466 protein-coding genes, 1 tRNA gene and 4 pseudogenes (2 of these 471 running past the window's edge) are annotated in these 452,772 nt (G+C 58.5%); 386 read left to right on the top strand and 85 right to left on the bottom strand.

Annotated elements, in window-relative coordinates; genetic code table 11:
• The 13 genes from CIC07_RS19140 to serC form a co-directional block, all read left to right on the top strand.
• Positions 1-718, top strand: partial view of a sensor histidine kinase gene (locus CIC07_RS19140; RefSeq protein WP_076353837.1) — the 3' portion only. It extends 320 nt beyond the left edge of the window; only the last 718 of its 1,038 coding nucleotides appear in the window; its start codon lies off the left edge, out of view; the stop codon is at positions 716-718.
• Positions 715-1,371 (top strand): response regulator, encoded by a 657-nt coding sequence (locus CIC07_RS19135; protein ID WP_076353839.1) that lies wholly within the window; start codon positions 715-717, stop codon positions 1,369-1,371. The genes CIC07_RS19140 and CIC07_RS19135 overlap by 4 nt, the downstream gene beginning before the upstream one ends.
• A 144-nt stretch (positions 1,372-1,515) precedes the next feature.
• Complete coding sequence (locus CIC07_RS19130; protein WP_076353841.1) at positions 1,516-1,935, top strand: YugN family protein; 420 nt, start codon at positions 1,516-1,518, stop codon at positions 1,933-1,935.
• A gap of 234 nt (positions 1,936-2,169) precedes the next feature.
• Positions 2,170-3,765 (top strand): S1C family serine protease, encoded by a 1,596-nt coding sequence (locus CIC07_RS19125; protein WP_076353843.1) that lies wholly within the window; start codon positions 2,170-2,172, stop codon positions 3,763-3,765.
• A 162-nt stretch (positions 3,766-3,927) separates the two neighbouring features.
• Positions 3,928-4,623, top strand: coding sequence for a response regulator transcription factor (locus CIC07_RS19120; RefSeq protein ID WP_048748714.1), 696 nt, complete (start codon positions 3,928-3,930; stop codon positions 4,621-4,623).
• Between the two features lie 2 nt (positions 4,624-4,625).
• Positions 4,626-6,101 (top strand): sensor histidine kinase, encoded by a 1,476-nt coding sequence (locus CIC07_RS19115; RefSeq protein WP_076353845.1) that lies wholly within the window; start codon positions 4,626-4,628, stop codon positions 6,099-6,101.
• A gap of 64 nt (positions 6,102-6,165) precedes the next feature.
• Positions 6,166-7,116 (top strand): 4-hydroxy-3-methylbut-2-enyl diphosphate reductase, encoded by a 951-nt coding sequence (locus tag CIC07_RS19110; protein WP_076353847.1) that lies wholly within the window; start codon positions 6,166-6,168, stop codon positions 7,114-7,116.
• Between the two features lie 13 nt (positions 7,117-7,129).
• A complete protein-coding gene (locus tag CIC07_RS19105; protein WP_076353849.1) occupies positions 7,130-7,660 on the top strand; it encodes a DUF2062 domain-containing protein in 531 nt (176 codons plus the stop codon).
• A 160-nt stretch (positions 7,661-7,820) separates the two neighbouring features.
• Entirely contained in the window at positions 7,821-10,238 is a 2,418-nt protein-coding gene (locus tag CIC07_RS19100; protein ID WP_076353851.1) for an ArnT family glycosyltransferase, read from the top strand.
• Between the two features lie 13 nt (positions 10,239-10,251).
• Positions 10,252-11,295, top strand: a complete 1,044-nt coding sequence (locus CIC07_RS19095; protein ID WP_083687866.1) for a glycosyltransferase family 2 protein — start codon at positions 10,252-10,254, stop codon at positions 11,293-11,295.
• A 277-nt stretch (positions 11,296-11,572) separates the two neighbouring features.
• On the top strand, positions 11,573-12,634 hold the full coding sequence (gene aroF / locus CIC07_RS19090; RefSeq protein WP_076353853.1) for a 3-deoxy-7-phosphoheptulonate synthase: 1,062 nt from the start codon (positions 11,573-11,575) through the stop codon (positions 12,632-12,634).
• 333 nt (positions 12,635-12,967) lie between these two features.
• Positions 12,968-14,392, top strand: coding sequence for a type I glutamate--ammonia ligase (glnA, locus tag CIC07_RS19085; protein ID WP_048748719.1), 1,425 nt, complete (start codon positions 12,968-12,970; stop codon positions 14,390-14,392).
• 197 nt (positions 14,393-14,589) lie between these two features.
• Positions 14,590-15,678 carry a 3-phosphoserine/phosphohydroxythreonine transaminase gene (serC, locus tag CIC07_RS19080; RefSeq protein ID WP_076353855.1) on the top strand — a complete coding sequence of 363 codons (1,089 nt, stop codon included), beginning with the start codon at positions 14,590-14,592 and terminating at the stop codon, positions 15,676-15,678.
• Positions 15,679-15,772: 94 nt separating this feature from the next.
• Here the strand turns inward: serC and CIC07_RS19075 are convergent, their stop codons facing one another.
• Positions 15,773-16,498 carry a response regulator transcription factor gene (locus tag CIC07_RS19075; RefSeq protein ID WP_021879075.1) on the bottom strand — a complete coding sequence of 242 codons (726 nt, stop codon included), beginning with the start codon at positions 16,496-16,498 and terminating at the stop codon, positions 15,773-15,775.
• Positions 16,499-16,623: 125 nt separating this feature from the next.
• Between CIC07_RS19075 and trmL the strand changes: the two genes are divergently transcribed.
• The 3 genes from trmL to CIC07_RS19060 all read left to right on the top strand — a co-directional run bounded on the left by trmL (position 16,624) and on the right by CIC07_RS19060 (position 18,712).
• Positions 16,624-17,088: a tRNA (uridine(34)/cytosine(34)/5-carboxymethylaminomethyluridine(34)-2'-O)-methyltransferase TrmL gene (trmL, locus tag CIC07_RS19070; RefSeq protein ID WP_076353857.1), complete on the top strand. Its 465-nt coding sequence runs from the start codon at positions 16,624-16,626 to the stop codon at positions 17,086-17,088.
• A gap of 180 nt (positions 17,089-17,268) precedes the next feature.
• Positions 17,269-17,517: an AbrB/MazE/SpoVT family DNA-binding domain-containing protein gene (locus tag CIC07_RS19065; protein WP_076353859.1), complete on the top strand. Its 249-nt coding sequence runs from the start codon at positions 17,269-17,271 to the stop codon at positions 17,515-17,517.
• Positions 17,518-17,734: 217 nt separating this feature from the next.
• On the top strand, positions 17,735-18,712 hold the full coding sequence (locus CIC07_RS19060; RefSeq protein WP_076353861.1) for an aldo/keto reductase: 978 nt from the start codon (positions 17,735-17,737) through the stop codon (positions 18,710-18,712).
• A gap of 254 nt (positions 18,713-18,966) precedes the next feature.
• Here the strand turns inward: CIC07_RS19060 and CIC07_RS19055 are convergent, their stop codons facing one another.
• Both CIC07_RS19055 and CIC07_RS19050 read right to left on the bottom strand, forming a co-directional pair.
• Entirely contained in the window at positions 18,967-20,574 is a 1,608-nt protein-coding gene (locus CIC07_RS19055; protein WP_076353863.1) for a helix-turn-helix domain-containing protein, read from the bottom strand.
• 53 nt (positions 20,575-20,627) lie between these two features.
• Positions 20,628-22,430: a cache domain-containing sensor histidine kinase gene (locus CIC07_RS19050; protein ID WP_094248193.1), complete on the bottom strand. Its 1,803-nt coding sequence runs from the start codon at positions 22,428-22,430 to the stop codon at positions 20,628-20,630.
• A 222-nt stretch (positions 22,431-22,652) separates the two neighbouring features.
• Between CIC07_RS19050 and CIC07_RS19045 the strand changes: the two genes are divergently transcribed.
• The 5 genes from CIC07_RS19045 to CIC07_RS19025 all read left to right on the top strand — a co-directional run bounded on the left by CIC07_RS19045 (position 22,653) and on the right by CIC07_RS19025 (position 29,056).
• Positions 22,653-23,531: a carbohydrate ABC transporter permease gene (locus tag CIC07_RS19045; RefSeq protein WP_076353867.1), complete on the top strand. Its 879-nt coding sequence runs from the start codon at positions 22,653-22,655 to the stop codon at positions 23,529-23,531.
• Complete coding sequence (locus CIC07_RS19040; RefSeq protein WP_076353869.1) at positions 23,531-24,361, top strand: carbohydrate ABC transporter permease; 831 nt, start codon at positions 23,531-23,533, stop codon at positions 24,359-24,361. Before CIC07_RS19045 ends, CIC07_RS19040 begins: the two co-directional genes overlap by 1 nt.
• Positions 24,362-24,690: 329 nt before the next feature.
• Complete coding sequence (locus tag CIC07_RS19035) at positions 24,691-25,995, top strand: ABC transporter substrate-binding protein (RefSeq protein ID WP_076353871.1); 1,305 nt, start codon at positions 24,691-24,693, stop codon at positions 25,993-25,995.
• A gap of 379 nt (positions 25,996-26,374) precedes the next feature.
• Positions 26,375-27,712 (top strand): ABC transporter substrate-binding protein, encoded by a 1,338-nt coding sequence (locus CIC07_RS19030; protein WP_076353873.1) that lies wholly within the window; start codon positions 26,375-26,377, stop codon positions 27,710-27,712.
• Positions 27,713-27,940: 228 nt separating this feature from the next.
• The gene (locus CIC07_RS19025; RefSeq protein WP_139334398.1) at positions 27,941-29,056 is read left to right on the top strand and encodes an aminotransferase-like domain-containing protein; all 1,116 of its coding nucleotides are present in this window, start codon (positions 27,941-27,943) and stop codon (positions 29,054-29,056) included.
• A 1,137-nt stretch (positions 29,057-30,193) separates the two neighbouring features.
• Here CIC07_RS19025 and CIC07_RS19020 read toward each other — a convergent pair.
• Positions 30,194-30,988, bottom strand: a complete 795-nt coding sequence (locus tag CIC07_RS19020; RefSeq protein WP_076353876.1) for a DUF2161 family putative PD-(D/E)XK-type phosphodiesterase — start codon at positions 30,986-30,988, stop codon at positions 30,194-30,196.
• A 281-nt stretch (positions 30,989-31,269) separates the two neighbouring features.
• Here CIC07_RS19020 and CIC07_RS19015 point away from each other — a divergent pair, with 281 nt between their 5' ends.
• The 4 genes from CIC07_RS19015 (at position 31,270) to CIC07_RS19000 (ending at position 36,919) form a co-directional block, all read left to right on the top strand.
• Positions 31,270-33,165 (top strand): PrkA family serine protein kinase, encoded by a 1,896-nt coding sequence (locus tag CIC07_RS19015; RefSeq protein WP_076353877.1) that lies wholly within the window; start codon positions 31,270-31,272, stop codon positions 33,163-33,165.
• 396 nt (positions 33,166-33,561) lie between these two features.
• Complete coding sequence (locus CIC07_RS19010) at positions 33,562-35,025, top strand: circularly permuted type 2 ATP-grasp protein (RefSeq protein ID WP_076353878.1); 1,464 nt, start codon at positions 33,562-33,564, stop codon at positions 35,023-35,025.
• A gap of 41 nt (positions 35,026-35,066) precedes the next feature.
• Positions 35,067-36,056: an alpha-E domain-containing protein gene (locus CIC07_RS19005; protein WP_076353880.1), complete on the top strand. Its 990-nt coding sequence runs from the start codon at positions 35,067-35,069 to the stop codon at positions 36,054-36,056.
• Entirely contained in the window at positions 36,053-36,919 is an 867-nt protein-coding gene (locus CIC07_RS19000) for a transglutaminase family protein (RefSeq protein ID WP_076353882.1), read from the top strand. The genes CIC07_RS19005 and CIC07_RS19000 overlap by 4 nt, the downstream gene beginning before the upstream one ends.
• Positions 36,920-37,006: 87 nt before the next feature.
• On the opposite strand, the gene CIC07_RS18995 is transcribed toward CIC07_RS19000, so the two are convergent.
• The 6 genes from CIC07_RS18995 to CIC07_RS18970 form a co-directional block, all read right to left on the bottom strand.
• Complete coding sequence (locus tag CIC07_RS18995) at positions 37,007-38,107, bottom strand: GerAB/ArcD/ProY family transporter (protein ID WP_076353884.1); 1,101 nt, start codon at positions 38,105-38,107, stop codon at positions 37,007-37,009.
• A 13-nt stretch (positions 38,108-38,120) separates the two neighbouring features.
• A complete protein-coding gene (locus CIC07_RS18990) occupies positions 38,121-38,354 on the bottom strand; it encodes a hypothetical protein (protein WP_076353886.1) in 234 nt (77 codons plus the stop codon).
• A 15-nt stretch (positions 38,355-38,369) separates the two neighbouring features.
• On the bottom strand, positions 38,370-39,578 hold the full coding sequence (locus CIC07_RS18985) for a Ger(x)C family spore germination protein (RefSeq protein ID WP_083687867.1): 1,209 nt from the start codon (positions 39,576-39,578) through the stop codon (positions 38,370-38,372).
• Complete coding sequence (locus CIC07_RS18980) at positions 39,575-41,071, bottom strand: spore germination protein (RefSeq protein WP_076353888.1); 1,497 nt, start codon at positions 41,069-41,071, stop codon at positions 39,575-39,577. The genes CIC07_RS18985 and CIC07_RS18980 overlap by 4 nt, the downstream gene beginning before the upstream one ends.
• 323 nt (positions 41,072-41,394) lie before the next feature.
• Complete coding sequence (locus CIC07_RS18975; RefSeq protein WP_076353892.1) at positions 41,395-42,360, bottom strand: LacI family DNA-binding transcriptional regulator; 966 nt, start codon at positions 42,358-42,360, stop codon at positions 41,395-41,397.
• Between the two features lie 79 nt (positions 42,361-42,439).
• The gene (locus tag CIC07_RS18970; RefSeq protein WP_076353894.1) at positions 42,440-45,850 is read right to left on the bottom strand and encodes a GH36-type glycosyl hydrolase domain-containing protein; all 3,411 of its coding nucleotides are present in this window, start codon (positions 45,848-45,850) and stop codon (positions 42,440-42,442) included.
• Positions 45,851-46,142: 292 nt separating this feature from the next.
• Between CIC07_RS18970 and CIC07_RS18965 the strand changes: the two genes are divergently transcribed.
• From CIC07_RS18965 to CIC07_RS18955, 3 genes are all read left to right on the top strand, one after another.
• On the top strand, positions 46,143-47,387 hold the full coding sequence (locus tag CIC07_RS18965) for a sugar ABC transporter substrate-binding protein (protein ID WP_076353896.1): 1,245 nt from the start codon (positions 46,143-46,145) through the stop codon (positions 47,385-47,387).
• Between the two features lie 94 nt (positions 47,388-47,481).
• Complete coding sequence (locus CIC07_RS18960; protein WP_076353898.1) at positions 47,482-48,366, top strand: carbohydrate ABC transporter permease; 885 nt, start codon at positions 47,482-47,484, stop codon at positions 48,364-48,366.
• Positions 48,367-48,379: 13 nt separating this feature from the next.
• Entirely contained in the window at positions 48,380-49,243 is an 864-nt protein-coding gene (locus CIC07_RS18955; RefSeq protein WP_083687868.1) for a carbohydrate ABC transporter permease, read from the top strand.
• Between the two features lie 120 nt (positions 49,244-49,363).
• Here the strand turns inward: CIC07_RS18955 and CIC07_RS18950 are convergent, their stop codons facing one another.
• Complete coding sequence (locus CIC07_RS18950; protein WP_076353900.1) at positions 49,364-50,887, bottom strand: sensor histidine kinase; 1,524 nt, start codon at positions 50,885-50,887, stop codon at positions 49,364-49,366.
• Positions 50,865-51,590 carry a response regulator transcription factor gene (locus CIC07_RS18945; RefSeq protein ID WP_076353902.1) on the bottom strand — a complete coding sequence of 242 codons (726 nt, stop codon included), beginning with the start codon at positions 51,588-51,590 and terminating at the stop codon, positions 50,865-50,867. The genes CIC07_RS18950 and CIC07_RS18945 overlap by 23 nt, the downstream gene beginning before the upstream one ends.
• A gap of 164 nt (positions 51,591-51,754) precedes the next feature.
• Between CIC07_RS18945 and CIC07_RS18940 the strand changes: the two genes are divergently transcribed.
• Positions 51,755-52,615: a hypothetical protein gene (locus CIC07_RS18940; protein WP_076353904.1), complete on the top strand. Its 861-nt coding sequence runs from the start codon at positions 51,755-51,757 to the stop codon at positions 52,613-52,615.
• Between the two features lie 216 nt (positions 52,616-52,831).
• On the opposite strand, the gene CIC07_RS18935 is transcribed toward CIC07_RS18940, so the two are convergent.
• Positions 52,832-54,577, bottom strand: a complete 1,746-nt coding sequence (locus tag CIC07_RS18935) for an EAL domain-containing protein (RefSeq protein ID WP_076353906.1) — start codon at positions 54,575-54,577, stop codon at positions 52,832-52,834.
• Positions 54,578-54,772 carry an aspartyl-phosphate phosphatase Spo0E family protein gene (locus CIC07_RS18930; protein ID WP_076353908.1) on the bottom strand — a complete coding sequence of 65 codons (195 nt, stop codon included), beginning with the start codon at positions 54,770-54,772 and terminating at the stop codon, positions 54,578-54,580. It lies immediately after the preceding gene.
• 125 nt (positions 54,773-54,897) lie between these two features.
• Between CIC07_RS18930 and CIC07_RS18925 the strand changes: the two genes are divergently transcribed.
• Positions 54,898-55,860, top strand: coding sequence for a tyrosine-type recombinase/integrase (locus tag CIC07_RS18925; RefSeq protein WP_076353910.1), 963 nt, complete (start codon positions 54,898-54,900; stop codon positions 55,858-55,860).
• 627 nt (positions 55,861-56,487) lie between these two features.
• On the opposite strand, the gene CIC07_RS18920 is transcribed toward CIC07_RS18925, so the two are convergent.
• Positions 56,488-56,772, bottom strand: coding sequence for a hypothetical protein (locus CIC07_RS18920; protein ID WP_157741948.1), 285 nt, complete (start codon positions 56,770-56,772; stop codon positions 56,488-56,490).
• A gap of 260 nt (positions 56,773-57,032) precedes the next feature.
• Here CIC07_RS18920 and CIC07_RS18915 point away from each other — a divergent pair, with 260 nt between their 5' ends.
• Together CIC07_RS18915 and CIC07_RS18910 are read left to right on the top strand one after the other, a co-directional pair.
• Positions 57,033-57,566: a mycothiol transferase gene (locus tag CIC07_RS18915; protein ID WP_234992861.1), complete on the top strand. Its 534-nt coding sequence runs from the start codon at positions 57,033-57,035 to the stop codon at positions 57,564-57,566.
• A gap of 36 nt (positions 57,567-57,602) precedes the next feature.
• Positions 57,603-57,908, top strand: a complete 306-nt coding sequence (locus tag CIC07_RS18910; protein WP_094248191.1) for a hypothetical protein — start codon at positions 57,603-57,605, stop codon at positions 57,906-57,908.
• Between the two features lie 199 nt (positions 57,909-58,107).
• On the opposite strand, the gene CIC07_RS18905 is transcribed toward CIC07_RS18910, so the two are convergent.
• Together CIC07_RS18905 and CIC07_RS18900 are read right to left on the bottom strand one after the other, a co-directional pair.
• Positions 58,108-58,995 carry an RCC1 domain-containing protein gene (locus CIC07_RS18905; protein ID WP_076353914.1) on the bottom strand — a complete coding sequence of 296 codons (888 nt, stop codon included), beginning with the start codon at positions 58,993-58,995 and terminating at the stop codon, positions 58,108-58,110.
• Between the two features lie 236 nt (positions 58,996-59,231).
• Positions 59,232-60,050: a helix-turn-helix domain-containing protein gene (locus tag CIC07_RS18900; protein ID WP_076353916.1), complete on the bottom strand. Its 819-nt coding sequence runs from the start codon at positions 60,048-60,050 to the stop codon at positions 59,232-59,234.
• A 131-nt stretch (positions 60,051-60,181) separates the two neighbouring features.
• Here CIC07_RS18900 and CIC07_RS18895 point away from each other — a divergent pair, with 131 nt between their 5' ends.
• Both CIC07_RS18895 and CIC07_RS18890 read left to right on the top strand, forming a co-directional pair.
• Positions 60,182-60,955, top strand: coding sequence for a sugar phosphate isomerase/epimerase family protein (locus CIC07_RS18895; RefSeq protein WP_076353918.1), 774 nt, complete (start codon positions 60,182-60,184; stop codon positions 60,953-60,955).
• A gap of 19 nt (positions 60,956-60,974) precedes the next feature.
• Positions 60,975-61,994: a Gfo/Idh/MocA family protein gene (locus tag CIC07_RS18890; protein ID WP_076353920.1), complete on the top strand. Its 1,020-nt coding sequence runs from the start codon at positions 60,975-60,977 to the stop codon at positions 61,992-61,994.
• A 69-nt stretch (positions 61,995-62,063) separates the two neighbouring features.
• Here CIC07_RS18890 and CIC07_RS18885 read toward each other — a convergent pair whose 3' ends face one another.
• Complete coding sequence (locus CIC07_RS18885) at positions 62,064-64,175, bottom strand: alpha-amylase family glycosyl hydrolase (RefSeq protein WP_076356766.1); 2,112 nt, start codon at positions 64,173-64,175, stop codon at positions 62,064-62,066.
• A 969-nt stretch (positions 64,176-65,144) separates the two neighbouring features.
• Between CIC07_RS18885 and CIC07_RS18880 the strand changes: the two genes are divergently transcribed.
• Entirely contained in the window at positions 65,145-65,945 is an 801-nt protein-coding gene (locus CIC07_RS18880; RefSeq protein WP_076353922.1) for a phosphotransferase family protein, read from the top strand.
• Between the two features lie 87 nt (positions 65,946-66,032).
• Positions 66,033-66,518 (top strand): hypothetical protein, encoded by a 486-nt coding sequence (locus CIC07_RS18875; RefSeq protein ID WP_157741947.1) that lies wholly within the window; start codon positions 66,033-66,035, stop codon positions 66,516-66,518.
• 217 nt (positions 66,519-66,735) lie between these two features.
• Here CIC07_RS18875 and CIC07_RS18870 read toward each other — a convergent pair whose 3' ends face one another.
• The 3 genes and pseudogenes from CIC07_RS18870 to CIC07_RS18860 all read right to left on the bottom strand — a co-directional run bounded on the left by CIC07_RS18870 (position 66,736) and on the right by CIC07_RS18860 (position 70,581).
• Positions 66,736-67,359 (bottom strand): FMN-dependent NADH-azoreductase, encoded by a 624-nt coding sequence (locus tag CIC07_RS18870; protein ID WP_076353924.1) that lies wholly within the window; start codon positions 67,357-67,359, stop codon positions 66,736-66,738.
• 471 nt (positions 67,360-67,830) lie between these two features.
• Positions 67,831-69,096: pseudogene (locus CIC07_RS18865) on the bottom strand (SpoVR family protein); the annotation flags it as partial.
• A 21-nt stretch (positions 69,097-69,117) separates the two neighbouring features.
• Positions 69,118-70,581 carry a recombinase family protein gene (locus CIC07_RS18860; RefSeq protein WP_094248189.1) on the bottom strand — a complete coding sequence of 488 codons (1,464 nt, stop codon included), beginning with the start codon at positions 70,579-70,581 and terminating at the stop codon, positions 69,118-69,120.
• A 961-nt stretch (positions 70,582-71,542) separates the two neighbouring features.
• Here CIC07_RS18860 and CIC07_RS18855 point away from each other — a divergent pair.
• From CIC07_RS18855 to CIC07_RS18700, 32 genes are all read left to right on the top strand, one after another.
• Positions 71,543-71,854: a UBA domain-containing protein gene (locus CIC07_RS18855; RefSeq protein ID WP_157741946.1), complete on the top strand. Its 312-nt coding sequence runs from the start codon at positions 71,543-71,545 to the stop codon at positions 71,852-71,854.
• 627 nt (positions 71,855-72,481) lie between these two features.
• Positions 72,482-72,757, top strand: a complete 276-nt coding sequence (locus CIC07_RS18850) for a hypothetical protein (protein ID WP_094248186.1) — start codon at positions 72,482-72,484, stop codon at positions 72,755-72,757.
• 1 nt (position 72,758) lies between these two features.
• Complete coding sequence (locus CIC07_RS18845; protein WP_094248185.1) at positions 72,759-73,118, top strand: HNH endonuclease; 360 nt, start codon at positions 72,759-72,761, stop codon at positions 73,116-73,118.
• A complete protein-coding gene (locus CIC07_RS18840) occupies positions 73,111-73,440 on the top strand; it encodes a hypothetical protein (protein ID WP_094248184.1) in 330 nt (109 codons plus the stop codon). Before CIC07_RS18845 ends, CIC07_RS18840 begins: the two co-directional genes overlap by 8 nt.
• Positions 73,441-73,476: 36 nt before the next feature.
• Positions 73,477-73,689, top strand: coding sequence for a hypothetical protein (locus tag CIC07_RS18835; RefSeq protein ID WP_094248183.1), 213 nt, complete (start codon positions 73,477-73,479; stop codon positions 73,687-73,689).
• A 2-nt stretch (positions 73,690-73,691) separates the two neighbouring features.
• Positions 73,692-74,066 carry a hypothetical protein gene (locus CIC07_RS18830; protein WP_094248182.1) on the top strand — a complete coding sequence of 125 codons (375 nt, stop codon included), beginning with the start codon at positions 73,692-73,694 and terminating at the stop codon, positions 74,064-74,066.
• Positions 74,067-74,191: 125 nt separating this feature from the next.
• Entirely contained in the window at positions 74,192-74,728 is a 537-nt protein-coding gene (locus CIC07_RS18825; protein WP_094248181.1) for a phage terminase small subunit P27 family, read from the top strand.
• Complete coding sequence (locus tag CIC07_RS18820) at positions 74,725-76,467, top strand: terminase large subunit (RefSeq protein ID WP_240923488.1); 1,743 nt, start codon at positions 74,725-74,727, stop codon at positions 76,465-76,467. Before CIC07_RS18825 ends, CIC07_RS18820 begins: the two co-directional genes overlap by 4 nt.
• 13 nt (positions 76,468-76,480) lie before the next feature.
• Positions 76,481-77,857, top strand: a complete 1,377-nt coding sequence (locus CIC07_RS18815) for a phage portal protein (RefSeq protein WP_094248180.1) — start codon at positions 76,481-76,483, stop codon at positions 77,855-77,857.
• Entirely contained in the window at positions 77,775-78,389 is a 615-nt protein-coding gene (locus CIC07_RS18810; protein WP_094248179.1) for an HK97 family phage prohead protease, read from the top strand. Before CIC07_RS18815 ends, CIC07_RS18810 begins: the two co-directional genes overlap by 83 nt.
• Positions 78,390-78,425: 36 nt before the next feature.
• Positions 78,426-79,634: a phage major capsid protein gene (locus tag CIC07_RS18805; RefSeq protein WP_346775644.1), complete on the top strand. Its 1,209-nt coding sequence runs from the start codon at positions 78,426-78,428 to the stop codon at positions 79,632-79,634.
• Positions 79,635-79,650: 16 nt separating this feature from the next.
• Positions 79,651-80,202: a hypothetical protein gene (locus CIC07_RS18800; protein ID WP_094248177.1), complete on the top strand. Its 552-nt coding sequence runs from the start codon at positions 79,651-79,653 to the stop codon at positions 80,200-80,202.
• Between the two features lie 11 nt (positions 80,203-80,213).
• Positions 80,214-80,549, top strand: coding sequence for a DUF3599 family protein (locus CIC07_RS18795; RefSeq protein WP_094248176.1), 336 nt, complete (start codon positions 80,214-80,216; stop codon positions 80,547-80,549).
• On the top strand, positions 80,546-81,010 hold the full coding sequence (locus CIC07_RS18790) for an HK97 gp10 family phage protein (protein ID WP_094248175.1): 465 nt from the start codon (positions 80,546-80,548) through the stop codon (positions 81,008-81,010). Before CIC07_RS18795 ends, CIC07_RS18790 begins: the two co-directional genes overlap by 4 nt.
• A complete protein-coding gene (locus CIC07_RS18785; protein WP_094248174.1) occupies positions 81,000-81,446 on the top strand; it encodes a phage tail terminator family protein in 447 nt (148 codons plus the stop codon). The genes CIC07_RS18790 and CIC07_RS18785 overlap by 11 nt, the downstream gene beginning before the upstream one ends.
• A gap of 3 nt (positions 81,447-81,449) precedes the next feature.
• Positions 81,450-82,526 carry a phage tail sheath subtilisin-like domain-containing protein gene (locus CIC07_RS18780; RefSeq protein ID WP_094248173.1) on the top strand — a complete coding sequence of 359 codons (1,077 nt, stop codon included), beginning with the start codon at positions 81,450-81,452 and terminating at the stop codon, positions 82,524-82,526.
• 13 nt (positions 82,527-82,539) lie between these two features.
• Positions 82,540-82,986 carry a phage tail tube protein gene (locus CIC07_RS18775; protein WP_048744846.1) on the top strand — a complete coding sequence of 149 codons (447 nt, stop codon included), beginning with the start codon at positions 82,540-82,542 and terminating at the stop codon, positions 82,984-82,986.
• Complete coding sequence (locus CIC07_RS18770; RefSeq protein ID WP_094248172.1) at positions 82,987-83,385, top strand: phage tail assembly chaperone; 399 nt, start codon at positions 82,987-82,989, stop codon at positions 83,383-83,385.
• Between the two features lie 195 nt (positions 83,386-83,580).
• Positions 83,581-85,389, top strand: a complete 1,809-nt coding sequence (locus CIC07_RS18765; RefSeq protein WP_094248171.1) for a hypothetical protein — start codon at positions 83,581-83,583, stop codon at positions 85,387-85,389.
• Entirely contained in the window at positions 85,364-86,023 is a 660-nt protein-coding gene (locus CIC07_RS18760; protein ID WP_094248170.1) for a LysM peptidoglycan-binding domain-containing protein, read from the top strand. Before CIC07_RS18765 ends, CIC07_RS18760 begins: the two co-directional genes overlap by 26 nt.
• Positions 86,020-87,078, top strand: a complete 1,059-nt coding sequence (locus tag CIC07_RS18755) for an XkdQ/YqbQ family protein (protein WP_094248169.1) — start codon at positions 86,020-86,022, stop codon at positions 87,076-87,078. The genes CIC07_RS18760 and CIC07_RS18755 overlap by 4 nt, the downstream gene beginning before the upstream one ends.
• Before the next feature lie 209 nt (positions 87,079-87,287).
• Entirely contained in the window at positions 87,288-87,737 is a 450-nt protein-coding gene (locus CIC07_RS18750; RefSeq protein WP_165895352.1) for a DUF2634 domain-containing protein, read from the top strand.
• Positions 87,721-88,773 carry a baseplate J/gp47 family protein gene (locus CIC07_RS18745; RefSeq protein ID WP_094248167.1) on the top strand — a complete coding sequence of 351 codons (1,053 nt, stop codon included), beginning with the start codon at positions 87,721-87,723 and terminating at the stop codon, positions 88,771-88,773. Before CIC07_RS18750 ends, CIC07_RS18745 begins: the two co-directional genes overlap by 17 nt.
• Before the next feature lie 11 nt (positions 88,774-88,784).
• Positions 88,785-89,171: a phage tail fiber protein gene (locus CIC07_RS18740; protein ID WP_094247962.1), complete on the top strand. Its 387-nt coding sequence runs from the start codon at positions 88,785-88,787 to the stop codon at positions 89,169-89,171.
• Positions 89,172-89,182: 11 nt separating this feature from the next.
• Positions 89,183-89,986, top strand: coding sequence for a hypothetical protein (locus tag CIC07_RS18735; RefSeq protein ID WP_157741945.1), 804 nt, complete (start codon positions 89,183-89,185; stop codon positions 89,984-89,986).
• Positions 89,973-91,379 carry a right-handed parallel beta-helix repeat-containing protein gene (locus CIC07_RS18730; protein ID WP_094248165.1) on the top strand — a complete coding sequence of 469 codons (1,407 nt, stop codon included), beginning with the start codon at positions 89,973-89,975 and terminating at the stop codon, positions 91,377-91,379. The genes CIC07_RS18735 and CIC07_RS18730 overlap by 14 nt, the downstream gene beginning before the upstream one ends.
• 13 nt (positions 91,380-91,392) lie before the next feature.
• Positions 91,393-91,716 (top strand): hypothetical protein, encoded by a 324-nt coding sequence (locus CIC07_RS18725; protein ID WP_094248164.1) that lies wholly within the window; start codon positions 91,393-91,395, stop codon positions 91,714-91,716.
• Between the two features lie 19 nt (positions 91,717-91,735).
• Entirely contained in the window at positions 91,736-92,011 is a 276-nt protein-coding gene (locus tag CIC07_RS18720) for a hypothetical protein (RefSeq protein ID WP_094247966.1), read from the top strand.
• Positions 92,012-92,016: 5 nt separating this feature from the next.
• On the top strand, positions 92,017-92,196 hold the full coding sequence (locus CIC07_RS18715) for a hypothetical protein (protein ID WP_021877617.1): 180 nt from the start codon (positions 92,017-92,019) through the stop codon (positions 92,194-92,196).
• A gap of 3 nt (positions 92,197-92,199) precedes the next feature.
• Positions 92,200-92,577: a hypothetical protein gene (locus tag CIC07_RS18710; RefSeq protein WP_094247967.1), complete on the top strand. Its 378-nt coding sequence runs from the start codon at positions 92,200-92,202 to the stop codon at positions 92,575-92,577.
• Complete coding sequence (locus tag CIC07_RS18705) at positions 92,574-92,945, top strand: phage holin (RefSeq protein WP_094248163.1); 372 nt, start codon at positions 92,574-92,576, stop codon at positions 92,943-92,945. Before CIC07_RS18710 ends, CIC07_RS18705 begins: the two co-directional genes overlap by 4 nt.
• On the top strand, positions 92,935-93,810 hold the full coding sequence (locus CIC07_RS18700) for a peptidoglycan recognition protein family protein (protein ID WP_094248162.1): 876 nt from the start codon (positions 92,935-92,937) through the stop codon (positions 93,808-93,810). Before CIC07_RS18705 ends, CIC07_RS18700 begins: the two co-directional genes overlap by 11 nt.
• A gap of 42 nt (positions 93,811-93,852) precedes the next feature.
• Here CIC07_RS18700 and CIC07_RS18695 read toward each other — a convergent pair whose 3' ends face one another.
• Complete coding sequence (locus CIC07_RS18695; protein WP_094248161.1) at positions 93,853-94,200, bottom strand: hypothetical protein; 348 nt, start codon at positions 94,198-94,200, stop codon at positions 93,853-93,855.
• Between the two features lie 500 nt (positions 94,201-94,700).
• Here CIC07_RS18695 and CIC07_RS18690 point away from each other — a divergent pair, with 500 nt between their 5' ends.
• The 10 genes from CIC07_RS18690 to CIC07_RS18650 all read left to right on the top strand — a co-directional run bounded on the left by CIC07_RS18690 (position 94,701) and on the right by CIC07_RS18650 (position 101,894).
• A complete protein-coding gene (locus CIC07_RS18690) occupies positions 94,701-95,516 on the top strand; it encodes a ParM/StbA family protein (protein WP_094248160.1) in 816 nt (271 codons plus the stop codon).
• A 311-nt stretch (positions 95,517-95,827) separates the two neighbouring features.
• Positions 95,828-95,971: a hypothetical protein gene (locus CIC07_RS18685; protein WP_157741944.1), complete on the top strand. Its 144-nt coding sequence runs from the start codon at positions 95,828-95,830 to the stop codon at positions 95,969-95,971.
• Positions 95,972-96,083: 112 nt separating this feature from the next.
• Positions 96,084-96,545 carry a hypothetical protein gene (locus tag CIC07_RS18680; protein ID WP_094248158.1) on the top strand — a complete coding sequence of 154 codons (462 nt, stop codon included), beginning with the start codon at positions 96,084-96,086 and terminating at the stop codon, positions 96,543-96,545.
• 5 nt (positions 96,546-96,550) lie between these two features.
• On the top strand, positions 96,551-97,237 hold the full coding sequence (locus CIC07_RS18675; RefSeq protein ID WP_094248157.1) for a M23 family metallopeptidase: 687 nt from the start codon (positions 96,551-96,553) through the stop codon (positions 97,235-97,237).
• A complete protein-coding gene (locus CIC07_RS18670; RefSeq protein WP_094248156.1) occupies positions 97,234-99,591 on the top strand; it encodes a type IV secretory system conjugative DNA transfer family protein in 2,358 nt (785 codons plus the stop codon). The genes CIC07_RS18675 and CIC07_RS18670 overlap by 4 nt, the downstream gene beginning before the upstream one ends.
• Before the next feature lie 106 nt (positions 99,592-99,697).
• Positions 99,698-99,925 carry a hypothetical protein gene (locus CIC07_RS18665; RefSeq protein WP_094248155.1) on the top strand — a complete coding sequence of 76 codons (228 nt, stop codon included), beginning with the start codon at positions 99,698-99,700 and terminating at the stop codon, positions 99,923-99,925.
• Positions 99,926-100,155: 230 nt separating this feature from the next.
• On the top strand, positions 100,156-100,842 hold the full coding sequence (locus CIC07_RS18660; RefSeq protein WP_094248154.1) for a hypothetical protein: 687 nt from the start codon (positions 100,156-100,158) through the stop codon (positions 100,840-100,842).
• Positions 100,835-101,353, top strand: coding sequence for an accessory gene regulator B family protein (locus tag CIC07_RS18655; RefSeq protein ID WP_094248153.1), 519 nt, complete (start codon positions 100,835-100,837; stop codon positions 101,351-101,353). Before CIC07_RS18660 ends, CIC07_RS18655 begins: the two co-directional genes overlap by 8 nt.
• 7 nt (positions 101,354-101,360) lie before the next feature.
• On the top strand, positions 101,361-101,480 hold the full coding sequence (locus tag CIC07_RS25500) for a BREX-1 system adenine-specific DNA-methyltransferase PglX (RefSeq protein ID WP_240923487.1): 120 nt from the start codon (positions 101,361-101,363) through the stop codon (positions 101,478-101,480).
• A gap of 9 nt (positions 101,481-101,489) precedes the next feature.
• Positions 101,490-101,894, top strand: coding sequence for a hypothetical protein (locus CIC07_RS18650; RefSeq protein ID WP_094248152.1), 405 nt, complete (start codon positions 101,490-101,492; stop codon positions 101,892-101,894).
• A 571-nt stretch (positions 101,895-102,465) separates the two neighbouring features.
• Here CIC07_RS18650 and CIC07_RS18645 read toward each other — a convergent pair.
• Positions 102,466-102,846: a helix-turn-helix domain-containing protein gene (locus tag CIC07_RS18645; RefSeq protein ID WP_157741943.1), complete on the bottom strand. Its 381-nt coding sequence runs from the start codon at positions 102,844-102,846 to the stop codon at positions 102,466-102,468.
• Between the two features lie 438 nt (positions 102,847-103,284).
• Here CIC07_RS18645 and CIC07_RS18640 point away from each other — a divergent pair, with 438 nt between their 5' ends.
• The 15 genes from CIC07_RS18640 (at position 103,285) to CIC07_RS18575 (ending at position 109,850) form a co-directional block, all read left to right on the top strand.
• Entirely contained in the window at positions 103,285-103,530 is a 246-nt protein-coding gene (locus CIC07_RS18640) for an AbrB/MazE/SpoVT family DNA-binding domain-containing protein (RefSeq protein WP_094248149.1), read from the top strand.
• 5 nt (positions 103,531-103,535) lie between these two features.
• The gene (locus CIC07_RS18635) at positions 103,536-103,691 is read left to right on the top strand and encodes a hypothetical protein (protein ID WP_157741942.1); all 156 of its coding nucleotides are present in this window, start codon (positions 103,536-103,538) and stop codon (positions 103,689-103,691) included.
• Positions 103,688-103,933 (top strand): helix-turn-helix domain-containing protein, encoded by a 246-nt coding sequence (locus CIC07_RS18630; RefSeq protein ID WP_094248148.1) that lies wholly within the window; start codon positions 103,688-103,690, stop codon positions 103,931-103,933. Before CIC07_RS18635 ends, CIC07_RS18630 begins: the two co-directional genes overlap by 4 nt.
• Complete coding sequence (locus tag CIC07_RS18625; protein WP_094248147.1) at positions 103,926-104,561, top strand: hypothetical protein; 636 nt, start codon at positions 103,926-103,928, stop codon at positions 104,559-104,561. The genes CIC07_RS18630 and CIC07_RS18625 overlap by 8 nt, the downstream gene beginning before the upstream one ends.
• Before the next feature lie 106 nt (positions 104,562-104,667).
• A complete protein-coding gene (locus tag CIC07_RS25715) occupies positions 104,668-104,796 on the top strand; it encodes a hypothetical protein (RefSeq protein WP_277345183.1) in 129 nt (42 codons plus the stop codon).
• Positions 104,797-104,951: 155 nt separating this feature from the next.
• Entirely contained in the window at positions 104,952-105,344 is a 393-nt protein-coding gene (locus CIC07_RS18620; RefSeq protein ID WP_094248146.1) for a hypothetical protein, read from the top strand.
• 12 nt (positions 105,345-105,356) lie between these two features.
• Positions 105,357-106,328, top strand: a complete 972-nt coding sequence (locus CIC07_RS18615; RefSeq protein WP_094248145.1) for a phage replication protein O — start codon at positions 105,357-105,359, stop codon at positions 106,326-106,328.
• Positions 106,312-106,644, top strand: coding sequence for a replicative helicase loader/inhibitor (locus CIC07_RS18610; protein WP_094248144.1), 333 nt, complete (start codon positions 106,312-106,314; stop codon positions 106,642-106,644). The genes CIC07_RS18615 and CIC07_RS18610 overlap by 17 nt, the downstream gene beginning before the upstream one ends.
• Positions 106,607-107,965 carry a replicative DNA helicase gene (gene dnaB, locus CIC07_RS18605; RefSeq protein WP_481855872.1) on the top strand — a complete coding sequence of 453 codons (1,359 nt, stop codon included), beginning with the start codon at positions 106,607-106,609 and terminating at the stop codon, positions 107,963-107,965. Before CIC07_RS18610 ends, dnaB (CIC07_RS18605) begins: the two co-directional genes overlap by 38 nt.
• Positions 107,962-108,429 (top strand): hypothetical protein, encoded by a 468-nt coding sequence (locus CIC07_RS18600; RefSeq protein ID WP_094248142.1) that lies wholly within the window; start codon positions 107,962-107,964, stop codon positions 108,427-108,429. Before dnaB (CIC07_RS18605) ends, CIC07_RS18600 begins: the two co-directional genes overlap by 4 nt.
• The gene (locus CIC07_RS18595) at positions 108,407-108,655 is read left to right on the top strand and encodes a hypothetical protein (protein WP_094248141.1); all 249 of its coding nucleotides are present in this window, start codon (positions 108,407-108,409) and stop codon (positions 108,653-108,655) included. Before CIC07_RS18600 ends, CIC07_RS18595 begins: the two co-directional genes overlap by 23 nt.
• 18 nt (positions 108,656-108,673) lie before the next feature.
• Positions 108,674-108,913 (top strand): hypothetical protein, encoded by a 240-nt coding sequence (locus tag CIC07_RS18590; RefSeq protein WP_094248140.1) that lies wholly within the window; start codon positions 108,674-108,676, stop codon positions 108,911-108,913.
• 49 nt (positions 108,914-108,962) lie between these two features.
• Complete coding sequence (locus tag CIC07_RS18585; RefSeq protein WP_240923486.1) at positions 108,963-109,154, top strand: zinc-finger domain-containing protein; 192 nt, start codon at positions 108,963-108,965, stop codon at positions 109,152-109,154.
• Between the two features lie 44 nt (positions 109,155-109,198).
• On the top strand, positions 109,199-109,642 hold the full coding sequence (locus tag CIC07_RS18580) for an ArpU family phage packaging/lysis transcriptional regulator (protein WP_094248138.1): 444 nt from the start codon (positions 109,199-109,201) through the stop codon (positions 109,640-109,642).
• A gap of 55 nt (positions 109,643-109,697) precedes the next feature.
• Positions 109,698-109,850 (top strand): hypothetical protein, encoded by a 153-nt coding sequence (locus tag CIC07_RS18575; protein WP_165895350.1) that lies wholly within the window; start codon positions 109,698-109,700, stop codon positions 109,848-109,850.
• 61 nt (positions 109,851-109,911) lie between these two features.
• Here the strand turns inward: CIC07_RS18575 and CIC07_RS18570 are convergent.
• Positions 109,912-110,088, bottom strand: a pseudogene (locus CIC07_RS18570) (SpoVR family protein); the annotation flags it as partial.
• Positions 110,089-110,784: 696 nt separating this feature from the next.
• Between CIC07_RS18570 and helD the strand changes: the two are divergent.
• The 14 genes from helD to CIC07_RS18500 all read left to right on the top strand — a co-directional run bounded on the left by helD (position 110,785) and on the right by CIC07_RS18500 (position 130,975).
• Positions 110,785-113,202, top strand: a complete 2,418-nt coding sequence (gene helD, locus CIC07_RS18565; protein WP_076353930.1) for an RNA polymerase recycling motor HelD — start codon at positions 110,785-110,787, stop codon at positions 113,200-113,202.
• A gap of 390 nt (positions 113,203-113,592) precedes the next feature.
• Positions 113,593-115,410, top strand: coding sequence for an APC family permease (locus CIC07_RS18560; RefSeq protein WP_076353932.1), 1,818 nt, complete (start codon positions 113,593-113,595; stop codon positions 115,408-115,410).
• Between the two features lie 120 nt (positions 115,411-115,530).
• The gene (locus CIC07_RS18555; RefSeq protein ID WP_083687871.1) at positions 115,531-116,412 is read left to right on the top strand and encodes a VOC family protein; all 882 of its coding nucleotides are present in this window, start codon (positions 115,531-115,533) and stop codon (positions 116,410-116,412) included.
• A 260-nt stretch (positions 116,413-116,672) separates the two neighbouring features.
• Positions 116,673-116,939: a DUF3886 domain-containing protein gene (locus CIC07_RS18550; RefSeq protein ID WP_076353934.1), complete on the top strand. Its 267-nt coding sequence runs from the start codon at positions 116,673-116,675 to the stop codon at positions 116,937-116,939.
• A 124-nt stretch (positions 116,940-117,063) separates the two neighbouring features.
• Entirely contained in the window at positions 117,064-117,333 is a 270-nt protein-coding gene (locus CIC07_RS18545; protein ID WP_076353936.1) for a hypothetical protein, read from the top strand.
• A gap of 267 nt (positions 117,334-117,600) precedes the next feature.
• Entirely contained in the window at positions 117,601-119,019 is a 1,419-nt protein-coding gene (locus CIC07_RS18540; RefSeq protein ID WP_076353938.1) for a family 43 glycosylhydrolase, read from the top strand.
• 121 nt (positions 119,020-119,140) lie between these two features.
• The gene (locus tag CIC07_RS18535; protein ID WP_076353940.1) at positions 119,141-120,424 is read left to right on the top strand and encodes an ABC transporter substrate-binding protein; all 1,284 of its coding nucleotides are present in this window, start codon (positions 119,141-119,143) and stop codon (positions 120,422-120,424) included.
• 106 nt (positions 120,425-120,530) lie between these two features.
• Positions 120,531-121,424 (top strand): carbohydrate ABC transporter permease, encoded by an 894-nt coding sequence (locus CIC07_RS18530; RefSeq protein ID WP_076353942.1) that lies wholly within the window; start codon positions 120,531-120,533, stop codon positions 121,422-121,424.
• The gene (locus tag CIC07_RS18525; protein ID WP_076353944.1) at positions 121,425-122,264 is read left to right on the top strand and encodes a carbohydrate ABC transporter permease; all 840 of its coding nucleotides are present in this window, start codon (positions 121,425-121,427) and stop codon (positions 122,262-122,264) included. It begins immediately after the preceding gene.
• Between the two features lie 51 nt (positions 122,265-122,315).
• On the top strand, positions 122,316-124,058 hold the full coding sequence (locus CIC07_RS18520; RefSeq protein WP_076353946.1) for a family 43 glycosylhydrolase: 1,743 nt from the start codon (positions 122,316-122,318) through the stop codon (positions 124,056-124,058).
• A 183-nt stretch (positions 124,059-124,241) separates the two neighbouring features.
• The gene (locus CIC07_RS18515) at positions 124,242-125,528 is read left to right on the top strand and encodes an ABC transporter substrate-binding protein (protein ID WP_076356770.1); all 1,287 of its coding nucleotides are present in this window, start codon (positions 124,242-124,244) and stop codon (positions 125,526-125,528) included.
• A 28-nt stretch (positions 125,529-125,556) separates the two neighbouring features.
• On the top strand, positions 125,557-127,362 hold the full coding sequence (locus CIC07_RS18510; protein ID WP_076353948.1) for a cache domain-containing sensor histidine kinase: 1,806 nt from the start codon (positions 125,557-125,559) through the stop codon (positions 127,360-127,362).
• Positions 127,363-128,991 (top strand): response regulator, encoded by a 1,629-nt coding sequence (locus CIC07_RS18505; RefSeq protein ID WP_076353950.1) that lies wholly within the window; start codon positions 127,363-127,365, stop codon positions 128,989-128,991.
• Between the two features lie 217 nt (positions 128,992-129,208).
• A complete protein-coding gene (locus CIC07_RS18500) occupies positions 129,209-130,975 on the top strand; it encodes a glycoside hydrolase family 2 protein (RefSeq protein ID WP_076353952.1) in 1,767 nt (588 codons plus the stop codon).
• A 353-nt stretch (positions 130,976-131,328) separates the two neighbouring features.
• Here the strand turns inward: CIC07_RS18500 and CIC07_RS18495 are convergent, their stop codons facing one another.
• Positions 131,329-133,275, bottom strand: a complete 1,947-nt coding sequence (locus CIC07_RS18495; protein ID WP_076353954.1) for a prenyltransferase/squalene oxidase repeat-containing protein — start codon at positions 133,273-133,275, stop codon at positions 131,329-131,331.
• Between the two features lie 115 nt (positions 133,276-133,390).
• Here CIC07_RS18495 and CIC07_RS25220 point away from each other — a divergent pair, with 115 nt between their 5' ends.
• Positions 133,391-133,486: a dihydroorotate dehydrogenase gene (locus CIC07_RS25220; RefSeq protein WP_200801143.1), complete on the top strand. Its 96-nt coding sequence runs from the start codon at positions 133,391-133,393 to the stop codon at positions 133,484-133,486.
• Between the two features lie 312 nt (positions 133,487-133,798).
• Here CIC07_RS25220 and yhbH read toward each other — a convergent pair whose 3' ends face one another.
• The gene (yhbH, locus tag CIC07_RS18490; protein ID WP_021879980.1) at positions 133,799-134,944 is read right to left on the bottom strand and encodes a sporulation protein YhbH; all 1,146 of its coding nucleotides are present in this window, start codon (positions 134,942-134,944) and stop codon (positions 133,799-133,801) included.
• Between the two features lie 200 nt (positions 134,945-135,144).
• Between yhbH and CIC07_RS18485 the strand changes: the two genes are divergently transcribed.
• Positions 135,145-135,528: a DUF423 domain-containing protein gene (locus tag CIC07_RS18485; protein ID WP_076353956.1), complete on the top strand. Its 384-nt coding sequence runs from the start codon at positions 135,145-135,147 to the stop codon at positions 135,526-135,528.
• Positions 135,529-135,660: 132 nt separating this feature from the next.
• On the opposite strand, the gene CIC07_RS18480 is transcribed toward CIC07_RS18485, so the two are convergent.
• Entirely contained in the window at positions 135,661-136,101 is a 441-nt protein-coding gene (locus tag CIC07_RS18480) for a hypothetical protein (RefSeq protein WP_076353958.1), read from the bottom strand.
• A 223-nt stretch (positions 136,102-136,324) separates the two neighbouring features.
• On the opposite strand from CIC07_RS18480, the gene CIC07_RS18475 reads away from it, so the two are divergent.
• The 3 genes from CIC07_RS18475 to CIC07_RS18465 all read left to right on the top strand — a co-directional run bounded on the left by CIC07_RS18475 (position 136,325) and on the right by CIC07_RS18465 (position 139,511).
• Positions 136,325-136,954: a biliverdin-producing heme oxygenase gene (locus CIC07_RS18475; RefSeq protein WP_076353960.1), complete on the top strand. Its 630-nt coding sequence runs from the start codon at positions 136,325-136,327 to the stop codon at positions 136,952-136,954.
• Between the two features lie 301 nt (positions 136,955-137,255).
• The gene (locus CIC07_RS18470) at positions 137,256-137,567 is read left to right on the top strand and encodes a YunC family protein (RefSeq protein ID WP_076353962.1); all 312 of its coding nucleotides are present in this window, start codon (positions 137,256-137,258) and stop codon (positions 137,565-137,567) included.
• 168 nt (positions 137,568-137,735) lie between these two features.
• On the top strand, positions 137,736-139,511 hold the full coding sequence (locus tag CIC07_RS18465; RefSeq protein ID WP_076353964.1) for an ATP-binding protein: 1,776 nt from the start codon (positions 137,736-137,738) through the stop codon (positions 139,509-139,511).
• Positions 139,512-139,697: 186 nt separating this feature from the next.
• On the opposite strand, the gene mtnA is transcribed toward CIC07_RS18465, so the two are convergent.
• Both mtnA and mtnK read right to left on the bottom strand, forming a co-directional pair.
• Positions 139,698-140,795, bottom strand: coding sequence for an S-methyl-5-thioribose-1-phosphate isomerase (gene mtnA, locus CIC07_RS18460; protein ID WP_240923485.1), 1,098 nt, complete (start codon positions 140,793-140,795; stop codon positions 139,698-139,700).
• A gap of 87 nt (positions 140,796-140,882) precedes the next feature.
• A complete protein-coding gene (gene mtnK, locus CIC07_RS18455) occupies positions 140,883-142,094 on the bottom strand; it encodes an S-methyl-5-thioribose kinase (RefSeq protein ID WP_076353968.1) in 1,212 nt (403 codons plus the stop codon).
• Between the two features lie 195 nt (positions 142,095-142,289).
• Here mtnK and CIC07_RS18450 point away from each other — a divergent pair, with 195 nt between their 5' ends.
• The 6 genes from CIC07_RS18450 to sufB all read left to right on the top strand — a co-directional run bounded on the left by CIC07_RS18450 (position 142,290) and on the right by sufB (position 148,332).
• On the top strand, positions 142,290-142,895 hold the full coding sequence (locus CIC07_RS18450) for a DUF1802 family protein (RefSeq protein WP_083687872.1): 606 nt from the start codon (positions 142,290-142,292) through the stop codon (positions 142,893-142,895).
• Positions 142,896-143,059: 164 nt separating this feature from the next.
• Positions 143,060-143,839, top strand: a complete 780-nt coding sequence (gene sufC, locus CIC07_RS18445) for a Fe-S cluster assembly ATPase SufC (RefSeq protein WP_076353970.1) — start codon at positions 143,060-143,062, stop codon at positions 143,837-143,839.
• A 16-nt stretch (positions 143,840-143,855) separates the two neighbouring features.
• A complete protein-coding gene (gene sufD, locus CIC07_RS18440) occupies positions 143,856-145,154 on the top strand; it encodes a Fe-S cluster assembly protein SufD (protein WP_076353972.1) in 1,299 nt (432 codons plus the stop codon).
• Positions 145,154-146,380: a cysteine desulfurase gene (locus tag CIC07_RS18435; RefSeq protein ID WP_076353974.1), complete on the top strand. Its 1,227-nt coding sequence runs from the start codon at positions 145,154-145,156 to the stop codon at positions 146,378-146,380. The genes sufD and CIC07_RS18435 overlap by 1 nt, the downstream gene beginning before the upstream one ends.
• Entirely contained in the window at positions 146,367-146,792 is a 426-nt protein-coding gene (gene sufU, locus CIC07_RS18430) for a Fe-S cluster assembly sulfur transfer protein SufU (protein ID WP_021882199.1), read from the top strand. The genes CIC07_RS18435 and sufU overlap by 14 nt, the downstream gene beginning before the upstream one ends.
• A 142-nt stretch (positions 146,793-146,934) precedes the next feature.
• Entirely contained in the window at positions 146,935-148,332 is a 1,398-nt protein-coding gene (sufB, locus tag CIC07_RS18425) for a Fe-S cluster assembly protein SufB (protein ID WP_076353976.1), read from the top strand.
• Positions 148,333-148,403: 71 nt separating this feature from the next.
• Here the strand turns inward: sufB and CIC07_RS18420 are convergent, their stop codons facing one another.
• From CIC07_RS18420 to CIC07_RS18410, 3 genes are all read right to left on the bottom strand, one after another.
• The gene (locus CIC07_RS18420) at positions 148,404-149,258 is read right to left on the bottom strand and encodes a manganese catalase family protein (RefSeq protein WP_076353978.1); all 855 of its coding nucleotides are present in this window, start codon (positions 149,256-149,258) and stop codon (positions 148,404-148,406) included.
• A 235-nt stretch (positions 149,259-149,493) separates the two neighbouring features.
• Entirely contained in the window at positions 149,494-149,967 is a 474-nt protein-coding gene (locus CIC07_RS18415) for an ImmA/IrrE family metallo-endopeptidase (RefSeq protein WP_076353980.1), read from the bottom strand.
• Positions 149,968-149,991: 24 nt separating this feature from the next.
• Positions 149,992-150,390, bottom strand: a complete 399-nt coding sequence (locus CIC07_RS18410; protein ID WP_157741939.1) for a helix-turn-helix domain-containing protein — start codon at positions 150,388-150,390, stop codon at positions 149,992-149,994.
• A 302-nt stretch (positions 150,391-150,692) separates the two neighbouring features.
• On the opposite strand from CIC07_RS18410, the gene CIC07_RS18405 reads away from it, so the two are divergent.
• The 21 genes from CIC07_RS18405 to CIC07_RS18305 all read left to right on the top strand — a co-directional run bounded on the left by CIC07_RS18405 (position 150,693) and on the right by CIC07_RS18305 (position 166,016).
• The gene (locus CIC07_RS18405; RefSeq protein WP_083687873.1) at positions 150,693-151,397 is read left to right on the top strand and encodes a hypothetical protein; all 705 of its coding nucleotides are present in this window, start codon (positions 150,693-150,695) and stop codon (positions 151,395-151,397) included.
• Between the two features lie 381 nt (positions 151,398-151,778).
• A complete protein-coding gene (locus CIC07_RS18400) occupies positions 151,779-152,186 on the top strand; it encodes an HK97 gp10 family phage protein (RefSeq protein ID WP_076353984.1) in 408 nt (135 codons plus the stop codon).
• Positions 152,183-152,629: a phage tail terminator family protein gene (locus CIC07_RS18395; protein ID WP_076353986.1), complete on the top strand. Its 447-nt coding sequence runs from the start codon at positions 152,183-152,185 to the stop codon at positions 152,627-152,629. Before CIC07_RS18400 ends, CIC07_RS18395 begins: the two co-directional genes overlap by 4 nt.
• Entirely contained in the window at positions 152,607-152,801 is a 195-nt protein-coding gene (locus CIC07_RS18390; RefSeq protein WP_076353988.1) for a hypothetical protein, read from the top strand. The genes CIC07_RS18395 and CIC07_RS18390 overlap by 23 nt, the downstream gene beginning before the upstream one ends.
• A gap of 25 nt (positions 152,802-152,826) precedes the next feature.
• Complete coding sequence (locus tag CIC07_RS18385) at positions 152,827-154,116, top strand: phage tail sheath family protein (RefSeq protein ID WP_327205361.1); 1,290 nt, start codon at positions 152,827-152,829, stop codon at positions 154,114-154,116.
• Between the two features lies 1 nt (position 154,117).
• Positions 154,118-154,588: a phage tail tube protein gene (locus tag CIC07_RS18380; protein ID WP_076353992.1), complete on the top strand. Its 471-nt coding sequence runs from the start codon at positions 154,118-154,120 to the stop codon at positions 154,586-154,588.
• Positions 154,589-154,607: 19 nt separating this feature from the next.
• Complete coding sequence (locus CIC07_RS18375) at positions 154,608-155,027, top strand: phage tail assembly chaperone (RefSeq protein WP_076353994.1); 420 nt, start codon at positions 154,608-154,610, stop codon at positions 155,025-155,027.
• 207 nt (positions 155,028-155,234) lie between these two features.
• On the top strand, positions 155,235-157,481 hold the full coding sequence (locus CIC07_RS18370; protein WP_076353996.1) for a phage tail tape measure protein: 2,247 nt from the start codon (positions 155,235-155,237) through the stop codon (positions 157,479-157,481).
• 57 nt (positions 157,482-157,538) lie between these two features.
• The gene (locus tag CIC07_RS18365) at positions 157,539-158,348 is read left to right on the top strand and encodes a LysM peptidoglycan-binding domain-containing protein (protein WP_234992863.1); all 810 of its coding nucleotides are present in this window, start codon (positions 157,539-157,541) and stop codon (positions 158,346-158,348) included.
• A gap of 14 nt (positions 158,349-158,362) precedes the next feature.
• Positions 158,363-159,334 (top strand): XkdQ/YqbQ family protein, encoded by a 972-nt coding sequence (locus CIC07_RS18360; protein ID WP_234992864.1) that lies wholly within the window; start codon positions 158,363-158,365, stop codon positions 159,332-159,334.
• Positions 159,321-159,617 carry a DUF2577 domain-containing protein gene (locus CIC07_RS18355; protein WP_076356777.1) on the top strand — a complete coding sequence of 99 codons (297 nt, stop codon included), beginning with the start codon at positions 159,321-159,323 and terminating at the stop codon, positions 159,615-159,617. Before CIC07_RS18360 ends, CIC07_RS18355 begins: the two co-directional genes overlap by 14 nt.
• Complete coding sequence (locus CIC07_RS18350) at positions 159,614-160,003, top strand: DUF2634 domain-containing protein (RefSeq protein ID WP_076353998.1); 390 nt, start codon at positions 159,614-159,616, stop codon at positions 160,001-160,003. The genes CIC07_RS18355 and CIC07_RS18350 overlap by 4 nt, the downstream gene beginning before the upstream one ends.
• Positions 160,000-161,079 (top strand): baseplate J/gp47 family protein, encoded by a 1,080-nt coding sequence (locus CIC07_RS18345; protein WP_083687875.1) that lies wholly within the window; start codon positions 160,000-160,002, stop codon positions 161,077-161,079. The genes CIC07_RS18350 and CIC07_RS18345 overlap by 4 nt, the downstream gene beginning before the upstream one ends.
• Complete coding sequence (locus CIC07_RS18340) at positions 161,072-161,671, top strand: putative phage tail protein (protein ID WP_234992865.1); 600 nt, start codon at positions 161,072-161,074, stop codon at positions 161,669-161,671. The genes CIC07_RS18345 and CIC07_RS18340 overlap by 8 nt, the downstream gene beginning before the upstream one ends.
• A gap of 161 nt (positions 161,672-161,832) precedes the next feature.
• Positions 161,833-163,299, top strand: coding sequence for a hypothetical protein (locus CIC07_RS18335; RefSeq protein ID WP_076354000.1), 1,467 nt, complete (start codon positions 161,833-161,835; stop codon positions 163,297-163,299).
• 22 nt (positions 163,300-163,321) lie between these two features.
• On the top strand, positions 163,322-163,708 hold the full coding sequence (locus CIC07_RS18330; RefSeq protein ID WP_076354002.1) for a hypothetical protein: 387 nt from the start codon (positions 163,322-163,324) through the stop codon (positions 163,706-163,708).
• Positions 163,709-163,728: 20 nt separating this feature from the next.
• Positions 163,729-163,983, top strand: coding sequence for a hypothetical protein (locus tag CIC07_RS18325; RefSeq protein WP_139334400.1), 255 nt, complete (start codon positions 163,729-163,731; stop codon positions 163,981-163,983).
• A 211-nt stretch (positions 163,984-164,194) separates the two neighbouring features.
• Positions 164,195-164,398 carry a hypothetical protein gene (locus CIC07_RS18320; protein ID WP_139334401.1) on the top strand — a complete coding sequence of 68 codons (204 nt, stop codon included), beginning with the start codon at positions 164,195-164,197 and terminating at the stop codon, positions 164,396-164,398.
• A gap of 4 nt (positions 164,399-164,402) precedes the next feature.
• Complete coding sequence (locus CIC07_RS18315; protein ID WP_076354004.1) at positions 164,403-164,693, top strand: phage holin family protein; 291 nt, start codon at positions 164,403-164,405, stop codon at positions 164,691-164,693.
• The gene (locus tag CIC07_RS18310) at positions 164,680-165,609 is read left to right on the top strand and encodes a peptidoglycan recognition protein family protein (RefSeq protein ID WP_076354006.1); all 930 of its coding nucleotides are present in this window, start codon (positions 164,680-164,682) and stop codon (positions 165,607-165,609) included. The genes CIC07_RS18315 and CIC07_RS18310 overlap by 14 nt, the downstream gene beginning before the upstream one ends.
• Positions 165,610-165,779: 170 nt before the next feature.
• Complete coding sequence (locus tag CIC07_RS18305; protein ID WP_076354008.1) at positions 165,780-166,016, top strand: DUF3977 family protein; 237 nt, start codon at positions 165,780-165,782, stop codon at positions 166,014-166,016.
• Positions 166,017-166,095: 79 nt separating this feature from the next.
• On the opposite strand, the gene CIC07_RS18300 is transcribed toward CIC07_RS18305, so the two are convergent.
• From CIC07_RS18300 to CIC07_RS18290, 3 genes are all read right to left on the bottom strand, one after another.
• A complete protein-coding gene (locus CIC07_RS18300) occupies positions 166,096-167,160 on the bottom strand; it encodes an HD-GYP domain-containing protein (RefSeq protein WP_076354010.1) in 1,065 nt (354 codons plus the stop codon).
• A gap of 85 nt (positions 167,161-167,245) precedes the next feature.
• Complete coding sequence (locus CIC07_RS18295; protein WP_076354012.1) at positions 167,246-168,322, bottom strand: ThiF family adenylyltransferase; 1,077 nt, start codon at positions 168,320-168,322, stop codon at positions 167,246-167,248.
• A gap of 2 nt (positions 168,323-168,324) precedes the next feature.
• The gene (locus CIC07_RS18290) at positions 168,325-169,077 is read right to left on the bottom strand and encodes a molybdenum cofactor biosynthesis protein MoaE (protein WP_076354014.1); all 753 of its coding nucleotides are present in this window, start codon (positions 169,075-169,077) and stop codon (positions 168,325-168,327) included.
• A 102-nt stretch (positions 169,078-169,179) separates the two neighbouring features.
• Here CIC07_RS18290 and moaA point away from each other — a divergent pair, with 102 nt between their 5' ends.
• The 6 genes from moaA to ytvI all read left to right on the top strand — a co-directional run bounded on the left by moaA (position 169,180) and on the right by ytvI (position 176,827).
• A complete protein-coding gene (moaA, locus tag CIC07_RS18285; RefSeq protein ID WP_076354016.1) occupies positions 169,180-170,175 on the top strand; it encodes a GTP 3',8-cyclase MoaA in 996 nt (331 codons plus the stop codon).
• Between the two features lie 80 nt (positions 170,176-170,255).
• The gene (locus CIC07_RS18280) at positions 170,256-171,704 is read left to right on the top strand and encodes a bifunctional metallophosphatase/5'-nucleotidase (protein WP_076354018.1); all 1,449 of its coding nucleotides are present in this window, start codon (positions 170,256-170,258) and stop codon (positions 171,702-171,704) included.
• 112 nt (positions 171,705-171,816) lie between these two features.
• A complete protein-coding gene (locus CIC07_RS18275) occupies positions 171,817-172,935 on the top strand; it encodes an HD-GYP domain-containing protein (RefSeq protein WP_094248135.1) in 1,119 nt (372 codons plus the stop codon).
• Between the two features lie 199 nt (positions 172,936-173,134).
• Positions 173,135-174,259, top strand: a complete 1,125-nt coding sequence (gene yfkAB, locus CIC07_RS18270) for a radical SAM/CxCxxxxC motif protein YfkAB (RefSeq protein ID WP_076354022.1) — start codon at positions 173,135-173,137, stop codon at positions 174,257-174,259.
• Positions 174,260-174,359: 100 nt separating this feature from the next.
• Positions 174,360-175,712, top strand: coding sequence for a hemolysin family protein (locus tag CIC07_RS18265; RefSeq protein WP_076354024.1), 1,353 nt, complete (start codon positions 174,360-174,362; stop codon positions 175,710-175,712).
• An 83-nt stretch (positions 175,713-175,795) separates the two neighbouring features.
• Positions 175,796-176,827: a sporulation integral membrane protein YtvI gene (gene ytvI, locus CIC07_RS18260; protein ID WP_076354026.1), complete on the top strand. Its 1,032-nt coding sequence runs from the start codon at positions 175,796-175,798 to the stop codon at positions 176,825-176,827.
• Positions 176,828-176,954: 127 nt separating this feature from the next.
• Here the strand turns inward: ytvI and CIC07_RS18255 are convergent, their stop codons facing one another.
• The gene (locus CIC07_RS18255; RefSeq protein WP_076354028.1) at positions 176,955-177,677 is read right to left on the bottom strand and encodes a YwaF family protein; all 723 of its coding nucleotides are present in this window, start codon (positions 177,675-177,677) and stop codon (positions 176,955-176,957) included.
• Positions 177,678-177,956: 279 nt separating this feature from the next.
• Here CIC07_RS18255 and CIC07_RS18250 point away from each other — a divergent pair, with 279 nt between their 5' ends.
• From CIC07_RS18250 to CIC07_RS18230, 5 genes are all read left to right on the top strand, one after another.
• Positions 177,957-178,388 (top strand): hypothetical protein, encoded by a 432-nt coding sequence (locus tag CIC07_RS18250; protein WP_076354030.1) that lies wholly within the window; start codon positions 177,957-177,959, stop codon positions 178,386-178,388.
• Positions 178,363-180,237 (top strand): transglycosylase domain-containing protein, encoded by a 1,875-nt coding sequence (locus CIC07_RS18245; protein ID WP_159442424.1) that lies wholly within the window; start codon positions 178,363-178,365, stop codon positions 180,235-180,237. Before CIC07_RS18250 ends, CIC07_RS18245 begins: the two co-directional genes overlap by 26 nt.
• Positions 180,238-180,814: 577 nt before the next feature.
• Complete coding sequence (locus CIC07_RS25490) at positions 180,815-181,030, top strand: spore coat associated protein CotJA (protein ID WP_076356782.1); 216 nt, start codon at positions 180,815-180,817, stop codon at positions 181,028-181,030.
• A 9-nt stretch (positions 181,031-181,039) separates the two neighbouring features.
• Positions 181,040-181,315, top strand: a complete 276-nt coding sequence (locus tag CIC07_RS18235; RefSeq protein WP_076354034.1) for a spore coat protein CotJB — start codon at positions 181,040-181,042, stop codon at positions 181,313-181,315.
• Between the two features lie 213 nt (positions 181,316-181,528).
• On the top strand, positions 181,529-182,098 hold the full coding sequence (locus CIC07_RS18230; RefSeq protein WP_076354036.1) for a manganese catalase family protein: 570 nt from the start codon (positions 181,529-181,531) through the stop codon (positions 182,096-182,098).
• Between the two features lie 94 nt (positions 182,099-182,192).
• Here the strand turns inward: CIC07_RS18230 and CIC07_RS25215 are convergent, their stop codons facing one another.
• Positions 182,193-182,486, bottom strand: coding sequence for a hypothetical protein (locus CIC07_RS25215; protein ID WP_076354038.1), 294 nt, complete (start codon positions 182,484-182,486; stop codon positions 182,193-182,195).
• 134 nt (positions 182,487-182,620) lie between these two features.
• Between CIC07_RS25215 and CIC07_RS18220 the strand changes: the two genes are divergently transcribed.
• From CIC07_RS18220 to CIC07_RS18210, 3 genes are all read left to right on the top strand, one after another.
• Positions 182,621-183,601, top strand: coding sequence for a DMT family transporter (locus CIC07_RS18220; RefSeq protein WP_076354040.1), 981 nt, complete (start codon positions 182,621-182,623; stop codon positions 183,599-183,601).
• 102 nt (positions 183,602-183,703) lie between these two features.
• Positions 183,704-184,828 (top strand): phosphodiester glycosidase family protein, encoded by a 1,125-nt coding sequence (locus CIC07_RS18215; protein ID WP_076354042.1) that lies wholly within the window; start codon positions 183,704-183,706, stop codon positions 184,826-184,828.
• 61 nt (positions 184,829-184,889) lie between these two features.
• Complete coding sequence (locus CIC07_RS18210; RefSeq protein ID WP_076354044.1) at positions 184,890-185,582, top strand: HAD family hydrolase; 693 nt, start codon at positions 184,890-184,892, stop codon at positions 185,580-185,582.
• Between the two features lie 135 nt (positions 185,583-185,717).
• Here the strand turns inward: CIC07_RS18210 and CIC07_RS18205 are convergent, their stop codons facing one another.
• From CIC07_RS18205 to CIC07_RS18180, 6 genes are read right to left on the bottom strand one after another with little or no spacing between them, the layout of a single operon-like run.
• Positions 185,718-187,265 carry a YheC/YheD family endospore coat-associated protein gene (locus CIC07_RS18205; RefSeq protein WP_083687877.1) on the bottom strand — a complete coding sequence of 516 codons (1,548 nt, stop codon included), beginning with the start codon at positions 187,263-187,265 and terminating at the stop codon, positions 185,718-185,720.
• A complete protein-coding gene (locus CIC07_RS18200; RefSeq protein WP_076354048.1) occupies positions 187,222-187,914 on the bottom strand; it encodes a GNAT family N-acetyltransferase in 693 nt (230 codons plus the stop codon). Before CIC07_RS18200 ends, CIC07_RS18205 begins: the two co-directional genes overlap by 44 nt.
• 4 nt (positions 187,915-187,918) lie before the next feature.
• On the bottom strand, positions 187,919-189,079 hold the full coding sequence (locus CIC07_RS18195; RefSeq protein WP_076354050.1) for a YheC/YheD family endospore coat-associated protein: 1,161 nt from the start codon (positions 189,077-189,079) through the stop codon (positions 187,919-187,921).
• Entirely contained in the window at positions 189,079-190,449 is a 1,371-nt protein-coding gene (locus CIC07_RS18190; RefSeq protein ID WP_076354052.1) for a YheC/YheD family endospore coat-associated protein, read from the bottom strand. Before CIC07_RS18190 ends, CIC07_RS18195 begins: the two co-directional genes overlap by 1 nt.
• 59 nt (positions 190,450-190,508) lie before the next feature.
• Complete coding sequence (locus CIC07_RS18185; RefSeq protein ID WP_076354054.1) at positions 190,509-191,663, bottom strand: YheC/YheD family endospore coat-associated protein; 1,155 nt, start codon at positions 191,661-191,663, stop codon at positions 190,509-190,511.
• A gap of 22 nt (positions 191,664-191,685) precedes the next feature.
• Entirely contained in the window at positions 191,686-193,050 is a 1,365-nt protein-coding gene (locus CIC07_RS18180) for a YheC/YheD family endospore coat-associated protein (RefSeq protein ID WP_076354056.1), read from the bottom strand.
• Between the two features lie 337 nt (positions 193,051-193,387).
• Here CIC07_RS18180 and CIC07_RS18175 point away from each other — a divergent pair, with 337 nt between their 5' ends.
• The gene (locus tag CIC07_RS18175) at positions 193,388-193,726 is read left to right on the top strand and encodes a YlbF family regulator (RefSeq protein WP_076354058.1); all 339 of its coding nucleotides are present in this window, start codon (positions 193,388-193,390) and stop codon (positions 193,724-193,726) included.
• Positions 193,727-193,824: 98 nt separating this feature from the next.
• Positions 193,825-194,106, top strand: coding sequence for a hypothetical protein (locus CIC07_RS18170; RefSeq protein ID WP_076354060.1), 282 nt, complete (start codon positions 193,825-193,827; stop codon positions 194,104-194,106).
• A gap of 111 nt (positions 194,107-194,217) precedes the next feature.
• Here the strand turns inward: CIC07_RS18170 and CIC07_RS18165 are convergent, their stop codons facing one another.
• Complete coding sequence (locus CIC07_RS18165) at positions 194,218-195,657, bottom strand: sensor histidine kinase (protein ID WP_076354062.1); 1,440 nt, start codon at positions 195,655-195,657, stop codon at positions 194,218-194,220.
• Positions 195,658-195,801: 144 nt separating this feature from the next.
• On the opposite strand from CIC07_RS18165, the gene CIC07_RS18160 reads away from it, so the two are divergent.
• From CIC07_RS18160 to CIC07_RS18150, 3 genes are all read left to right on the top strand, one after another.
• Complete coding sequence (locus CIC07_RS18160) at positions 195,802-197,121, top strand: DRTGG domain-containing protein (RefSeq protein ID WP_076356784.1); 1,320 nt, start codon at positions 195,802-195,804, stop codon at positions 197,119-197,121.
• Positions 197,122-197,475: 354 nt separating this feature from the next.
• A complete protein-coding gene (locus CIC07_RS25210) occupies positions 197,476-197,838 on the top strand; it encodes a ribbon-helix-helix domain-containing protein (RefSeq protein ID WP_076354064.1) in 363 nt (120 codons plus the stop codon).
• A gap of 49 nt (positions 197,839-197,887) precedes the next feature.
• Positions 197,888-198,997: a DNA polymerase III subunit beta gene (locus CIC07_RS18150; RefSeq protein ID WP_157741937.1), complete on the top strand. Its 1,110-nt coding sequence runs from the start codon at positions 197,888-197,890 to the stop codon at positions 198,995-198,997.
• 188 nt (positions 198,998-199,185) lie between these two features.
• Here CIC07_RS18150 and CIC07_RS18145 read toward each other — a convergent pair whose 3' ends face one another.
• The 3 genes from CIC07_RS18145 to CIC07_RS18135 all read right to left on the bottom strand — a co-directional run bounded on the left by CIC07_RS18145 (position 199,186) and on the right by CIC07_RS18135 (position 200,703).
• Positions 199,186-199,503, bottom strand: coding sequence for a YtpI family protein (locus CIC07_RS18145; protein WP_049867855.1), 318 nt, complete (start codon positions 199,501-199,503; stop codon positions 199,186-199,188).
• Positions 199,504-199,839: 336 nt separating this feature from the next.
• Positions 199,840-200,361: a sporulation membrane protein YtrI gene (locus CIC07_RS18140; RefSeq protein WP_083687878.1), complete on the bottom strand. Its 522-nt coding sequence runs from the start codon at positions 200,359-200,361 to the stop codon at positions 199,840-199,842.
• A gap of 15 nt (positions 200,362-200,376) precedes the next feature.
• Positions 200,377-200,703 (bottom strand): YtrH family sporulation protein, encoded by a 327-nt coding sequence (locus tag CIC07_RS18135; RefSeq protein WP_076354070.1) that lies wholly within the window; start codon positions 200,701-200,703, stop codon positions 200,377-200,379.
• A 147-nt stretch (positions 200,704-200,850) separates the two neighbouring features.
• Between CIC07_RS18135 and CIC07_RS18130 the strand changes: the two genes are divergently transcribed.
• Positions 200,851-204,813, top strand: coding sequence for a DNA polymerase III subunit alpha (locus CIC07_RS18130; RefSeq protein WP_165895348.1), 3,963 nt, complete (start codon positions 200,851-200,853; stop codon positions 204,811-204,813).
• A 95-nt stretch (positions 204,814-204,908) separates the two neighbouring features.
• Here the strand turns inward: CIC07_RS18130 and CIC07_RS18125 are convergent, their stop codons facing one another.
• Together CIC07_RS18125 and CIC07_RS18120 are read right to left on the bottom strand one after the other, a co-directional pair.
• Entirely contained in the window at positions 204,909-206,087 is a 1,179-nt protein-coding gene (locus tag CIC07_RS18125) for a glycosyltransferase (RefSeq protein ID WP_076354074.1), read from the bottom strand.
• 55 nt (positions 206,088-206,142) lie between these two features.
• A complete protein-coding gene (locus CIC07_RS18120; RefSeq protein WP_076354077.1) occupies positions 206,143-206,871 on the bottom strand; it encodes a glycosyltransferase in 729 nt (242 codons plus the stop codon).
• A gap of 406 nt (positions 206,872-207,277) precedes the next feature.
• Between CIC07_RS18120 and CIC07_RS18115 the strand changes: the two genes are divergently transcribed.
• The 8 genes from CIC07_RS18115 (at position 207,278) to ppk1 (ending at position 215,679) form a co-directional block, all read left to right on the top strand.
• The gene (locus tag CIC07_RS18115; protein ID WP_076354079.1) at positions 207,278-207,787 is read left to right on the top strand and encodes a phosphatidylglycerophosphatase A family protein; all 510 of its coding nucleotides are present in this window, start codon (positions 207,278-207,280) and stop codon (positions 207,785-207,787) included.
• A gap of 362 nt (positions 207,788-208,149) precedes the next feature.
• Positions 208,150-208,338: a glutamate decarboxylase gene (locus CIC07_RS18110; protein WP_048749077.1), complete on the top strand. Its 189-nt coding sequence runs from the start codon at positions 208,150-208,152 to the stop codon at positions 208,336-208,338.
• A gap of 43 nt (positions 208,339-208,381) precedes the next feature.
• The gene (accD, locus tag CIC07_RS18105) at positions 208,382-209,275 is read left to right on the top strand and encodes an acetyl-CoA carboxylase, carboxyltransferase subunit beta (protein WP_076354081.1); all 894 of its coding nucleotides are present in this window, start codon (positions 208,382-208,384) and stop codon (positions 209,273-209,275) included.
• On the top strand, positions 209,265-210,398 hold the full coding sequence (locus CIC07_RS18100; RefSeq protein WP_076354083.1) for an acetyl-CoA carboxylase carboxyltransferase subunit alpha: 1,134 nt from the start codon (positions 209,265-209,267) through the stop codon (positions 210,396-210,398). The genes accD and CIC07_RS18100 overlap by 11 nt, the downstream gene beginning before the upstream one ends.
• A 201-nt stretch (positions 210,399-210,599) precedes the next feature.
• Positions 210,600-212,354 carry a pyruvate kinase gene (gene pyk, locus CIC07_RS18095; RefSeq protein WP_076354085.1) on the top strand — a complete coding sequence of 585 codons (1,755 nt, stop codon included), beginning with the start codon at positions 210,600-210,602 and terminating at the stop codon, positions 212,352-212,354.
• A 173-nt stretch (positions 212,355-212,527) separates the two neighbouring features.
• Positions 212,528-213,049 carry an acyl-CoA thioesterase gene (locus tag CIC07_RS18090; RefSeq protein WP_076354087.1) on the top strand — a complete coding sequence of 174 codons (522 nt, stop codon included), beginning with the start codon at positions 212,528-212,530 and terminating at the stop codon, positions 213,047-213,049.
• Positions 213,046-213,471 (top strand): FxsA family protein, encoded by a 426-nt coding sequence (locus CIC07_RS18085; protein ID WP_234992866.1) that lies wholly within the window; start codon positions 213,046-213,048, stop codon positions 213,469-213,471. Before CIC07_RS18090 ends, CIC07_RS18085 begins: the two co-directional genes overlap by 4 nt.
• Before the next feature lie 114 nt (positions 213,472-213,585).
• Positions 213,586-215,679, top strand: coding sequence for a polyphosphate kinase 1 (gene ppk1 / locus CIC07_RS18080; RefSeq protein WP_076354089.1), 2,094 nt, complete (start codon positions 213,586-213,588; stop codon positions 215,677-215,679).
• Between the two features lie 132 nt (positions 215,680-215,811).
• On the opposite strand, the gene CIC07_RS18075 is transcribed toward ppk1, so the two are convergent.
• Complete coding sequence (locus tag CIC07_RS18075; protein ID WP_076356787.1) at positions 215,812-217,350, bottom strand: Ppx/GppA phosphatase family protein; 1,539 nt, start codon at positions 217,348-217,350, stop codon at positions 215,812-215,814.
• A 379-nt stretch (positions 217,351-217,729) separates the two neighbouring features.
• Here CIC07_RS18075 and citZ point away from each other — a divergent pair, with 379 nt between their 5' ends.
• The 9 genes from citZ (at position 217,730) to CIC07_RS18030 (ending at position 228,820) form a co-directional block, all read left to right on the top strand.
• Positions 217,730-218,842, top strand: a complete 1,113-nt coding sequence (citZ, locus tag CIC07_RS18070) for a citrate synthase (RefSeq protein WP_076354091.1) — start codon at positions 217,730-217,732, stop codon at positions 218,840-218,842.
• Positions 218,843-218,970: 128 nt separating this feature from the next.
• A complete protein-coding gene (icd, locus tag CIC07_RS18065) occupies positions 218,971-220,266 on the top strand; it encodes an NADP-dependent isocitrate dehydrogenase (RefSeq protein WP_076354093.1) in 1,296 nt (431 codons plus the stop codon).
• Positions 220,267-220,425: 159 nt separating this feature from the next.
• Complete coding sequence (mdh, locus tag CIC07_RS18060) at positions 220,426-221,376, top strand: malate dehydrogenase (protein WP_076354095.1); 951 nt, start codon at positions 220,426-220,428, stop codon at positions 221,374-221,376.
• A gap of 322 nt (positions 221,377-221,698) precedes the next feature.
• The gene (locus CIC07_RS18055; RefSeq protein ID WP_076354097.1) at positions 221,699-222,169 is read left to right on the top strand and encodes a hypothetical protein; all 471 of its coding nucleotides are present in this window, start codon (positions 221,699-221,701) and stop codon (positions 222,167-222,169) included.
• A gap of 252 nt (positions 222,170-222,421) precedes the next feature.
• On the top strand, positions 222,422-223,882 hold the full coding sequence (locus CIC07_RS18050; RefSeq protein WP_076354099.1) for a sedoheptulokinase: 1,461 nt from the start codon (positions 222,422-222,424) through the stop codon (positions 223,880-223,882).
• A gap of 52 nt (positions 223,883-223,934) precedes the next feature.
• Positions 223,935-226,109 carry a DNA helicase RecQ gene (recQ, locus tag CIC07_RS18045; RefSeq protein WP_083688045.1) on the top strand — a complete coding sequence of 725 codons (2,175 nt, stop codon included), beginning with the start codon at positions 223,935-223,937 and terminating at the stop codon, positions 226,107-226,109.
• 446 nt (positions 226,110-226,555) lie between these two features.
• The gene (locus CIC07_RS18040) at positions 226,556-226,981 is read left to right on the top strand and encodes a hypothetical protein (protein ID WP_076354105.1); all 426 of its coding nucleotides are present in this window, start codon (positions 226,556-226,558) and stop codon (positions 226,979-226,981) included.
• A 62-nt stretch (positions 226,982-227,043) separates the two neighbouring features.
• Positions 227,044-228,000 (top strand): sugar kinase, encoded by a 957-nt coding sequence (locus CIC07_RS18035; protein WP_076354107.1) that lies wholly within the window; start codon positions 227,044-227,046, stop codon positions 227,998-228,000.
• A 4-nt stretch (positions 228,001-228,004) separates the two neighbouring features.
• The gene (locus tag CIC07_RS18030; protein WP_076354109.1) at positions 228,005-228,820 is read left to right on the top strand and encodes a DeoR/GlpR family DNA-binding transcription regulator; all 816 of its coding nucleotides are present in this window, start codon (positions 228,005-228,007) and stop codon (positions 228,818-228,820) included.
• 179 nt (positions 228,821-228,999) lie between these two features.
• On the opposite strand, the gene nagA is transcribed toward CIC07_RS18030, so the two are convergent.
• Together nagA and nagB are read right to left on the bottom strand one after the other, a co-directional pair.
• Complete coding sequence (gene nagA / locus CIC07_RS18025) at positions 229,000-230,160, bottom strand: N-acetylglucosamine-6-phosphate deacetylase (protein WP_076354111.1); 1,161 nt, start codon at positions 230,158-230,160, stop codon at positions 229,000-229,002.
• The gene (gene nagB, locus CIC07_RS18020) at positions 230,133-230,900 is read right to left on the bottom strand and encodes a glucosamine-6-phosphate deaminase (protein WP_076354113.1); all 768 of its coding nucleotides are present in this window, start codon (positions 230,898-230,900) and stop codon (positions 230,133-230,135) included. The genes nagA and nagB overlap by 28 nt, the downstream gene beginning before the upstream one ends.
• A 238-nt stretch (positions 230,901-231,138) precedes the next feature.
• Here nagB and fni point away from each other — a divergent pair, with 238 nt between their 5' ends.
• Positions 231,139-232,209, top strand: coding sequence for a type 2 isopentenyl-diphosphate Delta-isomerase (gene fni / locus CIC07_RS18015; protein ID WP_076354115.1), 1,071 nt, complete (start codon positions 231,139-231,141; stop codon positions 232,207-232,209).
• A 39-nt stretch (positions 232,210-232,248) separates the two neighbouring features.
• Here fni and CIC07_RS18010 read toward each other — a convergent pair whose 3' ends face one another.
• From CIC07_RS18010 to CIC07_RS18000, 3 genes are read right to left on the bottom strand one after another with little or no spacing between them, the layout of a single operon-like run.
• The gene (locus tag CIC07_RS18010; protein ID WP_165895346.1) at positions 232,249-233,361 is read right to left on the bottom strand and encodes a Ger(x)C family spore germination protein; all 1,113 of its coding nucleotides are present in this window, start codon (positions 233,359-233,361) and stop codon (positions 232,249-232,251) included.
• On the bottom strand, positions 233,358-234,458 hold the full coding sequence (locus tag CIC07_RS18005) for a hypothetical protein (RefSeq protein ID WP_076354117.1): 1,101 nt from the start codon (positions 234,456-234,458) through the stop codon (positions 233,358-233,360). Before CIC07_RS18005 ends, CIC07_RS18010 begins: the two co-directional genes overlap by 4 nt.
• On the bottom strand, positions 234,455-235,786 hold the full coding sequence (locus CIC07_RS18000) for a spore germination protein (protein ID WP_083687881.1): 1,332 nt from the start codon (positions 235,784-235,786) through the stop codon (positions 234,455-234,457). The genes CIC07_RS18005 and CIC07_RS18000 overlap by 4 nt, the downstream gene beginning before the upstream one ends.
• A gap of 94 nt (positions 235,787-235,880) precedes the next feature.
• Here CIC07_RS18000 and CIC07_RS17995 point away from each other — a divergent pair, with 94 nt between their 5' ends.
• Both CIC07_RS17995 and CIC07_RS17990 read left to right on the top strand, forming a co-directional pair.
• Positions 235,881-237,110 carry an MBL fold metallo-hydrolase gene (locus CIC07_RS17995; protein ID WP_234992867.1) on the top strand — a complete coding sequence of 410 codons (1,230 nt, stop codon included), beginning with the start codon at positions 235,881-235,883 and terminating at the stop codon, positions 237,108-237,110.
• A gap of 159 nt (positions 237,111-237,269) precedes the next feature.
• A complete protein-coding gene (locus CIC07_RS17990; RefSeq protein ID WP_076354121.1) occupies positions 237,270-237,626 on the top strand; it encodes a cupin domain-containing protein in 357 nt (118 codons plus the stop codon).
• A 104-nt stretch (positions 237,627-237,730) separates the two neighbouring features.
• On the opposite strand, the gene CIC07_RS17985 is transcribed toward CIC07_RS17990, so the two are convergent.
• Positions 237,731-238,285 carry a phosphatidylglycerophosphatase A family protein gene (locus tag CIC07_RS17985; RefSeq protein WP_083687882.1) on the bottom strand — a complete coding sequence of 185 codons (555 nt, stop codon included), beginning with the start codon at positions 238,283-238,285 and terminating at the stop codon, positions 237,731-237,733.
• 137 nt (positions 238,286-238,422) lie between these two features.
• Here CIC07_RS17985 and CIC07_RS17980 point away from each other — a divergent pair, with 137 nt between their 5' ends.
• The 3 genes from CIC07_RS17980 to rdgB all read left to right on the top strand — a co-directional run bounded on the left by CIC07_RS17980 (position 238,423) and on the right by rdgB (position 241,086).
• A complete protein-coding gene (locus CIC07_RS17980; RefSeq protein WP_076354123.1) occupies positions 238,423-239,508 on the top strand; it encodes a GerMN domain-containing protein in 1,086 nt (361 codons plus the stop codon).
• Between the two features lie 181 nt (positions 239,509-239,689).
• The gene (gene rph / locus CIC07_RS17975) at positions 239,690-240,436 is read left to right on the top strand and encodes a ribonuclease PH (protein WP_076354125.1); all 747 of its coding nucleotides are present in this window, start codon (positions 239,690-239,692) and stop codon (positions 240,434-240,436) included.
• Positions 240,433-241,086: an RdgB/HAM1 family non-canonical purine NTP pyrophosphatase gene (gene rdgB / locus CIC07_RS17970; protein WP_076354127.1), complete on the top strand. Its 654-nt coding sequence runs from the start codon at positions 240,433-240,435 to the stop codon at positions 241,084-241,086. The genes rph and rdgB overlap by 4 nt, the downstream gene beginning before the upstream one ends.
• A gap of 882 nt (positions 241,087-241,968) precedes the next feature.
• On the opposite strand, the gene asnB is transcribed toward rdgB, so the two are convergent.
• On the bottom strand, positions 241,969-243,813 hold the full coding sequence (gene asnB / locus CIC07_RS17965; protein ID WP_094248133.1) for an asparagine synthase (glutamine-hydrolyzing): 1,845 nt from the start codon (positions 243,811-243,813) through the stop codon (positions 241,969-241,971).
• A 238-nt stretch (positions 243,814-244,051) separates the two neighbouring features.
• Here asnB and CIC07_RS17960 point away from each other — a divergent pair, with 238 nt between their 5' ends.
• From CIC07_RS17960 to CIC07_RS17950, 3 genes are all read left to right on the top strand, one after another.
• Positions 244,052-244,399 (top strand): hypothetical protein, encoded by a 348-nt coding sequence (locus CIC07_RS17960; protein WP_076354131.1) that lies wholly within the window; start codon positions 244,052-244,054, stop codon positions 244,397-244,399.
• Entirely contained in the window at positions 244,396-244,740 is a 345-nt protein-coding gene (locus CIC07_RS17955) for a hypothetical protein (protein WP_076354133.1), read from the top strand. Before CIC07_RS17960 ends, CIC07_RS17955 begins: the two co-directional genes overlap by 4 nt.
• A 173-nt stretch (positions 244,741-244,913) precedes the next feature.
• On the top strand, positions 244,914-245,096 hold the full coding sequence (locus CIC07_RS17950) for a GyrI-like domain-containing protein (RefSeq protein WP_083687883.1): 183 nt from the start codon (positions 244,914-244,916) through the stop codon (positions 245,094-245,096).
• Between the two features lie 107 nt (positions 245,097-245,203).
• On the opposite strand, the gene CIC07_RS17945 is transcribed toward CIC07_RS17950, so the two are convergent.
• The gene (locus tag CIC07_RS17945) at positions 245,204-246,118 is read right to left on the bottom strand and encodes a YihY/virulence factor BrkB family protein (protein WP_234992868.1); all 915 of its coding nucleotides are present in this window, start codon (positions 246,116-246,118) and stop codon (positions 245,204-245,206) included.
• 269 nt (positions 246,119-246,387) lie between these two features.
• On the opposite strand from CIC07_RS17945, the gene CIC07_RS17940 reads away from it, so the two are divergent.
• Positions 246,388-247,329: a DNA-binding transcriptional repressor DeoR gene (locus CIC07_RS17940; RefSeq protein WP_076354135.1), complete on the top strand. Its 942-nt coding sequence runs from the start codon at positions 246,388-246,390 to the stop codon at positions 247,327-247,329.
• Between the two features lie 99 nt (positions 247,330-247,428).
• Here the strand turns inward: CIC07_RS17940 and CIC07_RS17935 are convergent, their stop codons facing one another.
• The 4 genes from CIC07_RS17935 to CIC07_RS17920 form a co-directional block, all read right to left on the bottom strand.
• Positions 247,429-247,854, bottom strand: a complete 426-nt coding sequence (locus tag CIC07_RS17935) for an EamA family transporter (protein ID WP_076354140.1) — start codon at positions 247,852-247,854, stop codon at positions 247,429-247,431.
• A 236-nt stretch (positions 247,855-248,090) separates the two neighbouring features.
• Entirely contained in the window at positions 248,091-249,194 is a 1,104-nt protein-coding gene (locus CIC07_RS17930) for a site-specific integrase (protein WP_076354142.1), read from the bottom strand.
• A 4-nt stretch (positions 249,195-249,198) separates the two neighbouring features.
• Positions 249,199-249,681: an ImmA/IrrE family metallo-endopeptidase gene (locus CIC07_RS17925; protein WP_076354144.1), complete on the bottom strand. Its 483-nt coding sequence runs from the start codon at positions 249,679-249,681 to the stop codon at positions 249,199-249,201.
• A gap of 3 nt (positions 249,682-249,684) precedes the next feature.
• The gene (locus tag CIC07_RS17920) at positions 249,685-250,008 is read right to left on the bottom strand and encodes a helix-turn-helix transcriptional regulator (protein WP_076354146.1); all 324 of its coding nucleotides are present in this window, start codon (positions 250,006-250,008) and stop codon (positions 249,685-249,687) included.
• 158 nt (positions 250,009-250,166) lie between these two features.
• On the opposite strand from CIC07_RS17920, the gene CIC07_RS17915 reads away from it, so the two are divergent.
• From CIC07_RS17915 to CIC07_RS17715, 41 genes are all read left to right on the top strand, one after another.
• Complete coding sequence (locus tag CIC07_RS17915) at positions 250,167-250,382, top strand: helix-turn-helix transcriptional regulator (RefSeq protein WP_234992869.1); 216 nt, start codon at positions 250,167-250,169, stop codon at positions 250,380-250,382.
• 34 nt (positions 250,383-250,416) lie between these two features.
• Positions 250,417-250,740 (top strand): DUF771 domain-containing protein, encoded by a 324-nt coding sequence (locus CIC07_RS17910; protein ID WP_076354148.1) that lies wholly within the window; start codon positions 250,417-250,419, stop codon positions 250,738-250,740.
• 35 nt (positions 250,741-250,775) lie between these two features.
• Positions 250,776-250,913, top strand: a complete 138-nt coding sequence (locus CIC07_RS17905) for a hypothetical protein (protein ID WP_157741935.1) — start codon at positions 250,776-250,778, stop codon at positions 250,911-250,913.
• A gap of 98 nt (positions 250,914-251,011) precedes the next feature.
• Positions 251,012-251,164, top strand: a complete 153-nt coding sequence (locus CIC07_RS25880) for a DUF6906 family protein (protein WP_442953332.1) — start codon at positions 251,012-251,014, stop codon at positions 251,162-251,164.
• Between the two features lie 258 nt (positions 251,165-251,422).
• Positions 251,423-251,761 (top strand): hypothetical protein, encoded by a 339-nt coding sequence (locus tag CIC07_RS17900; RefSeq protein WP_076354152.1) that lies wholly within the window; start codon positions 251,423-251,425, stop codon positions 251,759-251,761.
• A 12-nt stretch (positions 251,762-251,773) separates the two neighbouring features.
• Positions 251,774-253,327 carry a PcfJ domain-containing protein gene (locus CIC07_RS17895; RefSeq protein ID WP_076354154.1) on the top strand — a complete coding sequence of 518 codons (1,554 nt, stop codon included), beginning with the start codon at positions 251,774-251,776 and terminating at the stop codon, positions 253,325-253,327.
• Positions 253,324-254,352 carry a DUF3102 domain-containing protein gene (locus CIC07_RS17890; protein ID WP_076354156.1) on the top strand — a complete coding sequence of 343 codons (1,029 nt, stop codon included), beginning with the start codon at positions 253,324-253,326 and terminating at the stop codon, positions 254,350-254,352. Before CIC07_RS17895 ends, CIC07_RS17890 begins: the two co-directional genes overlap by 4 nt.
• A 9-nt stretch (positions 254,353-254,361) precedes the next feature.
• Entirely contained in the window at positions 254,362-254,664 is a 303-nt protein-coding gene (locus CIC07_RS17885; RefSeq protein ID WP_083687884.1) for a hypothetical protein, read from the top strand.
• Positions 254,665-254,681: 17 nt separating this feature from the next.
• The gene (locus CIC07_RS17880) at positions 254,682-255,344 is read left to right on the top strand and encodes a hypothetical protein (RefSeq protein ID WP_076354159.1); all 663 of its coding nucleotides are present in this window, start codon (positions 254,682-254,684) and stop codon (positions 255,342-255,344) included.
• Positions 255,337-255,699 (top strand): replicative helicase loader/inhibitor, encoded by a 363-nt coding sequence (locus CIC07_RS17875; protein ID WP_076354162.1) that lies wholly within the window; start codon positions 255,337-255,339, stop codon positions 255,697-255,699. The genes CIC07_RS17880 and CIC07_RS17875 overlap by 8 nt, the downstream gene beginning before the upstream one ends.
• Entirely contained in the window at positions 255,677-257,041 is a 1,365-nt protein-coding gene (gene dnaB, locus CIC07_RS17870; RefSeq protein WP_175619163.1) for a replicative DNA helicase, read from the top strand. Before CIC07_RS17875 ends, dnaB (CIC07_RS17870) begins: the two co-directional genes overlap by 23 nt.
• A 13-nt stretch (positions 257,042-257,054) precedes the next feature.
• On the top strand, positions 257,055-257,288 hold the full coding sequence (locus CIC07_RS17865; RefSeq protein ID WP_139334403.1) for a hypothetical protein: 234 nt from the start codon (positions 257,055-257,057) through the stop codon (positions 257,286-257,288).
• A gap of 12 nt (positions 257,289-257,300) precedes the next feature.
• Entirely contained in the window at positions 257,301-257,669 is a 369-nt protein-coding gene (locus CIC07_RS17860) for a hypothetical protein (protein WP_076354164.1), read from the top strand.
• Between the two features lie 474 nt (positions 257,670-258,143).
• Positions 258,144-258,686, top strand: a complete 543-nt coding sequence (locus tag CIC07_RS17855) for a site-specific integrase (protein WP_076354166.1) — start codon at positions 258,144-258,146, stop codon at positions 258,684-258,686.
• Between the two features lie 760 nt (positions 258,687-259,446).
• Positions 259,447-259,860 (top strand): hypothetical protein, encoded by a 414-nt coding sequence (locus tag CIC07_RS17845; RefSeq protein WP_076354172.1) that lies wholly within the window; start codon positions 259,447-259,449, stop codon positions 259,858-259,860.
• 105 nt (positions 259,861-259,965) lie between these two features.
• Positions 259,966-260,448, top strand: coding sequence for a phage terminase small subunit P27 family (locus tag CIC07_RS17840; protein ID WP_076354174.1), 483 nt, complete (start codon positions 259,966-259,968; stop codon positions 260,446-260,448).
• Complete coding sequence (locus CIC07_RS17835) at positions 260,429-262,225, top strand: terminase large subunit (protein ID WP_076354176.1); 1,797 nt, start codon at positions 260,429-260,431, stop codon at positions 262,223-262,225. The genes CIC07_RS17840 and CIC07_RS17835 overlap by 20 nt, the downstream gene beginning before the upstream one ends.
• Positions 262,226-262,375: 150 nt before the next feature.
• Positions 262,376-263,533, top strand: coding sequence for a phage portal protein (locus CIC07_RS17830; RefSeq protein WP_076354178.1), 1,158 nt, complete (start codon positions 262,376-262,378; stop codon positions 263,531-263,533).
• Complete coding sequence (locus CIC07_RS17825; RefSeq protein ID WP_076354180.1) at positions 263,463-264,065, top strand: HK97 family phage prohead protease; 603 nt, start codon at positions 263,463-263,465, stop codon at positions 264,063-264,065. The genes CIC07_RS17830 and CIC07_RS17825 overlap by 71 nt, the downstream gene beginning before the upstream one ends.
• 4 nt (positions 264,066-264,069) lie before the next feature.
• On the top strand, positions 264,070-265,266 hold the full coding sequence (locus tag CIC07_RS17820; protein WP_083687886.1) for a phage major capsid protein: 1,197 nt from the start codon (positions 264,070-264,072) through the stop codon (positions 265,264-265,266).
• A gap of 39 nt (positions 265,267-265,305) precedes the next feature.
• Positions 265,306-265,833, top strand: a complete 528-nt coding sequence (locus CIC07_RS17815) for a head-tail connector protein (RefSeq protein ID WP_076354182.1) — start codon at positions 265,306-265,308, stop codon at positions 265,831-265,833.
• 10 nt (positions 265,834-265,843) lie between these two features.
• A complete protein-coding gene (locus CIC07_RS17810; protein WP_076354184.1) occupies positions 265,844-266,305 on the top strand; it encodes a hypothetical protein in 462 nt (153 codons plus the stop codon).
• A gap of 6 nt (positions 266,306-266,311) precedes the next feature.
• Positions 266,312-266,662: a hypothetical protein gene (locus tag CIC07_RS17805; RefSeq protein WP_076354186.1), complete on the top strand. Its 351-nt coding sequence runs from the start codon at positions 266,312-266,314 to the stop codon at positions 266,660-266,662.
• Positions 266,646-267,125 carry a phage neck terminator protein gene (locus CIC07_RS17800; protein WP_076354188.1) on the top strand — a complete coding sequence of 160 codons (480 nt, stop codon included), beginning with the start codon at positions 266,646-266,648 and terminating at the stop codon, positions 267,123-267,125. The genes CIC07_RS17805 and CIC07_RS17800 overlap by 17 nt, the downstream gene beginning before the upstream one ends.
• 5 nt (positions 267,126-267,130) lie before the next feature.
• Positions 267,131-268,156, top strand: a complete 1,026-nt coding sequence (locus CIC07_RS17795; RefSeq protein ID WP_076354190.1) for a DUF3383 family protein — start codon at positions 267,131-267,133, stop codon at positions 268,154-268,156.
• 18 nt (positions 268,157-268,174) lie between these two features.
• Positions 268,175-268,573 (top strand): phage structural protein, encoded by a 399-nt coding sequence (locus CIC07_RS17790; protein ID WP_076354192.1) that lies wholly within the window; start codon positions 268,175-268,177, stop codon positions 268,571-268,573.
• 14 nt (positions 268,574-268,587) lie between these two features.
• Positions 268,588-268,866: a hypothetical protein gene (locus tag CIC07_RS17785; RefSeq protein WP_076354194.1), complete on the top strand. Its 279-nt coding sequence runs from the start codon at positions 268,588-268,590 to the stop codon at positions 268,864-268,866.
• A gap of 225 nt (positions 268,867-269,091) precedes the next feature.
• Positions 269,092-271,299 carry a phage tail tape measure protein gene (locus CIC07_RS17780; RefSeq protein ID WP_076354196.1) on the top strand — a complete coding sequence of 736 codons (2,208 nt, stop codon included), beginning with the start codon at positions 269,092-269,094 and terminating at the stop codon, positions 271,297-271,299.
• Positions 271,292-271,828, top strand: coding sequence for a phage baseplate protein (locus tag CIC07_RS17775; protein ID WP_076354198.1), 537 nt, complete (start codon positions 271,292-271,294; stop codon positions 271,826-271,828). Before CIC07_RS17780 ends, CIC07_RS17775 begins: the two co-directional genes overlap by 8 nt.
• Positions 271,829-271,837: 9 nt before the next feature.
• The gene (locus CIC07_RS17770; protein ID WP_076354200.1) at positions 271,838-272,164 is read left to right on the top strand and encodes a phage baseplate plug family protein; all 327 of its coding nucleotides are present in this window, start codon (positions 271,838-271,840) and stop codon (positions 272,162-272,164) included.
• Positions 272,157-272,945: a phage protein gene (locus CIC07_RS17765; RefSeq protein WP_076354202.1), complete on the top strand. Its 789-nt coding sequence runs from the start codon at positions 272,157-272,159 to the stop codon at positions 272,943-272,945. The genes CIC07_RS17770 and CIC07_RS17765 overlap by 8 nt, the downstream gene beginning before the upstream one ends.
• The gene (locus tag CIC07_RS17760; protein ID WP_076354204.1) at positions 272,942-273,319 is read left to right on the top strand and encodes a Gp138 family membrane-puncturing spike protein; all 378 of its coding nucleotides are present in this window, start codon (positions 272,942-272,944) and stop codon (positions 273,317-273,319) included. Before CIC07_RS17765 ends, CIC07_RS17760 begins: the two co-directional genes overlap by 4 nt.
• Positions 273,316-273,666, top strand: coding sequence for a contractile injection system sheath initiator (locus tag CIC07_RS17755; RefSeq protein ID WP_076354206.1), 351 nt, complete (start codon positions 273,316-273,318; stop codon positions 273,664-273,666). Before CIC07_RS17760 ends, CIC07_RS17755 begins: the two co-directional genes overlap by 4 nt.
• A gap of 124 nt (positions 273,667-273,790) precedes the next feature.
• Complete coding sequence (locus tag CIC07_RS17750) at positions 273,791-274,831, top strand: baseplate J/gp47 family protein (RefSeq protein ID WP_240923484.1); 1,041 nt, start codon at positions 273,791-273,793, stop codon at positions 274,829-274,831.
• Positions 274,828-275,460 (top strand): hypothetical protein, encoded by a 633-nt coding sequence (locus CIC07_RS17745; RefSeq protein ID WP_076354210.1) that lies wholly within the window; start codon positions 274,828-274,830, stop codon positions 275,458-275,460. The genes CIC07_RS17750 and CIC07_RS17745 overlap by 4 nt, the downstream gene beginning before the upstream one ends.
• 11 nt (positions 275,461-275,471) lie before the next feature.
• Positions 275,472-278,411, top strand: a complete 2,940-nt coding sequence (locus CIC07_RS17740) for a hypothetical protein (protein WP_094248130.1) — start codon at positions 275,472-275,474, stop codon at positions 278,409-278,411.
• 10 nt (positions 278,412-278,421) lie between these two features.
• Positions 278,422-278,982: a hypothetical protein gene (locus tag CIC07_RS17735; protein ID WP_076354214.1), complete on the top strand. Its 561-nt coding sequence runs from the start codon at positions 278,422-278,424 to the stop codon at positions 278,980-278,982.
• A 2-nt stretch (positions 278,983-278,984) separates the two neighbouring features.
• Complete coding sequence (locus CIC07_RS17730) at positions 278,985-279,122, top strand: XkdX family protein (RefSeq protein WP_083687887.1); 138 nt, start codon at positions 278,985-278,987, stop codon at positions 279,120-279,122.
• Between the two features lie 31 nt (positions 279,123-279,153).
• Positions 279,154-279,468 (top strand): hypothetical protein, encoded by a 315-nt coding sequence (locus CIC07_RS17725; protein ID WP_076354216.1) that lies wholly within the window; start codon positions 279,154-279,156, stop codon positions 279,466-279,468.
• A 12-nt stretch (positions 279,469-279,480) separates the two neighbouring features.
• Positions 279,481-279,771, top strand: a complete 291-nt coding sequence (locus tag CIC07_RS17720) for a phage holin family protein (RefSeq protein ID WP_094248129.1) — start codon at positions 279,481-279,483, stop codon at positions 279,769-279,771.
• On the top strand, positions 279,755-280,591 hold the full coding sequence (locus CIC07_RS17715; RefSeq protein WP_076354220.1) for a GH25 family lysozyme: 837 nt from the start codon (positions 279,755-279,757) through the stop codon (positions 280,589-280,591). Before CIC07_RS17720 ends, CIC07_RS17715 begins: the two co-directional genes overlap by 17 nt.
• Before the next feature lie 40 nt (positions 280,592-280,631).
• On the opposite strand, the gene CIC07_RS17710 is transcribed toward CIC07_RS17715, so the two are convergent.
• From CIC07_RS17710 to CIC07_RS17700, 3 genes are all read right to left on the bottom strand, one after another.
• Complete coding sequence (locus CIC07_RS17710) at positions 280,632-280,982, bottom strand: type II toxin-antitoxin system HicB family antitoxin (protein ID WP_076354222.1); 351 nt, start codon at positions 280,980-280,982, stop codon at positions 280,632-280,634.
• 53 nt (positions 280,983-281,035) lie between these two features.
• Positions 281,036-281,260, bottom strand: coding sequence for a type II toxin-antitoxin system HicA family toxin (locus CIC07_RS17705; RefSeq protein WP_076354224.1), 225 nt, complete (start codon positions 281,258-281,260; stop codon positions 281,036-281,038).
• 303 nt (positions 281,261-281,563) lie between these two features.
• The gene (locus CIC07_RS17700) at positions 281,564-281,794 is read right to left on the bottom strand and encodes a helix-turn-helix domain-containing protein (RefSeq protein WP_076354226.1); all 231 of its coding nucleotides are present in this window, start codon (positions 281,792-281,794) and stop codon (positions 281,564-281,566) included.
• A 60-nt stretch (positions 281,795-281,854) separates the two neighbouring features.
• Between CIC07_RS17700 and CIC07_RS25875 the strand changes: the two genes are divergently transcribed.
• A complete protein-coding gene (locus CIC07_RS25875; protein ID WP_083687888.1) occupies positions 281,855-282,082 on the top strand; it encodes a helix-turn-helix domain-containing protein in 228 nt (75 codons plus the stop codon).
• 134 nt (positions 282,083-282,216) lie between these two features.
• Here the strand turns inward: CIC07_RS25875 and CIC07_RS17690 are convergent.
• Positions 282,217-282,293 (bottom strand) — tRNA-Arg (locus CIC07_RS17690).
• A 202-nt stretch (positions 282,294-282,495) separates the two neighbouring features.
• On the opposite strand from CIC07_RS17690, the gene CIC07_RS17685 reads away from it, so the two are divergent.
• The 56 genes and pseudogenes from CIC07_RS17685 (at position 282,496) to yajC (ending at position 344,706) form a co-directional block, all read left to right on the top strand.
• Positions 282,496-283,449 (top strand): hypothetical protein, encoded by a 954-nt coding sequence (locus CIC07_RS17685; protein WP_234992870.1) that lies wholly within the window; start codon positions 282,496-282,498, stop codon positions 283,447-283,449.
• 99 nt (positions 283,450-283,548) lie between these two features.
• The gene (tig, locus tag CIC07_RS17680; RefSeq protein WP_076354230.1) at positions 283,549-284,850 is read left to right on the top strand and encodes a trigger factor; all 1,302 of its coding nucleotides are present in this window, start codon (positions 283,549-283,551) and stop codon (positions 284,848-284,850) included.
• A 255-nt stretch (positions 284,851-285,105) separates the two neighbouring features.
• Positions 285,106-285,702, top strand: a complete 597-nt coding sequence (gene clpP, locus CIC07_RS17675; RefSeq protein WP_076354232.1) for an ATP-dependent Clp endopeptidase proteolytic subunit ClpP — start codon at positions 285,106-285,108, stop codon at positions 285,700-285,702.
• 24 nt (positions 285,703-285,726) lie between these two features.
• Complete coding sequence (clpX, locus tag CIC07_RS17670; RefSeq protein ID WP_076354234.1) at positions 285,727-286,983, top strand: ATP-dependent protease ATP-binding subunit ClpX; 1,257 nt, start codon at positions 285,727-285,729, stop codon at positions 286,981-286,983.
• 130 nt (positions 286,984-287,113) lie between these two features.
• On the top strand, positions 287,114-288,223 hold the full coding sequence (ispG, locus tag CIC07_RS17665) for a flavodoxin-dependent (E)-4-hydroxy-3-methylbut-2-enyl-diphosphate synthase (protein ID WP_076354261.1): 1,110 nt from the start codon (positions 287,114-287,116) through the stop codon (positions 288,221-288,223).
• A gap of 84 nt (positions 288,224-288,307) precedes the next feature.
• A pseudogene (locus tag CIC07_RS17660) lies at positions 288,308-289,223 on the top strand (DMT family transporter).
• Positions 289,224-289,572: 349 nt separating this feature from the next.
• Entirely contained in the window at positions 289,573-291,288 is a 1,716-nt protein-coding gene (gene lonB / locus CIC07_RS17655) for an ATP-dependent protease LonB (protein ID WP_076354263.1), read from the top strand.
• Positions 291,289-291,324: 36 nt separating this feature from the next.
• Positions 291,325-293,712, top strand: coding sequence for an endopeptidase La (lon, locus tag CIC07_RS17650; RefSeq protein WP_094248128.1), 2,388 nt, complete (start codon positions 291,325-291,327; stop codon positions 293,710-293,712).
• Complete coding sequence (gene yihA, locus CIC07_RS17645) at positions 293,709-294,329, top strand: ribosome biogenesis GTP-binding protein YihA/YsxC (protein ID WP_076354267.1); 621 nt, start codon at positions 293,709-293,711, stop codon at positions 294,327-294,329. The genes lon and yihA overlap by 4 nt, the downstream gene beginning before the upstream one ends.
• A 329-nt stretch (positions 294,330-294,658) precedes the next feature.
• A complete protein-coding gene (locus tag CIC07_RS17640) occupies positions 294,659-295,249 on the top strand; it encodes a non-ribosomal peptide synthetase module (protein ID WP_076354269.1) in 591 nt (196 codons plus the stop codon).
• A gap of 319 nt (positions 295,250-295,568) precedes the next feature.
• Positions 295,569-295,967 (top strand): adenosylmethionine decarboxylase, encoded by a 399-nt coding sequence (gene speD / locus CIC07_RS17635; RefSeq protein ID WP_048749595.1) that lies wholly within the window; start codon positions 295,569-295,571, stop codon positions 295,965-295,967.
• A gap of 338 nt (positions 295,968-296,305) precedes the next feature.
• A complete protein-coding gene (gene hemA / locus CIC07_RS17630) occupies positions 296,306-297,682 on the top strand; it encodes a glutamyl-tRNA reductase (protein ID WP_076354271.1) in 1,377 nt (458 codons plus the stop codon).
• A 44-nt stretch (positions 297,683-297,726) separates the two neighbouring features.
• The gene (ccsA, locus tag CIC07_RS17625; protein WP_076354273.1) at positions 297,727-298,533 is read left to right on the top strand and encodes a cytochrome c biogenesis protein CcsA; all 807 of its coding nucleotides are present in this window, start codon (positions 297,727-297,729) and stop codon (positions 298,531-298,533) included.
• Between the two features lie 30 nt (positions 298,534-298,563).
• Entirely contained in the window at positions 298,564-299,211 is a 648-nt protein-coding gene (locus tag CIC07_RS17620; protein WP_076354275.1) for a precorrin-2 dehydrogenase/sirohydrochlorin ferrochelatase family protein, read from the top strand.
• Positions 299,165-300,160 carry a hydroxymethylbilane synthase gene (gene hemC, locus CIC07_RS17615; protein ID WP_076354277.1) on the top strand — a complete coding sequence of 332 codons (996 nt, stop codon included), beginning with the start codon at positions 299,165-299,167 and terminating at the stop codon, positions 300,158-300,160. Before CIC07_RS17620 ends, hemC begins: the two co-directional genes overlap by 47 nt.
• A gap of 1 nt (position 300,161) precedes the next feature.
• The gene (gene cobA / locus CIC07_RS17610; RefSeq protein WP_076354279.1) at positions 300,162-301,721 is read left to right on the top strand and encodes a uroporphyrinogen-III C-methyltransferase; all 1,560 of its coding nucleotides are present in this window, start codon (positions 300,162-300,164) and stop codon (positions 301,719-301,721) included.
• 244 nt (positions 301,722-301,965) lie between these two features.
• A complete protein-coding gene (hemB, locus tag CIC07_RS17605; protein WP_076354281.1) occupies positions 301,966-302,967 on the top strand; it encodes a porphobilinogen synthase in 1,002 nt (333 codons plus the stop codon).
• Entirely contained in the window at positions 302,967-304,271 is a 1,305-nt protein-coding gene (hemL, locus tag CIC07_RS17600; RefSeq protein WP_076354283.1) for a glutamate-1-semialdehyde 2,1-aminomutase, read from the top strand. The genes hemB and hemL overlap by 1 nt, the downstream gene beginning before the upstream one ends.
• Positions 304,272-304,285: 14 nt before the next feature.
• Positions 304,286-305,314, top strand: coding sequence for an RluA family pseudouridine synthase (locus CIC07_RS17595; RefSeq protein ID WP_234992872.1), 1,029 nt, complete (start codon positions 304,286-304,288; stop codon positions 305,312-305,314).
• Positions 305,315-305,845: 531 nt separating this feature from the next.
• On the top strand, positions 305,846-307,288 hold the full coding sequence (locus CIC07_RS17590) for a LysM peptidoglycan-binding domain-containing protein (RefSeq protein ID WP_076354287.1): 1,443 nt from the start codon (positions 305,846-305,848) through the stop codon (positions 307,286-307,288).
• Positions 307,289-307,917: 629 nt separating this feature from the next.
• Positions 307,918-310,584, top strand: a complete 2,667-nt coding sequence (locus CIC07_RS17585) for a valine--tRNA ligase (protein WP_076354291.1) — start codon at positions 307,918-307,920, stop codon at positions 310,582-310,584.
• A gap of 96 nt (positions 310,585-310,680) precedes the next feature.
• Positions 310,681-312,060 carry a bifunctional folylpolyglutamate synthase/dihydrofolate synthase gene (locus CIC07_RS17580; RefSeq protein WP_076354293.1) on the top strand — a complete coding sequence of 460 codons (1,380 nt, stop codon included), beginning with the start codon at positions 310,681-310,683 and terminating at the stop codon, positions 312,058-312,060.
• A gap of 5 nt (positions 312,061-312,065) precedes the next feature.
• Entirely contained in the window at positions 312,066-313,466 is a 1,401-nt protein-coding gene (murC, locus tag CIC07_RS17575; RefSeq protein WP_076354295.1) for a UDP-N-acetylmuramate--L-alanine ligase, read from the top strand.
• 252 nt (positions 313,467-313,718) lie between these two features.
• A complete protein-coding gene (locus tag CIC07_RS17570; RefSeq protein WP_076354297.1) occupies positions 313,719-315,536 on the top strand; it encodes a hypothetical protein in 1,818 nt (605 codons plus the stop codon).
• Between the two features lie 88 nt (positions 315,537-315,624).
• The gene (locus CIC07_RS17565) at positions 315,625-315,867 is read left to right on the top strand and encodes a DUF4321 domain-containing protein (protein ID WP_076354299.1); all 243 of its coding nucleotides are present in this window, start codon (positions 315,625-315,627) and stop codon (positions 315,865-315,867) included.
• Positions 315,868-315,909: 42 nt separating this feature from the next.
• Positions 315,910-316,539, top strand: a complete 630-nt coding sequence (locus CIC07_RS17560; RefSeq protein WP_076354301.1) for a Maf family protein — start codon at positions 315,910-315,912, stop codon at positions 316,537-316,539.
• A 60-nt stretch (positions 316,540-316,599) separates the two neighbouring features.
• Complete coding sequence (gene radC / locus CIC07_RS17555; RefSeq protein ID WP_076354302.1) at positions 316,600-317,295, top strand: RadC family protein; 696 nt, start codon at positions 316,600-316,602, stop codon at positions 317,293-317,295.
• 42 nt (positions 317,296-317,337) lie between these two features.
• A complete protein-coding gene (locus CIC07_RS17550) occupies positions 317,338-318,363 on the top strand; it encodes a rod shape-determining protein (RefSeq protein WP_048744776.1) in 1,026 nt (341 codons plus the stop codon).
• A gap of 81 nt (positions 318,364-318,444) precedes the next feature.
• Complete coding sequence (gene mreC, locus CIC07_RS17545) at positions 318,445-319,263, top strand: rod shape-determining protein MreC (RefSeq protein ID WP_076356808.1); 819 nt, start codon at positions 318,445-318,447, stop codon at positions 319,261-319,263.
• Positions 319,260-319,787 (top strand): rod shape-determining protein MreD, encoded by a 528-nt coding sequence (mreD, locus tag CIC07_RS17540; RefSeq protein ID WP_076354304.1) that lies wholly within the window; start codon positions 319,260-319,262, stop codon positions 319,785-319,787. The genes mreC and mreD overlap by 4 nt, the downstream gene beginning before the upstream one ends.
• A 69-nt stretch (positions 319,788-319,856) precedes the next feature.
• The gene (locus CIC07_RS17535; protein ID WP_076354305.1) at positions 319,857-320,522 is read left to right on the top strand and encodes a septum site-determining protein MinC; all 666 of its coding nucleotides are present in this window, start codon (positions 319,857-319,859) and stop codon (positions 320,520-320,522) included.
• 4 nt (positions 320,523-320,526) lie between these two features.
• Positions 320,527-321,318 (top strand): septum site-determining protein MinD, encoded by a 792-nt coding sequence (gene minD / locus CIC07_RS17530; RefSeq protein ID WP_076354307.1) that lies wholly within the window; start codon positions 320,527-320,529, stop codon positions 321,316-321,318.
• Between the two features lie 6 nt (positions 321,319-321,324).
• Positions 321,325-322,470 (top strand): FtsW/RodA/SpoVE family cell cycle protein, encoded by a 1,146-nt coding sequence (locus CIC07_RS17525; RefSeq protein ID WP_076354308.1) that lies wholly within the window; start codon positions 321,325-321,327, stop codon positions 322,468-322,470.
• Between the two features lie 237 nt (positions 322,471-322,707).
• Positions 322,708-323,883, top strand: coding sequence for a M23 family metallopeptidase (locus CIC07_RS17520; protein WP_076354310.1), 1,176 nt, complete (start codon positions 322,708-322,710; stop codon positions 323,881-323,883).
• Positions 323,876-324,748, top strand: coding sequence for a M50 family metallopeptidase (locus CIC07_RS17515; protein ID WP_076354312.1), 873 nt, complete (start codon positions 323,876-323,878; stop codon positions 324,746-324,748). The genes CIC07_RS17520 and CIC07_RS17515 overlap by 8 nt, the downstream gene beginning before the upstream one ends.
• A 61-nt stretch (positions 324,749-324,809) precedes the next feature.
• Positions 324,810-326,090 (top strand): Rne/Rng family ribonuclease, encoded by a 1,281-nt coding sequence (locus CIC07_RS17510; protein WP_076354313.1) that lies wholly within the window; start codon positions 324,810-324,812, stop codon positions 326,088-326,090.
• A gap of 159 nt (positions 326,091-326,249) precedes the next feature.
• On the top strand, positions 326,250-326,561 hold the full coding sequence (gene rplU, locus CIC07_RS17505) for a 50S ribosomal protein L21 (RefSeq protein WP_021881561.1): 312 nt from the start codon (positions 326,250-326,252) through the stop codon (positions 326,559-326,561).
• Between the two features lie 12 nt (positions 326,562-326,573).
• On the top strand, positions 326,574-326,909 hold the full coding sequence (locus CIC07_RS17500; protein WP_076354314.1) for a ribosomal-processing cysteine protease Prp: 336 nt from the start codon (positions 326,574-326,576) through the stop codon (positions 326,907-326,909).
• 20 nt (positions 326,910-326,929) lie between these two features.
• A complete protein-coding gene (gene rpmA / locus CIC07_RS17495) occupies positions 326,930-327,241 on the top strand; it encodes a 50S ribosomal protein L27 (RefSeq protein WP_048744637.1) in 312 nt (103 codons plus the stop codon).
• 121 nt (positions 327,242-327,362) lie between these two features.
• Positions 327,363-328,097, top strand: coding sequence for a Spo0B domain-containing protein (locus CIC07_RS17490; protein ID WP_094248126.1), 735 nt, complete (start codon positions 327,363-327,365; stop codon positions 328,095-328,097).
• Between the two features lie 13 nt (positions 328,098-328,110).
• Complete coding sequence (obgE, locus tag CIC07_RS17485) at positions 328,111-329,436, top strand: GTPase ObgE (protein ID WP_076354316.1); 1,326 nt, start codon at positions 328,111-328,113, stop codon at positions 329,434-329,436.
• Positions 329,437-329,585: 149 nt separating this feature from the next.
• Entirely contained in the window at positions 329,586-330,260 is a 675-nt protein-coding gene (locus CIC07_RS17480) for a class I SAM-dependent methyltransferase (protein ID WP_076354317.1), read from the top strand.
• A gap of 229 nt (positions 330,261-330,489) precedes the next feature.
• On the top strand, positions 330,490-330,930 hold the full coding sequence (locus tag CIC07_RS17475) for an ACT domain-containing protein (RefSeq protein WP_076354318.1): 441 nt from the start codon (positions 330,490-330,492) through the stop codon (positions 330,928-330,930).
• Between the two features lie 77 nt (positions 330,931-331,007).
• Positions 331,008-332,294: a homoserine dehydrogenase gene (locus CIC07_RS17470; protein WP_076356810.1), complete on the top strand. Its 1,287-nt coding sequence runs from the start codon at positions 331,008-331,010 to the stop codon at positions 332,292-332,294.
• Positions 332,294-333,265, top strand: a complete 972-nt coding sequence (gene thrB, locus CIC07_RS17465) for a homoserine kinase (RefSeq protein ID WP_076354319.1) — start codon at positions 332,294-332,296, stop codon at positions 333,263-333,265. Before CIC07_RS17470 ends, thrB begins: the two co-directional genes overlap by 1 nt.
• Complete coding sequence (gene pheA, locus CIC07_RS17460; protein ID WP_076354320.1) at positions 333,262-334,128, top strand: prephenate dehydratase; 867 nt, start codon at positions 333,262-333,264, stop codon at positions 334,126-334,128. Before thrB ends, pheA begins: the two co-directional genes overlap by 4 nt.
• 300 nt (positions 334,129-334,428) lie before the next feature.
• On the top strand, positions 334,429-336,279 hold the full coding sequence (locus tag CIC07_RS25710; RefSeq protein ID WP_076354321.1) for a LysM peptidoglycan-binding domain-containing protein: 1,851 nt from the start codon (positions 334,429-334,431) through the stop codon (positions 336,277-336,279).
• A 128-nt stretch (positions 336,280-336,407) separates the two neighbouring features.
• Positions 336,408-337,049, top strand: a complete 642-nt coding sequence (locus CIC07_RS17450; protein WP_076354322.1) for a BofC C-terminal domain-containing protein — start codon at positions 336,408-336,410, stop codon at positions 337,047-337,049.
• A 235-nt stretch (positions 337,050-337,284) separates the two neighbouring features.
• Positions 337,285-337,788, top strand: a complete 504-nt coding sequence (gene ruvC / locus CIC07_RS17445; RefSeq protein ID WP_076354323.1) for a crossover junction endodeoxyribonuclease RuvC — start codon at positions 337,285-337,287, stop codon at positions 337,786-337,788.
• The gene (gene ruvA, locus CIC07_RS17440; RefSeq protein WP_076354325.1) at positions 337,785-338,408 is read left to right on the top strand and encodes a Holliday junction branch migration protein RuvA; all 624 of its coding nucleotides are present in this window, start codon (positions 337,785-337,787) and stop codon (positions 338,406-338,408) included. The genes ruvC and ruvA overlap by 4 nt, the downstream gene beginning before the upstream one ends.
• Before the next feature lie 18 nt (positions 338,409-338,426).
• Positions 338,427-339,428 (top strand): Holliday junction branch migration DNA helicase RuvB, encoded by a 1,002-nt coding sequence (ruvB, locus tag CIC07_RS17435; RefSeq protein ID WP_076354327.1) that lies wholly within the window; start codon positions 338,427-338,429, stop codon positions 339,426-339,428.
• Positions 339,429-339,473: 45 nt separating this feature from the next.
• The gene (locus tag CIC07_RS17430; RefSeq protein ID WP_076354328.1) at positions 339,474-339,926 is read left to right on the top strand and encodes a thiol-disulfide oxidoreductase DCC family protein; all 453 of its coding nucleotides are present in this window, start codon (positions 339,474-339,476) and stop codon (positions 339,924-339,926) included.
• Between the two features lie 71 nt (positions 339,927-339,997).
• Positions 339,998-342,103, top strand: coding sequence for a SpoIID/LytB domain-containing protein (locus CIC07_RS17425; protein ID WP_076354330.1), 2,106 nt, complete (start codon positions 339,998-340,000; stop codon positions 342,101-342,103).
• Between the two features lie 4 nt (positions 342,104-342,107).
• Positions 342,108-343,151 (top strand): tRNA preQ1(34) S-adenosylmethionine ribosyltransferase-isomerase QueA, encoded by a 1,044-nt coding sequence (gene queA / locus CIC07_RS17420; RefSeq protein WP_076354332.1) that lies wholly within the window; start codon positions 342,108-342,110, stop codon positions 343,149-343,151.
• Between the two features lie 17 nt (positions 343,152-343,168).
• On the top strand, positions 343,169-344,302 hold the full coding sequence (tgt, locus tag CIC07_RS17415; protein ID WP_021879620.1) for a tRNA guanosine(34) transglycosylase Tgt: 1,134 nt from the start codon (positions 343,169-343,171) through the stop codon (positions 344,300-344,302).
• Between the two features lie 38 nt (positions 344,303-344,340).
• On the top strand, positions 344,341-344,706 hold the full coding sequence (gene yajC, locus CIC07_RS17410) for a preprotein translocase subunit YajC (RefSeq protein WP_076354334.1): 366 nt from the start codon (positions 344,341-344,343) through the stop codon (positions 344,704-344,706).
• Positions 344,707-344,754: 48 nt separating this feature from the next.
• Here the strand turns inward: yajC and CIC07_RS17405 are convergent, their stop codons facing one another.
• Positions 344,755-345,759, bottom strand: a complete 1,005-nt coding sequence (locus CIC07_RS17405) for a helix-turn-helix transcriptional regulator (RefSeq protein ID WP_076354336.1) — start codon at positions 345,757-345,759, stop codon at positions 344,755-344,757.
• A 122-nt stretch (positions 345,760-345,881) separates the two neighbouring features.
• Between CIC07_RS17405 and CIC07_RS17400 the strand changes: the two genes are divergently transcribed.
• Positions 345,882-346,763, top strand: a complete 882-nt coding sequence (locus tag CIC07_RS17400) for an SDR family oxidoreductase (protein ID WP_076354338.1) — start codon at positions 345,882-345,884, stop codon at positions 346,761-346,763.
• A 70-nt stretch (positions 346,764-346,833) separates the two neighbouring features.
• Here CIC07_RS17400 and CIC07_RS17395 read toward each other — a convergent pair whose 3' ends face one another.
• Positions 346,834-347,661: a phosphatase PAP2 family protein gene (locus tag CIC07_RS17395; protein ID WP_234992873.1), complete on the bottom strand. Its 828-nt coding sequence runs from the start codon at positions 347,659-347,661 to the stop codon at positions 346,834-346,836.
• 114 nt (positions 347,662-347,775) lie between these two features.
• On the bottom strand, positions 347,776-348,165 hold the full coding sequence (locus CIC07_RS17390; protein ID WP_076354342.1) for a TIGR04086 family membrane protein: 390 nt from the start codon (positions 348,163-348,165) through the stop codon (positions 347,776-347,778).
• A gap of 207 nt (positions 348,166-348,372) precedes the next feature.
• On the opposite strand from CIC07_RS17390, the gene CIC07_RS17385 reads away from it, so the two are divergent.
• Positions 348,373-349,305 (top strand): DUF421 domain-containing protein, encoded by a 933-nt coding sequence (locus CIC07_RS17385; RefSeq protein ID WP_076354344.1) that lies wholly within the window; start codon positions 348,373-348,375, stop codon positions 349,303-349,305.
• A 54-nt stretch (positions 349,306-349,359) separates the two neighbouring features.
• Here the strand turns inward: CIC07_RS17385 and spoVB are convergent, their stop codons facing one another.
• Positions 349,360-350,961 (bottom strand): stage V sporulation protein B, encoded by a 1,602-nt coding sequence (spoVB, locus tag CIC07_RS17380; RefSeq protein WP_076354346.1) that lies wholly within the window; start codon positions 350,959-350,961, stop codon positions 349,360-349,362.
• Between the two features lie 211 nt (positions 350,962-351,172).
• Here spoVB and CIC07_RS17375 point away from each other — a divergent pair, with 211 nt between their 5' ends.
• The 16 genes from CIC07_RS17375 (at position 351,173) to CIC07_RS17300 (ending at position 371,877) form a co-directional block, all read left to right on the top strand.
• Positions 351,173-351,406: a post-transcriptional regulator gene (locus CIC07_RS17375; RefSeq protein ID WP_076354348.1), complete on the top strand. Its 234-nt coding sequence runs from the start codon at positions 351,173-351,175 to the stop codon at positions 351,404-351,406.
• 89 nt (positions 351,407-351,495) lie between these two features.
• Positions 351,496-352,770, top strand: a complete 1,275-nt coding sequence (secD, locus tag CIC07_RS17370) for a protein translocase subunit SecD (RefSeq protein ID WP_076354350.1) — start codon at positions 351,496-351,498, stop codon at positions 352,768-352,770.
• Positions 352,760-353,680, top strand: a complete 921-nt coding sequence (secF, locus tag CIC07_RS17365; protein ID WP_076354352.1) for a protein translocase subunit SecF — start codon at positions 352,760-352,762, stop codon at positions 353,678-353,680. Before secD ends, secF begins: the two co-directional genes overlap by 11 nt.
• A gap of 15 nt (positions 353,681-353,695) precedes the next feature.
• Entirely contained in the window at positions 353,696-354,601 is a 906-nt protein-coding gene (locus CIC07_RS17360) for a cation diffusion facilitator family transporter (protein ID WP_076354354.1), read from the top strand.
• A gap of 193 nt (positions 354,602-354,794) precedes the next feature.
• Positions 354,795-357,215 carry a single-stranded-DNA-specific exonuclease RecJ gene (recJ, locus tag CIC07_RS17355; RefSeq protein WP_076354356.1) on the top strand — a complete coding sequence of 807 codons (2,421 nt, stop codon included), beginning with the start codon at positions 354,795-354,797 and terminating at the stop codon, positions 357,213-357,215.
• A 23-nt stretch (positions 357,216-357,238) separates the two neighbouring features.
• The gene (locus CIC07_RS17350; protein ID WP_076354358.1) at positions 357,239-357,751 is read left to right on the top strand and encodes an adenine phosphoribosyltransferase; all 513 of its coding nucleotides are present in this window, start codon (positions 357,239-357,241) and stop codon (positions 357,749-357,751) included.
• Positions 357,752-358,034: 283 nt separating this feature from the next.
• Positions 358,035-360,215, top strand: a complete 2,181-nt coding sequence (locus tag CIC07_RS17345) for a RelA/SpoT family protein (RefSeq protein WP_076354360.1) — start codon at positions 358,035-358,037, stop codon at positions 360,213-360,215.
• A 21-nt stretch (positions 360,216-360,236) separates the two neighbouring features.
• The gene (gene dtd, locus CIC07_RS17340) at positions 360,237-360,680 is read left to right on the top strand and encodes a D-aminoacyl-tRNA deacylase (protein ID WP_076354362.1); all 444 of its coding nucleotides are present in this window, start codon (positions 360,237-360,239) and stop codon (positions 360,678-360,680) included.
• Between the two features lie 105 nt (positions 360,681-360,785).
• Positions 360,786-360,956 carry a hypothetical protein gene (locus CIC07_RS17335; RefSeq protein WP_157741934.1) on the top strand — a complete coding sequence of 57 codons (171 nt, stop codon included), beginning with the start codon at positions 360,786-360,788 and terminating at the stop codon, positions 360,954-360,956.
• A gap of 571 nt (positions 360,957-361,527) precedes the next feature.
• Entirely contained in the window at positions 361,528-362,775 is a 1,248-nt protein-coding gene (hisS, locus tag CIC07_RS17330) for a histidine--tRNA ligase (RefSeq protein WP_076354364.1), read from the top strand.
• A gap of 144 nt (positions 362,776-362,919) precedes the next feature.
• Positions 362,920-364,740 (top strand): aspartate--tRNA ligase, encoded by a 1,821-nt coding sequence (gene aspS / locus CIC07_RS17325; RefSeq protein WP_076354366.1) that lies wholly within the window; start codon positions 362,920-362,922, stop codon positions 364,738-364,740.
• A gap of 106 nt (positions 364,741-364,846) precedes the next feature.
• Entirely contained in the window at positions 364,847-365,602 is a 756-nt protein-coding gene (locus tag CIC07_RS17320; protein ID WP_076354368.1) for a tRNA threonylcarbamoyladenosine dehydratase, read from the top strand.
• Between the two features lie 196 nt (positions 365,603-365,798).
• Positions 365,799-366,842, top strand: a complete 1,044-nt coding sequence (gene add / locus CIC07_RS17315) for an adenosine deaminase (RefSeq protein WP_076354370.1) — start codon at positions 365,799-365,801, stop codon at positions 366,840-366,842.
• A 381-nt stretch (positions 366,843-367,223) separates the two neighbouring features.
• Entirely contained in the window at positions 367,224-368,531 is a 1,308-nt protein-coding gene (locus tag CIC07_RS17310) for a replication-associated recombination protein A (protein ID WP_076354372.1), read from the top strand.
• A 303-nt stretch (positions 368,532-368,834) separates the two neighbouring features.
• Positions 368,835-370,190 carry an Nramp family divalent metal transporter gene (locus tag CIC07_RS17305; protein WP_076354374.1) on the top strand — a complete coding sequence of 452 codons (1,356 nt, stop codon included), beginning with the start codon at positions 368,835-368,837 and terminating at the stop codon, positions 370,188-370,190.
• 298 nt (positions 370,191-370,488) lie between these two features.
• Positions 370,489-371,877, top strand: a complete 1,389-nt coding sequence (locus CIC07_RS17300) for a hemolysin family protein (protein WP_076354376.1) — start codon at positions 370,489-370,491, stop codon at positions 371,875-371,877.
• A gap of 78 nt (positions 371,878-371,955) precedes the next feature.
• Here the strand turns inward: CIC07_RS17300 and mnmA are convergent, their stop codons facing one another.
• Complete coding sequence (mnmA, locus tag CIC07_RS17295; protein ID WP_076354378.1) at positions 371,956-373,092, bottom strand: tRNA 2-thiouridine(34) synthase MnmA; 1,137 nt, start codon at positions 373,090-373,092, stop codon at positions 371,956-371,958.
• A gap of 392 nt (positions 373,093-373,484) precedes the next feature.
• Between mnmA and cymR the strand changes: the two genes are divergently transcribed.
• From cymR to CIC07_RS17215, 16 genes are all read left to right on the top strand, one after another.
• Positions 373,485-373,904 carry a cysteine metabolism transcriptional regulator CymR gene (gene cymR / locus CIC07_RS17290; RefSeq protein WP_076354380.1) on the top strand — a complete coding sequence of 140 codons (420 nt, stop codon included), beginning with the start codon at positions 373,485-373,487 and terminating at the stop codon, positions 373,902-373,904.
• 15 nt (positions 373,905-373,919) lie between these two features.
• Positions 373,920-375,071 (top strand): cysteine desulfurase family protein, encoded by a 1,152-nt coding sequence (locus tag CIC07_RS17285; protein ID WP_076354382.1) that lies wholly within the window; start codon positions 373,920-373,922, stop codon positions 375,069-375,071.
• A gap of 14 nt (positions 375,072-375,085) precedes the next feature.
• Entirely contained in the window at positions 375,086-375,643 is a 558-nt protein-coding gene (locus CIC07_RS17280; protein ID WP_234992874.1) for a PRC-barrel domain-containing protein, read from the top strand.
• Positions 375,644-375,662: 19 nt separating this feature from the next.
• Entirely contained in the window at positions 375,663-375,863 is a 201-nt protein-coding gene (locus CIC07_RS17275; RefSeq protein ID WP_076356814.1) for a YrzR-like zinc ribbon domain, read from the top strand.
• Between the two features lie 321 nt (positions 375,864-376,184).
• Positions 376,185-377,255: an AI-2E family transporter gene (locus CIC07_RS17270; protein ID WP_076354384.1), complete on the top strand. Its 1,071-nt coding sequence runs from the start codon at positions 376,185-376,187 to the stop codon at positions 377,253-377,255.
• A gap of 421 nt (positions 377,256-377,676) precedes the next feature.
• Positions 377,677-380,313 carry an alanine--tRNA ligase gene (gene alaS / locus CIC07_RS17265; protein ID WP_076354386.1) on the top strand — a complete coding sequence of 879 codons (2,637 nt, stop codon included), beginning with the start codon at positions 377,677-377,679 and terminating at the stop codon, positions 380,311-380,313.
• 141 nt (positions 380,314-380,454) lie between these two features.
• Entirely contained in the window at positions 380,455-380,715 is a 261-nt protein-coding gene (locus CIC07_RS17260; RefSeq protein WP_048745194.1) for an IreB family regulatory phosphoprotein, read from the top strand.
• Positions 380,716-380,753: 38 nt separating this feature from the next.
• Positions 380,754-381,167 (top strand): Holliday junction resolvase RuvX, encoded by a 414-nt coding sequence (gene ruvX / locus CIC07_RS17255; RefSeq protein WP_021878637.1) that lies wholly within the window; start codon positions 380,754-380,756, stop codon positions 381,165-381,167.
• Between the two features lie 8 nt (positions 381,168-381,175).
• A complete protein-coding gene (locus CIC07_RS17250) occupies positions 381,176-381,484 on the top strand; it encodes a DUF1292 domain-containing protein (protein WP_076354388.1) in 309 nt (102 codons plus the stop codon).
• Complete coding sequence (locus tag CIC07_RS17245) at positions 381,484-381,792, top strand: DUF1292 domain-containing protein (protein ID WP_076354390.1); 309 nt, start codon at positions 381,484-381,486, stop codon at positions 381,790-381,792. Before CIC07_RS17250 ends, CIC07_RS17245 begins: the two co-directional genes overlap by 1 nt.
• Before the next feature lie 105 nt (positions 381,793-381,897).
• A complete protein-coding gene (mltG, locus tag CIC07_RS17240; RefSeq protein WP_442953333.1) occupies positions 381,898-382,995 on the top strand; it encodes an endolytic transglycosylase MltG in 1,098 nt (365 codons plus the stop codon).
• A 23-nt stretch (positions 382,996-383,018) separates the two neighbouring features.
• Positions 383,019-383,957 carry a peptidase U32 family protein gene (locus CIC07_RS17235; protein WP_076354391.1) on the top strand — a complete coding sequence of 313 codons (939 nt, stop codon included), beginning with the start codon at positions 383,019-383,021 and terminating at the stop codon, positions 383,955-383,957.
• Between the two features lie 34 nt (positions 383,958-383,991).
• Complete coding sequence (locus CIC07_RS17230; protein ID WP_076356818.1) at positions 383,992-385,239, top strand: peptidase U32 family protein; 1,248 nt, start codon at positions 383,992-383,994, stop codon at positions 385,237-385,239.
• A gap of 701 nt (positions 385,240-385,940) precedes the next feature.
• On the top strand, positions 385,941-388,097 hold the full coding sequence (locus CIC07_RS17225; RefSeq protein WP_076354393.1) for a methyl-accepting chemotaxis protein: 2,157 nt from the start codon (positions 385,941-385,943) through the stop codon (positions 388,095-388,097).
• 168 nt (positions 388,098-388,265) lie between these two features.
• Positions 388,266-390,314, top strand: a complete 2,049-nt coding sequence (locus tag CIC07_RS17220; protein ID WP_234992875.1) for a methyl-accepting chemotaxis protein — start codon at positions 388,266-388,268, stop codon at positions 390,312-390,314.
• A 315-nt stretch (positions 390,315-390,629) separates the two neighbouring features.
• On the top strand, positions 390,630-392,465 hold the full coding sequence (locus CIC07_RS17215) for a peptidoglycan D,D-transpeptidase FtsI family protein (protein ID WP_076354397.1): 1,836 nt from the start codon (positions 390,630-390,632) through the stop codon (positions 392,463-392,465).
• 142 nt (positions 392,466-392,607) lie between these two features.
• On the opposite strand, the gene CIC07_RS17210 is transcribed toward CIC07_RS17215, so the two are convergent.
• On the bottom strand, positions 392,608-393,732 hold the full coding sequence (locus CIC07_RS17210) for an AI-2E family transporter (protein WP_076354399.1): 1,125 nt from the start codon (positions 393,730-393,732) through the stop codon (positions 392,608-392,610).
• A 189-nt stretch (positions 393,733-393,921) separates the two neighbouring features.
• On the opposite strand from CIC07_RS17210, the gene CIC07_RS17205 reads away from it, so the two are divergent.
• The 3 genes from CIC07_RS17205 (at position 393,922) to CIC07_RS17195 (ending at position 397,036) form a co-directional block, all read left to right on the top strand.
• A complete protein-coding gene (locus CIC07_RS17205; protein WP_076354401.1) occupies positions 393,922-395,361 on the top strand; it encodes a polysaccharide deacetylase family protein in 1,440 nt (479 codons plus the stop codon).
• Between the two features lie 137 nt (positions 395,362-395,498).
• Positions 395,499-396,077, top strand: a complete 579-nt coding sequence (locus CIC07_RS17200) for an RNA polymerase sigma factor (protein ID WP_076354403.1) — start codon at positions 395,499-395,501, stop codon at positions 396,075-396,077.
• Complete coding sequence (locus CIC07_RS17195) at positions 396,074-397,036, top strand: anti-sigma factor domain-containing protein (protein ID WP_076354405.1); 963 nt, start codon at positions 396,074-396,076, stop codon at positions 397,034-397,036. Before CIC07_RS17200 ends, CIC07_RS17195 begins: the two co-directional genes overlap by 4 nt.
• A 75-nt stretch (positions 397,037-397,111) precedes the next feature.
• Here the strand turns inward: CIC07_RS17195 and ilvD are convergent, their stop codons facing one another.
• Positions 397,112-398,797, bottom strand: coding sequence for a dihydroxy-acid dehydratase (gene ilvD, locus CIC07_RS17190; RefSeq protein WP_234992876.1), 1,686 nt, complete (start codon positions 398,795-398,797; stop codon positions 397,112-397,114).
• A gap of 200 nt (positions 398,798-398,997) precedes the next feature.
• On the opposite strand from ilvD, the gene CIC07_RS17185 reads away from it, so the two are divergent.
• The 11 genes from CIC07_RS17185 to nfsA all read left to right on the top strand — a co-directional run bounded on the left by CIC07_RS17185 (position 398,998) and on the right by nfsA (position 408,395).
• A complete protein-coding gene (locus CIC07_RS17185; RefSeq protein ID WP_076354407.1) occupies positions 398,998-399,504 on the top strand; it encodes a copper amine oxidase N-terminal domain-containing protein in 507 nt (168 codons plus the stop codon).
• Positions 399,505-399,687: 183 nt separating this feature from the next.
• A complete protein-coding gene (locus CIC07_RS17180) occupies positions 399,688-400,398 on the top strand; it encodes a response regulator transcription factor (RefSeq protein WP_048749621.1) in 711 nt (236 codons plus the stop codon).
• Complete coding sequence (locus CIC07_RS17175) at positions 400,388-401,533, top strand: sensor histidine kinase (protein ID WP_234992877.1); 1,146 nt, start codon at positions 400,388-400,390, stop codon at positions 401,531-401,533. Before CIC07_RS17180 ends, CIC07_RS17175 begins: the two co-directional genes overlap by 11 nt.
• 414 nt (positions 401,534-401,947) lie before the next feature.
• Positions 401,948-402,253 (top strand): urease subunit gamma, encoded by a 306-nt coding sequence (locus CIC07_RS17170; protein ID WP_076354409.1) that lies wholly within the window; start codon positions 401,948-401,950, stop codon positions 402,251-402,253.
• Positions 402,254-402,334: 81 nt separating this feature from the next.
• Positions 402,335-402,703, top strand: coding sequence for an urease subunit beta (locus tag CIC07_RS17165; protein ID WP_076356824.1), 369 nt, complete (start codon positions 402,335-402,337; stop codon positions 402,701-402,703).
• The gene (ureC, locus tag CIC07_RS17160) at positions 402,700-404,415 is read left to right on the top strand and encodes an urease subunit alpha (protein ID WP_076354411.1); all 1,716 of its coding nucleotides are present in this window, start codon (positions 402,700-402,702) and stop codon (positions 404,413-404,415) included. The genes CIC07_RS17165 and ureC overlap by 4 nt, the downstream gene beginning before the upstream one ends.
• A 53-nt stretch (positions 404,416-404,468) precedes the next feature.
• Complete coding sequence (locus CIC07_RS17155; protein WP_327205362.1) at positions 404,469-405,137, top strand: urease accessory protein UreF; 669 nt, start codon at positions 404,469-404,471, stop codon at positions 405,135-405,137.
• Between the two features lie 155 nt (positions 405,138-405,292).
• Positions 405,293-406,048 (top strand): urease accessory protein UreG, encoded by a 756-nt coding sequence (gene ureG, locus CIC07_RS17150; RefSeq protein ID WP_076354415.1) that lies wholly within the window; start codon positions 405,293-405,295, stop codon positions 406,046-406,048.
• Positions 406,045-406,914, top strand: coding sequence for an urease accessory protein UreD (locus tag CIC07_RS17145; RefSeq protein ID WP_076354417.1), 870 nt, complete (start codon positions 406,045-406,047; stop codon positions 406,912-406,914). The genes ureG and CIC07_RS17145 overlap by 4 nt, the downstream gene beginning before the upstream one ends.
• 183 nt (positions 406,915-407,097) lie before the next feature.
• Entirely contained in the window at positions 407,098-407,541 is a 444-nt protein-coding gene (locus CIC07_RS17140; protein ID WP_094248123.1) for a MarR family winged helix-turn-helix transcriptional regulator, read from the top strand.
• Between the two features lie 104 nt (positions 407,542-407,645).
• Positions 407,646-408,395, top strand: a complete 750-nt coding sequence (gene nfsA, locus CIC07_RS17135; protein WP_076354419.1) for an oxygen-insensitive NADPH nitroreductase — start codon at positions 407,646-407,648, stop codon at positions 408,393-408,395.
• Positions 408,396-408,475: 80 nt separating this feature from the next.
• Here the strand turns inward: nfsA and CIC07_RS17130 are convergent, their stop codons facing one another.
• Positions 408,476-408,916, bottom strand: coding sequence for a hypothetical protein (locus CIC07_RS17130; protein WP_076354421.1), 441 nt, complete (start codon positions 408,914-408,916; stop codon positions 408,476-408,478).
• A gap of 265 nt (positions 408,917-409,181) precedes the next feature.
• Between CIC07_RS17130 and CIC07_RS17125 the strand changes: the two genes are divergently transcribed.
• Together CIC07_RS17125 and CIC07_RS17120 are read left to right on the top strand one after the other, a co-directional pair.
• Complete coding sequence (locus tag CIC07_RS17125) at positions 409,182-410,138, top strand: 3'-5' exoribonuclease YhaM family protein (RefSeq protein WP_076354423.1); 957 nt, start codon at positions 409,182-409,184, stop codon at positions 410,136-410,138.
• A gap of 89 nt (positions 410,139-410,227) precedes the next feature.
• Positions 410,228-410,959 (top strand): NAD-dependent protein deacylase, encoded by a 732-nt coding sequence (locus CIC07_RS17120; RefSeq protein ID WP_076354425.1) that lies wholly within the window; start codon positions 410,228-410,230, stop codon positions 410,957-410,959.
• 96 nt (positions 410,960-411,055) lie between these two features.
• Here the strand turns inward: CIC07_RS17120 and CIC07_RS17115 are convergent, their stop codons facing one another.
• Both CIC07_RS17115 and CIC07_RS17110 read right to left on the bottom strand, forming a co-directional pair.
• Positions 411,056-411,301, bottom strand: coding sequence for a hypothetical protein (locus CIC07_RS17115; protein WP_076354427.1), 246 nt, complete (start codon positions 411,299-411,301; stop codon positions 411,056-411,058).
• Between the two features lie 13 nt (positions 411,302-411,314).
• Complete coding sequence (locus CIC07_RS17110; protein WP_076354429.1) at positions 411,315-411,629, bottom strand: hypothetical protein; 315 nt, start codon at positions 411,627-411,629, stop codon at positions 411,315-411,317.
• 309 nt (positions 411,630-411,938) lie between these two features.
• Here CIC07_RS17110 and CIC07_RS17105 point away from each other — a divergent pair.
• A pseudogene (locus CIC07_RS17105) lies at positions 411,939-412,373 on the top strand (sigma-70 family RNA polymerase sigma factor); the annotation flags it as partial.
• Positions 412,374-412,387: 14 nt separating this feature from the next.
• Here the strand turns inward: CIC07_RS17105 and CIC07_RS17100 are convergent.
• Positions 412,388-413,941, bottom strand: a complete 1,554-nt coding sequence (locus CIC07_RS17100) for a recombinase family protein (protein ID WP_094248122.1) — start codon at positions 413,939-413,941, stop codon at positions 412,388-412,390.
• Positions 413,942-414,096: 155 nt separating this feature from the next.
• On the opposite strand from CIC07_RS17100, the gene CIC07_RS17095 reads away from it, so the two are divergent.
• The 4 genes from CIC07_RS17095 to CIC07_RS17085 are packed head-to-tail and all read left to right on the top strand — an operon-like array spanning position 414,097 to position 415,768.
• Entirely contained in the window at positions 414,097-414,750 is a 654-nt protein-coding gene (locus CIC07_RS17095; protein WP_094248121.1) for a hypothetical protein, read from the top strand.
• A gap of 1 nt (position 414,751) precedes the next feature.
• Entirely contained in the window at positions 414,752-415,279 is a 528-nt protein-coding gene (locus CIC07_RS17090; protein ID WP_094248120.1) for an accessory gene regulator B family protein, read from the top strand.
• Positions 415,272-415,394, top strand: a complete 123-nt coding sequence (locus CIC07_RS25705) for a hypothetical protein (RefSeq protein ID WP_277345180.1) — start codon at positions 415,272-415,274, stop codon at positions 415,392-415,394. Before CIC07_RS17090 ends, CIC07_RS25705 begins: the two co-directional genes overlap by 8 nt.
• A 14-nt stretch (positions 415,395-415,408) precedes the next feature.
• Positions 415,409-415,768, top strand: a complete 360-nt coding sequence (locus CIC07_RS17085; protein WP_094248119.1) for a hypothetical protein — start codon at positions 415,409-415,411, stop codon at positions 415,766-415,768.
• A gap of 243 nt (positions 415,769-416,011) precedes the next feature.
• Here CIC07_RS17085 and CIC07_RS17080 read toward each other — a convergent pair whose 3' ends face one another.
• Positions 416,012-416,230: a helix-turn-helix transcriptional regulator gene (locus CIC07_RS17080; protein WP_094248118.1), complete on the bottom strand. Its 219-nt coding sequence runs from the start codon at positions 416,228-416,230 to the stop codon at positions 416,012-416,014.
• Between the two features lie 164 nt (positions 416,231-416,394).
• Entirely contained in the window at positions 416,395-416,754 is a 360-nt protein-coding gene (locus CIC07_RS17075; RefSeq protein ID WP_094248117.1) for a helix-turn-helix domain-containing protein, read from the bottom strand.
• 182 nt (positions 416,755-416,936) lie between these two features.
• On the opposite strand from CIC07_RS17075, the gene CIC07_RS17070 reads away from it, so the two are divergent.
• The 24 genes from CIC07_RS17070 to CIC07_RS16965 all read left to right on the top strand — a co-directional run bounded on the left by CIC07_RS17070 (position 416,937) and on the right by CIC07_RS16965 (position 427,235).
• Positions 416,937-417,140, top strand: coding sequence for a helix-turn-helix transcriptional regulator (locus tag CIC07_RS17070; protein WP_094248116.1), 204 nt, complete (start codon positions 416,937-416,939; stop codon positions 417,138-417,140).
• Between the two features lie 70 nt (positions 417,141-417,210).
• Positions 417,211-417,870: a Rha family transcriptional regulator gene (locus tag CIC07_RS17065; protein ID WP_094248115.1), complete on the top strand. Its 660-nt coding sequence runs from the start codon at positions 417,211-417,213 to the stop codon at positions 417,868-417,870.
• A 69-nt stretch (positions 417,871-417,939) separates the two neighbouring features.
• Positions 417,940-418,107, top strand: coding sequence for a cell division protein FtsZ (locus CIC07_RS17060; protein WP_157741933.1), 168 nt, complete (start codon positions 417,940-417,942; stop codon positions 418,105-418,107).
• A 39-nt stretch (positions 418,108-418,146) separates the two neighbouring features.
• A complete protein-coding gene (locus CIC07_RS17055) occupies positions 418,147-418,425 on the top strand; it encodes a hypothetical protein (protein WP_157741932.1) in 279 nt (92 codons plus the stop codon).
• Between the two features lie 126 nt (positions 418,426-418,551).
• Positions 418,552-418,851: a hypothetical protein gene (locus CIC07_RS17050; protein WP_094248112.1), complete on the top strand. Its 300-nt coding sequence runs from the start codon at positions 418,552-418,554 to the stop codon at positions 418,849-418,851.
• Positions 418,848-419,135 (top strand): hypothetical protein, encoded by a 288-nt coding sequence (locus CIC07_RS17045; RefSeq protein WP_094248111.1) that lies wholly within the window; start codon positions 418,848-418,850, stop codon positions 419,133-419,135. The genes CIC07_RS17050 and CIC07_RS17045 overlap by 4 nt, the downstream gene beginning before the upstream one ends.
• Before the next feature lie 184 nt (positions 419,136-419,319).
• Positions 419,320-419,451, top strand: coding sequence for a hypothetical protein (locus CIC07_RS25700; RefSeq protein ID WP_277345179.1), 132 nt, complete (start codon positions 419,320-419,322; stop codon positions 419,449-419,451).
• Positions 419,420-419,593: a hypothetical protein gene (locus CIC07_RS17040; RefSeq protein ID WP_165895342.1), complete on the top strand. Its 174-nt coding sequence runs from the start codon at positions 419,420-419,422 to the stop codon at positions 419,591-419,593. Before CIC07_RS25700 ends, CIC07_RS17040 begins: the two co-directional genes overlap by 32 nt.
• Before the next feature lie 2 nt (positions 419,594-419,595).
• Complete coding sequence (locus CIC07_RS17035) at positions 419,596-419,805, top strand: hypothetical protein (RefSeq protein ID WP_094248110.1); 210 nt, start codon at positions 419,596-419,598, stop codon at positions 419,803-419,805.
• Between the two features lie 3 nt (positions 419,806-419,808).
• On the top strand, positions 419,809-420,507 hold the full coding sequence (locus CIC07_RS17030; protein ID WP_094248109.1) for an ERF family protein: 699 nt from the start codon (positions 419,809-419,811) through the stop codon (positions 420,505-420,507).
• A gap of 299 nt (positions 420,508-420,806) precedes the next feature.
• Complete coding sequence (locus CIC07_RS17025) at positions 420,807-421,055, top strand: ASCH/PUA domain-containing protein (protein ID WP_094248108.1); 249 nt, start codon at positions 420,807-420,809, stop codon at positions 421,053-421,055.
• Positions 421,056-421,097: 42 nt separating this feature from the next.
• A complete protein-coding gene (locus tag CIC07_RS17020) occupies positions 421,098-421,262 on the top strand; it encodes a hypothetical protein (protein WP_157741931.1) in 165 nt (54 codons plus the stop codon).
• A 30-nt stretch (positions 421,263-421,292) separates the two neighbouring features.
• Positions 421,293-421,628, top strand: a complete 336-nt coding sequence (locus CIC07_RS17015; protein ID WP_240923483.1) for a hypothetical protein — start codon at positions 421,293-421,295, stop codon at positions 421,626-421,628.
• A 34-nt stretch (positions 421,629-421,662) separates the two neighbouring features.
• On the top strand, positions 421,663-422,460 hold the full coding sequence (locus CIC07_RS17010; protein WP_094248107.1) for a DNA adenine methylase: 798 nt from the start codon (positions 421,663-421,665) through the stop codon (positions 422,458-422,460).
• Between the two features lie 42 nt (positions 422,461-422,502).
• Entirely contained in the window at positions 422,503-422,751 is a 249-nt protein-coding gene (locus CIC07_RS17005) for a hypothetical protein (protein WP_094248106.1), read from the top strand.
• The gene (locus CIC07_RS17000) at positions 422,744-423,190 is read left to right on the top strand and encodes a hypothetical protein (protein ID WP_094248105.1); all 447 of its coding nucleotides are present in this window, start codon (positions 422,744-422,746) and stop codon (positions 423,188-423,190) included. The genes CIC07_RS17005 and CIC07_RS17000 overlap by 8 nt, the downstream gene beginning before the upstream one ends.
• Positions 423,183-423,608: a YopX family protein gene (locus CIC07_RS16995; protein ID WP_094248104.1), complete on the top strand. Its 426-nt coding sequence runs from the start codon at positions 423,183-423,185 to the stop codon at positions 423,606-423,608. The genes CIC07_RS17000 and CIC07_RS16995 overlap by 8 nt, the downstream gene beginning before the upstream one ends.
• Positions 423,598-423,978, top strand: coding sequence for a hypothetical protein (locus tag CIC07_RS16990; protein WP_094248103.1), 381 nt, complete (start codon positions 423,598-423,600; stop codon positions 423,976-423,978). Before CIC07_RS16995 ends, CIC07_RS16990 begins: the two co-directional genes overlap by 11 nt.
• Positions 423,979-424,349: 371 nt before the next feature.
• Positions 424,350-425,198, top strand: a complete 849-nt coding sequence (locus tag CIC07_RS25475) for a hypothetical protein (protein WP_240923482.1) — start codon at positions 424,350-424,352, stop codon at positions 425,196-425,198.
• On the top strand, positions 425,086-425,910 hold the full coding sequence (locus tag CIC07_RS16985) for a DnaA ATPase domain-containing protein (protein ID WP_157741929.1): 825 nt from the start codon (positions 425,086-425,088) through the stop codon (positions 425,908-425,910). Before CIC07_RS25475 ends, CIC07_RS16985 begins: the two co-directional genes overlap by 113 nt.
• A 103-nt stretch (positions 425,911-426,013) precedes the next feature.
• Positions 426,014-426,208, top strand: a complete 195-nt coding sequence (locus tag CIC07_RS16980; RefSeq protein WP_094248099.1) for a hypothetical protein — start codon at positions 426,014-426,016, stop codon at positions 426,206-426,208.
• Positions 426,195-426,539: a hypothetical protein gene (locus CIC07_RS16975; RefSeq protein WP_094248098.1), complete on the top strand. Its 345-nt coding sequence runs from the start codon at positions 426,195-426,197 to the stop codon at positions 426,537-426,539. The genes CIC07_RS16980 and CIC07_RS16975 overlap by 14 nt, the downstream gene beginning before the upstream one ends.
• Positions 426,533-426,712 carry a hypothetical protein gene (locus CIC07_RS16970; protein ID WP_094248097.1) on the top strand — a complete coding sequence of 60 codons (180 nt, stop codon included), beginning with the start codon at positions 426,533-426,535 and terminating at the stop codon, positions 426,710-426,712. Before CIC07_RS16975 ends, CIC07_RS16970 begins: the two co-directional genes overlap by 7 nt.
• 163 nt (positions 426,713-426,875) lie before the next feature.
• Positions 426,876-427,235, top strand: coding sequence for a DUF1064 domain-containing protein (locus CIC07_RS16965; protein WP_094248095.1), 360 nt, complete (start codon positions 426,876-426,878; stop codon positions 427,233-427,235).
• Between the two features lie 326 nt (positions 427,236-427,561).
• On the opposite strand, the gene CIC07_RS16960 is transcribed toward CIC07_RS16965, so the two are convergent.
• Complete coding sequence (locus CIC07_RS16960) at positions 427,562-427,948, bottom strand: hypothetical protein (protein ID WP_094248094.1); 387 nt, start codon at positions 427,946-427,948, stop codon at positions 427,562-427,564.
• A gap of 255 nt (positions 427,949-428,203) precedes the next feature.
• Between CIC07_RS16960 and CIC07_RS16955 the strand changes: the two genes are divergently transcribed.
• From CIC07_RS16955 to CIC07_RS16900, 12 genes are all read left to right on the top strand, one after another.
• Positions 428,204-429,253, top strand: coding sequence for a hypothetical protein (locus CIC07_RS16955; RefSeq protein ID WP_094248093.1), 1,050 nt, complete (start codon positions 428,204-428,206; stop codon positions 429,251-429,253).
• A 145-nt stretch (positions 429,254-429,398) separates the two neighbouring features.
• A complete protein-coding gene (locus tag CIC07_RS16950; protein ID WP_094248092.1) occupies positions 429,399-429,824 on the top strand; it encodes a hypothetical protein in 426 nt (141 codons plus the stop codon).
• A 542-nt stretch (positions 429,825-430,366) separates the two neighbouring features.
• Entirely contained in the window at positions 430,367-430,807 is a 441-nt protein-coding gene (locus tag CIC07_RS16945) for a hypothetical protein (RefSeq protein WP_094248090.1), read from the top strand.
• Positions 430,776-432,116 carry a PBSX family phage terminase large subunit gene (locus CIC07_RS16940; RefSeq protein ID WP_094248089.1) on the top strand — a complete coding sequence of 447 codons (1,341 nt, stop codon included), beginning with the start codon at positions 430,776-430,778 and terminating at the stop codon, positions 432,114-432,116. Before CIC07_RS16945 ends, CIC07_RS16940 begins: the two co-directional genes overlap by 32 nt.
• Positions 432,110-432,289 carry a hypothetical protein gene (locus CIC07_RS16935; protein WP_094248088.1) on the top strand — a complete coding sequence of 60 codons (180 nt, stop codon included), beginning with the start codon at positions 432,110-432,112 and terminating at the stop codon, positions 432,287-432,289. The genes CIC07_RS16940 and CIC07_RS16935 overlap by 7 nt, the downstream gene beginning before the upstream one ends.
• Before the next feature lie 85 nt (positions 432,290-432,374).
• Entirely contained in the window at positions 432,375-434,105 is a 1,731-nt protein-coding gene (locus tag CIC07_RS16930; RefSeq protein WP_157741928.1) for a hypothetical protein, read from the top strand.
• Entirely contained in the window at positions 434,102-434,503 is a 402-nt protein-coding gene (locus CIC07_RS16925; RefSeq protein ID WP_094248086.1) for a hypothetical protein, read from the top strand. Before CIC07_RS16930 ends, CIC07_RS16925 begins: the two co-directional genes overlap by 4 nt.
• Before the next feature lie 66 nt (positions 434,504-434,569).
• Complete coding sequence (locus CIC07_RS16920) at positions 434,570-435,337, top strand: hypothetical protein (RefSeq protein ID WP_094248085.1); 768 nt, start codon at positions 434,570-434,572, stop codon at positions 435,335-435,337.
• Positions 435,338-435,356: 19 nt separating this feature from the next.
• Positions 435,357-436,322 carry a N4-gp56 family major capsid protein gene (locus CIC07_RS16915; RefSeq protein WP_094248084.1) on the top strand — a complete coding sequence of 322 codons (966 nt, stop codon included), beginning with the start codon at positions 435,357-435,359 and terminating at the stop codon, positions 436,320-436,322.
• Between the two features lie 46 nt (positions 436,323-436,368).
• Complete coding sequence (locus CIC07_RS16910; RefSeq protein ID WP_094248083.1) at positions 436,369-436,692, top strand: hypothetical protein; 324 nt, start codon at positions 436,369-436,371, stop codon at positions 436,690-436,692.
• Positions 436,693-436,735: 43 nt separating this feature from the next.
• On the top strand, positions 436,736-437,308 hold the full coding sequence (locus CIC07_RS16905; protein WP_094248082.1) for a phage adaptor protein: 573 nt from the start codon (positions 436,736-436,738) through the stop codon (positions 437,306-437,308).
• Positions 437,308-438,942 (top strand): glycosyl hydrolase family 28-related protein, encoded by a 1,635-nt coding sequence (locus tag CIC07_RS16900; protein WP_094248081.1) that lies wholly within the window; start codon positions 437,308-437,310, stop codon positions 438,940-438,942. The genes CIC07_RS16905 and CIC07_RS16900 overlap by 1 nt, the downstream gene beginning before the upstream one ends.
• Positions 438,943-438,970: 28 nt before the next feature.
• Here the strand turns inward: CIC07_RS16900 and CIC07_RS16895 are convergent, their stop codons facing one another.
• Genes CIC07_RS16895 through CIC07_RS16885 form a run of 3 tightly spaced genes read right to left on the bottom strand, consistent with a single transcriptional unit; the run spans position 438,971 to position 440,627 of the window.
• The gene (locus tag CIC07_RS16895) at positions 438,971-439,276 is read right to left on the bottom strand and encodes a hypothetical protein (RefSeq protein WP_094248080.1); all 306 of its coding nucleotides are present in this window, start codon (positions 439,274-439,276) and stop codon (positions 438,971-438,973) included.
• On the bottom strand, positions 439,273-440,472 hold the full coding sequence (locus CIC07_RS16890; RefSeq protein WP_094248079.1) for an O-antigen ligase family protein: 1,200 nt from the start codon (positions 440,470-440,472) through the stop codon (positions 439,273-439,275). Before CIC07_RS16890 ends, CIC07_RS16895 begins: the two co-directional genes overlap by 4 nt.
• Positions 440,469-440,627, bottom strand: a complete 159-nt coding sequence (locus tag CIC07_RS16885; protein ID WP_157741927.1) for a hypothetical protein — start codon at positions 440,625-440,627, stop codon at positions 440,469-440,471. The genes CIC07_RS16890 and CIC07_RS16885 overlap by 4 nt, the downstream gene beginning before the upstream one ends.
• A 71-nt stretch (positions 440,628-440,698) precedes the next feature.
• Between CIC07_RS16885 and CIC07_RS16880 the strand changes: the two genes are divergently transcribed.
• The 10 genes from CIC07_RS16880 (at position 440,699) to CIC07_RS16835 (ending at position 450,828) form a co-directional block, all read left to right on the top strand.
• Positions 440,699-442,114, top strand: coding sequence for a hypothetical protein (locus tag CIC07_RS16880; RefSeq protein WP_157741926.1), 1,416 nt, complete (start codon positions 440,699-440,701; stop codon positions 442,112-442,114).
• A 9-nt stretch (positions 442,115-442,123) separates the two neighbouring features.
• Positions 442,124-442,891 carry a hypothetical protein gene (locus CIC07_RS16875; RefSeq protein ID WP_094248077.1) on the top strand — a complete coding sequence of 256 codons (768 nt, stop codon included), beginning with the start codon at positions 442,124-442,126 and terminating at the stop codon, positions 442,889-442,891.
• Positions 442,892-442,905: 14 nt separating this feature from the next.
• Positions 442,906-443,499, top strand: coding sequence for a hypothetical protein (locus tag CIC07_RS16870; RefSeq protein WP_094248076.1), 594 nt, complete (start codon positions 442,906-442,908; stop codon positions 443,497-443,499).
• A 46-nt stretch (positions 443,500-443,545) separates the two neighbouring features.
• Positions 443,546-443,734 (top strand): hypothetical protein, encoded by a 189-nt coding sequence (locus CIC07_RS16865; protein ID WP_094248075.1) that lies wholly within the window; start codon positions 443,546-443,548, stop codon positions 443,732-443,734.
• Between the two features lie 3 nt (positions 443,735-443,737).
• Positions 443,738-445,063 (top strand): hypothetical protein, encoded by a 1,326-nt coding sequence (locus CIC07_RS16860; RefSeq protein ID WP_157741925.1) that lies wholly within the window; start codon positions 443,738-443,740, stop codon positions 445,061-445,063.
• Complete coding sequence (locus CIC07_RS16855; protein ID WP_094248073.1) at positions 445,060-445,467, top strand: lytic transglycosylase domain-containing protein; 408 nt, start codon at positions 445,060-445,062, stop codon at positions 445,465-445,467. Before CIC07_RS16860 ends, CIC07_RS16855 begins: the two co-directional genes overlap by 4 nt.
• A gap of 76 nt (positions 445,468-445,543) precedes the next feature.
• The gene (locus CIC07_RS16850; protein WP_094248072.1) at positions 445,544-449,089 is read left to right on the top strand and encodes an LPD38 domain-containing protein; all 3,546 of its coding nucleotides are present in this window, start codon (positions 445,544-445,546) and stop codon (positions 449,087-449,089) included.
• 292 nt (positions 449,090-449,381) lie between these two features.
• Positions 449,382-449,612 carry a hypothetical protein gene (locus CIC07_RS16845; RefSeq protein WP_094248070.1) on the top strand — a complete coding sequence of 77 codons (231 nt, stop codon included), beginning with the start codon at positions 449,382-449,384 and terminating at the stop codon, positions 449,610-449,612.
• A complete protein-coding gene (locus CIC07_RS16840) occupies positions 449,609-450,013 on the top strand; it encodes a hypothetical protein (protein WP_094248069.1) in 405 nt (134 codons plus the stop codon). Before CIC07_RS16845 ends, CIC07_RS16840 begins: the two co-directional genes overlap by 4 nt.
• The gene (locus tag CIC07_RS16835; protein WP_094248068.1) at positions 450,010-450,828 is read left to right on the top strand and encodes an N-acetylmuramoyl-L-alanine amidase; all 819 of its coding nucleotides are present in this window, start codon (positions 450,010-450,012) and stop codon (positions 450,826-450,828) included. Before CIC07_RS16840 ends, CIC07_RS16835 begins: the two co-directional genes overlap by 4 nt.
• A gap of 372 nt (positions 450,829-451,200) precedes the next feature.
• Here the strand turns inward: CIC07_RS16835 and CIC07_RS16830 are convergent, their stop codons facing one another.
• Complete coding sequence (locus CIC07_RS16830; RefSeq protein ID WP_094248066.1) at positions 451,201-451,602, bottom strand: YhjD family protein; 402 nt, start codon at positions 451,600-451,602, stop codon at positions 451,201-451,203.
• A 71-nt stretch (positions 451,603-451,673) separates the two neighbouring features.
• Positions 451,674-451,832 (bottom strand): helix-turn-helix transcriptional regulator, encoded by a 159-nt coding sequence (locus CIC07_RS16825; protein ID WP_240923516.1) that lies wholly within the window; start codon positions 451,830-451,832, stop codon positions 451,674-451,676.
• Between the two features lie 190 nt (positions 451,833-452,022).
• Between CIC07_RS16825 and CIC07_RS16820 the strand changes: the two genes are divergently transcribed.
• Positions 452,023-452,772, top strand: partial view of an FtsK/SpoIIIE domain-containing protein gene (locus tag CIC07_RS16820; RefSeq protein ID WP_094248064.1) — the 5' portion only. Its footprint extends 348 nt past the window's final position; 750 of the gene's 1,098 nt are visible here — the first part of the coding sequence; it begins with the start codon at positions 452,023-452,025; its stop codon lies off the right edge, out of view.

Raw genomic sequence — 452,772 nt, 5'->3', positions numbered from 1 at the left:
GATGGCCGAAACGCTGGAGAGGAAGCTCCAGGTCATGCAGCGGCAGAACGAGATCCGCGTGCTGCAGCAGGCGGCATCCAATGAGGAAGCCGTACTGGAGGAGCGCAAGCGGCTGGCCCGGGACCTGCATGATACCGTCAGCCAGCAGCTGTTCGCCATTCATATGTCGGCCTCTTCCCTGCCCAAGCTGCTCGAGATCAGTCCCGAGCGGGCCGGCGACGTCATGAAACAGCTCATCACGATGTCCTCTCATGCTCAGAAGCAGATGAGAGGTTTTATCGCGCAGCTGCGGCCGCTGGAGCTGGAGGGCCGCTCGCTCGAGGATGCTCTGGCGCGCTGGTTCCCGGATTACTGCAGGCAGAACGGCCTGCAGGGCTTCCTTGACTGGAGGGTCGAGGAAGAGGTTTCCGAGGCCAAGGAGCATCAGCTCTTCCTGATCGTGCAGGAAGCGATGGCCAACGTCGTGAAGCATGCGGGGGCCGGCAGCGTCACGCTCTCGTTGTCGGATACGCCGAGCAGCCTGACCTTGGTGCTGCAGGACGACGGCCAGGGCTTCCGGGCGGATCAGGTCCGTCCGGGCTCCTACGGCCTCTCGACGATGCAGGAGCGGGCGATGCAGCTGGGCGGAGATGCGGCCATCATCAGCAAGCCGGGAGGAGGCACGCGGATCCGCGTGTCCCTGCCGAAATACGGAACAGAGGAGCGAGGAGAACAATGACGGGAACCGAATGCTGCCGGATCATGATCGTGGACGACCATGACATGGTCCGTACCGGACTGAGGACTTATTTGATGCTGGAGCCCAAATTCGAGGTGGTCTCGGAAGCGGGCAGCGGCGAGGAAGCGCTGCGCCTGCTTGACGGCATGGAGGAGCTTCCCCATCTCGTCCTGATGGACCTGATGATGCCGGGCATAGACGGCGTAGAGGCGACGCGCCGCATCACGGAGAATTTTCCGTCCGTAAAAGTCGTGCTCCTGACCAGCTTCCTGGAGGATGAGAAGGTCGTCGCGGCCGTCGAGGCCGGAGCAGTCAGCTACGTGCTCAAGACGGTCAGCTCCGAGGAGCTGATCTACGCGCTCAGCGGCGCGCTGCGGGGCATGCCCGTCATGACGGCGGATGTCTCGCAGGCGCTCACCCGCGGGCTTCGCCAGCGCTCCGCGCAGATCGTCGACGAGGGCTTGACGGAGCGGGAGAAGGAAGTGCTGCTTCTGGTCGCGGAAGGCCAGGCCAACAAGGAAATCGCCGAAGAGCTTCATATCAGCATCAAAACGGTTAAGACACATGTAAGCAACCTGCTGATGAAATGCGAGGTCGATGACCGGACGCAGCTGGCGGTCTATGCGCATCGCAAAGGATGGGTCAAATCCTGATCGGCCGGCGGCCGGATTCGAACGGAAGCCTGGCATGCGGAAGGGTTGGGGACGAAGACATGGCCGTCCGTCAGCTCTCCGGCACATAACGCCCGATCCGGCAGGGAATGCTGACCATATCGAAGCTGACAAGGAGAGATATCCATGATTGAGATTGCATCCCCATTGGAATCGACCGAGCATGACTTCGTACAGATCAAGCGCGTGCTGGATAAGCAGGGCTTCGTGCTGGGAGGCAACTGGGATTACGGCAACGGGTCCTTCGACTTGAATCTGGACGAAAAGAACAAGGTATGGCTGCGCTTGCCGTTCGACGTGCTGCGCGGCAACGTGGACGACCAGACGGAGGACAACGACGCCTCCATCAAGCTGACGACTCCGTACGTGCTTCGCCATCTGTACCGGGAAGGCAACGATCCGGAAGCGAAGATGCGCACGGTAGGCGCGCTGTTCGACCAGTTCCAGGCGCCCGTCGACCCCGATGCCGACGTCGCTCCGGAATGGGTGGAGAAAGCCAAGCAGGTGCTTGACGACGCCGAGGCGCAGCTCAACGTTCCCCGCTGAATCTATCTTTTGGGCAAGGCCTTTGACCCGTCCAGGCGGAATCAAAGGTTTTTTATTTTGTCTTATGCCCTTTTTCAGTTTCTTTTAAGGTAGATTGTGCAAGATAGACACATAACCATTCCACGCTGGTTCCACGGACGGCAAGGCCGCGGGCAAGCCATTCCGCAGGCAGTCCGGCGCCTCCCGCGGGGAGGATGAGGGAGCTCATTTCATAGAATCGAGGAGGAATTTTCGATGGAAGACAATCGCAATGGCAACGGCCGCTTCGACGGATTCTGGGACGAAGAGAGCAAGAAGAACGAGGAACGCGCCAAACAGGATTCGCCGGACAGCTCCGGCGGCGAGCGCCAGGAAGGCTCCTCTTATTACTATTCCTACGGCCCCTTCCGCCAAGGACAGCCCGATCGGCAGGAGCCGCGCCGGGAAGGGCAGCCTTCCGGAAGCTACGGCGCTTCCGAGGAGCGCCCGCAGGAGGGCCAATCGCGCGAGGTCGTCGTGACGCCTCCACGCCAGCTCCGTCCGTTCGTGCCGGCTTCGAATGCAGGCAAGGGCGAGTGGCAGACCGGCGGCGGAAGCGGCGGCAAGCGGCGCGGAGGAGGCTTCCGCACCGCGGCCGTATCCTTCCTCGCGGGCGTGATCGCGGTCGGCGGCCTGATGTGGGCGTCGGATGAGAACGATTGGTTCACGAAGGGACAGGCGCTGAGCTCTTCCGGCGTCGTATCGGGCCAGGGCGACAACACCGCGACCGCCAGCAAGGTTTCTACGGCGGCCGACACGACCCGTCCGATGAACATCTCGCAGATATCGGAGAAGGCTTCGCCTGCGGTCGTGCTGATCACGACCTACAGCAGCGCCAGCAGCTCTTATGGCGGCGGCCTCGACAGCGATCCGTTCTTCCGCCAGTTCTTCGGCGACCAGTTCGGAGGCGGCGGCAGCAGCCGCGGCCAGCAGGGCGGCGAGCTGCAGGAAACGGGGCTCGGCTCCGGATTCTTCTTTGAGAAAGACGGCTATATCCTGACGAACCAGCACGTCATCGACGGCGCGCAGCAGATCAAGGTGAAGGTTCAGGGCACGACCAAGGAGCTGGAAGCGAAGCTGCTCGGAGCGCGCAAGGATCTCGACCTCGCCGTGCTCAAGGTAGAGCCGCAGGACGGCAAGGACTTCCCGACGCTGCCGCTCGGCGACTCCGAAGCCAGCAGCATCGGCGACTGGCTCGTCGCCATCGGCAACCCGAACGGCTTCGACCATTCCGTAACGGTCGGCGTGCTGAGCGCCCGCGAGCGTACGATCCAGGTCGCTTCGGAATCCGGCGGCACCGCACGCAACTACCAGCATCTGCTGCAGACGGACGCCTCCATCAACCCCGGCAACTCCGGCGGTCCGCTGATCAATATGAACGGCGAAGTCATCGGCATCAATACCGCCATCAGCGCGGACTCGCAGGGCATCGGCTTCGCGATTCCGACGAGCACGATCAAGGAAGTCGTGGATCAGCTGAAGGCCGGCCAAAGCTCGGCTCCAAGTCCGTTCATCGGCGCGACGCTGGCTGACATCACGGACCAGATGAAGCAGGAGCTCGGCCTCAGCAGCACGGAAGGCTCCATCGTCCGGGAAACGACGTTCAATGCTCCGGCCTACAAGGCGGGCCTGCAGCAATATGACGTCATCACCGGCATGGACGGAACGAAATACAAAACGAAGGAAGACCTGATCGCGGTCATCCAGAAGAAAAAAGTCGGCGACAAGGTGACGATGAACGTCATCCGCAACGGCAAGACGATGGACATCACGATCGAAATCGGGGACAAGAGCAAGTACAACGTCGAATGACCGTACGACGAATGTCCGGTTGTTCCGGAGCGCAGGCGTAGTTACGCCTGCGCTCCTCTTGTGTCCGCCCCGCCGGGGAAGCGGGACGGACCGGCTGCGGTTTTCAATTCGCCGCCGGCTGAGGTAGGATAGAATCAACGAGCAAGCGAGGGGAGCTGGGCCATGAGACCGCATATCGTGGTGGTAGACGATGATGAGAAGATTACATCCATGCTGCGCCGCAGCCTGGCGTTCGAGGGATACGAGGTCACGACGGCCGGCAACGGGCTGGAAGGACTCAAGGCTCTGCTCGGAGCCGATCCGCAGCTGCTGATCCTGGACGTCATGATGCCGCAGGTGGACGGCTGGGAAGTATGCAGGCGCGTCAGGGAAGGCGGCAGCGCCGTGCCGATCCTGATGCTGACCGCCAAGGACGATATCCATGACCGCGTGAAGGGGCTCGATCTCGGCGCGGACGATTATCTGGTGAAGCCGTTCGCGCTCGAGGAGCTGCTGGCGCGGGTGCGCGCGCTGCTGCGCCGCAAGCCGGACAAGCTGGAGGAGCCGGGCAACCGGCTGTCCTTCGAGAATCTCATTCTCGACCTGGATTCCCGCGAGGCGATGCGCGGCGGACGCCGCATCGAGCTGACCGCCAAGGAATTCGACCTGCTCCATCTGTTCATGCAGAATCCGAAGCGCGTCCTTACCCGAGACTCCATCATGGACAAGATCTGGGGCTACGATTACAGCGGGGAGTCGAACGTGCTTGAAGTCTATATCGCCATGCTGCGGCAGAAAACCGAGGATGCCGGTACGGACAGCCGCCTGATCCAGACGGTCCGTGGCACCGGTTACGTCCTCCGCGGAGGAGTGAGCTAGAAGTGTCCATCCGATTCAAGCTTACGCTTACCTACAGCGCGATTCTTGCCGTCATCCTCATCGTCATGGGGGGGACGGTTTATGCTTTTCAGAGCTATAAGGCCTATTCCGATGTGAAGAACAAGCTGGAAGCCCAAGGGAAGGATTTGAGCAACCAGATTCAGCAATACAGCATTTTGGATCCTGGGCAGTTGCGGGTGAAGCCCTCCTCTCTGCAGCAGGAAAAATCCTATATCCAGATTGTTGATTACCGTGCTGGAACCTATAGGCTTTCGGCGGAAATGGAACAGTACAATCTTCTTTTTCCCTTCGAGAAGGATGCTGCGCTTGTTGCCGAAAAGGCCCGGTTCGCCAAAACCAATGTCAATGGCTATCCCTTTTACGTCTACCAGTGGCCGATTGTGGACATGAGCTCCAAGGTCGTGGGACTGCTGCAAGTGGGGTATCTTATTAATGTCCAGGATAATTCGCTGCAGCAGCTCCGCACGATTCTCGTCTTCACCTCGCTGATCGGCCTCGTCGTCGCTTTCACCGTCGGGATGCTGATGGCCCGCCAGTCGCTGCGCCCGATCGAGATCGTCATTCAGGCCGCGGAGCAGATCGAGAAGGGCTCCGACCTCAGCATGCGCATCGCCTGGTCGGGTCCGAACGACGAGCTGGGCAAGCTCACCGATACGCTCAACGGGATGTTAGGGCGCATGGAGCTGGCCTACAACGAGCTGGACGAAGCTTACGACGCGCAGCGCCGATTCGTCTCCGACGCCTCGCATGAGCTGCGTACGCCGCTGACGACGATCCGCGGCAATATCGATCTGCTCGAGAAGATCTGGAAGCCGGCTCTCGAGGACGGCACGAACCGAATCCCCGAGGTTTCCGAGCATGAAGCGATGCGTCAGGAAATGTCCCGCGAGGCGATGAGGGATATCGGGGACGAGGCGCGGCGGATGAGCCGGCTCGTCAACGATCTGCTCGCCCTGGCGCGGGCCGACGCGGGCTTCGTCATGGAGAAGAAGCCGGTGGAGCTGACTGCGGTCGTCGAGGATGTCGTGCGGCGCGCTTCCATGCTGCCGCGCACGGCAAGCTGGAAGCCAGGGGATCTTTCTTCCTTGGAGGGAGTCGGCGTCCTCGGCAATGCCGATTATTTGCGCCAGCTGCTCTTCATCTTCATCGAGAACGCGTTCAAGTACACGCCGGAGGGCAGCGTCATGCTGCGTGCCGTCGTCAGCGGCGCCCAGGCAGGCATCATTATCCAGGATACCGGCCTGGGCATGGAGCCCGAGCAGGTTCCCCATATCTTCGAGCGGTTCTACCGTGCGGACGAATCGCGCGGAATCACGAGCGGCACCGGGCTCGGACTGTCCATCGCGAAGTGGATCATCGACGAGCATGAAGGCTCCGTCGAGGTGCGGACGATTCCGGGAGCGGGAACGACGTTTACGGTTTGGCTGCCCATCGCCTTTTCTGTGCATGTCGAATAGAGTATAATGAATACAGTGCGGCCGTACCGGATAGTTCAAGCCGGCCGGGAAAGCAGGTATTTCGATGGAAGTGGTCAAGATTTCGCCGCGCGGCTATTGCTACGGCGTCGTGGATGCCATGGTGCTGGCTCTTCAGACGGCTCGCAACCTGGATCTGCCGCGTCCCATATACATTCTGGGCATGATTGTGCACAACGGCCATGTGACGGAGGCATTCAAGGAAGAAGGCATCATTACGCTCGACGGAGAGAACCGCTTGGAGATTCTCGAGCAGGTGGAGAAGGGGACGGTCATCTTCACCGCGCACGGAGTGTCGCCGGAGGTGCGGCGCCGCGCCAAGGAGAAGGGGCTGACGGTCGTCGATGCGACCTGCCCGGACGTGACGAAGACGCATGATCTCATCTCCGAGAAGACCGCGGAGGGCTACCATATCATCTATATCGGCAAAAAAGGCCATCCGGAGCCGGAAGGCGCGGTCGGAGTCGCTCCCGACCTCGTGCATCTCATCGAGAGAGAAGCGGACATCGAGGTGCTGGATGTGCCCGGAGACCGGATTCTCATCACGAATCAGACGACGATGTCCCAGTGGGATATCCGCCATCTGATCGCGAAGCTGCTGCAGAAGTACCCCGCGGCTGAGATTCACAACGAGATTTGCCTGGCTACGCAGGTTCGCCAGGAGGCGGTCGCCGATCAGGCCGGTCAGGCCGAGCTGACGATCGTCGTCGGGGATCCGCGGAGCAACAACTCCAACCGTCTTGCCCAGGTATCGGAGGAGATATCCGGGGTGCCGGCTTATCGGATCGCCGACTTGTCGGAGCTCAAGCTGGAATGGCTGCAAGGCAAGCAGCGCGTATCGGTGACATCCGGCGCCTCCACGCCGACGCCGCTTACGCGCGAGGTCGTCGATTTTCTGGAACGTTACGACGAGAAGGATGCTTCCACCTGGGAATTGAAGCGTACGGTCGACATGAAGAAGCTGCTTCCCAAGATCAAGACCAAGTCGGGCGCATAAAGAGGGTAGGAAGATGGCTGGCAATATAGCAAAATCCAGACCGAGGCCGATGTCTGCCCGGATCGGACGCTGGATCCGGTACAAATTCATACAGCTGCTGAGAGCTCCTGGCGGTCCGTCCTTCGTGGCGATGGGCTTCTCGATCGGATTGTTCTGTGAAATGTTCACGCTGCCTACGTACGGGCTGGCATTTTTCCTGATCTTCCCTCTGATCTATATGCTGCGAGGCAGCCTCGCAGGGGCTCTGATCGGCTTCGTCATCGGGAAGGTCATCTATCTGCCGTTCGCTTATCTTCACAACAAGGTCGGCGGATGGGTGCTCCCTACCCATCTCGTGTTCGACATTCCGTTTGTCGGGGCGGAGGTCAACCGGTTCCTGCTTCTCAACTTCAAGCTGATTGTCGGCGGCGTCATCGACGGCATATGGCTGGGCGCTCTGCTGTTCTTCCCCGTCCGTGCCCTGCTGCGGTATTATGCCGCGCGGCGCAAGGAGAAGCGCAAGCAGCGCCGGGTGCTCCCGCCGACCCGTACGGTATCGGAATGATTCATTACCCCGTACGGTCGTTCCTAAGCGTTTCTTCTATTAATAGAAGAAGCGCTTTTTTCTATCCGTTCTATTTCTGCGATTGGGAAGGTCGTTCATTTAAGGTTCATTTTGGCCGCTTACAATGAGCCCATGACCCGATAGAGGAGTGGAGATAGAGATGGAGATCAGGGAGAGGGCAAGATCCGGCAGGCGGCTGGATCTGGTGCTGGCCGCCGCCATGCTGGCGTCCGCTTTTTTGAACCTGTACGGAATAGGGAAGGAAACCTACGCCAATACGTATTACACGACTGCGGTAGGCAGCATGCTGCAGAGCTGGCATAATTTCTTCTACGGCTCGCTGGACTCCGCCGGCTCGGTGACGGTGGACAAACCCCCGCTTGCCTTCTGGATCCAGACGGCGTTCGCCTACGTATTCGGCTTGCATGGCTGGAGCGTCATCCTGCCGCAAGCGCTGGCTGGAATCGGCTCGGTGCTGCTCATCTACCTGCTCGTGAAGCCTGCCTTCGGGCTCGCGGCCGCGCGCATCGCAGCTTTCGGGATGGCGCTGGCTCCGGTCGGAGTCGCGGTGGCGAGAACGAACAATATCGACGCGATGCTCGTCTTCACGCTCTTGCTCGCGGCGTGGTTTCTGCTGCGAGGCGTACGAGGGCAGCGGACGGGCAGCCTGCTGGCATCCTTCGCCCTGATCGGAGCGGCATTCAACATGAAGATGCTCCAGGCGTATATGGTCCTTCCGGCCTTTTATCTGCTCTATCTGCTGGCGGTACGCTTCCCTTGGAAAAAGAAGCTGGCTGTGCTGGCCGGAGCAACGGTCCTCATGCTGGCCGTATCCGTATCCTGGGCGGCAATCGTAGACTCCGTTCCGGCCGACAAGCGGCCCTATATCGGCAGCAGCACGGGAAATTCGGTGCTGCAGCTCGCTTTCGGCTACAACGGCGTTTCCCGGCTGACGGGAGACCGCAGCCCCGGTGCCCAAGGCGGCGCCGGCGGCTTCCCCGGAACGATGGCTCCGGGCGGCGTCTTGCCTGAAGGCGGCCAAGGCCAGGGCGGAATGCAGCCGGGAAATGAAGGCGGCGCGGGGCAGGACGGACAAGCGCAAAACGGAACCGGCGGCACGGGACAGGACGGCCAGCCTCAAAACAGCCGCAACAGCGCGGGCGCGGACGGCCAAAGCCAGTGGAACGGCTCCGACCGAGCCGGCCGCTTCGAGCGGGCGGGAGGAGCGGCCGGCGTTCCCGGAGGCTTCGGAGGCAATGGAGGCGGAGCCGGCGGCATGTTCGGCACCGGGGAGAAGGGGCCGCTCCGCTTGTTCCAGCAGGCTCTCTCCGGCCAAGCGAGCTGGCTGCTGCCTTTTGCCCTGATCGCGGCAGTCGCACTGCTCTCCACATGGAGACGGAAATCCATGACGGACAAGCATAAGGAAACGCTGTTCTGGCTGGCCTGGCTTATTCCCGTCGGCGGATTTTTCAGCATCGCCGGCTTTTTCCACCAATATTACCTCATCATGCTCGCTCCTCCGGCAGCGGCCTTGTTCGGGGCAGGCTGGAGCGAGATGTGGGCGAAATACCGCCAAGGAAGAGGCTGGCAGGCCTATCTGCTGCCGGCTGCCGTCGCGGCGACCTCGATGTTCCAATGGTACATCCTGCGTCCTTACGAGAGCACGATCGGCGTAGGCTGGTCGCTCGCGGTCGCGGGGCTTGGACTGCTCGCCGCGCTCATCCTCGCCGTCCTGAATTCGCGCGACAACAGCGCTGCGGTCCGGTGGACCGCCGTCGCGGCTGCCGCGGTGCTGCTGATCGGCCCCGCCTACTGGTCGGCGACTCCGATCGTGTACGGCCAGAACTCGATGATCCCCGCAGCCGGTCCCGACGGCCAGAACAGCATGGGAGGCGCAAGGGGCGGCTTTGCCGCCTCCGGCTCCAGGAACGGCGGGCAATGGGAAGCGATGAACGGAGGACAGGGCGGATGGCCGAATGCATCGGAACAGGGCGGATGGCCGAATTCCTCCGGGCAGCCGGGAATGCAAGGAGGCCTGCAAGGCCAGCCCGGTTCGGCGGGAGGCGGCGGAAGCGAGGGCTTCTCCGGGACCCAAGAGGCCGGGGGAGGATTCCCGGGCCAAGCCGGGGGCTTCCCGGGCGTGCCGGGAGGAGCCGGAGGCAGGGAAGGAAGCGAGAGCTTGAACGAAGGGCTGCTCGCCTATTTGAAGCAAAACCAAACGACCGACTATTTGCTCGCCGTGTCCGATTACGGGACAGCCGCTCCTTATATCGTGGAGGCCAAGCAGAAGGTCGTCATCCTGCACGGCTTCCAGAGCTCGGATCCGGTCTATGACTCTGCCAAGCTGGAGCAGCTGGTGAAGTCGGGCAAGGTGAAATATTTCCTCGTCGGAGGATCGGGCGGAGCAGGCGGCCGCGATGGCGGCAGCGACCTCAACGCCTGGATCGAAGAGCATGGCAAAGCCATAGACGCGAGCGAGTACGGCGGTTCCCAGGCGGCGAGCCCGGAGAGCGCTGAATCCGGCAGCGCCCTGCTCGGACGCAGCGGCGCCGTTCTATACGAAGTAACTCTGGATTAGGGAGGCATGGAGCATGAGCCAGGTTCAAGTATCGGTGGTCATCCCCGTGTACAACGAAGAAGAGGTGCTGCCGGAAACGTATCTTCGTCTGAAAGGCGTGATGGAGGGCATCGGCTGCCGCTACGAGCTGATCTTCGTCAACGACGGCAGCCGCGATCTTTCCGGGGCGATGCTCGAGGATTGGTCCCGCAAGGATCCTACGGTGCGGCTGCTTGAGTTCTCGCGCAACTTCGGCCATCAGATCGCGATCACGGCCGGCATGGACCATGCCGGCGGGGATGCCGTCGTCATCATCGATGCCGATCTGCAGGATCCTCCCGAGCTGATCGTCCCGATGCTGGAGAAGTGGCGGGAGGGCTACGACGTCGTGTATGCCAAGCGCGTCAGCAGAAGCGGAGAGACCGCGTTCAAGAAATGGTCCGCCAGTCTGTTCTACCGCGTTCTGCGGGCATCGACGGATATATCCATTCCGGTCGACACTGGAGATTTCCGCCTGATGGACCGCCAGGTGCTGGAGCAGATGAAGCGGCTGCACGAGAGCAGCCGCTTCGTCCGCGGGCTTGTCAGCTGGGTCGGCTTCCGCCAGACTGCGCTGGAGTACGAGCGCGACGAGAGATTTGCCGGAGAGACGAAATACCCGCTGAAGCGGATGGTGAAGCTGTGCCTGGACGGGATTACTTCCTTCTCGACCAAGCCGCTCAAGGTTGCGGGTTACGCGGGAGCGCTGCTGTCGGCGACGGGATTCGTCTATCTGGTCGTCGTCCTGTGCCAGGCCTTGTTCACCTCCGGCACGATGAAGGGATGGGCGTCGATGATGGCGGTCATGCTCCTGTTCAACGGCTTCGTGCTCGCCATGCTTGGCGTTCTCGGCGAATATGTGGGGCGGATCTATGAGGAGGCCAAAGGACGGCCGCTCTATATCCTGCGCGAAGCGAGAGCTCGTCCGGCGTCCGGCGAAGGCGGCGGCGGAGCATCCGGACCGAGAAGGCCCGAACCCTTCTCCTATCCCGGCGCGCCGGCTGTCGGAATGAGCCGGAGAAGCTCCACGGGCCGCTGACGGCTGCTCCCGGAGCAGAGGTCCGCTTTGTATCGGCGTGGCCGAAGCTGCAACAACCAGCACCATGTCTTGAATTCGATTCCTCGGCATGAATAGCGGAACAGGCTGGCCGGACCCTTCCGGCCGGCCTTTTTGGCATCCATGCGTCTCGGGGAGCATATCTTGTGGAAACAGATCTTGACGCAAGCGGAGCAACCTTGTATAGTTACTTTATCAAATAAAAGCATAAAAGCTTAAAAGCGAACAAGCGCGAAAGCGGAACGGAGCGTGTTTAGAAATGATCGTCATTACCCAATCATCCATTAGCGAAGAGCGCATACAGGAAATCGTAGCCCACATCGAGCGTGCGGGCGTGCAGGCGCATGTCTCCCGCGGCACCGACCGGACCGTCATCGGCATCATCGGCAAGGCGGAGCCGGCCCTGGCGGAGCATCTGCGCCAGATGAAGGGCGTCGAGAATGTCATCAAGATCTCCAAGTCCTACAAGCTGGCGAGCCGCGACTTCCACCCCGACGATACGATCATCGAGATCAAGGGAGTCAGGATCGGCGGCAGCAATCTTGTCATCATGGGCGGTCCATGCGCCGTGGAGACTCCGGAGCAGATCGACGAGATCGCCCGCCTCGTCAAGGCAGCCGGCGGCCAGGTGCTGCGCGGCGGCGCCTTCAAGCCGCGCACGGGTCCGTACAGCTTCCAGGGCGTCGGCGTGGAAGGGCTCGAGATGATGGCGGAAGCGGGACGGCGCCACGGCTTGCTCACGATAACGGAAGTGATGACTCCCGAATACGTCGATATCTGCGCGGAGCATGCCGATATTCTGCAAGTGGGCACCCGCAACATGCAGAACTTCGATCTCTTGCGCAAGCTCGGCACGATCCAGACGCCGGTCCTGCTCAAGCGCGGATTCAGCTCCACATATGATGAATTCCTCAATGCGGCGGAATACATCCTGGCGGGCGGCAATCCCAATGTGATGCTTTGCGAGCGGGGAATCCGCACCTTCGAGACATACACCCGCAATACGCTCGATCTGGCGGCGATACCGGTGCTGCAGGGGCTCAGCCATCTGCCGGTCATCTCGGACCCGAGCCACGGAACGGGACGCCGCGAGCTGGTGGAGCCGATGGCCAAAGCTTCCGTGGCTGCAGGCGCCAACGGGCTCATCATTGAAATGCATACGGATCCCGACAACTCCATGACCGGAGACGGCGTCCAGTCGCTGTTCCCCGATCAGTTCGCCCGCCTGCTCAAGGATCTGGAGAAGCTCGCGCCGATCGTCGGCAAGAAGTTTGACACGAGCAAGGCGGAAGCGGATCAATTCGCAGTCTGGCAGAAGTAGAATCGGCTTCCTGCAGGAGAGATAAAGAAAGCGCTTCCGCATAAATATGCAAAGCGCTGAATTTCGACAGTTGCCGCCAATATCGATATTGTTCGTAATACATCCGTAAACCCTTTTACGTCAAGGGATTACGGATGTTTGCGTTGAGAGCGTCCGCAGAATGTGAATATTGTATAAATGTTGTGAGTATTGCTTACACTTGTTCCAAAAATACCTGACATACCTATTGACGCTTTAAAGCAACGGTTTTATAATTACTTCAAGGTTTAGAGCCAAAGTTGAACAATCTCGGTCTTAACTAATGCTAACGTTCGGAAATGGAGGAAATTTTACATGTCAGTTCAAAGCGTATTGGACAAAATCAAAGAAAATAACATCCAGTTTGTCGATTTCCGGTTCGTGGATCTTTCCGGCCGTGCTCACCACATCACTCTTCCTGCGACGGAAGTTGACGGTGACACGTTCGTGAACGGCGTCGCATTTGACGGTTCCTCGATCCCTGGCTTCCGCGGCATCGAAGAATCTGACATGGTCATGATGCCGGATACCGGTTCGGTGTTCCTGGATCCATTCACGGATCACCCGACTTTGAACGTTATGTGCAATATCTTCACACCGGATGGCGAACGCTACGACCGCGACCCGCGGAGCATCGCCCAGAAGGCAGAGGAATTCCTCCAATCCTCCGGCGTAGGCACGACAGCATTTTTTGCCCCTGAGTCCGAGTTCTTCGTCTTTGACGACGTGCGTTACGAAAGCTCGATGAACTCTTCCTCCTACTTCGTCGATTCCGAAGAAGCGGCCTGGAACACGAACCGCAAGGAAGAGGGCGGCAACCTGGCGTTCAAAGTAGGCGTCAAAGGCGGCTACGTGCCGGTTGCCCCAGTCGATTCCCAGCAAGACCTTCGCAGCGAGATGGTCCGCCTGATGCAGGAAGCGGGACTCCGCGTCGAGCGCCATCACCATGAGGTGGCTACGGCCGGCCAAGCGGAGATCAACTTCCGCTTCGATACGCTGACCAAGACGGCCGACAATCTCCTGCTCTACAAATACATCGTGCACAACACGGCCCGCCAGTACGGCAAAGTGGCTACGTTCATGCCGAAACCTCTCTTCGGAGACAACGGCAGCGGCATGCACGTCCACCAATCGATCTTCAACGGCGATTCGCCGCTGTTCTACGAAAAAGGCGGCTACGGCAACCTGAGCGAAATGGCGCTTCATTACATCGGCGGCATTCTGCATCACGCTCCGGCGCTGATCGCGCTGACCAACCCGAGCACGAACTCCTTCAAACGCCTTGTTCCAGGCTACGAAGCACCGGTCAACCTCGTGTTCTCCAAGGGCAACCGTTCCGCTGCCGTTCGTATTCCGGTCGCAGCTGTTACGCCTAAGGGCTGCCGTATCGAGTTCCGTACGCCGGACTCCACGGCGAACCCGTACCTTAGCTTCGCGGCGATGCTGCTTGCAGGGCTGGACGGCGTGAAGCGCAAAATCGATCCGACCGCGCTCGGATTCGGTCCTTACGACAAGAACATCTACGAGCTGTCCGACGAAGACAAAAAAGAAATCCGCAGCGTCCCAGGATCCCTGGAAGAAGCTCTGGATGCGCTGGAAGCCGATTCCGGGTTCCTTACCGAAAACGGCGTCTTCAGCCAGGACTTCATCGACAACTATGTCGCCTTCAAGCGTCAGGAAGCAAAAGCCGTCGCTATCCGCGTCCATCCGCATGAGTACGGCCTCTATTTCGACTGCTAATCCGGACTTATCCCATTCAAGATCAGAAGCTCCCTTATCGGGAGCTTCTTTTTTTGCTCAAAGACGAATGATAATTGATTTTTCCTCATGCAGCGTTCGTGAAATTATCACTTGAACGAGAGAGGTAATCTTGTTAAGATAGCCATAACTTTATTGGAGTGTATCTTTCCAGCGACAGAGACAGGGGTGCAAGGAACATGACGAAGAGGGCTTACAATTTCAACGCAGGACCTGCGGCATTGCCGCTTGAAGTGCTTCAGCAGGCGCAGGAGGAATTTGTCGATTACAAGGGTGCCGGCATGTCCTTGATGGAAATGTCGCATCGAAGCAAGCTGTTCGAGGGCGTCAACGACGAGGCGGAGCAGCTGCTGAGGGAGCTTCTCCAAATTCCGGATTCCTACAGCGTCATGCTGCTGCAAGGCGGCGCAAGCACGCAATTCGCGATGGTGCCGCTCAACTTCCTTCATCAGGGATTGATCGGAGCGTACGTGAACAGCGGCAGCTGGGCCAAAAAAGCGATCAAGGAAGCGAAGCTGATCGGCGAGACAGCGATCGCCGCCACCTCGGAGGGCTCCAAGTTCACCCGCATGCCGAGTCTCGAAGAGATCGTGCTGCCTGACAACGCAGCTTATCTGCATCTGACTTCCAATGAGACGATCGAGGGGACCCAGCTCCCGTTGTTCCCGGATACGGGAGAGGTTCCGCTTATCGCCGACATGTCCAGCGACATCATGTCGAGGCCGCTCGACATGAGCCGGTTCGGCATGATCTATGCCGGCGCCCAGAAAAATCTGGGGCCATCCGGCGCGACGATCGTCATCGCTCGCAACGATCTGATCGCCAGCAGTCCTGCGGGACTTCCGACGATGTTCCGTTACGACACGCATGCGAAGTCCAAATCCCTCTACAACACGCCGCCTTCCTTTGCGGTCTACATGATCGGGCTTGTGCTCAAATGGCTCAAGGGCAAGGGCGGCCTGGCCGCCGTCGAGCAGACGAACAGGGACAAGGCGGCTCTCATCTACGACGCCATCGACGGGAGCGGCGGCTTCTACAGCGGGGTGGCCGACACCGGCAGCCGCTCGCTGATGAACATCACGTTCCGCCTGCAGTCCGATGAGCTGGACAAGGAATTCGTCCGCCAATCGGAGGCGGAAGGATTTGTCGGGCTGAAGGGCCACAGAGATGTCGGCGGCCTGCGCGCTTCCGCTTACAACGCGGTTCCGCTCGCAAGCTGCAAGGCGCTTGCCGACTTCATGACGGAGTTCCAGAGGAAGAACGGCTGAGCAAGCGGAACATAGGAAGAGCCCTTGCCTCTTGAGGCAAGGGCTCTTGCGTTAACGGCAGGCGGTGAAGGAAACGGATGCATGAAGGGAGGATTCAGGCCATTGCCGCTGTCTGGTCCTTGGGGGATGGGCCTGTAAGCTTGTATCCAACATTGCGGACCGTCATAATATACTCGGGAGACCGGGCGCTCTGTTCGATCTTGTCCCGGAGATGGCTGATATGGACGTCGACGATCCGAGTATCGCCGAGGAAGTGGTAATCCCATACGCCCTGCAGGAGCTGCTGCCGGCTCAGCACCTTGCCGCGATGGCGGCAGAGGAAGACGAGAAGCTCGAATTCCTTGGGCGTTAGCTCGACCTGCTCCCCGTTCAGATGGACCTCGCGCTTGGCCAGATCGACCTGCAGCGGTCCGACTTCATAGCTGACTTCGGCATGGATGCCGGGATAACCTTGCATTCTCCTGAATATCGCGCCGATCCGGGAGACGAGCTCCTGGGGGCTGAACGGTTTGGTCATATAATCGTCCGCGCCATTGTCCAGTCCCGCGATGCGGTCGGACACATCCTGCATGGCGGTGAGCATGACGATCGGAACGGCGTTGCCGCGCCGGCGCAATTCCCGGCATACCTCGATGCCGTCCATCTTGGGAAGCATCAGGTCGAGCACGATGAGGTCCGGGCGGAAAGGCTTGAGCATGTCGAATACAGCCATTCCGTCGTGGACGGACCGCACTTCATAACCTGCAAGGTTGAGATTGAATTCTAGCAGCATCGAGATGGATGGTTCATCGTCAACGACCAGCACTTTTTTCTTCGTCACCTTGTTCGGCTCCTTTTACCAGATCTTGACCCCAGTATACAGCCCGAGCTTCAGATAGGAATTAAGGCTGCGTAAAAGGAATGTAAAGTCCACCCAGAAGTTTGACCGAAAGGAAGTCGCAAACCATGTCTTATCATATCGTTCTGGTGGAGCCGGAGATCCCGGCCAACACCGGCAATATCGCCAGAACCTGCGCGGCCACCGGAGCGCATCTGCATCTTGTCCGCCCGCTCGGCTTCAATACCGACGACCGGACGCTCAAGAGAGCCGGCCTGGACTATTGGCATGCCGTCCAGGTCCATTATTACGATTCCTTTCAGGAAGTGAAGGATGCTTTTCCGGAAGGCAGGTTTTTCTACGCCAGCACCAAGGCATCCAAACGCTACGACCAGATGGATTATCGGGACGGAGACCTGTTCGTATTTGGAAAGGAAACCAAAGGGCTGCCTCCCGAGCTTGTCGCGGCCAATCCGGATACGGCGATCCGCATGCCGATGACAGGCAGCGTCCGTTCGCTCAATCTGTCCAATTCGGCGGCGATCGTCCTGTTCGAGGCGCTCAGGCAATCGGACTTTCCCGGCTTGGCTTGAATATTTGGCGTTCTGTCCAAAAGTTGGAGAATATTAAGCAACTATGAACAGAGGAAGGATTTGCTTCCTCCCATGGAGAATGGTAGGAGAAAAGGACATCCATACGCCCTGTTGCATGATTTGCAAGCCGAAGGGTTGGTTGTGACTAGATAATTCAGACATAAGGAGCGGATACAACCGATGAAACCGGCTGGAGTCGTACGAAAGGTCGACCAATTGGGCCGCATAGTGCTGCCCAAATCCCTGCGCAAGCGTTACCAGATGAACGAAGGGGATCCTGTGGAAATCCTCGTTCAAGGAGATCACATCATTTTGGAGCGATATCGTCCGCGCTGCGTCTTCTGCGGATCGATGGAGCAAGTGGCTGATTTCAAGGAACGTTATTTGTGCTCGGAATGCATGGGCCAGATGCAGCATCTGCGCCGCTGATCGTGGAATGATGGCAGGGAAGCCCGATATGCGGGCCGATCTGTGCAGGCAGCTTCGGAAGCAAGGCCGTGAGGCCGGGCTCCGGGGCTGTTTTTTTGTTCCGGTTCAGCCGTCCATCACGTCCGGGAGGAAATGGTTGAAATTTCCTGAATATTCAGTATGATAGGGACATTCCGACAGCCTGCTGACAGGCCGGAGCGACAGGAGGAAGGTCCATATGGAATATACGAGGCTGGGCAAGACCGGACTGGAGGTATCCCGGTTATGTCTGGGATGCATGAGTTACGGAATTCCGGATAGAGGCTCCCACCCATGGACGCTGGACGAGCAGGCGAGCCGGCCGTTCATCCGCAGAGCGCTTGAGCTTGGCATCAATTTCTTCGATACCGCCAACAGCTATTCCGACGGCACGAGCGAGGAGATCGTAGGCAGGGCGCTCAAGGATCTTGCGCGCCGCGACGATGTCGTGATCGCGACCAAAGTGTATTTCCCCACGCGCCCCGGTCCGAATGGCGGCGGCTTGTCCCGCAAGGCGATCATGGCGGAAATCGACAACAGCCTGCGAAGGCTTGGCACCGACTATGTCGACCTGTACCAGATTCACCGCTGGGATCCGGGAACTCCGATCGAAGAAACGATGGAAGCTCTCCATGATGTCGTAAAAGCCGGGAAGGCGCGGTACATCGGCGCTTCATCCATGTATGCCTGGCAGTTCCTGCAAGCCCAGCATGCGGCGGAGCGGGGAGGCTGGACGAAGTTCGTGAGCATGCAGAACCACCTGAATCTGCTCTACCGGGAAGAAGAGCGGGAGATGCTGCCTCTATGCGAGGAGCTTGGCGTCGGCGTCATCCCCTGGAGCCCGCTCGCCCGGGGACGCCTCGCCCGCGACTGGGACCAGAGCAGCGGCCGCTTCGAGAGCGATCTGCTCATTCCGCGGCTGTACGCCTACTCGGAAAATTCGGACCGGGTCATCGTCGAGAGGGTCGGGCAGGTCGCGGCGTCGCGCGGCGTGCCGCGGGCGCAGGCTGCGCTAGCGTGGGTGCTCGGCAAATCCGCCGTGACGGCGCCGATCGTCGGAGCGACCAAGCCTCGGCATCTCGAGGACGCCGTCGCGGCTCTGTCGCTTGAGCTGACTCCGGAGGAGACGGCGCTGCTCGAGGAGCCGTATATTCCCCATCCCGTACTCGGCCACTGAACGGGAACGACGAATAAGCCCCGGCATGATAACATGCCGGGGCTTGTCTGACGATCAGCGTCATCGGATGGGATTATAGTCCCTTGGTCTTGTCGTCGTTGTAGGCCGCCGTGAACATGGCCGTCAGGAACAGCAGGGACACGACAAGAACCACGATGAATGGAACGGACATATGTAGCACCTCCGAACGAATTGATTTCATTATACCCAACCTGCTGGAAAAAGAAAACGGTTCTATTTGTGAACAACCTGTGTCAATCCTCTTTGCGGTATTGACCTGGAGAGCATCCCGAATGCTTCTTGAATACCTTGCTGAAATATTTCTCGTCCGAGTATCCGACCTGGCTCGAGATCTCCGCGATCTTGAGGGAGGATCCCAGCAGCAGCCGGCCGGCCTTGTCCATCCGCAGCTTCTCCACGTAATCGCTTAGCGTCTGTCCCGTTTCCTGACGGAAGCGCCGGCTCACATGCTCGCGGCTGAGAAAGAAGCGGGAAGCCAGCGTCTGCAAGGATAAGTCTTCCTCCAAATGGCCGTCGATATACGAGATCATCTCGGCGATGATGCTGCGGTCCTGCCGGACTCTCTTGAGCAGGCTTTCCATCCAGTCCAGCAGCAGCAGCCGGAACTCCTTCTCGGTCTCGTCGAGCAGCAGCCGTCCGTCTTCGGCGAACCGGACCGGCAGGGGCGCTGTCCGGGACTTGGCCTGCTCGTCTTCGGCATCCTCCGGCAGGAATTCCTTAAGCAGGCGGGTAGTCATCATTTCGCTCTGCCGTTCCCAGAGGGCGAGATCGCCAGGCGTGACGATGCCGGAGCGGCGGACTTTGCCGAACCATTCCGTCAGAGCGGCGGTCGCTTCCGCAGGATTGCGGATTTGCAGTGCGAGGCGGAGCGGCTCCTCCAGATCGGTCAAATGCGGCGCGGCCGAAGGCTGCACGGTTCCCGCATGCGCGATCCTCACCCCCGCGGCGAGGAGATTGCGGCGCTGAAGCGTCTGCCTCGCGGATTGGACGGACAGTCCGGTCTGCTCGGCCTCGGGCACGAGCCTGCCGATGCCGGCATACAGATCGGCCCTAAGCGTCATTCGCACGGCTTCGAGAAGCCTGGCCGTCCTATCCGCGATGAAATCATGTCCTTCCCAGAACAGGGCGATCACTTCATCGGCATCATTGGGGGACCGGAAAGCATATCCGCACTGCCATTCGCTGCGCATCAGATCGTTGAATACGTTGATGATGGCGAACTCGAGCAGCTCCTTGTCGCCGCGGAACCGCTTGAGCAGCTTCTCCTGAACCGGAAACAGGCTGAAGACGGCAGTCTGGAAAGCCCCTTGCCGGGGAAAGCCCTGAAATTCGGAGCGGAGCTGCGCGGCAGCCGGCTCGGACTCGTTCGATACCGATGCCAGCTTGCCGAACAAGTGGCTCCAGTAGACGGGCTTGTATTGGTTCATGGCGATTCCGCTCTCGACTTGGCGCTGCCGTTCCTTCGTTTCCTGGCACCAGGATCCGATCGCGCGCTTGGAGGCTTCCATCAGCTGATCCGGATCGATCGGCTTGAGGATATAGTCGATGCCGCCGTACTTCATCGTCTTGCGCACATAATCGAAGTCGTTGTAGCCGCTGATGGCGATGATCTTCGTCTGGGGATAATGGTCGCTCAGCCACTCCATGAAGCGCAGCCCGTTCGTGATGGGCATATGCACGTCCGTCAAGACGAGCGCGGGCAGATGCTCGGCGACGAGCAGCTTGGCCGCTTCGCCGTTGTCGGCTTCAAGAATGAGGTCGACGCCAAGCTCCTTCCATTCCACAAGCAGCTTGACGGCTTCCCGGGCATGGGTTTCGTCGTCGACGATCAATATATTCATGATGATTTTTCTCTCCTGTCTCTATATAAAGGGGCATCACGGAGGCCCGCCGGTCAATCTCCGGCAGGAATGACCAGCGTGACCATCAGCCCGCCAAGCGGTGCGGCTCCGGATTCAAGCTCCATGCGGGCGTTCTCGCCGCAGTGCAGCCTCAGCCTCGCTGCGACGTTGGCCAGTCCGATATGGCTGCCCGACTCGTCTCCGATCTCTCCGTCCCGGCTGATCCGCTGCCTGACGGAGGCCAGCTTGCCTCCATTCATCCCGGGACCGTTGTCCGCGATTTCGATTGTGATCCGGTTGTCCTCCAGCCGGGTGCGGATCGAGACATGGACCATGCCTCCAGCGGGATCAAAAGCATGCTTGAAAATATTCTCCACCACCGGCTGGATAATCATCCGCGGCACGGAAGCCCGCTGCGCGTCGGGATCGCCGGATATCTCATAGGTCAGCTTGTCGCCGAACCGATGGCGCTGCAGCTCCAGGTAAGACCGGGTATGATCGATTTCCTGGGAAATAGAGACAAACTCCTCGGCCGTATTCATGGAGTAGCGCATCATTTTGCCGAGCTGCATGATCAGCTTGTACAGATCCGGGACTCCCCGCTGCAGAGCCGTCGTGCCGATCGATTGCAGGGCATTGTAGAGGAAATGCGGATGGACCTGGGCTTGCAGCGCCTTGAGCTGATTCGTCTTGTTCGCCAGCTCGAGCCGATATTCGCGAAGGACCAGATTGTTGATCGTCTCCATCATCATCCGGAAGCGCCGCGCCAGCTGTCCGATCTCATCGGACTGGCGCAGATGGATATCCGTCTCGAGACGGCCGGACTGGATCTGGTTGACGTAGCCCGTAAGCTGCTTGATCGGCCTGGTGATCCAGAAGGATACGAACAGGGCGGTCAGCGTCACGAGAAGCAGGGAACCGAGCAGCACCCATGTATTGGCCTGCGTGATCTGACGGGTCGCTCCATGCAGGACGGAGGGAGGGATGCGCTTGACGAGCACCCAATTGTGATCGCCGGCTTCCAGCGATTCATAGATGAACACGCTTTTGGAATGGGAGTCCTTCAGCTCCACGTTGCCGCTCTCCCCGGCGGAGGCAAGCTTCAGGATCGGATCGGCCCAAGGCTCCTTGAGCTTCAGGCCCTTGCCGTACTGTCCGGGTCCGTAGACGATGGTTCCGTCATGCGCGAGCAGGAACACCTCCTCGCCGCCGCCGGCGCTGTACAGCTGGGCGCAGATGGAATCGATGACCTCGGTCGTAATGTCCAGCGCAAGCGTGCCCATCTGCTTGCTGCTCGGAATTTGATAGACCGGCCGGATCAAGGTGATGACGGGCCGGGACAGGATCAGCGGCGTGGAGTTGATGCCATAGTTGCTGCTCATATGAAGAGGCTTGATCGTATAAGTGATGTCGTCCTCCAGCGTCGTTCCGGGGGCAGCCACGATTTGGTCTATCCGCTTGTACTGTCCGCGGGAGAAGAGGTATCCGCGCTCCGCCCTGCCCGAATGGAGGTAGACCTGATAGATTTCCTTGACCGACGAGGACATGATCTGGAGGCTGACGAAAATCTGGTTGTCGACGAGATAGTCGCTTCGTCCTGTTTCAAGCGTCCTGTACAGGGTAGTGTCCGAATAAGGAGCGAGAGACGTTTGGAAAAAAGACTGAAAATAGTTGGCCAGGTTGGTCTTGCCCTGGTAAAGGAGGCTCGAGTTCTGCCGAACCGTGTCGTTGGCGACGAAATCCGCTGTCCGTGTATTGGTGATGATGAGCGATGCCAGCATCGGAACCGCGATCGCCAGCAGCAGGAAGACGGCCAGCTTGGTTCGGATGCTTCGCTTGATCCAGTAGAATTTCAAGCTCCGATGCTCCTTTATGGGCCTATTTAACTACGCCCTTATCGTATTATAGCGGTCCCGATTGGCGGCATCAATATTTTCCCCCTATTGAGTCATCATCCTCAGTGGGAGCCGGGAAAGCGAAAGCGTATACTTGATGAAAATCAACAAGCTGTCCGGATAATGGCGCTTGGCAATGGAAAGACTTACTACGATTCCTTCTAGAGAAAGGGGAGAAACGGGATGAAAAGCAAAGGATGGTCGAGCCAGTGGCTCCAGCAGATCGTATTCACGGGCCCTGCGACACTTGCGTTCGCGATAATCGTCGCACTTCCCTTCTTCATGGGCATGTTTTACTCCATTACGGACTGGAATGGGGTTGGAGGGTATAATTTTGTCGGATTCGACAACTTCTCCCGGCTGTTCCATGACCAGACATTCATCAACTCCTTCAAGTTCACCGTGAAATTCACGATCGCAGCCGTCATCCTGTCGAACCTTGTAGGCTTCCTCTTGGCGCTGCTGCTGACGCAGCCGGTCAAATCCCGCAACGTGCTGCGGACGATCTTCTTCATGCCGAACGTCATCGGCGGCCTGCTGCTCGGCTTCATCTGGCAGTTCATCTTCGTCAAAGGCTTTACGGCCGTAGGCGACAAAACGGGCTGGGCGTTCTTCAACCTGCCTTGGCTCGGCGACGAGCCGACCGCATTCTGGGGCATCGTCATCGTGACGATCTGGAGCACGGCGGGTTACCTGATGGTCATCTACATCTCCGCCCTCATCAACGTTCCCCGCGATTTGATCGAGGCGGCTTCCATCGACGGAGCGACTGCCTGGCAGCGCCTGCGCCATATCACGGTGCCGCTGATCATGCCTGCCGTCACGATCGCGCTGTTCCTCGCGCTGTCGTGGTCGTTCAAGTCCTTCGACATCATCCTGTCCCTGACCAAGGGCGGACCGTACAACTCGACGCAATCCGTCGCGCTCAACATCTACAACGAGGCGTTCCAGAACAACAACTTCGGTTACGGCACGGCGAAGGCGCTCGTATTCTTCATCGTCGTCGCGCTGCTGACCTCGCTCCAGGTGTACCTGACTAAACGCCGGGAGGTGCAGGCTTAATGGAAACGTCCCGATACCGCATCAGCACATTCGTGCTGGAAATCATCGCGCTGCTGGTCGCGCTCGTCTTCCTGGTGCCGTTCTACTTCCTGGTCAGCAACTCGCTGAAGAAGTACGGGGATATCCTGCTCGACTCCGCATCCTTGCCGAGTCCCGCGACGTTCGACAACTTCACGAGGGCATGGGATATCATGAAGTTCCCGGCTTCGTTCGCGAACTCGCTCGTCATTACGCTGGCGAGCATCATCGGGCTTACGGTCATCTGCTCGATGGCCGCATACCGGATGGTTCGCCGTCCGACCAGGTACAACAACCTGCTGTTCATGCTTTTCGTCGCAGCGATGGTCATTCCGTTCCAATCGATCATGATTCCGCTCGTCAAGACCGCGAGCTGGTTCCATCTGACGAAGAGCCTTCCGGGCCTGTGGGTCTGTTATATGGGCTTCGGTTCGTCGCTCACGATCTTCCTCTATCACGGCTTCGTGAAGTCGATTCCGCAGGAGATCGAGGAATCCGCGACCGTGGACGGCTGCTCGCCTTACGGCGTCTTCTGGAGAATCGTGTTCCCGCTCCTCAAGCCGATGACGGCCACGATCATCATCCTGAACAGCCTCTGGATCTGGAACGACTTCCTGCTGCCGAACCTGATTCTCGGCGAAGGCCAGCGGACGATTCCTCTGTCCACGTACAGCTTCTTCGGCCAATACACGAAGCAGTGGGATCTGGCTCTTGCCGGTCTCGTCATGGGCATCCTGCCGATCCTGATCTTCTTCCTGACGCTTCAGCGTCATATCATTTCCGGCATTACGGCCGGTTCGGTAAAAGGCTGATCCTGCCGGCTCGGTAAAGCTCAGCTCAGTCTTTCCGCCTTGAGGGTCGCAAGAGATGCCCTTGAGTCCGCAACAGGCAAACCTTGCTCATTCGAATTCATGCCGACGATTCCCGATGGGGTCGTCGGCATGGTGCTTTTCCCGGCCCTTTCCGATGAAAATATTGATTTCCTGATGGGGCATCAATATATTCCCCCTATATTCGCAATATGTTCTGTGGGAACGTTTGCGCAGATTGGTCTATACTTAAAAAGCTCCGAACATAAGCGTTAAATGCAACCAGTTGGACATACTATCGTGGAGCACGATTTCAAGGGGGTAAAAAAGCAATGTTGAAAAAAGGATTGCTCACGGCCGTTTCGGCGGGCCTGGCTATTTCGATGCTGGCAGGCTGCAGCACGACGAACAACGGCGGCAACGCGGAAGGAAACGCCAACACCGGCTCCGGCGCAAGCGGAGAGCAGGTAACGCTGAATATTTTCCAATTCAAGGTCGAAATCGCCGATGCGATGAACCGCCTGAAAGCCGATTACGAAAAAGAGCATCCGAACGTCAAGCTCAATCTCGAGACGATGGGCGGCGGAGCCGACTACGGCGCGGGGCTGAAAGCGAAATTCGCTTCCGGCCAAGAGCCCGACATCTTCAATAACGGAGGCAACTCCGACCTGAACACCTGGGTCGACAAGCTGGAGGATCTTTCGGATCAGCCTTGGCAGAGCGACGTCGTCGAGACGGCGAAGGAAGCCATTACCCGCGACGGCAAAAACTACGGCCTCCCGATGGGCATCGAGGGCTACGGCTTCATCTACAATAAGGATCTGTTCGCCAAAGCCGGCATCACGGAGCCTCCGGCTACGATGACGCAGCTCAAGGCCGCGGTAGAGAAGCTCAAAACGGCCGGCATCACGCCGTTCTCGAACGGCTACCAGGAGTGGTGGGTGCTCGGCAACCATACGTTCAACGTAGGCCTGGCCGATCAGGAAGATCCAGCCGCCTTCATGAAAACGATGAACGAAGGCAAGGGCGGGCTTGAAGGCAACAAGGTGTTCCAGAACTGGTTCAACCTGTTCGACCTGACGATCCAGAACAGCAACAAAAACCCGCTGACGACGGACTACAACACGCAAGTGACGCTGTTCGCCAGCGGCAAGGCGGCGATGATGCAGCAAGGCAACTGGACTCAGGTGCAAATCGACGGCATCACGCCGAACATGAACGTCGGCCTGCTGCCGATGCCGATCGACGACAGCGAGAAGAGCGGCAACATCCTCGTCGGCGTTCCGAACTACTGGGTCGTGAACAAGAACTCCAAGAACAAGGAAGCCGCCAAGGAATTCCTGAACTGGCTCGCTACCTCCGAGACCGGCAAGAAATACACGGTCAACGAGTTCAAGTTCATCCCGGCTCTGAAGAGCGTGGAAGTGACGGATGAATCGATCCTCGGACCGATCGCGACGGATATCATGAAATACAGCAAGGAAGGCAAGACGAGCGGCTGGTACTTCAACCAGATGCCGGAAGGCGTGCCTCAGGAGGTCGGCGCGGAAATGCAGGCCTACGTGGCAGGCAAGTCCGACAAGGCGCAGCTGCTGAAAAATATCCAGAAGAAATGGAACGACATGATCAAGAAGTAAGCAGCTTGATCCAGCAGCATGAATCTCCCCGGCAGCCACTGGCTGCCGGGGTTTTTGTATGGCTTGGCAGCGGCGGGCGGAGACGGGCTGACGCTTCATGCGCAAACGTGTGCGTCCCGTGGATTCGGGACGGTGGCGGGAGACGGCCGTTTCTTTCAACCGACAAAAGAAAACGATATCCCATTCCGCTTATTTCGACAGCCGATTTCGACAAAAGGTGTAGAATATTGACGCAGGCATTGGATGTCAATATTCTACACCTTTTTGTTCAACATTCTCTGTGGTAGCGCTTGCACACCTGAGGGTATACTTCATTTGTAAGCACAAGCAAACACTTCAATTGACAAAAGAGGGTCAACATACCAAGGAGGAATTTCCTATGAAAAAGGGATTGCTTACCGTCATGTCCGCAGGTCTCGCGCTCAGCGTGATGGCCGGCTGCAGCACATCCGGCGGTAACAGCGGCGGCTCCGCAGACCAGAACACGAGCCCTGCGACGAATGCGGCTTCCAATACGGGTACAAGCGGCGGCGACAGCGGCAAAAAAGTCACGCTGAACATTTTCCAGTTCAAGGTCGAAATCGCCGACGCGATGAACCGGCTCAAAGCCGATTACGAGAAAGAGCATCCCAACGTCACGCTCAATGTCGAGACAATGGGCGGGGGCGCAGACTACAGCGCGGGCCTGAAGGCGAAGTTCGCTGCCGGCCAGGAGCCCGACATCTTCAACAACGGAGGCAACTCGGAGCTGACCACCTGGATCGACAAGCTGGAGGATCTGTCCGACCAGCCTTGGGCGGGCGACATCATCGATTCGGCCAAAGGTCAGATTTCGCGTGACGGCAAGCTGTACGGGATGCCGGTCGGTGTAGAGGGCTACGGCTTCATCTACAACAAGGATCTGTTCGCGAAAGCCGGCATCACGACGCCTCCAAAAACGCTTACCGAGCTTGAAGAAGCGTGCAAAAAGCTGGAAGCGGCAGGCATCACGCCGTTCTCCGACGGCTACCAGGAATGGTGGGTGCTGGGCAACCATTTGTTCAACGTAGGCTTGGCCAACCAGGATGACCCTACGGCATTCGTCAACAGCGTAAACGAAGGCAAGGGCGGACTCGTCGGCAACCCTGTGTACCAGAACTGGTTCAAGCTGTTCGACCTGACGCTGAAGTACAGCAACAAAAACCCGCTGACGACGGACTACAACACGCAAGTAACGCTGTTCGCAAGCGGCAAGACGGCCATGATGCAGCAAGGCAACTGGACACAGGTGCAAATCGACGGCATTACGCCGGACATGAACATCGGCCTGCTGCCGATGCCGATCGACGACAGCGAGAAGAGCGGCAACATCTTCGTCGGCGTGCCGAACAACTGGGCCATCAACAAGAACTCCAAAAACAAAGACGCGGCCAAAGAGTTCCTGACCTGGCTGGCGACGTCCGAGACGGGCAAGAAATATATCGTGAACGAATTCAAATTCATTCCGGCCTTGAAATCCATCGAAGTCACCGACAGCAAAGTGCTCGGCGCCATCGCCAACGACATCGTCGCCTACAACAAGGAAGGCAAGTCCTCCGGCTGGTTCTTCAGCCAGATGCCGGAAGGCCTTCCGCAGGAAGTCGGTTCGGAAATGCAGGCTTATGTCGCCAAGAAAGTCGACCAAAACCAGCTTATGCAAAACATCCAAGACAAGTGGAACAGCATGAGCAAGAAGTAAGATCGTTCTAAACAGCGCCTCTGGAGCATATATGCTTCAGGGGCGCTTTTTGTGTTTGAAGCGGAAGCGGACGATGGACGGACTGTCGGAGCCGCCAGCGGATCGGGACGGCGAAAGCTCGAATAGGACCAAGAGGCGCAGGACGCATGGATGATCTTGCTCGGCGTTTAAGCGAATTTAGTTTCATATAGAGGCCGGCATCTCTGCCGTCCGCCAGGAGGGATGGCCATGACTAGACAGGAAACCATGCTGAATTTGAGTGAACCAGGCGCCCAGCGGTTTCGTTTGTTCGGCAGGGAGGAGATCGAGGCTGCCATGAATAGGGCGCTGGAGCATCAGCGCGGCAACGAGCGGCTGCCGGAGGCGCTGCGGAGGCTGGCCGGCAAGTCGATCCCGGATGCATGGGAGTGCCTTGCTGTGCCGACGCCGCTTGCGGCGCTGGATCTGCTGCTCAGAGACAAGCATTGGACGGGCGATGCGGCGGGAGCGCTGCCTGGCGAGCCGAAGGCGCTGGAGCTGATGCGGCTGCATGGTCTGGATGCGGAGAGCTTCGGCGATGTCGGAAGGCTGGGGGACAGCAGTGCCGTACGGATGGAAGCGGCGCGGATGCTTTATTTGGAGCAAGCCGGGTGGGAGAGTGCCGGAGGAGCTGAGGCCCGGGAGGCGGGGGCTATGGAGCCCTTGGCCGTGCCGAGCGGCTGCCGGCTCGCAGTCGTTCGGCTTCCCGACTGCCGCTGGGGGGCGCAGGGGCGGGCTTGGACGGATGGCGAGGATGGTTGGCGGCTGCTCGGAGCCGGCGGTCCGAAGCTGGCGTTCGGGACCGGACCGGATCGGACCGAGGTCGCCGCGATCGGCTCGCTCAGTACCGGAATGCCGGGTGTGGAGACGGCGTGGATCGCAGCCGAGCCGCAGATGATCCGCCGTCTGGCGGGATTGCAGCGGGCTTCGGGAACGGCCGGCTTGTTGGGCGGACGAATTATGGAGGAGCTGCTTGAAATCGGCTCGCTGTCCGAGCGGATCAAGGAGGCTGCTGCCGGCTGGGATGCGGCGCTGCAGCATCTGGAGGCGGCGCTCCGTACGACGATGGCTCCGTCGGTCGGCTGGCGAAGGGCTGCTCGAGCCGGCGAGCTGTCGCTGCTGCTGCCGGAAGGGCTCGGCCTTGCGGCGCTGGCGAAAGCGGCCCGCCTGAAGGGAATCAGCTTTTCCGGCGGCAGCATTCAGGGCCGCGGACGGCCGCGCGCCGTCGTAACGATCAGCTGCGAAGCAGGATCGGGCGAAGCCCGGCTGGAGCATGGAGTCCGGCTGCTCGGCGAGACGATCGGCGAGTTCCAGGCCCGGTCGTAATTTTTTGGCGCCATGGCTGGCCGGGCTTCAACGGGCGCATCCGTGAGCGGATGCCGCGGATAGTGGTGGTGGCGTCTCGCGCTGGGGATGCATGGATTGGTACCGGTGCAGGGAATTGTGCGGATAGATGGCGTCGTGTGCGGTGCGAGGGAAGATGCGGATAGGTAGCGGTACAACGCGGCGCAGGGAAGTGTACGGACGGTTGGCGGTACGTCTCGTTGCGAGGATGTGTGGATAGGTATCAATGCAGGGAAGCGTGCGGATAGATGGCGTCGTGTGCGGTGCGAGGGAAGATGCGGATAGGTAGCGGTACAACGCGGCGCAGGGAAGTGTACGGACGGTTGGCGGTACGTCTCGTTGCGAGGATGTGTGGCTAGGTATCAATGCAGAGAAGCGTGCGGATAGATGTTGTCGTGTGCGGTGCAAGGGAAGATGCGGAGTGAAGTGGTTCGGATAGTTGGCATTACGGCCAAGCGCGATAATGACTTTTGCATCTCGCCTACCTGTCTCCCCATCCCATATAGGAGTGTTGGTGAACGGTGAACAGCTGTCGAGAGGAGTTGCCCCGGCAATCTTCATGTTATACGAGCAGCTATCGGACATAGGATCCGTTATTTGGAACACTATGCCTTCATTTGAGGATTGTCGGACATAGGATCCGTTATTCGTGTCGACTCTATCATAAAATCGATAAAAAATTGGAAATAGCGGAACGTATGTCCGATAGAACAGAAATCGCGTGTTTTTTGGGGAAATAGCGGAACGTATGTCCGATAGAAGGCGATATGCCGGAACATCGAGCCGAAAATTATAGGCCATCTCCCGAGGTCCAGAGCGCCAGCAGCGAGGCCAACATCTATTGAGGTCCAGAGCGCCAGCAGCGAGGCCAACATCTCTTGAGGTCCAGAGCGCCAGCAGCGAGGCCAACATCTCTTGAGGTCCAGAGCGCCAGCAGCGAGGCCAACGTCCGTCGATGCCCGAACGGGACCCGGGCGCTCAGAACGCCGGCCAATGGACCGGTGTCCTGGCCTGGGGCGGACGCTCAGGACGCCGGCCAGTGGACCGGCGTCCTGGCCTGGGGCGGGGGCCATGAACTCCATCCGCCGGACACCAACCGAAAAAACACGGGCTCTACGCCTAGGGCCGTGTTTTTTTGCGTTTGGTTGTCTCCGCCGGGCGCCGAGCTTCCGGCTCGGGCTGGACCAAGGCCGCCGCCTGCTCCCGCCAGGCGGCGATGACAACGGCATGCTGCTCCAGCGCGGCTTCGCCTGCCGGCAGCAGCCGGTAGACGCCGCGCTCGATCTTGGCGAACCAGCCGTAGTAGTTGCTGCGCAGCAGCTCGCCGGCGCGGGCGACGCCGGTCAGGTCTCGCAGCCGGGCCGGGGACAGCGGGCCGCCGGCCTTGAGGCCCCAGGCCAGGCGCAGCGCCTTCTCCCGGTAGGCGGTCATCATGATGCGCCCGGAAGCGCGCCCGCTGCCGCCGACGTTGTAGTCGCCGCTGCGCTCCCGGAATTCCTGCAGCAGCCGCTTCTCGCGCGACGGCCTGCGTCCGCGCATGGGCGCGTCGCCGAGCTCGCAGAGCATTTCCAGCACCGGCGCCTTCGTCTTGTAGAAGGTGACGGTGAGCAGCCCCATGCCGAGCATGCGGCACAGCTCGGCCAGCTCTCCGAAGCGCTGGTTCACCGCGCCGCGCTTCGAGCGGTTGCGCTCGACCGCGAGCACGACGCCGTCGGCGATCCGCATCCGCTGCAGTCCCTGCAGCAGCAGCGCCAGCGTGAACGTCTTCTTGAGCTCCACGATCAGCGTCTCGCCGCCGTCCGGGCGGATCGCGACGAGGTCGCAGTGAAGCACCTCGCCTTTGACCTCGTAGCCGAGTTTTTCATAATAAGCCTTGACGGGGCCGTAGAGCTCCGCCTCTTCCCTTACCGCCATCGCACAAGCCTCCTTTCCGAGCCGCCTCGGAACAAGGGCGCCTCCCGCTGCCGTGCGGGGCATCCGGCGCACGCCTGTTCCCATCGTCCGTTCATTATAGGAGATGCGCGCAGCAATGGCAATTCCTTTAAAGCGGCGAAATTTCCGGTCAAGTTATGAGGGGGGTCCGCATAGGCTTAAATACTTCGAATAGCTGCTATTCGGAAGCGGAAGCAGAGAGAAGCCTGGGCGAAGAGGGATGCAAGGGAAGGTTCAGCGGAAGCGATGGGAGGAGGCGCAGCATGGATATTTTCAAACGGATTGCGGAGTACAAGTCGGAGGGCGACCGCCTGGCCTGGTCAGGCACATTCAAAGAGTACATCGACCTGCTCAGGAGCGATCCGTCACCGGCGATGACGGCGCATTCGCGGGTGTATGAGATGATCAAGTCGCATGGCATCGAGGAGAAAAACGGCCAGAAAACCTATAAGTTCTTCCAGCAGGAAATCTTCGGACTGGACCGCGCCGTTGAAAAGCTGATGGAGGAATATTTCCACTCCGCCGCGAGAAGGCTCGACGTGCGCAAGCGGATCCTGCTGCTGATGGGGCCGGTCAGCGGCGGCAAGTCGACCATCGTCACGATGCTGAAAAAAGGGCTGGAGAAGTTTTCCCGCACCGGGCAGGGAGCCGTATACGCGATCAAGGGCTGCCCGATGCACGAGGATCCGCTGCATCTCATCCCCCACGAGCTGCGTCCCGAGCTCGAGAAGGAGCTCGGCGTCCGGATCGAAGGCAATCTGTGCCCGTCCTGCCAGCTCCGGCTGAAGACGGAGTTCGAGGACGACATCGAAAACGTGCTCGTCGAGAGGGTGTTCCTGTCCGAGGACAACCGGGTCGGCATCGGCACGTTCAGCCCTTCGGATCCCAAATCGCAGGATATCGCGGATCTGACCGGCAGCATCGACTTTTCCACGATCACCGAGTACGGCTCGGAATCGGATCCGCGGGCTTACCGCTTCGACGGCGAGCTGAACAAGGCGAACCGCGGCCTGATGGAGTTCCAGGAAATGCTCAAATGCGATGAAAAGTTCCTCTGGAACCTGCTGTCGCTGACGCAGGAGGGCCAGTTCAAGGCAGGCAGGTTCGCCTTGATCAGCGCGGATGAATTGATCGTCGCCCATACGAACGAATCCGAGTACAAGGCGTTCATTTCCAACAAAAAAAACGAGGCGCTGCAGTCGCGCATGATCGTCATGCCGATTCCGTACAACCTCAAGGTGTCGGATGAGGAGAAGATCTACGCCAAGCTGATCGCCCAGAGCGATCTGCGCCATGTCCATATCGCCCCTCATGCGCTCCGTACAGCGGCCATCTTCTCCATCCTGACCCGGCTCAAGGAATCCAAGAAGCAGGGCATGGATCTCGTGAAGAAAATGCGGATGTACGACGGGGAGGAGGTCGAAGGGTACAAGGACGCCGATCTCAAGGAAATGCAGAATGAATTTCTGGAGGAGGGCATGTCGGGCATCGATCCCCGCTATGTCATCAACCGCATCTCCAGCGCCCTCATCAAGGGCGAAATGGACCATATCAACGCGCTCGACGTGCTGCGGGCGCTCAAGGACGGGCTCGACCAGCATCCTTCCATCACCAAGGATGAGCGCGAGCGTTACTTAAACTTCATCTCCGTGGCGCGCAAGGAATACGACGGCCTCGCCAAGAACGAGGTGCAGAAGGCATTCGTCTATTCCTTCGAGGAGTCGGCCCGCACGCTGTTTGAAAATTATCTCGACAACATCGAGGCCTACTGCAACTGGTCCAAAATCAAGGATCCCCTCACGGGAGAGGCGATGGACCCCGACGAGCGGCTGATGCGCTCCATCGAGGAGCAGATCGGCGTATCCGAAAATGCGAAGAAGGCGTTCCGCGAAGAAATCCTGATCCGCATCTCCTCCTATTCCCGCAAGGCGCGCAAATTCGACTATACGAGCCACGAACGGCTGCGCGAGGCGGTGGAGAAAAAGCTGTTCGCCGATCTCAAGGATATCGTGAAGATCACGACGTCCACGAAGACGCCGGATGAGAACCAGCTCAAGCGGATGAACGAGGTGACCAAGCGCCTCGTCGACGAGCATGGCTACACGCCGGCGAGCGCCAACGAGCTGCTGCGTTATGTGGGCAGCCTGCTCAACCGCTGAAGCCGTCCTGCGGGCTTACAAGCGATGCAAGCAAGAGCCGTTTCCAGGTCCAGTGGACCCGGAGGCGGCTTTTTTCGCGCGGAGGCGGCTTCCATTGCGAGAGCAGGACCGTTTCCGGCGACGGTCTTTGCCCTTATGATGTCACTGGACTGAAGGAGCTTCCGGCAGTCGCGGCGAGCCCCTCTGCCCGGCTCATTGGTCTTGAAGACGGTCTTCCCGCATAAACTTCCATGATTCGAGCGCAAACGCCCTTGGTTCATATATGTCAGTTATATTGACATACATTGGGAGGATCTTGTATGATCGGGGTAAAAAACTCCAGCTCCATCTTCATTCGACCGTTACGGCCGGCATCCCGTCCCCGCTGAAGCCCGTACCGGAGGGAGGTCTACGCCCATGTCCAAGGCAGAGCCGCATCGCGCGGCCGCTTACGAATCCCGTTCTTTCTATGATGAAATGTATGATGAGCGGGGCGTTGTCCGGCCCCACTACGAGCAGGTGCACCGCCATTTCTCCGCCATGAAGCAGCCGGAGCAGGAGCGCCGACGCCAAGCGCTCGGGGACCGGATGCTCCACGAAGGCATCACGTTCACCCTCTATTCGCCGGGAGCTCCCGATCCGCAGGAACGCACGATTCCGTTCGACTGCATCCCGCGCATCATTCCGCCGGACGAATGGCATCATCTGGAGCTGGGACTGCAGCAGCGGGTCAAGGCTCTCAATCTGTTCCTCCAGGATATCTACCATGGCCAGCGCATCATCCGGGACGGACTCATTCCGAGGCGCATGATCGTCGGAAACCGCTACTTCCGTCCCGAGATGGCCGGCCTGCATGTTCCCGGCGGCGTCTACGTGACCGCCTCGGGCATCGACCTCATCCGCGACGAGCATGGTTATTACGTGCTGGAGGACAATCTGCGCAGTCCTTCCGGATTTTCCTATATGTTCAAGGGCAGGACGCTGATGAACGAGCTGTTCCACGAGCTGTACCTGTCCAGCTCCGCGGCCGACACCGACCGCAGCCTCAATATGTTCCTGCGCGGCCTGAGATCGCTGGCGCCTTCGGGGCGCAAGGATCCGCTCATCGTCCTCCTCACCCCGGGCTCCTACAATTCCGCCTATTACGAGCATACCTTCCTCGCCCAGCAGCTCGGGATCCATCTCGTGGAAGGGCGCGACCTCGTGTGCAAGGACCAGAAAATCTATCTCAGGGACCTGAGGGGCCTCCGCCAGGTGGATGTCATCTACCGGCGCATCGACGATGAGTTCCTTGATCCGCTCGCCTTTCAGCCGGATTCCATGCTGGGAGTGCCTGGACTGATGAACGCCTATCGGGCCGGCAATGTCGCCATCGCCAACGCTCCGGGAACAGGCGTGGCCGACGACAAGGCCGTGTACGCCTATGTTCCGGAGATGATCCGCTATTATATGGGGCAAGAGCCGATTCTGGACAATGTGCCGACCTATATCCTTTCGCGAAAGGAAGAGAGGGACTACGCGCTGGAGCATCTGGAGGAGCTGGTCGTGAAGGAGACCTCGCTCTCCGGCGGCTACGGGATGCTGATCGGGCCGCAGGCTTCCCCGGCTGAGCTGGATGCGTTCCGGGAGTCCATCCGCCGCCATCCGGAGCGGTACATCGCCCAGCGAACGATGAAGCTGTCGACCGCCCCCGTCATGGGCACGCAGGGGATGGCGCCACGCCACATCGACCTGCGGGGCTTCGTCCTCAGCGGCGGCTCGGGAGAGATCCATGTCGTGCCCGGAGGCTTGACCCGGGTGGCGCTGCAGGAAGGCTCGCTCGTCGTCAACTCCTCCCAAGGCGGGGGGGTCAAGGATACCTGGGTGCTCCGGCAGCCATGAGCGGAGCCCGGAAACAATAGAGTCGGAAAGGATGATGCGGCATGCTGAACCGCAATGCGGAGGCGCTGTTCTGGATCGGGCGTTATATGGAGCGCACGGAAAATCACGCTCGGCTCGTCGATGTCCTGTACCATCTCCAGGGCACCCCGGAGAACAAGGGCGGGGATGAGCTGAGGGCGGAGGTCGAATCGGCGGGCAAATGGGCGCTTGTCGTCAGCTCCATCGGCAGCCGGGAAGCTTATGAGGAGCGGTATACCGCTTACCGGGAAGAAAACGTGCTCCAATACGTCACGATGGACCGGGACAACTCCAATTCCATCCTGAGCTGCGTCAGCAGCGCCAGGGCCAACCTGCGGACGCTGCGGGAGAAGATGCCGGGCGAGCTGTGGGACACCGTCAACGGCATGTACTTATGGCTGCGGGAGCGGCAGGAGGCGGGCTGGAGGGAGGAGGCGCCGCATCTTTTTTTCCGCCGGATGAAGGATTGGGCGAGCCTGTTCCAGGGGTACAGCCACTCCGTCATGCCGCGCGAGAATGAATGGCGCTTCATGGAATGCGGCCGCCATCTGGAGCGGATGGAAAATACGCTGCGCATCCTGCAGGCGGTGCGCGGCTGGGTGCCGGGAGGGGGCTGGAACGGCCCGGAAGCCTATCCGTACCTGCAGGCGGTGCTGCGGTCCATCAGCGGCTACGACGCCTTCCGCCGCTATCACGCGGACGGGTTCGGCGTAGAGAGCATCGTGGAGTTCGTCATGCTCAACCCGGCTTTTCCACGCTCGGTCCATTACGCCCTGCATAAGATGGATGAGCATCTGTGCAGCCTGGAGCTCCAGGACAAGCAGCTTCGTATTTTGCATGGGCGGATCGCGCGCAGCTCAGGCCGGGCGAAGGCGGATCTGGCCTGCCTGGAGCGGGAGGATCTGCTGCTCGACGGCGAAGGGCGGATTCCGGCCCATCTGCTCGAGCAGTGCAGGCAGCTGGGCTCCGCCATGGAGTCGGCGTTTTTTCGGATCGGGGAGGCCAGCGCGTGAAGCTCCATATTTCCCACATCACCCGCTACCGCTATGCCGATCCGGTTACGGACAGTGTCAATGAAATCAGGCTTACGCCGGCTACCGACGAGCGCCAGTCCTGCCATCAGCACAGCATTTCGGTCGAGCCCAACGCCCCGATGTTCGCCTATGAGGACTATTTCGGCAACAAAGCCCATGCCTTCACCGTCAATGAGCCCCATACGATGCTGACGGTGAGGACGGCCACGGTCGTGACGACGAAGGAGCCGCCTGCGGCTGCAGCGGCGGCCGCCATGCCGCCGGAGAAGGAATGGGCATGGCTGGGAGGAGACGAAGCGCTCGACCGGTTCGCGGAGTATCTGCTGCCTACGGGATACACCGAGCTGTCCCCGGCCATCTCGGCCTTCACCGAGGCGCGCGGTCGGCAGGATGCCGGAGTGCTGGGCTGGCTGGAGAGGTTGTCCGCCGACATCCAGGCGGAATTCATCTATGATCCCGAAGCGACCAACGTTTATACGAAGGCTGCCGACCTGCTGGAATTCCGGCGCGGCGTCTGCCAGGATTTCGCCCATCTGATGCTGGCCTGCTGCAGGCTCAAAGGCATACCGGCCCGTTATGTGAGCGGCTATCATTTCGTCGGGGATCTCAGGGGCGGCAATGCCGACTTCGAGCAGGCTTCGCATGCATGGGTCGAAGCTTATATCCCGTCGGCGGGATGGCGCGGCTTCGACCCGACCAACGCCTCTCCGATCGGGGAGCGTTACGTCAAGCTGGGACATGGCCTCGATTACCGGGACATCGTTCCCTTCAAGGGCGTATATATCGGCAGCGGCGCCCAGGAGCTGGACGTGCATGTCGATGTCAGCCGGCTGGAGGACTGAAGCCGCATGGACAAGTATTGCCTCGCCGAAACGGGAGCGGCAGCCACAGCGGGATCGCATTGCGAGGGCGGCCGGGAGCCTTTTCGTTCAGCCGCTCCCCGCAGCTTCGGCTTTGGAGCGGGCCCACAGGATGCCGTAGAGCAGCAGAGGCAGATAAATCAGGAAGATCGAGGCGAAGGGGCTCCAGTTTTTGGCGAGGAAATCCTGGATGAACACGGTGTTGGGATAGGACATCTGGGCGAGCACGACCAGTCCCAGCCCGAGCGGGATGACGAAGGATGCCTGCTGCTTGATGCCGAATGCCTGGGCGAAGCCCATGACGGCCGCATCGAACGTCAGGACGATCTTGATCAGAATGGACAAAACCCAGATCAGGATCATGATCGCCTCGATCCGCTCCAGGAAATGGCCGATGCTGATGTTCTTGGCCAAGGTGTAGGCGGGAAAGAGCTGGTTGGACGTCACCGCATAACCGAGCACGCCGATGCTGCTGACAGTCGTAAGGACCAGGACGGCGCCTCCTACGAGAGTGCCGCCCAGGTACGCCCTTGTCCTGCTGCCCGATTTCCGGATGTAGGGGTAGAGCATCGTCAGCACGACCATCTCCTGCAGTCCATACAAGGAAACTCCGCCTTTGATGGAGGGCATGAGTCCGTATTCCAGGACAGGCTCGAAATTATGGAAATCCATTTTCGGGATCGTGGAAATAAACAGCAGGGCGAACAAGAGCATCAGCCACGGGAAAAATATTTCGGCCGCGCGGGAATAGGCGCTTTTTCCGAGGCGGACGGCGTACACGACGATGCCGACGAACAGCAGCTGCAAGATCTCGATCGGCGTTTCCGGCAAGTTCTGCGTCGTCATGAAGTATCCCAGGTCCCCCACCATGAGGGAGGCTAGCAGGTAGAAGAAAGCCGCGAACGCCAAGCCGAGCAGCGCGCCCGCCCATTTGCCGAGCGCGCTCCGGCACATCTGGACCAGCGACTCGCCCTTGCGCAGCCTCCCCAGCCCCGCATAGAGCGCGACCGTCGACAGATTGATGCCGACGCCGATCATGGATGCCAGCCAGGCGTCCTGCTTCGCGTCCAGCGCGAGGCCGGCGGGAGCGATCAGAATGGAAGTTCCGATCATGAAGAAGACGGTCAGGATGGTGAACGCGCGTACGGATATCGTTTCATCTTGCGGCATCGTCTCATTCCTCTCAGGTGAACAGGGCGTAAAAGGCTTTGGAATAACCGGAGATGACCGCTGCGATTCCGATCAGCGGATTGGGCGGGACGGGCATGAGGATGCATGCCAGGCCTCCGGCCGTAGCCGCGGCCAATACGGCCGCGACTCCGGCGGCTTCCTTCTTCCTGCCCTTTTTCCACAGGGCGGGAAGATCCAGCAGTCCCGTCAGCGCCCACGCTCCTGCAATTCCGGTCCACAGCCACATTTCTCCAACCTCCTATCATCTCTGGACCTCGTCTTGCATGGACTTGATCGTCGTGCCGATCCGGCGGATCGTGCTGACGGACTTCACTTTCACTCTCGCCGTCTCGAACTCCCGATCCCAGTCCTTGATTTTGCGCCATTCCCTCGGATTTTGCCGGTGGAGAGCGTCTCCGAAGCCGAACACGTCGACCTTCAGCTGCTTCTGCAGCTTGTGGATCGTTTTGTTCATCATGGCCTCGAGCTTCTCGTCGGCTGCCTTGGTCAGAGCGGACAAGGTGGACGGATCGGTTATGTCCAGCCGGCAGCCGATATCCGCGATGTCCTGCTGCGTATGCAGCACGACCTCGAATTCGTCCGGGGCAAGGGAGCGGATCTTCGCATGGGAGCGCAGCACCTGATAGGAGACGAGTCCCTTGCTGCTGGGGCACGGGGCCGTCAGCGTGGTCATGTACGTGGAATTCTGGATGAAGTTGAGCACGCGAGCATCGTTCTCGTCCATCCATCCCGCCATCCGATCGTATTTGAAGGCGGCCATGCCGTCATATTTCAGCACGACAGCCGGATTTATTTCCTGTGCGCTCGATATTTTGTCTCCGGCCAGAGGCTTGCCGACGAGCTCGATCGTCGTCAGGGCCGGACCTTTGCCTTCCTTGGACAAATCCTGGATCAGCCGGTCCAGCGTGACCTTGCCCGTAGCCGACCAGGTGTTGTCCGACGTTTCCAGCTTCGTGAACAAGCTGTTCGATGGAATCGGATCGATCGGGCTGTACATGTCCAGAATTTCCGATGCCGAAGCGTTTTTGGCCACGATGAGAAAAAAGTCGGTCCGCAGCTCCCGGTTGCGGGAGATGAAGTCGAGCGGCTTGCTGATGCCGCCGCGCGCGACCTCCTCTCCGAGGATGAGAATGCGCAGATGGGAAAGGTACAGCTCTCTCGCCGCCTTGACCGTCATCCGGGCAAGGGCGTCCGGGATGGTGAGCCCGCTGGCCTGATAGGTGACGACGGGGCTGAAGCTTCCGCCGCCGTTTTTTTTCTGGGTCACCTGTCCCGGGTTCACGATCTGGGCCGATACCTGGTAGCGGCCGTTCTTCTTGTCGATGCCCATGCCGACGACGATGCTGATATCGTTGAGCTCGTGGCGGCTCCAGCAGCCGGCTAGAGGCAGGAGCAGCAGCAGGCAGAGCAAGGCAGGCGCGAGCCTGGTGATGCGCGGCTTCCGGATCATTTCTGCCTCCTCAGCTTTTGCGGGTGGAGGCTGCGGGGCCTGTTCTTCATCCGTGGAATCGCAATCCGGAACAGCGTGTCCTTTTGATCGCCCATGATGAAAGGAGCCATCGGCGACATGTAGGGCACTCCGAAGGAGCGGAGGCTGCACAGATGCAGCACGATGGCGATGATGCCGAGGAAGACGCCATACAGTCCGAACGATGCTGCCAGCAGCATCAGTCCGAAGCGGATGATGCGGGCGGCGATGCCCATGTTGAAGGCGGGCAGGACGAAGTTGGCGATCGCGGTGATCGACACGACGATGACCATCGCCGCGCTGACAAGTCCGGCATCGACGGCGGCCTGGCCGACGACGAGCGTGCCGACGATGGAGATCGACTGGCCGATCGTCTTGGGCATGCGCACGCTCGCTTCCCGCAGAATCTCGAAGGTCACTTCCATGATGAGCGCTTCGATGAACGCCGGGAAGGGCACCCCTTCCCTTTGGCTGGCCAGGTTGTACAGCAGCGTTGTCGGCAGCATTTCCTGGTGGAACGTCGAGATTGCGATGTAGAACGACGGAGTCAGCGTCGCCAGGAAAAAAGCCGCGAACCGGAGCAGGCGGATGAGCGTGCTGAAATCCGCCCGCTGATAGTAATCCTCGCTGGACTGGAAAAACTGGGTGAAGAGAGCCGGGACGAGCAGCACGAAGGGGGTGCCGTCCACCATGATCGCGACCCGGCCTTCCAGCAGCGCGGCGGCGACCACATCGGGCCTCTCCGTATTGAAGATGGTCGGGAAAGGACTGAAGGTCTTGTCCTGGATGTATTCCTCGATGTAGTTGCTTTCCAGAACGCCGTCGATGTCGATCTGGGCAAGCCTTTCCCTGACCTGGTCCAGAACGGCGGGAGCGACAAGGTCCTTCACGTAAGCGACAGCCACCGCCGTTTTGGTCACGGTGCCGAGCGTCGTCGACTCGAACCACAAGGTCGGATTCGCGATTTTCCGCCGCAGCATCGCCGTATTCCAGCCGAGCACCTCCGTGAAGCCCTCGCGCGGGCCGCGTACGACGGACTGCACGTTGGGCTCCTCGACCGAGCGGGCCTTCACTTCCTTCGTCGCAACCGACAGGGCGGAGGGGGAGCCCTCCAGCATGAGGATGCTGTGGCCGTCCAGGAGCTTGTCGTACAGCTCGTCGAACGTATGGAGCATCTTGACGGAGCCTTCCGTGATGACCCGGGTTTTGCAATAAAGGATCCATTCCTCCACGGTCGCGCATTCGGAATGGCTGCCGCCGCGCGAGAACAGCGATTGCATCATGAAGGTGGAATTGGACATGCCCTCGATGTACCAGACGGCGCCTTCAACGGAAGTGCCGTCGCTGAGGCTGGCCTGGAAGTCCCGATGGATCAGGTCGGGGCTGCTGCCGAAGGCGGCGTGGATGATCCCGGCGTTGATGTTCAGGGCGGGGCTGAGCGCACCGGAGGTCCCTGCAGGCGTCTGATTCGTCATCCCGTCACCTGATTTCCTATATGGATTGGTACAGCTAGGATGAGCAATATTTCGGTTCCGTATCCTTAAATTAACAGTTGGCTGTGAAAAAAGGCAGCATCCCTTCGGCCGGAGCCGAACGGGATGCTGCCTTTTGCTGCTTGGTTCCTGAACGGAGCCGAACGGGATGCTGCCTTTTGCTGCTTGGTTCGGAACGGAGCCGGATGTGCTTGCCGCCCGTAAGCGCGGAACGGAAAGCGGCGACTCTATCGATGCGAAACAGAAGGGCGGCCTGCGCACCGCGACCCGTCATGCCGCCCGAAGGGCGGTGCCGGTCAGTCGGCCTAACGTCGCCGCACGGAATCCGCCTCGATCAGAGAGACGTAGATCCGCTCATGCTCGACTTCTTCGCCGCCTATGATCCGGAGCAGCTGCTCCGACGCCATCGCTCCCCACCGGTACTTGGAGTAATCGATGGTGGCGAGGCGAGGCTCGAGATACTGGGTCAGGTCGATGTTGTCGAAGCCGACGAGCGAGAGCTCCTCGCCGATCCGGACGCCTTGGCTGGCGGCGTAGTTGTACAGGCCGATGGCCATTTCGTCGTTGAGGCAGAACACGCCCGCCGGGCCCTCGTTCCGCTCCAGAATGACGCGTCCGGCTTCCTCGCCGGAGCCTTTGTTGAAGTCGCCTTCGATAATGACGGCTTCCAGCTCCGGATGGCGGTCGAGCGTCTGCCGGACGGCGATCATCCTCTGGCGCGAGTCGAAGGTGTCGGCCGGCCCCGACACGACGTACAGCTTGCGGTGCCCCGTGCCGATGAGATAGTCCATGGCGAGGTTCGCGCCGGCCTTGTTGTCGAGCAGCACCTGATTCACGGCGGGATGGTTGAGCTCCCGGTCGAGCACGACCAGCTTGTGACCGCGGTCGGCATAGTCGAGCAGCTCCTCGTCCGAGAAGGTGGAGTCGAGAATGATGGCTCCGTCGATCATCCGCTCCGGCAGCAGGCGATGCGACTGCATGCCGCTGCAGACGATCAGGTCATAGCCCTTGCGGTTGAGCACTTCCTTCATTCCCTGCAGCAGATCGCCGTAGAAGGCGCCCGTGAAGTCGGTCAGGAACGCCCCGATGATCCGGGATTCCTGCTTCTTGAGCTGGCGGGCCGCCGCATTGGGAATATAGTTCAGCTCCTTGGCGATGGCCAGAATCTTGGCGCTGGTTTCGGATGTGACCTTCGGACTGCCGTTCAGCGCATAAGAGACCGTCGATATCGACACTCCGGCCTGCTTGGCGATATCCTTGATGCTGACCACCGAGATTCCTCCTGGAGAAGGTTTTTTTTTCAACTATACCACAACTTTCCTATTCGTAAGCGTTATCTGTCGGCACGCCTCAGGCTTCAATGACAATCTCGTTCACGGCCTCGGCGTCGGACAGCCACAGCGGCTCCAGCCCCGCCAGCGGCAGCTCCGCCCCGGTGCTGCGGTAGGATCCGGCCAGACGGCCGAATGAAGCTTCCTTGCCGTTGACGGCGATGCGCCGGATTTCTCCGCCGCTGCCGGAGAGGGAGTAGAGAATCCGCACGGAGCGGCCTGCGGCCGCGAAGCGGAAGCTCATGCCGTCCAGCTCGGCTGGGAGGACGGGATCCAGCTGCAGGACATCCGCCGCCACGCGGATGCCGAGCACATTCGAGATGAGCTGGTTCATATAGATTCCCGGGCCGCTGGAGTAGATGCGCCAGCCGCCCTTGACGGCGGCGGTTCCCCGCCGCAGCTCCTCGAAGCGTGCGGTGGCCTCGTACCGGGTCGCGAAGCGTCCGTCCGAGCTGCTGAAGTAGGCGTTGCTCTGCCGAATCTCCGCGTTCGGAACCGCATCGGCGATTCCGATCGGGTTGATGACCTGCAGCGCCTGCCAGGCTTCGTCAGGCTTGCCCAGCTTGGCCATCGCCTCGATGAAGCGGATATGGGCGTGGACATACTGCAGGCCGATCTCGCGGCCGAAGTTGGCCGCCTGCTCCGCGCGCTTGAAGAGGGTGCTGACTCCGCCCTCATAGGCGGCGGGCCGGCTCATCAGGCGCACGCCGTCGGGGAAGCTCAGCTCGCGCTTGATCAGCGCGTAATGCGCTTCGGCCTGCTCCGGAGTGATGAGCCCGGCAATCATGCTGCGAGTCATCGGCAGCAGGCGGTACCGGATGCCGGTGCGCTCATCTGACGGATGCAGCCATTTGTCGGGATGCCGGGCGTCCTCCATGTAGAGGAATCCGGGGATGACCTCGTCCGGATTCATGTACCGGTGGAAGTCCTCGCGGATGCCCTCCGCCAGCTTCAGCAGTCCCGCCCCGAAGGCGGCATGCTGCGAGGAGCGTGGTCCGCCGTCAGCCGCGGCCAGCAAGCCGCCGAGCTGCCGGACGGCCTGATAGGTCAGCGCGACGGTCCAGCTACTGACCATATAGGCGCGCAGCTCGGCGCTAGCCGGCTGCAGCGTATCGTCCCAGTCGCCGTCTCCGTAGGAGGAGAGGGACGTGCCGTGCAGGAAGCGGGAGCGGATGTAGTCCATCTGCTTGAGGACGTGGTCGTACAGGGAATGCTTTTGCCGCGTAGGCTCGAAGCTGTCCTCTCCGGTATAGGGAAGCTCGGTGTCCAAAATAGAGAGGTCGCCGGTCGCGGCGATATAGTCGCCGAGCAGCTTCAGCGGCCAGACGATGATGTCGCCGTGGCTCTCCTCCTGCTGGACGCGGTAATAGCGGTCGAACATGAACCACTGCGGCCAGCCTCCGCTTGCCTCGTACTGGTGGGCGTAGACGGTTCGGATAATGTCCTTCACGGCCTCGTAATGCTGCACGGCGAGGAAGTATTCCGCCGGCCCCTGGCAGACGTCCCTCGTTCCCCAGGCGGCGCCGCCGTATTGCTCCAGCCCGTGCGGAACGGCGAAATGAACCCGCATGTTGTGCGTGTACCACCAGGCGAGCATGTCGAGGCGCCGTACGGAGGCGATGTCCTGCGGATGCTCCAGCCGGAAGTGGTTCATGAGCTCTGCCATGCCGCCGCGGTAGCGGTTTTTTTCGCTTTCAAAGACCAATGGCTCGGCAGGGTCCGGCTCGGAGCCTCTCCAGCCGTCCAGCCGGCCTCCGATGCGGAGGCTCCAGGCTGCCGACGGTGCCGTCTCCAGCACGAGCAGAGGGGCGGCGCTCGGAGCAAGGCCGGGCATGAGCCTCCGCTCATCCTTGAGGGCCGTTTCGGTGCCCTGTGCGCTGATGCGGTAGGAGAGCGCCGGGTAAGCTTCCCGGATCGGCGATCCCTCGGAGGCGGAGACGATGAGGCTGCCGTCCTGCTGCCGGAGCTCGTATGGAATCTCGTAGTCGCGGTCGTTCATCGTGATCTGCGCCGTAACCAGATAACGGCGGGACAGCCGGCTGGCGGATCTGATCTCCAGCACGGCATCCGGCGCGGAAGAGCTTGCGAAGCTCGTGATTTCCAGCGTGTCGTCATCGAGGACATAGAGCCAGCGGGCATAGTTGAAGCCGATCTCGAACAGGCTAGGCATGGCGAGCAGGCGGTAGTGTCCGTCGACCTCGGCGTACAGGCGCAAGCCGGAAGCATGAGCGGCGTTAAGAGCGCTGCGCACATGGCCGATCAGCTTGTTGAAGGAAGTGTTCCCGACGACCAGCTGGGAGTGGAACACTCCGTACATGTAAGCGGTCGAGGTGAGCATCTCGGCTGCTGCCCGGTCCGGAGCTCCGCTCATCAGGATATGGCCATGCGGCCGCTCCATGGAGAGCTCCTTGGCCTTCAGCACGACATGCTCGTAATCCGGGGTAAAAAAGGACAGCAGCTCGCCGCCGGAATATTCTTCCTCCAGCCGGACCGGGTAGAGCTGCGCCAGCTCGGCTGGAGAAAGCGGCCGGGAGAGCAGCGGATCGCCGAGATCGGCGGAGCGGAGCGGAACCGGCACGGCTGGGCCTTCTGCTGCGGGGAGACGGCTGGCTTCCCGCCAAGCTTCCTCCAACTGATCGGAATAGGCCGCTTCCGTGACGGCTTCCGGATGATGCTCCCGGAACATCCCGTAGAAGACGGCCTCGGCGCCATTCGCCGGATCAAGCGTTTTCGACTGCAGAGCGGTATAGGCGAATTCGTATTGGTAGACCTCGGAGGGAAGCCGATCCAGGCTCAGCGCCTCGGGCCGGTGGCTGTCCTTGAAGGAGAGGCCGAAAAATTGGAAGCCGTCGGTCGAGTACGATTCGGCTCCCGTGAGGCAGCCCTGCTGCATATAAGGGAACGATCCGCCTTGCGGCTGGTTCTGGCGCGAGCAGACCCTCCAGCCGTAACGCTCGTCGCGGTAGGCCGAATGGTCGATGTACTGCGAGCAGTAGGCTTCGTTGCTGCGGACTGCAGCCGGGGCGCCGAGGCCGATATCCTGGCCGTAAATGATATCGGTCTGCAGGGAAACGCCGGCGGAGTCGAGCTTGATCTCCCAGAACCAGCTGCCGCTGGAGGACATCAGGAAGGAGACCTCGTACCCGACTTCTTCCGCGTTGCCGCTCCAGGTGATGCGCTGCCCTTGGCGGCTGACGGCGCTTCGCGAGGAGACGCCCAGCAGAGGATGGACGGAGAAGCCGTCCGGACGGCGGATCCGCAGGTACAGATTGTTGAGCGATCCGTCCAGCGGACTGGACAAGAGCTGATTGAGCATCATTCCGCCGCCGAGCGCCTCGTACAGGTCGCCGGAAGCATGGAAGGCGAAGGATAAAGACCCGGATTCCAGTCTCCACAAGGCTGGCTGGACATTTGTTTGCGGGGTAGGCATAGGGTGTTTCCTCCTTTCGATAGACAAGAAACGCCTGCTTATCTGGAAAAAAGATAATAAAAACGTTTCGACAACACGTAATCCGAGTATAAACAAAGGTGGGAAATGAAGTCAAACCTTAGTTGAAAATCAATGTAAGCGAATTCTTTAGGGAAGGGGGGCCTATTCGGCTATATATGAAGGGGAATATCTTCATCAAAAAAGCCTTGAATGCGATTTCAAGTTGATCTATAATTCAATTCGAAACGTTTCAATTGAGCAAAGGGCAACTTAACCAGGGGAGGAAATACAAATGAAAACGAAAACTGCAAGCGCCGCCATCGCGGCCGTCATGCTCGCAGGAACCGCTTTGGCGGGATGCTCTTCGGGCGGCAGCGACTCCGCTGACGGAGGCAAGGTCACTCTCTCCGTCTGGGCGATGGGAGACAGCAGCAAGCCGATGGAGCAGATGGCAGCCGCCTTCACCAAAGAAAATCCGAACGTCACGGTCAAGGTTCAGGCGATCCCTTGGGGCAGCGCCCATGACAAGCTGCTGACGGCGGTCGCTTCCAAGAAAGGTCCCGACGTGCTGCAGATGGGCACAACCTGGATGCCGGAGTTCGCTGCGGCTGGAGCTCTCGCCGATCTGACGGCCGACCTCGGCAGCTACCCCGAGCTTGCAGCGGACAATTTCTTCAAGGGCACCGTCACCTCCACCCAGTTCGACGGCAAAACCGTCGGCGTGCCCTGGCTGGCTGAAACGAGAATCCTGTTCTACCGCACCGATGTGCTGAAGTCCGTCGGCTACGACCACGCTCCGAAAACCTGGGATGAGCTGCTTGACGCCTCCAAGAAGCTGACCGAGCGGGGCAAGGACAAATACGGCATCGGGTTCGACCCGAAGGAGCCGACGCTCAGCTTCATGTTCGCCCGCCAGAACGGCGCCAAGCTGATCGAGGGCAACAAAGCGCAATTCGACCAGCCGCAATACCGCGACACGGTCGCTTACCTGGACAGCTTCTTCAAGAACGGATACGCTCCGATCGATCTCGGCCTCGATACGTCCCAGACGTTCGGCGGCGACGGCATGGTGCCGATGTTCATCAGCGGGCCTTGGATGATCAAGACGATCAAGGACCAGATTCCGGACATCGACGGCAAATGGGCGACGGCCGTTCTTCCCGCCAAGGAGAACAACATGAGCTCGCTCGGCGGCTCCAACCTGACCGTGTTCAACTTCACCGACCACAAGGCGGAAGCGATGAAGTTCGTCTCCTTCCTGAGCAAGCCGGAAAACCAGCTGGAATGGATGAAGCAGACCGGCGAGCTGCCGGCCAACATGAAGGCATGGGAAGATCCGCAGCTGAGCGGGGATGCCAACATGAGCGTCGTCGGCGAGCAGCTGAAAAACGCCGAGCCGATGCCGCTGGTCAAAGCCTGGGACAACATCTCCCAAAACTTCGTGAAAACCTTCGAGCAGATCTACCGCGCGAACGGAAATATCGATGCCCAGCTCAAAGACTTCAACGCGCAATCCCAGCAGCTGCTGGACAAATAAATCGCTGACGGCCAGGGGCCGGCTGCCGGAATCTCCGGCAGCCGGCTGATCTGCACTCCGCCTTCCGTCAGGACCCGTAAAGGAAGTGAAATGGATGAAAGGACCTTCAAGGGCTGCGCCGTACGTCTTCATCGGACCGACCCTCATCCTGCTAGCCGTGTTCTCCCTGCTGCCCATTCTCGTCGCGGTCTACATCAGCTTGACCGACATGGACCTGGCGGGGCTGGCCAACTACTCCAGCATCAAGTTCGTCGGCCTGCAGAATTATGCCGATGTGCTGGGCGATCCCGTCTTCCTGCTGGCGCTGCGCAACACGCTGTTCTACGTCGTCATCGGGGTGCCGCTCGTCATCGCCTGCTCGCTCGGAGCCGCCCTGCTGATCAACTTCGGACGCTCGCGCGCGTTCAAGGTATTCAGGGTCGTCTATTACCTGCCGTCCGTGACGAACGTCGTGGCCGTGGCCGTCGTCTGGAGCTATCTGTACAATCCGGGCATCGGCCTCTTCAATTACGTCCTGACGTCGCTCGGCTTCGGCAAGGTGGCCTGGCTGACCGACCCGACGATCGCCAAGCTGTCGCTCATCCTGCTGGCGCTGTGGCGCAGCATCGGCCTCAACATGATCATCTTCATCGCGGCGCTGCAGGGCATCGACCGCTCGTACTACGAGGCGGCGCAGCTGGACGGCGCCAGCAACTGGCAGCAGCTGACCCGGATTACGATTCCGATGATGCGCTTCGCCATCTTCTTCGTCAGCGTGACGACGATGATCGGCTGGCTGCAGTTCTTCGAAGAGCCTTTCGTCATGACCCAGGGCGGGCCGCTCAACGGCACCGTATCCGCGTCTCTGTTCATTTACCAGAACGGCTTCCAGTTCAGCAACTTCGGCTATGCCGCCGCCGGATCGTTCGTGCTCTTCTTCATCATCATCGCCGTCACCCTGCTCCAGCTGAGACTCCAGCGGAAGCAAGCCGAGGAATAGGAGGCTTACCGTCATGTCCTTGACACCTAAACAAGCGCAATCGGCAGCCCCGACCGGCCGCTCGCGGGATAAGCTGCAGCAGTGGGCCGCCGGCATCGTGCTGACCGTATTCGGCGTCGCGATGATTTTGCCGTTCATCTGGATGCTGCTCTCCTCGTTCAAGACGGAAGGGGAGATCAAGCGCATTCCGCCGACTCTGTGGCCGGAAGCCTTCACGTTCGACAACTTCGGCAAGCTGTTCACCGAGATGGACTTCGGCACCTACCTGACCAACACGCTGCTCATCACGCTGTTCTCCTTCGTCGGGCTGCTGCTGAACGCGATGGCCGGCTTCGGCTTCGCCAAGTACAGCTTCAAGGGACGCGAGAAAATGTTCCTGCTCGTGCTCGCCACGATGATGATACCGGGCCAGGTGACGATGATTCCGGTCTACCTGATCCTGAACAGCGTGAGCCTCACCAACACGATGCTCGGCATCGTGCTGCCGGGCTTCACGAGCGCCTTCGGCATCTTCCTGTTCCGGCAGTTCATGTCGACGCTGCCCGATGAGATCATGGAGGCGACACGCCTCGACGGGGCGAGCGAATTCCGGCTGTTCGCCCAGATCGTCCTGCCGATGTCCAAGCCGATTCTGGCCGTGCAGGCGATCCTCACGTTCATCGGGGGCTGGAACAGCTTCCTGTGGCCGCTCATCATCGCCAACGACGAGAAGCTGTACACCCTCTCGGTCGGCCTGTCGCTGCTGAAGGGCCAGCACGGAACCAACTTCGCGCTGCAGATGGCGGGAGCGGCATTCATGGTCGTTCCGATCATGATCATCTTCGTCTTCTTCCAGAAGCATATCATCGAGAATTACAATATTTCGGGCATGAAATAAAGTCCGGAAGCATAAAAGCCTCGCGGTCTTAAGCCTATGGACTAAAGCCGCATGGACCAAGGCTGTGTGGATAAGCAAGAGCCTCTTTCCCGGGCGGAAGGAGGCTCTTTTTTGGCATGGCTAGCCGGAAGGAGGGAAGCCCATGGAGATGACGGCTCCGCCGCTTGCCTGGTTCCCGGCCCGGATGAATCCGCCGGAGCGTTCCACAATGGCGCGGGAGATGGCGAGGCCGAGGCCGGTGTCGCCGTCCTTGCCTTTGACGAAGCGGTGGAACAGCTGGGGAAGCAGCGATTCGGGAAAGCCGGAGCCGTCGTCCGCGACCGTGAGCTGGATGCCCTTGGAGTCGGACTCGATCCGGATCGTAATGATGCTTCGGGCATGCCGGGCCGCATTGGCGACGATGTTGAGCAGCGCCTGCAGCAGCTTGTCCTTGTCCGCCTCGACCGTCAGCGCTTCGGCCGCATCCGGCCCGGCTTCCACGACAAGCTTGAGCCCTTTCTTCATCAGCATCGGGTTCATCCGCTCGCGCGCCTCGTCGACCAGCTCCCGCAGCGGCACCGGAGCGGAGCGGAATATATCCTCCTCGCTGTCGAGCTTGGCGAGCAGCGTCATCTCGGAGACGAGCTTCTTGAGCCGTCCGCTCTCGCTGAGAATGATGTCGAGGCCGCGCCGGGAGCCCTCGCCTTCGAATACGCCGTCGCGGATGCCCTCGGCATAACCGGCGATCGACATGAGCGGAGTCTTGAGCTCATGGGACGCGTTCTGGAAAAACTGCTTCTGCACGCGGTTGTAGCGGTCCAGTTCCCCGGCTAGCTCATGGACGGTGCGGGCGACGGAGCCGATCTCGCCGCCGGCTCGGATCAGCCGGACTTCGGCGAACTGGCGCTGCTTGACCTTCTTAAGCTCCTCCCGCAGCTCCATGAGAGGACGGATGAGCTTCTTCGTAATGAACAGGCTGAGCAGCAGGACGAGGACGCCTCCGCCTGCCAGCACAAAGAGCAGGCGTCCGAACAGCGCTTTCTCCAGCGCCTTCACCTTGCTCATCGGCGCGAGCAGGGTGAGCGTGCCCTGCGGAACCTCATTGACCTGGACCATGTAGCGGCTGTCCGCGCCTGTCCACAGCTCCTTCAGCGTCATGGTCGCTTGCATGGCCTGCGCAGATTGCGAGGAAAGACGGACTCCCTGCAGCTCGGCCGGCACGAACGAGGCGGCCATGCCGGAGGGGAGGGCGACGCTGTCGGTCACGATTTTGCCGCTTGGATCGGTCACGATCGCCTGCACGTCGGCCGCAGTCAGAACCGTTGACCGAGGCTGCGGCCTGTAGGTCTTCGCGCCCGTCTCGCTGCTTCCGGAATTGTCCCTGGCCGTGGCGATCAGCGGGCTCTTCCCGATGCTCCCGATCGACAAATCGGGCTTCATCGTATCCGTCGGACGGACCGCGGCCATCCCGGTGCTGCTGAAGGAAGCCTGTGCCTGCGTGACCTCCAGGGAAGAGGCGATGCTCGCTCCCATCGTCCGCAGCTCCTGTTTCTGCGAGCCGATGAAATGGTCGAGCAGAACGAAATGGATCAGGAGCGCGGCCGTCCCGAGCACGACGATCAGCACCGCTCCGAAGGCGAGGTTAATTTGATGGAGCAGCTTCATGGCGGGCTCCCCCTTCCTCGGCGCGCAGCCGGTAGCCGTGTCCCCAGACCGCCTCGACGGGCAGCCCGGCGATCTTTTTGCGGAGTCTCTTGAGCAGATGGTCGACCGCCCGGTCGCTGCCGAAATAATCGTCGCCCCATACTTGCACGAGCAGCTCTTCTCTCGTGTAGGCGCGGTTCGGGCGCTCGGCGAACAGCTGGAGCAGCGCATATTCCTTGGAGGTGAGGTCGACCTCCTCGCGATGCCAGAATACCCTTCTTTCCTCGGGCAAAAGAAGCAGCGGCCCCGCATCGATGCGGACGGCGGATGCCGGCGCTTCCTCCATGCCTTGCAGCCGGCGGAGCCGCTGCAGCTGGCGCTTGACGCGGGCGACGAGCTCGCGCGGGCTGAACGGCTTGACGAGATAATCGTCGCTGCCGAGCTCGAGTCCGAGAATTTTGTCGACCTCGTTGTCCTTGGCGGAGATCATGATGATCGGCACCTCCGCCGTGTCGCGGATGCGGCGGCACAGCTCGTAGCCATCCATGCCGGGCAGCATGAGATCGAGCACCCACATATGAGGGGGATCGCCTTCAAGCAGCTCCAAGGCGGCCTCGCCCGAGCCGAGCCCGATCGTACGGTAATTTTCCTTGCGCAGATAAGCTTCGACTAATTCGCGTATATGGGGATCGTCATCCACGACGGCAATCGTATATTCCTGCACGGTAACCCTCCTGAACGGGTGGAATTCTGTCCCTATTATAGCAACCCGTTCGGATGGATGGTCCCGTGCCATCGTTTTTCCACAAATTCACCAATCGGCTGCCACACCCTCGGCGTAAAGTGGGAACGGTACCAGCCATCCCATATCCCAAGGAGTGTTCAACCATGAAACGAAACCAAATCGCCAGCCGTGTCGCCCTGTCAGCCGTCCTGCTCGCCGCCGTGGCAAGCCCGGTTGCGGCCAATGCCGCGATCAGCCCGACGCTGACCAAGCAGTATGCCGCTTCCCTGGAAAAGGCTGGAGCTGGCAGCAAGCCCGCAACGGCCGGCAAGGCAGCCGTCCTGTCGGCAGAGGCAGTCACCGCAGCATCCACGTCGGATAAAGCTGTCGCGACGATGAAGGCGATCAAGCTCGCCGATCCGCTGGAGCTTGCCCGCCAGTATGCCCCGGAAACGGCGGACGCCTGGAAGGAGACGCTGGACAAGTACGACTCCGCCATGAAAAAGCTGGCCAAGAGCGGAGCCTCAGCCGTTCAGGCCGATACCGTGACGCTGAAGTCCGGCGAGGCAGCTGCCCTCGTCCCGGCAGGCGGCGGAGAATTCCAGTCGACGAAGGACGGCGTTTCCTTCACGATCCGGACCCAGCCGGCGGTCATATCGCCATCCGGCACGGCGGCCTTCAAGCTTGAAGGCCCGGAATCCGGCCAGACGAGCTTTGCCATCCGGGGGCTGGAGGACTCCGAGCCAAGCGGCAAGGAGGGCAAAAGCGCCGTAATCGCCGTGCCGGCCCTTCAAGCCGAAAAAGTTATCGCCGATTCGGCGGGAGAGGCCTCCCCGGTACAAGTTCCGTGGAGCAGCGTCACTTCATCGTCTTCGGCCGAATCCGGGTTCTTCAATGCCCGGATCGAATTGGACAAGGCCGCCGAATCCAAGGATGCAGCAGCGATCAAGGAAGCGCTTGCCAAGCTGCTCCCGCTCTATGAGAAGCAGATCGAGAAGCTGGAAAGCCTGAGCGCGCAAAAGTAAGGGATCGAACCAATAAAAAGAGACGCAGGAGTATGAAAGGGAACGAGAGGCTGAGGGTCGCAAGGAGAATCGGAGAGCGGCCAGACCGGATTCCGCAAGGATGGACATGTCACATGTCCGTCCTTGCGGTTTTTTTGGCTTGTACAGCCTGCATTTGTCTCGGTCAGCGAGGAGGGGGTTTCCGTGCAGAGTTGTGGGGAACCGAGCTTCTCCCCCCTAGCAAGTGACTTCATTTCTATGTAGAACCGGCGTCGATGCCTCGAGCTTGCCGGCAGAATGTTCATGTCCAGTCCTTTCATGTCCTTCCCTTATTGACGGCTGTTCGAGCATTCCGTGAAAATAATGCGCCAGCTGCTCTGCGTTCATCGGTCGTCCGATCAAGTATCCTTGGACAAAATCGCATGCGTGAAGCTTGCAGAATTGAAGCTGCTCCTGCGTTTCGACTCCCTCGGCCACTACGCTCAGATTCAAGCGATGCAGGAGACCGATCAGGGATTCGAACAATACGGCGTCATTGGCCGAATCGTTCAAGGCCTGCACGAACTCCTTGTCCAGCTTGATCCTATCGAGGGGATAACGGATCAAATAATTCAAGGACGAGTACCCGCTGCCGAAGTCGTCCATCGCGAGCCGGATGCCGATGTCCTTCAGCTCCAGGAGCTTCTGGATGCAGGTCTCGCTGTGGATCATGGCGATCCTCTCGGTAATCTCGAGCTCCAACGATTGCGGGGACAGGGTAGTAAGGCGCAGCGCGTTGCTGACGGCCGAAGCGAACAGAGGCTCCTTCAGCTGGACCGGGGAAATATTGACGGCCATCCGCAAATCATGAAAGCCCGCTCTCTGCCAGAATCTGCCCATGCGGCATGCTTCGAGGAGCACCCATTCGCCGATCGGCACGATGAGATCGGTACGCTCGAGAATGGGGATGAAGGTATCGGGAGGTATGCTTCCGTATTCCGGATGGTCCCAGCGCAGCAGCGCTTCCAGGCCGATTATTTTTCCTGAGGCTACCTCGGCTTGCGGCTGATAGACAAGCTGGAAGTCCCGCCTGCTCCAGGATGCGCGCAGCTCCTGCTCCATCCGCATGTCGCTGAGCAGCTCAAGCTTGTTTTCCTTGATATACGTCCGGACCCGGTTTTTGCCTTCGCGCTTGGCTTGGTACATCGCGATATCCGAGTGCTGGAAAATCTCGGTGACGGACTGGCAGTCAGCAGGGTAATTGGAAATCCCCGCGCTGAAGGTCGGATTCAGCGAGTGCAGGTAAGTGTAGCCCGACAATGTTGAGATCAGGTTTCGAGCCCATTCCTCCGCTTGTTTTTTTTCGCAATCGAGGAGGACGACGATGAATTCGTCTCCGCCAAGTCTGGCGCACAGCTGCGAGTTTTCCGGAAGCTCCTCTCGCAGTCTCAAGGCGATTTCTTTGAGGCATTCATCGCCAACATCGTGGCCGAAGGTATCGTTGATATAGTTGAAATCATCGACATCGATGAAGATGCAGGATATCGTCGGCGGATGGGCGCGGCCCGCATCGACGAGACGCACAAGCTCCAACTGGATGGCGGTACGGTTGTAAAGGTTGGTCAAAGGATCGCGGAAATCCATCTGCTCCAGTCTTTTGCGCTTTTTATGCAGGCGATGGGCAAGGGCGCTGATCGCGACCGCAAAAGCCAGCAGGACAATCATGGCTTCAAAGATCCGAATCAGCTGGGAGGCACGGAGATCTCCGTCCGTGAAATCATTCCAAGTAATCAGCACTTCGCAGAGGAGGCCGATGAAGGTGAACGATATCCCGCCCTTATAACCGAATTCATAGGAAAAGACAAAGATCGGAATCAAGAAAATCAGCCAGACCATCTGGGAGCCGGGCGCAGGAATCAGCCATTCTCCCAGAGAAATTACGGCAAGGCATAGAAATAGGCTCCCCCACAGGTAAGAATGAAAAGGGCGATGAACAAACGGCATTTACGTACCTCCTCTGGGTGTATGGCTCGGCGCAGTCTGGGTTTTGTGCATATACAGATCCAGCAGCCTGTCCAATTCCGTGCTGTATTGAATGACTAGCGGATGCAGAAAAGTAGGGTGGATCTGATAGACCTCCAGCAGACGATCCCTTGTCGATTCAATCAATTCAATCAAAGCTTCTTCATCTAAATCCATGCAACGCCACCTGCCTTAAAAAGACGGAATAATGAGTCTGTCTAAAATGCCGAGCGACGAGTTATGATAAGTTCGTACAATGCATGTTGTGCGAAGCGAAAATGGAAGTTGGTGGAAACCCGAGCATGATTACGATTCCGGGCCAAGATCCGCATTTATCTCTGTTGACGAAGAAAAAAAACGCCGAAGAGCTCACCGATGAGCAACTGATCGCCATATTTTTAGAAACTTGCAGCAGCTCGCGTTTTACTCATAGAAACTATAAAAAAGCGATTGAGATGTTCAGAGCCTATACTTCGTACGCTCCGCTTCGCGACGTGACCTGGAGAGAAATCGAAGCCTTCAAGCTGCGGCTAATGAAGGAAATCAATGCGGAAACAGGCAGGCCCTATGAACCGGCTACGGTCGCAGGCATCCTGTCCGCGCTGCGTTCTTTGTTCCGATGGTGCTGCCACCCCCAGATCGGAATGATGAAAGACAACCCTACGGCGAACACCAAAAATCCAAAGGTTCAAATAACAAGCGCCCAGCATTATTTGACTAAACGAGAGCTCTCCATCCTGTTTCGGCAGCTGAAAAAGCAAGGGATTCGGAACTATGCGCTGGGATTATCGCTTGCCATGCTTGGTCTGAGGGTATCCGAGCTGGTCGCCATGAGGTGGGAGGATTTCCATACGGATCCGCTGGAATCGTCCGTCTGGCTGACCGTCAAAAAGGGGAAAGGGGACAAGATTCGCGAGATCAAAGTCCCCGGTGTGTTATGGGATGTATTAGGCCAATACAGGTCTTTTTACCCGAAGGACGTCATGGAGGAAGGGCATCGAGTGTTTCCGATATCGGCCAGATGGGTGGAGAAGATCATCGGAAACGCCCGCGACGCCAGCGGGCTGACCAAGAAAGTGACGCCTCACTGGTTAAGGCATACGAATGCAACGCTGGCTCTATTGAGCGGGGCGAGCTTGCAGCAAGTGCAGGAGATGCTGGGGCATTCCCATATGAATACGACGCAACGATATCTGCACACGGTGAACCAGCTCAAAAAGACCGCATCGGATTACGTGGGCGAACATTTGAAAGACATCCTATAGGTATTTCTTCCTAATCAGCATGTTCACCCTCACTAGAATATGTTAAAATGGCAATATCTTCTTATGTAAAATGATGTCATAAGTTGTCGAAAAGACGCACAACATGCATTGTACGAATAGTATACCTGAAATCATTTTTGATTGGACTGTAAGCGGATTCCAAGTGCCTGTCCTGGAACCGAACGAGCTGTCGAATTGCCCTCAAATCAAAAGACTTTTAACCCCCTGGATGCAAAAAATCCTCTCTAGTCAGGCCGGTTCCTTGCACAATGTTTCAACGGTAAAAGTCATAGATGGCGGAAGCGGAATGATTGGATTTACCCGGCGGCGCATGCCTGGCTCTTTGCGCGTATTCATTTTATTCCTCTTCCAAGGACCCTCTTTTCAGCTTTTGGAAAAAAAGATATCTGGGAGAAAAAGCAATAGAAGCATCAATGAGCGGCGGCATGCTGGATATGAGATGGTTGCGAAGAGCACGGGGAGAGATAGCTGAATTTAAATAACTCGTATAAGCCGCAGCGCCGACTCACGCAGATAGTGAGGCCGGACCTGCGGCTTATTCGGTGCCGGTTCCTTGACTCATGCCGTCATTTTTTTTCGGAGATTCCATCCATTCGGAAAACGACTCTACACAGAGCCGGAAACAATTCTTCCTTTAAATATCGTGGCCATACATGCCGATCTTCTTGCAATGGCTTCAGCGGAACAGGAGGCTTGCAGCAAGACCATATGCTCCGACATCGGGCTGCTGATGGATATGGTTTCCTCCGGCTCCTGCTCTTCCATTGTTCCGGAAACGCTGCTGAATCGGCATCGTGGCAGCGCCATCCACGCACACAAAATCTCACCTGCAGCTGGAATGTCTTCTCCGCTAGGAATCATATGGCTGAAAAACCATCGTTTGTCCAACACGGCCCCAAAACTTCCTGGAGCTGTTCAAAAAAGAAGGCGGGCATGCGGAGCCTCTTCCGGGCTTGGAGTTTTAACGCTCCGTACTGATTTTGAAGCTCCTGCACGGAGACCGCAGAGTGGTTTCCAAATAGTCCTCCTAGCAGAGCCATAGAAAATCCTCCCTTTAGTTGTGGAATGATGCCGTTTTGAGAGGCATAAGGCTGAATATTCTCTATAGATAAAGTAATCACTTCCTAATATTGTATAATGGCTAAGGGGAGGTGAACATCTTGGACGCTTATCTAATTTCGGAAGTGGAAGGCTATTCGCCTCAAATCGGCAGACTCATTTCCATGATGAACTACGCTCGATGCACGACGCATGATAGCGTCAAGGATCTATCCATCCGTCAATTGGATCATCTAGACGATGATGACAGCAATTCCATCGGGGCGTTATTGTTTCATATCGCCTCCATGGAGTTTTTTTACCGGACATGGACCTTTGAGGAAAGGAATCTCAATCTGGAAGAGAAGCAATTCTGGGATCCGGGATTAAAGCTCGGTGAGCTGGGCAGAGAGCAGGTTAAAGGAAAGGACCTAGCCTATTATTTAGATTTGCTGAAAGAAGAACGGTCCAAAACCTTGGATTGTTTTCGAACGAGAGAGGATAGCTGGTTGGATATCGAAAAGCCATTGAATCATAAGCCGTCGAACCATTACTTTCACTGGTTTCATGTTTTTGAAGATGAGCTCAATCATAGGGGACAAATCCGATTGTTGAGAAAGAAACAGAGACGTGCCGGAATAGGATAAAGAAGGGATAGTCTATTCGGAAAGGTTGTGGATGGGGTGAAAAGGATTCTTGCAGGCGGATTTATTCTGTTCAGCGGAGTGCTGCTTTATTTAGGGGTGCATCTTGCGGCGGCCATGCATCTTCCCCACACTACGGCATGGTCGACACCTCCGGGGAAATATGGAACAGCGTTGCGAGAAACAGGAGGTTATGCGGCCAACCTTGTCTCCATCCTGTTTATGATTGGGGGCAGCCTTATTTTGTTGATCGAGCTTTATTTCCCGCATGCACTGGCAAGATATAAAAAAGCGCTCGCGGAGAGAGCGATGGAATATGAAAAGGAACACAATCTAAGGGAATAGAGCCGGCTTGAGAACAAGAAGGAAATCACGTCGAGACGATAGTCGCAGCTTGAAGCTGGCCCGGACAGGGAGGTTTATAGTTGCAGCCCTTATTTGTACGGATACTTGGGGAAGCGTTGATCTTCCTCATTCTTTATGGCTAGGTTAAATCTCAATGCTGATTGCCAGCCAAAAATATAACCGCCCTGTTAAGGGCGGTTTATTGTTGGATGCTGCTCCATCCGCTTACATCACATTGTCCATAATCATTATCACCCACAGCCACCACCGTACCGTCCGATTTAAGTCCGAGAGTATGGGCACACCCCGCCGCAACAGCCTTAATGTCGTGCCAACCACTTACATCGCATTGGTCATGCTTATTCAAACCCACAGCCACCACCGTACCGTCAGATTTAAGACCCACGGTATGATAACTACCTGCCGAAACTGCTACAATATTGCGCCAGTCGCCTACATTGCATTGGTCATGCTTATTCCAACCGACAGCCGAAACCGCGCCATCCAATTTAAGCCCAACAGTATGAAGATACCCCGCCGAGAGAGCCACCATGTTGCGCCAGCCGATTACATTGCACTGGCGATACTTATTATTACCCACAGCCGTTACCGTTCCGTCTAATTTTAGACCGACTGAATGCCAGTCACCCGCCGTAACCGCTACAATATCATGCCATCCGCTTACATCGCATTCACCTTCATTATTTCGACCTACAGCCACCACCGTGCCATCCGATTTAACTCCAATGGTACGGCACCAGCCTGCCGAAACTGCTGCAATATCGCGCCAGTCGTTGACATCGCATTGTCCATGTCTGTTCCATCCCACAGCTGTCACCGTACCGTCAGATTTAAGGCCGATTGTATGAGCATTACCGGTGTTCGTTGCCATATGAACATTGCCAGCAACAACCGCGACGATATGGCACCAATCGCTTACACTACATTGACCGTATTTATTATCACCCACAGCCACTACCATTCCGTCAGTTTTAAGACCAACGGTATGACGACGACCCGCCGCTATGGTATCGTTAGGCAATCTTTTCGTCTCAAACACCGCTTCCTTCCGTGAATTGTAGTCCATATTTCACCTCCACAAATTAAAAATTCCTGGCCGTTCCTCCGTTTAGCTTGTTAGCAGTGTTCAAATATCATCAGTCAAGATAAACATAGCCTTCTTAAAAAAGTAAGAAACCGTACCGAGCGAATCCGGCTGAGGCTGCCGGGGAAAGCTCGGCAGCCTTCTTTATCTTCAATTCATTCTTTGCATCTGTACGATGAATTTTTAGATCAACGGTTGTAAATTGGACCCTCAAAACTCTAATTCCGTTCGGGCTCCAATCCGGCCAGCGACTGCCGGGAGCGATAAAGGTAGGGCGAGATGCCGAAGCGGGCGCGAAACACCCGGTGAAAATAAGAGTAGCTGGCGAAGCCGCAAGCCTCGGCGATCTGCTCCAGTTTAAGCTCGCTGTACTTGATCTGCTCCACGGCGGCATTGAGGCGGATTTCGATCGCATACTGGATCATGGTCTTGCCATAATGCTCCTTGAACAGCCGCACGGCCCGCGACAAGCTGAGGCCTCCGTAAGCGGCTGCTTCCTCCAGCTTGAAGGTGGCCATGGCATGCTCTTCGATGAATCTCTTGATTTTCAGTGTCGCCATGCCCTTGCGGTCCGTCTGGACATTCTCGGCGATGGCACGGTCGATAGACAGGCAGAGGCTGCGCAGAAGAACGTCCCTGAGCTCGTCGTTTCCTTCCATTGAGCCTCGGCGCTTCTCCAGCATAAGGCTGCGCCACAACCCGATCAGATTGTCGTCGGAGCCGACCCGGCTGACCGTCGGGCGGACCTTGCGATCCCACCACTGATCTATCCAGGAGCCTTGGCAAAACAGGTAATAATCTGCGCTAGACAAGCGCCCCTTTCTTGAAGGCTCCTCCACGACGAGATGGTAATCGTCGCCTGGCCGGAGCAGCAGCAGATCGCCTCCGTTCAGGATATGCTCCTGGCCGCCAGAGAAAACCCGGCTGGCGCCTTCCGTCTGAAGGCGGAACAGGTAATGCTGCAGCCCGCTCTTCAAGTCCTGAGTAAAGGGTTTATAGTGATTGGAATAGTCGCAGATGAGCAAAGATGTGTCCAAAAAGAAACCCTCCCCTTGGAATTCCGAGCAAATCGTTCATGTTCTAACGAAATTGTATATGTTCATTTTAGGCTCTAATCCCCTAGAATGAAACCAGAGGATAAAACATGTCTGCAGAGGAGCTTGCCATTATGGGAAAACTTAACATCGGACTTCAATTGTTCACGCTGCGGGATGAAACCGCCAGAGATTTCGAGGGTACGCTTCGCAAAGTCGCGGAGCTTGGCTACAAAGGCGTCGAGTTCGCCGGTTATGGCGATCTGAGCGCCGATAAAATGAAAGCGCTGCTCGACGAGCTGGGCCTGCAGGGCTTCAGCAGCCACGTATCCCTGCAAGCTCTGCGCGAGGATCTGCAAAAAGAAATCGACTATCTGAAGGCGATCGGCGCCAAATACATGATCTGCCCTTATCTGATGCCGGAGGACCGTCCCCAAACCGGCGAGGAATGGAGCCGGCTGTTCGCCGAGCTGCAGGGATTCGGCATTGAAGCCGGCAAGCAGGGTTTGATCTTCGGCTACCACAATCATGATTTCGAATTCCATGGCCAAGTCGGCGACGACAACGCTTTCGACGCCATGTTCAAGGAGACGGCACCTGAAGCGGTTCAGGTCGAGATGGACGTATGCTGGGTTCAATTCGCAGGCCGGAATCCGGTCGAGTACATCGGCAGCTATGCCGGCCGCCTGCCGCTGCTGCATTTGAAGGATTTCAGCACGGATGAGCAGGGACAGATGAAAACGCTGGAGCTGGGACAAGGCACCGTCGATCTGCCTGCCGTCATCGGGGCTGCGGCCGATGCGGGCGTGCAGTGGCTGATCGTGGAGCAGGATGTCTGCCAGAATCCTCCGCTGGAAAGCATCTCGAACAGCTACGAGTGGCTGAAAAGCAACTACTTGAACGTCTAATTAAGGAGGAAGAGAAGCTATGAGCAAAATCAAAATCGCTGTCATCGGCTGCGGCGCCATCGCCCAGCGCAGACATATTCCGGAGTATGCCGATAACGGGAATGTAGAGCTGGTCGCATTCGCCGATCCTATTCTGGAGAGGGCCGAGAGCATGGTCGAGACTTATGGCGGCCAAGCCTTTGCTTCCTTCGAGGAGCTGCTCGCCAAGGCGGACGTGGACGCGGTGAGCGTATGCACGCCCAACCATCTCCATGCCTCCATGGCGATTGCGGCCGCCAACGCAGGCAAGCATGTCCTGGTCGAGAAGCCGATGGCTACGACTCAGGAGGAAGGGGAGCGGATGATCGAGGCCGCCCGGAGCAACGGCGTATTCCTGATGGTCGGGCATAACCAGCGCCTGATGCCTCCGCATGTGAAAGCCAAGGAAATTCTGGATTCCGGAGAGCTCGGCAAGGTGCTCACCTTCCGCACCTCCTTCGGCCATCCCGGGCCGGAGGCTTGGAGCGTGGACGGCGCGGAGAGCTGGTTCTTCCGCAAGGACGAAGCCATCATGGGCGCCATGGGCGATCTCGGCGTGCATAAATCCGATTTCATCCGGTATTTGCTGAACGACGAGGTGGCGGAAGTCGCCGGCTTCATCGGCACCTTGGACAAGGAAGGCACGGATGTCGATGACAACGCCGCCTGCCTTCTGCGCATGAAGGGCGGAGCGATCGGAACGCTGGTCGCAAGCTGGACGCAGTACAAAGGCGGAGACAACAGCACGGTGCTGTGGTGCGAGCGCGGCGTCATGAAGATCGGCACGGTGGACGGCGACGAGGTCATCGTCGAGCCTGTCGACGGCTTGGTGGAAACCTACAAGGTCGGCGCCATGGCGACGAACGAGAAGCAAGTGCCGAGCGGAGTCATCGATGCATTCGTGGATTCCATCGTGACGAACACGCCTCCGGCAATTTCGGGGGAAGAGGGCTTGAAGTCGCTGCAGGTCATTCTGGCAGCCTTTGAATCCCAGAGAACCGGACAGTTCGTCAAGCTCTAGAATAAAACGAAAGACCCGAAGTACGGACCCAGGGGAGCCGGCCTTCGGGTTTTTTCGTCTGCCGAAAAGCTACTGCCAGTTCACAACAACCGTCGCCGTTCCGGTAGCGGGAGTCGTGAAGGTATGATTGGAGCCGCCTTCCCAAGTGACCGCCGTTCCGTTCTTCTTCAAGAACTTGAACTGGAGAGCGGTGCCTGCCGGCACGCTGACATCATAATACCAAGTCGGGTAAGCGTACAGGATCTTGTTGAAGATCGGCCCGATGGCGGCGGCTGGAGCCCAGTTGCCGAGCTCGGATACGCTGCCGGAGAGGTATACGTTCTCTCCCAGCGCCGTCGTGGCGTTCTGCACCACGAAGCGGACCGAGACCTGATTGCCGGTCAGGATGTTGAAGCCGTTGTACACATTGCTGTCGACCGCTCCGGAGGTGCGGATCTTGATTCCGTAGCTGCCTGCGGCGACGGAAGGAACGGCGACCTTGATCTGGGTATCTTCCCAGGAGACGATGCCGGTTCCCGTTACGGCCGTGCTGCCGAAGTATACGGTGCCCTTGGAGGAGCCGAAGCCGCGGCCGTCGATCGTGACGGTATTGCCGGGCTTGCCCATGACCGGGCCGGCATGGCCGACGACCGGAGCAGTCGCCGCCGCCGTATATTGCCATACGGCCGTACCGCCCGCAGCCAGGGTGAATGTGCCGACAGCTCCGCTGGATACCGCCGTAACGCTGTTGCCTCCGAGCAGTCCGCCGAGAACGTCATTGTAGGTTCCCGCCGGAAGCGAGGTGGCCAAGCCGCTGATGGATGCCGCCGTGGACAGGTTGCGGTTGACGGCTACGACCGCGACATTGTTGCCGAATTTGCGCTCATAGATGTAGACGTCGTTGTTGATCCAACGCTGCTGGGTCGTGCCGTAGGCGATAGCCGGATTGGATTTGCGCAGAGGTCCCAGCAGTCCGCTGACCTTGTATGCGGTCGTCGTCGTGGAGAACGACGGCATCATGGCGCGGTTGTCGGGATCCGTTCCGCCCGTCATATATTGCTCGGTGCCGTAGTAGATCGCCGGTACGCCGCGCGAGGTCAGCGTGAACGCCAGCGCCTGCTCGAGACGGCGGTTGCTCAAGGAACCGGTTTTGAAACGTTCCATGTCATGGTTGTCGATGAATGTGACCTGATCGGATACCTGCGCGTAGTCGGAGCCGGTCGCCGCGACCATGGCGTCCAGGCCGTACATCGTGTCCGTGCCGTCGCGGAAGACGCTGCGGACTTCCTGGTTGAAGCGGAAGTCGAGCAGGCTCATTCCGGATTCGTTGGCGAACTTGGTGTTGTCCGCCTCTGCGGCGGCCGATCCCATGAACCATTCCCCGAAGACGAAGACCGGCTTGTACCCATAGATGGAGGCGAGCCAGTTTTTCTGCCAGCCCATGGACATATGCTTGGCCGCGTCGACGCGGATGCCGTCAATGCCGAGATCGAGCCATACCTTGATCGCATCCTTGAAGTAGGTGTCGATCGTGCTGTTGTTCTGCTCGAGATCCGCCAGATCATACAGATTTTTGTAGATGCCGTTCTCAAGCGTGGAGAAGTCAGAGCCGCCGTTATGGTGGAAGAAGCCGTTCGTATCGTTGGTATATCCGCCGAGCAGCGCGCCGTTGTTGTAGAGCTTGCCGTTCTCCGCGAAGGAGGTATCCGTCTCCATGGCCGGCGACGTGTGGTTCGGCGCGAAGTCGATGATGACTTTGATGCCTTTCGCATGAGCGGCGTTGATCAGGTTCTGGAAGTCCGTGAAGCTGCCGAAGGCAGGGTTCGTCTTCTTGAAGTCGCGGGCCCAGTAGCCGTGGTAGGCGGTATTGGTCACCCCGGAGTAGTTGATGACGGAGTAGATGTTCTCCACAGGCTGGGAAATCCAGAGCGCCGTCACGCCCATTCCGGTAAAGTAATTGTCGTTGATCTTGTTGACGATGCCTTGCCAGTCGCCGCCGCAATAGACACGCTTGTTGGCGCAACCGGAGCTGAAGGCCGCTCCCGTCGGATTGTTGGCGGCATTGCCGTCGGAGAACCTGTCCGTGAAGAGCTGGTAGATGACGTCCGTGCTGTAATTCTGCTTGTTCCCGACCGCCGTGTCCGGCGCGGCGGAAGCGATGCCCATCGGTGCTGCAGGAGTCAGCTGTGCTCCCGCAAGCATTGTGGCGATGGCCGCTCCCGCAAGGATTCGTTTCACCATTACGTTCATCAATAAAACCGCCTTTCTAGTGATTAATATGAAGCGCTTACATATGCTGTCAAGGCCTTGACGATTCCGGAAAGGCAGCCTCCTCTCTGCACAAATAAACCCCGGTTCTCTCCGATGGCGGAGTAACCGGGGTTGTCTTAAACCATCTGGTTTAAAAAGCATAGCCCTCAAATTAAGGTTGGCCCAGTCATCATAAGAAATCTTTGGCATCGCTGTCAATAGGAAAATCGTTCGGCCAGAGGGGCGCTCGAAAAGGGTATTTGGAAGTACGCAGCAAGTCCCGGAATGCACCGTGTATGAACGGGAAAAGGCTGTATGTAAAGAAAAAACGAATAAAACCTTATTTAGTCATTATCGTTATTTTTAGGTAATGGTATAGTTGGTATGGAAACGAAGAGACGTTATTTGGTATGGGAGCAAGAGATGTGATTGGGAAGGAAAGTGAAAAGCTTGGATAGGAAATCACAGTTGAATCTTTCCCATTGGCCTTCCGATCAGGAAGTCAAACTTCAACAAAGAGAAACCAACAAGCGGGCTGTGAGGATCAGTTTCATTAGTTCCGCCGTCCTATTCGGCATTGCCGTTTACTGGCTCTGCCATCTGGGAGGAAGTCTCTTATCCGGCATATGCGGAAATGAAATTCTCCATAGATCGTTCCAGCCGAATGGCAGCTTGGAGCTGGTCGTATTCCGACGGGATTGCGGAGCGACAACGGGTTACAGCTATCATCTGTCCATCCTTAAGCGCGGCTCAGAATCAGATCTTTCGGGGAATGTGCTTGTTTCAACGAAAGCATTCCAGGCGGAATGGAGCGGTTCTCATTCCATTGCCGTAATCGGTGATGCGAACGATGCTTCGAAAAGAATAGATCGATATAGAGGCATCCGAATCGAATATCGTTCTTGAAGAAAGGAAAAGGATATGAAAAAAATTGGAGAACTGCTTGGAAAAGGAAACACAGCCGACGTTTATCGTTGGGGGCGCACGGAAGTCGTCAAAATCCTTCATCAACGCGAGCATTCCGGGCATGAGGCTGAAAAAGAAGCGCGGAATGCGGAAGCCGTTCAAGCCTTAGGTCTTAAAACGCCGGCTTTCGGTGGATTAGTGGAAATTGAAGGCAAGACCTGTCTGATTTATGAACGGATAGACGGTCCTACGATGCTGAACCGGATTGAGATGACGGACTCAAGCGTTATCCGCTATGCCAGGCTGATGGCGCAGCTTCAGTTTGAAATTCACCAAGCCGAGGTTCCGTTTGACCCCAATCTTAAAAGGGAGCTCTCTCATCAAATTCAAACGGCTCCGCTTCTGAACGAAGCCGAAAAGCAAGCCGTGCTCTCGAGGGTGAAAAACCTGCCGGAAGGCAACAAGTTATGCCATTACGATTTTCATCCAGGCAATATTATTCTATCTGCCAATGGGCCGGTTATTATCGATTGGATAAATGCATTGGTGGGGAATGAAGAGGCGGATATCGCCAGAACCTCTATGATGCTGCTCTCTCATGCCGTACCGCCAGATGCTCCCGGTTGGCTGCTGGGAGTGCTGCGGAAGCTGTTTCATGATGAGTATATGAAAGAATACTTGCTTCTGTCCGGCATGGGAAGGAAGGCTGTCGAAGAGTGGATGGCTCCTGCACTGGCGGCTCGGATCGGCGAAGTCGGGAGCATGGAGCGGAACGAGATTGTTCATTGTTTAAGAGAGATTTTAAAAGAATACTAAAACGTAGCTGAAGGGGAGAAGGGGAGAAACGGCGTCTGAGGAGAAAGGACAGGAGGTGTCCGACAAGCGGCCAAGCCGCTACCGGACATGAGAATTCATATCTACAATCCGTATTTTTACAACTCCTTCTTGCAATCGGAGACATTTAACAAACATGCCCGATCGGATAAGGGCAAGCCGGTAGAAAATGAGGGCGAACAGATCTGTCCGAATTTCCTGCTGACGCAGCTTTTAAGTACAGCATGGGATTTGCTGGAAAGCTATGATACGATCCGATACCGCTATGCTTCCTTGTGCGCGTTGCCAGCAACGTCAACGCGAATAAGCCGTATTCAACCGGAGTGGCTTGCTCCGCTGTCCTCGGCTGTTAATCTATGCCATCAAATACTGCTCAGACATTCAGCTTCCTCGACGGAAGCTTTTTCCTACATTCATAAAATCAGAAGTTTTATTCAAGGCACGACACAGCAGCTTCGGCAAGCTGCTGCCCGGTCGGATGCAGAATACGCGGACGGCAGAGGGAACGATACGATGAACAACTCGCGTACAAAACCTTCTCTTTTTTATAAGTAGGGGAAGCTGTCCGAACAACGCATCCATGCGGGACGGCCCGATGAAGACCGATGAAAAAGGCAAGGAGACAACCTGGCATGGATAGGAATGACCGAGCAAGCGAACGGGTATCCTTGTGTACCTGTGGAATAGAAATACATGATTCAATCGATAGGATTGGAAATGCATGAAGCCCCTTACCGGATATCCGGTAAGGGGCTTCAGCGTCGAAGAGCTCTTAGAAAGCGGCTGCTTCAGCTTTGACTTTGTCCAGACCTTCGCGCACGATGTCGGCAGCGCGGTCGCGGAATTGGTTGTGGCCTTCAATGACGATCTCCTGGGCTTGTACGCCGAACAGGCCGAATGCGCCTTTGAGAGGACGGATGGCGGATTCGAAGTCAGCCATGGGAGCCGAGGAGTACACGCCGCCGCGAGCGGTCAGCAGAGCGACTTTCTTGCCGCCTGCCAGGCCGACAGGACCTTCGGCCGTGTAGCGGAAAGTTTTGCCTGCTTGCGCTAGGTAAGCCATATAGTTGATCAGCGGAGCCGGAGCGGCATAGTTCCAGAGCGGAACGGTGATGACGACTTTGTCGACTTCGAGGAATTGGTTGACATATTTTGTGACAAGCTCGACTGCCGCTTGCTCTTCAGGAGTCGTGTCCATGCCTTGTCCAGCCTTGAACATGCCGGTCATGGCCGTATTGCCGTAGAAAGGAAGCACTTCCTCATACAGATCGAGCTCGATTACCGTATCGTTCGGGTGAGCCGCTTTATAGGATTCGAGGAACGTATTGTACATTTGGACGCTGATGGCTTGATCAGCCGGGCGGTCGTTTGCTTTGACGAAAAGAATGGATGCCATGATGGAAGTGTCTCTCCTTATGTCTTTAAATTGTGTTTGCAATAGTGACAGTATACATCGATAACGAAAATAATGCAACTAAACAAAGTGAAGTGAATTCCTGCCTTTTTAGGTTTCCTTATCCGCTGCGGACGCATGCGAAGGCTTTTCTGGAAACCTTGCTCCTCTGCTGAAATAGGGCAGATCCATTCGAACGCAAAGGAGATTCAGCATGGCATCTAAAGCGCTTGAAGTTCTCATCGCGTTCATTTTGGGCTTCTTCACGGGCATCTTGCTCAGCGGAAACGCATCCATATTCAGGAAAGCGGAAGCCATATCCTGCTGGGCTGCCTCTTTTGGCTGCTCGCGTTCACGTACATGAAGCGGCGCCCTTGACGGACGATGCCATCCCAAGCTGCATGCATCGATGCCGCATGAACAGCCGGCCCTTCAGGAGCCGGCTGTTTTCCGTTGTTTCGATATCGAGTTCCTTCAAATGAACTTTCGGCTCGTCTTTTTCCCGTCGCAGCTGAAGACGATTTTCTTGTCTTCGACGACGGTCTCCAGATGCACGGACTTGCCCCAGAGAGCGACGACATGAGGGAGCGTGCGCTCGACATACTTGAGATCCAGCTCGACGGCTTCGTAATGGTGGATCAGGTAGAGCTCGCCGACACGGTTGAAATCGCCGTTGTGAACCTCGATGACGGGGAAGCCGCCGTTGACGCGGGAGTAGACGAGCTGCTCGCGGATATTCTTCCATGCCTTGTCGGTGATCTTCCATTCGGGGCCTTTCTTCTCGAAAATGTACAGGTCGAGATCGTCGACCAGCTGCTTGGTCAGATAATTGCGGAGGAAGGAGGTGTCGGAGTCCAGCTCCCGGACCTCGAAGATCTTCTCCCGACCCCTTCCCGGCTCGTAGCCGAAGCGGCGCTGGTCTTCCTCCGTCGGCTTCTCCCAGCGCTTCTCGATATCCTCGAAAATTTTCAGCCCCAGGTAATAAGGATTCAGGCTGCCGCGGCCGGGCACGACGACGGAAGCGTTCAGCTTGGCGAACTCGATCGTCTCCTCGCTGTCCAAATCCATCTCCCGGATGATCCGCTGATGCCAGTAGGATGCCCAGCCTTCGTTCATGATCTTGGTTTCCATCTGCGGCCAGAAATACAGCATCTCCTCGCGCAGCATGCTCATGATGTCCCGCTGCCAGTCGGCGAGGTGAGCCGAATGCTCCTCGATAAACCAGACGAGGTCCTTCTCGGGACGAAGGGGGAACTTCGGCGGCTCCGGCGGTCCTGCCTCTTCCTCCGACATGACATTTTCCAGCCCCCATAGGTCGTCGTACTCTCCCGCTGGGCGCTCCTCCGCGTTCTCGGCTTCCCGGCGCAGGTATTCGTCGCGCTTCGACTTGTCGAGCTGGCGGGGCTTGACGAGCGTTGGATCGATATGCTCCTGGATCGCGAGCACCGAGTCGATGAAGCGCTCGACAGTTTCCGTCCCATAGAGCATCTCATACTGGCTGACGCGCTCGGCCGTCGCGGACATGCTCTCGACCATGTCGCGGTTCGTGCCGGAGAAGCGGGCATTGTTCTTGAAGAAGTCGCAATGGGCCAGCACATGGGCGACGATGAGCTTGTTTTGGATGAGCGAGTTTCCGTCGAGCAGGAAGGCATAGCAAGGGTTCGAGTTGATGACGAGCTCGTAGATCTTGCTGAGCCCGAGGTCGTACTGCAGCTTCATTTTGTTGAACGTCTTGCCAAAACACAGATAAAATGAAGAAAACTATTTCGCGAGGTTGAGCACTATTTCGGGCGAGGAATCTGAATGGAGGACGACCCGCGTTACGACTTTCCGGATTAACTGCTTCTGTTCTTCTTCCGTAAGGAAGTCCCACATCTTGTGGAGATCCTGAAGCATCTTGCGAGCAGCCGCCGTGTTCTTTATCTCCGGTGCATCGTCAAGATCATCAAGCTGCAACTGGACCGACTCGCGTTCCTCCTCCAGCCGGGTAATTCTATTTCCCAACGCCGACGCTTTAACGGCCCCGCTTTGAATGGCGTCATACAGATTTTCAATTCCCGTCTCAATCGTCTCCAAACGGTGCTGCAGGGCGTTGCGTGTATCGGTGGAATCCTGGGTGTTGGTTTGCTGTTCAAGTATAGCATCTAGCCGCTTGGGATCCAGAAGCGACAAGTTCCGGATGTCCTCTATGACGAAGGCCTCGACCTTGGCACGATTGTGGTACTTGTTCTTGCAACTCGCCGCTCTATCCTTGGTTCGTATATGCTGCTTCTGGCAGGCATACAACTCGTAAAGATAATCCTTGCCGTTCCGCTTCGTACGACGCTTCACATGGACCACCGGACCGCCGCATATTCCGCATTGCAAGAGTCCTGTCAGCAAGTATTCTCCCACTGGAGTCGCCCCTTCTTTCCGTCTTACGTTTTCGGCCTGAACCATGTTCCAGGTGTCCTCGTCTATTATGGCGTCATGGTTTCCTTCGACGATCAGGCCGGCGTTCAGCAGTTTGCCCGCATAGAGAGGGCGGACAAGGATATCGCGGATATCTGTATGAGTCATCTTGCGAGCTGTCGTTCTGGACTGCGCCCACTCCGCAATAGCTAACCTCGATTGTCCCTGGAGGAACCGCTTGTATATTTCCCGGATTATGGCTGCTTCATCCGGCTTGATTTCAAGCTCCTTTGCTTCCTTGTTCCAATGGTAGCCGAAGGGGATGCGGCCACCGTGCCACATGCCTTGATTTACTCGCTCGCGCCGGCCCGATGTCGTCCGTTCAATAATCATGTCGCGTTCCAACTGCCCAAAGACGGCCAGGATCCCAAGCATGGCTTTCCCGAGCGGCGTCGATGTGTCGAACGGTTCGGTGGCTGACTTGAAGGCAACGCCATTCTTTTCAAACACGTCCTCCAATAGTTCAAGCACGTCTTTCTGCTTCCGACCGAGACGGTCCAGTTTATATACTACGACTGTATGAATCTTTCCTGCCTCAACATGGCGGATGAGACGCTTTAATGCTGGCCTGTTCGTGTTGGTCCCTGTGTAGCCATCGTCCATATATAGTTCAACATCATCCCAGCCTTGGGACTTTGCGAAGGCCGTCAGGCGCTCGCGTTGAACGTCAAGGCCGAAGCCGCTGACAGCCTGCTCTTCCGATGACACTCGGATATAGAGCGCGACCTTCTGGCGAACCGGCGCTTCAATCCCCTTGGAAGCTCGAACGACCATGCATGTACACTCCCTTAATTTAGTGTATAAATACAGTATCAACCATTGTCTGTCCATATAATACACCATGTATGCTTTGATGCGAAAGACAAATTGAAAAACTATTTAATTTTTCCTCCGAAAAGTTTTCAAAGACCCTTAAACCGTTTGGTTCCGTCCGTGGTAAATTGGTATTGTGAGATATCGAGAGAGACACCAACGGAGCGTGAACGCTCTAACCCGACAGCCGGCCCAATGTGGTCGGCTTTTTACATTCCGGTGCAAAGCTCCTCTCGTGATCGCTGCTTCAACGCCGATGTAGGTCTAGCATCAGGCGCAATGCTTTCTCAGGCGCTCAGAATGGCCCCAAATTCGCGTTCCAGCCCGTTCTCCCTCTCCTTGGAAGGGGTCAAACTAAGAGCGCCTGTTTGGAGCCATTCTCGGGCGTCTGCTTTTTATCGGTGACAAGCGCCGCGCTCCCGCCGAACATGTGCCGGATGTAATAGGCCGGACCTATAGCGATTCGCCGGTGCATCACATATACAGCAAGCTGCTCCGGGCAGCCTCTGCTTGTCTGCTCCAGCGTTGACGGTCGAGTTTCACTCGGTTCAGCTGGAGCGGACTTTTCATGCGGGTACTGGCCCTTCCTGGTTCGATTCCGGGAACCCGCTCTCTCCGTTCCCCCGGAGCATCAATCACGCCGGCCTGCGGAGTCCTTGGGAAGTCTCAACTGACATTCCCATCGGCTCAACCTTTCCTCCTTTCACCTGTGATCCCAACAGGACAAGGTTCGGCTCGGGAGCGCCTGTGACGAGCGCAAGTAATCGTCACCCTTTAATCGATGCTGTTGATCGACCCAACCGGGAGGGTGTTGCGCCAAAGAGGGAGCCTGATAAGCTGCCTTAGCTGAGCGCCGATCGGCATCATCGATTAAAGGGAATTAGTGGGTATGCGTCGAAAGTACGAGGCGGGAGGCGAGGAAATGACTGTTGAAAAACGAAGGCTTTACAATACTGGGTATACAGGACCAGAGAAAGCCGTTAATTTCATGGAAGATGAAGATGGGAATTTTCAAGTCGTTTATATCAAGGACGTCCACTACATTGAAGAAGAGAACCCTGAGGAGCCTGAACTGCTGAAGTTTGTTCTCCAAGATGGCCGACAGTTCTTTACCTTGAGAAGTGAAAAGGCTGTCCAGCAAGCGAATGAATACATACAAAAGATCAAAGATGACCCTGAGGCTCAAGACCTTTTTATTTTCGGCCAAAGAATTCCAGAAGAAGAGCGCGAATAAAACACGGCAAGCCCCACATCGGGGCTTTTTTTTATGCCTAAATGGGGAGGTGAATAGATGAAGAGGTTCATTCGTTGGTTTTTGCGGCAGGCCGCTCCGCAGCCGAGAAATCGACAGGAACGACGGCAAGGCCGAATTTCACAATAGGAAGGTTGATGCAATATGGCAAATGGGTATTCGCCTCGTGGAGGCGATTTATATCGGACGAATGGAACGATTGCCAACGAAGGGGACGGAATCAACCCTGACGGTAGCAGAAACGTTCGGTTCGTGGGGATGACGAAAGAACTACCCGACCTTGTGACGATTTCCTTAGCAGCAGGAGCTGCGTACACGGAGCCGACTTGGAATGACACGGATGGACATAGGTCGGTTTTCGTCACGACGGCCGAGACTTCGGGAGTTACGACATCTTGGTATGTCGAACATCAGTTTTCGGATGCGAACACCGGCAACAAGTTCCACACCGTCGGGATGGCTACGCTCACAAATGCAGCGAGCGCTGGCGGATCGATCGAAGCGAGGATGCGTTATTACCGGAATTACGTGAAGAACAACGACACCGTTGCTAGAACATTTGTACTGAAACGCAGAGCATTCATGTAAAGGAAAAGGGAGGAATATAAAATGGCGGCATCAGCAACGGAATGGGTAAACGAAAAACTCGGCTCCAAGATCGTTGACGGTCAAATCATATTGGGGGATTTGGGAGCATCGGTCGATATCGAGACATTCGTCACTTTCTTCGGCGCCTCGATCGAGGACGACAAGAAAAAGGACAAGTACCTCGCTCTCCTGGGACCGCAAACGTTCCAATGGAACGGCGAATCCGTGACACGTACGGGAGAAGAGCTGGGTTACAAGTCATACTTCGACGCCTGGCATGCGGAAGGTCTGATCTGATATGCCGGAGCGGCCGCTGAAGCCATGTGGGCATACCGGCTGCAGGCAACTGTCCAGGGAACGATTCTGCACCGACCATACAAAGGACCGCCATCGGTACGACCGGGAGCGGGGATCGGCCAGCAAGCGCGGATACGATGCCCGATGGCGGGCGGCACGGGCCGACTACCTGAAGCGGCATCCCATGTGCCTCTATTGCTATCAGCGAGGCATCGTCACGGCGGCTACCGTTGTCGACCATATTATCCCGCACAAGGGAGACAAGGCGCTGTTCTGGGACACAAGGAACTGGCAGCCGCTGTGTAAGTCGTGTCATGATTCGAAGACTGTACGAGAGGATGGAGGGTTCGGTAATGGCTAAAACATTTCGCCTCAACGAATGGGGCATTCGCAGCGTCCGCTATGTCGGGGAAGGAACGGCACTCATTGAACTGCATATTCCTGGTATCAACCAGCAGGACAAGGTAATCGTTCGACGCGGAATCAGGGACGCCCTATTGGGCAGGACACTAGAGGAAAAGCTCCGCGCAGAGCTTCAAAAGCAAGAGGAACGATGCAAGCGGGAGAACGAGAAGACGGAACGCATGGAAGCCATGGTGCAGCGGGTTGCTGGAAACCGGTATATCGCGCCTTACCATATACTTCCTCCTCCCATCGGAGGAAGTGGAGTTAGGAAGCCCTGATTTATTCACAATATTATCCACAAAGGAGTGGTTTGGATGGATGAAGTTAACGGGGTTGGGAAAGTGAAAGTGAATGTTCGGCTGGCTGAATGGTTTCAACCTTTTGTAGAAGCGCAGAGCAACATTACTCGTGCAGCCGTTGCCAGCGGCGCCCATCCGGATTTAATGAATCAAGCTATGACAGGAATGTTGGAGAAGCTAATCATGGAAGCTGTCAGGGTTGAAGTAGCACCCATTGAGGGGGAATAAGGATGGAGACTTTTAGCAGGGAGTTCAGGGATAAGGCGCAGATGTTGAATGCTTGCCAGGCGCTTGAGACGCTGGGCAAGCGCTACTACGTGCGCCATGACATGACTCAACGGCTCTCAGGTGGATGGCATTCGAGGTTTTCGGCGAGCAAGTGGACGGTCATCGAAGTTGCTGCAGTTGACGGCCCTATCACTGACGAGGAAGGATTCGACGGCCTGCAAGCAGTGATTAGCGTTCAAGGGATGGAAATATACGTCGAGATGGCAGACACAATGATAATGGCTTACGAACATCTCAACGAAGGACCAATGAAAGAAAGGGTACTTCAACGGCTGGTGTCCTTTGGTCTGATTGTCGATGAACAGGAGCAGTTATGAGCAAGTCGACTACAGACCCCCGGGGGCACCCCAAAAACATTTCAGGTAGGACCCTATAGACCGCCGGTCAGCTTTCCTTGAAAAAAGTTCCCCACGAAAAATTCCCATGATAGGAGGTCCTGAAAATGGCAGGTCAGAGGCAACCGGTCAAACTACTCCTCGTCAAAGGCAAAAAGCACCTGACGAAACAGGAAATTGAAGAACGCGAGAAGCAAGAGATTAAGGCGCCCGCCGACAAAGTCCGGGCGCCTTCTTATTTGTCCAAGGAACACAAGCGGGAATTCAACAAAATCGCTGCTGAGCTCCAGAAAATCGGCATCATTTCCAATTTGGACGTGGATGCGCTGGCCCGGTACATTGTTGCTCGTGCTCTCTACCTGAAGGTGACGGATCAGCTGCTCAACCGGGAACCGGTGCGGCAATACGAAGTCAAAGATTCGGACGACATCGACGGGGAACAGATCCCTAACACGACCTTGATTGAGGTGGCGAGCGCTGTATTTGCGGACCTACTCCTCAATCAGGACAAGTTATTCAAGCAATGCCGGCAAGCTGCTGCGGATCTTGGTCTCACCATTGCCTCCCGTTGTCGTTTGGTGGTCCCGAAGGCGCCGGAGAAAGGGCAGCCATCTTCCTTCGAATCGAGGTTTGGCGACGTATGACGCTTGGATTGAAGCATTGGATGATCCATTACTGCCATGATGTCCTGAAGGGCGACGTTCCGGCCTGCGTCAAGCACAAACAGGCATGCGAGCGGTTCTTGCGTGACATTGACCGGTCCGGAACGTCCGCCTTCCCCTATGTGTTCGACGAGGACAAGGCGATGCGGTTCTTTGAGTGGATGAGCCTGTTCCGGCACACCAAAGGCGTCCTCAAGGACCAGCGCATAGAACCGCATGACATTCAGGTGTTTGTTTTCGGCAATATCTACGGATGGATCGACCCGGAAACTGGCTATCGGCGGTTCCGAAAGGCCTATTGGCAGGTCGGCCGGAAGAATGCCAAGTCGCAATCCCTTGGCTGCGTCGCCACCTACGAGGCGATGGCCTTCGGCGAGGGCATGTCTGAGGTGTACATCGGGGCAACGAAGACCGAGCAGGCCAAGATCGTGTACCGCGAATCCAAGGCAATGCTCGCCAACTGCCCGGAGCTGGCCGGCAAATGGAAGGAAGCATACGGCCGCATCACCCATTTAAAGACGGAGTCGGTCATCCGTCCACTTTCCAAAGATGACGGGAAAACCGGAGACGGATTGAATCCTCAAGCGGCCATCATAGACGAGTACCATGCCCATGAGACCACGGAGATTTACGACGTCCTTGACTCCGGCATGGTGGCGCGGCCGCAGCCGTTGCTGATGACGATCACGACAGCCGGCGACATCAACGGCCCATGCTACCGCGTCGAGTATGATTACGTTTCCCGGCTTCTGGACCCGGACGATCCAGCGGAGAACGAACAGTATTACGCTATGGTGAATGAGCTGGACAAGGACGAAGAAGGAAATCTGATTGACGACATCCGCGATGAATCCGCCTGGATCAAGGCGAACCCGATCGCAGCGTCTTATCCGGCAGGCATCAACAATATCCGCGCCAGGCTGCAGGAGGCGCTTGAGAAGCCGGAAGCGATGGACGACTTCCTCACGAAGAACATGAACGTTTGGATGGCCACCGGCGAAAAGAAGTTCGTTCGCCCGGACCGCTGGAAGGCATGCACGGCCAGCGATGAGCGCCCGTTCCCATCGCTCGAAGGGATGACTGGATTCCTCGGAGTCGATTTGTCCTCTAAGATTGACCTTACGAGCGTCGGTTTCGTCTTCCCGCTGGAAAATGGTTGGTATGCCGTCAAAGGCCACTCGTTCATGCCGGAAAACGCCCTCTCTCAGAAGGAGAAGACGGACAAGGTTCCCTATAGTCGCTGGGTCAGGGACGGTTGGATAACGACGACGCCGGGCTCTGTCGTAGACTATCGGTTCATTAAGGCTTACGTCCTTGATCAGATCGATAAGCAAGGGTGGAAGATCACGGAGAACTGCTTCGACCCTTACAACGCCACTCAGTTCGCTCAGGACATGGAGTCTGAGGGCTTTGTGCCGGTTGAGATCCGGCAGGGCATCAAGACGCTTGGAGAACCGACAAAGGGATTCCGGGACGCGGTGCTTGAAGGTCGGATCATTCACGATGGAAATCCTGTTATCGCATGGGCTCTCGGCAATGCTATCTCAAAAGCAGACGCCAACCTCAACATCATGCTAGACAAAGCCAAGTCCAGGCAACGGATCGACCCGATTGCTTGCATCATCAACGCCTTTGTCCGAGCCATGTTCAACGAAGAGAATACAGAGGACGTGTCCGAGTTCAGCGAAGAGGAATTCCTCAAGAAATTATGGCGGAGATGAAGGGGGTGAACATGTGAAATTATGGCCACCAGGGCTACGGAGGCGGGAGAAGCGTTCCGAGGAAATAGGGCTGCAGGATCGCAGGCTGCTCGAATACCTCGGATTAGACGTCAAACCGGGTGAAATCAACGTGAAGGGCTGGAACGCCCTGAAGGTGGATACGGTGTTCGCGTGCGTCAAAATCCTATCCGATTCGCTTTCCAAGCTGCCCTTGAAAGTCTACCGCGAGGATGAACAGGGAATCGGCAAGGCTGCCAAGCATAGCCTTGCGCGAATCCTGAAGCTGCGTCCTAACCCTTTCATGTCGGCTTCTGACTTCTGGAAGACCATGGAGGCGCATCGCGCTTTCGGAAATGCCTACGCCAACATTGAATTCGATCGCAAATCCGGAGCGGTCGTTGCGCTTTGGCCCATTGATTCGCAGCGGGTGAAGGTTTGGGTTGATGACGCCGGTCTGATCACAAACAATTTGGGCACGGTCCTCAGCCAGCGCACGCGCATGTGGTATGAAGTCGATCTCGGCGGCGGCCAAAAACGGAAGGTGATGCCGGATGAAATGCTCCACTTCAAGGGGTCGATTACCCTAGATGGGCTTGTTGGCGTCCGGACAATGGATTATCTCCGGTGTTCCGTGGAGAACGCGGGATCGGCTGGGAAATTTCTCAACAATTTTTACAAAGAGGGGCTCCAAACCAAGGGGCTGATCCAGTATACCGGCACGCTGGATGAACCAGCCAAGAAAGTGTTTCGAGAGCAGTTCGAAAGCATGTCCTCCGGGCTGGACAACAGCCATCGGATTTCGCTTCTGCCAATAGGCTATCAGTTTACTCCAATAGCTTTGGACATGACCGACGCACAGTTCCTGCAGAACACGGAGATGACGTTCCGGCAGATCGCCAACGCCTTCGGGGTCAAGATGCATCAGCTGAACGACCTCTCCAAGGCCACGTTCAGCAACGTCGAGCAACAGCAGATGGCCTTCTACACGGATACGCAGCAGCCGATACTCACGACATACGAGCAGGAGCTCACGTACAAGCTGTTCATGGATCGGGAGCTTGATGCAGGATACTATTCCAAGTTCAATATCGACGCCATCGTCCGGGCTGACATCAAAACTAGATATGAAGCCTACCGAACCGGTATCCAGGCTGGTTTTCTTATGCCTAACGAAGCTCGAGCCAAGGAGGAAATGGGGCCGGCAGCTGGAGGCGATCGTTTGTATGCGAATGGCAACGTCATCCCGCTTGAAATGGCCGGCGAGCAATATGTGAAGGGAGGTGAACAAGCTGAGCCAAGTGGAAACGATGACGAAGACCAAGGAGAAGAGAACCCTGCCGATCCGGATGGAGATCAGGGAGACGGAAGCGACGGAGACGGAGTCGAGTAAACGGACCATCACAGGGGCCATCAAGTACGATACTGACAGCGAAGAAATGCGCGATTACTATGGCGACTCCTTCGTTGAGCAGATCGCGGCAGGCGCCTTCGACGAGAGCCTTGCTGCTCGCGGAGTCGTCGGTCTGTGGTCGCACGACACATCTCAGGTGCTCGGGAACACCAGGAGCGGCACGCTGCGCGTTACCAGCGACAAGACAGAGCTCCGTTTCGAGCTGGACTTGCCCAACACAACGCATGGGAATGACGCTTTCGAGACAATAAGACGTGGCGATGTGGACGGCGTTTCCTTCGGGATGCTGGTCACCAAGGAAAAGTGGGCCTCGGAGTCTCGGGAGGGCGGCGGGAAGCTCTACAAGCGGACCATCCTGAACGCCGAGCTCTACGAAATCTCTCCCGTTGCCTTCCCAGCCTACCCGGCCAATGAAGTTTCCGCCCGGTCCCTGGGTGATTTCAAAGCTGAGGAACGGCGAGCTGCTGACGAATATCGCAAAAAGCTGCTGCTGATGGAACTGGATCTCTGATCTGGTTCTTTTTTTGTGCCCAAATAAACCTATGAGGTGATTGAATTGACGAGAGAACTGCGCGAACTGCTGGCCCAACTGAACCAAGCAAAAACGGAAGTGCGCTCCATGATCGGCCAGAACAAGGTCGATGAGGCTGATAAACGGATGGAAGAAGTCCGCAGCTTGCAGAAGAAAGTCGACCTGCTGACGCAACTGGACACGGAGGACCGCGAAAACCTCGGCGTCGGTGGTTCTGGAGCGGAAATTGGCGGCCAAAAAGGGCTGGAAAGCCGCGAAGATGCGGAGCTGGAGACCGAGTATCGGGGAATCTTCCTGCGCGGCGTGCGCCGGCAGCACATAACGGCTGATATGCAGAGCGTCATTTCCGAGTACCAGCGTCGGACGGTTCTGAATGAAGGACAAACGAACCCGGCTATTCCGGATGGAGACCTGTCCATTCTGGTGCCGAAAGACGTCCAAACGATGATTCACAAGGTCTCTCGGAGCCTAGATGACCTTTCCGAATTCGTAACGGTTGAGCCTGTCACGGCGCTTTCCGGATCCCGGGTCCTCGAAAACTACGGAACGATGACGCCTTTCGCGGTCATGGATGAATACGCTCCAGTTCCTGAAATCGGCGGACCTACGTTCACGCCGGTCAACTACAAGCTGAAGGATCGCGGCGGATTCCTGCCAATCACCAACAATTTGCTCCAAGATACAGACCAAAACCTGCTGGCATACATCACAAACTGGATCGGCCGCAAAGCCGTCGTAACGCGGAATACGCTGATTACGAACCTGCTCACTACCTGGACAAAGCAGGCGATGTCGGGTCTGGATCCGATCAAGAAGGTCTTGAACGTTGGGCTCGACCCGGCAATCAGTGCTAACGCCGTCATCTTGACGAACCAGGACGGCTATGACTGGTTGGATACGCAAAAGGATTCGACCGGCAGGTACCTTCTCACCGATGACATCACGCAGCCAGGCCGAAAACTGTTCCGCGGACGTCAGGTCATCGTTGTTGCAAACCGATACCTTCCGAGCGAAGGCACGACGACGATCAAAGCTCCTATGTTCATCGGCGATCTGAAGCAAGCGATCGTACTCTTCAGCCGCATGTTCTATGAACTGGACACTACCAAAGAGGGCGGAGACGCCTGGAGACGTCGCACGACGGAACTCCGCGCTGTCATTCGTGACGACATTCAGAAGTGGGATGCAGAGTCCGTCGTCTTCGCTCAAGTCACGCTGTCCTAATGGAGGCTGACGCGGCATGCTGACCACGCTGAGCAAAGCAAAGACGATGATGGGGCTTGATCCCGAGGACGATTCCCAGGACATCGAGCTGCTGGAGCTGATCGCGGTCGCCTCGACGATGATTGAGGAGGCTTGCAGGCGTCAATTCAAGCTCCAGACCCATAGCAGCAGGATCACGGGACTGCCGGGGAAGTATATCCGGCTCCCGAACTACCCAATTCAGTCCATATCCAGCATATCCGGCGCTGGCGCAACGCTCTCGGGCGTCGAAATACTGGATTTCGGCATCCTCTTCCGGGAATGCGGCTGGCCCTGTGGCGACCGTGCTATCAGCGTCACATACTCCGCGGGGTATGTTCTGCCGGACGAGGCGACTGAGCAAAGCCCCCGCACGCTGCCGGAGACACTGGAATTCGCTTGCATCATGCTGATGAAGCACCTTCAGAGGGAGCCGGGCGTCCAAACTGAGCGACTTGGAGACGCCTCCGTGACTTATGCGGCTGGGGAATCCGACATGCCAGGCGCTGTGAAGGCCTTGATCGGTCCTCACATCCGTCCAGATATGTGAGGGGGCAGTTTATGAGCCGACGACTGATGTCGCAGCGCTGCACCGTTTGGCGCTCGCTACCGCAAAAGGACGAGTACAATACGCCCCTTAACGGGGCTGACGATTATCAGCAGGTTAACCTTCACCCATACCCATGCCGACTGTCTCGTAAAAGCATCGAGGCGAATCGCGGAGAACCGGATACGGAAATCGTGGAAATCTACATGCTCTATATGCCCGCGGCAGCCGACGTGCAAGCAGGGGACCTGCTGAAGGTCAACGGGGCCGGCGAGTACCGGGCGGGCGAACCGTATCGGCCCAATAATCACCATACGGAGGTTCAGGTGGAGCGGGAGGGTTCGGCATGAGTTTCAAGATCGAAGGTCTCGACCACCTTTCCAAGGCGCTGGGGCATGCGGCTCGAGACAAAAATCGTTACAACGAGCTTCGCTACGATGTCGGGAAGCAGCACCTAAAGAATTGTGCTGCCGAGGTGCCGGTCAGCTCCGGGCGTCTCCGGGCTTCTTTCAATCGTGAGGCCTATAAGGGACAGAAGGAATGGATCCTGTTTGTGGATCCTAGCGAGACGATCGAAGTCGGCACCAAAGTCTGGTACGCTCGCATGGTTGAAGATGGCCACAAGCTGGTAAAAGTGACACGCAAGAAGATGAAGAACGGCCGGATTCGGAGAACCAAGAAGAATCTCGGCTTTGTCCCCGGTACTCATTTCTTCAAGCGGGCGTTGGAGAAGACGAACCGAGACATTCCTGAAATGGTCGACGACTTCATCCAGGAGATCGGGAAGGAGGCGGGCTTCGATGTTTCGTAGCAGCCTGGACGCCATAAGGCGCCTCCTGAAGGACACGATTCCCGAGGTCACGACCACATACGTCAACACGGTTCCGGACGGCTTTAAACAGCCGTCTTTTTTCGTGCAATTGGCGACCCATTCGGGCGAGTTTTTGAACCTAAATTACCGACAGCAGCGGATGACCTGGCAGATCGTCTACTTCCCCAAACTCGCCCGCGGGCAAGAACCGGACGCATTCGATCAAATCGACGTTTCGGACCGCCTTATGACGGCATTGCAGGAATCACCTGCATTGAAAGCCCCTGACGGTGCTTTCTACACGATCGCAAGCATCGACGGCGGGCCGAGGGACGATGAAGTCTATATCACCGTTGTCCTGGAGGGTCAGACCAACCGGCAGCTGCCGGAATACGACACCATGCAAGAGGTCCACTTGGACCAAGAAGGAGGATGACCAATGGCACTCGGTTTGCCTAATGTAAATATCGTGTTCAAATCCATTGCCACCGCAGCGATTCAGCAGGGCGGCGCGGGCGTGTTGGCGATTGTACTCAAGGACACGTCCGTCTCGACAGGCCTCGTTGAGTACAAGCTGCGCCCAGGCGATGAAATCCCGGCCGGACTGACGGTGGTCAACAAAAACCATATCGCTCTGGCAATGATAGGCACGCCTGCAATGGTGAAGGTCGTCGTAATACCATCGACCGCGTCGGACTATTCCGCTGCGTACAACTACCTGGAAACCATTCCATGGAATGTCGGGACTGTCCCCGGAATCGCCGCCGGAGATGTGTCCTCAGCGGCTACATGGGCCAAGGGCATGTATGACGCCAAGGATCGGAAGATCATGTTCGTATTGCCGAACCACGCCGGTGACCACCCGGCTATCGTGAATTTTGCTACCGACAACATCTATGTTGGTGCCACGAGCTACACAACGACCAATTTTCTGGCCCGGATTGCCGGACTGCTCGCCGGCCTATCGCTCACCGTGGCCCCAACCTATCAGGTGCTGCCAGATGTGACGGATGTGCCGAAGCTTACGAAAACCGAGGCCAACACAGCCATTGCCGCCGGCAAGCTGGTCCTGATCAATGACGGTGAAAAGGTCAAGATTGCTCGAGGGGTGACGTCCCTTACGACGCTGGCCGATCCGTTTGGTGCCGAATGGCAAAAAATCAAACTGGTCCGGGTGTTCAACAAAATCTATACGGACATCAAGCAGACGATCGAGGACAACTATATCGGCAAGGTCTCCAACTCGTACACCAATAAGCTCCTGCTGCTAAATGCGGTGAATGCTTACTACGAGGAAATGGAGTTGCAAGGTATTCTGGATCCGGGGCTCAGCCGGGCAGACATCAATATAGCTGCTCAACGGGCATACCTCAAGACGATCCTCGGTGCCGATGCAGTTGCTGCCATGAATGATCAGCAAGTCAAAGAAGCCAATACCAGGGACAAAGTATTTCTCGGCGGCCCGCTGCGGGCACTCGACGCCATTGAGGACTTCGATATGCAAATTTACCTCTAGGAGGGAATGAACCATGCCAGCAGGCTTTAATGGCGAAAGGATTATCAGCGGTACGGGTGGTGAGCTCTGGATCGATGGCGACTATGTCGCTGAGGTCAAAGCATTCCAAGCCAAGCTTGAGTTCAACAAAGAGGATGTGCAGTTGGCGGGGAATATGGGCGTCGATTCGAAATTCATGGGCTATAAAGGAAATGGCAGTGTCAGGCTGCACAAGGTTAACTCGCGGATGATTAAGAAGTACAGTGCCGCCATCCAAAAAGGCATTCTGCCTAGAGCGACCATCCTGAGCTCGTTGAATGATCCAGCAGCATTCGGGGCCGAAAGGGTTACTGTCTCGGATGCCAGTTTCAACGACCTCACCTTGGCCGACTGGGAAGCCGGCGTTAAAGGTGAGACGGAAGCGCCATTCACATTCACAAAATGGGAAACCAATGATCTTATTACGGGCGGAGGAATTTAAATGTCTACACTCGATTTGCTGCTGAAAATTGACCGAACCAAAGTGGTCAGGCCAACAAAGAAGGTCGAACTTCCGCGGCTCTCTGCACTCGCCGGCGAGGCTGTGATTTTCACGCTGCAGGCGCTCACCTATGAAGAACAGGAGGAAATTTCTGAAATCTCCGCCAGTGACGGCGAAATTGACCAAGGTGCTATCCGTGCGCATACAGTCATTAAGGGACTGCTTGATCCTTCGCTGAAGTCTAGTGAGCTCTTGAAGCATCAGGGAGTAGCGACACCGAAAGAGTTGCTGCTTCAGACAAACTTCCTCCTTCCAGGCGAACTTTTTCAGCTTTACTCGGAAATCTCTGATCTTTCTGGGTTTGGCGAAGATGCGGTGACTGAAGTAAAAAACGGATAGAGTCGGATGGGCACACCGGGATGCTGTATTATTACTGGTCCCGGCGTGGCATTCGACCGAGCGAAATATATAACATGCCGCCCGGGGAACAGTTGCTCATCCGGGCTTTTTACGAGTATGAGAGGGAAGAGCGGGAACGACTTGAAAAAGGTGCCGCCTGGCCGGTGTACCCAGTAATGTGAGGTGAGAGTAGAGGTGGCGCGACTTACATCGGTTATCAGCCTGCGGGACAATTACTCCGCTGTCATGCAGCGGGTCAAGAAAAATACCGATTCGTTTAACCGATCCGTTCAGACGGTAAAGAAGCAGCTGGATGCCGAAGCCAAAAAACAACGGCAGATTAGGATTAATAATTCACCAGCCATGAAGGCAATCAAGGCGGTGGAACAGCGGACCAAGGCTATCCGTAACGCTGCGGTAGTGGTGACGGCTCATGCACAGCGCTTCAGTGCCCAGATCAAGCCGGCGGTCAACACTCTCAAGTGGATGACTAAAGCGCCTTTCAAGGTTTCAGTTAGAGCCGTGGATATGGCTTCAACAGGGCTCCGCGGATTGACGAGCATCGTAGGGATGCTCAGCAAGCCGTTACTGATCGGGGGAGGAATCGTTGCTGCGGGCGGAATCGCGTTAATCAAAAAGAGCCTCGAAGGCGCCTCTATGCTGGAGCGGCAGATGATTTCTATGACGCACTTCCTTGGCGTCAATAACCCCAAGCAGGGGAAATCATGGGCCGGCGAGGAAGCGCAACGATTCATCGCTGATCTCCGGAAAAATGCGGACATCACCCCGTTCGATACGGACGAGGTCATTTCCACCGGCACAAGGGCCCTCGGTATAGCTGGGGGCAAAACCAAGCCAGCTATGAGCCTTCTGAGGCTTGCTGAGGATATGACGGCTCTTACCCCTGGCAAGACTCTTAGCGACTCTATCGAAGCCCTTGCTGACCTAGCGACGGGCGAGACGGAGCGGATGAAGGAGTTTGGATTTAAAATCAGCCAAGCGCAAATTAAGGCTTCTGGCGGCGATTGGTCCAAGCTCAAAAATGGATCGGGAATCGGACTGACGCAGATGTTCCGCGGCGGCGCCGATAAACTCGGGCAATCTGCCTATGGCCTATGGTCGACGGTTACAGGCACAATGAGCTCCGGCGTAACCAATATGGGCACACGAACACTCGAATACCTGAAGCCAGAACTCAAGCGTTGGGCCGATTATCTGAGTGGTGGCGGCGCCACAAAAATGTTCGATGCCGGCAGCAAGATGATGGCTTCGTTGGCTCGTGCAGTTGTGGAAAAAGGCAAATCGGCTTGGGCCTATGTGCAAAAGACGTTTATTGACAATCCGGAATTTCAGAACATGTCCTTCGAGGGGAAAGTGAAGTTTGGTTTCGCGCAGCTCAGGACTCAGTTCGAAGGATGGTATGAGAAGGAGGGCAAGGCGGAGCTGACCAAAGTAGCGACGCGCATCGGCGATGTAATCGGTGAGGGACTTAAGAACAGCAAGCCGATTGTTGACGCTGCCGTCGTTATGGGAACGAATATCGGTAAAGGAATCATGGACGGACTTGTAAAAGCGATTTGGGACAACATCGGACTGGTCGGCAATGTAGGCGGGGCGGTTGCGGCAAGGTTTTCGGGACCTATTGGGCTTGGAATATCCACTATAACTACAGGAATTCAAGGATGGAAAGATATGTTCTCCTCCTGGAAGGATTCTTTGACGAACGGGGCTGCTGGATGGTTTGGATTCAGGCCAACGGCCAACGCCTGGGGGAAAGCTCGAGTTCCATACGACAACTATCCGACCTTGCTGCACCAAGGAGAGCAAGTCCTTACAGCCCAGGAAGCGAACCAGCGGAGGAGCGGCGGAGGCGGTCAATCCATCACCGTCAACATCCATAACCCAGTGGTAAGAGACGAATCCGACTTCCAGCGACTTGCCCAAATGCTTAGACAAGCCATTGAGCAGGTCAGTTTGAATGGAGGAGCAGTTCATGCCGATTGATGTAGTTTTGTCTTATAACAACGGCACGGAGACACTACGGCTACCGGTGCCGCCAACGTCATATGACCTGCAAACCGGAATGGCTCATAGCACAGTAAACGTCCACAACCTTGGTGAGGTATTGGTAATGGGCAAGCGGAAGCTAAATAGCATCACACTAGAAAGCTATTTCCCCATTCAAGACGATGGCTTGTGCGTTTATAAGGACTTCCCGCCGCCGGTCACTTTCGTCAACACCCTCAACCGTTGGAAGGAGAGCGGCAAGCCTCTGCGCCTGCTCATCACGGCGAGGGGGCTCAGCCTCAATCAAGTAATGGCAATTGAGGAATTCGCCTACGGTCATCGTCCGGGACCGCTGGACGTCTATTTTACATTGACGTTACGAGAATACCGCTTTGTCACTGCCCAGCAGGCCGCGTCAGCCCCAGCGATAACTGCCTCGGCGAATAGCGCCAGTGCGGCACGCACATCGACCAAAACACCGCCGAAGACATACACCGTCAAAAAAGGCGATACCGGATTTTTGATTGCCAAGAGGGTCTACGGCGACGGCAGCCGTTGGCCGGAAATCAAAAAGAAGAACGGGATTACAGATGACCGTAAGTTACAGATCGGGCAGGTGTTGAAAATATGATCTCCCTTAAGCACGTTTCCAGAGCCGGGGTGAAGACGGACCTTTCCGGTCTCTTCCTCCGGCTCTCCTGGTCCGGAGACAAGTCAACGGCTGCCCGATCGGTGACTTTCTCTGTCTTGTTTGCACCGAATGACAAAAACATTCCGAAGGTGCCTATGGAGCTCGGGGAGATGATCTTCGTCTACGATGACGATGGCAAGGAGATTTTCCGAGGGTACCTCTTCAAGATGTCGAAGTCGCTCTCAGGCAGCAGCATCGAGTACACAGCCTATGACGGGCTTAGGTATCTGACGCAGTCCAAGGTCAACCGAATATTCAAAGCGGCGACGGCGGCTTCGGTGGCACGAACAGTCTGCGCTGAAATCGGCGTGCCAGTCGGATACCTGGAGGATGCCGGAGGGAACCAGCGCTTCGCGGCCCTCAACAGGAGTGCATATGAGGCCATCATGATCGGCTACACCGGTGCTTCTAAGACGACAGGGCATAAATACATCCCCCGCATGTCAGCAGGCCGGCTAAGCGTCATCCGCAAGGGCGCCAGGACAGCGGCAGTTATGCTGACGGCTGATACCAATCTCACGGAGGCTTCGTACACCGAGAGCATTGAGGACGCTGTGACGGCTGTCAAAATCGTTGACAAGAACGACAACTATGTTGGCGAGGTCACGGCAGCGGATAATTTGAAGCGATACGGCCGGCTCCAAGAGATTTATCAACAAGAAGAAAAAAAGGACCCCTACGCTCCTGCTCGTGCCATGCTGAAAGGGGCGGAAAGGACGGCGAACGTTACTGTTTTTGGCAATGGGCAGGTCGATCTCATTACAGGCAATGCCGTCAGAATTCAGGACCAACTCACCGGCTTGGTGGGTCTTTTTTACGTAGACAGCGACGAGCATGTCTGGGAAAACGGCATGCAGACGATCACGCTCACGGTCAATTTTCAAAATCTCATGGATGAGCAGGAAGGGGGAGAGGTAGACAGTGGATCCAGCAAAGCGAGCAGTAGCGGCGCCGGGAGTACGGGATATAGCCTGGATAACTTCGTATATCCGTGAGGTCGCAAAGCAGGAAGCGGAGCGGACCGGTGCGTCTCTCGGGATCGTGACCAGCGCATGGCCGTCCCCGATCACCGTACTTTCCTCCGATCTCACACTGGAGGCTGATGACCTCTATATCCCGCCAAACTGGACGCATCAGAACGGCGAGCAAGTCGTGCTTCAGCCGGTCGGAGGGCGTTGGGCAGTGACGAGGGTGGTGCCTGCAGATGGCTGATAGCCCGTTCCCTTTTATCGATGGCATTTCGGAGGAAGCAACCGGAACGGCCATCGACCAGACGGCTCAAGCAGATTTGCCGATCTGGCGGGAATATGCCTGGGACTTTTCGACGAATGATTTTGTTCTTGTCGACGGAAACCCTGTCCGACTGGAAGGGCTGCCGGCGCTTGAAATCTGGATGTACAAAACCATGCGGACCGAACGTTTCCGCTATCTTGCCTACAGCTGGGAGTATGGGCACGAGCTCGATAGCCTTCTCGGTCAGCGCAGCGCGCCGGATAAGTCCGAAGCGGAGAGGTTCGTCCGGGAAGCCTTGAGCAGCCCTTACGTTTTGGCGTTCTCTGACTTTGAAATCGAACAGTCGGATGACGTTCTTAACCTAAGCTTTACTGCAGAAACGGTCTATGGGGAGGTGAGGATAGATGGCTATAGATTATGAGACGCTCTTAGCCCGCATGCTTGGCAATACGACGAGCGGCGTAGCAAAAGGTGAGGGAACATTCACCTATGACGCCCTCGCGCCGGTAGCTCTCGAAGTGGCCCAGGCCTACGAGGAGATTGAACGGATCAAACGAGTCAGGGCAGGTAGTGTAGAGGACGCATCAGAAGAGGAAGTCGACATGATCGCAGCTGAGCAGGGCGTAACCAGGAAGCCATCGGTCAAATCTGAAGGTAATGTCCGGATCAATGGCCCCTCTGGTACTGCGGTCACAGCTGGCGCCACCGTTTCCACCCAAAGCGGCACGGTCTTTGACATTCAAGGGACGGGAGCCACGATTCCTATTTCCGGAGTCTTGTCTCTTAACGTCATAGCTCGAATCGCTGGGACATCCGGCAACGTGCCGGCCGGATCAATTACGCAATGCTCTATCCCAGGGGTCACAGTGACCAATCTCGAAGAAACTCGTGGTGGCGCAGATGTGGAGAGCAAAGAAGCGCTGCTGGCCAGAGCGATCGAAAAGCGTGACCAGCCGGCTGTCAGCGGCAATCCCGCTCAATACAAGCAGCTTGCCAAGACCGTTCCGGGAATTGCCGATGCCAGGGTATTTCGCGCTTGGGCTGGAGGGGGGACGGTAAAGGTCGTTCTGATCTCGGCAGAAAAGCGGACACCAGGCGCATCTGCAGTTGCTGCAGCGGATGCCCTCATTCAGTCGATGGCAACGGTGAACGCGGTCGTCACGGTAGTCGGGGTATCCGAAGTGCTAATCGATGTGTCTGCCAAGCTGATTCTTGCGAATGGCGGAACGTTGGCCGAGGCGATTCCTCAAGTAAAAGACGCCACCGCCTCTTACCTCAAGGACTTGGCTTATGATGAAACGGTTGTCCGGATGAATCGGATCGGAGAAGCGATTCTATCGGCTGATAGCGTCTCTGACTATGAATACGGCACATTGATGATTAACGGAACGACAGGAAACCTTCAGCTGCAGCAAGACCAAGTGCCTGTAATGGGTGCCATTAATCTAACTATATGAGGTGATCAAGCATGGCAGGGAAAACAGATTGGCTTGAAAATCAACTGTTGAATCACGTATTACGCGGTACCGTATACACGCCGCCATCCGCCCTGTACATCGGTCTGTTTACGAGCGATCCGACCGATGCAGCCACTGGAACCGAGGTTTCTGGGGGATCTTACGCCCGCCAGGCGGTTACATTCACTTCAGCTACAACCGGGTCTGTCAGCAACTTTGCAGACGTCCTATTCCCGGTAGCGACGGCTGCGTGGGGCACGATAACTCATTTCGGTATTTTTGACGCTGCGACCGCCGGCAAACTGCTGTATTACGGGACAGTCACGCCTACACAGTCCATCAGCACTTCCAACCAACTGAAACTCAGCGCTGGGACCATCATCGTTACAGAGGATTGAGGTGCTGATCAATGGCCGTCTATGAAGTCAGCGGCAGCATTTCATGCGCATCGAGTGCAAGTGCTGCAACGGTTCTAATTGTTACTGTCTCTGGTACTTCCTTAGGGTCAGGATCCTTGAATGACGTTTCTCCAGTAGTGATTATGATCTCGGCAGCTTCTTCTGATGGTTCAGCTTCGGCAACAGCAGATATCTTGAATATCTTGACGTTTACCGGTGAGTCGAGAGGGAGCGCAGCCGTCTCTTCTCCAACCACTTCCCGTTACATCATCATGTCGGGAAAGTCGGCGGGAAGTGCCGAAGTTGAAACGTTCGTATCTGATCGAGATGTTTCAGAAGCCATTAGGGGTTATGTTCCGGATTTCTTGCGAGGTTCGAGCCTTTTTTCTAAGGCTCAGGTGATTCAGTCGGTGGAGATGATCCGGCTGCTGGCCAAGATTGAGCAATTGCGAAGGGACATGTTTGCCGGTCAAGGGCAGACCCCTGAACCGATCACTTCGGATGTATTCAAGACTGTGGTCAATCGGTTTCACGGCAGCCTGGTGACACAATCTCCGGCAGATTACAAAGTCACCACCACTATTTTGAGCGTTCGTGGGGTACCGGAAGACATTGTCGAGATGGATGAAGTCGTGGGCAGCACGTTGCCCGCTCACCTTGACTATGAAATCATTCCAACATTCCTTCCTTGGGACGAAATCGAAGAAGTTTCTCTTACGTGGAATCAGGTTGAGCAAATCCCTTCATGGGATCAACTTGAGACCACGTTTTTAATTCCAGTCGAGGAGGTGCTTAGAAGAAATGGCATCACTTAAAACGCCACGGATGGGGATGGACGACTGGATTGGGACCGATAGTCCGAAACGGGCGGAGATTAGCGGCAACTTCAACAAAGTGGATACAGAATTTGCGGATCGCGAGATGAATATCAAGTGGTTCAAGACTTACGCGGGCGTCGATTACACCAAGGCCATCAACGATGCCATCACTTTTCTGTATGACAATTACGGAGGCGGCGCCGTCTTCATTCCTCCAGATGTTCAGTTCCAGGCCACCCAGGTAAGGCTGAAGACAAAAATCACATTGCGCGGCGTGGGGAAGCGAAGTCGAATTATCCAGGCGCCGAACAGCAATGTGGATTTTATTGTCTTCGATAACACATCGGTAGAGCACACAACGCTTCGAGACTTGTTCATTCACGGCAACAAGGACAACCAAAATGGCGCAGGCGGGAACGCTATCTTTTACGACAACACGGACGGGAAATTCTCGTTTTATGACACCCTTCACACCATCGAGAACGTCATCATCTACATCCCCAAGAAGTCAGGTATTGCAACGACGGCAAACGTTCGCGAGCTCAATGCGAAACGGGTATTTGTCACTGGTGCCGATATGTATGGATTCGATCTTGCGGGAACGGATTCTATCTACGAGGGATGTACGACCGGAGCGGCAGGTATGTCGGGGTTCCGAATTGCGAGCCCGAATTCTCGATTCTCGGCCTGCAAGGCGTACGGTTCTGGCCGGCTGGCGTTGGCGGGGAATACCTACGGATTCATGATCAGACAGCCGCGCATCTCGTTAACGGCCTGCGAAGCCCAGGACAACGCCGGGCACGGTTTCTTGATTCTTGGAACCAAAGAGGTGACACTTTCCGGATGCATCGCAGATTCAAACGGACGTAACGGCGGCGGGAATGGCGTCAGACTGGACAGCAGCTCTAACTGTAACATTGACGTAACCACAATGAACCGCGAGACAGGAGTTTCCCCGCAGCGATACGGCGTTGAATTCGCCGGGACGTCCGGGAACAACACAGTTAAGCTGATTTCCAGCAACAATGCAAACGGCCATATTGTCGAAAGTAGTACGTCAAATGGGAATTCTATCACTGTTAACGGTCAGAGCGGTGTGCAGACCATCGACTACTCATCCATTGTCACTCCAGACCCATACAACGGCGGGACGATCACGATCAGCCTGACCAATAACCTGACGATGGTTGAACCGATCCGCGCACACAAAGGAATGAAGATGAAGTTCATCTTGAAGCAGGACAGCGTCGGGGGGCGGAACGTATACTTCCAATCCTTCTACAAACGGAACTGGACTCCTGACACAGGACCGAACAAAATCAACACCATCGAATTCCAGTTCGACGGCACGTACTGGGTTCAAAGCGGCGTCACGATCGGATTGACATAAGGAGGGGACAAGCATGAGCAGGCCATCACTGAAGGTCTACAACAAGCAAACGGTAACGCACATTCCGACAAGGGTGCATCACGAGACATTCACGATCATCTATGAAAACAAGGATACTCAAACGGTCGACGTCACGGTTGGATTTTTCGATGAAAACGAGGTCAATGTTGGCGGCAAAAGGTATGTCATCACGGGAAATTATTACGCCCTCCTGATGGCGGCTAATCCTCCATATTCGCCGAATAAGCAGAAGAATGAATACCGCGAAGCAGACCTGTTCTACATTATTGATCTCATGGATTCGGAAGAGGAACAAGGGCAAATTATCCCTCAATAGAGAGAGAAGGTGAGCCGGGGTGGATGAAACCCAACTGGATGCCACAGAGAGGATTGCGCAGATGGCTGAGAAATATGGCCTCTCGTTGATTCTCATGCTTATTTTGCTAGGGGTTGTCCTTGCCTTCTTGTGGATGTTGACAAGCGGCCGCCTGGTTCCGCGCTCTTTGCTCGATAAAGCAGAGGAGGACCGGGACCGTCTGCAGGATATTTTGGACAACGAACGTGCCGGCATGATGGGCCCTCTCCTTGATGTGGTTAAATCATATAAAAAGGACGAGGGCAAAGGAGGATAACCGACATGCTCAAAAAGCTGCTGGAGCTCCTCCCCACATTCCGGGCAATGTCGAGCAATCTCGATGAAGCGTCTGAAAGAGTCAGCCTAAGTATTAAAAGTTACCGGAATGCTTCGAGGGAGCTGCAAGAAGAAATCGCGAAGAATGGATTTGCACGATATCTTATTCACGACAAGGGAGAGTGAGCCATGCTCCTCCATATCATTGATGTGGCTTTGTTGATCGTTTACACGGTCATAATCACCATGGCAACCTACATCATCGCCGCACATCGAAAATATTTCCATGAGCGGTTCCGCACAGGCGTGGTCAGCGCATTTATGCTGGCGATGCTCTTTTTTTTGGCCGCCTATGACATTAAGATGCTCGTCGCCATCTGGATCCGCGCCAGCCAAGTCTTCGGCTTTCGCACGCCAGGCGTTGAGCTGGCGCAACTGCTCTGCTGGCTGATTGCTACATCCGGCACGGCTGTCGGCTTGCTGCTGCTCGCCTATCAGACCAAGACCAAGAAATATGACCTGTACCTGTTCCTTCGGAGGATGGGGAGAAAGGATGATTCGAAATGAGTATTCAACCCGCAATCGATGCAGTCGTCCAGTCCATTATCGGCCTTCTGGCCGCCGCTGTGGTCGCATGGGTAGCAATGACGCGTAAGCGCGTGGAGGCGTGGCTGGATGCCCGCACGACCGAGCAGCAGCGTGCTGTGCTGCACAAAATGGCCGCCGAGGCCGTTGCTTATGTCGAGGCAACGGCTGACAGCCCTGGAGCACGAAACAAGTTCCTGGAGGCGCGACAGTACCTACAGGATAACCTGCCGGCTCCAATCGTCGATGCGCTCAAGGACAAGGAGATTCAGGCGGCGATCGAAAAGGCATTGTACGAGCTCAAAGCGGGCATCGTCACCCCGCAGGTTGGGGTGCAACATGGACAGTAATAAATATCAGATCGAGCGGCGTTACATCAATAAGCGCCCCAACGTCAGGCCAGGCATCCGGCTAGTCACCGGAAGCCCGGCCTTTTTAGTTGCCCACGATACCGGGAACCCCGGAGCTTCCGCCGAAAACCATTTTTCCTATTTCAATACGCAGACGGACCGATCGGCGTCGGCACAGGTCTTCATCGACGACAAACGCATCCTTGAAATCCTCCCCGCCGGCACCGGTCCGGATCCGGCGGAGCAGGCTTTTCACGTCATCCGCAATGTAACCACGGACAACGAGCTGTTTGGCTACGATGCTAACCATGCCGCCCTGGGGATTGAACTATGCTACGGCGGTACGATTAATTTCGCCGCTGCCTACGCTCGCCTTGTCTGGTATTTCGCGATGTGCTGTACTAAATGGAATAAGACGCCATCGACTCACATCGTCAGCCATAAGCAGCTGGACCCGGCCCGCAAGTCGGACATCGACCAGGCACTTGCGACTGGCGGCAAGACACTCGGCGACCTGATCCGAGACGTGACGACCGAGATGACGATACAGGTCCGGCCGGTGCCGGCGGCGGCCAAACTACCGGCAGACGTCTGCGACCACGTCATCATCTCCTATATCCAGCCAGCGCGGCACGCGGCGCTGCAGCAGGGGCTGAGCGAGGAGGCTGGACACTTCGAGCGTCTGGCGGCCAACGTTCGCGCCGCGGCGGCCGGATCCGGACTGCCTAAGAGCAATGCGCAGGAAATCATCTACAACTGGCTCTCCCCTGCATGGCACAAGGCCAAGGCTGGCGGACGAGACCCCGGTCGGTACAATCAAATGGCAAATGCCCTTAGGACGTGCGCCGGAATCCCCCTTGAATAAAAGCAAACCCCCCACTGGCCTTCGCGGCTGGTGGGGGATTTTTTACATTTCCGATGTTACAGAATCCTTTTTAAGAACACCCATGAATCCGGATACAATTAACAAAATTGCGGGGATGAAGTAAAACATGCTGATCCCAATTACTCCGACTACCGCAGCTACGAAATGAAAAATCCCAGCGGTTCGAGGTCTTCGTTTTGAAATGACAGCCCCAAAGATGGCGAGCACACTAACCAAGCAAGCAACAATGCTTCCCGTTACCACGACTGAACTACTAGCGGAACCGGCATCGCTTCCTAGTCCCATTGAAACCCCGATCATTGCAATCATAAGAGCAAATGCACTGAAGACGGCTCCTATAATTCCGCCGATCAATCCTACCACGTACATTCGTATCCTCTCCTCATCATGGTGTTTAATTCTAGAATATACGAAATGTATCTATCTATGATACAGAATTTTCACATCCAGAAATCTTTGGGCTGCGCGCTCTTTCCCGTAAGCCGGCGAGCTGCTTCAACCAGGATCTTTTGCACACTTCTTGTCGGCTTATATCCTTCCTCGCTGCATGCCCGCGACACCGTTCCAGGGTTCAACCCTGTTTCTTCGCGGATTCTCTCCTGTTTGACTCCGTGTTTATCCAAGAAAGCTCCATAATCAGTCCGCCTTTTCCCTATTCCGGTCATGTTATTCAGGCCTTTCCATCTATTTCGTATTCCCAATATGGCCGAGTCTACAAAATTTTATACCTGTCCCTATTTGGAAAACAGTAAATATGCCCGAGCCATCCCCATAGGCTAGTGACATATCAAGTAGCGCTACTAGTGACCCTACAAACTCGGTTTCAAAACCGACTAGGGCCACCAGTAGCGCCAGAAGGGGATGACAGCATGAGTATCATTGGCATCGACGCCGGCGGCAGCGCGGTTAAGCTGTACGACGGTCGGCAGTTCAAACAGTTCCCCTCCCCCATCGGTTATGACTGGCGGGAACGAAATCTTCAGCAAACCCACGGTGAGCATGACTTCGAATGGGAGTACGGCGGGCAGCGCGGTTTTGCTGGGACTCTGGCGATGTTCGAGAGCGAGCTGGCGGAGAGCACCAAGGGCGACACGAAGGCCCATCCGGACGCACGGCTGCGCGTCTTGATCGCACTCCACCAATATGCACTTGGCGCGGAGCATCAGATCGTCGTTGGGCAGCCGATTCGAACGCACACGCCGGAGCAGAAGCTTCAGATCAAGGAGATGCTGCAGGGCCGGCACGAGATCACCATCAACGGGGAGCGGCGCGTCATTGTCATCCGCCGATGCGAAGTGGCGGCCGAAGGAGTAGCAGCAGGCCTCCTTGTTCCAAGCCTCGGCATCGTGCGGGTGATTGACGTCGGGAGCGGCACAGTCAACCTCGGCACGCTGCAGGATAGGCGCTTCGTCGATCGAGCGAGCGATACGCTGGTGAACGGCATGGAGACGTTGCGAAATCCGGATCCAGCAGCTTTTGCACGAGCAATCATTGCACATGCAATCCGCTTGAAGTGGAAAAGCGCAGACGTCTGCGTATTATGCGGCGGTGGAGCTGAAGCGTTGCTACCCGACATCAGGATGCATTTCACGTCCGCACAGCTGCTCAAGCCCGGCATGAGCCTCTATGCGAACGTCGAGGCGTTCCACCTGATCGCAAAGGGGTTGTATGGAGATGGGAGATAAGCGAATCGAGAAAATACCTGTCTACTTTAGCCAGGACGATCCTGACCAGGTCGCTCTTTTCAAATGGGTGCAGACGAAGAAAAATCGATCAGGGTATCTCAAGCGGCTGATTCAGCGGGATATGGATGCTTCATCCCCACAAGTGGGGACGTCCCCACTCTTAGTTTCAACGACGTCGTTGAATTCTCCGACGTCGGCGAGTTTGAGCTTTGATGCTGCAGGGTTTGTCTGAATCCTACCGTCGCTCTGCAAGGTATTCCCATCATGGTAAGACCTTTCCCAGCTTGTTGGGAAAACGAGGAGGATTAAATATGAAGACGATCATCAACGGCAAGGACCCGGCGGAACTGGCGGCTGAAGAGCGGCGCCGAAGTGAGGTCATCGAGGACTTTTGGGCGATCATTATCAGCCCGGGGCGGGCGGTCGTGTGGCTGCTGCGGAGCGTCCGGAAATAGAAAAACCGCCTGGGCAGAGTCCGGCTAGGGCGCTGCGGGCGGTTTACCCTCAGCATATGCGGCAGGATCAGAAAAGATGCCAGTACATCACGATTTGCGAGGAGGATATTTTATGGCGACTTTAACCATGCGGCCGACCGGCTACCGGATCGACCTGCGCCCGGCTGCTGCGGTTTCTCTGCCGGAGCCGACAAGGCGCATGCTTATGGAGCGGCTGCAGGCTGGCGTAACGATCGTTGTCGAGCACGTCGAGCGTCACAAGCTGATCTACCGGGTCGGCGCTATTACCATCATGGTGCTTCTCGGCGCCGGCGGATTGGATCAAGTCTTCGCGGCCAGTGACGCCTCCGGGATCGGTCTGGATGTTGGCGCTCAAAAGCTCTATCACAAACTCATCAGTATTGGAAAGTGGGTCATCATCATTAAAGGAGCCTTCGACACGATCCAGGCGACAGTTCAAGGCGATTTTGTTCAGGCTCGCAAATCCGGACTCGCTTATCTCATGGTCTACGCCATTCTGCTCGGGCTACCGTGGGCATTCGGGCAAGTCGAGCAGCTTTTCGAAGGGATGTGATACGCATGCCTCATATGAAATTTCGCGTCAGTTCGGAATACGGCGTTCTCGAGGAGATCCGCGGCGGCCGGGAGCATCATGGTGTCGATCTTGCGATGCCGCAGGGGACGGAGTTGCACAGCATCACGTCCGGTACGGTGGAGCGGATCGTCGATCATGGAGCCGACAATATCGGCCGCGGCGTCATTGTCCGGACAGATACAGGCGAGCTGCACGTATACGGCCACATGGACAGCGTCGCGGTGCATGCCGGCGAGCGGGTATTCCCCGGCGAGCTCCTTGGCATGAGCGGCAATACGGGGCACAGCAGCGGTCCGCATCTCCACTTTGGGTTGATTAAAGACGGCGGCTTTGCTGATCCGACTGGCCTGATCCCGGACCTGCAGCGTTACAGCGGTGAGATCGCCGGACCCTCGATCCTCGGCATTAAGGGGCCGGCGGGCTGGATGGCCGACAAGGTCGTGGATCATGCGGCGGAGCATGTTGCGCACGGCGCTCGGGACCATATCCTCCATTGGCTTGCTGAGGCTGGCGGGGTACTTGTGGATCTCAGCTACGGCATCGGCCTGATCGGCTGCAGCGTGCTCATCATCCTTGGAGCGCTCGGCATGCGAGATGGCTACCGCTGGTCGGGGCTGGTCTTCGGGGCTTACTCTCTTATCCGACTACTCGGAGGAGGGTTGAGTCGATGAAAGGCATTCCATTTACACAGCTGTTGCAGGTAGTCCGGCCGGAGTACGCCTTTCTGCGCATCAAGCCCAACAACGCCGTACGCAACCAAGGTACGCACAGGATCGCCCGCGCCATCGCCGCGCTTTACAAGGGCGCTCTGGCCAACATCAAAGCAGAGGAGCAGCGCGTCATCAAGGCGCTCGGTCGGGAGTTCGTCGTCGGCACCCGGTACAGCTGGACGCTGCCGGCCAAGGTCTCCTATTACATCTACATGGAGCAGCGAAAGGTGGAGTTCTTCTTCATCGTGCCTCGGACTCACCTCTCCTATCTGCGCGAGAAGATGTCGGACGTGTGGGGGCAGGTGACGATCGAGGAGGTACCGGAGCTTCCGGTGTTCGGTGCGGATGCGACACGCTACGAACTCGTCTACGAGAAGGAGGATGCCCTGAGCCTTGCTGTCGACCGAAGGAGCAATGACTTGCTGAACAGCAACCTCAACGCCGTGGAACTTCTGGAGGAAGGCGACCGGCTCGGGGTTTTCTATAATTTCCTGCCCGGCAGCCAAATCAGCTGGCGGCACCTTTACCGCGCCACGATCGACAAGGTCAACCGCCGGATGCCGGTCGAGCGAAACAAGATGGGCACGGCTTATGCGTTCAAATACCTCTTGGCTGCCGGCAATGTCATCTTCAAGGAGATCGGCGAGGCGCTCGGCAGCGGTCGCAAGACGTTCGGAGCGTCCGGGGGCGGCGACTATATGGACGCCCTGCTCGATCGGCTCAACGGGGCGCGCCGGGTCAGCGAGAGTACGGCCAAAAAGGCCACGGCAACCGTCCTCGACACACAGATTGTGGTCATGGCCGAAAGCACGGACGGCATGCGGCAGCGCAACGCGGCTCGGAGCCTGGCGCAGTCCTTTGACACAGTGAGTGAGGATAATCGGCTGACGACTCGGCCATTTCGCCGAGTCCTCGATATGACGGCCAGGGACATCCGCGCCGGGCGTAACAAGATCGGAGACGAGGAGGCGCAGTCCTTTATCGCTCTGGCCGGCCGCGACGTGCTGGAGCGGTACAATTTTATAGAGAGAGTCGAAACGCAGGAGACGGAGGTTCCGGACGATCTCAAACAAGGCGTTATGTGCATCGGCACCAATACCTACAGAGGTCACGAGCAGCAAGCCTTCCTGTCGACAGATCGGGAGTATCAAAACCTTACCACGGTGCTGATCGGGCCGACGCGGGCCGGCAAGTCGACGCTGATCGGCAACCTGAGCCGAGACGCCATCGCGGCCGGGGAGTGCGTCATCATCTTCGATTTCGTGGGCCAGTGCGAGCTGTCGAGGGAGGTTGCCGCAGCGATCCCGCCTGACAAGACGCTCGTCATCGACTGCGCCGACCCGCGCCGGCTGCAGGGCATCGGCTACAATGAGGTGGGCAAAAGCGCGGACCCGTTCGAGGCTTACGACGGCGCCAAGAAGCAGACGACGCAGCTGCTGACGCTGGTCAACTCCATCAACGCCGAGGAAACCAAACTGTCGGCCAAGATGCAGCGATATCTGGTCAGCGCGGCCCTGGTCGCCTTTATCAGCGGCGGCAGCGTCCGGGACGTATTTGACTGCCTGCAGGATCACGAGACGCGGGAGCGCCTTATCAAGGCTGTGCCAGCTGCCCAGCGTGACAACCTCCGCAAATACATCCGATCGCTCGGCGAGTTGGACGACCGCGACAAGGGCGGCGCCGTCGTCGGCACCAAGGAGACATATGTCGTCGGCATCATCGACAGGCTCAACCAGCTCGAGCAAAACGCCTACATGGAACGGATGCTCGATAAGGGCACCGCCGGCAATGTCGACCTGGTCGCGGAGATGCAGCGGAACCAGTTGATCTGCATCCGCATGCCGTCCGACATGTTCGGCACGGACTCGGAGCGGGACGTCTACACGACCTATTGGAGCACCAAGATATGGCTTGCGCTGCAGATGCGGAGTAAGCGACTCGGGGGTGACCGGTCCAAGATGGTCAAGGTCAACCTAATCGTCGACGAGCTCTATCAGGTCCTGCACACCGAGCAGTTCATGCGGTCGAAGCTATCGCAGTACGCCAAGTTCGGGCTCAAGCCGATCATCTCGGCGCACTACCTCAACCAGATCAAGCACATCCGAGAGGAGCTACGATCCGCCAACGCGAGCTATATGCTGATAAGCGGCTGCGACAAGCAAAACCATGCGGAGCTACGAAGCGAGCTTCTTCCGTACCAGGAAGAGGACCTTCTCAAGCTGCCGAGGTTCCACAGCCTGAACCTGATCAAAAACCAAGACGGGTATGCTAGATTCATAACGCGACTTCCAAGACCCGTCAGCCCTAGTCGTTAATGGGGATTTCTTTTAAATTAGAACAAATATTCGCTTGCAATGTGAAAGCTATTGGATATAATTAGAAATGTAAAGCGGCGGACTTGAAACCGGGAGGGAATTGCAAATGCGAATGTACCTCGAAGAACTGAATCTTGATGAAGTCGTCATAATCAAAATGGCTTTAGATTCAGAGATTAAGCAGTTCAAGAAAATCATCAGTGAGATTCAAGACTCGCAGGCAATGAACCTTACCCCAGAAGAAAAGACGCGGCTCATTACTTCCTATGAAAACAGAATTAAGGAGCATACCGATCTCAGAGATAGGATTGGAAGGAATTTCGCTGAAGCATGAAAGGAGATTGAGCTTATCAAGGAATATGTAACAGCATCATGGATCGCCAAAGCCCTCAACACGACCAGTCAGAACATTTCTCTAGCCGGCCGCCGCGCCTTGAATCCAAACTATCGAGGGGACTTCATCAAACCAGATGCAACCCTCGATGAAGGTACGCCGATCTGGCTAAAAAAGAAAGCTGAAGACTACATCCGGAAAAAAAAGTCGGAAAGTGATGGTGTTGAGGGTTGAAGCTGGGGGATCTCGTGTTCATTGTGTTGAGTATATTCGATGCTCTGTCTGTATTAGCAATATCGTTTAAGCTTTTCCGCATGCCCTTTCTGGAATATAAAAAGCAAATCATCATAACTTCAATTGTCATAGCAATAATATCATTTTTAAACCGCGTAATTTTCGATATTCCCCAATTTGATCTAGCTATCCAATTAATCATATATATTGTGGCATTAAGAATATTGATAAAAATTCGGACTTTTGAATCGACTTTGATAATTGTTACTGGCTTACTTGTATATTTATCTATCCAGTATTTTATTTATTTCATTCTTATGGTTACCGGGCTGTTGGATTACGCAGCTGCTGCCTCTGGAATCGAAGGCTTTGAAACATACGTACTCTGGATCGGCACCATCCTCGCAGTTTATTTTACCGCCTGGCTGTTCTTCTACATGAATCTCGGATTTGCATTTATCGTCAGGCCGCCTCATTACTTTGCCGTCAAGAGCCCTATATTTTCCGGGAAGAACCGCGTTTTAGCGCTGGGACTTGTGGGCGGGATCGTATTTATATGTATTAACGCCATACTGCTCTTCCACATGACGTATCTTTGGATTTATCCACTCGCCCTTGTTTTTTCACTTGTCTCGACAGGCGGAGTCTATTACCTCTCGCATAGGAGGAATTTGAATGATTGATACTTGGTCAAGAAACATATCGCTGCGGATAAAGGCAGCTGATCCAGAAAATACGAGTAGCGTTGAAGTCATGGAGTTTGCCATTGGCGGGTATTTAAACTTCGCCATAACGGCCGTTTTGACCGCGTCCATTGGCGCAATAACCGGGATGGTATGGGAATCATTAATATGCCTCGCGTTGTTTAATGTCGTGCGTATTTTCAGCGGCGGATTTCATTTGCCCCACACCGCGTGCGTTATTCTTTCTACAGCTATTTTCAGTGTCCTGCCATTTGTTGATGCAAGTCGAACGTACGTGCTAGTATTCACTATAACGGCGCTAATTCTGCTCGCTCAGTTCGCGCCTAACATCGACCCCAAGACTTCGACGCTGGACGCAAAGTTCTACCCGACATGGAAAATCATTTCTGTCTTGCTTGCAGCTTTCAATCTGCTTTTCATGTCAAAGCTTTTTGCGCTAGTGCTCTTGGTTTTGGCTGTGCTTGTCATACCTTTCAAGGGGAGGAGGTGAGCGACATATGGAACGTTCCGCAGCAAGCATGATCTCCGCCGGCTTGGAGAAAAGCGCTAAAGTCATGGCGAAGTTCGTGAAGACGAACATCGGCGCTAAAAATATTCCGGCCGAGCTGAAGAAATAGGTGGCAGCCATGGACAGCAGAGATATTGAGATGCTGGGCATTCGGATCATCAATGAGAAAGAGAATGGGGCATGGGAGACATTTAGGGGTGGAGACATTGTCTTCATTGACAATTGGTATCCATATCCTAAAAGCAACCATTGTATACCTCGCTTCCACACAACAAAAGGCATGTTTACGATGATCAACTCATTTGCCCAGTGCAAGGAAATCTTCTCTCATCTAGATCTGTTGGATTCCAGTAATCTAATTGATCTCGATAAGATTGATCATTGTGAAATCGTCGGTCACAATGTCATCCTTGCCTACTTTAAGGATTCGGACAAGACGGCAAACGTCGCCTGGAGTAAACGAAGCAAGGTGAAGCACCTCATTCGTCATAAAGAAGAGAAGCCCGAAACACGTCGAAAATAGTCGTGTTTTGGGCTTTTTTGTAACTAAATGTATCATCACATAATACAATTTGTATCGCAAGTCAAGCGAAATCTATCCTGTGAACTCTACTCTTCCTGTAAAGGTAGATTCTGGATATAATAGGGACAAGAGATTCAGGGATGAAAATTTTTCAGAACAACAGTTGTTCTGTTGATCCCGGGGAGTGCCGGCTAACCGGCAGTGCCAGCTCTTATTCCTCAATAATCCATTCGTACAAGTCTTCCATGTGAATGTGAAGAGCCTTGTGCGCTAGGTATTGAGCTTCTGGAGTCATCGGCCTTGTGCTGGTGCAGTAGTAAGACACCATGCGTGCGGAAAGTCCTGTCTTTTCTGCAAAATCGATCTGAGAAAAGCCGCGAATATCAAGCCACTCCTGTAGCCGGCATCTCCCACGGGAGACGCGCATTTTTCCTGATCACCTTTGTCCTATAAATTTGTCGAAGCGGGGTGGGCAGTATGGCAAAAGAGACAATTGACGTACTCAATGCACTGATTCTAATCATCGGAAATAAAGAAGAAGCAGTTAAGCATCTACGCCAACTGCAACGAGTTATTTTCCCGAATTCTTCTGTTGTTGGAGCGAGCGAAGGAGCCCCAAAGCCAACTCGAGATGCTCTGAGGGGATAACTTCCCCGTTTATCTTTAAATCAAATTTTCGCATCAGTTCTTCATTGTCTAGATCAAGGGAATCCACAAATCTAACCTCGGCCTCCGTCGGCATTGAACTATCTGTTAGTCCCAAAAGGTAGTCTGTGGACGTTTGTAAGGCTAAAGCGATTTTTCCCAGTACATCACTGGACGGAACGATGCGATCAACTTCATAATTTCCCAACGCAGACCTCGTCATGCCGATTCTGGCGGCAAGTTGCTCTTGGCTAAGGCCGTGCTTTTTTCGAAGGTTTTTGACCCTGCTACCCATGGAATTAGTCATAATCATATTTCTCTCCTAAATAAAATGTCATTTTGAATGACAAAAATGTGTTGACGTCTTTTTGGGAGACATGGTATATTCTGAACACGGAAGCCAGATATAACCAAGAGGCGGACGAAAAGCCCCAACAAGTTTCTTTGAAGGAGCGTGATGTGAAATATTAAGTTCGGTACTTTCTTTGGCCTCTTAAGGATAATCTCTTTAATTGCATTAGTTGGAACAATTACCTAAATGGTGGATTTCTTTCTGCTCCTATTATAATTTGTGCTTGATGATCGCGCAAGCGAAGGTATGTTCGTAACAGTGACATTCTCCAAGTGAAGGAATGGTTTGTCCCGTTATGAATATTTTTTTCACCCAAATGTCATTATTAATGACAATTTTACAATTATGATATTCAAAACGACTTAATTTTATACCAAAAGGAGAAGAGATCAAATGATGAAATCGACCGGAATGCTTCGCAAAGTGGACGATCTAGGACGAATTGTACTGCCCAAGGAGCTTCGGGATAACCTGGAAATCAATTCGGCTGATAGCATTGAGATCTTCACTGACGGCGGCCGTATCGTGCTTCAGAAATACGCTCCCGGCTGCTGCTTCTGCGGCAATCTCCAAGTAACCAAAATGGTACACGAAAAGAAAGTCTGCAGAAGCTGCGTTGAACTCATTGGGGGGAGGTGAAGTGAATGCCTGAGAAAACGAACGTTGAGGCGATTCGGCATCTGAACAAGCTACATGTCTTTCGTCAAAGCGGCGCCGTGGCCGGATCGGCGAAACGTTGGCTGGATAAAGAGATCGCAACTCTCGAGTTGGAAATTGAGATGCGAGAGCGTTCGCAATGACTCAAGTCGGACAGAAACTCGGAGAGCGGTTGACAGGCGAGCGGCACCGCCGAGGAATGGACCAGCATCAATTTTCGGACAAGCTCAAAATCAGCAGGGCAGCTTTGAGCCATTACGAGAAGGGGCGCCGAGAGCCAAGCTTGACTCTGATTGCAAGCTTCGCAGACACCCTCGGCGTTTCGTGTGACTATTTATTAGGACGGACAAGCGATCCGGGAAATGGAGGATTCAGAGATGAATAAAGCGGAAATTGAAAAAAGAGCTATCAGCTATCGGGAACAGCTCGGAGGCAACGTTATTGTCTTTCCGATCGACGAACTGAATCCTATCAGCCTATATGCTGTTTGCATTCATGACGGGAAGAAGTTCTTTGTTTATGAAAAGCCGGTTCCGGTGGAAGAGGCAGCTGCTTACATTAAGGTCTTTCTGGAGGCACTTGAAGCGGAAGGGCTGGATTCGGATTACAGCCGGAACGTTCGTTTCATCTCGAGTGAAGCCCAAATGAAAGGGCATGTAACACTTCGAAGGTTGAATAAAGAGGATGAACGGCGACGGCAGGCGCTCCAACGTCACGATGAGGACTTTCAAGAAGACGGACAAGGCGGCAAATTAATTTCTGCTCGCGGGCTTATCATGGTGAGTTACAGGATGATGGTCGAAGAAAAGAATCCTGGTGCTACAGAATTCATGAATAATTTCTTCCGTCTTCTCGAGAATCGTCGTTATGGAAAAACGGCGGCGGCAATCAAGCAAGAAGTAAGGAGAATGAGCGTAATTGAACGCGATGAATGGATAAACAAAATCTACAGCAGTCCTCGATTCATTCACTCTGCAGAAGAAATCTTCGCTCTTATGCCTATTAAGAACTGAAAAGACCTCGCGGGGTAGGAGCCGCAAGGTCTGGCCGAAAAGAAAAAAACTGTTGCAGCCATTATACTACGGGCGCCGAGCTGGCGACAAGAAGGGATGAATTTAAATGTCCATGGAAAAAACGGTGGCCAAACTCTCTGAAGAGCTGGCCGAGCGTTACTATGAACTGCTCGAGAAAGAAGGCTCTACCCTGGGAGGCAATTTGGTCGGTGAAGCTGAAGCTTTGTTCGTGTAATCGCTCACGCCGGAGCAGTCCGCGATTTACGAAAAGGTCGCCGATCTCGTCGCCCGGCAGGAAGCAGAGCGGACCCAGCGCTTCTTTAAACTCGGATACCTCGATGGAATTCAGGCCGGCTGCGCCATCTTCAAAAACTAAAGGAGGGCATTGCAATGGGTAACGGATCTCTGCAATCGATGGTTGGGTATGAGGCTATTCATAAGGCTTCCAAAGAGAAGGGGCTCAAAACGAATTCGCCTGCCAGCAAAAACGAAATGCTGATGTTTGAAGCTGGGATGGAGGCAGTGTTGGTTGAACTGGCAACTGCAAGCCTTCGCTTCACGCATGTAATGAGCGGTGCAATTTACAAAGAGGAAGAAGAGGAAGCGACCGTTCTTGAATCGGACTTCGACACTCTTTTATCTGAGCTTCCCAAAGCCGTCGTCCCTAAGCTATCTGAGTTTCTGGAGGCATCCAAGCGCTACGCCTTCACGATGCACGACTGCGGCTATGTCGCCGGCTTCCTGGCAGGCTACCGGTTCCTCAAGGAACTGAACAACGAATAAGAGGGTGAGGTAGTGAACGAACCTTTGATACCGGGCGGCTGTATCCTTTTGGCCAGGAAAGTCATCGAGAGCTCCATTTGGGAGAAGCCCCCCTTGTATATAAAGGTGTGGGTATACCTCCTCTCTAAAGCACAGCACAAGCCGTACAAAGGCCTCCGTCGCGGGCAGCTTTACACATCCATCCCTGAAATTATTGATAACTGTAAATGGCGTGTAGGAGCGCGTTGGGAGAAGCCCACAAAAGATCAAATCTTCAATATTATCGAATGGTTGAGAAACCCTGAAAAAGGCGATTCCGAAAGCAACGCGAAAGCAACGCGAAAGCAACGCGAAAGCAACGCGGGGACGACCATGATCACAACTACGAAAGCAACGCACGGATACCTAATAACCATTGATAACTACGGCTTTTATCAGACTTTCGACAATTACGAAAGCAACGGCGAAAGCAACGATGAAAACGACATGGCGCCCTCGCGGGACCCTCACGGGACCCCTACGAACCCGGACAATACAAACAAGAATGACAAGAATGACAAGAAAAAGACTTCTTCTCGTCAACGCAAAGCGTATGCCGAGGACAGCCGTCCATACAAGCTCGCAGTTTATCTCCATGAGAAGATCATGAGCTTCGCAGGCGCACTGGGTCTTGCCCATTTGGTTGAAGGAGCAAACATCCAGAGCTGGGCTGATGATTGCCGCAAGCTACTTGAATTGGACAAACGAGATCCGCAAGAGGTAAAGCGCGTCATTGATTGGGCCACAGCGGATCCGTTCTGGCAGCAGAACATTCTGAGCCCGGCGAGCCTGCGCAAGAAATATACCGAGTTGGCTGTGAAGGCTGCTGGTAAAAGTAAGCCGGTCAAGCGCACCGGGGCACTGGAAGATAAGAACGCCGAGGCCAAGCAGAAAATAAGGGAGTTGATGGAGCTTGAAAGAGGTGGAAGTCAGGAAGCTCTTTCTGATAATGCAGAACACGTATAGCACCTTCCAGCAGGATGATGACAAGGTGTTTATTTGGACGAAGCTGCTGGAAGACGTTTCGTTTGAACAAGCCCACAAGAATCTCTGGCGATACATCCGTAACCCAGCCAATGGATTCCCCCCTCATCCAGGGGTTCTTGCCGAGAAGCCTTCGCAAAGTGCCGTCGGTCCCCACGTCCCGAATGCAAAGGAGACAAGGGACATGCTGGATGCTCAAGAAAGACAGTTGCAATCAAGCGTAGGCATCCCGGATTCATTCCGTAAGGCGGTGAAGATGCTTGAATCACAACGACGATTACCGGATGCCGGAGAATAGCGAAGCTGAGCAAGTGGTCCTGGGCTCGATTCTTATTGATTCGGAATATGCCATGGATGAAGTCTTTGATCGGTTGAAGGGGCCGGAATTCTACCAGGGGCAGCATCGAAAAATCTATGCCTGCATGGAAGAACTCGCAAGCGACCACAGCCCCATTAACCTCGTTACTGTGACTTCCCGGCTGAAAGATAAAGGATGGCTAGATCAAGTTGGCGGGGTTGGTTACTTGTCTAATTTGACACGGACGGTCATAACGCCAAGGGAAGTGGGATATTACGTCGGCATGCTTAAAAAAAGCTATTCCCAGCGGCAACTGATCGAAGATTTAAGGGAGCAGCTGGCACAGGCGGAGCAGCTGGTAGATCCTAACGAAGTGATTTCAGATACTCAAAGCAAACTCGAGGCAATCAATGAGTTGCGGGATGAGAAAAAAGGCGGCAGGCCGATTGAACAAATCTTAATCGACGTTTTTGAAGACGCGGAAAAGAGATACGTGAAGAGGTCGCACGGGGAAGTGACTGGCGCATCTTCCGGATTCACCGAGCTTGATCGCATGACGGCTGGTTTCCAAAAAAGTGACTTCATTCTCGTCGGAGCCCGCCCTTCCGTAGGTAAAACGGCATTTGCTCTTAATGTGGCTCGAAACGTTGCTGTGGAAATTAGAGAGACAGTTGCAATCTTTAGTCTCGAAATGTCCGAGAAGCAGTTGGTCGGTCGGATGGTGTGTGCGGAAGGCAATGTGGATGCCGGCCGGTTCCGCACGGGAAACTTCGAGGCGTCGGACTGGGAGAAGATGACGAGCGCCATCAGCATCCTTGGAAATTTGCCCATCCACATCGATGACACGCCTGCTGTGACTGTCTCAGAAATACGAAGCAAATGCCGGAGAATCAAAAAGGAAAAAGGCCTGGGATTGATCCTGATCGACTATCTACAGTTGATTCAAGGACGCGGGAAATCGGGGGAAAACAGGCAGGAAGAGATTTCCCACATCTCCCGGACGTTGAAGCAGATAGCCAGGGAGCTCGAAGTGCCCGTCATTGCTCTGTCCCAGCTGAGTCGGGGCGTCGAGCAGCGGCAGGATAAGCGTCCAATGATGAGCGATCTCCGGGAATCGGGATCGTTGGAGCAGGATGCCGACATCGTCGCTTTCCTATACCGGGATGATTATTACGACAAGGAGACCGAGAAGAAGAACATCATCGAGATCATCATCGCCAAGCAGCGTAACGGCCCGGTCGGAACGGTGGAGCTCGCATTCCTCAAGAACTTCAATAAATTTGTGTCATTATCAAAAGCGGAAGAGGGGAACCGGCAATGATTAGAGCGTTCAAAGAAGAAAGCCAAAGGGCGGTACTCAAAACAGCACATTCTGAACTTGCCCTCATGGAAGCTATTCATAAAATCCGATCTGATCGTACCGACTATATCGCGAGGCTCGATAGACTGCGGAATGCCGTAGATTCTGAACGGAACAGACTTCTTCGCGATGAGGCCATTTCCCTTGTCTGGAACAGGCAGTATGCAATTCGTTCCTGCCGCGGTGAAATCAATTGGCTGGTATACGAGCTATGCAAAGCGCTTTATGAACTGGCCGAACTCGACCATGTCGACTTGAACGGAGCGACATACATGCAAAAGGTCCGGCTCATCTCGCAGGTTATCCCAGGAGCGGATCCGGGCGGAATTGCCGAGGGAGTACGCGAATACCACGAGTCGCGCCGGCGCTGGCCGATGGAATATCTGAAAGACGGCGTTGGCCATGCAGGACGAGAGGTACTATAAGGATTTGCATGCGCGGATATTGGCCGGTGCCCATTTCATTGAATCGCTGGCTCCGGGCGATCCAAAGCTTCCGGTTGCTCACTCCAAATACGACAAGCTAGTCGAGGAATACCGAGACTATATCCGCCTCTCCTTTTGGGGAAAAGAGGAGTTGGAGCGGGAGGAAGCCAAACGCCTGCGCCTGGAACGAGAAAGCCGCCCGCAGCAGATAGCTATGAGTTTCTAGTGATGGAGGGGACAGAATTTGAAAGAGACAGCAGGACAAAAGATACAGCGCCTTGAGCGGGAGCGGGACGATGCTGCGACCCAAAGGGCCGGAGTGTTTAAGACCATCATTGAGCAGCGTCGCATCATTAGAAAGCTTGAAGGACGAATCGCCGAACTGCTCAAGGGCTTAAACTCAATAGAGGAAATGACCGCAGATCCGGATACCGCGAGATTTGCAAGGTGGGTCCTTACAGGGGGCGGGGGCGGTGAGCGTTAACCGGGTTGACGTGTTGGAAAGAATCAGTGCCATTCTGGATGGACATTGCATGGACTGCCCGATTAAGAAGAATTTCATCCGGGCGTCCCGGGGGCATCTGGCACGAATCGATAGATATTGCAAATCGGAATGCTCCCATGGAATTAAGCTGCAGCAGCTCGGCGGCATGCTGACCTGCAGGAAGCGGAAGTCGGTTCAATGGGAGTTCGAAGAGGGAGAGGACGCCAACGATCTCGCGTGAAGGGCGCGGCGATGGCTGCGTCATTAGAATGAGGGGGAGTTGAAGTGAATCAGCCGCGGTCCAGCTCTGACATCGACAAGAAGGCAACCAAGGAGAGGGTCGAAGCAGCTCTTGAGCAATACCGACTCTTCAAATTTACCAGTTTTCAGCGGCGCCAGGTCAGCATGACAGCCAGCTATTCCAATATGCCACGCAGCGACACAGGCGTAACGAGCGACCAGACAGGTAGCATAGCGGCGTACAACATCGACGAGCCGGAGCGGCGCCGGCTTTACTGCTTGGAAGTGGAAGCGGCTGTCGAGGAACTGCCCGAGAAGGAACGGGACTTGATCAAACGCAGGTACTTTGATCGGGAGTCACGATATATCATGGATTTTACGATTTACAACGACATGGAAATATCAGCACCGACTTACGATAAGCTTCGTTGGAGGGCTTTCGAGCACCTGGCGCTATACCTCGGAATTGAGGTATACGACGAAAATTGATCTGATATTTATCAGCACCAGCCGGCATATACATCACTCAGGGGAGGGAACCAATATGGCAGCCAAGAACGTTGTCTTTCCGCCCGATGTGGAGGACTTCCTCCACGAACTCTACGTCAAAGCGGCGTTGAGAGCAATTGCGAACGGCACATACATCCCCGATGAAGAGGATGAGGCCGGTACCCCAGACGAGCAACAAGCAATATAAAAGGGCCCTTCGAGGGGCCCTTTCTTTTTGTCTACCTGTCTTCATTATTGTTGTGTTTCCACTTCCCGAAGCTCCAATGGCTGAAGCGGGTCGGCATGCCGTAAGCGCCGAACGTATAGATGATGTCTGCCGGGCAGATTTCATACCTCATGGGATAGAAGTCCAGGCCGAAGCCTGTGGCGATTTCCGTAATCTCGTCGATCGCCCGCTCCAGCTGGCGGATGTCGTCCTGAGTCATAAGCTCGATCCCTCCGTGCCGAGATAAGTAAGGTTCATACCCACTGTATGCGGCGGTGGACGGGACTATGAGCGGGGATATGGAGACCGTGGAGAGCATCCGGGCTTTCTTCCATGAAGGCAGGCAATGAATCAGGGCCGGAGAGGCCGGAATGGGGGGAGGCCTTGGCTCAAGAAGAGCGGGCCATGCCGGCAAAAAAATGACCCTCCGGCATGTAAGCCGGGGGGTCCAAGGTGCTGCTATATTCAAAGGGGGGTCATGTGCTTATTATAAAACCGCTTTCTTAAAAAAAGCTGAAAACCACATTTCAGTTGCATGACATTTCATTGCAGCCTCGGTTCAGACGCAAATGGCCAGCTCTTCCGTTCCTGTGTCTTTGTGACGGGAGGGACGGAAAACGTAAAAAGACGGCCCTTGATGAAAGCATAGGTCATCTCTCCAGCCCGCTCAAGTCCTCGGTTGATTCATTGATCGGTCCGGTCCGTAGTCAAAGTCAGCTTACGACGCTGCAGAAACACAAGTAAAACATATTGAACGCAAAAAAACGCTATGATACAATCTATAGCGGCATTGAATTAAATGAAGTTGTGGATGTATCCATTCTATTCCTAATCTAATTTTACATCTGGAACTCTGTTCTGTCAATGCTCTTTTTTGCCCCAGAAAAAGGAAGACGAGGAGTGTGTTGAGGGAGAGATGGAAACGAAGGATTGGAAGCTGGAACAGGAGCGGCTGGAAGGGGTCCGGAACAAGCTGCAGGCGAGAATAGACGAACTGGAGCCGGAAGTCGCCGGACTGCGCGGTCAAGCTGCAGACATCCGCAAGCGGTTTTGGGAAGATGTGACGATCAATACGAGCACGGATGAGGATTTTGAAGAGACGTTCCATACGATTAACCAGCAGTCCGCGGTGTTGGCCGAACGGGAGCGCGGCCACAAGCTGTTGGCGCAGCAGTGGAAAAGCGTGAAACGTCTGCTTCCGTCGCCGTATTTCGGACGCATAGATTTCAAGGAAGAAGGGCTTGAAGTCGCCGAGCAGATCTACATCGGCGTAGCTTCCTTTGTCGACGAGGACGGATTGAGCTTCCTGATCTATGATTGGCGGACGCCGATCGCAAGCCTATATTACGACCATTCCCCCGGTCGGGCTTCTTATGTAACGCCCGCCGGGTCCATCGATGGGGCGATGGAGCTCAAAAGGCAGTTTCACATACAAGAAGGGCACATCCGCAACATGTTCGACGCGAGCGAAACGATCGGAGACGAGCTGCTGCAGCAGGTGCTGGGCAAAGGCGCGAACCCGCAAATGAAGAGCATCGTCGCCACCATCCAGAAGGAACAAAATGAAATCATCCGCAATGACAAAAGCCGGATGCTGATCGTTCAGGGAGCGGCCGGCAGCGGCAAAACTTCCGCGGCCCTGCAGCGGGTGGCGTACTTGCTCTACAAGCATCGCCAGACGATCAAGGCCGACCAGATCGTTCTTTTTTCTCCCAATCCGATGTTTGCCAGCTATGTCTCCACGGTCCTTCCGGAGCTCGGCGAAGAGAACATGCAGCAGACGACCTTTCAGGAGTATCTCGACTATTGGCTGGGTCCATCGCTCCGCCCGGAGGATCCCTTTGACCAGATCGAATATGTGCTCACCGCTCATGGTGAGGCGGGACATGAGGCTCGTCTTCAGGGAATCGGATACAAAGCTTCCGAAGCTTTCCTGCAAGCTCTGCGGAATTATGGGGCTTGGTTGGGAGAGGAAGGCATGCGATTCAACGGCATTCGGCTTCGGGAACGCGAGCTGATTGCCGCGGAGCGGATGGAAGCGGAATTTTACGGATATGACCGTTCGCTGCCTTTGTACAATCGAGTCGTTTTGCTGCAGGAATGGCTTCTGAGCGAGCTGGCTTCGCTGGAACGCAAGGAACGATATGCGCCTTGGGTCCAGGAGGAGCTGGATGATCTCGATTCCGATCAGTACGCGGAGGTCTTCGAGATGCTTCATAAAGAACGGGAGCTGTTCGACCTTGCGGAGCATTACGCCGCAGTACGCGAAAAAATCATCAAGAAGCGCCGGGAGGATGAGAGCGACTTCGACTTCGCCCAGAAGGAGGAGGAGCTGCTCCGCCGCCGCATTGTGAAGGAGCAGTTCAAGCCGCTGAGGAAAAGCGCGAGGAAATTCGCGTTCATCGATGTCGAAGGCATTTACGGGCAATTGTTTGCCGACGAAGCCGCTTATCCGGAGCGGACGAACGGAGGGGCCACCCCTCCATTATGGCCCGAAATATGCAAGCAAACGAAGGAAGCGCTGCTCCGGAACGAGCTGCTCCACGAGGATGCGACGCCGTACTTGTATCTGAGAGAGCTGATCGAAGGGGTCCGGACGAACACGGAGATCCGGCATGTCTTCGTCGATGAGGGCCAGGACTACTCGATGTTTCAATATGAATATTTGAAGAAGCTGTTTCCACGAGCTTGTATGACGGTGCTCGGCGATTTCGGGCAAGCGATCTTCGTTCAGGCGACAAGCTTGGACGCATCCGATTCGCCGCTGCTCCGCCTTTTCGGAGAAGCCGACACGAGCCTTGTCCGTCTTGTGCGCAGCTATCGCTCAACGAGGGATATGGTTGAGTTTACAAAATCGATGCTGCCGGGCGGGGATGAGATCGAATCGTTTGAGAGGAGAGGCCTCAAGCCCCTTCTGAACAGGCTGGACAGCCGGGAGAAGCGCGATGCGCAGCTACTGGCTGACATCGCGGCGCTCAGGTCCGAGGGCTTCGATTCCATCGCCGTCATTGCGAAGACGGCAGCCGAAAGCCGGGAAGCCTATGAATCGTTGCGCAACCTTGGAGGGGAGGAGCTCCAGCTCATTGGGAAGGACACGCCGGGTTATGAAAAACGAGTGATGATCCTTCCCGTGTATCTCGCCAAGGGGGTCGAGTTCGATGCCGTCCTGGTCTACGAGGCCTCGTCCGAAGCTTACGGCCGGGACAGCGAACGGAAGCTTCTGTACACGGCGTGCACGCGGGCCATGCACCGGCTTCATCTCTACTCGACGGGCGAGTGGTCGCCGTTCGTACAGGCGCTGCCTGAGGAGTTGTACGAGACAGCGCCATGTTGACGGATCGGGACCGAAGCAGCCGGTAAAAAGGCGGAACTTCCGGCCGGATCCGTAGATGATGGGTCATGACCGGCCGGATATCGCTCGCAGCAAACAGCCTTGGCCTTCAGCGGCCGAGGCTGTTTTTGCGCTGATCTTGTCCGTTCCATTCAAGCGATTGCTTTATCTCGCGATGTTTTTTGTCTGAATGGTTCGGGATTAAAGCAACCGGGGTAATTTGGCGTGGAGGCCGAGGGAGAAACGCAAGATTTTCCGTCCTTCAAGCAGCTTGCGCATCGGGAAAAAACCCGTTTACAGAAGCCGGCTTCGGGTGTACGATACATGATGTTTCTCCAAGAGGGCAAAGTAATCATCACACTGCGCATGAGGCGCAAAGGAGCAAAAAGAATCATGGTCAACCGGATGAAACGCCTTCTGATCGGACGCCCGATGAAGAGCCGCGAGCTCGAGGGCGAGAAGCTCACCAAGCTGAAGGCGCTGGCCGTCCTGTCCTCGGACGCCTTGTCTTCCGTCGCCTACGGTACGGAGCAAATCCTGATCGCCCTTATGGTGGCCGGCTTCGCCGCCGTATGGTACTCCATTCCGATCTCGCTCGCCGTGCTCGGCCTGCTGCTCATCCTCATCCTGTCTTACCGCCAAACGATCTATGCCTACCCGATGGGTGGCGGGGCCTATGTCGTCGCCAAGGACAATATCGGCACGACGACCGGCCTGCTGGCCGGCGGCTCGCTTCTCATCGATTATATTCTGACGGTAGCGGTCAGCGCTTCCGCGGGAACCGACGCCATCACCTCCGCCTTCCCTTCGCTGCACGACAGCCGGATCCTGATCTCGATCATCGTCATCGTCCTGCTGACGATCATGAACCTGAGGGGCGTGACGGAATCGGCTTCGGTGCTTGCCGTGCCGATCTACCTGTTCGTCGTATCCATATTCGTGCTCATCATTTCCGGCGTCCTCAAATACGCCTTCGGCGGCGCCCATGCCGATGTTCCGGAGATCGGCGCGACGGTGAGCAACATCAGCCTGTTCCTGCTCCTCAAGGCGTTCAGCTCGGGCTGCTCCGCGCTCACAGGCGTGGAAGCCGTCTCCAACGCGATTCCGAACTTCAAGCAGCCGGCGGAGAAGAATGCCGCGTCCACCCTGGTCATGATGGGCGTCATTCTCGGCTCGATGTTCCTCGGCATCAGCTTGCTGGCTTATTGGTACGGAATCACGCCGAAGGCGAGCGAGACCGTCGTATCGCAGATTGCCGCCGGCACATTCGGACGGGGCATCCTGTACTACTTCATCCAAGGCGTTACGGCGCTGATCCTGTTCCTGGCCGCCAACACGGCCTACTCGGCCTTTCCGCTGCTGGCGTTCATGCTGGCCAAGGACAAATACATGCCGCATGCCTTCATGGTGCGCGGCGACCGGCTCGGCTTCTCGAACGGCATCATCTTCCTGGCGGTATTCTCGATCATCCTTGTCGTGGTGTTCGGGGGCGACACCGAGAACCTGATTCCGCTCTATGCGGTCGGCGTGTTCATCCCGTTCACGCTGTCGCAGCTCGGGATGATGATCCGCTGGGTCAGGCTGAAGCCGAAGGGCTGGATCGGCAAGCTCGCCATCAACACGATCGGCATGCTGACGACGCTCGGCATTACGCTGATCTTCATCTTCACGAAGTTCGCGCATGTCTGGATGGTATTCGTATTCCTGCCCATCGTCATGCTGCTTTTCCATCGCATCCACAAGCACTACACGAAGGTGGCCGCCGAGCTGCGGATCAACCCGGAGGTCGACAAGCCGATCATCAAGGGCAGCACGGTCGTCGTGCCGGTCGCCGGCATCACGCGCGTCGTCGCCAACTCGCTCGGCTATGCCAAGTCGCTCACCGACAACGTCGTCGCCGTCTATGTCGGCTTCAACGAAGAAGACATCGCCCGGATGGAGAAGAAATGGGAAGAGTGGAACCCGGGCGTCCGCCTCATCACGCTTCGCTCCAGCTACCGGAGCATCACGAGGCCGATTCTGAAGTTCATCGATACCGTGGAATGGAAAACGGGCGAGCATGACCATATTACGATTCTCATTCCGCAGTTCATCACCAAGCACTGGTGGCAGCATATCCTGCACAACCAGACGGGCCTGCTGCTGCGGGCCTATCTGTTCAGCAACAAGGACATCGTCATCGCCACGGTGCCGTACCATCTGAAGCATTAGGTCCTGCAAGAACAGCAAACGGAAGGCGGGCGGATCCGATTTGGACCGCCCGCTTGAATTTCGTTGCCGCCGGCATTATACTTACTTTTAATAAGTAACTTATTCAAGGGGGCAATCAGATTGACTCAACCGCATCGATCCATCCATCCCGGCGTCTCGATCGGTCTCGTGAAGCTGAAAGTCAAAGAGATCGATCGTTCCGTCCGGTTTTATACCGATATCATCGGCTTTCAGGTGCTGCGCAGGGACGAGGAGGGCGTCTGGCTGACAGCAGGCGGCCCGGAGCCTTTGCTGCTGCTGGAGGAACGCCCGGATGCCGTCCCGGCGGCGGGTCGCACCGCCGGCCTGTACCATTTCGCTATTCTCGTGCCGGACCGCTTGTCGCTCGGCCTTGTCCTGCGCCGTCTGGCGGAAGCAAGGCTTCCGGTCGGACAAGGGGATCACTGGGTGAGCGAAGCCTTGTACCTCGACGATCCCGACGGCAACGGCATCGAGATCTACCGCGACCGGCCGCGCAGCGATTGGAAGCATGACGCCGAAGGCCACGTGCTCATGGGGACCGATCCTGTCGATGTCGAGGGCTTGCTGCAGCTCGCCCAAGGACATGAATGGCAAGGGCTGCCGGCCGGAACGGTCATCGGCCACGTTCACTTCCATGTCTCCGATCTGCAAGCCGCCTACGACTTCTATTGCGGCCTGCTCGGCTTCGACCTGATCGCCGACGGCTGGCAGTCGATGGGCGCGCTTTTTGTATCGGCGGGCGGCTACCATCATCATATCGGCTTGAATATATGGGCGGGCAAAGGAGCTCCGCCTGCGCCGGAGCGCGGAACGGGGCTTGCCTATTCCACGATCCTCTATCCGGATGCCGAATCGCTGGCGGCCGCCGTGAGCAGGCTCCGCGACGGCGGAGCGGAGGTCAGGGACGTGGCGGAAGGCGGCGAAGTGACCGATCCTTCGGGAATCCGGCTGCGCCTGGCGAGCGCCGCGAAGCGGGCGTGAGGCCAGGCTGAACGGCCGGCAAGGCTTGCAATTGCGAGGCCAGGTTGAATGGGCGAGGCTTGCAGGTGCGAGGCCATTCAGAACGGCAAGTATGGCGCGTAGATGCGAGGCCACGCTATCGGCAGGCAAGCTGGTGCTTATGAAGGGGAGGCGGGCGCTTTCAGCTCCCGCTTCTTCGTCGATGAGACTTCCAGGCGGAGCCGTCGCCGGCTTTGTGCTATAATCGGCCATGACGCAAGTAGAAAGGGGAGGATCCGGAAATGGCGAAGAAAAAGCAGGCGCCTGTTCGGCGTCCCGAGCCGGGAGCGGAAGCCGCCAAGCCGGCGACGCTCAAGGATCTGCTGCCGGCGGATATGGTCCAGCGGCTGAAGTCGCAGGCCGACGGCATGAAGGCCGAGCAGGAGCGCGCCCGCGAGGAGGAGCGCCGCCGGGCGGAGGAAGCCCGCAAGGCCGAGCAGAAGCGCAACGAGAGCAGCATGGAGTATCTGCTCGACAACAGCAGCATGGATTGGAAGAAGTTCAAGTAAGAAGGTCCCGTCCGGTTTGAGGATGCGCCTGGGTGGTAATAAAGGAAGCGGACGGCGGTTCTGCAGGGCAGAGCCCGCCGCAGCCCGCGAATACCGCAACCCCCAGCAGGAGGATTTAACCGACATGATGATCGAAGCAAACCTATGCCATGAACGCGAAGCCTTCCAGCCCGCCCTCGTCGATCCTGCGGATCTTCAGGAGCAGCTGATGGAGCTTGACCATACATTATATGAACTGCGATTCTATCTGAAGCGCAACCCCGAGGACGAGATGGCCGTCCTGCATCTGAAGCAGTTCGAGCGCAAGCGCCGCCGTCTCGCTGCGGAGCTTGCCGAGGCCAAGGCGGCCTCCTCGTTCTCCCGCAAGGGAGAAGAGGATCTCCAGCCGGCTTGAGACCGGTCTTGGACGGGAGGCGTTAATCGGCAGGCAAAAGGGCGGGTTATAAGCCGGAAAGCATCACAACCATTTAGCGCCAAGCGGCAGCCAGGATATCTGGCTGCCGCTTTTTTGGCATTCCTCGGGTCTCGTGCGAGACCGATGCCGGCCCTCCTAGCCAAAGGACCACAACTCCAAAAGAAATGTCATGGGAGCGCTCCCGCAATCCCCATAAAATGGAGGCGCTGCGGCAGAAGCCGCAGACAGTCAAAGGAGGAATGCATTATGTTGAAAAGATGGTCCCTGTTTCTGCTTGCCTTCAGCCTGGCCTTGGCCTTGACGCTCCCGATGGGCGGCGGCAGGGCCGAGGCCGCTCCGGTCTCGACCTTCTTCAACGTCATCAAGCAGGACGGAGCCGATCCGTGGATGTACAAGCATACGGACGGTTATTACTACTACACCCAGACGACCGGCAGCAACATCACGCTGTGGCGCTCCAAGACGATCAGCGGCATCGACGCGGGCGACAGCGCGGTCGTCTGGACGCCGCCGGCGGGAACGATGTACAGCTCCAACATCTGGGCGCCGGAGCTGCACTACCTCGACGGCAAATGGTACGTCTACTTCGCCGCCGACAACGGCAGCAACGAGAACCATCGCATGTACGTGCTGGAGAACGCGAACGCGAATCCGCTCGCGGGAGGCTGGACGTTCAAGGGCAAGATCGCCGATGCGGCCGACCGCTGGGCGATCGACGGAACGGTGCTGACGGTCGGAGCGAGCCGCTACTTCATCTGGTCGGGCTGGGAAGGCGCGGTCAACGACAAGCAGCATCTGTACATCGCCCAGATGAGCAATCCGTGGACGATCTCTTCCGCACGGACGCGGATCGCGACTCCTGTCTACGCATGGGAAACGAATTCGGTCCCTCAGGTCAACGAAGGCCCGCAGGTCATCGTCAGGGGAAGCACGATCAGCCTCGTCTACTCCGCCAGCGGCAGCTGGACGGACGGCTACTGCCTCGGCCTCGTGACGGCGGGCACATCCGCGAACCTGCTGAACGCCGCCTCCTGGACGAAAAAGAGCGTGCCGCTCTTCGCCAGCGCGAACGGCGTCTACGGTCCCGGCCATCACAGCTTCACCAAGTCGCCTGACGGCACCCAGGACTGGCTCGTCTATCACGCCGCCAGGTGGCAAGGTTCCGGCTGGACCCGCAATGTCCGTACCCAGCCGTTCGGGTGGAATGCCGACAACACGCCGAATCTCGGCGCGCCGGTCAATCCCAACGCTCCGATCGCCAAGCCTGCCGGCGAGCCTAGCCGGGACCGGTATGAGGCGGAGAGCGCGCTGCTGTCAGGAGGCGCGGCCGTTGCGAACGAAGCCAGCGCCTCGGGCGGCAAGAAGGTCGGCTATCTCGATACGACGAGCAGTTATGCCCAGTTCACCGTCTCTGCCCAGTCTGCCGGCTGGTACGTCCTGGCCGTACGCAACGGCAACGGCACGAGCGGACAGCCTTGGGCGATCCACTCGCTGTCCGTCAACGGCGGCGCGGCGTCCGGCTTCTACGTGGCCTATTCCGGCTGGAACAACTGGGGCGCCTCGACGGCCAAGGTGTACCTGAACGCCGGCAACAATACGATCCGCTTCACCGGCTCCAGCAATTACGCCGAGATCGATTGCATGGACATCTTCCCCGCCGGGTGACCTGTAAATATGTCCACTGTTCCTGTATAAGCGGCATTTTTTCACCGCATCCCTTCCCTTACGATAGAGCTATCAAAGCGCTCGCGCCTTGAACTACCAGGCAAAAGGGGATTAGAAACAGATGAAGACTCCGAAGTTCAAGAAAGCTTCGATCCTTGCCATGACGATGATGGTTCCGCTTCTTGCAACCGCTTGCTCCAGCAACGGCGGCGACAACGCGCCGGCCGGAGAAGGCCAGAAAAGCGGCGGCGGCAAAAAGACGGAAATTTTGTTCTGGTCGCCGTTCTCCGGCTCCGACGGCCCGTTCATGAAAAAGATCGTGGACAAATACAACAGCTCCCAGGACAGCTACAAGGTCAACTTCGTCATCCAGCCGAACGGCGAGTACTACAAGCAGCTGGACGTGGCGCTGAGCACCGGCAAGGAGCGCCCGGACCTGATGATCATGCATGTGGACAGCGTGCCGACCTACCAGAGCAAGGACCAGCTGCAGCCGGTCGATGAGCTGGCCGCTTCGGCGGGCATCAATCCGGCGGACTTCGCGGAAGCGCCGGTCAAGTACGCGACGATCGACAGCAAGCTGTACTCGATTCCGCTGGACATCCATCCGCTCGTCATGTACTACAACAAGGATCTGTTCGAGAAGGCCGGCATCGGCGCGCCTCCGACGAACCGCGCGGAATTCGACTCGGCGGTGGAGAAGCTGACCGACAAGTCGAAGGGGGTCTACGGCTACGTGGTGCCGAGCCTGTGGCCGCAGCAGTTCATCTTCCCGTCGCTCGTCTGGCAGAACGGGGGCGAGCTGTGGAACGGCAGCGACGTCGCCTACAACTCTCCGGAAGCGGTCGAGATGGTGCAGTGGCTGCGCGGCATGGTCGAGAAGGGCATCTCTCCGGGCAACGTGCAGCAGGACGGCGAGAACACGCTGTTCCTCCAGGGCAAAAACGCCATCCAGTTCAATGGTCCGTGGATGAAGTCCCAATTCGACGAGGCCGGCCTCAACTACGGCGTCGCCGTCGTTCCTCAGATCGGCAAGGCGAAGCAGGCGGTCTATGCCGGCTCCCACGGCTTTGTCGTGCCGAAGGCCGTGACGGACGCGGGCAAGCTCGCCGGCATCGGCGACTTCCTGAAGTATGTCGCCGGCAACTCGCTCGACTGGGCCGAATCCGGCCAGGCGGTCGCCTCGCACAAGGTGCTTGAGAGCGCCGAGTTCAAGGCGATGGAATTCCAGAGCACGGTCGCCCAAAGCTTCCCGTCCGTTCAATTCGCGCCGAACGTGCTGAATTGGGGCACGATCGTCGAGCCGCTGTGGGGCGAGCTGAGCAACGCGATCCTGGGCAAGAAATCTCCTCAGCAAGCGATGGACGATGCCGTGGCGAAGTCGCGCCAGGCCATCAAAAAATAACGGCTTTCCAAACGTATGGGGCGGAAGGGACGGGAAGCGCGGGAGCCGGCTTCCCGTCCCTCCTTCCGTCCGCGACTCTCGGAAAGATGAAATGGAGGCATCGCCTATGAAAAGCGCCTGGACTTCCCGGCTGACCTCGTTCCTGTTCATACTGCCCTATCTGGCCGCCTTCGGGCTGTTCCTGCTCTTCCCGATCCTGTACGGCGTCGTCATCAGCCTTCAGGACTTCGAGCTGCTGTCGGCGGAGCATGCCTTCGTCGGCCTAAGCAATTACGTGACGATCTTCACGCCCGGCACCTACGAGAACAGCCTGTTCTTCAAGGGCCTGTGGACGACGGCTCAGTTCGTCCTGTATTCCGTGCCGCTGCTCATCGTCATCGGGCTCGGCCTCGCGATGCTGCTGAACGCGCTGCCCGCCCGTGTGCGCGGCTTGTTCCGCACGTTCTATTTCCTCCCGTACGCCCTGTCCGCCTCGGTCATGGCCGTCATCTGGCTCATGATGTTCGACACGAACGCCGGATTCCTCAACAGCCTGCTCGCCAAGCTGGGCATGGCGGGAATCCCGTGGCTCACCGATACTCCCTGGGCCTGGATATCGCTGGTCTCCACGACGATCTGGTGGACGATCGGATTCAATATGATCATTTTCATCAATGCGCTCAACGAGGTGCCGGAGGAATATTACGAGGCAGCCTCGATCGACGGAGCCGGGCCATGGTCCCGTTTCGTCTCCATCACGCTGCCGACGATCCGGCCTGTCATGCTGTTCGTCATGATCACCTCGACGATCGCCTCCTTCAACATCTATGCGCAGCCGTTCCTGCTCACGCGCGGCGGTCCCGGCGATACGACCCGGGTGCTGCTGATCAATGTGCTCGACCAGGCGTTCGCGCGCAAGGATGTCGGCTCGGCCTCGGCGATGGCGATCCTGATGGCCGTGCTGATCATGGCCGTATCCGTCGTCCAGTTCAAGCTCACCAACCGGAAGGAGAAGGCATAGATGGCGAATCCGAAAACCAAAAAAGCAATTCTTCTCCTGCTCGCGGCCGTCATCGCCCTGGTCATGGTCCTGCCGCTCGTATGGATGCTGTCGACCGCGTTCAAGAACGACTTCGAGGCGCTCTCGGGAAGGATGGATTTCCTCCCGCGCAAGCCGACTCTCGACAACTTCAGGCAAGGGCTGGGCGGCGAGCTGATGAATACGCCCGTGCTGCGCTGGATCGCGAACTCGCTGTCCGTCGGCGTCATCGGGACGGGACTTGTGCTGCTGATCGATTCCATGGCGGCCTTCGCGCTGGCGAGGCTGAACGACCTGCCGCTGCGGCGGGTGCTGCTGCCGATGTTCATCGCCTCGCTGATGATCCCGGGCGTGCTGACGTTCCTGCCGATGTATATGGAGTTCAACTCGCTCGGCCTGATCAACACGTACCCGGCTCTCATCCTGCCTGCGACGGCCGGAGCCTTCGGCGTGTTCCTGCTGTACCAGTTCTTCGTGTCCTTCCCGAAGGAAATCGAGGAGGCGGGACGAATCGATGGAGTGAACAAATGGCAGCTGTACGCCCGCATCCTGCTGCCGTCGGCCGTGCCGATCATGGCGACGCTCGGCATCTTCACGTTCATGGGCATCTACAACGACTTCGTCTGGCCGCTGTACGCCACGACCTCGCCGGAGATGCGCACCATCACGGCCGGCATCGCGATGATGGCGACCGGCAGCTATACGCAGAGCTACGGCAAGCTGATGGCGATGACGACGATCGCGGCGCTTCCGGTCGTGCTTATTTTCATCCTGGGACAGAAATCCTTCGTCCGGGCGATCACGAGCGCCGGCGTGAAATAACGCCGTGCTGCCGGCTTCGGGCCGGACAACATGAGAGCAAGGAGACAACCGATGTCAATACGAGGCAAAAGAGCTTTCCTGCTAGCGGCGGGAGTGCTTCTGGTGCTGATCGCAGGAGGAATCTATTGGATGCAGCAGCAGGGAGACGACGGGAAAACGCTTTCGTATAATGGGCATGGAGGCATGTTCAAGAACACGCTCGCCGAGATCGATACGCCGGACCCGAGCGTGGTCTATCGAAACGGCTTCTACTATATGACGTTCACGCATAACGGAGCCGACATCATGGTCATGAAATCCCGGACGCTGGATTTCCGCTCCGCCGAGCGCAAGGTCGTCTGGTATCCGCCGGCGGAAACGGCTTATTCGGCGAATCTGTGGGCGCCGGAGATCCAGCATCTGCAAGGGAAGTGGTACATCTACTTCGCCGCCGACGACGGAGACAACGCCAACCACCGGATGTATGTGCTGGAAGGAGAGGGCGACGATCCCATGGGCGGCTATGTTTTGAAGGGGCAGCTCGAGGACGATGCCGGCAAATGGGCGATCGACGGGCTGGCGATGGAGCATGAGGGCAAGCTCTACTTCGTCTGGTCGGGATGGGAAGGCGACGTGAACGAGGCCCAGAACACGTATATCGCGCCGATGAGCGATCCGTGGACGATCAGCGGGCCCCGGGTGCTGCTGAGCCGGCCGGAGCTGGACTGGGAAAGGGGCGGCGGACCCCCTTATATCAACGAAGGCCAGTCGCTGCTGTACAAGGATGGCCGCGTCTTCATCGTGTATTCGGGAGCGGGCAGCTGGACGCCGCTCTACAGCCTCGGGCTGCTTGCGCTGAAGCCGGGCGGCAATCCTCTGGAGCCTTCCGACTGGACCAAGGCGCAGGAGCCGCTGCTCGCCATGGACGAGGAGGCGGGCGTCTACGGACCCGGCCATAATTCCTTCGTCCCCTCGCCGGACGGAAGCGAGACATGGCTTGTCTACCATGCCACCTCCGGCCCGGCCGACGGCTGGAACAACCGCAAGGCGCGGGCTGCGCGGGTGGAATGGGACAAGAACGGACTGCCGCTCTTCGGCAAGCCGCAGGCGCTGGAGACGCCGATCCGGATGCCTGCGGGAATGGGAGTCTTCCAGGCGAAGGACGCGGTCCGGGACGGAGACCGGCTCAGCTTCGGAGCCATTCCGTCGACGGTGGAAGCCGGCGCTCCGGTGCTGGTCCATTACCGGAATGCCGGAGGAAGCGAGGCTGCCGCGCGCATCGGAACCGCCGATGCGGGAGAACCGGCGGAGCTGAAGCTGGCGCCGACGGCTGCGGACAGCATCGGCTACGTCTATGGACGGGTTGGATTGCGCGAAGGAATGAACGAGCTGGCGGTGGAAGCGGCGGGAAGCGGCGTGGAGGTGCTTGCCGTAGAAATCCCCCGCTATGAAGCCGAGTGGGCGGCGTTCGGAGGCGCTGCGGCCGAGGAAGAGAATCCGTATGCCTCCAGGGGCGCTGCCGCCGGATTGTACGGCGAGGGCGACTTCCTGCGGTTCAGCCATGTGAGCGTGCCTCGCGGCGGAAAGTACACGGTATCGGTGAGCGTCCTGAATCCTGCGGACGGCGCGGAGCTGTCGCTTGCCGCGAACGGGGGACGCGGGTCGGCCGTAAAGCTGAAGCCGCAGGAGCGCAATGCGGCAGGCGTGTACGAGGCGGAGCTGGAGCTGAAGGCCGGGGAGAACGAGCTTGTTCTCTTTGACAGCCGAGGAAGCTTCATTATAGATTATGTGGATATATGGAGAAGGCCCGGCTGACGGGCCTTCCCGGGACAGCGGTCCGAATAGGAACGTTCACAGGCGGCAGGATCCGGAACGATGCCGGGAAGGATGCCGCCGGTTCATTCCACTTGAAGACCAGCGCGAGACGGAGGAGCATGCAGCATGACAGGCAGCCGAAGCAACAGGAGCAGTCGGGACAGTGTGATCGGATATGGGAATATGACGAAAAGGCGGATCGCGCTGCTGCTGGGCGCTTCCATCGCGGCGGCGGCCGCCGCGGGCTGCTCCGGAGAGAAGCCGGCCGAGAAGCTGCCGGATCCCGTCCAGCCGGTCGTGCTGGAGTATTGGACCCCCTTCAGCGGCGGGGACAATATTTTCATGACGGAGCTCGTCGAGAAGTTCAACGCGGAGCATGAGGACATCCGGGTCGAGCAGATCAATTCCCGGCTGGACGACTATTACTCGCGCCTTCGGACCGCCATCCTGGCCGGCAACGCGCCGGATCTGGCCATTGTCCATGCGACGAACCTGCCGCAATTCGTCCAGAACGGTTACATCGAGAAGCTGGACGAGCCGGCCGCGGAGACGGGGCTGGACTGGAGCATGTTCAATGCGAATATCGCGGAATCGACTCTGTACGGCGGCAGCCATTACGCGGTTCCGCTCGATACGCATGCCTTGGTGCTCTACTACAACAAGAAGTTCCTGCGGCAGGCCGGGCTTCTCGATGCGGAGGGCAAGCCGGTTCTGGAGCCTGGAGAGAAGGGCTTCGCGAGCTTCCTGGAGCGGATCAAGGAGCGCGTTCCCTCCGGCATCGCTCCGCTTGCGCTGCCGAGCACGAGGATCGATTCCGTCTGGCTGTGGTGGAGCCTGTACAACCAGATCGACGGCGGCGGCCGGTTTTTCAGTGCGGACGGGACGAAGGCCGTCTTCGACAACTCCGATTCGCTGCGCGCGCTGGAGTTCGTGGACAGCCTCTACAAGCGGGAGCTTGTTCCTCCCGGCATCAACGATGCCTTCAAGATGTTCCACGACGGAGAAGCGGCGGCGCTGATCACCGGCATGTGGGGCACCGGAGCATTCGAGAAGGCCGAGGGCCTGGAGCTCGGGGTCATTCCTTTTCCCGTCATATACGATCATCCTGCGGTATGGGGAGACACGCATACGCTGGCTCTGCCTGCCAAGGCCGGCCTGTCGCCGGAGAAGCGGAAAGCCGCGCTGACGTTCGCCAAGTGGGCGGTCGACAACGGCGTCATGTGGGCGGAGGCCGGGCATGTCCCGAGCTCCAAGAAGGTCGTGGCGGGCGAAGCGTTCTCGGCGCTCAAGTTCCGCAGCGACTATGCGGCTACCGCCAACTACGTCGTCTACTGGCCTCGTCATGTCAAGCAGTGGACGATGATCGAGAAGCTGATATCCGAGTGGGAGAAGATGATCTACCGTCAGCAGACTCCGGCGCAGGCGCTGGAGCGGGCGGCGGCGAGCGTGGATTCTCAGCTGGGCAAGTAGGCATCGCGGCGGAAGGGGAGCAAGGAATTTGAAGGCATTCGGCAATTGGTTCCGCAATCTGGAGCTGGCGCGCAAGCTGATTCTCATCAATGTCGTTTTCATCGTGCTGCCGCTTGGCCTGATGGGGTATCTCGCCTTCTCCCGCTTCTCCGCTACGACGGAAGGCAAGGTGGGCGATTATCAGCTCCAGACGCTGAAGCAGATGACGCTGAATATCGACACCTATATGAACGAGCTCAACCGCCTGACGGTGATGCCTTACCAGTATCCCAAGGTGACGGCTTATCTGGAGTCGAAGCGGGCTCCGGGACAGGCGCTGTCGCTGGAGGAGATCAACGAGCTGAACAGCTTCGTCACCCAGGTGTTCCTGAACGGGCGCGTCGACATTCTCGGCGTTTCCCTCTACGGCCAGGGCGGAGCGTCGTACGTCGTCCTTCCGGAGAGCCAGTACGTGACGACCTACAAGCTGGACGAAAGCGCGGAGTGGCTGGACCGGTTCAAGGGCCAATACGGCGAGCCGGTGTTCATCGCGACCCATGACGTCCGGTCGACCGGCGGCAATGTGTACCAGGCGTTCTCGATCGCCCGCGAGCTGCGCAGCTTCGACAGCGGCCAGTCGCTCGGCTATATCGTAATCGACGTGGATCCGAAGTTCATCCGCGAGATTCTGTCCAAGGTGAAGCTGGACCCGGAGGAGTCGCTCTACATCGCCGACCGGTCCGGCAACCTCGTCATCCGCAAGGACGACGGGGGAAGAGAGATGGCGCCCGGGCTGTACCTCGGCCGAACCGGGGAAGGCGTCAGCCATGTCCGCAATGACGGACGAGGGCTGCTGGTCTCGCATTTCACCTCGGAGGTGACCGGCTGGACGACGGTCGGCATCGTGCCGGTGGCGAGCCTGATGAAGGATACGGATACGCTGCGGACGTTCATCATCGGCATCGGCGCTACGAGCGTCGGACTTGCGCTGCTGCTGTACGTGTTCATCGCTTACCGAATCACCCGGCCGCTGCGCAAGCTGAGCCGTCTCATGCGGAACGTCGAGCGGGGAGAGCTCGGCCAGAGCTTCCATGCGGAGGGGCGGGACGAGATCGGTGCGCTCGGCCGCTCCTTCAACGAGATGGTCGCCAAGCTGAGCGAGCTCGGCTACCTGCTCTACGAGACCGAGATCCGCGAGAAGGATGCCCAGATTGCGGCTTTGCAGAGCAAGATCAACCCGCATTTTCTCTACAACACGCTCGGGTCGATCAGCATGTATGCGGAGATGGAGGGCAGCCGCGAAATCATCACGATGTCGAACAATCTGAGCCGTCTCCTGCGCTACAGCCTGAGCGGACGCAAGGAGCGGGTGACGCTGAAGGACGAGCTCGACCATGTCTCCGGGTACATGAAGATTCAGCAGATGCGCTACGAGGAGCGGATCAAGTTCACGATGGAAGCCGATCCCTCGCTGCTGGACTGCGAGGCCATCCCGCTCATCATTCAGCCGCTCGTGGAGAACGCGATCAACCATGCCCTGGACAAGGGCGCGGGCCAAGGACGGATCGCGCTGACGGCGGAGGCGGCGGGGCAGGTGCTGGAGATTACGGTGGCCGATGACGGAATCGGCATGAACGCGGAGGCGCTGGAGGCGCTTCGAGCCCATCTGCAGAGCACCAGGGAGCTCGGCGGGCAGTCGGGCAACGGCCTGCTCAACGTCCACCGGCGGATCGTGCTGCACTATGGCGAGGAATACGGCCTGACCTTGGAGAGCATGCCCTATCAGGGCTTCAAGGTCGTGCTCCGGTTTCCGCTGCTCCATCATGCAGGCGCCAGATTGGAGGAGATCGGGTAAATGCCGAAACTATTGATTGTCGATGACGAGTCGATCTTCCGCAGGGGGCTCCGCAAGATGATCGCCGGCCTCGACGAGAGCTGGGAGATCGTCGGCGAAGCCTGCGACGGCTACGAAGCGCTTGACAAAATCGAGGAGCTCGCTCCCGATGTCCTGCTGACGGATATCCGCATGCCTCGCATGGACGGCATTCAGCTGCAGCAGATGGCGGGCAGCCGGCGCCAGGAGCTGCTGACCGTCGTCGTCAGCGGCTACGACGACTTTGCCTACGTCCAGCAGTCGATGCGCCAGGGGGCGATGGACTATCTGATGAAGCCGGTCGAGCGCGAGGAGCTGTCTCAGGTGCTGGAGAGGCTCAAGGCGGAGGTGGAGCGGCGCCGGAAGTCCGCGCGTTCGGAGGCGGGCTGGGATGCGCAGCCGGCGGTGCGGCGCCATATGACGGAGCATCTGGCCGAATCGCTGCTGTCGGGCAGGGTGGACGAGAGCGAGCTGCGGCTGCTGGAGCAGATGGGCATCGCGCTCCCGCATCCGTACTTCGTCTGCATGGTCATCAAGCTCGACAAGCAGTCGGTCGGAGAGGAGCGCTACCGGAGCGGCGACGCTTCGCTGTTCCAGCTGTACATCCAGCAGTTCGTGCAGGAAATGCTGGACCGGCACGCCAAGGGGCTCAGCTTCGTGCTGTCGGACTCCAAGGTGGTCGCGCTCATCAATCTGGAGCGGCCCGAGCCGCTGCCCAGCCGTTCGGATTCGCTGGCGGACATGATCCGCAGGCAGATCTCTTCCCTGTCGCGGCTGACGGTGACGATCGGGGTCGGACGGCCTGCAGAGGGGCTGGCCGGCATTCCGAAGGCGTACGGCGAAGCCGAGATCGCGCTGCTGCACCGGCTCATCGTCGGGGGCGACAGCGTGCTGGACTACGCCGCGGTCGCCGGGAGCAGCCGGCCGGACGACGAGGCCGCGAAGCGTTCCGCCGACAGCCTGGAGAAGGCGGTCATGGAAGGCCGGCGCGGAATCATCGCGGCCATGGCGCGGCAGTGGATCGACGAGCTGTGCGGCACGGCCCGCACGCCGGAGAGCATCCACCAGCAGCTGTGCAAGCTGCTGATCCGCTACTACGAGCTGGCGGAGGAGCTCGGGGCGGCGGGCGCCTGGCTGGACCGCTCGGATATCGGCAGGATGCTCGTCGAGATTTGCGCCATCACCTCCCGGCAGGAGCTGGCGGAGCGGCTGGAGGAGCTGCTGTGCCGGCTTGCGGAGGCGATCCAGCAGTCGAGGGAGCAGCAGGACCGGGATCCGATCGCGGCGGCCAGCCGCTACATCGAGGCGAACTTCCGGGAGGCGCTGACGCTGAAGGACGTCGCGGACGAGGTGTTTTTGAACCCGGCTTACTTCAGCAATCTGTTCAAGCAGCGGACGGGCGTCACCTTCATCGAGCAGCTGACCCGCGTCCGCACGAGAGAGGCCCAGCGCAAGCTCGCCTTCACCAACGAGAAGATCAATGCGATCGCCGAGGAGACCGGATTCGCCCATGTGCGGCATTTCAACCGGGTATTCAAAAGCCGGCTCGGCGTCTCGCCCAAAGAATATAGGGACAGCATGCGCGCGGGCGGCGATCGCCCGCTGGCATGAGGCTTGCGGCGGGGAAGACAGGGATGATGCGGGAGGCCGAGTCTTCAATTTGCCATGGCCGATAAGAGCGCGAGGTTTATTGAAGAGCTCGTGAAGTCCATTGAAGGGCTGGACCATGAAGTCTGTTGAAGAGCGCATGAATTCTGTCTGAAAAAGAACGCATGAATTCTGTCCAGTGATAGCAGCAGGTCCAAAATAGGAGCGGAGGGTTATGGTTATGGGAGAGCAGCATCGCGCGGAGTATCCGAGGCCGCAATTCGCCAGAGACAACTGGATCAATCTGAACGGGCCATGGGAGTTCGGCTTCGACGACGCCGGAGAAGGAGAGGGAAAAGGGTGGCATAAGGGCGAGACGCCTTTGGAGCGCGTCATTCAGGTGCCGTTCGCCTTCCAAAGCAAGCTGAGCGGCATCGGAGATCCGGACTTTCACGACATCGTCTGGTACCGCCGGGAGCTGGAGCTTCCCGAGCCGATGGCAGGCAGGAGGATTCGGCTCCATTTCGGAGCGGTCGACTACGACGCCTCGGTCTGGGTGAACGGCATTCTCGTCGCCCGCCACGAGGGAGGGCATACGCCGTTCAGCGCGGATATCACCGATGCCCTGCATAAGGACGGTCGAAGCAGCCGGCTCGTCGTGAAGGCGGCCGACTACAGCAAGGACGTCACGCTGCCGCGCGGCAAGCAGTATTGGAAAAGCGATTCGGCCAGCATCTTCTACACCCGCACGACCGGCATTTGGCAGACGGTATGGATGGAGGCGGTGTCCGAGACCTCGCTGGGCAAGGTGAGATTCACGCCGGATATCGACCGCCAAACGGTGGAAATCCGCTCCTGGATGCAGGGGCCTCTGAGAGAGGGGTTGACGCTGCAGGTGGACATTTCGTTCCAGGGCGAGCCGGTTGCCAGCGATACGTTCTCGGTGCGCGGCCCGCATGAAGCCCGCAGCATCACGCTGGCGGACTTCAACGACCACGGCCTCGGCCGCTGGTGGTCGCCGGAGCGGCCGCATCTGTACGACGTCCGATTCCGGCTGCTGGACAAGGAAGAGCTGCTCGACGAGGTGACGAGCTACTTCGGAATGCGCAAGATCTCGATCGAGAGCGGCAGGCTGTGCCTGAACAACCGGCCTTATTTCATGAAGCTGGTTCTGGACCAGGGTTATTTCCCGGACGGCAACCTTACGCCGCCGAGCGACGAGGCGATCCGGCGCGATGTCGAGCTGACCAAGGAGATGGGCTTCAACGGAGCCCGCAAGCACCAGAAGCTGGAGGATCCGCGCTATTTGTACTGGTGCGACAAGCTGGGCTTGCTCGTATGGGGCGAGGCGGCCAACGCGTACGAATACTCGGAGGAGTACGTGCGGCGCTTCGCTCAGGAATGGCAGGAGAGCATCGAGAGGGACTACAATCATCCGTCGGTCGTCGTCTGGGTGCCGCTCAACGAGAGCTGGGGCGTGCCGAACATCGCCGTCGACAAGCGTCAGCAGGAGCATGCCCAGGCGATGTACCATCTGACAAGGTCGCTTGACGCGACGCGTCCGGTCATCTCCAACGACGGCTGGGAGATGGTGAGCACCGACTTGTTCAATATCCACGATTACGAATGGCGCCGGGAAGTGCTGGAGAAAAGATATTCCACGGCGGACAACGCCGTCTCGGCAACGCCGGCCGGGCGCGTGCTGGCGGTGGAAGGCTTCCCGTACCGCGGACAGCCGATCCTCGTGACGGAGTTCGGCGGCATCGCCTACAAGAAAAGCGACTGGGAAGGCTGGGGGTATTCCGGTGCGGAGAACGACGAGGACTTCGCGGCCCGGCTGAACGCAGTCATTTCGCCGCTGCTTCTGTCCGGATGCGTGCAGGGGTATTGCTATACGCAGCTGACGGACGTGGAGCAGGAGATCAACGGCCTGCTGACGTACGACCGCCAGCCCAAGCTGCCGCTGGAGACGATCCGGACGATCAACGAGGGACGCTGGCAGCAATAGAGTCAAGCGGAGGATTGTTCCGCAAGCCGCTTCCTAGACCTTTCAACCGGATTTAAAGCCGGAATGAGCCGAGAAAACCGTCTTATTCGCTCATCCGGCCCCAGCCCTCGGGGCGAACCAAGTCCTCCACTTGCACTGGGGATGGAGGTGAGATCGGATATACTGCGGCAGAGGGAGCAGGAACGGCATTTCAAATAAACACCGGCTAAACCCGGCTCCGAGAGAGCCGGGTTTAGCTATTTATTGCCATGGCTGCGGCATAGGATCGATTTTCGCCAGCCTAGGCTCGCGGAGAACAAGACGGTTAATCATCTGCCAGCTAAAGCGGTCCTCCGAGCGCTCAAGCCTGAGGCTCAGCTCCGATCCGGGACGGAGGACGCGCTTGCCGCATAAGCGGACAGCACCCGCAGCGGCCATATGTACCGGCTGCTATGATAGTTCAGGTACACATGGCCGGGCAAGCCGCCTCCGGTCGGATAGCGGCTGCGCCAGTCATCCGCCTCCAATAGCTCGATCAGGCATTCGATGCCCCGATCGATGGCGGCGGGGGGCGAGGAGGGATGAGCCATCAACCCTTCCAGCGCCCAGGCGGTTTGCGAGGGCGTGCTCGCTCCGAGCGCGCGGTATTCTGCGGCGACATCGCTGAGGCAGGATTCGCCCCAGCCGCCATCCGCATTCTGCACGGAGAGGAGCCAGTTCATGCCGCGGTAGAGGGCGGAAGCGCTGCGCTTGGCACGCATGGCCATAAGGCCGGCGAGCGCTGCGCCGGTACCGTGCACATAGGCGATTCCCCAGCGGCCCGGCCAGCACCCGGGGCGCTGCTGCTGCTTCAGGATCCAGGCGGCAGCACGGGCGGCGGCGTCGCCGTCCGGATCGTCTCCGCCTTCCTCGGCGCCGATCGCCGCGCTGACCCATGAAGGCGCCGGGGCGTCCCGGCGGCTTGCCCATACCAGCGTGCGGGCGGTCAGATCGACGGTCGGCGGATCGGTCACGATCTGCGAGGCCTGCTCGAACTGGATCAGCCCGATCAGAGGGCTTCCGGATTCGCGCTCGAAGGCAGGCCAGCCGCCGCTTCTGTTCTGCATCGACCATACCCAGCGGTCTCCTCGCTCCCGGGCTTCATCCGGAAAAGCATCTCCCGCATGTATCCGTTGGAGCATCGATAGGGAAGCCGTCGTATCGTCGATATCCGGGTATCGGGTGTTCACATCCGAGAACCCCCAGCCTCCCGGAGGCGTGCGGCGATTGCGGCGGGCCCAGTCGCCTTTGGCCGTCTGCTGGCGGGAGGCTATATATCCGGCCGCCCGCTGCAGCGCGCCATGGTCTCCGGGAAGTCCGCTTTCATGCAGCACGCAGCCCAGCATCGCCGTGTCCCATACGGTCGAGGAAGCGATCTGCAGATGGGAGATCTCATGCCGCGGATCATCCCATACGAGCGACCGGATTCCTTCCAGACCGCGCCTTATGACCTCATGGCCCGGCGCGTAGCCGATGGAGACAAGAGCTGCGATCATGAGGATGGTGGCGGTCGAATAGGTGAGCAGAGTGCCGTTCGGCTCTATCCGTTCGAGCATGAATTTTTCTCCCTTGTCCAGCGACGCCGGGTAGAGAGGGGAATGGCCCGCGGCGAGCGCCTCGGCCATGCCGGCGAGCGGTCCCGGAAGAGCGGGGGGCTTCAGGAAGCTTCTGCTCTCTCCGGCCACGAGCTCCGAGAGATTGGGCAGCCGTCCTTCGCCCAGCTTGAAGCTGCCGGAGGCCAGCATGAGCACCGGCACGAGATGGACGCGGGCATGGCCGGACAGATCGAACAGGCTGAGCGGCAGCCAGGACGGGGCGAGCAGCGTCTCGACCGGAATGCGCAAAACCCGCGGCCAATCCAGCTGGCCGGTCATGCAGAGCAGCACCTGGGTCATCATCGTCCGTACTTCTCCAAGCCCGCCTCGAGCGAGAATGAAGCGGCGGGCGTTGACCATCCGAGGATCGCCGTATTCGTAGTAGCCGGATGCGAGCAGCGCGTAATAGGCTTCCACAGTCGACTCCAGATGGCCTTCCTTCTGATCCTCATGCAGCTTCCAGCCTCCGCCGTTCTCCTGAAGCACGGCGATGCGCTGCGCGATCCGCCGAGCCAGCTCCCGATGTTCCTCCATCCAATCCATCGCCTGCAGCAGGATGAGCAAAAAAGCATCGCTCATGACGCCGCTCTCGCAGCACAGCCGCCATGCGCCGTCGGGACTTTGCCGCTCCAGGAGCTCTACCCGGAGCCGGTCTGCCGTTTCCTTCGCCTGTCCGCTCCATTTCATGTCGTCTCACCTCGGTTTCAGCAAGATTATTCATCGCGCCGGAGGCACTCGTCCAATCGCGCGCGCCGTGTACCGCATAGATTGAACCATACGGTCGCAAAAGGAGTTGAAAGCCATGTCGTATGCCGGAGGAGCCGGATGGACCAGCACAAGCATCATTCTTGTCCTGTTCATTCTGCTTGTCATCGTCAGCCGAGTCTGGTTCGTATAACGCGAGCAGCGGCATGAAGGGCGGGATGCCGGGAGGCGTCCTGCCGCAGGCAAAGGGCTGTGCCGACCGCCGGACCACACGAGGTCCGGCGGGGCGCAGCCCTTTTGGCACGTCTCGAGGCGGCGAATGCCTGCCGCCAAGAGACGGCCTATAGCGTGAGCGCGCCGCGAGGCAGCAAGATGGCATGGCGCCGCGAGGCGGCAAATGCATGATGCCGCAAGTTGGGCGACGGCATGGCGCCGCGAGGCAGCCAACGGCATGGCGCCGCGAAGCGGCCGATGGCATGAACGCCTCGAGCCGGCCTGCCGGGCTTCAGCCTGCCGGCTTCGCGAAGAACCGCTTGAGGGCATCGTAGACCTCGCTTTTGTCGCGGATGACGGAGAACAGGAATTTCTTGTCCTGGATATGCTTGTAGGCGGACATCAGGGTGCTGCTCCGGTTGTACTGGTTGACCTCGCCATAGCCGAACAGGTTGGACCGCTTCATCAGCTCGTCGATCAGCTTGATGCATTTCTCATTGTCGGAGGTCAGGTTGTCGCCGTCGGAGAAGTGGAACGGGTAGATATTCCAATTGGCGGAAGGGTAGCGGCTGTCGATGATGTCGAGCGCCTTCTGATAGGCGGACGAGCAGATCGTGCCGCCGCTCTCGCCGCGGGTGAAGAACTCCTCCTCGGTCACTTCCTTCGCTTCCGTGTGGTGGGCGACGAATACGATCTCGACATGCTCGTATTTGCGGCGCAGGAACTTGGTCATCCAGAAGAAGAAGCTGCGGGCGCAGTATTTCTCGAACGAGCCCATGCTTCCGGATGTATCCATGAGGGCGAGCACGACGGCGTTGGAGTGGGGCTTCATGACCTCCTGCCACGTTTTGTAGCGCAGATCCTCCGGGGTGATCCCACCGATGCCTTGGCGTCCCGCGTTGGCGTTGCGCCGAAGATTCTCGAGCAGCGTCCGCTTCTTGTCGATGTTGCTCATGATGCCTTTTTTGCGGATATCCTGAAACACGATGTCGGCGGCTTGGACGTTCTCCTTCTGCTTCTGCTCCAGCCTCGGCAGCTCCAGCTCCTCGAACAGCAGATCCTCCAGCTCATCCATGGTGACCTCGGTCTCGAAGTAATCCTCTCCGGCCTGATCGCCGGCCCCTTGGCCCTTGCCTTTGCCCTTGGCTGCGGAAGGGTCCACGCCGAGAACGTCGCCCACCTGGGAGTCCCCGTCTCCTTGTCCGACATGCTGCTGCTTGTTGTGATTGTAGACGAAGCGGTACTCGTCGATGCTTTTTACCGGCACCTTGACGGTTTCGCGCCCATTCGAGAGGATGATGCTCTCGTCGGTGACGATATCTTTCAGATTTTGCTTGATGGCCTCGCGCACCTTCTGCTGATGGCGGGTCTGGTCCTGATAGCCTTTGCGATGCAGGGACCAATCCTCGCGGGAGACGATGGACAGCGGTTCCGTCATAGCCGCTCACCCCACTATGTGTATTTCAGAGCCTGTAGGACCTGTTCTCCAAGTATATTCATGGGGAGGGGATTCATTACCGAATGCCGGCGCCGGGGTCAGGCGTCTGCCGGCGCTGGACGAGCCTTGAAGGGGATATGGTATAATAGGAACATCCGCAAGCCGGATCAAGTGCTTGCAAGAAGAGGTGAAGCCGCATCATGTTTCCCCGTTATATCGCCTACGGCTCGGTCCACGCCCTGATCTCCGTCGCGCTCGGAGCGTTCGGCGCCCATGGGCTCAAGGACCGCCTTACGAGCGACATGCTGGACGTATTCGAGACCGGCGTCCGTTATCAGATGTATCATGCCATTGCCCTTATCCTCATCGCCTTCGCCGCCAGCCGTCTGGGAGAGATCCGGGCCTTGCGCAACGGCGGCCGGCTCATCAATGCCGGCATCTTCCTCTTCTCGGGAAGCCTGTACGTGCTGAGCATGAGCGGAGTCACCTGGCTCGGAGCCATCACGCCGCTCGGAGGACTCTGCTTCATCGCCGGCTGGGCGCTGACCGCCTGGGCCGCATGGAGCGCAAGGGGCCGTTCTTGAGAACGGGCAACCGTCCGCGGATCGAGGTCTTTTAAGCAAAAAAATGCGGCGGCACCTTGGAGGTGCCGCCGCATTTGCAAAAACAGGAAGAGCGGCGGGCAGAGCATGCGGCCCGCCGTCCTTGCCGGCCTGTTAGCTGAAGTCGTCGATTTCCTGGAGCAGGAACGTGTAGACCTGCTTCTCGTCGACATGATAGACAGTGATGAGATCGCCCTCGATGTTGAGGATTCTTCCCGGAATGCTCATGCGGACGCCTTTGCCTTTGTTGATGCTGAGCCGGACGAGAGTTTTTTGTTCCATATGATGCACCAGGGTGGACGTGACGCCGGAGGATTCGGAGCCGCTGGAAGGCTGTGCGGCCTCGGGCGCTCCGGAGCCGGCCTGCATCATCCCGGATGGAATGTCTTCCTCGGGGAACGAAGCGCCGACGAGGGAGCTCTTGCCGATCTTGTAGCTGCTTATCCCTGCCGACTGCAGCAGCTGCCTGAGCCTGGCCTCGGCAAGGTCCCGGGTAACCGCATCAATGATGAGATCCGTTTGGAAGGAATAGGTATTAGGTCCTTTACCGTTCATGATGTATGTAGTTCCTCCGAACTTGATAGAGATAATAATATAACTATATCATCAGATAACCTAATGACATAGACCTATTTTTGAAGCGGAGATCTGTCATGAAATCGGTTGTGTGATTTGGGTAATAAGACAGATGTCCATGGCGACCGAATCTTGGAAAGAGATGAAAATGAGGGATATTCTGGAGCAAAAAGGTAGTCAATTCATAGAGGAGGTTTTCCGAATGTCCACAGGCATATTGGAACGATTGCGCGAGGAAACGGCGCCAAGCCACGAGAAGCTGGAAAGCAACGCCTATGCCAGAGCCATCATGGATCAGACGATGTCTCTCCAGCAATACAAGCAATATTTGGAGCTGTTCTATGGCTTCGTCAAGCCGATGGAGGCCATCGTGCTGGCCGGCCCGGCAGCGGAGGCATGGGGCATCGATCCCTCAAGGCTCGCCAAGCTGCCTTTGCTGGAGCGGGATTTCAAGGAGCTGGGCTACTCGAGGACGGACATCGGCTTCATTCCCGTCTGCGCTTCCCTTCCGGATGTCTCGGTCCCGGCGCGCATGCTCGGCTATCTGTATGTCATGGAAGGCTCCACGCTCGGCGGACAGGTCATCAGCAGGAAGCTGGCTTCCGGCCTGCAGCTCGGTCCCGAATCGGGAATGTCGTACTTCTACGCCTACGGCCCCGACACGAGAGCGAGATGGGGCGAGATGAGGGAGCTGCTCGTTCGGGAAGGCTCCGACCCGCGGCAGGGCGGCGAAATGATCGATGCGGCAAAAGAGACGTTCACTCTTCTGGATGCCTGGATTCATGCCCGCCTCCAAGAGCAGGCTGTACAGCACAGAGGGCGGGAGGCCTGAGCGGCAATGAAAGAGGACGGTAACGCGAATGGGCATGAGCTGCTGGACAGAACCCTTCTGACGGAAGGCGATTTCGGACTGCGGCAAGGACCGGTCCAGGCCAAAAACCGAAGGCATAAACCGAAGGCATAAACCGTATCCGGGTGGCGGGACGCTGAGCCTGGACCGATGAACGAGGCCGCTGTCGCTCTTGACGGCGGTCTTTTGCTGTCGGCGCCATGCTCCGAGAGCCGGCATTCACCTTCCCCGACCCGCCGCGCATACAATACGGGAGTGCTGAGAAGGGAGGTGGCCCATTGTCATGATGCAGATGGTACCGGTTGCTCTCGGAGACGGAAAAACCGCGCTCGGCATCGAGGTGAAGCTGCCTAAGACGACGCTGCTCGCTGTTACGACGGATAAAGGATACATCATGTGCGGAGCGCTGGACGTCGCTTTGTTCGACAGCAACCCCAAGCTGAAGGAACGGGGAGTCGTCGCCGCTCGCGCCGTCGGCGTCCGGACGCTGGAGGAGCTTCTGGACGCTCCGCTGGAATCGGTGACGGAGGCGGCCCGGGAGGCCGGCCTCTATGTCGGCATGAAGGGAATCGAAGCCGTCCGGCAGCTGGCTTGACGGATCGGCAGGAGGATTCCCGAATAGGGAATGAAGCAGGATGGCAAGAGAGGGCGGCGGGGATGCTGCCCTTTTTTGTTGTTTTTTTGGAAAATCGGCCGTCTCGCTAAAGGGATTGATCCGTTCGTTGATGAAATAGACACAATCGACTTCCTGGAGGGAGAATGAATGCGTCCATTTGCCAATGAAGAGTGGTTTTCTGCGATCCTTCCGAATTCCAACGTGCCGTTGAGCGGAATGATGAGCATTTCGGGTCACGGCCATATCCTATACATTTACGAAAATGTGGACCGCTACATCCAGAATGCGGTTGCGTTTGTCCGCATGGGAATCCAGCAGGGGCATCAGACCGCGATCATCGAATCCGCGGCGCTCTATGAAACCATCCGCAGGCTGCTCTCCCGGCAGATGGATGAGAGCCAGCTTGCCCTTGTCCATCATATCGATCGGGAAGAGCTGTACCGGATGGACGGAGGGTTCCGGAGCGGCGTCTTCATGGAGAGATTCTCCCGCGCGGTGGAAGCCTATCAGAGCCAAGGCCTGTTCCTGCGCACATGGGGCAATATTCCGCTCAAGGATGTGCAAGAGATCAGCCTCGAGCTCGATGCCATGGAGCATCTGGCGGATGAATGCGTAGGCGGAAACGGGCTGATCTCCGTATGCGCCTATGACGGCAGGCAAATATCGGCCGCCTTCCAGCTTGCGCTGCTGAGGAGCCACGAATATCACATGACCGACGAGGAATTCGTCGGGTCCAGCCTGTACCTGCGGCGCTCCGACATTTACCCGTCCCTGGCCGTGCAGAACGAGCAGCAGATCGACATGGACCGCAGCAAGCAGGAAGCGAGCCTGATGCGGAGCCAGCTGCTGGCGACGAAGCATCAGCTGGAGTCCTTCATCACCCGGAACCTGGATCCGGTGCTCATTCTGGACGACCATGACCTGACCGTCAGCGTCAACCAGGCATTCGAGACGACATTCGGCTGGACGATGGATGAGCTGGTCGGCATGCCGGGCCATTCGCTGCCTCTGCTCCCGGACGAGAGAGCCTTCGAGGTGGGACGCAACAAAACCATCATCACGGCCGGGGGAAGCATCGAGGGCTATGAGTCGGAGCGGGTGACGAAAAGCGGCGTCCGCCTCCATGTCATGGTGTCGAGCTTTCCGCTTCACGACGCCGAGGATGTGATTCGGGGCAGAGCGGTCATCATCCGGGACATTACGGAGAGAATGCAGGCCCAGGAGCTGCTGATCCGCTCGGAGAAGCTGTCGATCGCGGGAGAGCTGGCGGCCGGCATCGCCCATGAAATCCGCAATCCGGTCACGGCGCTCAAGGGCTTCCTGCAGCTCCTTCAGTCCGGGAGCACGGAGAAGCGGGATTATTTCTATGAGATCATGGCTTCGGAAATCCGCCGGATCGAGCAGATTCTCAGCGAGCTGCTCATGCTGGCGAAGCCTCAGGCTGTCCACTTTGAAGCCAAGGATATCCGGCTTCTGCTGGAGGATGTCGTCACGCTGCTGAACGCGCAGGCGATTCTCAACGACGTGCAGATCGTCACTTCCTTCAGCGACGAGGAGATGAGGATCATGTGCGAGGAAAACCAGCTGAAGCAGGTGTGCATCAACATGATCAAAAATGCGATCGAGGCGATGCCGAGAGGCGGCAGCCTGATTATCGACGCCCGGATGATGAAGCCGTACGGACGAGGCGTGATGGTCAGCTTCATCGATGAGGGCTGCGGCATTCCGGCCCATTTGCTGGAGAGGCTCGGCCAGCCGTTCTATACGACCAAGGAAAAAGGAACCGGTCTCGGCTTCATGGTCAGCAAAAAGATCGTCGAAAACCATGGCGGCACGGTCGCCGTGCACAGCGAGGAGAACAAAGGAACGACGATCGTGATCCGGCTGCCGCTGGACGGCGACCGGACAGGCGATGGAGGCTGAGGAATTCCGCAGACCGGGAGCGGAGCCTGAGGTGCTGAGGGCCCGCTGTCCGGAAACGCAGCTTGAGGCCGGAAGCAATGCTTGATTTGCACAGGCTTCCACCCGCAGCGGTATCATTGCCGATCGGAGCTGAACGCAAAAAGCCGCCATGGAGATCTCCATGGCGGCTTGCTGCTGTCTGGCGGCCTATCCCTGGCGGAGCTCCTCGAACAGCTTCTTGAGGTTTTCGCCGTAGGGCGGCCGAATGACGCCTTTTTCGGTAATGATGGCGGTGATATATTCGGCAGGCGTCACATCGAAGGCGGGATTGTACACCTTGACGCCATGAGGCGCGGTGCGCTTGCCGAAGCCCTCGGTCACTTCCTCCGCGTGGCGCTCTTCGATCGGAATCTCCGCTCCGGTCGGCGTGCCGAGATCGATGGTGGAGAGAGGGCATGCGACATAAAAAGGAATTCCATGGGCTTTGGCGAGCACCGCCACGCTGTACGTGCCGATCTTGTTGGCGACGTCGCCGTTCGCGGCGACGCGGTCGGTCCCGACGATGACGGCGTCGATCCAGCCCTTGCTCATGACCATGCCGGCCATATTGTCGCAGATGAGCGTCACGTCGACGCCGGCCTGCTGCAGCTCGAAGGCGGTCAGCCTCGCTCCCTGAAGGACAGGCCGGGTCTCGTCCGCGAATACTTTGAGCGAGATTCCGCGCTCCTGAGCCAGATAGAACGGAGCCAGCGCCGTCCCGTACTTCGCGGTGGCGAGTCCGCCCGCGTTGCAGTGGGTCAGGACGCCCATGCCGTCGCGCATGAGCTCCAGCGCATGCTCGCCGATCCTCCGGTTCGTCGCCTCGTCCTCGCTTTGGATGGCGATCGCCTCGTCGAGCAGGCTTTGCTTGGCCTCATCGAGGGAGGCGGCGCTTTGGGCGAGCACCGCCGCGCGTGCTTTCAGGCGGTCCAGCGCCCAGAACAGGTTGACGGCCGTCGGACGGCTCGTCGCCAGATAGCCGGCCTTCTCGGCTACGCGGCCAAGCCAGGCGGCGAGGCTGTCGTCCGCCTGGAAGGGCTGGCCCGGCAGTCCGCTGCCGAGCACGAGCCCGTAGGCGGCGGCGATGCCGATGGCGGGAGCTCCCCTTACTTTCATATGTCGGATCGCTTCCCAGACGCCTTCGGCATCGGTCAAGGGAAGATAGACGGTCTCCTCCGGAAGCAGGCGCTGGTCAAGCAGCTGAAGCTGGCTGCCCGCCCAAATGAGGGATTGCAGGCCGGGGTACGAGGCTGCGCTGTCGGTCATGATGGTTCCTCCGTTCATTATTCCCTGTCCGGGAATCTCGCCGGCGGAGCCGGCTTTCCGGGCAAGGTGTCGTTGCGCCACCCGCGCCTAGCGCGCGGATGCCGTAAGGGCGATGTCGATGACTTCCTCGATCGAGGCGATGGTGCGGTGGCGCTTGACGAGCTCCTTGCCGATCGCCAGCGCCATGCGCTTCGCGCGCTCGCGGACGGCGTCGTCCGGAATCGCGTCCAGATCGGCGACATGGGCGAAGCCGACGACGCGGCGGATCATCTTGGCTCCGGCGAATCCGGCCGTATCCTCCAGCAGCCGGCTCATATAGAGATCCTGGAAGCCCTCCGCGGCGGAGAAGACGGGATCCTTGCCGTGCTCGTCCCACAGCGTGCGGAACTTGGCGGCGAACTGCGTCCATACGCCGCGAACGGTCTCCGCGAGGAATTCCCGGTACTGCTTGCGGGAATCCGCCTCCGGGCTCCAGTGCTCCTGTCCGGCAAAGTTGAGCAGCAGGTTCGCGATGACCGCGCCGATATCGAAGCCCATCGGGCCGTAGAAGGCGAATTCGGGATCGATCACCTTGGTGGAGTCGGGTAGGGCGAAGATGCTGCCGGTATGCAGGTCTCCGTGGATCAGCGCCTCTCCGCGGGTGAGGAACTTCTCCCTCAACACGGCGATTTCCAGATGGAGCGCGGCGTCCGTGCGGAGCGCCAGCGCCTCGTCGGCGATGGAATCCTCGCAGCTGTTGCGCTCATGCTCGCGGTAAGGCTCGTCGAAGATGAGGTCTTCCGTGATCTGGCACAGCTCCACGTTGACGAACGACTGCTGGCGCAGCTTCTTCTCCTGCTGGCTCATGCCGAGATCCGACGTGAAGAACAGCGTCTGGGCGAGGAAGGTGGAGATGTCGCTCGCGAACCGCGGATACAGAGTGCCTTCCATCAGTCCCTTGCGCATGATGACATGGCTGCTGAGGTCTTCCATGACGGTGATGGCCTGCTCGTGGTCGGTGAAATAGACTTGCGGCACCAGCTCGGGCGCCAGGCTGTGCTGGATCTTGAGGGCTTCGCCCTCGATCCGCGCGCGGTCGACCGACAGCGGCCAGGACTCGCCGAATACTTTGACATAAGGCAGCGCCTGCTTCACGATGAGCCCTTTGCCGGTCGCAGGTTCGGTAATATGGAAGACGAGATTCAGGTTGCCGTCGCCGATCTCGGTGCATTCCAGCTCCGCTCCGGGAGCGAAGACGCCTCCCACCGTGCGGGCGAGCTCGACCGCTTCCGCCTCGCTGTAGGGATGATATGCTGGCATTAGTGATTTCCACCTTTCATGGGTAGCATAATAAAAGAAGGAACAATTCATGAGAATCGCTTGCGGCCGCGTGCGTACGCCAGGCTCTTGTTCTACATAAGCCCTAATTATAGCCCATCTTTTTTAGACTTGAAATAGGCTCGTTTGATATAATGAGGCGAAAATGCTTGACGGGTGAAAGGAGGTGTGGCCGAAGTGAACGTACCTGACGGAGCCGGCGCAGGAGCCGCCGCGCTGAAGGAATGGGCCGTCGCGGTCCGGGCGCTCGAGCAAGGGCGCCAGATCGTCGTCCTGCGCAAGGGCGGCATAGCCGAGGAGACCCGGCGCTTCCGGCTGGAGCGGCCGGATTTCTATCTGCTTCCGGCCTATGAGCATCAGCGGCCGGAGCTTCTCAAGGAGGAGGCGCGCCCGCTACTGGACGAGGTGCTCGGAGAATGGGCCGGCCCGGGTGCCGGCACGGTGTCGATATCGAGCTGTGCGCATGCGGTCGAGGACATTCCCGTTGCGGACCCGGAAGTTCTGGAGCGGATCAGGGAGCGGCATATCTGGACGGATTCCTTCGCCGAGGAACGCCTGAGATGGAAGAAGCGGGATCCGCTGCATGTGCTGCTGCTTCGGGTGTACAAGCTGAGGCAGCCGCTGCGGCTGCCGATGGAGCCGGCCTTCACCGGCTGCAAGTCGTGGATTTCCTTGCCCGAGGGGCTGGACGGCCAACAATCGGAGCCTGTGCTTGGAGACGAGCAGTTCGGCCGGATGAGAATGGAAATCCGAAGCTTGCTCGGCGCAGCCGCGATTGATTGATTTATAACGAGTTTTATACTAAAATTATTATTGAGAACGACTGAGAATGAACTTCGGGCGCAATTGCTCCCGGAGACTCGCAAAGCAGACAGCTTCCACGGCGGAATCCGCCCAGCGGGACACCGCCGCCGGAAGTACTCATATTTGAAGGGAGCATTTCAAAGATGGCAACGCAATTCGTCATTGACGGACTCAAGGCAACGATCGAAGGCAAGGAAATTCTCAAAGGCATCAACCTCAGCATGAAGGGTGGAGAAATCCACGCGATCATGGGACCGAACGGAACGGGCAAAAGCACGCTGGCTTCCGCTCTCATGGGGCATCCGAAGTATGAAGTGACCGAAGGCACCGCGACGCTGAACGACGAGGACCTCATGGAAATGGCCGTGGACGAGCGCGCCCGCGCCGGCCTGTTCCTGGCGATGCAGTACCCGAGCGAGATTTCCGGCGTGACGAACTCCGACTTCCTGCGCAGCGCGATCAACGCCCGCCGCGAGGAAGGCAGCGAGATTTCCCTCATCAAGTTCATCCGCCAGATGGACGGCAAGATGAAAGAGCTGGACATGAACCCCGAGTTCGCGCACCGCTACCTCAACGAAGGCTTCTCCGGCGGCGAGAAGAAGCGCAACGAGATTCTGCAGATGATGCTGCTGGATCCGAAGATCGTCATCCTGGACGAAATCGACTCCGGCCTCGACATCGATGCCCTGAAGATCGTCGCTCAAGGCGTCAACGCGATGCGTTCCGAAGACCGCGCCTTCCTGGTCATCACTCACTACCAGCGCCTGCTGAACTATGTCAAGCCTGACTTCGTGCATGTCATGATGCAAGGCCGCATCGTCAAATCCGGCGGTCCTGAGCTGGCTGAGCGTCTCGAAGCGGAAGGTTATGACTGGGTTAAGGCTGAGCTTGGCATCGAAGACGAAACAGTCGGCCAAGCCTAAGACGGGAGGGAACCAGATGAGCACAGAAGTATCGAACCCCGTTGAACGGGCATATGCGGAAGAAGTATCCCGCGGCAAGGGCGAGCCGGCATGGCTGACCGCCCTGCGCGGCGAAGCGGCCGAGCTGTCGGCGAGCCTGGAATGGCCGAAGCCGGAGAAGACCCGCATCGACCGCTGGAATCTTGGCGCTCTTGGCCGGCATGGCCAGAACACGCCTCTTGCCTCCGAGAACGAGCTGCCTGAGCAGGCGGCATCGCTCGTAGCCGGCGCGCAAGCGCTGCTGGTGCAGCGCGGATCGGGCAATGTCCTGCGCCGCCTGCCGGAGGAGCTGGCTGCCAAAGGCGTCATCTTCACGGATCTCGAGACGGCTGCCTCGGAGCATTCCGAGCTGCTGCAAAAATACCTGTTCAAGGCGATCGCCAAGGACGAGAACAAGCTGACGGCGCTGCACGCGGCGCTGTGGAACGGCGGCGTATTCCTGTACGTGCCCAAAAATGTCGAGGTCGAAGTTCCGCTGCAAGCCCTCTTCTACAACGAGGACGCATCGGTATCGTTCGCTCCGCATATCGTCATCGTGGCCGAACGCCACAGCCGCGTGACTTACGTCGACAACGCCCTTACCGTAGGCGGCGGAGCCGACGCGGTCCACCATTCCATGGTGGAGATCTTCGTTGAAGCCGGCGCCCACGTCGACTTCGCCTCGATCCACCAGCTGGGCTCCAACGTGATCGACATGTCCGTGCGCCGTGCCGTGCTTGAGAACGACGCGCGCATCCAATGGGTGATCGGCGATCTCAACGACGGCAACGTCATGTCCGACACGCTGTCCGTCCTCAAGGGCAACGGATCCTCCTCGGATGCGGCCGTCGTCAGCATCGGCGCGGGCAAGCAGCGCATGAGCCTGACGACTCAGGCGAAGCACTTCGGCCTGAACTCCGACAGCAACATGGTCACCCGCGCCGTCATGAGAGACGAGGCGACGGCGATTATCAACGGCATCACCAAGATCGAGAAGGGCGCGACCAAGGCCAACGGCGTTCAGACGGAGAAAGTTCTCATGCTGAATCCGAAAGCCCGCGGAGACGCGAACCCGATCCTGCTCATCGACGAGGATGACGTAACGGCAGGCCATGCTGCGAGCGTAGGGCAAGTCAACCCCGAGCAAGTCTACTACTTGATGAGCCGGGGCATTTCCAAGCAGGATGCGGAGCGGCTCATCATCTACGGATTCCTGGCGCCGGTTGTAACCGAAATTCCGATCGACGCGGTCCGCGAGCAGCTGCAGCAACTGCTCGAAAGGAAGCTGAACGCCTAATGAATATCGAGGAGATCAGGAAGCAGTTCCCGATTCTTCATCAAGAGGTCAACGGGCATCCGCTCGTTTACCTCGACAACGCGGCGACTTCCCAGAAGCCGCGTTCCGTCATTGAGGCCGTCAAGCGTTATTACGAGTATGACAACTCCAACGTGCACCGCGGCGTCCACACGCTGGGTTCCCGGGCTACGGACGCCTACGAGGGCGCACGGGCGCGCGTAGCGGAGTTCATCGGCTCGCCATCGCCGGAGCAGATCATCTTCACCCGCGGCACGACTTCCGCGCTGAATCTGGTCGCCTCGGGATATGCCCCGTCCGTATTGGAGGAAGGCGACGAGATCGTCATCACGCCGATGGAGCATCACAGCAATCTGATTCCTTGGCAGCAGGCGGCCAAGCGCTCCGGCGCCGTGCTGAAGTATATTCCGCTGCAGCCGGACGGCTCGATCTCGCTCGAGGACGTGGAGAAGACGATCACGGACCGTACGAAGATCGTATCCGTCATGTACGTCTCCAACGTGCTCGGCGTCATCAATCCGATCAAGGAGATCACCGAGATCGCGCACCGCAGCGGCGCCGTAATGGTTGTGGACGGCGCGCAGAGCACGCCGCATATGAAGATCGACGTGCAGGCGCTCGACTGTGACTTCTATGCCCTTTCCGGCCACAAGATGTGCGGGCCAACCGGCATCGGGGCGCTCTACGGACGCAAGTCGCTGCTGGAGAACATGGAGCCGATCGAGTTCGGCGGCGAAATGATCGACTTCGTCGACCTGCAGGATTCCACCTGGAAAGAGATTCCTTGGCGCTTCGAGGCCGGCACTCCGATCATCGCGGGCGCGATCGGCCTTGCGGCGGCGATCGACTTCCTGGAAGAGATCGGCCTCGACAACATCGACCGTCACGAGAAGGAGCTTGCGGCCTATGCCTACGGCAAGCTGTCGGAGATCGACGGCATCACGATCTACGGACCGCGCGAGGGCCGCGTCGGCCTGATTACGTTCAATCTGGACGACGTGCATCCGCATGACGTGGCGACGGCGCTCGACTCCGAAGGCATCGCCGTGCGGGCCGGCCACCATTGCTGCCAGCCGCTGATGCGCTGGCTGGATGTGTCGGCCACTGCGAGGGCAAGCTTCTATCTGTACAATACCGAGCAGGATGTCGACGCTCTGGCGGCTTCATTGCTGCGGACAAAGGAGTTCTTCGGACATGCAATTGGATGATTTGTACCGCCGGGTCATCATGGATCACTATAAAAACCCGCGCAACCGTGGTACGATGGACGAAGACGCAGTTACGATCAACCTCAACAATCCGACCTGCGGCGACCGCATCTCCCTCCAGCTCCAGCTGGAAGGCGACGTGGTGAAGCAGGCGAAGTTCACCGGTGAAGGCTGTTCGATCAGCATGAGCTCGGCTTCCATGATGACGGAGGCGGTCAAGGGCCGTACGCTTGAAGAAGCTTACGCCATGGCCGACAGGTTCTCTTCCCTCATGAAGGGCGAGCCGGTGGAATTCGAGGAGCTTGAAGATATAGAGTCCCTGTCGGGCGTGAACAAATTCCCGGCGCGCATCAAGTGCGCCACTCTGGCTTGGAACGCCCTCCGCAAGGGCGTCGAGGCTCAGGGCAAGTAGGCTTGATTGCAGCCCGCTTTTGCGGCGGCTTTGGTTGGCGACTTTCCGTTAGGCAGGACAACGCAGAAAGCAATGAGTTTGTTTTCGGAGTGAATACTGTGCAATAGAGAGTTCCAATCCCATAACAAGGAGCGTGAAAACCATGGCAAAATCGATGCCGGAAATGGAAGAATACAAATACGGATTCCGCGACGAGCACAAATCAATTTTCCAGTCGGGCAAAGGCCTGACGCCGGAAATCGTCCGCACGATCTCCGAAATGAAAGGCGAGCCGGAATGGATGCTTAAATTCCGCCTCAAGTCCTTGGAGCAATTCAACAAAATGCCGATGCCGACATGGGGCGGCAACATGGACGATCTTGATTTCAACGACATCCAGTACTACGTCAAGCCTTCCGAGAAGCAAGGCAAGACATGGGAAGAGGTGCCGCAGGAAATCAAGGAGACGTTCGACAAGCTGGGCATTCCGGAAGCCGAGCAGAAGTTCCTCGCCGGCGTATCCGCCCAGTACGAGTCCGAGGTCGTCTACCACAGCATGCAGGAAGACCTCGAGAAGCAGGGCGTCATCTTCATGGATACCGACTCGGCTATCCGCGAGCATCCCGAGATTTTCCGCGAGCACTTCGGTACGGTCATTCCTCCGGCGGACAACAAGTTCGCGGCGCTGAACAGCGCGGTATGGTCCGGCGGCAGCTTCATCTATGTGCCTAAAGGCGTCAAATGCGAGGTGCCTCTGCAGGCTTACTTCCGCATCAACTCCGAGAACATGGGCCAATTCGAGCGCACGCTCATCATCGCCGACGAAGACAGCTTCGTGCACTACGTCGAGGGCTGCACGGCTCCGGTCTACAGCACGAACTCGCTGCACAGCGCAGTCGTCGAGATCATCGTGAAGAAGAACGCTCGCGTCCGCTACACGACGATCCAGAACTGGGCTCCGAACATCTACAACCTCGTCACCAAACGCGCCGTTGCCGAAGAGAACGCCACGATGGAGTGGGTCGACGGCAACATCGGCTCCAAGCTGACGATGAAATACCCGGCTGTCGTCCTGAAGGGCCGCGGAGCGAAAGGCATGGTTCTGTCCATCGCCGTCGCAGGCAAAGGCCAGCATCAGGATGCCGGCGCGAAGATGATCCACCTGGCGCCGGACACGACGTCGACGATCGTCTCCAAGTCGATCTCCAAGCACGGCGGCAAGGTTTCCTACCGGGGCCTCTGCTCCTTCGGACGCAACGCCGAGGGCGCCAAAGCCAACATCAAATGCGATACGCTCATTCTCGACAACCAGTCCACCTCCGACACGATCCCGTACAACGAGATCATGAACGACAACGTGACGCTCGAGCATGAGGCGACCGTCTCCAAAGTTTCCGAGGACCAGCTCTTCTACCTGATGAGCCGCGGCCTGACGGAAGCCGAGGCGACGCAGATGATCGTCATGGGCTTCATCGAGCCGTTCACCAAGGAGTTGCCGATGGAATACGCGGTCGAGATGAACCGTCTCATCAAGTTCGAGATGGAAGGCTCGATCGGGTAACTCGCTCCTCCTTTCATATCCAAGCCAAAAACAGCCATCCCACCCGGGACGGCTGTTTTTTTCGGGACTTATCAGTTGCTCATATCCGTTATTCCCGGTGCATGCTCGTTCGGCATATCGGGGTTGAAAGGCACCGGATAACCTTGCGGCGGAGGCGTGACCTGCAGCTCGCCGCCGTTGCGGCTTGGCGTCTGTCCGCTGAAAATCTCTCCGATGCGGGTGTCGTCGAGGCGGTAGTTGAACTGCGCGTTGTGGAAGCCCATCTCCACATACTTCCGGCATTCCGGATATTTATTGAGATCGTAGTTCGGCACCGGGAACAGCTTGCCCCAGCTGACGCCGAGGGTCTCAAGCGCCTTGGCGAACGCGTTCTGATGCGCGTTGTCCCGCACGATCAGAAATCCGAGCGTCTCCCGGAACGTCTTGTTGGAGCTCATCTCATAGATGCGGGATTTTTGAAGGACGCCGGTCGATTCCAGGACGACGTTGTTGAGCAGATCGGCGATCAGGTTCCCGTGGTTGTATACATAGCTGCCCAGCCATGGATTGCCTGCGGCATCGACCGGGAGGGAGCCTTGGGCGCCCATGATGTAATGATGCGGATTGGCATGCTTGATGGCTTCGTCCAGAGGCGCTCCATCGACGCCGGCCCGACCCGGAGTTTCCTCTCCCGCGCCGGTGAGCAGCTGGTTGATCGTCGTCTGGACGAGCTCGACATGGGCGATTTCCTCCAGGAAGACGCCGCGGATCAAGTCCCGGTACTGGGTCGCTTTTCCCCGGAAGTTGCTGCTTTGGAAAAAGTACTGCATCATCGTCCTCATCTCGCCGAACTGCCCGCCCAAAGCTTCTTGCAGAACCTTGGCAGCGGCCGGATCCGGCTTGTCGGGCACGATCATGTTGATCAGATCTTCTTTGTAGAAATACATGGGGGCCATCCTCCTCGGAAGCGTAAGATATCGACCGTTTAGTTTGATCTTTTTCCAGCTGTTTGATTCTTCTTGGCTTCTTCTCTGTGAGGGATAGCCTCTGCATGGCGACATTATTGACAAGAAGCGATGCTGCGACTCGTGAATGCGGGCATATGTCGGCTGCACCGTTGTGCAGGACAGCAAAGAGGCCGGCGCCTTCATGGCGCCGGCCTCTTTGCTTGCATGGAAGGATTCATTTGCCGAACATTTCCGCGATGCCGAGCGGATCGAAGTAGAGGCAGCAGCTTCCCAGCATGACCATCTGTCCGTATTTTTCCTGGTAATGGACGATCGATCTCCCCAGGAACTCCTCCGTAACCTCGAGATAGTCCGCAATCTCGAAGGCGTTGCGGCAGCCCGCGCGGTAGGCGTCGACAAAGTCGTCCAAAGGAATCAGCTTCTCGTAAGCCCAATTGCGGGCTCTCTTTTCCTGCTTGCGGTTGACCAGCTTGGACTGATCGGTGATGTCGCCCGCCGTCGTATGATAATGGCCCAGCTCCTCGGCGAGAATGCAGCCCTTCTCGGCTGCGGTGGGGATATTCCGGTTCAGCAGGATGGCCTGGCTGGATTTGCTCTCGATATAGAGTCCTTTGATTTTTTCCGGCAAATCGGCCTTTTCACTCAGAAAGACGGGCGTTTCCCGCAGCAGGCTTTCATATTTCGTCATGAACCCTCTCTCCTAAACCGAATGCTATTTTTTGGACAAGGCGATGCGCATCGCCAGCTTGATCTGCTCCAGCTCCTGGCTGGACAGCGGTCCTTCATGGCCGATCCGGTGAGCGGCCAGAGTCAGGATCTCATCATCGCTGAAATCGTTCTCGAGCGTCCGCAGGCCGCCTTCCGACGCTGCCCTCGGACCGGCCTCTCCTGCAGGAGCGGCTTCAAAGCGGCCTGTCGGCCTCCCAAGCAAATAATCGGACGAAACGCCGAGAATATCGGACAGCTGGTTGAGCTTGTCGCTCGGGGGAGCGCTCTTGTCCCGTTCATAGCTGGAAATATTGGCCTCCGTCATTTGCAGCCTGGCGGCAAGCTGCATTTGCGTCAGCCCTCGTTTGATCCGGTATTCCCGTATTCGTTTGCCTAATGACATGTCAGCGACCTCCGTCCTCTCATGTTTCAGCTCTTGCTCAAATATAATTTGAGTGCTATAGTAGGGATACGTTTCGCGGATAACCAGCATTTGGACGGTCTGGATGCAGTCAAGGAATGCTGTCTTCGAATGAAGAAGGACAAGGAGCTGCAAAGGATAGTGTCTCGCATCCACTCAAATTATATTTTACTTACAGCCTCGATTATAAAAGGAAAGCGCCGAAAGCACAAGCAGGCCGGTCAAAAGAGGCCATGTCTGCACCGAACTCAAATTTAGTTTGAGAAATCCAAGGGGGAATTCAGATGGAAATCGGAAAGCAAGGCGAAAGGATGCCGGCCGCCGCACTCGCCCGCAAGCCGATCGAGGAACAGGTCGGGGAGCTGGACAACAAGCAGGTCGAGAGCCTCGTCCGGGATGCGGCCAGACGATACCGATCGATCGGCGTTCAAGCGAAGGCTCTGGGCAATTACTCGATTGGCGGCGGCATGACGGTCAGCCGTCTCAACCAGGAGGATCAGCTTCAGGATTTGCACAAGCGTCTGCGCTCCATGCCTTCCTATATGTATTTGAACGCTCATGAGCAAAAGCTGGAGACGGTTGCCCACGCCTACCTGGACAAGTACCCGTCGGGCACGAAAGCTCAGCTGGCCGCCATCCCGAAAAAGGGCGCCGATCTGGAGGATGACCGGCTGCTGCGGGAGCTGAGAAGCAAAGTCGAGAAGGTGGTCGAGGCGAGAGCGGGGCGGCAGGGAGATTATGACGCGGTGCTCGAAAGAATGGCGAAGCTGCAGGCGCTGCTGGAGGAGAAGGAGCAGACGGACGAAGCGGTCCGGCTTGTGGAGGAGGAGCGGGAAGGCTTCGGCCGGCTGATTCGGCTGTATTATATGGAGCAAAGGACGGCGGACTCCGCAGCCATGTCTCTATGCGTCTCGAGGCCGACCTTCTTCCGCTGGAAGCCGCAGGCGGCCAGGATGTTTCTCCGGGTGCTGGAATGGCAGCGGGGGTGAAGGGAGCTTGAAGGAGAGGGCGTCTTGGAGTGAAAGAATTAAGGGAGCAAGGAAACTTAGGGAGCAAGGAAACGAACAGGCAAGAGAAGGTCACCCATTCCGAAACGGCGAGGGGCATGACAGGGAACAACCAAGGCAAGCTTCCGGATTTCGGAGCTTGCCTTTTTCATTGCGCTAGACAGGCGGAATGGCGGACTTGAATCGGGATGAGACGGTTTCGAGACGGGAATGAGACGGATATGAGCCTTTGAGGCGGGTTTGGACGTGCTAATATGCTAGTATCAGGAACGATGAAAAGAGGGAAGCCGTCCGGCATACAGGACGGCTTCCTTTCGTTTCTTCCAAGCCTGATGACTGATCTGGACGAAAGGAGGAATGGCCATGTCCGCTATGGGCGCGATAACCGTAGACGATCCGGAAGGCCTTCAAAAACGGTTGAAGGCTCTGGAGAAGGAGTGGCCGGCGCTGATGGACCGAATGCTGGCCGAGGAAGCCGGCAAGCTGGCCGACATGGCTGCGGAACGTACTCCGCCCTTATGGGCGGGCAGCCGCCGAGGCTGGAAAACCGGTGTCGTCAAGAGGGGCGGGGCGCAGATGAGCGTGGATGTCTACCACCCGGATCCCGCGGCTGCGAAGCTTGAATATGGGAGCCGCGATAGCGGCGTCCGGCAGCAAGGCCGCTTCATGCTGGCGCTGGCTTTGTCCCGGCTGGAAAGGGAATGGCCCGCAACGCTCGGACAAGCGCTTGATGCCGTGCTCAGCGGCGAGGGAGGAGCGGGACGAGGATGACAGCGATGAAGCAAGTGGCGCTGGCCGTTTCCCGTTCGCTGCAGGCCGAATTTCCCGGCATTCCCGTCATCAGCGCCGAGGAGCCGGGCGGCGGGCCTCCGGCCGCGGGAGCGTATTTCGAGGTGAGGCTGCTGGCAGGAAGCCGTCAGCGCCAGCTCGGAGGGCGCTGGCGGCAATCGGACACTCTGCTCGTCGCCCACCGTCCGGCCGAAGGCGCGCAGGCGGCGACGCCGGCGGATTCCCTTTACCGCCTGCTGGACCTTGTCGTCCTGCCGGACGGAACGGCTGCCAGGGGGAGCGGCATCAGCCACGAGCTGGCGGACGGCATGCTGTATGCCAAGGCCGCCTATGTTTCATTCGGCGTGGAGCAGCAAGAGCCGGGCATCATGATGCACAAATTAATGGAGGAGGTTGAGCCGATTGGCCCGACAAAACAAGGATGAGAACGGCGTGCCGGAAGAGCAGGCCGCCTACGGCAAGGAACAGCTGCTGGCAAGCGAGCTCTACTTCCCGCTGCGCGATCTGCTGACCGTGCTGCTGGAGGACGGAGCTTCTTATACGAAAGAGCAAGTAGCGGAAAAAGTGGATCAGTTCATGAAAAGGGAGGCCGTATAACATGGCAGGAGGCACATTCACAGCAATGAACAAGGTAAGGCCTGGCGTCTATATCAATTTCGCAACGAGCGGAGCTCCGGTTGTTCTCGGAGAGCGGGGAACGGTAGCGCTCGCGCTTCCGCTGTCCTGGGGAGCTCCGACCGCGCTGACGGTGCTGGATGCGGGAGAGGATACGACGGCGAAGCTCGGCTACAGTCTGGCGGCTCCGGAAATGCTGCTGGTCCGCGAGGCGTTCAAGCGCGCCAGCCGGCTGCTGCTGTACCGCCTGAACGGCGGCACGGCGGCCAAGGTGACGAGCGGCACGCTGACCGCCACAGCCAAATACGCCGGCGTCCGCGGCAACGCTCTGTCGATTGTCATTGCGGCGAGCGTGGACAAGGTCGGCCAATTCGACGTCACGACGATGCTCGAAGGCGCCACTGTGAACAAGCAGACGGTGGCGAACATCGCCGGGCTGGCGGCGACCGACTGGATCGTCTGGAGCGGGACCGGCGAGCTGGCTGCGACAGCGGGAGCGCCGCTGATCGGCGGCGCCGACGGAACGGTGACGAACCAGAACTATACGGATTTCCTCGCGGCCATCGAGCTGCAGGATTTCAATACGGTCGTGTATACGGGAACCGATGCCGTCATCAAGGGCCTCTTCGCCGCCTTCGTCCGCCGCATGCGAGAGGATGAAGGACGCAAGATCCAGACTGTGCTGGAAAATTACACGACAGCCAATGACGAAGGCGTCATCAGCGTCAAAAACGGCGTCAAGCTGGACAACGGAACCGTACTCAGCGCCGGCCAGACCGCGGTGTGGGCAGCAGCCGCTACGGCTGCGGCAGCGGCGAATGAATCGCTGACCTATTCCCGCTACGAGGGAGCGGTCGATGCGTCGCCGCGCCTGACGAGCTCGGCGACGACCGCCGCCCTGCAAGGCGGCGAATTCCTGTTCACGGCACGCGGCGGCGGCGTCGTGGTGGAGCAGGACATCAACTCCTACCGGACGCCGACGGCGCAGAAGGGCAAGGTGTTCGGCAAAAATGCGGCTTTGCGCGTGCTGGACGGGCTGGCCAACGATTTCAAGAACACGTTCGAGAGCTTCTATATCGGGAAAATGGCCAACAACGACAACGGCCGCTCCCTCTTCCGCAAGGACTGCGTGAAGCTGATGGAGCAGTATCAGTCCATCGGCGCCATCCAGAACTTCGATTCCGCCCAGGATATCGGCGTGTCGCAGGGAGCGGAGCCGGATACGGTCGTCGTGAACGCATCCGTCCAGCCGGTCGACTCGATCGAAAAAATCTACATGAAAGTACAGGTGAAGTAAAATGACGACTTCTTTTCTGAGAGCCGGGGATACTCTTTCCGGATATTCGGGTACGGCATTCGCCACGATCGACGGACAGAACGTCGAAATGTTCTTTGTCAAAAACCTCCGTGCCACGGCGAAGAAAAACAAGGCCGACATCAAGACGCTCGGCAACCGCAACACGCAGAAAAAAGCGACCGGCTGGGAGGGCACCGGGACGATGACGATCTATTACGTCACTTCCCGATTCCGCGAGATGATGGAGAAATATATCCACAAGGGTATCGACACGTACTTCGACATCACCATCACGAACGAGGACCCGGCATCCACCATCGGCAAGCAGGTCGTCTCCCTGATCGGCGTCAATCTCGACGAGATCGTCATGGCCGCCCTCGATGTGGAGTCCGACGCGCTGGACGAGGAAGTGCCGTTCACATTCCATAACGTTCTGATCACCGACACGTTCACCGACCCGATCCCGGGCTAATCCAAAGGAGGAAGCATTCATGAGCATGAAACTGTTTTTTGCCGACAGCGCCGTCAAGGCGGAGCCGCAGGATGTCGTCGTTTCGGACCGTTATCTCGATGCCTCCGGGCGTCCGGTCGCCTGGAAGCTGCGCGCGATCTCCGAAGAGCTGAATGAAGAGATCCGCAGCGCCTCGACCAAGCGGACAAAAGGAAAAGGGAGCTCGGGCGTGCCCGAGCTCGACTACAACGCCTACCTCGGCCGGATGGTCGCCGCTTGCGTCGTCTACCCCGACCTGAACGACGCCGAGCTGCAGCAATCCTACGGCGTCCGGGGGGCTTCGTCCGTCGTGCGCAAAATGCTGCTCGCGGGCGAGTTCGCCAACCTGGCGGCCAAGGTGCAGGAAATCAACGGCTTCGACCGCGATGTCAGCGAGATTTCCGATGAAGTAAAAAACTGATCGACGAGGGCGATGCGGAGTGGAATTACGCCTACTTCGCCCTCAATGAATACAAGCTGATGCCTTGGGAATTCGCCGCGCTGACCGCGCGGCAAAAAGGGGCGCTGATCGGGATGGTGCGGGCGCGTCTGGAAGCCGAGAAGAGATCGCGGCTCCAGTCGTCCGCCGGTTCCCGCAGACGTTAGCAGCAAGGAAAGGAGGAATGAAATGGCGACTTTACAGGCGACATTGGTGCTGTACGACCGGTTCTCCGCCACCCTGAAGCAGGTGAACAAAACGCTGGAGCAGACGATCAAGCTGACCGACAAGCTGCAGGCCAAGCTGGGAAAAACGCTGGATGTGCGGATCCGGACCGATTCGGCCTCGCGGCAGCTGAATTCGATGCAGAAGCGGATCATGGCGATGAATAAAAGCAACCTCGTTCTGAACGGAGTCCGAATCCGAATCGACGGGGCTGCGCTGCGTTCCCAAATTCAAGCCGTGCTGGATTCGGGGCCGTTCAAGATCAAGCTGGCGGCCGATGTATCCAGCCCGGGCGGCGGGGCGTCTTCGGGGAGCGGTATAGGCTCCGCGCTCAAGGGGGTCTGGTCCGGGCTCAAGGGAGCGTTCGATAAAATCGCTCCGATCTTCAAGGAATCGGTCGGCGGGGCTATGGAGCGCAAACGGCAAATCGATGCTTATTCGGCCCGTGCCGGAAGCGATACCGGCGGCCAGGTCATTTTCGATGCCGTCAATAAGCAGGCCTTGAAGGCCAATTACGATCCGGCCGAAGCCCATAAATCGGCGATGTCGATGATCGGAACGACAACCGATCCGGCGATGCTGACGGCGCTCAACGGCATCGCCATGAGAATGCAGAAGCTGAACCCGTCCAAAAATCTGGAGTCGGCTACCGGCTCGCTCAAAGGGTTGATGAACGGCGATTCCAAGGCTTTTCTGGAAGGCTCGGGCATCAGCCAGAACAAACTGGACGACAGCGGCGCCATGAAAAAGGCGGCGGAAGGGGATCTGACCGGCTTTCTCGCTTCGATGGACAGCTTGCTGAGCAAGCAAGGGATGAGCCAGGAAAGCTTTGAGAAGGTGACGAACACTCCGGCTGCCCAAGTGGAAGGCTTCAAGCAGCACATCAATGACGGCAAGGCGCAAGCCGGCATGCCGGCTCTCGAGGCTCTCATGCCTACGCTCGACAAGCTGAGCGAGGCTTTCAACGCCGGCAAGTTCGATCCGTTCTTCGAGGCGCTTTCAGCCGGTCTGTGGGTGGTGGCGGAGCTGCTCAGCCTTGCGGCGGATGCGGCCTTTTTCCTGATGGATGTGTTCGCGAACAACGGCGATGCCGTCATTGCCATTCTCGCCGGTCTGGGGGCAGTCGTTATTCCGCTGATGATCGGCCAATTATGGGCGATGCTGCCGGCCTTGTGGGCGATGGTCGCTCCGGTGCTGTCGACGGCGGCAGCCTGGCTGGCGATGAACTGGCCAATCCTGCTGATCATAGCTGTCATCGGCGGGCTCGTGTACCTCATGCTGAGCATGGGGGCGACGGTGGGAGAAATCATCGGAGGCGTCATCGGAGCCTTCTATATGCTGGGCGGAGCCATTTACAACATCATCGCGGTTTGTTGGAATCTCTTTGCCAGCTTCGCCGATTTCATCATCAATCTGTTCGTCGACCCGGTATTTACGGTCCAGAAGCTGTTCTATGATCTGGCCGCCTTCTTCGGCAATGCCATGTACCAGATGCTTTACGGCGCCGAAACTTTTGCCGGAGGCTTCATGAAGGTCATTCTGGAAGGAATCAACGTTGTTCTGGATGGATTCAACGGGCTTCTCGGCCTGTACAACAAGCTTACCGGCTCCGACATCAAGCCGGTGGATCCGTTCAAAACGGATAATATCCATGCGATCAGCGACAAATACAAGGATATGATGGGCAAGTACCTGAAGGAGCCGGAAGGGAAAAGCAAAAAACACCTCCCAAGAATGGATATGGCGAATCTGCAGGACCTCAACAAAAAAGGGATGGATACGGGGATAAACCTGACGGGCAAAGTCGCTAAATTTGCCGGCAGCTTCGACTTTTCGGCCGGTCCCAAGGATGCAGACAAATACAAAGGCGCAACCAACTTCCCTCCGCAGGACAAAAACGGCGCCCAAGCCAAAACGGAAGCGCTGACCGGCTTCGGGGCTGCCGGCAAGGGCGGCATCGGCACCATCGACAAGGTCGGCGAAGTCGGCAGCGTCAAGGATGAGGTGAACATCGGCAGCGAGGATCTCAAGGTCATGCGCGACATGGCCGAGATCAAGGCGCTCCAGAACTTCGTCACCTTGACGCCGACCGTTCAGGTCACGACCGGCCCTGTCATGAAGGAGATGGATGTCGATCAGATCATCGGCAAAATCGACGCCTACATGGTGCAGGAGCTGAGCGCCTCGGCGCAGGGAAGCTTTGGCGTTTAAGCCCGCTTGGCCGTGGAATAAGAGAAAGACGGCATAAAGTCGCAAAGGAGGTTGGGAGTGAGCATTCCATCGGTAAAAACAGCGGAAGATCCCGGAGTCAGCGAGAAAGTCATACCGGTTCTGCTTCCCTACACGATCTGGCTCAGCTGGGACAATGGCAAGGAGGGATTTCCGCTTCCGGTCATGCCGGAAAAGATCAGCATCAGCCGCGGCGGCAGGTCGAGCGACTTTCAAGTGCTCGGGATCGGGAGCGTTTCGGTGCCGGAGAGTCCCGAGCTCGCCGAAATCAGCTTCGAGAGCTTTTTTCCGCAGCAGGATACCTACCCGTTCATTCACCCTTACTATTCGAAAAAGGAAAAGGAAGTGATGAAGGACGAGGTCATCATCAAGCAATACTTCGAGCTTCTGCCGCCAAGCTCCTACGTCCAATCCATGAATAAATGGATGGCCAGCGGGTATCCGATCCGGGTCATCTACATCGGCGCCAATGCGAACAAAGGCAATATCGTCAATCTGCCGATGACGATCGAATCGTTCGAGCGTTACGAGGAGGCGGGCTCGGTGGGAGATGTGTTCTACTCCCTGAAGCTCAAGGAATATGCCTTCTTCTCTCCTCGCAAAGTTAAGGCGGTCCAGAAAAACGGGCAGACGGCGCTGCGCAAGGAGGCTTCCGCCCGCTCGGATGAAAGAATCCCGGCGCAGAAGTACGTCCTGCGTGCCGGCGATACGCTGATCGGAGTGGCCAAGTCGCAGCTGGGCGATTCCGGCCGCTGGCGTGAAATCCAAAAGCTCAACGGCATTAAGGATTCCGAGCTGAATCGGCTGCAGACCGGACGCACGCTGCAGCTGCCGCCGAAAAAGAGGTGAGGGCGCTGTACGAAGTGTTGATCGACAATCTGGACGGCACGTTATGGAACGTGACGGAATCCATCTCCCAAATGACCTGGAAGACAAGCCGGATCGGCAAGCCTTCCTCTTTGGAAGCGACTCTCGTTTATGCGAAAGGAATGGATAGAGGCGGCTTCAAGGCCGAAAACGGGAATCCCATCCAAGTCAAGCTGGACGGCAAAGGCTTTTTTCTGGGGCGGATCTTCTCGGTGGACGACAGCGAGGAAGCCTCGATTGAACTGCTCGCCTATGATCAGCTGCGCTATCTGAGCGAGAGCGACACGTATATCCGCAAAAACATTCGGGCGGACGAGGTCATCCTCGACCAATGCAAGGCGATCGGACTGACGGTCGGCAAGCTGGCGAACACGGTCCACCGCATTCCGAAGGTTTCCGAGGATGGGCAGAAGCGCATCGACATCGTCAGCCGGGCTCTGGATTCGACGTTGATGGCCAGCGGAGACCTGTATGTGCTTTATGATGATTTCGGCAAGGTGACGCTGACTCATGTGCGCGATATGGCGGCGGATGTCGTGCTTGGAGACGAGAGCCTCGTATACGGCTACAAGCGCAAGAAAAGCATCGAGGACGATACGTTCAACTTCATCAAGCTGGCCCGGGACAATAAAGACGGCGTCCGGCAGGAGTTCGTGGAGCCGGATAAAGTCTCCATGAGCAGATGGGGCAAGCTGCAATATTATCAAAAGGTCGACGAGAAATTGAACGAGCAGCAGATCAGGGAGATGGCGAAGCGGCTCCTCGCCGTGAAGAACCGGGAGCAGCAGAAGTTCTCGCTCGAAGCGCTCGGCTATCCGGGACTCCGGGCAGGCATGAAGGTCCAGGTCACGGTGGACAAGCTGGGGCTGAGCCGGTTTTTCCTGATCGAGGAATGCACCCACAAGCTCGATGGGAACAAGCATACGATGTCATTGGAAATGAAGGTGGTTGCCGATGGGCCTGAATGATTCCGTCAAAGCCATTGCCGAGGGCTGCGTCAACGCCATGAAGCTGGCCGACGTCATGCCGGGAGTCGTCATGTCGGCTGAGCCGCTGGTCGTCCGCGCCGATCAGCGGCTGAATCTCGATGACGATTTCCTGATTGTGCCGGAGCATCTGACCGAGCAGAAGATCATGGTCGGAGGATCGGAGATTCTGCTGCGCAAAGGTCTCGAAGACGGGGATCGGGTCGTGCTGATCCGGCAGCAGGGAGCTTTGAATTTCTACGTGGCAGGGAGGCTGGCGCCATGATGAAGGTGGAAGGCGCCTCGCTCGGAGCCGCCATCGACGAAGAGCTTCAGACGAGCCGCACTTATCGGCTGGATCTGGACAACGGGCGCATCGCCGGGAGGATCGATTCCCTGGATGCGATGGAGCAGGCCGTGTACAAGATTTTGGACACGGACCGGTTTGCTCATTTCATTTATTCGGATAATTACGGGATGGAGAGACAGCTGGGACAGAGGATCGTGCATGATCTGGAACGCCTCGTGACCGAAGCGCTGCTGGCGGACGACCGCATTACGGGGGTCGAGGAGTTCCGCATGGAAGCGTCCGGGGACGAGGCGCATGTTTCATTCCGGGTACGGTCCGTGTTCGGGAGCCTATCCGTCTCTTATGGGAGGAAGCCGGAATGAAGCTGTACGAAGACCGCAATTTCGAGACGATTCTGGAGGAAATGCTGGCCTTGGCGCCGGATGAGCTGGACAAGAGGGAGGGCAGCATCCTCTTTGACGCGCTGGCTCCGGCCGCGCGCAAGCTGGCGGAGGCTTATGCCGAGATGGGCCGGCAGAACCTGCTCGGCTATGCGCATACATCCAGCGGAGAAGAGCTGCGGGCAAGGGGGGCGGACTTCGGCGTCGATCCGCTGCCTGCGGAGTCCGCCGTGCGAGAGGGAGTATTCGCGGATGGTGCCGGAGCTCCGCTTGATGTGGCTGCAGGCAGCCTGTTCGGAGCCGGCGGCCTGCTGTTCCGCGTGCGGGGGCGGCTTGGACCGGGACGATGGGAGCTTGTATGCGAGAGCGCAGGGGAACAAGGCAATCTTCCGGCCGGTCCGCTGCTGCCGCTGGAATATGTGGACGGACTTGCTTCCGCCTCCCTTGGCGGAGTGCTGAAGCCGGGCAAGGACGAGGAGGATGACGAAGCGTTCCGTGAACGCTTTTTTGCGCATGTCCGCACGCCGCCGACGAGCGGCAACCGCGCGGCCTATCGCAGCTGGGCGCTGGAGACGGCTGGAGTCGGGGATGCCTATGTGGTGCCGGCGTGGAAGGGTCCGAATACCGTGAAGGTTCTGCTGCTGGACAAAAATAAGGTTCCCGCTTCACCCGATATCGTGAAGGCGGTCAAAAGCTACATCGATCCTGTCACCGGGCTGGGCGAGGGTATGGGCGAGGGAGCCGCTCCGGCCGGCGCGGTCGTGACGGTGGAGGCGGCTCCCCTCGTAAATGTGGAGATCGCGGCAACGGTTGCCCGGACAGGCACCAGGTCCCTGGCCCAAATCCAGGCGGAATTCACGGAGGCCGTCCGCTCCCATCTGGCGGATATCGCCTATGGCGATGATCGCAGCGTCAAGTTCGCGCGGATCGGAACGCTGCTGTTCGACACTCCGGGCGTCCAGGATTACTCCTCCTTGACGCTGAATTCCGGCAGCGTCAATGTAGCGGTTCCGGCCGGATCCGTGGCAGCGGTTAAGGCGGTGACGCTGCGTGAATGACGGCAGCGTCGCAATGGAGGAGAGGATCGGGCTATCTGACGCGACGTCCGAGCTGATGGCGGAATGGCCGGAGTATTATCAGGATGTGGGGGAGATGCAGGCTCTCGCGGCTGCCGAGGGGAGCCAGCTGGACCGGCTGCGCGCCGAGCTGGCGGAGCAGCTGCAGCAGCGCTTCGCCTCGACCGCAACCTGGGGGCTGGAGGATTGGGAGCGGGAGCTGGGCATAACCGCGCAATCGGTCATGCCGCTGGAGCAGCGCAGGGCCGTTGTGCGGTCCAAGATCCGCGGCTTCGGCAAGTTCAGCGGGCAGCTGCTCAAGTCGGTCGCCCAAGCGTACGAGAACGGACAGATCGAGGTCGGCTACGATCCGGCGGTCAGCACCTTCACGATCCGCTTCGTCAGCACGCTGGGGCTGCCGCCCAACCTGGCGGATCTCAAGGCGGCGGTCGGCGATGTTCTGCCGGCTCATTTGCTGGTGAAGTATGTTTTTCGGTATTTATTGGTGAGAGAGGTACAAGGGCTCAAGCTTCAGAATCTGGAGCTTAGGAAGCTTTCTGATTTTGCACCTTTTCTGGAGGAAAAGGGGAAATGAATGCTGCTGGTATGAAACGAGATGATGATGCGGCTTTGAATGGCGGCAGGTATCGATTCGTCAAGATGCGACAGGGATCTGGTAACTCAGGGTGTTCGAGCCACAGTAAGGAAGCGCTAATTTTCATCGTTCTTAAAAGTAGGTAGGAAAGGAATGAGGGCATGCCTGGTCAAACACCGAATTTGAATCTCTACAAGAAGAATCCGCTGACTGACGGCGAGGATACTTTCAACATCGAGACGATGCTCAATAATAACTGGGATAAGCTCGATGCGGCAGTGGGGGGAAAGGTTGATAAAGCGGCGGGTAAAGGGCTTTCTACGAATGACTATACGACTGAAGAAAAGTCGAAGCTGGACAGTCACATTATCGCTGTTGGGGCTGGCATTCACGGGGCTACAGCAGTTGCTGGTCCAAATACCATCGTTAATCGGGATGGGGCAGGTCGTACACAATTCGGTGACCCCATTGTGAATGCCGATGCTGCTACTAAAGGTTACGTCGATGGAATTGAAAACGGACTACCTATAAAGGATTCCGTGCGACTAGCGACAACGTTGAATATTACACTTTCCGGTGCCCAAACCATTGATGGCATCGTTACCGCATCTGGCGACCGAGTACTAGTCAAAGATCAAGCGACAGGAAGCCAGAATGGAATCTACGTCGTGATTACGGCTGGTGCCTGGCTACGGACGGCGGACTTTGATTCCTCTTTAGATATTGTTAATGGCGCTCTAGTTTTCATCAAAGAGGGAGCGGCAAACGGCTCGCAGTGGTGGACATTAATAAACGCAAGTGCCCCCACATTGGGAACGACGGCGCTGTCTTTTGGCCGAATAAAGGCAGGTGATGCTGCCACTGTAAATGGCAGAAGCTTTGACCAGGACGTTCGAATGACATCCAGCCCTAGCTTTACATCGTTGGTTCTAAACCGTGCTGCGACGAATACCAATGCACTTAAAGTGACTTCCAGTAGTAATGGCTGGGGATCCGGCATCATCTTCGAGAACACGGCCTCGAACGGGAAAACGTATGGAATATACTCCGGTTCCGAAGGGGATTTTCATATTGGATCGACAACCTCAGATAGCATAACGATTAAAGCAGACAAATCCGCACTGTTCTCCAGTCCCATCGTAGCTAACAGCGGTTTGACATTGCAAAATGGAACTATTGATACTCCTGATATAAATTTTAACGATACGGTGAACAAAACCCAAGTTTGGATGGACTTATATAACGAGGAATTGAGGACATACGCGTCCTATCGTAACGGTGGGACGATTTTCCCATTTCAGTTCAAGTTAGCAACACAGGAGTCTTGGTTTTTTGGTATACGAGTTGTTAGAGCGTTAACAGGGGCCTCGGTAATATCCAGCGGTGAAGGAACTTTAGATACAGGTACTGGAGGAAACCAGAATAACGTATGGGTCAACTTCCCGATATACTATGCATCTGGGACTAGACCGCTAGTATATGCGGTTTATGGGGGGGGCGTACCTGCAGGGTCTGGCTATATAAACGTGTGGGTTGACCAATCATCGGTAACCAACACAGGTTTTCATATATCGGCTGCTTCTTACCTTGGCGGAACCTTGAAGTTTAAATGGTTCGCTGTCGGATAAAAAAGAAAGGAGGATTGGACGCATGAAATATTGGTTTTTGTATTCACTTACAGATGGGGAAATTACACAGAACTATTGCGGTGATGCCGACGAGTGGACAAACATTCCAAATGGTTGCGGAGTTATCGGGCCATTAAATGATGATGAATTGGTTGAGGACGCATTTATGAATCCGCTCTATTATCAGGTAACGAACGCTACTTTAACTAAGAGGAGCAATTATGACGAATTGCGTGCAGCGTATGAGCGAAACATGCGGGTGCCACCCAGCACCGAAAAACAGTTGTGGGCTGTAAAAGCTCGAAATGAAAAACTGCAAGCCGATTTGGATAAGATCATATCTGACAACGCAGATATGACCACCCTGCTGTTGGAGCTATACGAAACTGTTTATCTTAATCAAAATTGATTGAAGGATGGTGAGCATGAGTGGCAGATATTTCAGCAATTACTCGGCAATATGCAAAGGCAGTCTTTCTGAATCAGTCTCGGACACTGAGCAGCGTACCAGTTTCGCAGAGAGAAGGAACAATTAAATACGCTGCAGGATCTTACTTTTTGGATGAAATAAAAAATGCTTTGGATGCTGGGACTATCATGCAGGAGGTATATGATGAGGTTTTGATGCTTAACCCGGACATTCTCAATCGCCCGGTTTTAGCCGAACTATTTGAATTAGGGTGAGCTTGTTTACACAGATTAATCGAGAGCAACCCGTTGAAATCACAGGAGCAGAGAGCGCCGCTTAGGCGCTCTTTTTGCTGAAAGGAGAATACTCATAGACATTCCAGCCGCGCAGCTGCAGTCGATCTCCTCTCAGGTCATAAAACTGGAGACTCTCCAGGAAGTAAACACGAAAGCCCTCACGGATATGGCTGGCAGCGTCAGCCGACTCGTGGAGCGATTGGAAAAGTCGGATGACATGGCCCGCGAGGCGGGCCAGCGAGCCCGGGCCGCGCATCATCGGATCGACGAGCTGCGCGGGCAGCTCGAAGCGATGAAGCAAGGGCAGCGCTGGATCATCACGACGTCATTTGGACTCATTGGACTGGCCGCGACGCTGCTCGGACTGGTCCTTAAATTCATCGAAGGGAGCTGAGAGGATGGACTGGACGCTCGCAAGCCAATGGATCTCGCCGAAGCTTGGAGGGGTGCTTCTCCTCTGCTGGATTTCCGGCTACATCCTCAAGCGCACGCCTAAAATTCCAGGCTGGAGCATCATCTACGCCGTTACCGTCGTCGGAGTCGCCATGGCTGGCGCTTCGCTGGGCTGGAGCCCGAACACGGCCGTGCAAGGCGTCTTATGCGCGGCCGTTGCCGTGTACGGCAACCAGATGTACCGGCAGACGGCGGAGGCCGTCGCCGGCAGTGAGGATTCCCATGGACGATACTAGCTATCCGATCGAACGCCGCTACATCGCGGTTCGTTCCAACACAAGGCCAGGCGCCCGGCTCATCACCGGCTGCCCGGCTTTTTTAGTTGCGCATGATACCGGCAATCCCGGCGCGGGCGCCGATGCGCATTTTCGTTACTTCGATACTTTGAGGGACCGAACGGCATCCGCGCATGTCTTCATCGACGACAGACGGATTCTGGAAATCATCCCGGCGGGGACGGGCGAACAGGCGGCCGAAAAAGCATGGCATGTCATACGGAACGTGACTACGGACAATGAAAGATTCGGGTATGACGCTAACGACGCCGCGCTCGGAGTCGAGCTCTGCTACGGAGGAGGAATCGGCTTCGAGGCCGCGTACGGCCGCTATGTCTGGTATCTGGCCTTCTGCTGCCGCAAGTGGGGACTGAATCCGTCTTCTCATATCGTAACTCACCGTCAGCTGGATCCGATGCGGAAGCAGGATTGCGAGCAATCGCTGGCTTGGGGCGGAAAGTCGTTCGCAGAGCTCATAGCCGATGTGCGAAAAGTCCTGGCGGCATCCAGCCCCTCCCTGCCGGAGCAGCCGGCATCCATGCATCCATCCAAACCGCAACCGTTGCCGCAACCGCAACCGCAGCCTAAGCTGCCGCAGGAAATGTGCTCCTTCCTCATCGTGTCTTATATCCAGCCTGCCCGTCATTCCATGCTCGTCGCGGGGGATGAAGCGGCAGCCAGCCATTACGAGCGGCTGGCCGCCAATGTGCGAGGGGCAGCAGCCGGGCAGTCTCTCCCGAAAAGCAACTGCCAGGAAATCGTCTACAACTGGCTGTCGCCGGCTTGGCACAGGGCCAAGGCCGAAGGCCGCGATCCTGCCAAGTATCATGTCATGGCGGAGGCTTTGCGGGCCTGCGCCGGAATTCCGTCTCTTTGACCCCTTTGGGACCAGCTTCCCGAATACGGCTTCTTGCCTGATATTTACAACCGAGCTCCGCAGCTTGCATAATGGAAGCGGACATGACAACTTCGACCGGTTCCATAATCGCCTGTTGCGGCTTGCGGCAGCCGGCGCTCATGTCCGCTTTGAAGGGAGGCCGCTTTCAAATGAAATACATTGAATTCGGATTCGGAAACAGCTGGCTTGTCCGGACGGAAACCGAGCTTGCGGACGGTACGGAACACGAGCAAAGGGGCGTTCTCGGACCTCTGAAGCCGCGCTCCGCCTACATTCGCATCTGGATCCGGAGGACGGTATTCATCCTGGACACCCGGGAAGGCTTCAAGCGGATCCGGAAAGGCAGAAAGGCCTTCAAGGCCATCTTCGGAATCAGCAGCTTGTGACGAAGACAACGAGCAGCTCATCCCGAGCTTGCCCATCTAGCCAAAAGACCGCCGCCGGGACATCCGGAGGCGGTCTTTTTTACATATAAACCTGGGTAATCTCATACTCGCGTTCGAGCGTCAGGTCGATGAACTCTTCCTCCATCTGAACGAGAGGGCGGAAGAATTCCGTTGGATGAGTCATGACGATGATGCCGGATTGCCCGGAGTCGAGGTCGACCCGCTTGCCGATGAAGTTAGGAATCATATGCCGGATGAACGTATGGGTCGTCATCGGGTCGAGCTCATGGAAGCTCATCCGGTACAGCTCCCGAAGCACATAGAGCAAGTCGCGCTTTTCCTGGTAGACGCGGGATGAGATCATGGCGCTGTACACATCCGCGACGGCCACGATCTTGGCGATCGGGGAGATGTCTTCGTTGCTGATCCCATGGGGATAGCCGCTCCCGTTCATGCGTTCGTGATGCTGCAGGGCAGCCGTGGAGAGGTAGGGGTCTTCGTAGGAATTAAGGATGATTTCTTCTCCGTACAGGGTATGGCGCTTGATTTCCTTGTATTCTTCCGGGGTCAGCTTTCCGGGCTTGTTCAGGATGCTCTTGGGAATCCTGCATTTGCCGATGTCATGGAGGAAGCCGGCCTTGCCGATGCGCAGCGATTCCTGCTCTTCGTACCCCATCCAGGAGGAGAGGTAGTAGGACAGCATGCCGACCTGCACCGAGTGCTGGTACGTATAGTCATCGGTCGTATTCAGCAGGAGCAGCATGGAGACGACATCGCGTTCCATCTGAAAGCCGGACATGAGCGGCTGAAACGTGCGCTCGACGTCCTCTTCCGTTACTTTTCCATCCTCCGCGGCCTGGCGGAACAAATCCTCGCATCCGGAAATAGCGCTCTCATAAAGCGGCTTCATGGCCGGCAGCCATTTGGGCGACAAACCGGACTCAATCGTCCTGTGTCCGAATCCGGCAGCCTCTGCCGCCGGCGGCTCCGCCAAATCCACGTAATCGATTCCGTGCTGCAACAGCTTGCTGATTTCGTATGACCGCAGCATCGTGCCGCTGGACATGACGTTCAGTCCGAACTGGTTGAAGGCGTCGCTGCTGAGCCGATCGCCTTCCTTGATTTCCGATACATGCACCCTCATGCTGCACCTCGACAGTGTTTATATTCTGCTGCCCACCCTTATCTAAATAATCCTAAATACAGGAAGCATAGGGCGAAAGTTGATTCTAATCACCTAATATATCGGTATAAAGGCCCTTTGCTTTAATAGGGTCATGAGTACCTTGGACTAATGCTCTTCCATCCGGGAAAATAATGGCCGTCAATCCACTCTCGGACCGGTAGCGGAGCGAATAGGGACCGAGCTCCGCGCGGCCGCTCGATGCCAGCCGCGAAGCGAGCTGCGGGAGATCGAGCTCCAGCACGCGCGAAGGCGTGACCTGCACGGAAGAGGCTCCGCACAGGACGGCGGACGACTCCTGCCGCACCTCTTCCAGGAAGTCGAACTGCCTTTTGGAACAGCAGGGACAATCGGCTTTCCTGGCGCTGCCCGCCGATACCTGCATCCAGGAGTTGCGCCATACATCCAGCTGGAGCAGCGATCCGCCCAGCGCTTCCCGGTTCCCCGTCAGCCATTTGATGGCTTCCATCGCCTGCAGGGAACCGACGATGTCGACAAGCGGGGAGAGCACTCCGGCCGTCTCGCAGGTGTCGGCAGTCCCGCCCGCGGGCGGAGAGGGGAACAGGCAGCGGTAGCAAGGCGTCTCTCCGGGAATGACGGTCAGCGTCATTCCGCTTGCGGCTACGGCTCCGCCATACACCCACGGAATGCCGTGTTTGACGGCATAGTCGTTGATGAGATAGCGGGTCGAGAAGTTGTCGGTGCCGTCCACGATGATATCCGCTCCGGCCAGCAGGCTCGGCGCGTTGGCCGAGGTCAGATCGGCGATTTCGGCAAGGACGCGGACCGAGCTGTTGGCTTCCCGCAGACGCACGGCCGCAGCCGCCGCCTTGGGCGTGCCGAGCGCCGCGTCCCGCTCGGAGTAGAGCATCTGCCGCTGCAGGTTGCTCCATTCCACGATATCCCGGTCGATCAGCACGACTTCCCCGACTCCGCTGCGGACCAGATGGGAGGCGATGACGCAGCCGAGAGCGCCCATTCCCGCGACGGCTGCCCGCGAGGAGGCGAGAGAATTCTGGCCTGTCTCTCCGACAGGAGCAAAACGGATCTGGCGCGCATAGCGGGTGGAGGAAGGGGGGAGCTGTCCGGCGTCGATGGCTTCGTCTGCAGCGGCTTCGTCCATGACTATCCCTCCACGGGCGATGACGGAATGCCGGCGAGTGGATCCCAAGGACCCTGCTGAGGTCCCTTCCATTCCGATCCGTCTTCCCAAATCTCTTTTTTCCAGATCGGCACGATCTGCTTGAGCCGTTCGATGGCGTAGCGGCTCGCCTCATAGCCTCCGTCCCGATGCGGCGAGGAGACGGCGATGACGACGCTGGCCTCGCCGACGGCGACGGGACCGATGCGGTGGTGGATGGCGCTGACGGTGCCGGGCCATCGTTCGGCCAGCTCCGCGCCGATCTGCTCCAGCATCCGCAGCGCCATCGGCTCATAGGCTTCATACTCCAGCAGGACGGTCCGTTTGCCATGCGTCCACTCCCGCGTCGTGCCGATGAACACGAGGGCGGCTCCGTGATCGGGGTGAAGGACGAGGGAGGAGACCCGGCCCGCGTCGAGCGGCGCCGAGGTGATGACGTATGGCTTGGCGGAGCTGCCGTTCTCCTGGCCGGCGGGCTTGTCTTCCCCGCCGGAGACGGGAGGAAGCAGGGCGAGCCGGTCGCCGCAGCCCACGATCTGCCCGTCTGCGGCGTATGCCTCGTTGCAGGCGACAAAGCTGACGCCGATGAGGCCCGCATGAGCCGGATAAGCGGCGGCGACGGCGGCTTTGAGGCTGCCTGCGGCCATGCTGTCCCCAGGCAGCTCAAGCGTGATTTCCGGCATGCCGATTCTCTCCGGCAGCCCGGCGAATAAAGCGATTTTCCATGGATATTTCATGGAGCTGATCTCACCTGTCTTTAGCGGCTAGTTTGCTTCCAGCATATCATATGTCCTGCAAAAATGTTAAACTGATAGAACAATCAGGAGGGGGAGAGCGAGATGCTGAGCGATGTATTCGGCCGGATCCACGACTATTTGCGCATATCGGTCACGGACCGCTGCAACCTGCGCTGCCTCTACTGCATGCCTGAAGAAGGCATGCCGTTCGCAGACTCCGACACGCTGCTGAGCTACGACCATATCGTCGAGGTCGTCCAGTCGGCGGCGGCCCTCGGCTTCCGCAAGCTGCGCATCACCGGAGGAGAGCCGCTCGTGCGTCCGGGTCTGGACGGCCTCATCCGCAGTCTCAAGGCCATCGAGGGCATCGAGGAGATTTCCATGACGACCAACGGGATGCTGCTCTCCAGACATGCGGAGGTGCTCCGCGATGCGGGCCTGGACCGCGTCAACATCAGCCTGGACACGCTGGATCCGGCGCGCTTCCGGTTCATCGCCAGGCGCGGCGGGCTGGAGCAGGTCATGGCGGGCATCGAGGCGGCCGCGCGGGCAGGACTGGGCCCGATCAAGCTCAACTGCGTCCTGCTCAAGGGCATCAACGAGGATGAGATCCGATCGTTCCTGCAGATGTCGATTGACCATCCCCTGCATGTCCGCTTCATTGAATACATGCCGATCGGCCATGACGACGAGCAGTGGAGAAACGCTTATCTTCCTCTTGGCCGAGTCATGGAGGAAGCGGGCGGGCTCGGCATTCCCTATGCGCCGGTGTCGCGGCTTGCCGGCAACGGTCCTTCGGACAATTGGGCGTTCTCGGGAGCTTCCGGCTCGTTCGGGCTGATCCATCCCGTCAGCGACCGCTTCTGCGCCGCCTGCAACAGGCTCCGCCTGACTGCTGACGGAAGCCTGCAGCCTTGCCTGTACTGGGTGGATGAGCTGAACGTCAAGCAGGCGCTGGGGGATCCGGCTGCCATGCGCGAGCTGTTCCGCCGCGCGGCCCGGCTCAAGCCGGAGAACCACGAGATGGCGGCCAAGCTGCATGGAGAAATGCTGAGCCATACCCCTACTGCCCGGCGGATGTCCCAGATCGGCGGCTGAAGGGCTCCGGACCCAACATCGGCGGCTGTTCGAAGACGCCATTCATCGATCATAACCTGGAGCTCAGCGGGAGGATGTCCATGGATGAGAGAATCATAGATCGGGAGCCGCTCGTCGTGCTGCTCCACACCAACGATATCCACAGCCGTCTGGAAGAGGCGGCCCGAATATCGGATTATATCGCGGATACCCGGCGGATATGGGGGGCGGATCGGGTCATGGCCGTCGACATCGGCGACCATCTCGACCGGATGAGGCCGGAGACGGAAGGAAGCGGAGGCAGCGTCAATATCGAGCTCCTCAACGCCGCCGGCTATGAAGCCGGCGTGCCGGGCAACAACGAAGGGCTGACGTACACCAAGGAAGAGCTGGAGCGGCTGTACGGCTGCGAAGCGAGATTCCCGGTGCTCTGCTGCAATCTGGAGGACGCCGATGCCGGCGGCCTTCCGGAATGGCTGCTGCCCTCCCTGGTCATCCCTAAAAACGGTCTGGCCGTCGGACTGATCGGTGCTACGGCGCCCTATCCGAACTTCTACGGCCTGCTCGGATGGACGGTCAAGGAGCCGGTCGAAGCGATCCGGAAGCAGGCGGAGCAGCTGCGTCCAACGGTCGATGTCCTGGTCGTGCTGTCCCATCTTGGCCTTCCGGTAGACCGCAGGCTGGCGGAAGAGATTCCCGGCATCGACCTCATTCTGGGCGGCCACACCCATCATCAGCTGGACGAGCCGATGGCAGTCGGGACGACCCTGCTGTGCGGAACCGGGAAATTCGGCGAGCATGTGGGCAGGATCGAGATCGGAAGGGATGCGGCGAGCGGCCGGCTGACCTATGCGGCCCGGCTCGTCGCGACGGCATCCATGAGGGAGGAGCCGACGGCGGCCATGCTTCTCGAGCGCTTCAAGGAGTCCTCGCGCCTCAACATGTCCCGAACCTGCGCGGTGCTGGACCGGCCGCTCCCTCTCGATACGGACCGCGAATCCCCGCTCGCCAACCTGCTGGCGGCCGGAGTGCGCCGCTGGACCGGAGCCGATATCGGCCTCGTCAATTCCGGACAGCTGCTCGGCGGCTTGGCGGCGGGCGAGATCAGCGACGGGTTGCTCCATTCGTTCTGCCCCTCTCCGGTCAACCCTTGCCGCATCCTGTTGAAGGGCGGCCAGATCCGGCTGGCTCTGGAGCAGTCCCTGCTGGAGGCATACACCCGGATGGAGATTCGCGGCTTCGGCTTCCGCGGCAGGGTGCTCGGATGCCTGGCCATGGACGGACTCGAGCTGGAATGGGATGAGCGCCGTCCTGCCGGCAGCCGCATCACCATGCTGAGGGCGGGCGGGAGCGATCTCGACGACGAGAGGGAGTACTCCGTCGGAACGCTGGACATGTTCACGTTCGGCGTCGGCTACCTGTCCTTGAAAGAAGGCCGGGACATCAAGTATTTCCTGCCGGAATTCCTGCGCCATGTGCTGGCCGGAGAGCTGCGGAGCCCCGACGGCCTGGACGGCTGCTTCCTCAAGCGCACCCGGCTGCGTTCTTGATGCGGGCAGCCGGAGAAGCATAACAATCCGGTTCGGACTTGCCGATAAACCGATTACGTATGCTCAGCATCATCGACTCGTGAAATTTATGGACGGCAGGAGCGACCTGGCAATGATTCTGATGCCTCTCAGCATGTGCAGGCCGGGGATGATCCTGGCCAAGAAGATTCTTTCCGAAGAAGGGATCGTACTCCTTGGAGAACGAATGGAGCTGACCGCCCGGATCATAGAGCGGCTCAAGGAATGCCAGATCAATTTCCTTTATATACAGGATGAATTCACGGAAGACATCATCGTGCCGGAGCTGATCAGCGAAGACACGATGAGGGTAGCGATGACCGAGATCCGCAGCAGCTTCCGCCAGATGATGGACGCGCCTCCGCGCAAGCGCGGGGTCGCCTATCCCTTTGTCGGCAAGCAGCTTGCCGATGTGATGAACCGGGTCATCGACGATCTGACCTCCCATAAGGAATCCGTCGTCATGCTGATGAACATGGCCTCGATCGACCATTACCTCTATCAGCACTCGCTCAATGTATGCGTATATACGACGATGCTTGGAATATCGCATGGCTACTCCAGGGACAAGCTCATGATGCTCGGCATGGGAGCGCTGCTCCACGACGTCGGCAAGACGCGAATCTCCTTGGAAGTGCTGAAGAAGCCTGGATCGCTTACTCGAGAAGAATATGAGGAAATGAAGCGCCATACGCTGTACGGGCATGAACTGCTGGCCAATGAGCCGAACATCCCTCCTCTCGCGGCTCTTTGCGCTCTCCAGCACCATGAACGGCTGGACGGAAGCGGTTACCCTCACGGACTGGCGGGCAAGGAGATCCACGACTTCTCCAAATGGATCGGAGTGGTGGATTCCTACGACGCCATGACGACCAACAGGATCTACCGCAACCCGATGCTGCCCCATCAGGCGGTGGAGGCATTGTATGCGGGTACGGGAACGCAGTACGAGCAGTCGATGGTGCAGCTGTTCCGCGACAAGGTCGCGATCTATCCCATCGGCATGACCGTACGCCTGCAGACCGGAGAGGTCGGCGTCGTCGTCGACGTCCGGGCCTCCTGTCCGCATCGCCCGATCGTCAGGGTGCTGCAGGATGAAGTCGGGATGCGGCTGAACGCTCCTTACGAGATCGACATGAGCCTGCAGCTCACCCGCATGATCGCGGGCGTCAACGACGAGCAGCCGGAGGAGACCGCCGCCGTCGGCGTATAGCTGCGGCATTCGACGGCGCGGCCGGAAGGGCGGCCGGCAGTTTCCCCTAAGCCGCATGAATGAAGCCCATCGTGTCCAGGCCTCGAGAGAGGCCTTCTTTTTTTTGCTTCCGAACGGCCGGGAGCCGTTTGATATGTCCAAGCCGTAGAAGTACAATAGACCCAGATGTCTACTACGAAGAAGTAAGGTGCTGTTAGAAATGACTTCCAACCTGCAACAAACGTTAGCTCCCCTCTCTCCCGCCAACGATCCTTGGGATCCGCTGGAGAGCCTCGTCCGGCATGGCAGCCATGCGCTGACAAGCGTGGAGTTCACGGTCACCAACCTATGCAATATGCGCTGCGAGCACTGCGCGGTCGGCGACACGCTGACGATGCGCGAGCCGGACAAGCTGCCTCTGCAGCTGCTGCTCAGCCGCCTCGACGAAGTCGAGCAGCTGCGGACGATCAGCATAACCGGGGGCGAGCCGTCCTACTCGGAGCGCACGGTCAAGGAGTATATCGTGCCTATCCTGCAGTATGCGCGCAGCCGGGGCATCCGTTCGCAGCTCAATTCCAACGTGACGCTCGATTACGGCCGCTATGCCCTTATCGCTCCTTATCTGGACGTGATGCACATCTCCTTCAACTATACTTCCGCGGAAGATTTCCATGAGGTCGGCTTCGCCCGTTCGGGGCATTCCGTACCGAAGACAGCGGCGGTCCGCATGTACGAGAGGATGATGGACAATGCGCGCAGGCTCGGCGAAGACGGCGTGCTTGTGTCCGCCGAATCCATGATCAATTACCGGACCCACCGCAAAATGCCCGAAATCCACCAGCTGATCCGGGAGATGGGCTGCGCCCGCCACGAGGTGCACCCGATGTACCCGAGCGCATGGGCGAGCGATCTGCCCGCGCTGTCCAAGGAAGAGATGAGGGCGGCCGTATCGGATCTGCTGGATTGCCGCGACGAATCGATGTGGATGCTGTTCGGCACGCTCCCGTTCTATTCCTGCAGCGAGGATGAGGAGGACCGCAAGCTGCTTGCCAGGCTGCGCGGCGAATCCCGCGTCACCGTGCGCAACGATCCGGACGGACGCAGCCGTCTCAACGTCAACCTGTTCACAGGCGATGTGTTCGTCACGGACTTCAGCGATATTCCGGCCTTCGGCAATATCGGCCGCGACCGGCTGGACGACGTGTTCGGCCGCTGGCTGGAGCATCCGCTGAGCCGCAGCGTGAACTGCCATTGTCCGGCCGCCGCTTGCTGCGGACCGAACCTGCTCGTGAAGGACATGTATTACCGGGATACCGACTTCTTGTCGAAAAAAGCGATTTTGTAGCCTTCCCGCGGCTGCGCAGACTGCTTCGGTCCGGCCGATTTCGGGGAATAGGGGTGAAAAAGGCTCCACGCCTGCTTACTATTGATGGAGGGTATCCGAAATGACCAAAGAATTCGTTCCTGGCGAAATTATTCTCAACCTTGCCATTGTCGCCGTTCTCGTGCTGCTCAACGGATTTTTCGTTGCGGCCGAGTTCGCGCTCGTCAAGGTGCGCTCGACGCGGCTGACGCAGCTGCGCTCCGAAGGCAACAAAAAAGCCGATTACGCGCTGCGGGTCACGCATCGCCTCGACGCTTACCTCTCGGCGACCCAGCTCGGCATTACGCTGGCTTCGCTTGGACTCGGCTGGGTCGGCGAGCCGGCCGTCTCGCATATGATCGTGGAGCCTCTGCTGTTCAAGTTCGGAGTCACGAGCGAGTCGGTCATCTCGACGGTGTCCCTGATCATCGGGTTCCTGGTCATCACCTTCCTGCACATCGTGCTCGGCGAGCTCGCTCCCAAGTCGCTGGCCATCCAGAAGGCGGAGGGCGTGTCCCTCTGGCTGTCCGGACCGCTCATGTTCTTCTACAAGGTGTTCAAGCCGGCGATCGTCGTGCTGAACGGAGCGGCCAACGGCCTGCTGAAGCTGTTCGGCATCTCTCCGGCAAGCGAGCATGAGACGGCCCATACCGAAGAGGAGATCCGCCTGCTCGTCAACCAGAGCGCCAAGAGCGGCGTCATCGATTCCAACGAAATGAAGCTCGTCGACAATATTTTCGACTTCTCCGACATGGTGGCGCGCGAGGTCATGCTGCCACGGACGGATATGGATTGCCTTTTCGCCAACCTGTCCTTCGGGGACAACCTGAACATCGTCTACCGCACCAAGCATACGCGCTATCCGGTCGGTCTCGAGGACAAGGATCAGATCATCGGATTCGTCCATATCACCGACCTGTTGACGGCGGATGCGGGACGCGACCATAATGTCCGCGAGCTGATCCGGCCGGTGCTGAACGTGCCGGAATCGATGGAGATCAGCCAGGTGCTGCAGCTGATGCAGCGGCGCCATTCGCAGCTGGCCATCGTCGTGGACGAATACGGCGGCACGGCCGGCATGCTGACGACGGAGATGATTCTCGAGGAGATCGTGGGCGAGATCCATGACGAATTCGACCAGGACCAGCCGAGCGTCGTCGTCAAGGATCAGGTGACGACCGTCGAGGGGCGCATGCTCATCGACGATATCAACGATATGTTCCGCCTGGACATCGAGGATGAGGATGTCGATTCCATCGGAGGCTGGCTCTTCATCCGGCTGGAAGGAAATCCTGCAAGAGGCAAGAAAGTCGTTTATGGCGAATATGTATTTGAGATAGCAGATTGCCAGCGACTTCGCGTGCTGCGCGTACATATCTACCGCGATCCCGCAGCCGAAGCCCTTCCCGCAGAGGCGGAGCAGGCCGACAGCTGAACCCTGAGAGGCTGGACACAGCTCTTGCCGGGGATGCGGCCGGGATCAGCCAGGGGCGCCGCACCCCTTGGGGAGAGAAGCCGATGTCTGTCAAAACCCTTGTTTTCATCGCCGTAGGGCTGCTGCTTCTGTACTTGAGCTTCACCGTCGGGGCTCCGTTCCTGCTCGCCCTCGTCGTGGCGATCTTCCTGGAGCCGCTGAACGGCCTGCTGATGCGCCGGGCGCGGATGAACCGGCTGTCCGCGGCGATCGTCTCCTGCACGCTGTTCACGCTTGCGCTGCTTGCGCTGGCGGGAGGCATCGGCTTCAAGCTGATCGCCGAGCTCATCGCCTTCTGGGATCGCGTGCCGGGCATGGTGGCGGATGCCAATCAGTACTTCCTGCATACGATCGACAACGCCAAGGATCTGTACACGAACATGCCTCCCGATGCGGCGGCGCAGCTCGAGAAGGTGCTGGGCGGCCTGACCGGGACGCTGATGTCCGTCGTGACGGGCTTCTCCAAGTCCGTCGTCCAGTTCGCCTCGGGGCTGCCCGGAATGTTCATCTTCTTCATCGTGTTCATCGTGGCCGTGTACATGTTCAGCTTCAGCCTGAATACGATGCGCAAGTCATTCCTGTCGCAGTTCCACGAGGATTCCCAGCTGCAGGTCGGATCGGTGCTGGACAATCTCAAGTCGTCCATCTTCGGGTTTCTGCGTTCCCAGCTGCTGCTCAGCCTCGTCACGTACATCATCACGCTGCTCGGCCTCGTCATTCTCGGAATCAACTATTCCCTGGCCATCGCGCTGCTGATCGTCGTCGTGGATATCCTGCCGATTCTCGGCACCGGGTCCGTGCTCGTTCCTTGGGCGGCCTACCTCATGATGACGGGACAAGTCGGGAAGGGCGTCGGCCTGCTGGTGCTGTTCCTCGTCATTACGGTTGTCAGGCGGATCATCGAGCCGAAGATTCTCGGAGATTCCGTCGGCATCGGCTCGATTTCCGCGCTGGTCAGCCTGTATGTGGGCTTCAAGCTGGTCGGGGTCATCGGCGTGTTCATCGGACCGCTGGTCGTCATCATCTACATGGCCGCCCGCAAGGCCGGACTGTTCAAGCTCCGGATTCGGCTGTAAAAACAATGCGGAACGGAATAAAACCTTTGCCCGACAAGCTGCTCCGGTATGGAACCGGAGCAGCTTGTTTTATTTTAAACGCGAATGCGGGTGGTTGCGGAAAGGGATGCAGGCTTCCCATTCAAGATCAGGAGGCGGCCGGCTGCTTCCTGTCCTCCGTGCGTTTGAAGCGGGCGAAGGGAAGATACAGCAGGAAAAAGAGCAGCAGCGCGACCAGCTCGAGCGAAAGGATGTACCAAGGATAAGGACCGAGAACATCCAGCAAGGAGGAGGACGGAGGCTTGCGTGCCAGGAACATGTAGTTGGCTCCCGTCAGCCTGTCGACGGCATAAACGAAGGCGGCGATGACATTGACGGCTGTCCAGGCGGTGAAGACGGAGCGCAGCGTCGGCCGGAATCCTTCCACCCAGACCATGTAGAGGGCGGAGACGATCAGCAGGCCGTGCGCGATGAAAAACTCGAGGAAACGGAAATGCGGGTAATCGTATGCGAGCACAGGCGTGGCCAGTGCCTGGAGGGCGCCGCCGATCGCCGTGAAGTAGACGATGCCGAACAGAAAGCGGCTGCGCAGCAGCAGCATGGGGACGGACAGGTACAAGGAGATGCTGCACAGCTCGAGCGGCAGCGTGGAGGAAGGGCGGTATACATCTCCCCGTACATACCAGACATTGAGCAGAATCTCGCATGCCGCCAGAAGCGCCGCCAGGATGAAGCGTCCGGGAGCCGGCCTGAGGGCGAGCTTGCGGCGAAGCAGATAGACGGCCAGCACGACGGCGGCAATGAGCAGCAGGCTGGCCAGATGGGCGACCCCGAAAGGCGCGAATCTCGCTTCCACATCCGTTCCGAACATGAGGAACCCCCATTTTTGAATTTTTTCCCACCATTGTAGCACAGCCCCGCAAGCTGCGGGACTCGGGCCCTTTTTCCGGCACGGAATGAAATTTCGAAGCCCTTTTCCCGGCAGGGAAAGGATCCCGGGATACCCGGGCTGCTTCGGAACGATGCTGGAGATTCTTCTCGCGCGTGAATATTTATCTCGTGCCGGAAAGTTAAGAATTTCCTAAGCCGCATCTCCCGCGATTATTAAGATCTTCTTGTTAAGGTCGTAATCATAGGGAGGGATTGCGGCATGCCATTTGAAGCTATCCGAAGAAAGTTCTATCTCGCATGCGTTTCATCGGCCATTCTCAGCGGAGCGTGCGGATACTTGCTGCTGCGTCTGCTGAGATTCATGACCCGGCCAAGCGGGATGGCAGGAGAGAGCCTGCCGGCCCGGTCGGCTGCCTGGATCGTCAACCATGTCGGCGCCAAACCTGCGCTGCTGATGGCGTGCGCCGCTCTGTTCCTATGCTTTTTCCATTGGCGCTCCGGCAAGCTGCGGGAAGAATACGAAGCCTGCCTGCCGGCTGCGGAGAGGCTGCCGGAAGAGGCGCTGCTGAGGAGCTCCCTGCTTGAAGCGGAGAAGCAGCTGGCCGACATTCGGTGGCGCATGCAGCGTTGGGAGCGGAGGAATGGAGAAAGGGCGGACTCGTCCGATGCGCCGGATGAAAGGAGATCTTAAGAAGCTGTGGAGCCGCCTTCCCTTGGGGCAAAGCCGCTTCTGGTTCGATGCGGCGGCGCTTGCGGCAGCCTTATGCATGCTCGGAATCGCAGCGCTGCATTGGGCGGGAGACGTCGTCACGGACGGTGCGCGCGCCCTTGGCGAGCCGGTCGCGCCCTCGCTTCTGATCGATCGCCAGGGCAAGCAGCTGGGCGTGCTGACGAGCCCGCAGTACGGATATCGTGGAGGAGAGCTGGAGCGGCAGCTTCCTTCCCTGTTGAAGGAGGCCTTCGTGGCGACGGAGGACAAAAGGTTCTATTCGCATGGAGGCGTTGACTTTCGCGCCTTGCTCAGAGCCGCGGCAGCCAATGTCTCCAGCGGCCGGATCGTCGAGGGAGGCAGCAGCATCACGCAGCAGCTCGCCAGGACGGCCTACCTGTCCAATGAGAAGAGCTTGCTGCGCAAAGCTCTCGAAATGGCCGCCGCGCTGTCCTTGGAACGGCGGTATTCCAAAGAAGAGCTGCTGCGCCAGTATTTGGGCCGGGTCTATATGGGGAAGCAGCTGTACGGCGTGAAGGCGGCGGCCGAGCGCTATTTCGGCGTGTCCAGGCTGGAGAGCCTGGAGCTGTGGCAGATCGCGACGCTTGCCGCCATGCCGAAGGGACCGGCGCTGTACAATCCGATCGACTATCCGGAGCGCAGCAAGGAGCGGCGCCAGGTCGTCCTGCGGCTCATGCGCGAGCAAGGATATATTACGCAGCGGCAAATGGAGGCGGCAGGCGCCGTCGATTACACGGCGCCGGCAGCTCCGAAAAAGACGGCGAGCGCTTCTCTCGCGGAGGTCGTCTTCCGGGAGGCGGAGGAGAGAGCTTCGCTGACCGAGGAAGAGCTGCTCGGCGGGGGATATACGGTCGCCATCGGACTGGATGCCGGCTTGCAGGCCGGCCTTGAGAACCTGTCCTCGCTGGATGCCGGTTTTCCCAAGAGCTCTTTCGGCCGGCCGGTTCAAGCCGCTGCCGTTGTACTGGACAACGGCACCGCGGAAATCATGGCCTTCGCAGGGGGGAGCGGCGCGACTCCGGGCGGCTTCAACCGGGCTTTCGCCCGCCGCCAGCCCGGCTCGGCATTCAAGCCGATCTCCGTATACGGGCCGGCGCTGGAGACGGGCTTGTATGCGCCGGATTCCATGCTGGAGGACCGCAAAGCCCGTTACGGCAGCTATGCGCCGAGAAATCCGGGAGGGGTGTACAGAGGGAGCATCTCGATGCGGCAGGCCGTCCAGAATTCGGTCAATGCTCCCGCCGTATGGCTTCTTCAGCAGATCGGCCTGAATGCCTCGGTGAATTTCGCGTCTGGACTCGGAATCCGGCTCCGGAAGGAAGACCGGCATCTGGCGATTGCGCTGGGAGGCCTGTCTTCCGGAGTCACGCCGGTCGAGATGGCCCAGGCCTACCGGGCGTTCGCGGCTGGAGGAAGCTTTGAGGAAGCGCATCTCATCCGCAGCATCGCGGATCGGCACGGCAACATCGTCTACGCCTTCCAGCCGGCCGGCAAGAGGGCGATGTCGGCGCAAACGGCGGCCGCCATGACCTCGATGCTGCAAGGCGCCGCTCAGGAAGGAACCGGCAGGAAGGCGGGCTTGGGTCCGGGAGTGGCCGGCAAGACCGGTACGACCCAGCTGGAAGGCGGTCCTCCGGGATCGAGCCGGGATGCCTGGTTCGTCGGGTATACGGCCCGTTATACCGCATCCGTATGGATGGGCTTGGACAAAGCCGGAGAGGAGCATATGGCGGCATCCGGAGTCGATGCGGCCCGTTTGTTCGCGGCTATAGCCCGCGTTGTCGATGGCCCTCCAGCTGCGGGAAGATGACGATCGCCGCCCCGTACCGGATATGCTTGCCCGGCAAGCGCCGGATCGGGACGCCGAGCTCGAGGAGCGGGCAACGAGCGGGTCCGAAGGACGGGAAGTCCATGCGAGGCGGCGCGTAGGAGCCGCCCTGCCCTTCAAGCCGGACGGCGAGGTTTTTAAAAAGATGGCAAGTTGGAAAAGCCATCCTACATACCTTTTAAACGAGCATAACAGCAGGGCGCCGAATGTCCCGGCTTGACGAGCCGACGCGCCCAGGTCAGTCAGAAGGGATGATGGCATGAACATGCAGGCAGGCAGGCAGGGAGCGGGGGCTCCGGCTTCGTACGGCGCTGCACCGGGTCCATACGGCGGCGTCATCGGGAATCAAGGCTTTTCTCCCGGAACTTATCGCAATGAGCCCGAGTTCCAGGCTCCTGTCCAGGGAGGCTACGGAGCTCAGGGCGGATACGGCGGCAATCAAGCTCAAGCAGGGTACGGCGCCGTTCAGCCGGCAGGCTATCAAGGCGGCAATCAAGCCCAGGGATACGGCGCCGTCCAGCCGGCAGGCTATCAAGGCGGAGAAATTCCTCCTCCGGGCGTGCCCGGAGCCGGCTACCGGGAGTGGTTCCCGTTCCATGGCCCGTTCGACCCTTGTCCGCCCATTCAGGTGAAGACGTATGTCATTCCTCCCAACCAGTATATTCCCTATCAGCCGATGGGGCTGCCCCAGTATCCGCTCGAGGAAGCGCTTCGGCTGGGCACGCTGTGGCCGGCGCTCTACAGTCCTTACGAATCCAGATGCGGAAGGAGCTGACCGGGACTTATGAGCGAGGAGAAGCAGGCGTTTGACACGGAAGCCTACTATGTCCAGCTGAAGGAGCTCCAGACGCTGGATTTCGCGCTTGTGGAGCTGAATCTGTATCTCAACACCCATCCGGGAGACATGCAGGCGATCCAGCAGTTCAACCAGCTGGCCCAGAAGCGGCAGGCTTGCGCCCAGCAGTTCGAAATGCAGTTCGGCCCGCTCGTGAACTTCGGCAACAGCTACTCCCGGTATCCATGGCAGTGGAGCGAGACTCCATGGCCGTGGCAGGTATGACCGCATGTGTTCGGCGGGGTCGGAAATGCGGCAAGCAGACAAGAGAGCCGGTGCGGGCTGTCAGCGCAGGTGCAGCGGATGCGCATCAGCGGTGAAGAAGGAGGAGCCGCCAAGGCACTCCCTGTCGCCGCCGGCTGAATGGACAGCCGGGCATGAAGCGGAGCGGGAGAAGGCAGCGGCGTCTGCCCATTTGAGGGAAAGCGGGGTGGTAAAATGTGGCTCTATGAAAAGAAGCTTCAGTACCCGGTTCGAGTAAGCAAATGCGATCCCATGATGGCGAAATTCCTGACGGAGCAGTACGGGGGAGCGGACGGGGAGCTGGCGGCGGCGCTGCGCTACCTGAACCAGCGCTATACGATTCCCGATAAGGTCATCGGAGTCCTGAACGATATCGGCACGGAGGAATTCGCCCATCTGGAAATGATCGCGACGATGATCTACAAGCTCACCAAGGACGCGACGCCCGACCAGCTGAGAGCGGCGGGGCTGGGGGCCGATTTCGTCAATCATGGCGGGGACTTGTTCTACGAGAACGCCGCCGGGGTTCCTTGGACGGCGACTTACATCGCGGCCAAGGGAGATCCGCTTACGAATCTGTACGAGGATATCGCGGCAGAGGAAAAAGCCCGCGCCACCTATCAATGGCTGATCGATTATACGGACGACGTCGATCTGCAGGACAGCTTGAAGTTCCTTCGCGAACGGGAAATCGTCCATGCGATGAGGTTCAAGGAATCCGTGGAAATCATCAAGGCGGACATGGGACAAAAGAAGATGTACTGAACGAAACGCGACATATCGGAATCCGAGAAGAATGTACAGGAACATAGGAAAAAAAGCGCCGGGGAAGCCCCCGGCGTTTTTGGTTTGGACGGCATCAGCGGTCGAAAATGGAAGGGGGACGGTGTCCGCCGCCATGGAAGCCGCCGCCGTGGAAGCCGGGGCCGAAGCCCGGGCCGTGGAATCCGGGACCGAAGCCCGGGCCGTGGAATCCGGGACCGAAGCCGGGACCGAACCCGGGTCCGAATCCGGGTCCGAATCCGGGACCGAACCCGCCGATCGGGAACGGAATGGGGAGAGGAACAACGTCCGGATAGGGCGGATAGGGGTATGGATAAGGATAGGGATACGGATAAGGCGGGTAGCCGGGACCTGCGGGTACAAATGACATGCGGCATGCCTCCGATGGATTAAGGATGCTATAGCCTATGCCGGCACGGGCGGAACGGACACTGGCCTACTCGGCCCAAAAGCGGTTTAATGACAGTAGGCTATCGAGTTGTTCAAATAGGGAGGAGAGCCGTCATGCGTCCTATCGCGCTCGGCGCCGCATCGGCATTATTGTTCGCGGTCACGTTCGTGCTCAACCGCGGGATGGAGCTTGCGGGGGGCAGCTGGCTCTGGAGCGCATCGCTCCGTTATTTCTTCATGGTTCCGCTGCTTCTGCTTCTCGTTGGCGCGAGAGGCAGGCTGCGTCCCCTGTTCCGCGAGATGAGGCTCAGACCAAGCAGCTGGCTGCTGTGGAGCTTTGTCGGCTTCGGGCTGTTCTACGCCCCGATCTGCTTTGCGGCCGCCTACAGTCCCGGCTGGCTGACGGCCGGGGTGTGGCAGATCACGATCGTATCGGGATCGTTGCTGGTTCCTTTCTTCTACGAGACGGTCATGACTGCGGAAGGAGCCCGCAGAAGGCGCCAGAAGCTTCCGCTGAGAGGATTGGCATTGTCGCTGATCATCCTTGCGGGCGTAGCGCTGATGCAGATCGGATATGCGAGCCCGCTGCACGGCGGAGAAGCATGGCTGGGGGTCATGGCCGTCGCCGCGGCCTCCTTTGCCTATCCGCTCGGCAACCGCAAGATGATGGAGCTGTGCGGAGGCCGGCTGGACGCCTACCAGCGCGTGTTGGGAATGACGATTGCCAGCCTGCCTTTTTGGCTGCTGCTGGCCGCTCTCGGCTGGACGATGGATGGACCGCCGTCCGGCGGCCAGCTGCTTCAGTCGCTGCTCATCGCCGTGTTTGCCGGAGTGGCGGCTACGGTGCTCTTTTTCCACGCCACCGATCTGGCCCGAGGCAGCACGGAGAAGATGGCTTCCGTCGAGGCCACCCAATCCCTGGAGGTGCTGTTCGCGGCGGGAGGGGAGATGCTGCTGCTCGGAAGCGCCTATCCTTCTCCGGTCTCCTGGATCGGAATGGGCGTCGTCATGGCCGGAATGGTTCTGCACAGCTACGCCTCCCGCCCGCGAAGCGGCTCCTTCCGCACGGATAGAGCCGAAGCCAAGGAGGGGTAGAGGGGAGCCTGCCCGGCAGCAGCGGCGCGGCTTCCATTTATTCCTGAAACTTTCATCCCGCTCCCTTCGTCTGAGTCGTTGACTATGATGGTGGAGAGAGGGATGACGTTGGCTCAATTAGCTCCCCGCACGCAGGCCCGCAAGAAGCGGAGCCGCAAGAAACGGGGATTTTTCGCAAGTCTGTTCCGCCTGTGCCTGATGTTGGGCGCGGCCGGAATCGTCGCAGCCGGTGGTTTGGCCGCATGGCTGTTCTATACTCCCAGCGGAAACGAATACCGTTATCTGGCGGCGGATACGCTGATTACGACGCAGCATCGCATCTGGGCCAAATATCTCATCGGCCAGGAGGAGCTGGACAAGCGCGTCGCCGCTTACCAGCAGTCCTTCGACAAGATGGGCCAGGAGGCCGATCATCATGAGATCGTGCGGCCGGCCGGTTCGTCGACGGCTTCCGACAAGCCGAAGGAGCTGGTCTCCGTCGAGCCGATATCCGGCAAATCCTACAAGGGCTTCGTAATGACGGTCAGCGATCCGACCAAGATCAGGCTCGGCATTCCTGCCGCCAAGGGCAAGGGGGAAAAGGTCACGAGCATGGTGAAGCGCTACGGAGCGATCGCGGGAGTCAACGCCGGCGGCTTCGCGGACCCGAACTGGAAGGGCAACGGCTTCCAGCCGATCGGCGTCGTCATTTCCCGCGGCAAGGTGCTCTACCAGGATCTCGACAAATCCAAGAGCACCCAGATCGTCGGCCTCGACAAGAGCGGCAAGATGATCGCCGGGCATTACACGCTGAAGCAGCTGGAGGACCTGGGCATTCAGGAAGGCGTCACGTTCCAGCCGCGCATCATCGTGAACGGCAAGGGGCTCGTCAAAAACCATGCCGACGGCTGGGGCATCGCTCCCCGCACCGCGATGGGCCAGAAGGCGGACGGATCGATCCTGTTCGTCGTCATCGACGGCCGCCAGCCGGGCTACAGCATCGGCGCTGATCTGTACGACGTGCAGAAGATTTTGCTGGATCGCGGCGCGGTCATTGCGGCCAATCTCGACGGCGGCTCGTCCACCGTACTGGTGAACGGCGGAGAGATTGTCAACAATCCGTCTTCCCAGCACGGCGAACGGTATTTGCCGACCGCGTTCCTCGTGTTCGACGATCCCGATGCGGCCAGCATTCCCAATGTATGGCAAGGGCTGAAGCCGGGAGACATCGACGCCTCCAAATGGTAGGTTGCCTATTGCGGGTGCTTCCCGTATGATGATGGCAATCAATCAGGCAAAGGGTGGGAGCATGGCGAAGGATATCGGCATCAACAAGCTGCATAGGCCCGAGGCGGTCATTTTCGATATGGACGGCACGCTGTTCCAGACGGAGACGCTGCTGCGGCTCGTGCACGGAAGGCTGTTCGGCGCCCTCCGCGACGAAGGCTTGTATACGCAGCCCGAACCGCCCGTCGAGGCGCTGCTCGGCTGTCTGGGCATGCTGCTGGAGGACATATGGCGCAAGCTGATGCCGGATGCCTCCGAGGCGGCGAGGCGGCGCGCGGATGTGCTGATGCTTCAATACGAGCTGGAAGGCCTGTCGGCCGGAGACGGACTGTTGTACGAAGGCGTGCCGGAGACGCTGGCGGAGCTGAAGCGGCAGGGCGTCCGGCTGTTCGTCGCCAGCAACGGTCTCCAGGATTATGTGGAGGGCATCGTGCTGCATAAGCGTCTCGGCGGGCTGTTCGACGGACTGTACAGCGCCGGCGGCCGGGGAACGGCTTCCAAGACGGATCTCGTGCGCCTGCTGCTGGAAGAGAACGGCATCGGCAGCGCCTGGATGGTCGGCGACCGCTCCTCCGACGTGCAGGCGGGAGCCGGCAACGGTCTCGCCGTCGTGGGCTGCGCCTACGCAGGCTTCGGCGACAGCGGCGAGCTGGACGGCAGCGACGTGCGCATCGCCGGCTTCGCCGAGCTGCTGGAGCTGCTCCCTCAAGCTTGAGCGGCTCCTGTCGGCGGCAGCCCATCGGGATGCCGCTTTTTTTCGTTTCCATTCAACGAGGCAGGCACAGAAGCCGCATCAAAAAAAGGAGTCGAGCACGGTTTTCCCGTGTCCGATTCCTTTTTGCATGAAAGCCTATGACTCAGCCGGACCTTCGGAAGACATAGAACCCGGATACTCCGTCTCGTCCGGCGCTCCGGAGGACGGTTCGAGCTCCGGCGCCTGGCTTGCGGGCGTCAAGTCTTCTTCAAGCTCCGGAAGCCGTTGGACGGACCGGACCACCGGCCGATCGGCGGCCAGAGGCTTGCCGGGCAGGATGGGGCCGCGCCTCAGGAACCCGCCGGGAACCCGGACGCGCGGCTGAATGGTTTTGCCGGAGCTTTCCTTTGCCGAAGGCTTCTTCCGGACCGAAAGGCTGCCGGCCTTGCCGCTTTCGGCGGGAGCTTTTTCCGAACGGCCTTTCCGCTGCTCAGCCGGCCGGCTTTCCTTCGTCCGGTCGCCGCTGCCCCGCTTGCCGGCCTTGCCGGAACCGCCGGGCCTGCTGTCCTTGAGCCGGCTGCCGGTCGTGCGGCCGCCCGACTTGCGCTGCGCCCTGCGGTTATAGAGGTACAGGGCGTATTCAAGGGGCTTGACGATCGCCCGGTCATAGGTATCCCCATCTCCGCTCTGCTTGAACACTTCGCGCGCCGGCTTGGGATTGACCTCCAGCAGCCAGATGCCGCCCTGCCGGTCGATCGCCAGGTCGAGCGCGAGCTCGCACAGCCTGCCGTACTGCCTTTCCAGGTATTCCGCCACCTCGATCGAGAACTGCTCGGCCTCGAGCCTGACCTCGGATGCCTGCAGCCCTTCGTCGATCCAGGAATCCAGCAGCTCTTCCATTTTCGCCGCCTTGCCGCCCCCGTGCAGGTTGGAGGTGATGCTGCCGGCCGCTCCGATCCGACCCGCGCAGCCGGTCGGCTCCCATTCGCCGCGTCCGTTTTTCTGCACGAGCATGCGGTAGTCATGGACGCGTCCGCTCGGAAGCTTCAGCTGGATGCCCTGCTGGACGATATAACGTCCTCCGCCGAGGCTCCAGGAGCTCAGACGGCTCTGCAGACCGCTTGCGCCGACTTTCTGGGGCCGGATGATCTTCCGCGCCTGGTCGCGTCCCTGGATGGAATACATGCCGCCCCCAAGCCTTTCGATTCGCAGGATGCCGCGCCCGCCTGTGCCGTTGATCGGCTTCAGGAAGACGAGCGGATGCTTTTTCAGCATGTCGGTCAGATCCCGGTGGGAGACGTACAGCAGCGTCTGGGGCTGCTTGTTCTGGAAGCGCGGCTGCGACTGAAGCGTTTTGTAGATCGTCCATTTGTTCCTCAGCGGACGGTTCAGAAATCCGAGATGCCCGTAGCGGGAGCGGAATTTCTTCAGCTGCTCGAACCGGGGCGAATTCTGGATGCGGCAGCGGTCGAAGATGAGATGCGGAAAGGCGGACCAGCGCCGCGACCATATTTTCGTCGAAGGGTCGTAGTACATGGCGTTTATCCGGTTTCCTTCATAATCGACATCCGCCGGGGTGAACACCATCACGTCCATGCCGAGGCGCTTGCCCGCGACGATCATCCGCTGGTAGATGGGCCTCTCCTCGAGCTGCTTCTGGTCATTGAGGTATAACGTTAAAATGCCGAGTACGGGTCGGGCCACTGTCATCTCTCCTTGATGCGTCCGGCGGTCGGCTTGTTCCCCCCGGATGTTGGATAAGCGGCGAAGCCGGCCGGGAACCGGCCGTGCCGCTTCGAAGCCGCGGGGAGGCTGAGCTTCCGCGCCTGGCCGCGGAAGGAGCATCGGCCGCGAGAGCGGCGGCGGCTTCCGCTGCGGCAACCGGCGAAGCGACGCTTTGGAACACGAGCGTCGCTTTGCCGGTGGGGCCGTCCTGCAGGGATGTCGCCGCAAAGCCGGCACGGAAGCACATTTTCATGCTCGCGGTATTGTCCGCGGCGACTCTGCAGGAGAGATGCCCCCAGCGCTCCTGCAGCACCTTCAGGAGCAGGCTGCCGGCTCCGCGCCCGCGCAGGGGAGGAGCAACGGCGACAAGGCAGGCCTCCAGGCCCGCCTCGCGGGCGAAAGCGGCGCCCGCCGTTTTGCCGTCCTCCGTCGTGACCACGGCGATCGCGGCCGCCGGCGCGGACCGGCCGCCGCCAAGCTGCCTCGGCTCGAGATCGGCCGGCTGCAACGCTTCCAGCGCGGCGAGTCCCGCTCCGGTCAGCCTGCCGCTGCCCCAAGACTTGATGAGCCGAATCAACCGGTCCCGGTGCCGGCTCCATTGCGCCGATGTGAGCAGCTGTACGTTCATCTGTTTATGCGCCTCCAGCCTTCCCCTGTTTCGGCGAGCGCATCAGGTACGATCCGTATTGGAATATGCGCTCGAGCGATTTTTTGCGGATGTGGGGCTCGTCGAACTTCATCGGTTTGGCGTTGGCCTCGAAAAACCACAGGCCGCCTTCCGCGTCGACGCCGAGATCCATCGACATTTCGCCATGGCTTTGTCCGCTGGCCGTCTCGATCTGGCGGGCCAGCTGCACGCAGGCGCTCCTTGCCTTGCTCATGAGCTCGCGGGCTTCCTGGGTGCCGAAAGCATGCTGGAGCAGCTTCTCCGGATCCTCGATGCTGCCTCCGCGGGGGACATGGGTCGTAATGCTGCGGGAGCCCGCGAGGCGGGCGCCGATGCCGGAGACGGCCCATTGGCCGCTTCCGTTTTTCTGCACGAGCGCGCGGAGGTCGAACCGGCGCTCCTGATAGAGCGCGAGATCGATGCCCTGCTGAGCGATGTACGACACGCCGCCGCTCTCTCTTAGAATACGCGACCACAGCTTGCTTATCGTCGCGCAATTATACGTGCTGCTTTTTTTCTTTTGCTGGATGCGCAGCCGGTAAGGCAGCGTCTTGCCTTCCATCACCCGGATGGTCATGATTCCCTTGCCCGCCTTGCCGCTCACCGGCTTCAGGTAGAGATAGGGATGCTTGCTGATCATCCGGCCGAGGCCGGTGACCGAAACCATTTTGCGGGTGGACGGAATATAGCGCTTCGTCGCCTGGGATTTCTTCAGCCACTCGAACAGCTCCCATTTGTTGAAGAAGGAAGGGTTGAAGACGCCCTTGATCCGGGGATGCTGCTGGCACATCCGGAGCTTTTGCTGCACCTTCGGCCGCATTTCGTCCTCGCGCTGGGGAATCCGGTTGTAGACGAGGTCGGGGAAGGGAAAGCGGCCCTTGACCCATTCCCCCGTCTTGTCGTTCAAGCCGTAGCCGCTCAGCATCGGATCGGTGAAATTCAGGCATTTGCAGGTCAGGACATAGACGGTGAAGCCCATATCGCGTCCGGTTTTGGCCACGTCGGCGAAGTTTTCGCGATTGCCTCTGAACCCGAGCAGGCGGTCCGACATCGTCAGGATAGCCAGAACCGGCCGCTTGGAAGCCAGGTCGGCAGGAGGATAGCCGGGAAATTGCTCGAGCTCCATCAGCTGTCCCTCCCCCGGAAGCGGCTCAGGTACAGGCAATGCTCCAGAATATATTCCAGAGAGGCGCGGCCTTCCGTCTTCAGGGCGGGATGCTTGAAAATGGACCGTCCGGGCTTGGCGTTGGCCTCGAACATCCAGACGTCGCCGTCCTTGTCGATGCCGATATCCAGACCGAGCTCGCCTAGGCGGTGAGGATAGTTGCGCTCGATCGCCTCCGACATCTTCACGGCCACTTTTTTCGCTTTCTCGAGCACTTCGCTCGTCTCGCCGCCGAATGCGCGCGAGAGGGCGTTTGCCGGCGTCATCAGGGAGCCGCCGTTCTTGATATGCGTCGTGACGCTGCCGCGTCCCGCTTTTTTGGCGCCGATGCCGGCGGTCACCCATTCGTTGCGGCCGTTCTTGTGCATGTGGAAGCGGAAGTCGATCGGGCAGGCGTCGATTTCCACGAGCCGGATGCCCTGCTGCACCACATAACCGCTGAAGGAGCTGCCGATGCGGGCATGCAGCGTCTTCATGAGGCCCTGGAAGGTGCCGAATCGAAGCAGCACGTTTTTGCCGCCGCTGCGGTAGCGGGCGAAATAACCCTTTTTCGGCTGGTAGGTGAGGCGGTAGATGCCGGCTCCGAGGCTGCCGCCGGATGGCTTGAAGTAGACGAAGCTGTGCTTGCTCAGCAGCTCCTTGATCTTCTCCTCCGTCGGAGCGGATACCGACTCCGGCAGATGGCGGAGCGCCTCGACATCCTTGTCGAGCAGCTTGTAGACATCGGATTTATTGAAGAAGCTCCAGTTGAAGAAGGGGATTCCCTTGCGCACGAAGCGTTCGCGGAGCGTGGAAATATAGGTGCCGGTCTCGGCCTTGCGGCTCGGCAGGCGGTTGTAGACGACATCCGGGAGAGGCACGGTCTTGCGGTACCAGCTGCCGTCGGAGTTCAGGAAGTAGCCGTTCACCGTCTCCTGCTGCCAGTTGATGTCGCGCGGGGCGAACCCGAAGAAGTAGGCTTTCTTGTCTCCGATGCGGATCAGTTCCTTGATGAAGCCGGTGCGGGTGCCGAACGGCGAGGTGGAGGACACATAGCCGTCGCTCAGGATGCCGACGAGCGGCCCGAATTGGACCTCGTCTTCGTTCGCGTGCAGCATGAACACGTTGCCGGACTTCGGAACGCGGATATGCTGGCGGATGGCGGAGCCGAGGTATACATGGTTGCCTTCCCCCTTGACGGACTTCACCGAGGCCGTCACCGTTTCCCTTCCCAGCTTGATCGACAGCTTCTTTTTTCCGGACAGCTTCAGCGACCGGTACAACGGTCCCGACACATAGACCACCCGGTCGTTCTTGCCGGAGAAATGCACATTGCATAAAGTAAGACTCATGAGGAACCTCCTGGGCGTTCTGTCGCTAGGATAGCGGATCTATGTCAATGGATGATGGTTCAATTGCGGACGAGGCTGCTTCCTGCGGGCGTAGGACTCGGTCCTCCGCACAGGAGCCGGGCATAGAGCAGCGGCCGTTCCACCGCCGTGCGGGCGGTTCCGCCGGCGAAGCCGGAAAAGGCTTCGCGCCCCGGCCTGGAGTTCATCTCCAGCAGCCACAGCCTTCCGTCCGGCTCGACGCCGAAGTCGAGGCCAAGCTCGGCGAAGCGGCCGAAAGAGCTTTCCGCCGCTTCGGCCGCCGCCAGCGCCAGCCTGTCGATGCGGGCTGCGACCGCGTCTGCGGCAGCAGGCCCGAGCTGCATGGACAGACCGTCACGGGCCGGAATCGCTTCGCCTCCTCCGTGGAGGTTGGAGGCGACGCCTCCGGGCCTTCCCCGGCGCATCGCCGTTCCCGTCAGCCGCCATTCGCCGCGGCCGTCCTTCTGGACGAGAGCGCGGATGTCGAAGGGCCGGCCTAGGCGGTCGCAGAGCGGCAGGCAGGGCTGGACGACGTAGCGGGTGCGGCCGGCCAGCCGGCAGATCAGCGCTGCGGCCGCATCCAGATCCGGCTGGAGGCTGCGGAAGGGGCGGCTGCCGCCGTCCCGGCCTCGGACGAGCCAGCCGCCTTCGGCTGCGGGAGCCGCGCTGATGACGCCGCGGCCTTGCATGCCTCCGTCCGGCTTGAGGAAGAGGGATCCGTAGCTCTCGGCTGTCTCGCACAGCGCCTGCCTGCCGGCCAGCGGCCGGCTTGGAGGCACGAGCTCGGCGAGCTCGGCGCCGCTGCGGCGCAGAGCATCGTACTGGGCGGATTTGCCGGGCAGCCAGCCGTTCAGGACGACATGGGGCTGCAGGGCAGCGAGCCGGCTCAATGTATTTCTATAGGGGCGGATGCGGCCGGCGACGAGAGGGCCGCAGCGGTCGTAGATGACGGCAGGCCAAGGGACCTCCCTTTCGGACCAGCCGCAGCTCTCCCTTACATAGCCCGTAAGAATGCCGCTGTCCGGATCCAGGCCTCCCGGAGTGAACACGTACAGATCCACTCCGAGCTCTTCGGCCCGGCTGCTGAGGGCGGCGAGAAAGCTGTCTTCCGGAAACGTCCTGCGCTGCTCCCGGCCGTCCTCTCCTTCATGGATATCCGATACCAGGACGCCGACGCTGCTTCGGTTGCCTCTCATATGGACCGCCCCCTTTATTCCGTCAGAATCCCGCCAGGTAGCGGGAATACTGGATCATGTTGCGTACCGAAGGACGAATCTTGCCTTCGTTCAGCGGCGTGTTGTCGTTTTTGGAAGGCTTGGAGTTGACCTCCAGCAGCCATACCCTGCCCCCGGTATCGAGGGCCAGGTCGATGCCCAGCTCGCCGAAGTGGGCCGGTATCCGGGCGTCGATGCCTTGCGCGATATCGAGCGCGGCTTTTTGCAGCTTGGAGCCGGCGCCGGCCTTGTAGCCGGGAGCCAGATTGCTCCGCGCCACCGCTTCCTTGACCCGGCTGAGCGTGCCGCCGCGGGCGAGGTTCGATACGAAGTGATTGCTGCCCGCCGTACGGGCGACGATGGAAGTGAGCGCCCAGCTGCCGCTATGGTTTTTCTGCACGAGCGCCCGGAAGTCGACGGGCCGCTTGCCGATATCGATGAGGGTGAGGCCTTGCTGCAGCTGGTAGCGCACGGTTTTCAGCTTGCCGCCCAGCGAGGAATACAGCTTAGCCAGGCTGGGATACGATTGGCGGCGGATGCCGGCCGGCGCCGTATAGGTGGCCAGCACGCTTTCGCCCTCGAGCTTGCTCACCCGGATGATCCCTTTGCCGAGGCTTCCGCGTTCGGGCTTGAGGAACAGGACGGGATGCCGCGCCGCCATCGACTTGAGATCGGCGTAGCTGCGCAGCAGCCTGGAATCCGGGAGGTACTTGGCGAGGCTGCTTTCGTGGCCGAGAGCGCCGAACACCTCGTTTTTATCCAGAAATTTCTCGTTGAATACTTGAGTTCCGTATCGTGATTTCGCTTCCTTGAAAAACTGCTGCACCGAAGGGCGGTTCTCCAGCTTGCGCGCGGTAAGCCGGTTGTTGACCACATCCGGTACGGGCATGCTCGTTTTCCGCCAGCCGCCGTTGTAGATCCACCCCTCGATGCGCGAGCCCGATACCGCCGCATCGGGAGTCAGGAAGTAGACGGAGGCGCCTTGGGCGGCGCAGGCGTCCACCAGCTCCCGGCAGAACATCGTGATCGCCCCGAACGGCCGGTCCGTCTGCTGCGGATAATCCCGGCTGATGAGGACGCCGATCAGAGGGCCGAGCGACAAGGTGCTCGAGCTCTGCTTGTAGCTCGATCGCAGGACGGCTCCTCCCGGTATGCCCATTTGGCGGGCGAGCGAGGCGCCGATTTTCATGACGTCGCCTTTGCCTCCGGATGAGATGCGCACCGTGGTCCGGAACGAGCCGAACTTCAAGGTGACAGGGTGGCCGGGCGGCAGTTTGTATTGCTTGACATAAGCATCGCCCAGCAGGATGGTATCCTCGGCCAAGGTGCCTGCCTGCGGCACCTGGACGGTGATTTTGGATTTAAGCATCGACGAATCTCCTTCCAGAGCGAAGGGTAGTGCGGGTTGGCGGTCGGATGGGTATAGGTGAATGAAACGAATTAATTCATCATATGAGGACATCTATACCTTGGTGATAGGCGCCGCCAATAAGGACGGGGCGTTTTGGCCTGATTGGGCGGATGCCCGGAGCGCGGAGGCGCGTCAGTCCCGTCCGCAAGGGACATGCGGAGAGGGGATGCAGGGAAGGGGCTGCAGAACAAGCAGCAATCCCTTTTTCCGGTCCGCCTGCAGCCGCCATGCTTTTTTGCCAGCGCCTCTTCCATGATGGTATGATGGGCGCAGGAAACACGAGGGAGATGAAGTCATGAACGTATATGATCGTGCTTACGAGCTGGCCCAAGCCCTGCAGGGCAGTCTGGAGGCCAAGCAGGTCATGGAAGCCCGCGCGGCGGCGGACCGGGATCCCGATGCCCGGCGGATGCTGGCCGACTTCCAGCGGCGCCAGCTCGAGCTGCAGCAGCGCATGATGGGCGGCGAGGAGCCGTCCGCCGAAGAGCTGGACGGCCTCGGCAAGCTGTACGAGCTGCTGAGCCTCAATCCGCTCGTTCAGGACTACTTCGAGGCCGAGAAGCGCCTTGGCGTCGTGTATGAGGATGTGAACCGGATCATCGGCAACTCCATGCAATCCGTGCTGCTTCCTTAACGCCACCTATTCCTTCCTGGAGGGCATGTTCGCCCGCTCGTCCGCATAGGCTAGACAGACAAGCAGCCTATTAGGAGAGTTAGGGGGAAGGATTGCGGATGAATTCCGGCAAATGGAAGCATGGAATCTACCTGCTCGCGGCGCTCGGCATGCTCCTCTATGCGCTGCCGCGCCTGGAGCTCGGCAGCCCGTGGAGCTTCGCCACGGTGTTCGGGGTGTTGTGGTCGGCGCTGGCTCTGCTCGTCATCGCGGCCAACCTGCGCGTCCTGCTCAGCGACCGCGAGCGGGAACGCAGGCGCGTAGCCGCCATACGGCGGCAGCGGGCGATGCAGAACCGCAAGCTGCTGGAGAGGAAGCCGGAACGCCGCTACCGCGGCTGAGAGGCGGCAGTCTTCGGAGGACGTCAAAAAGACCGGATGCAGGAGCTGGAGCCAGCTCTTACCGCATCCGGTCTTTTTTTGGCGTCTGAACCGGAAGGATTTCGGCCACCATCATCGGGTCCCCATGGCAGTTTCGGTTCCCGCGCCTGCCCGGTCCGTTCCTGACGCTGCCTCTCCGCCGCCGGACGGCACAGGCGAGCAAGGAAGGACGACGCTGACGCAGAGGAAGGAGCCCTCGAGCCGGGCGGAAGCGGTTCCCCTGTAGTGTCTGGCGCGCTCCGCCACGATGGAAAGCCCGAGTCCGGAGTGGCCCGAGCCGGACGGCTTGGTGGAATATCCCGCCCGGAACATTTTTTGAAGGAGCGCCGGATCCGCTCCGGCCCGGCAGCGGTTGGAGACGGCGATGGTCATGCCGCGCACGCCGAGGGAGGCTTCGAGCCGGACTTCGCGCTGTCCCGCCGGCAGCTCCGCGGCCTCGTCGAAGGCGTTGTCGAGCAGGTTCGCCGTAATGCGGACGAGATCGATGCTCTTGAGTGGAGGCAGCGCGGCTGCCCGAAGCAGATCGGCGATCTCGTAGTCCAGCGAGATGCCGAGGCACTTGGCCGCCTCTTCCTTGACGCTGAGAAGGGCGGCGACGGCCGGAAACGGCAAGGCGGCGAGATCGGCTGCGACCCGGTTGACGGCCTCGATCTCCTCCAGCACCTCTCCCATATAAGCCGTCAGCTCTTCCCGCTTGCCGAGCTTCAGCATGAGATGCATCGTCTGGACATGATTGATGAAATCATGCCGCTGTCCCCGGATCGTAGCGAGCATCCGGACGAGATCGCCTTCGAATGCCTGTCCGCCCTTGTCTTCCCCTTCGCGGCGTGCCTGGGCGATCAGCCGGAGCGCCATGAAGATGACCGGGGCGGTCGTCGAGACGCTCAGAACGAGAAGGAGCGATGAGGTTTGCCGGACGCCGCTGACGACATAATGCTCGAGAAACAGGAGCGCCAGCAGCATGAACTGCAGGGAGACGACCAGGATGAAATAGAACATCGACGACCCTGCCGCTTTTGACAAGCCCTTTTTCAGCATGGCTCCGGGATGGATATTCCGGCGCTCCATCAGCAGCGCCGCCAGCGCGAACAAGGCGAAGGAGGGCCAGCAGACGGCGATCTTCAGCCAGACGGGTCCGCTCAGGACGCTCTCGTAGGCGGTGAATTGAACCGCGGCGCCCATTGTAACCATATCCGACAGGATGACGAAGACAAGAAGCAGCGCCTGCGTCACGAGGCGCTGCCGCAGACTCATTTTCCGGAAAAACAGCCAGAGAAAAAAAGCGATGGAAAGGATCGTATTGCTGAAATGCGCCCAGGCGGGAAGCTCGAAGAAGAAAAGATCGGTATATAGGGAGGACGCCGCGACGAATCCAATCATCCGCTTCCAGGAGCCTTCGGTCCGGATGCCGAGAAATTGAAAGGTGAAGCACGTGAAGATGAGGCTCTGAGGAAAGGATACGAACACATAGAGAGTGGCGGAGCGCATGAGCAGGCTGTAATCGATATTCACACTTGGCTCTCCTTGTCGGATCGTTTACGTATCGGTTCAGGCGTTCATTTCTACTTTAGCGGCTTTTTGCTAAAATGAACACATCGATTTTATCGGGGAAAGGCGGCGAAGCAGGTGGCCTCAGACAGCAGCGGCAAACCATCCATGGAAGCACTAACGAAGCACGAACAGCTGATCCGCCATATCGAGGAGCTGGAGCCGGGAGTCCGGATATCGGTCCGGGGCATCGCCAAGGAGCATGGAGTCAGCGAGGGGACGGCCTACAAGGCGATCAAGGAAGCCGAGCAGACGGGCCTTGTCGCGACCAAAAAAAGAATCGGAACCGTGCGCGTGCACCGCTCCCGCAGAGGATCGCTCGAAGGGCTCACCTTCGGCGACGTGGCCGATATCGTGGAGGGACAGCTGCTCGGAGGCGCGGAAGGCCTGCAGCGGACGCTGCATAAGTTCGTCATCGGCGCTATGGAGCTGGAAGCGATGAGCCGTTATATCAACGAAGACAGCCTGCTCATCGTCGGCAACAGGCAGGAGGCCCACCGGACCGCGCTGCTGCAAGGCGCGGGCGTGCTCATTACGGGCGGCTTCGGCACGGGCGAGGAGGTCATCGCCCTGGCCGACGAGCGGGGGCTTCCGATTATCGTCTCCCGCCACGACACCTTCACCGTGGCCTCGATGATCAATCGGGCCATGTACGACCGGCTGATCAAGCAGAAGATCGTGCTGATCGAGGATATCATGAGCTTCGGGCGGCCGGCGGACGTGCTGGGCGCGAAGGATACGGCGGCGGATTTCCACCGGCTTGCAGGCATTACCGGCAGCTTCCGCTTTCCGGTCCTGGACGAGCGGGGGCGCGTCACGGGCATGATGACGGCCAAGGATGCGGCCGGATCGGATCCGCAGACGCCGCTGGAGCGGCTGATGACCCGTCATCCCATCACGGCCGCCCCAAATATCACCGTCACCTCGGCCGCTCATACGATGGCGGCCGAAGGCATCGACCTGCTGCCCGTCGTCGACCGCCACCGGAAGCTGCTCGGCGTCATCACCCGCCAGGAGGTGCTTGAAGCGATGCGGATCACCGGCCGCCAGGGCGAGTCGGGAGAGACGTTCGACGAGCTCATCGGCGCGGGCTTCGAGCGCCGGGAGGACGAGGGCTCGTTCCGGTATTCCGGCGTAGCCGCGGCGCAGATGTCCGGCACGCCGGGAACCGTCTCCGAGGGCGTCCTTGCGACGCTCATGATCCAGGCGTCCCGGCGTATGGTCCGGGAGAGCGGACGGAGCGACCATATGATCGAGAGCGTGACATCGTACTTCATGCGGCCGGTCGCCATCGATTCGCAGCTGCATCTGGAGCCTGCGGTGCTGGAGATGAGCCGCAAGTCGGCCAAGCTGGAAATCAAGCTCAGCGATTCCTCCGGCGTGGCGGCCAAGGCGATTCTGTCCATGCAGCTGATGGACGGGTATTGACAGGATTCAGGCTCGCTTGCATCTGCATGGCAGGGATCCGATGACTGGCATGACGTCCCCGATGCACGCTCGTCAGGGAGGATGCTTGCGCTTGTCTTCCTGATGCCGTTCCATTTTCAAGACAGGCCGCTTTTCCATGAGCCGCCGCCTTCCCGGCGCTCTTGGAGAAAGCGGCCTTTTTTTGCGTCCCGAGCCAGCCGAGCTTTGCCGCCGCATAGCCTTGGCGCCTTCAGATCGAACCGGATCCGCCCCATTCGGTTTTCCATTCATTTACAAACCAAAAGCGCTCGTGATACACTAAATGGAGTGGATATTTGATTTTAGTAACTTTATTCAAAAGAAAGGGGTCTGGGCATGGACCGCAAATTCACGAAAATAGCTCCACGGGAGCCGGACGGCCAGCTGTCCATGATGTTTGCGCGCGGAGGCAATCGTTCCGGCGCAGGCCGGAAAGCGATCGGAACGACGCGCAAGGTATCGCTCACGCTGAGCGAGCCGTTGTGGGCCGAGATCGACAGGCGCTGCGGCCGGACGGGCCGGTCCAGGTCGGAGGTTCTGCGGGAACTCCTGGAAGCGGCTGTCGCGGCCGGGGCCTTTGAGACTGAAGAAAACGCTGAAGAGGCTGAAGAAGACGATGAAGAACCAGGAGACGATGAAGAACCAGGGCTGAAGAACCGGGAAGCGGAAGAGACGGAAGAAAGCGAAAATAATGGATGAAGGCGCAGGTGGCGGGCAGATGCGGCTCATGATCAAGAGGGATCTATTGATGGAAGCATGTGACCAGGTTGTTCCGGCTGGGGGCGGATTCCGCAGCGGGGAGCTGCATTTGGACGCGGGCGCGGGTGAACTCGCCGTGAGCTCGGCTGCCGGGAGGATCGCGCATCAAGCCGTATTGCCGGTTGATGCCGGCTCGCTGAAGATCGAGCATACCGGACGTCTGGCTCTGCCAGCCCGCTATTTCCTTGGCGTCATTCGCCAGGCGGACGGGGAATGGCTCGAGCTTGAAGGCCCGTCGGGCGGCATGGCTCGCATCAAGGCCGGGCAGTCGGAGCATCGGCTGGCCGTTGCCGAATCCGGAGAACTCCCCGTTCTGGCCGATGCCGCCGGCCATCCTGCTTTCGTTTTGGAGGCCGGCAGCTTCCATTCCAGGCTGAAGCAGGTTTTTTTCGCCGCCGCGGCTTCGGGCTCGAGACTGCCGTTGACCGGCATACGGATCGAAGCGGAAGGACCGTCCTGGAAGCTGTCGGCGACGGACGGAATCCGTTATGCCAGCTGCCGCATGGGCGCCTGGGGCGACGGCGGAGCCGGCTGGAGCTGCCTGATCCCGGCCAAGCCGCTTCACGACTCGCTCAAGACGCTCGGAATGGAGAAGGGAGCCTCCCTTGTCCTCGCGATCCTTCCTTCCCAGGTGCAGCTGTCTGCAGGCAGGGCAAAGGTTCAGCTCCCGAGGCTGGAAGGCCGCCTGCCGTTCATCAAGGAGGACATTTCCGGGGAGGGGGTCCAAGGCATTTCCCTGGATTCGGCTGCTTTCCGCCAAGCGCTCGACCGAGCCTGCCTGATCGCGGGACCGTCGGGCGCGGTGAGACTGAGCGTGGATGCGGAATCCGCCTTCCTGTCCGCAAGGACGGCAGGAATAGGCGAAACCCGGCAGAGGCTGCTCGGGGTAGAACGGACCGCCGGCGCTGAACCGGCCTGGCAGGTGCTGTTCCATGGAGGGGGCATGAGGGAAATCGTGCATGCCATCGACTTTCCCCGGCTATCGCTGGCCATCGGGGGGCGGCAGAAGCCGATCCGGATCACCGTACCCGATGACGAAGGACGGCTGTACATGGTCGCCCCCATTCTGGACGCCGCGCAGTCTTCACGAGGAGGCTGAGCCGGTTCCAAAGGGGGACAGCCCGCTGAAGCCGCGATGTCCGGGCGCCAGGCTGCCCGGAGCGGCGGCGGAAGCTCCAAGCATCTTCGATCCGCATCGCCGTGTTGGGGAAAGGACAAAAGCCGGCCTGCACTCCGCCGTATATACGGCGGTGCAGGCCGGCTTTGCTGTTCCGGAAGGGGCAAGCTTCAGCTGCCGCTGCGTTCCATGGCGGCGCGGATCATGCTGCGGTTGCGCAGGCCGGCAAAGATGTTGAACAGCCCGAGAACCATGAAGAGAGAGCCGATGATGACACGCAGCGTGGAGCCGCTGTACATGAACATCTGGATCAGCGAGATGAACAGGAGCATGCTGCCCATGCTGATGTTCATGCGGGCGGCGTGCAGGGCGCGCTGGCGCGGGTCGGAGGAACGGCGGGACTTGAAGCTGTAGACGACGGACATCGCAGAGGTCAGGACGATGCCTGCGATGAGAATCCACTGAAGCCATACGACGGGATCGTTCATGGTCGAGTGCTGCTCCTTTTTTCAACTTGCGGACGCGAGGTCCGTTTTTGGCCATTGTACCATGAATGCGGATGCAATCGCGAACAGGCTGCGGCGGGGGCCGGGCGAAGGAACCGGCTTGCACGGATGATGGAGACGTGAAGGTGAAGGCCTCCTGATTGCGATAGCGGCCGCCGATGCGGCGCGCTTGCCGGTCCGATTCCGGAATCATGCTCGGCAACGAGCGTCGCCCCGCCTGCCGCCTCGCCTGCCGCCCCGCCTGCCGCCCCGACCGCGGAGAGGCTTCCGCCGACGGACTCCTTCATCTCCTGGTGGACTTTTTCGAAATGGCGGCCTTCAGCCGGAGCTGTCCTGCTTGGCGCTGCTGTTCATTTCCGGTCCCTTCTGGCTCACGCTGACCCATACCTGCAGCCGGTTTTGGACGACGAGCACGGTTTTGATCTCGAGCAGCAGGTTTTTGTCCTTGTCTTTATAGATCTTGCCGGCGAGCAGCTCGCGGGCCAGCCTCGATTCGCGGTCGATGTCGTAGATGCTGTGGCCCTCAAGCACCTTCAGATCGTCATGCAGCATCTTCCGCAGCCGCGTTTTGGCGGGCTCGTCGAGCGACGCCGTCACGGGACCGTCCTCGAAGCGGATCTGAAGCGATTTGATGATGGAGCTCTGCTGGTTGAACTTGGTCAGCTTCTCGATCTCGTTGTCCCGTTCGTTGAGCTGGCCCTCCAGCTCGCTCTTGAGATTGGCGATCCGGTCGAACTGGGCCTGGAAGAGAGCCTGATAGAGGGCGGCGCCGATGACGATGCCGCAGATGACGAGGCCGAGCGCCTGAGTCAGTCTGGCGAAGCGGGCGAAAGGAGGCATGCGCATGGAGGCTCCTCACACCCCGTCCCGGCAGATCATGCGGATCAGCTCCGTGCCGGCATGCGCTCCGATGAAAGCGCAGAAGATGAACAGCAGCTGCTGGGCCACCGGGGACAGATGGCCTTGGGAAATGTTGCTCTCGATGACCCGCATGGGGTCGATCGTGCCGCCGACTGCGGCGACCAGAGCCCATATTTTCAGACGCGACGCCGTATCGATCATCATCAGGGACGGCGGCGAGGAAGCCAGCACGGAGGCGATGCCCGCGAGCAGCGTGCCTCCGACTACGACTCCGAAGGCAATGAAGCAATCGATCAGGGCTTTGGTCAAGATCATGTTCATTCGACTCATCCGCCTCACCTGTTTCGTCTCATAGTAGGGAGCGCTTGTCTCCCTTCCTCCATTCTATGGGCTTGGCAGGGTCATTTATGATAAGATAGACGGAAAGAGCGAACAAGTGTGCCCCGCATGGGGAGAGGGAGAGAGCCGATGAGCGGAAGCGAGAGTTTCGTGCACCTGCATGTGCACAGCGAATACAGCCTGCTGGACGGAGCGGCGCGGATCCGCGACCTGACGGCGCGCGCGGCGGAGCTCGGCATGACCTCGCTGGCTCTGACCGATCACGGCGTCATGTACGGGGCGGTTCCCTTCTACAAGTCCTGCCTGAAGCACGGCATCAAGCCGATCATCGGCTGCGAGATGTACATGACGGCAGGCTCGAGGGCGGACAAAGGAACGCGCAGGGACAATCCGATCTATCATCTGATCCTGCTCGCCAAAAACGAAGCCGGCTACCGGAATCTCATGAAGCTGTGCTCGATCGGCCATCTGGAAGGGTTCCACTACAAGCCGCGGATCGACCACGAGGCGCTCGCCCGGCATTCGGAGGGACTGATCTGCCTCAGCTCCTGCCTGCAGGGCGAGGTGGCGCAGCATCTGCTCTACGACCGTCCGGAGGAAGCGCGGAGGGCGGCGCTCCGTTACCGCAGCGCTTTCGGCGAGGACTTTTTCCTGGAAATCCAGGATCACGGCATGGCGGAGCAAAAAAAAGTGATGGCCGGCATGACGGCGCTGGCGGAAGAGACGGGCATCCCGCTCGTCGCGACCAATGACGCCCACTACCTGCGGCAGGAGGATGCCGCCGTGCAGGATGTGCTCATCTGCATCGGCACCGGCAAAAGCGTCGGCGATCCGGACCGCATGCATATGCACGGCGATCAGAACTACCTCAAGAGCCCGGAGGAGATGGGACGGCTGTTCCGCCACATGCCTCAGGCGCTGGAGAACACGGTCCGCATCGCCGAGCGCTGCAATCTGGAGCTGAGGCTCGGCGAGCACGCGCTGCCGGAGTACAGCCCGCTGCCGGAGGGCATGACAGCGGCGGCTTATCTGGAGGAGCTGTGCCTGCAGGGCTTGGCTGAACGGTACGCCGCGGACGCTCCGGGAACGACAGTCTCGACCAGAGCGGTTGACGGAGCGCCGGGAGACCGGGGAGCGGGATCCTTGTCTTCCATGGCGAAGGCTGGAGGAGCGGGCGGGACGGCTTCTCCGGCCGATGGCGGCGGCTTCCTGCGGAAGGCGGAGGAGAGGCTGCGCTACGAGCTGTCCGTCATCGAGCGGATGGGCTTCAGCGACTATTTCCTCATCGTCTGGGATTTCATCCGCTTCGCCCACGGGCAGGGCATCCGTACCGGTCCGGGCCGCGGCTCGTCGGCGGGCAGCCTCGTCGCCTACTGCCTGAGGATCACCGATGTGGATCCGCTGAAGCACAGGCTGCTGTTCGAGCGGTTCCTCAATCCGGAGCGGATCAGCATGCCGGATATCGACATCGACTTCAACGACGAGCGGCGCGACGAGGTCATCGCCTATGTAAGCCGCAAGTACGGGGCCGGGCATGTCGCCCAGATCATCACCTTCGGCACGCTGGCCGCCAAGGCGGCCGTCCGCGACGTCGGCCGGGCGCTGGACGTGCCGCCCGGCGACGTGGACCGCGTCGCCAAGCTCATTCCGGGCCAGCCGGGCACGACGCTGGAATCGGCGATGGCTTCCGTGCCGCAGCTGCGCGAAAGCGCGGATCACCCGGCTACCCGCGATCTCATCGCGATGGCGCTTAAGGTGGAGGGCATGCCCCGGCATGCCTCCACGCACGCCGCGGGCGTCGTCATCGCCGGACGTCCGCTGACGGACTACGTGCCGCTGCAGGCCGGCTCCGAAGCGGCTCCGCTCACGCAGTATTCCATGGAGAACGTCGAGGCGGTCGGCCTGCTCAAGATGGACTTCCTCGGCTTGCGCACGCTGTCCATCCTGGAGCGCACGCTGAACTGGATCCGCGAAAGCGAAGGCACGGATATCGATTTCCGCGCCATCGCCGACGACGACCCGGCGACGTACGAGATGCTCGGGCGCGGGGATACGACGGGCATCTTCCAGCTGGAATCCAGCGGCATGCGCCGCGTGCTGCGGGAGCTGAAGCCTTCCTCGTTCGAGGACATCGTCTCGGTGCTGGCTCTGTACAGGCCGGGTCCGATGGAGTTCATTCCGCAGTTCATCCGGGGCAAGCACGGGCTTGCGGAGGTGCAATATCCGCATCCTTCGCTGGAGCCGATCCTGAAGGACACGCACGGCATCATCGTCTACCAGGAGCAGATCATGCAGATCGCCTCTTCGATGGCCGGCTTCTCGCTGGGGGAGTCCGACCTGCTGCGGCGGGCCGTCTCCAAGAAGAAGCGCGAGATTCTCGATGAGCAGAGAGCGGCCTTCGTCAGAGGCAGCCTCGGCCAAGGCTATCTCGAAGAGGAGGCGGACCGGGTCTACGACATGATCCTGCGCTTCGCCGACTACGGCTTCCCGCGGGCCCATGCGGCGGCTTACGGCGTGCTGGCGTTCCAGACGGCCTGGCTCAAGCGCCATCATCCGGTCGCCTTCATGGCCTCGATGCTGGCATCCGTGACGGGCAACCAGCGCAAGACCGGAGAGTATATCGACGAATGCCGGCGGATGGGCATCCCCGTGCTGCCCCCTGACGTCAACCATAGCGGAGTCACCTTCGCGCCGGACGGCGGAGCGGTCCGCTTCGGCCTTGCTTCGATCAAGAACGTCGGCACCCAGGCGATCGAGTCCATCCTGCGGGAACGGAAGGAGCGCCCCTTCGCGAGCCTCATCGACCTGTGCCGGCGCGTCGACCTGCGCGTCGTGAACAAGCGCGTCCTGGAATGCCTGATCGGCTCCGGCGCTCTGGAATCGATGCCCGGCCACCGGGCGCAGCAGCTCGCGGCGCTCGACGAGTCGGTGGAGACGGCGCAGAAGTGGCGCAAGGAGCGCGAGGAGCTGCAGATCGAGCTGTTCGGCTTCGAGGAAGTGCAGAACTGGGACGTGGAGCTGCCGGCCGTGCAGCCCTATTCCGCCGCGCAGCAGCTGGAGCTGGAGCGGGAGCTGCTCGGCCTGTACTTGACCGGCCATCCGCTCGACGCCGTCGAGCATGTTCTCGACGGGCTGGAGCTCGACCGTCTGGTCGACCTGGCCGAGGCGCCGGATGGATCGTCCTGCGTCGCCGCCGTGCGCGTCGTGTCGCTGAAGCAGCTGCGCACCCGCAAGGGCCAGCAGATGGCTTTCGCGGAGGCGGAGGACCGCATCGTGCGCGCCGAGGCGGTGCTGTTCCCTACGGCATGGTCCCGCTTCGGGGCCAAGCTCGAAGCCGGCAGCCTGGTCATCATGCAGGCCGCCGTGCAGCAGGGGGACGAGGACTTCAAGCTCATCGTCGATGACCTCGTCCCCCTTGACCCGGGCGATCCCGGCTTCGCCGCCGGGGTCGCCCCGCGCCGCCAGGCGCGCGCCCGCAGCGCGCGCGCGCGGCCGCGCCGCAGGCGGCCGGGGCTGCGCCCGGCTCCGCTCCGGCGCGCGGCGGAGCCGCTGCCGGCGGAGCCGCTCCTCGCGCAGCCGCTGCCGGCGGAGCCGCTCCTCGCGCAGCCGCTGCCGGCGGAGCCGCTCCCGGCGGAGCCGCTCCGGCGGAGCCGCTCCTCGCGCAGCCGCTCCCGGCGCAGCCGCTCCCGGCGGAGCCGCTCCCGGCGCAGCCGCTGCCGGCGGAGCCGCTCCCGGCGCAGCCGCTCCCGGCGCAGCCGCTCCCGGCGCAGCCGCTCCCGGCGGAGCCGCTCCCCGACGTACAACCGCCCCTCGCGGGGCTCAGCGGCTGTACATCAAAATCGCGGCGTACCGGGAGCATCCCGCCGTCCTGGAGCGCCTCAAGGCGCTGCTGGCCGACCATCCGGGTCCGCTTGGGACCGTACTTTTCTACGAGAGCGAGGGCAGGACGATCGCGCTCAGCGAGCGTTACAAGGTCAAGCCTTCTCCCGAGCTCATGGGCGGAATCGAAGGCTTGCTCGGCCGAGGCTCCGCCGTCGTCAAATGACAGCCGTCCCTGGCCGGTCTGCACCGGCGCCTTCCTGCGTCTCTTGAAAAAGGCCGTTCCCGCTTCCAGAGGGGAACGGCCTTTTTTCCAGGCCATGCGGACGGAGCCGCGAGCCAGCGGGCAGCGGCATCCGGGTGGGCATTCATAGCGACAGCAGCCGATCCAGGGCTCGGCATAGATGCGGATGCTTTCCCAAAGCCTCGAGAGCCCGCTTCTCCTCGAAAAACAGCTTCTCCTCCGCGCTCGGAACGAGGAAGCCGCATTCCCCGATCAAATTCCGCACGGGCTGATCGTACCGCGTCAGGCGTCCGACGGATTCCAGCATCGCCCTGAAGGAGCTGGTCAGATGGGAGTAGGGGCGCTCGGACTCGTTCCGGCCGAGGGCATAGATATCATCCAGCACGCTGCTGACGTCCTGGTAGGACATCGCGATCGGAGGATGGGCGAGCAGCAGGGCAAGCATGCTTACCGTCCGGTATTTTTGCTGGAACAAGTAGAAATTGATCTTGCCCTCCTGCCCGATGGACGTCTGGAGCGGATGCTCCTGGTGATAGGTCGGGACGGAGCTCAGATGGACGAAGCGGTATCCGTTCATGAACAGGCGGTAGCCCATCTCGATATCGTCCGCTCCCCAGCCCTCGTACTCCTCGAACAGGCCGTGAACCTCGAAGGCAGCCCTCTCCATCGAGAGATTTCCCGTCCCGGCCATGATCCAGGGCAGATGGAAGCCGCGGAACCAATCTCCGTACAGGCCGAGCACGTTCTTCATGAAATAGTTCCCATGCGGATTTTCCGCCGTCATGTCGAGATACCGTCCCTGCAGGATGTCTTCGCGCGCGAAAAGCGCCGGCGGATCGGGAAGCATCCGGGTGCGCAGCCACCTGCCGTACAGGTCCGGATGGCGGACGATGAGCTCCTCCGCCTGCTGCAGCTGGGCGGGGGACAGCTGCGGATCCAGCCGGGTGTAGGTTTTGCGGACCGCATACAGTCCCCCCGCGATGAGGCGGCTATGCTGCCTGTGAAGGCTCATATGGGCTTCGATGAATCCCGGAGGCACGATGATCTCCGCATCGAGAAAAATAAGATGCTGTCCGCGCGACGCATGGATGCCCATATTCCGGGCTCGGGGCCGGCCGATGTTCGTCGTCATGCGGTAGTACCGGAATTGAAACGGGAAAGAGCGGCCGGAGGCGATGCCGGGCGTCTCGTCGTCCGAAGCGTCGTCGATCATGATGACCTCGACCTTGGACAGGTCGTACGTCTGCGCTTCGAGAGAATGCAGCGTAAGCAGATTAAGCGGATAGCGGTTGTGGGTCGGCATGATGATGCTTACCTCGATCGCGATGGGGAGCGCCTCCTTTCCAGACGGCCCGGCATCAAGTCCGCAGCCTGCTCTTGATCCATTGATCCAGCAGCGGCCACCAGCGCCGCCGGGTCGTTTCGGCTTCCAGCTCGATGACCGGAAGATTGCGGACCGTGCCCATCGCTTCGTGGACCCGGTATTGGATCAGCGCCTCATCCACATAATGGAGATCGGCCCCGCTCAGGACGGCGCGGAACCATAAGTCGTAGTCATGGGTGTAAGGCAGCGACTCGTCGAACAGGCCGAGATCCAGCAGCAGCTTTTTGCGGGCTACAACCGTGCAGCCATTGATCGGGCAGTAGCGCTCGAAGGCCTGGAGAAATTCGCTGACATGGACATATTTGTGCGCTACGTTCCGGCTCGTGACATTGCCGGCGCCGTCAATGACGTCGTAATCGCTGAAGGAAATTTCTCCGTTCCTGGGAATCATATACGCCAGCTGCTTCTCCAGCTTGCCCGGATAGAAGCGGTCGTCGGAGCTCAGCCAGGCGATGTATTCGCCCGCGGCGATCGCTATGCCGGCATTCAAGGCGCTGGCCGTGCCCCCGTTTGATTTCTCGCACAGATAGACTCCTGGAAACTGCAAATAAGGGAGCAGCAGCTCTCTGTGCAGCGTGGATCCGTCGTCCACGACGACGATTTCCTTGTGGGGATAGGTTTGCTCCATCGCGCTTTGGATCGCGCTGCCTATATAGGGGTCGTTGTAGAACGGAATGATGATCGATACCAACGGACTGGACAAAGGGGAAAGCTCCTCCTTATCGCGCGTTTCGCTTGTTTTACAACAGCGTATGTGCGCCGCTCCGAGCTTGCACCGGATATGCGCCTTGCCGCCGCCGCGGCCGGGCTTGTCCGGCGTGCGGGACCGCCCGTCGACGGCTGTCCGGGCTTGCTCCCGCTGCGGTACGCTCCCGGCCGCAAGCCTCGCCGCAGCCCCGTTGCGCCGCTTCCCTCACCGGAAATTAACGGAACATTTCCCGGGACACGCGCATAGAGTAGGAAACACAAGTCGTCAGGCTTGGGCTACCATGGCGGTCGGGCCGGGGCGAAGGACCAGGGGAAGAGGGGCGGCCGGCTGGCCGCGCCTCTACTCGTGTCTCCGCTTGCGGCCCCCGCTCTCACGGCAATATTTGCGGGAGGGAATGCGGATGAGTTCCGAAATGGAGCGCTGGCTCGGCCGGCGCGGCGTAACCGTCGATGATGTGGCGTCAATCGTGCTTTCCCTGCAGCGTCCCTACAATCCTCTGCTCACGATGGAGGAATGCACGGAAAGCGTGCGCACGGTGCTGGGCAAGCGGGAGGTCCAGTACGTGCTCTACACGGGCATCGCCTTGGATGAGCTGGCGGAGCGCAAGCTGCTGCCGCATCCTTTGCAGGCCATCATGGAGAAGGACGAATCGCTCTACGGCGTCGACGAGACGCTGGCGATGGGCATAACGAACGTATACGGAATGATCGGCTTGACCAGCTTCGGGTATCTCGACAAGGTCAAACCCGGCATCATCAGCCATCTGAACGACAAGACGACAGGCAAGGTGCATGTCTTCCTGGACGATCTCGTAGCGGGGCTGGCCGCCGCCGCTTCCGCCCGGATCGCCCATCAGGATCCCAATGCGCTGCGCTACAGCGCCTTGGACGGGAGCGAAACCTCGGATTGAAAAAGAGGGATTCCGCATGCCGGGGACGAATGTACCTGCTGAAGCTCCGGCATGTCCCTTCAGTCCGTGCGCCGCGAGGCGCCGGAATGCCCGAAGCAAGCCGGACCGGCCGAGATCGATCGGAGTCGCCGCAGGCTTCTTCGCATGTTTTCAAGACGTTTCCTTCCCCTTCCTCTCGGGACGGAGGACAAGCCTGGCAAGGCCCCCGCGGCCGCAGAAATACTCCTTCCGACCCTTTTCCAACCCGCAATCCGGGCCGAACGCGCCGATCCGACAGTCCTGTTTCTTGCGGGAAATTATTTTCCTATGCTATGATTGTGAGATCATGTGGCCTGTTTCCGGAATATCAGGAGGTACCTTTCATGTGGACGGTCATCTACATCGCGCCTACCGCGAGAATCGCGGAGAGGATCCAAAAACGGCTGACGGAAGAAGGCTTTCTCGTACAGACACGTCCGATAAACATGTCCAAGCAGCAATACGAGATTCTCGTTCCGTCCGGAGAGCTGGAGGAAGTCCAGGAGGTCCTGAGCTCCATTCTTCATTCGTGATGGCCGGTTCGACTATACTTTAGCGTCTTGAGAGGTGTCACTCGTGTTCAAGGACTTATTTCATAAACGCAAATACGCGACCGTTCCGTCGGAACGTGAGCGCAGCGACAGCCAGGAGCGTCCCAAACGGGACATTCCCGAAGGGCTGATGAACAAGTGTCCCAAGTGTGGGACGATTCAATTCTCCAAGGAACTGGAGAAAAACCTGAAAGTATGTCCGTCATGCGGGCATCATTTCCGGCTGAGCGCCTGGGAGCGTATCGGAATGACGCTCGATGACGGACGTTTGTCTGAATTCGACGCCGATATGATTTCCGAGGATCCGCTGGAGTTCCCGGGCTACGCCCCCAAGCTGGAGACCCAGAAGAAAAACTCCGGCCTGAAGGACGCTGTCGTGACGGGCACCGGCGAGATCGGCGGATTCCCCGTCGTCGTCGCGGTCATGAGCTTCGACTTCTTCAGCGGCAGCATGGGCTCGGTCGTCGGGGAGAAGATCACCCGGGCGATCGAGCAGGCGCATGAGCGCCGGCTGCCCATGATCATCTTCTCGACCTCGGGCGGCGCCCGCATGCAGGAGAGCATCCTGAGCCTGATGCAGATGGCCAAGACGAGCGCCGCGCTGGCCAAGTTCCAGTCGGACGGCGGCCTCTACATCTCCGTCATGACCGATCCGACCACCGGCGGCGTCACGGCCAGCTTCGCGAGCCTTGGCGACTACAATCTGGCCGAGCCCGGCGCCCTCATCGGCTTCGCAGGCCGGATCGTCATCGAACAGACGATCCGCCAGAAGCTGCCGGACAATTTCCAGACGGCGGAATTCAACCTGCAGCACGGTCAGCTGGACCGCGTCGTTCACCGCAAGGACATGAAATCGACGCTGACCCGCGTGCTGGACATGCATGCCCCCGTGAAGGAGGAGACAGCCCATGGCGTCTGAATTGCCTTTTGAGAAGCCGCTCGGCGACCTTCGCCGCAAAATCCAGGAGCTGAAAGGGCTCAGCCAGGATACGGGCATCGACTTCACCGACGAGATCGCCCGTCTGGAAGCCCGCTGCAAGCAGCTGGAGGACGAGATGTACAGCGAGCTCAGCCCTGCCCAGAAGATGCATCTGGCCCGCCATCATCAGCGTCCGACCTCGCTTGACTTCATCCATGACATCTTCACGGATTTCCTGGAGCTTCACGGCGACCGGCTGTTCGCGGATGATCTGGCGATCGTCGGCGGCCTGGCCAAGCTGAACGGCGTGCCGGTTACGGTCATCGGCCATCAGCGCGGCAAGGATACGAAGGACAACATCGCCCGCTTCTTCGGCAGTCCCCATCCGGAGGGCTTCCGCAAGGCGCTGAGGCTGATGCAGCAGGCCGACAAGTTCAAGCGGCCGATCATCACCTTCATCGACACGAAGGGCGCCTACCCCGGCAACACGGCCGAGGAACGGGGCCAGTCGGAGGCGATCGCGCGCAACCTGCGCGAGATGGCTCTGCTCGGCGTGCCGGTCATCTGCGTCGTCATCGGCGAGGGCGGCAGCGGCGGAGCTTTGGCGCTTGGCGTCGGCAACCGCGTCCTGATGCTGGAAAACGCCATCTACTCCGTCATTTCACCCAACGGAGCCGCGTCCATCCTCTGGAAGGACGCCTCCAAGGCGGACCAGGCGGCCGAAGCGATGAAAATCACGGCGAAGGATCTGCTCTCGTTCGGCATCATCGAAGAGATCGTGCCCGAGCCCAAGGGAGGCGCGCACCGCGGCCAGGCGGAGCAGTCGGCGTTCATCAAGGACGCCCTGTGGCGCCATCTGCAGGAGCTGTCGCTGCTGACCTCGGAGCAGCTGGTGGAGGACCGCTACGCGAAGTTCCGCAAGATCGGACGCTTCGCATTCGCCCCGTCGGCTCCGGCCGTCGAAGGGCCGCAGGGGCACGAGCCCCAGGCCGGAGGCGACTCGCAGGAGCGCTTGCGCGGCGAGGCGGCGGTCGAGACCGGAGCCGCTCCGGTCGAAGCGGGCTCGCCGGAGGCGGGAGAGAGCTCTCCCTCCGCAGCTGCGGAATCCGCGCGGGTCCATTAAGGGAACCTGCCAGGCCATGACGGGCGCTGCCGCCTCGGCAGCGCCCGGTGCCATGTCGACACGCATAGGCCGTGAGGACCGGGAGCCTAGTTCCCGCGGTCCAGGCCAAGCTCCAAAAGCCATGTCTATATTTCTGCCGATTGTGGTAGAATGATTGATAGTGTTCACAAGCTAGCTATATTGATGGAGGAATTCATACCCATGCGCAAAACAAAAATCGTCTGCACCATCGGCCCGTCCAGCGAGTCTCTGGAAAATACCAAGAAACTGATCCTTGCCGGCATGAACGTCGCCCGCCTGAACTTCTCCCACGGAGATTTCGAGGAGCATGGCGCGCGCATCACCAACATCCGCCAGGCATGCGCGGAGCTCGGCAAGACGGTCGCGATCCTGCTCGACACCAAGGGTCCCGAGATCCGCTTGGGCAAGCTGAAGGAAGAGCCGATCGAGCTTGTCCAGGACGACTACATCGTGCTGACGACGGAAGAAATTCTCGGAGACCGCCACCGGATTCCGGTTACCTATAAGAATCTCCCTGCCGACCTGAAAGTCGGCTCCACAGTGCTCATCGACGACGGCCTCATCGGCCTCACCGTCGCCGACATCCAGGGCACGGAGATCAACTGCCGCATCGTCAACAGCGGCCAGATCAAGAGCAAGAAGGGCGTCAACGTGCCGGGCGTGCATATCTCCCTGCCGGGCATCACCGAGAAGGATGCGAACGACATCGTCTTCGGCATCGAGCAGGGCGTCGATTTCATCGCCGCTTCCTTCGTGCGCAAGGCTTCCGACGTGCTTGAGATCCGCGAGCTGCTGGAGCGCCACAACGCGAGCCACATCCAGATCATTTCCAAGATCGAGAACCAGCAGGGCGTAGACAACCTCGACGAGATCCTCGAAGTGTCCGACGGCCTCATGGTCGCGCGCGGCGACCTCGGCGTGGAGATTCCGGCCGAGGAAGTGCCTCTCGTTCAGAAGAACATGATCCAAAAGGCCAACCTGGCCGGCAAGCCGGTCATCACGGCGACGCAGATGCTGGATTCCATGCAGCGCAATCCACGCCCGACGCGCGCAGAGGCGAGCGACGTGGCCAACGCGATCTTCGACGGCACCGATGCGATCATGCTCTCCGGCGAGACGGCCGCAGGCAAGTACCCGATGGAATCCGTCCTGACGATGTCCCGCATCGCCGAGCGCGCGGAATCCGCTCTGGACTACCGCGAGATTCTGGTCAAGCAGGCGAGCGCCCAGCAGACGTCCGTCACGGAAGCGATCAGCCAGGCTGTCGCCAACTCCGCCCTGGATCTGCAGGCCAAGGCGATCGTTTCCTCCACGGAGAGCGGTTATACGGCACGCATGGTATCCAAATACCGTCCTAAGGCTCCGATCATCGCGGTTACGACGGATGAGCGCATCATGCGCCGCCTCGCGCTGACCTGGGGAGTCATCCCGGCCAAGGGAGCGAACGCCGACACGACGGATGAAATGTTCAACATTGCCGTCGAAGGCGCGCTCAACACCGGCCTTGTGAGCCTCGGCGACACGATCGTCATTACGGCCGGCGTTCCTGTCGGACGCGCCGGAACGACGAATCTGATCAAGGTTCACCATATCGGCGAGCTCGTGGCCAAAGGCCAAGGCATCGGCAGCCAGACGGCGACCGGCAAAATCGTGCTCGCCCGCACGCCGGAAGAAGCGATCGCCAAAACGAAGCCGGGCTCCATCCTCGTGACCGTATCGACCGACAAGGACTTCATGCCCGCCATCGAGAAAGCGGCGGCGATCCTGACGGTTACAGGCGGCATCACGAGTCATGCGGCTGTCGTCGGCCTCAACCTCGGCATCCCGGCCGTCATCGGCATCGAAGACGCCTTCGAGCTGTTCCAGGACGGCATGGAAGTGACCGTGTACGGAGAGATGGGCGTTATTTACACCGGACAATCCCAAGTCCTCTAAAGCGGTCCGTCATCCGAGAGGTCCGGCCGCTCGGGACGACCAGATAGAGCTGTGCAGGCCGCATCCGCGCCCTTCCGACCCGCGAGGGACCGGCAGGGGCGGCGCGTTTTGCACGGCTTTTTCTTTTTTTGCAGACCATGACGGCAAGCGGGGACAGAAAGGATGGCAAGAGCATGAAAGCTGAAGCTTGGCATCTTCATCCGATTCGGGTGAGGTACAAGGAAACGGATGCCATGGGCATCGTCTTCCATACGAACTATATGGTCTGGTTCGAGATCGGCCGTACCGAGCTGATCCGCTCCGCCGGATATCCGTACCGACGGATCGAGGAGGAAGGGCTGCTGCTGCCGGTCGTGGACATCGATTGCGCCTTTCACTCCCCGGCCCGTTACGATGACTGCCTTCTGATCTGTACCCGGGTGGAGAGCTACACGCCGATGAGAATGGCTTTCCGCACGCAGATTCGCCGTCTTCCGGTCGAACCCGGCGAACCGCTCCCGAACGGGTATCCCCCGCTCGAGGCGGATGCAGACGGAGCAGGATTGCCCGGCGAACTGCTGGTGTCCGGAGGAACGCGCCATGTATGGGTCGGCAGGGATTTCAAGCCTGCGAGGCTGGATAGGCGGCTTCCCGAGCTTTACGCTTTTCTGAAGCAGCATGCGGGCGAACCGGCCCGGAAAGGGGCGAATCGATGAACAAGGCCAGGCAATGGGGATTCATGCAGAGGTTCATGCTCGGGATTGCGGCTTATATCGTGGCGGAGGTCATCGTCATCATGCTCGTGTCCCGCTGGATCGGAGGCGCCGGAGTGGTGCTGCTGATGGCCGGAACGGCGGTGCTCGGAGGCGTGCTCGCCCGCACCCGCGGACGCAAGGCTTGGGAGGAGATGAGGCTGCGGATGGGCAGGGGAGAGCCGCCGGGCCATGCGCTGCTCGACGGACTGTGCATCCTTGGAGGCGGCTTGCTCCTTGTGCTGCCGGGCTTCATCGGGGACATCGTCGGGTTGACGATGCTGCTGCCGTTCACGAGAGGCTTCTATCGGGCAAGGCTGTACCGGCTGCTGGAACGCCTCTTCCGCGGAGGCGGCGGAGGGAAATTTTTCATCATCGGCCGCTGAGCCGGGGACGCGCATTCGAAATGATGCGCATTTACCGTCCTTTTACAGCATCTTAATATAGAAGAAACAGTTGCGCCGCATAATAGGGACAACGAGCAAGGAGGCTTCTGACCGATGACAAAAGCATTGTCCCCCTATGTGAACCGGGACCTCAGCTGGATCGAATTCAACCGGAGGGTTCTGGGCGAAGCCCAGGACGCCTCGACGCCTCTCCTCGAAAGAGCGAAGTTTCTCGCGATCGTATCGAGCAATCTGGATGAATTCACGAGCGTGAGGATGGCCGGCATCCAGGATCAGCTCAAGGCCGGGTACGCCAAGGTCGACTTTACCGGCTACACCCCCCAGGGATTGTGGAAAAGACTGATCAAGCGCACCGGACAGATGGTGGCCGAGCAGTACCGGACTTACCGCGAGGTGATGCGGGGATTGTCCCGCGAAGGAATCGGATTCAAGGAAATGGCGGATCTGAGCGTTGCCCAGGAAGCGGCCATGGACGAATATTTCCGGACGATCGTCTTCCCCGTCCTGACGCCGATGGCGGTCGACCAGAGCCGGCCTTTCCCGCTGCTGCATACCCGCGAGCTGTATTTGGCTGTCCTGCTCAAGGACGACAGCGGAGACAGCGAGGCCGATCCTTATTTCGCGATCGTGCAGGTGCCGTCGATATTGCCGCGCTTCGTGCCGGTGCCGTCGCGGGGCAACAGCAAGAAGATGGAATACGTGCTGCTGGAAGACCTGATTCAAGCCCATATCCATACGCTGTTCAACGGATACATACCCTTTGCCGTCCACTCGTTCCGCCTGATCCGCAACGCCGACTTGACGCTCAACGAGGAGGGCGCGGAGGATCTGCTGGAAGAGATCGAGAAGGAGCTGCGCCGCCGCCGCTGGGGCATGCCGGTCCGGCTGGAGGTCGAGGAAGGCTTCCATCCTTATGCGCTGGAGCTGCTCAAGGAGGAGCTCGAGATCGAGGATCATATTCTGGAGATCGGAGGTCCGCTTGATCTCGGCTTCCTCATGAAGTTCTCCTCCGCGCTGCAGGGCAGGGACAGCCTGCGCTTCCCGAGGCTGGAGCCGATCTATCCGCCGGAGCTCGAGGAGGACGACAGCCTGTTCGACGCCATCCGGCGCCGGGACGTGCTGCTCCATCACCCGTACGAATCGTTCGAGCCGATCGCCGATTTCGTGCAGCAGGCAGCGGAGGATCCGAACGTGCTTGCCGTCAAGATGACCCTGTACCGCGTCAGCGGCCAGTCCGAGATCGTGCGGGCGCTCGCGGCGGCGGCCGAATCCGGCAAGCAGGTGACCGTCGTCGTCGAGCTGAAGGCCAGGTTCGACGAGGAGCGCAATATCGCCTGGGCACGGCAGCTGGAGAAGGCGGGCTGCCATGTCGTCTACGGCCTCGTCGGACTCAAGACGCATGCGAAGATCCTGCTCGTCGTGCGCCGGGAAGAGGGGATGCTGCGCCGCTACGTCCACGTCGGAACGGGCAACTACAACGACAGCACGGCCAAGGCGTATACCGACGTCGGCCTGTTCACCTGCCATCCTGTCATCGGCGCCGACGCCTCGGCGCTGTTCAACGAGATGACAGGGTATTCCTCCCCGTACGAGTGGCAGGCGTTCGCCGTCGCGCCGACCGACCTGATGGATAAGCTGTTCCGCCTGATCGACCGCGAGAAGGAGCATGCCTTGGCAGGGCGCGGCGGTTATATTGCGGCCAAGATGAACTCCCTGTCCAATCAGGAAATGATCGACAAGCTGTACGAGGCTTCCCAGGCCGGCGTCAAGATCGATCTCATCATTCGCGGCGTCTGCTGCTTGCGGCCGAGCGTGGAGGGGCTGAGCGAGAATATCCGCGTCTTCAGCCTGGTCGACAGGCATCTGGAGCATTCGCGGCTGCTCTATGTCCGCAACGGCGGGGATGAGGAAGTGTACCTGTCCAGCGCCGACTGGATGACGCGCAACCTGACGCGCCGGATTGAGCTCATGTGCCCGGTGTTCGACGCCAGTCTGAGGGACAGCCTGGTGGCGATGCTGGAGCTTATTCTGAGCGACAATGTCAAGCTCCGCGAGCTGAAGCCGTCGGGGAGCTACGAGAAAGTTCCCGACGCGGACCGGCCTCCTCTGCGGAGCCAGTTCGTCGCGGAGAAGATCTCCTCCTGGAAGCAGCCGGGCACGGACGATGCCGGCCTGATCCATTCCTAGTCCTCCTTTCCAATGAAAGACAGCCGTCCCGGCGCAAGCGGGACGGCTGTTTCGGTTATGGAGAGGATTCGGCTCTGCGCAAGAGAAGGGGCAGCCTTCCCGTCCGCATGAAGAGAAGATCCGGAATTTCGGTCAGCGGATGGACAAAGTGGGCGTCAGGCCCCATATCTTGGCGAATTCCCGCCCGCCGTCCTCGATTTCCTGGCTTTCCAGCGCAAGCGACCCGGAAGGGCGGATCGCCTGCAGCAGCAAGGAGGATCCCTTGATGGAGATGTCGAGGCGGCTGACCGGCTGCGTCTCGCTCCGGTCGAGCGTCGCCGCCAGCTGGAGAAGCGAGCCGAGCAGCGCGGCCGCTTCGGCGTCGCTGTCCTCAAGGAGGGACGCGAAGGGCTCCAGCTGGGACTTCAGGCGGCTGCGGCCGTGGAAGGAGGCGACGGCGGCCGTCAGGACGTTTTCGCGATGCGTCATGCCGTTCAGGCTGCAGTTGGTGAGCAGGTAGAACGTATGCTTCGGATAGGCCGCATGGTCGATGGAGGCGCCGATCCGGTACAGGATGGAAGCCGCGTCGAGCACGACCGCCGCCCTCCCGCCGAGCGACTGCAGGCTGGACGCCGCCTGCGTGTCCTTGAGGCTGTCCAGCAGCTCCAGCGACAGCCGGTTGACCTGGTTGACATGGGCAAGCGGAGCCTCGGGATAGAGGGCGTACGTATTGCTCACGCTGTAGCCGAGCACGTCGTCGAGCCGCGGCCGATCGGGGAACTGGGAGGCGAAGAACAGCCCGTCCCGAAGTCCGGCCGCGCACACCCTGTACTCGGTCGCTCCCGTCAGCCTGCGGAACAGCATCAGAACGGCCAGTCCGGGCAGGATGAGGTCGACCCTGTCCTTGGACAGTCCGGGGAATTTGCGCCTCTTGTCCATCGGCATCTCCCGCAGCGTGCCGAACAGGCGCTCCGCGTCCTCGGAAGGCATGGAATAGTTATGGGTTTGCGGGAAAGGATATTTCCGCACCGCTTGATGGATCTTCGCCAAGGAGCGGATCGTCCCGCCGACGCCGACCATCGGGAGGCCGGGAGACCAAGCGAGCCAAGGCTCCTTGCCTGCGGCGGCGGTTACCTCGGCCTCCAGCGCCTTCAGCCCTTCATCGTCCAGCATGCCCCCCTTGAGGAAGCGGCGGGAGAGGCTGACGCAGCCGAACGGGAAGGAGACGCTCTGGACGAGCGTGCGGTCGCGGAACAGGGAAATTTCCGTGCTGCCGCCCCCGATGTCGATGAGGAAGCCGTCCTGGATATCCATCGTGTTGACCATGCCGAGAAATCCGCAGGAGGCTTCCTGCTCGCCCGGAAGCAGCTCGACGTGCAGGCCGGTTTCGGCGTTCAGCACGGCGATGACCTCCTCCCCGTTGGCCGCATTGCGGAGGGCGGCCGTCGCTACCGCGCGGATCGTTCCCGTCCGGTGGTGGGCGCAGATCAGGCGGAAGTGGCCGAGAATCTCGACCAGCTCCCGCGTCGTGGCTTCATCGATCGTTCCGTCCGCGGTGATTCTCGAGCTGAGCCTCGCCGGCCGCTTGCTGCCGTCGATGACGCGATGCGCTCCCGAAGCCGTCTGCTCGTAGACGACGAGGCGGATGGAGTTGGAGCCGATGTCGATGATGCCGGTTCTCTGCTCGTTCATGACCTTATCCTCCTTGAAGCCGCCGGTCGGTCCCGGCGGCATAGTCAGTCCAGTGTACCATTTCGGCAGCCGGCCTTTCCAATCGCGGCGGCAAAAAGGCGGCAGGAAAGGAAATTGTTCAGCAACAAGATAATTCTATGATACCGATAAAGCAATTTTATGTCGCAACAAGTTGGATTCGGACGCAAAATTCGTTATGATAATAAGGACGACTGATTCATTCGGTTTTTCGTGGATCTCTTCCAGCCTCTCATCACACTGCCGAGGCGCAGCATGAAGGCGCTGCCAAGATGCGGACTTCCGTCCTGCATCTGTAATCCCATGTCCGCATACTACTATTCGCCCTGCTACCCAGGCCGAAGCCAAAGGAGAGATAACTATGACAGCTACCAAAGGTCTTGAAGGCATCGTAGCCACAACCTCGTCCATCAGCTCCATCATCGACGGCGTGCTGACTTACCGCGGCATCGACATCGACGATCTCGCTGAGAACGCAACCTTCGAAGAAGTGGCCTACCTGCTTTGGTACGGCAAGCTTCCGACCGCATCCGAGCTGGAGCAGCTTAAATCCAAGCTGGATCAGTATGCCGCGATCCCTTCCGAAGTCGTGGAAGGCATCAAGCTGTATCCGAAGGACACGAACTCCATGGCTGCTCTCCGCACCGCCGTTTCTTCGCTGGCGCTGTACGATCCTGCCGCCCAGGATATGTCCAAGGAAGCCAACGTAGACAAAGCGATCCGCCTGCAGGCTCAGCTGCCGACCGTCATCGCGGCGTTCGCGCGCATCCGGGAAGGCAAGGAGCCCGTCGCTCCGAAGGCCGGCCTGTCCGTCGCCGCCAACTTCCTCTACATGCTCTCCGGCGACGAGCCGGACGAGGTCGCCGTCAAGGCGCTTGACCAGGCTCTCGTTCTCCATGCGGACCATGAGCTCAACGCGTCGACGTTCGCAGCCCGCGTCACGGTCGCCACGCTGTCCGACATCTACTCCGGCGTCGTGTCCGCCATCGGCGCGCTGAAGGGACCTCTGCACGGAGGCGCCAACGAAGCCGTCATGGTCATGCTCGAGGAGATCGGATCCCCGGACAACGTGGAATCCGTCATCAACGAGAAGCTCGCCAACAAAGAGAAGATCATGGGCTTCGGCCATCGCGTCTACAAAAACGGCGACCCGCGCGCCAAGCATCTTCAGAAAATGTCGCAGGAGCTCGGCAAGCTGAAGGGCAACATGGACCTGTACAACATGTCCGTGCACATCGAAGACATCGTGACGGGACAGAAGGGCCTGAAGCCGAACGTGGACTTCTATTCCGCTTCCGTCTACACGACCCTCGGCATCCAGCGCGACCTGTTCACCCCGATCTTCGCGATCAGCCGCTTGTCCGGCTGGACGGCGCATATTCTCGAGCAGTATGATAATAACCGACTGATCCGCCCCCGCGCGGAATACACCGGTCCATCGAACGCCAAGTTCATTCCGATCGACCAGCGCTGATCCATGGCCCCATGCCCCGGCCCGTCGCCGGGGCAGGCTTCATGCGCTTGGTCCTTGACCTGGACGAGCCGCATATGGTCGGGCATCATAGCAAGACCGCATTCATATTAGAGGAGGAATACCCACTCATGCCGCAACTCGAAAAATTCGCGCTTCCGACTGAAGGCGAACAAATTACGATTCAAGACGGAAAGCTGCAGGTTCCAAGCAACCCGATCGTTCCTTTCATTGAAGGCGACGGCACCGGCCGCGACATCTGGCGCGCATCCAAGCGCGTACTTGACGCCGCTGTTGAGAAAGCTTATAAAGGCGAGAAGAAAATCGCCTGGTACGAAGTGTTCGCCGGCGAAAAAGCGTTCAACCAATATGGCGAATGGCTTCCTGCCGATACGCTGACTGCGATCCGCGAATACATCGTCGCGATCAAAGGTCCTCTGACGACGCCGATCGGCGGCGGCATCCGCTCCCTGAACGTCGCTCTCCGCCAAGAGCTCGATCTGTACGTCTGCCTGCGCCCTGTGCGCTACTTCGACGGCGTTCCTTCCCCGGTGAAGCGTCCTGAGCTCGTGGACATGGTCATCTTCCGCGAGAACACGGAAGACATCTATGCCGGCATCGAGTACCAGGAAGGAACGGATGCAGTGAAGAAGGTGCTGTCCTTCCTGCAGAACGAGATGGGCGTCAACAAGATCCGCTTCCCGGAAACTTCCGGCATCGGCATCAAGCCGGTATCGGCTGAAGGCTCCAAGCGCCTGGTGCGCGCTGCGATCGAATACGCGATCGAGCATGGCCGCAAATCCGTGACGCTGGTCCACAAGGGCAACATCATGAAATTCACCGAGGGAGCCTTCAAGAACTGGGGCTACGAAGTGGCTGAAGCCGAGTTCGGCGACAAGGTGTTTACTTGGGATCAATACGACCGCATCAAGGAAGAGCAAGGAACGGATGCGGCCAACAAAGCGCAGGAAGAAGCTCTCGCAGCCGGCAAAATCCTTGTGAAGGATGCCATCGCCGACATCGCCCTCCAGCAGGTTCTGACCCGTCCGACCGACTTCGACGTCATCGCGACGCTGAACCTGAACGGCGACTACCTCTCCGACGCCCTCGCTGCCCAAGTCGGCGGCATCGGCATCGCTCCGGGCGCCAACATCAACTACCTGACGGGCCACGCGATCTTCGAAGCTACGCACGGCACGGCTCCGAAGTATGCCGACAAAGACGTCGTGAACCCTGGTTCCGTCATCCTGTCGGGCGTCATGATGCTGGAGCACCTGGGCTGGCAGGAAGCTGCCGACCTCATCTACAAAGGTATGGAAGCTTCGATCAACAACAAGACGGTTACGTACGACTTCGCCCGCCTCATGGAAGGCGCAAAAGAAGTCAAGTGCTCCGAGTTCGCCGATCAAGTCATCGCCAACATGTAAGACTTACCAAAGCCCGCTTCGGCGGGCTTTTCCACTCTTCCGGCGCATCCGCGACCAACGGCATTCGGCCGGGAGAGAGCGTTGGCCTGCAAGCGGCGAGGATGGCTGCAGCGAGGTGGCGTCATAGTTCGGCATTCCAATCCGATGGAGGTTATTCACATGGCAATTAAGCGCAACAAGATCACGGTTGTAGGCGCAGGCTTCACCGGAGCGACGACGGCTCTCATGCTGGCTCAAAAAGAGCTGGGCGACGTCGTTCTCGTCGACATTCCGCAGCTCGAAAACCCGACGAAGGGCAAGTCGCTCGACATGCTCCAGGCTTCCCCGGTTCAAGGCTTCGATGCCAACATCATCGGCACGTCCAACTATGACGATACAAAGGATTCCGACATCGTCATCATCACGGCCGGCATCGCCCGCAAGCCGGGCATGAGCCGCGACGATCTCGTGAACACGAACGCCGGCATCGTGCGTTCCGTGTGCGAGAATATCAGGCTGTCGAGCCCGAACGCCTATGTCATCATCCTCTCCAACCCGGTGGACGCGATGACCTATGCGGCCTTCGAGACGCTCGGCTTCCCGAAAAACCGTGTCATCGGCCAATCCGGGGTGCTCGATACGGCCCGCTACTGCACGTTCATCGCGCAGGAGCTCAGCGTATCCGTCGAAGACGTGCGCGGCTTCGTGCTCGGCGGACACGGTGACGACATGGTTCCGCTCGTCCGCTACTCCAATGTCGGCGGTATCCCGATTGAGAAGCTCATTCCGGCCGACCGCATCGAGGCGATCGTGCAGCGCACCCGTGTCGGAGGCGGCGAAATCGTAGGCCTGCTCGGCAACGGCAGCGCATATTACGCTCCGGCGGCATCGCTCGTGCAAATGACCGAAGCGATCCTGAAGGACAAAAAACGCATCCTGCCGGTCATCGCCCTGCTGGAAGGCGAGTACGGCTATGACGGCCTCTTCCTCGGCGTCCCTGCGATCCTCGGCGGCGACGGCATCGAGAAGGTATTCGAGCTCGAGCTGACGGCCGAAGAAAAAGCGGCGCTCGACAAATCCGCCGAGTCCGTGCGCAACGTCGTGAAGGTTGTAGCCGGCACGAACGCGTAAGCGGTACTCGTCGCGGGTCAGATCCGGAACAATATCCTGGGGCCTTCGGGTTCCGGGATTTTTTCTTTTGAACCCGCCTCCACATCGACGGAATGATTTTGCATGGATTCCGATGGATCCGGATCATCCTTTGTGAAGACGGGTCCCCGGAAAAGGGGCTTGCGATTGCCCCTCCGGAGGCGGTTCGCACCAAGTCCATTGCATTCGCACGTCCGCGAATGAGAGAATTTTTAAGAGGATCCGGTTTCAGGTAAGGTCTTAAACGGGTGTCGATCCTCCGAAGCATATAGAACACGCGAGCACCGGCTGAAGGAGGCTGAAGATGGAAGAGGAGTCCTTGATTACGCATGAAGAATATTTGACATCCGCGGAGCTTTTCCGCTCGGCATTCCCGACATTCGCGGCAGAGGTGGAGAGAGTGGAGGCCCGCCGGGGCCGGCTCAACGACTTCCAGCTCATGCAGGCGGTGAGCAAGGCGACCGACAGCATCGTCATCCTCGGCTGGAACTGCCGCAAGACGGTCGCCGCCATGTTCGACGTCTACGCCGAAATCTATCGGCGAGAAGGCAGGGAAGCCGCCGACAAATGGGTCGAAGCGACCTTCGGAGTATCCTACTCGCCGGAGGCGGGCGAGGTCAGGCAAAGCCTGCTGGAAGCGATGGACAGGGTCCACATCCTCATCAAGGCCAAGGAGGCGGAGCTGCAGCTGCTGTACCGGGAGCTGCACGAGCTCAGGACAAGGCTCGAAGAGCCGCAGGCAGACGCGAGTGCGGCTGTCGACGACGAGGAATAGACGGCGTTGGCGGAACCCGCGCCATCCGGAAGGAAGGCTTCCGCCCGCCGTTCAGGAGAAGAGGAGCCTTCGCGGCGATCCCGAAGACAAGCAGGCGTTGACCGAGCGGCAAAGAACCGCGCGGTCCGCCTGTTTGTCGATTCCGGACATTTCCCAGCCGGCCGATCGTTCCGGCTGAGCGGCATGCGGCGGGTCCATGCTATAATAGACTTCACCGATAGAATCAAAGGGCTGGACGGCCGGGAGGTCAGTATGGATACAGCTGTTGGGCACCTAGAGGCGGAAGCCGGCTTCCGCACGCATACGGCCGGCATAGACATCGGCACGACCTCGCTCGCCGTGACGGTCTGGGACGCGTCGTCCGGGCTCGCCGTGCACACCGCGACCGCGCCGAACCGGGCATGGCTTCCGGCGGAGCATCCGTGGGAAAAGCTTCAGGATCCGGAGCGGATCGCCAGCGATGCCGCCATGCTGCTGGAGCAGTGCGGGCACTGGCGCGGCAGGCTCGCCGGAATAGGGATTTCCGCGCAGATGCACGGCATCCTCTATATAGACGGGTATGGAAGAGCGGTCAGTCCGTTGTATACGTGGCAGGACGCGCGAGGAGGAAGAGCTCGGGCGGGGGATGGAGCGGGAGGAGAGTCTCACGCCTCCTGGCTGTCCCGCCTGTCGGGAAGCGGCGTCTACAGCGGTTATGGGTCGGCTACGCACAGCTATAATAGGGAAAACGGCCTGGTTCCGGGTGGAGCGGCCTCGCTGTGCACGATCGGCGACTATGTGGCGATGAGGCTGTGCGGAGCCCGCGAGCCTGTCATGGACGCCACCCAGGCCGCCGGGATCGGCTTGTTCGACCTGGAGGCGGGCCGCTTCGACGCTGCCGCCATCGTTTCAGCGGGCATGGATCCGGCCATGTTCCCCCGGATCGCAGCGGCCGCGGAGGAAGCGCCGGTCGGCAGCATGCCTGACGGCATGCCGGTCTATGCCGCGATCGGCGACAGCCAGGCGGGCTTCATCGGCGGCGCCGGCATCCTGAGGGGAACGCTGCTCGTTACGATCGGCACGGGCGCCCAGATCGCGCTCCACAGCGAGGAGCGGGCAGCGGCGCAAGGGCTGGAATCGAGGCCGATGCCCGGCGGAGGCTGGCTTTTGACAGGCGCGGCTCTCGCGGGAGGCAAGAGCTACGAGCTGCTGGAGCGCTTCCTTCGGGAAGCGGCGGAGCTGGCCGGAGGCGTTGTGCCGGAGCGGTTGTACAGCCGCATGAATGAAGCGGCCGCAGCCGAGCTGGATCGGCTGGAACGGGAGGGAACCAAGCCGGAACTGGCCGTCTCGCCGTTGTGGCTCGGAAGCCGGAGCGATCCGGAGGCGTCCGGCAGCATCGCCGGCATCCGCGAGGGCGGCTTCACGGTTCCGGGCCTGATCGCCGGATTTTTGCAGGGAACGGTCGACGAGCTGCTCGGCATGCTGACTCCGCTGCCTGCCGGACTGCGTGCGGGCATCGTCCGCATCGCAGGCACGGGCAACGGAATCCGGCGCAATCCGGCCATGCGGCGGCTGCTCGCCGCAAGGACCGGCCTGACGCTCCGGATGTCGGCGGCGGAGGAGGAAAGCGCCGCCGGGGCCGCGCTGCATGCGGCTGTTATATGCGGCCTGTACCGCAATCATGAACAAGCGATGCTCGCCGCCGGTTATGCCGGAGGGGAGCTTGAACGATAACAGCATGGCCGCGCCGTCGGGGACGGCGCAAGAAGGGGGTTCATCCATGATAATGCTGGAGGAAGCGCGCGATTTGCTGAAGCGCGTCTACGGCTACGATTCTTTCCGTCAGGGACAGGAGGACATCATCGCGGCCATAACGGGAGGCAGCGATACGCTGGCGATTCTGCCGACCGGCGGCGGCAAGTCGGTCTGCTACCAGATACCGGCGATGCTGCTCTCCGGCACGACGATTGTCGTGTCGCCGCTCATCTCCCTCATGAAGGACCAGGTCGACGCCTTGCGCAGGGTCGGCGTTCCCGCAGCCTTCCTGAACAGCTCCCTTGGCGCTGCGGAATACCGCGAGGTGCTGAGGGCCGCCCTGAACGGCGAGTACAAGCTGCTGTATGTGGCTCCGGAGAGGCTCGACGCTCCCATGTTCGGGGAGCTGTCGGAGCGGATGCGCATTCCGCTCATCGCCATCGACGAGGCTCACTGCGTGTCCCAGTGGGGGCATGATTTCCGCCCGAGCTACCGGCAGCTGGCCGGCTGGATCACGCGGATGGAAGACCGGCCGCTCGTCGCCGCCTTCACGGCGACGGCGACGCCGGAAGTGTCGCAAGATATCGCGGACATGCTCGCCCTGCGCGATCCGAGCATCTTCATCAACGGCTTCGCGAGGGAGAACCTGTCCCTGTCGGTCGTTGCCGGCGCCGACAAGAAACGGTTCCTGACCCGCTTCCTGCAGGAGCGCCCGGACCAATCCGGCATCATCTATGCCGCGACGCGCAAGGAGACGGAGGCGGTCCACGCGGAGCTGCTGCGGCAAGGCATACCCGCCGGCAAATACCATGGCGGCCTAGGCGACGAGGAGCGCGCCGATGCGCAGGAGAAGTTCCGCTTCGACGAGACGCGCGTCATGGTCGCCACCAACGCCTTCGGCATGGGCATCGACAAGCCGAACGTCCGCTTCGTCCTGCACTGGCAGATGCCCGGCGACCTGGAATCCTACTACCAGGAGGCGGGGCGCGCCGGACGCGACGGCGAGGAGAGCGAATGCCTCCTCTTGTTCGAGCCGCAGGATGTCCAGATCCAGCGCTTTCTCATCGAGCAGGGAGCGGGCGACGACGGACGCAAGAGCGTGCAGCTGTCCAAGCTGTATTCTATGATGAACTACGCCCGTACGGAGCGCTGCCTGCAGCAGTTCATCGTCGACTATTTCGGCGAGAAGGGCGTGCAGCCTTGCGGCAAATGCGCCAACTGCCTCGACAAGAGCGAGCGGCTCGACATGACGTCCGAGGCGCAGAAGGCGCTCAGCTGCGTCGGCCGCATGAAAGGGCGCTTCGGCGTCGCGATGGCGGCGAAGGTGCTGAAGGGCTCCCGCGACAAGAAGATCATCCAGTTCGGGCTGGACCGGCTCTCCACCTACGGCCTCATGAGGGAATGGCCGGAGAAGGAGGTCTCCGACTGGCTCTACTGGCTCGTCGCAGAAGGCTACCTCCGCATGAGCGAGGGCCAGTATCCGACGGTGTCGCTGACGGCGGAGGCGCTGCCGGTGCTCGAGGGCAGCAAGACGGTCGTGCGCCGCAAGATCACGACGGTGCGCAAGGCCGCCCAGAGCGGCGGAGGCGAGTCCTCGCCGCTGTTCGAGGCGCTGCGCGACTGGCGTCGGGCAGCCGCTGCCCGCGAAGGGGTGCCGCCGTTCATGCTCTTCTTCGACGCGACGCTGCGCGAGCTGGCGGCGGCGCGGCCGTCTTCGATGGACGAGCTGATGGGTGTGAAGGGAATCGGCGCCGCCAAGGCGGGCAAGTACGGCGAGGAGCTGCTCGCGATCACGGCCGGTGCGGCCGCGGATCTCTCCGGGGAGCCGGATCTGTTCAGCCAGGCTGGGGGCGCGCAGCCGGCGCCCGGCTCCTCCAGGCGGAGCGGCGATGCGGCCTCGGGCGGAGCGGGCAGCCATACCGCCACCTATGACCTGTTCGCGGCGGGCAAGGATGTGGAGGATATCGCGCAGGAGCGCGGCCTCAGCCGCGTGACGGTGGAGAACCATCTCATGCGCTGCGCCGACGAGGGAGCCGAGCTGGACTGGAGCCGGATCATTCCCGAGGAGCAGGAGCCGCTCATTCTCGAAGCCGTGCAGCGGCTTGGCGGCGACAAGCTGCGTCCGCTCAAGGACGCCCTGCCGCCGGAGGTGGACTATTTCGCCATCCATGGCGTGCTCCGCAAGCATGGCATCAGCAAAGGCTAGCCGGACCGGCAGGCCTGCGATCGCCAAACGGAGGCTTCGCATGGCTGAGAGCCGGAGGCTGCTGCAGCCTGCAAGGAGGCAGCATAGAAGGCTCGGCACGAAAAGAGCGGTCCGGAAGGGGCGGAGTGAAGCCCCCGCGGACCGCTCTTTTTTGATGGAGGCGTGGCGCTTGATTAGCCGACCGCCGCGGCACTGGCGTGCTGGATCCGGAGCGGGAAGGATCGGCGGAAGGGAAGGCTGGAATTCGGAAGCGGCTGTGCCGGATGGCGGCTCGCAGCGGGATGCCGCGCAGGCGGGGCCGGAAAGCGGGGGCGAGAGGAGAAAGGGAAGAAAATAAAAGCCAGAGCTAGCGTTGAGGCGTTTTATGCGCTTTTTCGCAGGTTAGTTTTGTAAAGCGAACATCGATTTAGTATACTGAACGTTAGATAGGCCAAGGAGGTAAATAAATGAATTCAATCATGATTTTTCTGCATGTGCTCGGGGCGGGGGGAGTCGGCTTCTACTTGATTCTTCCGTTTCTCGTAGGCCGTGCATCCCGCCTCGCGGGAGCGGGACAGCAAGGGCTGGCCGAAGGGCTGATCGCCGGCAACCGGATCGCCCAGTATTTCCTGATCCTGCAATTCCTGACGGGCGGCTATTTGATCTCCCAGGCGGATTACACGGTGCTGTGGATGGTCGGCGTCATCGTGCTGTTCCTCGCCATCGCGGCGCTCGGCGGCATCCAGACCAAGCCGCTGAAGAGAATCGTCAGCCAGATCCAGGCAGGCCAGAGCGCTACGGCGGAGATCGGCAAAGTGCGCATGTTCAGCTTCATTCTGCTCGTTCTTTACATCGTGACGCTTTACCTGATGGTGAATCCTTTCTACAAATGATTCAGCCGTCGGCCTGGCCATGCCTGAATGGCGGCAACATCCAGTGACAGGGGGAGCGGCAAATGGATAACAGAACTCCGGAGCTGCTTACGTTCGGAGAGAGCATGGCGCTGTTCATGCCTGCCGAGCAGCGCTCGCTGGAGCATGCTTCTACGCTCGAGATCGCCTTCGGAGGCGCCGAGAGCAATACGGCGATCGGGGTTGCTCGGCTCGGCTGCAGCGTCGGATGGTTCGGCGCCCTCGGCGACGATCCGTTCGGGCGGAGAATCCGGAAGGCGCTGCGGGGCGAAGGCGTCGATGTGTCGAGGGCGGCCCTCAGCAAGGAGGCTCCGACGGGAATGATGTTCCGCGAGGAAGAGGCCGGACGGCTCGCCGTCCACTATTCCCGCAAAGGCTCCGCGGCGAGCAGGATGCTGCCGGATCATTTGGATGGCGCTTACATCGGGGGAGCCCGGCTGCTGCATGTGACGGGCATCACGATGGCGCTGTCGGCCGAAGCCCGCGAGACCGTGTTCCGCGCGATGGAAATCGCAGCCGGGGCGGGAGTCAAGATCAGCTTCGATCCGAATCTCCGCCTGAAGCTATGGTCGGTGGACGAAGCGCGGGACAGCATCCTGCGGGCGGCGGCGATGGCGGATTATTTCCTCCCGGGCTGGGACGAGCTCAAGCTTCTCTACGATACGGAGGACGAGGCCCTCATCCTGTCGCGCCTGGCCGAGCTGAAGGCGGTCACGGTCATCAAAGGCAAGGACGGCGCTTCGCTTCTCATGGAGAACGGAGCCGCGGAGGCGATTCCTTTTTACCCGGCGGACAAGGTCGTCGACACGGTCGGAGCCGGAGACGGCTTCGGCGCGGGCTTCCTCGCCGGTCTGCTGAAGGGCATGAGCGCCCGCGAAGCGGCGAGGATCGCCAGCATTTGCGGCGCTCTTGTCGTGCAAGGAAGAGGAGACTGGGAAGCGCTGCCGAGCTGGGCAGCAGTCCAGCAGCGGCTGGATAATTCGGTATGGGTGGAGCGTTGATCCGATGACGGAATTACCGAACAAGGGCGAGCGGCGGCGGGACGGCATTCTGACCGTGCTCAAGCAGCAAGGACGCATAACGATCTCCGAGATCGTAGAGAAGTTCGGCTGCTCCGAGGCGACGGCGCGGCGGGATCTGGAGCTGCTGGAACGCACCGGACCGCTCGTGCGCACGATCGGAGGGGCCATGTACGACGGCATGAATCCCGTCCGGGACAGCTCCTTCGCCGAGCGGCAGGGCATTTCCCTGCTCGAGAAGGAGCATATTGCCCAGGAGGCCGCACGGCATATCGTGGAGGGGGACGTGGTCGGCCTCTCCGGAGGAACGACCAATTATCTCATCGCCAAGCTGCTCAAAACCCGCAAAGGCATCACGGTCGTGACCAATGCGGTCAACATCGCGATGGAGCTTGCAGGAAGCGAGATCCAGGTCGTCGTAACCGGCGGCATGATGCGGCACAACAGCTTCGAGCTGTGCGGTCCGCTCGGAGAAGGCATGGTGTCCCATCTCAACATCGGCAAGATGTTCATCGGCGTCGACGGCATATCGGAAAACGGCGGCATCACGACCTACTCGGAGCAGGAAGCCCAGATCGCCAAGGCGCTGATGAGCCGGTCCCAGATTACCTATGCGGTCTTCGACCAGAGCAAGGTGGGCCGGACATCCTTGTTCTCTATCGCCCAGCTCAAGGATCTGGAGGCGGTCATCACGGACCGCCATCTTCACGGGAGCCTGGCCGACGCGGCCCGGCGCTGCGGCGTCGCGGTCTATGTGGCCGGCGAAGCCGATGAAGAGGAGGAAGCCGCGGAACAAGGCTGAGTCCAGATCGCCGGCACAAAGCTAAGCGAGAGCGGCACAGCATTCATCGTCAACATCCCGGAGCCTGGGGGCTCCGGGATGTTTTTTCATTATCAAGACGAAATTGTTCGTTCTCAATACGAAAAGGCGGCCTGTTGGCACAGGCCGCCTGCAGCGCAAGGAAGGACGGGAAAGTAGGATCAGCGCTCGTAGACCGCCTCGCCGCCGACCCAGGTCGCGGCGACATCGAGGCTCCCGTCAAGCAGCACGAGATCGGCCCACTTGCCTTCGGCGATGCTGCCGGTCTGGGCGGACAAGCCCAGCAGCGCGGCGGGATTGCCGCTGCACAGCCGGCTGACCATCGGCACGCTCCAGCCGCTGGCTTCCTTGAACAGGCGGAGCGCGCCGGCCATCGTGAGCGTGCTGCCGGCCAGATTGCCGGCTCCGGTCAGGCGGCAGATGCCGTCCTTCATCGTCACCGGCTGGCCGCCGAGCTCATACTGGCCGTCGGAGAGGCCGGCAGCCGAGATCGCATCCGTAATGAGCGAGAGCTTGTCAGCCGGCTTGGCGCGGGCGAGCAGCCGCATCGCGGCCGGATGCACGTGATGGCCGTCCGCGATGAGCTCCGCATGGATGCGGTCGTCCGTCAGGATGGCTCCGACCGTGCCGGGCTCGCGGTGGTGGAGGCCCCGGCTCGCGTTGAACGCATGGACCGCGCTGCGGAGGCCGACGTCCGCGGCCGCTTCCACCTGGTCATAGGTGGCATCCGTATGGGCGGCGGCGGCGATGATGCCATGCTCCGACAGCCAGGCGATCAATTCGATGGAGCCGGCCAGCTCCGGAGCGAGCGACAGCTGCTTGATCAGCCCCGGATAAGCAGCGTTCCATTGCTGCAGCCATTCGAGGCGGGGATCGACGCGGAATTCGGGGTTTTGGGCGCCCATCCATTTGGGGCTGAGGAACGGCCCCTCCAGATGCACCCCGCCGATGCGCGCATGCGGCATCGGGGCGCTGCGGTATTCGTCGGCCGCTTCGAGGACGCGGGAGATGTGCTCCTCCGAAGCCGTCATCGTCGTGGCGAGAAGCGTCGTCGTTCCATGCGAGGCGTGGAACTTCGTGATCGTGTCGAAAGATTTTCGGGTGGCGTCCATGAAATCGGCTCCGTAGCCGCCGTGGACATGCAGATCGATGAAGCCCGGGAGCAGCCAGCCCCCGCGGCCGTCGATACTCGGGATATCACTGCCGCCGGCTTGCCCGTCCGGCTCGATGGCCGCGATGCGGCCGTTCTTGACGGTGACGGAGCCGTATAGCGAATCATCGCCGACGGCGATATTTACATGGCTGACGCGAAAGTGCTGCATCCTTCAGTCCCTCCTGTTGCCAGCAAGCTTGCTGCCTCCCGATCGAGCAGTACCGTCACCCTTGCATGGGTCTGCAGCAGGGAAGCGGGGCAATCGGTCGTGATCGGGCCGGTGAGCGCCCGCTTCACGATCTCGGCCTTGTCCGCGCCGCGCACGACGAGCAGGATGCGATAGGCTTTCAGAATGGAGCCGACGCCCATCGTCACCGCTTGCCGGGGCACCTCGTCGATGGAGGCGAAAAAGCGCGCGTTGGCTTCGCGGGTCGCTTCGTCCAGCGTCACGACATGGGTGCCGGCGCTGAGCTGTCTGTCCGGCTCGTTGAAGCCGATATGGCCGTTATGCCCCAGTCCGAGCAGCTGCAGGTCGATGCCCGCCTGCTCAAGCATGACGTCGTATGCGGCGCAGTGGGCTTCCAGATCGCCCGACATGCCGTCGGGCAGGAAGGTCCGGTTGAGCGGAATGTCGATCTTGGAGAACAGATGCTGGTTCATGTAATAAGCGTAGCTCTGCTCGTTGTCCGGCGTCAATCCCACATACTCGTCAAGATTATAGGTCGAGACCGACTTGAAGGAGATTCCGGAGCGGGCGGCCGTATCGACAAGGCTCCTGTAGATGCCTACCGGCGTCGAGCCCGTGGCAAGGCCGAGAACGGCATTCGGCTTGGCGGCGACGAGCTCCGCAATGAGCGAGGCTGCAGCGGCATCCAGCTCTTGGTTATCTTGAAACACGCGAATTTCCATGATCGTTCATCCTCCCAGTCAGCGGCTGTTCGTTTTCTTTAGTCTACGCTTTTTTTGATTCCCTGACAATGAAAATGATCATGACGAACATAAAAATGAGCATTTTAATCAATGGTCATTTTTGCCCCCGCCTGTTTGCCGGGGAATGTCCGAGCGGGGTATGATAAGTAGACTTGAACCACAGGGAACTTGAACCACAGGGAACAACCATGACCGATATAGATGAAGGAGTCGAAGGATGAGCAGCTCACGATATCAGGATACTTCCGGCGGCGGGACGGAGCAGCGCAAGGCGGAGCATATCCGCATCTGTCTCGAGGAGCAGGTGCAGGGAACGGGAGCCGGCAACGGACTGGATCGTTACCGCTTCCTTCACAACGCCTTGCCCGAGCTGGACTGGGCGAGCATTTCGCTGGATACGGACTGGCTGGGCATCCCCATGAAGGCGCCGCTGCTCGTGAGCTCGATGACGGGCGGGACGGACGCTGCGGGCCGGATCAACCGGGGCCTAGCCGAAGCGGCCGAGGAGCGCGGCTGGGCGATCGGGCTGGGCTCGATGAGAGCCGTTTGGGAAAAGCCGGAGCTGGCCGATTCGTTCCGGATCCGCAAGGAGGCGCCAAGCGTTCCGATCATCGCGAATGTCGGAGCGGTGCAGCTCAATTACGGCCTCGATGCCGATGCCTGCCGCAGGCTGGTCGACGCCGCGGAGGCGGATGCTCTCGTGCTTCATCTCAATTCCTTGCAGGAAGTGTTCCAGCCGGAGGGCGACACCTCCTTCTCGGGCTTGCTGGCCAAGATCGAGGCGCTCTGCCGGAATGCGGGCGTCCCGGTCGGCGTGAAGGAGGTCGGCTGGGGCATCGATCCGGACACCGCCGTCCGCCTGGCGGAAGCCGGCGCCTCATTCATCGACGCCGCCGGCGCCGGAGGCACTTCCTGGAGCCAGGTGGAGAAGTTCCGCTCGCGCAGTCCTCTCCGCGCCCAGGCGGCCGAGGCTTTCGCCGATTGGGGCATTCCGACGGCCGAGTCCGTCCTCGGAATCCGCCGCCGGCTGCCCGGCCTGAAGCTCATCGCTTCAGGCGGATTGGCCAATGGAGTCGAAGCGGCCAAGGCGCTCGCGCTTGGAGCCGATCTTGCGGGCTACGGCCGGGCGCTCCTGCCGGGAGCCGCGAGCGGAGCGGACGCGGCGGAGGCCATCGCCGGCCAGATGGAGCGGATCGAATTCGAGCTGCGGACGGCGATGTTCGGCATCGGAGCCGGCGATCTCGCGCAGCTCCGCGGCCATGAACGGCTGAAGCCTGTCCATCCCTGAGGGGACGGACAGGCTTCTTTTTTCAGATGGGGCTCCGTTCTATTTGATCAAACCCGTTCCTTGGATCTTCACCTTCGCCTGGACTTCGAAATTCAGCGTCGGGTACATCCGCTCCCAGTCCTGGAACGCCTTGGAGCTGAGATGGGTAGCCCGGTAGCGGAGGCCGAAGCCGAACGGGTCGACGCCCGCCTTCTGGATTTTCTGGAAGAGCGCGATCGCATCCTTCTCGACGTCGCGCTCGAACATGTTCTGCAGCTCGTTCCAGTCCTGGTTGAACACGTTGTTCGGCGCTTCCTCGATCGAGCCGGCTATGGTCACCTTCATCTTCAGCGTGCCGCTGCTGCTGACGGAATATCGCGAGGAGATGTCGGTCACGGTGAGGATGATGGGATGGCCGTCGAGTTTGGTCTTGATGATGGAGTTCACATACTGCTGGTCCAGCTGGTTGAACAGCTGGGTTTCTTCCGGCGTGAGGATGGTCCGGACCTTGTTCTTGTCCAGCAATGCGAGGCGGTCGACCTCGTAACCGTTTCCGGTCGTGCGGATGACGGGGAGGTAGGGATCCATCCCTCTTTCCGTCCTTCTGCGCTGCAGATCGAACAGATGCTCCGTCCGGATATAGGAGGAGCGGCTGCCGTCCCCTCCGAAGGTGAGGAACAGCGAGTTGCCGGAGTACCTTTCGGACAGGGGCATCTTCTTCAAAATGTCGTATCCCTGGCTGCCGGCCATGGCGATATACGCCGAGCCTTGAATATCGCGGCGCCTGACCATCCAGTCCACCGTTTCGCTGATATCGTCATGGCTCAGCTTCTTTCCGAGCACGAACATTTTGCAGTGCCCGAGGTCGAGCTCCTTGTCCAGCAAAGCCTTGATCCGCCGGACGCCTTCCGAGATTTCGGCAGCCTCGATCGTTTCCACCTGCGATTTCTCCATGCCGGGCTCGATTTTGGAATTCGGGATGGACAGGCGGAGCGTGATGCGGTAAGGCTTCTGCTCGTTGCCGGACTTGTCGATCGCGACGGCGACGACAAAAAAACGCTTGTCGATATCGACGAAGCCGCAGCCGCCGAGCGGCAGCAGGAGCAGCGCCATGGCCGCCAGCAGCCAGGATCGGAGCGGCATTTTCCGCTTTCTTGCCGATGAACCCTTCATATCGGCGTTTTCCTTCGCCGCGAGATGATGAACAGGAACAGCACGGTCGCCGCCTCGAGGAACATGCGGACGATGAGCCATATTTCCGCGACTTCAAAATCGATCCTTTCGTTCAGGAACAGAAGCGACACGAACGAGAGGACGAAAAAGGCCCCGCATATCCACCAGTTGGCCGCCGGGGCGACGCTGTAATCGACTTTGAATTCATAGTTCTTTCTGATGCTGAGAATGAACTCCATCGCCTGGTTCCATCCCGTAATCGTATAGACGATGGACAGCCCCAGGTACAGAAACAGGAAGACGAACACGACGCGCTCGATGAAGCCGTATCTCATCGTCATCGAATCCGCGGTCTGCGTCCATACGTACAGGTAGCGGTCCACCCCCATCGTGCCGTGGAAGCCGATCGGCAGGAAGAAGGTGGCCAGCAGGATCAGCGTGCCCGTGACCGGAATGATCCACCGCCCCTTCAGCCGGAAGTTGGGGGGATTGACCCGGTTGAAGATGGCCATGTTGATATACCCGGTGAAAATAAACGTTCCCGCCCCGACGCTCGACAAGGTCGGAAAGTGGTTCACGTATTGAGCGATCGTGAAGATGGCGTCCCAGCTCAGATCCGGGCTTCGGATGCCTTTGAAGATAATGAGCAGCACGAGCGGGGCGACCAGCAGCATCGTGATCTCGAGCAGATATAGGATCGTCAGCGCCGAGCGGGTCGCTCCGTATACGCAGAGCAAGCCGAGGATGAGCAGCATGTTCCACGCGGGCTGATCCGGGGTCAGCACGCGGTTCATGAGCAAGGTGAAGCCGATCAGCGCGAAGCTGGATGCGAAGAACCACATGAACGCATATATCGGCAGCAGCAGCTTGACGAGCCATTCGGGCAAGAAGAGCCTCAGAATCTCCGGCAGGCCCATGCCCGGGAACCTGGCCAGCGCGCTGGTCGAGGCATATCCGATCGCCGTTCCGACGATCAGGGAGACGATAAGGCCGGATACCGCTCCGTTCATCCGGTCCTTGAGCAGGACGGAGGGCACGTAGAGCATGAGATTGAGCATCGCCACCATGATGAAGCTGTAATAGAAATAGCGGTTCATTCGTGTTTCGCCTCCCCGATGTCGGCATGCTTCAGATCCCCGGGAAGGATCAGCCGGAAATAGGGCCTGCCGAAGCTTCGCTGGCTGCATAAGTAGATGACGAAGTAGAAGAGCCCGCAGGCGACGCCAGGCAGCCCGAAGAAGATGGCGAGCAGGATGAGCGGGTATTTGATGAAACGGACCGACAGCGAGAGGGAATAGACCGGTATGACGAAATTGGATATGGCCATCACGGATGTGACGATGATCATGATGCTGCTGACCAGGCCCGCCTGCTGGGCGGCCTGGCCGAGAATGAGGCCGCCGACTGTCGTAGCGGTGGAGCCGATGTATTTGGGCAGCCTGACGCTCGCTTCCACGAGCATCTCGATCATGAAGAGCATGATGAACACTTCCACGAAGGAAGGATACGGGACGGCCGCCCGGCTGCCCGCGATGGAGAAGGCGAGCTGCACCCGGAACAGCTCCGGGTTGTAGGAGACGATGGCGATATAAAGGGCCGGCAGCGTCGTCGTGAGCAGCAGAGCGCAGAAACGGAGCGACAGAAGCAGGATCGACATCCAGTAATTCTCGTACCGGTCTTCCGTGGCGACCATGAGGTCGAAAAACGTGATGGGCAGGATGATGGCGAACATGCTTCCCTGCATCATGATGATGACTTTGCCGTTGGCCAGCCCCCGGGATACGCGGTCGACCCTTTCGGTGATGAGCTCCATCGGAAAGAGCCGCTTGCGGTTGTCGTTCAGCGCCTTGGCCAGCTCTCCGGTAGCGCTCAGGATATCGGTCTGGATGCCGCGCAGCTTGGCCCGGGCGAGGCTCAGCACCTTGGGGTCGGCCTTGCGCTGATCGAACATCATGAGGACTTGGGTTTTGGACAAATAACCGACCGTATATTCCTCCACCTGGAGATCCGGGGTGGCGTAGCGGGCGCGGATGATGTTGGCCGAATCCGATAGATCCTCGCTCAGCGCGATTTGCGGCCCTTCGATGGAGCTCTCCACGCTCGTTTGCGGCGAGGTGTTGCGGATGACCTTGGCTGCGAAATAGCAGAAGTAGCTCTGCTCGACCTTAAGAAGCACATATCCTCTCAGCATTAGGTCGGTCCAGATGGCGGGATCCTCCACCGGCTTGAAGGACGGGTCGCTCCTCACGACGTCGGCGAACGGCTTCAGCTCTCTGGAGAACGGGACGAAAATGGCGTCGTACAGCTTGTTTTCTTCGACGAGGGTAGCGATGTACGCGACCTCGAGTATGAGCGAGCCGTTGCTGATCCGATGCGTCTTCACATCGTTGGATGTAGCGAACAGCTCGTTGATCCGCTGCAGCACGGGCGTCTCCTCCATTTTCCAAGTAAGGGCTAGTATGCCTGAGGGAGGAAGAAATTATGTGATCTTTTGCCGGCCGGCCGCGGGATGCTTTACAATGAGGGGACAACTAGGGCTCGAGGACGGACTCCTCCCGGCTGGAAAAGGCATGGCCGGCTTGCCGGGCATCATCCGAGCCGGCCGGGAGCATGCGGCGTCGAGCGAAGAAAGCGTGGCTGATAGCGTGAGTGGAACGGCAAAGGGAACACCCGATCAAGGCGGAGAGAGGCTGGAACGGGAGGAGGGAGGCAAGCCGGCAGCCGGAAAGGCGGCGGAACACGGAGCGGAACGCGAGGCGGCGGTGGCGGAACGGCTTGATAACGGCTGGTTCCGGGTGAAAGTGCCGCTGCCCTATTCGCTGCGCTATGTGAACAGCTATCTCGTTCCCGAGACGGACGGCAGCTGGACGCTGATCGATCCGGGTCTCCATACGGCAGAATGCCGGGACATCTGGCTGCAGGAGCTGGACCGCCTCGGAATCCGCATCCGCGACATCGGCCGCATTCTGCTGACCCACCAGCATCCCGACCATTACGGCCTGGCCGGCTGGTTCCAGCAGCAGGCGGGCTGCCCGGTGCTGATGACGGCCGAGGCGGGACGGTATGCCCGCAGGCTGTGGGGAAGCGGCAGCGGCTTTGCGGCCGAATTGACCGGCTGGTTCCGGAATCACGGCATGCCGGAGGAGCTGCTGGACCAGCTCGGCCCGCATCTGGCGTCTTTTCGCGAACGGGTGGAGCCGCAGCCGCGGCTCACGGATCTGGAGCCGGGAAGCCGGCTGGATATGGGCGGGGAGAGCTGGGAGATCATCGACGCGCCGGGACATGCCGGCGGCGGAGTATGCCTGTACAGCGCCGCCAGCTTGACGCTGATCGCCGGGGATCAGGTGCTGCCGCGCATCACGCCGAATATCAGCCTGATTCCCGGCACGGAGGAGGATCCCGATCCGCTTGCTTCCTATCTGGACAGTCTCCGAGGGCTGTCGGGCCTCGAGACGAAGCGGGTGCTGCCGGGCCATCGCGACCCGTTCGCGGATGCCGGCCGCCGGGCCATGGAGATCATAGCCCACCACGAGCGGCGTCTGGAGCATCTGCGCCGCTTGCTGGCGGAAGGGCCGGCCAGCGCGTTCGACCTGTGCGAGCGGGAATTCGGAACCCATCTCCGGCATAACATCCATAACCTGCGCTTCGCGATGTCCGAGACGCTCGCGCATCTGGCCTGGCTGGCGAGGCGCGGCGAAGCAGCCGTTTCCGGTCCGGACGGCGGACCGTGGATGTATGCTTCAGCTTGAGCCGAGGACATCCGATCATGTAGATGGATGAGGCGCGGATCCGTGCTGATCGCCAGAAAAGAGAAGGATAGGGAGCCGCCCCGTGCCGCCTGTCCCCGAATAGCGAGGGCGGGCGGGAGACTTGCGCCTGACAAAGCATACATACGAGGAGGAACATGGATGAAATTTTTTGCCCTTCCGGGAAAAGAACGGTCGGTCGAAGCATACGGCAGCAAGGGAGCGATGTTTTCCGGCATTACGCGGCATGACGGCCGCATCCAGTTCAGCAGCTTCCGCATCGAGCCGGACGGAATCGTCGGGCGTCACCCGGCGCCGGTCAGCCAGCTGTTCCTCGTCGTCGACGGGGAAGGATGGGTCAGCGGACCGGACGGGCAGCATTATGCGATTCGCACCGGACAGGCCGCTTTCTGGGAGCCCGGCGAAAGCCATGAATCCGGTTCGCGGAGCGGAATGACCGTCCTGCTCGTCGAAGGAGAGGAACTGGTCATCGAGATGCAGGAGCTGGCCTCGCTGTAGGCGGGAGGCGTCGATCCGGTTGAAGATGGACCGGGTGCACGGCAAAAAAAAGAAGCTCTTCCCGTTATGGGGGCAAGAGCTTCTTTTTTTATGTGGAGCGGCGATTACGCCAGAGGAACCTCATCGCTGTGCTCGTCCCGGTCGATCTCGCGCTGGGCTTGCTTGCGGTGGGCGATCCGGCTCGCCGCGGATGCCGCGATCGCGCCGACGATGTCATCGAGGAACGTGTGGATCTGCCCGTCGTTCTTATCGTTCAGGCGCACGAGAATGCCGGGCTTGAGCTTGTCGATGTACCCGAAGTTAGTAAGGCCGATGCTGCCGTATACGTTGACGATGGAAAGGGCCAGAATCTCGTCGCAGCCGTAGAGCCCTTCGTCGTTGCCGATCATGTCCTGCAGGGGAGGGATCAGCTTGCCTTCCTCGGCGAGCACGTCGAGCTGGATGCCGGTCAGGATGGCGTTCTGCACTTCTCTTTTGGCCAGGACGGCATCCACGTTCTCCTCGCACTCCGCGAGGGACAGATCCGGATAGTAGTCCTTTTGCAGGAACAGGGCCAATTCGGCGATCTGGGTTTTATTGACGCCGCGCTTCTCCAGCCATACGGCGGTCGCTTCCGCCACCGCCCTGCTGTTGAGCGCATAGGTTCCGGGATCGGACATGTCTCTGCCTCCTAACATCATTTTGAGCCAAGCTTGGTCTAAAAGGATGGTACAACCCATACACATAGTACTACAAAAAGAGCCAGTACCACCAGGCTGCGGCAAGCGGCCGGTTAACCCAAGGGAGGATATCGACAATGAAAAAGCAGCGCTACAAATGGATTCGCCGGGCAGCTCTCACGGGCGCCCTTACCCTGCCGGTCGTCACGGCGGGCTGCGGCTGGTTCTCGCCGTCCGAAAGCAAGGACATCGATCCGCCGCAAGGAGTGACGGGATCGGTCCTTCCCGGCACGGACGCTGTCATCTCGGCTTCCTCGGACGGAGCGGCCACGGTCGCCGACCAGACGGCGGCAAGCGGTCTCACCGTTTATCTCAAAGACAAAAACGGCTATTTGGCGCCTGTCACGATTCAGGCCAAGCTGGACAGCAAGCTGACGCCGGAGGCCCAGGCGTTGGAGCTGCTCGTGAGCGGAGGACCTTACGCCAAGCTCCTGCCTGAAGGCTTCACGGGCGTGCTGCCCCAAGGAACCGAGATCCGCAACGTGCAGATCGACAAAAAGACAGGCCTTGCATCGGTTGATTTCTCCAAGCAATTCTACGACTACAACGAGCAGGAAGAGCGCAGCATCGTCGAAGCCGTCACCTGGACGCTTACCGGCATGGAAGGCGTAAGCGGCGTCAGCTTGTGGGAGGAAGGCGAGAAGCTTCAGGAAATGCCTGTAGGCGCCTTCCCGCTCGATCGTCCGCTGACGCGTGCGGTCGGCATCAATCTTGAAGCCCAGGACGGAGTCGACTACAGCCTTTCGACGCCGGTGACGCTGTACTTCTCCGGCATTACGGATCAGGATGCCCAATATTATGTCCCGGTTACGCGCCTTGTTCCCCGTACGTCCAATAAGCTGGCGTCGGCCATGAAGCAGCTGGCCGAAGGGCCGCTCGACGGAAGCAGCCTTACTCCTGTGTGGGTGCCGGACGTTTCGGTCAAAACCCTGGAGCAGTCCAAGGGAACGGTCACGGTCGACCTGTCCGATGCCCAGTACAAAAAAGGAGAAGCGGCGCCTTCCGAAATGCTGCAAGCCGTCGTCCTGTCGCTGACGGAAAACAGCGGCGCGGGCAAAGTCCAGATCAAGCTCAACGGACAGTCCGACTTCAAGGACAGCCGCAACGTATCCTATACCGAGCCGGTCAGCCGTCCGGAGCATCTGAACGCATTCAAATCGTAAAAGCGGCGCCGCGAGGGCGGAACCCGAAAGCGGTCCTATTCATGCACGGCCAGGGAGCGGGCAATATGCCCGCTCTCTTTTGGCGTTGGCGGAAGCGGCTTCCGCCGGGATGATTTTCCTCTTCCCGTCTGCTACAATGAGGGCTATTGCCGGATACGGCTTGAAGGAGGATGTTGGATCAATGAGAACGGACGGAAGACATTTCGGGCAGCTTCGCCCTGTGACGATCACGACCGGCGTCAATAAATATGCGGAGGGCTCCGTGCTGATCGAGGCGGGAGACACCAAGGTGCTCGTCACGGCGACTGTGGACGAGCGTGTCCCTTCTTTCATGAAAGGGCAAGGAAAAGGCTGGGTTACAGCCGAGTATTCCATGCTGCCCCGCTCGACGCACACCCGCAACCAGCGCGAGTCCCAGCGCGGAAAAGTAGGAGGCCGCACGATGGAGATCCAGCGGCTGATCGGCCGCGCGCTGCGTTCGGTCGTCAACCTGCAGGCGCTGGGAGAGCGGACGATCACGCTTGACTGCGACGTGCTCCAGGCTGACGGAGGGACTCGCACGGCCTCGATCACCGGCAGCTTCGTAGCGCTTGCGCTTGCGGTGGACAAGCTGGCCCGCACGTCGTCCTTCTCCGTCTATCCGCTCACGGACTACCTTGCGTCCACGAGCGTCGGCGTCATCGCCGACCAGCCGCGGCTCGACCTCAACTACGAGGAGGATTCCAAAGCCAAGGTCGACATGAACGTCGTCATGACCGGAGCCGGCAAGTTCGTGGAGCTGCAAGGCACAGGCGAAGAGGAGCCGTTCTCGCGCGAGGAGCTGGATGCCCTTCTCGCTCTGGGAGAATCCGGAATCCGCGAGCTGATTGAAATCCAGAAGCTGGCGCTCGGAGAGGCAGGGTCACGGATAGGGACGGTCAAAGCATGAGCGGGCTTCTCGGAGGCTCCGGACTTGTCGTCGTCGCAACCGGCAATCCCGGCAAGGTCAAGGAATTCGCTCATGCCTTCGCTTCGCTGGGCCTTGAAGTCCGGAGCTTGAAAGACTATGAAGGAATGCCTGAAATCGTCGAGGACGGCGACAGCTTCGCGGCCAACGCCCGCATCAAGGCCGGCCAGATCGGGCGTCTGCTCGGCATCCCGGTGCTGGCGGACGATTCCGGCTTATGCGTGGATGCGCTCGGCGGAGCGCCTGGCATCTACTCGGCGCGTTATGCGGGACCGGGCGCTGCGGATGCGGACAACAACGCCAAGCTGCTGGCGGAGCTCGCTTCGGCGGGGGCGGCTGTTCCGGGCGAAGAGTCGCCTCGTCCCGAAGGCGCATGCCTGTTGAGCGCCGCGCGCTTCAAATGCGCTCTGGCCCTCTATATGCCTTCCGAAGACCGCTTCATTGAAAGCGAGGGCGCGATGGAAGGGTATGTCCTCGACAGCCCCCGCGGCTCGGGCGGTTTCGGCTATGACCCGCTGCTTTGGGTTCCGGCCCTTGGCCGGACGGCGGCGGAGCTGAGCATGGAAGAGAAGCAGGCCGCCAGCCATCGCGGCGCCGCCTTGCGCTCGCTGCTGGAGAAGCTTCGGGGCTGATTGCTGGAGAGCCTTCGGGGCTGGTTGCTGGAGAAGCCTTCGGAGCTGATTGCTGGAGAGCCTTCGGGGCTGGTTGCTGGAGAAGCTTCAGGGCTGCGTGCTGGAGAAGCAGAAGCTTCAGGGCTGTGTGCTGGAGAAGCTTCAGGGCTGATTTCGTCGGTTTCGGCGGGAGTCTTGTAGCGATTGTCAGCGACCGTTTAGTTGAAGCGGTACCGAGCAGCGAGTACAGCTCCGGTCCTACGAGTTGTTGTTCGAGGCTCAACGAGCAGCAGGTTAGTTGCAAGGGATGCTGGAACCGCAGGTTAAGGTGCGACCGCGCAGCCGGTTTAATTTAACGGATGCAGGCTTATGGATGAAGGAACTGCTGTTCGGGCTGTAATCAAGCAGCCGGTGCAATAGATCAAGTGCAGCAGAACCGCTGTTCGAACAGTAACCAAGCAAGCTGGTGCAAAAGATTGCATGCGGCCGAGCCGTTGTTCGAGCTGCAGCCGAGCAGCCGGTTTAATATTTCGATGCAGGAGCAATGTTTAAGCCCTTCATTGAGCGCTGGATCGATACCGGACATACGATCCGTTATTTGAGCATATTTGTGCATCCTCGCTAGCTTATCGGACATACGATCCGTTATTTGTGAACAAATAGCGGGATGCTGATATTGAGACTTCGAATAACGGACCTGATGTCCGTTAAAAAAATTGGGATGGTGGTTTCGGTGGAAATAACGGACCTGATGTCCGTTAAAAAATCGGGAATGTCAGTTTCACACGAATAATAAGGCCTGATTCCGTTGACAATCAGCCGCCGCCGCAATCGTTATGTGCAGACCCTCAAAAAAAGCCGCCGCCGCATCGCTTTTCAAGCGATGCCGCAGCGGCTTTTTGGTTATCGGATCGACACCTTGTATTCCTTCAGCCAGCGGTTGACCTGATAGAGATAGGCGAACAGCTGGGGGCCGGACATGAGTTGGCCGAACCAGGGAATGTTGGAGCTGGCAGCGTCAGAGCCCGCGATCTCGCGGACTTTGGCCGTGTCGATGAGAGGGAGGATCGGAGAGGACGGATCGTCGAGCACATCCAGCAGCTTGGAGCGCACCGCGTTCAGGTAGGCCGGATTGTGGGTTTTCGGATAAGGGCTCTTCTTGCGGAAAAGCACGTCATCGGGCAGGACGCCGCGCAGCGATTGACGCAGAATGCCCTTTTCGCGATCGCCGGAGGTTTTGATCTCCCATGGAATGTTGAACACGTAATCGATGAGGCGATGGTCGCAGAACGGAACCCGGACCTCGAGCCCGGCGCCCATGCTCATCCGGTCCTTCCGGTCGAGAAGCGTCGGCATGAAGCGGGTGATGTTGAGGTAGGACATCGTGCGCATCTTGCGCTGCTTCTCCGTTTCGCCCTTCAGATGGGGCACGGCCGCGACCGCTTCGGAATACCGGTCGCCGATGTATTCCAGCGGGCGGACCCATTCGCGCATCTCCGGCGAAAGCAGCCCGGCCCTCATCCCCGAGGCGAGCGCCCAAGGGAACGTGGAGGCATTCAGCGATTCCTCGCGGTGGAACCATGGATAGCCGCCGAATACTTCATCCGCCGCCTCTCCCGAGATGGCCACGGTGACATCCTTCTTGATTTCCCGGCAGAACAGCAGCAGCGAAGCATCGACATCCGCCATGCCGGGGAGGTCGCGCGCGGTCAGCGCGTCATCCAGAGCGGCGACCAGATCCGGCGTGTCGAAATAGACGTCGTGATGCTCGGTGCCGAGATAATCCCTCATTCTCTGAATCCAGGGGGCGTCGGAGTTGGGCTGGAAGGCATGGGACTTGAAATGCTTGTCGTTGTCGACATAGTCGACGGAGAACGTATGCAGCTGCGCGCCGCCGGAGCGGTTCAGGAAGCTCACGGCGAGAGAGGTCAGAGCGCTTGAATCCAAGCCGCCCGACAGCAGCGTGCCGATCGGCACGTCGGAGGCGAGCTGGCGCTCCAGCGTATCGCGAAGCAGCTCGCCGACATGCGCGGCCGTCTGCTCGACGCTGTGCTCATGCTCGTAGCTTCGAAGCTCCCAATACGTATGGGTACGGACGCCGCTGCGGTCGACGGTCATGCTTTTTCCCGGCAGCAGCTCGGTGAGCTGGCTGTAGACGCCGACTCCGGGAGTCCGGGCCGGGCCGACGATGAACAGCTCGGCGATTCCCTGGGCGCCGACCTCGGGCTTCACGGCCGGATGGGCGAGCAGCGCCTTCGGCTCCGAGCCGAAAATGAACTGGCCGCCAGCCTGGCTGATGAACAGAGGCTTGACTCCGACCCGGTCGCGGGCGAGGAACAGCTTTTCCTCCTTGGCATCCCAAATGGCGAAGGCGAAGATGCCGTTGAACTTTTCGACGGAGGCGGCTCCCCATTCCATATAAGAGGCCAGCAGCACTTCGGTGTCGCAGGTCGTCGAGAAGACGCGCCCTCTGGATTCCAGCTCTCTTTTGAGCTCCGGCGCGTTGTACAGTTCCCCGTTATAAACGATGACGAACTTGCCGTCATCCTGATTGCGAATCATGGGCTGTGCGCCCTTCTCGGGATCCATGACCGACAGCCTGCGATGCCCGAGCGCGCAAGGTCCCGAGATCCAGGTGCCCGAAGCGTCGGGTCCCCGCAGGGCAAGCGTCGACGTCATCCGCTCCAGGTCGTCGCTGTGCAGCGTCAGGTCGCGATTCCAATCGATCCATCCGGTGAATCCGCACATGGGTTATTCATTCCTCTCTTGTTCTAAAAGGTCGGGCAAAAAAAGCGGAAACCAAGAGATCATCCGCCTCATATCGTTTGCGGCGTCCGTACTTCGTCCGCCTGCACTCCCCGAATCGATGCTTGCGGCATGAAACGACGTACTACCATGAATATGCGGAATTCAGGCATAACATGTCTGTCCGCAGGGAGACACTACAAAGGAATTTGACGGTTAAAGGAAGGAGCTGTCGACATCTGTGAATGTCTATGAAGAAGAAGGGCAGCGCAAGACCTACTATGTCTCCGTCGGAGCGGGACAGGTGTTGGAGGATGAGGAGGCGGCCGCCTATGAGCTGGAGATCATCGCCAGCGAGCATGAGCGCGACGGGCTGAAGGCGCTGTTCGCGGAGCTCTCGAGCATGGACGAGGCGGAGATGGCCCATTTCCACAGCAGCCCCTTCGGCTCTGCCAGCCTGGAGGAAATGAACCGGGGCTACGAGGGGCTAATCAAGCAGATCTATACACTGATCTACCGGCTCGGCACCGAAGGGACGCGGAAGCATATCGAATCCATGAACATGGAGATCGGGGGACTCAAGGGGTGAATGTGATCGAAGCCAAGGTCGTCCGTTCCGTCGACAAGGAAGGAATCCCTTGCGGCGAGGTGCAGGTGAGCACGGACGATCCGCAGTGCGAGCAGGTTCTGGCGTATTTCAGCCTGTCCAGGGACGAGGACTACGACCTCGTCTCCATCGTGCGCAGCGACGCGGACCTGCTGACAGACTGGTTCGACAACAGCATGCATACCGCCTATGAAGAGATCACGATGCAGTGGTTCGAAAACGAAAGCGGCAAGACCGACTGGGGCCGCCGCGAAACGTTCAAGCAGCAGGTTCTGAGCAGCGGCCAAGTGCGCTCCGAGCTCGGCAGGCTGCTCGGCGGCTGAGTGCGACGCAGGCAAGACAACAAGAAGGGACTGTCCCGGAAGTCATTTCATGACTTGGGGGCAGTCCCTTTCTGTTTTTTTTGGATATGTCGAGCAATGATGGTTATATTTGCCGAATAAGAACATTTGTTCTATAATTGAGATGGCATCATGGTTTAGCTGATGATTTCCCCATGGTTAAGGGAAGCTTTGAGGATGAGCCGCAAAGCTTCGCGCGAATGGATGCGTTCTGCAGGGAACAGGGATATGTCCGTTCAAGTAAAATTCATCGGGAAATTTATTTGTCGGATCCCCGCAGGACTGAACCGTCCAAGTTGAAAACCGTGTTGAGGTTCCCTGTAAGCAAACAGGATTGAATAAGAATCCACTTGTCCCTGAAAACCGGGTACGACACCAGCATGATGATCCGGCAGCTCGCTGCATAGAATGCAAGAATCGGCTTGCAGGGGATTCGCCGGAGCCTTTACATCGGAATCCGCTTGTCTTTTCCGTTCTTGCGGGTGAAGGGCAGGTGCAGGCCGAACGTTTTCTGCGGTTTCTTCTGGACGCCGTCCTGGCCGAACTTCAAGGCCGCATTGATCTCGCCGCCGAGAATGATGATGATGGAGCTGAGGTACAGCCAGGTGAGGAGGACGATGACCCCGCCCAGGCTGCCGTACGTCTTGCTGTAGTTGCCGAACTGATTCACATAGATCGAGAACAGGAGCGAGGTCGCGATCCATCCGATCGTCGCGAAGACGGCGCCCGGCAGCACCTCGCGGAAGCAGAGCCGGCGGTTGGGCGTGATCCAGTACAGCAGGGTGAACACCATGATCATCGCGGCGAAGGGGACGAGATAGCTGACGATATTCCAGATCGGCTCGAATCCGCTCGGATAGTCGAGGAGCTGGAACAGATATTCGCCGATCGTCTTTCCGAAGACGAGCATGAGCATGACGAGAATGATGACGACGGCCAGCACGATGGTGGCGATGATCGAGATGCCCCGGACTTTCCAGAAGGGGCGGTTCTCCTCTTCGTCGTAGGCTTTGTTGAGCCCTTTGATGACGGCATTGATGCCGTTCGAGGCCGCCCAGATGGTCGCGATCATCCCGATCGAGAGCAAGGCTCCGTTGCGGTTGCCCGCTACTTCATGGATGATGTCGCGGACGGTGTTGCCCCCGTCCTCCGGCATGAGCAGCAGCAATTTTTCGATCACATCGTCTCCGGACATGTCCATGAAGCTGACGATGCTGACGATGAAGATCAGGAACGGGAAGAAGGCCAGCAGCAGGTAGTAGGTAAGCTGGGCGCCCATGGCAGGCACTTCGTCGTCCTGGAAGCGGCTGATCATATTCTTGACGAAGTCCTTTAGATTGAATTTCCGTTTCATCGGCATAACAGGCCCCTCCGTTTTCAGTCTGTAAAATAGATACGGCACAAGCCTACATTCTATGTCCGCCGGGCAGACGTCCTTTGCCATGACATGGTGCCGGCGGCGCTTGGCCTGCGCATTTGCATGTCCTTACCCCGGCGGGGGCAAGCAAAAACGATGAATCGGCAGCGTTTTTCAAAGGGCGGCCGTTTCGCCAATCTTTCATTGCTTTTAACCGCTAAAGGATTCTATAATGGACAAAATGAAGAGCGGGCGCGATACGGAGTGGTTCTATGTCGGAGAAAATAGAAAAAATGGTGGAGGCCGCGAGGCTGTATTATCAAATGGACTACAGCCAGCAGGATATCGCGCGTCTGCTCGGCGTATCCCGGCCGACGGTGTCGAGGTTCCTGCAGCAGGCCAAGACGGAGGGCATCGTCCAGATCACGATTCACGATCCTCAGGAGAACCATGACCGGATCTGCCGGCGGCTCGAGGAGCAGTTCGGACTCGACCGGGTCATTGTCGTCTCGACCCCGTCCCATGACGATGCCGTAGTGAAGAAATACATCGGCGAAGCGGCCGCGGCCCATCTCTACGAGATCGTCAAGGCCGGAGATACGATCGCCGTGACATGGGGAACGACGCTGTACGAGGTCGCCCAGCGGCTGCCCATGAAGAGCGTCAAGGATGTCCGCGTCGTCCAGCTGAACGGCGGGCTCAGTTATTCCGAGACGAATACATACGCATCCGAGATCGTGCATTTATTCGGAGGGGCTTTCAATACGCCTCCGCATCTGCTGCCGCTTCCGGCCATCGTCGACGAGCCTGTCGTCCGCCGGGCAATTGAAGCGGACCGTCACATCTCCAAGATTCTGGAGATCGGCAGGGAGGCCAACATCGCCGTGTTCACCGTGGGCGTGCCGACCGTCGATTCCGTGCTGGTGCAAGCCCAGTACTTGCGGCCGGAGGAGCTGGAGACCGTGCATCGGGCAGGCAAGGGGGATATTTGCTCCCGATTCATCGACATCGACGGGGACATCTGCAACGAGGAGCTCGATGCGCGCACGATCGGCATCCGGCTCGAAGAGCTCCGATCCAAGGAGCATTCCATTCTCGTTGCGGGAGGCATCAAAAAAGTCGAAGCGATGTATGCGGCTATGCGGGGGGGATATCCGAACACGGTGGTGACGGATTCCTTTACCGCCAGGCAGCTGCTCGAAATAGTCGGCTGAGGCCGCCTCTATTCCGGTCCGGAAGCAGGCGGAGTTCCGCCAGGCTGCGCCATGTCTTTCCGAAGCGGAAGATTCCGGCGCAGCTTTTTCGGCTTTTTGCTATTTGAGCGAGGTCAAAATCGCCCCGGCCGCAATCAGGACGACTCCGACACCGTTCCAGAGCGTGAGCTTCTCTCCGAGAAAGAGGACGGCGATGACGATCGCGAGTACGACGCTCAGCTTGTCGACGGGCCCGACCTGCGCGACCTTGCCGACCTTCAAGGCGAGGAAGTAGAACAGCCACGATACCGCTCCGGCCGTTCCGCTGAGGGCGATGAAGCCGAGCGAGCGCTTGTGGGCGACGATGTCGGCCATCTGGCCGAATTTGCCCTGTACAGCGACGACCGCCAGCAGGAACAGGGCCATGATGACCGCGCGCAAGGCCGTGGCGCTGTTGGCATCCATATCTTGGAGTCCGATCTTCCCGAATACGGAGACGAGGGCGGCTGCTGCCGCGGAGAGCAGGGCGAGCGGGAGCCAGAGCATGGGCTTGCACCTCCAGGGTTGCCGATTCAGCCGGCATATATCTCTAGTGTGCGTGGGGAAGGATAAACCATGCGCGGGCATAGAAAAAAGCCCCTTCTCGGAGAAGGGGCTTGTGTCGGAACATGAAAATGGCGTCCCGGAAGGACGTACAAATCATCAAGAAAATCCCGCTGCACAAAGGCCTCTCAGTATTCTTGTGTAAAATTTGTGATAAAAAAATGAATGTGTAATTTGGGTTAGCCAACTAATTCCTCGAAAGTTGAGATAGCAATCTTGTCATCCTGATCTCGCAGCTCTTTGATGATGTGAGCGTAATAGCTGTTAGTGGTTTCTATGTCGGAGTGCCCCAGACGTTCGGACACGTAGTATATGGATGCGCGCTTGTAGAGGAGAATGCTGGCGTGAGTGTGTCGTAGCCCATGTGCACTTATCGGCTGGATATTCATATTCGTAAGCGTCTTTTTTAAAACCTTATTTACTGCTGTATTGCAGAGAACTTTATATTTTGATGTCTGAGTAAAGAACACAAGGCCGTAAATGTTGTCGGGACTGCGATTGAAGAGTTCTTTAAATAGCTTCATCGTGTTACCGTCCAATTTAATTTTACGAACGGACTGTTCATTTTTAGTCGGACCAAACCCTTGTTTCATTTTCTTCGTGTATCCCCATTGTTTATCAACATTCAATTCATTAGTTTTAAAGTTAAAATCTTTTCTCGTTAAGCCAACGAGTTCTCCAAACCTCAGGCCGGAAGTAAGGCCAAGCAAAATTAAATAATGAGATAGGGCTGTAGGCTGCTTAAAATGGTTCAGGAGGCGTTTGCTCTCAAACAGGCTAAGATGCTTCTCTTCCTCCCGTTTAGGCGGCACAGCGCCCGTTAGAACGACTCCACGAGTAAAGTCGACATGAAGTATCCCCTCGTCTATAGCGTCCCTTACGCATGCCCGTATATGAGTGTTGATTTTTCGTGCTGTTTCCTTTGATCGAGTTTTAGCATACTCATTTAAAAACGCTTGATAAATCCGCTTAGTAATGTTCTGGATCGGGACTCCAGAAAAGGTCTCCTTGATCGTCTCCAGCGAATTCAGATACCTGGCTCTTGTATTGCCGCTGATATTTGGCTTGAAAACTTTAAGCCATTCCTCAAAATACCGATCGAATGGCTCGGCCTTTAGATGCGGCGTGATGCCTTTTTGAAGTTGCGATTCAATTTCAGAGGCAGCGACCTGGGCTTCTTTTTTGGTAGCATATCCACCCTTGCGGATAGGGTCCGATTTACCGTTCACCATTCGGCTGACGGTATACTGCCATGTCTTGCCGCGTTTCGTGAAGGAAGCCATCTCACTATTCCTCCCAGTTTAATATCTCTATTACGCTCAATGGTTCAAATGAAACGATATACCGATTATTTATAAAAGCAAACTGACCATAAATTTCTTTGTAACGAGCAATTAAATCCAACAGGAATGCTTCCGTGACGCCAAGAAATTCAGCTACCTCGTGTTTTTCTTTAATTCTTGCATGAAAAACATCTACGAAACGCTCTAGAGGTACAAGCCTTTCGTATGCCCATTGTCTCGCGAGGCGTTCTTTCTGCCTATGCAGGATTTTTGATTGATCGAGAATGACTCCTTGAGTAGTATGATGATGACCCAGCTCCTCAGCAATGACACAAGTTTTTTCGACTGTGTTCAATTTCGCTGCCTGGTTAATCGTGATGACTCCATCGCAGTATAGTCCCTTTAGGCGTATAGTTTTGAATGGGTACTCGACAACTTGCACGTTCTCTGCCTGGGATTCTGCGAGCAAATCGTCCAGCATCTTCATGCTCTAACCTTCTTTGCGTTTTGATTTAATGTACTTGGCATACTCTAGGATTTCTTGCATTTCATCCTCGGTATATTCTTCTCCCTCGAAATGAGCTGCCAGTGTCTCGGGCATATCCAACCTTTCCATTCCGCCGTCCTCAATGAGATTACTTTTTTTAATACCAAAGTGACGAGTGATCTTTTCAATCACTCCCATTCTAGGTTCTTTGGTTCCGGTCTCCCAGGTGGAGACAGCTTTATTTGTTACGCCGGCAATGGCTGCCAAATCGTCTTGAGTCAGATGGTAACGCTCGCGCAACATTTTGATGTTTTCGCTTATTCCCACGTTTATTTTGCCCCTCCACTCTATTATAAGTAGAGTATAGGGCCAATGTCGAAGAAAATCAACATTATAAGTCTACTTTTAGTTCATTATGGTGTTGACAATCTACTTTAGGTAGATATAAAATGTGAGTATATTCGACAAAAGGAGGTTCGATTCGTGTGAATTTGACAATGAAGAAGGCGAGACTAATCGCGGGGCTCACTCAACAAGAAACGGCCGATTTGCTTAACGTTCACCGTCAAACCTATATAAAGTGGGAAAAAGACCCCGACAACATGCCAGTGGGGCAAGCTAAAAAATTCTCTGAATCTGTTAACTTAAATGTGGATGAAATTTTTTTTGGAGTTGAATCTACTTTAAGTAGAATTAGTTAAGCGCAAGTTAATCAGAGCAAGGAGGTTATCCAGATTGCAGCACCTGAATGTACAGCTGACAATTCCGATTCCATCGGATTCTGTATTAATCAGCAAAATTGAGTTGGAAGAGCTCAGAAGTCAGGAGTTGGCAGGGGTATTTTGGTCAATGCAGGACTTAGAGCGAAGAATCAACCGAAAAACGGACTGGATTAAAGAGAACATTCTTTTCCCATCTAAATTCAGATTGATTCTTGATTCTGAGAATGGCGGGTTTGTCTTTTATCCAAAGTGCAAAGGGCAAACGTGGTCTTTTCAAGCGGTTAAAATGTCTAAATTCCTCGAAACGAAATTCGCTCAAATTTTTGACCAGCTTTGAACGGAGCGGGCCTTTACTAAAGGAGGTGATTACAGATGACCAGAAAACAGCGTATCCGCTCGTGCGGCAACTTGAAGCAAATCTTGGATACAACTGGATCGGCCAAGCTGCGCGAGGGTTGCCGGGTGCAATATCGAAACGCCATGTCGCGCATTCAAAGAAAAAAGCCCTGAACGGGGTAGGAGCCGTTCAGGGCCAAATAAATCATTTGAAATTATCTTACCACACGAAACGCCAATATCGCCAATCCATATAAGGTAGGTTTTTTTACATGAAGAACGGAAAGCGTCCGACACGCCGGCAGAAAGAAGCCATCGAGGCTTCCAAGCTCAATCCGGAAAACTGGCTCGTGTTCAAAGCCGAGCCCCAGCGCCTTCATCTCGTTCATCGCTACACATACAGCCAAAGAAAGATTCCTGTTTGATTGTCTTGAAAGGGGACATCGTCGAGACGAACCAAGGGCAGACAGGAGAGGTAGTGGAGGTATGGGGCGTGGCCCGAACACTGCTCCGTCTTCGGACAAGCCTAGGCAATTCCATCGTATTTGAAGACGATGTCGCCCGCATCATCCGCCGTCCGCAAGGCCGTGCAGAGTCCAAGCGCAAAAATACTACCAAACGCTTGTGAATTTACTTTAGGGGGCAATCAGCCCCCCTTCCAATATGAAAGGGGTCGTTTTGCCATGCTCCAACAAGCCATGCAGAAGCTGCAGGCCGAGACAGTCGCAAACCAAAAGAACAAGTATATCCAAGTCATCGGAGCTTTCCTGATGAAGCATCTGGAGAGCCATCCCGAGCATGCTACCGGCATCATAGAGGAAGGGAAATCCATTCTGGGCAGCCTGGATGCTATGAAGGCTGAAGCAAAGAAGCAGGCAAGCAACGGCGTCGGCGTTCTGACGGATGAAGAGGGCTTCGCCATCGTCCTGCAGTATTTTGGCGTCAAGCCGCCAGAGGCTGAGCCTGTAGCCGCAGCCATCGCGTCGCCGGTCTTCAAGTCCACCCTGGACGACTTGCTATAGGAGGCCAACAAGATGGACTTCCAGGAATTCAAAATCCATTTCCCTACGACTATCAGCGAGCAACTTGCCGAGTTCGTCAGCGGCACCGCTCTTTTAAATAGCCGGTACATATTTACCCGCTCAGCAGCATTCGGCCGCCAGTACGGATACTGTACCCATTGCAAGCAGAAATTTCGGAACGAGCAGACTCTGAAACATAAGTCAGAAGCGACTTGTCCCAATTGCCGTTCCACTTGCAAGATTCAGGGATCCGGTCTTGGACGGAAATACATGAGAGATCAAGCCGTTCTCATCTGGTATGAGAAAAGCATCGTCGCTCCACAGGCGATAACGGCTCGAACCATCTCCGTCGTGCGGGACTACAGCGGCGACCCCGAGCAGGTGGAGACGAAGTATCATGTCGAAGCAATGTATCTCTTCCTTCCTGGAGAAGGTGGTATTCATTACGTCTCGTCCCGCCAAAAACAGAAGACGGTCTTTTCTCATTTTGATAAAGGCTACAGCGGAGCGAGCTGGCCTCGCTTCCATTGCACCGACAATATCAAGCAGGCGGTAGAAGGCACTCCGTTCCAGTATTCGACCTGGGAGCAATACGTCGGGTACGACAATCACCGGCATGTCTCGGATATGGTCCAGTTCTTCGATCTATCGGCCAAGTACCCTTGCATCGAGACGATGAGCAAGTCGGGCTTCGCGCATCTGATCTGGGACAAGCTGTACGGCCGCCAGACCCATGGCGCGGTTCACTGGAGAGGCAAAACCATTTTCAAGGCGCTCCGTCTAAGCAAAACCGATTACCGCGACATCGTGAAGCGAAACCTTCAAGAGAAGTTTACCTCGGATGTGCTTTCCTTCTTCCAAAAGGAACGGCGCCAGGGCGCAACGGACGGGATCGACGTGATGCTCCATCGTTACCAGCTTTATAAGTTCTCCACGGAGGCTGATAAGCGGTTCGTCCATGGATTCATCAAGCCAGATGATTTGTTCGCCTATCTGCTTAAGCAGACGAATCGGCCCCGGTCCTTTTACCGCTCGATCACAAACGCGTTCCAGGACTATCGGGATTACCTGGGGGAGTGCATTGTTCTCGGCATGGACCTTGGGGAAGATCGATACCTCCGTCCCAATAACCTGCATGGAGCGCACCAGAAGACCAGCTCCAAAGTAAAGATCAAAGATAACAAGCTCAATGAAGCGAAAATATTCCTTCGGCTGCAGAATGAACTTGCAAAGGCAACCTATGATGAAGGCGGCCTTCTTATCCGGCCAGCCGTCTCAGCGGCAGAGTTGTTTCAGGAAGGCAAGCGCCTGAATATTTGCGTCGGTTCGTATGCAACGAGGTACGCGGATGGCGAGACGAACATCTTCCTTATCCGAAATCAGGATGAGCCAGATAAACCGCTGTACACCTGCGAGATAAGCCCCAAGGACTGGAGCATCCGCCAGGTCAGACGGTATATGAATTACGACGTACCCGATGAAGTCATGGTTTTTGTGAATCGATTCGCAGATCGAATGAAACACATGATGAAAAAATCCAAGCCCAAAAAGGCGGTAGCCATATGACAACAGCCAAAACAAAACAGTCAGCCGTTCAACCCGCAGCAAGCGAAGCGACGACGCTCTCCACTCGGACGGTCGAGGTCATCGCGGCGGAGATTCGGACCATCGATCAGCAGGCGCGGCAAGCAGCTCTGCAGGGCGCCATTCAGATCGGCCTGAGGCTGACAGAGGCCAAGGCGCTCGTGGGACACGGCGAGTGGGGAGACTGGCTGAAAGCCAACGTGAATTATAGTCAGTCCACGGCCAACAACTTTATGCGCGTGGCGACGGAGTACGAAGCTTCCGGCCAAGCGCTCGCGAATTTGAGCTATACACAGGCCGTCGCGCTGCTGGCCGTGCCTGCCGAGGAGCGCGAGGAGTTTGTCGAGCAGAACCAGGCCTCTGAGATGTCCTCTCGCGAGCTCCAGGCGGCCATCAAGGCCAAGCAGGAAGCTGAGAAGGCGCTGAAAGAGAAGGAAGAGCAGCTTGCGGCAGAGCAGCTGGCTCGTCAGGAAGAAGAGGGCATGCGCTCGGCGCTCTACGCGAAGTATGAGGAAGAGCAAGAGCTGAGGAAGCGCCAGGAAGAGCAGATCCGCGAGCTGGAGCAGCAGTCCCAGCAGGCGCAGACGTCCGGAGACGACAAGGCCCTTAAACAGCTCAAGGCCGATCTCCGGAAGGCAGAGAAGGCTGCCAGCGCCTCCGAGAAGCGCATCGCGGATCTGCAAGCCGAGCTGGATCAGAAGGCGCAGGACGGACAGACTGAGGCCGAGGTGAAGATCGCCGCTGAGGTCGAGCGCATCAAGGCCGAGCTTGTCGAGCAGGCGAGGAAGCGCGAGGATGAAGTCGCCAAGCAGCTTGCCGATGTGCAGGAGCAGCTGCGCAAGAACAATAACGTCGCCGGTATCAAGATCAAGATGCACTTCGAAGCTATGCTCGCCGACGCTCAGCTCCTTCTCCAGAGCCTTGGCGAGCTGGAGAACCCCGAGCAGAAGGAAGCCATGAAGGCGCGCATCGGGCAGACGCTTGACGATTTGAGAAGCCAGTTCTGATCCGGCCGCATGTTCTTCCTCTTCACGAATGACGAGATCAAGCCGGGATCGCTCTGCGAGTTCATCCGCAACGATCCCAGGCATGCCACGATGCCCAACCTGTATCCGGACCGAATCGGAATGCGCGTCGTGGTGGTATCCGTTCAGGGGGAATGGGCCTGGTGCTACGACGACAGGCCCGTCACCTACCGCATCAATCGAAGGGGGCAGCGTGTCGTGGATTTTGATCCACGTGGCAATACAACGCCTTACCAAGTCGATGAATTAAGTGTCCTTGAAGCTGTGCCCGTCTCCAAGCGGAGCTGGAATTAGAACAAGAAGGTGAGCGCTTGAACTACCTTGAGCACATTGTAGCCTTCAGCCGATGGAAAGAATTGAACCCCCTGCCTGCCAGCGCAATTGCATTATGGTATGAGCTCATGGCCGTTTGTAATAAGGCTGGGTGGCCGGAGGAGTTCACGATTCCAAACGCTGTGCTGCAGTCCAATGCCGGGTTAAGCCGACGAGAGTTCGACCGAGCGCGCCAAATCCTGATTGAGCGAGGGCTTGTCCACTACAAGCTGTCCCATCGGGTGAACAACGCCGGGAAGTATAGAATCATCCCTCGATTGTCCAAAACGTACAACGAGACGTGTAACGAAACGAGCAACAAAACGAGCAACAAAACGAGCAACAAAACGAGCAGCAAAATGGACATCCTAAAAGATTTAAAAGATTTAGACCTAAACTCAAACAAAAAACGGTATGGGGAATTCGTCACTATGACCGAGATGGAATATGGCAAGCTGACAGCAGATTACGGCTCCAGCTTTGCCGATACCTGCATCACCGAGTTGGACAACTACAAAGGCTCATCAGGCAAGAAATACAAGTCAGACTATCGCGCCATTCTGTCTTGGGTCGTGGATAAGGTAAGTCAGCGCAGAGGCGCGGCCTCACCGGGTTTACAAGGTTCATTCTCAGACTTGGGGAGGGATTTGGAAGATGAATAAGCAGGAAGTCGGAATGCTCTTCGACCGGATTGTCCGTTTCTACCCGTCGTTTCGGGTCGGTGAGGACAAGCGGGCCATGCTGCTGGACTGGCATCAGGTACTGGCAGACGTCGATGTTCATACGGCGATGGTCAACCTGGAGCGCTACACGGCAAACGCGGAAAACCGATTTGCGCCTCATCCAGGGGCACTAAAGAAGCCGCTGCAGACAGACGCTGAACGCTACCACGGTAGCATGCGGGCAGCGGGAGAAGAAACGCTGGAAGATTGGGAACGGATGCGGGCGCTGGCCGTCGGGCCATCCGACGAGCAGAGAGAGAGGGTGAGGAAGCTTGCTAAACGCGACGAACGCTGAGCCAATTGAGTTGCCGCATAGCCCGGAGGCAGAGCAGTCACTTCTTGGCGCCATTATCCTCGCGAACATCATCCAGGAAGCTGCATCGCTCGTCTCGACAGAGCAATTCTACGACCGGAAGCACCAGCGCATTTATCGCGCCATGCTTGCGATGGCCGAAGAAGGCGAAGTCATCGACTTGGTGACGTTGACAGCCTGTCTGCAAGCACGAGAGGAGCTGGCGGCATGCGGCAACGTGAGCTATCTTTCCTACCTTGCCCAGCGTGTTCCATCGGAACGAAACTTCGAGTACTACGCAGAAATCATCCGTTCCCGGCATCTGAAGCGTAGGCTGATCGAGACAGCTCGCCAGCAATACGAGGATGCGCTTAGGGAAGACGATCATCATGCGGTCATTGCCGGCATGCAGGCGAGTGCCATCCTTCTGGCCGATCAGTCGGCAACGAAAAAAGAATTTCAGAAGATCAGCGTGCTGCTTGTCGAGGCGTTCGAGCAAATTGAAGACCGTTATGCGAACCGTTCCAAAGGCGGCGTTACCGGAATTCCATCGGGCTTCCCGGATCTTGACCGAATGACCTCAGGATTCCAGAAGAGCGACCTGATCATCGTCGCCGCCCGGCCATCAGTGGGCAAGACGGCCTTTGCGCTCAATGTTGCCCAGCATGCTGGCGTTCGAGCTGGAAAGAAGGTCGCCGTCTTCAGCCTGGAGATGTCTTCGGCCCAGCTCGTGCAGCGCATGATGAGCGCCGAGCAGAATGTCGATGCGTCCAAGCTGCGCACCGGGTACCTGGAAGGCGACGATTGGGAGCGCCTGACGCTGGCTGTGGGGTCGCTGGCCGAGGCCGACATCTACATCGACGATAGCCCCGTCATGACGGTTCAGGACATCGCCGCGAAATGTCGCCGGCTGCACAAGCAATGCGAGGGGCTCGACATGATCCTGATCGACTACCTGCAGCTGATTGCCGGCCGAGGTAAAAGCGGCGACAACCGGCAACAAGAGGTGTCCGACATCTCCCGGACGCTCAAGCAGCTGGCCCGTGAACTCGACCTCCCCGTTATCGCCCTCTCCCAGCTCAGCCGCGCCGTCGAGCAGCGCCAAGACAAGCGCCCGATGATGAGCGACCTACGCGAATCCGGCGCCATCGAGCAGGACGCCGACATCGTCGCCTTCCTCTACCGCGAAGACTACTACGACAAGTCCACCGAGAAGAAGAACATCATTGAAATCATCATAGCCAAGCAGCGCAATGGACCGGTTGGCACCGTCGAGCTTGCCTTCCTGAAGAACTTCAATAAATTCGTTAGCCTGGACCGCGACCCGCATCCATATGGACGCTAGAACGACCGCCTGGGTGGAGCACAAGCTGGCGCCCGTCGTCCGATCTGGAAAGAGAATTGAAGCCATTCGCCTGATGGTGAGCGAAGAAGCTGATATCGCCAGCCGGACCGACATCGGCACCGCGTTTGGAACACTGCAGATCGAAGCCAGCTCGGCCATCCCGAAAGGATACGCATACCTGCTGGAAAAACCGCTCACGCCTGGAGGGATCAGCTTTGCTTGGGTGACGAAGCGCAAACCGCCATAATGGAGGGAAACAATGGAAGACATGCAGATGCAGCTATGGGAACGGGCTTCCCCGGACGAGATCCGCGAGGCGAAGCAACTCCTCTCCAGGTACCGGCGAATGATCGCGATTCGCAAGGCGTTCGGTGAAATGGAGGAGCTATCCGACAAGCAACAGCGCTATGATGCGTTCTGCCGGAAGTGCTTGCAGGAAGTGGAGCAGGCTGTTAACCTGATCCTGGACGATGAAGTCAGGCGCATTCTCGAGATGCGATATATCCGGGGCAACCCGCACAAGATTACGATCCTTCACTTCAGCGGATCAATGGCGACCTCGACCGTGAACCGGAAACTGGCCAAGGGCATTGAGTCCATCGCCAATTCGCTCAAGATCATTCGATAGCGCGCCTAAAAATGCGACTAAACCGGGATGGATAGGGTACAAATACGGAACCAAACACAGGGTACAGTGGAATCACATAAGAGCCGCATCATGCGGCTCGGGTGATGCCTACTGTACCCTTTTTATCGTAGGCACTCGGACGCGCTGAACGGTCATCTGACCTTAGCAGCATTGCAAGGGTGCGATCCGGGGGACAAGTTGACTTGTCCTTTGTCCCATGACTCGGCCGCCAGCCGGATCATGGGAGAGAGGACAACTCTCTTGCTTCTACAATTAAGGAAGGTGGCCGTATGCGAAAGCCTGTGTTTTCCATCATGGAGCCGCCCAGACCCATACAGCCGGAATCGTGCAAGGGATGTGTATGGGGGAGGTGGACAGGCATCAAGCAAGTCTGCAGCATGCCGAAGTGCATTCGAGGAATTGAGCAGAAGAAGTAAGCGTGTATGACAAACGATCGAGAGGGGTGGTGGTCATGTGAATTTCGTCCAGCCGATCCGCGATCCGGAAATCCTGGAGGACATCAAGGAGCTGCTGAAGACAACGCACAGGCGGAATTACATGATGGTGCTGACCGGCCTCAATACGGGCCTTCGAATCTCGGACATCTTAAAGCTTCGCATCCGTGATGTGACGGGAACGCATATCGTCATCCGGGAGAAGAAGACCGGCAAGCACAAACGCGTGCTGATTACGCCTGAGCTGAAGCGGGAGCTAAAGGATTATGTTCAGGACAAGCCGCTCAGCGAGTACCTGATCAAAAGCCGTGAGGGAACGAATCGGCCGATCACACCGAGTATGGCCTACAAGATCATGCGGGAGATCGCAGCCGACTTCGGACTGCAGGAGATCGGCTGTCACACGCTCCGCAAGACGTTCGGCTACTTCTTTTATCGGCAATATAAGGATGTCGCGATGCTCATGCGGCTGTTCAACCACTCGAGCGAAAAGGTCACGCTGCGCTATATCGGCATCGAGCAGGATACGATGGATACGCATCTCAAGGGCTTCCGAATCTAGTGGGTTCCTTATATTGAGGATACCGGGAACTGGTTTTCAGGATTGGCCGCAAAGCCAGTCGCCACGCGCTCTCCAGGGCGCCGTACGAGTTCCATTCCCTTATACATGTAGATAACTCATTCGTTCACAATTTGGCCGCTCTGACGGCCGCCAGAGGGCTTAGGGAGAGGGATCAAATTATGCCGGCGAGTCCGAATAAACCATGCTCGAAACCAGGCTGCCCAGCCTTGACGACGGGGCGCTTTTGCCAATCTCACACCAAGCAGGATGATCGCCAGCGTGGAACGGCGGCGCAACGAGGGTACGACAGCAAATGGCGAAAGGCGCGCGTCGGATTCCTAATCAAGCATCCGCTATGTGTGACATGCACGGCTGAAGGGGCCGTCGGAGCTGCTACGGTTGTCGACCATATCGTCCCGCATCAAGGCGACAAGGTCCTCTTCTGGGATCGGAATAACTGGCAAGGGCTGTGCAAGCTTCATCATGATCGGAAGACCGCTCAAGAAGATGGGGGGTTCGGGAATGGAAAGAGCATGTAGCGTTTCAATAAAACCTCCTCCTGGGGGATGGAGAGGCAAGCCGCCGCTAGGCATTGTGCCCAGAAACATTCATGAAGAGATCAGAATCGGAGCAATCACGCGTGCCGTAATAGATCATCTCCAAACCGGATATCCAATTCCAATGGATTGGGTAGACGAATACAACGACTTAATAAATAAAAGCAGGCGGTAATGCGTCCTGTTAACGGAGGGGACTGCCCATGAATACAGAGATCAAGCTGTTCGACGGCACGGTCATCGAGATCGACGAGCACAACGCCGCCAAGCTGAGGAACAAGGTGCTTCAGAACGCTACCGCGAACGTCTCCGTCCACATCGAGGACACGGAGGGGCACGAGTACCTGATGCCCTTCCAGAGCGTTGTCTATGCCCGCTCCGTCCTGGCGAAGGAAGAGGATCATGAGCCGAGCGAAGGCGCCACGACATCGGACGATGCCTTGACGCTGGACCAGATCAAGGCCCTTGTCAGCGAGAACCAGACGGGTGAATCCATCGGGCAGCTGCTTACCGCCGAGCAAGCCTCGCCGCAGCCGCGTGAGGACGTCGTTCAGTACCTCCAAGAAGCACAGGCAGGGCTTGTGAAGCCCAAGACGGAGAAGGCCCCCCGGGGGTAAGAAATTTTTGGGGATCGCGGCCGAGACCGCGTGTCCCTCTAATGTGAAAAAAAGTCCCCGAACGGTCTGGGAAATCCCGTCGGCCCTGAAAGGAGGAATTTGGAAATGAATGAGGTCGTCAGGTTCGATCATATGCGAGTCGGCGCGAAGGGCGGCGGCAAGCACTGGACGGCCGACGAGGTGAAGAAGCGCGAGGAAGCCGGCAAACGGTTTGAACGGAAGAAGAAGCGGAACCTGAAGATTCCGGCTTGGCTCGACGATGAGGCCCGCAAGGTGTGGCGCAAGACCGTCCGAGACATGGCGGAGTTCGAGATCTTCGATGCGGTGGATGAAGACGTCCTCGCGGCCTACTGCAACGCCGTCACCCGTCATCAGTTCGCGAATGAGATGATTGACGCCGAAGGATATACGGCGACAGGCGCAAGCGGCCAAGAAGTCATCAGTCCGCATGTCAAGATGGCGCAGGATTATGCCCGGCTGGTCCTCCAATTCGCCGAGAAGCTCGGCATAACGGCAGCTGCGCGCGCTCGCCTCGCGAAACAAATGGCCGAGGGAGGCCAAGACGAGAATGCCGAGCTCTTTGACTGACGTCGATTGGGAGGACGTCCACCCGACGAACCGCTATGCGGCTGAGATCGTCATGGGCATCCGGCCCAGCTGCGAAATGGAGCGGCTTGCGTGCGCGCGCCATCTGAACGACTTGCAGCGCCAGGCGACTCCCGGCTTTCCGTACGTCTTCGATGAGTCGCGTGCCGATCGCATCTTTGACTGGTTCGAACGCTGCTGCCGGCATGTGCGCGGCCCCTACTCCGGCCAGCTCATCGAGCTGCTTCCCTTCCAAATGTTCGACCTCGGCTGTGTTTTCGGCTGGGTACACATGGAGAGTGGCAAGCGTCGCTTCAAGAAGGCGCTGCATCTGCGCGCACGGGGAAACGTCAAGTCAACGGAGATGAGCGGGCTCGCCTTGTACGGCATGTGCGCGGACTGTGTCTATCCGCCCGACGCGCCTGCCAAGAAGAAGCGCTACGAGGAAAGCCCGGAAGTCGAATGCGCGGCCGTGGACAAGGGGCAGGCGAAGCGGGTGTGGCTTGATGCCCAGAAGATGGGCGAGGCAAGCCCCGATATTCTCAAGCGCTTGCGAATTAAGCGGACGTACATTGAGCACGCCACGCGCGGCGGATGGCTCCGGCCGCTGTCCAAGGACACGAAAAACAAGGACTCCGGCGCGCCTTGCATCGTCATCATCGACGAATACCATGCCCATCCGTCCTCCGAAATCGTCGACGTCCTCTTCTCTGGCTTCGGCAAGCGGCTCCAATCGCTCATGCTCATCATCTCGACGGCGGGCAAGGACGCCGAAAACAGCCCTTGTAAACGGGAATATGATGCCCGGCGCAAGATGATGCGCGGGGAAATTGCGATGGACGAGACTTATTTTGCCATGATCCGCGAGCTGGACGCAAAAGACGACCCGCATGACGAGAGCGTGTGGGTCAAAGCCAACCCGATCCTTCAGGAGGAGAGCGAGTACGCCGAGACGCTGCGCAAGCAGATCCGGGACGAGCATGACGATGCGTACAACACCGGCGACCCGGCCAAGATTCGGGAGTGGCTGACGAAGCGGGTAAACAAGTGGCAGTCCGACAGCGAAAACAAATACATGTCCGGCATCATGGACAAGTGGAAGGCCTTGGCAGTATCCCGTGAGGCCTTTTTCGCTTTGGTTCGCGGCTTGAAAACGACGGCCGGCCTCGACTTGTCCAAGACGACGGACTTGACGGCGGACGGCTACGTCTTCCGGCTGGAGGACGGGCGCTTTGCGGTGACAGCTCATGGCTATATGCCGGAGGAGACGGCGAGCCGGCACGAGCAGACCGACCGGGTGCCGTACCGATCGTGGGCGGCGGATGGCTGGTGTACGCTCACGGAAGGCGCGGTGACGGATTACCGCTATGTCCGCGAGCACATGCAGCTCGTTCAGGATCTCCAGGACTGGCGCGTGAGCGAGGTGTGCTACGACGACTACAACGCGACGCACTTCGTCCAGGAGCTGGAGCAGGACGGTTATGGCATGGTGAAGATCCCGCAGACAGCCCGTTACCTGTCCTCGCCGACGAAGTTCTTCCGCGAGCTCGTGCTTCAGGGCCGGATTGTCCACGACGGCAGCCCGCTGCTCACCTGGTGCCTCTCGAACGCGGTCGAGATCGTCGACACCAATGGCAACATCAAGCTATCGAAGAAGCACAAGGACGACAGCCAGCGCATCGACCTCATCGCGGCCATCATCAACGCCTTGCACCGGGCCATGCTCGTGGAACAGGAGATGGACATGAACAAGCATGTGGAGAGCGGCTTCACGTTCTAGTGCGGAGGAAAGGAGAGGAGAACCATCGGCAAATGGTGGCGGTTTTGGGAGCGCCGATCAGAAGCGGACGGATGGCGCACTTATCGGTCCAGCTCGGGCAAGACCGGCGCGCCCTTCGTCCCGACGAACCGGGCGATCCTGAACAGCAACGTGTACACGGTCGCTTCCGTGCTCGGCGGGGACATCGGCAAGTTCCCCTTCCAGGTGTACCGCCGGAGCGGGTCCAGCATCAAGCGGGACACGAAGCACCCGGTCGCCCGCTTGCTCGGCAAGAAAGCGAACCCCTATATGACGGCCTACACCTGGAAAGAAACCATGATGGTGAACATGGCCGTGTGGGGAAATGCCTATTCCAACATCGAATTTGACGGAAACGGCTATCCCAAAGCCCTATGGCCGCTTGATCCGGCGCTCACTCAGGTCTATATGGACGTCGACGGCGCGGTCTACTACCTGACCCGGCTGCCGAATGGGCAGATCCGCAAGCTGGTGCCCGACGAGGTCGTTCATTTCAAGAGCATTGGCAACGGACTCGTCGGCATCACGCCGATCGAGGTCATTCGCGAGGAACTCGGCATCCAGCAGGCGCAGAAGCGGTTTTTGGGCCGGTTTTACAGCAAAGGGACCCAGGTTGGTGGCATTTTGGAGGTTCAGAGCGATGTTCCGCTCACCAAGGACACGAAAGATGTCATCCGGGAGGAGTTCGAGAAGGCCACGGCCGGCCTCGACAACGCGGCGAGGGTCGCCGTCATGGACAAAACGATGAAGTATACGCCCCTCGGCATGCCGCTGAAGGACGCGGAATTCATCGATTCGGCCAAGTTCGGCATCGCGGAAATCGCGAAAATCTACAAGGTGCCGGGGTACAAGCTCGGCATCTCCGACCTGAAGTATAGCAACATGGAGAACCAGTCGCTCGAATACGTGAAGAACACGCTTCAGCCCCTCGTGACCAACTGGGAACAGGAGCTCGACGACAAGCTCTTCACGCTTCCGGAGCAGGAGCGGTTCTACGTGAAGGCCAACATGACGAGCGAGCTGCGCGGCGACATGCAGACGCGCGCCGCCTACTACAAAACGATGATCGAAGCCGGCGTCTACTCCATCAACGAGGTTCGCGCGATGGAAGACGATGACGGCATCGGCCCGGACGGCGACAAGCACTTCATGAGCCTCAACTTTGCGAACCTGGCGAACATGGACACCTACCAGAACGCCAAAGCCGGCGTGAAGGGGGGTGAAGACAATCAAAAAGGAAACCCGATTCCTGAAAGTGACGGGGCTGGAGACGAGAGCGGCGCCGGATGATGCCAAGTCCTTGATGCTGACCGGCTACGCCGCGAAGTTCAACGAGCGCTCGGCGCTGCTCTTCGGCGAATTCTACGAGCTCATTGCCCCCGGCGCCTTTGCCCGGTCGCTCGCTGAGACCACCGTGAAGGCGCTGTGGAACCACAATTTCGACCTGGTACTCGGATCAACCAAGAGCGGCACCCTTCGCTTGGAGGAAGATGACGTCGGTTTGCGCATGGAAATCGACCTTCCGGACAACGAATGGGGCCGTTTTGCGTATGACGCCGTCCGGCGCGGCGATGTGGACGGCGTCTCGTTCGGCTTCTATGTCCAGGACGCGGAATGGATCTATCTGCCGGACGAAGGCGTCCACCTTCGGACGCTGCTCGACGTGGACCTGTTCGAAATCTCGCCGACCGGCTTCCCGGCCTACACGGACAGCGAGGTGGAGGCGCGCAGCGTGATGGAAGCGGCAGGCCTCATGACGAAGCAAGCACGACAGGCAGAGATGCGGAAGCTGCTCTGCGACATTCATCTTATGGAGGTATGAGACAATGGGGAAATTGCTCAAGAAGATCAACGAACGGAAACAACAACTGCATGAAAAGCGGACGCAAGCGGAGAAGCTGGCCGGGGAAGACAAGCTGGAGGAGCTTCGCAGCCTGACGGCGGAGATCCGAACGGTCAAAGAGGAGATCGAGACACTCGAAGAGCTCGACCGCCTGGAAGACCCGGAGCCGAAGCCGCCGGCAAGCCCCGTCGACCCGGTTGCCACGCCGGCCGAAGCCCGGAACCTGCATCGCGTGAACGAGCTGGTCAAATCGGACGAGTACCGCGCGGCTTTTCTCGCCAATCTGAGGAGAGCCGCGGGGCGCGACGACTACCGCATCCTCAAGGAGGCGCGCTCGCTCTCTGCGCTCACGGGCGCGGACGGTGGCTTCCTCGTTCCGAAGGATATCGATACGGAAATCATCCGCCTGAAGCGGGATCTGCCGAAGCTGGAAGAGCTGTGCCGCGTCATCCCGGTCAAGTCGCTCTCGGGTACGCGGAACATCGAGACGGGCGCGAACTACACGAAGTTCGTCAAAGTCGGCGAGCTGCAACCCATGCCGGAGCTGCAGAGTCCGAAATTCGCGCAAATCTCCTACGCCATCACGGACAAGGCCGGTTTCATGCAGATTCCAAATGACCTGCTCCAGGACGGGGACGACGCGGAAATCATGGCGTATATCGCCGAATGGGTGGCGCGCGGCGTCGTCGGCACGCGCAATGACGAGATTCTGACCATGCTCGCAGCGATTGCGAATCCGGTCGCGGTCGCGGGTCTCCCTGATCTGAAGAAGATCATGAACATCTCGCTTGACCCGGCGATCGCGCAGTCTTCGTCCGTCATCACGAATCAGGACGGCTTCAACGTGCTGGACAACTGGACGGACGGCCAGGGCCGGCCGCTGCTGCAGCCGGACCCGACCCAGCCGACGAACAAGCTCCTGCTCGGCAAGCCGGTCCGCGTCGTCTCCAACGCCATCCTGCCGACAACCGGCACGACGACGAAGAAAGCGCCGGCGTACATCGGCTCCTACGCCGACTACATCGCGATTTTCGAGCGCGCCGGCTACCGCATCGACACGACCCAGGAGGGCGGCAACGCCTGGAGAAACAACAGCACGGAGGCGCGCGCCATCTACCGCGACGATATGAAGACCATCGACGCGACGGCCGTCGTCAACGGTCAAATTACGGTACCTTAATTCGGAGGGCGTGAGCCCTCTTTTTTTGCGGGGTGAGACATGCTGACCACACTGGAGAGGCTGAAGAGCATGTCGGCCCTCGCCGCCCAGCCCGATGACGTACTCATCCTCCTCATCAAAGCGGCATCCGCCGAAATCGAGGCGTATTTGAATCGGCAGCTGGAGGCGAAGGACGTCGTGGAGCGGGTGGACGGACCGCAAGGGCCCTTCCTCAACCTGAGCCGCTATCCGGTCCGGTCCATCGCGTCCATCGAAGCCGGTGGAGCCGCGCTGGCGGATTTTGAAGTCCTGATGCCTGAAGTTGGCCGTTTGCTCAAGGAGGATGGCTGGCCGGCGGGCGTCTTCAACGTCAGGATCGCCTACCGAGGCGGCTACATCCTGCCGGGAGATGAAGGCGCGGACCTGCCGGAGAACATCGAGCTCGCCTGCATCCTTCAGGTGCAAAGCTTGCTCCGGCAGCCTGGCGTCGTGTCCGAGCGGGTGGGGGATCTATCCGTGACCTATGAGGGCGGCAAGATGTCCAGCGCCGTGCGGAGCTTGCTGGACGGCTATCGACGCTTCACGTGAAGGAGGAACTATGGCGCGATCAAGTCGAGTGAAAGTGAGCATGAGCGGAACCGACGACATCAACAAGCTGCGGCTTCGGCTCTGGGGGCTGACGAAGAAGGAAGTCCACGTCGGCATGCAAGGCGATGCGGAGCTGGCGATGATTGCGGCCGTCCACGAGTATGGATCTGCCAAGATGGGGATTCCGGCACGATCGTTCATCCGCAGCGGGCGAATGAAGTCAAGGATTCCGGTCGGCAAGATCGTTCGCGCCGGCGTGACGGAGATCGCCTTTGGGCGCAAACGGGCGGGAGTGTTGCTGGAGGAAGCCGGGCGAACGGGACTCGATCGGACGATCAAGAACTTTGAACGGATCAAGCAGCCTCCACTCAGCGCGAGGTACAAGGCAGAGCGGGGCGGCGGCCGGAAGTTGCTACAGCGCGACAAGGACCTACGGGAATCGTTGACCTACGTCATCAAGAAGAAGAGGTGATGCCCATTGAGGGCGTTTTACTTTGCAGGAGTGCTGAGCCAGCACCTACAGCCGTATACGCGAGTACAGCCTAGCGGCGGCGCTTACGACGATGACGGCGAATGGCAGTCGGCCACGCAAGCCCCCCTGCAGCTGAGCGGCATGGTGCAGCCTCTGGCCGCGAGGCTGCAGGCCAGGGAAGGCGGTACGTACCTGGAAAGCGACCGCATGCTGTACACGACCCACGCACACGCGATCGACGAGCGGATCGAGCACGCCGGCACGCGCTACCGAGTGGTAGAGGCGACCGAGCGCGAGTACAGCGACGTAAGCCAGTACGTTTTACGTAAGGTGGTGGCCCATGCTCCCCTATCTTGAGATCCGCTCGGCCATCGCCCGCGGCCTCAAGGCTGCGCTTGCGGTGCCAGTCATTGATCTCAATAGCGGCGGCCCCGTCCCGACGGGAGCGTTCATGACGTACGACTTCGACGGCTTCGGCTCCGAGTCAGCAGCCGGCCAGCCGGTCATCCGGCAAACGGCCAGCCAGCGCATCGCGGAGGAGCCGGCGCTCATCACCGTATCCCTCATGTCGTACGCGGACCCGCGCAGCGTGGCCCTGACGCAGGCGCTGCAGGCGCGGGACTGGCTCAAGACGGCCGGCCGCGACGCGCTTAAGGCGCTGGACGTGGTCGTCGTCCGCGTCGAGGACGTCCAAAACCGAGACATAAACATCGGCGAGGAGTGGGAACGGCGCTACGGTTTTGACGCGGAGCTGCGGGCGACCGATCGCATAACGACCGAGCTGTACTGGATCGAGCAAGCAAAACCACACGAGGAGTGATCGCATTGGCACTATCTGATGTAAAAGTCGTCATCTCCGTGCAGCGGCCGACGCCGAGCCTGGGGGGCTACGGCAAGCCTCTCATCATCGGCTCTGGCACGACCGGCACGGGCTATAAAAATTATGCGGATCTGGCAGCGGTGGCAGCTGATTATCCAGCCAACACCGAGGAGTACAAGGCGGCGGGGGCGCTGTTTGCGCAGCGTAATCGCCCGGCCGAGATCGCCATCGCCCGGCGTGTGACGGCGTCGCAGACCATTGCGGAGCACCTGGGCGAGATGCTGCTGCAGGACTGGCACTTCCTGATCTCCACGGCAACGGCCGTCGCCGACATCATCGCGGCAGCCGACGTTATCGAAGCCGACGGCACGCGGCAGTACATCGCCCGTACAAGCAGCCTGACGGACGCGGCGCAGATCAAGGCCAAGGCCTACGACCGCACCGCGGTGATCTACCACTCGCTGCCGGCCGAGGTGGCCAAGTATCCGGATGCGGCATGGGTCGGTGCGGTCGCGTCGCTCCCGCCCGGCAGCGTAACCTGGAAGCGATGGACGCTGACCGGCATCGCGCCCGACGACATGACGCAGACGCAGCTTAACGCCGCGCACACGGCCGGCGTCAACGCCTATGTCACGATGGCCGGCATGGCCGTGACTAGCGGCGGGAGCGCGGCGAGCGGGGAGTACATCGACCTCGTCCACTCGAAGGACTACCTGGTCGCGTCCATCGAGTACGCGGTGCAGGATCTGTTCAACCAGGCTCAGGCGCAAAACAGAAAAATCGCCTATGACAACACGGGCATTGCCCAGATCGAGAGCGCGGTGCGGACGGTATTGCAGCGAGCCTACAACCAAAACATGATTGCGAAGGACGAGGATGGGCAACCGCTGTTTACGACGACGTTCCCGCCGCGTAGCGCGGTCGATCCGGCCAACATCGCGGCGCGCAGCTATCCGGACGGCCGCTTTAGCTTTGTGCTTGCCGGCGCGATCCACTCCGCTGTCATCACCGGCGTCATCACGTTCGAGTAACTTTAAGGAGGGATAATCATGCCAGAAGGAACAACCTATGATGCCAAGGATGTGTCGGTCATCGCGGCCGGCGTCTACCTGACAGGCTTCGCCGAGGATCTGGTCAGCGTGGCCAAAGACGAGGAAAACTGGACGACGACCGTCGGCGCCCAAGGGGACGTCGTGCGTAGCCGAGTCAACAACAGCCTGAGCACGATTACGCTCACGCTGCAGGCGACCAGTCCATCCGTCGCCTACCTGGATGGACTGGCCAACAGCGGCAAGCTGTTTCCGGTCAGCGTGGCCTACAACGGTACGCCCAAGGAAACGGCCAGCGCGTCGCAGGCCTACGTCAAAAAACCCGCCGACCGCGAGTATGGCAGCGAGTCGGGAGAGCGCGAGTTTGAAATCCAATGCCTTGATATGCAGATGACCTAAAAGGAGAGATTGACATGTCCAATTTTAAGCAAAAGACCATCACGACCAAGTCCGGCCAGGCGTACACACTGCAGCATCCGGGTGTGCGCGCGGTGACCAAAATCACGGACCGCGTCAAAAACAAGTACGGTGTCATGTCCGACGAAAAGCTGGCTGATGAGATGCTCGCGCACGTCGTCGTGGATCCTAAGCGCAAGGTCGACGATTTCGACTCCTATCGCGAGCTCGTCGAGGTCGTGCAAGAGGCGTATAAGTTCGTGACCGGCATCGAGGATGAAGCGGGAAACGACTGACGCCGGCGGAGGCCAGCCGGAGAGCTCGCGAGCGCTGGAACCAGTGGCGTTTGTTGCTCTCCGACATGGGAATTACCTACGCAGACCTGTTGCTGATGGATGACGAGGATCTAGCCGAGGCCAATGCGGCCTTGGACATCCACATCAAGCAGCAGCGCAAGAATAGCAAAGCCAAATGACAGGCGCCTCTCGGGGCGTCTTTTTGGCGGTTAAGGGGGTGTGGGAGTGGCAGGTGGCATCGTAAGCAACCTCATGTACGCGATTGGGTTCAAAATCAATTCCAAGGGCATTGACAAGGCGGACGAGCAGGTCCAGTCCCTCAGTTCAAGCTTTACGGCTGCCGGTGTGGCTGCGGGCATAGCAGTTGCGGCCGTGGCTGGCTTCGGCGCGGCTGCCATCTCGGCGGCCGGCCAGTACGAGAGCGCCATGAGCGGGCTGCAGATGGCCACCGGCGCGTCTGCGGCTCAGATGGAGGAGACACGAGGCATCGCCAAAGAGCTCTATGAGCAAAACTTTGGCGAGTCCTGGGACGATCTGGGCGGCGCAATCGCGTCCGTCCAGCAGGTAACCGGGCAGACCGGCGGCGCGCTGCAGCAGACGACCAAGGACGCGCTCCTCATGCGCGATGCGTTTGGCTTCGAGGTCGGCGAATCCGTCCGTTCGGTCGATACGATGATGCGACAATTCGGTATCACGTCTGACGAGGCGTTTAATTTGCTCGCGCAGGGCGCGCAGACAGGTCTCGACAAGTCCGGTGACCTGATGGACACGGCCAACGAGTACAGTAACCAGTTTCAGAGCCTCGGCTTTTCGGCAGAGGAAATGTTCGACACGCTGGCGGCCGGCTCCGCAAACGGTGCCTTTAACCTCGACAAGGTCGGAGACGCGGTCAAGGAGTTCAACATCCGGAGCAAGGACGGCAGCAAAACTTCTTCCGAGGCGTTCCAGATGCTCGGCCTCAATGCGGACAAGATGATGCAGACCTTTGCATCCGGCGGCCCGGCAGCCAAGCAGGCCTTTGGCGACGTCATGTCCATGATCGCAGACATCGAGGACCCGGTCGCGCGCAACACGATCGGCGTGGCGCTCATGGGCTCGCAGTTCGAGGACCTGGAGGCGTCGACTATCGCGGCGATGGGCGGGGCCAAGCAGACGTTTGACCAGACGCTTGGCAAGATGGACGAGCTCAACGCGGCAAAGATCAGTTCGCCAGGAGAGGCGCTGTCCATGCTGGGCCGGCAGCTCGAGACCAATCTGCTCATCCCGTTCGGGCAAAAACTGCTGCCGTACATCAAGCAGTTTTCAGACTGGGTGACAGCCAATCAACCTCAGATTGAGGCGCTGGCTGGCACGCTCGCCGAAGGCGTCGGCCAAGCCTTTACGGCCATTGCGGACGGCGCCAAGGCGGTCTATGACTACGTTGCTGGAAACTGGTCGACCATCACCGATGCCGTGATGGCGTTCGGCGCTGCGCTGCTTGTGGTCAAAACCTATTTTGTCGCAATGCAGATCATCGGCGTGGTCAACAAGCTCATGTTGGCCTACCGCGCCGGCACGATGGCGGCGACGCTCACGACGTGGGGCCTCAACGGGGCGCTGCTCGCCAACCCGCTGACCTGGATTGTAATCGGCATCGCGGCGCTGATTGCCGGCATCGTGCTCCTGGTTCGCAACTGGGACACGGCCAAGGCGGCCATGGTGGCCATCTGGGACGGCATCAAGGCTGGCTTTCAATGGCTGTGGGACGGGATCAAGAGCATCTTTGCAGCAATCGGCAGTTTTTTCGCCACGTACTGGCCGTATGCGATCGGCTTGCTGATGGGGCCGATGGGGCTGATCGTCGGCTTCATCATTGACAACTGGGAGGCGATCCGGAGCGCGGTCGTGTCCAAGGCGACGGCCATATGGGACAAGGTCAAGTCCATCTGGGATACCATTACAGGCTTTTTAAAGGGGATCGACCTATTGGAGATCGGCAAGAACATCATCCAGGGTCTCGTCAACGGGATTGCTAATATGAAGGATGCTGTCATCAACAAAGTCAAGGATATCGCGGGCGGCATCGTCGGCGGCATCAAGGGTATGCTCGATATCCACTCCCCATCCCGCGTCATGATGGAGGTCGGCTTCTTTACCGGGCAAGGACTGGCCGAGGGAATTGCGGAGACTGAGCAGATGGTCGCGGGAGCGTCGATCGACGTCGCTGGTGCAGCTGTTCAGACGCCGGAAGTAGCGCAAACAGCGCGGCAGCTTCCGGCGGCCAGAGCGGAGAGCCGATCCGAGCTTTACATCAAGCTTGACATGGGCGGTTCTGCTGCAGGAGCGACTGCAGCAACGGCGCCGGAGGACGAGCGAGTCAAGCGTTTGGTTCAAGAGGCCGTGGAGAGCGCGATTCGCCGGCTTTACCTGGATGGAGAGATGTCCTATGGCTAAGCTTGATGGTTATTACATTCAGGCGGAAACGGAGTCGTCAGGGTTCTCGGCCGAAATTACGGAGCAACCGGTCGAACAGGGCGTCAGCCTGACGGACCATGTGCAGCGCGGGCCGCGCTCTCTGTCCGTCTCCGGCCGCGTCGTCGGCCCGCAGGCGGCGGAAATCCACAAGTATCTGATGCAGGCATATGAGGGTGGCAAGCTGGTCCAATATACCGGCCGCGTCGCGTTCAGGGGGCTAATCGCCTCGTTTTCGTCCGATCGGAACTATTCCGTCGCGGACGGGTTTACCTATTCGCTTGAGCTCCGCGAGGTGCTGATCGCCAAGGCGGGCGCCTATCAAGGAGAGCTGCCCGCGCCAGTTAAGGTGCAGGCCAAGATCATCAACAGCGCCGGCACTAAGCAGACCAAGACCAAGAGCGGCCAAGTCAAGGACAAAACCAAGGACAAAACAAAGGCCAAGGCCACCAAAAAGCCCCCGCAGGTCGTGACGTTTAAACCCGGCAGCAAGTGGGCGACGCCGGATTAAGGAGGTAGCATGGACGAGTACATCGAGATCGACAAAGCCCAGATCCCGTACCAGTTTGAGATTGAGCTGACAGGCGAGCTGTACAGGATGGAGATCCAATACAACCCAGACTTTGATTTTTTCACGGTCGATCTCTACCGTGGCGACGAGTTACTCGCGACCGGGCAAAAGCTCGTTTACGGCGTACCGCTGTGGCGGGCAATCTGGGACGAGCGCTTCCCGGACGTTGCCATCGTACCGTACGACCTGGCGGAAAAGGAGACACGCATCACCTGGGACAACCTGGGGGAGAGCGTGTTTTTGTATCTGTACGAGGGGGCAGATGGCGATGAGTAACTTCGGGCGCGTCATTGAGGTCATGACGGCCGGCATGACGCTGCGGAGCGCCGACTTCAACATCGAAGGCAACGTTCCTTTTGATAACGACGCCGTCCCAAACGAGGCCGAGATCAAGGTCTGGAACCTCTCCAGCAGTACAGCCAGCAAGATCAAGCGCGGCGCGGTGTTGCTGCTCAAAGCCGGCTACACGGGGGACGTCGGCACCATCCTCCACGGCTACATCAGCAAGGTGGTTACGGTCCGGAGCGGGGCGGACAAGGTGACGACGATCCACGTCCTGGACGGCCCGGACCTGTCCGTTCGCAAGATCACGAGCAAGGCCTACGCCAAGGGCACACTCGGCAGCTACATTCTCCGGGATCTGGCCGGCATGCTTGGTCTGCCGATCGCGCAACTGGATCTCGTGCAGGATTATCGGTACATGGATGGCTACACCGCCGATGGCGAGATCGTCGACAAGATGGAGGATGTGGCCAAGGACTGCGGCACATCACTATTCGTCAACAAGGGCCGGCTCTACATCCGGAGCCTGAGGCGCGGCGCCGACAAGCTGTTCGCGCTGTCGCAGGCGACTGGCCTAATTGGCTCGCCGGAGCCGATGCAGGATGGAGCAATCAGCGGCTACACGGTGCGCAGCCAGCTACAGCATCGTATCACGACGGCCTCGGTCATCGATCTCAAATCCGAGTCGTTTACGGGCCGCCTGTACGTCCGCAGCGGACAGCACAGCTTTTCCCGGACTGGCGATTTTATCACGGAGATGGAGGCGATCCAATGACCCAGCGAGCGGACCCGGCAGCAGCCATCGCGCAGCTTATCCGTCGGTACGGTGACCAGGCAGCGGCGGCGGTGCGCGTCGCGCTGCCGTGCAAGGTGGTCTCCTTTGATACGGCCAAGATGACGGCCACCGTACAGCCGCTCATCAAGGATGGCAAGGAGCCGGCGCCGGTGACCGCACGGGTGTTGTCTCAGCGCCTCAGCTCCGGCGGCCAGCCGGTCGAGTACCGGACGGTCCTGATGGCCGGCGACACGGTCATGGTACTGTTTGCAGATCGGGAAATTAAAAACGCCTTCCAGGGGCGTGCGGCGGCACCGGACAGCGGGCGCCGGCACAGCCTGATGGATGGCGTCGTCATGGGGGTGTTTTTATGAGGGACTTGCGACTAGCCGCCGGTGACCTGCTGCTTGGCGATGACTTGGAGACGGTCAGCGGCCGCGAAGAGGTTGCGCAGAGCTGCAGCATCCTGCTAGGGACGAATCAGGGGGAGTGGTGGCTGAATCCCGCGCAAGGGCTTGATTTCGCGGCTGTGCAGGGCAAGGCGACTGATGATGAGATCCGCGACGCGGTGACGGCGGCGCTGCTGCAGGAGCCGAGGATCGAGACGGTCGACGCCGTGATGATCACACGCTACCGGCGCGCGCGGACGGTGGCCGTGGCCTTTATGGCGAGCGGCCGCGACGGATCGGTCGCATCGGAGGTGAGCATCGATGCTGGATAGTGCCGGCTTTAAGCGGCAGCGCTTTGCGGATCTCATCACGGACATGGAGGTCAAGGCCAAAGAGGCATATGGAGATGACGTCAACACCTCCGAGCGCTCCGTCCTGGGCATTCTTCTGCGCGTGGTGGCGTGGTTCTTGGCCTACCTGTGGAGCAACGCCGAGGACGTCTATAACAGCGGCTACAAGGACACGGCCGAGGGCGTCAGCCTGGACCGACTCGGCCCATACGTGGGCATCGAGCGCCGAGGGGCAGACTATGCGGCCGTACAGCTGCGGGTCACCGGTACGCCGCTCAAAATCGTCCCCGCGGGCTGGCGAGCGGCCACGGAAACGGGCGTCTACTTTGAGACGACGGACGAGGTGACGATTCCGGCCGGCGGCCATGTCCTCGCCTCTGCGCGCGCTGTCAGCGCCGGCCTGGCGGGCAACACGGGCGCCGGAACGATCACCATCCCGGCCAATCCAGATCCGGACATCACGGCCGTGACCAACCCAGCGGCAGCCAGCGGGGGCCGCGAGCGCGAGACCGACTTTGAGCTTCGGCAGCGCTGGGACTTGTCGGTCGCCAGCGGCGGCGCCAGCACGCTGGACAGCTTGCGGGCGGGGCTGCTGGACACGCCGGGCGTCCGCGCGGCGATCGTCGCCGAGAACTACACGATGCAGCCGGTTGCCGGCCGGCCGGCCAAATCCATCGAGGCGTACGTCCTGGGCGGCGCCGACGCGGACATCGGGCAAACGTTGCTGGGCAAAAAGGCGGCCGGTATCGAGCCTTACGGCTCCGTATCCGTGCAGGTGCTGGACGAAGGCGGCTTTGCGCACACAATGCGCTTTAGCCGGGCGACCGAGGTGCCGATCCGAATCCGGCTGACGCTCGCCGTCAACAACCGGTATCCGGCCGGTGGAGATGGCGACATCATCAGCGCGGCTATCCGGTACATCGGCGGCGAAGACAGCGACGGCCAACTATTCACCGGGCTCAACATGGGCGAGAGTGTCAAAGTGTCGCAGCTGATCGGCTCGGTGCTCTCCATCGCCGGCGTGACGGACGTGCAAGTCCAGCTCTCGCGCAACAATGGGGCGAGCTGGACCGGCAGCAATCTGACGCTGGCGGCGCAAGAGGTCGCGCAGACCTCGTACCAATGGATCGAGGTGACGCGTCCATGATCTCGGTCAAAGACTTGTTGCGCCGGCTGCCGGACTACTTTGACAAGCGCGCCGAGTCAACGCTCGGCCGGCTGCTGGGGATCGTCTCCGCGCAGCTGGCCGAGCTGGAGGCGACGCAAAACCAGATCCGCGAGTGGCGCGACATCGAGACGGCCAGGGGGCCGACGCTCGACCGGATCGGCGTCAACGTCGGCCAACCACGCGGGGTCGCCACCGATGAGGTCTACCGCATCCTCATCAAATCCAAGATCGCCCGCAACCGGTCGACCGGAGACATCAATACAATCATCCGGGTACTGTCGGTCGCCTTGTCGTGTCCGCCGTCGGATATCCAAATCGAAGAGATGTGGGCATCGGCAGCACCGGAGCCGGCGACGATCTCGCTCATCAAGCTACCCATGAAACAACTCAACGCAGCCGGCATGGATCTGATGCAATTCGCGCGGATCGTACAGCGCGCCGTCGCAGCCGGCGTTCGAGTAGGAGCCATAGAGTTAAGCGGGACATTTTCATTCGCCGGCGATGACGTGACATCGTCTCCGCAAGGATTCGCTGACCTATCCGGCGCCGCCGGTGGCACGCTCGGTGCCGTATATGCCCCGAGCAACAGCACCGACTTACCTATCTAGGAGGAGAGACTATGGCATTTAACGAAAAGCTGCCCAAGTGGGATGCTCCCGGCACGGAGCCGCCGGATAGCAAAAAGGTGGAAGGGTGGAAACCGAATGACCATCCGCCGGCAGATTATTTCAATTGGTTGCAGCATCAGACCTTCCTCGTGACCAAGGAGTTGCAGGAAAAGGCTGCTGAAAAGTCTGTATTGGATACGCATGCAACTGCGAATTCTGCCCATGGCGCAACGAGCGCAGCGACAGCGTCGCGCATCATGCAACGGGATTCATCAGGCCGTGCCAAGGTAGCGGCTCCAGCAGCCGCCGATGATATCGCCCGAAAAGATACCGTTGATACGCATGCAAACGCGACAATGGGCGTACACGGCGCTACTAACGCCGCAACCCCCAGTACGATTCCGATCCGGGACGCTTCAGGGCGCTTCCAGGTCGCGGCCCCTGTGCTGGCTGCGGAGGTAGCCCGCAAAGACACGGTGGACATGGCCGTGCAGCCCCTGCAAGCCGATCTGGCCAACACTGCCTTGGTTCCTCTCTCCTTGGCACCTGGGCAGCAAATTGTAACCGTGCCACGGGACACGCCCTTTAACGTGCTGAGCATGAGGGGGCGCACACTGGTTAACCTGCTCGGTCGAGACGGCAACTGTGAATCCATCGCTCCGTTTGCTTATGGAACTGGAGCCGCCGTGCCAAGTACAGTCGCAACCTCTTCGGCTGACGCTACTATCGGGACACTGGGAATCCGGCTTACTTGGAGTACGTCCAATATGGGAGCGTCCTATTTTCGGGGCCGCCCTATTACAAGCTTGGAGGCGGGCAAGCGATACGTAGCCCTGATGGACGTTAAAACAGATGGATCGGGAATAACAGGCCGACTAGCCGTGCGCCGCGCCGGAGGGGCGTACTGGTCTGGGAACATCATCTCAACGGGGGCCAGCCCAAGCTGTCTGTACTTTGTGGCTGAGGGCGGCGAGTCCCATATCGGGATGTTCGCTACTGTCAATAACGTGGCAGGTAGAGTCGGGTTCGATGCTATCCGTTGCTACGAAATCTCACAAACGGAGTACAATGCGCTATCGTCCATGACCCCGGCGCAGATCGCCGCCAAGTACCCGTATGTGGATGACGTCAAAAACGTAAACGGGGTTTATGTTCGAAAACCGGGCCTTAACCTCATTCCTCCATTTAGCGAATGGAATCTCAATGCATCGGCGAGTTTTACGGAACCGTACAGGCTAACGCTTACCACAGCGGGGAATAACTACACTTCCTACGTGCTAGTCGATGTCGTACCGAATACGGATTACACATTGATGGGGGATTTTACAGGCTACGTCGGCATTTATACTGCCGATGGCTCTTCAGCTATTATGTCCTATAATCAAGTAGCTTCCGGAGTGGCGAAAACGTTTAATACGGCCTCGAACACTCAGATTCGAATCTATTACTCCAACGCAGCCCTAGGCGCGGGCACGTATACGCTGTCAAATCTGATGCTGTCCCTTGGTTCGTCTGCTTATGCTTTTGTACCAAAGGACGAGCAGTATGTCTTTTACCCTGATGTCAATTTGGCCTCAAATGTGGACGGCAGCGTCTACGACGAGCTGTACACGGACAGCAATGGACATGCACGGATTAAGCGGATGTTTAAGTCAATGGATTTGTCGGGTGATATGCCTTGGTTATTTGGGGAATCGCTCACAGGAGCAAAGAGGGTATACTCACTCATGCCGCAAAGCGCTTGGATAGGTACTATCACGAAGTTTGACGGCGCAATAATTGGGAAATTATACCCCGCAGTTGCGGCAGATCAGATGTATATAACATCTGCCAACAATTTGCACGTTACCATTTTCAACACTGACTCCGGTTGGGGTGACAACTACACGCCAACAACGGACGAGATCAAGGCCTACTTCTACGGATGGAAAATGGGGGTCTGGGATAGCCCTGGGACAGTGTACAACGGTACAGGAACTAAAGCATGGACGACGCGTCGAGATGGATGGTACTACAATCAAACATCGACGCTTCCTACAACACCGTCATCAAACATTGATCCAAACTCTACTTGGCAAAATTACCGTCTCCAATACCAGCTCGCATCTCAAGCAGACGAGCCGACTCGTTCCGAGGGCGCCATCATGCTCAACGAGGGGACCAATACAATTGAGGTCGGTACGGGGGCTGTTGTGAAAGAGCGAGCGAATCCATCAGGCGCTACTATTTATTCAAACCGACACCTGAACTTTAAAGATGGCGCTAATGTTAATATCCCGTCAGGCAACCAATTTAAGAATAGAGCTAAATCTATCATCGCTATATATAAAAATAGATTGCTCGATAAACTTTGGACTGCCTATGCTGGAATTTCGGACGGCTCAGCTTACGGTTCTGCAAGGGCTGATATCTTCGAGAACAACATTGACGTGTCGGCCGTCTACGAAGTGACCTATCTTGCTCTCGACACCTATCAGATCGGCATTGCTCCTTCGCTTGTTTCAGGCCAGTACGCTCCAAATGCCCGAGAGGTCACGGACGGATTGGTCAAGGCTGCCGGGCAACTGGCGACGAGGGTGGCGGTGTTGGAAAATGGAACGGCGCAGGCCAAGCAGCCGCAATGGATAACGCCAACGCTGCTTAATGGGTGGCAGCCATACGCAAATTTAGATCGTTACAAACCGCAGTATAAAAAAGTGGGGAATACGTTGCAAATAAAAGGGGTTGTTTGGGGGGGCGCTATTTTTAACCCAATCTTCTACCTGCCCAAAGAGATGCGCCCGGTGTCCACGTATCATGGTCCCGTTACGGCTGTTATAAATGGTACCTATGTGACGCCAAGTAACCTCTGCGTAGACCCTGACGGTAGAGTCTTTATCAGCGTTAACGCGGCCACAACCACTTCCGGAGACAACTATAACTATATCAATGCAATCCTGCCATTGGATTAGGGAGGTTCAAATGAAAGAAGCCATAATTACAGACCTTAACGGCCTGCTCGTAGACGTCGCCCTAGTGGACGACCGCGAGACGGGCTATTTGCCGATTTACGATACACAAGCAGACGACGGCGAGCCGCAGCTGCGCGGCTACCGCGTCGCGCTGCCCGTCCCTGGCGGGCTACACAGGCCGCGCTTCGACCGCGAAGCCTATGACGTTCACCTGGAAGCCCTGGAGGCGTACACGGACGATCTGGCGGCCTGGGAGGGACTGCCGGAGGACGAGCGAGGCGACCCGCCGACAGCGCCGGATACCCCGGCCTTTTGGACTGAGGGGCTGACGCCGGAAGAGATCGAGGCGCTGCAGCCGGGGCCGTCGAAGCCGTCGCCGATCGAGCAACTGCAGGCAGACAATACCTTGCTGCTGCTCGACCTGGCGGAGACACAGGCCAGGCAGGCACAGGCGGAGCAGGACAATGCACTCCAGCTCCTGACGATTGCGGAGCTGGAGTGCCGGCAGCAACAAACCGAACAGGACTATGCGGCGCTGCTGCTGGCGCTCGCTGAAGGGGAGGTGAGATAGGCATGGACTGGTATGCAACGATCAAGAGGTACTATGACCTGAGCTGCTACACGCCAGCTCAGGTGCAACGCTTTGTCACCTTGGGTAAAATCACGCAGGAGCAGGCTGATACGATCATTGGAGCAGAGAGCGCCGCATAGGCGCTCTTTTTGCTGAGAGGAGAAGGTGAGCATGGGTATCCCAGAAGCACAGCTGCAGGCAATTGCACATCAGGTTGTTAAGTTGGAGACGCTGCAGGAAGTCAATAACAAGGCCTTGACCGACATGGCCAGCAGCGTCAGCCGGCTCGTGGATCGGCTCGACAAGTCGGACGACACGGCGCGGGAGGCAGATCAGCGGGCCAGGGCAGCGCATCATCGGATCGACGAGGTCCGGGCGAGCATCGACGGTATTAAGCAAGGACAGCGCTGGCTAATCACAACATCATTCGGACTCATTGGCCTGGCGGCGTCGCTGCTGGGCCTTGTTATTAAATTTGTTCAATAGGGAGCGATGAACATGGATTGGACTCTTATCAATGGACTTATCCGGCCGGAGCTGGCCGGCGTGCTGGCCGTATGCTGGATCGCGGGGTATGTACTCAAGCGGACGCCGAGGGTACCGGACTGGTCGATTGTCTACGCCGTGACAGCGGTCGGGATCTTCATGACCTGCCTGCTACTCGGCTCGGCGGTCGAGGGCATCATTCAGGGCGTCCTGTGCGGCGCCGTGGCCGTTTATGGCAATCAGCTCTACAGACAGACGGCCCAAGCCGTGAAAGGGGATGATGCAGATGCAGGCACGAAATAATAAGAACGCCCAGGGGATCGACGTATCACGGTACCAAGGCACGATCGACTGGAACAGGGTGGCGTCGGACGGGATCTCCTTCGCCTTTCTCAAGGCCAGCCAGGGAGTCAGCTACCGGGATCCGCAGTTCTTGGCCAACGTTCAGGGAGCCCGAGCGGCCGGCCTGGCCATCGGCGCCTATCACTTCCTGGATGCCGAGTCTCCCGCGGAAGCAATCAAGGAAGCGCAGAACCTGTACAGCGCCATCACAGCAGTTGGCGGGCCGGACAAGTTCATCCTGCCCCCAGTGCTGGACCATGAGTCCAACCCCGGCAAGCTGAGTAAGGCGGAGCTGACGGGCGTCGCCAAGGCGTTCCTGCTGGAGATTGAGAGGCTGACCGGCCGCAAGCCGATTCTGTACACCGGCAACAGCTTTGCCGGCAATTTCAGCGCCGAGCTGGCGGCCTATCCGCTATGGGTGGCGCGCTACAGCACGGCGGCGCCGGCAGACGTGTCGGGGTGGTCGCGCTGGACGTTCTGGCAGTATTCGGACGGCAAGGACGGCGGGACACGGCCGAGCGGCGGTCGGAAAGTTGCAGGAATCGCCGGTCCGGTGGATTTGAACGAATACGCCGGCACGCCCGCCGAGCTGCTGGCTCAGTTTCATCCGGCGCCGCCAGCTGCTGAGATCGTGCCGAAGGTCGTGCGTCTCGCGGACAACAAGCTGCTGGCCATTGGCCGGATCGAGGACGGCAAGCTAGTCGCGCCGGTGGCCGACGTGCTGCAGGCGCTGGGCATCAAAGTCCAGTGGGATAACGCGACAAAGAAGCTGTATGTATGACAAAAGCCCGCTGACCGTTGAGGTCGGCGGGTTTTTTTGTTCAGCGGCTCAATTTGTAAAGCAAATACTGATTAAGAGACGTCCCTTCTTGATTTGCTCTTGAAATAAGCTCCCGGTGCAAGGATTTCGGCAGCCTGAGAAGAATCTTGCCGCTAAAGTCATCCTGAGGCTCGGGGATCGGATCGCCGTATTCAAGCTTAATTTCGATGTGATCTTTCAATACAGTCTGCAGTTCCTCATATGCTTCAGCCCAGGTCGCAGCAGTAGTATGGCAGCCGTCCAATTCTTTGACGTTTGCGTAATAATAAGGCTCATTTTCGTCAGGTTCGAGTCGGACTTGAAACGTATAGGGTAGGGACAGGTAGTAATTTAAGTCCTTTTTCTTTTCCATAAAGTTGGCTAAGATAGAAGGGAAGGAAATCGGGGGATTTCTCCCCCGCGAGGTTAACCCTCGTACCTTCTGAGCGCGTCCTGTACTGCCTTGGGGTTGACGGGATTTTCGCGCTTAACCGTTGTGAGAAGTCCTTTTGCATTCCGGAAGTGGTGGTGCGAGCTCCGAACTCGTACTTCCTCGTACCCGGCGTGCAGGAGGACTTTTTTCACTTCTTCGAAGGTAATTCCTTTCGGTTGATTTCTCATCTTCTGGATGAGTTTTTCTATCTTGGCCATGTCTCACCTCCTGTATATATAATATCACATACGATATCAAAATGCAAGAGTGGATATGTATTAATTCCCAAGCGCTTGAGATTTTCAGTGATTAAAGAACTATTTTGCTGAGTCCTAAGACCTGTTAAATGAAGTTAAAACTGATAAAATATCTCAATGCAAATAGAAATATTTTTACCTTCGACATAGTTCGACTAAATGTGCGCAATCAAAATACGAAGTACTGAATAGAGATATATACTGGGAGTGATATTTAGGACCGGAAGTGCAGCTTACGCTGCAGGTCGATTGCAACATTGCCACTCACCATTTATAGACGTAGAAATCGCCCATATCCCTTTCAAAAATAAGGGATAGTGCTTTCAACATTAAATGGTTTGCCGGAGCGCCTCGATTGTTCTCCAGATTAGATATAAAGCTCTGTTTGACCTTGATTCCAAATTTTGAATCAAGAAGCTGACATAGCTCTATCTGGGTGATGCCTTCAGCTCGGCGAATGGATTGCAACCGACACTTCACGATCTCAAGTGTCACGTTACCCTCTCCATATCTTTAATGAGTCAAAAGGATGACTACATTATAATACATTAAAGGATGGGTTCGATGAACATCAAGACAAACGTTTTAATTCTAAGAGAAATCAGAAAGGCAAGGGGGTTGTCAGCTCAGTCGGTAGCGGAGACATTGCATATCTCCAAGACAACTCTACTAAGATTAGAAAGGCGGCCTGACTCAATGCTCCCATCAATAGCTTTGGCTCTAGCGGCTATCTATAGCGTATCAATTGATGATTTGGACTTTACGTGTGCAAAAAATGTGTAAAAAAAATATGGAATCAAGCCGATTCATCCAGATTCTCGAAAAAGCTAATTAAAAGAAAAAATCCCGCAATCCCTTGATATATAAGGGTTTGCGGGATTTTGAACGGTTACCAAACTGATTCAATCTTGAGCAAATGGCGTCCCGGAAGGGATTCGAACCCCCGACCGTGCGCTTAGAAGGCGCATGCTCTATCCGACTGAGCTACCGGGACATTGGGAAGCCGGACAGCTGATGCTGCGGACCTCGAAAAATGATACTTCCTGATACTACAGGAATAACTTGCATAAATCAAGCTTTTTGGGAACTGTTTTTTCAACCGGTTTCACAGAGGCATCCCAAGGCCTTCCGAACGCTTGGAGCAGGCCTAAAGTTCTCCTTTTGAGTACGGCATGTTATAATTGACGCGTAATTTGGTGAATAATTGGCGTCAGAGACAACAAGGCGGTGGTATCATTACGACTTCCAACGATTTTCCCCGCGAGGAGAAAGAACATAATGTCTATCTGCTGCCCGGGACGCTCGATCACTATCAGGAGCAGCTGACGCGGATGCTCGAAGCCGAGCAGTATGGAGAGGCCAAGAGGCTGCTCCAGTTCCTTCTGCAGACGCGCGGCGAGCAGCGCAACTATGAGGAATGGGAAAATCTTCTGGCTTGGCTGGAAGCGGCCTTTCCCGATACGGGGGACAGGGAGGAGGAAGATCCCGACGAGGAGGAGCTTCGCCAGGCTGCGCTGTCGGGCGGGGATCAGGACGAATCTTACGTGCAGCAGGTTCTGTATATCATGAAGAACCACCCGATGCTCGACCAGCAGCTGCTCGCGCTCGAGAGGGCGGCTCATCTGCGGAGCCCCGAGGTCGACGACTCGATTATCGGCTGGCTGGAGGAAGAGAAGCTTCATCCCGCCGTCCAGTACAAGGCGCTGCAGTGCCTGAAGCGCAGAGGCGTGGCCGGGACCGTCCGGCTGGAGCGGCTCGGCGAGCGGGTCGAGCTGGAGATCGAGCGCACCCCGCTCTCTCTTGAGGATTACCCCGTCCCGGTGCGGCGCATCGTGGAGAGGGTGGAGGGGGTGGCCGAGACGGCGGATCCGACGCTCCCGCATTTTGCCCGCGAGCTGTGGAAGGAATGCCTGCAGTACCTCTACGGCAGCTCGGCCTACGAGCGCATGCTGAGCAAGGAAGAGGCCGTAGTCGACAGCCATGCGGCGGCGCTTCACCTCACCCTGCTGCTGGCTGTGTACGGCTCGGCGGATGAAGACGAGATCAGGCATACATACGGCATTACCGGTGAGCTCCGATTCCGTTACGAGCAGGCTTGCCGCTCCCTGCGCCAAATAACGGATTTGCAGGAAGGATACGGCGAACGCTGACTTCTCTTGTAATCGATGGGCGGATTCATTATAATGGAGTGGTTTATTACACGTGTATATTCGGCGCAAGGCGCCTATTTTTTGGAGGGGACAGCATAAATGGCAGCTACTTGGGAGAAAATAGAAACGAACGTCGTCTCGATCGACGTTGAAGTCGGAGCGGAGCAAGTCAAGGACGCTCTCGACCAAGCATTCAAGAAAGTCGTAGGCCGCGTGAACGTTCCGGGCTTCCGCAAAGGCAAAGTACCGCGGGGCATGTTCGAATCCCGCTTCGGCGTGGAGAGCCTCTACCAGGACGCGATCGACATCCTGCTTCCGACGGCTTATGCCGATGCCCTCAAGGAAACGGGCGTAGAGCCGGTTGACCGCCCTGAGATCGACATCGAGCAGTTCGCCAAGGGCGAATCCTTCAAGTTCAAGGCAAAAGTAACCGTCAAGCCTGAAGTGAAGCTTGGCGATTACAAAGGCGTCGAAGTTGCTGCGGCTGATGCCGAAGTAACCGAGGAAGAGCTGAGCGCGGAGCTGGATCGCCTTCAGCAGCGCCATGCCGAGCTGGTTGTCGTTGAAGAAGGCGCTTCCGAGAACGGCGACGTTACCGTCATCGATTTCGAAGGCTTCGTCGACGGAGAAGCTTTCGAAGGCGGACAAGCCGAGCGTTACACGCTTGAGCTGGGCTCCAACTCCTTCATCCCGGGCTTCGAGGAGCAAGTCGTGGGCATGGCGACGGGAGACTTCAAGGACGTTGAAGTGACCTTCCCCGAGGAATACCATGCAGAGAACCTGGCCGGCAAGCCTGCCGTATTCAAGGTCAAGCTGCACGAAATCAAGCGCAAGAACCTGCCTGCCCTGGACGACGAGTTCGCCAAGGACGTGAGCGAGTTCGATACGCTTGAAGAGTTCAAGCAGGATCTGTCCTCCAAGCTCAAGGAGCGCAAGCAGCAAGAGAGCGAGCAGGCTCGCGAGAACGCTCTCGTCGACAAGGTCGCCGAAGCTGCCGAAGTTGAAATTCCGGAAGCGATGATCAACAGCGAAGTGGACTTCCTGCTCCGCGACTTCGAGAACCGCATCCGCCAGCAAGGCCTGAACATGGACCTGTACTACCAGTTCTCCGGCCAGGATGAAGCCGCTCTGCGCGAGCAGATGCGCGCCGATGCCCAGAAGCGCGTCCTGAACAACCTTGTTCTGGATGCCATCGCGAAGCAAGAGAACATCGAGATCTCCGAGGAAGAAGTCGGCGAAGAGCTCGAGAACCTGTCCAAATCGTACAACCGTCCGGCAGCCGAGCTGCGCGAGATCTTCGAGCGCAACGGCAACCTCGACAACATGAAGGAAGACCTGAAGCTTCGCAAGACGATCAAGTTCCTTCTTGACAACAGCAAAGTCGCAACCGAAGTCGCTTAATAAACCGGCGGCAAAGGAAGCATCCCGTAAGGCACGTCATTCGCACGTGCCTTATTTTTACCACATAAGCTTTAGGAGTGAACGCTTCGGCATGGATTGCGCTGCCGAAGGAATGGGGGAGTTCCCCCATACATAAGATTCAACACAGCCGGAACTTCGCGTTCCCCGGGCCTGCCTGCAAAAATGACAGGGGATGTCCGAACGTGATAAAATGGTCGTGTATCTGAATTCCACAATGGAAAGTAGGTTGGTCGCATGAATTTGGTCCCTATCGTAGTCGAACAGACAAACCGCGGTGAACGATCTTACGATATCTATTCCCGTCTCCTCAAGGACAGGATTATCTTTCTTGGCAGCGCCATCGACGATGACGTCGCCAATTCCATCATCGCCCAGCTGCTCTTCCTTGCGGCTGACGATCCGGAGAAGGATATCCACCTGTACATCAACTCGCCCGGCGGTTCGGTTACGGCCGGCATGGGTATTTATGATACAATGCAATTCATCAAGCCGGACGTATCCACAATCTGCGTAGGCATGGCCGCCAGCATGGGGTCCCTGCTGCTGACCGCAGGAGCCAAGGGCAAGCGCTTCTCGCTTCCCAACAGCGAGGTCATGATCCATCAGCCGCTGGGCGGCGTTCGAGGCCAGGCTTCGGACATCAAGATCCATGCGGATTGGATTCTCAAGACCAAGCAGAAGCTGAACCAGATCTATGTCGACCGAACAGGACAGCCTTACGAGAAAATCGACCGCGACACCGACCGCGACAACTTCATGAGCGCGGACGAAGCTCAGGCATACGGTCTGATCGACAAGGTTATTGCCGTTCCGGAAGCCGCAGTTCTGTAACATCTTCCTCCAAGGGGTGATCAAGTGTTTAAATTCAACGAAGAAAAGGGCCAGCTCAAATGCTCGTTCTGCGGCAAGTCCCAGGATCAAGTACGCAAGCTGGTTGCCGGTCCCGGCGTTTATATATGCGATGAATGCATCGAGCTGTGCACGGAGATCGTCGAAGAAGAGCTCGGCCACGAAGAAGAGCTCGATCTGAAGGATATTCCGAAGCCGAAGGATATCCGCGCCATCCTGGACTCCTACGTCATCGGCCAGGAAGCCGCGAAAAAATCGCTGTCCGTAGCGGTATACAACCACTACAAGCGCGTCAATTCCCAGAACAAGCTCGAAGACGTGGAGCTGCAGAAGAGCAACATCATGCTCGTCGGTCCTACAGGCTCCGGCAAGACGCTTCTGGCGCAGACGATGGCCAAGATCCTCAACGTTCCGTTCGCGATTGCCGACGCGACTTCCCTCACGGAAGCCGGCTATGTGGGCGAGGACGTCGAGAACATCCTTCTCAAGCTTATTCAGGCCGCCGATTACGACGTCGAGAAGGCCGAGCGCGGCATCATCTACATCGACGAAATCGATAAAGTGGCCCGCAAGTCCGAAAATCCATCCATTACCCGCGACGTGTCCGGCGAAGGCGTGCAGCAGGCGCTGCTCAAAATCCTCGAAGGCACCGTGGCATCCGTTCCGCCACAGGGCGGACGCAAGCATCCGCATCAGGAATTCATCCAGATCGACACGACGAATATCCTGTTCATCTGCGGCGGCGCGTTCGACGGCCTGGAGCAGATCATCAAGCGCCGCATCGGCAAGAAAGTGATCGGCTTCAGCACCGGCGCGGACGGCACCAAAGACATGAAAGCCGGGGAGTACCTTTCGCTCGTGCTGCCGGAAGATCTGCTGAAATTCGGCTTGATTCCGGAATTCGTCGGCCGGCTTCCGGTCATCTCGACTTTGGAGCCGCTTGACGAGCCGGCTCTGGTGCGCATCCTGTCCGAACCGAAGAATGCTCTCGTGAAGCAGTACCAGAAGCTTCTGGAGATGGACAATGTGAAGCTGGAGTTCGATGCAGGCGCCCTGGACGCCATCGCGAAGGAAGCGATCAAGCGCAACACCGGCGCTCGCGGCCTCCGCGCCATCATCGAAGGCATCATGCTGGAGATCATGTACGAAGCTCCTTCACGCGAGGAGATGAGCACCTGCGTCATCACGGAGAAGGTTGTCCAAGACCGGGTCATTCCGGAGCTGACCGCCAAAAAGGGCAAGAAAAAAGAAGAAAGCGCCTGAGTTGAAGGGACATAACATCCTTCGATGACGGGCTTCAAGCCTTAACTCTCGTCATCGTTCCACCCTGCCGGACCTTTTTTTCAGAGGTCCTCGCAGGGTGGACTTTGGCGTTTCATAGGGAGAGATCATAATGTATTCTCGCAAAGACACCGTGCCCGTCCGAGTAGGGGATCTGACGATCGGGGGCAGCAACGAAGTCATCATCCAGAGCATGTGCACGACCAAGACCGCGGATGTTGAAGCCACAGTAGCGGAGATTCTCCGTCTGGAGGAAGCCGGCTGCCAGATCGTCCGGGTTACGGTCAACAACAAGGAAGCGGCGGAAGCGATCAAGGAGATCAAGAGCCGCATCCATATTCCGCTCGTCGCCGACATTCACTTTGATTACCGGCTTGCCTTGCTGGCGATCGAGAACGGGGTGGACAAGGTCCGCATCAATCCCGGCAACATCGGCCGCCGCGAGAAAGTCGAAGCGGTCGTCAAAGCCTGCAAGGACAAGGGCATTCCGATCCGGATCGGTGTCAACGCAGGCTCCCTGGAAAACCATCTGCTGGAGAAGTACGGCTATCCGACTCCCGAAGCGATGGTAGAGAGCGCGCTCTTCCATATCGGCATCCTGGAAGAGCTCGATTTCCATGACATCATCGTATCGCTCAAGGCTTCCGACGTGCCGATGGCGATCGCGGCCTACAGCATGGCGGCCGAGAAAATCAAGTATCCGCTCCATCTGGGCATTACCGAAGCGGGCACGCTCCATTCCGGCACGATTAAGAGCTCGGCCGGCATCGGCGCCCTGCTCGCTCTCGGCATCGGCAACACCGTGCGCATCTCGCTGAGCGCGGACCCGGTCGAAGAGGTCAAGGTCGCGCGCGAGCTGCTGAAGACATTCGGACTCATCACCAATGCGGCGACGCTCATCTCCTGTCCCACTTGCGGCAGGCTGGATATCGACTTGTTCTCCATCGCCAATGAAGTGGAGGAGTACATCTCCAAGATCAAGGTTCCGATCAAGGTGTCGGTCCTCGGCTGCGCCGTCAACGGTCCCGGCGAAGCCCGCGAAGCCGATATCGGCATCGCCGGCGCGCGCGGGGAAGGCATGCTTTTCCGGTATGGAGAGATGATCCGCAAAGTTCCCGAGCAGGAGCTGCTCTCGGAGCTCAAAAAGGAAATCGACGAAATCGTCCGCGTGTTCGAGGCGACGGGAGAAATTCCGGGACGCAAGGAGCATCTGCCTGCGTAAGCTGCACGTGAAGACGGTCATGACCGGCCAGCCCTAGCGCTGCCGGTTTTTTTCGTGACCAGATCCAAGAGAGAAGGGTTGATCTTGAGCAAGCTTTCGAAGAGACAGACTATCCTTTATATGGCTTTTCTCATTCTCGTATGGGGCATCAACTGGCCGCTGTCCAAGGCGGCCCTTCAATTCAGCCCCCCTCTGCTGTTCGCAGGTCTGAGGACGCTGCTCGGGGGACTGATCCTGTGCGCCGTCGCCGCTCCCAGGTGGAGGCAGCTGCGGCTGAAGTCGAACTGGATCTATTATGCGGCAGCCGGCGTGCTCAACATCACGTTGTACTACGGGCTGCAGACGGTCGGTTCTCCAATACATGCCGGCCGGCATTTTCTCCGCGATCGTATTCCTGCAGCCGGTCCTGCTGGGAATCGCAGCCTGGTTATGGCTGGGTGAAGGCATGCACGGGTCCAAGCTGGCCGGCCTGCTGGTCGGCTTCGCCGGCGTGGCCGTCATCAGCGTCGGCAGCATCAGCTCCGGATTATCGCTCGAAGGCGTGCTGCTGGCGCTCGCCTCGGCGCTGAGCTGGTGCATCGGAACGGTCTACATGAAGCGGGTCGGGGGCCGGGTCGATATCATATGGATGACCGCCATGCAGCTTCTGATCGGCAGCGTCCTGCTGTTCGCTTCCGGCGCAGCCGCATCGGAATCTTACGCCGCTATCCGCTGGACGGGAACCTTCTGGCTGGAGCTCGTCTTTATCTCTGTATTTGTCATCGCGCTCGGGTGGCTGACTTTCTTCACGCTGGTCGGTTCGGGGCAGGCGAGTACAGTCGGGGTATACACCTTCCTCATTCCGGTCGTGGCCTTGATCGTCAGCGTGCTGTTCATGGGAGAGCAGGTGACGGTTCGGCTCGTCGCGGGGCTTGCGCTGGTGCTGGCCAGCATCGTGCTCGTGAACCGGGGGCCGGGACGTAAAAAAGAGAAGACGAACCCGAAGCCGGCGGCGTCTTAACGACAACGGAGCGCATGCCGGCGGGCATGCTTTTTGATGTTTTCCATTAGCGACCCCTTGAGCGGCATGCTCTTTTAAGCAGGCGTACGCATCGGCCCCCTGACCGGTATGTTCTTTTAGCAGGCGTACGCATCGGCCGCATGAGCGGCATGCTCCTATCAGCTGCGTCTGCTGGATTCGCCGAAGCTCAATCCGGCTTGCCCGAGAGCTGCAGAGGGATTCGAGGGTGTCCGGAGCTGCGATTCGGATTGAATCTAATTCGGAAGGTCGGATTTAAACCTGGCGCCGCAGGCAATACTATCCGGTATGGGTCTTTTATTCCGGAAACGCTTGAGAGGAGCGGGTAAGCATGACGTTAAGCTTGTTTTTGATGCTGGTCCAGGTATTTTTCGCTGTCGTAATCGGGGTCTACTTTTGGAATATGCTGCGCAGCCAGCGCACGAACCGGTCCGCCGTGGACAAGGAATCGCGCAAGGAAATGGATAAGCTGCGGAAGCTTCGCTCCATCTCGCTGACGAAGCCGCTTGCCGAGAAGACGCGTCCGCAGACGATGCAGGACATCGTCGGGCAGCGCGACGGCCTTCGCGCGATGAAGGCGGCGCTCTGCAGCGCCAATCCCCAGCATGTCATCGTCTACGGTCCGCCGGGAGTCGGCAAGACGGCCGCAGCCCGGGTCGTGCTGGAGGAAGCGAAGAAAAATCCGACTTCCCCGTTTCTCGCGGAAGCGAAATTCACGGAGATCGACGCCACGACGGCCCGCTTCGACGAGCGCGGAATCGCCGATCCTCTGATCGGCTCCGTGCATGATCCGATCTACCAGGGGGCCGGAGCGATGGGCGTGGCCGGCATTCCGCAGCCGAAGCCGGGCGCCGTGACGAAGGCGCATGGAGGCATGCTGTTCATCGACGAAATCGGGGAATTGCATCCCATCCAGATGAATAAACTGTTAAAGGTTCTGGAGGACCGCAAGGTTTACCTCGAGAGCGCCTACTACCACTCCGAGGATCACAACATTCCGATGTATATCCACGATATTTTCCAAAACGGCCTGCCGGCGGATTTCCGCCTTGTCGGAGCGACGACCCGATCTCCGCAGGATTTGCCGCCGGCGCTCCGTTCCCGCTGCATGGAGATTTACTTCCGGCCGCTGCTGCCGGAGGAGATCGGAGAGATCGCCGACAACGCGGTGAAAAAAATCGGCTTCGCTCCTTGCCCCGAGGCGGTGGATGTGGTGAAGCGCTATGCGACCAACGGCCGCGAAGCGGTCAACATCATCCAGCTTGCCGCCGGCCTTGCCTTGTCGGAGAAGCGGGAAGGCATCAGCGCCGCCGATATCGAGTGGGTCGTGAACAGCAGCCAGATCCCGCCGCGTCCGGACCGCAAGATTCCCGCTGCGCCGCAGGTCGGCTTCGTCAATGGCCTTGCCGTATACGGCCCCAATATGGGCACCCTGCTGGAGATCGAAGTCAGCGCGATCCCGGCCGCTTCCGGCAAAGGCGCCTTCACCATTACGGGTGTCGTCGACGAAGAAGAGCTTGGAGGCGGACAGCGGACGCTCCGGCGCAAGAGCATGGCCAAAGGCTCCGTGGAAAATGTCATCACGATGCTTCGCCGCATCGGCATGAGGCCGCATGACTTCGATCTCCACATCAACTTCCCGGGCGGCACGCCGATCGACGGACCGTCGGCGGGAATCGCCATGGCGACCGCGATCACATCCGCCATACGCGGCATACCGGTGGACCACCGGATCGCGATGACCGGGGAAGTGGGAATCCACGGCAACGTCAAGCCCGTCGGCGGCGTGCTGGCCAAGGTGGAGGCCGCCTTCCAGGCCGGTGCCGACACGGTCTATATTCCGAAGGACAACTGGCAAGAGATTTTCGCGGGCTTGAACGGACTGCGGGTGATCCCGGTCGATCGGGTGGAGGAAGTGTTCCAGACGGTCTTCCCGCAAGGATTCATGGCGGAGGAAGCCGTGGAGGACATTTCCGAGCCGGCTCCGATCAGCGATCTGTTCCTGACGCCGCAGGTACCCTATTTGCAGGCGGATTCTCGGGAATGATACAATAGGGGGACTATCTAAATGGGAGGTGTTGGCATGGGACCTGCCAAAGGAAGAAGCCGCAGGCTGCCGCTGCTCCCGCTTCGGGGGCTGCTTGTATACCCTAGCATGGTGCTTCATCTGGATGTGGGAAGGGAGAAATCGGTCAAGGCGCTTGACCGGGCCATGCTCGACGATCATATGATCCTCCTCTGCTCGCAATCGGAAGTGAATATCGAAGAGCCGACCGAAGAGGATATTTACCGAATCGGCACCATCGCCCGGGTGCGTCAGATGCTGAAGCTGCCCAACGGCACGATCCGGGTGCTGGTCGAAGGCGTTACGAGGGCGGAAATCCAGGACTACGTCGCCCGCGAGGAGTGTTACGAGGTGTCGATCCGGGAGCTTCCGGAAGAGGAATCGACCGATCCGGAGATCGACGCCCTCATGCGCACGGTGCTGAACCAGTTCGAGCATTACATCACGCTGTCCAAGAAAGTCACTCCCGAAACGCATGCCGCCGTGTCGGATATCGACGAGCCCGGCCGTCTGGCCGATGTCATAACGAGCCATCTGTCGCTCAAGATCAAGGACAAACAGGAAATTCTCGAGACGGTGGACGTCCGCGCCCGGCTGGAGAAGCTGCTGGATTTCCTGAACAACGAGCGCGAGGTGCTGGAGCTGGAGCGCAAGATCAGCCAGCGCGTGAAGAAGCAGATGGAGAAGACGCAGAAGGAATACTATCTCCGTGAGCAGATGAAGGCGATCCAGAAGGAACTCGGAGACCGCGAGGGCCGTGCGGGAGAAGTCGAGGAGCTGCGCTCCCAGCTGGAAACCGCCGAGCTTCCCGAAAAGGTGAAGGAGAAGGTCGAGAAGGAAATCGACCGTCTGGAGAAGATGCCGGCGTCCTCGGCCGAGGGCGGCGTCATCCGCAATTATATCGATTGGCTCTTATCGCTGCCTTGGGGCAAAGCGACCGAGGACGACCTTGATCTCGCCAAAGCGGAGGAAGTGCTGGACGAGGACCATTACGGTCTGGAGAAGCCGAAGGAGCGGGTGCTCGAATATTTGGCGGTCCAGAAGCTCGTCCAAAAGCTGAAGGGACCGATCCTTTGCCTGGTCGGGCCTCCCGGAGTGGGCAAAACTTCGCTCGCGCGCTCCATCGCCAAGTCGCTCGGACGGGAGTTCGTCCGCATATCTCTCGGCGGCGTCCGGGATGAGGCGGAGATCCGCGGCCATAGGCGCACGTATGTCGGCGCCATGCCGGGACGGATCATCCAGGGAATGAAGAATGCCGGGTCGATGAATCCGGTATTCCTGCTCGATGAAATCGACAAGATGGCTTCTGATTTCCGGGGCGACCCGGCTTCCGCTCTGCTGGAGGTGCTGGATCCGGAGCAGAACGGGACGTTCAGCGACCATTTCGTCGAGGTGCCGTTCGACCTTAGCTCGGTCATGTTCGTGACGACGGCCAATGCGCTGCACAACATTCCGCGGCCGCTGCTCGACCGGATGGAAGTTCTCTATATCCCGGGGTACACGGAGCTCGAGAAGAGCCAGATCGCGCGCCGCTATCTCATCCCGAAGCAGAAGAGGGAGCATGGCTTGAAGGAGGAGCAGCTGGAGATCGAGCCCGAGGCGCTCCTGCAGCTGATCCGCGAGTATACGCGGGAATCCGGCGTCCGCAATCTCGAGCAGCAGATCGCGGCGATATCCCGCAAAGCGGCCAAAAGGCTCGTAGCCCAGACGGAAGGCGAAGCGATCCGGGTCGACGAGGCCGTCATCAAGGAATGGCTGGGGCCGGCCAAGTTCCGCTACGGCATGGCCGAAGCGGAAGACCAGATCGGCGCCGTAACCGGCCTTGCCTGGACCGAGGTCGGCGGCGATACGCTCGTCATCGAGGTGACGGTGCTGCCGGGCACGGGCAAGCTTACGCTTACCGGCAAGCTCGGCGATGTCATGAAGGAATCGGCGCAAGCCGCCTTCAGCTATACCCGCTCCCGGGCGGATGAGCTCGGCATCGATCCCCAGTTCCATGAAAAGAACGATATCCACATCCATATTCCCGAAGGCGCGATTCCAAAGGATGGACCTTCGGCGGGCATCACGATGGCGACTGCCCTGATATCGGCTCTTACCGGCCGCAAGGTGGATAAGAAAGTCGCCATGACCGGCGAGATCACGCTCCGGGGCCGTGTGCTGCCGATCGGCGGCCTCAAGGAAAAATCGCTTGCCGCCCATCGGGCAGGCATCCGCAAGGTGCTGCTGCCGTTCGACAACGAGCGCGATCTGCGGGATATCCCGGACAGCGTGCGCGAAGATATGGAATTCGTTCCCGTCGCGCATATGGATGAAGTCGTCCGCCATGCGCTGCTGCCGGTAGAGGACGGAACAAGCGGCGGCCAGGCCGCCGCAGAAGAGAAAGCAGGGACCCCGATTTTATGAAGATTACGAATGCAGAATTTATCATCAGTGCGGTTCAGCCGCATCAATATCCTATCGACGCCTTGCCGGAGATTGCTCTGGCAGGGCGTTCGAATGTCGGAAAATCTTCTCTGATCAATAAACTCATCATGCGCAAGAATCTGGCTCGTACAAGCTCCCAGCCGGGCAAAACGCAGCAGCTGAATTATTACAAGGTCAACGAGGCTGTCTATTTCGTCGATTTTCCGGGATACGGCTATGCCAAGGTATCCAAAACCGAACGCGAAGCCTGGGGCAAAATGATCGAACGTTATTTGCAGGGCCGCGAGGAGCTGAAGCTCGTCCTGCTCGTCGTCGATATCCGTCATGCGCCGAGCAAGGACGACGTGCTCATGTTCGACTGGCTCAAGCATTATGACATTCCTTTCTGCATCGTCTGCACGAAGGCGGACAAGATTCCCAAGAGCCAATGGGACAAGCAGATCAAGCTGGTCAAGCAGACGCTCGGCGCAAGCGCGGGCGACCAGGTCGTTTTGTTCTCCTCTGAAAAGGGTAATGGAAGAGACGAATTATGGAGCGTAATCGCGTCCGCGGCAGGATATGAGGGAGAAGTACTTCAAGGAACGCCGGAATCGTAAGCATTTTGCATCTTTCTTGACGCCAATCACGGTTCCTTGCGGATAATTCTGAAATTCGGCGGATAATCGCGGCCGGCCGGCAGGAATCGTTTGAGCCGATGCCGTATAATGGTTGTAGGTAATTTATTTGCCCGAGGATGCGGAAAAAGCGTTCGAAGCCGGAATAGTGGCAACGGTCGCCTTTGAAGACGGATTTCCCTCCTTAGAAATCTAATCAAGGAAATCCGGGTTCAACAGCGATTGAAGGCTCGAACGGTTTGGAGCGAATGCCAGCGGGCAGTGAACATGGCAACCATAGCTTCGAAGAACAAAGAATTGAGGAGATTTTTATGGCTCAGCGGATAGCCACCGAGTACGTTCAAGCCAAACTGCGACTGACACGCGATGAGATGACCCGATTCCTCCGTTTTTTTGACGAGCAGCAAGTACGCCTTGGCGTCAAGGTGCTCGATAACGGCAGCCATGAGGCGGTTCTCGAAGACTGTGCAGGGAGGGAAGAAGTCCGCTTTGTATTCCAGCAGGATGAAGATCGATTTGTATGCGAGTGGTCCTGCCGCATCACCAACGTCGCGCTCACCAATGCGCTTCGCAAGGCCGTCTCCGCCTTCAAGGGCGACGCCGTCGTCAAACGCATCTACAGCCATTATACGATGTCGTATCAGTATGTAGCAGGCGCCGTGCATCAGATCGCCGAGCTGACCGCCAAGGGCAGCCGCATCGTGTACCAGTTCAAGGACACGCTGGGCGAGCTTGAGCGGGCTTTCCGCCTCCAATCGGTGGAGGGGGAGATCCAGTGGATCCAGCAGGCCGTCAACGAGCTGCTCGATCGCCGCATCGATGCTGCAGGCGCAGCCGAGAAGCTGGAGATAGACCGCAGCCTCAAGCTGTATTCCGACCGGCTTTTCGCTCTCGAGGCCTGATTCCGACCGCTTTTTCCGATGCCGCCTGCGGGCGGCTTTTTTCATGCCTCCGCCTTTTGGGGGGCGTCTTCGGACATGCGGCTGGAGAAGGGCTGTCCGCGTGCGGGAAAACGGGGGATTTTTAACAGAAAAAAAGGTTGCATTTCCTATAGATAGATGGTATTTTTAATTTCGTTGAAAAAAACCCAATATAGGAACCAGGATTCACTCAGGACATGGATATGTTGCGAGAGAGAGTTATCCCTCGGGAAGTGAATGACGTAGGTCCTAGCGGATGAAATTTTTAATCATTTTATTCCTAGGAAGGGGGAGCCGGAAGATGGAATATTCGACTTTCGGAAGACATGTTGCGGTTGATGCTTGGGGAGTAGACTTCGAACTCATTAACAACGCAGAGTTTCTGCAAGCCCACATGGTAGAGGCTGCTGAAGCCTGCGGAGCATCTGTGCTCTCGGTACAGGCAAAACAATTTGAGCCCCAAGGCGCAACCGTATTGGTGCTCTTATCGGAAAGCCATCTCTCGATTCACACGTATCCAGAAAGAGGCTTTGCTGCTCTTGACTGCTACACCTGCGGTGAGACCGTGGACCCACAGCTGGCGATCGATTACATGCTGGCCGTGCTGAAACCTAAAGCCACTCACGCGAAGAAGCTGATTCGCGGAATGGGTGAGCTGCAAGTTGTAGAACCGGAAATGAAACAAATCGAGCTGGTTTAAAATCCAGCCTGCTGTACAAATAACCATGGGAAGGCTCCATGGTTATTTTTTTTAAGCCTGGAATAGAGAAGCGGCTGCGGGCCTAAACTAGACAATGGATGAAATGGATTGTCCTTGCCGGAATGGGCTTCTTGCCCGGGGCAGCGGAGACAGGGACGGACTTGCCCGGCGGAAGCCGACTCGTCTGATGCCGTCAAGAGATTTCCTTCCTTTTGGAGGGGCCGGTCAAAAAAACGTCATAACTTGAGTCTTCTCTCCCAAAAAACTATGTTATAATAATTCTAAATTAGTTGCTCGGACAAGGCAGCTTAGATACGAAAATAAGGCGGTGATGTCACTTGCATATTATTGTGGTCGGGCTCAACTATCGTACGGCTCCTGTCGAAATCAGGGAGAATTTCGCAATCGCGGACAGCGATCTGCTCCGTGCGGTCGAAGCCCTCAAGGCGACCCCAAGCATACTGGAATGTGTCATCGTCGCGACCTGCAACCGGACGGAGCTGTATGCGGTCGTTGACCGGCATCATCTGTGCGGCCACCATATCCGCACGTTCATGGAGCAGTGGTTCCGCCTCCCGCGGCAGGAATTCACCAGCCATCTATATATGTACGAGGACGATCGGGCTATCGAGCATCTGTTCCGGGTGGCGAGCGGCTTGGATTCCATGGTCATAGGGGAGACGCAGATCCTTGGCCAAGTGCGGAATGCTTTCCTGCTCGCCCAGCAGCAGCGCGCGACAGGCACGATCTTCAACATGCTCTTCAAGCAAGCCGTGACTCTTGCCAAGAACGCCCATACCGAGACGTCGATCGGAGAGTCGGCGGTATCGGTCAGCTATGCGGCCGTCGAGCTCGGCAAGCGGATCTTCGGCCAGTTCAACCGCAAGACGGTCATGATCATCGGAGCCGGCAAGATGAGCGAGCTTACGGCCAAGCACTTGTATGCGAACGGAGCCGACCAGGTGCTCGTCGTCAACCGGACGTTCGAGCGCGCGGCCGAGCTGGCGGAGAAATTCAGCGGCATTCCCTGCTCCATGGAAGAAGCGGAGCGGAGGCTGCATGAGGCCGACATCATCATCAGCTCGACCGGAGCACAGGGCTATGTGCTCAGCCGCGAGCAAGTGGCGGCCGCCATGCAGCGCAGGAGAGCCCGTCCGCTGTTCATGATCGACATCGCGGTTCCTCGCGACCTCGATCCCGCGATCGCTTCCGTCGAGAACGTATTCCTGTACGACATCGACGATCTGGAAGGCATCGTGGAGTCGAACATGGAGCACCGCCGCCAGGAGGCGGAGAAGATCGGAGTCATGATCGCCGCCGGCCTGCAGGAATTCCATCAGTGGTACCGCACGCTCGGCGTCGTGCCGCTGATCCGCTCCCTTCAGGAGAAGGCCGAGGACATTCATAGCCAGACGATGGACAGCCTCTCCAAGAAGCTGCCCGGACTGGACGAGCAGCAGCTGAAGGTCATCCATAAGCTGACCAAGAGCATGCTGAACCAGATGGTGCAAAATCCGATTCACAGCATTAAGGAGCTTGCGGGCGATAAGAAAGCGGATGAGGCGATGGAGCTGTTCGCCAAGCTGTTTGCCCTGGAGGACGGCGCGCCGTCCAAGACCGTCAAGAGCCAAGCGGCGAGGACAGCGGAAACGTCCCGTCAAGGCTCGGAAGAAGCCAAGCCGTCCAAGGGCGCCTTTGCAGCGGTCATGCGCTAGGCTGCCAGGATTATCGCCCTCGTCTCCAAGGTCAGGAGGGCGCCATGGTCACCATTTACGACACGATTTTGTATTTATACGCCCTGAGCCTTCTGTTCTACTTCTCCGATTTCGTCGACGCGAACCGGAGAGCGAAGCGGATGGGCGCAGGGCTGCTTGTGTTCGTATGGGTTCTGCAGACTGGATACGTGCTGTACCGGATCTGGTCCCATCTGGACATGACGCTGTTTTCCCGATTCGAATACTGGCTTGCCGTTTCATGGCTCCTGCTGACGACATCGCTCGTCATCAGCCGTTTTTTCCGAATCGAATTCATCGTCTTTCTCGTCAACATCATCGGTTTCGGCGTGCTGGCGCTCAACCTGTTCAGCGGACCTTCCCGCGGAATTCCGCTGCCGGACTGGAAGCTGGCCAACGAACTGCTCATTCTACATATCAGCCTCGTGCTGTGCTCCTTCGCGGCGCTGGCCATTTCGAGCGTGTTCTCGGCCATGTACCTGTTTCTGCACGGTAGGCTCAAGTCGCGGAAATGGAATCGGACGACGGCGCGGCTGCCGAGCCTGGAGCAAGCCGATCGGTTTGCCTATCGTCTCGTCATGATCGGCGTTCCGCTGCTCGCCCTTTCCTTGTCGGTCGCTGTCGCTCTCGTCATCGTCGAGAACAGGTTCCACTATTTGCTCGATTGGAAGGTTATCACCTCCTTCGCGGTCCTCATTTTGTACAGCTTTTATTTGATCCAGAAAAAGATTCTACGCAAAACCGCGCTGGAGACGGCGCGCTGGAACGTGTTCTGCTTCGCTTTTCTCGTGCTGAACACGATGATCAGTCCTGCATCGGATTTTCACCGCTGAGGTCAAGGCGGCTTGGAGGAGGAGATGGCGATGCCGGGATATCCGGTCGTGCTGCGGCTGGAGGGAAAAAGCTGCCTGATCGTCGGAGGCGGAGCCGCTGCCGAACGAAAGGCGGCCGGATTGCTTGACGGCGGCGCGGACAGGCTTGTCGTCGTCAGCCCGGCGGTCACGGCGGGCATCCGGGCGTGGGCCGGACAGGGGCGGCTGAAGCATTTGGAGCGGGTTTACCGGCCGGGAGACGCCGCAGGCATGTTTCTCGTCGTGGCGGCCACGGGCGCAGTCGAAGTCGACAGCGCGGTCATGGAGGATGCCGGTGCGGCGGGCGCATTGTTCAATCATGCCTCAAGCGGGCAATCAGGCGATTTCATGACAGCTGGCGCGGTAAGGCGGGGCGGGCTGCTGCTGGCCGTCACGACGGGAGGCGGCTCGCCTGCCTTGTCTTCGGTCATCCGGGAGGAACTTGAAGATTTATATAAGGAGCCGTATGCGGAGGCTGTAAGGCAGCATGCGGCTCTGAGGCGAAGGCTGCTGGCCGAGGAGCCGAATCCGGGCAAGCGAAGGCGGCTGCTCCGCAGCGAGGCGGAGCGTCTGGCAAGCCGGGCGGCTGCCGCAAGCAGGGGACTAGAGGATCATGCCCGATTCGGGGCGGAAGGAGAAGGGGATATTGAAAACAGATGAGAACGGCCGCAGAGTCATTGTCGTCGGCACGCGCCAGAGCGCGCTCGCGCTGACGCAGACCGGACAGGTCATAGAGGAGCTGCAGCGTCTTGCGGACGAGCATGGCTTGGATTACGGCTTCGAAATCCACAAGATCGTCACGAAAGGCGACCGCATCCTGGATGTGACCCTGTCCAAGGTAGGCGGCAAGGGCTTGTTCGTCAAGGAAATCGAGCAGGCTCTTCTCGACGGCGAGATCGATATGGCTGTGCACAGCATGAAGGACATGCCGTCCGAGCTGCCACCGGGATTGATCAACGGAGCGGTGCCGCGCCGCGTCGATCCTCGGGATTGCGTCATCACCCGCGGCGGCATTCCTCTGGAGAAGCTCCCGATCGGCGCCGCCGTCGGAACGAGCAGCCTCAGGCGGGCCAGCCAGCTGAAGGCTTACCGGCCCGACCTGGATATCCGCTCGATACGCGGCAATATCGACTCCCGGATCCGCAAGCTGGAGACGGAAGGACTGGATGCGATCGTGCTCGCCGCTGCCGGCTTGAAGCGCATGGGCTGGGAGGACCGCATCACCGAAGCGGTCTCCGAGGATGTCTGCCTGCCTGCCGTCGGCCAGGGGGCGCTTGGCATCGAATGCAGGGAGGACGATGCCGCTGTCCGCGCTTTGCTGGATCTGCTCAACGACTCCGATACGGAACGCACCGTAGCGGCAGAAAGGACTTTCCTCGGCGCGCTCAACGGAGGCTGCCAGATTCCTATCGGAGCCCATGCGGTCATCCTCTCCCGCGACGGCGGCGGGCTCGTCCTGGAGCTGACCGGGATGGTAGGCTCTCCGGACGGGGAGACGATCCTGAAGGAAATGCGGGTCGGACGCGATCCGGAAGCACTGGGGCTTGAAGTCGCCCAGGCGCTGAGAGAGATGGGCGCGGACGAGATTTTGGCGGAAATTGGGGGATAACATGTCGAAGGGGATCGTGTATCTTGTCGGCGCCGGGCCGGGAGACCCGAAGCTGATTACGGTGCGCGGCATGGAGGTGCTCTCGCGGAGCGATGCCGTCGTCTACGACCGGCTGGCCAGCCCGCGCCTGCTGCGCGGACTGAGGCCGGGGGCTGAGCGCATCTATGTCGGCAAGCGGCCGGACCGCCATACGATGAAGCAGGAGGAGATCAACCGGCTGCTGGTCGATTTGGCCTTGCAGGGCAAGACCGTCACTCGTCTCAAAGGAGGCGATCCGACCATTTTCGGACGGGTCGGCGAGGAAGCCGGCTTGCTGGCCGAGCACGGCATTCCATTCGAGATCGTGCCTGGAATCACGTCGGCGATCGCCGTGCCGGCTTATGCCGGCATTCCCGTGACGCACCGGGACCATGCGTCGTCGCTCTCGATCGTCACGGGCCATGAGAGCCCGGACAAGCTGGACCGCTCCATCTATTGGGACAAGGTGACCAATGCGACGGGCACGCTGATCTTTCTGATGGGTGTCGCCAAGATCGGGTATATCAGCGAGCAGCTGATGAAGCACGGACGCGCGGCCGACACCCCGGTAGCCCTCGTCCGCTGGGGCACGAGGCCCGAGCAGCAGACGCTGACGGGCACGCTCGCGGACATCGAGGCGAAGGTCAGGGAGGCCGGCTTCGAGCCGCCGGCGGTCATCGTCGTCGGCGATGTCGTCAAGCAGCGGCAGACGCTGCGCTGGTACGACTTGAAGCCGCTATTCGGCACGCGAGCGCTCGTGACGCGCTCGCGCAGCCAGGCCAGCGAGCTGGCCGATCTCATCGAGGAGCTTGGCGGCGAGCCGTGCGAGTTCCCCGTCATCGAGATCGTGCCGGCGCGCGGAGAAAGCGATGCGAGAGCGTTCCGCGCCGCTCTGGACGAGGCGGAAAGCTATGACTGGCTGTTTTTCACCAGCGTCAATGGCGTCGAGCATTTCTTCCGCGGGCTGGCCGAGCTCGGAGGCGATATCCGCCGCTTCCACCGGGCGCGCATCGCCGCGGTCGGGCCGAAGACCGGCGATGCGCTCCGCTCGCGCGGGCTTCAGCATGAAGCGCTGCCGAGCGGCTACCAGGCGGAGGGGATGCTGGACCATCTCGACGAGGCGCTAAAGCCGGGCCAGCGGGCGCTGTTTCTGCGCGGCGATCTGGCGCGAGGAACGCTGCCGCGGGATCTTGCCGCGCGCTCCATCTCCGTGGACGCCGTCACGCTCTACGAGACGATCGTGCCTCGGGATCAGGATGAGCAGGCGCTCGAACAGCTGCGCGAAGGCGCTGTCCATGTCGTCACCTTCACAAGCTCCTCGACCGTGACGAATCTGCTCGAAGTGCTCAGGCGCTTCGGGGAATCCGATCCGGTCGGCTTGCTCCGCGGCTGCGAAATCGCCTGCATCGGTCCCGTTACGGCCCGTACGGCAGAGGAAGCGGGGCTTGCGCCTACGATCATTCCCGAGGAAGCGACGATCTCGTCGCTGGCCGAGGCGATCGCAAGGCGGATGGCCGAGCTTCGGGACGCCGCGCAGGGCTGACAAGCAGCGGCCGGCTTGCGAGACGCCACGCAAGGGTCGGCAATAGCGGGCGGCCTTCGGGCGGCTTGCAGCGCTGACAAGCAGCCAGCGGCTATGGGAGACTTCACGCTGGGCCGGCAACGGCCGGCGGCTTCCTGCTGGCCCGCAAGCAGTCCGGCCGCTCTATGGCATCGACAAGTCGGATCAGGGAGGGCGCCGAGTGCTCCTTCCCCTGTTTTGCATACGAACACAAGGAGGAATTCTCATGAGTTACCCGATCGTCCGGCATCGCCGGCTTCGCCGCACGGCGGCGATGCGCTCCATGGTCCGCGAAACGATTTTGACGGCCAGCGATTTCATTTACCCGATCTACGTCATCCACGGTACCGGCATCAAGCAGGAGATCTCCTCCATGCCGGGCGTATACCGCTTCTCGCTCGATCTGCTGCAGCAGGAAATCCGCGAGATCGTCTCGCTCGGCATTCCTTCCATCATGCTGTTCGGGCTTCCGGACCACAAGGATCCGGTCGGATCTTCCGCCTACGACGCCAACGGCATCGTGCAGCAGGCGACAAGGCTGATCAAGGAATGGGCTCCGGGCCTGATCGTCATGGCGGATACTTGCCTGTGCCAGTTCACGGACCACGGACACTGCGGCATCGTGCACCAGAACGAGCGGACCGGAGAAGCCGAGGTCGACAACGATCCTTCGCTGGAGCTGCTCGTGCGCACGGCGGTATCCCAGGCGGAGGCGGGAGCGGACGTCATCGCTCCTTCCAACATGATGGACGGCTTCGTCGGCGCGATCCGCGCCGGTCTGGATGAGGCCGGCTACAGCGGCATCCCGATTCTGTCCTACTCGGTCAAGTACGCCTCCGCTTATTACGGACCGTTCCGCGAGGCGGCCAATTCCGCTCCGCAGTACGGAGACCGCAAGTCGTACCAGATGGATCCGGCCAACTTCCGCGAGGCTCTCCGCGAAGCTGACAGCGACGTCGCGGAAGGCGCGGACATGCTCATGGTCAAGCCGGCGCTCGCCTACCTCGACGTCGTGCGCGCGCTCAAGGAGAACTTCGACCTTCCGCTCGTTGCCTACAACGTCAGCGGCGAGTACGCGATGGTGAAGGCAGCGGCAGCCAACGGCTGGGTCGATGAGCGCAAGATCGTGCTGGAGACGCTGCTCGGCATGAAGCGCGCCGGAGCGGACATGATCATCACCTATCACGCCAAGGACGCAGCCCTTTGGCTGCAGGAGGTGCAGAACTGATGGCGGACAACGTTCACGGCAGAAAAGCGGACGGCAGGTCCAGCGCGGCCTTCGAGGAAGCGAAGCGCTATATTCCGGGCGGCGTCAACAGCCCGGTGCGCGCCTTCAAATCGGTCGGCCTTACGCCGGCTTACATGGAGCGCGGCGAAGGGGCGATCGTGTACGATATCGACGGCAACTCCTATATCGACTATGTCGGGTCCTGGGGCCCGCTCATCATGGGCCACGCCCATCCCGCAGTCATCGAGGCGGTCAAGTACGCCGCCGAGCGCGGCACGAGCTTCGGCGCCCCGACGCTGATCGAGACGGAGATGGCGAAGCTCGTCTGTCAGCGCGTGCCGTCCTGCGACATCGTGCGCATGGTCAACTCCGGAACGGAAGCGACGATGAGCGCCCTTCGCCTTGCTCGCGGCTACACCGGAAGGAGCAAGATCCTCAAGTTCGAGGGCTCCTATCACGGCCATGCCGACAGCCTGCTCATCAAAGCCGGCTCAGGCGTCGCTACGCTCGGCCTTCCCGACAGCCCCGGAGTGCCGGAGACGGTGGCGTCCCAGACGATTACCGTTCCGTACAACGACCTTGAATCGGTCAAGCTGGCATTCGAGAAGTTCGGCGAGGAGATCGCCTGCATCATCGTGGAGCCGGTAGCCGGCAACATGGGCGTCGTTCCGCCGTTGCCCGGGTTCCTGCAAGGGCTGCGCGACGTCACGGCCAAATACGGCAGCCTGCTCATTTTCGACGAGGTCATGACCGGCTTCCGCGTCCATTACAACTGCGCGCAAGGCCTGTTCGGCGTCACCCCCGACTTGACCTGCCTCGGCAAAGTCATCGGCGGCGGCCTTCCCGTCGGCGCCTACGGCGGACGCCGCGACATCATGGAGCGCATGGCTCCGGCCGGTCCGATCTACCAGGCAGGCACGCTGTCCGGCAATCCGCTTGCCATGGCGGCCGGGTACACGACTCTTAGCCTGCTGACGCCGGAAATCTATCAGCAGCTGGAGAAGATGTCGGTGCGGCTGCAGGCGGGCTTCGAGGACAATGCGCGCGAGACCGGCGTACCGGTGACGATCAACCGCGTCGGATCCATGGTCTGTCCTTTCTTCAACGAGAGCCACGTCATCAACTTCGAGAGTGCGCAGCAGAGCGATCTGGGCCGATTCCGCGCCTACTTCGCGAATCTGCTTGAGCTCGGCGTAAGCGTCGCGCCTTCGCAGTTCGAAGGCATGTTCGTCTCGGCAGCCCATACGGCGGAGCTGATCGACGAGACGATCGCCGCGAACCGGGAAGCTCTCCGGCGCTTGTAGGAGAGGATTCCGGCATGGAGCTGATGATGGAATCTGCTTATCGCCGCGGAGAATGGCTGTATGTGCCTCTCTCCCCGGACGGAGATGCCGGAGAGCTGAGAGCCGGAAGCCACGCGCATGAGACGCGCCTGCAGCTTCTGGCTCTTGGCCTTTGGCCGGCCAAATGGATCAATTCCCTCTTCTCCACCGGAGGCATCGGCTGGACGCCGGACGGCGAGCTGCGCCTGAGGGCGTTTCCCGCCGCAGCGGCTGCCGATCCGCTGCAGCGGCGTGCCGCGGCCGTCCTTGCGGCATCCGGCGGCGCATATGCGCCGGACTGGCCGGAAGTGCTGCACGAGGACGATTGGTGCCTCGTCTTGAACAAGCCGGCCGGCCTGCCGGTCCACGGCAGCGGAGAAGCGCAGCGTCCAGCGGGAGGCAGGACTTCCCATGCCGACGCAGCGGGCAAGACGGCCGCCAGCCCGGCCACGCTGGACGAAGCTGCCGCCTGCCGCTGCCTGGCGGCGGGGGACCCGCTTCCGGCAAGGCATATCCACCGCATCGACGACGATACGAGCGGCCCGGTGCTGTATGCGAAAAACGATCTGGCCCAGCAGGTGCTCGATGCGGCGATGCGGGAGAAGGCAATCGGCCGCGAGTATTGGGCTGCCGTACACGGCGTGCCGAATCCGCCTGAGGGCAAGATCGACCAGCCGATCGGCAAGGACCGGCATCATCCGTCGCGGAGAAGAGTATCGCCGGGCGGAGACAGGGCGGTCACGTTCTACAAGGTTCTGGAATCCTGGCGCTCGGCGGCTCTCGTTCGGCTTGCGCTCGACACCGGAAGGACGCATCAGATTCGCGTTCATATGAGCCATATCGGCCACCCGCTGCTTGGAGACGGCCTGTACGGCGGGGCGTCGCCGCTGCTCGGCCGTCAAGCCCTGCACGGAAGGCTGCTTCGCTTCCGTCATCCATGGACCGGCTCCGAGATGGAGATCGAGGCCGCCCTTCCCGCCGATATGGAGCGTCTGCTGACACGGCTTCGCGCCGGAAAGCCTTAAGCGGCAGGAAGGGATCTCGGTGCCGGGCATTCGGCCTGCCCTCCAGGTCCGTTCCGGAGGGCATCGTCCCGTTGGCCGGCTTGAGGCCGACCCGGATTAGGAACCGCCGCCCTGCATCGTTTTGAGCGATGCAGGGCGGTTTTTTTTCATGGCTTTTACAAAACGCATGGAAACGAAGCCGCCCGGCTTCGCCTCCAACTCGGAATCAAGCGATGCAGGCTGGTTTCTGTTCCAGCGCCATATAGAGCGATACAGGTCTGTTTTTTTTCTCGCCGGACATGAAGCGGAGGAAACATGTTTCTGCACCGGGAGAAACAGATCTCGATCCAGCCTTTTCCGGCCCTTTATGCCGGTTTTCCCGGCGAATGCGCGCGGAAGCCGGCCTTGCCGGCGGCAGCCGCCAAGCAGGTACAGCCTGCTCCCGTCGCCGAGTCCCTTTCCCAAGTAGTCATGCTATGGGACTCCCTGCCATATAGATGGTATGGAGCAAGGCATATGCCCAAGCAATAGCTAGGGAAGGGAGGCTTAAGCGTGAGCGAACTAACACAAGGACTGCGGTTCGACGTGTATGAACGCGTCCATCTGCCCGAGGAAGTTCCCGCTATCGACGAGCTGGAGGAAATCGAACTCGTTCCCCGCATCCAAGTCGTTCAGCAGGGAGAACAAGCCATACTGCGAGGCCAGCTGCTGCTGAGCGGAGTGTACCGCACGGCGGACCGTTCGGCGTCGGCGCAGTCGATGGAGCATCGGATACCGGTCGAGATTACGCTTCCGATGAACCGCATCGAGAGGCTGGACGACATCTCCGTGGAGATCGACAACTTCGACGTCGACCTCCTGTCGGCGCGTACGCTGAACATTACCGGCGTGCTGTCGTTGTCCGGCATCCGGGTGGAATCCTCCTCCGAGGAGGAGGGGGAGTGGAAGGAAGAGCCTTATACGGTCGTGCATCGCCAGGAAGCGCAGCCGACGGGCGATATTTCTCCGGTCCGATATCTGGAGCTGGACGAAGAGGAAGACGGGCCGCAGGGAAAAGCGGGAGGAGAAAGGGAATTCGATCAGGCGGCTCCTTATCGGGACGCGGAGGCGGTTGCCGGCCAGAGCTACGATCCGGTCGAGGAGGCGCAGAACGAGCCGTACGCCTATGCGGCCGGCTGGACGCAGCTCGGCTCGGCGAGCGGGGCTCGCGAGGAGCAGGAAAACGCCTCCTTCCAGCAGGAGGAGAGTTCCTCCAGGCAGGATGCCGAGGCGGAGAACGAAGCTCTCGCGGACAGCGGAGAAAGCTCCAGCCCGTTCCGCGCGCCGATTCCGCCTGCTTCGGAGATTCCCCAGGTCCAGCGCGAAGAGCGGCAATCGGCTTTTTCGGCGCTCCGGAACATAGCCGGGGAAATCATTCCGGCAGAGCCGGAAGCGGCGGCTGTTCCGCAGGAGGAAGATCCCGCCGCTGTCCTGTACGGCCGCCCGGCTGCCGAACTGCCGGCGCTCGAAGAGGCCGATTCGGAGCCTCAGCGCGCCGAGGCGGAAGCGGCCGGGGGCGGAGAGTCCGCGTCCGCCTTCGCCGCGGAGCCGTTCGAGAGGCATGAGCCGCTGCAGGAGCAGGAGAAGCAGGAGCTGCGGATCGCGTTCGGCAGCAAGCGCTCGGCTTCGATCGAGGAACCCGGGCAGGAGCTTGCCTCTTCGCTGATCGGCTCCAGCCGGAGGGAGCGGGAGCAGCGGCAGGCGGCCGAGCGCAGCCGGCAATCCCAGGAATCCCAGCCGGCGGCGCCTGCGGAAGAGGTGGAGTGGCAGTCGCTGTTTCTCGGCAGGGTCAGCGAAGAGAAGCCGTTCCGCAAAGTGCGGATCTGCATCGTGCAGCGGGAAGAGACGCTGGATCTGATCGCCGACCGCTATCATCTTCAAGCCCGCGAGCTCGCTCTCTACAACCGCCTTGCCGATCAGGGCGTCGCAGAAGGCCAGGTTCTCTACATCCCTTGAGCCGGAGCGTCCCGAATCAATCCCGGCTCCGTCCATGGCTTACCATACCGCGCCTTTCCCCGCTTTGCGGGGGGATGGCGCCTTTTTTGGCTTCGGCTGCCGTTCCAGCCCGATCCCGCATGGGTCCGATATGGCCGCCCTCGGCAAGGCTGCTGCCTAACCAAGTTGACTCCAGCGTTCAAGAACGCTAAAATGAAGCTACCTATTTTTTTGAAGTTTGAATAGCCGACGTTGAAGGGGAAGAGCATTCGCCTCGCCTACAGAGAGCAGACCGCAAGCGCTGGAAGGTCTGCAGGCAAGGAGCGGATGCGGGTCGCCCCGGAGTTGCTCCGGTCATGCTGCGTCCGCAGCGGAAGCCGGAGCCGGCCGCAGCCGATATCCTGCGCCAAAGTGCCGCAAGGAAGCTTTCTTGCGGAACAAAGGTGGTACCGCGGAAGCCTGAAGTCTTTCGTCCTTTGCGAAGAGGATGAAAGGCTTTTTTTGTCGAAAAAAAAGGCGTTCGCCTCCCATCGGGCTCCGGCATCAGGCCGGAGGATGATGTCCGCTCTCTTCCGCGCAGGCCGGCCAGCCGAGGCGTTGTCCAAAAGAAGGCCATAAAAACGACTTTCATTGATAAGGGTGAATCCAAAATGTCAGAGACTCAGCAGCACACGACGGAAATGCCGACGACCTACGATCCGAAGACGGCGGAGCAGAAAGGAACCGAGTTCTGGGAAAAGGGCGGTTTTTTCCAAGCCGGCCGCAAGCCTGATGCGAAGCCTTACACGATCGTCATCCCGCCTCCCAATGTAACGGGAATGCTCCATATCGGGCACGCGCTCGATTTCACGCTGCAGGACATCATGATCCGCACGAAGCGCATGCAGGGATACGACGCCCTGTGGCTGCCGGGAATGGACCATGCCGGCATCGCGACGCAGACCGTAGTAGAGAAGAAGATTCGCGAGCAAGGCATTACGCGCCACGATCTGGGCCGCGAGAAATTCCTGGAGCAGGTATGGGAGTGGAAGGACACGTATGCGGACACGATCCGCAGCCAGTGGAGCAAAATGGGCCTTTCCCTGGACTACTCCCGCGAGCGCTTCACGCTGGACGAAGGGTTTTCCAAAGCCGTTCGCGAGGTGTTCGTCCGCCTGTACGAGAAAGGGCTGATCTATCGCGGCGCGAAAATCATCAATTGGGATCCGGCAGCGCGCACGGCCTTGTCCGACATCGAGGTGGAGTACAAGGAAGTGAACGGACACCTGTACCACCTGAAATATCCGCTTGCGGACGGAACCGGCCACGTGATAGTCGCGACGACCCGTCCCGAGACGATGCTCGGCGACACGGCTGTAGCGGTGCATCCGAAGGATGAGCGCTATGCCGCTCTCGTCGGCAAGATGCTCGTGCTTCCTGTTACCGGCCGCGAGATTCCGATCATCGCAGACGAATATGTCGAGAAGGATTTCGGCTCCGGAGCGGTCAAGATTACGCCTGCCCATGATCCGAACGACTTTGAAGTCGGCGAGCGCCACAGCCTGCCGAAGATCATCGTCATGGACGAGAGCGGCGTCATGAACGCCGAGGCCGGACCTTACCGGGGCCTCGACCGCGCCGAAGCTCGCAAGAAGCTCGTCGCGGACCTTCAGGAGAGCGGCGTTCTCGTCCGCATCGAGGACCATGTGCATCAAGTCGGGCATAGCGAGCGCAGCGGCGCCGTTGTCGAGCCTTACTTGTCCACGCAGTGGTTCGTGGCGATGAAGCCGCTCGCCGAGCGCGCGATCGAAGCCCAGAAGTCCGGCGAAGGCGTGAACTTCGTGCCGGACCGCTTCGAGAAGACCTACCTGAACTGGATCGAGAACGTCCGCGACTGGTGCATCTCCCGTCAGCTGTGGTGGGGCCATCGCATTCCGGCCTGGTACTGCGACTCCTGCGGCAAGCTGCATGTCGCCCGCGAGGATCTCGAGGCCTGCCCGGACTGCGGGCATGGAGAGCTGCGCCGGGACGAGGATGTGCTCGACACCTGGTTCAGCTCCGCTCTTTGGCCGTTCTCCACGCTCGGCTGGCCGGACGAGGACAGCGCCGATTTCAAGCGCCATTATCCGAACGACCTGCTTGTCACCGGCTACGACATCATCTATTTCTGGGTAGCCCGCATGATTTTCACGGCGCTGGAATTCACGGACCGCATTCCGTTCAAGGACGTGCTTATGCACGGCCTGGTGCGCGACGCGGACGGCAAGAAGATGTCGAAGTCGCTCGGCAACGGCGTCGATCCGCTGGACATCATCGAGCAGTACGGCGCGGACGCGATGCGCTTCATGCTGTCCACCGGCAGCACGCCGGGGCAGGATTTGCGGTTCCGGCTGGAGAAAGTAGAGCAAGCGAGAAACTTCGCCAACAAGATCTGGAATGCTTCCCGCTTCGCCTTGATGAATCTGGAAGGTTTCAATTATGATGATATCGATATAACTGTTCCGCTCGGCACAGCCGACCGCTGGATCCTGCATCGTCTGAACGAGACTTCACGCGATGTGACGAGACTGATCGACGCCTATGACTTCGGCGAAACAGGCCGCCTGCTGTACAATTTCATCTGGGACGATCTGTGCGACTGGTACATCGAGGTCGCCAAGCTGAATCTGTACGGTCAGGATGCCGACGCCAAAAAGGCGACGCAATCCGTGCTCGCCTACGTGCTGGACCGGACGCAGCGCCTGATCCATCCGTTCATGCCGTTCATCAGCGAGGAAATCTGGCAGCATCTGCCGCATGAAGGCGAGTCCATCACGACGGCCGCCTGGCCGGCCTATGATGCTGCGCTGGAAGCGCCGGAGGCCGTGCGCGAGATGGAGCTGCTCATGAGCACGATCCGCTCCGTGCGCAACATCCGCGCCGAAGTGAACGTGCCGATGAGCAAGAAGATCGAGCTGCAGATCAAGCCTTCCGGCAGCTTCGAAGCCGGCATCCTGAGCGGCAACGAAGAGCTGCTGCGCCGCTTCTGCGGCACTTCCTCCCTGGCAGTCGACATGGGGCTGTCCGCGCCGGACAAGGCGATGGCCGCCATTGTGACGGGGGCGGAACTGTACTTGCCGCTCGCGGGGCTCATCGACATCGAGCAGGAGATCGCGAGGCTGACGAAGGAAGCCGCCGTTCTCCGCTCCGAAGTGGAGCGCGTGGACAAAAAGCTTTCGAACGAAGGCTTCACGGCCAAGGCTCCGGCCAAAGTCATCGAGGAAGAAAAGGCCAAAAGGGCCGATTACGAGTCCAAGCTGGAGAAGGTGCTGACGCGGATCGAGGAGCTGCGGAGCTGACCGGAGCTGCGATTGTCCTTGGAGGACGGGGGAGCCCGGCGAGGGCGTCCGCGCCGTTCGCCGGCGCAAGTCAAACATAAAAGGAAGCGAAACGATATGGACAACCAGGAAACGCATCGACAGGCCGGAGGCCTGCTGGAATCGTACGAGGAAGCGCGGGGTTGGATCGAAGGCCTCATCGGCTTCGGCATCCGTCCGGGCCTGGATCGGATGAAGCTGATGATGGAGCGTCTCGGACATCCCGAGCGCCGGCTCCGCTTCATCCATGTGGCGGGAACGAACGGCAAAGGCTCCGTCTGCGCCTACCTGACCGAGGCGCTGACGCGCGGAGGCTACGACACGGGGACGTTCACGTCGCCGTATATCACCAAGTTCACCAACCGCTTCCGCTACAACGGCCAAGACATCGAGGAGGAGACGCTGCTGCGGCTGGCCAACGAGCTGAAGCCGCTCGTGGATGAGATCGCGGCTACCGAGCACGGCTCCCCGACGATGTTCGAGGTATCCACGGCGCTGGCGATCCTCTACTTTGCCAAGGTGACCTACCCCGATTACGTCGTCTGGGAAACCGGCCTTGGAGGCCGGCTGGACGTGACGAATATCGTGACGCCGGTCATCTCGGTCATCACGAACGTCGGTCATGACCATATGGACGTGCTGGGCAGCTCCATAACGGAAATCGCTTCGGAGAAAGCCGGCATCATCAAGCCCGGCGTCCCGGTCGTAAGCACCGTCGAGGATCCGGAGGCGCTGGCGGTCATCCGCGCGGCGGCAAAGCGCAGCAAGAGCACGCTGTACCAGCTCGGCGAGCAGTTCTCCATCGAAGCGCTGGAGGTGTCGGAGGCGGAGCAGAGCTTCGCGTTCCAGGGCCCGTTCCGCTCCGTGAGTCCGCTGACGGTGACGCTTGGCGGCGCCCATCAGCGCACCAATGCCGCTGCCGCGGTCATGGCGCTCGAGGTGCTGCGCCAGTACTATGCCTTGCTGGTCGACGACGAGCAGCTCCGCGCCGGCCTCAAGGAGGCCGGTTGGCCCGGCCGCCTCGAGATGGTGAGGAGCGAGCCGCGGCTGCTGCTTGACGGCGCGCACAATCCCGAAGGAGCGGAGTCGCTGGCGGCAGCGCTCAAGGATGTCTTCAAGTACCGCAAGCTCCATCTCATGATGGGAATGCTGGAGAACAAGAATCATCGGGATGTGCTGCGGCATATACTCCCTATAGTGGATACCTTTGTCATTACGGAGCCCGCTTTCCGCAAGGCGATGCCTGCCCCTGCTCTTGCCGAGCTTGCGCGTTCGGAAGCGGCGGAGCTCGGGGTTTCGCCGGAAATCGTCGTCGAGCCCGATTGGACCGCTGCGCTGCGGCGCCTGGAAGAGGCGGCAGGTCCGGAGGATCTGTCCGTCGCAACCGGCACTCTCTATTTAATCGCCGATGTCCGCACCCGGGTGCTTGGGCTACCGGATTCTGAAAAAGGTTGGTGACCGTCATGACGACTACAGCAGAGCACGTACATTTTATCGGAATCGGCGGCTACGGCATGAGCGCGATCGCACGCGTCATGCTGGAGATGGGATACAAGGTGACGGGATCCGACGTTGCGCGGGCGGAGCTGGCGGAAAAGCTGGCGTCCAAGGGTGCAAGCATCTATATCGGGCATGACGCGGGCAACGTCAAGGGAGCCGATCTGGTCGTCTACAGCACGGCGCTGTCCAAGGACAACGTGGAGCGGCGCGCGGCGGAGGAGCTGAAGATCCCGGTGCTCCACCGCTCCCAGATGCTGGCCAGGCTCATGAATGCGGGCAAGGGGGTCGCCGTCGCCGGCGCGCACGGCAAAACGACGACCTCCTCGATGATCGCTCTCGTCATGGAGAGCTGCGGAGCGGATCCGACCTACATCATCGGCGGCGAGATCGTCAATGTCGGCACGAACGCCAAAGCAGGCAAAGGCGAATACGTCGTAGCGGAAGCCGACGAGAGCGACGGCTCCTTCCTGCATTACCATCCGGCGATCGCGGTCGTGACCAACATCGAGCCGGATCATCTGGAGAACTACGACGGCGATTTCGCCAACCTGAAGAAGGCCTACGTCCAGTTTCTCTCCCAGGTCACTCCCGACGGAAGGGCAGTCGTATGCCTCGACGATCCGATCGTCCGCGAGCTGCTGCCGCAGGCGGCAGGCTCCCTGCCGTCCGAGCGCATCCTGACCTTCGGCATCGACGAGGAAGCGGAATTCCGCGCATCGGACATCGTGCTCGGCGATCGCAAGGTGGCGTTCAAGCTATCCCGTTCCGGCAAGGAGCTCGGCGTCGTGCAGCTGTCCGTTCCTGGACGCCATAACGTATACAACGCGATGGCGACGCTGATCACATGCATGGAAGCCGGCATTCCGTTCGGCGCGGCAGCCGCCGCGATCAAGGAATTCATCGGCGCCAAGCGCCGCTTCCAGGTGCTCGGCGACGTGAACGGCATCCTCGTCATCGACGACTACGCGCATCATCCGACGGAGATCCAGGCGACGATCAGCGCCGCCAAGGCGACCGGCAAGCGAATCGTGGCCGTGTTCCAGCCGCAGCGCTACACGCGCACCTTCTTCCTGCTGGAGCAGTTCAGCCGGGCTTTCGCCGAAGCCGACGAGGTGATCATCACCGACATCTACTCCCCGGCCGGCGAGCAGCAGATCGAAGGCATCAGCTCGCAGCGGCTCGTGGAGATGATCGTGGAGAACTGCAATGCCAATACACGCTATCTTCCGACCAAGGAAGAGGTGCAGGCCGAGCTGTCGAAGCAGGCCGCGCCCGGCGATCTCATCATCACGATGGGAGCCGGAGATATCTGGAAGGCTGCCGACGGCCTCGCGCGCGAGCTGCGGGAGCGGCACGGGCAATAACAACGGAACTGGTAGCAGAAGGAAGAACCTTCGAAACGGCCTGATGCAGGCTTTTTCGGAGGTTTTTTTATTGGCCGGGATCCAGCTCTCGCAGACATGCCAGTCCTCTCTCCTTTCCATCTGCTGCGGCATCTGCTTCTCGATTCCATCCTGCCTATCAATCTCTTTATCTCTTTCTTCCAAAACGAGGAATAACTCTATCGTTCGGACATAGATTAGAGTAAGAACCCGGCATGGCAGGAGGAATGGAACATGACGAAATCGCGGATGACCTATCGTCCGGACGGTCAAGGGAAGCTGGTGCAGCATCAACGCAAATCGCCACCGGCTGCAGGGAGCGGTCACGGCGCCGCCGGAGCGGAGGCTCCGGACAAGGCGCAAGCGCTGGCCCAAGGGCATAGGCAGCGGAAAGATCGAGAGCTTGGGCAAGGCCAAGCGACTTCGCAGGAGCAGGCAATCGGGCAAAGCCAGACGCAAGCAAAAGAGCAGCTGGAAGCGATAGGGAATATGAAAGCTGGAAGCCCATTGCAAGCAAAAGGCCAATTGCAGGCAAGAGAGCAAATGAATGCAAGAGAGCCGATGCAGTCGAGAGAGCCGTTGCAGTCAAGAGAGCAGCTGAAAGCAAAAGGGCAGACGAAAGCGAAGGAAAAACCGTTCCGGCATGGGGGAGCGCGCCAGGCGGGCATGCGCAAGCAGGCTTCACTGCCGGCGGACTGGAGTCCGGAGCCTGCGGAGTCTCTTTCATCCATGGAATTCACAGCCGAATACAAAGCATGGAATAGCCCTTTTCAGGATGACATCGATACGTTGGAAAGCCTCATCCGCAAGGAGGACGGGCGTCCGGCCGGAAGGCAGCGGCCGGCTGCCGCCGCACCGGCAGCGGACATGCTCCCCGAAGCCCCGTCACTCCCAACGGATGGCTTCCCTGAAGGCCCGGCTCTCTCCACGAACGGGCTCCTCGAAGGCCGAGCTGTCCGGCCCGGGGAGCGCCGCAGCCCCTCGCTCCCCGATCCGGGCATTCTCTCGGAATGGCCGCAATGGCCGGATGCGGAGCGTGTGTCCGCGGCAGGGACGGAGCTTTTCGAAGGCCCCGTCATCGACTTGGATGAAATTCGCGCTGCAAGGAAGCTTAAATCCGTCCCCGCTCGTCGTATAGAAAGCGGAAGCGCGGGCGGCAGCCGCAGAGGGCCGTCCTGGCCGGCGGTCCTGCTGTCGGTCGCCGGCGCGATAGCGACCGGAGCGCTCTTCGGCTACATCGCCCTGGCACTCTTCGCAGGCGGCAGCGTTCTCCCCGCCAAAGACGGCGGAGCCGCCGGAAACACGGCTGCGGAGCCGGCGTCCGCTCCTGCGGCATCGCCTCCGGCCAGCGGCGCCGGCTCTCCCGCCGTCAACAAGGAATCATCCGCCGGCGGGGCTTCGGCTGCTGCCGGCATGGCGGCGGACATTCAGGCGGATTGGCCGCAGACGGCCTTCAGCCTGCTGCAGTACGGCGTCTTCTCGGCCAAGGACAGCGCCGCCGCGGCGGCATCCGAGCTGAAGGCCGGCGGACTCGGCTCTGCCTCGGCAAAGGCGGACGGCGGCTATCGCGTATATGCCGGCATCTCCTCGAAGCGCAGCGGAGCGGAAGTTCTCGCCGCCGCCATCTCCGGCACGGAGGTATACATCAAGGAAGTCTCGCTCCCTGCAGCCGGCAAGTTTCCTTTCGCCGGTTCCAAAAAGGATGCCAAGGCGTTTGGACCCGCGACATCGGGGCTGATCGTCCAGCTGGCCGACATGACGATGGCATTTGCGGGTCAGGCGAAGCCTGGCGCTGCGGACAAGGAAGCCATGGCGGAATGGGACAAGCAGCTGGCCGCGTGGCGGCTGGCCTATGCCGCCTTCCGTCCCGGGGTGCAGGGCAAGGAGGCGGCGGCCGCGGCCGATAGCCTGGAGTCGGCAGTCGATCTGGCTGCAAAAGAGCTGGATGCCTATAATGCGGCTCCCGCGAAGGCGCGTTTGTGGACGGTGCAGAGCCGGTCGATGGATGTCTTTTTCGGACAGCGCACGTTGATCGAAACCTTGCAGCCGTAAGGGGAGACAGGTTCTTTACATTGTAAAGAACGGAGGCGATCGCGTATAATGAGGCCAGGTGTCAATCATTGGCGAGAGGCGTTGAACCATGAAGAAAAATGGCTGGACGCTTCTCTTCTTTATCGTGCTTGGACTTGTCGCAGGAGCGCTTGCGAACCGCTGGCTGAAGGATGTGCCGGGGGTTTCGGCGCTGACGCGCTCCACGGATATCCGCTGGTCTCCCGCCGCCGATCTGGGCGTCCTCAGCTACAGTCTGGACGTCACCATCCAATTCAGCCTGATCAGCGTCCTTGTGCTCGTGCTTGCGCTGTGGCTGTACCGCCGCCTCTGACCGGGCGTTGCGGACCGTTATCGAAGAGGAGCATTATCGAACATGAACGATGTCGTCATACCCGACCGGCTCGTGCTGGCCTCGGCTTCCCCGCGGCGCCGGGAGCTGGTCGCTGTCCTTGGACTTGAGCTTCCTGTCCGCCTGCTTCCTACCGGGGCGGATGAATCCGTCGCCGGGACGCTCTCTCCAGGAGAGATCGTCCTTGAGCTCAGCCGGCGCAAGGCCGAGGCCGCTGCCGGCACGCTTCGCGGCGAGAAATCCGCAGGAGCGTCCGCAGGGAACGATCTCGTGCTCGGCGCCGATACGATCGTCGTGCTGGACGGGGCGGTGCTGGGCAAGCCCGCGGACCGCGAGGATGCCGTGTCTGCCCTGATGGCGCTGAGCGGCCGCACCCATGAAGTCTATACCGGCGTCACCCTGCTTGCCTGCCCGGGAGATCATGCCGTCAGCCGCTGGCAGCGTACGCTGGTCACGATGAAGCCGTTCGGCATCGAGAGCGCCCGCCGTTATGCGGCTACGGGAGAACCGCTCGACAAGGCCGGCTCCTACGGCATTCAAGGGCTGGGCGGCGTGCTGGTGGAGAAGATCGAAGGCTGTTATACCAATGTCGTCGGCTTGCCGCTGCCGCTGCTTGCGGACATGCTGGCCGAATACGGCATATACGTCATTTAATTCTGCTGCTCCCGTCCTGCGCGCTGCGCCAGGACGGGGGCTTGAAGGCGGTCGGGTCCAATGCCGGTTCCATCGAAAAGGTTAAGCTTGCGCGAGCTTCCAAGCGAAGAACGTCCGAGAGAGCGCATGATCAAGTACGGAGCGGAAGCGCTCAGCCATGCGGAGCTGCTGGCGATCCTTCTGCGGACGGGGACGGCGTCGGAGACGGCGGTGCATCTCGCCTCGCGGATTCTAGCCCAGAGCGGCAGCCTGCGCGGACTGGTGGACATGGGCACGACGGAGCTGACGCGGATCAAAGGCATCGGACCGGCCAAGGCGCTGCAGATCCGGGCCGGCATCGAGCTCGGCCGGCGGCTGTCCCAGAGCCGGCGCGGGGAGGCTGCCGTCGTTCGGAGGCCTCAGGACGCGGCGGACTATCTCATGGAAGACTTGCGCTATCATAAGGTAGAGCATTTCGTCTGCCTCTTTCTCAATACCAAAAATCATATCATCGCCCGCGAGACCATATCGGTAGGAACGCTGAACGCGTCTCTTGTCCATCCTCGTGAAGTATTCCGCTCAGCGATCCGGCACGGCGCGGCATCGATCGTATGCGCCCACAACCATCCCAGCGGGGATCCGTCTCCGAGTCCGGAGGATGCGGCGCTCACGCGGAGGCTTGCAGAAGCCGGAGAACTGGTCGGAATCGACGTGCTGGATCATATTGTCATCGGCGATGGAGTCTTCATTAGTTTGAAGGAACAAGGCCTCTTGTAATATAATGAATAGGATTGCCGCATTTCAGAAGGGAGTTTGACCATGTTCGGAGGCTCTAAGGATTTAGGGATTGACCTGGGTACCGCCAATACGCTCGTGTATGTCAAAGGAAAAGGAATCGCTGTCAGGGAGCCGTCTGTGGTGGCCTTGCGTACGGATACAAAAACGATTGAAGCTGTCGGCGAGCATGCCAAGAAAATGATCGGCCGCACGCCCGGAAACATCCGCGCTGTCCGTCCGATGAAGGATGGCGTCATCGCGGATTTCGAGACGACAGCCACCATGATCAAATATTTCATTCGCCAGGCGCAGAAGCAGCGCGCCTTGTTCCCGCGCCACCCCAACGTCATGATATGCGTGCCTTCGGGAATCACTTCCGTCGAGAAGCGCGCCGTCGAAGACGCGGCCAAGCAAGCAGGAGCTCGCGAGGCGTTCACGATCGAGGAGCCGTTCGCGGCGGCGATCGGAGCCGATCTGCCCGTATGGGAGCCGACCGGCAGCATGGTCGTCGATATCGGCGGCGGCACGACGGAAGTCGCGGTCATCTCGCTCGGTGGCATCGTGACGAGCCGTTCGGTCCGCATCGCCGGAGACGAGATGGATGAAGCCGTCATCCAGTACATCAAGCGGCTGTACAACCTGATGATCGGCGAGCGCACGGCCGAGCAGCTGAAGATGGAGATCGGCACCGCGATGGCGCTGGAGCAGTCGGAGACGATGGAGATCCGCGGCCGCGACCTCGTGACGGGGCTGCCCAAGACGCTGTCCATCACTTCCGACGAGATTACGGAAGCTCTCGCCGATACGATCGCGGCGATCATCGACGCCGTGAAGATCACGCTCGAGAAATGCCCGCCGGAGCTGTCCGCGGACATCATGGACCGCGGGATCGTGCTTACCGGCGGCGGAGCGCTGCTTCGCAACCTGGACAAGCTGCTCTCCCGCGAGACCGGCATGCCGGTCATCGTAGCCGAGAATCCCCTTGACTGCGTAGCGATCGGCACCGGCCGCTCGCTCGACAACTTGCATTTATTCAAAAACAGAGGCGGCTCCAGGTCCAAGCGTTAAGTCGCAGGAGGAGCGGATGAATGAGACGGGCGGGTGAACGGTTTGTTTAAGCATTTGCGGAACAGGCGGCTCTTCGTTCTCATGATCAGCTTCATTCTTTTCATCGCGGTCATCGGCGTGTCGATCAGCAACCGCTCGGGACTGACCGCGCCGGAGAAGTTCCTTCGGGATACGACCGGATTCGTGCAGCAATGGTTCTACAAGCCCGCTGGCTATATGGCGGGCTTCTTCCAGGATATCGGGAACTTGCGCTCGGTGTATGACGAGAATGAGCAGCTGCGCATGACGACAGCCGCTTACGCGAGGGACAAGGTGAAATTCAATGCGATGGAGCAGGAGAATCAGCGTCTGCACAAGCTTCTGAATTTTACCAAAGCCCAGGAGGAAATCAACGACTACAAATTCCTGTTCGCCCAGGTCATCGCGGTCAGTCCGGATCCTTACAACCAGACGCTGACGATCAACCTCGGCTCCAAGAACGGGGTCAAGGAAAAGATGGCCGTCATCACCGACGAGGGCATGGTCGGCATCATCAGCAAAGTGTCCGAGGTCACCTCCACGATCATGCCGCTGCATGAGCTGAACGATCAGGCGCCGGGAATATCGGCGACGGCGCTCGGCAAGCAGCAGCAGTCGTTCGGCATCGTCAGCAGCTACAACAAGGAGACGCAGATGCTTCAGATGACGAAGATCGCGGCGGACGACCCCATGACCAAGGGCGATACGATCCTGACCTCCGGACTGAACAATGTCTATCCGGAGGGGCTGGTCATCGGGACCGTAGAGTCCATTCAGGACAGCGATTTCGGCCTGACCAAGACGGCCAGCATCAAGCTGGCTGCCGATTTCGACCATCTGAACGAGGTGCTTGTCGTCCAGAAGCCAGAGGCGATCCAATGAGGATGCAAGGCATCGTAGGCTTGACCTTCCTTGCATTCGTCGTGCAGTCGACGATCATGCCGTGGATCATTCCGGGAGAGTTCGCCGGACGCATCATTCCTCATTTCACGCTCGCCGTCGTGCTCTTCGCGGCCATGTACCACAGCCGGCACTCCGCGCTGCTGCTCGGAGCGGGCTTCGGGCTGCTGCAGGATGTCGTCTTCCGAGGGCATCTGCTCGGCCTGCATGCCTATGCGATGGCTCTCATCGGCTACCTGTTCGGGCTGCTGCTCGAGAGGCGCCGCAGCACGATGATGATGGCTCTTGTCATCGTCGCGTTCGGCACGCTCTTATATGAACTAGCTCTTTATTTTGTCTACAAGGTGTTCCAGTTCACGCAGGAGTCCCTGTCCTGGGCGCTGGTCGACCATATTCTTCCCAGCCTGTTCCTGCAGCTGGCATTCGCGCTGGCGGCGTACATCCCGCTGCGGCGATGGTTCCAGAACCTGGCCATGAACCGGTACAGCAAGAAAGAGCCTGAATGAAGCCATGCATGAAGGAAGCAGGAAACCGCCTTCCGCAAGCCGAATTGAGTACGTCAAGGAGGGACGGATGTGACCGACAAACAGCGTATCACGATTAAGGGAGTCAAGGACGGTCTCATCTTCCTCTTTGACGATCAGTGCGAGCTTTCGGAATTGATGGAAGAGCTCCAGTTCAAGCTGGAGAAATCCCACCAGCAGCTGCTTTCCGGGCCGCTGGTGCATGTGCATGTGAGGCTTGGCGCGCGCAGCCTGGAGGAGGAGGACAAGGAGAGGATCCGTTCCTTGATCCGCCAGAAGGGGAACCTGCTTGTCCAGTCGATTGAATCCGAAGCCGCCGCCGAAGAAGGCGACGCGGCCGGAATGCAGGCGTTCAAGCTTATGACGGGAATGATCCGTTCCGGGCAGACAGTGGAGCATGACGGAAGCCTGCTGCTGCTCGGCGACGTGAACCCCGGCGGCACGGTCCGCTGCACCGGGGATATATATGTGCTCGGCGCTCTTCGCGGGATGGCCCATGCGGGCTGCGAGGGACGTGAAGAAGCCATTATCGCCGCATCGCTGCTGCGGCCGACGCAGCTGCGCATTGGGGATGTCATCAGCCGTCCTCCCGAGGAGTGGATGTCGGGAGACGCCTCCATGGAGTATGCCTACCTGGAGGACGGGCGGATGCAGATCGACAAGATGAACCAGCTCGCGCGGATGCGCAAGGAGACGATGCTGTTCAAAGGGGTGTAAAGGCATGGGAGAAGCAATCGTCATCACATCGGGCAAAGGCGGGGTCGGCAAGACGACGACATCGGCCAATCTGGGCACTGCCCTTGCTCTGCTGGGCAAAAAAGTGGCCATGGTCGATACCGATATCGGCCTGCGCAATCTGGACGTCGTCATGGGGCTTGAGAACCGGATCATCTACGATCTCGTGGACGTTGCAGAGGGGCGCTGCCGCCTGCAGCAGGCGCTCGTCAAGGACAAGCGGTTCGAGGAGCTGTACATGCTGCCCGCCGCGCAGACGAAGGACAAGTCCGACGTCACGCCGGAGCAGGTCAAGGACATCGTCCTGGAGCTGAAGCGGGAATACGATTATGTCATCATCGACTGTCCGGCCGGCATCGAGCAGGGCTTCCGCAACGCGGTAGCCGGCGCCGACCGGGCGATTGTCGTCACGACTCCCGAGAATGCCGCCGTGCGCGATGCCGACCGGGTGATCGGCTTGCTGGAGGGCTCCAAGGTTCCGGCCAAGCTCGTCGTCAACCGCATCCGCCCCGCGATGGTCAAGAACGGGGAAATGCTGGACATCGACGAGATCTGCCAGGTGCTGGCAGTCGATCTGCTCGGCATCGTTCCAGACGATGAGAGAGTCATCAAGGCGGCGAATTCCGGCGAACCGACCGTCATGGATCCGAGCTCGCGGGCTGCGATCGCTTACCGCAACATCGCCAGGCGCATATTGGGGGACATGGTTCCGCTGATGCAGCTGGAAGAGAGGCCGGGTAGGCTGCGCAGGCTCGTGAAGTTTTTGGGAATGGGATGAACGTAAGTGCTCAATAGACTCAAAAAAATGGATGTCGGCATTCTGACGCTGCTTGTATGCTTCATGGTGGTCAGCGCGGTGCTGCTCTACAGCGTCGGCGACGGGGATCCAAAGTATGCCGGCTACTATAAGAAGATGCTGCAGTTTTATGTCGCGGGGTACATTCTGGTGACTTTCGTCACCTTGGTGGACTACCGCATCATTCTCAAGTTCTGGTATTATTTTTACGCCATCGGCATCGCCATGCTCGTCGCCGTCTTCTTCCTCGGCTCCAAGGTGAACGGAGCGACCGGGTGGTTCAAGCTGCCTGGCGGCTTCAGCTTCCAGCCGGCCGAGGCGTTCAAGATCATCATGATCATCGTCGTGGCCTACATGCTGGGACGAAGGCAGGGAGACAAGCTGCTGTTCACGCAGGATCTCATGCCGATCGCGGTGCTGGTCGGGCTGCCCTTCATGCTTGTCGTCGTCCAGCCCGACCTCGGCAATGCCGTTATTTATCTGGTCATCCTGCTCGGCATGCTGTGGATCGGCAACGTCAAGTACTCGCATGTCCTGATTGGGCTTGTATCCGTCATCGGCGGCGCCATTCTATTCGTGACGCTGTTCACTTCCTTCAATGCCGAAATCAAGGACTATGCGGAGAAGCATGGCGTCAAGCACTGGTATGAGCGGATCAACACCTTCGTCGATCCGACCAACGCGGACAAGGACCAGGCTTACCAGGCGCGCAACGCCAAGATCGCCGTCGGCAGCGGCGGCTTGACGGGAGACGGCTTCCTGCAGGGCGATTCCAAAAATCGCGGCGCCGTTCCTTATACGTACTCGGACTCCATCTTCGTCGTCATCGGCGAGGAGTTCGGCTTCCAGGGCTCGGCGGTGCTGCTGCTCCTGTACTTCCTGCTCATCTACCGGATGATCATCATCGCCTTCCAGTGCCTGGACCTGAAGGGCTCGTTCATCATCATCGGGGTCGTGTGCATGTATGTGTTCCAGGTGTTCCAGAACGTCGGCATGATGATCGGCATCATGCCGATCACCGGCATCACGCTGCCGTTCGTCAGCTACGGCGGCACGTCGCTGATGCTGAATATGCTCAGCATCGGCATCGTTTTCAGCGTCCGGGCGCATCAGGAGAAGTATCAGCTCGAGTAGCACGGAAGATAACAGAACAACTGCAACCTCGCCATTTCTAGTTGGATGATCCCTGGAGGATGCCGGAGCAGGAGCTGCCAAGCTTCTGCCCGGCATCCTTTTTCATTTTGTCCGTGACGCGCGTGCCGAGCCTGGCCCGCACCTTCCGCATACTTGGATAAGCCTGCTCATAAGGATAAGGAACAAGCCTCCGCCATCCTAACCGGCGGCGGAGATTCCGAAGGGAGCGGGACAAGGATGGATGCGGGAAACAAGGGAAGGTTCGATGCCGATTTTTCGACCCGGCGCCGCTTGAACGGCGGCCGCAGGCATGAGGAAGCGGAGGCGATCGGGACGGGCAACCGCGAGCGCCGCCAGGAAAGGATCCGGGAGTTGACGGAGAGCGGAACCGGCGCGGGGATGCGTCCGGCTGCCTCGCGGTACGAGAAGGATGCGGAGGCTGGACGCGCCTTCTCGGGCTCCTCTCGAAAGCAAGGGGCATTCGGTTCCGGAGGGACATCCGCCCCAAATAACGGAGGCGCAGGCGGCGCAGGACCTTACGGCACCCGGGTGTATGCTCCGCCGCCGGAAGCGTTTGACGCCGAGCCGGACGAGCTGTGGCAGGAAGCCTGGCCGCTCCCGTCCGAGAAGGATCCCGAGCTGGAATGGAAGCGCAGCGCCAATCCTTGGCAGCGGCTGGAGGAGGCGAGCGGCAGCCTGTCGGCTCCTTTCCGCAAGCGGGAAGGGAGGACGCCCGCATCCGGGAGCCGCTCCGGTTCCGGCGGGAGCCGGAGCGGAAGCGGCGGGACCGGCGGCTTCCGCCGGGAGCTCCAGGTGAAGCTGCTGCTCTCCGCTGCCTTGTTCGGGGCTGTGTGGGGGCTGTTCCAGCTCAGCGGCGGAGCCGCGAGGCAAGGGCAGGCGCTGGTGACCGAAGCGCTGACCGAGCAGATGGATTTCACGCGGATAGCGGGCTGGTACAGCCAGGTGTTCGCAGGGGCGCCTTCCTTCATTCCCGGCTTCGGCATCCGGGACGGGGAGCAGACGGCAAGCGTTGGAGGAACGGTCAAGCCGGAAACGGTATCGCCGCTTGAAGGCGGCGCCGTCGTGAAGACGTTCGCCGAGTCGCTGGGCGGCGTGGAGATGGCGGGGCAGGCCGGAGAAGCGGTAAGGGCGGCCGAGCAGGGACGGGTCCAGGTCGTCTCGGCCGACGACGCCAAGGGACCGACGATCGTCATCCAGCATGCCGACGGCCGCACGACCTATTACGGCCAGCTCGGCGAGGCCGGCGTGCAGGTGAACGATTGGGTGACGGCCGGGCAGGAGATCGGCAGGATGGGATCCGCGGCAGCGGACGGAAGCTTGCCCCTGCTCTATTTTGCGGTGAAGGACAACGACCGCTACGTCGACCCGGCGGAAGTGGTTCCGCTTGATTAACATCCGGGGAGTGAGGTGGAGCCTTCATCCCTTGTTCGCCGTGCTGATGCTGTTGTCGGTGATGACAGGTTATCTTGCCGAGCTCCTTACCCTCTTCACGCTCGTTTTCGTCCATGAACTGGGACATGCGGCGGCAGCCTACGGATACGGATGGAGAATCAGGGAAATCAAGCTGCTGCCGTTCGGAGGCGTAGCCGAGCTCGAGGAGAAGCCGGGAGCGCCGGCGCGCGAGGAGGCGGTCATCGCGCTGGCCGGACCGCTCCAGAATGTATGGATGGCGGCCGCGGCCTGGGTGCTGGGCTCGCTTGGATGGATGGACGCGGGCTGGGCGGACTATCTGGTGCACGCGAACCTGCTCTTGCTCGCCTTCAATCTGCTGCCGATCTATCCGCTGGACGGCGGCAGGCTGCTCCGGATCGCCTGCGGGCTCCGCTTGACCTTCTATTCCACGCTGAGGCTGAGCGCATGGACCGGAATGGCGTTCAGCCTCGTCATGATCGGTTACGCGCTGCTGCCGCAGCTTCACCGCAGCAGCGGCATCCAGGCCAATCTGCTGGCGGTAGGGCTGTTTCTGCTGGCGACCAATTGGACTTACCGGAAGCATATCCCGTTCCTATTCTTGCGGTTTCTCGTGAACAGGGAACGCGGGGCGAGAAGGCGGATCCGGGAAGGCGTCCGGTCGAGGCCGATCGTCGTGACGCAGCGGCATCCGGTCTGGACGACTGCGAGGATGTTCCTGCGGGACCATTATCATCTCGTCTACGTGATGGAGGAGCGGGGCCGGATCGTGAAGGTGCTGCCGGAGCAGAGGATCATCGAAGGATATTTGACGGGAGATCGTGCAGTTTCCGACCTTTTGAGGTAGAATAAGAGGCAAATCGAACGGTCTTGCAAAGACCGCGGGGGGCAGGTGTCACCGTCATATCATGAGGACAATGCTGATTCAGGCGAACGGTGCGCTGCTGCAGACGGCGGTGCTTCAGGGCGGGCGCGTCATGGAGTTTTTCATGGAGGATGCATCGGAGGGCGGTTTGGTCGGCAATATGTACAAAGGGCGCGTCGTCAACGTGCTGCCTGGCATGCAGGCGGCATTCGTCGATATCGGCCTGGCCAAGAACGCGTTCCTGTATATCGACGAGCTGCTCCATCCTGCTGCCGATCACGGCAAGGACAAGCCGGCCATCGCGGACCTGGTCCGCGTCGGCCAGGAGCTGCTCGTGCAGGTCATCAAGGAGCCGATCGGCGGCAAGGGAGCCCGGGTAACGACTCAGTTTTCCTTGCCGGGAAGATGGCTGGTCTACATGCCGGGCGCGGATTATGTCGGCGTATCCAAGAAGATCGGAGCCGAGAGCGAGCGCAGCAGGCTCCGAGGCGTCGGCGAGGAGCTGCGCAGAGGCAGCGAGGGCATCATCCTGCGGACCGTGGCGGCCGGCGAGAACCTGCATTCGCTGCGCCATGACCTGATGCAGCTCCGGGAAAGCTGGGAAGCGGTGGTGAAGAAGGCCAAAGGGCTCAAGTCGCCCCAGCCGGTCCTTCGCGAGGCGGCATTGATGAGGCGGACGTTCCGCGACGCCTTCACGCCCGGCACGGAGGTGTACTTCGACGACCGGTCCCGCTACGAGGAGGCGCTCAAGCTGGTTCATGAGCTGGCGCCGGGCAGCGAGGCGAGGCTTCATCTGGCGGACAAGCAAGGCGGCAAGACCCTCTTCGAGCAGCATGGGGTCGCCGAGCAGCTGAGCGCGGCCTTCCAGACACGGATCTGGCTGCCCAGCGGCGGCTACCTCGTCTGGGAGCAGACCGAGGCGCTTACGGTCATCGATGTCAACACGGGCAAGTTCACCGGAACAAGCGGGCTGGAGGATACGGTGTTCCGCACGAACATGGAGGCGGCCCGCGAGATCGCCCGCCTGCTCCGGCTGCGCGACGTGGGCGGCATCATCATCGTCGATTTCATCGACATGGAGGACGGCATCCATCGGGAGAAGGTGCGCCATCAGCTCGAGGACGCCTCGCGGGACGACCGCAGCAAATGCCAGGTCCACGGCTGGACCCGGCTCGGCCTGCTCGAGATCACCCGCAAGAAGACGCGCAAGAGCATCGGGCCCAAGTTCCACGAGATCTGCGGCAGCTGCGGCGGGAGCGGGCAGCGGTACGTCGGTCTCTCCCCGCGCGCGAAGGGCGGCCAGGATGGACGAGCTTCGACATAGCTATTGTATGAGCGCCTAGGATATGGTACACTACTTTGGTGTATGTCCCCCGAGGACATATATGGTACCGCACCGGACGGGTTTTCAAGCTGGGATCTCGCTACTCGATTTCCCCACCTTTTCCAGGCGAGTCTTCGACTACAAGGAGGTGCACCATCCATGTTCGCAATTATCGAAACAGGCGGCAAGCAATACAAAGTTCAGCAAGGCGACGTTCTCTACATCGAGAAGCTGAACGCCGGCGAAGGCGATACGGTAACGTTTGATCGCGTCCTGGCCGTATCCAAGGACGGAGGTCTCGTGACGGGTTCCCCGATCGTTTCCGGAGCTACGGTTTCCGGCAAGGTCGAGAAAATCGGCAGAGGCAAGAAGATCATCGTCTACAAGTACAAAGCCAAGAAGAACTACCGCCGCAAGCAAGGCCACCGTCAGCCGTACACGAAAGTCACGATCGAAAGCATCCAAGCGTAAGCCGGTGCTCTCATGATTGTGGTTACGTTTATCCGGAGGTCCGGTGACCGGCATATTACCGCCTTCTCCGTCAAGGGGCACGCGAAATATGCCAAAGCGGGCAAAGATATCGTATGCGCAGGTGTATCCGCCGTTACGGTGGGCACCGTGAATTCTATTGAGGCCTTGGCAGGCGTCGTCCTGCCGGCCGTCATGAAGAATGGATGGCTCCAATCGGAAATTCCAGCCCTGCAGGACGAGACGGCCGATGGCCGGGTTCAGCTGCTTCTGGAATCCATGGTGGTGATGCTGAGCGGAATCGCCGATTCCTACAGCCGATTCATCACCTTGAACGAAGAGCTAGTTTAACGAGAAGGGAGGACACCGACATGTTGAAACTGAATCTTCAGTTGTTCGCTTCCAAAAAGGGCGTAGGCTCCACGAAGAACGGACGCGACAGCCAATCGAAGCGCCTCGGCGCCAAGCGTGCTGACGGCCAAGTCGTAAGCGCGGGCAGCATCCTGTTCCGTCAACGCGGAACGAAGATCCACCCGGGCAACAACGTGGGCATCGGCAAGGATGACACGCTGTACGCTCTGATCGACGGCGTCGTCAAGTTCGAGCGTTGGGGACGCGACCGCAAGAAAGCCAGCGTTTACCCCGTTGATCTGGCTCCGGTAGCTGCAGCAGTAGAAGCTTAAGTTCACGAGAGACGCGACCCGGCCTGATTTGAACAGGCCGGGTTTTTTTGTCAACAAATTGCCGGCTGCATACGGAATTGGCTGGCCAGGGCATCCTTAAGGCAGAAAGTGGGATAAACGTATGAATCGCATCGGATCGGCTAAGCTGTATGCAGCGGGGTCTGTCCTGCTGCCTGCAGCAGGCGTGATCATTCGGCCTTCCTTTCTATGGACGCATATTTTGTTCATTCTGTGGGCCGTTGCCGCAGCTGCCTTCTGGATCGTCCAGGAGCGCAAGGAGCATGAGGACCGCGCCAGGCGCGCCTCCGCGCTCCAGCAGCAAGCCTCCATCCGTACGCTGAATCATCACCGGCATGACTGGATGAACGATTTGCAGGTGCTGTACGGCTATATCCGCATCGGCAAGCTGGAGAGGGCTGCAGCCAGCGTGGAACGGATTCGGGACAAGATGGCGGTGGAGAGCAGGATCGCTCACCTCGGCATTCCGTCTCTCGTCGCCTACTTGCAATCTTTCCGCACGCTCAGCCACAACCTGGTGCTTGAGGTGGATGTCGAGGACAACCTCACGCTGGAGGATCTCCAGCTGGACAGAGACCGGACCGCTGATGCCCTGATCGAAGTCATTAACGCTTATCGCTTCGGCGTCAAGCCCGGAATCGGCGATCCTGCCGTCCTGGTGCTGAAGCTGTCCCGCGCAGCCGATGAGCTGATGGTGGAGCTGGAGTTCGCCGGCGAGCTGCGCGACGGGGATGAGCTGGTAGATAAATTGGAGCAGCGTCTGCGCGGAACCCCGCTGCAGGCCGTCAGCCTGAAGCAGTTCCGCCATGTGCTGCTTAAGGCTCCGCTCTGCGCATAATTGGAGGCTAATCATGTTTGTCGATAAAGCAAAAATATTTGTCAAAGGCGGAGACGGCGGAGACGGCATCGTATCGTTCCGGAGGGAGAAATACGTGCCCGAGGGCGGTCCGGCCGGCGGGGACGGCGGCCGTGGAGGCAATGTCATCTTCCGTGTGGACGAGGGCTTGCGCACGCTGATGGACTTCCGCTATCAGAAGCACTTCAAGGGCGACCGCGGCGAGCGGGGCCGTCCGAAGAGCATGCATGGAGCGGGAGCCGAGGATACGATCGTGCGCATCCCCCCGGGAACGATCATCATCGATGACGACACCGGCGAAATTGTAGGGGATATGACTCGCCACGGACAACAGGTCATCGTCGGCAAAGGCGGACGGGGCGGACGGGGCAACCCGCGCTTCGCGACGATCAGCAACCCCGCTCCCGAAATCGCGGAGAAGGGCGAGGAGGGCCAGGAGCGCTGGCTCGTGCTGGAGCTCAAGGTCATGGCCGATGTCGGGCTCGTCGGATTCCCGAGCGTGGGCAAATCGACGCTGCTGTCGATCGTATCCGCCGCCAGGCCGAAGATCGGCGCCTACCACTTCACGACGATTACGCCCAACCTCGGCGTTGTCGATGTCGAAGAGGGCCGCAGCTTCGTCATGGCCGACTTGCCGGGCTTGATTGAAGGCGCGCATGAAGGCGTCGGCCTCGGCCATGAGTTCCTGCGCCATGTCGAGCGCACCCGGGTCATCATCCATGTCGTCGACATGTCGGGCACCGAGGGACGCGATCCGTTCGAGGACTGGCTGAAGATCAACGAGGAGCTCGTGCTCTACAACGCCAAGCTCGCCGAGCGTCCGCAGATCATCGCAGCCAACAAGATGGACATGCCCGATTCCGCCGCGAATCTGGAGCAGTTCCGTCAGAAGCTGGCGGAACGCGATGAGGAAGGCCAGACCTACGATATCGTTCCCATCTCGTCGCTGACCAAGGAAGGCATCCAGGAGCTGCTCTACAAGGCAGCCGCGAAGCTGGATGAGATTCCGGAAGCGCCTGAGCTCGAGGAGGTCAAGGAAGTCGAGGAGCGGAAAATTTACCGCCATACCGAGAAGAAGGAAGAGCCGTTCCGCGTTTACCGCGAGAACGACTACTACGTCGTGGAGAGCGAATCGTTCGAGCGTCAGCTCAAACGGATCCACCTCAACTCGTATGACGCCGTGAACCGCTTCGGCCGCATGCTGCGCAAGATGGGCGTCGATTCCGCGCTGCGGAAAATCGGAGCCAAGGATGGAGATACGGTGCATCTCGGCGAATTCGTGTTCGAATTTTTCGAGGGAGGCGAATACTCTCCGGAATAAGAGGCAAGCAGGAAATCGGGCCGGGAGAAATCCGGGCCTTTTCTTTTGCATTGTTATAGACTGTTCCTATAGACTAATGGTTAATTTATATTTCAAAACAATAATGAATTCCCTTATGATGGGACGAAGAAAAGAAAGGGGTGGCAGCGATGGAAGATCGGGTTCGGCAGCAGTTCGATGCGGTATCCTCCCGATATGACGCACAGCGGAGAATGCTGATTCCTTGCTTCGACGATTTGTACGGGATGGCGGCCTGGGCCGCCGACAGCTCCGCAGCGGAGCCGAGAATATTGGATTTAGGCGCGGGAACGGGGTTGATGTCCTCCTTCATGAGGCAGCGGTACCCGAAAGCGCATATCACGCTTGCGGATTTCACGGCAAGCATGCTGGACAAAGCGAGAGAACGATTCGTGGGCGACAGCCGAGTCGATTTCGTGCAGGCGGACATGACGGGCGAGCTGCCGAATGGACCTTACGACCTGATCGTCTCCTCGCTGGCCATCCATCATCTGCGCCATGAGGACAAGCGGTTGTTGTTCGGCAGCGTGAAGGCGCGGCTTGAGGACGGAGGCCGTTTCGTCAATGCCGATCAAGCCGCGGCGGAGTCCCCGTTGTTCGACCGTCTGTACCGGGAGCAGTGGCTGAAGGATATTTATGACGGCCGCTTGGCGGCGGAGGAGGCGGACGCCTCCGTGCTCCGACGGGAAGTCGACATCAACGCGAAAGTGTCCCAGCAGCTTCGCTGGATGGAGGAAGCGGGCTTCTCCAGCGTCGACTGCGTCTATAGATATCGGGATTTTGCGGTGTTCTGCGCCGTGAAATAAAGAACCGGTTATTTTTGTACTGCCAAGAACCATGCGAATAAATAGCGAGAGGGGAGCAGCTGCCCAATGATTGGCGATCGGGCGGCTTTTCCAATTTCCGTTTATGCGTTATAATGTACATAAATTCGTTAAAACGAACATCGGGCATGAAATCAACGGTTGCCGAAAGGATCGGTTTTCCGTATAATGTCCTCTATGGGAGTACATCTGTCTACGCTGGGAGGACGAAATGTTGACGGAGCGATATTATGTCGTCCGCGAGGATTTGCTGCCCGAAGCCATCATCAAGACGATCGCGGTCAAGGAGATGCTGGCGCGCGGCGAGGCGGCCACCATCCATGAGGCGGTGGAGAAGGCGGATCTGTCGCGCAGCGCGTTCTATAAGTATCGGGAAGGCGTGTTGACGCTGGGGGAGCTGGAGCGGGGGTCGATCATTACGGTGTCCATCGATCTGGAGCACCGGGCCGGCATACTGTCCCAAGTGCTCAGTATGTTCGCTGCCCGCGGCGGCAACGTGCTGACGATCCATCAGAGCATTCCGCTGCAAGGCTCGGCCAATGTGGTGCTGTCGGTCGATACGGCCCCGATGAAGGATGAAGTGTTCGCATTCGTGGATGAACTCCGCTTGGTGCCGGGCGTCAAGCGGGCTTCGGTCATCGGCCAGGGATAGGAAAGCGCTGCGTCCGGCTCTATATGCCGGATCGGCTGCTAAGCACGGCGACTAGGAACAGGAACGGGGGAATGGCGATGAAGCCGGTTAAGGTAGGATTGCTCGGACTAGGAACGGTGGGCACGGGAGTCGTGCGGATCGTGGAGGGCCATCAGGCGGATCTGCGCAGCCAGGTCGGATCTCCGATCGAGATCGAGAAGGTGCTCGTGCAGAATGTCGAGAAGACGAGGACGATCGGCATCGACGCGGCCAAGCTGACGACCGATCCATGGGAGATCATCCGCAATCCGGAGATCGATGTCATCGTAGAGGTTATGGGCGGCATCGAGAGCACGAAGGAGTATATTCTCGAAGCGCTCTCGCGCGGCAAGCATATCGTCACGGCCAACAAGGATCTGATGGCGCTGCATGGCCGCGAGATTCTTGCCAGAGCCAGCGAGCAGCGCTGCGACGTTCTGTACGAAGCCAGCGTGGCTGGCGGCATTCCGATCATCCGTACGCTGAACGAAGGCTTCTCCTCGGACCGCATCACCAAAATTATGGGCATCGTCAACGGCACGACCAACTACATCCTGACGAAAATGAGCCAGGAGGGAGCTTCCTACGGAGATGTGCTGAAGGAGGCCCAGGATCTCGGCTACGCCGAATCCGACCCGACCTCCGATGTGGAAGGGCTGGATGCCGCCCGCAAGATGACGATTCTTTCCCGGCTCGGCTTCCGCTCGGAAGTCAATCTGGAAGACGTGTCGGTCAAGGGCATCTCCTCCGTCTCCAAGGAAGACATCGCCTACGCGAAGCGGCTCGGCTACGAGGTCAAGCTGCTCGGCATCGCCGAGCGCCAGGACGAGTCGATCAGCGTCAGCGTGCAGCCGACGATGGTGAAGACGACCCATCCGATCGCCTCGGTCAACGGGGTGTTCAACGCCGTGTACGTCCATGGCGAGGCTGTCGGGGAAACGATGTTCTACGGCGCGGGCGCCGGAGAGCTGCCGACGGCGACCTCGATCGTGGCGGATCTCGTGTCCGTGGTGAAAAACCTGAAGATCGGCGTCAACGGCCAGCAGGGCGTCATTTCCTACAACGAGAAGCGGCTCAAGACCGACGAGCAGATCTCGTCCAAGAACTTCCTCCGGCTCCATGTCGCGGACAAAGCCGGCGTTCTCGCCCAGATTACGCAAGTGTTCGCCGAATACGAAGTCAGCCTCGAATCTGTCATCCAGCAGCCGAATGCGGAGCTGAAGGAAGCGGAGATCATCGTCATCACCCATAATGCCAGCAAGGCCGCCATGAATAAAGTGCTGGACGCCTTCCAGACGCTGGACGTCATCCAGAACGTGAAGAGCGTCTACCGGGTGGAAGGCTGATGGGCATGCGAAGCGTGCTGGTGCGAGTCCCGGCCAGCACGGCGAATCTGGGACCCGGCTTCGACTGCCTGGGCATGGCGCTGTCGCTCTATACATGGATCGGGATGAAGCCGGCGGAGAAGGCTACGGTCATCCGGCTGCATGGGGAAGGGCTTGAAGGCATCCCGCTGGACAAAAGCAATTTGATCTACGAGGTCGCGCAGCTCGTCTTTCAGGAAACGGGCACCGATCTGCCGGAGCTGGAAATCGACATGTACAGCGATATCCCTCTCACCCGCGGCCTCGGCAGCAGCGCGAGCGCCATCGTCGGCGCTCTGACGGCCGCCAGCGAGCTGGCAGGAGGCGGCCTCGACCGCGATGCCTTGCTCCAGATCGCCGCCCGCCTGGAAGGGCATCCCGACAATGTCGGAGCCTCGCTGTTCGGCGGCATCATCGCGGCGGCCTGGGACGGCACGCGGGCGGACTGCCTGCGCATCGAGCCGCCGGCCGGACTTGCCGCTCTCGTGGCCGTTCCGCGCTTCCAGCTCTCGACCGAGAAAGCCCGGCATGCATTGCCGGAGCGGCTGGCGATGAGCGACGCGGTGCATAACATCGGCCGCAGCTCGCTGCTTGTGGCCGCTCTTGCCGGCGGCCGGCTCGACATGATCCGCCATGCGATGAAGGACAAGCTGCATCAGCCTTACCGGGCTGCGCTCATTCCGGGCATGGCGGAGGTTCTCGAGGGCGCCGCGGATCATGGAGCGCTCGGAGCCGCGCTGAGCGGCGCCGGTCCGACGCTGCTCGCCCTGATCGAGAACGGAAGCCCGCGAACGAGAGAGCTGGAGGCGTTCCTGCTCTCGACCTTGTCCGCTGCCGGCGTTGAGGCGGACTTGATGCTGCTGCAGCCCGATTCCGCCGGCGCTGCCGTCCTTGAGGGCGGCGATCCCGCCCTGCCCTTCGTAGAGCGTATCAAAGGAGAAGTTCATTCATGATCAAAGTCGCATTGCTTCCGGTCGTCTCCACCTCCGACGAGGCTGCCCGCAGCCTGTGCGGAGAGGACGCCGAGAGAGTCTATTACCCGATGATATCCGATGTCTTCCTTGCCACGGCGGAAGGAAGGACCGATTACAGCGTCATTCCGATCGAGAATACGATCGAGGGCTCCGTCAACCTCCATATGGACTGGCTGCTGCACGAAGTGGATCTGCCGATCCAGGCGGAATGGATCTATCCGTCCCGCCAGCAGCTGATCGGCCGCAAGGACGAGCTGCTTGGAGCGGGAGGAGAGCCGGAGTACGGCCGCATCGTCAAGGTGTTCAGCCATCCCGTCGCGCTGGCCCAGTGCCAGAGCTTCCTGCGCGGCCATCTCCAGCATGCCCAGTGGGAGCCGGTCAGCAGCACCGCGGAGGCGGTGCGGATCGTATCGGAGAATCCAGGCCAGGGCTGGGCTGCGATCGGACTCACGCTTGCGGCGGCCCACTACGGCCTGGACGTGCTGCGCGAGCGGGTGACGGATCACGACAACAACTACACCCGCTTCCTGCTGGCCGGTCCGAAGCCGTTCGAGCTGCGCCAGTCCCCGGTCCGCAAGACGTCCATTCTCGTCACCTTGCCGGAAGATTACCCGGGAGCGCTCCATCAGGTGCTGTCGGCCTTCGCTTGGCGAAGGATCAACCTCGGGAGGATCGAATCCCGTCCGACCAAAAAACGTCTGGGCACCTACCATTTCGTCATCGACATCGAGATGGCTCTGGACACGGTCCTCCTGCCGGCGGCGCTGCAGGAGATCGAAGCGATCGGCTGCCAGGTGAGGGTGCTCGGCACCTATCCGAGCTTCGGCAGCACGGCGGATTGATCCTTTTTCGAAACCTGAGCATTAGTTATTCTCTGAGTACGTGATGCTCCGATAAGTGCAGGGGCTGTCCGCGGCCATTTTCTTGGCTTGCGAACAGCCCTTTTTTGCGTTCGGGACCAAGCCGCGGGAATACGAGCCAGCTGCGATCCGCATGGATATTCGGTGCGATTCCCGGCAGGGCTTGTATTTTTTTGCTGAAAAGGGAGACAGACGCCCAATCGCTGCATACGATGTAACGACGGGCAGATAGGCTGCAGTCCTGCCGCTGCGCACAGCATGCGAAGAGGAGGGAGTCGGCTAGTGAAAATCCATATTGTCAAAGAGGGAGAATCCTTTTACCTCATCGGCCAGAAATACGGGGTGACGGTGGAGGAGCTGAAGAAGCTCAACCCATCCGTGACCGATGACAAGAATTTGCAGATCGGCGCCAAAATCAAGGTTCCTTCGGAAGGGGAAAAGCCGTGGAGCGGCGGCTTGATCCACAAGTACACGGTGAAAGCGGGGGATACGCTCTGGAAGCTGTCGAAGGCTTGGGGAGTGCCCCTGAACGAGCTCATCAAGGCCAACTCGCAGCTGACGAATCCGGATGCGCTCCATGTCGGGGATACGGTCAATATTCCAAAGCAGAAGGAATCGACGGGACTATCCCCCGAGCATAAGGCCGAGCATCACGGCCATGCGGGAGGAAAAGCGTTCACGGGACCGATCGTCGACGGCAAAAAGAACACGGCGCCCATCGAGGAGAAGCCTCCCGCCGCGGTGAAGCCCCCGACGGCTGTGAAGCCGCCCGAGCCGGTTCCTGTCCTACCGCCCGCCCCTCCTGTGCCGCCTGCGCTTCCGGCCGAGGAGAAGACATACGCGAAGCCTTATGAATCCCATTATACGGAGAAGGCGATCCATCCTTTCGCGCAGGAAAAGGTTCCGGCCGTCGAGGCGGTCGCTCCGCTGTATGAGCTTCCCAAAATGCCCGAATATGCTCCGGCTCCATCCTACGGAAGCGGGTATTCGAAGCCTGAAGCCGGGTCTTACGGCAAGGGCTCCGGGTACGGGAATGCCTACCCGCAGGGCGGACATGGCGCGCATTCCGCGGGATACGGGCAAGAGCTCCCCGGACTGGGCGGCCAAATGGATGGCTACGGAGCGCATAACGCCTGGCCGGCGGCATTCTCTCCGGCCGCCGGAGCTTCCGTCGAGCAGCCTTATGCCGCCGCCTCTCCTTGGATGGCCGGCTACCCGGCCGGCTATGGCATCGCGGGGCATCAGCAAGGGTACGGCCACCCGGGAGGCATCGTGCAGGGAGCCGCGCAGACGCCGGGAGACGGTTATGGCTCCCAGGCGGGAAGCGCAGGGTATGACGGTTATGGAACTGCGTTAGCCGGCATGCAGGATTGCTACCCTCCCGGATACGGCGCATACGGACATGGCGGATACGGCCATCCGGGTTATGGCGCAGAAGCGCAAGGATACGGCGGATACGGCCATCCGGGCTATGGAGCGGAAGCGCAAGGGTATGGCGGATACGGCCATCCGGGTTATGGAGCGGAAGCGCAAGGGTATGGCAACGGATACGGCCATCCGGGTTATGGAGCGGAAGTTCAAGGATATGGCGGCGGATACGGCCATCCAGGATATGGCGCTCAGAACAACGGAGCGCATGTCTATGGCGGGGGAGGTTATCCTCAGGGAATCATGCCGGCGGCAGGAGCGGCCGTTCCCGGTCCGTACAATTACGACGGCGGCGGCAAGTGGAATGCCGCGGGAGCAAGCGCCGGCGCAAGTCCTGCCCAGTGGCCTGGATACCCGGGCTGGGGCGCGGAGGCTCAAGGGTATCCAGCCTCTCCGGGAGGCTGGCCGCAGACGGCCGCCGTGCAGGGCTACGGCGTGAATCCGGGGTATGGAGGGGCGGCGCTGCAGGAAGCTGCTCCGGTAGCGGTCCAGCCTTCCTGCTGCGGAGACAGGGACGAGGAGGAGGCGCAGGCGGCTGAGAAGGCAGGCGCAGGCAAGCCGGAGACCAAGTCGAAGGCTGAAGCGAAGCCGGCCAAAACGGGCACGGCGGCCGCGCGCAAGCAGCCCAAAAAAGCGGTTATCCGCAGCGCTTCCCGGCCGGCTCCCCGAGCTTCCAAGGGCAGCAAGCCCTGGATCAACCGCTGACGGAAGCCGAGCATGGGAATGTTCATGGAACCGAACCGGGTGGGCTCGCAGCCCGGTTCTTTTTTATGCTTGCATAATTCATCCAGCCGAAAGGCAGACTAGCTGAAAATGCCAAGAAGGGGCTATGGATGACCATGTTGTCAATCAGCATCTGGAACCATCTGAAACGGAAATACTTGAGGCGCAGGCGCGGCCGCTCGCCGCTCAGCCTGGCCTGCGCGCTTCTGCTTCCCGCAGCGCTTCTGCTGGGCTCTTCCGGAGCCGAGGCGGCCGATGGGAGCGTGCCGGACATGGCGCAAGAGGGAATCTCTTCCTTTCTGGAGGGCGGGGCATCTGCCGCGGTCACGATGAAGAGGGTCTATCTATGCGGCGAGGAGATCCGTCCGCTCGGCGTCATGGATCCGCCCTCCGTGCTGAAGCTGCTCGGCAGCCACCCCGGCTGGGAAGCCGGAATCGATGATAAAGGCGGCGTCGTCGTGACCGAGCGAGTCGACGATCTGTCCGAAGCCTGCAAGCAAAGCGCGACTTTCGGGGTGGACGACGGGGGAAGCCTGACGTTGTTCGAAGGTCCTCCGAGCGACGAGAAGGTCATGAAGACGTTTTTCCAGCTCGATCTGCAGTACATGGAAAGCACGCTGCCCAAGCAGGAAAGGGACAAGCTGCTGAGCGGCATCCGCGTCCAGGACAGGGACGAGTTCAACAGCGTCTTGTCGACGTACAACGACTTTGCCCTGGAGAGATCCAGAGGAGCGATGAAGCGCGCCTACTGATTCCGTTCGTTCGGACCATGGAGAGCGGCTCCTTCGAACGATGGGAAAGCATATCCTCCAGTCCGGCATGCCCATTCTCCGAGCGCCTTTGCGAAAAGGCGTTTTTTTGCTTTTCGGCCGCGGTCTGAAACGCTTGTTCTCATGTCATCCACTTCCTGTTATAATAGATAGAGTCTGTTTTTCGCTACATAGAGATAGATTTCATTGTCCAGCTTTCATACAAGGAGAGTGCGCGATGCGGATTTTAGGGATCGACCCCGGCATCGCCATCGCGGGATTCGGGTTCATCGACAAGGACGGCATGAAGCTTACGCCGGTCCAATACGGCTCCATCGAGACGGAAGCCGGCACGCCCCATGAGGTGCGGCTCAAGCAGGTCTACGAATCCGCTTCGGCTCTGATGGACAAATACAAGCCGGACTCCGTTGCCGTCGAGAAGCTGTTCTTCAACCGCAACGTGACGACGGCCTTCACGGTCGGCGAAGCCAGGGGCGTCATCATACTGGCCGCCGCCCAGCGGGGGCTTCCCATTTCGGAATATACGCCGATGCAGGTCAAGCAGGCCGTCGTCGGCTACGGCAAGGCCGAGAAGCGCCAGGTGCAGGAGATGGTGCGGATGTTCCTCAAGCTGGCCAAGGTGCCCAAGCCCGACGACGTCGCCGATGCGCTGGCGGTTGCCGTCTGCCATGCCCATGCTTCCGGCATGATGTCCAAGATAAACGAGGTGCGCCGCAGATGATCGATTTTGTAAAAGGCCGTGTGGCCTATGTGGATACGGATTATATCGTCGTCGACGTCCGGGATGTCGGCTACCAGATTTATACGCCCAACCCTTACGCGTACGCCCGCGGGGAGGAGCCTGTCACCGTCTACTGCCACCACCATGTGCGCGAGGACGCGGCTCAGCTGTTCGGCTTCCAGACGAGGGAGGAGCAGGCGCTGTTCCGCAAGCTGCTCGAGGTGTCCGGCATCGGGCCTAGGGTCGCGGTCGGCATTCTGGCCGGCGGCCGCCCGGAGGCGGTCATCTCCGCCATCCATCGCGAGGACTTGAGCTTCCTCACCAGGCTGCCCGGCATCGGCAAGAAGACGGCCCAGCGGATGATCCTTGATCTCAAGGACAAGCTGCAGATCACCTCGGCTTCCATCGAGCTCGCATGGGAAGCGGAGGCCGCGGGCGGTGCGGCGGTAGCCGCCGCAGGCGAGAACGTCTGGGGCGAAGCGAGGGAAGCGCTTGGAGCCCTCGGTTATACGGCTTCGGAGCTGGACCGCGCCTGGGCGGGCATGGGCGGCTCGCAGCAGCCCGGAGAGACCGTGGACGCGCTCATGAAGCGGGCGCTGCAGCAGCTGTTCAAGGGATAGCGGAAAGGAAGGTTTTGCATGGAAGACGATCGCATCATTTCCGCCAATCTGATGATGGAAGACCAGGCAGTCGAGTACAGCCTCCGTCCGAGGTATCTGTCCGAATACATCGGCCAGTCGCAGGTGAAGGACAACCTCAAGGTATTCATCGAGGCGGCCAAGCTCCGCAAGGAAGCTCTCGACCATGTGCTGCTCTACGGCCCGCCGGGACTCGGCAAGACGACACTCTCGAACATCATCGCCAACGAGCTCGGCGTCAACCTGCGCACGACTTCCGGCCCGGCGATCGAGCGGCCGGGAGATCTGGCCGCCCTGCTCACGAACCTTCAGGAGGGCGACGTGCTGTTCATCGACGAGATCCATCGCTTGAACCGCTCCGTGGAGGAAGTGCTGTACCCGGCGATGGAGGATTTCTGCCTGGACATCATGATCGGCAAAGGTCCGAGCGCGCGCTCCGTGCGGCTGGACCTGCCCCCGTTCACGCTGATCGGAGCCACGACCCGCGCCGGGCTGCTCAGCGCCCCATTGCGCGACCGCTTCGGAGTCGTCAGCCGGCTGGAGTTTTATGGGACGGACGAGCTGGCGTTCATCATTTCCCGCTCCGCCGAGATTCTGGAGGTCGGCATGGTCGGCGATGCGGCCTCCGAGATCGCCCTCCGCTCGCGGGGGACCCCACGGATCGCCAACCGGCTGCTCAAGCGGGTTCGCGATTTCGCGCAGGTGCGCGGAAACGGCATCATTACCGACGAGCTCGCCAAGCAGGCGCTGTCGCTGATCGCGGTCGATCCGCTCGGACTCGACCGGATCGACCACAAGATGCTGCAGGCGATGATCGCCAACTACCGCGGCGGTCCCGTCGGCCTCGATACGATCGCGGCGACGATCGGCGAGGAAAGCCAGACGATCGAGGATGTGTACGAACCGTATCTCATGCAGATCGGCTTCCTGCAGCGCACCCCGCGGGGCCGCATCGTCACTCCGCTCGCCTATCGCCATCTGGGCTTGCCCGTTCCGGAATAAAGGCTGAGGCAGACATGCCCGCATGGCCGGAGGGAGGATCCGCCGATGAAGGAGCAACGGCCCGGCGCCGCTAAAGACAGCGCATTGACCGTCATCTACGACGGCCAGTGCAACCTCTGCCTCGCCTCGGTCGACAGGCTGGGGCGCCTGGGCTCGAGGGCGGAGCTGACGTTTGTCCCGCTGCAGCATCTGGACCGGCTCCAGGGCCTGGCCGCCGAGCGGATGATGGACGTCGGAGAGGAAGCTCTGAGGGACAGGATGCATGTCGTTGACGGCGCCGGGCGCTTGTATGCGGGCAGCGACGCCGTCGTGCGCATCCTGCGCACGGTTCCAGGCTTCGGACCGGCAGGCTGGCTGTACCGGCTGCCGGGCATGAGCCGTCTTGGAGACCGGATATACCGCTATATCGCCAATCGCCGCTATGACTGGTTCGGGAAGGCGGATGAAGCCTGTTCCCCGGACGAATGCCGAGTCCCCTCCGGAGACAAAGACCGATAAGACTCTGTAAGGTGCCCGCTGCGCTCCGGCTCATCGCCGAGAGAACGCGGAGCACACGGAAGGAGAGAACCATGAACAGACCGATAGCCCGAATTCTCCCCAAAGGCCTGCTGGCAGCCGCCGTTCTGGGCGGCTGCCTCTACTTGCCTCCCAAGGCGGAAGCGGACGGGATCGAGGTCATGGACACGATCCGCGTCGGCTTGTTCATCACCGTGCCGAACAAATATACGCTCTCGATTCCTGCGGCGACATTCAGCTCGGACGGCGGGCTCGCCGTCGGAATCAGCCAGGGGGGCGCACCCAAGCCGCTGACTTCCGTTGTCGGCGGCGCGACAGCGAGGGTGGCCTTGGAGAACCACTCCGTCCTGCTGGGAGAGAACAGCTCCTTCGCGGCCGCGCTCGCCGTATTCAAAGCCGTTCAGACAGCCGGAGGCAACGCCGTGCTGGAGGCGGTGGACCGCGGAGGAAGCACTTCCTACCAAGTGTCGGAAGGCTCCTACTCCTCCGCAGCTGCGGCCGGGACCGCTCTTGCCAAATGGAACGCCAACGCGACGGTGAAGGCCTTCGGCGGCGGCGCGTCCGTGCGCGGACCGCTTCACCTGGAGACGGCCGCCTATGCGTCCGAGCAGGAGGCGCGGCTCGCGATGGCTTCGTTCAGCGCTTCCGGAACGGATACCTTCCTTGCCCTGCGGCCATCGGATTCCGGAACCCGTTATTCCGTCATGGTGGGAGCCGCGGCGGACAGCGCTTCGCTGGAAGCCGTGAAGCTCAGGCTGGCCGGAATCGCGGAGGCGGCCGGGCTGAAGCAGGCTGCTGCCGGGGATTATCTGCTGCAGCGGAGGGATTTGTCCGTCACCCAGAAGGAAGGTGCGGCCGGCATGCTGCTGACCTTCCCGGCTGGCACGAAGGCAGTCGTGCAGCCGTCCTCGACCCAAGGAGTGAAACTTGCCGAGCGCTACGCCCGTACATACAGAGGCCAGTTCGAGTTAAGCAGCTACAACAGCGCTCTTGCCGTCATCAACGAGCTTCCGTTCGAGCAGTATCTGTATTCCGTCGTCGGCGGGGAAATGCCCGGCTCCTGGCCGATCGAGGCGCTTAAGGCGCAAGCCGTGGCCGCCCGCTCCTACGCCGTCTATCAGGGGACCGGCTTCGGCATCGCCCACGTCGTCGACACGACGCTCAGCCAGGCGTACAACGGCGTCGCCTCCGAGAAGGCCTCTACCGTCAAGGCGGTCGACGATACGAAGGGGCTGGTCATGCTCAGCGGGGGCAAGCCTATCGAGGCGGTATTCTCTTCCAGCGCCGGAGGTTATACAGCGGATCCGTCCGAAGTATGGGGAAGCAAGGTGGCGTATCTGGCTCCGGTCCAAAGCCCGGACGATGCTTCCGAGAACGGCCTCTACAAATGGTACCGGGTCATGGCTCCGAGCGGCGGCGCCGGCTTCATCCGGTCCGACACGGCTGATCTGACCGGCGAGAAGAACGCGGCCGGGGCTGCCATCGCGCGCATCAAGTCCGCCGCTACGAATGTGAGGCCGCTGCCTCTCATCCAGGACGGCGTGGCTCCGGTGGACAAGCTGGACGCCGGGGCGAAGGTCACGGTGCTGGAGACGGTCGCGCAGTCCAATGAGTTCAACTGGATGCGCGGCCCGTTCACCTCGGCCCAGCTGCTGGATTCCATGAAGGGCAAGACGACCTCGGCCGTATCCGGACCGATCCAGTCGCTGGAGGTCGCCTCGCGCGGACCTTCCGGGCGGGTCATGCAGGTGAACGCGAACGGCAAAGCCGTTCCGGTCAAGTATCCGGACTCCCTGCGGACCGTGATGGGCAGCCTGCCGAGCACGAGGTTCGCCATCGAGCCGGCCGGGCAGGTGTCGCTTCTCGGCGCCGGCGGCGCCTCGGCGGTCAAGGAAACGGGAGCGGCCGTCCAGGTGCTCGGAGCCGGCGGCGCCAAAGCATCGCCATCGGGCGGAGCCGGTCTGACGGTCATGAACGCCTCCGGCGCCATCCGTCCCGTCTCCGCGTCGCAGACATGGCTCATCCGGGGCACCGGCAACGGGCACGGCCTCGGAATGTCGCAATACGGGGCCAAGAGCCTGGCCGATTCCGGGTATGATTACCAACGCATTCTGAAATACTACTACAAAGAGATTGAACTCGCTAAGGACGGAAGCTGAAGCCATGAACGTAGAAGATTATGATTTTCACCTGCCGGAAGAGCTGATCGCCCAGACCCCTTTGACGGACCGGACCTCCTCGCGCCTGCTCGCTCTGGACAAGCGCACGGGAGAGATCGCCCATCATCGGTTCACGGATCTCAAGCAGTATTTGCGCGAGGGAGACACGCTGGTCATCAACGACAGCCGCGTGCTGCCGGCCCGCCTGCTCGGCGTCAAGGAGGATACCGGAGCGAAGGCGGAGCTGCTGCTGCTCCGCCAGCTCGAAGGCGATGCCTGGGAGACGCTGGCGAAGCCGGCCAAGAAGCTGAAGGCCGGCACGGTCATCGCTTTCGGCGCCGGCGAAGGCGGCGAGCCGCTGCTGCGCGCGGTCGTGGAAAGCGAAGGCGATATGGGCGGACGTGTCGTCCGGTTCCAGTACAGCGGGATTTTCCAGGAGCTGCTGGACAGGCTGGGCGAGATGCCGCTGCCGCCGTATATCAAGGAGCGACTGGACGACCGGGAGCGGTATCAGACCGTCTATTCCCGCGAGGCGGGATCCGCGGCGGCTCCGACCGCGGGACTGCATTTCACGCAGATATTCCTGCAGGAGCTGCGGGATATGGGAGTCGGAATCGCTCCTCTGACGCTGCATGTCGGTCTCGGCACGTTCCGTCCGATGTCCACGGACACGATCGAGGAGCATGTGATGCATTCCGAGTATTACGAGCTCAGCGAGGAATCCGCCGCGATGATCCGCGCCGCCAAGGAGCGCGGCGGCCGGATCGTGGCCGTCGGCACCACGTCGGCCCGCACGCTGGAGACAGCGGCGCAGCGTTATCCGGACGGGCTTCAGGCTTGCAGCGGCTGGACGGATATTTTCATCTATCCCGGCTATGAGTTCCGGGCTGTCGACGCCCTCCTGACGAATTTCCATCTGCCCAAGTCGACGCTGGTCATGCTGGTCAGCGCGCTTGCCGGGCGCGAGCATGTCCTGCGAGCCTATGCGGAGGCAGTCAACGAGAAGTACCGGTTTTTCAGCTTCGGCGACGCGATGTTTATCTACTAGGAATGGAAGAGTGAACTGTGGCTGTAACTTACGAACTGATCAAAGTATGCAAGCAATCCGGGGCGCGGCTCGGCCGCGTCCATACCCCGCACGGCGTCATTGAGACGCCGGCGTTCATGCCCGTCGGCACCCAGGCCACCGTCAAGACGATGAGCCCGGAAGAGCTGAAGGAGATGGACGCCCATATCATTCTCAGCAACACCTATCACCTGTGGCTCCGTCCGGGCCACGACCTGATCCGCAATGCCGGCGGCCTGCACAAGTTCATGAACTGGGACCGCCCGATTCTGACGGACAGCGGAGGCTTCCAGGTGTTCTCGCTGAGCAATATGCGCAAGATCACCGAGGAAGGCGTCGAATTCCGCTCCCATCTCAACGGCGACCGCTTGTTCCTGTCGCCGGAGAAGGCGATGGAGATCCAGAACTCGCTCGGCTCCGACATCATGATGGCATTCGACGAGTGCCCTCCGTATCCGGCCGAATACGAGTACATCAAAAACTCGCTGGAGAGGACGACCCGCTGGGCGGAGCGCTGCCTCAAAGCCCATGCCCGTCCGCAGGACCAAGGGCTGTTCGCCATCGTCCAGGGAGGCATGCATGCCGATCTGCGCAAGCAGAGCGCGGCGGATTTGACTTCCATGGATTTCCCGGGGTATGCTATTGGTGGTTTGAGCGTCGGAGAACCGAAGCATCTCATGTATGAGGTGCTGGAGGAGACGATTCCGCTCCTGCCGACAGGCAAGCCGCGTTATTTGATGGGCGTCGGTTCTCCCGACGCGCTTCTCGAAGGCGCGATCCGCGGAGTCGACATGTTCGACTGCGTGCTTCCGACCCGCATTGCCCGCAACGGCACGACGATGACGAGCGGCGGGCGGGTGAACATCCGCAACGCCAAGTACGCGGAGGACCTCGGACCGCTAGATCCGGAGTGCGGCTGCTACACCTGCCGCAATTATTCCCGCGCTTATCTGCGGCATCTCATCAAGGCCGACGAGACGTTCGGCATCAGGCTGACGACCTACCATAACCTGCATTTCCTGCTGGAGATGATGCGCGGAGTGCGCCAGGCGATCATGGAGGACAGGCTGCTTGATTTCCGGGACGAATTCTTCACCCAATACGGCCTGCATGACAACGACAAAGGGTTTTAACCAGAATCTCGTTCCGATATTGAAAGGGGTATACACATATGTATCTGGCTTCCGGTAGCGCCGGCGGTGGCGGCATGTCCATGCTGCTCATGTTCGGCCTCATGTTCGTCGTCTTCTACTTCCTTCTGATCCGTCCTCAGCAGAAGAAGCAAAAGCAGCGCAACGCCCTGCTCGGCTCGCTCAAGAAAGGCGACAAAATCGCCACCATCGGCGGCATGCACGGCACGATCGTGGAGCTGACGGACGACACGGTCGTTCTGCGGGTCAACGATACGACGCGAGTGACGTTCGAACGCAGCGCCATCGCATCCGTCCTGAACAGCGCTCCGGCTCCTGTCGAAGCCAAGACGGAAGAAAAGCTTGAAGTCAAAAGCGACAAAGTGGATCCTGAAGGCACGCTCTAAGCAGCAGCCCGACGCTCCAAAAAACCCTTCGGTTCTCCGAAGGGTTTTTTATGCGTTTCGATGCTTTTCCAGAGCCGCCTCGGCCAGCCGGCATACCCACTGCCGCAGCTCCGGCGGCTCGACCGCTTCGGCTTCGGGAGCCAGCGAGAGCACAACGCTGGCCGCATAGTCCAGCGTGTCGAAGCGGACATCGACGAGCTGCTGGCCTGGGCTTGAAGCGGTCTCCTCCATTTCGGCGGAAGACACCGCATGTTCAGAGGATCGGACGCCTGCAATCCGCGCATACCTCATTTTTTGCATCCTGGCGACAGCCTCCGGGGAAGCTTTCAAGGTGACAAGAACGGAAGGAAGCCCATCGAGGAAGCGGCTCACCGAAGTCCGCCACCATTCCGCCAGGCTGAATGCGGCAGGACGCACGAAAGCTGTTCCCGTCAAGCGGATTTCCGACAGCCTGGACGTCCGGAAGCTTTTCACGGCATCTCCCTCGGAGGCCGCCAGGTACCAAGCGTTCCCCTTCATGACCAGCCCGAGCGGCAGCAAGCAGCGCATGCGGCCGGCTTGGGCTCCGCTTCGCGGCTCGTACCAAGCCTCGACTTGCTGATCGGTCAAAACGGCTTCGAACAAGAGGGCGAGCTCCGGCTGCGGCTCCGGGAGCTCATGCCAGCCGTCCGCGTCGATATGAAGCTTGGCGGTCAGGCTCGCGGCGACGGCCGGCTTGTCCGGCATACCCGCTGCCCTCAGCTTGAGAAGCGCCGATTCGAGCGCATCCGCCAGACCGAGATCGCGGGCCGCCCGGCTGCCCGACGACAGGATGAGGGCTTTCCACTCTTCTCCGGTCATGCCGGTGGCATCCGTGCGGTACCCCTCCAGCAGCTTCCAGCCGCCGGCGCTTCCCCGTTCGGATACGACTGGAATTCCAGCCGAGCCCAAGGCGTCCATATCCCTTTGGATCGTTCTTTCGGACACCTCCAGCCTTCGGGCAAGCTCCCGCTGCGACAGCTTTCCTTCGGCTTGGAGCGTCAGCAGGATGGCAAGCAGCCGGTCTCCGCGCATGGAACAGGCCTCCTTCAATAAGGGTTCATCCTATAAGACAGAGGATGTCGTGTATGGTTGGATATGATTATACCTGAACCTAATGCCGCTGAGCGGTTCATATGGAAAAGGAGAGTGGATTCATGACGCCGAACAAGCCATTGAAGGACAAGATCGCCCTCGTAGCCGGAGGAACGAGAGGAGCCGGCCGCGGTATCGCGATGGCGCTCGGAGAAGCCGGAGCGACGGTATACGTGACGGGGCGGACGACGCGGATGTCCTCTTCCCCCATCGGCCGCAAGGAGACGATCGAGGAGACCGCTGAAAAGGTTGAAAGCCGCGGCGGCATCGGGATTGCCGTCCGAGTCGATCATTCGGTGCCGGAGGAAGTGGAGGCGCTGATGAAGCGCATTGAAATGGCCCATGGACGCCTGGATATCCTCGTGAACGATATTTGGGGAGGAGAAAGGCTGACTCATTGGGGCAAGCCTTTCTGGGCATCTCCGCTGAAGGATGGGCTGGCCATGCAGCTCGGAGTGCTCGACACCCATTACATTGCGGCGCATTTGGCGATGCCGCTGCTGATCCGCAGCACATCAGGCCTCATCGCGGAAATAACCGACGGCGTCGATTACAAGTATCGGGGCAATCTGCCCTATAGCTTGTCCAAGATCTGGGGCATCCACATGGCGGCAGGACTGGCGGAGGAGCTCAAGCCTTACGGCATAAGCGCCGTTTCGTTGACACCGGGTTTTTTGCGTTCGGAGGAGATGCTGGCCCATTTCGGCGTGACGGAAGCGAACTGGAGAGACGCCGGCGGGAAGGATCCGAATTTCCTTCAGTCGGAAACTCCGCTTTATGTAGGCAGGGCGCTGGCCTGCCTGGCGGCCGACCCCGAGAAGGGGAACCTGTCCGGAAGGCATCTGAGCTCATGGGAGCTGTCGGAACGATACGGATTTGCAGATGAGGACGGAGCGCGGCCTCATTGGGGGCGTCATGAGCAAAAGCTGCTGAATCAGCCGTAAAAGCACGAAAGGAGCCGCGAGGGCTCCTATTTGTGCTTGTTGAAAGCTGGATTCAACGCCGGAACGGGGTTCAGCGCGAAGGATGAATGGATGGAAGCGGTTTGGCCAGCGATTTCAAATCCGCCAGCTTATAGCCCATGTACACGGCGAAGGTTGCCAGGCAGAGGCCTCCGAGCATGTCGGTCAGCCAGTGGATGCCCATATAGAAGATGGTGAAAATAATGACAGCTGCCGTCACGCCGGTCAGCCAAGCCCAGCGCTTGATGCCGGAACGGGCTCCCAGCAAGGCAAGCGTCACGGAGATGGAAGTATGCAGGCTGGGGAAACAGTTGTCCAGGCCGGACAAGCCGCGGTATACCGTTTCGAAAGCGGGAAAAGCCTCCAGCATATAGAAATGGACGTTTGGATTGAAAGCCCAAACTTCCTTGACGGGCATGAACAGATAAAACGGAATCGCAATCAGGTAGTTGAGCATGATCGCGTAGCAGGTCGCGGAGAACTGCCGTCCGGTCTTGTCGCGGTACATATAGACGCCGAGCGAGGCGACGAGCAGCGACTGGAAGACGACAACGTAGAAAAAGGCCAGCACCGGCGTCAGCCATGCGGCATGGAACAGCTGCTGGAATCCTTCCACGAAGCCGCCTTCGAGCCGCTGGACAAATGGCGTGAAGTCGGTCTGATGCTTCATCTTGCTTTCGATGATCAGCTCGAGCTTGTTCATGAAGAGGATGGCGAGCAGCGAGCCGAACAGCAGCAAGTATCTGGGATTGACGGCGAGATTGCGGGCGAAGACGCCAGCGGCGCGCAGCGGATTGCGGCCGGTGCCGAAACTGATCAATACGGCGGATGTCAGCACCGTATACAGCGTGATTTGATTCATTGAAGTCAAGATTGCCACTATGGTTCCCCCTAAGCTTGCCCCTGATACACCGGAAGATGACGATTCCAGTTGGTTACCAGTTCGATTACCGAGAACAAGTATAGCATACCCGAGACAAGTTTACACAGGGGGTCATTTCCGCAAATTGACGCCGACCATGCCCCCGAATGCGCCGGCCAGAGCGACAATGAGGAAAAGGATGCCGGTTTTGGACGACATGCCTGCATCGGCTGCCAAAAAGCCGATCACGAGCACCAGAAGGCCGTAGACGAGGCCGAGCAGGCCGCCATGGTACCAGCCTTTGGCTCCGCTTCGCTTGCCGGACGTAAAGCCCCCGCATAAGGACGCGGTGCCGTGAATGCCAAGCGCCCAGGCGGGAAGCGAATCCTCGCTGAGATTTCCCGCGTAAAGCATGAGCGACAGAAGCAGGGCTCCAAGAGCGAGCCATAAGCCGGAGTAAGCCAGCCCTCCTAGCATGGGGGAGCCGAAACGCACTTTTTGCACATTTTTAATCGGGTTCATGCGGCAATCACCCTCCAGTGATGGTATGGTATTTAGTTCACCATATGGTCAAGCCGCCGGAATTAGTACAGCCCTGCAGCGGAGAGGACAAATCCTCGTTTCGCCTTTATTGCCAACATTTCATTGCGCCATGCTGTGCATGGCTGCGGACAGGGGGGGCGACAATACCATCTGACGCTTGATGATTGGGCCAAGGGGGGCGAAAGCATGGAATATGGGTCGCTGCTGCTGCGGACCGTCCTGATTTATTTTGTCGTGTTCCTGATCATGAGATTGATGGGAAAGCGGGAAATCGGCAAAATGAGCGTGTTCGACCTCGTCATTTCGTTCATGATCGCCGAAATCGCGGTTCTTGTCATCGAGGATACGAAACGGCCGGTTATCGAGGGCATCGTTCCGATGGCCGTGCTGATGATCATTCAGGTGCTGATCGCTTATATCGGCCTGAAAAACCGCAAGCTCCGGCTGCTGTTCGACGGCAAGCCGAGCGTCATCATCGCGGACGGCAAGCTCAACCAGAAGGAAATGAAGAAACAGCGCTACAACCTCGACGATCTTATGCTTCAGCTGAGGGAGAACCAGGTTGCGAGGGTGGCGGACGTGGAGTTCGCGATTCTCGAGACGAGCGGCAAGCTGTCCGTCATCCCGAAGGAAAGCCAGTCCCAGTCTTCCGGCCAAAGCCAGCAAGGCCAGCAAAGCCAACAGCAAGGCCAGCAAAGCCAACAGCAACAAAACCAACAACAAGGCCAACAACAGCAAAACCAACAAAGCGGACAGGCAAGCTCATCCGGCGGAGGGCAAAAAAAGCAAGACAAGCAAGACAAGCAAGACAAGCAAGACAAGCAAGACAAGCAAGACAAGCAAGACAAGCAAGACAAGCAAGGGAAGAGCAAGGAACAGCAGGATTCATCGTCAAGCGGAATTACGTTTCCTTCGGCTTATCGGTTCGAAACGCTGCCGGTTCCGCTCATCATGGATGGCAGAGTCATGGATCATAATCTGGAGAAGCTGGAGAAAAACCGTCTTTGGCTGAAGCAGCAGCTTCGCAAGAGAGGGCTTACGGAGTGGAATCAGGTGTTCTTCTGTACGATCGACCACAAAGGCGAGCTGTTCGTCGATGAGAACCGCAGAAAAAAATAAAAGCGGGCAGCTGCGATGCAGCTGCCTTTTCGCTTTGTCTCCCTTCTTGCGCCTTCAGCCGAACCAGCGCCCGATGCCCGGTATTCGGGACAAATCATGCCGATCGATAATTCCCATGGCTCCCATCAGGAATAGATAGACCGCCGCGCCGGCTGCGCACGAGGCGATCAAATTGAGCCATTCGGCGGGCAGCGGCCCTCTGCTCATCAGCCATCTGCAGGAGGCTCCCATGATGATCATGGCGCTTCCGACCTTGATGAAGTCGGGCAGCTTCATGCGGTATCCGGCGCAGCGCATGACGCTGATGCCGTGCAGGGCGGTGACGAGGATGATGTTGACGACGATCGCGATGACGGCGCCATAGATTCCGAGCTCGGGGCGCGACGCGAGCTCGACGATCAGATACAGCTTCACGCAGGCGCCGACGGTCGTATTGAACAGAGCGGTCCCGGGTTTGTCCAGCGCCTGCAGGGCTGCCTGAAGCGGCCCTTGCAAGTAGATGAAGATGCCGGCGGGGGCGAGCAGGGCAAGCAGCGGAGCGATCTCTCCGTGATTGTACATCAGCCGGCACAGCGGCTCCGCGAGCAGGCCCATGACGACGACAAAGGGAGCGCCGCTGACGAGAGCGAGGCGCAGGGACTGATGGAGGCGCTTGTGGATCGAGGCTATATCGCCTCTGGCCGCTGATGCCGACAGGGATGGAATCAGAGATACCGACAAGGAGTAGGTGAGCGCCGTCGGCAGCAGAAGCAGCGGAATGATCATCCCTTGCAGGGCGCCGTACTGCGCGGTGGCGGCACCGGTCGCGATTCCCGCGGCGGCGAGGCTGCGGGCGGTCAGGATCGATTCCAGCAGGTAGGACAGGGACCCGACCAGCCGGCTGCCGGTAACCGGGATGGAAAGGCGCAGCAGCCTTTTCAGCACGGGAATGCGGTCTTCGTGCTTGGCTTCTTGGGACAGGGGCGGAGCGCCGGCAGGCGGGGCGGGAACTGCCGCAGCGTTCTTCCCCTTGTCTTTGGCGGCATGCCAGAACAAGATCAGCAGGCCGGCGATCTCGCCGATAACGGTTCCCATCATCGCGCCTGCGGCTGCCCATTCCAGTCCATATGGGAGCAGAAGGAAAGCCAGCAGCAGCTGCCCGGCGATCCGCAGCACCGTCTCCACCACCTGGGACTGCGCGGTCGGGATCATGTTCTGCTTGCCTTGGAAATAACCTCTGTATACGGACGATACTCCGATGATGAGCAGCATCGGCGCCATCATGACGAATGGCCAGTACACGCGGCTGTCGGTCAGGACGCGGGTCGTGATCCATTCGGCGCCGGCCAGCATGAGAGCCGTCATCGCGAGAGCAAGGACGACCGTCAGCAGCATGGCGGTGCGGAAAATCTGCTTGACGCGGTGCCCCTCTCCTTTGGAATCGGCCTCCGCGATCCATTTCGCTACAGCCAGCGGGATGCCTCCCGTAATGAGAGTCAGCAGCACGCCCAGGAACGGGTAGCTGAGCTGGTAGATGCCGACCCCTTCGGCTCCGATGACGCGGGGAAGGGCGATGCGGGGGACGAAACCGAGAATCCGGTTGATGACGCCCGCCGCAAGCAGGATCATGGCTCCCTTGATAAAGGTTTGCTTGGTTTGTTTGTTCGGCTTCGTCATAGATTCCTTCCTCTTCCCTAACGGTGTTCATTGTGCCGGCCCGGCAGGGGCGGGCACGTCCGTACAGCATGTTTATGCGGCATCCGGCACCCGGCATGTCTATGTTTTTTTGGGGAGAAGCAGGTTCAAGGCAGGAAAGCGGGCCTTGGCGTCGAATGAAAACAGTTCGACGGCTTGAGGCGGATAGTCAACAGGGGAGGCGAGTGGCCGCATGACGGAAAAGGAAATGAGCGAGGAGATCTTCGCCCTGTGCGAGAGCAAGGCGGAGGAGTTCCGCTGGATCGGCTACGAGCAGGTGACGGGGGCCGATGTATGGGAATGCGTTCAAGCCCGGTACATCAAGTCGGGTGAGCCGCTGCTGCACAAGCTCGTGAATGACATCTTGTCCCTTAAGGCGACCCAGCTCATGAACCATCTGACGATGAGCGCGTGGAAAGAACCCTGATTTTGACAAGGGTTTCTTTTTTTTGACTCAAATTTCCCGCATCGTTATAATAGAAACGATTGTGAACTTAAGGAGGAACATCAGGAATTATGAAACGGATGCTAGCATTCCTGATCATTGTCGTCGTCAGTTTCGGCGTCATTGGTTGGACAAGCCCTTCCCTTTTGGATAAGACCCGGTTAGGTCTGGACCTCAAGGGCGGATTCGAAATCCTCTACCAGGCCAAGCCTTTGAACGAAGGCAGCAAAGTGACGCGCGAATCGTTGACGGAGACGGCAAAAAGCCTCGAGAAGCGCGTCAACAAAGACGGCGTGTCCGAGCCTGAAGTCACGACCGAAGGCACGGACCGCATCCGCATCCGCATCGCGGGCATGGACGAAGCCAAGGAAGCCAAGCTTCGCGAGGACCTCGTCAAGCCTGCGAACCTGACGTTCCGCAGCGCCATCGGCTGCGCCAAGGACGCCGGCTACTGCAAGGTCGAACTGACCGGCAGCGATTTCAAGGAAGGCGGAGCGTCGATCCAGCAAGGCGATTTCGGCCAATACAAGATCAACATCAAGCTCAAGGATGCCGCCCAGTTCGCCAAGGTGACGGCCGAAGTGGCCAAGCTGGCCGTGACCGGCAACAACCAGCTCGCCATCTATCTGGACGAGGAACAGCTGTCCGCTCCGAATGTGGCAAGGGAGATCAACAGCAGCGACGCCGAGATTTCCGGCAGCTACACTCGTGAAGAAGCGATGAACATCCGCGACACGATCAACCTCGGCGCCCTGCCGCTGAAGCTCGAAGTGAAATACACGCAATCCGTCGGCGCCTCGCTCGGCAAGCAGTCGCTCGACGACACGATTTTCGCCGGCCTGGTCGGCACCGTCTTCATCGTGCTCTTCATGCTCGTGTTCTACCGGGTGCCGGGCATCGCGGCCAGCGTATCCCTGATTATCTACACCTGGCTGCTGCTTGCGGCGCATATCGCTCTCAACGCGACGCTTACGCTTCCCGGCATCGCGGCCTTCATTCTCGGCATCGGCATCGCCGTCGACGCCAACATCCTGACGGCGGAGCGGATCAAGGAAGAGATGCGTTCCGGCAAGAGCCTGCTGAGCGCGTTCCGCGCCGGCTCCAAAACGTCCCTGCGCACGATCATCGACTCCCACGTCACGACGATCATCGCGGCCGGCGTGCTGTTCTTCATCGGTGTCGGATCCGTCAAAGGATTCGCCATCACGCTGCTTCTGAGCATCATCATCAGCCTGATCTCCAACGTAGTCGTTTCCCGCTACCTGCTCTGGCTGATGATCAAAAGCGGCAAATTCAACAAGCCGGGCTATTACGGCGTGAAGGAGAGTGAAATCCGTGCGCTCTAAGGAATCCCGGATCGATTTTGTCCATTACAGCAAGTATTTCTACATCTTCTCGATCGTCATCACGATCGCCGGCATCGTGGCGATCGCGGCTCTGGGACTCAACTACGGCGTCGATTTCAAGTCGGGCTCCAGCGTGGACGTCAAGTCGACCAAGGACTTGTCCGCCCAGCGCCAGGAGATCGAATCCTATCTCCAGGCCGGAGAATTCGGCAAGCACAACGCCCCGACCTTCGGCGACAACCGGATGACGATCCGTTTCGACGAAGTGCTCAGCCAGGACAAGGAAGAACAGCTCAAGACGGATCTCAAAGCGAAGTTCGATCCCGGCTCTTCGGTCGAGGTCAACACGGTCGATGTCGAGATCGCCCGCGAGCTTCAGTGGAACGCGCTCAAGGCGATGCTGCTGGCTTGCATCGGCATCATCATCTATATCGCCATCCGCTTTGAATGGCGCTTCGGCCTTGCGGCCGTCGTGGCTCTCGTCCACGATGCCTTCATTGTCATCAGCGTCTTCTCGATCTTCCGTCTGGAGGTCAACCTGCCGTTCATCGTCGCCATCCTGACGATCATCGGCTACTCCATCAACGATACGATCGTCATCTTCGACCGGATCCGCGAAAACCTGCGCTTCGCCAAGATCAAGACGTACAAGGATTATATCCGCGTCGTCAACGACAGCGTATGGCAGACGATGACGCGCTCGATCAACACGGCGCTTACGGTGCTGTTCGCAGCCGCGGCGCTGTTCATTTTCGGCAGCGAATCGATCCGCTTGTTCTCGCTGGCCATGCTGGTCGGCCTGTTCAGCGGAGCGTACTCCTCCATCTTCATCGCAAGCCCGCTGTGGCTGCTCATGAAGAAGAATTCCAAGTCGAAGCCGGCTTCTGCAGGCAATCCGGCAGCTTCATAACGGGAGGCTGAAGCCATGGCCGACAAGCAACCGCAATCCGGCCAAGCTGCGGCCGGCCGATGGAGGGAGACCGGGGTCCATATCGGGCTCGTCGTGATCAAGGGAACGGCCGGTACCCTCTTCGGCAGTTCCGTTCTGCTGTCGGATGCTTTCCGCTCCGCTTCGGACGCATGCTCCTCCTATGCGGCGCAGGTTTCCGGCAAGGAGAACAGCCGCCGCAGCGGGAACAACGTGCAGCATATGGGCAGAGAGTATACCTTCGCCTATGTGTTCTCCATTTTTCTCATCGTCATCGGCCTGCAGATGGCCGTGCTCGCTCTCAACCGCATGATGGAGCCGCTTGAAGGCTATCCGCAGCTTCCGGCTGCCTTTGTCATTCCGATCTGCCTTGCCCTGCGCCTGCTGTTCATGAGAGGTCCGATTCCCGGATGGGAATGGGCGGTCTCGCTGACGGCGGCCGCCGGAGCCGCAGGCGCCTGGGCCGGAGGCGAGGGCGGATTGACCTGGATGACGTATCTGGATCCTGCCGCATCGGTCCTCATCGGGGCTTTCATCGTCTACAAGGGCTATCTTCTTTTTCTCGGAACCGGCAAGAAGAAGGAGACCGCTCCCGCGGACCATTCCGGTCTGGCCGAGGACATGACGGAGATCATCCAAAGAGTCGACGGCGTCGTGACGGTGGAAGCGGTCCAGCCGCATATGAGCGGAGGCCGGATATCCGCCGAGATCGTCATCAGCGTCAATCCTCGGATATCCGTCCTCGAAGGGGCGGATATCGGGCGGAGGGTCAAGCAGCTCGTCCTCAAGCGGTTCATGCATATCCATGACGTCAAGATCTGCGTAGAGCCTTACAATCCGGGCTATCCGTACAAATCCAATCATGATCCCAATCAGGAGCATATGCCGACGCTGCTTCAGTAAGTGCCGGCTGCCCCGTCTTGGGCACAACGCTGCCGCCGCCTGCTGCGGGCTGATCCGGTCTTCCGGAACGGCCCGCAGCCGCAGAGGGCAGCGTTTCTCTGCTTGGATTTCGTTTGAGAACCAGCCGTGACGGCAAGCGGCAGACAGAAGCGCAAGCTCGACACCGAAAGGCAAGGATGGAGGCGGGTACAACGTGATCGGGTCCAAAACCCGCTGGAACATAAGAAAGCTGAATGAAGAGGAAAACCAGGCCGCGCTATCGATTCAGGCTGCTCTGGGCCTGAATCCGCTGGCGGCGAAACTGCTCGTCCAACGAGGGTGCATGACGCCGGAAACGGCCCATGACTTCATGGAGGCGGGAATCGAGTCGATGCATGATCCCTATCTGCTCAAGGGAATGGAGGAAGCGGCCGCCCGCATCCGGAAGGCCGCGGCAGACGGGGAGAAAGTGCTTGTATACGGGGATTACGACGCGGACGGAGTTTCCTCCACCGCCTTGATGATCCTTTTGCTGCGCGAGCTGGGCATTCGCCATGACTATTATATTCCGCATCGTACCCGGGAAGGATACGGCATGAACATCCCGGCCGTGGACAAGGCTGCGGAAGCAGGATTCACGCTCATCGTCACGGTCGACAACGGAATCAGCGCCGTCGAGCCGATCGCGCATGCCCGCAAGCTGGGCTTGTCGGTCGTCGTGACGGATCATCACGAGCCTCCCGAAGTTCTTCCCGATGCCGATGTCATCGTGAATCCCAAGCAGCCCGGATGCTCTTATCCGTTCAAGGGGCTGTGCGGCGCCGGAGTCGCTTTCAAGCTCGCCCAGTGCCTGCTTGGCCGCGTTCCCCTGGAATGGAGCGATATTGCCGCTCTGGGAACGATTGCGGACTTGATGCCGTTGGCCGACGAGAACCGCATCATCGTCCGTTCCGGCCTGAATGTCATCCGAACCTCGCCTCGCCCCGGATTCGCGGCTTTGGCCGAAGCGTGCGGCATCAGGACGGAGGCGGTCACGGCATCCGATATCGGCTTCCAGATGGGGCCGAGAGTCAACGCCGCGGGCCGGCTCGATCATGCGGCTCCGGCCGTTGTCCTTCTTGTCACCGATGACCGGGAGGAAGCCGAGGAGATCGCCTCGAGCCTGGACGAGCTCAACATCGAGCGCCGCGAGGTTGTCGCCGATATCGCTAAGGAAGCCGAAGCCATGTGGCAGGAACGCTGCCGCAGGGCCGACGAGCAAGGCGCTCCCCATCCGGGGGTGATCGTGCTCGCCGGTGCGGGCTGGAATCCCGGCGTTGTCGGCATCGTGGCTTCCAAGCTGCTGGAGAAGCATTATCGTCCGACCGTGCTGCTCGGCCTTGACGAGCAATCGGGAATGTGCAAAGGATCGGCAAGGTCGATTCCGGGTTATGACCTGTTCGAGGCTTTGAGCTCCTGCAAGGAGCTGATGGAGCATTACGGCGGCCATGCGGCCGCTGCGGGCATGACGCTTCACCGCGCCCGGCTGGACGAGCTGGAGGAAGCCCTGTGCGCGCAAGCGGAGCTTCAGCTGCGTCCGGAGGATTACATTCCGGTCTGCGACATCGACCTGGTCTGTCCCATCGAGGAGGCGTCGATCGAGACCGCCGGCGAGCTGGCGCTGCTTGAGCCTTACGGCAGCGGCAATCCGGTGCCGAAGCTGCTGATCAGCGTGGCGGGCATCGGCGATGTCCGCCTGCTCGGCAAGGAGAAGACGCATCTCAAGCTCGCTCTAAGCAGCGGCATCACCCCGGCGAAGCTGGATGCGATCGGATTCGGCATGGGAGAATTCGCCGATCCGCTGGCCGCTTCCTTGAGGGCGGACATCGTCGGGGAGCTGTCGGTGAACGAATGGAACGGGAAGCGCAAGCCGCAGCTGATGATCCGCGATCTGAGGGTCAGAGAGCCGAGGGTATACGACTTCAGAGGGACCAGGGATCCCGGCGGCCGGCTTGCTTCGATCATCGAGAGGCTCCGGCAGGAAAAGAGAACGGCCGTCATCGTGACGAGGGAAAGGCTGCACTCGGGAAGCGCTCGCGAGATCGCATCCGGGAGCGAAGGAAGCGGCAGCTCAGAGTGGACCCATTGCCTGCCCGAAGAGGTTCCGGCTGGAGGCTTCACCTGCCAGGAAGTCATCCTTTATGGAAGTCCGTCCTCCTGCACGAGGCTGGAGAACGCTCTTCGGCTCAGCAAGGGACTGGAGGCGCTGCATCTGCTCTATCCGGCTGATCCGAGAGGCTCCGCCGACTGGCTGGAGCGCGCGGGCATGGGCAGGCTGTACGCCTGGATCCGCAAGCTGTCACCGCTGCCTGCCGGGCAGGCGGGACGGAGGCTGGCCGAGGCTGCGGGCTGCCCGCCGGAGAGAGCCTCTCTGGCATTGGAAGTGTTTCATCAGCTGGGCTTCATCGAACGGCGCGACGAGGGCTGGACAGCCGCCGAGGCTCCGGCCCGCAGGGACCTCTCGGAATCCGCCCTTTACCTGGAGGCGCTGGAAGAAGAGAAGATCCTGTCCAAGCTCTACTCCGCAGCCGAAGACATCAAATCCTGGATAGCCGGCTTGCCGGCATCAAGCCATCATACCGAACTACCCGCATAGGGAATAAAAGGAGCTCGACTACCATGAACTTCAAAGAATATATCCGCGTTATCGAAGATTTTCCTCAGCCAGGCATCCGCTTCAAGGACATCACGACGCTGCTGAACAACGGCGAAGTCTACCGCGCGGCGATCGATGAGCTCAAAAAAGCGGCCCACGGCAAAGAGATCGACCTGATCGCCGGTCCGGAGGCGCGCGGCTTCGTCGTCGGAGCTCCGCTGGCGATCGCACTCGGAGTCGGTTTTGTGCCGATCCGCAAAAGCGGCAAGCTTCCGGGAGAGACCGTGGAGGCCGGTTATGACCTTGAATACGGCAAAGACACGCTCGCCGTCCACAAGGATGCCATCAAGCCGGGACAGCGCGTGCTCATCGCCGACGATCTGCTTGCTACCGGCGGCACGATCGCGACGACGATCAACCTGATCGAGCAGCTTGGCGGCGAGGTCGTAGGTGCTTCCTTCCTGATCGAGCTCGGCTATTTGGACGGACGCGCCAAGCTTGGCGCCCTGGACATCTTCTCTCTGATGAAATACTAATCGCTTCATTATTAATTATTTCTCAGGAAATAATGGCGGCCGTCAAACGGCCGTCTTTTTTTATCGGCATAGACACTATCCGACCTGATGAATAACAGAATAAGGAATATGAACCAATGTTTATGATGTCGTTCCGTGCCGCAGCCAGAGGGAGGGCCTTATCGCTTGAAGTTCAGTTGACGCCGCCCGTATTGTAGGGGCATAATAGGAGTTAAACTTATTTCATAGGTACTGGGACACGGTAGAAGTCGAACGATGACATTTGGATGGAAAGGGACGTTTCATGGGCATAGAGCAATTACTCGCTAAGGCGTCGACTTATATGAGGGACCAGGATCTCAACAGGATCCGGGAGGCCTATGAATTTGCCGACCAAGCCCATCACGGGCAGGTGCGCAAATCGGGTGAGCCCTATATTCTCCATCCGGTGGCCGTGGCGGAAATCCTGGTCAATATGGAGATGGACGTGACTTCCATCATAGCGGCGCTGCTGCATGACGTAGTGGAGGATACGACCGTCGAGGTGGAACAGGTCCGGGCGAGATTCGGAGATACCTGCGCCATGCTGGTCGACGGCCTCACCAAGCTGGAAAAGATCAAATTCCGGTCCAAGGAAGAACAGCAGAACGAGAACTACCGCAAGATGTTCGTGGCGATGGCACAGGACATCCGCGTCATTCTCATCAAGCTTGCGGACCGGCTTCATAATATGCGCACGCTGAAATTCCAATCGGAGGAAGCGCAGCGCCGCATCGCTTACGAGACGCTGGAGATTTTCTGTCCGATCGCCCACAGGCTCGGCATCTCCGCGATCAAGTGGGAGATGGAGGATATCGCCCTGCGCTATCTCAATCCGCAGCAGTATTACCGGATCGCCAATCTGATGAAGAAAAAGCGGGCGGAGCGGGAGCAGTATATCGCCGTCGTCATCGGCCGGATCACGGAAAAGCTGGAGGAAATGGGTATCGACGGCGATATTTCGGGGCGCCCCAAGCATATTTACAGCATTTACCGCAAGATGACGATGCGCAACAAGCAGTTCAACGAAATCTATGACCTGATGGCGATCCGCATCATCGTGGACAACATCAAGGACTGCTACGCGACGCTCGGCATCATCCACACGCTGTGGAAGCCGATGCCCGGACGTTTCAAGGACTATGTCGCGATGCCCAAGGCCAACATGTACCAGTCCTTGCATACGACCGTCGTGGGACCGAACGGCGAGCCGACCGAGGTCCAGATCCGCACCTGGGAGATGCACCGCACGAGCGAGTACGGCGTCGCGGCCCACTGGGCCTACAAGGAAGGCTCGGCGGGGCCGAGCGGCAATATCGAGGACAAGATGGGATGGTTCCGCGAAATTCTGGAGCTGCAGAACGAGGCCGAGGACGCCTCCGAGTTCATGGAGTCGCTCAAGATGGACTTCTTCTCGGATCTGGTGTTCGTGTTCACGCCAAAAGGCGAGGTGATCGAGCTGCCGGCCGGTTCCGTTCCGCTTGATTTCGCCTACCGGATCCATACGGAGGTCGGCAACCGGACGATCGGGGCCAAGGTGAACGGCCGGATCGTGCCGCTCGACCATAAGCTCAAGACCGGCGACATCGTGGAGATTCTGACCTCGAAGCATTCCTACGGCCCGAGCCAGGACTGGATCAAGATCACGAAGTCCTCGCATGCCCGGACGAAGATCAAGGCCTGGTTCAAAAAAGAGCGGCGCGAGGAGAACGTCATCAAAGGCCGCGATATGCTGGAGCGCGAGCTGAAGCGGCTCGGCCTCGAGCCGTCCGCCTGGATGGCCGAGGACAAGCTCATGGAGGCCGCGTCCAAGTTCAGCTTCCATGATGTCGAGGACATGATGTCCGCGATCGGGTTCGGCGGCATCACCGCCGCGCAGATCTGCACCAAGCTGACGGAGAAGATGCGGCGGGAAGCCGAAGCCGCGCAGCTGATCGAGCTTACGAACGAGCCGACCGAGGTGAAGTCTCCGGGAACCCGCAAGAAGGCGGCGACCGGCGGCGTGACCGTCAAAGGCATCGACAACCTGCTCGTACGCTTCGCCCGCTGCTGCAATCCGGTTCCCGGCGACGAAATCGTCGGTTACATCACGCGCGGACGCGGAGTGTCCGTTCACCGGCAGGATTGCCCGAATCTTCCTGTCGAAGGCCAGGAGGACGACGCGGAGCGCGTCATCGAGGTCGAATGGGAACAGTCGACGGAGTCGAACTACAGCGTCGACATCGAGATTACCGGCTACGACCATCGAGGCCTGCTCAACGAGGTGCTGCAGGCCGTCGCGGAGAGCAAGACGAACATATCCGCGGTCACGGGACGCACGGGCAAGAACAAGATGGTCATCATCCATATGACCATCCTGATCCGCAACATCGAGCATCTGCAGTCTGTCGTGGACAAGATCAAGCGCGTCAAGGACATCTACTCGGTGCAGCGCATCATGCAATAGGATAGAGGACGGTGGCTCATCGTGAAAGTCGTGGTTCAGCGCTGCTCCAGCGCATCGGTCTCCGTCGAGGGGGCGCCCGTCGGCAGCATCGGGCATGGGCTCATGCTGCTTGTCGGGATTACCCATGAGGACAGCGAGGCCGACATCTCCTGGATGGCCGACAAAATCGCGAACCTGCGCATTTTCGAGGACGGGGCCGGGAAGATGAACCTGAGCGTGCTCGACTCAGGCGGGGCCGTGCTGTCGGTGTCCCAGTTCACCCTGTACGGCGACTGCCGCAAGGGAAGGCGTCCCAACTTCATGTCCGCAGCCCGGCCGGAGCATGCGGAGCCTCTCTACGAAGCGTTCAACGGAGCGCTTCGAGCGCTCGGGCTCCAGGTCGAGACGGGCCGTTTCGGAGCTATGATGGATGTATCCCTCGTCAATGAAGGTCCGGTCACGCTCCTGGTGGACAGCCGGGAATAATCCCTGCTTCCGGACTAACGAAGCCGTTATGCGGCAACACTACTTACCGGACACCTCGACAGACGCTTCATAAGCGATTTGACGGCGAGAAAGGAAGTGGCCGCCATGCGGCAGGGACGCAAAATGCAGATGCTGAGCCGCGCTTCCAGCCGGATCCTGCAAGCGGACAGGCGGGAAGCGCTGCTGCTGGACGATCTGGAGGAAGACCTTGAGTTCGCGGAAGACTGGGCAGGGGGCGGAGCTGCGCCCAAAAAGGATGATCGGGAAGAAAAGTGACCCTTCATGCCGGCAGAAGCGATTTGTCATCCAATTGTAATCTGGGCAACATCATCGCTTAACACAGCCGGGCTATACTTGATCTCGACCCCCTTTTTAATATGGCAAGACTTCAGAGCCCGCTTGCCGGGCTCTTTTTTTTGTTCCCACGGGGAGAGCAAGCTTGACTTGATCCCTTTACAGCGGTAGAATGAATCTCAATTGAAACCAACCTTTGATGATGGGAAGAAGTACTCTGCGCGCACGTATCCAGAGAGGGACGCCGTTACGGCTGCAAGCGTCCTTATGGTGGCGGGAGGAATGACATCCCGGAGAACATCCGGCGAAGAAGGCTTTTGCGCGCATGACGGCGCAGCCTTTGCGTAGACGGCATGCGTGTGACGGGCGTTAACCGTTCTTTGAAGCGGATGGACCGGCCTCAGGCCCTACGTCCGGAATCAGGGTGGCACCACGGGAGATCGAGCTCTCGTCCCTGACGACCTTACGGGGTCGTCAGCGGACGAGGGCTTTTTTTGTCGATGAAGATAGGTTGGAATGCGATGATGCTGAGCCAAAGCAAGGAGGGGCGGTTATGGGATTTCAAAAAATGCCGGGCACGCAGGATCTGCTGCCCGGACAAGTCGAGAGATGGCAGTTCGTCGAAAGCAAGGCGAGGGAAATATGCCGCAGATTCAACTTCCGCGAAATCCGCACGCCGATGTTCGAGTCGACGGACTTGTTCCGGCGCGGCGTCGGGGAGACGACGGACATTGTCGAGAAGGAAATGTACACGTTCGAGGACCGCGGCGGGCGCAGCCTGACGCTGCGTCCCGAAGGAACCGCCGGCGTCGTGCGCGCCTATGTCGAGAACAAGCTCTATGGCGAGCCCGATCTGACGAAGCTGTACTATGTCGGACCGATGTTCCGCTATGAGCGCCAGCAGGCCGGACGCTACCGCCAGTTCCACCAGTTCGGCGTGGAAGCGCTCGGGTCGGTCGATCCGGCGCTCGATGCGGAGGTCATCGCGCTTGGATATACCTTCTATACGGAGGTCGGCCTGAGAGACGTGCGCGTGGAGATCAACTCCGTCGGGACGCCAGAGGTACGAGCCGCGTTCCGCGGCAAGCTGCTGGAGTTCCTGGAGCCCAAGCGCAGCATTCTGTGCAAGGACTGCCAGTCCCGCATGGACCGCAATCCGCTCAGGGTGCTGGACTGCAAGCATGACCAGCATCACTTCGAGGGCGCGCCGTCGATTCTCGACAGCCTCGACGAAGCCAGCAGCGCGCATTTCGAGAAGGTGAAGCAGCATTTGGGCGATATGGACATCCCGTACGACATCAACTCCCGGCTCGTCCGAGGACTTGATTATTACACGAATACCGCCTTCGAGTTCAAGGCGGAGGGAATCGGCGCCATCGACACGATCGGCGGAGGAGGCCGATACAACGGCCTCGTCGGCGAAATCGGCGGGCCGGACCAGCCCGGCGTCGGATTCGGCCTCGGCATCGAGCGCACCGTCATGATTCTGGAGCACCAGCAGGGCGGCGAGGCGGCCAAGCCGCGCATCGACGTGTATCTGGTCGCTCTAGGCGAAGCTGCGGAGCGCGAGACGGCCAAGCAGCTTCAGCTGCTCCGCCAAGCCGGCTTGTCCGCGGAGCGCGATTATCAGGGCCGCAAGATGAAGGCGCAGATGAAATCGGCCGACCGTTACGCCGCGCGTTATACGGCGATTCTAGGCGACGACGAGCTGGCCGCCGGCCAGATTTCCCTCAAGGAGATGGATACCGGCGAGCAGCGCATGGTTCCTCTCGCAAGCCTGGCCTCTGAGATCAAAGGCTGATTCCCATTCGGAATTCAAGCATGGACCGATCGAACGCATCCTGGAATGTTCGGCCTTAGCCGCGGAATCGGGAATATGAGCGATTTCAAGGCTCCTCAAATAGAGCATGGGAACCCGTGCCAACCATCCGAAGGAGTGACAGAAATGAGCGAACAAGCTTATCAATGCGGACGGCTGACCAAAGCCGACGTAGGCAAGACCGTGGAACTGAAAGGATGGGTGCAGCGCCGGCGCGACCTCGGCGGCGTGCTGTTCATCGACCTGCGCGACCGCACGGGCATCGTGCAGATCGTCTTCAATCCCGCTTATTCGGGCGACGCGCTCGGCATCGCCGACCGCGCGCGCAGCGAGTACGTGCTCGCTGTGAAGGGAACCGTCGTTGAACGCGACGCGGAGACTCGCAATCCGAATCTGGCCACCGGCGAGATCGAGGTCCGCATCACCGAGATCGAGATTCTCAACGCCGCCAAAACGCCGCCGTTTCCAATCGAGGACGGCATCGAGGTCGACGAGCCTCTCCGCCTGAAGTACCGCTACCTGGACCTGCGCCGTCCGGAGATGCAGCGAACGCTGCTCCTCCGCTCCAAAGCGTCCAAAATCTTCCGCGACTTCCTCGACGGAGAAGAATTCGTCGAAGTGGAAACGCCGATCCTCACCAAAAGCACGCCGGAGGGAGCGCGCGACTATCTCGTGCCGAGCCGCGTGCATCCGGAGGAGTTCTACGCGCTGCCGCAATCGCCGCAGCTCTTCAAGCAGCTGCTCATGGTGGGCGGCGTCGAGCGCTACTACCAGATCGCGCGCTGCTTCCGCGATGAGGATCTTCGCGCCGACCGCCAGCCGGAATTCACCCAGGTCGACATCGAGACTTCCTTCCTGACCCAGGACCAGCTGCTCGCGATGATGGAGAAGCTGGCTCAGCGCCTGTTCAAGGAAACGGTAGGCGCCGAAATCACAGCGCCGTTCCAGCGCATCACCTATGCGGATGCGATGGACAAATACGGCTCCGACAAGCCGGATCTGCGCTTCGGTCTGGAAATTGAAGATATTACGGACATCGTGAAGGACAGCGACGTGAAGGTATTCGCGAGCGTGGCCGCTTCCGGAGGCGTCGTGCGCGTGCTGAACGCCAAAGGCTGCGCAGGATGGAGCCGCAAGGAGCTGGACGACCTGCAGCCGTTCGCAGCCCGCTACGGCGGCAAGGGACTTGCCTGGATTACGGTGAAGGAAGGCGAATGGCGCGGTCCGATCGTGAAATTCCTCAAGCCGGAGGAAATCCAGGCTCTGACCGAGCGTCTGGGCGTTGAAGAAGGCGATCTGCTGATGTTCTCCGCCGACAAGAAGAAGGTCGCAGCCGACGTTCTGGGCAACCTGAGGCTGAAGGTCGGACGCCAGCTGAACCTGATCGACGACTCCGTCTTCAAATTCGCCTGGGTCGTGGACTTCCCGCTGCTCGGCTGGGATGAGGAAGCGAAGCGTTATGTCGCCGAGCATCATCCGTTCACCCGTCCGAAGGATGAGGATCTGCATCTGTTCGACAGCGATCCCGGAGCGATCCGCGCTCAAGCCTACGATCTGGTGCTCAACGGATACGAAGTCGGCGGGGGCTCGATGAGGATCTACAAGCGGGACATCCAGGAGAAGATGTTCACGGCTCTGGGCTTCAGCATGGAGGAAGCGCATGAGCAGTTCGGCTTCCTGCTCGACGCCTTCGAATACGGCACGCCTCCGCATGGCGGCATCGCTTTCGGCCTGGACCGCTTGATCATGCTGCTGGCCGGCCGCACCAACCTGCGCGAGACGATCGCCTTCCCGAAAACGGCGAGCGCGACCGACCTGCTGACGGCGGCTCCGTCTCCGGTGGATATCGCCCAGCTTCAGCAGCTGCATATCCGCACGGTTGCGAAAGCGGCCTCGAAGCCGGCTCCGGGAGCGGCGCCAGCCCCGGCCCCGGCCGTTCAATCGTAGTCGGGAGACCGCTGCAAATTACAGGCATGAAAGCAGGCCGCACCGGAACCGGTGCGGTTTTGCCCTGCCTGAAAGGGAAACGAAAAGGATAAAGGAGGAAATAGCCATGCTCAATCAATTTTCCCGAACCGAGCTTGCCTTCGGTCCTGAAGGCATCGAAGCGATGAAGCGTAGCACCGTCGCCGTGCTCGGCATCGGCGGCGTCGGCTCGATCGCGGCCGAAGCTCTGGCCCGCACCGGCGTCGGCCGAATCATCCTGATCGACAAGGATGTCGTGGACATCACCAATATCAACCGGCAGATCCATGCCTTGACGACGACGGTCGGCGAGCCGAAGGCGGATCTCATGCGGGACCGCATCAAGCTGATCAACCCCGAGTGCGACGTCATCAGCTTGAGGATGTTCTACACCGAGGAGACGTACGAGAAGCTGTTCGAATACCCGCTAGATTATGTGCTCGACGCATCCGACACGATCTCCTACAAGGTCCACCTCATCAAGCAGTGCCTGGAGCGGAACATTCCGATCATCTCCAGCATGGGGGCTGCGAACAAGGTCGATCCGACCAAGTTTCAGGTTACGGATATTTCCAAAACCCATACGGATCCCGTCGCGCGAGTCGTCCGCCAGAAGCTTCGCCGCGAAGGCGTGAAGAAAGGGGTCCAGGTCGTCTTCTCGTCGGAGGAGCCTAAAAAGCCGCGCGAGGACGTCACCCAGCGGATCGTGCCGGACAACGCTCCGGAAATCCGCAAAGCCCAGCAGCCGCCTGCCAGCAATGCGTTCGTGCCGCCGGTGGCGGGACTGATCATGGTCAGCGTCGCCGTTCGGGAGCTGCTCGCCAAATCCGGAATTTCTCTGTAAGCTTTCCTGTTCAATAGACAAAGGCGGACCTCGATTAGAGGCCGCCTTATTCTTATATCTATTCATAATATTACATATTAAGTTATGTATAGGGTAGATACACAATTGAAATGGCCTATTTTGCGTAATCTATATTGACATAAAGCTTCAAATTGGATACCATCATCTCTAATTAATCTACGGGATGGTGCATATCATGGTCACGATGAATCTGATGAGGCGTTTGCCGAAAATCGAATTGCACTGCCATCTCGACGGAAGCGTCAGGCCGGCGACAGCCGCGGAGATCGCCGATGAGGAAGGAATCGAGCTGAGCTGCCGCGATTTGCGGGATTTGACGGACCGCATGACCGCTCCCCCTTCCTGCAGCAGCCTGGTGGAATATTTGGAGCGGTTCGAGCTCCCGCTGCTGCTGATGCAGTCGGCGTCCTCGCTGTCGCGCATCGCGTTCGAGGCCGCCGAGGATGCGGCACTGGACAACGTCCGCTACCTGGAAGTGCGCTTCGCGCCGCATCTGCATACCCGGCGGGGGCTGACCGTCGAGGAGGTCATCGAGTCCGTCCGCTCCGGCCTTCGCGCCGCGGAGCAGAAATACGGCCACTGCGTGCGCATGATACTGATCTGCATGAGGCATCATGGCCAGATGGACAACGAAGAGATCGTGCGGGCAGCCGCGCGCTACCAAGGAGAGGGGGTCGTCGGGGTCGATTTGGCCGGCGACGAGGCCGGCTATCCGAACGAGCTGCATGCGGAAGTATTCGAGCTGGCCGACCGCCTCGGACTGCCGATCACGATCCATGCCGGCGAGGCTGCAGGGGCATGCAGCATCCGCTGCGCCGTCGAGAAGCTGCGGGCGCGCCGGATCGGACACGGGGTCAGGCTGCACGAGGATGCGGAGGTGACGGAGCTCATCCGCGTCAAGGGAATTCCCCTGGAGCTGTGCGTCATCAGCAATGTGCAGACGAAGGCGGTATCCTGCATGGAGGCGCATCCGATCCGCAGCTACCTGGACAGCGGCCTGCTGGTGACGGTCAATACGGACAACCCGACCGTGTCGGGCACGAACCTGACGCGGGAGTACGAGAATCTGACTCGCCGGTTCCGCTTCTCCGCCGGGGACATCCGCAAGGTCGCAGGCCATGCCATCAATGCGGCTTTCGTCGACGAGGACCGGAAGCGCCAGCTGCGGGAGCTGTTCGAGCGCGAATGGTCCGAGCTTGGGCTGGCGGCGGAAGCCTGAGCTTACCGGGCCGAGTCATCGATAACCGGAGGATTTCCAGTCGAAGGGCTTGATTGCATAAGAACTGCATGGATTGAAAATGCAGGCATGAAGGGAAGGCAATCCCAGATTGAAACGGGGACAGACTTCGTGTCTGTCCTTTTTCTCGCGCGTCGGAGGTTCAGCTGTCGGCCGCTCATTGGAATCCCTCCGTAAAGGCCCAGTAGCGGGACGGGCGGCGCCAGGTTCCCCTTCGGCTCAAACGCGAATGGATTCATAGCGAACGTTTGTGCCCTATCGGCAGCTGTGATACACTTTTTTACAGGAATCCGGCTGTCCGGGAACCGGTTGCGGCCTTTCCGGACATCCCTCAGCCCAGCATAGTACAGGGGATGTTGCGAGATGGACTTGTTTGATTATAAAGAAGAAAAGGAGCAGCCGCGGGCGCGGCTGCTTGCGGACCGCATGCGTCCGCGGACGCTGGACGAATATATCGGCCAGGAGGATGTCGTCGGCCCGGGAACGCTGCTGAGGCGCGCGATCGAAGGCGACCAGGTCAGCTCGCTGCTCCTGTTCGGCCCTCCGGGCAGCGGCAAAACGACGCTGGCGAACATCATCTCCAACCGTACCGAGGGGGAGTTCGTGAAGCTCAACGCCGTCGACGCGTCGGTCAAGGATGTGCGGGACGTCATCGAGCGGGCGAAGAGCGCCAAGTCTCTGTACGGGCGCAAGACGATCCTCTTTCTCGACGAGGTGCACCGCTTCAACTCTTCGCGCCAGGATGCACTGCTTCCGGCGGTCGAGCAGGGAATCATCATTTTCATCGGGGCTACGACCGAAAATCCGTTCCATTCCGTCAACGGCGCCCTGCTGTCCCGCTCGACGCTGTTCCGGCTCCACGCGCTGGAGAGCAGGCATGCGCTGGAGGCGATGTCCCGGGCGATCGCGGACAAGGAGCGCGGGCTCGGATTCATGAAGCTGGATGTGCGGCAGGAGGCTCTTCAGCATATCGCGGCCATGGCGGGAGGAGATATCCGCCGCGCGCTCAACGCGCTTGAGCTGGCGGCCGTGACGACTCCGTCGGAGCCGGACGGCACGGTCGTGGTCACGCTGGAGGTCGCTCAGGAATCGATCCGCAGCAGAGCCGTCCAAGCGGATGAATCGACCCAATACGACGTGCTGTCGGCCTTCCACAAAAGCATCCGGGGTTCGAGCGATGCGGCCTTGTTCTGGTTTCTGTACGCGGTGGAGAAGCTCGGGATGGACCCGATGGTGTTCATCCGCAGGCTGATCGTCGCCTGCAGCGAGGATATCGGGCTTGCGAATCCGCAGGCGATGGTGCAGGCGGTGACGAGCATGGACGCCTATCACAAGATCGGCTGGCCGGAAGCCAAGTACAATGTGGCGCAAGCGATTCTGTTTGCCGTAGAGAGCCCCAAGTCCAACGCGGCCGCCATGGCGATATCCAGAGCGGCGCAGAAGATCGAAGCGGTAGGGACGGCGGACGTGCCGATGCACCTGAGGGATACCCACTACAAGGGCGCCGAGAAGCTCGGCCACGAAGGGTACAAATACCCGCATGATTTCCCCGGCCACTACGTCGTGCAGCAGTATTACCCGGATCGGCTGGCCGGCTCGTCCGTGTATGAGGCGACCCGCCAGGGCATGGAGGACAAGATCCGCCAGAACCAGGACAGGCGTCCCAAATAAGAGGGGCGGAAAGGCCGGCAAGCGGAACGCTGTTGTCGGCCCGGCAAATTCAGCGCGGCTGGAACCAAAAGGAAAGATCGGATGGACCGGTCTTTTCTTTTTTTGTTCCCCGTGTTTCGAAACGAGAAAAAAGGGCTATTCAAATAAAAAGGTTAGTGCTAAGATTTAAGTATAGGAACATTTGCGGAGATGGGTTCATATACAAGTAAAACAGGATCAAGATCGAATGGCTCTTTTTTTTGCCCCAAAAGTTTCCCTAGGTCAACATATATGGATGGATACAAGTTTAGGAGGAGAGACATCATGAACGAGGAAAGCGCCCTGATCACTACCCGCGATAAAGGCTGGAACCGCGCATCCGGCAGGCCTTCGCTCGCCGAAGTGAACGGCTCCCTGAGCGTTCCGACGAAGGGCGGATGGTTCCGGAAGCTGCTCGCCTTTATGGGACCGGGCTATCTGGTTGCCGTCGGATACATGGATCCCGGCAACTGGGCGACGGATCTGGCCGGAGGCTCGCTGTTCGGCTACACGCTGCTGTCGGTCGTCCTGCTGTCCAATCTTATCGCGATCCTGCTGCAGGCGCTGGCCGGCAAGCTGGGCATCGTCACCGGCAGGGATTTGGCGCAGGCCTGCCGAGACCATTACAGCAAGCCTGTATCCATCGCGCTGTGGGTGCTGTGCGAGCTGGCGATCGCGGCTTGCGACCTGGCGGAGCTGATCGGCACCGCCATCGCCCTCAATCTTCTATTCGGCATGCCGCTCCTGTGGGGCGTCATCCTGACGGCATTCGACGTCATCATCGTCCTGATGCTGCAGAACAAAGGCTTCCGCTACATGGAGGCGCTCGTCATTACGCTGATCGGCACGATCGGCCTCTGCTTCCTGATCGAGCTGCTGTGGGCGCAGCCGGTCATGGCCGATGTCATGAAGGGCTTCATCCCCCGGGCCGAAATCGTCTCCAACCCGGCCATGCTCTACATCGCCATCGGCATCCTGGGAGCGACCGTCATGCCGCATAATCTGTATCTGCATTCCTCCATCGTCCAGACGAGGAAATTCGAGCAGACACCGCTCGGCAAGCGCGAAGCGATCCGCTTCGCTACGCTGGACTCGACGATCGCCCTCTTTCTGGCGCTGTTCATCAATGCGGCGATCCTGATCGTCGCCGGAGCGGTATTCCATACTTCCGGACATACCGACATCGCGGATATCGGCGATGCGTACCATCTGCTCACGCCTCTCATGGGCGGGGCGATCGCCAGCATCCTGTTCGGCGTCGCGCTGCTGGCGGCCGGGCAGAACTCGACCTTGACGGGAACGCTGGCCGGACAGATCGTCATGGAAGGCTTTCTGAACATCCGCATGAAGGCTTGGCTGCGGAGGCTGATCACCCGTCTGATCGCAGTCGTGCCGGCCGTCATCGTGACCGCCATGTACGGGGAGAAAGGGACGACCGACCTGCTCATTTTCAGCCAGGTGGTGCTCAGCTTCCAATTGAGCTTTGCCGTATTCCCGCTCGTTCTGTTCACGGGCGACCGCAAGAAAATGGGCGAGTTCGCCAACAAGCCGGCGACCAAAGCTCTGGCGTGGACTTGCGCCTGCCTGATCGCCGTGCTCAATCTGTATCTGCTCGGAGCTACGATCTACAGCTGGATTTGAACGAAGATTGCAGGATAGGCAGGACTCTTCGCCGGGCAACGGGGGAAGAGTCCTTTTTTTCTTCTCCTTGCTTGTCCTGACGGGCTTCAAGTGTCATATGGGGCTCCTGAGAGCCATAGTAATGGAAATAATCAGACAAATCGTCCTCATGCCGCCGATAACGGACTTATCGTGAGCCGCAGGCGGTTTGACCGGGAATGCCGTCATGGACTACAGTACTTCATAATAGATTTGATGCCGGGGAGGTGCGCCTGTCCTTGAGCTTGCCGAACATCGGCGCCGGGAGACAGGCAAATGAGTGAGCGACGACCCGTTACCGCTGAGTCTGAGCATTGTGCTGGTTCTTTTATTGGTTTTCCTGAACGGTTTTTTCGTGGCGGCCGAATTCGCCATGGTGAAAGTCCGCGGCAGCCGCATCGGCTCCCTCGTCTCGGAGGGCAACGGCAGAGCCCGCTTCGCGATGCGCTTGACGGACAATCTCGACGCTTTCCTCTCGGCATGCCAGCTCGGCATCACGCTTGCCTCCCTCGGTCTCGGGTGGGTAGGAGAGCCTGCCGTCGCCCGCCTGCTTGAGCCGCTTTTTTCCCGCTTCGGAATCGGCGGCCTCGCCTTGAACACCGTCTCCTTCATCATCGCCTTCACCTTGATCACGCTGCTGCATATCGTCCTCGGCGAGCTGGCTCCCAAGACGATCGCCATCCGCAAGGCGGAGCAGGTGACGCTCATGACGGCCGCTCCGCTCGTCCTGTTCCATCGGATCATGTATCCCTTTATCTGGGCGCTGAACGGTATGGCGAACCTGCTGCTGAAGTGGATCGGAATCGAGCCTGCTTCGGAGCATGAATCCGCCCACACGGAGGAAGAGATCCGCATCCTGATGAAGGAAAGCCACAAAAGCGGGCTGATCGACAACACGGAGCTGACTCTAGTCGACAACATCTTCGATTTTGCGGATACGCATGCCCATGAGATCATGATCCCCCGCACGGAGATGATCTGCCTCTCCATCCAGGCCCCCTTCGCCGAGAACAGGGACATCGCCCTGGAGCAGATGCATACCAGGTATCCCGTCTGCGACGGGGACAAGGACAACATCATCGGATTCGTCCATATCAAGGACCTGCTCAAGGCGGGTCCGGACCTCCGCGATCTGAGGCAGATCCTGCGGCCGATGACGACGGTTCCGGAATCGATGCAGATCAGCTCGCTGCTGAAGCTGATGCAGAAGCGCAGAACCCAGATCGCGATTCTGATCGACGAATACGGAGGCACATCCGGCCTTGTGACGCTGGAGGACATCATGGAGGAGATCGTCGGAGAGATCCAGGATGAATTCGACGAGGAGAGGCCCGATGTCGAGCAGACGGGGGAAGCCGCCTATTCGCTCAGCGGGCTCATGCAGCTCGGCGAGGTCGCCGGCCGCTTCGGGCTGGAGCTGGACTCGGAGGATTACGATACGCTCGGCGGCTGGCTCTATTCTCGGATCGAGATTCCGCCGACCCGGGGGCAGACCGTCGCCATGTCGGATGAGGCTGAATTCGTCATCGAGGAAACCGACCATCTGCGCATTTCCAGAGTGGCTCTTAGGCTGCTGAGGCCTGCGGGAGCGGAGGAGGAGACGGCTGCCGCCAAGCGCCAGACAGCGGCAGGCGCCGAGCCGGGCGCCGGATTGTCCTGGCCTTTGTAACGGAGATTTCAGGAATGCGAAAAAAGCCCCGCAGCGCCGGACAACCGGCGCTGCGGGGCTTTTTTTGGAGGCTGCGGATCAGCGGACGGCAAGGCCTTCCGGATAATCCGCCTCGCGGACGAGATGCACCTTGTCGATCGTTCCTCCGCCGAGGCAGGCGTCGCCGTCATAGAACACGACGGCTTGGCCTGGAGTGACCGCCTTCTGCGGCTGGTCGAAGACGACCTCCGCCGTTCCGTCGGCCGACAGCCTGAGCGTCACGCCTTGGTCGCTCTGGCGGTAGCGGAACTTGGCGGCGCAGCGGATCTCGCCGGCCGGCAGCTCGGGCGAGATCCAGTTGATGCCGCTCGCGGTAAGCGACGAGGAATAGAGGCGGGGATGCGACTCGCCCTGGACGACGTACAGGATATTGGATTCCAGATCCTTGTCGGCGACGAACCAAGGCTCTCCGTTGCCGGATCCGCCGATGCCGAGTCCTTGGCGCTGTCCCAGCGTGTAGTACATGAGCCCGTCGTGGCGTCCTTTGGTCTCGCCGCTGCGCAGGTCGACCATCGGTCCGGGCTGAGCGGGAAGATAGCCGCTCAAAAACTGCTTGAAGTTCCGTTCGCCGATGAAGCAGACGCCGGTGCTGTCCTTCTTGCGGGCGGTCGCCAGGCCGTGCTCCTCGGCGATGCGGCGGACCTCCGGCTTCGGCAGACCGCCGATCGGGAACATCGCCGATGCCAGCTGCTCCTGGCTGAGCTGATGCAGGAAGTAGGTCTGGTCCTTGTTGGAATCGACTCCCCGCAGCAGGCGGGTGACGCCGTTTCCATCGCGCTCGACGCGGGCGTAATGGCCCGTCGCGAGATAATCCGCACCGAGCGATTTGGCCTTGGCGAGGAATTCGCCGAACTTGATCTCGCGGTTGCACATCACATCCGGATTCGGCGTGCGGCCCCGGCGATACTCGTCCAGGAAATAGCTGAACACCTTGTCGAAATATTGGCGTTCAAAGTTCACCGTATAATAAGGGATTCCGATCTGCTCGCAGACCTTCCGCACGTCCTCGGCGTCCTCGTCCGCGCTGCAGACGCCGTTCTCGTCGGTCTCGTCCCAATTTTTCATGAAGATGCCGATGACGTCGTATCCCTGCTGCTTGAGCAGCAGAGCCGTAACCGAGGAGTCGACTCCTCCGGACATGCCGACGACGACGCGTGCTCCCGTTTGTGCTTCCATTTATCTCCACCACCTTGACAATCTTGCTCTTTCCCTGCTAATCTGACAACTTGTGTTCTATCCACTCAGGGCAAGGGGAGCGTAAAGCCCATTGTAGCATATTTCCTGCCCGCTTATCATGCATTCTGCGCGTATTTTAGCGGACGAATGGGGTGGAATATGTTAACATAGCAGTGAAATGGGAATACCTTGAATTAATCAACGCAGCCGTGAACCTGCAGAATAGAGATCAAGAGGCGGAGGCCGCGGACAAGGCTGTGCTTTCGAGCCCGTTTTCTGGAAAAACCGCCTTGGATGCCGGATCTACCGGGCTTAGACCGCGATTTCGGAACGGCCTTCCAGCCTCGAAGGTTAGTCTTCAACATCTGTCAATCAGGGAAAGAGGTGCAGCCTTGAAAATTTCAACCAAAGGCCGTTACGGCTTGACGATTATGATGGAGCTCGCCGCCAAATTCGGCGAAGGTCCGATTTCTTTGAAGAGCATCGCGGAGAAGAACTCCCTCTCCGAGCATTATCTGGAGCAGCTGATCGCGCCGCTGCGCAACGCCGGGCTGGTCAAGAGCATCCGCGGAGCCTACGGCGGCTACATTCTGTCCAAGGATCCCGAGACGATCACCGCAGGCGACGTCATCCGCATCCTGGAGGGCCCGATCTCGCCCGTCGACTTCACGGAGGAGGACGATCCGGCCAAGCGCAACCTGTGGCTGCGCATCCGCGACAGCATCGCGGAGGTGCTGGATTCCACGACGCTCAAGGATCTGATCCAGTATACGGAGAAGAGCGAGAACGACAGTTATATGTTCTATATCTGACCGGGAGAGAGGCAAATGGAACGCATCTATTACGACCATGCGGCGACGACCCCGCTGCATCCGCTTGCCGCTGAAGCGATGCTGGCCGTCATGCAGGGCCCGCCGGGCAATGCCTCCAGCATCCACAGCTTCGGCAGGGATGCGCGGCGCCTCGTCAACGAGTCCCGCGAAGCCATCGCGGCTACGCTGGGCTGCAAGCCGGCCGAGATCGTCTTCACCTCCGGCGGTACGGAAGCCGACAATATGGCTGTCCGCGGCGTCATGGAGGCCCAGGCCGCGGCAGGCAAGCGCCATCTGATCACAAGCCGGGTGGAGCATCACGCCGTGCTCAGGGAATGCGAGCGCCTGGAGCGGACAGGCATCGACGTGACGTACCTGCCCGTTGACGAATCCGGCCTGATATCCGCAGAGGACCTGAAGCAAGCGCTGCGCCCGGATACGGGACTCGTAAGCATCATCTATGCGAACAATGAGACGGGCACGGTGCAGCCGATCGCCGAGCTTGCCGGATTGGCCGGCGCGGCAGGCGTGCCTTTCCATACCGATGCGGTGCAAGCCTACGGCAAGCTGCCGATCGATCTGGCGGTCCTTCCCGTCCAGCTCCTCTCCGTCACGGCCCACAAGATCAACGGGCCGCATGGAACGGGCGCCTTGTTCGTCCGCCAAGGAACTTTCCTTCACCCGCTCCTCGTCGGGGGCTCCCAAGAGAAGAAGCGCCGCGGCGGCACGGAGAATCTGGCCGGCATCGCCGGATTTGCCGAAGCCGCCAAGCTGGCTGCGGCCAAGCTGGAGTCCGATGCGCTTCGCCTCGACGAGCTTCGCCGCGAATGGATCGCTCTCATGGACGAGGCTGCCGAAGGCGGCGTCGTCGTCAATGGACATGAAGGGAAGCGGGTGCCGGGAATCGTCAACCTGAGCTTTCCCGGATTGGACAACGAGGCTCTTCTCATGAACCTCGACCTGGCTGGAATCGCCGCTTCGGCGGGCTCCGCCTGCACGGCGGGAGCGCTGGAGCCTTCCCATGTGCTGCAGGCGATGGGGCTTCCGCAGGAGCGTCTGCAGACCGCGATTAGATTCAGCTTCGGATTGGGCAATACTAAGGAGGAAATGGCGCGGGCCGCACGAAAGGTTGAAACTTTTCTGCGCCGTAATCGTAATTCTTCTTAGGAGGCGGATGCCGCATGGCGACTCCGGCCGATCCCGTGATGAAGCTTCAGCATATCATCGGACTGCCTGTCCTGATCTCCCATACCGGCCGGATGGCCGGACGCATCAAGGATGCCTGGTTCGACGAGCACTGGAAGCTGAAGGGCTTCGTCCTGGACGGCTGGTGCTGGAAGCCGCGCACCGTCCGGACCGTTCTCTGGGACGAGGTGCTGACCTGCGGCGAAGACTGCGTCTTCATCCGGGGCAAGGAATCGGTCCGCACGTCGAGCGTGTCCATCGCGCAGCGTTCTTTCCTGAACGGATGCGTGCGGCTGAAGGATCTTCCGGTCGTCACGGCAGGCGGCAGCCAGCTCGGACGAGTGTCCGATGTTTATATCGACCCGTTCTTGGGTACACAGTTAGTAGGTTTTGAACTGACGGACGGTTTTGTCTCCGATCTCATGGATGGACGGAGATGGCTGAGAGCGCCCCGGGATTCCGACGTCTTCTTGCTTGGCGAAGATGCGATCATCGTCCCGACGATGGATGAGAGTTCCCTGGAGCGCGTCGCAGCTTCCGATCCGTACATGTAGGGAGAAATGACCAATGACAATGAAATGCCCCAACTGCAATTCCCGAGATATCGGCAAAATCGGCTCGCATCAGTTCTATTGCTGGAGCTGCTACATCGAGCTGACGGTGAACGGCGACAAGATGAGCGTCTACCAGGTTGAGGAAGACGGCACGCTGAGCTCGCTCGACGATCTGTTCTTCGAAGAGGATATCGCCTCATCGGAGCTTCACGCCAACTGACGGCTTGTCCAACCGGAATCCACGCCCCTGAGCGCATCGCGCTGCAGGGGCTTTTGCTTTTTTTGGCATCATCGGGAAAACAGCCCGGTCTGCAGCGGCATGCCTTCTGCCCGCAAAATGCCGGAGTGCCGTCCGGCGCGCGGCCATAGGCATGCGCGCATCCAGCCCCGGGCTGCGGAGCCGATCCCGCCGGCTTGCTTGGCTGGGCGGGGAAGGTATGGAAGGCGGCGGAAGGACATATACTGTAACGACCTGCCGGGGAAGACAGGCCCTTTAGGCATCGCTCCCGGCCCGAGCAAGGCGCCAGGGGAGGACGGCAACATGGACAAGCTGAGGCAGAACCGCGTCCTGATGACGCTCATATACATCATTCTGGGGCTGCTGGCCCTGTTTCTGCTGCTTCTCATCAAGCCGATGCTGATGGATGCGTACCGGTTCGTCCGCGCGGTGCTGACTCCTTTCCTCATCGCGATGGTCATCTCGTATGTGCTTCATCCCGTCGTCAGCCTGCTCAGCGTGAGGCGGGTGCCGCGCACGATCGCGGTCCTGCTCATCTACGCCGTATTCTGCACCGCTCTCGCCGTCATCCTGATGAATCTCATTCCGATGGTGGCCGGCCAGGTGCAGGAGCTCGGAGAGCATGCGCCTGAGCTTACGATGAGAGCCAAAGGCATGATGGAGGATTTCAACAACACCTCCTTCCTGCCGGACAGCCTGCGCAGCGGCATCGAGCGCGCGCTGGTCACGATGGAGAAGAAGCTGACGGAAACGACCGCCGACTTCCTGAACAACATCGGATCGATGCTGAATGTCGTTTTCCTGGCGTTCATCATTCCGTTTCTCGTTTTTTATATTCTGAAGGACTTCGACGTCATGGAGCGGACGGTCGTCACCTACATGCCGAAAGCCCACCGCAAGCATCTGGTCCGGATGTTCAAGGACATCGACGAGGCGCTTGGGAGCTACATCCGCGGGCAATTTCTCGTATGCGTCATCGTCGGGCTGCTGGCCTACGCCGGCTATCTGATCATCGGGATGCCCTATGCGCTGCTGCTGGCCTCGATTGTCGCCGTAACCAACATCATTCCGTATCTGGGCCCGTTCATCGGAGCGGCGCCCGCGCTGCTGATGGCATCCACGGTATCGGTCAAAATGATGCTGCTCGTCGTCGTCGTCAATACGCTGTGCCAGATTCTGGAGGGCAACGTCATCTCTCCCCAGGTCGTGGGCAGGACGCTTCATATGCACCCGCTGTCGATTATTTTCGCCCTGCTGGTCGGAGGAGAGCTTGCCGGCATCGTCGGCATGATTTTGGCCGTTCCCGTCTTCGCTGCGCTGAAGGTCATCCTGCAGCATTTGTTCGCTTATTACATCCGGCGGCGTACCGTCTGATACTAGGAGCGGGAATTTGACAAAAGGCTGTTTTTTTCTTATAATGCATGGCATATAGGTCTGTTTTCAGCTTCATAGTCACAGCGTTGATGAGACGACAAGTAAGCCGCAGCCCGGCATTCAGAGAGAGGATTCCTTCCGGCAGGCGCCGGTCGGCTGCAAGAATCCCCGTGCCGAAGAGCGTGCCGAAGCTGGTCTCGGAGCGTGGATGAACTCCACCGGCAGCGGCGCCGTTATCCTCCGCATTCAAGGAGATTGCCCCTTCGGAAGCCCTAGCGGCGGCTGGAGAGCGGCAGTAACCAGGGTGGTACCGCGATATGAATCGTCCCTGTCGGCTGACAGGGGCGTTTTTATGTTTTTCAAGGCTTATCCGCAAGCAAGACGAGTTGACCAAAATCCCGAGTGGAAGGCTGGAATTCCGATGAAAGCTGCAGAAATCCGTTCCAAATGGCTGAAATTCTTTGAAAGCAAAGGCCACAAAGTCGAGCCGAGCGCTTCGCTCGTGCCTCATAACGATCCTTCCCTGCTGTGGATCAACGCGGGCATCGCCCCGCTCAAGCCTTATCTTGACGGACGCCAGATTCCGGACAATCCGCGCATCACGAACGCGCAGAAATGCATCCGCACGAACGATATCGAAAATGTCGGCAAAACCCGCCGCCACCATACGTTCTTCGAGATGCTCGGCAACTTCTCGATCGGCGACTACTTCAAGGACGAAGTCATCGTCTGGGCGTGGGAATTCCTGACCTCCAAGGAATGGATCGGCTTCGATCCGGAGCGGCTGTCGGTGACGGTCCATCCGGAGGATGACGAAGCGTTCAAGCTCTGGAACGAGACGGTCGGACTGCCCGCCGAGCGCATCATCAAGCTGGAAGGAAACTTCTGGGAGATCGGCGAGGGGCCTTGCGGACCCTGCACGGAAATCTTCTACGACCGCGGCGAGAAGTACGGCAACGATCCATCCGATCCCGAGCTCTATCCCGGCGGCGAGAACGAGCGCTACCTGGAAGTATGGAACCTCGTGTTCACGCAGTACAACCTGAACAAGGACGGCAGCTACACGCCGCTGCCGAACAAGAACATCGATACCGGCGCCGGACTGGAGCGCTTCGCCTCCATCCTGCAGGATGTCGACTCCAACTTCGACACCGACCTGTTCGTGCCGATCATCGAGAAGGCCTGCTCCATCGCCGGCGTCAAATACAAGGAAAAAGAGGAGACGGACGTCGCGCTCAAGGTCATCGCCGACCATGTCCGCACCGTCGTCTTCGCAGCCGGTGACGGCGTGCTGCCGTCCAATGAAGGACGCGGCTACGTCATCCGCCGCCTGCTGCGCCGCGCCGTGCGCTACGGCAAATCGCTCGGCGTGGACCAGCCGTTCCTGTACCGCTTGACCGAGACGGTCGGCGACGTCATGGGCGTCTACTATCCGGAGATCGAGGCCAAGCGCGAATTCATCGAGAAGGTCATCCGCGGCGAGGAGGAGCAGTTCCACCGCACGCTCGACAGCGGTCTCGGCCTGCTCGCGCAGCTTGTGGAAGCGGCGAAGAAGGACGGACGCGCCGAAATCGGCGGCGAGGACGCTTTCAAGCTGTATGATACGTACGGCTTCCCGTTCGACCTTACGGAAGACTTCGCAGCCGAGAACGGCCTGTCGGTCGATCGCGGCGGCTTCGACCAGGCGATGGACGCCCAGCGCCAGCGCGCTCGCGCCGCACGCCACGAAACCGGCGGAATGAGCGTTCAGGGCGGCGCCCTGTCCGAGTTCACCGAGCCGAGCAGCTTCATCGGCTACGACAGCCTGTCCGCTGAAGCGGTCGTGACGGGCATCTTCGCGGACGGAGAGCTGGCGGACATCGCCGGCGAAGGAAGCCGGGTGCTGGTCGTTCTCGACCGCACGCCGTTCTATGCCGAAAGCGGCGGCCAGATCGGAGACAAGGGAACCATCAGCGCGCCGGGAATGAAGCTTGAGGTGGAGGATGTCACCAAAGCTCCCCACGGCCAATCGGTCCATCACGCCCTTGTCGTGGAGGGAACGCTCCATAAAGGCGCCAAGGTGCAGGCCGAAGTATCCGTAACGTCGCGCGGCGATACGGTGAAGAACCATACCGCGACCCATCTCCTGCACAAAGCGCTCAAGGACGTGCTCGGCGGCCATGTCAATCAAGCGGGCTCGCTGGTCGAGCCGGAGCGTCTGCGCTTCGACTTCTCGCATATCGGCGCCATTTCCGCCGAGGAGCTGGCCGATATCGAGCGCCGCGTCAACGAGCAGATCTGGAGGGGCACAGCCGTCGTCATCGAGAGCAAGCCGATCGCCGAAGCGAAGGCGATGGGAGCGATGGCTCTCTTCGGAGAGAAGTACGGAGACGTCGTGCGCGTCGTCCAGGTCGGCGACTACAGCCTCGAGCTGTGCGGCGGCTGCCATGTGGAGAACACGTCCCGGATCGGGCTGTTCAAAATCACCGGCGAGACGGGCATCGGATCCGGCGTGCGCCGGATCGAGGCGGTCACCGGGCGCTTCGCCTACGCGTATACGGAAGGCCGGCTCGAGCTGCTGGAGCAGGCGGCCGGGCTTGTGAAGGCGGGCGTATCCGAGCTGCCGCGGCGCATCGAGGCGCTGCTCGGCCAGGTCCGCGAGCTGCAGCGGGACAACGAGTCGCTGCAGAGCAAGCTCTCCCGCATCGAGGCGGGCTCGCTGGAGACCAAAGCCGTGTCGTTGGGCGGCGTGACCGTGCTGGCCGCTCAAGTCAGCGCTCCGTCCATGGATGCGCTGCGCGGCATTGCCGACGAGCTGAAGCTCAAGCTGCCGGAAGCGGTCATCGCGCTCGGCGCGGCTGCCGAAGGCAAGGTCAATCTGGTCGTATCCGTGTCTCAGGATCTCGTAAAAAAGGGCTTCCATGCGGGCAAGCTCATCAAGGAGGCAGCGGCTGTATGCGGCGGCGGAGGCGGCGGAAGGCCCGATATGGCTCAAGCCGGCGGCAAGGATCCTTCCAAGCTGGAGGAAGCGCTCAAACTTGTCGAAGAACTGGTTCTCGCGCAGTCAAGTGTGATATAGTAAGGATGTATCTCAAGCGGAGCCGGCTGTTCTGTCGAAGGACGGCCGGCGCTTGCGCAGGGAAGTAGAGAATTTCAATGAATTCGATACGACTCCGAAGAGCCTCCTGAGCGGGGGCCAGAGGAAAGCGAGGTGCTGGCGGTGAGCTCCATGGACAAGACAATGAAGTTTGACGTGGTTGCGGACGGTCCTGAGGCTTCCTCGAAGGATATCCTGCTGACGGTGTACGACGCGCTGGTGGACAAGGACTACAATCCGATCAACCAGATCGTCGGGTATCTCCTGTCCGGAGATCCCGCTTACATCCCGAGGCACAACAACGCAAGAAGCCTGATCCGCAAGAAGGAACGAGACGAGCTCATTGAGGAATTAGTGCGCTCCTATCTGGCCAATCACCGCTGATTGAACGGCAGGCTGGCGACTGGAGAGGGTAGCGGCAGATGAGATTGATGGGCTTGGATTACGGCGACCGCCGAATCGGCGTTGCCCTCAGCGACCCAATGGGCTGGACGGCCCAGGGGCTCGAAGTGGTGCAGCGCAGGGACGGCAGCGAGATGCAGCGTCTCGCCGCGCTTGCGGCTGAGCATGAAGTGGTTGGAATCGTTGTCGGGCTGCCCAAGAACATGAACGGCAGCATTGGTCCGCGTGGCGAAATTTGCATCGCATTTGCCGAGGAATTGGGGCAAGTACTGAACTTACCTGTACACCTATGGGACGAAAGACTTACGACGGTATCCGCAGAGCGGACGCTCATCGAGGCGGATGTCAGCCGCAAGAAACGAAAGCAGGTCGTGGATAAGATGGCGGCCGCGCTTATTTTGCAAAACTATCTCGACTCTAAGATGAAAAGGTGAGGGTAACGATGGCAAATGACGACATGCAGTACGAAGAGCCGGAAATCATCTATATTCCGGACGAAGACGGCAACGAAGAGGAATTCGAGGTAATCATGAAGTTCGAGGTTGACGGCTCGGACCAGAAATATATGATGGTCGTTCCCCTGAACTCCGAAGCCGGAGAAGAGGATGAAGAGGACGAGGTGTACGCCTTCCGTTACGAGGAGGATGGCGACGATCTCAAGCTGTACACGATCGAAGACGAAGAAGAGTGGAGCATGGTAGAGGAAACGTTCAATACCTTGCTCGGCGAACTGGAGGAAGAACAAGGTTAATGAGCATATCGCAGCCGGAGCGCATCACGCTCCTTAAAGAAACATTCGGCCGGGAAGTTCTGCTCGTCGACGACAGCGGACAGGAAATTCCTTATACGGTCCAAGCGGAATTCAGCCTCGGCGACCGCAGCTACGCCGCTCTCCAATCTCCTGCCCTGCGCAAGGAAGGCGAAGTGGAGATGTTCCTGATCGTGCTTGGCGTGGATGGAACTCCTGAGCTGGAGACGATCGAGGATGACGAAGAGTGGGAGCTTGCGGCCGAATCCTATGACGCCCTGCTTTTCGAAGGCTCAGACAACGAGGAATAGCAGTTGACGCAGGGGCGGCTGACACCGCCCCTTTTGGTTGTGTCATGAAAGCGCCGATGGAAGCGGAGGCCGGCGACACTTGCGAAGCGGGGGACAGGGATAGAGATGCGGAACGAAGAAATGAGCGGCATGCCGGGCGGGCAGCCGTCCGGGCCGGCGAGAAGCCGGATTACGCTTTGGGTAGTGCTGACGCTGCTAACCCTGCTGCTCGTGACGGCTGCAGGAATCGCAGGGTATATATGGAACGGACTGCGGCCTGCGGCCGCGGGCGAGATGAAGCAGGTGCAGATCGCCCGGGGCATGTCGCCGTTTCAGGTGGCCGACCTTCTGGAGCGGGAAGGCATTATTCGGAATGCCTTCATTTTCAAATATTACCTGAAATTCAAGGAACAGGGCGGGAGCTTCCAGGCCGGAACGTACGAGCTCGCGCCGGGCATGGAGCATGAATCGATCATCCAGAAGCTGAACAGCGGCTCGACGGTGAAGGAAGCGGTCATCCGGTTCACGATTCCGGAAGGATACACCCTGCTGCAGATCGCGGACAAGCTGTCGAAGGAAGGCATCATCGACAAGAACCGCTTCCTTGAGCTGGCCGATTCCAATAAAGCCTGGGGCGACGCCGAAGCGGTCAAGACGATTCCGGAGGATTCCCGGATCCGCCACCGTCTGGAAGGCTATTTGTTCCCGGACACCTACGAGCTCAAGAAGGGCAGCACCGAGGAGGATATCCTCACCCGCATGGTGGAGGAGACCGACCGCAAGCTTGCCGAGCTGCCCGACCTGGACGAGACGCTGCAGGAGCGGGGCATGTCGCTGCATGAGCTGCTTACCGTCGCCTCTCTGGTCGAGCGCGAGGTCGTCGTCGACGCGGAGCGGGCTGCCGTCGCCGGCGTCATCTACAACCGTCTGGCCAAGCCGATGCGCCTGCAGATCGACGCCACCGTGCAGTACTTGCTGGACAAGCCCAAGGAAAGGCTGTACGAGAAGGATCTCGAGGTCCAGAGCCCCTACAACACGTACCGCAGCGACGGCCTGCCGCCGGGACCGATCAGCAGCCCGAGCTTGAAGTCCATCGATGCCGCGCTGCATCCGGAGAAGAACGAATACTACTATTATGTGACGAAGAAGGACGGCAGCAGCCGTCACCTGTTCGCCGTCACCTACGAGCAGCATCTGAACAACATCAAGCAGAGCGGGAAGTAAAAGGCAAGGAGGAACGACGCAACTTGAATACCAAACCGGAACTATTGACAACAGCTGCTTCCTTGGGCGAGCTCCGCAAGCTCATGGAAGCCGGAGCGGATGCGTTCATCATCGGAGAATCCAAATACGGAGCGAGGCTGCCGGGCGAATTCGGACTCGGGGAGATGGCCGAGGCCGTCGAGGCGGCGCATGGCTTCGCCCGTCCCGTGCGGATTTACGCCGCCGTCAACAACTTGCTGGACAATGCGGCCGCAGACTCATTGCCCGAATATCTCGGCTCTCTGGCGCAAATCGGCGTGGATGCGATCGTCTTCGGCGATCCGTCCGTCCTGGTGACCGCGCGGGAGGCGGCGCCGGGCGTGGCGCTGCACTGGAACGCCGAGATGACCTCGACGAGCTACGCCCAGGCCGATTACTGGGGCCGCAGGGGAGCGTCGCGGATCGTGCTCGCGCGCGAGCTGAACATGGAGCAGATCATCGAGATCAAGCAGCGGACCAGCCTGGAGGTTCAGGTCCAGGTGCACGGAATGACGAACATCTACCATTCCAAGCGCTCTCTTGTCGACAGCTATATGGGCCATCTCGGCAAGGAAGCATCGGAGCTTGACAGCCGTCTCGGCCAAGGCCTCTATCTGATGGAGGAGGAGCGCAGGGACGAGCGCTATCCGATCTACCAGGATGCCCATGGGACTTATATGATGAGCTCCGATGACGTCTGCATGATCGAGAACCTGCATGAGCTGATGGAAGCGGGAATCGACAGCCTGCGGGTCGAGGGCTTGATGAAAACGGCGGCGTACAACGAGACCGTCATCCGCGCCTATCGCGCGGCAATCGACGCGTATGCCGCCGATCCGCAAAACTACGAGTTCAAGGAAGAATGGCTGGACGCCATCCGCGAGCTTCAGGACCCGAGCCGGGAGCTGAGCTACGGCTTCTTCTTCAAAGAGCAAGTCTATTGATCCCATGCAAGCAGGAGGTGAATACATCATGTCTATGACTACAAACAAACCCCTTCTCAAAGGAAAGCGCCATCGCCTGGACAAGCCGGAGCTGCTCGCTCCGGCCGGCAACCTGGAGAAGCTCAAGTTCGCGGTGCATTACGGCGCCGACGCCGTCTATATCGGCGGGCAGAAGTACGGGCTCCGCTCGGGTGCGGACAACTTCAGCTTCGAGGAAATGCGCGAAGGCGTCGAGTTCGCCGCCCGTTATGGCGCGAAGGTATTCGTCGCGACGAACATCTACGCCCACAACGAAGACATCGAAGGGCTTGAGGACTATCTGCGCGGCCTCGAAGAGGCCGGCATAGCCGCGATCATCGCGGCTGATCCCGCCATCGTAGAGACGGCCCAGCGGGTCGCTCCCGGCCTGGAGGTCCATCTCAGCACCCAGCAGTCGGTGCTCAACTGGCGCACGGTCAAGTTCTGGAAGGATGAAGGGCTGCCGCGCGTCGTGCTTGCGCGGGAGACGAGCCTGGAGGAAATCGCGGAGATGAAAGCCCATGTCGACATCGAGATCGAGGCGTTCATCCACGGCGCGATGTGCTCCTCGTTCTCCGGCCGCTGCGTGCTCTCCAACCACTTCACCGACCGGGATTCCAACCGCGGCGGCTGCTGCCAGTCCTGCCGCTGGAAGTACGATCTGTACGTGGACGGCGATTCCGTCAACAGCGAGCAGGACAGCCAGTTCACAATGGGCTCCAAGGACCTGTGCATGATCTCGCATCTGCCGGAGCTGATCGAGGTCGGCGTGGACAGCTTCAAGATCGAGGGCCGGATGAAAAGCCTTCATTACGTAGCTACCGTCGTCAACGCTTACCGCCAGGCCATCGATGCTTACTTCGCCGATCCCGACAGGTACGAGCTGAAGCCGGAATGGGTGGATGAGATCAACAAGTCCGCCAACCGGCCGCTCAATACGGGCTTCTTCTTCGATACGCCGGGCACGGAAGACCATATTTACGAGCCGGAGCAAAAAGCCGCTCCGTACGACTTCGCCGGCGTTGTCCTCTCCTACGACGAGGCGACAGGCGAAGCGGTCATCCAGCAGCGCAACCATTTCAAGCCCGGCACCGAGGTGGAGTTCTTCGGACCGGGAGGAACCTTCTTCAAACAGTCGGTGGAGGAGATCCGCGACTTGGAAGGACAGCTGCTCGATGCCGCGCGGCATCCGCTGCAGCATGTGCGGATCCGGACGGCTCAGCCTGTCCATCCGATGGATATGATGCGCAAGCGCATCCGCTAAAGCAATCGGCCCAAGCCTTCCATGCGCATTTGGCGCCTGCGGCTGCCAATCTTCGCAGCATGGATACGGTAAACTTAATCCCCCGCTGGCCTTGAGGCCGGCGGGGGATTTTTTCGATAGGCCCAATTCCAAATGATTCCGAATGCCGTAGAGCTCGACCGCGTTTCAATGCCTGAATCTCAGTAGCAGGGATTGGCCTGTCGCAGCCGCAGGTGTCCCCCGCATACCTGACGGTTGTTTTTTTTGACTCTGTGATGGTCCTTAGCATGGTGATAGTCTTATCGTACCTGCAGAGTCTCCTGGAGAGCTTTCTTCCCGGCTTTTCGAGGAGGCGGGAGGGTTTGCTCATGCGCAGAGGGTTGATATGAGAAATTCTTGCGGATGGCAACGAAATCGGCTCGAATCATGAGAGATTGCGCCATGAAAAGGATAAAAGATATGCTAAAGAAGACGAAAAAGGCAATTTCAGTTTCATATGGTTTATTTGACAAAACGTCATTCCTTTCCATTGCGATCCCACTATCTTCCATAAAGTACCTATGTTGATCTCGAATTTTGATTATTCAAGAGCTGTACCAACGGAACGGCTCTCAACATAGGCATTGTAAAGAAAATATTTATCTGACATGAGACTAAAGACCTGTGTCCAGCATTCCGATAAGAATAAGAAAGAGATTGCGACCACAGGATGGTGAACGGTGATGGGGAATCGTTTGGCAGAATGGATAGAAAAGCGGAAAAACAAGGACAACCTCAACAGCGGCGACAGAGCAGGCGGGCAGGCCGCAGCGAAGGCCGGCAGCGCCGGCAAGCTCTCCTTGAACATCGGACGATCGGTCGGACTGAAGCTCTTCCTTACTTTTTTTGCTGGCATTTTGGCATGCGTGCTGCTCATGGGATACTTCTCCTACCAAATTTCAAAGAGCGTCATCGAGACCAAGGTGTCGGAATCGTCGCAGGCGACGCTCAAGCAGATGTCGGACAAGCTTGATCTCGTATTCGACAAATTCAATGATTTCTCGCTGCAGTTCGTCGCGGATGTCACGCTGCAGAACATGATCGGCTCTACGATGTACGCCTCGGATGACAATGCCCGGACCAATGCGGAGCGCGAGCTCAACAACAAGCTCCAGAGCATGGTCCTCGGCACGTCGGGGGTGGAGAACCTCAATCTGATTCCGGTCAGCTCCAAGCTGAGCGAGCGGGTTCTTGGAACGGGCAAGCTGGAGCTGGAGAAGGTCCATCAGGCTTCCTGGTACCAGGAAGCGCTGAAAGACCTCAGTCAAGGCGTCTGGATCCCGACGCAGCCGGCAGGCTTCCAGGATGGGGGAAAACCGACGCTTGGATTGGCCCGTGCGCTTAGGGAGCCCGGCGGGACGGATCCGATCTATGTCGTGCTTGTCGAGATCCAGGACCGGGTCATCCAAGACCAGCTCCAGGGCGCCCAGCTTGGCGACGGCGGCACGGTCACGATTCTCGACCGCCAAGACGGAATTCTGCTGGATGCTTCCGGCAGGGACTTCATCGGAAAGAAATCCGCGGTAGCCTTCAGCGCTCAAGCCAAGGACGGCGATTCGGGAATGTTCGTCACAGACGAGAGCGGAACGAAGTCGCTTGCGATCTACAACCGATTCAACGCCAACCCCTGGATGGCAGCGGGAACGATACCGGTTGGCGAGCTGGTGAAGGACGCGCGGAAAATCTACATTTTGACGGTATATGTTTCCATCGGCGCGGTTCTCGTGGCCATTCTGCTCGGATTCGTCGTCATGAGGATGGTCGGAATACCGCTTCGCCGTCTCCGCAACCTGATGAACGAAGGGAAAAAAGGCAATCTGACGATCCGCTCGGGCCATCGCTCGCAGGACGAGATCGGACAGCTGTCGTCGAGCTTCAACGAGATGATGGAGCAGATCACAGGCCTCGTGCAGCAGGCGCGGGAAAGCGCGGAGCAGGTGCTGTCGACGGCCGGAGAGGTCGGGCAGTCGTCCCGCCGTACGGCCGGAGCGGCGCGGGAAATCGCGGCGGCGACGGAGGAGATCGCGGGCGGGGCGACCAGCCTGGCGATGGAAGCGGAGAAGGGCAGCGACCTGACGACCGGCATGGACGAGAGCATGCGCCGGGTGAAGCTGTCCAATGACAGCATGATCGCGGCGGCAGGCGAGGTCCAAGCGGCGGGTGCGCAGGGGACGGGCCATATGGCGGCGCTGATCGACCAGACCGGCCTGGCGGAGGGCATGGTGCGCGGAATGGCGGAGAAGGTCGACCGGCTGAAGGACAGCACGCGCTCAATCCGCAAAATTCTGGACGTGCTCGGAAGCGTGGCGAAGCAGACGAACATCCTGTCGCTGAACGCGTCGATCGAGGCGGCGCGGGCGGGAGCGGCAGGCAAGGGATTCATGGTCGTAGCCGGGGAAATCCGGCAGCTGGCCGAGCAGTCGCGGGAATCGATCAGCGTGGTGGAAGGCATCACCGATACGATCCAGCGCGAGATCGACGAGACGGTATCGGTGCTGTCGGAGGCGCAGCCGATCTTCCAGGGGCAGATCGGATCGGTGCGGGAAGCGAACGGAATCTTCCTGGACGTGCAGACGCGGATGGCGGATCTGGCGAGAAGCCTGGACGGCGTGACGGAGGCGATCCGGACGCTGGACGAGACGCAGGCGCAGCTGAGCGAGGCGATGGGCAGCGTAAGCGCCGTGGCGGAGCAGTCTTCGGCGACGTCGGAGGAAGTCGCGTCTTTGAGCAGCGAGCAGCTGGGCGTGAGCGAAGGGCTTGTCAACCTTTCCTCCGAGCTGGAGGAAGTGTCGCGCTCGCTGCAGAAGGCTTTGGAGCGGTTCCGGATCGAACAATCATAATCGGCATGAGGCGGGTTTCCAGCGGAAGCCCGTCTTTTGTTTACTTGAACGATGAAAAATAAGCTGTCAAGGTGCGCAGGACGCAGGTTTTTATTTTAAATGTAAACTTCTCAGCACCAGAATCCGATATTAAGGAAACAACCGCTAAGCTGGAGGATGGAAATTGCCATGAAGCTGAACCCGCTGCGTTATGTAAGCGCCAAGCTGTTTTTGATCGTTTTTGTCAGTATTCTCGTTTGCGTTCTGTCCGTAGGTCAAATCTCTTATGGCATTTCCAAGAATGTGATTGAAAAAAAGGTTAGCGCTTCCACGGAAGAGACGGTCAGTCAGATCGCCGGAAAGCTGGATCTGATCTTGGACAACTACCTCAATTACTCCGTCCAATTCCTTACGGACAAGGAAATCCAGTCCAATGTAGGGGAGTTCTTCAGTTCGACGGTCGATGAGTACGGAGTGTTCTCCGCGCAGCGCATCCTTACGGACAAGCTCTCGGGGATGGCCATGTCCAACAAGGGCGTGCTCAATGTCAACTTCGTCCCGATCGACCCCCATGCGAAGACACAGGTTCTGGGCACAGGCAATCTCAACTACGAGAAGGTCAAGGAATCGGCCTGGGTCAAAGCGGCGATCGAGCAGAACGGACTTCCGATCTGGATTCCGACGCAGCCGAAGGGATTCCAGGAGAACGGCGACAAGCCTTCCATCGGGCTCGCTCGCGTCATCAAATCGCCTTCGGGCACGAACGCTTTCGTCATGCTGATCGAGCTGCGGGAATCGCTGATCTCCGATCAGCTCAATGCGATCAATCTCGGCAGCGACAGCCGGGTAGCCCTGTTGGGAGCGGACAAGGCCGTGCTGTCGGATACGATGGCGGCTGAGGACGGCGCAGAAGGCGGCGAAGGCAAAACCTTCAACTTCAATGCGCCATCCGACGCAGATAGCGGAAGCTTCCGCGCGGACAGTCCGGCGGGCCAAGTGCTGACGATTTACAACAAGCTCGGGGTGAACGACTGGAAGGTCGTCGCGATGCTGCCTACCGCGGAGCTGGTGAAGGATGCCAACCAAATCTCGCGCATGACCTGGATCATCGCTGCAGCTGCGGCCGTTCTCGCCTTGCTTGTCGGGCTCTATGTCATCTACTCCGTCGGACGCCCGCTGCGGCTGATGCGCAACCTGATGAACGAAGGGAAGAAAGGCAATCTCGCGATCCGTTCCGGCCATCGATCCAAGGATGAGATCGGACAGCTGTCGTCGAGCTTCAACGAGATGATGGAGCAGATCACAGGCCTCGTGCAGCAGGCGCGGGAAAGCGCGGAGCAGGTGCTGTCGACGGCCGGAGAGGTCGGGCAGTCGTCCCGCCGTACGGCCGGAGCGGCGCGGGAAATCGCGGCGGCGACGGAGGAGATCGCAGGCGGGGCGACCAGCCTGGCGATGGAAGCGGAGAAGGGCAGCGACCTGACGAGCGGCATGGACGAGAGCATGCGCCGGGTGAAGCTGTCCAATGACGGCATGATCGCGGCGGCCGGCGAGATGGAAGCGGCCGGTGCGCAGGGGACCGGCCATATGGCGGCGCTGATCGACCAGACCGGCCTGGCGGAGGGCATGGTGCGCGGAATGGCGGAGAAGGTCGACCGGCTGAAGGACAGCACGCGCTCGATCCGCAAAATTCTGGACGTGCTCGGAAGCGTGGCGAAGCAGACGAACATCCTGTCGCTGAACGCGTCGATCGAGGCGGCGCGGGCGGGAGCGGCAGGCAAGGGATTCATGGTCGTAGCCGGGGAAATCCGGCAGCTGGCCGAGCAGTCGCGGGAATCGATCAGCGTGGTGGAAGGCATCACCGATACGATCCAGCGCGAGATCGACGAGACGGTATCGGTGCTGTCGGAGGCGCAGCCGATCTTCCAGGAGCAGATCGGATCGGTGCGGGAAGCGAACGGAATCTTCCTGGACGTGCAGACGCGGATGGCGGATCTGGCGAGAAGCCTGGACGGCGTGACGGAGGCGATCCGGACGCTGGACGAGACGCAGGCGCAGCTGAGCGAGGCGATGGGCAGCGTAAGCGCCGTGGCGGAGCAGTCTTCGGCGACGTCGGAGGAAGTCGCGTCTTTGAGCAGCGAGCAGCTCGGCGTGAGCGAAGGGCTTGTCAATCTATCCTCCGAGCTGGAGGAAGTGTCGCGCTCGCTGCAGAAATCTCTGGAGCGGTTCCGGACGGAATAGCGACAAGGGCAGCTTAAGAAGCAGCAAGAAACAGGAAGCAAGAGACAAGAAGCAGCAAGAAGCAGCAAGAAGCAGCAAGAAGCAGCAAGAAGCAGCAAGAAGCAGCAAGAAGCAGCAAGAAGCAGCAAGAAGCAGCAAGAAGCAGCAAGAAGCAGCAAGAAGCAGCAAGAAGCAGCAAGAAGCAGCAAGAAGCCCCTTTGCCGAGAGCAAAGGGGCTTCTTTGGCTTTGTTTCTTTTTTCCCGCTGTTAGCCGAACGGTGGATGGGGAATGCTGGAATATAGAATCAATCGATTGGATAATTCGGAGGCCATCCTATGTCCGTACGCCGCATGAGAACCGCTGCTTGCCTGATTACGATCGTCATGCTTGTCTGCATGGCACGCCTTGCCTGGATTGATCTCCTTCCTTCCCGGCACGCTTCCGGCAGTCCGGCTGGAGGGCAGCGCCGGCCTGCCGGCCCGCTGCAGCTGCACAGCCAAAGCCTTCAGCTTGATTCCGGGAGAGGAGACTTCCGCGACCGTTCGGGACTGCCGCTTACCGGCTTCTCCTATCGCTCGCTTGCGCTTTTCCCCTTGCCTTCTTCGGAGAGCAGGGGAACGGGAAGCGATCTCTCCGTCCTCGCGCGGATCATGGGCATCGGGAGGGTGGAGCTGACAGAGAAGCTGTCCGGCCTGAATTCGCCTGAATTCTGGCATGATCCCGGATCGGGAATTCCGCGCCGGCTGAGCGCTTCCCAGGAGCGGGAGCTGGCGGGCCTGCGGATCGAAGGGGTAGCGGTACTTCCGGTTCGGGCGCGTTATCTGGAAGGGGAAAGCGGAATCCAAGCAATCGGTTATGTCAGCGAGAACCCGGATCGGATTCGGGAATTGTACGCCAAGCAGCTGCGACAGGGCAAGGCGGCCCTTTCCGATCGAACGGGTGGAGCGGGTCTGGAGCTGTCGCTTGAAAAAGTGCTGCGGGGAACGGGCCCGTCCTACGCGCGATATTTCACGGACGGAGGAGGGGCTCCGCTCAAGGGGCTGGACATGACGCTCACGCGCCCGTCTACGCCTCTCTACCCGCTCCAAGCCGTCACGACCATCAGCCTTCCCTTGCAGCGGGAGCTGGAAAGGAAGGCGCGTCTGGAAGGGCTCGCCAAAGGGGCGGTCGTGGTGCTGGATGTCCGCAGCGCCGAGATCGTTGCGATGGTGTCGATGCCTTCCTTTGACCCGCTCAAGCTCGACGGCACTCTGTCCGGGACGGAAAATCATGCTGTCAAAGCGTTCACTCCCGGCTCGGTCTTCAAGTTGGTTACGGAAGCGGCGGCGCTGGAGGCAGGCGTGACGAGCGAGGGAGAGAAGTTTTTCTGTCCCGGCGAATACGGCCGTTACGGACTGTCCTGCTGGAAAGAGGGAGGCCATGGGCTCGTTACGCTGCGGCAAGGACTGGCGCAATCCTGCAATATCGTTTTTGCCGGGCTCGCCGAGCGGCTGACCCCCTCCCAGATCCAGATCACCGCAGACCGGCTCGGGCTCGGAAAGAGAGTAGGCTGGAGCCTGGAGGACGGAGAAGCCGCAGGGCCTCTCAAGGGGCCGCTGCGGCTTCTGTGGGAAGAGGAATCGGGCCAAGTGTTCTCCCGAAGGGGAGCGAATGGCAAACTGTCGGGAGGCGAGCTTGCCCGGACTGGAATCGGCCAGCAGGATGTGCTGGCGTCTCCGCTCCAGGCGGCCAATCTGATGGTCACCCTTCTGCATGGCGGGCAGGTCCTCGAGCCGAGGCTGCTCCGAGAAGTCCGATATGCCGACGGGCAGCTGCTTGCCCGGCTGCCGGCCCATGAGCTGGAGTCGCCGTACGGCCGCATCGCTCCGGCTACGGCGGCAGCTCTGCGCAAAGGCATGGAGGCGGTCGTAAGCGGCGGGACGGGGCGTTCCCTGCAGCGCATGTCTTGGCAGCTGGCGGGCAAATCCGGGACAGCGGAGACAGGACGGCCGGGACAGGGCAACCATCAATGGTTCGTCGGTTACGGCCCTGTCCGCAGCCCCCGTTATGCCGTAGCGGTGCTGGCCGAGAACAGGCCGGAGGGGAGCCCGAACCAGGCGGCGAAGCTGTTCGGCAGCGTCATGGATACGCTGGCTGCCTGGGAAGCCTCCGGCGCGGAGCGGCTCCCTTGACGAGAATCGCCTGAGATCGAGCCGAATTTCAATGGCCGAGCTGCGGCCAAGCTGAGGCCGAGCCAAGGCGAGTTAAAGTTGAGCCAAGGCCGAGCCAAGGCCAAGCTTCATTCCAGCGGATTGCCGAGCCCCCCCGATGGTCTCACGCCTCTGCTGGCGGATCGGACCTTCCATAGTCCGGCAGATCATATTCATCCTTGGGCGGAGTGATCCATCGGCTCAGATAGCCTTGGTCGTACAACGCTTTGACAAGGATGAGCAGCACGGGCGAGAGGATGACGCCGGCGACGCCGAACAGCGACAGGGAGATGACCATGAACGCCAGCATCGTGAAGGCGGAGACGCCGAGCGTATCCCCGGTAATGAGCGGCTCCAGAATCTGCCTGGCGAGCACGATGACGAGGAACAGGATGGTCAGCCAGATGGCCAGATTGAAGTCCCCGACAGCCAGCAGGTAGATGATCCAGGGGATGAATACCGTTCCAACCCCGAGGAGCGGCAGGATGTCGAACACAGCGGCCAGCACCGATATCGTCAGCGCGTTGTCGACCCCGAGCAGCAGGAGGGACACGAATACGACGAGGAAGGTGATGGAGATCAGCTTCATCTGGGCCTTCAAATAAGCGGTAATGCCTGAGAAGACGTTGAGGCGCAGAAATTCGAAGGCTTTCTTGAACGTCCGGGGCGTTTTGTCCCGGGCGATTTTTTTCCAGCCGCCGATTTCGATGCTGAGGAAATAAGCGAGTATGATTCCGACGATAAAGTTAAACATAAAGGCGGAGACCGAGGACAGGTATCCCGCTGCGCTGAAGAGGAAGCCTTTGGCCACTTTTTGTCCCCACAGGGTAAGGGAGTCGACGTATTCCTGCAGCTTGTCGACCGAGCCCGGAGGAAGGGCGCCTACCTGCTCCTTGAGCCAATCCGATCCGGCATTCACCTTGGTGACGAGCATGCTCTGGTACTCCGGAAGCTTGTCCGCAAGCGCGGTGGCTTCCTTGACGACGATATAGCCGGCTCCAAAAAACAGGCCGAGAACGAGCGCGGAGAAAACCAGGATGGAAACAGCCGAGGCGAGCGATTTCTTGATGCCGATCCGGTTCAAGGCTTTGGCCAAAGGCTCGATGATGACGAAGATGAGCAGCGAGAGGAAGATCGGGGCTGCGATGGAATACAAAAAGCTGAATAATAGCATGATCAGGTAAACCGTGAGGACGATCAGGCCGATGTCGAAAGCCGTCCTCCAGTACTTGCGGTAAAAGGTCAGCATGCTGTCGAGTTCTCCTTCTCCAGATAGCGGTGTACGAGCATATTTCTGTCTGTATTGTACTATAGTTTTAGAGATGATAGGCTTTTTTTGCCCGTGGACTATGGTACAATGGATGTTGACTTCAATGGACTTCCGGAAGGCTTGTGTCCGGAATCGACAGAATACAGAGAATATGGTGGGGAAAAGAACATGGAGAATTTGCTTGTCTGGGGATTCTACTTTTTGACGCTGTATGCTTTTCTCCCGGGGCTGGTCAGCCGCATGTTCGGATTCCGAGTGTTCAAAAAAGGCCTCACGGAACGAGAGATCGCCTTGACGTTCGATGACGGGCCCGATCCCGTTTATACGCCCAAGCTTCTCGATTTGCTCGCCAGGCACGGAGCCAAGGCGACTTTTTTTGTCGTCGGATCCCATGCGGAGAGGCATCCTGAGCTTCTTCAGCGCATGCGGGACGAAGGGCATACGATCGGAATCCATAACTACGTGCACAAGACCAACTGGCTGATGAGGCCTGCCACGGTGAGGAAGCAGATACAACGGACGGCGGAGATCATCGAAGCGGCAGCCGGGCTGAAGCCGGCCTACTACCGCCCGCCGTGGGGAATCGTGAACCTGTTCGATTTCTCCAAAAAAGGCCAGTACAAAATCGTGCTCTGGTCCGGCATCTTCGGAGACTGGAAAGCCCACGATAATGCCGATCGGCTTACGGAACGGCTGCTCAAGAAGCTGAGGCCGGGCGAGGTGGTGCTGCTGCACGACTGCGGACTCACTCTCGGCGCGGATGCGGAAGCACCGGCGCAAATGCTGGAGGCGCTGACCGTCTATCTGGAGGAAGGAAGCCGCCGAGGCTTCCGATTTGTCGGAATCGAGGAGATGATGGCGATCACGGACAAGGCCAAGGAAGCGAGGCCGGGCCTGCTCGGACGAGCGGCGGCATGGACATGGCTGCAGTACGAGAAGCTGTTCCACCTCGTATTCCGGCTGAAGGCCGTCCGGGGCTCGGGAGACAGGACGGTCTTTTACTACCGCAAGACGACGTACAACGGTCCCGAGGTGGAGCTGAAGGAAGGCGCGGTCATCCGCAAAGGCGACTCCGTCGCCGAGATCCATCTCGACAACGACATGCTGCGCAGGGTGTCGGGACGCTCGACCTCCCCCATGGCCGTCATCATCCACTTGATCCGGGAGATGGAGACGGCGCTTCCCGCCTTGTCGAGGCAGGTTCTGAACGATCCTGAAACGAGCTCCGTCAAGGCTATTTATGGAGTCACTATGATTCATAGGGGAACCGACAGGCTCGGGTTCCAGGTATTCGACCTTCCTGAGAATTTATTTGCCAAAGCATCCCGAATTTATCTTCGTATTCTGTTCCGGGTTCTCACGGCAAGGCCGAAGAAGAAAGCCGCCGGCCGCAAAGGCAAGGAAAGAGACAAAAAGCCGATGACTCCCCGCATGCTGCTGATGTCGCGCGAGGATATACTGCGGCATGCAGCCCGGACGCCGTCCGCTTCACGAGATGCGGACGGCCGGGAAGCGGCCAGGCAGCCGAAGGGCTCCGGAGCTGTTCCGGCTGCCGAGTCGGGAGCCTCGGTCGAACCGATCGCAAGCGGAAGCCCCAGCGCTTCCTGAAGCTCGGCGCATCAGATGAGGCAAGACTGCTTTTCGGAGCGCCGCTCTCCGTGAAGCAGTCTTTTTTGTGTCCGGAAATCCACTGGACTTTCGGGCGGGAAAGGCTATGATGGGAGAAGCGGGAAGGAGAGGAAACAATGAGCGAAACGGCTTGGGAGGAGCAGCTCCTCCAACGGATAGCGGCGAAGGACAGCGATGCTCTCGAGCAGCTGTATGATCGATATGAGCGGCCCGTCTACGCCTTTGTCTACCGCATCGTCGGAGACGTCATGGCGTCGGAGGAAATCGTGCAGGAGCTTTTTTTCAAAGTATGGAATCATGCCGAATCGTTTGACCTGAACCGGCGCACAGGCAAAGTGAGCACATGGATGTTCACGCTCGCGCGCAACCTCTCCATCGACTGGATCCGCAAGCGCGACCGCCGTCCGGCGGCTTCGGGATCCGAGGAGGACTGGCAGGGGGTCAAGGACCCGGAGACGACGGAGCAGGCTGCGATGGACAGGCTCATGGCGGAGCATGTGAAGGAAGCTCTGGCGGAGCTTAACGAGGAGCAGAAGCGGGTGCTGGAATGGGTTTATTACGGGGGATACACGCAGCAGGAAATATCCGAGCTGCATCATATTCCGCTGGGCACAGTCAAAAGCCGGGTCCGGCTGGCGCTCAGGCAGCTGCGCAAAAGTCTCGGGGAAGTCTGGAGAGAGGGGGTTCGATCATGACAAGCCAGCCCAATCAGCCGCATGGCAAAAACGCGGAATGCGACAATGTGGAGCTGTACGCCGCAGGAGCGCTTGACGCCGCTGAGCGCGCCGCATTCGAAGAGCATCTGGAGCAGTGCGCTGAATGCGGCGCGGAGCTGCAGGAGCTGCGGAAGCTGATGAATCTGCTGCCGCTGGCGGTCGATCCGGTCGATCCTCCCGAGGGAATGAAGAAACGAGTGCTGGGAGCGGTGCTCGGCCGGAGCGACGCTCAGGAGCCGGGCTTGAGAAGGGAAGCCGCTGCCGCTCGGGCGAAGGTGGATCTCCCCGAGGCAGCTGCTTCCGGGAGCCGGCGGACAGAAGCGGGTTCCGCGACCAAGCGAAGCGCGGACGCAGGATCGACAGCCTGGACTTCGAGCGACGGAAGCGGCAGAAGGACTGCTGCAGCCGGCGGACGCAGGCCTCGTCTGGTGGCGCTTCTGGCCGGAGCGGCAGCGGTCATGCTGCTTGTGTGCGGCACCCTCGCCCAGCGCATGGACAGCCTCGGCAAAAGGAATGAACTGCTCTCGGGCGAGCTCGAGGCGGCCAGGCAGAATCTGGTGCAGGCCCAGTCGGAGCTGCAGGAAGTGATGAAGCCGTCGGCCGACGCGGCCGTAAGCCAGATCATCTCGCTCAAGCCCGTCAAAAATATGGTCGCCAAAGGGCAGGCATATATCGTCGTGGATGCCAAGGGCACGCACTTGATCGTGCAGGCCAGCAAGCTTCCCGCGCTTAAGGACAGCCAGGCTTTCCAGGTATGGCTCATCAAGGGCGACAAGCCCGTGAATGCCGGCACGTTCAAGCCGGTGAACGGCTCCGGCGCCATTACGTTCACGTTCAAGCCGGATTCCTTCGATCAGGTGGCGATCACACTGGAGCCGGATGCGTTCGGCACCGCGCCGCGCGGAACGATGGTCATGGCCGGAGGCCTGAAGGCTTGATGTGAACCATGGAAGCCGAACGAAAAACAATCCCCCTGCGGCAAGCGCAGGGGGATTGTTCGGTTATGGCGTGAATCAGATTCTCATGACGCCGCCGGTGCTGGCGGAAGTGACGAGATGGGAGTAGCGGGCCAGGTAGCCGCGCTTGATCTTCGGCTCGAAGCCGGTCCATTCCGCACGCCGCTTGGCCATTTCCTCGTCGCTGATCTCCAGCTGGATCGTCCGGTTGTTCATGTCCAGCTCGATGATGTCGCCGTCGTTGACGAAGGCCAATGGGCCGCCGTCGGCTGCCTCAGGCGAGATATGGCCGATGCTGATGCCGCGCGATGCGCCGGAGAAGCGGCCGTCGGTGATCAGGCCGACCTTGGCACCGAGTCCCATGCCCACGATCTGGGAGGTGGGGGCGAGCATTTCCGGCATGCCGGGACCGCCCTTCGGTCCTTCGTAGCGGATGACGACGACATGGCCTTCCTTGACGAGACCCTTGCTGAGACCTTCCAGAACCGCGTCCTGGGAGTCGAAGCAGATGGCCGGTCCGCGGTGGTAGCCGCCGACGGATTTGTCTACGGCGCCGACCTTGATGATCGCGCCGTCCGGCGCCAGGTTGCCGAAGAGGACGGCCAGGCCGCCGCGCTCGGAATGCGGATCCTCGATAGGCCGGACGACGTCGCGGCGCTTCACTTCCGTATTCTCGACGTTCTCGCGGATCGTCTTGCCGGTGACGGTCATGCATTCCGTATGGAGCGCGCCTTCTTTCCTGAGCAGCTCGTTCAGAACGGCGCTTACGCCGCCGGCATCATGCACATCCTCCATGTGGAGGTCGGAGGCAGGGGCCAGCTTGGACAGATGCGGCACACGGTTGGCGACTTCGTTGATGCGGGCGATCGGGTAGTCGATGCCGGCTTCATGGGCGATGGCGAGCGTATGCAGAACGGTGTTCGTGGAGCCGCCCATGGCCATGTCCAGCGCGAAGGCGTTGTCGATGGCCTCGGCGGTCACGATATCGCGCGGACGCAGATCGAGCTCGATCAGCTTCATGAGCTGGCGGGCGGATTCGCGGACGAAATCCTTGCGCTCCGGCGAGACGGCTAGAATGGAGCCGTTGCCCGGAAGAGCGAGTCCGAGCGCCTCGGCGAGGCAGTTCATGGAGTTGGCCGTGAACATGCCGGAACAGGAGCCGCATGTCGGACAGCCGAACTGCTCCAGCTCGGTCAGGCCGACCTCGTCGATCTTGCCGGCCATGAACTGGCCGACGCCCTCGAATACGCTCGTCAGGGAGATCGCGCGTCCGTCGCTGGTGCGGCCGGCCTTCATCGGACCGCCGCTGACCATGATGGACGGGATGTTGACGCGCAGCATGCCCATCATCATGCCGGGGGTGATCTTGTCGCAGTTAGGGATGCATACCATGCCGTCGAACCAGTGCGCGTTGACGACCGTCTCGACGGAGTCGGCGATGATCTCGCGGCTGGCGAGCGAGTAGCGCATGCCGATGTGGCCCATCGCGATGCCGTCGTCGACGCCGATCGTGTTGAACTCGAACGGCACGCCGCCGGCTTCGCGGATCGCTTCCTTGACGACTTTGCCGAACTCCTGGAGATGCACGTGGCCCGGAATAATATCGATGTATGAATTGCAGACGGCGATGAACGGCTTGTCGAAATCTTCTTCCTTGACGCCGGCAGCGCGCAGCAGGCTGCGGTGCGGGGCGCGGTCGAAGCCCTTCTTGATCATATCGGAACGCATTTTCTTCGGTGCCATGTCTGTCCCTCCCAGGTATAACGTCATTCTATGATTCTACCATAGTGGGGAAGGCTTGACTACAGATTGCCGCATTGATGCTTCGCTTCGATGATGCGGTCGCAAAATGAAGACGTTTCGCCGTTTTTTCCGGCCGAAAGCGGTTTAATAACAATCAGAGCCGTTCATTCCGTCCATTGCCAAAGGAGGCAAACCCATCCATGAGTCCCATTCACCGTTTCTTCGCCCGTCCTGCATCCCCAGGATTCCGCAAGCTGAAGCCAGCCGCCGCAGTCGCAGCGGCCGCGCTTATTGCCGGAGCGGGACTGCTGGCTCCCGTTCAAGCCGATGCCGCCAAGGAGCTTCCGCGGATCATCATCAACGGAACGTCGTACGACATGAACCATGATCCGGTCATCGAGAAAGGCAGAACCCTCGTCCCGCTCCGCGGCGTGTTCGAAGCGATGGGAGCCCAGGTGGACTGGAACCAGTTCGACCAGAGCATCAAGGCGACGAAAGGGACGACCACAATCGAGCTGACCGTCAACAAGACGGCGGCCTCCATCAATGGCAACAAGGTCGAGCTGGACGTGCCGGCGCGCAACCTGAGCGGCGCGACGATGGTGCCGCTGCGATTTGTATCGGAGTCGCTCGGAGCCTATTGCTGGTACAACCCGGATCAGAATCTGATCAACATTACGGACAAGGCTGCCAGCGACAAGAGCTGATCGCCTTCCGCCTATCCGCGGCCGTATGGAGAACCCCGTCCCTGCATGGCGCAGGAGCGGGGTCTTTCTGCTGCATGTTAAAGGAAACCTAAAGGAAAGCTTAAACCTGTCTGACGATTGGCCGCCATGCCTTTCAAGCCGCCCGGCTCTGCGGTATAGTGGCTGTAAGGGGTGGTATCGGTTGTGAAAAAGCTGCTGATCGTCGACGACGACCGCGAGATTGCGGAATTGATCCAAATTTATCTATCCAATGAAGGCTACCAGACGGCGACCGCCCATGACGGCGAGGAAGCGCTCGCGCTGCTTGCGGACGGGTCCTACCATCTGGTCGTTCTCGATATCATGATGCCGAAGCTGAGCGGCCTCGAGGTGTGCCGCAGAATCCGCAAGGACCACGAGGTTCCCGTTCCGATCCTCATGCTGAGCGCCAAGGCCGAGGACATGGACAAGATCATGGGACTCATGACGGGAGCGGACGACTACATGGTCAAGCCGTTCAACCCGCTGGAGCTGGTCGCAAGGGTGAAATCCCTGCTTAGGCGGGCCTATCAATATCCCAAGTCCTCGCAGGCCGGAGGCGCGGATGCGGAGGAGGCGGTCGATCTCGGGCCGCTGCGCATCGACAAGAGCACCCATGCCGTCGTCCTGCGCGCGGACGGCAGGCAGATGCATCTGACGAGCACAGAGTTCGCCATTCTTCATCTGCTCGCCTCGCATCCGGGGCGGGTATTCAGCGCGGAGGACATCTTCCAGCAAGTATGGAAAGAGAAGTTCTACGAGTCCAACAATACGGTGATGGTCCATATCAGCAAGCTGAGGGACAAGCTCGAGCAGGAAACCGGAGACAAGTTCATCGTGACCGTATGGGGGGTAGGCTACAAAATTGAAGGATGACACTATCGTCAAGGACATGACGGTCCGCCTGCTCGTTCATCTGGCGGCGAGCGCGGCGCTGGCGGTCATCACCTCCGCGCTCATGGTCATCGCCGCCGAGAGGCTGGCGGTGACGTTCCCGTCGCTGCGCTCCTTCGCCCATCTGATGATCGACCAGCTGGGGGATTTCACGCTCGTCATTCTGGCCCTGATCCTGTTCCTCGTTTATTTGCTGCTGCTGCAGCAGAGGCAGTTCCGGTATTTCCGCGACGTCAGCCGCAGCGTCCGCTATATCGCCGACGGGCATTTCGGCTACAAGGTTCCCGTCCGGCAGAAGAACGAGCTGGGAGATCTCGCTTCCTACATCAACTATCTCGTCCACAAGCTGCAGTTGTCGCTGGACGAGGAGCGCAGGGCGGAGCAGACCAAGAGCGAGCTCATCACGAATGTCTCCCATGACCTGCGCACGCCGCTGACCTCCATCATCGGGTACCTCGGGCTGATCCAGCAGGACCGGTGCAGGGATGAAGTCGAGCTGCGCCATTATGTCAGCATCGCTTACGAGAAGTCCAAGCGGCTCCACGTGCTGATCAACGATCTGTTCGACTACACCAAGATGAGGTATGAGACCGCGCCGCAGCGCAAGCTGACCTTCAATCTGACGGAGCTGCTCCGTCAGCTGCTGCTGCAGTACCGGGTGCCGCTGGAGGAGGCGGGCCTGGACACGGAGCTGAGGGCGCCGGCCGACAAGCTGATGGTGACGGGAGATTCCGACAAAATGGTGCGCGTATTCGAGAATCTGCTCGCCAACGCGATCCGCTACGGCAAGGATGGAGGCAGAGTCGATCTGATCGCTTCGGGGTCCGGAGGCGAAGCCGTAGTCGAAGTGGTCAATTACGGAGAAATGATTCCGTCCATCGATCTGCCCCATCTGTTCGACCGGTTCTACCGGGTCGACAAGGCGAGAGGCGACGGCAGCGGCGGCACCGGACTCGGTCTGGCGATCGCCAAAGGCATTGTGGAGCAGCATGGAGGAACCCTATCCGCGGCGAGCGATCCCTTCATGACGAGCTTCCAGGTCAGGCTCCCGCTGGCCGGAGCCGCTGTCCCGCAGGCGGAAAAGGGACGCGAAGCGACAGCATTAGACGCTCTTTAGGATTTCTTAAGAAATTTTTAGGATTACGTTACGGTATGCCTCTCCCGGCTCGGCTACAATAGGAGCAGACAATGACGCTGAGGAGGGGACGTCCTTGAGGCATCTGTGGATGATGGTCATGGCATGCGCGGTTATCTTGATGGCCGTTCTGCTGGTAGGCGGAGACGGCGGCAAAAACGTGGGATTAGTCGATATTCTGCTGCGGATCTGGTAGCAGAGCAGCCGCTGGAGAGCGGCGATGTGATCGAAGGAACAGCATAGCGGCATGGAATCAGGAAGCTTCGCCCAAGGCGGAAGCTTCTTTTTTTGCATGCAGCGAAGGCTTGTTGATGTTAGATTTACTAACATAACATGTTTACTTCCGCCGCCGGCGTGACTATAATGGAACTAATTCTGGCATAAGGGGTGAAAGGGATGCAGTTGAATGAGCGGGAAAAAGAGAAGCTGCTCATCACAATGGCCGCCGACGTGGCTCGCAGGCGGCTTGACCGGGGAGTCAAGCTCAATTATCCCGAGAGCATCGCGCTCATTACTTCCGAGATCATGGAGGGCGCCCGAGACGGCCTTACGGTCGCGCGCCTGATGGAATACGGCACGCGGATCCTGCGCCGGGACCAGGTGATGGCGGGCATACCGGAGATGATCCATGAGGTTCAGGTCGAGGCGACATTCCCTGACGGGACGAAGCTCGTGACCGTGCACCAGCCCATATCGGGCTGATCGTTCGGCAGCAGCCGGAGGCCGGTCGAGACGGCTTCGGGAGCTGCGGGCGCCATGCTTTTGAGGGAAAGGGGAATGCCCGTGATACCAGGGGAATACCGGATATTGCCGGGAGAGATCAAGCTCAACGAAGGCCGGCGGACCGCGGAGCTGTTTGTCGTCAACCAAGGAGACCGGCCGGTCCAGGTCGGCTCGCATTACCATTTCTTCGAAGTGAATCGCGGGCTGAGCTTCGACCGCGAGCAGGCTTTCGGCATGAGGCTCAACATACCTGCCGGCACGGCCGTGCGGTTCGAGCCGGGCGAGGAGAAGCCGGTCGAGCTTGTCGAGCTCGGCGGAAGCCGCCTTGGCTTCGGGCTGAGCGGCATGACGAGAGGACCGGCGGCTGCCGGCGCGATGCCGGATGAGGTGAGAGCCCGCCTGAAGGCTTGGGAGGGGGAGCAGGCATGAGATACATGGACCGCAGAAGCTACGCGGACATGTTCGGCCCTACCGCCGGGGACGCCGTAAGGCTGGCCGATACGGAGCTGTGGGCGGTCATCGAGAAGGATTACACCGTCTACGGCGACGAATGCAAGTTCGGCGGCGGCAAGGTCATCCGCGACGGCATGGGCCAGTCGAGCCGGGCGCTCCGCAGCGACGGAGTGCTGGACACGCTGATCACGAATGCCGTCATCATCGACCACTGGGGCATCGTCAAGGCCGACATCGGCATCCGGGACGGACATATCGTGGCGATCGGCAAGGCCGGCAATCCGGACATCATGGACGGCGTCACGCCCGGCATGACCGTCGGAGCGGGCACGGAGGTCATAGCCGCCGAAGGCAAGATCGTCACGGCGGGAGGCATCGACGCCCATATCCATTACATTTGTCCCCAGCAGATCGAGACGGCGCTCTCCTCCGGCGTCACGACGATGATCGGCGGCGGCACGGGTCCGGCAACGGGCACCAACGCCACGACCTGCACTCCCGGTGCCTGGCATATGCAGCGCATGCTGGAGGCCGCCGAAGCTTTCCCGATGAATCTCGGCTTCACCGGCAAGGGCAACGCCAGCTTCACGGAGCCGCTGATCGAGCAGATCGAGGCGGGAGCGATCGGCCTCAAGCTGCATGAAGACTGGGGAACCACTCCCGCCGCGATCGACGCCTGCCTGAAGGCGGCGGACCGATACGACGTGCAGGTTGCGATCCATACCGATACGCTCAACGAATCCGGCTTCCTGGAGGATACGCTGGCCGCCATCGGCGGCAGGACGATCCATACCTACCATACCGAAGGCGCGGGAGGAGGGCATGCCCCCGACATCATCTCAGCGGCAGGAGAGCTCAACGTGCTGCCGAGCTCCACGAATCCGACCCGTCCGTTCACGGTCAACACGATCGAGGAGCATCTGGACATGCTGATGGTATGCCATCATCTGGATTCGCGCATCCCCGAGGATGTGGCGTTCGCCGACTCGCGCATCCGTCCCGAGACGATCGCCGCCGAGGATATCCTGCACGATATGGGGGTGTTCAGCATGCTGAGCTCCGATTCCCAGGCAATGGGACGCGTCGGCGAAGTGATTATCCGAACCTGGCAGACGGCGGACAAGATGAAAAGGCAGCGCGGGCCGCTGGCCCCGGACGATGAGCATGGCGACAACTTCCGGATCAAGCGGTATGTGGCGAAATACACGATCAATCCGGCCATTACCCATGGCGTTTCCCATCTCGTCGGCTCCGTCGAGCCGGGAAAGTTCGCCGATCTTGCGCTTTGGAGCCCGATGTTCTTCGGAGTGAAGCCCGATCTCGTGCTGAAGGGCGGAATGATCGCCTTCGCGCAGATGGGCGATCCCAACGCCTCGATTCCGACGCCGCAGCCGGTGTTCGGCCGCCCGATGTTCGCCGCTTACGGCCGGGCGGTGTACGGCAGCTGCATCACATTCGTCTCCCAAGCAGCCCATGACAGCGGCATCGCGGAGCGGCTCGGCCTGCAGAAGCGGGTGGAGCCGGTCAAGGGCTGCCGGACGGTATCCAAAAAAGACATGATCCATAACGACGCCACCCCCGTCATCGAGGTCGACCCGGAGACCTACAAGGTGACGGTGGACGGTGTCCATGCGACCTGCGAGCCTGCGGAAATCGTGCCGATGGCGCAAAGGTACTTCTTATTCTGACCTCCGGCAACGGAAGCGGCGGTTCTCTCCCCTCCCCTCCGGCCAACTGGCTCGTGCTGCAGCAGCTGCTGGACTCGGCGCTGCCGATCGGAGGCTTCTCGCACAGCTTCGGCTTGGAGACGCTGATCCAGGAAGGCGGCATCCGCAGCTCCGCCGATCTGGAGCAGTATTTGCGCGCGATGCTGGAGCAGAGCTGGGCGACGACGGATGCGCTGGTCGTCTCCGCCGTATACCGGGATGCGCCGGCAGGGGAGTATCGGCGGTTATGGGCGGCCGAGCGCATCGTGCATGTCCAGCGCATCGGGACCGAGACCCGCTCCGGGATGGAGAAGATGGGTCGGCGCCTGCTGGCGCTGGCGGCGTCGATCTATCCGGGATGCCGCATGGAAGAGCTGGAGAAGGCATACCGGGAAGGGGAATGCCTGCTGACCCATCCGCTCGTATTCGGCTGGATCTGCTGGCAGAGCGGCATCGGCCGGGAGCAGGCCGTGCAGGGGTGGCTGTACGGCAGCATCGGCAATGCGGTGAACAGCGCGCTTCGCCTGATGGCCATTGGGCAGACGGAAGCCCAGCGCATGCTGGCCATGCTGTCGGCGGATGCCGGGCGGGCCGCCGGGATAACGCTCGGCATGGAGCCGGAAGAGGCTTGGAGCAACATGCCTTACGCCGAGCTGGCCATGATCCGCCACGAGACGCTGTACTCGCGGTTGTTCATGTCCTGAACCCCCGGCAGGAAGGCTTCGCTCAGGATGGACAGAAATCGGCTGACGGCGTGGATTTGAACGGATGGACGACGTTGGTCAGGCATGCGCGAGGAAGCTTGAGCTTCGGCTCGTCAGCAATTCGCAATCCATACGATCATTAGGAGGAGTTACGAATGTGCCAAGGACAAGGACATACGCATGTGGAATGGGAGACCAATCCGATCCCGGCCGGGAGGCCGATCCGGATCGGCATCGGCGGACCGGTCGGCTCCGGCAAGACCAAGCTGGTGGAGCGGCTGGCGGAAGCGCTGAAGGATAAGTACAGCCTGGCGGTCATCACCAACGACATCTATACCAAGGAGGATGCGCGGATATTGGCGGCGACAGGCGTTCTGCCGGAAGAGCGGATCATCGGCGTGGAGACGGGCGGCTGCCCGCATACGGCTGTGCGCGAGGACGCTTCGATGAATTTCGAGGCGATCGAGGAGCTGCAGAGCCGGTTTTCCCCGCTGGAGCTCATCTTCATCGAGAGCGGCGGCGACAATCTGGCCGCCGCGTTCAGCCCCGAGCTGGCGGACCGGTTCATCTACATCATCGACGTTGCCCAAGGGGAGAAAATACCGCGCAAGGGCGGTCCGGGCATCATGCGCTCCGACCTGCTCGTCATCAACAAGACCGACCTTGCCCCTCATGTTGGCGCAAGCCTCGAGGTGATGGAGGCGGACTCGCGCCGCATGCGCGGCGGCCGGCCGTTCGTCTTCTCCAATCTGTTCGGAGGCGAAGGGACGGCGGAGATCGCCGCTTGGCTGGAGCATGAGATCGCCCATGCGCAGGGCAGAAGCCATGCCCATCACGACCGCGGCCATGCTCATGGCGAGAGCGCCGCCGCCTCCGATACGGCTTCCGGCGGAGACGGACACTCCCATTGAGTACGGTCCCGGAAGCGGCAGCGCCGGGCGGCATCCGGGTATCCGAGCTTCGGGCAACATTCGAGCATCGATCCGGCGCGACGCGGCTGCAGGAGCGCTACCATACTTCGCCCATCAAGATCGCCAAAAGCTTTCCGCTCGGCAGCGGAGCGGGTGTTCTCGTCATGGATGTGTCGCCGGGCATGCTGGAAGGCGATGCGTACCGGATGGATTGGACGGCCGGCAGCAATACGATGGTCCAGCTTTCCAATCAGTCGTTCCTCAAGGTGCATCCGTGTCCGGGAGGAGGCGGCGCATCGCTGCGGCAGCGGTTCATCATCGGCGAGCATGCGGTCATGGAGCATATGCCCGAGCCGGTCATGCTGTTCGCAGATGCGGCCTTCGCCTCGGATACGGAAGTGATGCTCGCTCCCGGCGCATGCTGGATGCAGGCCGAGGTGCTCTGTCCGGGCCGGACGCTGCGCGGAGAAGTATTCCGCTATCGCCGCCTGGACAGCAAGCTTGCTGTCTATGAGGGTGGACAACTGATCTATCGCCAGAACCAGCGCATTATTCCCGGCGAGCAGCTGCTCGGCGCGCCGGGAAGCTGGCAGGGAATGACCCATTGGGGAACCTTCTGCGTCTTCTCGTCGCTGGTGGACCGCCGCCTGGAGGAGAAGCTGCGCGAAGCGATGGATTCTCTCCAGCCGGTGCCCGGACGGGAGGTCGTCAGCGGCGTCTCGCTGACATGGAGAAGCGGCCTCGTAGTACAGGCCGGCGCCCGCAGCGCATGGACGCTGCAGCGGGCGCTTGAGCATGCCTGGCTGACGGCGAGGAAGCTGCTGAGGCCGGATTTGCCGGACCCGCTCCGTAAAGCTTTGAACTAAACTTTTTGAAACCTGACCGTCCTGCTCTGCGTAGTTCAAGGATTGAGGCAGCCCTTGCCCATCTTGAACGAACGGGGCTGCGTCTGTCAGGTTTCTTTTTTTAGCTTTACATTGAAGATTTTTAGAGGAAAAGGATATAATAACCCCAACTTACTTCCAAAGGGGTCTGGAGGTGAAAGAAGCATGGTCAATGAAGCGGTATCGCAAGAGCTGATCAGGCAGCTGGACGACCGGTTCAGGCTCGTCCGCAAGCTCATCAACTCCGAATGGAACCGGGATAACGAACATGGACTTGGCCTTACGCATGTCCGCATTCTCAGCCTGTTGTCCTCCGAAGGTCCGCAGAAGGCATCGGTGCTGGCGGACCGGCTCCAAATTACTTCCGGCGCGGTGACCGGACTGCCCGACCGTCTGGTCGAGCTGGGCTATATATCGAGAGAGCGCGGGGAGCAGGACCGCAGAGTCGTGCTGCTCGATATCGAAGCGAACGGCAAGCAGCTGCTCGAGCAGGTGAGCAAGACCAAGCAGAAGCTGATGTATAAGCTGTACGAGGGAATGGACGGGACGGATATGGAGCAGATGCTCCGGTATTTCGACCGGATGATCGCCAATCTGCAGTCGGAGTGACGGATTCCCCTCAAGCCTGATGGCTCCGGCGGCTGCTGGCAGCCCGACCTCCTGTCCCTTATAATGGACAGGAGGTTTTTCGTCCCCGAAAGGAGGCTGGCATCATGCAAGCCGGCGACAGCAACGAGACCATCAAGCTGCTCATGAACCACCGCTCCATCCGGCGCTACAAGAACGAGCCGGTCACCGGCGAACAGCTGGACGCCGTTCTGGCCTGCGCCCGTCAAGCTTCTTCTTCCAGCCATATGCAGGCGTACAGCGTCATCGGAATCACCGATCCCGAGCTGAGGAACCAGATCGCCGATGTCGCGGGCAGCCAGCGCCATGTCCGGGAGGCGCCTGTCTTCCTCGTCTGGTGCGCCGATCTAAGCCGCTTCGGAGAAGCGGTCTCCATGCATGGAGGCAGCTTCTCCGCGACGACGGAGTATTTCCTTGTGGCGACGGTCGACGCCTCGCTCGCGGCGCAGAACGCGGCGGCCGCAGCCGAGTCTCTGGGACTCGGCATCGTGTACATCGGCGGAATCCGCAACGACATGAGGGCGATGTCGGAGCTGCTCGGACTGCCGCCTCTCGTCTACCCTGTATTCGGCATGTGCATCGGCGTTCCCGACGAGCGGCCGGATCATCGGCCGCGGCTGCCGTTGGAGAGCATGTATGCCGAGAACCGGTATAGGGAAAATGGCTATGCCGAAGATCTGGAGCGCTACGACAGCCTCTATGCGGAATACATCCGCAACCGTTCCGGCGGCGGCAGGGAATCGTCGTGGACGCGCGAGATGAAAGGGCGCACCGAGTATCCATCGCGCAGCTACGGGGATTTCTTGCGGGAACAGGGATTTTCGTTCGAGGATTGAAGCGGACGAGCAGAAGCAGGGGCCGCACGGCATATAGCCGCGCAGCCCCTGCTTAATTTATGTCCTGGTCATCGAGGCCGTCATTCCCGGTCTTCTTCCTCCGGGTGAGCCCCGACTCCGTTCAACAGATCGGTGCCGTGGAATTCCTCGGGCGGCGCGGCGGGATCGACGGGCGTATCGTCGGCGAGCTCCAGCAGGTCCGGATCGGCGTTCACAGAACGCACGCCGACAGGAACTTCCTCGGCATAGTCGCCGCCGTCGCGCTGCTTGGCGTATTGATCCGGACTCGGCGCTTCCGCCCCGTCGACATCATCCGCCAGCGCGGCGTTCGCTTGGGAGGAAGATACGGTGTAGCTGTCGACCTGGACGGTTCCATAAGTGCCTTCACCGGAAGGATACGTGCGCAAAAGCTCTTCCTCGGCGCTCTGCACCCGGCTTCCTTCGCGCTGGTCCTCGAACATGCCGAATCGAGGATCGATGTCTTTTTCCGTCGCGAGACCTTCCTTGTTCTTGTCTTCCATGCTTGTCCCCTCCTGGTTGATGGATCTTCCCCATATCTTCACTTATCGTTCGATTTGCCTTGTACGATTGACTTGATAGGCAGTTTATACCCTGCTGCAAGGGTTTCCAATCGTCCGGCAGTCCATACGCTTCCTGACGGAGAGGAAGCTGTTGGCGAGGGTGCGGGCTTCGAACAGCTTGCCACGCTAAAGCGATGACGAGCCTGGCAGGGCCGTTCCGTAGTATACTGGAGACAGGAATGAACACCCGGAAGGAGCCTGCTGCATGACGTTGATTAGCAGTCTGAACGACAAGGACGAATTTACAGGGTTCTATCTGGTCAAGGAACTCGATGTCAAGCTGACCAATTCGACGCCTCCCAAGGATTACTGGGATCTTGTGCTCTCGGATTCAAGCGGCCAGCTTACGGCCAAGTACTGGGATTTGAAGCCGCATGAGAAAGATACGCTGAAGCCGATGATGCTGGCCAAAGTACAGGGGACCGTGCAGCTGTACAGGGAACGCCTGCAGCTGAAGGTATCCCGGATCCGGCCTGCCGCGCCGGAGGACAATTTGCAGCTGACGGACTTCATCCGTGCCGCTCCCGTCGCTCCCGACGCCTTGATGGAGAGCATCCGCGCCAAGGTCGACTCCATCCAGGACGTGCAGATTCGGGAAATAACCGCTTATTGCGTCGTGAAGGCGGGAGATCGGCTGGAGCATTACCCCGCGGCCAAAAGCCATCATCATGCCTACTATGCGGGCCTTGCCTACCATATGGTGCGGATGCTGGAGATCGGAGAATTTCTCTGCATGCAGAGGCCGTTCCTGAACCGGGATCTTCTCATTGCGGGCATCATCCTGCATGATCTGGCCAAGCCGGAGGAAATGAACGCGCAGCTCGGCATCGTCTCCGAATACAGCGATCGCGGCCGGCTGATCGGCCATCTGGCGCTCATATCCGGCTGGATTACGGAAGCGGCGCTGAAGCTCGGCATCGAGCTGGAGTCCGCCAAGGCAACGGCGCTTCAGCATCTTGTGCTGTCCCATCACAACCTCGGGGAATGGGGGAGCCCCGTGCAGCCGCAAATGGCCGAGGCGGTCGCGCTCCATTTCATCGATTCGCTCGACGCCAAGCTGCAGATGGTCGAGGACGCGCTCGGCTCTACACCGGAAGCCGACAGCTGGACGCCGATGATCCGCGGGTTGGAAAACAAGGCGATCTTCAAAACCAGCTTGTAGAAGCCGGCAGCTAGTTTTGGCCGCATTGGCGTCAGCCCCTGCAGCTGCGGGGTAAAGGTGGGAAATGAACCTGAAGAGGGAGTGGCCGCATGGAGCAGGCGGATCTGCAGACGATTTTGTCCGACAGCCGGCGCATCGTATTTTTCGGCGGGGCAGGAACCTCGACCGAAAGCGGGATTCCCGATTTCCGCTCGGCGGACGGGTTGTACGAGCAGCGTACGAGCAAAACGTATTTGCCGGAAGAGATTTTGAGCCGGGACTTCTTCATGGAGCATCCGGCTGATTTCTATACCTTTTACCGGACCCATATGGTCTATCCCCAAGCGCTTCCCAATGCCGCTCATCGAGCCCTGGCCCGGCTGGAGCAGGAAGGCCGGCTGAGCGCGGTCGTCACCCAGAATATCGACGGCCTGCATCAGCTCGCCGGCAGCCGCAGCGTGCTGGAGCTGCATGGATCGGTCCACCGCAACGATTGCATGGACTGCGGTCTCAAATATCCGTTGTCCGCCGTCCTGCGCGATCCGCGCCCGGTTCCTCTCTGCACGGCCTGCGGGGGCATCGTCAAGCCGGATGTCGTGCTGTACCAGGAGAACCTCGATACGGATATCCTGGACCGTGCGGCGTTCGAGATCGAGCAGGCCGACACGCTCATCGTGGGAGGCACGTCGCTGACGGTGCATCCGGCTGCAGGCCTCGTGAGCCTATACCGCGGCGACAAGCTTATTATCGTCAACCGGACGCCGACTCCGCTCGATTCTTATGCGAACTATATTTCGGACGGTAATGTCGGAGACGTGCTGGGCTCCCTTTACCCTCGTTGAACGATTCGCATGCGTCCTGCACATGAAGGCGAAAAGCCCAGGCAGAGAATTCTCTGCCTGGGCTTTTTTTGGGTTGAGGATGGCGGGAAGCGTCGATTATTGACCCGATGCGGCTGCGAGAGACAACAGGAAGAAGATCAGCGAGATCCCGAATACAATGAGGATAAGGATCAGGTAAGCCCGGCTCAGATTGCGCTTGTTGAGATTGACGCCGGATCCGAACGCCCATACGAACAGCATGATGATGTTGACGATCGGAATAGCCAGCAGCAGCATCGTCACCATCCAGGAGCTGGTGCGGATGACTTCGGAGTTGCCGGTCGGAATCGGTTGATAGGACATAGGGGTTCTCCTTTTAAACGTTCATATCGTTCATGGATTTGAAGGCGCTGAACATGACCGCGCCGAAAACAGCCAGCATGATGATGTAGAGGACGATGCCGATCAGCGCCCATAACAGATAGGCCCGGGCAAAGTACTTCCGGTTCAGGTTCGCGCTGTCGCCGAACGCCCAGACGAACAGGAAGACGATGTTGACGATGGGAATCATGAGAATGACAAGCGAGCCGAGCCAGGATTTGACGCTGACGACTTCGCCGCTTGCATAGGGCGCGTATCCCGGCGGTACCGGAGGCTGCTGGCCTGCCGGCGGTTGGAAGGTGGATTCCATTCTTTTTAACTCTCCCCTTAACTATGGTCAGAACGATGAATTTATCGACAGGAAGATTTGGGAAGTGAATACCTTTTCTTTAAATATTAGTAAATAAATGATTTTATTTGTTTTCATCGGCTTCTTTCTACTGGGACGGAGAAGATGTACCCGATTGAGGCGATTTTGAATCCTTTCACGGATGCGACATATTTTGCGTCTGTCTGCTCCGTACAGGCACGTATGGGCGGGCGCCCACATAAACTGTCAGTACACTTGCACCGGTGCCCTCGGCAGGGCCGGTAATACTGCATGGGGGTGGCCCGAAAAATGCCTGGATTATTTGCCGCAATCGCCCTGTTCATCAAGCAGCTCAGCCTGCTCGTATCCTATGTCAAAAACAACGCCTTTCCGCAGCCTCTGCAGGAGGATGAGGAGCTGCGCCATCTGAAGCTGATGGCCGAGGGCAACCCCGTATCCCGGAATTTGCTGATCGAGCACAATCTGAGGCTTGTCGCCCACATCGTCAAGAAGTTCGACAACACCGGCGAGGATGCGGAGGACCTCATCTCCATCGGCACGATCGGACTGATCAAGGCGATCGAGAGCTTCCAGACGGGCAAGGGGACGAAGCTGGCGACGTTCGCGGCCCGATGCATCGAGAACGAGATCCTGATGCATCTCCGCTCGCTGAAGAAAACGCGCAAGGACGTTTCCCTGCACGATCCCATCGGTACGGACAAGGAAGGCAATGAATTAACACTTAGTGGTTATCTGTACTAACCCTGATTTCCGCGTATTCTCGGGCTTATTTCGAGGCTGAATTGATCGTTGCGTTGTGTCTTTTCTTTCGTGTACGTGGCGATCTGCACAATGGATTTCATTAACGTATTTCGTTTCGCCGGATCTTCAGTCCGGTGATAAAGCTTGAGTGCATTTTCAACGACACTCGGATTGATTTCCTTTTGGGACTTCACAGTCTGTTTTTCGCTGTGGAGTTCTTTTTTTGTCTTTTCCAGGCTTACCTTGATTTCATCCATCCGATCGGCAAGATTCTTCGAACGCTCCAGGTAGGTATCGACATCATAAATCCCTCGCTCCAGAAAATCATGCAGCCGACTCTTTTGTGTCTCCAATTCCGAGTGTTCTTTTTCAAGCGAGTTGATAGCCAATTCTTTAAGTCGGATCTCAGCGTTACCTGTGTCCTTTTTCTTCCGAGTAGCCCAAACAACTTTGTATTGCTCAAGCCAAATGCGAACAGCTTCAATAAACTTTTCTTCGACGTATTCAAAACGGGAACTCTTATTGTCGCAAAACTTGTTATAGCACATCAGATGGGGCTTTTGATTGGTGTAGGGCCGCAACACCATCGAAGAACCACATTTTCCGCAACGGATCAGACCGGCTAGGGGATTTGTAATTCCATTCTCCAGCTGGTAGGGCACGTGGTACTTAGCTCCCAAGACTTCCTGAGCCCGTTTGAAGACCTCTTCGCTGACTAGCGGCTCATGCTTACCCTTCACGCTAATTACTTCTTCCTGGGGGCGCATCTTAACAGTACGAACCTTACCCGGCTCCTTGGATTTCTTGCTCTCTTTTTTCTTCCACTCAATTGTTCCCTTGTAGACGGCATTCTTTAGGATGGTCAGGACGGACGGGGACGTCCACTTAATCCCTGTATATGTTTTAATGCCCATATCATTGAGGCGGTTGGCAATCTTGTTGCTGCCCAACTGCTTGTCTGGACTCGTGTACCAGTCGAAGATCATGCGGACAATATCCTTTTGCTCTGGATGCGGAACGAGAGTCCGGCCAGTCTCGGACTTATGGATCTCATAACCGTAGGGAGGGCGGGTGCCGATGTAGTTGCCTTCCTCGACAGAGCGAACGCGACCGCCCTGCAGCCGGCGGTTGATGATCTTAAGCTCCTTGCGAGCCATGAACATTTCAAACTCGCTGTATTCTTCATCCCACTCGTCCGTCAGGTCATAGACCTTGCGCGGCGTGATGATCTTCGTTTTGCTCTGCTGAAAGACCTTCTGAATAAGGCCTTGTTCTTCCATATCACCCCGGCCCAGGCGATCCATATCCATGACCAGCACAGCGTCATATAGGCCGTCCGTGACCTCTCGGAGCAGTTCTTGCATCTGCGGCCGGTGAAAGAGACTTTCCCCCGAAACAATTTCCTCGCGGATCTTCACAATGTTCAATTCCTGCAGCTTAGCAACTTTCAGCAGCGCCTTCTTGTGCTTCATCAGAGTTTCGCCTTCGCCGCGAGCCTCAGCTTCTATATCCGCCCTGGACTTTCGCAGGTACATGCACACCTTTTCCATAGTTCCTCCTGCAGTTCGTTGATAAAGTCATTATAAGTCAATGAACGTTAACGGAGAACTGCGATTTATTGCCTGTCTAATTCTTCGTATTGTGTGTAGTAAAAAAGTACCAGTCGAATGTATAATTGTGGTATTAAACTCAAAGGTGGGCCGGAATGTTTACATATGTCGCTATTGGTGTTTTTGATGTGTTTGCTGTGTTTGCATTAGCTTTGAAAATTTATAGACAGCCCCTCAAAGAGTGGATTCTCCAAATAGGAATACTAGCCATCATTCTTTCAATAACGTCTTATTACCTAAGAGTGAGATTGAATTTGTATGTAATTGACTTTCCTTTACAGGCGATATCTTTTCTGTTGTTCTTCAGATATGTGATGCAGTATAGATTCATTTTTTCCTCTATTATGATAGCTACAACATTATTGCTATATTTAGATATTCAATTGATTATCTATCAATTTATGACACTTACCGGAATGGACGAGAACTTTTTATCTAGCGCTGATGGTTTCTCAGCTTATATCCTTCAGGTATGCGGCATAATTCTCGCCTTCTTGGTGGCAGCAGTTTATAAGGTGTTCAATTTCGGCTTTGCATTCATTGCCGCACCGCCGCACAGTTTTTATTTAAAAGAAGATTATAATAAACTTATAAACAAGGGTATCCTATTAAGCAATATTGCCGCTTTCATAATTATTTTGGGGACGCTTTTTATTTTTCAAAAGTTGAATTCCAACATCTTGTTCTTTATCTCTTTAGCTGTTTTCGGAATGAACTATTACCTGTCTAAAAGGAGAGATCTGAACTAAAGTGATTGAACAAGCATCTAGAAAATTAGCAACATATATAAAGGAAGCAGATCCAGAAGGTCCTTCAAGTGTAGAGGTTATGGCCTGGGTAATAGGGCTTGCGTTAAATTTTTTCTTGGCACTTGTTCTTACGGCTGTCGCTGGTTTAAGCACCGATAATCTTGGCCAAACACTTTTTGCCTTTTTTTCATTTTGCTTGATACGGTTTTTATCGGGCGGGCATCATCTAAATTCACTTACGTGGTGTTCGATCGTAACAGCTCTATTAATTTTTCCAATTCCTCTTATTGATCTTTCGAAGACGATCGTGCTAATATTGTCCGTGATTAGCGTACTTATGTTCTTATACTTCGCCCCATTTCGAAAACAAGACACAAACCTCAGCCATGAAATGTCTCAAAGAATGAAATTTCTCGCCGTTCTATTAATCCTCTCCAACCTTTATTTTCTAAACCCAATACTTGCTCTCGTCTTCTTTTTCCAGTCAACTTTGCTTGTTCATAAAAAGGAGGTGATAAAAGTTGAATAAGATCATTTCAAACTTCCTGCAAAAGAATTTGCAAGCTGCAGGTGAAAAAGCGGCTAATGTTGAGTTCAAAGTCATTCTCGGTTCTGCTGCCGTCCCTAAAGAATTGAAAAAATAAGTGAGTCGAGCATAATGAACGATGAGATCTATGGAATGAGAATTGAAAATGGCAAAGAAACCGGGGAGTGCGTGTTTTTCAAGATCGCTGATATATACAAGATCGATTCCTATCAGCCCAAGAAAAATTACCATGTTCCTCGGTTTTATACTAAGGATGGCGTATACAGCGTATTTCTAACCTTGGATGCATGTAAGGTTGCATTTTTAGAATTCGGGATACTTGCTCTGGATTCAACCAACCTTCTGAATATAAAGAACATTGATTACGTGAAAGAATCTTATAACAAATTGGAAGCCCATTTTCCTAATGGGGTAGTGGGGACTGTTTCCAAGGGGAATAGGCATTTAATCGCGCATCTAATAAGAGACTAGCCAAATGGGCGGTCTCTTTTTTTTGGGAAGAAATTATATCCTATTGATACAGATTCTGTAAAGTAAAATCGATACTAGTATTGATTGTTTGACTATCTAATACAAGATTCGACACCATATGAGTTTCACGGTGTGATACTTTGATTATGTAAGCTTCCCTTTTAATAGTTGACTCAATATATGCGTTATGTATCTTGTCTGTTTTCACGAGGGGCGGAAGAGATTATCTCTTCGCCTGCTCGCTCAGTCAATTCGCTTCCAATCGTACAGGTCATCGATGTGGCAGTTGAAGATTTCCGCAAAGGAACGGGCATCCTCAATATTCATGGTGTACTTTCTTCTTTCATAAGCCGACAACTGCGAACGAGATATACCGGCAAGGTCAGCAAGTTCTTGCTGTGTTATGCCTTTATCTTCTCGGAACTGACGGAGTAAGCATCGCCCGGCTTCAAAGAGAGCCATAACGATACTCCTCACTTTTTAGTTGATAGGAACAAGTGTTCTTAGTATCATTAACTTATTAGAAGACGCCGAGGAGTTGACTGGAATGACAGAACCGCAGAAGGTTGTTGCTGGGCTTGCTGCTGATATCCCAGAACTTAGTGAAGAAAACCAAGACGAGCTAATCAATTTTCTTTGGAGTTCCGCTCAACGTCTTCAAATACCACCTGAATAATTTTCTCTAATTTCTCCTTACTTCCCGGCCGTTCTAAGTCAATTTCATACTTCTCCACAATCTCTTTCAACAATAACTCCTGTTTTGAAAGTTGCTGCGTATACACGCTTTCCCTCCCAGTCGTGAGCCAATCAATGTTAACTTCAAAATAATCAGCGATTCGCGCAGTCATCTCATGACTTGGCTCACGCTTACCTGTTTCGTACATACCCAAAGTGCTTTTTGCTATCTTTAACCGCTCTGCTAACTCCTCTTGAGATAAACCGGTTCTACTTCTCAAATAGGCCAACCGCGAACCAAATGTTTCCATAAAGCACCTCCAAATCTAATTCAAATATTATCACATAATGTGACCAGTTGTGTATTTACCGCTTGTTGATCTACACAGTCACGAAATGCGAAAAAATTTCCAAAAAGGACTTGACGATCACGTTTAGTGATCGTATACTTCAGTTATAGCCGATCACGATCCGTGATTAAGGAGGTGAGAATATGAGGAACCAAAAGCTTCGGAAGCTTCGTGGAGACCGATCCTTACATGAGATGGCTAAGCAAATCGGTATTCCCTACAGCACGTATGCGATGATTGAGTCCGGCCAGCGGTTTCCGAGGCAGGAGCTAAGGACCAAACTGGCAAAACATTTCGGAGTGAGTATCTATGATCTTTTTTTTGCTCAAATTGATCGCGTATCGTGATCGAAAATTATCTTATGAAAGCTAAGTGAATTTTATAACAAATAAATCTACACGGAAAGGCGGAAATATCATGAAGCTTGTCAGCATACAAGGGAAGTTGTTGGCTGATAGTCGCGAAATCGCAGATGTGACCGGAAAATTGCACAAGCATTTGTTGAGAGACATTGATCTGTACGCTTCGATTCTTACTGAGTCCAAAATTGGGCCGAGTGATTTCTTCATCGAAAGCTCGTATGTTGACTCAACAGGGAGAACGCTTAAATGTTACTTGCTTACTCGAAAAGGATGCGACATGGTAGCGAACAAGATGACCGGTGAAAAAGGAATTCTCTTCACGGCAGCTTATGTCACTAAGTTTGAAGAAATGGAAAAGCGTCAGCAGAACAATGTTGAAATCATGGACGAACGGCAACAAAGAGTTGTAATGATGAAGGCCATGATCGATCACGAAGAACGAATGAACACCGTCGAGGATCGAATTGCTTCCATTGAGACTAAGGTCGACGAACAAATCACCCTATTCAGTGGAGAACAGCGCAAAGTACAACGGGCAGTGGCATCCAGGGTCTACGGTATGGTAGAAGACTCCAACATCCGCAGCGAATATTTCCGTCAGCTCCATAGAGAAATCAAAGATCGCTGGGCGGTTTCAAGTTACAAAGACGTCCGTCGAATCGAACTTCAAGAACTTCTGAACTACATCAATGCCTGGAGACCTCGGGCAGCTTAGGAGGCATAACGAATGATAAGGGCCGTCCAACCCATCACACCTCATAAGCATGTAGGTAGAGGTGATGACATGGAAAAGAAGTACGCAGCTACTTATCAGCTTGGAAATGCCACCGTGCATATCAACGACTCCATGATCTCCGACGATCCGGATGTACAGGCTGAGATTGATTCCGAAATCGCCACAGCCGCCTGGGCCATCATCGAAGAAATCATCGCAAGAGGGGAAGAACTCTGATTGTACCGGACAATTGAATATCGAGTGAGGGGGAGCCGCGTGAAGCTCATAACATACCGACTCCGACAGGCGATAGAGAAATTCCACCGGCTGCGCTCCCCGGCCGCCAAGCGAAAACACGCTTACCTCTACTTTTGGCGAGATGCAGAGGCGACGGTAGCGGAAATGGGCTACCCCAGCGCTTTAAGCCGAGCAAACCTATCGTTTAAGTACAATTTTAGTCTTGAAGAACGCGAGCAGATCGCCGTGCGGTTTTTCGAGCAAGATGCCCAGGCGGTGCTGGATGAAATGATGAAGCGAATGGAGGAAGAGGAATGAAGGTTTGGAAGTGTGCAAAGTGTGGTTGGGCCGGAAAGAAACCTGCCACTTTAGGCGCTGCCGGGATCAAAGTTAAAGTGTGCCAGATCTGCCTAAGTGGCGGCATTAAACAGGAGGAGGCTTAACATGGACCATCCCATCATCCAGCAAACGGAACGTTACGGCCGGGAAGAGCAAACGAGCATCAACCCTTACGAATGGCTGCGGGAGCAGAAGAAGCCGCAACCGGAGATCAAGTCGCTGATCGACTTCCGCGCACCGAAGACGCCGGAAAAGGTGCTGAACGATTCGATCTACGGTATCCAAGAGGTGCTGGAGTGCTTGCAGAACGGCGATTCGGAGGGCGCACGAAAGCGAATCTGGCTGATCGACATGGATAGCCTGTGGAACACGCTGACCGGCATTGAGAAGGGGGAATCGGCATGAGCCAACTGCAGCACGAAATCGAGCAGTACGAGTTTTGGGAACGCCTGTCGCTCCGGCAGCGGGCAGCACTCTACGGGGAACAGATTCTTGAAAGGCTGAGGGCAGCTGTCACCGCGTACACCCATAGGACCGTAATGGCTGGCGGATCGCCTACCCTGGATGACTTCATCAAGAAACACCCCGAATACAAGCGGCCGGAGCTTCACGGACACATCGCGGTGCAAATGGATATCACGCAAAGGAGTGTTGAATTTGAGGCTGAAAAACGAACGGGTACTAATTGATCTATATGCCAGTTCGAAAGAAGGGGCATTCAGGCGAGTTATCCTCAAGTCTTATGCACGATGGTACCGGCAAGGAAGGAGGCTGGTGAAGGATGACGCGACAACAACGCCAGCTGGCTAATGCAAGAAAGGCCGCTGAAGTCCTGCTGCTGAGTTTGATGAAAATCGAAAGGAGGAATGCGAAATGACCATGCCGGACCTCGCAAAAGCCATCCAAGCCGGACAGCTGCAGATGGAGGACGTAAAGCAAGTGGCGCAGACCTTCTGGAAAGGAGGTGGCAAACATGGACATTCGGTCGGTAATAAATCAGCTTGAAGACTTTGCAATGGAACACGGAGATGACGCGGAAGTGGATGCTTTCGTTTTATTGACGCCAAAAAGCCCGGCGGGCACCGGGCTAGTTGGAGAAACAGATAAAAATTCCTACAGCGAGTATACCACAAACGGAGCGTGGTAGTCATGGAAACTCGCGAAGCTTATGTGCTGGTGCGAGATGACGGTCTTTACTGGGGGAGGCTTGCAGAGCCCACCAAGAGCCTGTGGGGAGCGTTTAGATGGCGCTCCCTGGAAGAGGCTGAATGCTGGAAGCAAGTGAGCATCTACCGGCCGGAGGATCTGGAAAAATGGCGCTTGGAGCCGGTTGTGATGACCATTGAAAGGGGCGCTTAACCCATGCAAAAGAGTGAAACGATTGCCAAGATCGCCGCAGCTCTCTGCGCGGCAAACAGCGAGATTGAGAACATCGCCAAAAATGCGGAGAATCCTCACTTCAAGAGCAAATACGCGGACCTTGCCAACATCCTGGAGGAGATCCGACCGGTACTTTCCACCCACAAACTATTCGTTATGCAAGACCTGTTCTGCCATACTCCTGGCACGCTGTCATGTGCCACGACCATCATGCATGAATCAGGCGAATGGATGACCAGCGAGCCTTTCACCTGCAAGCTTTCAAAGGACGATCCGCAAGGCGCCGGCAGCGGTGGTACCTACGCAAGGCGCTACAGTCTATCGGCGTTCCTTTCGCTGGGGACAGAGGTGGATGACGATGGCAACAAGGCTTCGGAGGCTCCTAAACGGGCACAGGATACAGCGAATACTCCGGCTCGCAGCAACTCCGCCCCGCCGCCTTCAAACGCCTCTGGCGGGCAGGTAGGAGGCAATCCGGTAAGGCCGATAAGTCCAGCTCAGATCGGTTTGATTAAGAAGATGCTACTGGAGAAGAAAATCCCGGATGACATGTATCGCACCATGCTCAAAGGATATGGGGTCGCACACACAACGGAACTCAGCTCCACCAACGCAAGCGCCGTAATCAAGCGGCTGGAGTCCTACCAGCCTGAGCCTGTAGAAGAACCGCTGCCATTCTGATGGATATTGTCAGAGCTGTACCAAAGCCGTCCTATAAGCGGTTTAAACCGAGCCGCACAACGAGAAGCGAAGCCACTCAAGCCGTGCGCCGGGAGGTCCACGAGCGGAGTGGTGGAGCCTGCGAACGCTGTGACCGCGCTAGAGCCACAGAATTAGCGCACACGGCCCGCCGCTGGAAGTCGGAGGGTAAGCCTACCGCGCATGACTTTGCGCACCTTTGCACCCCGTGTCATCGCTGGGCAGACAGCTGCCGTGAAGGTAGGGAATGGTTGGAGACATTTCACGAGGAGGGATAGAGAGTGAGCGAAGTCACTGTTCATCATTTGAAAATCTGGCCGGAATTTTTCCAGGCTGTTTATGACCAGCAGAAGACCTTCGAGGTCAGGAAAGCAGACCGTCCATATCGTGTTGGGGATGAACTTTTGCTCAGAGAGTGGGACCCTGCTGAGGAAGGGTATACCGGGCGCGACTGTTCCAGGAAAGTTCTCTATATCTTATCAGATCCCAACTATGTCAAAGAGGGATTCGTGATACTCGCCATACACTGACCGGATTCAAGCATTTCAATCCACCCCAAGGGAGAGATAACCATGATCAAAGTGACAGGGCTGGCGACGGTGACAGAGGTATTCACGGTAGAACTGGACTTCACCCCGGATGAATTCGATGCGCTGGGCAGCGAGCAGCAGAGCGAGCTAATTGAGCAAGCGTGCGGTGTAAAGGCAGACATCTTCAACTTGATAATCGAAAGTTAATACATTCAACCAAAGGGAGAGATAGATTCGATGGGCATGGTAGAGCGGCATCTCGGAAAGATCACGTCCGCAGAGTTCGGACAGGTAAACGGACATGAGTTCTTGATCGGCCTCCAACTGGAATTTCATTTCGACGGCGGCGGCGTTGGAGACGGCGGGAAATATACGGTCAATCTGAACGAGAAGGCATGGGAGAAAACAGATGAAGCGCTTGGAGATTACTTGGTCCAGCAAATGAAATTCCTTGACCGGATTCTCAAAGACGCAAAATGCAGGACGGTCTCGCAACTGAAAGGGAAGCCGGTCGAGGTGACTGTAGAAAATCGTATGTTCAAGGATTTCCGCATTCTGACAGAAGTTCTCTGACCGGCTGAGTCAGTTTCATAAGGAGGGATAGGGAGTGAGCGTCCCGAGAATTCTGCACTACCCCGGTAGTAAGTGGAGCATGGCCGACTGGATCATCAGCCACATGCCGGAGCATACGACCTACCTGGAGCCGTTCTTCGGCTCCGGCGCGGTGCTGTTCAACAAGGAACCGGCTGTTCTTGAGACCGTGAACGACCTGGACGGCGACGTCGTGAACCTCTTCCGCGTCGTCCGGGACCGCCCGGAAGAACTGGCGCACGCCTTGCGCTGGACGCCCTACGCACGCAGCGAGTACCTGGCGGCCCATGAAGCGGTGGTTGACGAAATTGATCAAGCCCGGCGTTTCTTGGTCCGGTGCTGGCAAAGCATCCGCGTGAAGACCGGATCCATAAGCGGATGGAAATGCCGTGGGACGCCAGATGACTCATACAGAATCAAGCAGTTCAACCAGCTATCGGATCAAATATTGCTCGTGGCCGATCGGCTGAAGTCCTGCCAGATCGAGAACCGGTCAGCTCTTCAAGTCATCGAGCGATACAACCGGCCGGACGTGATGATCTACGCGGATCCGCCTTACCTGATGGCGACTCGGAACGGGACCATCTACGACAACGAGATGAACGATGCGGACCATCTACAGCTGCTGGATGCGCTGGACGCGCATGCCGGCCCGGCCATCATCTCCGGGTATCCGAACCAGATGTACGACGACCGGCTCACACACTGGCGTCGTGAAGAGCGCCAGCAGGTCATTGAGAACGGGCGGTCCCGGACGGAAGTCCTCTGGATCAACCCGATAGCAGCAACAGCCGGACAGCAGCGGCTTTTCTAGCACAACACAGGGAGGCTAAGGCTTCCCAAGGAGGGATAGCGGATGGGTGATTTAACAGGAAGGGTTTTCTTCAAGGGAGGCCAGACCGAATACAAGGGCTGGATAAGCCGGGACTTTACGGTTTGGTGCGGCGGATGTACGGAATGGCAGCAGGTGAGCACCCGAAGAGAAACGGATGCGGCGAAAGAATTCCGTGTGCATGGTTGGAAGCTGACCAAGCACAGAGGCTGGCTTTGCCCGAACTGCATGAAGAACGGACCGAGGAACGTCAAGGAGGCCGCCCATGAGTAACGAACAGCAGCCCAAGCCGTTTGTTGTTGGCCATATTGACATGGGATTCAATGCTGAGAAGGTGCTTGAATTGGCTCAGGAATTCAGCGAACAGCAGCCCATGACGGCGGAGCAGATGGCGGTGGCGCTCAAGCATGCTGAAATGTTTGCAGGTTCCCCGGTAGGAAACACTATCCGATCCCTCCTAGCCGAGGTACAGCGCCAGCAGGGAGAGATCGAGCGAAGGGACGTGACCATATCCGTCCTGCAAGGCAACCTCGACGCTCAATGGCGCGAAACGGAGCGCCTACAGGCCGAGAACGACCAGCTCCGTCATCAGCTCCACAGCCTGCGCGAGTACGGCGACGAGGAGTTTAGACCACGCTTCAAAATGGACGCGAATGGGAACCTGACGCGCATTGAAAATGACGACTTGAAAGGAGATAGAACCGATGGGTGAGCAAATCAAACTCCGCGCATGGCTGCCGGGCATTGGCAAAATGACCTATGCACATACGCTGGACGAGTGGATCAAGATGGGGCCGACGCCGATCAACGATGCCAGGGAGGGGCTGGTCTGGCTGCGGTGGACCGGCCTCAAGGACAAGAACGGGACCGAGATTTACGAGGGGGATATAGCAGTCGGGGAACATGCGATGTATTCCATTCTGTGGAATGATCGCATGGCTCAATTCATGGCTAAAGTCGAGAGAACGAAATCAGTTCTTATCCGCAACAATTCATTCCCTCTGTGGCAGTATGTCGAGGGCGACGGGGAATGCAGGTTCCAGGTCATCGGTAACATCCACCAGCACCCCGAGCTGCTCAAGGAGGGAGACTTCTGGGATCGAGTCAAGGAGGCCCCCAATGGACGTTAGGACGATGACGGCGGGGCCGGAGTTGGATGCGGTGTTGGCTCGGGCGCTTGGGTACGAATGGATTCCGCCAGATGCTCAGGCTCCATTTGTCACACTCGGGCATTGGTGGATTCACGACGAACCTGTCTGGCATTTCACCCCCTCCACCACCTGGGACGGCGCCGGACAGGTCATCGAGGAGATGCGGCGACTGGGGTGGGACTACATTTTGCAGTCCCTTGACTCTGGCGGCCATGGAGCCAGGTTTGACAAGTGGGACGTAGGGCTAAATCGATACGTCGCCTCTGTGGCTGAGGAGTCTGAATCAGCCCCCCACGCCATCACCATAGCGGCCATCCTAGCCCTTCGATCGGAGGCAGAGCATGCGTGAAGATGGATCGGTAATCAAAGGACTGCTCTACGCGATGACGCTTTTACTCCCCTTCTACGCCTTGGTGATCTTGATATGGAGGTACTCATGACTGACCCACGCGACATTCAAATAGAGGGCCTACGTGCCCTCCTGGCGGAAATCAAGGCCGAGAGAGACACAGCCCTGCACAACTGCTCCAGATGGCGTGCAGAGGCTCACAGAGAGCGAGAGGCGCGTATCAAGTTGGAATACAGACTGAGGCAATATGAAGGGACGGAAGAGGATGAAGAAGAGTCTTCTCCTGATGAAACGATTGTGGATCGAAATTGACGCTCGTTGGTGGTATCTGAGGTTCGGGAAAGGAGGGTACAAAGGTGGCGCGCAAGCGAATGATCGACCCAAGCTTCTGGGAAGATGAGAAGCTCGGCGAATTGAGCCCAAGTGTCCGGCTGCTGTTTATGGGCTTGATTTCCCAGGCCGACGATGAAGGCCGGCTAAAGGGTCATCCTGGTCTCGTGAAGTCGCTGATCTATCCCTACGACATGGACATTACCCCACAGAGTGTAGACGAATGGCTGAACCAACTGGCGAGTCGGAAGATGATCCTTCGGTACGAGGTTGACTCCCAAAAATACATCCTTCTGAACAACTTCAAGAAGCATCAAACCATCAATAGACCTCAAGAATCCAAGCTGCCTGCACCACTCACTGATCATTCAGTGAATGATCACGGACAAGTCAGTGAGCCTTCACCCACAGATCACGCGCAATATAATTTAAAAGAATTTAATTTAAGAGAAGGTGAAGTTAAGGGAAGTGAAACGCACACGCACGCGATCGACACCAATCCTCATAAAGATCGATTGCAAAAACTTTGCATGGAAATGAATATCAGCGGACTCAACCTTTACATCCTGGACGTGGTATTCAGCTATATCGGAATGGCTGATTTGGAAGTCATAGAAGCCTGTATCAAAAAAAGCCAGGACAAGCCGCACTCATACTTAACCAAGACGCTTCAAGGCATGATCGTCAAAGATCAAATAACCCGTAAGGAGCAGCTATATCCTCAAAAGGACGGTGAACGCAATGCAGAGCATGAAAGAGGCCCTAAAGGGATTCGACATGGAGTTCATTCGCAAGAAGGCGGAAGAGTACCGGCAGAATCCAAAGTCTCAAGAATCTACCCCGGCAAATGGGACGATTCCGACATACCGCTGCCAGGAATGTCGGGATGAAGGCGGCACGTTCGTCAAGCAGCCTGTTACCCAAACGGTAAAGGGTGAACTGGTCGAAGTCATGATGGATCACTGGACGGTCTGCAGCTGCGTGGAACGGGGCCGGGTTGAAAAGATGATGCGAGCCAGTCAGATTACGGATGCGTTTCGGGACAAGACGTTCAACAACTTTTACCACCAAGTCATGCCGCAGCCGATCCAAGAGGCATTCCGCAAAGCTTGGGTTTATTACAACAGGTTCGACGCGGTCCAAAAGACGGCGAATAACGGCATCATGCTCATGGGCCGGCCGGGGTGCGGTAAAACGCACCTGCTCGCCGCCATTACGAACGGACTGATGGACGGAGGTCATGAAGTTCTATATGTCCCTTGGGTCGAAACGATGGAAATGGTCAAGGACGATATGAGCAAAGAAGACGTGAACAATAAGCGGTTCGAGAAGATGCAAACGGTCGAGGTGCTGTACATTGACGATCTATTCAAACCACCAGCACAGCCGAGCGCATACGAGATCAAGAAACTTTTCCAGGTCATCAACTACCGCTACCAAGAGCGCAAGCCGATCCTCATTTCCACCGAACGGGACATGGAATACCTGCTTAGCCTGGACGAGGGATTGGGAAGTCGACTGAAAGAGATGTGCCACGACTTCCGCGTGGAAATTCACGGAGGACGAGAACTCAACTACCGACTGAGGGAGGAACCGGCATGATCGACGACTACGACCTGATCGACCAAGACTTCGACGAATTCATTCGTCGCGGACTGGAAGAGTTGGAATGGGAGAAGCAGCAGGAGAGGGAGGAGGATGCAGCGTGAAGTATCGAGTGATTAAGGACATTCAAGACGGGTGGGAAGGATCAGCGAAAGTCGGTGATGTCCTGACAAGGGCATGGTGGCAAGGCGGCCCAACGCTCATGAACGGAAAGATAGCCATCTGCGATTCGGATAGCCCGTATGCGCTGACGCATTGTGAGGAAATCGAGGAGGATAACCATGGAACTGATTGACAAGGGGAAACTGCTGAAGTCGTTAGTGATTAAGCGAACGCAGTATCGCAGGGACGGCGCCGTGATACACGTCGGATTGCTAGATCGCCTCATAGGTGAAATTGAGTCCGGCGCATTTGATCCACCAACTCCAGAGGTGCCTAAGTTCAACTTAGGGGACAAAGTGAAACATAAGAATCGTCCAGAATGCAACGATGGCACAATATACGAATTTTCTTCAACAGGTAAGACAGCGTATGTGCAGTGGTTGGGAAGACATCTGCCTGGCGCGGGATGGAAAGAAGGGCATCTCGCAAAAATGCTCATTCCCAAGGAGGAACCCCCATGCTAATCGAAAAGCCCGAGCAAGAGCGGATGGACGCGTCGCTGAAGAGTTGGTTCCTGCCCAAGGAAGAACTCGCCGCCTACAACGACAAGCACGGCTGGCCCACTCGACCACATCGGCCCATGAAGGTTCCAGGTGCGCCGTCATACGTACCCACGTACAAGAAGGGGGTCAAGTAGATGGGTACTCTCTACACCGTCGTATCCAGCATGAGCCGCCTGCAGCTCATTGATCCGGTAGAGCAGGATAAGGCGCGCAAAGAGCTGGAGGAGCTGAGCAAGAGTGTCACGGGGCTAAGGCTGATCCCGGTCCATATCTCATGGGCAGAGATGAGGCGGCGTCGTGCCGAGACTGGGGAGCAAGTACGGAGCCCGCAAGACGCAGGTTGACGGGATCAAGTTCGACAGCCATGCAGAGGCAGCATACTACCAGCAACTGAAGCTCATGAAACGCGTCGGGCAGATCAAAGACTTCGAGTGTCAGCCACGCTTCCGCCTTTTGGACGCATTTAAGGACTACTTCGGCAACACGGTCAAGTCGATCAACTACACCGCCGATTTTCTGATCCATCACCATGACGGGTCGAAGGAGGTCATCGACGTGAAGGGTGGGGATGCGACCAAGACTCAGGCGTACACGCTCCGCAAGAAGCTGTTTCTAAACCGGTATCGAGACCATAAATTCACGGAGGTGACACGATGATCGACAAATGGCAGCGAGTAGGCACCGCCCATATTGCACTAGACGCACAGAATTGCCCCGTAGGGCTTTTGAAGAGTGTGGGGAGTATAAAGACAGCGGACGGCATTCGAAAGCCGCAAAAAGAGGCAAATAAGACGGCATGAAAAAAGACCCTCAGGAAAGAGAGTCCTTGTAAGTTTCAATCTGCTCTTTTGTCCAGATCGGACCGCTAGCGAGACGTTGTATAGGATCTGGAAGTTTGCCGCGCTTGATGTAGGTCGCTACCTTTTGCTTCGTCCATCCGAGAATCTCTGCTGCTTCTGCGACTCCAGCGAGAGGGGGAATGCTCACTCCACCACCGCCACTACAAATGCTTCGACAATACGAATCTCGCCCTCGTCAAAGTATCCATCGTTATTGACAGAGTGACCGCCGATGATGACCTGCTGGGCTTTGCCATAGACCCGGTTTTTGGCTACAGCCTCCGCGATACGAACCGCCAACTCAGCAGCCTCATCTTCGGTCTTGAAATACCCTGTATCAATGTGTGTCGCGCAAGTTCCGACCGCTGTTTCGCCTGTGGTGTGGTAGGTCGAACAATCGTTCTCGATGTCCCATTCGTAGGAGGCGCGGCAGTCATCGCCGACTTCGTATTGCTCATCGTCACAAAGGGTGCGAACGCCGACGATCCAGTTATTCTCAAGGATTTCTTTAGCGATTTCGAGGTAATTCATTGTTCGCTCCTCCTGCGTCCGATGCCGTTGTGCATCTGCGACTTAACTTGTTGACTCTATAATACAACGGGTGTATTACAAAGTCAACAGTTTGTTTCGAAACTTGATTCAGCGACAAAATGCAAACAACGTACAGTGAAGAAAAGCGGAGAGAAACCACAATATCCAGCGTAAATGATGGATTTTTAGCACAATATGTGGTAAAATATACTTAATAAATTGAATATTGCCAAAATTCCGAAAAGAGGCGATAACGTGGAAGAACTGCAAGCGAAATTGGACAGGCTCAAGTGGGAACTCAGCACGGAGAACCAGCGCGGAAGCCTGAAAGAAGCCGGGAAAGTGGCCGAACTGGAAGCACAGATCGCGGAAACACAGGCTCGGATCGATGCGGAGAATAACAAGCAGGTGGAAGTGGCGGTTGCAACCGCACAAGAAAGCATCTACAACCTGTTCGACAGGCTGGACTTCGACGGAAACGTCGTCCGGCTGCGCGACATCATGGTCAATGAGCAAGCCTACCAGATGCTATCCGTTACCCTCCAGCAAGCCTTCGGGGATTTGGCCGAGAGGGGCGAAAAGAACGCCCTCGCACTCAAGGAGAGCTATGCCAACGAGATCGCGGACAAAGACCGGCGCATCCAATCGCTGCTCGAGGAGATCAGCGTAATCGGAACCGAAAACGGGAAGTTGGATCTAGAGCTCCAAGACATGACGTCCAAACGCGACGCAGCGGTAAGAGCGCTGGAAGACAAGGACGCGCAAATCGATCAGCTCCAGGATCAACTGAGTGAGGCGAAAGCAGACGTCGAACGTCTCGAGAAGGATGTACAAGCCCTGCGCGATGCCGCAACGGCTAAAGCGCCGGTTATCAAAACGACCGAGGATATTAAGCAGGAGACGCTGGATAGCCTGATTCCTGTCACCAACATTCGCTGGAAAGAGAACTCCAAGAACACCACTTACCAAGCGGAGGACGCTAAGACCGGCGATACGATCGAATTCAGCTGGCTCGCAAAAGGCAAGTACCGGGAGGTGACCGCCGAAGAGGCGGCGCAATTTCGATCCGAAGCCGAGCATGCTCCAGAGAGCAACGGAGCCGGTCAAGAAGCTCCTGTCCCGGCTAGTCCTCCACTGGATCTGAATCCACCGGAGCTGCAGTTTCCGCCCGCGGTACCGGACGAGGACACAACCGGCGGACTGGCTGAAGGGGACGCTGGTGGAACGGTGGCAGAGAAAACACTCGAAGAGCGAGTCGCAGCACTTGAGAAAGCAGTCTGGGGCAAAGTAGAGAGCGCGGCTTAATGCGGTTTGCCCTTCGGGTAAGGCAAGTATTATGCCGTCACAAGTGGGTGTGTATCTCGCTATTCGCCGAAGTAGAGTGCACCAAATGCGGCAAGAAGGATATATTCTGTCCTTGGTAAGCCGCGAGTCATAAGGGGGAACGACCATGGCAAAAGACATCATCAGCGCTTACCGCAATGTCTGCCGGGATCTGAACGGTCTGGAGGCATACGAGGGAATCGCACACAATCGGCTCAAGGCCGCGCATCAGGTGGTATTCAAGGGGAAAATGCCATCAAGCATCATGTGTTACGTACCGCTGGATACCGCAGTTGATAGTTACAACGAGGCCGTGGACGATTACAACGAGACGAAGAGGCAGATTGAGCATTACAGAGAAGTAAAAGTGCAAATGGAATCCATCATCGCCAGCATGTCGGAGGCGGAGCAAATTGTCATCACGCTTCACGTCGAACAGGGCATGAACCTGCGAGAAATCGCCGACAAGTCCTCGTACTCGTATGGCCATCTTCGCAATGTGGCAATGAAGCTCCGCACAAAACATGTGACAAAAAGTGCAACTGCATCATGATAAGATGCTAGTATGAAGCGTTCGGGCAGTTTCCGGTAAAGCGGCCGCACCGCCCCCGACTGCCCGGCGCTTTAACAAATGCGCTTGACCTCGACAGACGCCGCCGTGCGGACGAGCCGAGAGAGCGCACATATTCCGGGCGAGTGCATGTGGCACACCCCGGCGGCGCGGAGAGTCCCGAAAGGGGCTCTTTTGCTTTTGGGAGGCGGCTAGTATGGAGGTGCAGGAGCTACTCCTGTCATTGTCTTTCTGGATCATCGTCTTGATCGTTTCACACTTTGTAATTAGGTGGATGAACCGGAGGAGCAATCTTTTTAAAGTAGTTTTAATGGAGATTAGCTACAAGGAAGCTATAGCAATATTAAATAACGACTGTGATGCGGTTCTTTACTACGCAAGTAAAAACAAAAAGAGACCTAGTCAATATGTGAGAATCCTTTCTTATCAATATTTTCGTGGATTCAATAAAGACCCCGAATTTTGTGAGATGTTTTATAGTGAAAAAATTTGGTTTCGAGAAAAATAACTGGAGGTGAATGGAAATGGCGGGACGCCCAAGCAAGTACGAAACACACGTAAAGCCTAAGCTCCTGCTGATCGAGGCATGGACTAGGGATGGTTTAACGCTGGAAGATGTAGCAGGCAATTTGGGAATTGCAGTCTCGACCTTGTGTGAATACAAGAATATCCACCCGGAATTGTCGGAAGCCATAAAAAATGGGCGTGAGGTCATTGATGCAATGGTCGAGAATGCACTTCTCAAGGCAGCTCTCGGATACAACTACCGCGATGAAGAGATCAACAAGGCGACAGGTGAGATCGTAGAGCTTCGCAAGACGGCTCATCCCAACACAACGGCGCTTATCTTCTGGCTGAAGAACCGCAAGCCGAAGGAATGGCGGGACAAGCAAGAGATTGAACATAGCGGTGACACAGGGGTGAGAATCATCAATGACATCCCACGCCCTGGAACAAAAGGCTGATGTAAGCCTAACAGACGTCATTGCCCCATCCTTTTACGGCGTCCACTGGGACATACACGACGGGAATCACACGCATTACTGGCTCGGCGGTGGCCGGGGAAGTACCAAGTCCTCGTTCGTGGCCTGCGAGATCATCCTAGGCATGATGGCCGATCCAGACGCGAATGCCGTCGTTCTGCGGAAGGTCAAAGATACGCTGCGTGAATCCGTCATGGAACAGCTCGCTTGGGCCATCGAGGTTCTCGGCGTTGAGGACTACTGGGAGATCCCGGATGCGAAATTGGTCATTACCTACAAGACCACGGGGCAGGAGATCCGCTTTCGCGGGGCCGACAAGCCGAAGAAGATCAAGTCCATGAAGTTCAGCCGAGGTTATACCAAATACATCTGGTACGAGGAAGTCGACGAGTTCACCGGCATGGAAGAGGTACGAATGATCAACCAGTCCCTCATGCGTGGCGGACCCAAGTTCACGGTGTTTTACTCCTACAACCCTCCGAAATCCGCGAACAATTGGGTGAATGCTGAGGTGAAGCTGACCCGTCCTGACCGGCTGGCGCACCACAGCAACTATCTGACGGTTCCGCGTGAATGGCTGGGACAACAATTCATCGTCGAGGCTGAGCATCTGAGAGACACGAAGCCCATTTCCTACGAGCATGAGTACCTTGGCGAAGTCACGGGTACAGGCGGCGAGGTGTTCGGTAACGTGCAGATCAGGCGCATCAGCGATGAGGAAATTAAGGGCTTCTACAACCTCCGGCGAGGGCTGGACTTTGGTTATGCAATCGACCCGCTGAGCTATCTGGTCATGCACTACGACCGGAAGCATAAGCGGGTTTATATATTCCACGAGCTCTACAAGGTGGGCATGAGCAACCACAGCGCCCACAAGCACATCAGCGCCGAGAACCGCAAGAATGAGGTCATCAAGGCTGATTCAGCCGAGCCCAAGAGCATCAATGAGTTCGTTCAGTACGGACTTCGAATGTACCCGGTCAAAAAGGGGCCCGATTCTGTGGAGTACGGCATCAAATTCCTGCAGGACATGGAGGCCATTATCATCGACGATATCCGATGCCCGGAGACGGCGCGGGAGTTCCTGACCTACGAGTTGGACAAAGACGTTCACGGCAACTTCAAAGCTGCTTTCCCGGACAAAAACAATCACTCCATCGACGCGGCGCGATACGCGCTGAACGATGACATGTGGGACTGGATGAAACGTATCGCGGAGAAGAACAAGCCGCAGACACCGTTCCCGTTCCGTACCGAAGAGCCGTATGAAGGAGGGTTCCAGACATGGTAAAGGACGTCGCATCCATCCTCTCGCTGCCGCACCTGGAGCCGGAGACGGTCCAAGTGATCAACCAGTACATCCGAGAGCAACTCAGCACCAAAGCAGAACCTGCGCCGATCCGTCCGGAAGACCTGCGTAGCGTCATCGACGAGTACATGAACGGCCCTAAGGGAGGTGAGTGAAATAGCCGTCAAGGAACCGAAGACCGAATCAACCATCACGCTTGTACAGTCCGTGGAGAAGCGTTACAGCACGGGGAAGTCGTACATGCGCACCAAGGGCTATCTGGACAAATGGCCTGAATACGAGCGTTTCAAAGCCGGTGACCAATGGCCGCCAGCGACTGACCGGACCCGGAGCCTGCCGCGTCCGGTTTTTAATATTGTGCGGTACATCGAGAATCACAAGGTCAGCAGTGTCATGAACGAGAACGTGAAGATGATCTTCACCCCGCAGGAGGCCGTGAATCAGGCGACAGAAGATCCGAATGAGGCATTGCAGGCCCAAGCCGTTACAGAGGCGGCAAGCACCTTCTCACGCTTCTCAGGCACGGTTTGGGAGAACATCAAGCAGGACCAACTGAACGAGGAAGCGCTTGAGGTAGCATCCAATGTCGGGACCGGCATCTGGCACTACTATTGGGACACGAGCAAGAAGGGCGGCATGATCTTCCCTTGGATCGGCGAGATGGCCGGGGAAACGCTCGACCCAATCAACGTGTTCTTCGGTAATCCGCAGCAGATGGACGTGCAGAAGCAGCCGTACATCATCATCACCAGCCGGGATATGGTCGAGAGTGTGCGATCTGAGGCGCAGGCAAACGGTCTGAGCCCAGCGATGGCCGAGATGATCACCGGTGACACGGATGTGCAGGACGAGGGATATGACGGAGCCAAGAGGGAGTTGGACGACAATTCCAAGGTTACAGTCAAGACCATGTACTGGCGCGATGAGGGACAGATCATGTTTTGCAAGGTCGCGTCAAGCCAGATGGTTAAGCCGCCGACACCAACGCAGATGACGCGCTATCCCATCGCTGTCATGCAGTGGGAACGCCGTAGGAAGTCCATACACGGCATAGGCGACACGGAAGGGATTATCCCGAACCAGAAGACCATCAACTTCCTGCTCGCCATGAGCGCACTTTCTGCGCAGCTTACGGGCTGGCCGAAGATGAAGATCAACCCGAACTTCGTCAACCCGAACAGCATCAACAACGACCCAAGTCAGCCGTTGATCGACAACTCACCGCCAGGGCAGTCCGGAGCCGAGTACATGAACCCCGGGCAAATGAGCGGTCACGTCAAAGAGCTGATCGACACGTTCATCGACTACACCAAACAGCTTTCCAGCGCTCAGGACGCAGCCACAGGGGATATGGCGAGCGGGAATCTCAACGCGTCGGCCATCATGCTCCTTCAAAAGGCTGCGGGCGTGCCGATCGAGTCCATTAAGAAGCGCTTCTACCGCGTTATCGAGGACATCGGCCGCATATGGGAAGAGTTTTGGAAGGTGAAGTACAACACGACTCGCCGGGTGAGCGTTAAGGACGAGGAAGACAACCCGATGATGACCGACTTCCGGGGTTCGGACTATGCCGGGATCGAGTTCAATCTCAAGATCGACATCGGCCCATCGTCCAGCTACAGCGAGGAACTGTCCATGGCGTCGCTCGATAAGCTCTTCGACAAGCAGGCTATCGACACCATCCAATACCTCAAGTACGCGCCGACGAATGTCGTACCGTTCAAGGACAGCTTGATCAAGGATCTGGAGCAACAGCAACAGATGATGGCCCAGCAACAAGCCATGATGGCAGAGCAGGAGCAAGCGATGATGGCAAACCAGCCAGATCCGCAAGCTGAAGCCGATGCTGCCCATCAGCGGCAAATGCAACTGCAAGAGCAGAAGCATATGCAGGACGTGCAGAAATTGCAAATGCAGAATCAAGGGCAAAAAGAATTGGCAGCTATGAAAACAGCAGGAGGTGCTAAATGAGTAGTCGTTGGGATTCATCCGGAAGGTCAGTCGGCGGCACGGAGATGATGAACGTTAACGTCGAGGTTACAAGGGCACAAAATGTACAGGTAGCAGCGGGAGCCACGGTCACAGTCATTCCCACTACTCCTGTCCCAGACATCAGGAGAGTATGGGCCTATGCCGTATGCAAATCTGCCGAAGCTCATAGTATGACGCTCAAGATCGAATACGCTCATGTGAATGGGACTGCAGGGATGTACCCGAATGCAGCTGCCGCAACGAGTGTAGGCGTTACGGCTATGAACCGGGTCAACGTGCCTCAGACCGATTTGCCTTGCGGCTATGTTTACGTCACCCTCACCAATCAGGATACGGTCAATCACAACTACGATGTTGTACTTGGTGGAATCAAATAACGGGCCTGCGCTGAGACTGCGCGGGCCTTTTCTATGCGCCAACCATAGCGCGAAAGGAGATTTACCATGGAAGAGATTCGAAGCGCCAACCATAGCGCAGAGCCAGTCATTCAAGAAACATCCCATACACCGGCAGCAGAGGCCCCTGTAACCACGCAGGAGACGCCAGCAACGCCGGAAGGCATCAGGGTCAAGTATAACAAGGAAGAGCGTGTTATCGGCCTTGATGAAGCCCCGACATGGATTCAAAAGGGGCTAAACTACGACAAGCTGCAGGAAAAGGTTGGGACCTACGAACAGCACTCCAAGCAGCTTGAGAGAGCCGCGAAATATTATGGCTTCTCAGACGTTGACAGCTACGTTCAAGCCTTGGATGAAGACGAGCGCAACCGGCAGATCGCTGAAGAAGCCGAGCGCCTGGGCGTGGATGAATCCGTCATTATGGAGCATCTGCAGCCCCTCCGGCAAAAGGTTGACGAGCTGTCCGCAAAGGATCAGGAGCTTACCCGGCTCAAGACCGAAATGGAACTGACCAAGCAACTGACAGACATTCGTGCCAAATACCCCGACTTCGATCAGTACAGTGAAAAGGTTGTGGAGTTCTACAACCAGGGATACCAGTTGGAACATGCATACATACTGGCATCCCACGAAGACAAGGTGAGCAAAATCGCCAAGGAAACCGAATCCAACACGATCCGAAATCTGCAGCAGAATGCAGCGACTTCGACCGGTGCGCTTGGGGCCGAAAGTCCCGAGGAAAAAACAGGCTATCTGTCCATGTCGCCGGCTGAGCGCAAAGCATTCCGCGAGCAGTTCATTCGAGGTCGATAAATAAGGAGCTGACTAGTCAATGGCAACGAACGTACAAGGGTATAACAGCACAACAGGTGTGAACGCCCTCACAGCCGAGCAAGCCACGTTTTACCAGGATGCAATGCTGGATCGCCTGCTGCCGAACCTGTTCTACATGCAATACGGCGACAAAAAGAACATCCCCCGGAACAAAGGGGCAACGACCAACTTCCGCCGCCTGAACTCCCTGGCGGTTTCCACGACGGCTCTGACCGAGGGCGTAACGCCTGACGGTGTCGACCTGTCCATCACGGCCATCAACGCCACGGTTTCCGAGTACGGCAACTGGACGAAGATCTCGGAGTTCATCGACATGACCGGTCTGGACCCGCTGCTGACGGAAGTTTCCGGCCTCATGGGCGAGAATGCGGGCGAGTCCATCGACACGATCGTGCGCGACATCATTGCCGCCGGCACGAACGTCCTGTACCCAGGCACGAAAACGGCCCGCAACCAAGTCGCGGGGACGGATAAGATTTCAGCGCTGGACATTCTCCGCGCTCGCCGGACGTTGGTTCGCAACAAGGTCAAGCAAATCCAACTGCCGAACGGTGCGGGCATGGGTTACCTCGCCTTCATCCACCCGGACGTAGCGATGGACCTGATGCAAACACAGGAGTGGAAGGACCAAAACACCTATGTCAACGTCGACAACCGCAAAAACGGCATGCTCGGCAAGATGTACGGCATCTACTTCCTTGAAGTCCACAACGGTGTAAAGTTTGCCGGAGCAGGCGCAACTGGTGCGGACGTATACGGTACGATCTTCATCGGCAAAGGGGCTTATGGCGTGCCGGACATCGAAGGCTCCAGCAAGCCGGACATCATCGTACACAAAGCGGGCTCCGCTGGTACGGCTGACCCGCTGAACCAATTCAACACGGTCGCATGGAAATGCGCTTTCACGGTCGTCCGTCTGCAGGAACTGGCGATTCTGCGCTACGAATCCGGCGCATCAGTGTAATTCACGGGGGCTTCGGCCCCCTTTTCCAATCTGAGGAGGAATGAACATGCCAAGAGGTATCCCGAACAGTCAAAACGAAGGCGATGAACAAGTCGGCTTGGAGCGCCAAGCCGCTGATGTAGAGCGCAGCATGAAGCAGATCCTGGACGCGCAGCCGAAAAAGTCGCTCGAGATCCCGACCGATCCGCAGAATCCCAACGACATCATCGTGCCGATCGGCATCAATGGCATCGTGTACGCGGTACCGCGCGGCGTCGAGGTCGAAGTACCTCAATCGGTGTACGAAGCCTACAAGGACAGCGACAGGCGCACCAAAATCGTCAATCAGCGCATCGTCGACGGCCCGAAGAAGGAGCTGCAGATTTACTAACGCCCCTTCTCGGGGCTTTTTCTTTTTATAAGGGGTGTTGCCGATGACGGTTGATCAAATATTGACCATCGTACAGTCGAAATATCCGCATGGCTACGATGATACGTATCTATTCTTGCTGTTGACCAATGCTGTCAAGGAGTATTCGAGGTACCTGTACCAGCCGGAGACCGCAACCAGCTTCGATATCATCGCCGGAAACCCGTTCTATACGATGCCATTTTCTCCAAGCAACATCATGGGCGTTCTTGTGGATGGAGTGAAGTATAGCCGGGATGCCATTCCAGGCTGCGCTCCTGGCTACTTCTACTACATCACGGAAGGGAACTCCCTTAACCTCTATCCTACGCCAACAAAGGATATTGCAGGCGGGCTTGTCGTGTTCCATTACATGGAGCCGACGCCAATCAGCGGCAGAGGGCAGATACCGGACTTCGACGAGGCTTGGCACATGATGCTGGTTTACAGGCTCTGCAAGGAGCTTGCGGAGTCGGCCCAGGATACCACAATGGCTAACGGGTTTGTGTCGCAGTACAACGATCTGGAGGAGCAATACAAGCGGTCTAGGGTGTACCCGCCCATTCAAATCCAGAACGTGTATGGAGGGCTTTGCTGATGGACTCCATGAAGCTTATTGCCCAGCAGTATGAGCAGGCGAACAAGAACTATATTATCTGGAAGGACATCATCTGTAACGTCAAGGATTTTAAGGTTAGAGGGGACGGTTTTACCGATGATACGGTAGCCATTCAAAGAGCAATAAACTATGCCAATGCAAATGGGATGTCGGTGCTCTACTTCCCCTGTGGGCAATACAAAACCTCAGCCGGGCTCGTGAGTGATTGCGGGCTCATTTTCATGGGTGAGAATGCCCCGGAAGTATCTCAAGTCCCGGGAAGGCGTACAATGGGCTCGGTTTTATTGCCGAGAAAGGACGTGACAGATCCAGTCATTAGCTTTATACCTTCGGCTGGTATCTATGGAGTCGGCGGGATGATGAAAGGCGGAGGGATTAAAGGCCTTCACATTCTCGGTTCCGACCATTGGAACACTGCTGCAAATTCCGCAGATCGCGTAGCTGTATACATGGAACGGGTACAGACGGAATTTACCATTAGCGACATGTATATCACCGGATTCAAGCGCGAGGCCTTGAAGATGGTTCAAGTCTATGACGGCTACATTTTCGGCGGGAGGATTATGTACTGCAGCACAGATGGTGTATACGCTGCGATTTCCATGGAGGGTGATGCAGCCGGCGCTAACAACACGAATGCCGTCCACATTACCGCATTACATATGGAGAACAATCCATATATGCTATATGCCAACAAGCTTTCTCGGCACATCTACGTTGAGAAGTCTAAGTTCGAACTTCATGCAGGACAAACACTTTCTAATCCATTTCTCTTGGATAACGTGCAAGAGTTTACTTTCATGGGATGCCAGATTGTCACACGTTCAGCAACAGACTTGACGGCCTACGCTAATCCCGATCTACAACCACACACGTTCTATCTGAAAGGGCAGGGATTGGTGAAATTTATCGGAAATGACTTCACCTCGCCAACGAAGGACGGGGCTAGGATCTTGAAGCAAGATCCAACATCCGTTTCCCGAGTTACGATGGATGCAAACACCTTTGACAATCTCTATTGCGGTGGTGGGGAGTATCCAATTATTTTAAAAGACAGCGCAATCCTCACGTCTAATCGCTTTATCACGAAGTCATTGAACAATAAACGTCAAGTGGTAGATATTCTCGGAGCAAACAATACCCTCTGCAACAACCATTTCGAAGACTCCGGAGGCGGCACAACGCCAGATGCTTCTTCGAACATGTTCCGCGTCGCGGGCGAAAGAAACATTTTCGACAACACAATCATAGGAGCTACGCCTCCGAAGATACTCGGAGGGGATCAGGCTTTTATCGAATACACACACGTAAGGGCGCGTACAAAAGACCTTATTCAGTTTGACATCAATACGAGTACGCCGTCCGTTGGATACAATCATATATCCGGATCTAGTGATTACAAAGTGGCAAACACGGTCGCTACTTCTATCACGAACATGCTGGATGGCCGCGACGGTCAGGTGGTGCGGCTTATGTCCATAAACGGTACGGCAACCACGTTCGTACACGACCCAACCAAGATCATCATGCTAGGAGGGGCGAACAAAGTCCTACAGGGCTTTGGCAAGTTCATCACATTCGTTCGCCGGGCCGGTATGTGGTTTGAAATATAAAAAGCGCAGCTCAGCGGCTGCGCTTCTTTTAAATCTGTTTCGTTTTTGCTGCTAAGCGAGTCAATACGATGCATGAGCAGCAAATTGCGGCCGTCATGATTTCAACCAGTTCCAAGACGAATAGATTCCGAGAGGTTAGGATCAAGAGGGCGAGTAAGAGGGCCGGAATGATGGCTTTCACGATGTCCGGTCCTTTGAAATAATAAGCTAACATGATGGCGTAAGCTGCAGAAATGGACCACATGACGTTGTAGTATAACCCATTCAAGACTTGAGTGGTGACCAGGATCAGCAAAAAACCAAAAGGTAATCCGAACATCAATAGATTTTTCATGGTTTGGCCTCCATCGCTTTAATATGCTTGAGGGAAATCATCATGGCACCGCAGCCGAACATGAAAAGTCCGGTCCCGCGCAGCCAAGAGACGTCGACTTGAATGTGTGCCAGCTGGGATGCGAAGCAGGCGAAGAGGGTTGCTGAGAGGACCAAGTAAGTCGGATCGAGCCTGAACGCCTTGCGGTTGGTGAACGCCTTGATCAAGAAGTACCCCATGAGGATGACGAAGAGGATAAGGCCAATTACACCAACCTCTACAAGGTTCAGGAGGAAGACATTGTTCGGGTCGTTTTGCTTAAACCCGAGGTAAACAATTTCGATGAAGTAGTTTCCGAGTCCGTGTCCAAGAAACGGAGCATCTTGAATCTTTGCCCATACATCATTGTAGATGGTGACGCGGCTGTAGGCGCTGGAGAACTTATCGGACCGGGTGAAGGTGTTCAGGTAGTCGGTGGCAATATAGTTGGTATAGAGCCAGAACAGCCCTCCGCCAAGTACCGCGAAGATGGCGACCAAGCGGACGCGATTGACGAGCAGGAACAACAAGCAAAGGCCGACTATGGCTCCAAGCATAGAGCCCCTGGACGTCGAAATGAGCAAGGATAGCGAGCAAATGACCAATCCGGCGACGATCCATTTGCGGCGGTGTTTTAGTGCTGGAACTAGCAACAAACCAACAAGCAGCGGGATGTTGTTGCCGACGATGGCGCCTAATGCGTTCTTGTGGTAGTTGAGGAAGTACAGAGTGCTGAACGAGCGAGTGGCGATGGCGTATAGGACTGATGCCAAGCCGAGCAGCGAGGCCATGACGGCATAGAAGCTCAGCGTCTTGATGATGGTTTCTTTCTTTGTGAGGCTCCCAAAAACGAGCATTCCTGCGACCATAAACTCCATGAACTGTATCAGCGGGGCGATGGACTTGGTATAGTCCGTGGCCCAAACAAAGGCGAGCAAGCACCAAGCGAGATAAAACCCGGCAACGGTTATGTAACTCATCTCAATCCGGAATTGCCTGATCGTGGGGAGGAAAAGAAACAGGGTCATGAACAGCCAGACGTCCGAAAGGCTGATATTGATCCCTCCGACAACGACGGACTGAACGAAAATCGTCAGACCAAGCAAAGGGATTGTGAGCAGCTCCGTGAAAGGAGTGCGCTCGCGTTCGAGCGGTAATCGTACTGCTGAAACACTCATGCTTCAACACCATCCTTCTTTTGCTTAAGTCCAATTCTTGCAAGGTTCAACAAAGCGCCAGTCCGCGTGGAGATATTCTCCCGCTTTTGGTATTGCTCGATCTCTTTCAGCAGCGGAATAGGCACGCGAATATCAATGCGTTCACTCTTTTTCATAAAGCACCTCCGAAAATGTACGTGACTTGTACGTGAATTAATGATACATTATGTATCGGAAGGAGGCAACAATGAATTTCTGGCCTGCTACCAACAACAATGCACCTTCTCAATCGTTGCGCGAGTTTGCGGGAGTCTTCAAAGGGGATACATTTAGTATCAATCCTTCGTTATCCCCATCCTTATTCAATCTCATATCTAGTCAGGCTCCAGCTATTACGACACGACCTGGGTACTCTGTCGTTGGTTTGGCGGTAGGAACGCGAGTACTAGGGCTATCAACGTGGAAGAACCAGCAGCTGCACGCCGTTTTTAACGATGGCACATGGCGAAAATGGGATGGTTCGAGTTGGGTGACACTCAAGAGTGGACTCGACACCTCGGCAGAATGGTCGTTCTGCAATTTCAAAGGTGGATGGACGGACACCAACTTGATTGGGACCAACGGAGTCCAGAAAATGCAGCGCTATGATGGCTCTACAGTGCAGGACGTCACCACAGCGCCTGACGGGGCGAATTTCGTCGACCAGCACGACAATCGACTCTATGTAGCCATCGAGAATAAAGTCGCTTACAGCGGCCTTAACGTGGCTGACGAATGGACGGTTACAGGGAGGCCCAACGACAGCTCACCCGGAACACTTCGCAAGGAGACTTATGTCGGGGAAAATATCGTCGGTATAAAGTCTGGCGCTGGTCATGCAACAGTATTCTTCCCTTCATCCTCATGGGAGTTGTACGGCACAAGTCCTTCCGACTTCTCCTTCGTTTCCGTTGCCGAGGACATAGGTGCCATCAACGATCAGAGTATCGTCAACCTCGGCGGCGTGATGTACTTCTTGGACACGACCGGTATTTATACCTATAGCGGCGGTGTTAGACCTTCTAAGGCTTTCAGCAGGCCGGTACAGGAATATGTAGACGGCATGGTTAAGTCGGCACGTAAATACTGCTGCATGGGGGCAGACGGCCGTTATTTGTACGTAGCCATTCCGCTAAACTCGACTTCAAACGCCGACACGCTTCTCGTATGGGATTCACAGCAGCAGTCATGGTGGATTTGGAAGAACTGGACTCCTACCCATTTCATAAAGATGGGCGAAACGCTTTACATGGCCGATGCGCAAGGCCGTGTGATGCAGATCGGCGGGACAACAGACAACGGCCAAGCCATTACATGGGAATGGCAATCAAAGACATTTTCGGCGGAATCCATGGCAATGAATCTTCGGTGGTTGCGAATGTGGTGGACGGTAAATAAGCCAGCTGGCAGTACGGCGACGATCTACCTATCAAAGGAACCTGAAACGGACAGCGGATGGATAAGCGTGGGTGCTATTAGTGCGGCTGTCCTGGCAAACAAGAGAGTTCCGATTACACCCTTCCAAATGGCTCTTAGCCCTTATTTGAAGACCAAGATATCAGGAACAGGAACAGTGACTATCCGCGAGATATCTTGGGACGAAAAACAATTCCCGGCCGTGTAAGGAGGAAATATGGGTCAAATCACATTTGCTAGGCCTAGTGGTACGGAGTCTGTCGCTGAACTCGCAGATATGGTCGCGAAGATGCAAAAGACGGTGGAGTTCATCGTCAACGGGAACCTCAGCACATCAAATGTCCGAGAGATAAGCGGGTGGATGGTCGATCCAGACCGTTTCTATGCGGCCGATGGAGACGTTGGGATCTCTACAGCGGAAGAGGGAGAAGATCCCGTTCGATTTTGGGCAGGAGCCACAGTCCCTGAAATGGCCCCCTGGCGCGTGACAAAGAGTGGTAAGGGGGTAGCGACCGGTATGCTGATAAAGAGTGCAGATGACTATCCTATGGTCGTCATGGACCCCTTAGAAAAGCTCTTCGGAGCTTACCGGGCAGCCGATCAATCTATCACGATGGAGACAAACAATGCAAGTTTTACAGGCGCACCGGTACTATTATTCACAGACGGGAGTAATATAGCACCAGTAGTATTCGATAGCGGTGGTTTGCAAATTGCTACAGCACACCCCATAGGCATTACGCTTGTTGCAAACACGTTAGACCTGCAAGGGAATGTAAATATCGGATCATTCACTAGCCTATCTGCAACACTTGAAGGGAAAACTCTTGGCGCAGCCTTAGATGAAAAGGCGAAAAAGTCAGCCCAGACTTTAACAGCTGGAGCAGCAAACTGCGGAATACCAATTGGAGCTCAAATCATGACTGTTGGCGGAAGCTCCTATGCCTGGCAGGGTGTGCCCAACCATACGCATACCCAACAATAACGGAGGTGTTCTTGGTGAAGAAGTTTATCATGGGTTTGGTTGTCGGTGCGGTTTTGATGATGACGGGACAGCTTTATGCGGCATCCCCACTACTGGGTAAGAAGGTCGAAAGCTCGGTGTCCGTCATTTTGAACGGAAAGAGCATCGGCAGTGGAATCGTGGTAGACTCCAAGACTTACCTACCTGTTCGGACGATATCCGATGCCATGGGAATGAAAACCACATACAAGAGTGGGGTGGTCACGGTGACCGGAGAAGAAAACGCACAACAGGCCGCCGAGCAACAGGCCGAGGTTGAAGCGAATACGAACCAATTTAATACTCTGAACGCAGCGTACTTCGAACTCTTGACGAAGGTGGATTCCCTCCAGACACTGGTTAAGGGTTATGAGGAAAAGTTGATTCCTGAATGGGAAGCTAAGGTCTCCAACCAGCCTAAAAATCCAGTCAATACAGCTACACTCGATCGATACAAAACTCAGTTGCAGCAGAAGAGGGATGAATTGACGGATGCACAAACGAAATTGCAGGCCGCCAAAACGGCTGTAGAGGCATATGTCAAAGACCATCCGGAGTATGAAAAGTTCATCGCAAAGCTTCCTCAATAAATCCAGGGCTCGCCAATTGGCGGGCCTTTTTACTTGGAGGTGCCCAATGATAAGCCTTGAAGAGAAAGCACAAATCAAATCGTTGCACTTGTCGGCAATGGAACGTCGCCTTTATGCACTTCAACTGGACCATATAGGCGCTGAAGCCGCTGGGGATGCGAAGTCATGTAAAGAGTTGGGGACGCAAATTGAAGCCCTAATAAAGGCCATAGAAGCCGTTGAAGAGAGAGGGTAGCTCATGCTTACTGCGAGTCAATTAGCAAATCAAGCAGAGATTCAGCGCAAAGCCAAGGCAGGAATTCCGCTGACAAATCCGACAGCTTCCAGTACAGCTCTGTATAAACAAACTCAAACAACGGCAAATCCTGGTCTCCAGAAAGTTGCCCAGCCGGTAAAACCTATTACAGCCAGTAGCTTAATGGCTCAACCAGGAGAAGCTGGAGTACGGAAATACTTCAACGACAACGGCTATTCAAATGTCGGTTACGATAAAGCTCGCGGAATGGTTACAGTCAACGGCATGGATGCTCTTGCCCCATCTAGGATCGCGGGTGGAACGTCTTACGCATCCAATGATGCCTTGGCAGCATCTCTTTCCAAGGTCCGGAACACGGAGATGGGCAACAAGGTGAATGGCCAGCTGGCGAATATTGAGGAATTGTTGAAGAAGCCCTCTTATACACCTGGACAATTCAACTATGACGCCTCCGCTGACCCCATCTATCAAGCTGCCCTCGCTCGGGCCAAGACGAACGCTCAGGGGGCCAGCGGTGATGCCATGGCCGAACTCAACAAGCGCGGAATTCTGGACAGCACTATTACCGGCGATCGGGTGGCCGGCATCCAGCAAGACGCGGTGAACCAAGTGGATAGCGAGCTGATTCCGCAGCTGACGCAACAGGCGTACCAGCGTTGGCAGAACGAAGAGAACATGAAGTACCAGCAATCCCGCGACAGCGTAGGGGATGCCGGGAACCTGCTCTCTCAGCTGATGGGAGTGGATCAGGCTAACAGAGGAAATGACCAACAGCAATGGGATAACCGATTCCAGTACGGTCAGGCAATCGGTCAGTTCGGTAACGGACAGCAGACGTTGCAGAATAAGCAGAATCAGGAGAACATGGCATATCAGCGCGCCAGGGACGCCATCGGTGACAAGCAATGGCAAGCGCAGTTTGACCAAAGCGTGAAGCAGTTCGGCCTTAACTATGCTCTGCAGCAGCTTTCGGAGAATAATCAAGCGGCTTATCAGCAAGCGCAAATCGCCCTTTCGCAGGACGATAACTTGCGACAATGGTCCCAGCTGGATGCCACGCTGGCGCAGCAGAACGCGCCGCAAGCGCCGAAATACAGCGGCATGTCTTCGTCTCAAGTCGTATCCAGCATACGGACTCAGCTAGGCGACAACCTCGCCAAGACACCCAAGGATCAAATCTACCAACAGGTTGTGGCGTTCGGTCTGCCGGATGGACAAGATGAACAAGCCATGCTCGCACTTGGACTTACGAAAGCCGATATTCAGGCTCTGGACAAGAAATTCGGGGTAGGCGCGGGAAAGCCATGACCGGGACCGTAAGCGCTCCTGAGAAGTACGCAGGACTGTTCCAGGCGGCCTCTCAAAAGTACGGTCTCGGTAACGGAATCCTTGAGCGCATCGCAAAGCAAGAATCAGGATTCAATCCGAACGCCAAGAATAGCAAGTCGGGAGCCGCTGGAATGATGCAGTTTATGCCCGGCACAGCTCAAGGCTATGGAATCGATCCCTACAATCCGGCCCAAGCGATCGATGCGGCTGGCAAGATGGTATCGGGTCTGCTTGCTAAGTATGATGGCGACATGAGCAAGGCGCTGGCCGGATACAACTGGGGCGGCGGCAATGTTGATAAGGCCGTGAAAAAGTACGGAGCAAATTGGCTTGCGTATGCTCCGGCAGAAACAAAGAACTATATCAAGAAAATCATGGGGTGAGGACATGTCCACAAGGAAAGAAGCGCTTGACCGGTACCAGCAGGGAGAATCAGCGCGACAACGGGTACTAAGTGGCATGTACAACCAACAACCGGCTACTACGGAGCAGCCGGTTGTTTCTTCCCGCCTTAAGGCTCTGGAAGCGTTCAATGCTGATCAGGCCGTTAAACAAGAGCGAGTTCAAAAGGCGATGAAGTTCAGCGCCGCTAACACGCTCATGGGCAATAATACGGTTGCACCGGTCCGCAAGCCTGTTAAAGAGGTCCCGTTCGAAATCGATCCATTCAAACGCGCCAAGCAAGCGGCAGGCAACGTCAATGCGACTCACATGCTGGAGACACCGATAACCAAGGGCTTGCAGGGAATCCATTACGAGACGAACACAACGCCCTTCCAGCAACTCGTAGAAAAGGCAAAGGATCTTCCTATCTACCGAGCAGGCGCAACGTTCCAGGAGGGCATTAAAAACGCCACGAGCCTAAAGGAGCCGACGTTCAAGGAGTCGACAGGCAATCCGAAGTTTGACAAGTTCCTGCGCTCTCTTGGCGGCGGTGGTGCTGAGCTGACGAACGGCATCATGGCTGGCGGCCCTGCTATGGGTAGTGGGGTGATTGCTGGTAAGGTCACCGAAAAGGCTGCAACCAAAGTGCCGGCCGTTGCGGCTCGAATCGCTGGCGGCGCTGCAGAGGGTGCTGTGACAAACGTTGCCACCGGCATGGCGGCGAATCAGACCGATCCGGGGGAGATCGCTAACCTAGCCGTCACTGGCGGCTTGCTTGGCGGTGCGGCTGGGACACTGGTAGAGGGTGTAGCTGCAGGGGCCAAAGCGCTAGGTAAGGCGCTCGGAACGGGTAAAGAAGCCGCTTATCAAGTCTCGAAGCAAGAGCAAGCCGCAGCTGAAAAAGGGAATTGGTTCACCCGTGCTTTCGGCCAACAAGGGTTGGGAATCGCGGCCGGTGCATCGCGTACCGGAAAGGCTGTGAATTCGGAGGATGTATTGGTTCGAAACAAGCTTCTCCAAGACAAGGATGGGGTCATCGGGAGCATTCAAGCAGGGGCTAAGGATGCTTATCACAACTTTGTTGACCAATACGAGCCATTGAAGGCTTTCGGCCATGATGTGTACGAAAAGGCTATGGATTCTGCGAGGGCGAACAACGTGGCCAATAACATCACGAAGAAGCATTTCGTTACCCCAGAAGGACAGATTGTCGGACCCGGTCTAGAGAGCATCTTCAAAAAGGTGGCGCGTGGGTATGACAAACAGTTCGTTGATTACCTGACTCTCCGGCATGCTGAGACTCGTATTGGACGTGGCGAGCGCGTTTACGCCGAATACATTAAGGACCCGGGCAACCCGCAACGCGCCATGAACACGGTTGAAGCTGTTCAAGACAAGCTTGCTCGGTACAACAAAACCCATCCGAAATGGGCTGCTATTGCCAAGGAATGGGACGGATTCAACGAAAACCTTCTCCAACACTACGGAGTCAATGAGGGCCTTATCTCTGCGGAACAGTTTGCTGCCATGCGAGAGAAGAATCCGTTCTATGCTTCTATGATGAGGCAATTCTCCAAGTCTGAAAAGCCGGCTCAGAAGTACATCGGCGCCCAGACTGGCGCACAGTTCAGCGGACAAAAAGCGCCGATTAAGGAAGTCAGCCCGACCGGATCGGCCAGAAAGATTGTCGACACTCGTAAATCTGCCATCGAACAAGTGGGCGCATGGGCGAATGCTTCCTTCCGCAACCGGGTTATGCAAGGTATCGTGGATAAGGTCAAGGCGAATCCAGAATCGTTCCAGGGTATCGCCGAAATCGTCCAAGCGCCATCCCAAAAGGAGCATGCGCTTCGTCAGGCTCTCACAGATCCTAACCATGATTACCTCAACATGTTGAAGGATGACTTCGATAGCCTTTTTGGGAAAGGAAAAGCGTCGGAGGATAACATTGTCCGCGCAATGGTGAAAGGGGAACCGGTTTATATTAAGGTTCACAACCCGGACATCGTCAAAGCGCTGGCAGGCATGTCGCCACAAGAGGCGGGCTTAGTCGTTGGAGTCCTGCAGAAGTTCTCCAATGCGGTCAAGACAGGGGCGACCGGCGCACTGGCTCCTTTGTTCGCAACTCGCGGGGCTACAGTTGATGTGGTGGCATCTCTCATCCAGTCTAAGAATCCCATACGGCACCTGGGTGATCTGACGCATGCAATCCTTGGATCACTTAACCTTCCGGGGTTCAACAAACTTGTTCAAGAATACGAACTCGCTGGGGGTAAATACTCAGCTGCTCTTAAAGGAGACAGGCAGCTCAACAAAAGCCTGAGTAACCTTGAGCGGCCGGCATTATTCTCCCCGAAAGGCGTTGCTCGCGGCGTCACCAAGACAGTCACGGCGCCATTCCGGGTGGCTAATGCGGTATCGGATGTGGCAGAGAATGTGAACCGGATTGCAGCCTATAAAGGAGAATTGCGTCGACTTGGTGGAGAGAGAACGCCAGACAACGTTCGGAAGGCCATGACGGAAGCTCGGGAGATCACGACAAACTTCAGCCGTAAAGGAGCAAAGTCTCGGGAACTGGAAGCCTTATTCCCATACAACAATGCTGCTGTACAAGGCACCCGGCGTGTCCTTATGGGATTCAAGAATCCAAAGACAGCCATTAAGACCTTGGCTGGCATAACGGCGCTCAGCGTCCTTCCAAAAGCCTATGAATACGCCAAGTTTCATAACGACCCTGACTATCAGAACCTTCCAGCTCGGGAACGGTACCGGAACAACATTGTCGGGAAGCTCCCGAACGGAAAATTCGTCAAGGTTCCTGTAGAGCCGGCCTATGGAGCTTTCGGTGAAGCGACAATCGAGGCCATGCGCAGCTTGCTTGATAAAGATCCGACAGCGTTTAAGGGCGCTGCTGACGCCTTGGTGAATGCCTATTTACCACCTATGGCAACGGGTGCTTTGCAAGGTCTGACGCAAGGAACGGGTCTTCAGGGGGCTGGAGAAGGATTCCTTAACGGAATGTCCACCGCACCTATCGCAGGCGCTTTAAACAACAAGAGTTTCACGGGAGCGCCGATTGTACCGAAGGACACAGAAGGGCGTACAGACAAGTACGAATATGACGAGCGCACGTCTAGCATCGCCAAAAAAGTAGGGTCTGTGACGGGGTATTCTCCTATGAAGGTTGATTACCTGCTCAAATCCTACGGCGGTGATCCAGCACGAATGATTCTTCCTCTTATGAGTTCAGTAGGCGGCGGCAATGCTCGTGATTCTCTGCTTAAGAATTTCATCGCAGATCCGACTTATAGCAATACCTTGTCACAGGACTTTTACGACGCCAAGGATAAACTAAATGCTGCGTACCAGGACAATAAGGATCTCGGCATTCCATTGCCGAAATGGTACAGCGAAGACATGCGGAAGGAGCTCACTTCCTCTGCAAAAGGCTCTATTTCTAAGATGGTTAGCGGACTGAGAGATCAGAAGGCCCAAATCCAAAGCGACAAATCCTTGACCAAGCAGCAAAAAACGGATCAGCTTCTGAGAATACAAAAGCAGATTAATGACATATACTTGGATATTAACGCCAAATTGTCGAAACAAGGAATCATAAGATAGGTAGGGGTGATAGAGTGAAGAGCCAGAAGGTGTGGACTTGGTTCGAACAAACGTTAATCGGTCAGGTGTGCGGCGTCTTCATAGCTGCAGCCATCTTCTGGACTTTCGCCATCCCTCTATATTGGGTAATAAGTGCGCCTATGGATGGGATTGAGCAGTTTTTCTATCGCATCCATCTCGGATTCCTAGTTGAATGGTTTGAGAATAATTGGTAATATAAATACAAATCCGAAAGCATCGGTCGAAGAGAGTCCGCGGGAAACCGCTGGGCTCTTTTTGTTATGGAGGGAACATGGAAAAGCTGCAGATGTGCGTTCCATACTGCCTGATTGAAGGTGTTCCGGCAGATCAGAGTAAGACACTACAGCGTATCAGGGACTTTTGGGGGGAAGATGAGGCAAATTCGTTCATTTTCGAGCAAATCGGTCCACGATACGAAGATATCATGACGTACGGATCTGATGAACTTAAAGAGGTTGCGTTTACTGTAACTAACGGCGTTGCACCGGGAGGGAAATCATGAGCAAATTCGCAAATGCTCAATTCATTACGACGGTCATCACTATGGCGGCGATCGCTCTCAACAACAAATTTGCATGGCATTTAAATGCTATTGAATTGGGGGCGTCAATTGCAGTCTCCGTAAACTTCATCTTCGCGCAGATCATGGTGGATATTCAAAAAATAAAGGCCGGGCAGCAAGTCAAATTCAGCAAGACAAAGTTTGCTACGCTTCTTATCTCCTGCGGGATCATCGGATTCACCCAATACATCGGGTTCGAACTCAGCACCGAGGACGTCTTGTGGATTGCCGGAATCGCCATGGCCTTTATCTCCGGCAAAGGCTTCAAGGATGTCATCGAAACCAAGAAGAACGCATCCGATGAAGAGAGGCTCACGGATGGGGAGAGGATATACCTATGAACATCATCCAGAAACCGGTAAAGTCATTCAGCAGCCGTGGTGGTCATATTCCCATCTGTATCGTCTTGCACATCACGGCCGGCAGCGCAAATTCGGCATACAACGAATTCAAGAACTCAGGCAATCAAAAGAGCAGCACCTTCTTGACCACCCGCAGCGGGGAGGTTTGGCAGTTCATTGACATACAAAGTAAGCCATGGACGAACGGCAACATTAGGAACCCTACGGCACCTATCATCCGAGCCAATGGCCCCCTTAATCCTAACTACTATTCCGTCACCATCGAGCAAGAAGGGTACGGAACAAGCGGTGGAGATGGGGCTATTACAGAGGATCAGTTCTTGGCTCTTTGCCAGCTGATCAAACATATTCAAACAGAGGTAAAGCGGATCTACGGGAATACGATCCCCCTCACTCCGGAACGAGTCATCGGCCATTATCAGATTGACAGCATGGGTAAATCGTTTTGCCCTGGTCCGGCATTCCCGTGGACGCGTCTGTACAAGGAACTCATCGTGGCTGACAGCATGACTCTCGAACATTACGAAGAGCGAATCGACAGCCTCAAACAGCCGGCCAAGACGGCACAGCGGGCGTATACCATTGCAATCCGTATCAATGATCTCAGCGCCAAACTTGAAGTCCAAAAGTTCATCAGGGCAGCTACCGATAAATTATTGCTCCTGATCCCCATCGTCCCCAACGCAGAGACTATACAGGATGTTGTGGATTACGTGAACCGCCTTTACAACGCAAAGCAATACGCGGATCTCGTGGAAATGGAACCGCTTATGAAGAACAAGGGGCTGCTCTAATGAGCGGCCCCTTTTTTTATATTCCCTATTTTTGAAAGATGAATTACAATATCTGTAAAGGCGAATATGGAGGTGGATTGGTTGTCCAGACACGAGGAAACCACTAGAAGCATTTGCGAGAATGGAGATTTAACGCCTGATTATGCAATATTATTAGCTCAAATGGTTGACAATAGGGATCAGGAGCTTTTGAGGCAACGAGCGGTTAATCGTCAATTACTTGAGATAATCAAATCGACTACCGAATTATTTAATGTAGAGAAGTTAATAAGTCTAGGCATCCTGGAGTCTTTAGATCTGAATGACCTCCAAACGCAAGTCGAAATCGGAATCGAGTTAACAAAATAAAGAGGCCGTCTATCGGTCCTTTTTTTATTTGCGTCTCAGTCCTTCTCCGATATCTGTAATATACCTCGCCAGCTGCACGCTTATTTCCGATCGCATAACCTCTCGAACAATCCCGAACTCGTGATGATATCCCCTGTAGATGTACTTGTAGTTGATGATGTGCCTGGTGTTATTTGTCTCCGGATTTTCCAGATATAGCTTGATGTTACGCGCTGACAGCTCGCGTCTAAGGCCGAACTGATCTGCCATGAGCTTATCCATGATCGCTTGTGCTGTCATCGCATAAGCCCGTTTAAGCACGTTAGGCGAGTTCTGGATTTCATTCATGCTCTTTTCGACCATGGCGATCATGTGCGGGATCAGTATGGCGTCCCGAATCATGACCATCTCTTCCGGCAGCGGCATTACCCGTTTAACTTCGCTCATTACCCTTACCTCCGAACCGAACATATGTACCTATTATAGTCCGTGTTCGCTGGTTTGATGCAAGAGGAAAATCACTCCGGTTTGTAAATCCATATCTCCATGACGTTCAGATCGAGTGCATGAGCAATTTTGTACGCCACTTCCATAGACGGTGGCCGGCGCTCGGATACAAGGGCGCTTAATGTATGTTCATTGACTCCAGTCTTCTCTGCAAGTTCTCGCTGCTTCATGCGGCGTTCCGCAAGGATGACCTTTAATCGGCACTCAAACATGCTATCACCTCGCCTACAACTTCCCCAAATCGGGACGAACTCCTGCAAAAAGTACAGGCTACATCAAACATTTTTGTGCACGGACATGCAAAAGTATCCGCATATGCCCATACCTTAGTATCAACAAAAGTCGAAAGGTGGAGCAAACATGGGATACGCAAAGGTTAAAGACGTCATCGTGGTGAGTGAACCCCATGCAATCAGCGTTTACCGGAGAAGTGGCACGACGATCCATTTAACGATGGTCTACGCGGACAAACAAAGCTTTGTGGAACGGTACGATCATGACGACGATCTGGAGTGCTTCATGCTCTTTAAACAGGCGTTTGGGCCGTATCTTGACCTGTCTGAGGACTGCAGCCGGTTTACCTTAGTCATCTACCCCAAAGACATGAAGCAGTTCTCGTACGAGCCTAGAGACGTCCTGCCGGTCGTCCGCAAAATGTCTCTGCCGGTGATGGCAGGCAAGTCCCGTAAAGGCTGGGAAGCCTACGACATGGCGAAGCATCCTCACCTGCTGATCTCTGGCGAGACAGGGTCCGGGAAGTCCGTTGCGCTCCGCGCCATCCTTACAACGCTTGTTGAGACATGCGGCGACCGGCTGCAACTGTACTGCGCGGATCTCAAGCGATCGGAGTTTCATTTGTTTCGTGGGATCGCTCAGAAGGTAGTCGTTACTCCCGGCGAGCTGCGCGGGGTTTTGTCCAAGATCAAGACGGAGATGGAGCACCGGGGCGACCTGCTGGACAAAGCGGAGGAAGCTCACATTGATGACCTGCCGGACCCGCCGCCGTATATCGTCCTAGCCGTAGACGAAGTGTCTCTCCTTCGCAAGGAAAAGGACATCATGGCCGCGATCGAGGACGTCAGCTCCATCGGCCGAGCGCTCGGCGTGTTC

Source organism: Paenibacillus sp. RUD330 (assembly GCF_002243345.2).
Taxonomy (GTDB): Bacteria; Bacillota; Bacilli; order Paenibacillales; family Paenibacillaceae; genus Paenibacillus_O.
Note: the sequence above shows the minus strand (reverse complement) of the source record. Positions and strands in the feature narration are given on the sequence as shown.

Excerpts from the sequence above, each read along its gene's own strand:
- alaS (WP_076354386.1), top strand. The coding sequence starts at position 377,677 with ATGAAAGCTGCAGAAATCCGTTCCAAATGGCTGAAATTCTTTGAAAGC.
- CIC07_RS18145 (WP_049867855.1), bottom strand. The coding sequence starts at position 199,503 with ATGAACGATCCCGTCGTATGGCTTCAGTGGATTCTCATCGCAGGCATC.
- CIC07_RS18230 (WP_076354036.1), top strand. The coding sequence starts at position 181,529 with ATGTGGCTCTATGAAAAGAAGCTTCAGTACCCGGTTCGAGTAAGCAAA.
- CIC07_RS18480 (WP_076353958.1), bottom strand. The coding sequence starts at position 136,101 with ATGAACGGTAAAGGACCTAATACCTATTCCTTCCAAACGGATCTCATC.
- CIC07_RS16995 (WP_094248104.1), top strand. The coding sequence starts at position 423,183 with ATGGGTGAGCAAATCAAACTCCGCGCATGGCTGCCGGGCATTGGCAAA.
- mdh (WP_076354095.1), top strand. The coding sequence starts at position 220,426 with ATGGCAATTAAGCGCAACAAGATCACGGTTGTAGGCGCAGGCTTCACC.
- CIC07_RS18980 (WP_076353888.1), bottom strand. The coding sequence starts at position 41,071 with ATGACGAATCAGACGCCTGCAGGGACCTCCGGTGCGCTCAGCCCCGCC.
- CIC07_RS16935 (WP_094248088.1), top strand. The coding sequence starts at position 432,110 with ATGGTAAAGGACGTCGCATCCATCCTCTCGCTGCCGCACCTGGAGCCG.
- CIC07_RS16910 (WP_094248083.1), top strand. The coding sequence starts at position 436,369 with ATGCCAAGAGGTATCCCGAACAGTCAAAACGAAGGCGATGAACAAGTC.
- CIC07_RS16900 (WP_094248081.1), top strand. The coding sequence starts at position 437,308 with ATGGACTCCATGAAGCTTATTGCCCAGCAGTATGAGCAGGCGAACAAG.
- CIC07_RS18850 (WP_094248186.1), top strand. The coding sequence starts at position 72,482 with ATGGCGGCATCAGCAACGGAATGGGTAAACGAAAAACTCGGCTCCAAG.
- CIC07_RS17730 (WP_083687887.1), top strand. The coding sequence starts at position 278,985 with ATGGACTGGTATGCAACGATCAAGAGGTACTATGACCTGAGCTGCTAC.
- CIC07_RS18880 (WP_076353922.1), top strand. The coding sequence starts at position 65,145 with ATGAAAAAAATTGGAGAACTGCTTGGAAAAGGAAACACAGCCGACGTT.
- CIC07_RS18675 (WP_094248157.1), top strand. The coding sequence starts at position 96,551 with ATGCCTCATATGAAATTTCGCGTCAGTTCGGAATACGGCGTTCTCGAG.
- CIC07_RS17790 (WP_076354192.1), top strand. The coding sequence starts at position 268,175 with ATGCCAGAAGGAACAACCTATGATGCCAAGGATGTGTCGGTCATCGCG.
- lon (WP_094248128.1), top strand. The coding sequence starts at position 291,325 with ATGGGACCTGCCAAAGGAAGAAGCCGCAGGCTGCCGCTGCTCCCGCTT.
- CIC07_RS17835 (WP_076354176.1), top strand. The coding sequence starts at position 260,429 with ATGCCGAGCTCTTTGACTGACGTCGATTGGGAGGACGTCCACCCGACG.
- CIC07_RS17405 (WP_076354336.1), bottom strand. The coding sequence starts at position 345,759 with ATGCGCGGAGACCGGCTGCTTGCCATCCTGCTGACGCTCCAAGCCGAA.
- CIC07_RS18100 (WP_076354083.1), top strand. The coding sequence starts at position 209,265 with ATGGCGTCTGAATTGCCTTTTGAGAAGCCGCTCGGCGACCTTCGCCGC.
- CIC07_RS18090 (WP_076354087.1), top strand. The coding sequence starts at position 212,528 with ATGAAAGCTGAAGCTTGGCATCTTCATCCGATTCGGGTGAGGTACAAG.
- CIC07_RS18315 (WP_076354004.1), top strand. The coding sequence starts at position 164,403 with ATGGACTGGACGCTCGCAAGCCAATGGATCTCGCCGAAGCTTGGAGGG.
- CIC07_RS17070 (WP_094248116.1), top strand. The coding sequence starts at position 416,937 with ATGAGGAACCAAAAGCTTCGGAAGCTTCGTGGAGACCGATCCTTACAT.
- ruvC (WP_076354323.1), top strand. The coding sequence starts at position 337,285 with ATGCGGATTTTAGGGATCGACCCCGGCATCGCCATCGCGGGATTCGGG.
- ccsA (WP_076354273.1), top strand. The coding sequence starts at position 297,727 with ATGGTCACCATTTACGACACGATTTTGTATTTATACGCCCTGAGCCTT.
- trmL (WP_076353857.1), top strand. The coding sequence starts at position 16,624 with ATGTCTTATCATATCGTTCTGGTGGAGCCGGAGATCCCGGCCAACACC.
- CIC07_RS18140 (WP_083687878.1), bottom strand. The coding sequence starts at position 200,361 with ATGCCTCCTTTCGCCCGCTTCGCCAGACTGACTCAGGCGCTCGGCCTC.
- CIC07_RS18110 (WP_048749077.1), top strand. The coding sequence starts at position 208,150 with ATGTGGACGGTCATCTACATCGCGCCTACCGCGAGAATCGCGGAGAGG.
- CIC07_RS18055 (WP_076354097.1), top strand. The coding sequence starts at position 221,699 with ATGGAAGAGGAGTCCTTGATTACGCATGAAGAATATTTGACATCCGCG.
- CIC07_RS17215 (WP_076354397.1), top strand. The coding sequence starts at position 390,630 with ATGTCCGTACGCCGCATGAGAACCGCTGCTTGCCTGATTACGATCGTC.
- CIC07_RS17200 (WP_076354403.1), top strand. The coding sequence starts at position 395,499 with ATGAGCGAAACGGCTTGGGAGGAGCAGCTCCTCCAACGGATAGCGGCG.
- CIC07_RS18935 (WP_076353906.1), bottom strand. The coding sequence starts at position 54,577 with ATGCCGTTTGTTCATCGCCCTTTTCATTCTTACCTGTGGGGGAGCCTA.
- rdgB (WP_076354127.1), top strand. The coding sequence starts at position 240,433 with ATGAGCGGGCTTCTCGGAGGCTCCGGACTTGTCGTCGTCGCAACCGGC.
- CIC07_RS19065 (WP_076353859.1), top strand. The coding sequence starts at position 17,269 with ATGAAACCGGCTGGAGTCGTACGAAAGGTCGACCAATTGGGCCGCATA.
- CIC07_RS17985 (WP_083687882.1), bottom strand. The coding sequence starts at position 238,285 with ATGTCCGATCCCGGAACCTATGCGCTCAACAGCAGGGCGGTGGCGGAA.
- CIC07_RS17020 (WP_157741931.1), top strand. The coding sequence starts at position 421,098 with ATGATCAAAGTGACAGGGCTGGCGACGGTGACAGAGGTATTCACGGTA.
- rplU (WP_021881561.1), top strand. The coding sequence starts at position 326,250 with ATGTTCGCAATTATCGAAACAGGCGGCAAGCAATACAAAGTTCAGCAA.
- CIC07_RS18990 (WP_076353886.1), bottom strand. The coding sequence starts at position 38,354 with ATGTGGCTGTGGACCGGAATTGCAGGAGCGTGGGCGCTGACGGGACTG.
- CIC07_RS18710 (WP_094247967.1), top strand. The coding sequence starts at position 92,200 with ATGCTCCTCCATATCATTGATGTGGCTTTGTTGATCGTTTACACGGTC.
- CIC07_RS18175 (WP_076354058.1), top strand. The coding sequence starts at position 193,388 with ATGAACGTATATGATCGTGCTTACGAGCTGGCCCAAGCCCTGCAGGGC.
- CIC07_RS16985 (WP_157741929.1), top strand. The coding sequence starts at position 425,086 with ATGGAGTTCATTCGCAAGAAGGCGGAAGAGTACCGGCAGAATCCAAAG.
- CIC07_RS18855 (WP_157741946.1), top strand. The coding sequence starts at position 71,543 with ATGACTGTTGAAAAACGAAGGCTTTACAATACTGGGTATACAGGACCA.
- CIC07_RS18170 (WP_076354060.1), top strand. The coding sequence starts at position 193,825 with ATGAATTCCGGCAAATGGAAGCATGGAATCTACCTGCTCGCGGCGCTC.
- mnmA (WP_076354378.1), bottom strand. The coding sequence starts at position 373,092 with ATGGAAGCACAAACGGGAGCACGCGTCGTCGTCGGCATGTCCGGAGGA.
- CIC07_RS18030 (WP_076354109.1), top strand. The coding sequence starts at position 228,005 with ATGACGGAATTACCGAACAAGGGCGAGCGGCGGCGGGACGGCATTCTG.
- CIC07_RS17595 (WP_234992872.1), top strand. The coding sequence starts at position 304,286 with ATGGAGCTGATGATGGAATCTGCTTATCGCCGCGGAGAATGGCTGTAT.
- CIC07_RS17280 (WP_234992874.1), top strand. The coding sequence starts at position 375,086 with ATGGCGACTCCGGCCGATCCCGTGATGAAGCTTCAGCATATCATCGGA.
- hisS (WP_076354364.1), top strand. The coding sequence starts at position 361,528 with ATGGGATTTCAAAAAATGCCGGGCACGCAGGATCTGCTGCCCGGACAA.
- CIC07_RS18685 (WP_157741944.1), top strand. The coding sequence starts at position 95,828 with ATGAAGACGATCATCAACGGCAAGGACCCGGCGGAACTGGCGGCTGAA.
- CIC07_RS17120 (WP_076354425.1), top strand. The coding sequence starts at position 410,228 with ATGGAGCAGGCGGATCTGCAGACGATTTTGTCCGACAGCCGGCGCATC.
- CIC07_RS17815 (WP_076354182.1), top strand. The coding sequence starts at position 265,306 with ATGCTGACCACACTGGAGAGGCTGAAGAGCATGTCGGCCCTCGCCGCC.
- CIC07_RS17385 (WP_076354344.1), top strand. The coding sequence starts at position 348,373 with ATGGAATATGGGTCGCTGCTGCTGCGGACCGTCCTGATTTATTTTGTC.
- CIC07_RS17040 (WP_165895342.1), top strand. The coding sequence starts at position 419,420 with ATGGACATTCGGTCGGTAATAAATCAGCTTGAAGACTTTGCAATGGAA.
- CIC07_RS17195 (WP_076354405.1), top strand. The coding sequence starts at position 396,074 with ATGACAAGCCAGCCCAATCAGCCGCATGGCAAAAACGCGGAATGCGAC.
- CIC07_RS18195 (WP_076354050.1), bottom strand. The coding sequence starts at position 189,079 with ATGGAGCTCGAGCAATTTCCCGGCTATCCTCCTGCCGACCTGGCTTCC.
- CIC07_RS17725 (WP_076354216.1), top strand. The coding sequence starts at position 279,154 with ATGGGTATCCCAGAAGCACAGCTGCAGGCAATTGCACATCAGGTTGTT.
- CIC07_RS17230 (WP_076356818.1), top strand. The coding sequence starts at position 383,992 with ATGACTACAAACAAACCCCTTCTCAAAGGAAAGCGCCATCGCCTGGAC.
- glnA (WP_048748719.1), top strand. The coding sequence starts at position 12,968 with ATGTCAGTTCAAAGCGTATTGGACAAAATCAAAGAAAATAACATCCAG.
- CIC07_RS17765 (WP_076354202.1), top strand. The coding sequence starts at position 272,157 with ATGAGTAACTTCGGGCGCGTCATTGAGGTCATGACGGCCGGCATGACG.
- CIC07_RS17475 (WP_076354318.1), top strand. The coding sequence starts at position 330,490 with ATGTTGACGGAGCGATATTATGTCGTCCGCGAGGATTTGCTGCCCGAA.
- CIC07_RS17520 (WP_076354310.1), top strand. The coding sequence starts at position 322,708 with ATGGATGCGGGAAACAAGGGAAGGTTCGATGCCGATTTTTCGACCCGG.
- yajC (WP_076354334.1), top strand. The coding sequence starts at position 344,341 with ATGTATCTGGCTTCCGGTAGCGCCGGCGGTGGCGGCATGTCCATGCTG.
- secD (WP_076354350.1), top strand. The coding sequence starts at position 351,496 with ATGAAACGGATGCTAGCATTCCTGATCATTGTCGTCGTCAGTTTCGGC.
- CIC07_RS18495 (WP_076353954.1), bottom strand. The coding sequence starts at position 133,275 with ATGAAATGGAGCGGACAGGCGAAGGAAACGGCAGACCGGCTCCGGGTA.
- CIC07_RS18585 (WP_240923486.1), top strand. The coding sequence starts at position 108,963 with ATGGACTGCCCGATTAAGAAGAATTTCATCCGGGCGTCCCGGGGGCAT.
- CIC07_RS18775 (WP_048744846.1), top strand. The coding sequence starts at position 82,540 with ATGCCAGCAGGCTTTAATGGCGAAAGGATTATCAGCGGTACGGGTGGT.
- CIC07_RS18630 (WP_094248148.1), top strand. The coding sequence starts at position 103,688 with ATGACTCAAGTCGGACAGAAACTCGGAGAGCGGTTGACAGGCGAGCGG.
- CIC07_RS17085 (WP_094248119.1), top strand. The coding sequence starts at position 415,409 with ATGAACGATGAGATCTATGGAATGAGAATTGAAAATGGCAAAGAAACC.
- CIC07_RS19135 (WP_076353839.1), top strand. The coding sequence starts at position 715 with ATGACGGGAACCGAATGCTGCCGGATCATGATCGTGGACGACCATGAC.
- CIC07_RS18435 (WP_076353974.1), top strand. The coding sequence starts at position 145,154 with ATGAATATCGAGGAGATCAGGAAGCAGTTCCCGATTCTTCATCAAGAG.
- CIC07_RS18355 (WP_076356777.1), top strand. The coding sequence starts at position 159,321 with ATGGGCCTGAATGATTCCGTCAAAGCCATTGCCGAGGGCTGCGTCAAC.
- CIC07_RS17570 (WP_076354297.1), top strand. The coding sequence starts at position 313,719 with ATGACGAAATCGCGGATGACCTATCGTCCGGACGGTCAAGGGAAGCTG.
- CIC07_RS18810 (WP_094248179.1), top strand. The coding sequence starts at position 77,775 with ATGACGAAGACCAAGGAGAAGAGAACCCTGCCGATCCGGATGGAGATC.
- CIC07_RS16905 (WP_094248082.1), top strand. The coding sequence starts at position 436,736 with ATGACGGTTGATCAAATATTGACCATCGTACAGTCGAAATATCCGCAT.
- CIC07_RS17335 (WP_157741934.1), top strand. The coding sequence starts at position 360,786 with ATGCGGCAGGGACGCAAAATGCAGATGCTGAGCCGCGCTTCCAGCCGG.
- CIC07_RS19030 (WP_076353873.1), top strand. The coding sequence starts at position 26,375 with ATGAAAAAGGGATTGCTTACCGTCATGTCCGCAGGTCTCGCGCTCAGC.
- CIC07_RS18250 (WP_076354030.1), top strand. The coding sequence starts at position 177,957 with ATGCCATTTGAAGCTATCCGAAGAAAGTTCTATCTCGCATGCGTTTCA.
- CIC07_RS17895 (WP_076354154.1), top strand. The coding sequence starts at position 251,774 with ATGGACTTCCAGGAATTCAAAATCCATTTCCCTACGACTATCAGCGAG.
- ytvI (WP_076354026.1), top strand. The coding sequence starts at position 175,796 with ATGTCTGTCAAAACCCTTGTTTTCATCGCCGTAGGGCTGCTGCTTCTG.
- CIC07_RS16855 (WP_094248073.1), top strand. The coding sequence starts at position 445,060 with ATGACCGGGACCGTAAGCGCTCCTGAGAAGTACGCAGGACTGTTCCAG.
- CIC07_RS18860 (WP_094248189.1), bottom strand. The coding sequence starts at position 70,581 with ATGGTCGTTCGAGCTTCCAAGGGGATTGAAGCGCCGGTTCGCCAGAAG.
- CIC07_RS16885 (WP_157741927.1), bottom strand. The coding sequence starts at position 440,627 with ATGAAAAAGAGTGAACGCATTGATATTCGCGTGCCTATTCCGCTGCTG.
- CIC07_RS17450 (WP_076354322.1), top strand. The coding sequence starts at position 336,408 with ATGACCATGTTGTCAATCAGCATCTGGAACCATCTGAAACGGAAATAC.
- CIC07_RS25215 (WP_076354038.1), bottom strand. The coding sequence starts at position 182,486 with ATGTCATTTGTACCCGCAGGTCCCGGCTACCCGCCTTATCCGTATCCC.
- CIC07_RS18875 (WP_157741947.1), top strand. The coding sequence starts at position 66,033 with ATGAGAATTCATATCTACAATCCGTATTTTTACAACTCCTTCTTGCAA.
- CIC07_RS16825 (WP_240923516.1), bottom strand. The coding sequence starts at position 451,832 with ATGAAGCAGCGAGAACTTGCAGAGAAGACTGGAGTCAATGAACATACA.
- CIC07_RS16970 (WP_094248097.1), top strand. The coding sequence starts at position 426,533 with ATGCTAATCGAAAAGCCCGAGCAAGAGCGGATGGACGCGTCGCTGAAG.
- CIC07_RS19105 (WP_076353849.1), top strand. The coding sequence starts at position 7,130 with ATGGCTGGCAATATAGCAAAATCCAGACCGAGGCCGATGTCTGCCCGG.
- CIC07_RS18160 (WP_076356784.1), top strand. The coding sequence starts at position 195,802 with ATGGAAGCACTAACGAAGCACGAACAGCTGATCCGCCATATCGAGGAG.
- CIC07_RS18220 (WP_076354040.1), top strand. The coding sequence starts at position 182,621 with ATGCGTCCTATCGCGCTCGGCGCCGCATCGGCATTATTGTTCGCGGTC.
- ispG (WP_076354261.1), top strand. The coding sequence starts at position 287,114 with ATGTATTCTCGCAAAGACACCGTGCCCGTCCGAGTAGGGGATCTGACG.
- CIC07_RS16925 (WP_094248086.1), top strand. The coding sequence starts at position 434,102 with ATGAGTAGTCGTTGGGATTCATCCGGAAGGTCAGTCGGCGGCACGGAG.
- CIC07_RS18800 (WP_094248177.1), top strand. The coding sequence starts at position 79,651 with ATGCTGACCACGCTGAGCAAAGCAAAGACGATGATGGGGCTTGATCCC.
- CIC07_RS17905 (WP_157741935.1), top strand. The coding sequence starts at position 250,776 with ATGACCAGAAAACAGCGTATCCGCTCGTGCGGCAACTTGAAGCAAATC.
- CIC07_RS17115 (WP_076354427.1), bottom strand. The coding sequence starts at position 411,301 with ATGTCCTATCAACCGATTCCGACCGGCAACTCCGAAGTCATCCGCACC.
- CIC07_RS18465 (WP_076353964.1), top strand. The coding sequence starts at position 137,736 with ATGCGTCCATTTGCCAATGAAGAGTGGTTTTCTGCGATCCTTCCGAAT.
- CIC07_RS19110 (WP_076353847.1), top strand. The coding sequence starts at position 6,166 with ATGGAAGTGGTCAAGATTTCGCCGCGCGGCTATTGCTACGGCGTCGTG.
- CIC07_RS17580 (WP_076354293.1), top strand. The coding sequence starts at position 310,681 with ATGGACAACCAGGAAACGCATCGACAGGCCGGAGGCCTGCTGGAATCG.
- CIC07_RS17350 (WP_076354358.1), top strand. The coding sequence starts at position 357,239 with ATGAACTTCAAAGAATATATCCGCGTTATCGAAGATTTTCCTCAGCCA.
- nagB (WP_076354113.1), bottom strand. The coding sequence starts at position 230,900 with ATGGAAATTCGCGTGTTTCAAGATAACCAAGAGCTGGATGCCGCTGCA.
- CIC07_RS18475 (WP_076353960.1), top strand. The coding sequence starts at position 136,325 with ATGTCCACAGGCATATTGGAACGATTGCGCGAGGAAACGGCGCCAAGC.
- CIC07_RS19060 (WP_076353861.1), top strand. The coding sequence starts at position 17,735 with ATGGAATATACGAGGCTGGGCAAGACCGGACTGGAGGTATCCCGGTTA.
- CIC07_RS18950 (WP_076353900.1), bottom strand. The coding sequence starts at position 50,887 with ATGAAGCTGCTCCATCAAATTAACCTCGCCTTCGGAGCGGTGCTGATC.
- CIC07_RS18380 (WP_076353992.1), top strand. The coding sequence starts at position 154,118 with ATGACGACTTCTTTTCTGAGAGCCGGGGATACTCTTTCCGGATATTCG.
- CIC07_RS16945 (WP_094248090.1), top strand. The coding sequence starts at position 430,367 with ATGGCGGGACGCCCAAGCAAGTACGAAACACACGTAAAGCCTAAGCTC.
- CIC07_RS18635 (WP_157741942.1), top strand. The coding sequence starts at position 103,536 with ATGCCTGAGAAAACGAACGTTGAGGCGATTCGGCATCTGAACAAGCTA.
- CIC07_RS16930 (WP_157741928.1), top strand. The coding sequence starts at position 432,375 with ATGCGCACCAAGGGCTATCTGGACAAATGGCCTGAATACGAGCGTTTC.
- CIC07_RS18035 (WP_076354107.1), top strand. The coding sequence starts at position 227,044 with ATGGATAACAGAACTCCGGAGCTGCTTACGTTCGGAGAGAGCATGGCG.
- CIC07_RS18485 (WP_076353956.1), top strand. The coding sequence starts at position 135,145 with ATGTTTCCCCGTTATATCGCCTACGGCTCGGTCCACGCCCTGATCTCC.
- rpmA (WP_048744637.1), top strand. The coding sequence starts at position 326,930 with ATGTTGAAACTGAATCTTCAGTTGTTCGCTTCCAAAAAGGGCGTAGGC.
- CIC07_RS16845 (WP_094248070.1), top strand. The coding sequence starts at position 449,382 with ATGGAAAAGCTGCAGATGTGCGTTCCATACTGCCTGATTGAAGGTGTT.
- CIC07_RS17050 (WP_094248112.1), top strand. The coding sequence starts at position 418,552 with ATGGACCATCCCATCATCCAGCAAACGGAACGTTACGGCCGGGAAGAG.
- CIC07_RS17075 (WP_094248117.1), bottom strand. The coding sequence starts at position 416,754 with ATGGAAACATTTGGTTCGCGGTTGGCCTATTTGAGAAGTAGAACCGGT.
- CIC07_RS18505 (WP_076353950.1), top strand. The coding sequence starts at position 127,363 with ATGCCGAAACTATTGATTGTCGATGACGAGTCGATCTTCCGCAGGGGG.
- CIC07_RS16880 (WP_157741926.1), top strand. The coding sequence starts at position 440,699 with ATGAATTTCTGGCCTGCTACCAACAACAATGCACCTTCTCAATCGTTG.
- CIC07_RS18400 (WP_076353984.1), top strand. The coding sequence starts at position 151,779 with ATGTCCGCTATGGGCGCGATAACCGTAGACGATCCGGAAGGCCTTCAA.
- CIC07_RS18625 (WP_094248147.1), top strand. The coding sequence starts at position 103,926 with ATGAATAAAGCGGAAATTGAAAAAAGAGCTATCAGCTATCGGGAACAG.
- CIC07_RS18310 (WP_076354006.1), top strand. The coding sequence starts at position 164,680 with ATGGACGATACTAGCTATCCGATCGAACGCCGCTACATCGCGGTTCGT.
- CIC07_RS17285 (WP_076354382.1), top strand. The coding sequence starts at position 373,920 with ATGGAACGCATCTATTACGACCATGCGGCGACGACCCCGCTGCATCCG.
- CIC07_RS17705 (WP_076354224.1), bottom strand. The coding sequence starts at position 281,260 with ATGGCCAAGATAGAAAAACTCATCCAGAAGATGAGAAATCAACCGAAA.
- CIC07_RS18985 (WP_083687867.1), bottom strand. The coding sequence starts at position 39,578 with ATGATCCGGAAGCCGCGCATCACCAGGCTCGCGCCTGCCTTGCTCTGC.
- CIC07_RS18280 (WP_076354018.1), top strand. The coding sequence starts at position 170,256 with ATGGATGAGAGAATCATAGATCGGGAGCCGCTCGTCGTGCTGCTCCAC.
- minD (WP_076354307.1), top strand. The coding sequence starts at position 320,527 with ATGGGAGAAGCAATCGTCATCACATCGGGCAAAGGCGGGGTCGGCAAG.
- CIC07_RS19045 (WP_076353867.1), top strand. The coding sequence starts at position 22,653 with ATGAAAAGCAAAGGATGGTCGAGCCAGTGGCTCCAGCAGATCGTATTC.
- CIC07_RS16835 (WP_094248068.1), top strand. The coding sequence starts at position 450,010 with ATGAACATCATCCAGAAACCGGTAAAGTCATTCAGCAGCCGTGGTGGT.
- CIC07_RS17035 (WP_094248110.1), top strand. The coding sequence starts at position 419,596 with ATGGAAACTCGCGAAGCTTATGTGCTGGTGCGAGATGACGGTCTTTAC.
- CIC07_RS17305 (WP_076354374.1), top strand. The coding sequence starts at position 368,835 with ATGAACGAGGAAAGCGCCCTGATCACTACCCGCGATAAAGGCTGGAAC.
- CIC07_RS17940 (WP_076354135.1), top strand. The coding sequence starts at position 246,388 with ATGTCGGAGAAAATAGAAAAAATGGTGGAGGCCGCGAGGCTGTATTAT.
- CIC07_RS17045 (WP_094248111.1), top strand. The coding sequence starts at position 418,848 with ATGAGCCAACTGCAGCACGAAATCGAGCAGTACGAGTTTTGGGAACGC.
- CIC07_RS25500 (WP_240923487.1), top strand. The coding sequence starts at position 101,361 with ATGGAACGTTCCGCAGCAAGCATGATCTCCGCCGGCTTGGAGAAAAGC.
- CIC07_RS16940 (WP_094248089.1), top strand. The coding sequence starts at position 430,776 with ATGACATCCCACGCCCTGGAACAAAAGGCTGATGTAAGCCTAACAGAC.
- CIC07_RS16915 (WP_094248084.1), top strand. The coding sequence starts at position 435,357 with ATGGCAACGAACGTACAAGGGTATAACAGCACAACAGGTGTGAACGCC.
- CIC07_RS18695 (WP_094248161.1), bottom strand. The coding sequence starts at position 94,200 with ATGTACGTGGTAGGATTGATCGGCGGAATTATAGGAGCCGTCTTCAGT.
- tig (WP_076354230.1), top strand. The coding sequence starts at position 283,549 with ATGGCAGCTACTTGGGAGAAAATAGAAACGAACGTCGTCTCGATCGAC.
- CIC07_RS17430 (WP_076354328.1), top strand. The coding sequence starts at position 339,474 with ATGAAGGAGCAACGGCCCGGCGCCGCTAAAGACAGCGCATTGACCGTC.
- CIC07_RS18215 (WP_076354042.1), top strand. The coding sequence starts at position 183,704 with ATGACGTTGGCTCAATTAGCTCCCCGCACGCAGGCCCGCAAGAAGCGG.
- icd (WP_076354093.1), top strand. The coding sequence starts at position 218,971 with ATGCCGCAACTCGAAAAATTCGCGCTTCCGACTGAAGGCGAACAAATT.
- CIC07_RS17065 (WP_094248115.1), top strand. The coding sequence starts at position 417,211 with ATGAAGCTTGTCAGCATACAAGGGAAGTTGTTGGCTGATAGTCGCGAA.
- CIC07_RS17225 (WP_076354393.1), top strand. The coding sequence starts at position 385,941 with ATGGGGAATCGTTTGGCAGAATGGATAGAAAAGCGGAAAAACAAGGAC.
- CIC07_RS18525 (WP_076353944.1), top strand. The coding sequence starts at position 121,425 with ATGGCGAATCCGAAAACCAAAAAAGCAATTCTTCTCCTGCTCGCGGCC.
- CIC07_RS18665 (WP_094248155.1), top strand. The coding sequence starts at position 99,698 with ATGCGAATGTACCTCGAAGAACTGAATCTTGATGAAGTCGTCATAATC.
- CIC07_RS19020 (WP_076353876.1), bottom strand. The coding sequence starts at position 30,988 with ATGGCGGTAAGGGAAGAGGCGGAGCTCTACGGCCCCGTCAAGGCTTAT.
- CIC07_RS17275 (WP_076356814.1), top strand. The coding sequence starts at position 375,663 with ATGAAATGCCCCAACTGCAATTCCCGAGATATCGGCAAAATCGGCTCG.
- CIC07_RS17925 (WP_076354144.1), bottom strand. The coding sequence starts at position 249,681 with ATGAAGATGCTGGACGATTTGCTCGCAGAATCCCAGGCAGAGAACGTG.
- CIC07_RS18075 (WP_076356787.1), bottom strand. The coding sequence starts at position 217,350 with ATGAACGAGCAGAGAACCGGCATCATCGACATCGGCTCCAACTCCATC.
- sufU (WP_021882199.1), top strand. The coding sequence starts at position 146,367 with ATGCAATTGGATGATTTGTACCGCCGGGTCATCATGGATCACTATAAA.
- CIC07_RS17845 (WP_076354172.1), top strand. The coding sequence starts at position 259,447 with ATGAATACAGAGATCAAGCTGTTCGACGGCACGGTCATCGAGATCGAC.
- citZ (WP_076354091.1), top strand. The coding sequence starts at position 217,730 with ATGACAGCTACCAAAGGTCTTGAAGGCATCGTAGCCACAACCTCGTCC.
- CIC07_RS16990 (WP_094248103.1), top strand. The coding sequence starts at position 423,598 with ATGGACGTTAGGACGATGACGGCGGGGCCGGAGTTGGATGCGGTGTTG.
- CIC07_RS18420 (WP_076353978.1), bottom strand. The coding sequence starts at position 149,258 with ATGTATTTCTACAAAGAAGATCTGATCAACATGATCGTGCCCGACAAG.
- CIC07_RS18405 (WP_083687873.1), top strand. The coding sequence starts at position 150,693 with ATGGAAATCGGAAAGCAAGGCGAAAGGATGCCGGCCGCCGCACTCGCC.
- CIC07_RS18540 (WP_076353938.1), top strand. The coding sequence starts at position 117,601 with ATGTTGAAAAGATGGTCCCTGTTTCTGCTTGCCTTCAGCCTGGCCTTG.
- CIC07_RS18545 (WP_076353936.1), top strand. The coding sequence starts at position 117,064 with ATGATGATCGAAGCAAACCTATGCCATGAACGCGAAGCCTTCCAGCCC.
- CIC07_RS18370 (WP_076353996.1), top strand. The coding sequence starts at position 155,235 with ATGGCGACTTTACAGGCGACATTGGTGCTGTACGACCGGTTCTCCGCC.
- CIC07_RS17930 (WP_076354142.1), bottom strand. The coding sequence starts at position 249,194 with ATGGCTTCCTTCACGAAACGCGGCAAGACATGGCAGTATACCGTCAGC.
- CIC07_RS16890 (WP_094248079.1), bottom strand. The coding sequence starts at position 440,472 with ATGAGTGTTTCAGCAGTACGATTACCGCTCGAACGCGAGCGCACTCCT.
- CIC07_RS17565 (WP_076354299.1), top strand. The coding sequence starts at position 315,625 with ATGAAGAAAAATGGCTGGACGCTTCTCTTCTTTATCGTGCTTGGACTT.
- asnB (WP_094248133.1), bottom strand. The coding sequence starts at position 243,813 with ATGTGCGGATTCACCGGATGGATCGATTGGAATCGCGACCTGACGCTG.
- CIC07_RS18790 (WP_094248175.1), top strand. The coding sequence starts at position 80,546 with ATGAGTTTCAAGATCGAAGGTCTCGACCACCTTTCCAAGGCGCTGGGG.
- CIC07_RS19035 (WP_076353871.1), top strand. The coding sequence starts at position 24,691 with ATGTTGAAAAAAGGATTGCTCACGGCCGTTTCGGCGGGCCTGGCTATT.
- CIC07_RS18235 (WP_076354034.1), top strand. The coding sequence starts at position 181,040 with ATGAGCGAGGAGAAGCAGGCGTTTGACACGGAAGCCTACTATGTCCAG.
- CIC07_RS18245 (WP_159442424.1), top strand. The coding sequence starts at position 178,363 with ATGCGCCGGATGAAAGGAGATCTTAAGAAGCTGTGGAGCCGCCTTCCC.
- CIC07_RS18180 (WP_076354056.1), bottom strand. The coding sequence starts at position 193,050 with ATGCTTAAATCCAAAATCACCGTCCAGGTGCCGCAGGCAGGCACCTTG.
- hemC (WP_076354277.1), top strand. The coding sequence starts at position 299,165 with ATGCCCGATTCGGGGCGGAAGGAGAAGGGGATATTGAAAACAGATGAG.
- CIC07_RS19010 (WP_076353878.1), top strand. The coding sequence starts at position 33,562 with ATGTCCAAGGCAGAGCCGCATCGCGCGGCCGCTTACGAATCCCGTTCT.
- CIC07_RS17320 (WP_076354368.1), top strand. The coding sequence starts at position 364,847 with ATGCTCAATCAATTTTCCCGAACCGAGCTTGCCTTCGGTCCTGAAGGC.
- CIC07_RS17770 (WP_076354200.1), top strand. The coding sequence starts at position 271,838 with ATGGACGAGTACATCGAGATCGACAAAGCCCAGATCCCGTACCAGTTT.
- mtnK (WP_076353968.1), bottom strand. The coding sequence starts at position 142,094 with ATGCCAGCATATCATCCCTACAGCGAGGCGGAAGCGGTCGAGCTCGCC.
- CIC07_RS17820 (WP_083687886.1), top strand. The coding sequence starts at position 264,070 with ATGGGGAAATTGCTCAAGAAGATCAACGAACGGAAACAACAACTGCAT.
- CIC07_RS19125 (WP_076353843.1), top strand. The coding sequence starts at position 2,170 with ATGGAAGACAATCGCAATGGCAACGGCCGCTTCGACGGATTCTGGGAC.
- CIC07_RS17935 (WP_076354140.1), bottom strand. The coding sequence starts at position 247,854 with ATGCTCTGGCTCCCGCTCGCCCTGCTCTCCGCGGCAGCAGCCGCCCTC.
- mreD (WP_076354304.1), top strand. The coding sequence starts at position 319,260 with ATGAGGATGCAAGGCATCGTAGGCTTGACCTTCCTTGCATTCGTCGTG.
- CIC07_RS17140 (WP_094248123.1), top strand. The coding sequence starts at position 407,098 with ATGGTCAATGAAGCGGTATCGCAAGAGCTGATCAGGCAGCTGGACGAC.
- CIC07_RS18190 (WP_076354052.1), bottom strand. The coding sequence starts at position 190,449 with ATGAGTCTTACTTTATGCAATGTGCATTTCTCCGGCAAGAACGACCGG.
- CIC07_RS17185 (WP_076354407.1), top strand. The coding sequence starts at position 398,998 with ATGAGTCCCATTCACCGTTTCTTCGCCCGTCCTGCATCCCCAGGATTC.
- CIC07_RS16875 (WP_094248077.1), top strand. The coding sequence starts at position 442,124 with ATGGGTCAAATCACATTTGCTAGGCCTAGTGGTACGGAGTCTGTCGCT.
- CIC07_RS18680 (WP_094248158.1), top strand. The coding sequence starts at position 96,084 with ATGGCGACTTTAACCATGCGGCCGACCGGCTACCGGATCGACCTGCGC.
- CIC07_RS17060 (WP_157741933.1), top strand. The coding sequence starts at position 417,940 with ATGGAAAAGAAGTACGCAGCTACTTATCAGCTTGGAAATGCCACCGTG.
- CIC07_RS18730 (WP_094248165.1), top strand. The coding sequence starts at position 89,973 with ATGGCATCACTTAAAACGCCACGGATGGGGATGGACGACTGGATTGGG.
- CIC07_RS18535 (WP_076353940.1), top strand. The coding sequence starts at position 119,141 with ATGAAGACTCCGAAGTTCAAGAAAGCTTCGATCCTTGCCATGACGATG.
- CIC07_RS17640 (WP_076354269.1), top strand. The coding sequence starts at position 294,659 with ATGGCTCAGCGGATAGCCACCGAGTACGTTCAAGCCAAACTGCGACTG.
- CIC07_RS18130 (WP_165895348.1), top strand. The coding sequence starts at position 200,851 with ATGAGCGGAAGCGAGAGTTTCGTGCACCTGCATGTGCACAGCGAATAC.
- CIC07_RS19100 (WP_076353851.1), top strand. The coding sequence starts at position 7,821 with ATGGAGATCAGGGAGAGGGCAAGATCCGGCAGGCGGCTGGATCTGGTG.
- CIC07_RS19120 (WP_048748714.1), top strand. The coding sequence starts at position 3,928 with ATGAGACCGCATATCGTGGTGGTAGACGATGATGAGAAGATTACATCC.
- CIC07_RS18150 (WP_157741937.1), top strand. The coding sequence starts at position 197,888 with ATGGAAGCATGTGACCAGGTTGTTCCGGCTGGGGGCGGATTCCGCAGC.
- CIC07_RS17210 (WP_076354399.1), bottom strand. The coding sequence starts at position 393,732 with ATGCTGACCTTTTACCGCAAGTACTGGAGGACGGCTTTCGACATCGGC.
- murC (WP_076354295.1), top strand. The coding sequence starts at position 312,066 with ATGACGACTACAGCAGAGCACGTACATTTTATCGGAATCGGCGGCTAC.
- CIC07_RS18925 (WP_076353910.1), top strand. The coding sequence starts at position 54,898 with ATGATTACGATTCCGGGCCAAGATCCGCATTTATCTCTGTTGACGAAG.
- CIC07_RS17425 (WP_076354330.1), top strand. The coding sequence starts at position 339,998 with ATGAACAGACCGATAGCCCGAATTCTCCCCAAAGGCCTGCTGGCAGCC.
- CIC07_RS18995 (WP_076353884.1), bottom strand. The coding sequence starts at position 38,107 with ATGCCGCAAGATGAAACGATATCCGTACGCGCGTTCACCATCCTGACC.
- CIC07_RS17125 (WP_076354423.1), top strand. The coding sequence starts at position 409,182 with ATGACGTTGATTAGCAGTCTGAACGACAAGGACGAATTTACAGGGTTC.
- mltG (WP_442953333.1), top strand. The coding sequence starts at position 381,898 with ATGCGGAACGAAGAAATGAGCGGCATGCCGGGCGGGCAGCCGTCCGGG.
- ureG (WP_076354415.1), top strand. The coding sequence starts at position 405,293 with ATGTGCCAAGGACAAGGACATACGCATGTGGAATGGGAGACCAATCCG.
- CIC07_RS18500 (WP_076353952.1), top strand. The coding sequence starts at position 129,209 with ATGGGAGAGCAGCATCGCGCGGAGTATCCGAGGCCGCAATTCGCCAGA.
- CIC07_RS18345 (WP_083687875.1), top strand. The coding sequence starts at position 160,000 with ATGAAGCTGTACGAAGACCGCAATTTCGAGACGATTCTGGAGGAAATG.
- CIC07_RS17745 (WP_076354210.1), top strand. The coding sequence starts at position 274,828 with ATGATCTCGGTCAAAGACTTGTTGCGCCGGCTGCCGGACTACTTTGAC.
- CIC07_RS17375 (WP_076354348.1), top strand. The coding sequence starts at position 351,173 with ATGACGGAAAAGGAAATGAGCGAGGAGATCTTCGCCCTGTGCGAGAGC.
- CIC07_RS18825 (WP_094248181.1), top strand. The coding sequence starts at position 74,192 with ATGGCAGGTCAGAGGCAACCGGTCAAACTACTCCTCGTCAAAGGCAAA.
- CIC07_RS17775 (WP_076354198.1), top strand. The coding sequence starts at position 271,292 with ATGGCTAAGCTTGATGGTTATTACATTCAGGCGGAAACGGAGTCGTCA.
- CIC07_RS18470 (WP_076353962.1), top strand. The coding sequence starts at position 137,256 with ATGATGCAGATGGTACCGGTTGCTCTCGGAGACGGAAAAACCGCGCTC.
- CIC07_RS18930 (WP_076353908.1), bottom strand. The coding sequence starts at position 54,772 with ATGGATTTAGATGAAGAAGCTTTGATTGAATTGATTGAATCGACAAGG.
- CIC07_RS17550 (WP_048744776.1), top strand. The coding sequence starts at position 317,338 with ATGTTCGGAGGCTCTAAGGATTTAGGGATTGACCTGGGTACCGCCAAT.
- CIC07_RS16840 (WP_094248069.1), top strand. The coding sequence starts at position 449,609 with ATGAGCAAATTCGCAAATGCTCAATTCATTACGACGGTCATCACTATG.
- CIC07_RS18960 (WP_076353898.1), top strand. The coding sequence starts at position 47,482 with ATGAAAGGACCTTCAAGGGCTGCGCCGTACGTCTTCATCGGACCGACC.
- CIC07_RS18795 (WP_094248176.1), top strand. The coding sequence starts at position 80,214 with ATGAGCCGACGACTGATGTCGCAGCGCTGCACCGTTTGGCGCTCGCTA.
- CIC07_RS18600 (WP_094248142.1), top strand. The coding sequence starts at position 107,962 with ATGATTAGAGCGTTCAAAGAAGAAAGCCAAAGGGCGGTACTCAAAACA.
- add (WP_076354370.1), top strand. The coding sequence starts at position 365,799 with ATGGTCACGATGAATCTGATGAGGCGTTTGCCGAAAATCGAATTGCAC.
- CIC07_RS17080 (WP_094248118.1), bottom strand. The coding sequence starts at position 416,230 with ATGGCTCTCTTTGAAGCCGGGCGATGCTTACTCCGTCAGTTCCGAGAA.
- CIC07_RS18520 (WP_076353946.1), top strand. The coding sequence starts at position 122,316 with ATGTCAATACGAGGCAAAAGAGCTTTCCTGCTAGCGGCGGGAGTGCTT.
- CIC07_RS17735 (WP_076354214.1), top strand. The coding sequence starts at position 278,422 with ATGAAAGAAGCCATAATTACAGACCTTAACGGCCTGCTCGTAGACGTC.
- CIC07_RS16920 (WP_094248085.1), top strand. The coding sequence starts at position 434,570 with ATGGAAGAGATTCGAAGCGCCAACCATAGCGCAGAGCCAGTCATTCAA.
- CIC07_RS18200 (WP_076354048.1), bottom strand. The coding sequence starts at position 187,914 with ATGAACGTACAGCTGCTCACATCGGCGCAATGGAGCCGGCACCGGGAC.
- CIC07_RS18395 (WP_076353986.1), top strand. The coding sequence starts at position 152,183 with ATGACAGCGATGAAGCAAGTGGCGCTGGCCGTTTCCCGTTCGCTGCAG.
- CIC07_RS17360 (WP_076354354.1), top strand. The coding sequence starts at position 353,696 with ATGGCCGACAAGCAACCGCAATCCGGCCAAGCTGCGGCCGGCCGATGG.
- CIC07_RS17785 (WP_076354194.1), top strand. The coding sequence starts at position 268,588 with ATGTCCAATTTTAAGCAAAAGACCATCACGACCAAGTCCGGCCAGGCG.
- CIC07_RS18410 (WP_157741939.1), bottom strand. The coding sequence starts at position 150,390 with ATGTCATTAGGCAAACGAATACGGGAATACCGGATCAAACGAGGGCTG.
- radC (WP_076354302.1), top strand. The coding sequence starts at position 316,600 with ATGCCGGTTCCATCGAAAAGGTTAAGCTTGCGCGAGCTTCCAAGCGAA.
- CIC07_RS18820 (WP_240923488.1), top strand. The coding sequence starts at position 74,725 with ATGACGCTTGGATTGAAGCATTGGATGATCCATTACTGCCATGATGTC.
- CIC07_RS17945 (WP_234992868.1), bottom strand. The coding sequence starts at position 246,118 with ATGCCGATGAAACGGAAATTCAATCTAAAGGACTTCGTCAAGAATATG.
- CIC07_RS25880 (WP_442953332.1), top strand. The coding sequence starts at position 251,012 with ATGAAGAACGGAAAGCGTCCGACACGCCGGCAGAAAGAAGCCATCGAG.
- CIC07_RS18085 (WP_234992866.1), top strand. The coding sequence starts at position 213,046 with ATGAACAAGGCCAGGCAATGGGGATTCATGCAGAGGTTCATGCTCGGG.
- CIC07_RS18620 (WP_094248146.1), top strand. The coding sequence starts at position 104,952 with ATGGGTAACGGATCTCTGCAATCGATGGTTGGGTATGAGGCTATTCAT.
- CIC07_RS18275 (WP_094248135.1), top strand. The coding sequence starts at position 171,817 with ATGATTCTGATGCCTCTCAGCATGTGCAGGCCGGGGATGATCCTGGCC.
- CIC07_RS19005 (WP_076353880.1), top strand. The coding sequence starts at position 35,067 with ATGCTGAACCGCAATGCGGAGGCGCTGTTCTGGATCGGGCGTTATATG.
- ruvA (WP_076354325.1), top strand. The coding sequence starts at position 337,785 with ATGATCGATTTTGTAAAAGGCCGTGTGGCCTATGTGGATACGGATTAT.
- CIC07_RS17095 (WP_094248121.1), top strand. The coding sequence starts at position 414,097 with ATGTTTACATATGTCGCTATTGGTGTTTTTGATGTGTTTGCTGTGTTT.
- CIC07_RS18415 (WP_076353980.1), bottom strand. The coding sequence starts at position 149,967 with ATGACGAAATATGAAAGCCTGCTGCGGGAAACGCCCGTCTTTCTGAGT.
- aspS (WP_076354366.1), top strand. The coding sequence starts at position 362,920 with ATGAGCGAACAAGCTTATCAATGCGGACGGCTGACCAAAGCCGACGTA.
- CIC07_RS18700 (WP_094248162.1), top strand. The coding sequence starts at position 92,935 with ATGGACAGTAATAAATATCAGATCGAGCGGCGTTACATCAATAAGCGC.
- lonB (WP_076354263.1), top strand. The coding sequence starts at position 289,573 with ATGACGTTAAGCTTGTTTTTGATGCTGGTCCAGGTATTTTTCGCTGTC.
- yfkAB (WP_076354022.1), top strand. The coding sequence starts at position 173,135 with ATGACTTCCAACCTGCAACAAACGTTAGCTCCCCTCTCTCCCGCCAAC.
- CIC07_RS17310 (WP_076354372.1), top strand. The coding sequence starts at position 367,224 with ATGGACTTGTTTGATTATAAAGAAGAAAAGGAGCAGCCGCGGGCGCGG.
- CIC07_RS17245 (WP_076354390.1), top strand. The coding sequence starts at position 381,484 with ATGAGCATATCGCAGCCGGAGCGCATCACGCTCCTTAAAGAAACATTC.
- CIC07_RS18725 (WP_094248164.1), top strand. The coding sequence starts at position 91,393 with ATGAGCAGGCCATCACTGAAGGTCTACAACAAGCAAACGGTAACGCAC.
- CIC07_RS18550 (WP_076353934.1), top strand. The coding sequence starts at position 116,673 with ATGGCGAAGAAAAAGCAGGCGCCTGTTCGGCGTCCCGAGCCGGGAGCG.
- CIC07_RS18300 (WP_076354010.1), bottom strand. The coding sequence starts at position 167,160 with ATGAGGGTGCATGTATCGGAAATCAAGGAAGGCGATCGGCTCAGCAGC.
- CIC07_RS17560 (WP_076354301.1), top strand. The coding sequence starts at position 315,910 with ATGAACGATGTCGTCATACCCGACCGGCTCGTGCTGGCCTCGGCTTCC.
- CIC07_RS17110 (WP_076354429.1), bottom strand. The coding sequence starts at position 411,629 with ATGGAATCCACCTTCCAACCGCCGGCAGGCCAGCAGCCTCCGGTACCG.
- CIC07_RS18940 (WP_076353904.1), top strand. The coding sequence starts at position 51,755 with ATGAAACGAAACCAAATCGCCAGCCGTGTCGCCCTGTCAGCCGTCCTG.
- CIC07_RS18005 (WP_076354117.1), bottom strand. The coding sequence starts at position 234,458 with ATGAACCGCTATTTCTATTACAGCTTCATCATGGTGGCGATGCTCAAT.
- CIC07_RS18780 (WP_094248173.1), top strand. The coding sequence starts at position 81,450 with ATGGCACTCGGTTTGCCTAATGTAAATATCGTGTTCAAATCCATTGCC.
- CIC07_RS17470 (WP_076356810.1), top strand. The coding sequence starts at position 331,008 with ATGAAGCCGGTTAAGGTAGGATTGCTCGGACTAGGAACGGTGGGCACG.
- CIC07_RS17390 (WP_076354342.1), bottom strand. The coding sequence starts at position 348,165 with ATGAACCCGATTAAAAATGTGCAAAAAGTGCGTTTCGGCTCCCCCATG.
- CIC07_RS18670 (WP_094248156.1), top strand. The coding sequence starts at position 97,234 with ATGAAAGGCATTCCATTTACACAGCTGTTGCAGGTAGTCCGGCCGGAG.
- CIC07_RS18610 (WP_094248144.1), top strand. The coding sequence starts at position 106,312 with ATGCAGAACACGTATAGCACCTTCCAGCAGGATGATGACAAGGTGTTT.
- CIC07_RS19015 (WP_076353877.1), top strand. The coding sequence starts at position 31,270 with ATGGATATTTTCAAACGGATTGCGGAGTACAAGTCGGAGGGCGACCGC.
- CIC07_RS17980 (WP_076354123.1), top strand. The coding sequence starts at position 238,423 with ATGAAAAAGCAGCGCTACAAATGGATTCGCCGGGCAGCTCTCACGGGC.
- CIC07_RS18385 (WP_327205361.1), top strand. The coding sequence starts at position 152,827 with ATGAACAAGGTAAGGCCTGGCGTCTATATCAATTTCGCAACGAGCGGA.
- CIC07_RS18895 (WP_076353918.1), top strand. The coding sequence starts at position 60,182 with ATGGGAAAACTTAACATCGGACTTCAATTGTTCACGCTGCGGGATGAA.
- CIC07_RS19055 (WP_076353863.1), bottom strand. The coding sequence starts at position 20,574 with ATGAATATATTGATCGTCGACGACGAAACCCATGCCCGGGAAGCCGTC.
- CIC07_RS18050 (WP_076354099.1), top strand. The coding sequence starts at position 222,422 with ATGGATACAGCTGTTGGGCACCTAGAGGCGGAAGCCGGCTTCCGCACG.
- CIC07_RS18595 (WP_094248141.1), top strand. The coding sequence starts at position 108,407 with ATGCAGGACGAGAGGTACTATAAGGATTTGCATGCGCGGATATTGGCC.
- sufC (WP_076353970.1), top strand. The coding sequence starts at position 143,060 with ATGGCAACGCAATTCGTCATTGACGGACTCAAGGCAACGATCGAAGGC.
- CIC07_RS17480 (WP_076354317.1), top strand. The coding sequence starts at position 329,586 with ATGGAAGATCGGGTTCGGCAGCAGTTCGATGCGGTATCCTCCCGATAT.
- CIC07_RS25210 (WP_076354064.1), top strand. The coding sequence starts at position 197,476 with ATGGACCGCAAATTCACGAAAATAGCTCCACGGGAGCCGGACGGCCAG.
- CIC07_RS18760 (WP_094248170.1), top strand. The coding sequence starts at position 85,364 with ATGGAGGAGCAGTTCATGCCGATTGATGTAGTTTTGTCTTATAACAAC.
- CIC07_RS18305 (WP_076354008.1), top strand. The coding sequence starts at position 165,780 with ATGAAATACATTGAATTCGGATTCGGAAACAGCTGGCTTGTCCGGACG.
- CIC07_RS16850 (WP_094248072.1), top strand. The coding sequence starts at position 445,544 with ATGTACAACCAACAACCGGCTACTACGGAGCAGCCGGTTGTTTCTTCC.
- CIC07_RS17875 (WP_076354162.1), top strand. The coding sequence starts at position 255,337 with ATGAATAAGCAGGAAGTCGGAATGCTCTTCGACCGGATTGTCCGTTTC.
- CIC07_RS18705 (WP_094248163.1), top strand. The coding sequence starts at position 92,574 with ATGAGTATTCAACCCGCAATCGATGCAGTCGTCCAGTCCATTATCGGC.
- CIC07_RS17345 (WP_076354360.1), top strand. The coding sequence starts at position 358,035 with ATGGGCATAGAGCAATTACTCGCTAAGGCGTCGACTTATATGAGGGAC.
- CIC07_RS18885 (WP_076356766.1), bottom strand. The coding sequence starts at position 64,175 with ATGCTTGCGGGAGCACAGCTGACTCCTGCAGCACCGATGGGCATCGCT.
- CIC07_RS18255 (WP_076354028.1), bottom strand. The coding sequence starts at position 177,677 with ATGTTCGGAACGGATGTGGAAGCGAGATTCGCGCCTTTCGGGGTCGCC.
- CIC07_RS18210 (WP_076354044.1), top strand. The coding sequence starts at position 184,890 with ATGGCGAAGGATATCGGCATCAACAAGCTGCATAGGCCCGAGGCGGTC.
- CIC07_RS17270 (WP_076354384.1), top strand. The coding sequence starts at position 376,185 with ATGGACAAGCTGAGGCAGAACCGCGTCCTGATGACGCTCATATACATC.
- CIC07_RS18040 (WP_076354105.1), top strand. The coding sequence starts at position 226,556 with ATGAATTCAATCATGATTTTTCTGCATGTGCTCGGGGCGGGGGGAGTC.
- CIC07_RS18530 (WP_076353942.1), top strand. The coding sequence starts at position 120,531 with ATGAAAAGCGCCTGGACTTCCCGGCTGACCTCGTTCCTGTTCATACTG.
- CIC07_RS18575 (WP_165895350.1), top strand. The coding sequence starts at position 109,698 with ATGGCAGCCAAGAACGTTGTCTTTCCGCCCGATGTGGAGGACTTCCTC.
- CIC07_RS17205 (WP_076354401.1), top strand. The coding sequence starts at position 393,922 with ATGGAGAATTTGCTTGTCTGGGGATTCTACTTTTTGACGCTGTATGCT.
- CIC07_RS18650 (WP_094248152.1), top strand. The coding sequence starts at position 101,490 with ATGGACAGCAGAGATATTGAGATGCTGGGCATTCGGATCATCAATGAG.
- moaA (WP_076354016.1), top strand. The coding sequence starts at position 169,180 with ATGCTGAGCGATGTATTCGGCCGGATCCACGACTATTTGCGCATATCG.
- CIC07_RS18645 (WP_157741943.1), bottom strand. The coding sequence starts at position 102,846 with ATGACTAATTCCATGGGTAGCAGGGTCAAAAACCTTCGAAAAAAGCAC.
- CIC07_RS18335 (WP_076354000.1), top strand. The coding sequence starts at position 161,833 with ATGCCTGGTCAAACACCGAATTTGAATCTCTACAAGAAGAATCCGCTG.
- CIC07_RS19040 (WP_076353869.1), top strand. The coding sequence starts at position 23,531 with ATGGAAACGTCCCGATACCGCATCAGCACATTCGTGCTGGAAATCATC.
- CIC07_RS17250 (WP_076354388.1), top strand. The coding sequence starts at position 381,176 with ATGGCAAATGACGACATGCAGTACGAAGAGCCGGAAATCATCTATATT.
- nfsA (WP_076354419.1), top strand. The coding sequence starts at position 407,646 with ATGCAAGCCGGCGACAGCAACGAGACCATCAAGCTGCTCATGAACCAC.
- CIC07_RS18750 (WP_165895352.1), top strand. The coding sequence starts at position 87,288 with ATGGCTGATAGCCCGTTCCCTTTTATCGATGGCATTTCGGAGGAAGCA.
- hemB (WP_076354281.1), top strand. The coding sequence starts at position 301,966 with ATGAGTTACCCGATCGTCCGGCATCGCCGGCTTCGCCGCACGGCGGCG.
- CIC07_RS18745 (WP_094248167.1), top strand. The coding sequence starts at position 87,721 with ATGGCTATAGATTATGAGACGCTCTTAGCCCGCATGCTTGGCAATACG.
- CIC07_RS18870 (WP_076353924.1), bottom strand. The coding sequence starts at position 67,359 with ATGGCATCCATTCTTTTCGTCAAAGCAAACGACCGCCCGGCTGATCAA.
- CIC07_RS17885 (WP_083687884.1), top strand. The coding sequence starts at position 254,362 with ATGTTCTTCCTCTTCACGAATGACGAGATCAAGCCGGGATCGCTCTGC.
- CIC07_RS17995 (WP_234992867.1), top strand. The coding sequence starts at position 235,881 with ATGAGGGGACAACTAGGGCTCGAGGACGGACTCCTCCCGGCTGGAAAA.
- CIC07_RS19130 (WP_076353841.1), top strand. The coding sequence starts at position 1,516 with ATGATTGAGATTGCATCCCCATTGGAATCGACCGAGCATGACTTCGTA.
- CIC07_RS17585 (WP_076354291.1), top strand. The coding sequence starts at position 307,918 with ATGTCAGAGACTCAGCAGCACACGACGGAAATGCCGACGACCTACGAT.
- CIC07_RS19025 (WP_139334398.1), top strand. The coding sequence starts at position 27,941 with ATGACTAGACAGGAAACCATGCTGAATTTGAGTGAACCAGGCGCCCAG.
- CIC07_RS18840 (WP_094248184.1), top strand. The coding sequence starts at position 73,111 with ATGGCTAAAACATTTCGCCTCAACGAATGGGGCATTCGCAGCGTCCGC.
- CIC07_RS18715 (WP_021877617.1), top strand. The coding sequence starts at position 92,017 with ATGCTCAAAAAGCTGCTGGAGCTCCTCCCCACATTCCGGGCAATGTCG.
- pheA (WP_076354320.1), top strand. The coding sequence starts at position 333,262 with ATGATCAAAGTCGCATTGCTTCCGGTCGTCTCCACCTCCGACGAGGCT.
- CIC07_RS17810 (WP_076354184.1), top strand. The coding sequence starts at position 265,844 with ATGGCGCGATCAAGTCGAGTGAAAGTGAGCATGAGCGGAACCGACGAC.
- CIC07_RS18830 (WP_094248182.1), top strand. The coding sequence starts at position 73,692 with ATGGAGACTTTTAGCAGGGAGTTCAGGGATAAGGCGCAGATGTTGAAT.
- CIC07_RS18905 (WP_076353914.1), bottom strand. The coding sequence starts at position 58,995 with ATGGACTACAATTCACGGAAGGAAGCGGTGTTTGAGACGAAAAGATTG.
- CIC07_RS18965 (WP_076353896.1), top strand. The coding sequence starts at position 46,143 with ATGAAAACGAAAACTGCAAGCGCCGCCATCGCGGCCGTCATGCTCGCA.
- CIC07_RS17720 (WP_094248129.1), top strand. The coding sequence starts at position 279,481 with ATGGATTGGACTCTTATCAATGGACTTATCCGGCCGGAGCTGGCCGGC.
- CIC07_RS25715 (WP_277345183.1), top strand. The coding sequence starts at position 104,668 with ATGTCCATGGAAAAAACGGTGGCCAAACTCTCTGAAGAGCTGGCCGAG.
- CIC07_RS18835 (WP_094248183.1), top strand. The coding sequence starts at position 73,477 with ATGGATGAAGTTAACGGGGTTGGGAAAGTGAAAGTGAATGTTCGGCTG.
- CIC07_RS25875 (WP_083687888.1), top strand. The coding sequence starts at position 281,855 with ATGGGTTCGATGAACATCAAGACAAACGTTTTAATTCTAAGAGAAATC.
- fni (WP_076354115.1), top strand. The coding sequence starts at position 231,139 with ATGAGCAGCTCACGATATCAGGATACTTCCGGCGGCGGGACGGAGCAG.
- CIC07_RS18735 (WP_157741945.1), top strand. The coding sequence starts at position 89,183 with ATGGCCGTCTATGAAGTCAGCGGCAGCATTTCATGCGCATCGAGTGCA.
- CIC07_RS18185 (WP_076354054.1), bottom strand. The coding sequence starts at position 191,663 with ATGAGAGGCAACCGAAGCAGCGTCGGCGTCCTGGTATCGGATATCCAT.
- CIC07_RS18640 (WP_094248149.1), top strand. The coding sequence starts at position 103,285 with ATGATGAAATCGACCGGAATGCTTCGCAAAGTGGACGATCTAGGACGA.
- CIC07_RS18890 (WP_076353920.1), top strand. The coding sequence starts at position 60,975 with ATGAGCAAAATCAAAATCGCTGTCATCGGCTGCGGCGCCATCGCCCAG.
- yihA (WP_076354267.1), top strand. The coding sequence starts at position 293,709 with ATGAAGATTACGAATGCAGAATTTATCATCAGTGCGGTTCAGCCGCAT.
- CIC07_RS16960 (WP_094248094.1), bottom strand. The coding sequence starts at position 427,948 with ATGAATTACCTCGAAATCGCTAAAGAAATCCTTGAGAATAACTGGATC.
- ruvB (WP_076354327.1), top strand. The coding sequence starts at position 338,427 with ATGGAAGACGATCGCATCATTTCCGCCAATCTGATGATGGAAGACCAG.
- CIC07_RS17130 (WP_076354421.1), bottom strand. The coding sequence starts at position 408,916 with ATGGAAGACAAGAACAAGGAAGGTCTCGCGACGGAAAAAGACATCGAT.
- CIC07_RS17030 (WP_094248109.1), top strand. The coding sequence starts at position 419,809 with ATGCAAAAGAGTGAAACGATTGCCAAGATCGCCGCAGCTCTCTGCGCG.
- ureC (WP_076354411.1), top strand. The coding sequence starts at position 402,700 with ATGAGATACATGGACCGCAGAAGCTACGCGGACATGTTCGGCCCTACC.
- CIC07_RS17710 (WP_076354222.1), bottom strand. The coding sequence starts at position 280,982 with ATGGAAAAGAAAAAGGACTTAAATTACTACCTGTCCCTACCCTATACG.
- CIC07_RS18770 (WP_094248172.1), top strand. The coding sequence starts at position 82,987 with ATGTCTACACTCGATTTGCTGCTGAAAATTGACCGAACCAAAGTGGTC.
- CIC07_RS18290 (WP_076354014.1), bottom strand. The coding sequence starts at position 169,077 with ATGAAATATCCATGGAAAATCGCTTTATTCGCCGGGCTGCCGGAGAGA.
- clpP (WP_076354232.1), top strand. The coding sequence starts at position 285,106 with ATGAATTTGGTCCCTATCGTAGTCGAACAGACAAACCGCGGTGAACGA.
- nagA (WP_076354111.1), bottom strand. The coding sequence starts at position 230,160 with ATGCAGCACTTTCGCGTCAGCCATGTAAATATCGCCGTCGGCGATGAT.
- CIC07_RS16860 (WP_157741925.1), top strand. The coding sequence starts at position 443,738 with ATGCTTACTGCGAGTCAATTAGCAAATCAAGCAGAGATTCAGCGCAAA.
- recQ (WP_083688045.1), top strand. The coding sequence starts at position 223,935 with ATGCTGGAGGAAGCGCGCGATTTGCTGAAGCGCGTCTACGGCTACGAT.
- CIC07_RS17990 (WP_076354121.1), top strand. The coding sequence starts at position 237,270 with ATGAAATTTTTTGCCCTTCCGGGAAAAGAACGGTCGGTCGAAGCATAC.
- CIC07_RS17950 (WP_083687883.1), top strand. The coding sequence starts at position 244,914 with ATGGTTAAGGGAAGCTTTGAGGATGAGCCGCAAAGCTTCGCGCGAATG.
- obgE (WP_076354316.1), top strand. The coding sequence starts at position 328,111 with ATGTTTGTCGATAAAGCAAAAATATTTGTCAAAGGCGGAGACGGCGGA.
- CIC07_RS18010 (WP_165895346.1), bottom strand. The coding sequence starts at position 233,361 with ATGAAGGGTTCATCGGCAAGAAAGCGGAAAATGCCGCTCCGATCCTGG.
- CIC07_RS17715 (WP_076354220.1), top strand. The coding sequence starts at position 279,755 with ATGCAGGCACGAAATAATAAGAACGCCCAGGGGATCGACGTATCACGG.
- CIC07_RS17755 (WP_076354206.1), top strand. The coding sequence starts at position 273,316 with ATGAGGGACTTGCGACTAGCCGCCGGTGACCTGCTGCTTGGCGATGAC.
- speD (WP_048749595.1), top strand. The coding sequence starts at position 295,569 with ATGGAATATTCGACTTTCGGAAGACATGTTGCGGTTGATGCTTGGGGA.
- yhbH (WP_021879980.1), bottom strand. The coding sequence starts at position 134,944 with ATGACGGAACCGCTGTCCATCGTCTCCCGCGAGGATTGGTCCCTGCAT.
- pyk (WP_076354085.1), top strand. The coding sequence starts at position 210,600 with ATGCGCAAAACAAAAATCGTCTGCACCATCGGCCCGTCCAGCGAGTCT.
- CIC07_RS17620 (WP_076354275.1), top strand. The coding sequence starts at position 298,564 with ATGCCGGGATATCCGGTCGTGCTGCGGCTGGAGGGAAAAAGCTGCCTG.
- CIC07_RS17900 (WP_076354152.1), top strand. The coding sequence starts at position 251,423 with ATGCTCCAACAAGCCATGCAGAAGCTGCAGGCCGAGACAGTCGCAAAC.
- CIC07_RS17760 (WP_076354204.1), top strand. The coding sequence starts at position 272,942 with ATGACCCAGCGAGCGGACCCGGCAGCAGCCATCGCGCAGCTTATCCGT.
- thrB (WP_076354319.1), top strand. The coding sequence starts at position 332,294 with ATGGGCATGCGAAGCGTGCTGGTGCGAGTCCCGGCCAGCACGGCGAAT.
- CIC07_RS18970 (WP_076353894.1), bottom strand. The coding sequence starts at position 45,850 with ATGCCTACCCCGCAAACAAATGTCCAGCCAGCCTTGTGGAGACTGGAA.
- CIC07_RS16895 (WP_094248080.1), bottom strand. The coding sequence starts at position 439,276 with ATGAAAAATCTATTGATGTTCGGATTACCTTTTGGTTTTTTGCTGATC.
- CIC07_RS25700 (WP_277345179.1), top strand. The coding sequence starts at position 419,320 with ATGACCATGCCGGACCTCGCAAAAGCCATCCAAGCCGGACAGCTGCAG.
- ilvD (WP_234992876.1), bottom strand. The coding sequence starts at position 398,797 with ATGGCACCGAAGAAAATGCGTTCCGATATGATCAAGAAGGGCTTCGAC.
- CIC07_RS17740 (WP_094248130.1), top strand. The coding sequence starts at position 275,472 with ATGGCATTTAACGAAAAGCTGCCCAAGTGGGATGCTCCCGGCACGGAG.
- CIC07_RS18560 (WP_076353932.1), top strand. The coding sequence starts at position 113,593 with ATGGTCAACCGGATGAAACGCCTTCTGATCGGACGCCCGATGAAGAGC.
- CIC07_RS18740 (WP_094247962.1), top strand. The coding sequence starts at position 88,785 with ATGGCAGGGAAAACAGATTGGCTTGAAAATCAACTGTTGAATCACGTA.
- CIC07_RS18755 (WP_094248169.1), top strand. The coding sequence starts at position 86,020 with ATGATCTCCCTTAAGCACGTTTCCAGAGCCGGGGTGAAGACGGACCTT.
- CIC07_RS17100 (WP_094248122.1), bottom strand. The coding sequence starts at position 413,941 with ATGGAAAAGGTGTGCATGTACCTGCGAAAGTCCAGGGCGGATATAGAA.
- CIC07_RS18330 (WP_076354002.1), top strand. The coding sequence starts at position 163,322 with ATGAAATATTGGTTTTTGTATTCACTTACAGATGGGGAAATTACACAG.
- CIC07_RS18350 (WP_076353998.1), top strand. The coding sequence starts at position 159,614 with ATGATGAAGGTGGAAGGCGCCTCGCTCGGAGCCGCCATCGACGAAGAG.
- CIC07_RS19095 (WP_083687866.1), top strand. The coding sequence starts at position 10,252 with ATGAGCCAGGTTCAAGTATCGGTGGTCATCCCCGTGTACAACGAAGAA.
- CIC07_RS17840 (WP_076354174.1), top strand. The coding sequence starts at position 259,966 with ATGAATGAGGTCGTCAGGTTCGATCATATGCGAGTCGGCGCGAAGGGC.
- CIC07_RS18785 (WP_094248174.1), top strand. The coding sequence starts at position 81,000 with ATGTTTCGTAGCAGCCTGGACGCCATAAGGCGCCTCCTGAAGGACACG.
- CIC07_RS17015 (WP_240923483.1), top strand. The coding sequence starts at position 421,293 with ATGGGCATGGTAGAGCGGCATCTCGGAAAGATCACGTCCGCAGAGTTC.
- CIC07_RS18115 (WP_076354079.1), top strand. The coding sequence starts at position 207,278 with ATGAGTTCCGAAATGGAGCGCTGGCTCGGCCGGCGCGGCGTAACCGTC.
- aroF (WP_076353853.1), top strand. The coding sequence starts at position 11,573 with ATGATCGTCATTACCCAATCATCCATTAGCGAAGAGCGCATACAGGAA.
- sufD (WP_076353972.1), top strand. The coding sequence starts at position 143,856 with ATGAGCACAGAAGTATCGAACCCCGTTGAACGGGCATATGCGGAAGAA.
- CIC07_RS18955 (WP_083687868.1), top strand. The coding sequence starts at position 48,380 with ATGTCCTTGACACCTAAACAAGCGCAATCGGCAGCCCCGACCGGCCGC.
- CIC07_RS18265 (WP_076354024.1), top strand. The coding sequence starts at position 174,360 with ATGACCAAAGAATTCGTTCCTGGCGAAATTATTCTCAACCTTGCCATT.
- CIC07_RS18515 (WP_076356770.1), top strand. The coding sequence starts at position 124,242 with ATGACGAAAAGGCGGATCGCGCTGCTGCTGGGCGCTTCCATCGCGGCG.
- queA (WP_076354332.1), top strand. The coding sequence starts at position 342,108 with ATGAACGTAGAAGATTATGATTTTCACCTGCCGGAAGAGCTGATCGCC.
- CIC07_RS18845 (WP_094248185.1), top strand. The coding sequence starts at position 72,759 with ATGCCGGAGCGGCCGCTGAAGCCATGTGGGCATACCGGCTGCAGGCAA.
- CIC07_RS18125 (WP_076354074.1), bottom strand. The coding sequence starts at position 206,087 with ATGCCGACCCACAACCGCTATCCGCTTAATCTGCTTACGCTGCATTCT.
- mreC (WP_076356808.1), top strand. The coding sequence starts at position 318,445 with ATGATCAGCTTCATTCTTTTCATCGCGGTCATCGGCGTGTCGATCAGC.
- CIC07_RS17400 (WP_076354338.1), top strand. The coding sequence starts at position 345,882 with ATGACGCCGAACAAGCCATTGAAGGACAAGATCGCCCTCGTAGCCGGA.
- CIC07_RS17510 (WP_076354313.1), top strand. The coding sequence starts at position 324,810 with ATGAGGACAATGCTGATTCAGGCGAACGGTGCGCTGCTGCAGACGGCG.
- CIC07_RS17220 (WP_234992875.1), top strand. The coding sequence starts at position 388,266 with ATGAAGCTGAACCCGCTGCGTTATGTAAGCGCCAAGCTGTTTTTGATC.
- CIC07_RS17005 (WP_094248106.1), top strand. The coding sequence starts at position 422,503 with ATGGGTGATTTAACAGGAAGGGTTTTCTTCAAGGGAGGCCAGACCGAA.
- CIC07_RS18655 (WP_094248153.1), top strand. The coding sequence starts at position 100,835 with ATGATTGATACTTGGTCAAGAAACATATCGCTGCGGATAAAGGCAGCT.
- CIC07_RS17860 (WP_076354164.1), top strand. The coding sequence starts at position 257,301 with ATGGAAGACATGCAGATGCAGCTATGGGAACGGGCTTCCCCGGACGAG.
- CIC07_RS16975 (WP_094248098.1), top strand. The coding sequence starts at position 426,195 with ATGGAACTGATTGACAAGGGGAAACTGCTGAAGTCGTTAGTGATTAAG.
- cobA (WP_076354279.1), top strand. The coding sequence starts at position 300,162 with ATGTCGAAGGGGATCGTGTATCTTGTCGGCGCCGGGCCGGGAGACCCG.
- spoVB (WP_076354346.1), bottom strand. The coding sequence starts at position 350,961 with ATGACGAAGCCGAACAAACAAACCAAGCAAACCTTTATCAAGGGAGCC.
- CIC07_RS18135 (WP_076354070.1), bottom strand. The coding sequence starts at position 200,703 with ATGAACATGATCTTGACCAAAGCCCTGATCGATTGCTTCATTGCCTTC.
- hemL (WP_076354283.1), top strand. The coding sequence starts at position 302,967 with ATGGCGGACAACGTTCACGGCAGAAAAGCGGACGGCAGGTCCAGCGCG.
- helD (WP_076353930.1), top strand. The coding sequence starts at position 110,785 with ATGGAAACGAAGGATTGGAAGCTGGAACAGGAGCGGCTGGAAGGGGTC.
- CIC07_RS16950 (WP_094248092.1), top strand. The coding sequence starts at position 429,399 with ATGGCAAAAGACATCATCAGCGCTTACCGCAATGTCTGCCGGGATCTG.
- ruvX (WP_021878637.1), top strand. The coding sequence starts at position 380,754 with ATGAGATTGATGGGCTTGGATTACGGCGACCGCCGAATCGGCGTTGCC.
- CIC07_RS17500 (WP_076354314.1), top strand. The coding sequence starts at position 326,574 with ATGATTGTGGTTACGTTTATCCGGAGGTCCGGTGACCGGCATATTACC.
- CIC07_RS18375 (WP_076353994.1), top strand. The coding sequence starts at position 154,608 with ATGAGCATGAAACTGTTTTTTGCCGACAGCGCCGTCAAGGCGGAGCCG.
- CIC07_RS17490 (WP_094248126.1), top strand. The coding sequence starts at position 327,363 with ATGAATCGCATCGGATCGGCTAAGCTGTATGCAGCGGGGTCTGTCCTG.
- CIC07_RS18295 (WP_076354012.1), bottom strand. The coding sequence starts at position 168,322 with ATGGACGAAGCCGCTGCAGACGAAGCCATCGACGCCGGACAGCTCCCC.
- CIC07_RS17800 (WP_076354188.1), top strand. The coding sequence starts at position 266,646 with ATGCTCCCCTATCTTGAGATCCGCTCGGCCATCGCCCGCGGCCTCAAG.
- CIC07_RS16830 (WP_094248066.1), bottom strand. The coding sequence starts at position 451,602 with ATGAGCGAAGTTAAACGGGTAATGCCGCTGCCGGAAGAGATGGTCATG.
- CIC07_RS16865 (WP_094248075.1), top strand. The coding sequence starts at position 443,546 with ATGATAAGCCTTGAAGAGAAAGCACAAATCAAATCGTTGCACTTGTCG.
- CIC07_RS25220 (WP_200801143.1), top strand. The coding sequence starts at position 133,391 with ATGTCGTATGCCGGAGGAGCCGGATGGACCAGCACAAGCATCATTCTT.
- CIC07_RS17170 (WP_076354409.1), top strand. The coding sequence starts at position 401,948 with ATGCAGTTGAATGAGCGGGAAAAAGAGAAGCTGCTCATCACAATGGCC.
- CIC07_RS18690 (WP_094248160.1), top strand. The coding sequence starts at position 94,701 with ATGAGTATCATTGGCATCGACGCCGGCGGCAGCGCGGTTAAGCTGTAC.
- serC (WP_076353855.1), top strand. The coding sequence starts at position 14,590 with ATGACGAAGAGGGCTTACAATTTCAACGCAGGACCTGCGGCATTGCCG.
- mtnA (WP_240923485.1), bottom strand. The coding sequence starts at position 140,795 with ATGACCGACAGCGCAGCCTCGTACCCCGGCCTGCAATCCCTCATTTGG.
- CIC07_RS17890 (WP_076354156.1), top strand. The coding sequence starts at position 253,324 with ATGACAACAGCCAAAACAAAACAGTCAGCCGTTCAACCCGCAGCAAGC.
- CIC07_RS17000 (WP_094248105.1), top strand. The coding sequence starts at position 422,744 with ATGAGTAACGAACAGCAGCCCAAGCCGTTTGTTGTTGGCCATATTGAC.
- CIC07_RS25475 (WP_240923482.1), top strand. The coding sequence starts at position 424,350 with ATGATCGACCCAAGCTTCTGGGAAGATGAGAAGCTCGGCGAATTGAGC.
- sufB (WP_076353976.1), top strand. The coding sequence starts at position 146,935 with ATGGCAAAATCGATGCCGGAAATGGAAGAATACAAATACGGATTCCGC.
- ppk1 (WP_076354089.1), top strand. The coding sequence starts at position 213,586 with ATGACAAAAGCATTGTCCCCCTATGTGAACCGGGACCTCAGCTGGATC.
- rph (WP_076354125.1), top strand. The coding sequence starts at position 239,690 with ATGAGAACGGACGGAAGACATTTCGGGCAGCTTCGCCCTGTGACGATC.